This window comes from Armatimonadota bacterium (assembly GCA_017303935.1).
In the GTDB taxonomy this organism is placed as follows: domain Bacteria; phylum Armatimonadota; class Fimbriimonadia; order Fimbriimonadales; family Fimbriimonadaceae; genus JAFLBD01.
This window is the reverse complement of record JAFLBD010000001.1, coordinates 57,672-519,044: the sequence shown is the minus strand read 5'-3', so window position 1 is coordinate 519,044 and position 461,373 is coordinate 57,672. Positions and strand designations below refer to the sequence as shown.

At 53.2% G+C, this 461,373-nt stretch carries 421 protein-coding genes and 3 tRNA genes (2 of these 424 running past the window's edge); 182 read left to right on the top strand and 242 right to left on the bottom strand.

Annotated features, from left to right (window positions below; genetic code table 11):
• Both J0L72_02410 and tig read right to left on the bottom strand, forming a co-directional pair.
• Window positions 1-435, bottom strand: the 5' portion of a protein-coding gene (locus J0L72_02410) for a UbiX family flavin prenyltransferase (protein MBN8689626.1). 165 nt of this gene lie to the left of the window's left edge; only the first 435 of its 600 coding nucleotides appear in the window; its start codon is at window positions 433-435; the stop codon falls past the left edge of the window.
• A 94-nt stretch (window positions 436-529) separates the two neighbouring features.
• A complete protein-coding gene (tig, locus tag J0L72_02405) occupies window positions 530-1,828 on the bottom strand; it encodes a trigger factor (protein MBN8689625.1) in 1,299 nt (432 codons plus the stop codon).
• A gap of 103 nt (window positions 1,829-1,931) precedes the next feature.
• Here tig and J0L72_02400 point away from each other — a divergent pair, with 103 nt between their 5' ends.
• Window positions 1,932-2,399, top strand: a complete 468-nt coding sequence (locus tag J0L72_02400) for a hypothetical protein (protein ID MBN8689624.1) — start codon at window positions 1,932-1,934, stop codon at window positions 2,397-2,399.
• Between the two features lie 19 nt (window positions 2,400-2,418).
• Here J0L72_02400 and J0L72_02395 read toward each other — a convergent pair whose 3' ends face one another.
• The gene (locus J0L72_02395; protein ID MBN8689623.1) at window positions 2,419-5,586 is read right to left on the bottom strand and encodes a PD40 domain-containing protein; all 3,168 of its coding nucleotides are present in this window, start codon (window positions 5,584-5,586) and stop codon (window positions 2,419-2,421) included.
• Window positions 5,587-5,650: 64 nt separating this feature from the next.
• Between J0L72_02395 and lysS the strand changes: the two genes are divergently transcribed.
• Window positions 5,651-7,210, top strand: coding sequence for a lysine--tRNA ligase (gene lysS, locus J0L72_02390; protein ID MBN8689622.1), 1,560 nt, complete (start codon window positions 5,651-5,653; stop codon window positions 7,208-7,210).
• Window positions 7,188-7,928: a glycosyltransferase family 2 protein gene (locus J0L72_02385; GenBank protein ID MBN8689621.1), complete on the top strand. Its 741-nt coding sequence runs from the start codon at window positions 7,188-7,190 to the stop codon at window positions 7,926-7,928. Before lysS ends, J0L72_02385 begins: the two co-directional genes overlap by 23 nt.
• On the opposite strand, the gene J0L72_02380 is transcribed toward J0L72_02385, so the two are convergent.
• Genes J0L72_02380 through mazG form a run of 4 tightly spaced genes read right to left on the bottom strand, consistent with a single transcriptional unit; the run spans window position 7,925 to window position 12,218 of the window.
• On the bottom strand, window positions 7,925-9,067 hold the full coding sequence (locus tag J0L72_02380) for a PLP-dependent transferase (protein ID MBN8689620.1): 1,143 nt from the start codon (window positions 9,065-9,067) through the stop codon (window positions 7,925-7,927). The genes J0L72_02385 and J0L72_02380 overlap by 4 nt on opposite strands.
• Window positions 9,068-9,081: 14 nt before the next feature.
• Window positions 9,082-10,134, bottom strand: a complete 1,053-nt coding sequence (locus J0L72_02375; GenBank protein ID MBN8689619.1) for a GNAT family N-acetyltransferase — start codon at window positions 10,132-10,134, stop codon at window positions 9,082-9,084.
• Window positions 10,135-10,143: 9 nt separating this feature from the next.
• A complete protein-coding gene (locus tag J0L72_02370) occupies window positions 10,144-11,154 on the bottom strand; it encodes a cysteine synthase family protein (protein ID MBN8689618.1) in 1,011 nt (336 codons plus the stop codon).
• Between the two features lie 8 nt (window positions 11,155-11,162).
• The gene (gene mazG, locus J0L72_02365; protein ID MBN8689617.1) at window positions 11,163-12,218 is read right to left on the bottom strand and encodes a nucleoside triphosphate pyrophosphohydrolase; all 1,056 of its coding nucleotides are present in this window, start codon (window positions 12,216-12,218) and stop codon (window positions 11,163-11,165) included.
• Window positions 12,219-12,287: 69 nt separating this feature from the next.
• Between mazG and J0L72_02360 the strand changes: the two genes are divergently transcribed.
• Window positions 12,288-14,225 (top strand): homocysteine S-methyltransferase family protein, encoded by a 1,938-nt coding sequence (locus J0L72_02360; GenBank protein MBN8689616.1) that lies wholly within the window; start codon window positions 12,288-12,290, stop codon window positions 14,223-14,225.
• Here J0L72_02360 and J0L72_02355 read toward each other — a convergent pair.
• Window positions 14,222-15,103, bottom strand: a complete 882-nt coding sequence (locus J0L72_02355) for a hypothetical protein (protein ID MBN8689615.1) — start codon at window positions 15,101-15,103, stop codon at window positions 14,222-14,224. The two genes, J0L72_02360 and J0L72_02355, sit on opposite strands and share 4 nt — an antisense overlap.
• Window positions 15,104-15,135: 32 nt before the next feature.
• Window positions 15,136-15,567, bottom strand: coding sequence for a GNAT family N-acetyltransferase (locus tag J0L72_02350; GenBank protein MBN8689614.1), 432 nt, complete (start codon window positions 15,565-15,567; stop codon window positions 15,136-15,138).
• Between the two features lie 161 nt (window positions 15,568-15,728).
• On the opposite strand from J0L72_02350, the gene J0L72_02345 reads away from it, so the two are divergent.
• On the top strand, window positions 15,729-16,199 hold the full coding sequence (locus J0L72_02345; protein MBN8689613.1) for a hypothetical protein: 471 nt from the start codon (window positions 15,729-15,731) through the stop codon (window positions 16,197-16,199).
• Here J0L72_02345 and J0L72_02340 read toward each other — a convergent pair.
• A complete protein-coding gene (locus J0L72_02340) occupies window positions 16,188-17,330 on the bottom strand; it encodes a hypothetical protein (protein MBN8689612.1) in 1,143 nt (380 codons plus the stop codon). The two genes, J0L72_02345 and J0L72_02340, sit on opposite strands and share 12 nt — an antisense overlap.
• A gap of 61 nt (window positions 17,331-17,391) precedes the next feature.
• Here J0L72_02340 and J0L72_02335 point away from each other — a divergent pair, with 61 nt between their 5' ends.
• The 3 genes from J0L72_02335 (at window position 17,392) to J0L72_02325 (ending at window position 20,913) form a co-directional block, all read left to right on the top strand.
• A complete protein-coding gene (locus tag J0L72_02335) occupies window positions 17,392-17,991 on the top strand; it encodes a DUF1211 domain-containing protein (protein MBN8689611.1) in 600 nt (199 codons plus the stop codon).
• 39 nt (window positions 17,992-18,030) lie between these two features.
• Entirely contained in the window at window positions 18,031-18,975 is a 945-nt protein-coding gene (locus J0L72_02330; GenBank protein MBN8689610.1) for a PEP-CTERM sorting domain-containing protein, read from the top strand.
• A 1,041-nt stretch (window positions 18,976-20,016) separates the two neighbouring features.
• A complete protein-coding gene (locus J0L72_02325) occupies window positions 20,017-20,913 on the top strand; it encodes a hypothetical protein (GenBank protein MBN8689609.1) in 897 nt (298 codons plus the stop codon).
• Window positions 20,914-21,050: 137 nt separating this feature from the next.
• On the opposite strand, the gene J0L72_02320 is transcribed toward J0L72_02325, so the two are convergent.
• The 6 genes from J0L72_02320 to groES form a co-directional block, all read right to left on the bottom strand.
• Window positions 21,051-21,527, bottom strand: a complete 477-nt coding sequence (locus J0L72_02320; GenBank protein ID MBN8689608.1) for a hypothetical protein — start codon at window positions 21,525-21,527, stop codon at window positions 21,051-21,053.
• A 94-nt stretch (window positions 21,528-21,621) separates the two neighbouring features.
• Complete coding sequence (locus tag J0L72_02315) at window positions 21,622-22,200, bottom strand: CHRD domain-containing protein (protein ID MBN8689607.1); 579 nt, start codon at window positions 22,198-22,200, stop codon at window positions 21,622-21,624.
• Window positions 22,201-22,617: 417 nt separating this feature from the next.
• Complete coding sequence (locus tag J0L72_02310) at window positions 22,618-22,875, bottom strand: hypothetical protein (GenBank protein ID MBN8689606.1); 258 nt, start codon at window positions 22,873-22,875, stop codon at window positions 22,618-22,620.
• An 875-nt stretch (window positions 22,876-23,750) separates the two neighbouring features.
• A complete protein-coding gene (locus tag J0L72_02305) occupies window positions 23,751-24,314 on the bottom strand; it encodes a hypothetical protein (protein MBN8689605.1) in 564 nt (187 codons plus the stop codon).
• Window positions 24,315-25,024: 710 nt separating this feature from the next.
• Entirely contained in the window at window positions 25,025-26,653 is a 1,629-nt protein-coding gene (groL, locus tag J0L72_02300) for a chaperonin GroEL (GenBank protein ID MBN8689604.1), read from the bottom strand.
• A 23-nt stretch (window positions 26,654-26,676) separates the two neighbouring features.
• On the bottom strand, window positions 26,677-26,970 hold the full coding sequence (gene groES / locus J0L72_02295; GenBank protein MBN8689603.1) for a co-chaperone GroES: 294 nt from the start codon (window positions 26,968-26,970) through the stop codon (window positions 26,677-26,679).
• A gap of 307 nt (window positions 26,971-27,277) precedes the next feature.
• Here groES and J0L72_02290 point away from each other — a divergent pair, with 307 nt between their 5' ends.
• Window positions 27,278-27,802, top strand: coding sequence for a hypothetical protein (locus J0L72_02290; protein ID MBN8689602.1), 525 nt, complete (start codon window positions 27,278-27,280; stop codon window positions 27,800-27,802).
• A gap of 91 nt (window positions 27,803-27,893) precedes the next feature.
• Here the strand turns inward: J0L72_02290 and J0L72_02285 are convergent, their stop codons facing one another.
• Window positions 27,894-28,430 carry a hypothetical protein gene (locus J0L72_02285; protein ID MBN8689601.1) on the bottom strand — a complete coding sequence of 179 codons (537 nt, stop codon included), beginning with the start codon at window positions 28,428-28,430 and terminating at the stop codon, window positions 27,894-27,896.
• A 255-nt stretch (window positions 28,431-28,685) separates the two neighbouring features.
• Between J0L72_02285 and J0L72_02280 the strand changes: the two genes are divergently transcribed.
• The 3 genes from J0L72_02280 (at window position 28,686) to J0L72_02270 (ending at window position 32,235) form a co-directional block, all read left to right on the top strand.
• Window positions 28,686-29,876, top strand: coding sequence for a hypothetical protein (locus J0L72_02280; GenBank protein ID MBN8689600.1), 1,191 nt, complete (start codon window positions 28,686-28,688; stop codon window positions 29,874-29,876).
• A gap of 69 nt (window positions 29,877-29,945) precedes the next feature.
• Complete coding sequence (locus J0L72_02275) at window positions 29,946-31,856, top strand: glycoside hydrolase family 15 protein (protein ID MBN8689599.1); 1,911 nt, start codon at window positions 29,946-29,948, stop codon at window positions 31,854-31,856.
• A 10-nt stretch (window positions 31,857-31,866) separates the two neighbouring features.
• Window positions 31,867-32,235, top strand: a complete 369-nt coding sequence (locus tag J0L72_02270; GenBank protein ID MBN8689598.1) for a hypothetical protein — start codon at window positions 31,867-31,869, stop codon at window positions 32,233-32,235.
• Window positions 32,236-32,239: 4 nt separating this feature from the next.
• Here the strand turns inward: J0L72_02270 and J0L72_02265 are convergent, their stop codons facing one another.
• From J0L72_02265 to J0L72_02180, 18 genes are all read right to left on the bottom strand, one after another.
• Window positions 32,240-32,674: a 2TM domain-containing protein gene (locus J0L72_02265; GenBank protein ID MBN8689597.1), complete on the bottom strand. Its 435-nt coding sequence runs from the start codon at window positions 32,672-32,674 to the stop codon at window positions 32,240-32,242.
• Window positions 32,671-33,612, bottom strand: a complete 942-nt coding sequence (locus J0L72_02260; GenBank protein MBN8689596.1) for a GNAT family N-acetyltransferase — start codon at window positions 33,610-33,612, stop codon at window positions 32,671-32,673. Before J0L72_02260 ends, J0L72_02265 begins: the two co-directional genes overlap by 4 nt.
• Before the next feature lie 9 nt (window positions 33,613-33,621).
• The gene (locus J0L72_02255; protein ID MBN8689595.1) at window positions 33,622-34,146 is read right to left on the bottom strand and encodes a hypothetical protein; all 525 of its coding nucleotides are present in this window, start codon (window positions 34,144-34,146) and stop codon (window positions 33,622-33,624) included.
• Entirely contained in the window at window positions 34,143-34,421 is a 279-nt protein-coding gene (locus J0L72_02250; GenBank protein ID MBN8689594.1) for a DUF1844 domain-containing protein, read from the bottom strand. The genes J0L72_02255 and J0L72_02250 overlap by 4 nt, the downstream gene beginning before the upstream one ends.
• A 113-nt stretch (window positions 34,422-34,534) precedes the next feature.
• Entirely contained in the window at window positions 34,535-35,311 is a 777-nt protein-coding gene (locus J0L72_02245) for a PEP-CTERM sorting domain-containing protein (protein ID MBN8689593.1), read from the bottom strand.
• 218 nt (window positions 35,312-35,529) lie between these two features.
• On the bottom strand, window positions 35,530-39,057 hold the full coding sequence (gene mfd / locus J0L72_02240) for a transcription-repair coupling factor (GenBank protein MBN8689592.1): 3,528 nt from the start codon (window positions 39,055-39,057) through the stop codon (window positions 35,530-35,532).
• A 20-nt stretch (window positions 39,058-39,077) separates the two neighbouring features.
• Window positions 39,078-39,785 carry an SDR family NAD(P)-dependent oxidoreductase gene (locus tag J0L72_02235; protein MBN8689591.1) on the bottom strand — a complete coding sequence of 236 codons (708 nt, stop codon included), beginning with the start codon at window positions 39,783-39,785 and terminating at the stop codon, window positions 39,078-39,080.
• On the bottom strand, window positions 39,782-40,606 hold the full coding sequence (locus J0L72_02230; protein MBN8689590.1) for a 6-carboxytetrahydropterin synthase: 825 nt from the start codon (window positions 40,604-40,606) through the stop codon (window positions 39,782-39,784). Before J0L72_02230 ends, J0L72_02235 begins: the two co-directional genes overlap by 4 nt.
• Complete coding sequence (locus J0L72_02225) at window positions 40,603-41,466, bottom strand: ABC transporter permease (GenBank protein ID MBN8689589.1); 864 nt, start codon at window positions 41,464-41,466, stop codon at window positions 40,603-40,605. Before J0L72_02225 ends, J0L72_02230 begins: the two co-directional genes overlap by 4 nt.
• The gene (locus J0L72_02220; protein MBN8689588.1) at window positions 41,459-42,469 is read right to left on the bottom strand and encodes an ABC transporter permease; all 1,011 of its coding nucleotides are present in this window, start codon (window positions 42,467-42,469) and stop codon (window positions 41,459-41,461) included. The genes J0L72_02225 and J0L72_02220 overlap by 8 nt, the downstream gene beginning before the upstream one ends.
• The gene (locus J0L72_02215; protein MBN8689587.1) at window positions 42,466-43,878 is read right to left on the bottom strand and encodes an ATP-binding cassette domain-containing protein; all 1,413 of its coding nucleotides are present in this window, start codon (window positions 43,876-43,878) and stop codon (window positions 42,466-42,468) included. Before J0L72_02215 ends, J0L72_02220 begins: the two co-directional genes overlap by 4 nt.
• Window positions 43,879-43,895: 17 nt before the next feature.
• Window positions 43,896-44,363, bottom strand: coding sequence for a DinB family protein (locus J0L72_02210; protein ID MBN8689586.1), 468 nt, complete (start codon window positions 44,361-44,363; stop codon window positions 43,896-43,898).
• Between the two features lies 1 nt (window position 44,364).
• Window positions 44,365-45,399: a BMP family protein gene (locus tag J0L72_02205; GenBank protein MBN8689585.1), complete on the bottom strand. Its 1,035-nt coding sequence runs from the start codon at window positions 45,397-45,399 to the stop codon at window positions 44,365-44,367.
• Window positions 45,400-45,489: 90 nt separating this feature from the next.
• Window positions 45,490-45,732: a hypothetical protein gene (locus tag J0L72_02200; protein ID MBN8689584.1), complete on the bottom strand. Its 243-nt coding sequence runs from the start codon at window positions 45,730-45,732 to the stop codon at window positions 45,490-45,492.
• 171 nt (window positions 45,733-45,903) lie between these two features.
• Entirely contained in the window at window positions 45,904-46,392 is a 489-nt protein-coding gene (nuoI, locus tag J0L72_02195) for an NADH-quinone oxidoreductase subunit NuoI (GenBank protein ID MBN8689583.1), read from the bottom strand.
• 3 nt (window positions 46,393-46,395) lie between these two features.
• A complete protein-coding gene (locus tag J0L72_02190) occupies window positions 46,396-46,971 on the bottom strand; it encodes an NADH-quinone oxidoreductase subunit B (protein ID MBN8689582.1) in 576 nt (191 codons plus the stop codon).
• Between the two features lie 57 nt (window positions 46,972-47,028).
• Window positions 47,029-47,220, bottom strand: coding sequence for a hypothetical protein (locus J0L72_02185; protein ID MBN8689581.1), 192 nt, complete (start codon window positions 47,218-47,220; stop codon window positions 47,029-47,031).
• Window positions 47,205-48,170: a prepilin-type N-terminal cleavage/methylation domain-containing protein gene (locus tag J0L72_02180; protein ID MBN8689580.1), complete on the bottom strand. Its 966-nt coding sequence runs from the start codon at window positions 48,168-48,170 to the stop codon at window positions 47,205-47,207. Before J0L72_02180 ends, J0L72_02185 begins: the two co-directional genes overlap by 16 nt.
• Window positions 48,171-48,284: 114 nt before the next feature.
• Here J0L72_02180 and J0L72_02175 point away from each other — a divergent pair, with 114 nt between their 5' ends.
• On the top strand, window positions 48,285-49,220 hold the full coding sequence (locus J0L72_02175; GenBank protein ID MBN8689579.1) for a serine hydrolase: 936 nt from the start codon (window positions 48,285-48,287) through the stop codon (window positions 49,218-49,220).
• Here J0L72_02175 and J0L72_02170 read toward each other — a convergent pair.
• Window positions 49,217-49,747, bottom strand: a complete 531-nt coding sequence (locus J0L72_02170; protein MBN8689578.1) for an HNH endonuclease — start codon at window positions 49,745-49,747, stop codon at window positions 49,217-49,219. The two genes, J0L72_02175 and J0L72_02170, sit on opposite strands and share 4 nt — an antisense overlap.
• A 324-nt stretch (window positions 49,748-50,071) precedes the next feature.
• On the opposite strand from J0L72_02170, the gene murA reads away from it, so the two are divergent.
• From murA to J0L72_02140, 6 genes are all read left to right on the top strand, one after another.
• Window positions 50,072-51,358, top strand: a complete 1,287-nt coding sequence (gene murA, locus J0L72_02165; GenBank protein MBN8689577.1) for a UDP-N-acetylglucosamine 1-carboxyvinyltransferase — start codon at window positions 50,072-50,074, stop codon at window positions 51,356-51,358.
• A gap of 9 nt (window positions 51,359-51,367) precedes the next feature.
• Window positions 51,368-52,381 carry a rod shape-determining protein gene (locus tag J0L72_02160; GenBank protein ID MBN8689576.1) on the top strand — a complete coding sequence of 338 codons (1,014 nt, stop codon included), beginning with the start codon at window positions 51,368-51,370 and terminating at the stop codon, window positions 52,379-52,381.
• 2 nt (window positions 52,382-52,383) lie between these two features.
• Window positions 52,384-52,872 carry a hypothetical protein gene (locus J0L72_02155; GenBank protein ID MBN8689575.1) on the top strand — a complete coding sequence of 163 codons (489 nt, stop codon included), beginning with the start codon at window positions 52,384-52,386 and terminating at the stop codon, window positions 52,870-52,872.
• A gap of 69 nt (window positions 52,873-52,941) precedes the next feature.
• Entirely contained in the window at window positions 52,942-55,629 is a 2,688-nt protein-coding gene (locus J0L72_02150; GenBank protein ID MBN8689574.1) for a hypothetical protein, read from the top strand.
• A 6-nt stretch (window positions 55,630-55,635) separates the two neighbouring features.
• Window positions 55,636-56,718 (top strand): hypothetical protein, encoded by a 1,083-nt coding sequence (locus J0L72_02145; GenBank protein MBN8689573.1) that lies wholly within the window; start codon window positions 55,636-55,638, stop codon window positions 56,716-56,718.
• Window positions 56,719-56,782: 64 nt separating this feature from the next.
• Window positions 56,783-58,042 (top strand): hypothetical protein, encoded by a 1,260-nt coding sequence (locus J0L72_02140; GenBank protein ID MBN8689572.1) that lies wholly within the window; start codon window positions 56,783-56,785, stop codon window positions 58,040-58,042.
• Between the two features lie 2 nt (window positions 58,043-58,044).
• On the opposite strand, the gene J0L72_02135 is transcribed toward J0L72_02140, so the two are convergent.
• The 4 genes from J0L72_02135 to flhA form a co-directional block, all read right to left on the bottom strand.
• Window positions 58,045-58,227, bottom strand: a complete 183-nt coding sequence (locus J0L72_02135) for a hypothetical protein (GenBank protein ID MBN8689571.1) — start codon at window positions 58,225-58,227, stop codon at window positions 58,045-58,047.
• Window positions 58,224-58,805, bottom strand: a complete 582-nt coding sequence (locus J0L72_02130; protein MBN8689570.1) for an AAA family ATPase — start codon at window positions 58,803-58,805, stop codon at window positions 58,224-58,226. Before J0L72_02130 ends, J0L72_02135 begins: the two co-directional genes overlap by 4 nt.
• The gene (locus J0L72_02125; GenBank protein MBN8689569.1) at window positions 58,802-59,653 is read right to left on the bottom strand and encodes a UbiA family prenyltransferase; all 852 of its coding nucleotides are present in this window, start codon (window positions 59,651-59,653) and stop codon (window positions 58,802-58,804) included. Before J0L72_02125 ends, J0L72_02130 begins: the two co-directional genes overlap by 4 nt.
• 75 nt (window positions 59,654-59,728) lie before the next feature.
• On the bottom strand, window positions 59,729-61,813 hold the full coding sequence (gene flhA / locus J0L72_02120; protein MBN8689568.1) for a flagellar biosynthesis protein FlhA: 2,085 nt from the start codon (window positions 61,811-61,813) through the stop codon (window positions 59,729-59,731).
• Window positions 61,814-62,003: 190 nt separating this feature from the next.
• Here flhA and J0L72_02115 point away from each other — a divergent pair, with 190 nt between their 5' ends.
• The 3 genes from J0L72_02115 (at window position 62,004) to J0L72_02105 (ending at window position 64,631) form a co-directional block, all read left to right on the top strand.
• A complete protein-coding gene (locus J0L72_02115; protein ID MBN8689567.1) occupies window positions 62,004-63,194 on the top strand; it encodes a trypsin-like serine protease in 1,191 nt (396 codons plus the stop codon).
• Window positions 63,195-63,244: 50 nt separating this feature from the next.
• Window positions 63,245-63,320: transfer RNA gene (locus J0L72_02110), tRNA-Arg, on the top strand.
• 66 nt (window positions 63,321-63,386) lie between these two features.
• Complete coding sequence (locus J0L72_02105) at window positions 63,387-64,631, top strand: trypsin-like serine protease (GenBank protein ID MBN8689566.1); 1,245 nt, start codon at window positions 63,387-63,389, stop codon at window positions 64,629-64,631.
• On the opposite strand, the gene J0L72_02100 is transcribed toward J0L72_02105, so the two are convergent.
• On the bottom strand, window positions 64,628-68,110 hold the full coding sequence (locus J0L72_02100) for a hypothetical protein (GenBank protein ID MBN8689565.1): 3,483 nt from the start codon (window positions 68,108-68,110) through the stop codon (window positions 64,628-64,630). The two genes, J0L72_02105 and J0L72_02100, sit on opposite strands and share 4 nt — an antisense overlap.
• A gap of 110 nt (window positions 68,111-68,220) precedes the next feature.
• Between J0L72_02100 and J0L72_02095 the strand changes: the two genes are divergently transcribed.
• A tRNA-Arg gene (locus tag J0L72_02095) sits at window positions 68,221-68,296 on the top strand.
• 108 nt (window positions 68,297-68,404) lie between these two features.
• Here J0L72_02095 and J0L72_02090 read toward each other — a convergent pair.
• The 3 genes from J0L72_02090 to J0L72_02080 form a co-directional block, all read right to left on the bottom strand.
• Window positions 68,405-69,763, bottom strand: a complete 1,359-nt coding sequence (locus tag J0L72_02090) for a hypothetical protein (protein ID MBN8689564.1) — start codon at window positions 69,761-69,763, stop codon at window positions 68,405-68,407.
• 189 nt (window positions 69,764-69,952) lie between these two features.
• Entirely contained in the window at window positions 69,953-70,765 is an 813-nt protein-coding gene (locus tag J0L72_02085; protein ID MBN8689563.1) for a hypothetical protein, read from the bottom strand.
• 77 nt (window positions 70,766-70,842) lie between these two features.
• Window positions 70,843-71,526 carry a (d)CMP kinase gene (locus tag J0L72_02080; protein MBN8689562.1) on the bottom strand — a complete coding sequence of 228 codons (684 nt, stop codon included), beginning with the start codon at window positions 71,524-71,526 and terminating at the stop codon, window positions 70,843-70,845.
• A gap of 212 nt (window positions 71,527-71,738) precedes the next feature.
• On the opposite strand from J0L72_02080, the gene J0L72_02075 reads away from it, so the two are divergent.
• A complete protein-coding gene (locus J0L72_02075) occupies window positions 71,739-72,062 on the top strand; it encodes a hypothetical protein (protein ID MBN8689561.1) in 324 nt (107 codons plus the stop codon).
• Between the two features lie 31 nt (window positions 72,063-72,093).
• Here the strand turns inward: J0L72_02075 and aroA are convergent, their stop codons facing one another.
• The 3 genes from aroA to J0L72_02060 all read right to left on the bottom strand — a co-directional run bounded on the left by aroA (window position 72,094) and on the right by J0L72_02060 (window position 75,404).
• Window positions 72,094-73,368, bottom strand: coding sequence for a 3-phosphoshikimate 1-carboxyvinyltransferase (gene aroA, locus J0L72_02070; protein MBN8689560.1), 1,275 nt, complete (start codon window positions 73,366-73,368; stop codon window positions 72,094-72,096).
• A gap of 9 nt (window positions 73,369-73,377) precedes the next feature.
• The gene (locus tag J0L72_02065) at window positions 73,378-74,175 is read right to left on the bottom strand and encodes a prephenate dehydrogenase/arogenate dehydrogenase family protein (GenBank protein MBN8689559.1); all 798 of its coding nucleotides are present in this window, start codon (window positions 74,173-74,175) and stop codon (window positions 73,378-73,380) included.
• A gap of 290 nt (window positions 74,176-74,465) precedes the next feature.
• Window positions 74,466-75,404 (bottom strand): hypothetical protein, encoded by a 939-nt coding sequence (locus J0L72_02060; protein ID MBN8689558.1) that lies wholly within the window; start codon window positions 75,402-75,404, stop codon window positions 74,466-74,468.
• Between the two features lie 97 nt (window positions 75,405-75,501).
• On the opposite strand from J0L72_02060, the gene J0L72_02055 reads away from it, so the two are divergent.
• Window positions 75,502-75,660 (top strand): DUF1328 domain-containing protein, encoded by a 159-nt coding sequence (locus J0L72_02055; GenBank protein ID MBN8689557.1) that lies wholly within the window; start codon window positions 75,502-75,504, stop codon window positions 75,658-75,660.
• A 6-nt stretch (window positions 75,661-75,666) separates the two neighbouring features.
• Here J0L72_02055 and J0L72_02050 read toward each other — a convergent pair whose 3' ends face one another.
• Window positions 75,667-76,008, bottom strand: a complete 342-nt coding sequence (locus J0L72_02050) for a zinc ribbon domain-containing protein (GenBank protein MBN8689556.1) — start codon at window positions 76,006-76,008, stop codon at window positions 75,667-75,669.
• A gap of 288 nt (window positions 76,009-76,296) precedes the next feature.
• Complete coding sequence (locus tag J0L72_02045; protein MBN8689555.1) at window positions 76,297-76,842, bottom strand: GNAT family N-acetyltransferase; 546 nt, start codon at window positions 76,840-76,842, stop codon at window positions 76,297-76,299.
• A gap of 578 nt (window positions 76,843-77,420) precedes the next feature.
• On the opposite strand from J0L72_02045, the gene J0L72_02040 reads away from it, so the two are divergent.
• The 5 genes from J0L72_02040 (at window position 77,421) to J0L72_02020 (ending at window position 82,218) form a co-directional block, all read left to right on the top strand.
• Window positions 77,421-78,533, top strand: coding sequence for a hypothetical protein (locus tag J0L72_02040; GenBank protein ID MBN8689554.1), 1,113 nt, complete (start codon window positions 77,421-77,423; stop codon window positions 78,531-78,533).
• Entirely contained in the window at window positions 78,530-79,018 is a 489-nt protein-coding gene (locus J0L72_02035) for a Rieske (2Fe-2S) protein (protein MBN8689553.1), read from the top strand. The genes J0L72_02040 and J0L72_02035 overlap by 4 nt, the downstream gene beginning before the upstream one ends.
• Before the next feature lie 2 nt (window positions 79,019-79,020).
• Window positions 79,021-80,091, top strand: a complete 1,071-nt coding sequence (locus J0L72_02030; GenBank protein ID MBN8689552.1) for a cytochrome bc complex cytochrome b subunit — start codon at window positions 79,021-79,023, stop codon at window positions 80,089-80,091.
• A 9-nt stretch (window positions 80,092-80,100) separates the two neighbouring features.
• Window positions 80,101-81,504, top strand: a complete 1,404-nt coding sequence (locus J0L72_02025) for a cytochrome ubiquinol oxidase subunit I (protein MBN8689551.1) — start codon at window positions 80,101-80,103, stop codon at window positions 81,502-81,504.
• 78 nt (window positions 81,505-81,582) lie between these two features.
• Window positions 81,583-82,218 (top strand): uracil-DNA glycosylase, encoded by a 636-nt coding sequence (locus J0L72_02020; protein ID MBN8689550.1) that lies wholly within the window; start codon window positions 81,583-81,585, stop codon window positions 82,216-82,218.
• Here the strand turns inward: J0L72_02020 and J0L72_02015 are convergent.
• Together J0L72_02015 and J0L72_02010 are read right to left on the bottom strand one after the other, a co-directional pair.
• Window positions 82,151-83,377: a PDZ domain-containing protein gene (locus tag J0L72_02015; protein ID MBN8689549.1), complete on the bottom strand. Its 1,227-nt coding sequence runs from the start codon at window positions 83,375-83,377 to the stop codon at window positions 82,151-82,153. The genes J0L72_02020 and J0L72_02015 overlap by 68 nt on opposite strands.
• Window positions 83,378-83,502: 125 nt before the next feature.
• Window positions 83,503-84,240: a hypothetical protein gene (locus tag J0L72_02010; protein MBN8689548.1), complete on the bottom strand. Its 738-nt coding sequence runs from the start codon at window positions 84,238-84,240 to the stop codon at window positions 83,503-83,505.
• A 136-nt stretch (window positions 84,241-84,376) separates the two neighbouring features.
• On the opposite strand from J0L72_02010, the gene J0L72_02005 reads away from it, so the two are divergent.
• From J0L72_02005 to J0L72_01990, 4 genes are read left to right on the top strand one after another with little or no spacing between them, the layout of a single operon-like run.
• Window positions 84,377-85,618, top strand: a complete 1,242-nt coding sequence (locus J0L72_02005) for an ABC transporter substrate-binding protein (GenBank protein MBN8689547.1) — start codon at window positions 84,377-84,379, stop codon at window positions 85,616-85,618.
• 8 nt (window positions 85,619-85,626) lie between these two features.
• Window positions 85,627-86,817, top strand: coding sequence for a branched-chain amino acid ABC transporter permease (locus J0L72_02000; GenBank protein MBN8689546.1), 1,191 nt, complete (start codon window positions 85,627-85,629; stop codon window positions 86,815-86,817).
• Entirely contained in the window at window positions 86,814-87,965 is a 1,152-nt protein-coding gene (locus J0L72_01995) for a branched-chain amino acid ABC transporter permease (protein MBN8689545.1), read from the top strand. Before J0L72_02000 ends, J0L72_01995 begins: the two co-directional genes overlap by 4 nt.
• The gene (locus J0L72_01990; GenBank protein MBN8689544.1) at window positions 87,965-88,747 is read left to right on the top strand and encodes an ABC transporter ATP-binding protein; all 783 of its coding nucleotides are present in this window, start codon (window positions 87,965-87,967) and stop codon (window positions 88,745-88,747) included. Before J0L72_01995 ends, J0L72_01990 begins: the two co-directional genes overlap by 1 nt.
• Here the strand turns inward: J0L72_01990 and J0L72_01985 are convergent.
• Window positions 88,744-89,313: a hypothetical protein gene (locus tag J0L72_01985; protein ID MBN8689543.1), complete on the bottom strand. Its 570-nt coding sequence runs from the start codon at window positions 89,311-89,313 to the stop codon at window positions 88,744-88,746. The two genes, J0L72_01990 and J0L72_01985, sit on opposite strands and share 4 nt — an antisense overlap.
• Before the next feature lie 67 nt (window positions 89,314-89,380).
• Here J0L72_01985 and pheS point away from each other — a divergent pair, with 67 nt between their 5' ends.
• From pheS to J0L72_01960, 5 genes are all read left to right on the top strand, one after another.
• Complete coding sequence (gene pheS, locus J0L72_01980; protein ID MBN8689542.1) at window positions 89,381-90,388, top strand: phenylalanine--tRNA ligase subunit alpha; 1,008 nt, start codon at window positions 89,381-89,383, stop codon at window positions 90,386-90,388.
• Window positions 90,389-90,394: 6 nt separating this feature from the next.
• Complete coding sequence (gene pheT / locus J0L72_01975; protein MBN8689541.1) at window positions 90,395-92,434, top strand: phenylalanine--tRNA ligase subunit beta; 2,040 nt, start codon at window positions 90,395-90,397, stop codon at window positions 92,432-92,434.
• Entirely contained in the window at window positions 92,431-92,724 is a 294-nt protein-coding gene (locus J0L72_01970) for a 4a-hydroxytetrahydrobiopterin dehydratase (protein ID MBN8689540.1), read from the top strand. The genes pheT and J0L72_01970 overlap by 4 nt, the downstream gene beginning before the upstream one ends.
• A gap of 138 nt (window positions 92,725-92,862) precedes the next feature.
• The gene (gene pckA, locus J0L72_01965) at window positions 92,863-94,401 is read left to right on the top strand and encodes a phosphoenolpyruvate carboxykinase (ATP) (GenBank protein MBN8689539.1); all 1,539 of its coding nucleotides are present in this window, start codon (window positions 92,863-92,865) and stop codon (window positions 94,399-94,401) included.
• Between the two features lie 251 nt (window positions 94,402-94,652).
• Window positions 94,653-95,996, top strand: a complete 1,344-nt coding sequence (locus J0L72_01960; GenBank protein MBN8689538.1) for a hypothetical protein — start codon at window positions 94,653-94,655, stop codon at window positions 95,994-95,996.
• A gap of 69 nt (window positions 95,997-96,065) precedes the next feature.
• Here J0L72_01960 and J0L72_01955 read toward each other — a convergent pair whose 3' ends face one another.
• The 6 genes from J0L72_01955 to J0L72_01930 are packed head-to-tail and all read right to left on the bottom strand — an operon-like array spanning window position 96,066 to window position 100,905.
• Window positions 96,066-96,884 carry an undecaprenyl-diphosphate phosphatase gene (locus tag J0L72_01955; GenBank protein MBN8689537.1) on the bottom strand — a complete coding sequence of 273 codons (819 nt, stop codon included), beginning with the start codon at window positions 96,882-96,884 and terminating at the stop codon, window positions 96,066-96,068.
• A complete protein-coding gene (wecB, locus tag J0L72_01950) occupies window positions 96,872-97,999 on the bottom strand; it encodes a UDP-N-acetylglucosamine 2-epimerase (non-hydrolyzing) (protein ID MBN8689536.1) in 1,128 nt (375 codons plus the stop codon). Before wecB ends, J0L72_01955 begins: the two co-directional genes overlap by 13 nt.
• Before the next feature lie 12 nt (window positions 98,000-98,011).
• The gene (locus J0L72_01945; protein ID MBN8689535.1) at window positions 98,012-99,046 is read right to left on the bottom strand and encodes an undecaprenyl/decaprenyl-phosphate alpha-N-acetylglucosaminyl 1-phosphate transferase; all 1,035 of its coding nucleotides are present in this window, start codon (window positions 99,044-99,046) and stop codon (window positions 98,012-98,014) included.
• Window positions 99,043-99,516 (bottom strand): dCMP deaminase family protein, encoded by a 474-nt coding sequence (locus J0L72_01940; GenBank protein MBN8689534.1) that lies wholly within the window; start codon window positions 99,514-99,516, stop codon window positions 99,043-99,045. Before J0L72_01940 ends, J0L72_01945 begins: the two co-directional genes overlap by 4 nt.
• Before the next feature lie 38 nt (window positions 99,517-99,554).
• On the bottom strand, window positions 99,555-100,139 hold the full coding sequence (locus J0L72_01935; GenBank protein MBN8689533.1) for a LemA family protein: 585 nt from the start codon (window positions 100,137-100,139) through the stop codon (window positions 99,555-99,557).
• Between the two features lies 1 nt (window position 100,140).
• Window positions 100,141-100,905, bottom strand: coding sequence for a hypothetical protein (locus J0L72_01930; protein ID MBN8689532.1), 765 nt, complete (start codon window positions 100,903-100,905; stop codon window positions 100,141-100,143).
• Between the two features lie 55 nt (window positions 100,906-100,960).
• On the opposite strand from J0L72_01930, the gene J0L72_01925 reads away from it, so the two are divergent.
• Window positions 100,961-102,667 (top strand): carboxypeptidase, encoded by a 1,707-nt coding sequence (locus tag J0L72_01925; protein MBN8689531.1) that lies wholly within the window; start codon window positions 100,961-100,963, stop codon window positions 102,665-102,667.
• Window positions 102,668-102,741: 74 nt separating this feature from the next.
• On the opposite strand, the gene J0L72_01920 is transcribed toward J0L72_01925, so the two are convergent.
• Entirely contained in the window at window positions 102,742-103,371 is a 630-nt protein-coding gene (locus J0L72_01920) for a fibronectin type III domain-containing protein (GenBank protein MBN8689530.1), read from the bottom strand.
• A 648-nt stretch (window positions 103,372-104,019) separates the two neighbouring features.
• On the opposite strand from J0L72_01920, the gene J0L72_01915 reads away from it, so the two are divergent.
• The 3 genes from J0L72_01915 to J0L72_01905 are packed head-to-tail and all read left to right on the top strand — an operon-like array spanning window position 104,020 to window position 106,816.
• Entirely contained in the window at window positions 104,020-104,955 is a 936-nt protein-coding gene (locus J0L72_01915) for a PEP-CTERM sorting domain-containing protein (GenBank protein ID MBN8689529.1), read from the top strand.
• A gap of 11 nt (window positions 104,956-104,966) precedes the next feature.
• On the top strand, window positions 104,967-105,896 hold the full coding sequence (locus tag J0L72_01910; GenBank protein ID MBN8689528.1) for a PEP-CTERM sorting domain-containing protein: 930 nt from the start codon (window positions 104,967-104,969) through the stop codon (window positions 105,894-105,896).
• Window positions 105,893-106,816, top strand: a complete 924-nt coding sequence (locus J0L72_01905) for a PEP-CTERM sorting domain-containing protein (GenBank protein ID MBN8689527.1) — start codon at window positions 105,893-105,895, stop codon at window positions 106,814-106,816. The genes J0L72_01910 and J0L72_01905 overlap by 4 nt, the downstream gene beginning before the upstream one ends.
• 72 nt (window positions 106,817-106,888) lie before the next feature.
• Here the strand turns inward: J0L72_01905 and J0L72_01900 are convergent, their stop codons facing one another.
• Window positions 106,889-110,518 carry a vitamin B12-dependent ribonucleotide reductase gene (locus J0L72_01900; protein ID MBN8689526.1) on the bottom strand — a complete coding sequence of 1,210 codons (3,630 nt, stop codon included), beginning with the start codon at window positions 110,516-110,518 and terminating at the stop codon, window positions 106,889-106,891.
• 39 nt (window positions 110,519-110,557) lie between these two features.
• Window positions 110,558-111,019, bottom strand: a complete 462-nt coding sequence (gene nrdR, locus J0L72_01895; GenBank protein MBN8689525.1) for a transcriptional repressor NrdR — start codon at window positions 111,017-111,019, stop codon at window positions 110,558-110,560.
• Window positions 111,020-111,190: 171 nt separating this feature from the next.
• On the opposite strand from nrdR, the gene J0L72_01890 reads away from it, so the two are divergent.
• Window positions 111,191-111,913 (top strand): class I SAM-dependent methyltransferase, encoded by a 723-nt coding sequence (locus J0L72_01890; GenBank protein ID MBN8689524.1) that lies wholly within the window; start codon window positions 111,191-111,193, stop codon window positions 111,911-111,913.
• Here the strand turns inward: J0L72_01890 and J0L72_01885 are convergent.
• Window positions 111,910-117,150, bottom strand: a complete 5,241-nt coding sequence (locus J0L72_01885) for a hypothetical protein (GenBank protein ID MBN8689523.1) — start codon at window positions 117,148-117,150, stop codon at window positions 111,910-111,912. The two genes, J0L72_01890 and J0L72_01885, sit on opposite strands and share 4 nt — an antisense overlap.
• A 555-nt stretch (window positions 117,151-117,705) precedes the next feature.
• Between J0L72_01885 and murJ the strand changes: the two genes are divergently transcribed.
• Entirely contained in the window at window positions 117,706-119,298 is a 1,593-nt protein-coding gene (gene murJ, locus J0L72_01880) for a murein biosynthesis integral membrane protein MurJ (GenBank protein ID MBN8689522.1), read from the top strand.
• 58 nt (window positions 119,299-119,356) lie between these two features.
• Entirely contained in the window at window positions 119,357-120,535 is a 1,179-nt protein-coding gene (locus J0L72_01875) for an acetyl-CoA C-acetyltransferase (protein ID MBN8689521.1), read from the top strand.
• A gap of 51 nt (window positions 120,536-120,586) precedes the next feature.
• On the opposite strand, the gene J0L72_01870 is transcribed toward J0L72_01875, so the two are convergent.
• On the bottom strand, window positions 120,587-122,461 hold the full coding sequence (locus J0L72_01870; protein ID MBN8689520.1) for a threonine--tRNA ligase: 1,875 nt from the start codon (window positions 122,459-122,461) through the stop codon (window positions 120,587-120,589).
• 90 nt (window positions 122,462-122,551) lie between these two features.
• Here J0L72_01870 and J0L72_01865 point away from each other — a divergent pair, with 90 nt between their 5' ends.
• Complete coding sequence (locus tag J0L72_01865; protein MBN8689519.1) at window positions 122,552-123,277, top strand: hypothetical protein; 726 nt, start codon at window positions 122,552-122,554, stop codon at window positions 123,275-123,277.
• Here the strand turns inward: J0L72_01865 and J0L72_01860 are convergent.
• Genes J0L72_01860 through pyk form a run of 3 tightly spaced genes read right to left on the bottom strand, consistent with a single transcriptional unit; the run spans window position 123,261 to window position 125,624 of the window.
• A complete protein-coding gene (locus J0L72_01860) occupies window positions 123,261-123,947 on the bottom strand; it encodes a hypothetical protein (protein MBN8689518.1) in 687 nt (228 codons plus the stop codon). The genes J0L72_01865 and J0L72_01860 overlap by 17 nt on opposite strands.
• Entirely contained in the window at window positions 123,948-124,208 is a 261-nt protein-coding gene (locus J0L72_01855) for a hypothetical protein (GenBank protein ID MBN8689517.1), read from the bottom strand.
• 15 nt (window positions 124,209-124,223) lie between these two features.
• Window positions 124,224-125,624: a pyruvate kinase gene (pyk, locus tag J0L72_01850; protein MBN8689516.1), complete on the bottom strand. Its 1,401-nt coding sequence runs from the start codon at window positions 125,622-125,624 to the stop codon at window positions 124,224-124,226.
• Window positions 125,625-125,707: 83 nt separating this feature from the next.
• Here pyk and J0L72_01845 point away from each other — a divergent pair, with 83 nt between their 5' ends.
• The gene (locus J0L72_01845) at window positions 125,708-127,138 is read left to right on the top strand and encodes a glycogen synthase (GenBank protein MBN8689515.1); all 1,431 of its coding nucleotides are present in this window, start codon (window positions 125,708-125,710) and stop codon (window positions 127,136-127,138) included.
• Between the two features lie 108 nt (window positions 127,139-127,246).
• Window positions 127,247-129,208 carry a 2-oxoisovalerate dehydrogenase gene (locus tag J0L72_01840; GenBank protein ID MBN8689514.1) on the top strand — a complete coding sequence of 654 codons (1,962 nt, stop codon included), beginning with the start codon at window positions 127,247-127,249 and terminating at the stop codon, window positions 129,206-129,208.
• 38 nt (window positions 129,209-129,246) lie between these two features.
• On the opposite strand, the gene J0L72_01835 is transcribed toward J0L72_01840, so the two are convergent.
• From J0L72_01835 to J0L72_01825, 3 genes are read right to left on the bottom strand one after another with little or no spacing between them, the layout of a single operon-like run.
• A complete protein-coding gene (locus J0L72_01835; GenBank protein MBN8689513.1) occupies window positions 129,247-129,549 on the bottom strand; it encodes an MGMT family protein in 303 nt (100 codons plus the stop codon).
• Window positions 129,546-130,694, bottom strand: a complete 1,149-nt coding sequence (locus tag J0L72_01830; protein MBN8689512.1) for an amidohydrolase family protein — start codon at window positions 130,692-130,694, stop codon at window positions 129,546-129,548. The genes J0L72_01835 and J0L72_01830 overlap by 4 nt, the downstream gene beginning before the upstream one ends.
• Window positions 130,695-130,709: 15 nt before the next feature.
• Window positions 130,710-131,387 carry a prepilin-type N-terminal cleavage/methylation domain-containing protein gene (locus J0L72_01825; GenBank protein MBN8689511.1) on the bottom strand — a complete coding sequence of 226 codons (678 nt, stop codon included), beginning with the start codon at window positions 131,385-131,387 and terminating at the stop codon, window positions 130,710-130,712.
• Window positions 131,388-131,501: 114 nt separating this feature from the next.
• Between J0L72_01825 and J0L72_01820 the strand changes: the two genes are divergently transcribed.
• The gene (locus J0L72_01820) at window positions 131,502-132,491 is read left to right on the top strand and encodes an LCP family protein (GenBank protein MBN8689510.1); all 990 of its coding nucleotides are present in this window, start codon (window positions 131,502-131,504) and stop codon (window positions 132,489-132,491) included.
• Entirely contained in the window at window positions 132,475-133,302 is an 828-nt protein-coding gene (locus J0L72_01815) for a hypothetical protein (GenBank protein MBN8689509.1), read from the top strand. Before J0L72_01820 ends, J0L72_01815 begins: the two co-directional genes overlap by 17 nt.
• Here the strand turns inward: J0L72_01815 and J0L72_01810 are convergent.
• Window positions 133,272-134,111 carry a Stp1/IreP family PP2C-type Ser/Thr phosphatase gene (locus J0L72_01810; protein ID MBN8689508.1) on the bottom strand — a complete coding sequence of 280 codons (840 nt, stop codon included), beginning with the start codon at window positions 134,109-134,111 and terminating at the stop codon, window positions 133,272-133,274. The genes J0L72_01815 and J0L72_01810 overlap by 31 nt on opposite strands.
• 125 nt (window positions 134,112-134,236) lie before the next feature.
• Between J0L72_01810 and J0L72_01805 the strand changes: the two genes are divergently transcribed.
• Window positions 134,237-135,529 (top strand): hypothetical protein, encoded by a 1,293-nt coding sequence (locus tag J0L72_01805; GenBank protein MBN8689507.1) that lies wholly within the window; start codon window positions 134,237-134,239, stop codon window positions 135,527-135,529.
• A gap of 75 nt (window positions 135,530-135,604) precedes the next feature.
• Here the strand turns inward: J0L72_01805 and J0L72_01800 are convergent, their stop codons facing one another.
• From J0L72_01800 to J0L72_01775, 6 genes are read right to left on the bottom strand one after another with little or no spacing between them, the layout of a single operon-like run.
• A complete protein-coding gene (locus tag J0L72_01800) occupies window positions 135,605-136,768 on the bottom strand; it encodes an ABC transporter permease (GenBank protein ID MBN8689506.1) in 1,164 nt (387 codons plus the stop codon).
• A gap of 3 nt (window positions 136,769-136,771) precedes the next feature.
• Entirely contained in the window at window positions 136,772-137,515 is a 744-nt protein-coding gene (locus J0L72_01795; protein MBN8689505.1) for an ATP-binding cassette domain-containing protein, read from the bottom strand.
• Between the two features lie 7 nt (window positions 137,516-137,522).
• Window positions 137,523-139,691: a thioredoxin domain-containing protein gene (locus J0L72_01790; GenBank protein MBN8689504.1), complete on the bottom strand. Its 2,169-nt coding sequence runs from the start codon at window positions 139,689-139,691 to the stop codon at window positions 137,523-137,525.
• 48 nt (window positions 139,692-139,739) lie between these two features.
• Window positions 139,740-141,077, bottom strand: coding sequence for a glycosyltransferase family 1 protein (locus tag J0L72_01785; protein MBN8689503.1), 1,338 nt, complete (start codon window positions 141,075-141,077; stop codon window positions 139,740-139,742).
• Window positions 141,078-141,079: 2 nt separating this feature from the next.
• Entirely contained in the window at window positions 141,080-142,258 is a 1,179-nt protein-coding gene (locus J0L72_01780) for a sigma-54-dependent Fis family transcriptional regulator (protein MBN8689502.1), read from the bottom strand.
• Window positions 142,255-143,763 carry a GAF domain-containing protein gene (locus J0L72_01775; GenBank protein MBN8689501.1) on the bottom strand — a complete coding sequence of 503 codons (1,509 nt, stop codon included), beginning with the start codon at window positions 143,761-143,763 and terminating at the stop codon, window positions 142,255-142,257. The genes J0L72_01780 and J0L72_01775 overlap by 4 nt, the downstream gene beginning before the upstream one ends.
• Before the next feature lie 80 nt (window positions 143,764-143,843).
• Between J0L72_01775 and J0L72_01770 the strand changes: the two genes are divergently transcribed.
• Window positions 143,844-146,417 (top strand): hypothetical protein, encoded by a 2,574-nt coding sequence (locus tag J0L72_01770; protein ID MBN8689500.1) that lies wholly within the window; start codon window positions 143,844-143,846, stop codon window positions 146,415-146,417.
• On the top strand, window positions 146,404-147,015 hold the full coding sequence (plsY, locus tag J0L72_01765; GenBank protein MBN8689499.1) for a glycerol-3-phosphate 1-O-acyltransferase PlsY: 612 nt from the start codon (window positions 146,404-146,406) through the stop codon (window positions 147,013-147,015). The genes J0L72_01770 and plsY overlap by 14 nt, the downstream gene beginning before the upstream one ends.
• Here the strand turns inward: plsY and J0L72_01760 are convergent.
• Window positions 147,006-147,851 (bottom strand): neutral zinc metallopeptidase, encoded by an 846-nt coding sequence (locus J0L72_01760; protein MBN8689498.1) that lies wholly within the window; start codon window positions 147,849-147,851, stop codon window positions 147,006-147,008. The two genes, plsY and J0L72_01760, sit on opposite strands and share 10 nt — an antisense overlap.
• Before the next feature lie 9 nt (window positions 147,852-147,860).
• Entirely contained in the window at window positions 147,861-148,766 is a 906-nt protein-coding gene (locus J0L72_01755) for a rhodanese-related sulfurtransferase (protein MBN8689497.1), read from the bottom strand.
• 61 nt (window positions 148,767-148,827) lie between these two features.
• Here J0L72_01755 and J0L72_01750 point away from each other — a divergent pair, with 61 nt between their 5' ends.
• Complete coding sequence (locus tag J0L72_01750; GenBank protein MBN8689496.1) at window positions 148,828-150,219, top strand: MBL fold metallo-hydrolase; 1,392 nt, start codon at window positions 148,828-148,830, stop codon at window positions 150,217-150,219.
• Here J0L72_01750 and dusB read toward each other — a convergent pair.
• The 7 genes from dusB to J0L72_01715 all read right to left on the bottom strand — a co-directional run bounded on the left by dusB (window position 150,200) and on the right by J0L72_01715 (window position 158,728).
• A complete protein-coding gene (gene dusB, locus J0L72_01745) occupies window positions 150,200-151,222 on the bottom strand; it encodes a tRNA dihydrouridine synthase DusB (GenBank protein ID MBN8689495.1) in 1,023 nt (340 codons plus the stop codon). The two genes, J0L72_01750 and dusB, sit on opposite strands and share 20 nt — an antisense overlap.
• On the bottom strand, window positions 151,219-152,670 hold the full coding sequence (locus tag J0L72_01740; GenBank protein MBN8689494.1) for an OmpA family protein: 1,452 nt from the start codon (window positions 152,668-152,670) through the stop codon (window positions 151,219-151,221). Before J0L72_01740 ends, dusB begins: the two co-directional genes overlap by 4 nt.
• A gap of 24 nt (window positions 152,671-152,694) precedes the next feature.
• The gene (gene rdgB, locus J0L72_01735; GenBank protein ID MBN8689493.1) at window positions 152,695-153,306 is read right to left on the bottom strand and encodes an RdgB/HAM1 family non-canonical purine NTP pyrophosphatase; all 612 of its coding nucleotides are present in this window, start codon (window positions 153,304-153,306) and stop codon (window positions 152,695-152,697) included.
• 78 nt (window positions 153,307-153,384) lie between these two features.
• Window positions 153,385-154,545, bottom strand: coding sequence for a hypothetical protein (locus tag J0L72_01730; GenBank protein MBN8689492.1), 1,161 nt, complete (start codon window positions 154,543-154,545; stop codon window positions 153,385-153,387).
• 73 nt (window positions 154,546-154,618) lie between these two features.
• Entirely contained in the window at window positions 154,619-156,799 is a 2,181-nt protein-coding gene (locus tag J0L72_01725; protein ID MBN8689491.1) for an LPS-assembly protein LptD, read from the bottom strand.
• Window positions 156,800-156,859: 60 nt separating this feature from the next.
• On the bottom strand, window positions 156,860-157,939 hold the full coding sequence (locus J0L72_01720; GenBank protein ID MBN8689490.1) for an LptF/LptG family permease: 1,080 nt from the start codon (window positions 157,937-157,939) through the stop codon (window positions 156,860-156,862).
• Between the two features lie 3 nt (window positions 157,940-157,942).
• Window positions 157,943-158,728: a hypothetical protein gene (locus J0L72_01715; protein MBN8689489.1), complete on the bottom strand. Its 786-nt coding sequence runs from the start codon at window positions 158,726-158,728 to the stop codon at window positions 157,943-157,945.
• A gap of 74 nt (window positions 158,729-158,802) precedes the next feature.
• Here J0L72_01715 and J0L72_01710 point away from each other — a divergent pair, with 74 nt between their 5' ends.
• Together J0L72_01710 and J0L72_01705 are read left to right on the top strand one after the other, a co-directional pair.
• On the top strand, window positions 158,803-159,537 hold the full coding sequence (locus J0L72_01710; GenBank protein ID MBN8689488.1) for an MTAP family purine nucleoside phosphorylase: 735 nt from the start codon (window positions 158,803-158,805) through the stop codon (window positions 159,535-159,537).
• Entirely contained in the window at window positions 159,530-160,408 is an 879-nt protein-coding gene (locus J0L72_01705) for a DNA-processing protein DprA (GenBank protein MBN8689487.1), read from the top strand. The genes J0L72_01710 and J0L72_01705 overlap by 8 nt, the downstream gene beginning before the upstream one ends.
• On the opposite strand, the gene folP is transcribed toward J0L72_01705, so the two are convergent.
• From folP to J0L72_01685, 4 genes are read right to left on the bottom strand one after another with little or no spacing between them, the layout of a single operon-like run.
• The gene (gene folP, locus J0L72_01700; protein ID MBN8689486.1) at window positions 160,403-161,179 is read right to left on the bottom strand and encodes a dihydropteroate synthase; all 777 of its coding nucleotides are present in this window, start codon (window positions 161,177-161,179) and stop codon (window positions 160,403-160,405) included. The genes J0L72_01705 and folP overlap by 6 nt on opposite strands.
• The gene (locus tag J0L72_01695) at window positions 161,176-162,531 is read right to left on the bottom strand and encodes an aspartate kinase (GenBank protein ID MBN8689485.1); all 1,356 of its coding nucleotides are present in this window, start codon (window positions 162,529-162,531) and stop codon (window positions 161,176-161,178) included. The genes folP and J0L72_01695 overlap by 4 nt, the downstream gene beginning before the upstream one ends.
• Window positions 162,528-163,001 carry a hypothetical protein gene (locus tag J0L72_01690; GenBank protein ID MBN8689484.1) on the bottom strand — a complete coding sequence of 158 codons (474 nt, stop codon included), beginning with the start codon at window positions 162,999-163,001 and terminating at the stop codon, window positions 162,528-162,530. Before J0L72_01690 ends, J0L72_01695 begins: the two co-directional genes overlap by 4 nt.
• A gap of 28 nt (window positions 163,002-163,029) precedes the next feature.
• Window positions 163,030-164,961, bottom strand: coding sequence for a glycosyltransferase family 39 protein (locus J0L72_01685; GenBank protein ID MBN8689483.1), 1,932 nt, complete (start codon window positions 164,959-164,961; stop codon window positions 163,030-163,032).
• A gap of 20 nt (window positions 164,962-164,981) precedes the next feature.
• Here J0L72_01685 and J0L72_01680 point away from each other — a divergent pair, with 20 nt between their 5' ends.
• Window positions 164,982-165,791 carry an ABC-2 family transporter protein gene (locus tag J0L72_01680; protein MBN8689482.1) on the top strand — a complete coding sequence of 270 codons (810 nt, stop codon included), beginning with the start codon at window positions 164,982-164,984 and terminating at the stop codon, window positions 165,789-165,791.
• Here the strand turns inward: J0L72_01680 and J0L72_01675 are convergent.
• A complete protein-coding gene (locus J0L72_01675; GenBank protein ID MBN8689481.1) occupies window positions 165,730-166,989 on the bottom strand; it encodes a hypothetical protein in 1,260 nt (419 codons plus the stop codon). The genes J0L72_01680 and J0L72_01675 overlap by 62 nt on opposite strands.
• A gap of 5 nt (window positions 166,990-166,994) precedes the next feature.
• Between J0L72_01675 and J0L72_01670 the strand changes: the two genes are divergently transcribed.
• The 4 genes from J0L72_01670 (at window position 166,995) to J0L72_01655 (ending at window position 174,604) form a co-directional block, all read left to right on the top strand.
• Complete coding sequence (locus J0L72_01670; GenBank protein MBN8689480.1) at window positions 166,995-167,576, top strand: hypothetical protein; 582 nt, start codon at window positions 166,995-166,997, stop codon at window positions 167,574-167,576.
• Window positions 167,577-167,673: 97 nt separating this feature from the next.
• A complete protein-coding gene (gyrA, locus tag J0L72_01665; protein MBN8689479.1) occupies window positions 167,674-170,169 on the top strand; it encodes a DNA gyrase subunit A in 2,496 nt (831 codons plus the stop codon).
• Between the two features lie 137 nt (window positions 170,170-170,306).
• Window positions 170,307-172,700 (top strand): S8 family serine peptidase, encoded by a 2,394-nt coding sequence (locus J0L72_01660; protein ID MBN8689478.1) that lies wholly within the window; start codon window positions 170,307-170,309, stop codon window positions 172,698-172,700.
• A gap of 59 nt (window positions 172,701-172,759) precedes the next feature.
• Complete coding sequence (locus J0L72_01655) at window positions 172,760-174,604, top strand: hypothetical protein (protein ID MBN8689477.1); 1,845 nt, start codon at window positions 172,760-172,762, stop codon at window positions 174,602-174,604.
• A 6-nt stretch (window positions 174,605-174,610) separates the two neighbouring features.
• On the opposite strand, the gene J0L72_01650 is transcribed toward J0L72_01655, so the two are convergent.
• The 7 genes from J0L72_01650 to J0L72_01620 form a co-directional block, all read right to left on the bottom strand.
• Complete coding sequence (locus J0L72_01650) at window positions 174,611-175,597, bottom strand: hypothetical protein (GenBank protein MBN8689476.1); 987 nt, start codon at window positions 175,595-175,597, stop codon at window positions 174,611-174,613.
• A 3-nt stretch (window positions 175,598-175,600) separates the two neighbouring features.
• Window positions 175,601-176,380, bottom strand: a complete 780-nt coding sequence (locus tag J0L72_01645; protein MBN8689475.1) for an ABC transporter permease subunit — start codon at window positions 176,378-176,380, stop codon at window positions 175,601-175,603.
• Window positions 176,381-176,384: 4 nt separating this feature from the next.
• On the bottom strand, window positions 176,385-177,293 hold the full coding sequence (locus tag J0L72_01640; GenBank protein ID MBN8689474.1) for an ABC transporter ATP-binding protein: 909 nt from the start codon (window positions 177,291-177,293) through the stop codon (window positions 176,385-176,387).
• Between the two features lie 57 nt (window positions 177,294-177,350).
• Window positions 177,351-178,385 carry a glycosyltransferase family 4 protein gene (locus J0L72_01635; GenBank protein ID MBN8689473.1) on the bottom strand — a complete coding sequence of 345 codons (1,035 nt, stop codon included), beginning with the start codon at window positions 178,383-178,385 and terminating at the stop codon, window positions 177,351-177,353.
• Window positions 178,386-178,443: 58 nt separating this feature from the next.
• A complete protein-coding gene (locus J0L72_01630; GenBank protein ID MBN8689472.1) occupies window positions 178,444-179,517 on the bottom strand; it encodes a fatty acid desaturase in 1,074 nt (357 codons plus the stop codon).
• A gap of 117 nt (window positions 179,518-179,634) precedes the next feature.
• Complete coding sequence (locus tag J0L72_01625; protein ID MBN8689471.1) at window positions 179,635-180,216, bottom strand: sigma-70 family RNA polymerase sigma factor; 582 nt, start codon at window positions 180,214-180,216, stop codon at window positions 179,635-179,637.
• Window positions 180,217-180,314: 98 nt separating this feature from the next.
• On the bottom strand, window positions 180,315-180,809 hold the full coding sequence (locus J0L72_01620; protein MBN8689470.1) for a YajQ family cyclic di-GMP-binding protein: 495 nt from the start codon (window positions 180,807-180,809) through the stop codon (window positions 180,315-180,317).
• 36 nt (window positions 180,810-180,845) lie between these two features.
• Between J0L72_01620 and J0L72_01615 the strand changes: the two genes are divergently transcribed.
• A complete protein-coding gene (locus J0L72_01615; protein MBN8689469.1) occupies window positions 180,846-181,400 on the top strand; it encodes a hypothetical protein in 555 nt (184 codons plus the stop codon).
• Window positions 181,401-181,456: 56 nt separating this feature from the next.
• Here the strand turns inward: J0L72_01615 and J0L72_01610 are convergent, their stop codons facing one another.
• Entirely contained in the window at window positions 181,457-182,599 is a 1,143-nt protein-coding gene (locus tag J0L72_01610; GenBank protein MBN8689468.1) for a citrate synthase, read from the bottom strand.
• Window positions 182,600-182,877: 278 nt separating this feature from the next.
• On the opposite strand from J0L72_01610, the gene msrB reads away from it, so the two are divergent.
• Window positions 182,878-183,324, top strand: a complete 447-nt coding sequence (gene msrB / locus J0L72_01605) for a peptide-methionine (R)-S-oxide reductase MsrB (GenBank protein ID MBN8689467.1) — start codon at window positions 182,878-182,880, stop codon at window positions 183,322-183,324.
• Here the strand turns inward: msrB and J0L72_01600 are convergent.
• From J0L72_01600 to J0L72_01585, 4 genes are all read right to left on the bottom strand, one after another.
• Window positions 183,321-183,758, bottom strand: coding sequence for a DUF2314 domain-containing protein (locus tag J0L72_01600; protein ID MBN8689466.1), 438 nt, complete (start codon window positions 183,756-183,758; stop codon window positions 183,321-183,323). The two genes, msrB and J0L72_01600, sit on opposite strands and share 4 nt — an antisense overlap.
• A 105-nt stretch (window positions 183,759-183,863) precedes the next feature.
• The gene (gene lon, locus J0L72_01595; protein MBN8689465.1) at window positions 183,864-186,311 is read right to left on the bottom strand and encodes an endopeptidase La; all 2,448 of its coding nucleotides are present in this window, start codon (window positions 186,309-186,311) and stop codon (window positions 183,864-183,866) included.
• A 6-nt stretch (window positions 186,312-186,317) separates the two neighbouring features.
• Window positions 186,318-186,764, bottom strand: a complete 447-nt coding sequence (locus tag J0L72_01590) for an Hsp20/alpha crystallin family protein (GenBank protein MBN8689464.1) — start codon at window positions 186,762-186,764, stop codon at window positions 186,318-186,320.
• 39 nt (window positions 186,765-186,803) lie between these two features.
• Window positions 186,804-187,304 carry a YbjN domain-containing protein gene (locus J0L72_01585; protein MBN8689463.1) on the bottom strand — a complete coding sequence of 167 codons (501 nt, stop codon included), beginning with the start codon at window positions 187,302-187,304 and terminating at the stop codon, window positions 186,804-186,806.
• A gap of 120 nt (window positions 187,305-187,424) precedes the next feature.
• On the opposite strand from J0L72_01585, the gene J0L72_01580 reads away from it, so the two are divergent.
• Window positions 187,425-187,805 (top strand): YbaN family protein, encoded by a 381-nt coding sequence (locus tag J0L72_01580; GenBank protein ID MBN8689462.1) that lies wholly within the window; start codon window positions 187,425-187,427, stop codon window positions 187,803-187,805.
• Here the strand turns inward: J0L72_01580 and J0L72_01575 are convergent.
• The 3 genes from J0L72_01575 to J0L72_01565 are packed head-to-tail and all read right to left on the bottom strand — an operon-like array spanning window position 187,802 to window position 190,895.
• On the bottom strand, window positions 187,802-189,319 hold the full coding sequence (locus J0L72_01575) for a YifB family Mg chelatase-like AAA ATPase (GenBank protein ID MBN8689461.1): 1,518 nt from the start codon (window positions 189,317-189,319) through the stop codon (window positions 187,802-187,804). The two genes, J0L72_01580 and J0L72_01575, sit on opposite strands and share 4 nt — an antisense overlap.
• Window positions 189,316-189,663: a hypothetical protein gene (locus J0L72_01570; protein ID MBN8689460.1), complete on the bottom strand. Its 348-nt coding sequence runs from the start codon at window positions 189,661-189,663 to the stop codon at window positions 189,316-189,318. The genes J0L72_01575 and J0L72_01570 overlap by 4 nt, the downstream gene beginning before the upstream one ends.
• A 23-nt stretch (window positions 189,664-189,686) precedes the next feature.
• The gene (locus J0L72_01565; GenBank protein ID MBN8689459.1) at window positions 189,687-190,895 is read right to left on the bottom strand and encodes an MFS transporter; all 1,209 of its coding nucleotides are present in this window, start codon (window positions 190,893-190,895) and stop codon (window positions 189,687-189,689) included.
• Between the two features lie 136 nt (window positions 190,896-191,031).
• Here J0L72_01565 and J0L72_01560 point away from each other — a divergent pair, with 136 nt between their 5' ends.
• Both J0L72_01560 and J0L72_01555 read left to right on the top strand, forming a co-directional pair.
• Window positions 191,032-193,461, top strand: a complete 2,430-nt coding sequence (locus tag J0L72_01560; GenBank protein MBN8689458.1) for an extracellular solute-binding protein — start codon at window positions 191,032-191,034, stop codon at window positions 193,459-193,461.
• Window positions 193,458-195,194: a carbohydrate ABC transporter permease gene (locus J0L72_01555; GenBank protein MBN8689457.1), complete on the top strand. Its 1,737-nt coding sequence runs from the start codon at window positions 193,458-193,460 to the stop codon at window positions 195,192-195,194. The genes J0L72_01560 and J0L72_01555 overlap by 4 nt, the downstream gene beginning before the upstream one ends.
• Window positions 195,195-195,266: 72 nt before the next feature.
• Here J0L72_01555 and J0L72_01550 read toward each other — a convergent pair whose 3' ends face one another.
• The 11 genes from J0L72_01550 to J0L72_01500 form a co-directional block, all read right to left on the bottom strand.
• Window positions 195,267-196,754: an NADH-quinone oxidoreductase subunit N gene (locus J0L72_01550; protein MBN8689456.1), complete on the bottom strand. Its 1,488-nt coding sequence runs from the start codon at window positions 196,752-196,754 to the stop codon at window positions 195,267-195,269.
• Window positions 196,751-197,299 (bottom strand): hypothetical protein, encoded by a 549-nt coding sequence (locus J0L72_01545; GenBank protein MBN8689455.1) that lies wholly within the window; start codon window positions 197,297-197,299, stop codon window positions 196,751-196,753. Before J0L72_01545 ends, J0L72_01550 begins: the two co-directional genes overlap by 4 nt.
• 98 nt (window positions 197,300-197,397) lie before the next feature.
• A complete protein-coding gene (locus tag J0L72_01540) occupies window positions 197,398-199,089 on the bottom strand; it encodes an NADH-quinone oxidoreductase subunit M (protein MBN8689454.1) in 1,692 nt (563 codons plus the stop codon).
• A 1-nt stretch (window position 199,090) separates the two neighbouring features.
• A complete protein-coding gene (gene nuoL, locus J0L72_01535) occupies window positions 199,091-201,295 on the bottom strand; it encodes an NADH-quinone oxidoreductase subunit L (GenBank protein MBN8689453.1) in 2,205 nt (734 codons plus the stop codon).
• 6 nt (window positions 201,296-201,301) lie between these two features.
• Window positions 201,302-201,646, bottom strand: coding sequence for an NADH-quinone oxidoreductase subunit NuoK (gene nuoK, locus J0L72_01530; GenBank protein ID MBN8689452.1), 345 nt, complete (start codon window positions 201,644-201,646; stop codon window positions 201,302-201,304).
• Window positions 201,643-202,188 carry an NADH-quinone oxidoreductase subunit J gene (locus J0L72_01525; GenBank protein MBN8689451.1) on the bottom strand — a complete coding sequence of 182 codons (546 nt, stop codon included), beginning with the start codon at window positions 202,186-202,188 and terminating at the stop codon, window positions 201,643-201,645. The genes nuoK and J0L72_01525 overlap by 4 nt, the downstream gene beginning before the upstream one ends.
• Window positions 202,185-203,477, bottom strand: coding sequence for an NADH-quinone oxidoreductase subunit H (locus tag J0L72_01520; protein MBN8689450.1), 1,293 nt, complete (start codon window positions 203,475-203,477; stop codon window positions 202,185-202,187). Before J0L72_01520 ends, J0L72_01525 begins: the two co-directional genes overlap by 4 nt.
• A 22-nt stretch (window positions 203,478-203,499) precedes the next feature.
• Window positions 203,500-205,647, bottom strand: a complete 2,148-nt coding sequence (gene nuoG, locus J0L72_01515) for an NADH-quinone oxidoreductase subunit NuoG (protein ID MBN8689449.1) — start codon at window positions 205,645-205,647, stop codon at window positions 203,500-203,502.
• A 129-nt stretch (window positions 205,648-205,776) separates the two neighbouring features.
• Window positions 205,777-206,334, bottom strand: a complete 558-nt coding sequence (locus tag J0L72_01510; protein ID MBN8689448.1) for a PepSY-associated TM helix domain-containing protein — start codon at window positions 206,332-206,334, stop codon at window positions 205,777-205,779.
• A gap of 46 nt (window positions 206,335-206,380) precedes the next feature.
• On the bottom strand, window positions 206,381-206,965 hold the full coding sequence (locus tag J0L72_01505; protein ID MBN8689447.1) for a DUF2271 domain-containing protein: 585 nt from the start codon (window positions 206,963-206,965) through the stop codon (window positions 206,381-206,383).
• Complete coding sequence (locus J0L72_01500; GenBank protein MBN8689446.1) at window positions 206,962-207,801, bottom strand: FAD:protein FMN transferase; 840 nt, start codon at window positions 207,799-207,801, stop codon at window positions 206,962-206,964. The genes J0L72_01505 and J0L72_01500 overlap by 4 nt, the downstream gene beginning before the upstream one ends.
• Here J0L72_01500 and J0L72_01495 point away from each other — a divergent pair.
• On the top strand, window positions 207,800-208,222 hold the full coding sequence (locus J0L72_01495; protein MBN8689445.1) for a hypothetical protein: 423 nt from the start codon (window positions 207,800-207,802) through the stop codon (window positions 208,220-208,222). The two genes, J0L72_01500 and J0L72_01495, sit on opposite strands and share 2 nt — an antisense overlap.
• Here the strand turns inward: J0L72_01495 and J0L72_01490 are convergent.
• On the bottom strand, window positions 208,213-208,701 hold the full coding sequence (locus J0L72_01490; protein MBN8689444.1) for a hypothetical protein: 489 nt from the start codon (window positions 208,699-208,701) through the stop codon (window positions 208,213-208,215). The two genes, J0L72_01495 and J0L72_01490, sit on opposite strands and share 10 nt — an antisense overlap.
• Window positions 208,702-208,703: 2 nt before the next feature.
• Window positions 208,704-209,501 carry a hypothetical protein gene (locus J0L72_01485; GenBank protein ID MBN8689443.1) on the bottom strand — a complete coding sequence of 266 codons (798 nt, stop codon included), beginning with the start codon at window positions 209,499-209,501 and terminating at the stop codon, window positions 208,704-208,706.
• Between the two features lie 75 nt (window positions 209,502-209,576).
• Between J0L72_01485 and J0L72_01480 the strand changes: the two genes are divergently transcribed.
• Together J0L72_01480 and J0L72_01475 are read left to right on the top strand one after the other, a co-directional pair.
• Entirely contained in the window at window positions 209,577-211,268 is a 1,692-nt protein-coding gene (locus J0L72_01480) for a glycosyltransferase (protein MBN8689442.1), read from the top strand.
• Between the two features lie 83 nt (window positions 211,269-211,351).
• Window positions 211,352-212,182, top strand: coding sequence for a tetratricopeptide repeat protein (locus J0L72_01475; GenBank protein MBN8689441.1), 831 nt, complete (start codon window positions 211,352-211,354; stop codon window positions 212,180-212,182).
• Here the strand turns inward: J0L72_01475 and J0L72_01470 are convergent.
• From J0L72_01470 to J0L72_01450, 5 genes are all read right to left on the bottom strand, one after another.
• Window positions 212,174-213,604: a hypothetical protein gene (locus J0L72_01470; protein MBN8689440.1), complete on the bottom strand. Its 1,431-nt coding sequence runs from the start codon at window positions 213,602-213,604 to the stop codon at window positions 212,174-212,176. The two genes, J0L72_01475 and J0L72_01470, sit on opposite strands and share 9 nt — an antisense overlap.
• Window positions 213,605-213,636: 32 nt before the next feature.
• Entirely contained in the window at window positions 213,637-214,440 is an 804-nt protein-coding gene (locus J0L72_01465) for a YwiC-like family protein (protein ID MBN8689439.1), read from the bottom strand.
• 116 nt (window positions 214,441-214,556) lie between these two features.
• Window positions 214,557-215,357 (bottom strand): DUF4394 domain-containing protein, encoded by an 801-nt coding sequence (locus tag J0L72_01460; protein ID MBN8689438.1) that lies wholly within the window; start codon window positions 215,355-215,357, stop codon window positions 214,557-214,559.
• Between the two features lie 60 nt (window positions 215,358-215,417).
• Window positions 215,418-215,753 carry a helix-turn-helix transcriptional regulator gene (locus tag J0L72_01455; protein MBN8689437.1) on the bottom strand — a complete coding sequence of 112 codons (336 nt, stop codon included), beginning with the start codon at window positions 215,751-215,753 and terminating at the stop codon, window positions 215,418-215,420.
• Window position 215,754: 1 nt separating this feature from the next.
• Window positions 215,755-216,237 carry an SRPBCC domain-containing protein gene (locus J0L72_01450; protein MBN8689436.1) on the bottom strand — a complete coding sequence of 161 codons (483 nt, stop codon included), beginning with the start codon at window positions 216,235-216,237 and terminating at the stop codon, window positions 215,755-215,757.
• 207 nt (window positions 216,238-216,444) lie between these two features.
• Here J0L72_01450 and J0L72_01445 point away from each other — a divergent pair, with 207 nt between their 5' ends.
• A complete protein-coding gene (locus J0L72_01445) occupies window positions 216,445-217,584 on the top strand; it encodes a cation:proton antiporter (GenBank protein MBN8689435.1) in 1,140 nt (379 codons plus the stop codon).
• Here the strand turns inward: J0L72_01445 and J0L72_01440 are convergent.
• Complete coding sequence (locus J0L72_01440; GenBank protein ID MBN8689434.1) at window positions 217,581-219,353, bottom strand: hypothetical protein; 1,773 nt, start codon at window positions 219,351-219,353, stop codon at window positions 217,581-217,583. The genes J0L72_01445 and J0L72_01440 overlap by 4 nt on opposite strands.
• A gap of 149 nt (window positions 219,354-219,502) precedes the next feature.
• Here J0L72_01440 and J0L72_01435 point away from each other — a divergent pair, with 149 nt between their 5' ends.
• Both J0L72_01435 and J0L72_01430 read left to right on the top strand, forming a co-directional pair.
• Window positions 219,503-220,231, top strand: a complete 729-nt coding sequence (locus J0L72_01435) for an SGNH/GDSL hydrolase family protein (protein MBN8689433.1) — start codon at window positions 219,503-219,505, stop codon at window positions 220,229-220,231.
• A 102-nt stretch (window positions 220,232-220,333) separates the two neighbouring features.
• Window positions 220,334-220,774, top strand: coding sequence for a GNAT family N-acetyltransferase (locus tag J0L72_01430; GenBank protein MBN8689432.1), 441 nt, complete (start codon window positions 220,334-220,336; stop codon window positions 220,772-220,774).
• 112 nt (window positions 220,775-220,886) lie between these two features.
• Here the strand turns inward: J0L72_01430 and J0L72_01425 are convergent, their stop codons facing one another.
• The 4 genes from J0L72_01425 to J0L72_01410 all read right to left on the bottom strand — a co-directional run bounded on the left by J0L72_01425 (window position 220,887) and on the right by J0L72_01410 (window position 223,420).
• Complete coding sequence (locus J0L72_01425) at window positions 220,887-221,285, bottom strand: GNAT family N-acetyltransferase (protein ID MBN8689431.1); 399 nt, start codon at window positions 221,283-221,285, stop codon at window positions 220,887-220,889.
• 72 nt (window positions 221,286-221,357) lie between these two features.
• Complete coding sequence (locus J0L72_01420) at window positions 221,358-221,696, bottom strand: YciI family protein (GenBank protein ID MBN8689430.1); 339 nt, start codon at window positions 221,694-221,696, stop codon at window positions 221,358-221,360.
• The gene (locus J0L72_01415; GenBank protein MBN8689429.1) at window positions 221,693-222,127 is read right to left on the bottom strand and encodes a VOC family protein; all 435 of its coding nucleotides are present in this window, start codon (window positions 222,125-222,127) and stop codon (window positions 221,693-221,695) included. The genes J0L72_01420 and J0L72_01415 overlap by 4 nt, the downstream gene beginning before the upstream one ends.
• A gap of 51 nt (window positions 222,128-222,178) precedes the next feature.
• The gene (locus J0L72_01410) at window positions 222,179-223,420 is read right to left on the bottom strand and encodes an RNA polymerase subunit sigma-24 (protein ID MBN8689428.1); all 1,242 of its coding nucleotides are present in this window, start codon (window positions 223,418-223,420) and stop codon (window positions 222,179-222,181) included.
• Between the two features lie 145 nt (window positions 223,421-223,565).
• Between J0L72_01410 and J0L72_01405 the strand changes: the two genes are divergently transcribed.
• Window positions 223,566-224,792 carry a rhomboid family intramembrane serine protease gene (locus J0L72_01405; protein ID MBN8689427.1) on the top strand — a complete coding sequence of 409 codons (1,227 nt, stop codon included), beginning with the start codon at window positions 223,566-223,568 and terminating at the stop codon, window positions 224,790-224,792.
• Between the two features lie 16 nt (window positions 224,793-224,808).
• Here the strand turns inward: J0L72_01405 and J0L72_01400 are convergent, their stop codons facing one another.
• From J0L72_01400 to mgtE, 6 genes are all read right to left on the bottom strand, one after another.
• Window positions 224,809-225,933 carry a PEP-CTERM sorting domain-containing protein gene (locus J0L72_01400; protein MBN8689426.1) on the bottom strand — a complete coding sequence of 375 codons (1,125 nt, stop codon included), beginning with the start codon at window positions 225,931-225,933 and terminating at the stop codon, window positions 224,809-224,811.
• Window positions 225,934-226,054: 121 nt separating this feature from the next.
• Window positions 226,055-226,129: transfer RNA gene (locus tag J0L72_01395), tRNA-Ala, on the bottom strand.
• 108 nt (window positions 226,130-226,237) lie between these two features.
• Window positions 226,238-226,420: a hypothetical protein gene (locus J0L72_01390; GenBank protein MBN8689425.1), complete on the bottom strand. Its 183-nt coding sequence runs from the start codon at window positions 226,418-226,420 to the stop codon at window positions 226,238-226,240.
• A complete protein-coding gene (locus J0L72_01385; protein ID MBN8689424.1) occupies window positions 226,417-226,923 on the bottom strand; it encodes a hypothetical protein in 507 nt (168 codons plus the stop codon). The genes J0L72_01390 and J0L72_01385 overlap by 4 nt, the downstream gene beginning before the upstream one ends.
• A 106-nt stretch (window positions 226,924-227,029) precedes the next feature.
• Window positions 227,030-228,970, bottom strand: coding sequence for an MCP four helix bundle domain-containing protein (locus J0L72_01380; protein ID MBN8689423.1), 1,941 nt, complete (start codon window positions 228,968-228,970; stop codon window positions 227,030-227,032).
• An 84-nt stretch (window positions 228,971-229,054) separates the two neighbouring features.
• On the bottom strand, window positions 229,055-230,422 hold the full coding sequence (gene mgtE, locus J0L72_01375; protein ID MBN8689422.1) for a magnesium transporter: 1,368 nt from the start codon (window positions 230,420-230,422) through the stop codon (window positions 229,055-229,057).
• A gap of 101 nt (window positions 230,423-230,523) precedes the next feature.
• Between mgtE and J0L72_01370 the strand changes: the two genes are divergently transcribed.
• The 3 genes from J0L72_01370 to J0L72_01360 are packed head-to-tail and all read left to right on the top strand — an operon-like array spanning window position 230,524 to window position 232,851.
• Entirely contained in the window at window positions 230,524-231,141 is a 618-nt protein-coding gene (locus J0L72_01370) for a 1-acyl-sn-glycerol-3-phosphate acyltransferase (GenBank protein MBN8689421.1), read from the top strand.
• Window positions 231,141-231,998 carry a phytoene/squalene synthase family protein gene (locus J0L72_01365; GenBank protein MBN8689420.1) on the top strand — a complete coding sequence of 286 codons (858 nt, stop codon included), beginning with the start codon at window positions 231,141-231,143 and terminating at the stop codon, window positions 231,996-231,998. The genes J0L72_01370 and J0L72_01365 overlap by 1 nt, the downstream gene beginning before the upstream one ends.
• Window positions 231,999-232,008: 10 nt before the next feature.
• A complete protein-coding gene (locus tag J0L72_01360; protein MBN8689419.1) occupies window positions 232,009-232,851 on the top strand; it encodes a hypothetical protein in 843 nt (280 codons plus the stop codon).
• On the opposite strand, the gene J0L72_01355 is transcribed toward J0L72_01360, so the two are convergent.
• From J0L72_01355 to J0L72_01290, 14 genes are all read right to left on the bottom strand, one after another.
• Window positions 232,829-233,761 (bottom strand): threonylcarbamoyl-AMP synthase, encoded by a 933-nt coding sequence (locus tag J0L72_01355; protein ID MBN8689418.1) that lies wholly within the window; start codon window positions 233,759-233,761, stop codon window positions 232,829-232,831. The two genes, J0L72_01360 and J0L72_01355, sit on opposite strands and share 23 nt — an antisense overlap.
• Window positions 233,758-234,567: a hypothetical protein gene (locus J0L72_01350; protein ID MBN8689417.1), complete on the bottom strand. Its 810-nt coding sequence runs from the start codon at window positions 234,565-234,567 to the stop codon at window positions 233,758-233,760. Before J0L72_01350 ends, J0L72_01355 begins: the two co-directional genes overlap by 4 nt.
• A 22-nt stretch (window positions 234,568-234,589) precedes the next feature.
• Window positions 234,590-235,081: a hypothetical protein gene (locus J0L72_01345; GenBank protein ID MBN8689416.1), complete on the bottom strand. Its 492-nt coding sequence runs from the start codon at window positions 235,079-235,081 to the stop codon at window positions 234,590-234,592.
• A 23-nt stretch (window positions 235,082-235,104) separates the two neighbouring features.
• On the bottom strand, window positions 235,105-235,743 hold the full coding sequence (locus J0L72_01340; GenBank protein MBN8689415.1) for a lytic transglycosylase domain-containing protein: 639 nt from the start codon (window positions 235,741-235,743) through the stop codon (window positions 235,105-235,107).
• Window positions 235,744-236,163 carry a flagellar export protein FliJ gene (fliJ, locus tag J0L72_01335; protein ID MBN8689414.1) on the bottom strand — a complete coding sequence of 140 codons (420 nt, stop codon included), beginning with the start codon at window positions 236,161-236,163 and terminating at the stop codon, window positions 235,744-235,746.
• Window positions 236,156-237,478, bottom strand: a complete 1,323-nt coding sequence (locus tag J0L72_01330) for a FliI/YscN family ATPase (protein ID MBN8689413.1) — start codon at window positions 237,476-237,478, stop codon at window positions 236,156-236,158. Before J0L72_01330 ends, fliJ begins: the two co-directional genes overlap by 8 nt.
• Entirely contained in the window at window positions 237,475-238,149 is a 675-nt protein-coding gene (locus J0L72_01325; protein MBN8689412.1) for a hypothetical protein, read from the bottom strand. The genes J0L72_01330 and J0L72_01325 overlap by 4 nt, the downstream gene beginning before the upstream one ends.
• A 7-nt stretch (window positions 238,150-238,156) precedes the next feature.
• Window positions 238,157-239,170, bottom strand: coding sequence for a flagellar motor switch protein FliG (gene fliG / locus J0L72_01320; GenBank protein ID MBN8689411.1), 1,014 nt, complete (start codon window positions 239,168-239,170; stop codon window positions 238,157-238,159).
• On the bottom strand, window positions 239,167-240,864 hold the full coding sequence (gene fliF, locus J0L72_01315) for a flagellar M-ring protein FliF (protein MBN8689410.1): 1,698 nt from the start codon (window positions 240,862-240,864) through the stop codon (window positions 239,167-239,169). Before fliF ends, fliG begins: the two co-directional genes overlap by 4 nt.
• Window positions 240,865-240,925: 61 nt before the next feature.
• Entirely contained in the window at window positions 240,926-241,219 is a 294-nt protein-coding gene (gene fliE, locus J0L72_01310) for a flagellar hook-basal body complex protein FliE (GenBank protein ID MBN8689409.1), read from the bottom strand.
• Between the two features lie 28 nt (window positions 241,220-241,247).
• Window positions 241,248-241,637 (bottom strand): flagellar basal body rod protein FlgC, encoded by a 390-nt coding sequence (gene flgC / locus J0L72_01305; protein ID MBN8689408.1) that lies wholly within the window; start codon window positions 241,635-241,637, stop codon window positions 241,248-241,250.
• A 3-nt stretch (window positions 241,638-241,640) separates the two neighbouring features.
• Window positions 241,641-242,012, bottom strand: coding sequence for a flagellar basal body rod protein FlgB (gene flgB, locus J0L72_01300; GenBank protein ID MBN8689407.1), 372 nt, complete (start codon window positions 242,010-242,012; stop codon window positions 241,641-241,643).
• Window positions 242,013-242,155: 143 nt separating this feature from the next.
• The gene (sdhB, locus tag J0L72_01295) at window positions 242,156-242,935 is read right to left on the bottom strand and encodes a succinate dehydrogenase iron-sulfur subunit (protein MBN8689406.1); all 780 of its coding nucleotides are present in this window, start codon (window positions 242,933-242,935) and stop codon (window positions 242,156-242,158) included.
• Between the two features lie 114 nt (window positions 242,936-243,049).
• Entirely contained in the window at window positions 243,050-243,955 is a 906-nt protein-coding gene (locus tag J0L72_01290; protein ID MBN8689405.1) for a prepilin-type N-terminal cleavage/methylation domain-containing protein, read from the bottom strand.
• A gap of 206 nt (window positions 243,956-244,161) precedes the next feature.
• Between J0L72_01290 and J0L72_01285 the strand changes: the two genes are divergently transcribed.
• The 3 genes from J0L72_01285 to J0L72_01275 are packed head-to-tail and all read left to right on the top strand — an operon-like array spanning window position 244,162 to window position 246,179.
• Window positions 244,162-244,911 carry a WecB/TagA/CpsF family glycosyltransferase gene (locus tag J0L72_01285; GenBank protein MBN8689404.1) on the top strand — a complete coding sequence of 250 codons (750 nt, stop codon included), beginning with the start codon at window positions 244,162-244,164 and terminating at the stop codon, window positions 244,909-244,911.
• Window positions 244,908-245,450, top strand: coding sequence for a cob(I)yrinic acid a,c-diamide adenosyltransferase (locus J0L72_01280; protein MBN8689403.1), 543 nt, complete (start codon window positions 244,908-244,910; stop codon window positions 245,448-245,450). Before J0L72_01285 ends, J0L72_01280 begins: the two co-directional genes overlap by 4 nt.
• A gap of 9 nt (window positions 245,451-245,459) precedes the next feature.
• The gene (locus J0L72_01275; protein MBN8689402.1) at window positions 245,460-246,179 is read left to right on the top strand and encodes a hypothetical protein; all 720 of its coding nucleotides are present in this window, start codon (window positions 245,460-245,462) and stop codon (window positions 246,177-246,179) included.
• Here the strand turns inward: J0L72_01275 and J0L72_01270 are convergent.
• Both J0L72_01270 and J0L72_01265 read right to left on the bottom strand, forming a co-directional pair.
• The gene (locus J0L72_01270) at window positions 246,176-247,711 is read right to left on the bottom strand and encodes a hypothetical protein (protein ID MBN8689401.1); all 1,536 of its coding nucleotides are present in this window, start codon (window positions 247,709-247,711) and stop codon (window positions 246,176-246,178) included. The two genes, J0L72_01275 and J0L72_01270, sit on opposite strands and share 4 nt — an antisense overlap.
• The gene (locus J0L72_01265; protein ID MBN8689400.1) at window positions 247,711-248,787 is read right to left on the bottom strand and encodes an NADH-dependent flavin oxidoreductase; all 1,077 of its coding nucleotides are present in this window, start codon (window positions 248,785-248,787) and stop codon (window positions 247,711-247,713) included. Before J0L72_01265 ends, J0L72_01270 begins: the two co-directional genes overlap by 1 nt.
• A 107-nt stretch (window positions 248,788-248,894) precedes the next feature.
• Here J0L72_01265 and J0L72_01260 point away from each other — a divergent pair, with 107 nt between their 5' ends.
• The 3 genes from J0L72_01260 to J0L72_01250 are packed head-to-tail and all read left to right on the top strand — an operon-like array spanning window position 248,895 to window position 251,593.
• Window positions 248,895-249,134 carry a ferrous iron transport protein A gene (locus tag J0L72_01260; GenBank protein MBN8689399.1) on the top strand — a complete coding sequence of 80 codons (240 nt, stop codon included), beginning with the start codon at window positions 248,895-248,897 and terminating at the stop codon, window positions 249,132-249,134.
• A gap of 4 nt (window positions 249,135-249,138) precedes the next feature.
• The gene (locus J0L72_01255; GenBank protein MBN8689398.1) at window positions 249,139-251,097 is read left to right on the top strand and encodes a ferrous iron transporter B; all 1,959 of its coding nucleotides are present in this window, start codon (window positions 249,139-249,141) and stop codon (window positions 251,095-251,097) included.
• Between the two features lie 40 nt (window positions 251,098-251,137).
• Window positions 251,138-251,593 (top strand): hypothetical protein, encoded by a 456-nt coding sequence (locus tag J0L72_01250; GenBank protein ID MBN8689397.1) that lies wholly within the window; start codon window positions 251,138-251,140, stop codon window positions 251,591-251,593.
• On the opposite strand, the gene J0L72_01245 is transcribed toward J0L72_01250, so the two are convergent.
• From J0L72_01245 to J0L72_01230, 4 genes are all read right to left on the bottom strand, one after another.
• Window positions 251,590-252,750, bottom strand: coding sequence for a heavy metal-binding domain-containing protein (locus J0L72_01245; protein MBN8689396.1), 1,161 nt, complete (start codon window positions 252,748-252,750; stop codon window positions 251,590-251,592). The genes J0L72_01250 and J0L72_01245 overlap by 4 nt on opposite strands.
• Window positions 252,751-252,773: 23 nt before the next feature.
• Complete coding sequence (nadA, locus tag J0L72_01240; GenBank protein ID MBN8689395.1) at window positions 252,774-253,874, bottom strand: quinolinate synthase NadA; 1,101 nt, start codon at window positions 253,872-253,874, stop codon at window positions 252,774-252,776.
• Window positions 253,875-254,363 carry a low molecular weight phosphotyrosine protein phosphatase gene (locus J0L72_01235; protein ID MBN8689394.1) on the bottom strand — a complete coding sequence of 163 codons (489 nt, stop codon included), beginning with the start codon at window positions 254,361-254,363 and terminating at the stop codon, window positions 253,875-253,877.
• Window positions 254,364-254,456: 93 nt separating this feature from the next.
• The gene (locus tag J0L72_01230) at window positions 254,457-256,262 is read right to left on the bottom strand and encodes a DEAD/DEAH box helicase (GenBank protein MBN8689393.1); all 1,806 of its coding nucleotides are present in this window, start codon (window positions 256,260-256,262) and stop codon (window positions 254,457-254,459) included.
• A 198-nt stretch (window positions 256,263-256,460) separates the two neighbouring features.
• On the opposite strand from J0L72_01230, the gene leuD reads away from it, so the two are divergent.
• Together leuD and J0L72_01220 are read left to right on the top strand one after the other, a co-directional pair.
• Window positions 256,461-257,057, top strand: a complete 597-nt coding sequence (gene leuD, locus J0L72_01225; GenBank protein MBN8689392.1) for a 3-isopropylmalate dehydratase small subunit — start codon at window positions 256,461-256,463, stop codon at window positions 257,055-257,057.
• A 9-nt stretch (window positions 257,058-257,066) separates the two neighbouring features.
• Window positions 257,067-257,672 carry a DUF192 domain-containing protein gene (locus J0L72_01220; protein MBN8689391.1) on the top strand — a complete coding sequence of 202 codons (606 nt, stop codon included), beginning with the start codon at window positions 257,067-257,069 and terminating at the stop codon, window positions 257,670-257,672.
• Here the strand turns inward: J0L72_01220 and kdsA are convergent.
• From kdsA to J0L72_01200, 4 genes are all read right to left on the bottom strand, one after another.
• Window positions 257,669-258,475: a 3-deoxy-8-phosphooctulonate synthase gene (kdsA, locus tag J0L72_01215; protein MBN8689390.1), complete on the bottom strand. Its 807-nt coding sequence runs from the start codon at window positions 258,473-258,475 to the stop codon at window positions 257,669-257,671. The two genes, J0L72_01220 and kdsA, sit on opposite strands and share 4 nt — an antisense overlap.
• Window positions 258,472-260,256, bottom strand: coding sequence for a thioredoxin family protein (locus J0L72_01210; GenBank protein ID MBN8689389.1), 1,785 nt, complete (start codon window positions 260,254-260,256; stop codon window positions 258,472-258,474). Before J0L72_01210 ends, kdsA begins: the two co-directional genes overlap by 4 nt.
• 126 nt (window positions 260,257-260,382) lie before the next feature.
• Complete coding sequence (locus J0L72_01205; protein ID MBN8689388.1) at window positions 260,383-260,823, bottom strand: cell division protein SepF; 441 nt, start codon at window positions 260,821-260,823, stop codon at window positions 260,383-260,385.
• 28 nt (window positions 260,824-260,851) lie between these two features.
• Window positions 260,852-261,502 carry a YggS family pyridoxal phosphate-dependent enzyme gene (locus tag J0L72_01200; GenBank protein MBN8689387.1) on the bottom strand — a complete coding sequence of 217 codons (651 nt, stop codon included), beginning with the start codon at window positions 261,500-261,502 and terminating at the stop codon, window positions 260,852-260,854.
• Window positions 261,503-261,613: 111 nt separating this feature from the next.
• On the opposite strand from J0L72_01200, the gene J0L72_01195 reads away from it, so the two are divergent.
• Window positions 261,614-262,885, top strand: coding sequence for a hypothetical protein (locus J0L72_01195; GenBank protein MBN8689386.1), 1,272 nt, complete (start codon window positions 261,614-261,616; stop codon window positions 262,883-262,885).
• A 54-nt stretch (window positions 262,886-262,939) separates the two neighbouring features.
• Here J0L72_01195 and J0L72_01190 read toward each other — a convergent pair whose 3' ends face one another.
• Genes J0L72_01190 through J0L72_01175 form a run of 4 tightly spaced genes read right to left on the bottom strand, consistent with a single transcriptional unit; the run spans window position 262,940 to window position 266,927 of the window.
• Window positions 262,940-264,511, bottom strand: a complete 1,572-nt coding sequence (locus J0L72_01190) for an FAD-dependent oxidoreductase (protein ID MBN8689385.1) — start codon at window positions 264,509-264,511, stop codon at window positions 262,940-262,942.
• 12 nt (window positions 264,512-264,523) lie between these two features.
• Window positions 264,524-265,408, bottom strand: coding sequence for a tyrosine recombinase XerC (locus J0L72_01185; GenBank protein ID MBN8689384.1), 885 nt, complete (start codon window positions 265,406-265,408; stop codon window positions 264,524-264,526).
• A gap of 20 nt (window positions 265,409-265,428) precedes the next feature.
• The gene (fabF, locus tag J0L72_01180; GenBank protein MBN8689383.1) at window positions 265,429-266,682 is read right to left on the bottom strand and encodes a beta-ketoacyl-ACP synthase II; all 1,254 of its coding nucleotides are present in this window, start codon (window positions 266,680-266,682) and stop codon (window positions 265,429-265,431) included.
• Between the two features lie 2 nt (window positions 266,683-266,684).
• Window positions 266,685-266,927, bottom strand: coding sequence for an acyl carrier protein (locus J0L72_01175; GenBank protein ID MBN8689382.1), 243 nt, complete (start codon window positions 266,925-266,927; stop codon window positions 266,685-266,687).
• 96 nt (window positions 266,928-267,023) lie between these two features.
• Between J0L72_01175 and J0L72_01170 the strand changes: the two genes are divergently transcribed.
• Together J0L72_01170 and lpdA are read left to right on the top strand one after the other, a co-directional pair.
• The gene (locus tag J0L72_01170; protein ID MBN8689381.1) at window positions 267,024-268,499 is read left to right on the top strand and encodes a hypothetical protein; all 1,476 of its coding nucleotides are present in this window, start codon (window positions 267,024-267,026) and stop codon (window positions 268,497-268,499) included.
• Between the two features lie 118 nt (window positions 268,500-268,617).
• Window positions 268,618-270,036: a dihydrolipoyl dehydrogenase gene (lpdA, locus tag J0L72_01165; protein ID MBN8689380.1), complete on the top strand. Its 1,419-nt coding sequence runs from the start codon at window positions 268,618-268,620 to the stop codon at window positions 270,034-270,036.
• Between the two features lie 57 nt (window positions 270,037-270,093).
• Here lpdA and J0L72_01160 read toward each other — a convergent pair whose 3' ends face one another.
• Window positions 270,094-270,231 carry a hypothetical protein gene (locus J0L72_01160; protein MBN8689379.1) on the bottom strand — a complete coding sequence of 46 codons (138 nt, stop codon included), beginning with the start codon at window positions 270,229-270,231 and terminating at the stop codon, window positions 270,094-270,096.
• A 221-nt stretch (window positions 270,232-270,452) separates the two neighbouring features.
• On the opposite strand from J0L72_01160, the gene J0L72_01155 reads away from it, so the two are divergent.
• Window positions 270,453-271,028, top strand: coding sequence for an aminodeoxychorismate/anthranilate synthase component II (locus J0L72_01155; GenBank protein ID MBN8689378.1), 576 nt, complete (start codon window positions 270,453-270,455; stop codon window positions 271,026-271,028).
• Here the strand turns inward: J0L72_01155 and J0L72_01150 are convergent.
• Together J0L72_01150 and J0L72_01145 are read right to left on the bottom strand one after the other, a co-directional pair.
• Complete coding sequence (locus J0L72_01150) at window positions 270,991-271,566, bottom strand: riboflavin synthase (protein MBN8689377.1); 576 nt, start codon at window positions 271,564-271,566, stop codon at window positions 270,991-270,993. The genes J0L72_01155 and J0L72_01150 overlap by 38 nt on opposite strands.
• A gap of 1 nt (window position 271,567) precedes the next feature.
• Window positions 271,568-272,011 (bottom strand): SRPBCC family protein, encoded by a 444-nt coding sequence (locus J0L72_01145; GenBank protein MBN8689376.1) that lies wholly within the window; start codon window positions 272,009-272,011, stop codon window positions 271,568-271,570.
• 66 nt (window positions 272,012-272,077) lie between these two features.
• On the opposite strand from J0L72_01145, the gene J0L72_01140 reads away from it, so the two are divergent.
• From J0L72_01140 to J0L72_01080, 13 genes are all read left to right on the top strand, one after another.
• A complete protein-coding gene (locus J0L72_01140) occupies window positions 272,078-273,115 on the top strand; it encodes an alcohol dehydrogenase catalytic domain-containing protein (GenBank protein ID MBN8689375.1) in 1,038 nt (345 codons plus the stop codon).
• Window positions 273,112-274,098, top strand: a complete 987-nt coding sequence (locus J0L72_01135; protein MBN8689374.1) for an alcohol dehydrogenase catalytic domain-containing protein — start codon at window positions 273,112-273,114, stop codon at window positions 274,096-274,098. Before J0L72_01140 ends, J0L72_01135 begins: the two co-directional genes overlap by 4 nt.
• Entirely contained in the window at window positions 274,095-274,472 is a 378-nt protein-coding gene (locus J0L72_01130) for a cupin domain-containing protein (protein MBN8689373.1), read from the top strand. Before J0L72_01135 ends, J0L72_01130 begins: the two co-directional genes overlap by 4 nt.
• 34 nt (window positions 274,473-274,506) lie before the next feature.
• Complete coding sequence (locus tag J0L72_01125; GenBank protein ID MBN8689372.1) at window positions 274,507-275,811, top strand: M48 family metalloprotease; 1,305 nt, start codon at window positions 274,507-274,509, stop codon at window positions 275,809-275,811.
• A 24-nt stretch (window positions 275,812-275,835) separates the two neighbouring features.
• Window positions 275,836-277,458: a hypothetical protein gene (locus J0L72_01120; GenBank protein MBN8689371.1), complete on the top strand. Its 1,623-nt coding sequence runs from the start codon at window positions 275,836-275,838 to the stop codon at window positions 277,456-277,458.
• Complete coding sequence (purH, locus tag J0L72_01115) at window positions 277,455-278,978, top strand: bifunctional phosphoribosylaminoimidazolecarboxamide formyltransferase/IMP cyclohydrolase (GenBank protein ID MBN8689370.1); 1,524 nt, start codon at window positions 277,455-277,457, stop codon at window positions 278,976-278,978. The genes J0L72_01120 and purH overlap by 4 nt, the downstream gene beginning before the upstream one ends.
• Before the next feature lie 89 nt (window positions 278,979-279,067).
• The gene (locus tag J0L72_01110; protein MBN8689369.1) at window positions 279,068-279,370 is read left to right on the top strand and encodes a hypothetical protein; all 303 of its coding nucleotides are present in this window, start codon (window positions 279,068-279,070) and stop codon (window positions 279,368-279,370) included.
• Window positions 279,371-279,453: 83 nt separating this feature from the next.
• Window positions 279,454-279,714, top strand: coding sequence for a DUF370 domain-containing protein (locus J0L72_01105; GenBank protein ID MBN8689368.1), 261 nt, complete (start codon window positions 279,454-279,456; stop codon window positions 279,712-279,714).
• Window positions 279,704-280,768: a rod shape-determining protein gene (locus J0L72_01100; protein MBN8689367.1), complete on the top strand. Its 1,065-nt coding sequence runs from the start codon at window positions 279,704-279,706 to the stop codon at window positions 280,766-280,768. The genes J0L72_01105 and J0L72_01100 overlap by 11 nt, the downstream gene beginning before the upstream one ends.
• Window positions 280,769-280,908: 140 nt before the next feature.
• Entirely contained in the window at window positions 280,909-281,571 is a 663-nt protein-coding gene (locus J0L72_01095; protein ID MBN8689366.1) for a rod shape-determining protein MreC, read from the top strand.
• Window positions 281,568-282,050 carry a rod shape-determining protein MreD gene (gene mreD / locus J0L72_01090; GenBank protein MBN8689365.1) on the top strand — a complete coding sequence of 161 codons (483 nt, stop codon included), beginning with the start codon at window positions 281,568-281,570 and terminating at the stop codon, window positions 282,048-282,050. The genes J0L72_01095 and mreD overlap by 4 nt, the downstream gene beginning before the upstream one ends.
• A gap of 21 nt (window positions 282,051-282,071) precedes the next feature.
• Window positions 282,072-283,322: a Glu/Leu/Phe/Val dehydrogenase gene (locus J0L72_01085; GenBank protein MBN8689364.1), complete on the top strand. Its 1,251-nt coding sequence runs from the start codon at window positions 282,072-282,074 to the stop codon at window positions 283,320-283,322.
• A gap of 95 nt (window positions 283,323-283,417) precedes the next feature.
• On the top strand, window positions 283,418-284,107 hold the full coding sequence (locus J0L72_01080) for a phosphohydrolase (protein MBN8689363.1): 690 nt from the start codon (window positions 283,418-283,420) through the stop codon (window positions 284,105-284,107).
• Window positions 284,108-284,175: 68 nt separating this feature from the next.
• Here J0L72_01080 and J0L72_01075 read toward each other — a convergent pair whose 3' ends face one another.
• Window positions 284,176-286,509, bottom strand: a complete 2,334-nt coding sequence (locus tag J0L72_01075; protein MBN8689362.1) for a hypothetical protein — start codon at window positions 286,507-286,509, stop codon at window positions 284,176-284,178.
• Between the two features lie 205 nt (window positions 286,510-286,714).
• Between J0L72_01075 and rpsF the strand changes: the two genes are divergently transcribed.
• The 6 genes from rpsF to J0L72_01045 all read left to right on the top strand — a co-directional run bounded on the left by rpsF (window position 286,715) and on the right by J0L72_01045 (window position 293,535).
• On the top strand, window positions 286,715-287,008 hold the full coding sequence (gene rpsF / locus J0L72_01070) for a 30S ribosomal protein S6 (GenBank protein MBN8689361.1): 294 nt from the start codon (window positions 286,715-286,717) through the stop codon (window positions 287,006-287,008).
• 16 nt (window positions 287,009-287,024) lie between these two features.
• Window positions 287,025-287,432 carry a single-stranded DNA-binding protein gene (locus J0L72_01065; GenBank protein MBN8689360.1) on the top strand — a complete coding sequence of 136 codons (408 nt, stop codon included), beginning with the start codon at window positions 287,025-287,027 and terminating at the stop codon, window positions 287,430-287,432.
• A gap of 5 nt (window positions 287,433-287,437) precedes the next feature.
• Complete coding sequence (locus J0L72_01060; protein MBN8689359.1) at window positions 287,438-288,520, top strand: bifunctional phosphoglucose/phosphomannose isomerase; 1,083 nt, start codon at window positions 287,438-287,440, stop codon at window positions 288,518-288,520.
• Window positions 288,521-288,656: 136 nt separating this feature from the next.
• Window positions 288,657-289,241 carry a hypothetical protein gene (locus tag J0L72_01055; GenBank protein ID MBN8689358.1) on the top strand — a complete coding sequence of 195 codons (585 nt, stop codon included), beginning with the start codon at window positions 288,657-288,659 and terminating at the stop codon, window positions 289,239-289,241.
• A gap of 90 nt (window positions 289,242-289,331) precedes the next feature.
• Window positions 289,332-289,895 carry a hypothetical protein gene (locus J0L72_01050; GenBank protein ID MBN8689357.1) on the top strand — a complete coding sequence of 188 codons (564 nt, stop codon included), beginning with the start codon at window positions 289,332-289,334 and terminating at the stop codon, window positions 289,893-289,895.
• A 145-nt stretch (window positions 289,896-290,040) separates the two neighbouring features.
• Window positions 290,041-293,535, top strand: coding sequence for a hypothetical protein (locus J0L72_01045; GenBank protein MBN8689356.1), 3,495 nt, complete (start codon window positions 290,041-290,043; stop codon window positions 293,533-293,535).
• 69 nt (window positions 293,536-293,604) lie between these two features.
• On the opposite strand, the gene J0L72_01040 is transcribed toward J0L72_01045, so the two are convergent.
• Together J0L72_01040 and rpsO are read right to left on the bottom strand one after the other, a co-directional pair.
• The gene (locus J0L72_01040; protein ID MBN8689355.1) at window positions 293,605-296,040 is read right to left on the bottom strand and encodes a polyribonucleotide nucleotidyltransferase; all 2,436 of its coding nucleotides are present in this window, start codon (window positions 296,038-296,040) and stop codon (window positions 293,605-293,607) included.
• Between the two features lie 24 nt (window positions 296,041-296,064).
• Window positions 296,065-296,346, bottom strand: a complete 282-nt coding sequence (gene rpsO / locus J0L72_01035) for a 30S ribosomal protein S15 (protein ID MBN8689354.1) — start codon at window positions 296,344-296,346, stop codon at window positions 296,065-296,067.
• A 209-nt stretch (window positions 296,347-296,555) separates the two neighbouring features.
• Between rpsO and J0L72_01030 the strand changes: the two genes are divergently transcribed.
• Complete coding sequence (locus J0L72_01030; GenBank protein MBN8689353.1) at window positions 296,556-297,053, top strand: DinB family protein; 498 nt, start codon at window positions 296,556-296,558, stop codon at window positions 297,051-297,053.
• Here the strand turns inward: J0L72_01030 and J0L72_01025 are convergent, their stop codons facing one another.
• From J0L72_01025 to J0L72_01010, 4 genes are all read right to left on the bottom strand, one after another.
• On the bottom strand, window positions 297,054-297,512 hold the full coding sequence (locus tag J0L72_01025; GenBank protein ID MBN8689352.1) for an SRPBCC family protein: 459 nt from the start codon (window positions 297,510-297,512) through the stop codon (window positions 297,054-297,056).
• Between the two features lie 10 nt (window positions 297,513-297,522).
• On the bottom strand, window positions 297,523-300,042 hold the full coding sequence (locus J0L72_01020; GenBank protein MBN8689351.1) for a hypothetical protein: 2,520 nt from the start codon (window positions 300,040-300,042) through the stop codon (window positions 297,523-297,525).
• A gap of 78 nt (window positions 300,043-300,120) precedes the next feature.
• Window positions 300,121-301,404 carry a flagellar hook protein FlgE gene (locus J0L72_01015; protein MBN8689350.1) on the bottom strand — a complete coding sequence of 428 codons (1,284 nt, stop codon included), beginning with the start codon at window positions 301,402-301,404 and terminating at the stop codon, window positions 300,121-300,123.
• A gap of 246 nt (window positions 301,405-301,650) precedes the next feature.
• Window positions 301,651-302,388 carry an esterase family protein gene (locus tag J0L72_01010; protein ID MBN8689349.1) on the bottom strand — a complete coding sequence of 246 codons (738 nt, stop codon included), beginning with the start codon at window positions 302,386-302,388 and terminating at the stop codon, window positions 301,651-301,653.
• Between the two features lie 249 nt (window positions 302,389-302,637).
• On the opposite strand from J0L72_01010, the gene J0L72_01005 reads away from it, so the two are divergent.
• Window positions 302,638-302,976, top strand: a complete 339-nt coding sequence (locus tag J0L72_01005; GenBank protein MBN8689348.1) for a hypothetical protein — start codon at window positions 302,638-302,640, stop codon at window positions 302,974-302,976.
• A 95-nt stretch (window positions 302,977-303,071) separates the two neighbouring features.
• On the opposite strand, the gene J0L72_01000 is transcribed toward J0L72_01005, so the two are convergent.
• Complete coding sequence (locus J0L72_01000; GenBank protein ID MBN8689347.1) at window positions 303,072-304,580, bottom strand: PQQ-dependent sugar dehydrogenase; 1,509 nt, start codon at window positions 304,578-304,580, stop codon at window positions 303,072-303,074.
• Between the two features lie 126 nt (window positions 304,581-304,706).
• On the opposite strand from J0L72_01000, the gene erpA reads away from it, so the two are divergent.
• On the top strand, window positions 304,707-305,087 hold the full coding sequence (gene erpA, locus J0L72_00995) for an iron-sulfur cluster insertion protein ErpA (protein ID MBN8689346.1): 381 nt from the start codon (window positions 304,707-304,709) through the stop codon (window positions 305,085-305,087).
• 78 nt (window positions 305,088-305,165) lie between these two features.
• On the opposite strand, the gene J0L72_00990 is transcribed toward erpA, so the two are convergent.
• Window positions 305,166-305,534 (bottom strand): PilZ domain-containing protein, encoded by a 369-nt coding sequence (locus tag J0L72_00990; GenBank protein MBN8689345.1) that lies wholly within the window; start codon window positions 305,532-305,534, stop codon window positions 305,166-305,168.
• Window positions 305,535-305,683: 149 nt separating this feature from the next.
• Complete coding sequence (locus J0L72_00985) at window positions 305,684-307,084, bottom strand: hypothetical protein (protein ID MBN8689344.1); 1,401 nt, start codon at window positions 307,082-307,084, stop codon at window positions 305,684-305,686.
• A 198-nt stretch (window positions 307,085-307,282) separates the two neighbouring features.
• Here J0L72_00985 and J0L72_00980 point away from each other — a divergent pair, with 198 nt between their 5' ends.
• Window positions 307,283-308,293, top strand: a complete 1,011-nt coding sequence (locus J0L72_00980; GenBank protein MBN8689343.1) for a hypothetical protein — start codon at window positions 307,283-307,285, stop codon at window positions 308,291-308,293.
• Here the strand turns inward: J0L72_00980 and queF are convergent.
• Window positions 308,290-308,646, bottom strand: a complete 357-nt coding sequence (gene queF, locus J0L72_00975) for an NADPH-dependent 7-cyano-7-deazaguanine reductase QueF (protein ID MBN8689342.1) — start codon at window positions 308,644-308,646, stop codon at window positions 308,290-308,292. The two genes, J0L72_00980 and queF, sit on opposite strands and share 4 nt — an antisense overlap.
• Window positions 308,647-308,701: 55 nt before the next feature.
• On the opposite strand from queF, the gene fabD reads away from it, so the two are divergent.
• A complete protein-coding gene (gene fabD / locus J0L72_00970; GenBank protein ID MBN8689341.1) occupies window positions 308,702-309,607 on the top strand; it encodes an ACP S-malonyltransferase in 906 nt (301 codons plus the stop codon).
• An 8-nt stretch (window positions 309,608-309,615) separates the two neighbouring features.
• Window positions 309,616-310,353, top strand: coding sequence for a 3-oxoacyl-[acyl-carrier-protein] reductase (fabG, locus tag J0L72_00965; GenBank protein MBN8689340.1), 738 nt, complete (start codon window positions 309,616-309,618; stop codon window positions 310,351-310,353).
• On the opposite strand, the gene J0L72_00960 is transcribed toward fabG, so the two are convergent.
• A complete protein-coding gene (locus J0L72_00960; GenBank protein MBN8689339.1) occupies window positions 310,325-311,200 on the bottom strand; it encodes a methyltransferase in 876 nt (291 codons plus the stop codon). The genes fabG and J0L72_00960 overlap by 29 nt on opposite strands.
• Window positions 311,201-311,233: 33 nt before the next feature.
• Between J0L72_00960 and J0L72_00955 the strand changes: the two genes are divergently transcribed.
• The gene (locus J0L72_00955) at window positions 311,234-311,701 is read left to right on the top strand and encodes a hypothetical protein (GenBank protein ID MBN8689338.1); all 468 of its coding nucleotides are present in this window, start codon (window positions 311,234-311,236) and stop codon (window positions 311,699-311,701) included.
• Here J0L72_00955 and J0L72_00950 read toward each other — a convergent pair.
• The 5 genes from J0L72_00950 to J0L72_00930 are packed head-to-tail and all read right to left on the bottom strand — an operon-like array spanning window position 311,698 to window position 316,381.
• Window positions 311,698-312,795, bottom strand: a complete 1,098-nt coding sequence (locus J0L72_00950) for a YqeG family HAD IIIA-type phosphatase (GenBank protein ID MBN8689337.1) — start codon at window positions 312,793-312,795, stop codon at window positions 311,698-311,700. The genes J0L72_00955 and J0L72_00950 overlap by 4 nt on opposite strands.
• Entirely contained in the window at window positions 312,792-313,751 is a 960-nt protein-coding gene (gene mltG, locus J0L72_00945; protein MBN8689336.1) for an endolytic transglycosylase MltG, read from the bottom strand. The genes J0L72_00950 and mltG overlap by 4 nt, the downstream gene beginning before the upstream one ends.
• A gap of 43 nt (window positions 313,752-313,794) precedes the next feature.
• Window positions 313,795-314,199 carry a Holliday junction resolvase RuvX gene (ruvX, locus tag J0L72_00940; GenBank protein ID MBN8689335.1) on the bottom strand — a complete coding sequence of 135 codons (405 nt, stop codon included), beginning with the start codon at window positions 314,197-314,199 and terminating at the stop codon, window positions 313,795-313,797.
• Window positions 314,200-314,201: 2 nt separating this feature from the next.
• Window positions 314,202-314,963, bottom strand: coding sequence for a histidinol phosphate phosphatase (locus J0L72_00935; GenBank protein MBN8689334.1), 762 nt, complete (start codon window positions 314,961-314,963; stop codon window positions 314,202-314,204).
• 2 nt (window positions 314,964-314,965) lie between these two features.
• Window positions 314,966-316,381 carry a glycosyltransferase family 4 protein gene (locus J0L72_00930; GenBank protein MBN8689333.1) on the bottom strand — a complete coding sequence of 472 codons (1,416 nt, stop codon included), beginning with the start codon at window positions 316,379-316,381 and terminating at the stop codon, window positions 314,966-314,968.
• Window positions 316,382-316,435: 54 nt separating this feature from the next.
• Here J0L72_00930 and J0L72_00925 point away from each other — a divergent pair, with 54 nt between their 5' ends.
• Both J0L72_00925 and J0L72_00920 read left to right on the top strand, forming a co-directional pair.
• Window positions 316,436-318,172 carry a hypothetical protein gene (locus J0L72_00925; GenBank protein MBN8689332.1) on the top strand — a complete coding sequence of 579 codons (1,737 nt, stop codon included), beginning with the start codon at window positions 316,436-316,438 and terminating at the stop codon, window positions 318,170-318,172.
• Between the two features lie 59 nt (window positions 318,173-318,231).
• Complete coding sequence (locus tag J0L72_00920; GenBank protein MBN8689331.1) at window positions 318,232-319,830, top strand: hypothetical protein; 1,599 nt, start codon at window positions 318,232-318,234, stop codon at window positions 319,828-319,830.
• On the opposite strand, the gene era is transcribed toward J0L72_00920, so the two are convergent.
• The 3 genes from era to J0L72_00905 are packed head-to-tail and all read right to left on the bottom strand — an operon-like array spanning window position 319,827 to window position 324,679.
• Window positions 319,827-320,765, bottom strand: coding sequence for a GTPase Era (gene era / locus J0L72_00915; GenBank protein ID MBN8689330.1), 939 nt, complete (start codon window positions 320,763-320,765; stop codon window positions 319,827-319,829). The genes J0L72_00920 and era overlap by 4 nt on opposite strands.
• Window positions 320,743-323,994, bottom strand: coding sequence for a hypothetical protein (locus tag J0L72_00910; GenBank protein ID MBN8689329.1), 3,252 nt, complete (start codon window positions 323,992-323,994; stop codon window positions 320,743-320,745). Before J0L72_00910 ends, era begins: the two co-directional genes overlap by 23 nt.
• Complete coding sequence (locus tag J0L72_00905; protein ID MBN8689328.1) at window positions 323,984-324,679, bottom strand: HAD family hydrolase; 696 nt, start codon at window positions 324,677-324,679, stop codon at window positions 323,984-323,986. Before J0L72_00905 ends, J0L72_00910 begins: the two co-directional genes overlap by 11 nt.
• Between J0L72_00905 and J0L72_00900 the strand changes: the two genes are divergently transcribed.
• The 4 genes from J0L72_00900 to glgP all read left to right on the top strand — a co-directional run bounded on the left by J0L72_00900 (window position 324,678) and on the right by glgP (window position 330,028).
• The gene (locus J0L72_00900) at window positions 324,678-326,522 is read left to right on the top strand and encodes a flagellar hook-length control protein FliK (GenBank protein MBN8689327.1); all 1,845 of its coding nucleotides are present in this window, start codon (window positions 324,678-324,680) and stop codon (window positions 326,520-326,522) included. The genes J0L72_00905 and J0L72_00900 overlap by 2 nt on opposite strands.
• 18 nt (window positions 326,523-326,540) lie before the next feature.
• Complete coding sequence (locus tag J0L72_00895; GenBank protein ID MBN8689326.1) at window positions 326,541-326,972, top strand: hypothetical protein; 432 nt, start codon at window positions 326,541-326,543, stop codon at window positions 326,970-326,972.
• Between the two features lie 5 nt (window positions 326,973-326,977).
• Window positions 326,978-327,352 (top strand): hypothetical protein, encoded by a 375-nt coding sequence (locus J0L72_00890; protein MBN8689325.1) that lies wholly within the window; start codon window positions 326,978-326,980, stop codon window positions 327,350-327,352.
• Between the two features lie 114 nt (window positions 327,353-327,466).
• Window positions 327,467-330,028: an alpha-glucan family phosphorylase gene (gene glgP, locus J0L72_00885; protein MBN8689324.1), complete on the top strand. Its 2,562-nt coding sequence runs from the start codon at window positions 327,467-327,469 to the stop codon at window positions 330,026-330,028.
• Here the strand turns inward: glgP and J0L72_00880 are convergent.
• Entirely contained in the window at window positions 330,025-331,614 is a 1,590-nt protein-coding gene (locus tag J0L72_00880) for an NFACT family protein (GenBank protein MBN8689323.1), read from the bottom strand. The genes glgP and J0L72_00880 overlap by 4 nt on opposite strands.
• 143 nt (window positions 331,615-331,757) lie before the next feature.
• On the opposite strand from J0L72_00880, the gene J0L72_00875 reads away from it, so the two are divergent.
• The 4 genes from J0L72_00875 (at window position 331,758) to nadB (ending at window position 335,931) form a co-directional block, all read left to right on the top strand.
• Window positions 331,758-332,342 carry an ATP-dependent Clp protease proteolytic subunit gene (locus J0L72_00875; GenBank protein ID MBN8689322.1) on the top strand — a complete coding sequence of 195 codons (585 nt, stop codon included), beginning with the start codon at window positions 331,758-331,760 and terminating at the stop codon, window positions 332,340-332,342.
• A 12-nt stretch (window positions 332,343-332,354) separates the two neighbouring features.
• Window positions 332,355-333,659: an ATP-dependent Clp protease ATP-binding subunit ClpX gene (clpX, locus tag J0L72_00870; GenBank protein MBN8689321.1), complete on the top strand. Its 1,305-nt coding sequence runs from the start codon at window positions 332,355-332,357 to the stop codon at window positions 333,657-333,659.
• Window positions 333,660-333,750: 91 nt separating this feature from the next.
• Complete coding sequence (locus J0L72_00865) at window positions 333,751-334,419, top strand: response regulator transcription factor (protein MBN8689320.1); 669 nt, start codon at window positions 333,751-333,753, stop codon at window positions 334,417-334,419.
• Entirely contained in the window at window positions 334,420-335,931 is a 1,512-nt protein-coding gene (gene nadB, locus J0L72_00860; GenBank protein ID MBN8689319.1) for an L-aspartate oxidase, read from the top strand.
• Here the strand turns inward: nadB and J0L72_00855 are convergent.
• The 6 genes from J0L72_00855 to rpsA form a co-directional block, all read right to left on the bottom strand.
• Window positions 335,925-337,736 carry a hypothetical protein gene (locus tag J0L72_00855; protein ID MBN8689318.1) on the bottom strand — a complete coding sequence of 604 codons (1,812 nt, stop codon included), beginning with the start codon at window positions 337,734-337,736 and terminating at the stop codon, window positions 335,925-335,927. The genes nadB and J0L72_00855 overlap by 7 nt on opposite strands.
• The gene (locus J0L72_00850; GenBank protein ID MBN8689317.1) at window positions 337,708-339,627 is read right to left on the bottom strand and encodes a hypothetical protein; all 1,920 of its coding nucleotides are present in this window, start codon (window positions 339,625-339,627) and stop codon (window positions 337,708-337,710) included. The genes J0L72_00855 and J0L72_00850 overlap by 29 nt, the downstream gene beginning before the upstream one ends.
• A 124-nt stretch (window positions 339,628-339,751) precedes the next feature.
• The gene (locus J0L72_00845; GenBank protein ID MBN8689316.1) at window positions 339,752-342,643 is read right to left on the bottom strand and encodes a hypothetical protein; all 2,892 of its coding nucleotides are present in this window, start codon (window positions 342,641-342,643) and stop codon (window positions 339,752-339,754) included.
• 108 nt (window positions 342,644-342,751) lie between these two features.
• Complete coding sequence (locus J0L72_00840) at window positions 342,752-344,707, bottom strand: hypothetical protein (GenBank protein ID MBN8689315.1); 1,956 nt, start codon at window positions 344,705-344,707, stop codon at window positions 342,752-342,754.
• 135 nt (window positions 344,708-344,842) lie between these two features.
• Entirely contained in the window at window positions 344,843-345,397 is a 555-nt protein-coding gene (gene coaE / locus J0L72_00835; GenBank protein ID MBN8689314.1) for a dephospho-CoA kinase, read from the bottom strand.
• 6 nt (window positions 345,398-345,403) lie between these two features.
• Window positions 345,404-346,948, bottom strand: a complete 1,545-nt coding sequence (gene rpsA, locus J0L72_00830) for a 30S ribosomal protein S1 (protein ID MBN8689313.1) — start codon at window positions 346,946-346,948, stop codon at window positions 345,404-345,406.
• Window positions 346,949-347,051: 103 nt separating this feature from the next.
• Here rpsA and J0L72_00825 point away from each other — a divergent pair, with 103 nt between their 5' ends.
• The 7 genes from J0L72_00825 to J0L72_00795 are packed head-to-tail and all read left to right on the top strand — an operon-like array spanning window position 347,052 to window position 353,627.
• Entirely contained in the window at window positions 347,052-347,972 is a 921-nt protein-coding gene (locus J0L72_00825; GenBank protein ID MBN8689312.1) for a hypothetical protein, read from the top strand.
• 51 nt (window positions 347,973-348,023) lie between these two features.
• Window positions 348,024-348,617, top strand: coding sequence for a ComEA family DNA-binding protein (locus J0L72_00820; GenBank protein MBN8689311.1), 594 nt, complete (start codon window positions 348,024-348,026; stop codon window positions 348,615-348,617).
• Between the two features lie 20 nt (window positions 348,618-348,637).
• The gene (locus J0L72_00815) at window positions 348,638-349,372 is read left to right on the top strand and encodes a methyltransferase domain-containing protein (GenBank protein MBN8689310.1); all 735 of its coding nucleotides are present in this window, start codon (window positions 348,638-348,640) and stop codon (window positions 349,370-349,372) included.
• Between the two features lie 12 nt (window positions 349,373-349,384).
• Window positions 349,385-349,918, top strand: a complete 534-nt coding sequence (def, locus tag J0L72_00810) for a peptide deformylase (GenBank protein MBN8689309.1) — start codon at window positions 349,385-349,387, stop codon at window positions 349,916-349,918.
• Window positions 349,915-350,835: a methionyl-tRNA formyltransferase gene (locus J0L72_00805; GenBank protein ID MBN8689308.1), complete on the top strand. Its 921-nt coding sequence runs from the start codon at window positions 349,915-349,917 to the stop codon at window positions 350,833-350,835. The genes def and J0L72_00805 overlap by 4 nt, the downstream gene beginning before the upstream one ends.
• Window positions 350,836-350,867: 32 nt before the next feature.
• Window positions 350,868-352,145, top strand: coding sequence for a PD40 domain-containing protein (locus tag J0L72_00800; protein ID MBN8689307.1), 1,278 nt, complete (start codon window positions 350,868-350,870; stop codon window positions 352,143-352,145).
• Window positions 352,146-352,148: 3 nt separating this feature from the next.
• Window positions 352,149-353,627, top strand: coding sequence for an oligosaccharide flippase family protein (locus J0L72_00795; protein MBN8689306.1), 1,479 nt, complete (start codon window positions 352,149-352,151; stop codon window positions 353,625-353,627).
• Here J0L72_00795 and J0L72_00790 read toward each other — a convergent pair.
• Genes J0L72_00790 through J0L72_00780 form a run of 3 tightly spaced genes read right to left on the bottom strand, consistent with a single transcriptional unit; the run spans window position 353,624 to window position 356,497 of the window.
• Window positions 353,624-353,953, bottom strand: a complete 330-nt coding sequence (locus J0L72_00790; GenBank protein ID MBN8689305.1) for a histidine triad nucleotide-binding protein — start codon at window positions 353,951-353,953, stop codon at window positions 353,624-353,626. The two genes, J0L72_00795 and J0L72_00790, sit on opposite strands and share 4 nt — an antisense overlap.
• An 11-nt stretch (window positions 353,954-353,964) precedes the next feature.
• Entirely contained in the window at window positions 353,965-355,269 is a 1,305-nt protein-coding gene (mtaB, locus tag J0L72_00785; GenBank protein MBN8689304.1) for a tRNA (N(6)-L-threonylcarbamoyladenosine(37)-C(2))-methylthiotransferase MtaB, read from the bottom strand.
• A 49-nt stretch (window positions 355,270-355,318) separates the two neighbouring features.
• Window positions 355,319-356,497: a CoA transferase gene (locus J0L72_00780; GenBank protein ID MBN8689303.1), complete on the bottom strand. Its 1,179-nt coding sequence runs from the start codon at window positions 356,495-356,497 to the stop codon at window positions 355,319-355,321.
• A 38-nt stretch (window positions 356,498-356,535) separates the two neighbouring features.
• Between J0L72_00780 and icd the strand changes: the two genes are divergently transcribed.
• Complete coding sequence (gene icd, locus J0L72_00775) at window positions 356,536-357,822, top strand: NADP-dependent isocitrate dehydrogenase (protein ID MBN8689302.1); 1,287 nt, start codon at window positions 356,536-356,538, stop codon at window positions 357,820-357,822.
• Between the two features lie 60 nt (window positions 357,823-357,882).
• Here the strand turns inward: icd and J0L72_00770 are convergent, their stop codons facing one another.
• Entirely contained in the window at window positions 357,883-358,431 is a 549-nt protein-coding gene (locus J0L72_00770) for a hypothetical protein (protein MBN8689301.1), read from the bottom strand.
• A 123-nt stretch (window positions 358,432-358,554) separates the two neighbouring features.
• Here J0L72_00770 and J0L72_00765 point away from each other — a divergent pair, with 123 nt between their 5' ends.
• Window positions 358,555-360,543 (top strand): cation-translocating P-type ATPase, encoded by a 1,989-nt coding sequence (locus J0L72_00765; protein ID MBN8689300.1) that lies wholly within the window; start codon window positions 358,555-358,557, stop codon window positions 360,541-360,543.
• Here J0L72_00765 and J0L72_00760 read toward each other — a convergent pair.
• Complete coding sequence (locus tag J0L72_00760) at window positions 360,540-361,409, bottom strand: dihydrodipicolinate synthase family protein (protein ID MBN8689299.1); 870 nt, start codon at window positions 361,407-361,409, stop codon at window positions 360,540-360,542. The two genes, J0L72_00765 and J0L72_00760, sit on opposite strands and share 4 nt — an antisense overlap.
• Window positions 361,410-361,471: 62 nt before the next feature.
• Here J0L72_00760 and J0L72_00755 point away from each other — a divergent pair, with 62 nt between their 5' ends.
• Window positions 361,472-362,824 (top strand): nucleotide sugar dehydrogenase, encoded by a 1,353-nt coding sequence (locus tag J0L72_00755; protein ID MBN8689298.1) that lies wholly within the window; start codon window positions 361,472-361,474, stop codon window positions 362,822-362,824.
• Here the strand turns inward: J0L72_00755 and J0L72_00750 are convergent.
• The gene (locus tag J0L72_00750; protein MBN8689297.1) at window positions 362,821-364,119 is read right to left on the bottom strand and encodes an HlyC/CorC family transporter; all 1,299 of its coding nucleotides are present in this window, start codon (window positions 364,117-364,119) and stop codon (window positions 362,821-362,823) included. The genes J0L72_00755 and J0L72_00750 overlap by 4 nt on opposite strands.
• Window positions 364,120-364,172: 53 nt before the next feature.
• On the opposite strand from J0L72_00750, the gene J0L72_00745 reads away from it, so the two are divergent.
• The 4 genes from J0L72_00745 to J0L72_00730 all read left to right on the top strand — a co-directional run bounded on the left by J0L72_00745 (window position 364,173) and on the right by J0L72_00730 (window position 367,978).
• Window positions 364,173-365,426 carry an aminoacetone oxidase family FAD-binding enzyme gene (locus tag J0L72_00745; protein MBN8689296.1) on the top strand — a complete coding sequence of 418 codons (1,254 nt, stop codon included), beginning with the start codon at window positions 364,173-364,175 and terminating at the stop codon, window positions 365,424-365,426.
• A gap of 23 nt (window positions 365,427-365,449) precedes the next feature.
• Window positions 365,450-366,043 (top strand): YHS domain-containing protein, encoded by a 594-nt coding sequence (locus tag J0L72_00740; protein MBN8689295.1) that lies wholly within the window; start codon window positions 365,450-365,452, stop codon window positions 366,041-366,043.
• 115 nt (window positions 366,044-366,158) lie between these two features.
• Complete coding sequence (locus tag J0L72_00735; protein ID MBN8689294.1) at window positions 366,159-367,256, top strand: SLBB domain-containing protein; 1,098 nt, start codon at window positions 366,159-366,161, stop codon at window positions 367,254-367,256.
• Window positions 367,253-367,978, top strand: coding sequence for a hypothetical protein (locus tag J0L72_00730; protein MBN8689293.1), 726 nt, complete (start codon window positions 367,253-367,255; stop codon window positions 367,976-367,978). Before J0L72_00735 ends, J0L72_00730 begins: the two co-directional genes overlap by 4 nt.
• Here J0L72_00730 and J0L72_00725 read toward each other — a convergent pair.
• Genes J0L72_00725 through J0L72_00715 form a run of 3 tightly spaced genes read right to left on the bottom strand, consistent with a single transcriptional unit; the run spans window position 367,975 to window position 371,924 of the window.
• Window positions 367,975-369,549 (bottom strand): GAF domain-containing protein, encoded by a 1,575-nt coding sequence (locus J0L72_00725; protein MBN8689292.1) that lies wholly within the window; start codon window positions 369,547-369,549, stop codon window positions 367,975-367,977. The two genes, J0L72_00730 and J0L72_00725, sit on opposite strands and share 4 nt — an antisense overlap.
• A gap of 9 nt (window positions 369,550-369,558) precedes the next feature.
• On the bottom strand, window positions 369,559-370,785 hold the full coding sequence (locus J0L72_00720) for an insulinase family protein (GenBank protein MBN8689291.1): 1,227 nt from the start codon (window positions 370,783-370,785) through the stop codon (window positions 369,559-369,561).
• A 35-nt stretch (window positions 370,786-370,820) separates the two neighbouring features.
• Entirely contained in the window at window positions 370,821-371,924 is a 1,104-nt protein-coding gene (locus tag J0L72_00715; protein ID MBN8689290.1) for a hypothetical protein, read from the bottom strand.
• Between the two features lie 91 nt (window positions 371,925-372,015).
• Between J0L72_00715 and J0L72_00710 the strand changes: the two genes are divergently transcribed.
• Complete coding sequence (locus J0L72_00710; GenBank protein ID MBN8689289.1) at window positions 372,016-373,224, top strand: ABC transporter permease; 1,209 nt, start codon at window positions 372,016-372,018, stop codon at window positions 373,222-373,224.
• 51 nt (window positions 373,225-373,275) lie between these two features.
• Window positions 373,276-374,025, top strand: coding sequence for an ABC transporter ATP-binding protein (locus tag J0L72_00705; protein MBN8689288.1), 750 nt, complete (start codon window positions 373,276-373,278; stop codon window positions 374,023-374,025).
• Here the strand turns inward: J0L72_00705 and J0L72_00700 are convergent.
• The gene (locus J0L72_00700; GenBank protein ID MBN8689287.1) at window positions 374,022-375,284 is read right to left on the bottom strand and encodes a tyrosine--tRNA ligase; all 1,263 of its coding nucleotides are present in this window, start codon (window positions 375,282-375,284) and stop codon (window positions 374,022-374,024) included. The genes J0L72_00705 and J0L72_00700 overlap by 4 nt on opposite strands.
• 74 nt (window positions 375,285-375,358) lie before the next feature.
• Window positions 375,359-376,432 (bottom strand): class I fructose-bisphosphate aldolase, encoded by a 1,074-nt coding sequence (locus tag J0L72_00695; protein ID MBN8689286.1) that lies wholly within the window; start codon window positions 376,430-376,432, stop codon window positions 375,359-375,361.
• A gap of 58 nt (window positions 376,433-376,490) precedes the next feature.
• Here J0L72_00695 and J0L72_00690 point away from each other — a divergent pair, with 58 nt between their 5' ends.
• Window positions 376,491-377,327 (top strand): DUF1460 domain-containing protein, encoded by an 837-nt coding sequence (locus J0L72_00690; protein MBN8689285.1) that lies wholly within the window; start codon window positions 376,491-376,493, stop codon window positions 377,325-377,327.
• Here the strand turns inward: J0L72_00690 and uvrB are convergent.
• Genes uvrB through J0L72_00675 form a run of 3 tightly spaced genes read right to left on the bottom strand, consistent with a single transcriptional unit; the run spans window position 377,324 to window position 381,666 of the window.
• Window positions 377,324-379,396: an excinuclease ABC subunit UvrB gene (uvrB, locus tag J0L72_00685; GenBank protein MBN8689284.1), complete on the bottom strand. Its 2,073-nt coding sequence runs from the start codon at window positions 379,394-379,396 to the stop codon at window positions 377,324-377,326. The two genes, J0L72_00690 and uvrB, sit on opposite strands and share 4 nt — an antisense overlap.
• Window positions 379,393-380,211, bottom strand: a complete 819-nt coding sequence (tatC, locus tag J0L72_00680) for a twin-arginine translocase subunit TatC (GenBank protein MBN8689283.1) — start codon at window positions 380,209-380,211, stop codon at window positions 379,393-379,395. The genes uvrB and tatC overlap by 4 nt, the downstream gene beginning before the upstream one ends.
• Window positions 380,212-380,223: 12 nt before the next feature.
• Window positions 380,224-381,666 carry a hypothetical protein gene (locus tag J0L72_00675; protein ID MBN8689282.1) on the bottom strand — a complete coding sequence of 481 codons (1,443 nt, stop codon included), beginning with the start codon at window positions 381,664-381,666 and terminating at the stop codon, window positions 380,224-380,226.
• A 133-nt stretch (window positions 381,667-381,799) separates the two neighbouring features.
• On the opposite strand from J0L72_00675, the gene J0L72_00670 reads away from it, so the two are divergent.
• Window positions 381,800-384,025 carry a UvrD-helicase domain-containing protein gene (locus tag J0L72_00670; protein ID MBN8689281.1) on the top strand — a complete coding sequence of 742 codons (2,226 nt, stop codon included), beginning with the start codon at window positions 381,800-381,802 and terminating at the stop codon, window positions 384,023-384,025.
• A 4-nt stretch (window positions 384,026-384,029) separates the two neighbouring features.
• Window positions 384,030-384,572 (top strand): hypothetical protein, encoded by a 543-nt coding sequence (locus J0L72_00665; GenBank protein ID MBN8689280.1) that lies wholly within the window; start codon window positions 384,030-384,032, stop codon window positions 384,570-384,572.
• Here J0L72_00665 and lexA read toward each other — a convergent pair.
• Window positions 384,569-385,198, bottom strand: coding sequence for a transcriptional repressor LexA (gene lexA, locus J0L72_00660; GenBank protein ID MBN8689279.1), 630 nt, complete (start codon window positions 385,196-385,198; stop codon window positions 384,569-384,571). The genes J0L72_00665 and lexA overlap by 4 nt on opposite strands.
• Window positions 385,199-385,343: 145 nt before the next feature.
• On the opposite strand from lexA, the gene J0L72_00655 reads away from it, so the two are divergent.
• Genes J0L72_00655 through J0L72_00645 form a run of 3 tightly spaced genes read left to right on the top strand, consistent with a single transcriptional unit; the run spans window position 385,344 to window position 388,828 of the window.
• Entirely contained in the window at window positions 385,344-387,122 is a 1,779-nt protein-coding gene (locus tag J0L72_00655; GenBank protein MBN8689278.1) for a hypothetical protein, read from the top strand.
• A gap of 54 nt (window positions 387,123-387,176) precedes the next feature.
• On the top strand, window positions 387,177-387,863 hold the full coding sequence (gene rsmI, locus J0L72_00650; GenBank protein MBN8689277.1) for a 16S rRNA (cytidine(1402)-2'-O)-methyltransferase: 687 nt from the start codon (window positions 387,177-387,179) through the stop codon (window positions 387,861-387,863).
• A 35-nt stretch (window positions 387,864-387,898) separates the two neighbouring features.
• Entirely contained in the window at window positions 387,899-388,828 is a 930-nt protein-coding gene (locus tag J0L72_00645) for a polysaccharide export protein (protein ID MBN8689276.1), read from the top strand.
• Between the two features lie 67 nt (window positions 388,829-388,895).
• Here J0L72_00645 and J0L72_00640 read toward each other — a convergent pair whose 3' ends face one another.
• On the bottom strand, window positions 388,896-389,309 hold the full coding sequence (locus J0L72_00640; GenBank protein MBN8689275.1) for an OsmC family protein: 414 nt from the start codon (window positions 389,307-389,309) through the stop codon (window positions 388,896-388,898).
• Window positions 389,310-389,379: 70 nt separating this feature from the next.
• Here J0L72_00640 and J0L72_00635 point away from each other — a divergent pair, with 70 nt between their 5' ends.
• The 7 genes from J0L72_00635 to J0L72_00605 all read left to right on the top strand — a co-directional run bounded on the left by J0L72_00635 (window position 389,380) and on the right by J0L72_00605 (window position 396,256).
• Window positions 389,380-390,012, top strand: coding sequence for a hypothetical protein (locus J0L72_00635; GenBank protein ID MBN8689274.1), 633 nt, complete (start codon window positions 389,380-389,382; stop codon window positions 390,010-390,012).
• Window positions 390,013-390,076: 64 nt separating this feature from the next.
• Window positions 390,077-391,153, top strand: coding sequence for a 23S rRNA (adenine(2503)-C(2))-methyltransferase RlmN (rlmN, locus tag J0L72_00630; GenBank protein MBN8689273.1), 1,077 nt, complete (start codon window positions 390,077-390,079; stop codon window positions 391,151-391,153).
• A gap of 68 nt (window positions 391,154-391,221) precedes the next feature.
• Entirely contained in the window at window positions 391,222-392,475 is a 1,254-nt protein-coding gene (locus tag J0L72_00625) for a hypothetical protein (GenBank protein MBN8689272.1), read from the top strand.
• On the top strand, window positions 392,472-393,203 hold the full coding sequence (gene lptB / locus J0L72_00620) for an LPS export ABC transporter ATP-binding protein (GenBank protein MBN8689271.1): 732 nt from the start codon (window positions 392,472-392,474) through the stop codon (window positions 393,201-393,203). Before J0L72_00625 ends, lptB begins: the two co-directional genes overlap by 4 nt.
• A gap of 3 nt (window positions 393,204-393,206) precedes the next feature.
• A complete protein-coding gene (locus J0L72_00615; GenBank protein MBN8689270.1) occupies window positions 393,207-394,319 on the top strand; it encodes an LptF/LptG family permease in 1,113 nt (370 codons plus the stop codon).
• 6 nt (window positions 394,320-394,325) lie between these two features.
• Window positions 394,326-395,837 carry a DUF3084 domain-containing protein gene (locus tag J0L72_00610; protein MBN8689269.1) on the top strand — a complete coding sequence of 504 codons (1,512 nt, stop codon included), beginning with the start codon at window positions 394,326-394,328 and terminating at the stop codon, window positions 395,835-395,837.
• Window positions 395,834-396,256, top strand: coding sequence for a pre-16S rRNA-processing nuclease YqgF (locus tag J0L72_00605; protein MBN8689268.1), 423 nt, complete (start codon window positions 395,834-395,836; stop codon window positions 396,254-396,256). The genes J0L72_00610 and J0L72_00605 overlap by 4 nt, the downstream gene beginning before the upstream one ends.
• Here the strand turns inward: J0L72_00605 and J0L72_00600 are convergent.
• The gene (locus J0L72_00600) at window positions 396,242-396,865 is read right to left on the bottom strand and encodes a 1-acyl-sn-glycerol-3-phosphate acyltransferase (GenBank protein ID MBN8689267.1); all 624 of its coding nucleotides are present in this window, start codon (window positions 396,863-396,865) and stop codon (window positions 396,242-396,244) included. The two genes, J0L72_00605 and J0L72_00600, sit on opposite strands and share 15 nt — an antisense overlap.
• The gene (locus J0L72_00595) at window positions 396,858-397,418 is read right to left on the bottom strand and encodes a phosphoribosylglycinamide formyltransferase (protein ID MBN8689266.1); all 561 of its coding nucleotides are present in this window, start codon (window positions 397,416-397,418) and stop codon (window positions 396,858-396,860) included. Before J0L72_00595 ends, J0L72_00600 begins: the two co-directional genes overlap by 8 nt.
• Before the next feature lie 72 nt (window positions 397,419-397,490).
• Between J0L72_00595 and J0L72_00590 the strand changes: the two genes are divergently transcribed.
• Complete coding sequence (locus tag J0L72_00590; protein MBN8689265.1) at window positions 397,491-397,799, top strand: hypothetical protein; 309 nt, start codon at window positions 397,491-397,493, stop codon at window positions 397,797-397,799.
• Between the two features lie 3 nt (window positions 397,800-397,802).
• Here J0L72_00590 and J0L72_00585 read toward each other — a convergent pair whose 3' ends face one another.
• Window positions 397,803-398,399, bottom strand: a complete 597-nt coding sequence (locus J0L72_00585) for a TetR/AcrR family transcriptional regulator (protein ID MBN8689264.1) — start codon at window positions 398,397-398,399, stop codon at window positions 397,803-397,805.
• 52 nt (window positions 398,400-398,451) lie between these two features.
• Between J0L72_00585 and J0L72_00580 the strand changes: the two genes are divergently transcribed.
• Entirely contained in the window at window positions 398,452-400,146 is a 1,695-nt protein-coding gene (locus J0L72_00580; GenBank protein MBN8689263.1) for a M28 family peptidase, read from the top strand.
• Between the two features lie 2 nt (window positions 400,147-400,148).
• Entirely contained in the window at window positions 400,149-401,252 is a 1,104-nt protein-coding gene (alr, locus tag J0L72_00575; GenBank protein ID MBN8689262.1) for an alanine racemase, read from the top strand.
• A gap of 54 nt (window positions 401,253-401,306) precedes the next feature.
• Here alr and J0L72_00570 read toward each other — a convergent pair whose 3' ends face one another.
• The 13 genes from J0L72_00570 to J0L72_00510 form a co-directional block, all read right to left on the bottom strand.
• A complete protein-coding gene (locus tag J0L72_00570; protein ID MBN8689261.1) occupies window positions 401,307-401,789 on the bottom strand; it encodes a hypothetical protein in 483 nt (160 codons plus the stop codon).
• A gap of 4 nt (window positions 401,790-401,793) precedes the next feature.
• Entirely contained in the window at window positions 401,794-402,423 is a 630-nt protein-coding gene (locus J0L72_00565; protein MBN8689260.1) for a cytochrome c oxidase subunit 3, read from the bottom strand.
• A 35-nt stretch (window positions 402,424-402,458) separates the two neighbouring features.
• On the bottom strand, window positions 402,459-404,168 hold the full coding sequence (locus J0L72_00560) for a cbb3-type cytochrome c oxidase subunit I (protein MBN8689259.1): 1,710 nt from the start codon (window positions 404,166-404,168) through the stop codon (window positions 402,459-402,461).
• Window positions 404,165-405,178 carry a cytochrome c oxidase subunit II gene (coxB, locus tag J0L72_00555; GenBank protein ID MBN8689258.1) on the bottom strand — a complete coding sequence of 338 codons (1,014 nt, stop codon included), beginning with the start codon at window positions 405,176-405,178 and terminating at the stop codon, window positions 404,165-404,167. The genes J0L72_00560 and coxB overlap by 4 nt, the downstream gene beginning before the upstream one ends.
• A 3-nt stretch (window positions 405,179-405,181) precedes the next feature.
• Entirely contained in the window at window positions 405,182-406,045 is an 864-nt protein-coding gene (locus J0L72_00550; GenBank protein ID MBN8689257.1) for an SCO family protein, read from the bottom strand.
• Window positions 406,042-406,422 carry a hypothetical protein gene (locus J0L72_00545; GenBank protein MBN8689256.1) on the bottom strand — a complete coding sequence of 127 codons (381 nt, stop codon included), beginning with the start codon at window positions 406,420-406,422 and terminating at the stop codon, window positions 406,042-406,044. Before J0L72_00545 ends, J0L72_00550 begins: the two co-directional genes overlap by 4 nt.
• 37 nt (window positions 406,423-406,459) lie before the next feature.
• Window positions 406,460-407,662: a hypothetical protein gene (locus tag J0L72_00540; GenBank protein MBN8689255.1), complete on the bottom strand. Its 1,203-nt coding sequence runs from the start codon at window positions 407,660-407,662 to the stop codon at window positions 406,460-406,462.
• Between the two features lies 1 nt (window position 407,663).
• The gene (locus tag J0L72_00535) at window positions 407,664-408,323 is read right to left on the bottom strand and encodes a cytochrome c (GenBank protein MBN8689254.1); all 660 of its coding nucleotides are present in this window, start codon (window positions 408,321-408,323) and stop codon (window positions 407,664-407,666) included.
• Window positions 408,320-408,919, bottom strand: a complete 600-nt coding sequence (locus J0L72_00530) for a DUF3341 domain-containing protein (protein ID MBN8689253.1) — start codon at window positions 408,917-408,919, stop codon at window positions 408,320-408,322. The genes J0L72_00535 and J0L72_00530 overlap by 4 nt, the downstream gene beginning before the upstream one ends.
• Window positions 408,920-408,923: 4 nt before the next feature.
• On the bottom strand, window positions 408,924-410,348 hold the full coding sequence (gene nrfD, locus J0L72_00525) for a polysulfide reductase NrfD (GenBank protein ID MBN8689252.1): 1,425 nt from the start codon (window positions 410,346-410,348) through the stop codon (window positions 408,924-408,926).
• A complete protein-coding gene (locus J0L72_00520) occupies window positions 410,348-413,455 on the bottom strand; it encodes a TAT-variant-translocated molybdopterin oxidoreductase (GenBank protein ID MBN8689251.1) in 3,108 nt (1,035 codons plus the stop codon). The genes nrfD and J0L72_00520 overlap by 1 nt, the downstream gene beginning before the upstream one ends.
• Before the next feature lie 19 nt (window positions 413,456-413,474).
• Window positions 413,475-414,224, bottom strand: coding sequence for a cytochrome c3 family protein (locus tag J0L72_00515; GenBank protein MBN8689250.1), 750 nt, complete (start codon window positions 414,222-414,224; stop codon window positions 413,475-413,477).
• Between the two features lie 61 nt (window positions 414,225-414,285).
• On the bottom strand, window positions 414,286-416,097 hold the full coding sequence (locus J0L72_00510) for a heme o synthase (GenBank protein MBN8689249.1): 1,812 nt from the start codon (window positions 416,095-416,097) through the stop codon (window positions 414,286-414,288).
• Window positions 416,098-416,431: 334 nt separating this feature from the next.
• On the opposite strand from J0L72_00510, the gene J0L72_00505 reads away from it, so the two are divergent.
• Genes J0L72_00505 through J0L72_00495 form a run of 3 tightly spaced genes read left to right on the top strand, consistent with a single transcriptional unit; the run spans window position 416,432 to window position 418,670 of the window.
• The gene (locus J0L72_00505; protein MBN8689248.1) at window positions 416,432-417,181 is read left to right on the top strand and encodes a phosphodiester glycosidase family protein; all 750 of its coding nucleotides are present in this window, start codon (window positions 416,432-416,434) and stop codon (window positions 417,179-417,181) included.
• Complete coding sequence (locus J0L72_00500; GenBank protein MBN8689247.1) at window positions 417,160-417,948, top strand: glycosyltransferase family 2 protein; 789 nt, start codon at window positions 417,160-417,162, stop codon at window positions 417,946-417,948. The genes J0L72_00505 and J0L72_00500 overlap by 22 nt, the downstream gene beginning before the upstream one ends.
• Window positions 417,945-418,670, top strand: coding sequence for a class I SAM-dependent methyltransferase (locus tag J0L72_00495; protein ID MBN8689246.1), 726 nt, complete (start codon window positions 417,945-417,947; stop codon window positions 418,668-418,670). Before J0L72_00500 ends, J0L72_00495 begins: the two co-directional genes overlap by 4 nt.
• A 30-nt stretch (window positions 418,671-418,700) precedes the next feature.
• Here J0L72_00495 and J0L72_00490 read toward each other — a convergent pair whose 3' ends face one another.
• Window positions 418,701-419,273 (bottom strand): GNAT family N-acetyltransferase, encoded by a 573-nt coding sequence (locus tag J0L72_00490; protein ID MBN8689245.1) that lies wholly within the window; start codon window positions 419,271-419,273, stop codon window positions 418,701-418,703.
• A gap of 32 nt (window positions 419,274-419,305) precedes the next feature.
• Between J0L72_00490 and J0L72_00485 the strand changes: the two genes are divergently transcribed.
• Complete coding sequence (locus tag J0L72_00485; protein MBN8689244.1) at window positions 419,306-420,214, top strand: menaquinone biosynthesis protein; 909 nt, start codon at window positions 419,306-419,308, stop codon at window positions 420,212-420,214.
• Window positions 420,215-420,533: 319 nt separating this feature from the next.
• Entirely contained in the window at window positions 420,534-421,175 is a 642-nt protein-coding gene (locus tag J0L72_00480; protein ID MBN8689243.1) for a hypothetical protein, read from the top strand.
• A gap of 66 nt (window positions 421,176-421,241) precedes the next feature.
• Here J0L72_00480 and sufB read toward each other — a convergent pair whose 3' ends face one another.
• Window positions 421,242-422,783 (bottom strand): Fe-S cluster assembly protein SufB, encoded by a 1,542-nt coding sequence (gene sufB, locus J0L72_00475; protein MBN8689242.1) that lies wholly within the window; start codon window positions 422,781-422,783, stop codon window positions 421,242-421,244.
• Window positions 422,784-423,055: 272 nt separating this feature from the next.
• Between sufB and J0L72_00470 the strand changes: the two genes are divergently transcribed.
• The 3 genes from J0L72_00470 to J0L72_00460 all read left to right on the top strand — a co-directional run bounded on the left by J0L72_00470 (window position 423,056) and on the right by J0L72_00460 (window position 425,270).
• Entirely contained in the window at window positions 423,056-424,090 is a 1,035-nt protein-coding gene (locus J0L72_00470; GenBank protein MBN8689241.1) for a LacI family DNA-binding transcriptional regulator, read from the top strand.
• 260 nt (window positions 424,091-424,350) lie between these two features.
• Window positions 424,351-424,923, top strand: a complete 573-nt coding sequence (locus tag J0L72_00465; GenBank protein ID MBN8689240.1) for an N-acetylmuramoyl-L-alanine amidase — start codon at window positions 424,351-424,353, stop codon at window positions 424,921-424,923.
• 35 nt (window positions 424,924-424,958) lie between these two features.
• Window positions 424,959-425,270: a hypothetical protein gene (locus tag J0L72_00460; GenBank protein ID MBN8689239.1), complete on the top strand. Its 312-nt coding sequence runs from the start codon at window positions 424,959-424,961 to the stop codon at window positions 425,268-425,270.
• A gap of 68 nt (window positions 425,271-425,338) precedes the next feature.
• Here the strand turns inward: J0L72_00460 and J0L72_00455 are convergent, their stop codons facing one another.
• Entirely contained in the window at window positions 425,339-426,379 is a 1,041-nt protein-coding gene (locus J0L72_00455) for a hypothetical protein (GenBank protein MBN8689238.1), read from the bottom strand.
• Window positions 426,380-426,490: 111 nt separating this feature from the next.
• On the opposite strand from J0L72_00455, the gene J0L72_00450 reads away from it, so the two are divergent.
• The 9 genes from J0L72_00450 (at window position 426,491) to nhaA (ending at window position 438,675) form a co-directional block, all read left to right on the top strand.
• Window positions 426,491-427,681 (top strand): winged helix DNA-binding domain-containing protein, encoded by a 1,191-nt coding sequence (locus J0L72_00450; GenBank protein MBN8689237.1) that lies wholly within the window; start codon window positions 426,491-426,493, stop codon window positions 427,679-427,681.
• Window positions 427,678-429,480, top strand: a complete 1,803-nt coding sequence (locus J0L72_00445) for a beta-N-acetylhexosaminidase (protein ID MBN8689236.1) — start codon at window positions 427,678-427,680, stop codon at window positions 429,478-429,480. The genes J0L72_00450 and J0L72_00445 overlap by 4 nt, the downstream gene beginning before the upstream one ends.
• Window positions 429,480-430,373: a hypothetical protein gene (locus tag J0L72_00440; protein ID MBN8689235.1), complete on the top strand. Its 894-nt coding sequence runs from the start codon at window positions 429,480-429,482 to the stop codon at window positions 430,371-430,373. The genes J0L72_00445 and J0L72_00440 overlap by 1 nt, the downstream gene beginning before the upstream one ends.
• A 383-nt stretch (window positions 430,374-430,756) precedes the next feature.
• A complete protein-coding gene (locus J0L72_00435) occupies window positions 430,757-431,647 on the top strand; it encodes a hypothetical protein (GenBank protein MBN8689234.1) in 891 nt (296 codons plus the stop codon).
• Window positions 431,647-432,735, top strand: a complete 1,089-nt coding sequence (locus J0L72_00430; protein ID MBN8689233.1) for an AAA family ATPase — start codon at window positions 431,647-431,649, stop codon at window positions 432,733-432,735. Before J0L72_00435 ends, J0L72_00430 begins: the two co-directional genes overlap by 1 nt.
• A gap of 4 nt (window positions 432,736-432,739) precedes the next feature.
• Entirely contained in the window at window positions 432,740-434,875 is a 2,136-nt protein-coding gene (locus tag J0L72_00425; GenBank protein ID MBN8689232.1) for a hypothetical protein, read from the top strand.
• On the top strand, window positions 434,872-435,963 hold the full coding sequence (locus tag J0L72_00420; protein ID MBN8689231.1) for a VWA domain-containing protein: 1,092 nt from the start codon (window positions 434,872-434,874) through the stop codon (window positions 435,961-435,963). Before J0L72_00425 ends, J0L72_00420 begins: the two co-directional genes overlap by 4 nt.
• Window positions 435,964-436,007: 44 nt before the next feature.
• Window positions 436,008-437,318 carry an acetyl-CoA hydrolase/transferase family protein gene (locus J0L72_00415; GenBank protein MBN8689230.1) on the top strand — a complete coding sequence of 437 codons (1,311 nt, stop codon included), beginning with the start codon at window positions 436,008-436,010 and terminating at the stop codon, window positions 437,316-437,318.
• A 31-nt stretch (window positions 437,319-437,349) separates the two neighbouring features.
• Window positions 437,350-438,675 (top strand): Na+/H+ antiporter NhaA, encoded by a 1,326-nt coding sequence (gene nhaA, locus J0L72_00410; protein MBN8689229.1) that lies wholly within the window; start codon window positions 437,350-437,352, stop codon window positions 438,673-438,675.
• Between the two features lie 13 nt (window positions 438,676-438,688).
• Here the strand turns inward: nhaA and J0L72_00405 are convergent, their stop codons facing one another.
• The gene (locus tag J0L72_00405) at window positions 438,689-439,393 is read right to left on the bottom strand and encodes a DUF3298 domain-containing protein (GenBank protein ID MBN8689228.1); all 705 of its coding nucleotides are present in this window, start codon (window positions 439,391-439,393) and stop codon (window positions 438,689-438,691) included.
• Window positions 439,394-439,490: 97 nt separating this feature from the next.
• On the opposite strand from J0L72_00405, the gene J0L72_00400 reads away from it, so the two are divergent.
• A complete protein-coding gene (locus tag J0L72_00400) occupies window positions 439,491-440,138 on the top strand; it encodes a class I SAM-dependent methyltransferase (GenBank protein ID MBN8689227.1) in 648 nt (215 codons plus the stop codon).
• Here J0L72_00400 and J0L72_00395 read toward each other — a convergent pair.
• The 5 genes from J0L72_00395 to J0L72_00375 form a co-directional block, all read right to left on the bottom strand.
• Window positions 440,135-441,574, bottom strand: coding sequence for an SMP-30/gluconolactonase/LRE family protein (locus J0L72_00395; GenBank protein ID MBN8689226.1), 1,440 nt, complete (start codon window positions 441,572-441,574; stop codon window positions 440,135-440,137). The two genes, J0L72_00400 and J0L72_00395, sit on opposite strands and share 4 nt — an antisense overlap.
• Window positions 441,575-441,653: 79 nt before the next feature.
• Complete coding sequence (locus J0L72_00390; protein ID MBN8689225.1) at window positions 441,654-442,187, bottom strand: DUF1579 family protein; 534 nt, start codon at window positions 442,185-442,187, stop codon at window positions 441,654-441,656.
• A 74-nt stretch (window positions 442,188-442,261) separates the two neighbouring features.
• Complete coding sequence (locus J0L72_00385; protein ID MBN8689224.1) at window positions 442,262-443,731, bottom strand: DUF1800 domain-containing protein; 1,470 nt, start codon at window positions 443,729-443,731, stop codon at window positions 442,262-442,264.
• A 50-nt stretch (window positions 443,732-443,781) separates the two neighbouring features.
• On the bottom strand, window positions 443,782-445,020 hold the full coding sequence (locus tag J0L72_00380; protein ID MBN8689223.1) for an MFS transporter: 1,239 nt from the start codon (window positions 445,018-445,020) through the stop codon (window positions 443,782-443,784).
• A 178-nt stretch (window positions 445,021-445,198) separates the two neighbouring features.
• Window positions 445,199-446,671 (bottom strand): DUF853 family protein, encoded by a 1,473-nt coding sequence (locus J0L72_00375; GenBank protein MBN8689222.1) that lies wholly within the window; start codon window positions 446,669-446,671, stop codon window positions 445,199-445,201.
• 71 nt (window positions 446,672-446,742) lie between these two features.
• Between J0L72_00375 and J0L72_00370 the strand changes: the two genes are divergently transcribed.
• Window positions 446,743-447,105 (top strand): TfoX/Sxy family protein, encoded by a 363-nt coding sequence (locus J0L72_00370; protein MBN8689221.1) that lies wholly within the window; start codon window positions 446,743-446,745, stop codon window positions 447,103-447,105.
• Here J0L72_00370 and J0L72_00365 read toward each other — a convergent pair.
• From J0L72_00365 to J0L72_00350, 4 genes are all read right to left on the bottom strand, one after another.
• A complete protein-coding gene (locus tag J0L72_00365) occupies window positions 447,102-448,403 on the bottom strand; it encodes a hypothetical protein (protein ID MBN8689220.1) in 1,302 nt (433 codons plus the stop codon). The two genes, J0L72_00370 and J0L72_00365, sit on opposite strands and share 4 nt — an antisense overlap.
• Entirely contained in the window at window positions 448,360-449,256 is an 897-nt protein-coding gene (locus tag J0L72_00360; protein ID MBN8689219.1) for a phosphoribosylaminoimidazolesuccinocarboxamide synthase, read from the bottom strand. The genes J0L72_00365 and J0L72_00360 overlap by 44 nt, the downstream gene beginning before the upstream one ends.
• Window positions 449,257-449,273: 17 nt before the next feature.
• Window positions 449,274-449,762, bottom strand: a complete 489-nt coding sequence (locus tag J0L72_00355; GenBank protein MBN8689218.1) for a DUF433 domain-containing protein — start codon at window positions 449,760-449,762, stop codon at window positions 449,274-449,276.
• A gap of 118 nt (window positions 449,763-449,880) precedes the next feature.
• Window positions 449,881-450,606, bottom strand: coding sequence for an alpha/beta fold hydrolase (locus J0L72_00350; protein ID MBN8689217.1), 726 nt, complete (start codon window positions 450,604-450,606; stop codon window positions 449,881-449,883).
• 210 nt (window positions 450,607-450,816) lie between these two features.
• Between J0L72_00350 and J0L72_00345 the strand changes: the two genes are divergently transcribed.
• The gene (locus J0L72_00345; protein MBN8689216.1) at window positions 450,817-451,167 is read left to right on the top strand and encodes an ASCH domain-containing protein; all 351 of its coding nucleotides are present in this window, start codon (window positions 450,817-450,819) and stop codon (window positions 451,165-451,167) included.
• 97 nt (window positions 451,168-451,264) lie between these two features.
• On the opposite strand, the gene ftsZ is transcribed toward J0L72_00345, so the two are convergent.
• Window positions 451,265-452,419 (bottom strand): cell division protein FtsZ, encoded by a 1,155-nt coding sequence (gene ftsZ, locus J0L72_00340; GenBank protein ID MBN8689215.1) that lies wholly within the window; start codon window positions 452,417-452,419, stop codon window positions 451,265-451,267.
• 93 nt (window positions 452,420-452,512) lie between these two features.
• Window positions 452,513-453,376 carry a polyprenyl synthetase family protein gene (locus tag J0L72_00335; GenBank protein ID MBN8689214.1) on the bottom strand — a complete coding sequence of 288 codons (864 nt, stop codon included), beginning with the start codon at window positions 453,374-453,376 and terminating at the stop codon, window positions 452,513-452,515.
• Window positions 453,377-453,418: 42 nt separating this feature from the next.
• Here J0L72_00335 and J0L72_00330 point away from each other — a divergent pair, with 42 nt between their 5' ends.
• The 5 genes from J0L72_00330 (at window position 453,419) to J0L72_00310 (ending at window position 458,702) form a co-directional block, all read left to right on the top strand.
• Window positions 453,419-454,693: a DUF1015 domain-containing protein gene (locus tag J0L72_00330; protein MBN8689213.1), complete on the top strand. Its 1,275-nt coding sequence runs from the start codon at window positions 453,419-453,421 to the stop codon at window positions 454,691-454,693.
• Complete coding sequence (locus J0L72_00325) at window positions 454,693-455,499, top strand: hypothetical protein (protein ID MBN8689212.1); 807 nt, start codon at window positions 454,693-454,695, stop codon at window positions 455,497-455,499. Before J0L72_00330 ends, J0L72_00325 begins: the two co-directional genes overlap by 1 nt.
• A gap of 205 nt (window positions 455,500-455,704) precedes the next feature.
• A complete protein-coding gene (locus J0L72_00320) occupies window positions 455,705-456,625 on the top strand; it encodes a tetratricopeptide repeat protein (GenBank protein MBN8689211.1) in 921 nt (306 codons plus the stop codon).
• On the top strand, window positions 456,622-457,035 hold the full coding sequence (mntR, locus tag J0L72_00315) for a manganese-binding transcriptional regulator MntR (GenBank protein ID MBN8689210.1): 414 nt from the start codon (window positions 456,622-456,624) through the stop codon (window positions 457,033-457,035). Before J0L72_00320 ends, mntR begins: the two co-directional genes overlap by 4 nt.
• Window positions 457,036-457,067: 32 nt before the next feature.
• Entirely contained in the window at window positions 457,068-458,702 is a 1,635-nt protein-coding gene (locus J0L72_00310) for a ribonuclease J (protein ID MBN8689209.1), read from the top strand.
• A 2-nt stretch (window positions 458,703-458,704) separates the two neighbouring features.
• Here the strand turns inward: J0L72_00310 and J0L72_00305 are convergent, their stop codons facing one another.
• The 3 genes in view from J0L72_00305 to J0L72_00295 are tightly spaced (each overlapping or abutting the next) and all read right to left on the bottom strand, a layout consistent with a single transcriptional unit that may run on beyond the window.
• A complete protein-coding gene (locus J0L72_00305) occupies window positions 458,705-459,838 on the bottom strand; it encodes a peptidoglycan DD-metalloendopeptidase family protein (protein MBN8689208.1) in 1,134 nt (377 codons plus the stop codon).
• Window positions 459,835-460,710, bottom strand: a complete 876-nt coding sequence (locus J0L72_00300; protein ID MBN8689207.1) for an ABC transporter permease — start codon at window positions 460,708-460,710, stop codon at window positions 459,835-459,837. Before J0L72_00300 ends, J0L72_00305 begins: the two co-directional genes overlap by 4 nt.
• A protein-coding gene (locus J0L72_00295; protein MBN8689206.1) for an ATP-binding cassette domain-containing protein crosses the window boundary here: on the bottom strand, window positions 460,703-461,373 show its 3' portion. The gene runs 16 nt beyond the window's last position; 671 of the gene's 687 nt are visible here — the last part of the coding sequence; its start codon lies off the right edge, out of view; its stop codon occupies window positions 460,703-460,705. Before J0L72_00295 ends, J0L72_00300 begins: the two co-directional genes overlap by 8 nt.

Genomic DNA, 461,373 nt, shown 5'->3' with positions numbered 1-461,373 from the left:
GTTACGGAGCATGATCAAATTGAACGGCATTTCGCGAGGAACGACGATTAGCTTGCGACCTTCTTTGAGGCAGACATCAGCAGCCCTTGTCGTCAAATCGTTGCTGATACCGTTGGCAATCCGGCCAATCGTTCCCATACTGCAAGGCACAATAACCATGCCGTCATGCCGAAAGCTGCCGCTCGCGGGAGGTGTGAAGTAGTTCTTTTCTTCTAACAACCGGAGGTTTGGCGCGGGTTCGCCGATCCATGCTTGGGGATCAAAGTTGTTGCGATCGATCTTCAGGCCCAGTTCAGTGGCGGCTACCTGAATCGCCTGCTCGCTGAGAGTCAAATACACTTCCTTGTAATGCCGGCAGGCATGCCGGATCAAGCGCTGGGCGTAAATTGCCCCACTGGCGCCGGTTACCGCAACCACCAATCTCCCTGTGCTCATCTGTCCTAGATTCTACGATGTTTGCGCGTGGATCGGCTGAAACAAAATAGCCCTGGCGAATGCTCACCAGGGCTATTTCTGAACAAATGAAGAATCAGACTTCTTCGATCTTGGCGTTCTCGTTCAAGAACGTCATCACTTTCTTGTAAACCGTTCGGACTTCCAATTCGGTGAAGTTCTTGTTCTTTCGCATGAAGTCGATGATTTGAGCCGGATGCACGCCGTATTCCTGCGCCATTTCGACCAACGAATCGTTCATGTCTTGGTTCGTGAGCTTCATGCCCTCGGTCTTGAAGATCGTGTTTGCGATCACGGCACGTTGCACCTGGACCTTGGCTTCATTCTGCCAGTTCGACACGAACTCTTCGAATTCCATGCCGCTTTCCTTGGCAACGTCTTCCAACTTCTTGCCTTCTTGTGCAGCCTTTTGAGCTTCTTCGCGAAGGCGTTGATTGGCGACGGCTTCCCACATGGTGTCTGGCACGTGGACGGTGCTGGACTTCATCAATTCTTCAAGGATCGCCTCGTTGGTGAACTCTTGGCTCATCGCCTTCTTGGCTTCCAAGATGTTCTCTTTCAGCTTGTCCTTCAATTCAGCGAGGTCCTTCGCCTTCAGCTCCTTGCCCGCTTTCTTCGCGAATTCGTCGTCGAGTTCTGGCATGGCGACCGAGCTCACGCTTCGGATGGTGATCTGCGCCTTCTTCTTCTTGCCGGCCCATTCCTTTTCTTGGAACGTCTTCGGAAAGCTCAATTCGACCTTTTTGATCTCTTCGACTTGCATGCCGGTGATCGCTTCGTCGAGTTGCTTAAAGGTTTGACCTGCGATGGACATGAAGTTTCGTCCGTCGCCATCTTCGCCTTCAACCTTGATGTTGACGACAGCAATGTCACCCTCGTGGATGCCACGGTCGGTTACTGCCTCGCGCTTACCAGCGCGCTTTCGCAATTCGTCAAGTTGGGTGGTGACTTCTTCATCAGTCACTTCGATCTTTGGTCGCTTGACCACCACACCCTTGTAGCTACCGAGTTCGACCTTTGGTTCCAAAGGAATCTTGGCGGTGAACTCGCACTTGGATTCTTCTTCGCTCAACACTGTGAGTTCAACGGCAGGTGAGTCGTGAGGCTTGATGGACTCCTCTTTGAGCGCTTCATTCATCGCCTTTCGGACAATCTCTTCGGCTGCAGCGTTCATCAAGTCGTTTGGATCGACAAATTTCGATACCACGTTCTTGGGTGCGTGACCCGGTCGGAAACCAGGAACTCGAATCTGCTTGGCAAACTTCTTGTAAGCCTTATCGAAGCCGCCGCTCACTTGCTCTTTGGTGCAAGCGACGCTCAGCTTAATGGTGCAAGGATTCAGTTCCTCGCGTTGAATTTGCATCGTCGTGGACATAGTGAAAGCGTTCTTTGTTTAGGTAAAACCGTTTTGCGCGAAGAGCAAAACCCTACGCACAATGACCTTTCAGGGTACCCGATACGCGCAGGTTGAATTCAAGATGGAACCTAACAGTTTTCAGAATCAAATTGTCGAGACGCTTGCGATCCAGCACCGGATCGTCCTGTACGTCTTAGACGAAGTCGCTGAGGATTCCTGGTCGAAGAAGGTGGAACGCTCAAAGACGCCCTGCGGACATTTTTGCCACATCCACAATGTTCGGCTGATGTGGCTAAAATCGGCGGAGCCTGCACTTCTCGATGGCCTCGCGAAGTTGGAGGGCGTTGAATCGAAGTCGGTTGTCCGCGAGCATTTGGAAGCTTCGGCCAAAGCGATGGAGACAATGCTGGATAACGCGTTAACTTCGGGCCGATTGAAAGGATTCAAGCCGCATCCGGTCGCATTCCTCGGTTACATCGTGTCGCACGAGACCTTCCATCGCGCCCAAGTTGAGCTTTCATTGAGGCAACTTGGAACGCCTCTTCACGACAAAGTTTCTTACGGGCAATGGGAATGGGGCACGAGATAGCTCGTGCCCCATTCTCAAATTACTTCATTTTAGATTTGGCAACCTTGATTGCCGAATCCAGCTGCGGATCTTTGCCGCCGAAGTAGTCTTCTGGGCTCCAGTCCACCGAAACATCCGGCTTTTCACCGTTATTTTCTAGTGGCGATCCATCCACACGGTAAACACCGGTGCCAGGGATTCGGATGCTTGTTCCATCCACCAATCCGCCGCCATAGGTGTAGATCACGTAGCCCGGAGTGGTCCAACCGACCAGCGTCGCAAATCCTCGGGACTTCATGGCCGCTGGGAACATCTCACCGTTCGAAACGCTCCGCTCGTTAATCATCACGACGATCGGGATGTTCACCAACGTCCCTGGGGATAGCTTGACGACTCCATCACGATCTCGGTAGACCATTTGTGGACGCCGTTCGAGAATGTCGAGCAATTGATCCGCGATGTTTCCACCGTTGTTGTCACGCACGTCAATGATCAGCGCTTTCTTCTCGTTGATGTACTGCCAGACTTCGGCGTTGAAGGTGTTGAAATCTCCACCACCCATCGCCGCGATGTAGACATATCCGACCTTTCCGTTGCTTGAGGCATCAACCTTTCGGCGATTGGTGCGGACCACTTCGGCCGCAATCAGCCCGTCGAACTGCCCATCGCTAATTGCTCGGTACTTGACCGCGCGAGGCTTTGATTTGTCCGCTGGATTAAGGATTTCGAACCGCAGTTCTCGTCCAGCTTGATCGTTCAACAACCTCCAAAGGTTCTGGTCATTGTTGACTTCCTTGCCGTTTATCTTTGTGACGATTTCGCCCGGTTTGATCTGGGTGGCAGGGAATTTGGCAGGCGAACCTTCTGGAACCATCTTCACTTTGATTCCTGGCCCGGCGTAGCTCGTATCGCTCGAAAAACCGAGGCTGGCGGTCTGCTGGGAACCTGGATTTCCGGCGGCAGGGCCGACTTCGCTGTGGCTACTTTCGAGTTCACCCACCATCATGTTCAGCACTGTCGCCATCTCGTTTCGATGACCAACGCCGTCAAGCAACGGGAGATAGCGGTCCTTCACTTCTGCCCAGTTTCGACCGTGGAAATTGGCATCGTAGAAGTTGTAATTGTAAACCCGCCAAAACTCTTGAAGCGCAGCTTCTCGCTCCTTGCGGATATCGCGTGTCCAATCGGCTCGGAAAGTGGTCTGCGTGACTTGGAATTGTGGGTGCCGCAAGTTCAATGTCGCAGGCAATCCGCCACGAATCAGGACCAGATTGTTGCCATCTTGGCTAAGCTCGAATCCTCCGATCCCGGCGCCTGCGGTGATTGGCCGTGTGGTTTCACCGTCGTAGCTCGTCAGCGCGATGTCGCCGTTGAGGTTATAGAGCAGATTTCCGGTTTGGGGATCGAATACGAGGTTAGATGCTGGACCCGATGCAATCCGCCGAATTCGCGAGTCGACATCGTTGAAATCGAACTCGAATTTTGGAGTTTCCTTGGGCTTCTCGTACTTTAGTTCAAGTTCTGTTGGACGTGCAGATTCGGCTTGCAATGGCAAAGCGAAGATGTTGTTTCCGCCACCGCCTTGTGCAAATCTTCCTCCAGCAGAACCGCGATCGCTGATGAAATAAAGGTACTTGCCGTCGGCGGACCATTCGGGCGAACCGTGATTCGCGGCGAGATTGGTCACGTTGACTTCCTTACCGGTGGCGAGTTCTCGGACCCAGAGATTTTGTTTGTTTTCCCATGGGTTGAATCCGCTACCGAGGAGTGTCCGATTGAACGCCACATACCGCATGTCTGGGCTGAACTTGTAATCGCTGACATCCGGTTCCTTCACGATGAGCTTCATCGGCCCGCCGCTGAGTGGAATCGTATAGAGTCCCTTTTCTGGACCTGCCATGACGAAGGCAAGGGATTTCTTATCCGGAGTGAGGCTGAATGATCCGATGTCGTGGGTGTTGGTCGTCATCTGGGTAACTTCCTTCGAGTTCACATTCAGCTTGAAGAGTTGATAGGCGCCCTTTCGATCGCTTGCGAACAGCACGGTGTCGTCATCCGGTGTCCAGATCGGAATATCATCTGAGCCAATCCAGTCGGTCAATTGCTCAGCATCGTCTGCGTTTGGCCCTTTGCCTTTCTTAGTGGGCACACTCCACAGCTCCCGGCGCACCGAGAACACGAATCGGTCACCTTTCGGGCTGAGGGTCGCGGTGGAAACTCCGTCACGGAGGATCAGCCGCTCTTCAGCTGTAGTCTTTTCGTCGATGGAAGCGGTGATGACGATTGGAGCAGATTTGTCCCCACGCATCACGAATACATTGCCGTTCACTTCGTAGGCAAGCGCAGAACCGTTCGCGGCCACCGAGAGGAACCGTGCGCCGGCTCCGCCTACCAAGTTAGTGAGTCGAGTGACCTTCCCATCGAGAGATATCTTCGACACGTTTGGCGTTCGAGCTGCATTATCGGTGTTCTGCTTTGGCTGTTTGAAAACGTTCGTGCTGCTCGGAGTGACTTCGGTGCAGGTGATGGCATAAACAGAGTTGCCATCTTTGCTCCAGTGCGGCCAAAGGTTTTGGAAGCCGTTTGTCCTCACTTCGGACCGCTTGCCCGTGGTCAAATCCATCAGGTTCAATTCCGCGCTACCTGAACCGAAATAGCGGGGCCGGTTCCATGGGAAGCCGTATCGCCGGACATAAATGACCTTGTCCCGTGCGCTGTTCAGCTTCGGCAGTCCGACAGTACGATTGTCCAGGAATAAAGCCTTGTACTTTCCGGTCTTGGTGTCAATCGTATAGATTCCGTTGTCTTTGTCGTCAAACCAGGCGCGCATGACGAGCGATTTTCCATCGGAACTCCAGTCGTTAGGGACTTCGGAGAAGCTCGAATAAGTCAATCGGCGAGTTTCACCGCCATCGACATCGGCGAGGTACGTGTCCCAGTTGCCATTTCGATTCGTGGCAAAGGCGATAGTATTTCCATCAGGCGACCAAATCGGGTTGTCGTCCATTTCGATGTTGCTGGTGATGGGCACCGCTCTGCCACCTTCGGACTTGACGACCCAAATGTCTCCACGCCAAGTGAAGGCGAGTTTTGTCCCGTCTGGAGAGAGCGCCAGAGACCGAGCTCCGATGATGGGGCGGGCCTGTGCCAAGCCGATGCTTGCGGCAAAAAGTGCCAGCGTTGTTGTTGCCGTTTTGTACCGATTCATGCTAAATCGCAGTTTAGCTACAAACGGCATCAAATCGCATGGGCGGTATCCTATAGAACTTCCCATGTCAGATGAACTTTCATTGAGAGAACTCCGGCTAGGCAAATTGCAACAACTCCGCGACCTCGGGCTGGACCCATATTCGGTCGAGCGGTTCGTTCGCAGTCATTCGCCTGCCGAAGCTTTGGACGCCTACGCGGCCCTCGTTCCGGACGCAGAAATTCCTACCGAAGATCGTCCGAAAATCACGGTTGCCGGTCGACTCGTGAGTTACCGACTGATGGGCAAAGCTGGATTTGCCCACATCAGCGATGGCGACTCCAAAATTCAATGCTATTTCAAGAAAGACGATCTGGGAGAAAAGCTTTGGGAGGCTTACAATCTTCTTGATATCGGTGACCACATCGGTGTCGAAGGGCAACTCTTTGTCACCAAAACTGGCGAGACCACCGTGTACGTGCGGGACCTAATTCCGATGAGCAAGTGCCTACAGGTACTGCCTCTAGGAAAGGAGAAGGACGGTCAGCAATGGTACGGACTCTCTGATGTTGAAATGCGGTACCGACATCGGCACCTCGACCTGATTTGTAACCACGAGGCACGCCAGATGCTGATCAATCGCTGCAAAATCGTGAGTTCCGTCCGGCGCTTTCTTGACTCGAAGGGATATCTTGAAGTCGAGACGCCTGTGCTCCAATTGGAGGCCGGTGGCGCAGCCGCCCGGCCGTTTTTGACGCGCTATAACGCTTACGAGATTGATGTCAAGCTGCGCATCTCACTTGAGCTCTATCTCAAGAGACTCATTTGCGGCGACATTCCTAAGGTTTACGAAATCGGACGAGTGTTTCGCAACGAAGGTGTTTCGAATCGCCACAATCCCGAGTTCAGCTTGCTCGAGTACTACGAAGCATATTCCAACCTAGAAGACATCATGACTTCGGTCGAGGACATGTTTAAGTTTGTCGCGATGGATGTCTTTGGCGATACCAAGGTGGCCTTCGACGGAGGTGAGCACGTGATTGACTTCGCCAAGACTTGGAAACGTGTTGACCTGATGTCAGAGATCGAAAAGCACACCGGAATGGTGCTCGCAGACTTCGCGACACTTGAGACTGCGAAGGCAGCACTCAAAACACGAGAAGTGATGAACCCCGTTAACGGCAAGCGTCTCGATTTGGCTAATGAGCGATCACTCGGTGGGCTGATCGAGAAACTTCTAGAAGTGTTTATTGAGCCCACTCTCCAAGAGCCAACCTTTGTGGTGGGTTATCCGCTGGAAACCAGTCCTTTGGCTAAGCACGATCCTAATCGTCCCGGTTTTACGCGGCGGTTTGAAGGATATGTTCGTGGCCGTGAGATCTGTAACGCCTTTAGCGAAATCAACGATCCCCTGGATCAGTATTCCCGGTTCGAGCAGCAGCTTCGCGAGTCCGCGAAAGGTGATGACGAAGCTCACCCGATGGATGAGGAGTACATCTACACGCTTGAAGGAGGAATGCCTCCAACGGGTGGCTGTGGGATTGGGATGGACCGAATGGCGATGCTGCTCACCGGAGCCGATGCGATTCGCGAGATACTGCTATTCCCAATGATGAAGCCTGATGTCGGACACGCAGAAGCCTGAGTTCTTGGTAGTCATTCCATCGATTCGTCAATCCCGAACTGGATTTGATGAAGTGCAATCTCGGGTCCGAGCCAGCTTTACTCGTCCCACGGAGTATCACCTTCTCGATGGAAAGGAAGGAAAGCCAGCCGCGTTGAATTTCGCGCTGGCTTCTCTACTCCCACCGAGTGAGGCCAAGTTCTATGTGACTATGGACGACGACTATGTTCCCGGTGCGGGTTGGCAGGACTTAGTTGTGAAAGTCTTTGAATCTGAGCCGAAAATCGGTGTGATTGGGCTTTGGGTGAGCGATGACGAGGAGCATTTGCGAATCATCGGAGCGGAGCGGGTCAGTCCGCCAAAACAGTCAGGTAGCGTGACCATTCGACTGGTGGACCGTGGGCATCATATCGCCGGTGCGTTGCTCGCATATCGCCGTGAAGTTGCCGAACAGATCGGCGCGCAACCGATCACAGGTGAGAAGTATCAAGTTTGGGAAGATGCCTGGCGGGGCCGCCGCGCACAATCTTTGGGCTGGGATTTGGCTTTCGTTGAGGGCGCTGTTCCGGAGTACATCAAATACGACGATCCGCCAGAATACGATGCTTGGCGAGCGGAGCAAGTCGCGCTCTCACGCAAGAATCAAGATGAGTGGCTCCGCGACAGTGGGATTCCCGACCCTTGGCACTTGCGTCTCAGAAGGGTGATCGCCAGGCTGCGCGGACGAGCGAAAGACTAAATCTTGGCCAAGGCTTGATCGAGATCGGCACACAGGTCATCTCCGTGTTCGATGCCAACACTGATTCGGATGAAGTTGTCCAGGATTCCCAACTGCTTGCGATTCTCTTCGGGCAAACTCGCGTGGGTCATGATCGCTGGATGCTCGATGAGGCTTTCGACACCGCCCAACGATTCCGCCGTTTTGAAGAGCTTGAGCGCGCCCAAAAACGTCTTGGATTCTTCGATCCCACCTTTTAGGTAGAACGAGATCATCCCGCCAAACCCTGAAGCTTGCCGTTTCGCAAGTTCGTGGTCAGGATGCGATTGAAGACCTGGATAGATCACCGAGTCGACTTTCGGATGCTTTTCAAGGAACTCGGCGACGGTCATTGCGCCAACGGTGTGCTGTTTCATGCGCACAGCGAGCGTCCGAATTCCGCGCAGAACAAGGAAGCAATCCATCGGCCCGGGAACGGCACCCACCGAATTCTGAAGGAACTTCAGTTGTTGATAGAGGTCGTCGTCGTTGGTCACCAATCCGCCCATGACGACATCGCTGTGCCCATTGATGTATTTCGTGATGGAGTGCATGACCAAATCTGCGCCGAGAGACAATGGGTTCTGAAGCATCGGCGACATGAACGTGTTGTCGATTCCCAACTTCACCCCTGATTCGTGGGCAACTTTGGCGATTTTTTGGATATCGGCCAGTCGAAGCATCGGGTTTGTGGGTGATTCGGCCCAAATCCACTTCGTGTTCGGTCGGATCAGGCTTCGCAACTCCTCTTCGGATTGCAGGGTCGAATAGCTGAATTCGATGCCGCGGTTCTTGGCCACCTTTTCGAAGAGTCGATAGGTTCCGCCGTACAGGTCATTGCCTGCTACGACGTGGTCCCCTGATTTCAGAGTGTTGAGTACCGCGTCAATCGCGCTCAAGCCTGAGCCGAAAACCAGTCCGTGTTTGCCACCTTCTAGTTCAGCGAGAGCCGCTTGCAGGGGTGTTCGAGTCGGGTTGTCGGTTCGAGAATACTCATAGCCAGTGGTCTCCCCCGGAGCACGTTGAGCATAAGTCGACGTGAAATACACGGGAGGCATCACGGCGCCTGTTGCGGATTCGGATTCGAATCCGGCGTGGACTGCGGTTGTTTCTGGCTTCATGGTGATGGGAGAATTTAGAAGAATTCGGTGCAAAACACGGGTCGCTGAGGCACTTTTTGAGGCTGTGATTGGCTCGGATCGGCAAAGATGCACTGTGTCAACTCGCCAATATCCATGCTGAATTTTGAACCTACCTGAACGATATTATTGGCTTCGATCAAAGGATCGGTGAGGGTGAACGGTTCTGTTAATTTACAATCCGGTGCCAGCTTTTCGAGAACCACCGGCGCATCAAGCACTCGGTACATGGCCGGTCGATAGAGTTCAAGCCCGACACCTTGATCCAAGAACCGGCTCATAAATGGGCCTTGCGTAGGTTCGGTCCACACCAATGCGCTTTGGTTGATACAGAGCGTCTTTGCAAACGCCAACAGAGATTCGTATCCTCGCCGAGTGCTCCAGCAGAATTCGCCTAGGATCACGTCGCTCCAGAACTCACCTGATGGCGTAAGCCAGGCATAGGCTTCGACTGGATCGCCGGCGGCGTAGATCATCGGTGGACGCTTGCCCATCCTGTTTTGCCAATCCTTAGGGGACCGAACATTCGCACCATCCAAGTTGCTGATGAACTGGGAATAGCAGTCGTAAAGTAGCCCGAGCTGCGATGGATCAATGCGCCGAACTGGAAGCGAGCATTCCAACTTTGGAAACCGGTCAAGAGGACATTTGACTTTCCAGCGCATTCCGACAGTTCGGTAGCCAAACTTTTCGTAGAACGACTCTCGAAACGCGTACAGTGCAGCGACTTCGAAGCCTTGCGCCTTCATTTCTGGCACGGCCCAGCGCATCAATTCCTGACCGATTTTGCTTCCACGGTGCACTGGTAATACGGCAACCGAAGCAACTCCGGCACAGCATAGAACGGCAGAACCAGCTGTGACCGCATATCGATGGACTTTGAAGCTAGCAACTCGCTCACCCGATTGGTAGGCAATGTACCGAAGCGATCCGTCACCTGGGTCGAGCTCACCCTCGCCGAACGGCTCACCAGAACGCCAAACCTCCTCATAGACGGCTTTGTAATCGGCGATAGACTTGGCATCTTCGGCCAGTCGGATATCGAGCATTTCTTAATTTTAGACCAGGGGATTCCAATCGACGAGATTCGCGACAGGCAAGCACGGAATATCGAGGTCCGTCAACCACGATTCGCACAAGAACTTCGAGAAGTAGTTCCGAATCGAATCAGGCAGGACGACCACGATTCTTTCGCCGCCTTTGCACTTTTTGGCGATCTCAATGGCCGCGTGCATCACCGTGCCGCACGATCCACCGCAGAGGATTCCCTCTTCTCGGATCAATCGTTGCGCCATGACAAAAGTGTCATGGTCGCTGACCTTCACCCACTCGTCGATCTCGTTGAGATCCAGCGTATCCGGGATGAAGTCATAGCCGATCCCTTCGACCCAGTACGGCGCGTTTAGATCTCCGCCGCCCATCAGCGAACCCACGGGATCAGCACCGATCACTTTGACGTCTGGCAGTACTTCTTTCAGCTTCCTGGAGCAACCCGTAAGCGTGCCGCCCGTGCCCGAACCCGCGACAAAGTAGTCTAGCTTTCCTCCAGTTTGCTCAAGAATCTCGACAGCGGTCGTTTCGTAATGCGTTTTCGGATTTTCGGCGTTTGCAAACTGGTCGAGGATAAACGCATTTGGGAGTCGCTCAGCGATTCTGGTGGCGACTTCAAAATTCGAATTTGGGCTCTCGTGTGGTTCACCGGTAGGAGTGCGCACGATTTGCGCGCCAAGAGCCCGGAGCGTGACCTCTTTCTCCATGCTCATCTTTTGAGGCATGACAATCACGACGTTGTATCCCAGAACTGCGCCAGCCAAGGCGAGCCCGATTCCAGTATTGCCACTGGTCGGCTCGACCAGAGTGTCGCCTGGTTTGATTTTGCCGGCTTCTTCCGCCTTGCGAATCATTCGAAAGGCGATGCGATCTTTTATCGACCCGCCCGGATTGAACATTTCGATTTTGGCCAAAATTTCAACCGGATATTCGGAACCGATGCGATTGATGCGTACCATCGGAGTATTTCCGGCGGTTTCCAAAATATTGTTATAGATGCCTGCGTCGTTGGAGGGCATGCCTCGTTTTACCCGTTTAGGCTCAACTTTGCCTTAACCCAGAGGGCGTCAAACTCCTCGGCAGAGAGTGAATCCAGCGGTTTTTCGGTGGAAAGCTCCATAAACTTGAATCGATATGTGAACCGTTGGAGCATTTTCGAAAGGGCTGCTTCGCTATCGACTTCGAGCCATCGCGCGATATTAACGACTGTGAACAGTAGATCGCCAAGTTCTGCCTCAATCTTTGCGGGTTCCTTCCCTGCCATTGCCTCGCTAAGTTCGGCTAGTTCTTCATGGAGTTTCTCAAAGACCGCCTCGATATCCGGCCATTCAAAGCCAGCGCGCGCTGCACGTTTACTGATTGACAGCGCTCGACTGAGCGCAGGCATGGATCGCGGAACTCCATCCAGAATCGAAGTCTCTTTTGGCGTACCCTTTTCTGCTTTCTTGATCGCGTCCCAGTTCTTCAGCACTTGTTCTGCATCATTAGCCACCACGTCCCCGAACACATGTGGATGTCGGCGGACCAACTTCTCCGCTTGTTGCTGTGCGATCTGCTCGATATCGAACTCGCCCCGACGGCTCGCCATCTCCGCATGCACGATTGGCTGTAGCAACACATCGCCAAGTTCCTCGCGCATGTCATCCATGCTCCCGCGTTCGATCGCTTCAATCAGCTCATAAGATTCTTCGATCAAGTATTTCGTGAGGGATTGATGCGTCTGTTTGAGATCCCAGGGGCAGCCCGTTTCTGGGTCGAGCAGGGCGTGTACAACGGTCTTCAGCCCCGCGAGTCCACCTTCGTGAACCAAGTTCGGCTGAGCCGGAAGGTGAAGTCCCTCGTTTGCTCCGAGCCCAAGTAGATCGTTCGCAGACACAGGGTGTGCACCGGAATCCAACAAATAGCACGGAGCTTCAGCAGGCCAACCGGTGAGAACACGCTCCAAGTCGTGCTTCGTTCCAGGCCCCAAAAACAGCCGATCAAACCTTGCAGTCCCAGAAAACCCTGCTTCGAGCGGAAGAACTTGGAAATAGCTCAGCTCGTGGATGCGGGACTTGGCGTCAGCAAGGGACTCAAAATTCATGCGCTAAGCGTACTTTGCAACCAAGAAACGTTTCCACGCGCGGCGGCCTATAATAGATAAGTACATCCGATGAAGTTCAATTCCGACTTTCTGTTAGCCCTTCAAGAGCGCGTCTTGGTTTGGGACGGTGGCATGGGGACTCAAATCCACGCCGCTGGGCTTTCTGCGGACGATTTTGAACTGCGTCCCGATCCGTTGTATCCGCCCTACGTCAACGAGATTGCGACTCTGCGCAGCGGAAACAATTACGACGGATGCAACGAAGCACTTGTATTCACCCGGCCAGATGTGATTCAGGCGATCCACGAACGGTATTTCGCTGCTGGAAGCGACGTCGTTGAAACAAACACGTTCGGCGTAAGTAGCCTCGTATTGGCCGAATACAACATCCCTGAACTTGATTACGAACTCAGCAAGCAAGCAGCGATCGTCGCTCGTCGCGCAGCTGACAAATTTAGCGGCAAGTTTGTCGCGGGGGCGATTGGTCCAGGAACGAAGTTGGTCAGTCTGGGGCACACCACTTTTGATGAAATCTATGTCACCTACCGCGATTCCTATTTGGGATTGATCGAAGGCGGCGTTGACGTTCTTTTGATCGAGACCTTGCAAGATTTGCTGATGGCGAAGGCAGCCATCGTAGGCGCGATTGATGCCATGAACCAGGCTGGAAAGCAGCTCCCACTGATCGCCCAAGTGACGATGGAGCAAACCGGCACGATGCTCGTCGGATCGGAAATTGGTGCGGCGTTGAACATGCTTGAGTGCTTCCCACAGATCGTTGCGATTGGCATCAACTGTGCGACCGGTCCTGTGGAGATGGCGCCGCATATTCGGTATCTCTGTCAGAACAGCACCCGCCCGATTTCGGTCCAACCCAACGCAGGACTTCCCGTAATGGAAGGCGGAAAAGCGGTTTACAAACTCTCACCCGAAGATCTTGCCCACCATCACGACCGGTTCATTTCTGAATTTGGCGTGGCACTTGTCGGTGGATGTTGTGGCACAACGCCAGATCATATTCGTGCGGTTGCTCAGGTTGCCAACAACCGAGCTCACACCGCAGATTGTCATTGGCGGAAAGTTCAGGGACTGTATCCTGGCTTCGATTTCGATTTGACTAGCGATGAGCGAGCCAGTGGACTTTCGTTGGTGGGATGTTCGAGCCTGTACCAGTTCCAGCCGTATCAACAGGATTCGAGTTACCTTATCATCGGCGAGAAGACAAACGCGAATGGAAGCCGCGCGTTCAAGGAGATGCTCGCCGCGGAGAACTGGGAAGGTTTGACCGAACTCGCCCGAGAGCTAGAAGCGGAAGGCTCGCACGTTCTCGACGTCTGCACGGCGTACGTTGGACGGGATGAAACTCGGGACATGACGACCTTGCTTCAACGATACAACACCCAAATCACGGTGCCGATCATGATCGACTCGACCGAGGTCCCGGTGATCGAAGCATCCTTGAAGTGCCTCGCTGGGAAACCATTGATCAACTCCATCAATTTTGAGGATGGTGAGGGCCGGACCCGCAAAGTGCTAGAACTGGCTCGCCGGTTCGGGGCTGGTGTCGTTGCACTCACCATTGACGAATCCGGAATGGCAAAAACTTCGGAGCGAAAAGTCGAAGTTGCCGAGCGACTTCTGGCAATGACCCGCGAGTACGGCTTGCCAGATCATGATGTTTTTATCGATTGCTTGACCTTCACTTTGGGTTCAGGCGACGAAGAATTCAGGACCGCCGGCGTGGAGACTTGCAACGCGATCCGCGAGATCACTCGTCGCCACCCACGAGTGAATACCACGCTGGGCGTGTCAAATATTTCATTTGGCCTTAAGCCGTCGGCGCGGATGGTGCTGAATTCCGTGTTCTTGCATGCCGCCCGAGAGGCTGGATTGACGAGTGCGATTGTGCACTTTAGCAAGATTCAACCGGAGAATCGAATTGATCCTGAAATCTGGAAAATTGCCGACGATCTGGTGTTCGATCGTCGTGAGTTTGCTGGAGTTTAGGGCTTAAGCAAAAGATGGCCAATCATTTGTTCTGTCTTTTCGCGATCAATTTCCGACACAGGCGGCGCGTTGTATTCTCGTTCGCAAAATGCTAGTAGCTTTTCATTTGATATTCCGCGATGAACGAGGAAAGAAAGTAGTAATCTAAGTTCCGTTTTTCTATTCCGAGTAATGTAAAATTCTTCAAACTCAGACGCAAACTTAGGTTCCTCAGGAAACGCCAAGAAATACAGAGTCGGCATAATCTCCGAAGCGATCGTTTCCACATACCCTGTTGGAAGTTGATCATTTTGGATCGTTCGTAGATACATCAGAGTTCTTTTTTCGTTTCTCTTTCGAATTCTGTTGAAATTTCGTGAAACTTTCTTGGGATCAAGAACTCGATTAATCGTCTTATCGATATGTTTATGCAGTCTCTTTAGATAATCAGCATCTATTGGTTCTGTGTGTCCGAGACAGCCTTCCTTTATCACTTTTCGAATGTGATTCAGTTCAGGATCATTGTCAGGTTCATCCGCAGCCAGTACGCTCGCAAATGCGCCCGCTGCTTTTCGGCGACGATCTGCAGTAGCCTTGCGACCTTTACCAGCCGATGCTTGATTCTGTTTAATTGTTTTTTGGTTCCGTTGGCTGGTTTCGAAGTCGGCAATAACTTGCTCGCACAAGTTTAGAATCTTTAATGCGATAGTCCGTCCACGGACTTTACAATACTTATCAAATAACTTGGCCCCATCATCTTCAGAAAGACTTGACAATATCTGGAAGCATGAGGACTCATACTTCTCCATCGCTTCTAGATCGTCTACCAATACTCCTTGCACAAGACTTTCCATTTGAGCCTGGCGGGATCGCAAGAATTCGTCGTACTGATGAGCCATATTCTCTAATTATCGTCCAATTCAGTCCAGATTCAAAGGGTTCGGGACATTTTGCGATGTGGGATACCGACTTCGACAAATGGCTCGCCAACGAGTGAGTAGCCAAGTTTGAGATAAAACGCCACGGCGGATTCGCGGGCGTGAAGAACGATCTGCGAGTAGCCCAAGCTCCGCATCCACACCTCGGACTTCTTCACAAGGGCTGCTCCAACACCCGACCCCTGCAAGTCTGGATGAACCGCGACCTGACACATCTTAACGGTCTCTGAATCCAAAATTCGGTATTGCAGTGTCCCGACCACTTGATCTTGATGAACCGCGCACATGAAAAGACAGTCGGATTCAGACTCTAAATCTTCCACAGAAAAGTCGAGGCCGAGTGGTTTGCGCAGCACTTCGCGGCGTAGTTCGACCAGCTGATGCCAGCGACTTGATCGATAATTTGGCGTTTCAAACTTCATCATCTGCAAAACTTTTGGTAACAATTCAGTTGCCTTCTCCTTTGTTTCTTAACCTGGCAATTGTAACGGCCTCTGTGGTGATTGGGCTGTGGCATAGATTCTGTGGAGCGCTGATGGTCATCATTATTCGATCAATTTGGTCAGTAACAATAAGCCTTGTTGGCATGATGGCATACCCGTATCTGAAGCCTCTTTCTCCGATTGATGATTCATTTGAATCAGAGCGAAAAGCCGTGCTCTCCGCTCCAAAGAGGATCGAGCTTTGCCGATTGGTCAAAGTTGGTTCAAAAGCCAGCGTTGAGCGAATGCCATTCGAAACGGAAGTGAAGAAGTGGGAAATGGCTCAGACCGGATGGGGTGACGCGTTCGTACCGACCCGCGACAAACTGATGTGCCGGCACGACGCACCTTACAAGGCTCCCAAGGAACGATCGGCCCAATACGCGGTCCGGTTCGTCGGCAATCAGCACTCAGTCGATATTCTCATCAACTTGAAGACCAATACGGCGTACTTCTTCGATCGTGGAGACGTGCGTCCATTTTTTGCAAAAGACTTCATCGCCAACCGCGCCGAAGTCATTGCTGGCCTCAGCAGCGCGTTCCCGAACGACCCCTACCTCGCCTCAATTCGGTGAGTTCTTCAGTCCCTTGCGGGCGGCATTTACTATTGCCTGCGCCATCGTAGGACCGTTGAACGCAAGCGTTGCTTCGTATCCTCCTCGGCCGTAATCTGGCGCGCTCAGGATATACCCGCACCATCCATTCACATGGCTGATCACCTCGGTCTTTGGTCGTAGTCCCCGAATCATTCGAGCGACTTCGCTGGTGGGCTCTCCCGGAACTCCCACCAATGTCCATTCTCCAATCTTAATGAACGTGAGCTGAGCAATTGGCGGGGCAAATTTGCCTACTACCGATTCGGCCAACTGATCGGTGACTTTGTACTCCTTCGCAAAAGTTGGGTGCGGCGTGACTTTCGGCAGTTCGATGGTCTGAGTCCAGATTTTGAATGGCTGATTTCCAAGCTCGGATCGGCGAGATTTCAATAGTGCGGTGTCGAGTTCTCGGGCGAAGGTAATCGAATTCGTTTTGCCGTCTAGCTTCGGAAATATCGGCACCGGCGAGAGATCGCCAATCGCGCCTGTGACGGCCATTCCGCTCGTGCGGTTCATCAACTCTCCAGGCCAGTCGCCCCGCAACTTTAGTTCCTGTTCGTCGAAGAGGGTGGGATGGGCCGCAAAAATGTCCAAGATTGGCTGACCGTTTAGCAAGAATCTGGTCGCAATTTGCGTTGGCACTCCTCCCTGTCTTCGCGGTCGAGAAAGTCCGACGCGCGCTTGCTGCATTTGCCATCGCCCCTCCATGGGGGGAGCTTGGTTGACTGCCGTTGCGATTTTATCGGCGGTCCAATCGAGCCAGCGCCGATTGAACGTCGCGATCCCTGGTACCGGGAAGGTCATCCTGGAATTGAGTCTTTGGCTATCTGGAGCGCAATGAGTGTGGGTCGCGATCAGCACCACTCGAAGGTTTGGGCCGACTCTGGCCTGTACCGCGTCCAGCAAGCTCTCTGGGATGGTGAGCATCTCGGCGACGACGATCACGCTTCGTTCTTGCTTGAAGGCGCGCACCGATATCTCGTCTCCGCCAGGCACGAATTTGGCGCCGCCACGAGCCGTGTAGCCGCCTAGTGTCAGAGGCTCGGGCGGAACAAGGCTCACCTTAGCGATCGGCGTGGGGCTGGCCAAAATCATGCTCGCCAAAATCATGGTTCTATTTTCTCAGATTAAGGTGCGCGTTGCTTCGAGATTTCGTCCCTATTCGCGGGCAATGACCAAAGGCAGACTCGAAGCATTTAGCGATGGCGTGATGGCCATCATCATTACGATCATGGTGCTCGAGCTTCGTGCACCGGCTGGCTCGCAACTGACAGACCTCGCGAATGTGGGCCGGGTGTTCTGGTCGTATTTGCTCAGCTTTGTGTTTGTCGGGATTTATTGGAACAACCACCACCACCTGTTGCAAGCCGTAACGGTGGTCAGGGGCTGGACTCTCTGGGCAAATCTGCACTTGCTCTTTTGGCTCTCACTGGTGCCATGGGCCACACAATGGATGGGCAGTACTGGCATTCAGCAAGGCCCGGTTGCCCTGTACGGATTCATCCTGCTGATGGCCGCGATCTCGTACAGTATTTTGGTGCGCACGCTGCTCTTGCATCACGAAAGTGATTCAGCTCTGGCTAGAGCGATTGGCGAGGACGTTAAGGGGCGAATCTCGCTCTTGCTGTACACCATGGCCATCGGAATTTCGCAATTCCAGCCGGTGATTTCGATCGTGCTGTATTGTATCGTGGGCGTGATTTGGCTCTATCCGGACTATCGAATCGAACGAGCACTCAGCGATGAAGGTTGCCTCGAAACTCGTAAATAAACATTCCCACTTTCGCCTTCTTTGGCATATAATCTTGGAATGTCCAAGCTGATTTTGTTGGCGTCAGTTGCACTAGTTGGTGGCAACGCATTCGCAAGTTTTGAGCTCGTTATGGCGGCAGACAACGGATCGTCTACAACCGCCACTCGAAAAATCCACCGATTCGACGGAGACTCTGGTGTCTACCTCGGTTCGTTCGGAGCGTTCAATACCGACATTCGAGAGATCCAGATCAAGAAGGGCACCAACGAAGCTTGGGTTCTCACCAACGGCCGAATGTTCGTTTATGACTACAACTCAGGTCAACTTATCGCCGATGCGACTGTCAGTGCAACAAGCTTTGCACTCGATATGGTCAATTCCAATATCTATTTCGTAAACGGAACAAACGTGATTAGCTCGGCTAACAGTTCGACGATCTACAGCGGTTTCCTATCGCCATCGACTCTTTACACTGATCCTGGCGCAACCTCGATTGACCGAATCGCAAAGAATGAGTTTGGAGTGTTCCTAACGCACCAAGTCCGCGCCGGGACGAGTTACGCTTACAAATATAACAGTACTTTTAATGCCAACGGGAATACCGTCACTTACACCGCCGGAAGTGCTCCGGCACAGATTTCCGTTTCTGCGAGCAACTCGTTTTTAACTACTAGCACCTTTATTGGGATTGGGCGGGGTTCTTATATTGGTAGCACCGGTACAAGTTTCCTCGCATCGTTTACGCTAAATTCACTGGCTAGTGCCACTGGCGCGGCTGGCGGACACGTTGGAGGTTATTACACCGGTAAGGACATCACAAACACCAGCCGAGGATTGATCACTAGAGTTTCGATGTCCGGTGCTGAGTTGAACTCGTTCGGCAGCAATGTGTTAGTAAATCCGGTTTCGATGGCCTCGGTGGTCGCTCCGGAACCCGGCACAATCCTCGCCCTCTCGGCTGGAATTGGCGCATTTCTATTCAAGCGACGAAAGCGGGCTTGATCAGCCCCTACATAGCGTGAGATTGGATGCACCAGGAATAGACTATTTGTCTACCTGGTGCATCTTTCGAACATTTGCTAAACTTGCGCAGTGAAGTATTTTTCTTTGTTGCTGATTGGGATCGATAAGCTGGCAAGATGAGTGACCTAATTGACAAATATTGAAGCTAATCGAAGGCCCACCCGACCAGAAGATAACCAACGAGCCACAGCACAAATTGAATCACTGGAACGAAAAAGATAACTAAGTACCCGACGCCCGTTTTGGGCCTGCAACGTGCCTTCAGAATGGTCATCGTCACAAAACAAGCGACGCTCCAAACAAGATTGAGGTTGAACAGGCCGCTCATTCTGGAATCATGGATTGTATAGGCCCACGGGCCATGATTCCCCACTATTTCAGTGGATAATTCTCTTCGCCAGACAGCAGACCAAACATACAAGTTCACGAATATTGAGTTTGCGACGGTTCCGAAAATGGCGAGCCAAACGCTCATCTTGAGGCGCCTTTGTGCGATGCTTCCATCGAGGTCTGCAGAGTCGGCCTGTTTCACACTCATTTGAATATTCTATGCTGAAGTTCTTGTTATCCTAGAAGTATCTAATCTATGGAGATCACTTTGACTCTCCAGTTGGCGATAATAATTAGCCGATCAGGTTCGACTTCGAGGCTGGCAAAAGAATAACACGCTTGTACCTCAGCAATTAGAAGTATTATGACTGAGTGCATTCCTTATCGTTGGCGTTGGTGTTGGCAATATGCCTTGGAGTGAGCCAGGGTGAAGAAATTCCTGAGCCAAACCTGGAAAAGAATCTTGCCGTTGCAAAGCAAATTGGGCTGCCGACGACATTGGCCGAATTTAAGCAGTCGTTACCGCAAGTTTCTGAAGACGAAAACGGAGCCACCCTCTACCAGGAGATTCTGGGTCGTGGACGAAATTCCTATCGGTTCTTGACTCCCGTACCTGAAGGCCAAATCGACCTTCAAAAGTGGCGCGAGTTTGAAAAGGCAAACGCTCCTGAGTTAACAAAAATAGAGCGATTGGCAGAATACGATTTTTTGCTACTGGAACGCAATTGGGAAGACGGCGCGGGAGTCATTTTCCCAGAATTGTCCGTTTATCGGAATTGGGTGAATGTAATGTCCAAGCTGGCATTTGTTTCAAGCGCAGATGGCGACCACATGCAGGCGTTAGCGCGATTTCGAGTGGCGGACCGACTTATCCTCCAACTAAAACATATTCCAGGAGTTATCGCCGGCGTGGTTCACAGCAGCATGACATCCATTCTCGTAAACCAAATCATGGCATCTGCGTATCAAACCAACGACCCTAGGTACGAGTGGTTTCTTATCAAGACTATGAAGGATACTGCAGTACCAAATTGGAAATCTATTTACCAATTTCAGATTGTAGAGATGTTCCAATCTATAGAGATTTCAAAATTGCCGAAGGGTTATGAAAGGTTCGGTATGTCGGAAAGCGAAGCAGAAATTCCTCCAGCCGGATTGGCAGTTGCTGAATTGCGCATGAGTCAAGGAAATGTTAAGGCCGATATAGTCGCAGGAGTCGTTGAGAAAGTTCGGTCGACTCGGCTTCCTCTCGAACAACAACGCATTGCCATTTCGAATGCGAATTTCAAAATTATGAGTTCGTTGCTGGCCTATCCGATTGTAGCGAAAGTGCTTGAGCTTCCTCTAGAAGACGATACAGAGTTCAAAATCAGCTATTTTTCAAAAGAGCTGGAGGTGGTCACCGAAGCGTTTCGGAGGTGCCTCCACCAAGCTCCTGGAAAAACCCCTGAACCACTGAACGATCTAATCATTCCAATATCGAATGTACCAATCAAGGCATGGACAGACGATAAGCAATCACTTCATTTAGAAGTACAAAGATTCGATCGAGACGAACCCAGGGTGTTTACTTTCTCTAGGGTCTGAGTCGGCTCAATCATCATTCGGATCGCACATCGCGCATTTCTAAGCAATTGATCTCAGCCATGGGCCGCTGACTTAGATGAAACGGCTTGTCTCATGAGTAATCGGTAGAAGGAAAAACGTAATTGACTCTGGGATTGTTAGCCCGCGACAAGTTGCAAGATCAGATACCCCTGCCCTTGGTGATAGAACGGGTGCGCGCAGAGCCTGGCCATTGCGCCATCACCATCGATCATCGGCCCAAGAACGCTCTTAATTTCTCGGCGGCGGATCGAGTCATCGCCCGAACTCATCACCGATTCAGTGAGTTTGCGCGCTTCATCCAGCGCGTTCAGCATTGACTCCCGAGTCATCTCGGATTCGCTGAACGGGAAAGGGTTGTTGTTCACCACGCCGTTGAACGCGCAGCCGATCATCCGCTTCTCCCATTCATTGGTTTCGCGCACCAAGAGCGACGTGATCACGTAGATCTCGACACCCGCAACGTGCATCGCCATTTCCGCCATCGTAAGCGTTTCCGCCACAATTCGGTGGTGGAAATGCTGCTCGGGAAAGCTTCGCACGAGGTCGTCGAAGCGCTGGCGTGTGAGGCGGTATGTCGTCAGAAAGTCGGTCATGAACCGAGGTTACCCGGCAGCCATTCAGGGCGAAAACAAGATCTCCCCGCTGTTGAAATCAACAGCGGGGAGATGATTTTGAATCAGACTGGATTCAGGCTTTCTTTCGTCGCTTGCGAGCGGCGATACCGGCAAGGCCAGCACCGACAGCGATCATGGTTCCTGGCTCTGGAACTGCCTGCAGATTTGCGCGGAGTTCGCCGCCACCATAGGTTGTGGTGTGGATGTTGTAGTATGCGTGCCCGAGCAGCAACTTCGATCGGAACGCGTTGAACGCCGTAGAGACCGTACCGCCGTTATTCGCGATGTAGGTCGGGTTGTAGCTGCTGGCGAGAGCCATATCAAACGTGTTGTCGTAGGTTCCCGAGGTGACGCCGAGAGGGAATCCTGGGAACGACGGCAAAGTAGTGACAACGCCACCATTAGTGCCAGGACCATTGCCGGCGTGGATGTGCGATGCTGTGGTGTTACCGGTCAAACCCGAGAATTGGGCTTCGACGCGCATGGTGAACAGGTCGAGGTCGAGCGTGACTCGAGCCCAGCCGGTTGCTGGTGAGGAGTTTGCTGGTACTTCGTTTGCTCCAGAAAGTACGCCATAGTACGTCTCGAAATGGGCGAATGCGGGCACCGAAGCCACTGCCATTGCAACAAGTAGAATAGATTTCAATTTCATAAATGCATCCCTGGCCCTGAGGCCGAGAAAACCGGAGGCCCACTCCCGCAAAACTACGCGGAAACCTCCAAGGCAATTATATGAAATATTTGACCGCGAAAACAGTTTCTATCATGACTTTTTCGTGAATATCGCGCATCCCTGTTATTTTTGCGGTCATTTTTGTGGGGGTTTTGGGGCGTGTTTTCCTGCCCCTTGCAGGAGCTCAAGGATCAAATGCCAATTGAACAGAGTTTGCGGCTGCATAGGCTAAGTGGAGTGCAAAATTTCGAGACACGATCAATGACGTTGAGATCGATCACTAATGCCCGAGAAGCAGCTCCGGTCAGTCCATCAAGTTAAAAGTATTCGACATTGACATCAGCTCGGACCGAAACAAAAATAATGCGACGATCACCAAAGCTAACGATGGCGCAATCACGCCCAAAACGGTAGTCGCGCTTTACCGGAACACCTAAACCAATGGAAGATTAGTGGAGGGATCAGAAACAGGGCAAACAGAAAGTTTAGTACAAGAACATTCCAGAGAACGACGTTCAATGCGCTCGGAATCCCGCCGATACTCAAGGCGAGCCAGTGGATGACATATGCAAACATGCCGACTTTGGCGACGATGACTGACAATTCGTACTTATCGCGCAATTCGATGGCTTCAAAATCCGGTTGCTTCTGCATGCTTAGTGTCTTCTCCCTGACGCGACATTTCTTTCGAATGGCGCATATTTGGTTACGATCGTTCCCTCTCATATAGAATCCAGACATAAATGGACAGGCAAAGCAATCCAATTGAGGATAAAACGAACAGAATCGGCACAACCGAAACTTTCCAACCAGATATCCCACTACCCTTGGGACATTTGAGTCGAAACCACAGCAACTTCAATGTTAAAACGAAAGTCACTACCATGTTAGTAAAGAACATCGGTACTCCCAACAGTATCAAAACGTTGAGTGCATTTGCGACAAGCCCAAGCAACGCACAAAGAAGCTGGACTCCAAGTCCTTTACTGACCACCTTCACAAGTGTTTCGAATGCCGCAAGCAACGCCAATTCCCGCGGATCATGTTCGCTCAAATTGTCGCTCATTAGTTGAAGCCCAAGATATGACGTACCCACTCAATAGTAAGTGGGAGCAAAAGAACTACAATGCTCGATGCCGCAAACATTATCGGCATGAAAAGAACTCTCCAAGAAGCGATACCTCGTCCCTTGGGGCACCTCAATCTACATCGTAGCAATACTAGAAACGATATTCCACAGAAGGCAAAATATAGGAAGAGTATGGCAAAAACCTCTATTCCTACTCCTGGCGAATCATCTCCTATCGAATATAGAACGTAGAAGCGGATTGCAATTAGTGCGAGGCCAATGCGTGCAATGAGCAAACTTAGACGATATTCTCGTGCTAATTCCTCTTCCCTGCTTGCGACATTCTCATCCAATGGCTCTGTCGGCTCATCTGAAAGTTCCTCTGTTTGTGATTGGTAGGTTAATTGCCCCATAGATGAACCTAGTCGACGCGGGGACTGCGATCTCTTATGTCAACGCTCTAAGTGTGATCTGGGTTCCGATGCGTCGGAACACCGTAGATCTCTTTGTCCTCAAGCCCGAAAAAGGTCTGAAGAGTACGCTTGATATCTAAAGCTGCAATGTGTCCAGGCAGGTTGTCTGCCACTGGCCGTACGATGTGCATCGCGTCGAGCAGCTTAACCGAATCACCATGATCGTGGCTAAGGCCTACGCCGTTTACAAAGAATTGAATGATATCAATAGCATCATATTCACGCACACGATGCCAAATGTAGGGCCCCGATTTTACATTCAGCCGCTCCTTGGTTGCAGTGATTGTGGTGGAATTTGCACCGAGGGCAAGAGCGCTATAACTAAGCGGCCAAAAAAATATGGCGGAAACCGAAGTGATTCCAAACAAAGGTAACAGATTCTGAGGTTCTCCGGAACTCGTTCCCATGATAAGGCTTATCAAAGGCGATAGTGGAAGAATAAATAGAAACGGCGCGATCACTGCAAGGACTCGGTTCGTCCATCGGTAACGAATCGTCAACGTATCATCGTCTTGAGTGATTTTGATTCGATGGTCCTTTGGATAGATCATTGCAATCAGTTTCTCACTTATTGGTCCTGAGGCGACGCATAACTAGTGATTGATATTCGGCTTTTGATGCGTCGTTAGCCCGTATATCTCTCTCTTCTCAAGCCCATAGAACTGCTGGAGAGAATGGCAGATATCCAATGCGGCGAACTTACTCGGGTGTTGGTCTGTCACTGGCCGAACAATGTGTTCGGTGTCTACCAGTTTCACCGAGTCAATCAAAGTGCGATTCGACCTAACATCACATACGAAAAACTGAATGATCTTTTCGGCATCGTATTCTCGAGTACGGCAGAATGGAAGTGGGCCGTTCACAATTTCTAGCTTGCTCTTGGTCGCTTTGACCGTTACAAAATTCTTTGCAAACACAAGACTCAAATAGCAAAGTGGCCAAAAAAACAGTGCAATAAACAATCCAGTGCCGACCATCGATTGTAGAGTTTGGACTTCACCAGAACGTGTAACTGACCCGACGCTTAAGAGTGGAAGGAATGGAAATGAGAAAATCAGTAACGAACCTAATGCATAGATTCTTTTCCCGAGTCGATAGGTTATCGTCAGCGTATCGCCGTCCTGACTAGTTTTGACACGATGGTCCTTTGGGTAGATCATCTCTATCAATATTACAGAAAATCTGGTGAGCGGGATTCAAAATCAAAGTCCCCCTGGCCAAATCTGACCAAGGGGACCGGTGGACTTAAGTCAATCTAGACTTAGTAGTCCATGCCGTCCATGCCGCCCATTCCTGGGTTTGGCATGGCCTTCTTCGGCTCTGGCTTTTCGACCACCAAGACTTCAGTGGTGAGAACCAGACCCGCGATGGATGCAGCATTCTGGATCGTGCTTCGGGTCACCTTTGCAGGATCGACGATGCCCGACTTGACGAGGTCAACCATTTCGCCGGTAGCGGCGTTGAGACCCATCGGAGCCTTGCTGCCTCGGACCTGACCAACGACCACGCTGCCTTCCATGCCTGCGTTCTCGGCGATAGTGCGGAGCGGAGCTTCGAGTGCTCGCTTCACGATCAACATACCGGTGAGCTCGTCGCCTTCCGACTTGCTGGCGTCGATGGCGTCAGCAGCGCGGAGCAAAGTGGTTCCGCCGCCAGGAACGATGCCTTCTTCAACAGCTGCGCGAGTTGCCGAAAGAGCATCTTCGTAGCGGTGCTTCTTTTCCTTGAGCTCGGTTTCGGTGCTTGCACCAACCTTGATCACAGCCACGCCACCGCTGAGCTTAGCAAGTCGTTCTTGCAGCTTTTCGCGGTCGTAGTTGCTTTCAGTGGCTTCGATTTGTGCCTTGATCTGAGCGATTCGGCCGAGGACCTGATCCTTAGTGCCGGCGCCTTCGATGATCGTGGTTTCTTCCTTGGTGATAACCACCTTCTTGGCGGTACCGAGGAGGTCGATGGTCACGTTGTCGAGCTTGGTGCCGAGATCTTCGCTAACGAAGGTGCCGTTGGTGAGAACAGCGATATCTTCGAGCATTGCCTTTCGTCGATCGCCAAAGCCAGGAGCCTTGACAGCCGCGATCTGCAGAACGCCGCGAATCTTGTTGAGCACGATGGTGGCCAGAGCTTCGCCTTCGATATCTTCAGCGAGGATCAAGATTGGCCGTCGAGCGGTGGATGCCTTTTCGAGGAACGGCAAGAAGTCTTGCGCGCTGCTGATCTTCTTCTCGTGGATGAGGATCAGAGGATTCTCAAGAACGGCTTCCATGCGCTCTGGATCGGTGACGAAGTAAGGCGAAATGTAGCCGCGGTCGAACTGCATACCTTCGACGACTTCAAGAACGGTCTCTCGGCTCTTGCTTTCTTCGACGGTGATCACGCCATCCTTGCCGACCTTGTCCATGGCTTCGGCAACGTGCTTTCCGATTTCTGGGTCGTTACCAGCGATGGTCGCGACGAATTCGACTTGCTCCTTATCCTTGACCGGCTCGCTGGCAGCCTTGATCTGCTCGACAACGAGAGCGACGGCCTTGTCGATGCCGCGCTTTACAGCGATTGGGTTACCGCCAGCAGCAACGTATCGCAGACCTTCGTTGACGATCGACTGTGCGAGAACGGTAGCAGTGGTGGTGCCGTCGCCAGCAACGTCGTTGGTCTTGCTAGCAACTTCCTTGCAGAGCTGCGCGCCCATATTCTCGTTTGGATCTTCGAGTTCGATTTCCTTAGCGACGCTAACGCCGTCCTTAGTGATGGTTGGGCTGCCCCACTTCTTGTCGAGCACCACGTTTCGGCCCTTGGGGCCGAGGGTGACCTTCACCGCATCAGCGACCTTGTTGACACCGCGCTCCAGCGCGCGTCGTGCCGATTCTTCGAATGTAAGATTTTTTGCAGACATGTTTGTTTTCTCCTTTAAGTGAATTAGTTGTTGACGATGGCGTAGATTTGGTCTTCGTCGAGGATCGTGTAGTCCTGACCGTCCACGTTGACTTCATTTCCGCCGTACTTGCTGAAGAGAACGCGATCGCCGACCTTGACATTCAGCGTGTTGCGTTGACCGTTGTCCAAGACTCGTCCGTTGCCGGTGGCAATGACTTCGCCCTCGGTTGGCTTCTTCTTGGCACTGTCAGGAAGATAAAGACCACTGGCGGTCTTTTCTTCGGCTTCGATGAGCTTCACGACGACTTTATCGCCCAAAGGTTTGATGTTTGCCATAGTTGTTCTTACGCGCACGGGCTTGAAATTGATAGCAATCCCCGTGCTTGACTGCTAGATTTTGGCACTCCAGCGCCCAGAGTGTCAATCTATTTGTGGGGATTTGGTCCTAGATCAGGGGGAACCATCTCCAAACTCCCACTCCCCTGACGCTCCCACCACACTGCAATTCCAAGTTGCGCCCCGACCTCCTAGCCCCCCTCATGGGCTTTGCCAATGAGGGGGGCTAGGGGGGAGAAAATCATCGCGGCGATTCCAATTCCAAGTTCAACCTGCATGCGAAGTAGAATCGCTAAAGGACCAAATAATGAAGCCCAGCAAGCTGTTCGCATACACCTACGTTCATAAAGACCAACCGATGTTCGGTCAAGCGTTCGGTATATTCATCCCCGGCTTCTACAATGGCACCGGATGGCTTAGCTGCCTTTGGCTAAACTTGAGCGAGGTTCCACCCCCACCCGAAGGTGGTCAGTTGCTTGGCCTTGCCCACCCGTACCCCAAAGAAACCGTCACTTCGATGTTCTACTTTCGGCAGATCGATTTCAAGGATCCAGCAGAGTACGAATCAGAATTAAAGAAAGCCGAAGAGTTTATAGAAAGGGAGAACCTTCAGTTCGTTGATCCCGGCGATGAGTGGGAGAGCAAAGGGTATCTGATCGTGAACTTTTGGCTAGACGTGCAATCATGCTCCACCTTTGCTGACCCTGAGCTATGCGACGGTCCATATTTCAAGTGCCACTCAGAAGCGGATCGTTGCCGCATTTTGTGCGAGATGTATGACCCTTGTGATGCACCTTGCTATGTGCTAGAAGTCTTTGCGCCGACTCGGTGATATATTCTGAGTTCCCCCCTCATTGGCGAAGCCCATGAGGGGGGTTAGGGGGAGAATCAGCCGAATCAGTATTGATCCAGCGGCCCTTTCGTCAGGGCTTAAGTCGAACAGGCGGTTGCCAAATCGGACTCGAGTCAGAGAAAGCGACTGATGGAAGGCGAAGTCCGTTCTGGTTTTTCCAAGTCTTCCACAGGTGGAGACGGCGATCTTTGCCGAATTTGTAGACCTTAAGCCATTTAGGCGTGGATCCATAATAAGTGTAGTAATCGTAGTCGTCAACGATCCACTCGAATTCGCCGTCTTTGTCGATATCCCGTAGAATCGGGCCACCTTCTTGCTTTTCTAATCGCAGAATCGGCGTGAGCTTTGCTCTCTCCACTCGATAAAACGTCCGCCTCATGGAAGAGCCCATGCCTGGCTGACTTTGCTCCATGAACAACGGAAAGCCGACGTCGAGATGTATGAAACCGCCCTGACAATTGGGCCACTCGTCAGAGGTTTCCAATACAACTTTCCCGTTCCGCTTGAGTGAGGCCTTCCGAAGTTCCGTATTGTCCCAATCATAAAGCGCCAGGTAGTCCCATCTCCCGCCGTAGAGCTCTTGGCTCCAGGCGCATGTAACCTTCAAATCCGAAAGATTCCATTCATTTCCGAACGTGAACTGGGACAAAAGTAAGTAGAGCACTATCCAGTTGATGCTACCTGTCGGGACTATCTTTAATCAGTTTCGCCAACACAATTTCATCCGCTCCGTTTCCCCAACCCGCCGGGATGTGGGAGCGAGACGAAGTCGAGCGGGGTGGGTGGGCAAAACATCCCGGCGGGCCCACGCCCGACCATTGAATCAGCGAAATAGAGGAGCAAGGCCAAACGTCCGACACCCATGGAGAAACGAATCGCCGCCTTAGCCCTCGCCTTGATCCCAGGATTGGGAGCCTGCTCGGCAGCCATCGCCGTTCAAGAGTCCGAAAAGCAATCCATGACCATCGCCAAACTGAACAAGAGTCAAGTCAGGTTCACCGAGCGACTTTTGGATCGAATCACCGCTGCGGCGCCGACTGACAATGTGTTCGTCTCCCCCTTGAGCATCAACCTCGCGCTTTCGATGCTACGCGAAGGGGCAAAGGGCACCAGCCGAACGGAAATCAACACCGCTCTCGGTAGCGATTCGCTCAGCTCGGAAGAATGGAGCTCCGTCTTGCCGATGCTCAAATCTCCGAATATCTTGATCTCGAATGGACTCTGGACCTCCAAGCAGTATTCGGTGAACAACTCCTTCATCGAAGCGCTGCAACAGCGATTCTCCGCCGAGGCCGAAGGAATCAATTTCGAAAACGACGATGCCGCCGAGCATATCAACAAGTGGATTACAAACAGCACCAAGGGCATGATCCCAGGCCAGCTGACGCCGATGGCGCTGCGTAACCAGGTGCTCTTCTTGATCAATGCGATCGCATTCGAAGACACTTGGCAGACTCAATTTATGCCTGACGGCAACGAGAAAGGCACTTTCGCTCTGGCTGGTGGAAAGACCTCGCCGGTGACCTACATGAACCGGTTCCTGTTCATCCCGTACAAGAAGTATTCAAGCTACGAATCCGTCTCGCTAAGCTACGTGACCTCTGGGTACGCGATGAACATTATCTTGCCGAGCCCAGGCGTGACTCCGATGGCCGCGCTCAAGAAGGCGATCTCCGGTACCGCAAAGCCGACCCAAACCCTAAATCAAGGGATGGTGACGATTCCGAAGTGGGAAGGCCGCGCGACCTACGACCTCAAGAAAATTCTCTCTGGGATGGGATTGAACTCGATTTTCCAGGGCGGAGAAGCAAACCTTTCTGGGATCGGAAGCAAGCAAGGCGATTACTTTGTCAGTTCGATTGTCCACCGGACCTTTGTGCAAGTCAACGAATCTGGAACGAAAGCCGCGGCAACGACTGAGATCATGCTTGGGTCTGCGGGTATTCCTGTCACGGACTTCCACTTCAAGGCCGACCGCCCCTTTGCCTACACCTTGACCGGGCCTCACGGCGAGCTACTGTTCGTGGGCATCATGAACAACCCGGCACTCTGAGCCAGAGCCGAAGTGGATGAGGCACAATTCAATATGCCTCGTCCACTCGTGCTTGGAAATGGTCATTGTATGATTCAGTTTGATGACCGTTACTCCATTCGCGACCTCTTTTATCCGATCGTTGGGCATCAAAATCACCTCGGCGGGCACCCGATTCGAATGGGGGTTTGGGTCGAAAATCAGTTCTCGTGGCTGGATTCCGACGGTTGGCATCGGCAGATCAGATACGAAGATTCGACGTTGGTCGGAGATTGTGTCTTCGAGCATTCCGGACTCGGAATTCGCCTCCATTGCACGGACGCTCTTGATCCGGTTCACCCTTGCTATGTGCGCAAAATCCGGGTTGAGAATCTACGGTCTCACTCCCGAGAGGTGCGGGTCTTCTTCACGCACGATTTGCGAATCGCGGAGACGGATATCGGCGACACCGCCGCCTATATTCCGGCGGTCGATGGCATCGTCCATTACAAGGGGAAGCACGCCTTTCTGTTCACTGCTTTTACCGCGAGCCATGGTTTGCACCAGTACACCACCGGGCTGAAAGCGTTTAAGGACTCGGTCGGAACTTGGCTTGATGCTGAAGACGGCGAACTACATCCAAACCCGATTTCGCAAGGTTCTGTCGATTCTACAATTTCGGTCAGGGTTGCTTTGGAAGCGAATGCGGATGAGATGCTCACCTATTGCATGGTCTGCGCGCCGAGCATCGAAGAGTCTGTCTCACGGTTCATCGAATGGGGCGGGCGGGATATTGGCAAACGGATTGGCTACGCACGGAGCTACTGGAAGTCTTGTCTGAAGTCGAATCGGGTCACTTTGCCAGATTCGAGAACACAAGAGTTCTATGAACGCTCGCTGCTGACGATTCGAACTCAGATTGATAATGGCGGAGCGATTTTGGCCGCCAACGACAGCGACATCATGGAGACCAACCGCGCGACATACAGCTTCGTTTGGCCACGAGATGGTGCGCTTGTGGCCACGATTCTCGACGATGCGGGGCACACAGAACTCAGCCAGCGCTACCACCAATTCTGCGAAGGGCTTCTCACTCCTGACGAACCTTTTTTCCGTCACAAATTTTCGCCAGACGGTTCGCTTGGCGCGAGCTGGCACCCGTTCGAACACTCCACCGAGTTCTCGTCGCCGATTCAAGAAGATGAAAGCGCGCTGACGGTTTGGTCCATCGCCCAGCATTTTGAATCCGTTGGCGACATCGAGCGAATTGCTCGGTGGTATCCCAAGATGATCAAGCGCATCTGCGACAAAATGGTCGAATTCAGAGATGCCAAAACCGGTGAGCCAAAGCCGAGTTGGGACCTGTGGGAAGAGCGCTTTGGAATCCACACCAACACCCTCGCAACGATATGCGCAGGCCTCGCGGGCGGGGCAAAATTGGCCCGCGTCCTCGGCGATGAACCTTCTGCTGAGCGCTGGAATTCGGCAAGCTTGGAGTTCGCAGAACTACTCAAATCGCGGTTTTGGAACGAAGATCTCGCTGCGTTCTACCGAATGCGGCACCCCGACGGCACACCTGATTCCACGCTGGATTCTTCGACGCTGGCAGTAGGACTACTCGGGGCTTTGCCGGTTGATTCTGTTCAGGTCAAGCAGAACGCACAGACCCTTCGATCGGCTCTCTGGGTGAATTCTCCAGTGGGCGGGATGGCAAGGTATCAGGGGGATTATTACTTCCGCAGAACGGACGATTTCGCCGGAAATCCGTGGGTGATCTGTACTCATTGGCTTGCCCAGACCGATCTCATGCTTGCCGAATCCAGTGATTCTCGTACCGCGATTTTCGAGCAAGTCATGCAGTGGACGCGAGCACGAGCAACGGAGTCTGGAATCCTTGCGGAGCAATATCATCCTTACACCGGCGAACCGCTAAGTGTGAGCCCTCTGACCTGGTCGCACGCAGAAGTTTGTAGAACTTGCCAGTTGTTCGCGAGCTTGGAAGGGAGTAAGGCAGTAAACTAGAGGCAAGATCATGGTTCTGACCCCTGCTGAATTCGATATGGTCGCCGCGAAACTTCAGTTGAGCGCTGAACCGGCCGAGCGAGAGATGAGCGCGGACGAAGCCGCAAAGAAGCTACAAGTGCCCGTCGAGCAGGTCATTGCGCTGATGGAGCGAGAGCGCGGAGATGAAGAACGTTTCCGCCAGCAGTACCTTTATCCCCAAAAGATGTCTGGACCGAAGGCGTTCCTCGTCGCTGCCGCCATGATGATCGGTACGTGGATGATCTTCGTGATTCTCATGAACAGCATCGATCCGAAAGCCAACGTTCAGGTGCGACCGAAAGGTGTCGATACTCCAAATCCGAACGGCAGAATGGTCGAACAAAAGCCCCGGATGTAACCGGTCAATCGTTTTCTAAGGCTCGGCGTTTCATTCGCCAAGTGAGGAATTCGTCATCCGTCACCGACGGCTTTGTGAAGAAGGTGTTTCCGAAATGGATCGCCAACCCGATCCCCCATCCAAGCAACGGATAAATCCACCAAGTATCGCCGCGCGCCATGAAGATCAGAAATGCGTTTACCACGACGTATGGCACCAAATGCTGGATGAAACCCCGCTTTCGGTACTCCTGATATTCGGCCAGATCGTTGGTGACCGCCCTCTTTGAGGAGTACTCCTTGGCGGCTTGCATGACTGCCTCTTCCGAAATTCCAAGTTCTCTGGCCGTCTCCATGAGCCGAGATTTCAAGTCGATCTCGTCGCTGCTCTTGCGAATTGCCAACGACAAAATCGCCTCGACTTCATCTTCCGACTTCAAATTTAGTTGCTCAAAACTCATGTAAGGTCCTTGGTATAAGTGGTGTATCTTCTCGAAATCTCGAAGCCATGCCGTCCGTAAAAATCGCCGAGCGTGGTCCAGTCGATAATAGTCTTACGGGCGCCACGGGTTTTGAGTTCAACCAAACTATGCGCAAGGAGCGCGTCGCCAAGTCCTCGCCCCCGAACTCCCTTGCTCACTCCAATCGGGCCGAGCGAGCCCCAATTCGCTCCGAGATCCTGATTCCAAACGGCACCGCCAATCGGGAGCTGGCACCCGTCGCTTTGGATCAAGGCGAAACCTTCACATCGACCGTTTTCGAACAGCCCCATGATGGTTTGCGGACCTTCGATCTGCCACTTTTGCAAAGAGTCGTACTTCCACCGGCCTGGGAACTCTTCATCAAAAAACCGGGTGAGCTCGGTCAGATCGTCAGCGGCGCATGGCCGGACAACGATTCCCTCGCTTAGCGCACACGACTCGGGCAGAACATAGTCCGCGAGATCACGTTCAAGATCAAACTGCTCGGCTTCTGCCGGCGCAAATCCCAGTTTTTCAAGCGCATGACCGAGTTCTGGCCAATCTTTGGGTGCGCCGGGAAAGAGGTGCAAGTTCTCTTGACCAAAAATGACTTTCTGTATTCCAGAAGCGCGAAGTACTGGCTCAACGGCATCCCAAAGTTCCTGAGCAGCCGCGTAATCCTTGAACACGAGGAGTCCCAAATGCGCTTGCAGCGGTTCAGGCCCGGGGTATAAGCGGGATGCCGAAAACTTGATGAGCGCCGCCCCGACGAGCTGGTGAGTAAAGGTCGCCCATCGGCTCGCGTCCAGATTCAAGAGGGGAGTTCGCTGAAAATGCGACTCTAACAAGGATTGGCGCACGTGGTACCGTTCCGGCACAGTGCGGAGATAGAACTCGTGCAGAACCGAAAAGTCTAGATGCTCAACGCGGCCGATCACAGCGTTAGTTTATGCCGCGAGCCGTCGCAGATGCTCAGCGTACCGATTGACAGCCTCGCGTGTGCGCATGATTCGACCGATCAATGTCCCACCATCGCCACGCAACAACTCATCCAAAGTGTTTGCACCGAATAGGGATTCGAAAGCATCTGGAGCGGCGCCGTATTGATCGAGCTGACCGTTAGAGTCGTCGAGATCGACTTCCAGATAGGCCACAACGTAGGGCCGAATTTCCGAATAGTTGCGCTGCATCCACTGTCGGAGCTCGGCATACTTGGCTTCCATCCGTGGTTCTGGGCCGTATTGGGCCGAGTCGCAAAGGAGCTCAACCAGAGTCTCAAAACGACTATAGAATTCGATCAGTTCAGCCTGTCGGTCACGAATGGTCAATTGTTGGTCCTGAGATTTGGATTCCGTTCGTGACTTTGTCCAATTGAGATAAGCGATTTGAAACCGGTGAGGCAGATTGCTTGCCCACATCAATGGCTTGCCAGCGGAAACTGGAGTGGTGTTGATCGTATTTTGTTCGCTCATTTGCTCTGCTCCACAAAATTCACTTTCAAATCTCGAATCAGATTCTGTACCTGTCTTCGATCGGATTCGTCCAGTTCCGCCTCGATCAATTCGGATAATCGCGAACACGCCTCAATGGCGAGCTTTGCTTGCGCGATGTCTTTGTGAATCTTACCGGTGAACGTATCGGATTGCATGCCCATTCTCTGCCAAGCAAGCGCGGCGAACTGATCCATGGAAACCGCGAGCACGGTCCGCACATCAATCGGATCGTTTGAAGAAGGCTGATCGGACATTCTCTATCAATTCTGACGTATCGAATGTCAGATTTGAATCGGACTAGGCCTAAAAACAATCGACACCCCGCACATTCGCGGGGTGTCGATTGAGTAGATTTCTCTAACTAGGCTTATGCCTTGCGTCGGCGTCGAGCCAAAGCAGCAACGCCGAGTGCCAGAGCAGTCATCGATGCTGGTTCTGGAACTGCCTCGAATCGGTTGAAGTTCGAGATCGTAACGCTGTTGTCGAATCCTGGATTTCCACCAGCGATCGCAGGACCAGGCATCACTTCGTCAGACATGTAGCCCGTATCGGAAGTCATGTATGCAACCCAGTTAAATCCGAAGTTGGCTGAGGTCAAGCCCATTGTGCTTCGCGAGATCGAAAGCTCTCGGTTGTTGGCAACTGAACCAGCTGTATCCTTGAAGGTCAAGAAGTTCAACGAGCCGCCGGTGAGTTCGAACGAGACCGAACCGAACGAACCGAAAACGATCGCATAGTCGGCAGCAAAGCCCGAAGGACCGGTCAACAATCCGTTTGCGATTGGTCGAGTAATTGCAGCTCGGCCACCGTCGGAAGTGTCGTTCATGGTCGCGTCGGTGAATCCGCCAGCCTTAGAGTCGATCAAAACAACGATGTTGTTGAAGATTCCGCCGTTTGGATTGAATCCGAAGTACATGTTGTTCGCGGTAGCTTCCATTCGAATGGTTGCGCCACCCAACGTTCCGCCGAATCCAGAACCCGAACCGTTCGCGTACGATGCCGAATACTCAGCAGCGGTCGAATCGTTGTTCACGTTGACTGAAGAATCAGCATTGAACGTATCTCCGTCCGTCAATGTCAATACTTGCGCGTTTGCTGCGACTACGCCGCAGGCCAACAACGCCAAAGCAACTAGATTTTTCATGAGTAGTAATCCCCTTTTCTTTCAGAACTCGACAAAATGCTGACGAGTACCACTGTTATCGGGTGTTTATGGGGCACGATTTAGTCATGCCCCAAACCTACTTGTAGGTAACACCTTCTACAGTCCGAGTTTAATATATCATAGGTTGTGAATACGTATGCACGTATTTAGTACGGGACATTTCAGACGAACCTGGATTCCAGCAAATTTACGGGTGCTTACAACCCTAAACTGGCGAGTTGTTCTTCAACCTCATGAACAGCTTCTTTGTACGATTCAATCGCCCGCTCTGCCGCTGCCAGCGGGCCACCGGTAAACGGCCACGTTAGGACTCCGCGGCTGTAATAGCAGTCCCTGTATTTCTTCTGTAGCAACACCCAAACCCGAGGGTTGTACTCAACAGACGGCTTGAACTGGATGGCGATGCGTCCGCCCTGCCCATCCATTTTCTCGATCTTGAGTTCCCTTGCTACTAGGCGTAGCCGCATGATCCAGAGCGCTCGTTTCACCTCGTCGGGCAGCTTTCCATACCGATCGGCGATGTTTGCCTCGACGGCGGCAAGCTCTTCCCGGGACCGGCTAGACATCATCGACTTGTAGATATACAGCCGCTGCGCCTGGTCTTCGATGTACGATTCAGGAATATAGGCCTTGGTTGGCAAGTCCAGGCTAGGCAGAGGCTCCAACCCCTCCAGCGGATCATCGTATCTGGCGACAGGTTCGCCATCGGCATGCGCTTTGAGGAACTTAATTTCCTCCGAAATCAACTGAGTGAAAAGCTCATATCCGACGTTCGCCATCGCGCCATGTTGTTTTGCGCCGAGCATGTCGCCAGCACCCCGAATCTGCAAGTCGCGATACGCCAAACTGTAGCCGCTTCCTAGGCTGGAGAATTCTTGCAGCGCTTGCAGCCGGCCAACCGCATTCTCCGTCAATGACTTGTTGCCTTGGTGCAGCAGGTATGCATAGGCTTGGCGGTCGCTTCGTCCCACTCGCCCGCGCAATTGGTAAAGCTGTGCGAGCCCCATGAAATCGGCGTTCTCAACGACCAAAGTGTTCGCGTTTGGAATGTCCAGGCCAGATTCGACGATCGTCGTTGAAATCAAGATATCGAATTCGCCCTTGATGAATCCGATCATTACCGGCTCCAACTCTTTCTCGCTCATCTGGCCATGCCCAACCGCAATCTTCGCGTTCGGCACCAGTTTTTGAATCTGCTCGGCAACGTGATAGATTCCCTGAACCCGATTGAAAACGTAATAGACTTGCCCGCCTCTGGCCAACTCCCGCAAGATCGCTTCGCGCACGACTTCCCTGCTGTAAGGCCGAACAAACGTTCGGATCGGCAGCCTTCCCGGAGGAGGATCGGTGATCAACGACATCTCGCGGATGTCCATGAGGGCCATGCTCAAGGTTCTCGGGATCGGGGTAGCGCTCAAAGTTAGCACATCGACATTGACGCGAAGCTGCTTGAGCTGCTCCTTCTGCTTCACACCAAATTTCTGTTCTTCGTCGATGATGACGAGCCCCAGATCCTTGAATTTCATCTCCTCGCTCAGCAAAGCGTGAGTTCCGAGAATGATGTCAATGTCGCCTTCATGCAGCCGGCGCAATATCTCTTTTCGCTCGCTACCGGTTCGGAATCGATTGAGCAGTTCTAGCTTGAGCGGAAATGGTGCCAGGCGTTCTTGGAAATTCCTAAAATGCTGCTCGCTTAGGATCGTCGTCGGACAGAGAACAGCAACTTGACGCCCAGCCTGAGCGACCTTGAAGGCGCCGCGGATTGCAACCTCAGTCTTGCCAAATCCGACATCGCCGCACACCAGGCGATCCATCGGGAAATCCGTGTTCAGGTCACGTTTTACTGCCCGAATCGCTTCCATCTGGCTGTTCGTTTCCACGTAGGGGAACGTCGCCTCCATCTCGGCCTGCCACGGACTGTCCGGTCCAAAAGGGCTGCGTTGTACCGTCTTCCTTTGTGCATAAAGCTTGGTGAGATCGCGAGCAAATTCGCGCGCTTCCTCCCTCGCTTTCGTCACTGTTTTTTGCCATTCACCGCCAGTCAATCGGTTCAGTTTCGGGTTGTGATCGCCCGGATTTTGGTACTTTTGAACCCGGTCGAGCTGATCAGCAGGCACATACAGCTTGTCCGGGGCAAGATACTCAATGAACAGATATTCCTTTTCGACCCCCGCCACTGTCCGGCGCACGAGTCCACGATAAATGCCGATTCCAAAATTGATGTGTACAACGAAGTCGCCATCTTTCAGGTCGAGTACCGTAGTGATCGGCACACCTTCGTTGAACTTTCGCTGAGGCAGTTTGAGCCGCCCAACTCCGAACAGCTCTTGGTCCGAGAGCAAGACGAGCTTCTCCTGCGGAAGGAGGAATCCGCCAGCCACATTGCCGGTCACAAGAAGCAATCCTGGCGCGACTTTCGCTTCTTCGGATTCAGTCGGATAGAGCTCGACTTGCGAAAGCATCGCCTTGGCTCGGGTCGGCTGGTCGCTAGCTACGGCAACGGAAAATCCTGCTTCAATCCAGTTTTGGATGCTCTGGACCAGGTACGCCGCTTGCCCCCGATATGGAACGGTGCTGAGCGCTTCGACTTGCTGATCGACGTCTGCTCGGAGCCAACTGGGGAGCGAGTCGAGCGAGCACATCGCGACGAGCGGGACCTCGGCAAACTGTTCGACCGGTTTCATGAAGTCGAACGCACTGGTCTTGAGCAGTTCGCCTCGGCTCGCGCGTTGGCTAAGAGCTTCTTGCAGGTCCTCTTCGGCCCGCGCCACGATCGGCTCCAGTTCGAATGGATCGTCGAGAATGAGCAATCCATCCTCGGGCAGAAGGTCCACTGCGCACTCTGAATCTGCATTCAAGAACGGCCGATAGACTTCCAGGCGATCAAAGAAAACCCGGTTCGTCAACGCTCTCAGGTCAGCTTTGACAATCTCTGTTAGGTGTCCGGCTGGCCCTTCTGGCAGTGCCGCGGCTTCTTGCTCAAGCGTCCTTTCTAGGATTTCGATAAGCGCCGGCAGGTCGGATTCGCTTGGGTACAGCACTTCGCGGCTGGGCGCAAACTCCAGCGAATCGATTTTTTGGATCGAACGCTGAGAACCGGCATCAAAAATCCGCAACGACTCGATCAGATCGTCAAAGAACTCGATGCGGACAGGCTTCTCGTGCCCCATCGGATACACATCCACAATCCCGCCGCGCTGGCTGTATTGTCCAGGCAACCGCACGGGCTCCGCGGCTTCGTAACCGAATCTCAGAATCGTCCTCAAAAGCTCGTTCGGGTCCAAAGTCATCCCGGCGCGAATCTGTAAAAACGCAGATTCCAAAATTTCCTTTGGCAATGTTCGCTCGAGCGCAGCGGCCGGAGTGGTGATGATGATCGACGGCTCAGGATCAATCAGATCTCGAAGTGCACCAATTCGATCGCTCACCGCGACGGATTCTGGAGCAGCATCCTCGAACAGCGCAGAAATGCCGCTGGGCATCTGCCGAATCTTGTCTTCGGAGATTCCGCATAGCACCAATTTTGCTTCCCAAGCGAGAGCTTTTTCGTGCGAACTGGTGACGATGAGGAGCTTGCGCGGGTTCTGGCGATAGAGTGCCGCAGTGAGGATTGGGCGTGCGTCAGACGCTAGATCGCGCCACACCTGGGTGTTCCCGGGGGTGGTCAGAACCTTCTGGATGCGCGGCAACGCCGCGACCTGATCAACCCACTGGCTGATGCGCATGCGAACTCCGATTGTACCGGTTAGACAAACCCAAGCGGCGGCATGAGGGTGATTTCTTCTACCGTTCGATCAAACGGTAGCTCGGTGACCCAAACCAAGGCATCAGCGATCGCCGAAGCTGGCATCATTTTTCCGGGATCTGGCCCGCCGCCCACATGGTCCCAAATTTCGGTATCGGTAGCACCTGGATGGACGTTTGTCACGGCGATTCCTTGGTCCCGCACTTCCTTCGCCAAGATGCGACCGAACTTGGACATGCCGGCTTTGGAAACAGCGTAACCTGAGCCGCCGACAAATTCGACCGTGCTCGCGATCGAACTGACATTGATAATTTTTCCCGCTTTGGCTTCGAGCATGAACGGCAAAATCGCCTTCGTCACGCGCATTGTCCCAAACAGATTGACTTCGATCTGATCGAGTTGAGCTTCGATCGGTGAACCGGAAAAGGTCTCAAAATTGGCGTACCCGGCGTTGTTGATGAGCACCAAAGTTTCGCCGTTTGGCAGGCCGGGAATTGCGTCTACAATTCGCTGAATGTCGGATGGCTGAGTGACGTCGCACGGAACGGGAATCGCGGCCTTCGCACCCAGTTTCAAGCACTCCATCGCAAGTTCGCTGATCAGATTGTCGCGCCGAGCGGCAAGAACGAGTGCATGTCCTTTGCGCGCGAGCGACAAGGCAGTCTCGCGCCCGATTCCACTGCTGGCGCCCGTGATGATGACGTTCATGCGGTCACCTCAAACATGTTGCGAGCAGTTTCGTGTAGGCGAACCCGGACCAGCGCTGCCGGGACGACTAGCTGGAGGGTCTCAAAAATCTGTTGAGCGACGACTTCGCTGGTCGGGTTCTTGCCCGAGAATTCTGGCAAGTCCAAGTTCAAATTCTTGTGGTCATACCGATCAACAACGCTCCGATGAACAACTTCGTCGAGTGCCGCCACATCGCAGATCATTCCCGTCGCCGTATTGGGCTCGCCGGTCACCGTGACCTCCAGAAGATAGTTGTGCCCATGGCCGTTCGGGTTGTTGCACTTCCCAAAAATCGAGAGATTCTCTGCGGCGGAAAGGCTCGCAGAATCCAGCCGGTGCGATGCGGCAAATTCATAGGTTCTTGTCAACGTGATCATGTTTGTTTTGGCGTCCCATTCGCCGTAAAGAGTCGGCATCTCTTCGAGCCTAAGTCCGGTCAATCTGGCTCCAACCGGAATCGAATCCGCAAGCAAATCGGCGATGTAAATCAATAGATTTTCGATGCACGAAGACCGCGACGCGAATTCTGGAATCTCGTCATTGATGCTCTTTTGGTCGAACTTCGACTTGACCTTCTGTAAGAGCACGGCGTCGATGTCCTTGATGTTCACCACCATGCCGGAATTCGGATCAACCGAACCCGCGCACCGCACGTCCAAAACGTAGTTGTGGCCGTGATTGTACGGACTCGCCCACTTGCCGTAGAGCTCCTTATTCTGCTCCACCGACAGCTTCGAATCCCAGTACCGATGGCCGCTGCTGAATCCGATGCGCCGGACTAGAGTGACCTCAGAATTCACGAATTCCTCCGAAACGGTATTCCGAGCGCGCCTGGACTCCGCGTTCCTTTGCCCAAAATGACCAACACAAGCAGAGCCACGACATACGGCAGTGCGATGAAGAATTCCGCTGGGACGTTCGCGGTTCCGAACTTGGCCTGGAGCCAAAACTGTACAAGTTCGGCGGCACCGACGAGCATCGAAGCGGCAAAAACCCAGATCGGCCGGAAGCGACCAAATGTGACCAACGCGATCGCAATGAACCCTTTTCCGTTTGTGAATCCCTCTGCAAAGCTGCCCGATACTCCCACAGATAGATACGCGCCTGCTAGACCAGCCATTGCACCCGCCACCAGCATCGCCTGCGTGCGGATCTTGATCACATCAAATCCACTGCTGACCGTTGCGGGGGGATATTCGCCCGCGGATCGAAGGAGCAATCCCCATTTTGTCTTGAACAAAATAAAGGTCAGTGCCGGGACCGCCAGTATCATGGCGACCGTCACAAAGTCGATTCCAGGAGCCAATGCCGGGATCATCGGCACTTTAAGCAGCGTGCCGCTTTTACCAAATTCAGCTCGATAGAGCGTTCCTGTGAGTCCCAAAGAAAAGAGGTTGATCGCTGTGCCGACCACCACTTGATCAGATGCGAGTTTGACGACAAACAGTGCGTTGAGCAGCGCGAAAACCACTCCCACAATTACTCCTGCGACCAGCCCGAGCCACGGATTTTGGGTTCGAATTGCGACGATTGCGCCTGCATAAGCGCTCGATAGCATGGTCCCTTCAAGGCCGATGTTCAGCACGCCCGCTCGCTGGCCCAGCGTCTCGCCACATGCCGCAAGGGCAACCGGTGCGCCGTAGCGCAGAATCTCAAACACGCTCCACTTCCTTGCGCTTTGCGTAGTAATTTAGGAGAACGTGCCCGAGTACTGCCACTCCCTGAATCACAAAGATCAACGTCTGATCGCCTGATCCAAAACGAGACATGTACTGTGTGCCGGAAAACAGCGCGCCGAAATACAAACCAGAGCCAAAAACTCCAGCCGGGTGGATGCCCGCTAACAGCGCAACTGGGATACCGTAGAATCCCCATTGTTGGGCAAACCCGGCGTCTATCGCACCAGAGATTCCCAGATATTCGACTCCGCCCGCCAGTCCGCACAATCCGCCAGAGATCGCCATCGCGCGCCATTGAATCTTGGCGACATTCATCCCAGCCGCCTTCGCTGCACGAGCGTTTTCTCCCACGATTCGAATCTGGAGCCCACCCTCACTGCGAAACAAATAGAGCCACAACGCGAGTCCAGCGAGGATCGAGAGGAAGAACCCGACGTGAAGATCACTCTTGTTGCTGAAGCGCGTGAGCATGACAGCGTCATCAAGCCGTAGCGTTTGCGAGAGTTGGAATTTGCCCGGCGCCTTCAGCGGGCCACGCACGAGGAAACTGAGCAGTTGGATCGCGATGAAATTGAGCAGAATCGTGGAGATCACGATCTGGACGCCGCGGGAGATGTAGAGCCAAATTGCCAGGCTTGAGTAAAGTGCACCTCCCACGACGGTCGAAATCAGGATCAATATCATGAGCAACGCCGGAGGCAAGGATTGTCCTACCGCTGCGACGGTCGCACCAAAGATCCCACCAAAAATGTACTGACCTTCGCCGCCAATGTTGTACATTCCGGCGCGCCATGCCACTACCATGCCGAGTCCTGTGAAGATCAATGGAGTCGTTCGTGCGAGTGTCCGGCCCCATCCAACTTCCCCGTCAAATGCTCCTTTCGCCAACATTTGAAGCGATGGGCCAATCGGCAAGCCAAACGCAAGCAGCGTCAGCACCAAAATCAGTAGCAGTCCAGCAGCCAGAATGATCGCGCGCTTCATAGAGCCGCGCCAACCCTTGATTCGTACAGCTTTCCGCGAGATAGATACAATATTCGATCAGCAACTTCGTTGAGTTCGTCCTGATCGCTGCTGATGAGCAGTACTCCAACGCCGTCACTAGCAACTTGGCGTAGCAGGTCCCGGATCATCGCGCTTGAGTTGAAATCCACACCACGCGTTGGATTCATGGCGACGAGAATTGGAGCATTCTTGGTGATCGCACGGCTCACCACAACTTTCTGCTGATTGCCACCGCTCAATCCCGAGACCGGTTTTGTAACGGATTCAGCCTTTATATTAAACTTTTCGACCTGTTCCTGTGCCCAAGCTCGAATCTCTGATGGATTCAACAGCTGAAACTTCTTGATTCGATCTGGCAACATGTCCAAGATCATTAAGTTTTCCTGCACAGATTGATGTAGGCTAAGACCCTCCGCGCGCCGATCTTGGGGGATATAGGCGACTTTGCCATGAACGTCCGCAGAGCCTGATTCCGGCGAGCGTAGTCCACAAACAAGCTCTGCGAGTTCATGTTGACCGTTGCCATCAACTCCACCGATTCCGAGCACCTCGCCAGCTTGGAGTTGTAGGGATAGCCCTGCGAGGGCAAGGTTTCCTCGATCACCTCGCAAGTTCACATCAACAAGTCGGACGAGGCATTCGCCTGTTTCCTTCTCATAGGTCCGAGTTGTGGATTCTGCATCTTCGCCCAGCATTTCCTTGGCGAGCATCTGTTCGTCGCAGTCGTCAATCGTATGGCTTCCTTGGAGTCTTCCATTGCGCAGAATCGTCACCCGGTCGGCGATCGAAAGCACCTCTCGAAGTTTATGGGCGATCAGGACGACTGCTTTTCCGTCCTCCTTTAAGGAGCGAAGGACGGAGAACAGATCCGTGACTTCGTCTTCCGAAAGCACTGCCGTTGGTTCATCAAGGATGATCATCTGGGCGTCTGCGATGAGCGCTTTCAGAATCTCCAATCGTTGTTGCGTTCCGACCGGGAGCGATTCGGTAATCGCATCCATCTCGAATTCCCATCCAAGTTCAGCCGCCTTCGCGCGAGCGCGTTGCAACACCTCTTGGGGTTGGAAATGAGATCGGTTGTGAAACAGCGAAGAAAGCACCAAATTCTCTCCGACGCTGAACCCCGGGACAAGCATAAAGTGTTGGTGGACCATCTCGATCCCCATCGCTCGCATGGCTTTCACGTCACCGACGGGACAGGGCTTTCCATCAATCTCTAGTGTCCCGCTGTCCGGAATGACGAACCCGCCGAGAACGTTCATAAGGGTGGACTTCCCAGCTCCGTTTTCGCCGATCACAGCATGTATCTCGCCGCTTTTGAACTCAACGCTCACCGTTTCCAAGGCCATTGTCGGACCAAAGGACTTGGTGATTTTCTCGGCAACCATTAACATGCTAGGGCGCACTACCAGTGAACTTCATTATCGCCGTAGAACGCTTGAATGAAGTTCAGCTGGCCCAGGTGATAACTAACGTGTACGGAAGCTAGTCCCAAGAGGTCCTTCGGCTTCATATCTCCCATCGGAAGATGATAGACCTGGTCCATGTCCGCTTCGGTCAATCCATCACACGCGTCCAGAAGATTCTTGATGCTCAATTTGAAGCTATCAATGCCCGCCGATTTTGATTGTTGATCCTCTGGGGCAGTGATAAACCCATCTTGGGGCGGAGGACCTGGGTCACCGCCGGAAAGTCGTGTCGCGAGCCGATTGTTCACGACCGCGACTTCGTAAACGATGTCAGCTGGGGTTCGCGTGACGCCGCCGATACTAACCGCGTATCGTTCGTCCGGAATGGCGAGAATGTCCTTCTCAAAGTATGCCGCCATCTGTTCGATGGTCTGCCGCAAGTGCTCTTTGACCGCGAGTGACATTTTAGAATTCGTCCTTTGGAACGACCAACTTGCCTGCTTTGATTTCAGCGCGCGCGTTCTCTACGGCGGCCATTGCTTCGGGCGAAACTTTGCCAGCCAACGCTGGGTTGACGATGAAGTCAATCGCGCCCTTGTCGAGACCGAATAGCTCGACGCCACCAACGTACTTCCCTGCCTTCACGCGCTCTGCTAAGTCGATGAACGCGGGTTTTGCATTGATGATCGCAGAAGCGATCACCGCAGAGCTGTTATCGTTCTGGTCCGAGTTGGCACCGAAGGCATAGACGCCCTTTTCTTCGCAAGCATCAAAGACGCCCTTTGCGGCATTGTTCGCCTGGTGAATCACAAAGTCGGCTCCTTCGCCAATCGCGCTGAGGGTGGCCTGCTTAGCAGCGGCGACATCGGTGCCGTTCTGCAATCCGATGTTGACAACTTTGATCTCTGGCTTGACGGATTTTGCACCCGCTTCAAAAGCCTTGAAAGTGCTGTCGATGCTCGGGATTCCAACCAAACCAACGGTGGCGATTCTGCCCGATTTGGACATTTCTGCCGCCATGATTCCAGCCAAGTAGAAGCCCTGCTCTAGGTAGAACCGAAACGCACCTGCGTTCGAAGCGGTTTTGCCACCAGAACTGCTCACGAAGACTGTGTTGGGGAAGTCCTTGGCAAGCTCGACGCCAGGCTCGTTGTACTCAAATCCGTGTCCGAAAACCAGGTGATATCCTTCCTGAGCGTACGATCGCATGGAATCCTTGATCTTGGTTCCTCCGGCGACTTCATTGCTCACTTTTGCACCGGTTACCGCTTCCACTCCCTTGAGCGCTTGGTACGCCATCGCGCTCCATCCGGCATCGCTCACTTCGCCAGGAGTGATCAGCGCGACCTTAAACTCCCCTTCGACCGGTTTCAAAGTGGAAGTTGGAGCGGCGGGTTTATCTGTACTTGGAGTGTCGGTACTGCCAGAGCCGCTAGCGCCGCCGTTGCAACCCAGAAGAAGGATCGGCAGACAAAGAAGAGAGAGCCATTTCGTAAACATGATTGGATTTACGAGAAGTTACCCAAAGATAACAGCAGAAGTGCCAGCAACTCGTGCTGGCACTTCTAAACTTTCTTGGCGCGCGCGTGTTTACAGCGATAAACCGATGGTCGCTTGCTCTAGGTCGCGCTCACGATATCCGATCGGAACCAACGCTTCCGAGACCGGGACCTCGTCAAAAGCGATCTCGCTCTCCAGGTATCCGTCGTCAACAGTCACCGTCGGGTGGTCGATCATATTATCGCGGATCTTTGTGAGCGACGCGAAAGCCACGGCGTGAGCATTGCTCACTCCGCAAAATAGGACAAGTAGTGCTAGGATGCGTCCCTTCATGGTTCTATGACCTCTCGGCTTCCGGCGATGTTCTTTACAGAAAGCACATTTCGTACCAAAGCCTTAGCGAACATAGTAATAATACTGACTTCTACTAGCAATTGCATCAGGAAAATGAAAAAAACCCTGGTAACTTGAGCAGTACCAGGGTTAATTTTGTTCTGAAAAGGGTTACCGAATAGTCGGAACGCGCTTGTAGCACTCGTCCGCTTCGCCCGGATATTTCTCCAGCAGACGCTCTTTTGTATAGATGAAGTCTTCGCGCTTGTAATCTGCGAGCTCGAAATTCTGCCGCAAGACGATCGCACCAGTCGGACACGCTTCTTGGCAATAGCCGCAGAAGATACACCGAATCATGTTGATCTCATACCGCACGGCGTACCGCTCACCTGGCGAGTAGCGCTCGGTGTCAGTGTTCTCGGCGGCTTCCACGTAGATGCAGCGCGCTGGGCAAGCTCCCGCACAGAGCGAGCAACCTATGCACTTTTCCAATCCAGAATCGTAGCGCACGAGGTAGTGTCGCCATCGAGTTCTTTGATACTGTTCCCGACGTTCGTCAGGGTAACTGATCGTCACCTTCGGGTTCTTGAGCCGGCGGGCGGTAATCCCAAATCCGGAAAGGATCGGTTTAGCTACATCTCGAAAAACATCAAAGCTCATGGTTTAGGCGTTCTCCAAGGTTCGAGGACTGATCTCGATCAGCTTGAGATCGGAAAACTTCTGAGGATTCTTGCTGCGCTTGATCTTCTCTTGCAGCTTCATCACCGCATAGATCAATGCATCAGGAGATGGCGGGCAACCCGGGACATACACGTCGACTGGGACGACTTGATCTGCTCCTTGGACGATTGCGTAATTGTTGTAGACGCCGCCGCTGCTGGCACAGGCACCCATGCTGATCACCCACTTAGGCTCAGGCATCTGGTCATAGATCTGGCGCAAGACCGGAGCCATTTTCTTGCTCAATCGGCCAGCGATGATCATCACGTCTGCTTGTCGAGGCGTTGCGCGGAAGGCTTCAGAGCCAAATCGCGAAATATCGAACCGGCTGGCGGCCGTTGACATCATTTCGATCGCGCAACAGGCAAGACCAAAAGTGAGCGGCCAAAGCGAATTGGCGCGTGCCTGACTGATCAGCTGTTCGACTGTGGTCAACACGATGTTTCCGCCCTTCTCGATATCACCGAGTTTTGGGGTCGAACTGTCGTGCAAAACAACGGTTTCGATCTTCTTTGGCATGAATGATTTAGTCTACCGAAAACAACGCCCATGCGTTTGCATGGGCGTTGTCTTTGATTATTTGTCGCCTCGAACTCCGCTTCCGGCTCGGCCCTCACTGAGTTCCTTCTCAGGGGCAGGTCGAGCCTTCCCGTCGGCGTCCTTGAAAACGCTATCCATGCTCTCCTCCTTCTTCATCGAGTCGCCTTGGCAACCCAGTGTCAGCAGAGCGAGTAGCAGCGTCGCGAACAGACTTAGTCGAGGTCCCATAGATAAACGCTCGCGTCAAAAACCTTGCCGCCCAGCGAACCATATGGCCGGCAACCCGCAACGGTTTGCTTGACTTGCATCGGCTTCACGTGACCATCAGCAAATGAGATGACGCAGACGCCATCCATCAATCCAGGTTGGTTGTACGACGACTTGACTTGGTTATGGAATGGCCACATGCCACCATAGACGAGCCAAGAATTGCTATTGAGCGTCGGAGTTGGATCAGCCCATCCATCAGGATAGTGGTGCAAACTGCCATCGCCGGAGCCTGGGGCATATTGCGAAATCGGCCGGAGATAAGCACCGGAGTTGTCTTGCCCACATGGAGCCTCGATGACCCAGTTCCCTCCTCCGATTGGAGCACCACTTCGAGCGTTGCGATCCCAAATGGCGTTGGCGAACATGATGGTTCCGGCGGTATTGGTGATTTCACTGCCATTGATCACCGCAGAGGTGTTCCTGTAGTTGACCCGAACGCCTTGTCGCCATGGGCTGAAGAACACGTAGTTGTAACCCATGTTGCTTCGAACCATGCGAATGTAGTCCTTTTGGACTTGTGTGAGAGCCGCAACGGTTGACGGGATGTTTGGCGCGTGGTCGGCAAAGATGATGTTGTCTTTGTTCGTACCATCCACCGGGCATCGGAAAACTTCGTAGCTCTTCGAGTAATTGAGCAAGACCTGACCGACGACCACGTCCGGAGGACCAAATCCCCATCCCCGGGAGTTATGTCCCGAGTTCGACATCATGTACGAATCGTCGTTATCGTCGACGTACATCATGCTGGAAAGGCCAACTTGCTTGAAGTTGGAAATGTCGACGGTCTTCCAAGCGGCTTTTCGAGCCTGAGCGAAGACAGGGAACAAGATCGCTGCCAGAATTGCGATGATCGCGATGACAACTAGCAGCTCAATGAGTGTGAATCCACGGCGTGCATTAAATTTCATAAGTATTGCAGTCCTCCTAGGACTTATGGACTAGACTTCAATATACGCGAACTTTTGTCGCAAAACTTGTCTCGGCCAAATTTTGCAAATTTTTCGCAGCAAAATTGGGCACAGATGAATGCGACGGGATATCCTTTCCTAATGCTCCTGACCGCGGTGGCCCTCAGCAATCTCATCCTCATGAATTCCGGTTCGATCGATCAAGTGTGCAAAGATTCGGTTCAAGCGACGATCACTCAGTTCCCTGATGAGAAGTTTGCGCCGGCAGACCTTGCCGTTTCCGTGAACATCCTAGATCGCCCCAACATGACGTGGCAGAGTGGAAACTACGGCGGCGAAATCGCCTACTATCCTGCCAGCGTGGTGAAGCTGTTTTGGCTCGCCTTTCTCGCGCACCAAGTCGAAATCGGCAAGGTGAAGATGACCGAAGAAGATCAACGCGCCGCGCGAGACATGATTGTCGATTCGAACAATGACGCGACCGGAGCCGTCGTCAACTTGAGCACCGGCGCGCTTCCTGGCCCAGAACTCAAAGGCAAGGAGTACGACGCCTGGCTCGCTAAACGTATGCAAGCAAACCGGTGGTACGAATCTCTTGGCTACAAGGGCATCAATGTGCTCAATCGCACGTACAACGAAGGACCTTATGGACGCGAGGCACAAGCCATTGGAAGACCAGCCAAGAACCGAAACTCTCTGACCGCCAATGCAACCTGCCGCCTGATGAGCGAGATCGCTCTCGGCAAGATCGTTGGGAAGGACAAGTGCAATTGGATGCTCGGACTTCTGAAACGCGAGATTCCGGTGGACAACCCAAAAGCAGACGACCAGAGCATCAATTTCATCGGCGGAATTCTGGCTTCAAACACGGTACTCCACAGCAAAGCAGGATGGACCAGCGATGCAAATCACGACGTGGCCTACCTCAAAATGCCTGATGGACGAGAAGTCGTGATTGCCGTGTTTACCATCAAGCCGAACAACGAAAAAATCCTACAGGCTCTGGCCAAGAACGTGCTCTCGAATCTCGGCTATCCCGTGCGAGGCTAGTTGGCGACCTTGGCGAAGTGATCGAACACGGGGAGGTAGAACTCCCATCGATCCTGATCCTTTGCTTTCAGGTAAGCCGGCAACGAAATATATGGGATGAAGTGCGGGCGCCTAGGAGTGGTCTTCAACTTCATCTTTGCCTGATTCGGGGTCTTATCGGCCTTTTTCAGGTTGCATTTTCGGCAGCATGCCACCAAATTGTCCCAAGTGTGCGGACCACCCATCCACCGCGGCACCACATGATCGAGCGTCAGGTCTTTGCCTTTCACACCGCAGTATTGGCAGGTGTAATGGTCTCTGGCCATGATGCTATGCCGCGAAAGTCGCAATTGCGGCAATGGCCTTCGCACGTGATAGCGCATTCGGACAACCGACGGCGCGACGAGGCCGCCGTGAGTGGTCATGATCTCCTCTTCACCATGTTCAAGAATCTCCGCTTTTCCAAGCATGATCAGCGACATGGCGCGACGAATGTGGCACACGTTTAATGGCTCAAAATCCGAGTTCAGCAACAGTACTTCAGGCATTTTGGGACTCCGAAACAAAAACCGGACCGGCATGCGAAAGCAAACCGATCCGGTGGGTTGGCGATGAACGCACGACAGCTATCGTATCCGCCCAACGGGGCGGCCAAGTATTCAAAAACTCGGGACAGAGTGCCAATCCGATCATCGCTTCAATATTCTCCAAGACGATGCGTTGTCCAAATTTGGAGCATATCCCTTAATATAATTTAACATTTAGAACCTGAACATCGTTCTTTTGCTAGGGATTTCCGAGTCCTTACGGTAGAATCTATCGTCCTTGGGTTGCTTATCATTGGATAGGTTCGTTTGGATGCGCGCACGATTATGGACGTTTTGAAGATCACAGGAGGAACTCCTCTCGTTGGGGAGATCGAGATAAAAGGAAGCAAGAACGCAGCGCTCGCGATTCTGTCTGCGGTGATCTTAGCTAAGGGAGAGACGATTCTCCAGAATGTCCCTCGCGTCAGCGACATCGATATCAAGCTCCGGCTTCTAGGTCGATTTGGCGTCAAATATCACTGGAACGACAAGAATCTCCACATCGACGCCACAAACCTCCAGGACGTCGAGCCTGAAGAAGATCTTGTCCGTCCAATTCGAACCTCGTTTTATGTTCTAGGTTCTCTGATCGCCCGAATGGGACGCGCTCGGTTGCCCAAACCGGGTGGATGCAAGATCGGAGCACGGCCTGTGGATTTCCACCTGAAGGGCCTCGCTCTGATGAACGTGACCATCGATGAATCGAGTGGACGATATCTGGCCGAGACTCCGAAACTGGTCGGCGCGGAAATCTATCTTGACTTCCCTAGCGCCGGTGCGACCCAACACCTGATGGCGACGGCTTGCCTTGCTCAGGGGCTCACCGTAATTCACAACGCGGCGATCGAACCTGAAGTGATCGCTCTGGCGGGCTTTCTCAAGAGAATGGGCGCCAAGATCGAAGGTGATGGAACCTCGACAATCACGGTGAACGGAGTCGATGAGCTTTTTGGCTGCACGTACCGCGTTCCCGAAGACCGAATTCAAGCCGCGACCTACTTGATGGCTGGCGTGATCACCGGCGGCGATGTCCAAGTTACCGGGATTGTTCCTGAGCAACAAACCGCACTTGTCAACAAGCTTCGTGAAGCCAATGCAGATGTGTTCGAAGGCAATGATTGGATTCGAGCCCGCGTTGAGGGTCCACTCACCGCGATTCGAGTCAAGACGATGCCTTATCCGGGATTCCCTACGGACATTCAGCAGCCGATGGCTGCCGTGTTGGCCCTGGCGCACGGATCCAGTGTTATCGAAGAAACCATCTATGAATCGCGATTTGGGCACGTTACTGAGCTGAATCGGATGGGGGCAAAGATGCGCATCGAGGGCCGCTCGACCATCATCGACGGTGTCGCGAAACTAGAGGGCGCGGTCGTCGAGGCATCTGATCTTCGGGCTGGTGCGGCTCTCGTCCTAGCAGGATTGGCCGCCGAAGGCGACACGATCATCAAGAATATCCACTATATTGATCGTGGATACGAAGAATTAGAGCACAACCTGCGGCAATTAGGCGGTACCATCGAACGCGTCCCTTTTGACGATGGAGTGTCGGCTCCTACCGAAGCCGTTTAATCGAATCCCTTGAAATTAGTTCCTGAAATTGGCATTGACCTCGGCACCGCGAATTTGTTGGTGTATCGTCGCGGCAAAGGCATCGTGCTCAACGAGCCTACGGTAGTCGCGATCAGTGTGTCCAACGGCAAAGTACTCGCCGTTGGCAATGAAGCCCGCGATATGCTGGGCAGGACTCCGGGCAACATCAAAGCCATTCGCCCGATGAAAGAGGGCGTCATAGCCGATTTCCACACCACCGTCAAGATGTTTGAATACTTGATGGACAAGACCTGCGGACAGCGCAAGTTCTTTAAGCCTGTCGTGCTGGTTTGTGTTCCTAGTGGTGTTACTAGCGTCGAACGACGTGCCGCGATTCAGGCTGCAAAGCGCGCAGGTGCGGGCCAAGCCATGACCATCGAGGAGCCGATGGCGGCCGCGATTGGGGCAGGACTTCCAATCAGCAGCCCCGGAGGAAACATGGTCGTCGACATCGGCGGAGGCACCACAGACATTGCGGTTATCTCACTTGGTGGAATCGTGATCAGCCACTCACTGCGCGTGGGAGGAAACCGATTGGACGAGGCCATCATTCGCCACGTTCGAAATACTTACAACCTACAGATCGGCGAGCCCACTGCGGAAGAAATCAAGATCAAGATCGGATCAGCCTTTTCGATGGATCAAGAACTCAAAATGGCGATCCGCGGCCGAGATATGGTGGCGGGACTACCGAAGACGGTTGAGATTTCTAGCATCGAGATTCGCGAAGCGTTGAGCGATCCGGTCCGACAAATCGCCGAAAAGCTCTGTGCGGTACTCGAAGAGACTCCTCCTGAACTCAGTTCGGACATCATCGAGCGCGGAATTGTCCTCACCGGTGGCGGTGCATTGCTGAACGGGCTGGACCGACTCCTGCACAGCGTGACCGATATTCCAGTTCATGTTGCAGATGACGCTATGAATTGCGTAGCGATTGGTACGGGCCGCGCGCTCGAACAATTAGAGGCGATTCGGGCCAGTGGCGCCGTCTCAGAATTTTAAGCATGAAACCAGTTCGACTTTTTTCGGTTGCGATTCTTCTGGCCGTAGGTGCAAATCAAGCTCTCGCCCAGAATCCAGTTACTCAAAAGGAAGTCGACAACGCTTGCAAGAAGGTCTTGTCTTCTTTTTCGGCGAACCTGAATCTGCCGACGCACTCGATCAAGTTGAACGGCGGAAACACAGTTGCAACTCGGGGCTACATCATTCAGCGGTTCCATTCGATGTTTACTTACATCAAGCCCAAATTCCTGCGAAAGCCCGATCCAGCATTCAAGAAGTCCAAGATCGATTCCAAAGGTCTTAGCACCGTCGAAGCGGCACTTCTCCGCACCCTGGTTGATAACGGATTCGTCCAGTCCACCAGCCCACTGGCGACTGGCAAAATTACTAGATTTTCAACCACGGAGTTTGGGACTGACCTCGGAAAATTCATCGTGCAGGCCGCTGAATTGACTCATAAGTCCGATCCAAAGTACAGCCCGCGCCGTTAATTACCGCAAACTTTCTGGGCTTTCAAACAGTCCTATCGGCGTAGAATTTGCTACACCGGTATTACCAATATGTTTAGCTCTAATCGTTTGCACACGCGAGCGCTCCTAACTGTTTTAGGCGGCACGCTTTCTTCGCTTGCAATGGCGCAAGCTTGGACACCATCAAACCCTTCCGAACCTGGGCTCGATGCTCAGAATCCGGTGCTTCGAAATGTCGTTTCTTATTCAGGCTTTTCGATCGACCAATCTGATCTCCGAAGCTTCTTGAGCGGTGCACCGCGCGAAGTGGTCGGCATACAACCAACGACGGCTTTGGTCATGAACCTACCCACCCCATCGGGCAGGCTTGAGCGATTTTTGGTTTGGGAAAACAATGTTCTCGCTCCTCAGCTACGCGGTGGCGACAGCAAGTCCATCACATACAGCGGCCAAGGCATCGACGATCCAGGCGCAACCGTTCGATTCGATACGTCGATCAACGGATTCCGAGCCATGGTTTTCGGCTCGCACGATACGTACTGCATCGAACCAATGACTCTTTCGGACAAAGAATCAAACTTCTTTGTCTACTCTCGAAAGGACACCGTTCGAACAAACAGCTGGGGTTGCCACACCTCATTCGAACCACTGAACGCTCCGTTCCTCAACAACGACACCGGAAGCGGCTCCGGGCCAAACAACGGTCGAAGCTCGGGTGGAACGCTTTACACTTTCCGTCTCGCCATGAACGCAACGATCGAGTACACCGCGTACTACGGAAACACGGTTGCGGGAGCCCGAGCTGGCATCGTCACTAGCGTTAACCGAGTCGACGGCGTGTACCGAAAGGATCTTTGCATTGCATTGAATCTCGTGTTCAACAATCCATCGCTAGGTTCGGACACGTTCTCGAACACCAACGGAGGCGCGATGCTTACCGAGAACCAAACGGCAATGAATGCCAACCCTGGTTCGGCTGCTTATGACATTGGACACGTTTTCTCAACCGGCGGCGGCGGTGTCGCATTCTTGGGTTGCGTTGGCCAATCCAATAAGGCTGGTGGCGTGACCGGAAGCGGCGCCCCAATCGGTGATGCTTTCGACATCGACTACGTCGCTCACGAAATGGGTCACCAGTTTGGTGGTAACCACAGCTTTAACGGCGTAACCAGTAGCTGCGGTGGCGGAAACCGCAATCGTTCAACTGCGGTGGAACCTGGCTCTGGTTCAACGATTATGAGCTACGCAGGAATTTGCGGAACCGAAAACGTTCAAGCTCACTCGGACCCTTATTTCTCAGCCAAGAACTTGGTCGAAATGTTGGTGATCCGCAACCGCGCATCTTCCGGCGGTGTCGCTACTGCTACCGGCAACAGCCTTCCAACGGTCAACGCCGGCGCAGACTACACCGTTCCGCTTGGTACTCAGTTCAAGCTGACGGCAACAGGTTCGGACCCGAACGGCGAGACGGTTTACTACTGCTGGGAGGATATGTCTGTTCCGGCGACTGGAACTGCCAATGAAGGTGCAACGACTACGACGTCTACAAACACTTCGCGCCCAATGTTCCGGTCATTCAACCCGACCACGAATGCGACAAGGTTCTTCCCATCGCAGACTTTGGCGTTGGCGAATAACTTCACGAACGCTTTCGAGTTTCTTCCTAACCAAGCTCGAACGATCACCTTCCGATGCACCGCTAGGGACCAAAGGGCTACCGGCGGCGGCGTTGCAGAAGATGATGCAGTCGTGACCTTCTCCGGCACAGCGTTCAGCGTGACGAGTCCGAATACTGCAGTATCTTGGGCCGGTAACTCGACTCAGACCATCACTTGGACTGTGGGCGGCGGTTCGGTTTCGCCGAACGTGAACATTTACCTCTCCACCAACGGTGGCGCAAGTTGGTTCACCAATACAGCGACCCTATTGCTTGCAAACACTCCAAACGATGGTACGCAGACTGTGACGATTCCGAACACGGCTTCAACCACCGCTCGCATCATCGTTGCTGCTTCGTCGAGCATCTTCTATGACATCAGCAATACTAACTTCACGATTACTGCAAGCGCGAATCAACCACCAGTGTGGCCAACGATCGGAACGCAGAACATCAGTGAAGAGTCACCTTGGAACTTCCCTCTGACTGCGACCGATCCAGAAAGCAACGCAATCACTTACACGTTGATTAGCGGACCTTCGGGCGTCTCGGTAGCCGGAAACACCCTCTCTTGGACTCCAACAGAAGCACAAGGCGTTGGCTCCTACAATATCGTCGTTCGTGCAACAGACAACGGTTCGCCGTCTCAGTTTGCGGATAAGACGATTGCGGTCAACGTTGCTGAAGTGCCAAAGTTGCTGACGGGCACGGTCACTCTCCAAGGCTGGACAGCGACTCGAAACGGAATCCCCGTTACGTTGATCCTGACTCCAACCGTAGGTTCTCCAGTTAACGTCAACACCACTTTGAACGCTTCCGGCAACTTCAGCGTGGATACGACGGTGGCTCCTGGAACCTACTCGGTAAAGGTAGCATCTCCGTACTTCCTGACAAAGGCACTGGGCAATCGAACGATCGCCAGCACAGGTTCGGCAATCGGATCATTCACACTCACCAACGGTGACTGCGATCCAGATAACGAAGTTGGCGCATCTGACTTTGATCTGGTCGTATCCCAGTTCGGCAATACAAACTACGCCGCGGATCGCGACGGAGACGGTGAAGTCGGCTCAAGCGACTTCGACCTGGTTGTCGCCAACTTTGGACTCAACGGAGACTGATACCGAATGACGCCTAAGTTTGGAATCAGTTGTCTGATCGCGTTGATTGGTACCGCCTCATTTGGGGCGGTACTGGTCGATGAGAAATTCGATACCGGTTTTACCGCCGGAGCGCTGCACGGTCAGAACAACTGGTTCCTTTCTTGGGACGGTCCGTTCCCAACTTTCAACGAAGTTACGGTTGCTTCGACGCCCACATTCTCGGGGACCAAGTCAATCCAATTTTTGTCGGATGCGATGCCGACCGGCCAAGGCATTTACGCATTGACCTTCTTGCCATCCTCCATACCTGCTGGTGAAGCAAGTGTTGTCGTTGCCAGTGTCAAAGTTCGTTTTTCTTCGCCTGTCACTGGCGGCGCAAGCTTCGGGCTCCACATGTTTGACCCTGGTTCAAGATTAGGCGGATTGAACATTCGTAGTTCAGACGGTTCTGTCTACACTTATCAAGACAACGCATTTTTTGGTGCGCCCCTTGCGGCAAACCAGTGGCACGAGATCAAATTGGTCGTCAATGCCCAGGCTCAACAGATCGAAACCTACGTTAATAATGCCAAGTACGGATCAACCGGAACTTGGAGCGGAACTGGAATCAGCGACTTTGATCTGTATGGCACTAACGGGGCTAACAGGGGCTTTTTCGACAATTATCTTGTAGAGAAGTTCGGGTTCGGAACTCTGCGCGGCACTGTAAATCTAGGCAACTATGGCGATCCAACCGGAGTGCCAGTAGATATCACCGTGACTCCTACGTCCGGCGCACCACAAGTGATCAACACCACACTCGACGCCCAAAGCCAATTTACGGTCACAACCACCGTTCGTGGTGCGGCAACAGTTCGAATTAAGCCTTCGCATTGGCTCAGCAAAACTGTCACCGGTATGAACATCTCGAATACGGGACTCTTTAACCTTCAGACTTCTCATCTGAACGGCGATATCGACGGCGATGACGAAGTTGGATCGACAGATTTCGATATGGTCGTGGCTCAATTCGGCGATAGCGGTTCGGCCGACATTGACGGTGATGGTGAAGTGGGCTCAAGCGACTTCGACATCGTAGTGTCGAACTTTGGCGAATCTGGGTCCTAAGTCTCAAACTAGCTTCCGGAGGTATGCCCCCGAGTAAACTCTCCACTGGCGTTTATCACACATCATGAAATCAACATTACTTTTTGCTGGCGTTCTTTTGTCGGCGTTTTCCCAAGCACAATTGTTTTGCGAATCGTCGTTTGAGTCGAACGCGACTCCGAGCTATTCGACAACCTACACCATCCCTGGATATTCACTCGCGGGAGTGCTGGGCGGTCAAGGATCGGGCACTTACGAGAAAGCCTGGACAGCGACTTCGATCAGTTCGTTTGCCGGCACGATGTTCCAAGTGTCCAGCGCAGATGCCCGAACCGGGACGCAGTCCGTTCGATTTGATTCTCTCAACTACCTAGCCACCGCAGATTGGAGCCAAAAAACCACGACCTATCACATCGATGGAACCCTCGATGGAGCAAATTCGGGCGTCGTGATTTCGCAAGTTTGGGTGAAGCAGACCTCTTCGGATCCGAGCCGAATCGGTGCAGGAATTTCAGTCGGCGCTGCTCCAAATCCACCGCTTAATACTCTGAGCCCAGAATTCGCGGGACTGTTCTTCGGTGGCGACAGTAAGATCTACCTCCGAACGGCGCAAACGACTACCTTGGGCGCACAGCTCAAGCAAAGCACCCTTCCAGCCCAGCCGTTGAACACCTGGGTTCAGCTGATGCTCGTCTCGGTGCCTAGCACTCGGTTCAGCACAGCGTATGTGAACGGTGTAGCCGCGTTTCCGGGCACGGGGGTCACCGCCCCAGTCACCACTCTCCAAAACATCGGTCAAGCAAACCTTTGGGCGTACGCTTTTGGAACTGCTGCGACATCATTGGGCGTTCCAAGCGGCGGTGGTTACAACGACGTGTTTTACGATGACTTCCAGTTCGAGCGTGTTGAATTCAATACCGTTCGAGGACGGGCCGAGCTCCAGGATTACGTTGGAAACCCACAATTGATCGAGGCCATGGTCGAGATTCGAACTTCGCCTCTAGAGCCGACAGAGGGCACTCTTGTTAGCCTCACACGGTACAGCGAATGGACGAGTTTCGCCAACACACCTGGCACCTACTCGGTTTGGGTTAAGCCGTTCCACTTCCTCGCCAAGCGATTTGACAATACTCAAATCGACAGCATTGGGACCTATTTCGTGAACGGGTCGTTTGTGAATGGCGACGTGGACAACGACAACGAAGTGGGTTCATCGGACTTTGATGAAGTCGTCGCTCAATTCGGCGAAGTTGGAAATCCAGCAGACCTTGATGGGGATGACGAAGTAGGCGCCAGCGATTTCGACATCGTTGTCCGAAACTTCGGGATGTCAGGCGACATCTGAGGCTAGTCTTTCTTGTGCTCCGGCAAGTCTTCCGGAGCCACAATCTTCACCCCGTTGCCATCCCAAGTTGGCAGCGGGTTTTTCATTTCTTTGTGTCTGGCTAGTGCCTGTCGCACCGCATCGCGAACCTTTTGGTCCACGTCGTCCACATTGTCAAAATCGGTGCGAGTGTTGTTTTTGCTCATCGGACATCCCAAATGGCGCGAATGTCATTATACAAACTTTCTTGTCGACATTCGATTAATTCGCCATCTCGTCCCCAGGCGATCAACTTCGGATCGGCAATTCGAGAGTTGTCATAAAGCTTCCAAGAGTCCACCATTGGCTTGTATTGGGAGAAAAACAGCTCCAATCCCCGCCGGAACCTACGGCGAATCGTCTCCTCAGGGACGTTGTGACCACCCGCGCGAACACGCGCGGCAACGCGCTGAACCGCAAGGTCGTCGCTCGGCATCCAAAGAAAGATCAGGTGAGTCTCGTAGCCAAGCTCTTTGAGCTTCTGAAGCCTAGGTTCAAGTTTGCGGGTGGCCAGTGTTGTCTCAACCGCGAAGTCCTTTCGTTTGCTCGTCAAGGCGTCGAGCCGCTCAACCAAGATACGTCCCGCCTGTAGGTCCGCTGTTGTGCTCCGCGTACCGCTGATTTCCTGCGCGATCATGTCCGCGTTGATGAAAGTCATGTCGGACGGCAATAAAAGTTCGGCGCAAGTGCTCTTCCCACTTCCATTTGGACCCGCGATCACCACGGCTTGAGGGGGATTGCTCACCGAGCCTTTAACCTCAACCAGGTATCGGCAAGCGCGAATAGGAACATCGCCATGCTGACATAGCCATTGAGTGTGAAGAACGCCATGTTTACTTTCGAAAGATCGTTTGGCCGCACCAAAGATTGCTCGTATCCTAGCAACGCGGCTGCCACTCCGACTCCAATAAAGTAAACGAATCCGGCACCATGGCCGATCCCAGATAGGACTAACAGCGCGATCGCCACTCCATGAGAAATGCGACTGATCAACAAAGCTCGTGGGCGACCAAATCGTGATGGAATCGAATTCAGATTCATCTCACGATCAAATTCATCGTCTTGCAGCGCGTAAATGATGTCGAACCCTGCCGTCCAGCAGGCGACCGCCAAAAACAGACTGACCACTGGCCACTCTAGGCTGCCTGTTGTGGCAATGTAAGCCGCAGCGGGTGCAATTCCTAGGCTGAGGCCCAGAACGTAGTGGCAGAGCCAGGTGAACCTCTTTGTAAGGCTGTAGCCGAGTGTGAACAGCAACGCCACTGGTGTGAGCGCCAGTGCCAACGTATTCAGTTGCCATGCCGCCAGCACGAACACCGCGATACTTCCGAGAAAGAACAGGTTGCTTTGCCGCAACGTCAATAGCCCTGCTGGGATAGCGCGCATCTTGGTCCGCGGATTCTTGGCGTCAATCTCTCGATCAGCAATGCGGTTGAACGCCATTGCGGCGCTCCGACAACTGACCATGGCGACGATGATCCACAGAATCGTGATTGCAGTCGGCCAGAGGAGCTTGAATTGTGATTCTGCCCCCCAGATCATCCCGAGGAGCGCGAATGGCAATGCGAAGATTGAGTGTTCAATCTTGATCATTTCCAAGAAGGTTCGAAAGGCCAGCCAGCCTCTCGGCGCAGTTTCGGTCACTGCAATAGTTTACTTGGCACCCGGTTATGCTGCCCGAACTTGCCCCACAAATTCCACTTCAGCGCGCGAAGAGACCTCGTTATAGGAAAGCACTTGGAGCGTCGGCAGATACCGTTCGACCAATCGTCGCAATGGCAATCGCAACGTCGGCGAGCACAGCAACACCGGCTGCAACCCTTGAGCCATTGCGTTCTCCGCTTGTTCGCGAAGGTTCGCAATGACCGCCTGCTGGGTGGATGGCTCCAGCGCTAAAATCGTCCCGCCTGCCGTATGTTGGATTCCCTCTGCCATCGCCTTTTCCAGTGGTGGGTCGAGTGTGATGCAGTAAAGCTTGTTTTCGTGGTCTAGCAGTTGGCGAGTGATGGTTCGGCTGATCGAAGAGCGTACGAGTTCGCCCAATTGTTCTGGATCCTTCACACGTCCGGCATAGTCCGCCATCGTTTCCAGAATCGTCACCATGTCCCGGATAGGCACTCGTTCTCGAAGGAGATGCTGCAGGACCTTTTGGATGTCGCCAATTTGAACGACGTTCGGCACCAATTCTTCGACCACACTTTGGTTGACCTGTTTGGCGTTTTCGACGAGTTGCAGTGTCTCTTGCCGGCTCAAAAGTTCGCAGGCGTGCGCTTTGACAACCTCGCTAAGGTGAGTGCTGATCATCGCATTCGGCTCGATTACCGTGTATCCATTTCGTTCAGCGACGTCTCGAATGGACGGATCGATCCAAAGCGCGTCGAGTCCAAACACGGGCTCCTTAGTCACTTGGCCCGGGATCGGCTGCAGCACGTTCCCCGAATTGATCGCGAGCACAAGATCGGGTTCGATGAGTGCTCTGGCGACTTCCTCGCCACGAACCTTGATAACATAGGCATTGGCGGGCAATCCGATGCTGTCCCGGATGCGCACGCTCGGCATCACATATCCAAGATCGACCGCGATTTGGCGTCGGGTCGCTGTAATCCGCTCTGGCAAGTCGCCCCCCACCCGAGTATCTGCGAGCCGTGTCAGGCTGTAGCCGATTTCAATTTCAAGAGGATCAACACTCAGCAAAGGCATGACGGCCTCGGGAGTGTGCGGCGCCGGACCGACAGGAGCTTCTTGCTCGGCTGATATAGGTGCTTTTTGGGTTTCTGGAGCGACGATGTTTCGAATCTTCTCTGGGTTCTTTCCAATAAACCTTGCTAATGCGACCAGGCCACCACCGACTCCCAAAAAGATAAAGGTTGGGAATCCAGGTACGAAACCAAACAGACAGAGCGCGACGCCGCTGGCAAGAATCGCTTTTTGCTGACCAGCAAGCTGGAAGAACACTTCGCCGCCCATGCTGCGCTCCTGACCAGAACGAGTCACGAGCAAACCGCTTGCGGTCGAAATCAAAAGGGCTGGAATCTGACTGACAATGCCTTCACCCACTGATAGCAGAGCGTATTTCTGCAGAATTTGGATCGCATCGCCTTCCCCACGGAAGAAGCCCACGCCGAAGCCACCGATGATGTTGATCACGATGATCAAGAGCGATGCAATCGCGTCGCCTTTCACAAACTTCGAAGCACCATCCATCGCGCCATAGAAGTCGGCTTCAGCCTTGACGTCTTTTCGGCGTTGGCGCGCACCATTTTCATCGATCAGCCCTGCGGCCAAGTCGGCATCAATCGCCATCTGCTTACCGGGCATCGCGTCCAAAGTGAACCTAGCGACGACTTCCGAAACGCGTCCAGCACCATTGGTGATAACCATGAACTGGACAATCATCAAGATAAGGAATGCTACGAAACCCACCACGAAATCGCCGCCCATGACGAAGTTTCCAAAGGTGGTGATGACTTGCCCCGCTTCCCCAGTGCCTAAAATCAGCTTCGTTGCTGCGATGCTGAGTGCTAGTCGGAAGAGGGTTGTGATCAGAAGCAAAGATGGGAAAACGCTTAGCTTGACTGGTTCATCGACGTTGACCGAACTCAGCAAGATGAGAACTGAACTCGCGATAGCGATACAAAGCCCCAAATCCAGCACGAAATGCGGCAGTGGCAGAATGAGCATCGCCACCACCACCAGAAGGCCGGCACCCACTAATAGGTCTGTGTGTTTGAGGATTTTTTGCAGCGCAGACATAAATCAAATGCCCATTCGGGGCACATTGGTACTATCGGCAGAATTACCGGCAAATTGAAGTACTGGGCATCAAAATTGCTTGCCAGCAAGAACCCCATTTTTGAACTGGCGGGTTTACCGGGATTGTGTTAGAGAGGGTTATCGCAGACGGAATACCAGGCGTGAGGGCAACCTCATGGGGAAATTCTGGATGTTTAAGTGGACTCTGTTACTCGGTCTTCTCGGTCTTTTGCCTGCCGCAAGCGAAGCGATCTTGTGGCGCGCCGACCGGTCTCGTGATCAGCTCAATCAATTTGCCTCCGAGCAGGTCACGATTCCGGTGGGTGCCATCCGGCACTCCGGGGCAAGATCAGATTCAGGTTCGGCCATTCTGGTCGAAGACAAGTTCATCGTCACGGCGGCCCACATGATGCCTCCTACGGGCACACTGACCGTTTTCGAGATCAATGGCCAGTCTTATGTCGTCGAAGCGTGGGTCCGCCATGAGAAGTTCAAAAAGGCAGGCCAAGCCAATGATGTCGCGGTCGGCAGACTTGCTGAGCGTGTTCTCGACGTAGCACCCGCCGATCTTGCATCTAATGCCGCAAGAAACCAGGCTGTTCTGATTGCCGGATGCGGTGGCTCTGGTCCTTTTGGTGCAGATTTGAGCTGGAATTGGCAGCCATTGATCGGGACCAACATTCTGTCAGCGGTTAGTTCGACCCAGCTTAAGACGACTTTTGATCGCCCAAGTGCCAAATCTGCAACTGCTTACGAATCTCAACTGGTGCCTGGCGATAGCGGAGGAGGACTGTTTGTGCAAGAAGGCGGCGCATGGAAGCTAGCAGGCATCAGCGTCAGTCGATCCAGCGCCAATTACGGCGGAAGCGCCACCTACACACGTGTCGGATCAGTCGAAACGTGGATCGAATCCAAGGCTTGGGAATCCGGCAGAGTCGAACTCGACTTGGACTTGCAAGATTTTGAGTCATCGGTGACTGGGATCGTGGCGGATATCGAGTTCGTGGTCCCGAATACCGATCTTCCTGTCCTAACCACCAGCGTTCCGATCGCTACCGACGGCACAGTTTCGTTCAACACTTCCCTTTGCGGCACGTACGACGTGGTCGTGCATGCCGGAACATGGCTGGAGGGCCGCATTGCGTCCTGGTCTGTCAACGGGCAGCGCACAGGATCGCCAATTCTGTCTTTGCTCAATGGAGACTTGGACGGCAGTGGAACCATCGACAGCGGCGACTTGCAGATCATCAATCAGAACATCGGCCAATCGGCGACACGTAGTGCAGCCCAGCAATTGGTCGGAGATGTGAACGGCGATGGCATCGTTGACTCAGAAGATATCGCGATCGTCACGCAGAATCTCGGGCGTCACTCTCACTAAGGCTACTTGCGCTTGAGCCCGAAGGAGCGGTATCCTTTGGGCTCACAAGTGCGCTCGTAGCTCAGTGGATAGAGCATCAGCTTGCGGAGCTGGGGGTCGTTGGTTCGAATCCAATCGAGCGCGCCAAAATCCCGTATTTCAAGCCTATTCTTGGCCTAGGTTTTGCACAATTCCCGTCGTATAATGCGGGTTGTGATTCGATTCTTTGTTCTCGCGGGAATGATTGTAGGTGTGGGTGCCGCTAATGCACTGAGTATCCGCCATGATGTTGCGGACTCTCAATACACTGCCGCTGCCGCTTCGATTCCGGTGGCTGTCATTGACTACAACACCGTCACCTATAAGGTCAGCGGAATTCTGATCAATGACCGGTACGTGCTCACCGCCGCCCATAACCTGCGGTCAGACGTCAACAAGATCCGAATCAATGGCGTCGATTACACCCGTGTCACTTGGGTGAAGCATCCTGAGCCACCTCTCGACCTCAACAACTTGCTCAATGGGTACGACTTTAGCATCATCAAGTTGAACACTCGGGTGCTCAACATTGCCCCGATTCCGATTTACGAATCGACGTACGGTGGAGGGACAGTGACAATAGCTGGCGCCGGAGTACTCGCGAACGGAACAAACGGCTACACCAATGACGGGACGTACATTCCTCGAGCGGGTCAAAACAAGCTGGAAATAGATTCCAGCTTGCCAAACGTTTTCATCTCAGATTTTGACAACGCTGCTGGGACTGGCAACAGTCTCGACTTTCTGGGATCGCAAGCGACCCCGACAGCGCGAGAATGCAATGTGATTTATGGAGACAGCGGTGGACCTTGCATCGCTACCATCGCGAGCAAGCAATATGTCGTTGCGACCACATCGACGCTTGCGGACTTCAACGAGAACAGCAAACTCGCCGACTATGGAGATTTGAGTTTTTACAGCCGGGTTTCGATGGCTGCATCATGGATCAAAGACAACTCTTGGGAGCCAGGCCGAGTAGAGGGCATTGTCTCGCTGAGTCAACTGGCCGCTGGCGCGACGCCGCTCAATCGGCAACTGACCGTCAAGCTGCGCAACGTTGGTTCGCAAGCGTCGATCGAAACCATCAATTTGCCGCTTGCGATCAACGGAGGCTTTTCGTTCGTCACAAGCCAGCGCGGCAGCTTCGATTTGCTGTTTTCTTGCCCAGGATTCTTGGACAAGAAGGTCGCCAACATCACCATCACCAACACCAGCAAACCGGTCGTCAATGTGACACTGGGAAACGGTGATTGCGACGATGACAACGAGGTCGGCGCAGGCGACTTCGACATCGTCGTCGCGAACTTTGCAAATTCAACCACGGACCCGACGCTGGGTGATCTAGATGGTGACGGCGAAGTTGGCTCGGGCGACTTCGATATCGTCGTCAACAACTTCACCAACTCTGGCGATGTCTAAAATCTGAGTTGGTAGTTGAGCCTAGCGGTCCAGTTTTCGCGGCGAGTGTTGTCGTCTCGTCCGTGCTGCCAGCTCACGTTACCAAACGACAGCGAGAACATCTGGTTTGGCCCTGGTCGTTGCGAGAAATCGATTCCGTACCGGTGAATGGACTTGCGCTGGTTGTTGATGTCGACCTGCTCGAGACCGTAAAACAGGTTCAGCGGTGATGGTGAATTGGCATACAGCGTCATATTGATGCTGGCCAACCTGCTCATCGTGTGGGTCTGTTCGTTAATCCGCTCTTCCCAAGATGCGCCAAATCGGGTGTTCAGATCCGGCTTGGTTTGCTGAATCTTCCAGCTCAAAACTCGGAGCGGCTGAACCGTCGAACCGAGCAAAGCATCCCCACGAGCCACTTCTGGGTTCGTCTGGATCGAATGACTGACATCGAAACCAGGTAGGAATCTCCCGGTCAGAGTCACGTTTCGAATCGCGTACTCTTGATCCCAAGGCATCGTTCGGAACTTCAACATTGCGTCGAAGACGAACTTGCGCTTAGGCGACTGGTCCGACTTGAATCGGAAGGCACGATCCACGGCGCGATGTCCATTTTGATGAATCTGGCTCGCGTAATCAAATCCGAGTTGCAAATGACCAACACGCATGCCGAAGTTTGCGGTTCGATTTTCTCGTTGCCATGCGTTCATATCACGCACGGTGTCGGTGGCCAGATTGAACGAAAAATCACGGACGAAGCCCATCTGCATCGGCTTCGTGCTACCCAGTTGGAAGTTGCCGAGCGATTTGTTTCGGCTTCCATCCCATCGTTGGGTGTTGTAATTGGCACCACCAAAACTCAGCCCTCCGACTGTGCCGCCCGAAAGTCCGATGGAAGAGTTCATCTTTCCTTCTGTGCCCAGTTCGCGAGCGTAGCCGTAGGTGAACTTTACGCCGTTGCCTAGGTTCAGCCAGAAACCGTAATTCCTTCGCCTCTCGTCCGGGCGCGCGCCGCTTCGGTTGATGTTGACGTCGGTCACGCTGACACCGGCATCTTTGGTGATGCCAGTACTCACGGTGTGAGCGCTGACACGGTCCCGATCGCCGTTGTTGTACGACGTTTGGGATTGCTCTGTCCGGACGGATGTGTTCTCAGAAATCTTGGTTTCTACCGAGAGCGAGTTGCGGACGCTGCTTGGGTTGGTATCGTTTTCGCCCGAGTATTCGTGGGTTTCGCGCTCGTACTCAAATCCTCCGTTTTGAAACTCTTTGCTGATCAAGAACCGATTGATATCGTGATCGAACAAGGACATCGTCGGGTCTGCCGAGCGATTGGAACTGGAATACCACTGGAGTTTGGTCGTCTTGTCGGGCGACCAGTCGATCAATGATTCCGAGAAATTACGGCTTTCATTCAGCAAGTCATTGAAGCCCGAGGTGAAATTGAGCTGCACACGAAGATCGCGCATCATCAACCAATTCACTAGGAGTTGGCGTTGCTCTTGTCCGGCGATCTGCCCGAGCAAGTCGCGCTCTGGATCCACGAGTTGTCCCATGTTGAACGCAGCGCTGGATACTCCTCGTTCTGCGTACATCAGCTGGAGGTTCGGGTCGGCCCACTTGAGAATTCTTCGCTTGGCGGTGTCGTTACCATGCCGAGCGTCCATTGAATCCACATCAAGCGATCGCTTATCGCCAAACTTGGTGGAGAACCGAATATCGGTTTTGTTGAGATCGGTGAGCGTGCCCATTCGCTCGCGCTCGAACGACATCGTGTTTCCGATCTCGGTCAAATTCGCGCCGATAGACTGGTGGCGATAACTAAAACTAGAATTCTTCCAATCGAAGTTCACCGAGCTGACATTTCCGGAGTCGTTTCTTCCCGTCAAGTTCAAGATGCTCGCGGTGACTCCGACGGACTTTCCAGCGCTGAATTGGATGCGATGCATCTCGCGATTTAGCCCGGCGCCCCGAGTAAACCAAGCACGATCTTCGGGCCGAACATTGACGCCGCTAGGTTGGTACATCAGGGCGATGTTGCTGATGTTCGCGTCTTGCTCGGCTTGGCTCATGCGGCCCAATCCGTCGAACCCGGCTTCCGAGCCAAACTCCCGGTAAGTGTAATTCAGTCCGTTCTGCGAGACGTCCACCGAAGTCGCTTCAAGTCCCTTATCGCCATTGGACATCGCACTTTGTGAAAAAGCGAATTTGAGTCCAGTGGCGGTCGGCGAGTTGAAACCAAGTGCGAAATTGCGTCGATTGATGCCTTGTTCACGGGCGATTTGCCCCGCATCGGCCAAACGAATCCCCTGGAATTGGTTGAACTGCTTGTCGACCGATTGGGTGCCGTAGCTCATCGACCACGTTTTCGATTCGTACCGGACGGACTGCCGTATAAAACCGTTGCCAGCGTTGTTCGTGACTTCGTGAGAATTGAGTGAAAGCTTTGATCCCTTGTTATCGAAGTTCAGACCCACCGTGGTGGTATCTAGTCCAGCTTCCTTCATCAACTGTTCGCGATCGCCATCTGCCAGATCGCGGAACCGGCCAAAGTTCTTGTCCACCGAGCGCCCATTGTAATTGAGGCGCCAGCCTTTGCCCCCGAGGTCAAGAACGTTGTTCTTGATCGAAGCCCCGCCGTTGGATACGGTTTGGAAATTCTGATTGACGCTGAGGCCGCCAATTTTGACATTGTTCATCGAAAGCCCGATGCGCTTCAATCCACGCTCTTTGGCCATCGCGTTGACTGCCTGATCCGAATATCCCGAATCACGCAATGCGGACATTCCGGTGAAGTTCTTATCGATCGATTGGTAGCCGATGACGACGCTTCCACCACCAAATTGAGTGGCAAGCTCTTGAACAATTGCGGCGCCGCGCTTGGTGCCTTTTTCAGTAGCTTGCTCTTTGCCAAAGGCGGATTCGGATCGAATGGACTGCTGGTTGCCAAACGCCATCACGCCTTTGAGCTTCGGCCCACCGTTTCCAGCTCCAAAGTTGTTCTTCAGCGCGTACAGGTCCGACCGAGTCAGCGTTCCATCCGCGCCTCGCTCCACCATGCCAAGTCCCATGCTCATGGAGTTACCACCCGAGAAGTTGAACTTCATGGTGCTCCAGTTATTGCCGCCTTCTGTGGTTGATTTGGCTAGAGCAGGGTCATAGCGATAGTTCGCACGAAGGACCTGACCGACCTTTGTCGGCGTCGCCAAAATCACCACGCCGGTTCCATAGTCAATGGTGTAGTCCTTTCCTCGAACAAGTTTGCGCCCGTCAAGGTCTAAATCTTCGCTTCCTCTTACGACGCCGTCGTGCCGCAATGGCACGTTAGGAGAGGGGGAGTCGATGCGGATAGCGTCAATCGAAGGCTTTCCACCGAGTGGAGTCGCGGCTTCTGGATTGGGTGCGGTGGATGGAGTTGAGGCAGGAGAATCTTGTGCCCAACCCGTTGATGGGGCTGAACAAAGGAATAGCGCATATAGGACGGCACTTTTTCCCCTCATACTCTCCTACATATTATTATAGGTTCAATTGAATCTATAGTTTCACCAATTTGCAAATATTGGATTGATTGCAGAAATTTTCTTTCCGGGGTATCCTGTTCCCTGCCTGTGCGGACGTAGCTCAACGGATAGAGCATCAGTCTTCGGAACTGAGGGTTGGGGGTTCGAATCCCTTCGTCCGCGCCAAATCTCCCTTTCTCTGATCGTCGCTTTTTTGCGCTTGATCGCATGACCAAACGCGACAGTGGGCGGCCCGATTCGGGCCGCCCACTGTCTTTTTTTCGAACTCGTCGATTACGGATTGTCGCCGAGAGCGAAGTTTGCAACCACGATATCGAAGTCGCTGGAACCGACTTCACCGTCGCCATCAACGTCGCCTTGAGAGGCCGTTGCTGGGCTGTTGCCGAAGTTCGCAACCACGGTATCGAAGTCTGTCGATCCTACTTCACCATCATCATCAACGTCGCCGTTGACCAAGCTCAAGCTGGCGGTGTAGGAACCGAGCGTCGAGTAGTCGAACAGCACGTTGTTGGTGAGGAAGCTAGAGCCACCCACTCGGAGCTTGTAGTTTCCGACTGGCAGTCCAGTTGGGTTGATTACCACATTGCCAGATGCGTCGCAGCTGGTGCTGTATGGACCCGCAACCACGGTTCCACCACCATCGACGACTTCGACAGTCAGAGGAATTTGTGTGACGTCGCCGACGAAGTTTTGGAACCCAACGTTGAAGCTGATCATTCCTGGATCATAGGTCGTTGCCTTGAGTTCATCGTAGAGTCCGAAGAACGTTGACGATGATTCGTTTGGACCGAGGGTCAGCAAGTCAAAAGTTGCCGTCTTTTGCCCGTCGACATAGAACATCAGGACGCCATCAACATGGAATTCAGTGCGTCCTGGTCCGTAGAGGACATCAAACTTGTGCCAGCCACGGGAGCGTCGCTTGAGCGGGCTTGTGTTTTGTCCCATGGCGCAGAAACCGGAGTTCATACCTGGGATTGGAGAAGCACCCGTAAAGTACAACAATCGACCAGCAAACGCGCTACCGATGGCGATAGGTGCGCCAGCGATTGGACCATACCATCCTCCGTTGTAGTTTTGACCAGGGTTTGGAGCAGTGCCGCTGTCGTTCCAGAATCCTGCAGCTACGAGCTGTTGCAAGCTGCCCGAAATGATCGTTTGGTTTACGCCAGAAGTTGTCGTGTTTGGAATGATGCTGTAGCCAGGATTGTAGTCCGTCAGCTGAATCATCATTCGGCCATTGCCCGATCCAGAAATATTGGATGGGTCATCCCATTGGTAGAAGCTCAACCGGCAGACTTCTGTTGTTGTTGTTGGTCGGGAGAGTTTGCCCCAGTAGCGAAGTCTCGATGAGACGGCGATTGTTGGAACCAGCGAGAGGTTGCTACCTGCGACTGGAGTCACCGTGGTCGTGTTTGTACCCACTGGGTAGGAATAGCTCGATTGAACCGTTGCGCCAGGCTGTTGTGTTGCCAGGTTGGAACAAGTTGTACCGAGATTCCAGATGGCAGCGTCTGGATTGCTTCCAGAAGCTACTGTCTCAAAACCGTCATAAAAAAGCACTTCAGGGTTGGCTGCTAAAGCTGGACCAGCAATGGCCGAAACCAACGCGATCAATCCGAGTTTCCCACTCATTTTCATCATTCTTCCTCTTTGAATTATCGCAATATTGCGCGCACGACCGAAACATTGCTCATGCGCTCTTTGAGTGTACGTCAGGTTCCCTCGAAAATGACCCAAAAAACGCAAATAGAAGGCGTAATCCTAACAAAAATGCCCGGAAGCGCATTGCTTCCAGGCATTTTTGCTAGTCAACCGAACAGATTATTTGCGGTCGAATCGTTGAAGTTTGTTGCGCATGAACTTGCCATCTTTGAGCAAGATCGCGGTGAATCCATCTCGGTCACCATCGTTCATCGCGGGATAACCCGTGACTTTGCTGACTTTGAAAGTGGCCACACCGTTCTTCACGCTGACGGTGCCGGTTACGGTTCGGTCCACGAGTCCGCCAACGTCATGCCAGCTGAACGAGCCATCCGCATTGATCGTAATCACCGAATTCGGCATCTTGAAATCTTTGCCTTTCGGCCCGAGCTTCTTAATGACCTCTGGATACTTCGCCTTGATTTTCGGGTCAACGTATCTCTCGAAGGTGCCTGCGAACGTAGAGATCGTTGCGCCCTTGTTCATCAACTTGTCAGCTTCTGCAAGTCGAGGATCGGTCTTGGGTCGATCGGTACCTGGGTCTTTTACGGCAACAACTTCATCGTTCTGATGAATAACTTGCGGGTCCGAAGTGTCACCCATTTTCTCAGTATCAAAACTGTCCTTGCCATTGGGATTGGAATTTGCTACAGTCTTATCCTCTTTCCCTTCAGGCTTAGCAGGATCAGTTTTCTTGCCAGGTTCGCCCCCATCAAGCGATTTTCCCGACTTACCATTTCCAGCATCTGGGGTCGGAACGCCTGGGACGCTTGCTGCGACACCCTTGGCATCTTCATTCACAGTGCCAGTCGGGTTCGTGGTCGAGGCGACCGGGTCCTTCTTATCGGTCGAAGCGGCCTCAGTGGTCGAGCTATTGCATCCCGCCATCAGAACTGCGGCGAGCATTGCGGATAGAAACAATGTGTTTTTCATGATCGATCGAAACTTCTTAAACCAATTTTGGCTGAATATCCCCTTGTTTGGAGTGGCAATTCGCTTTAACAAGCAGTTTACGTCTGTTTGTTCCCGACGGCTTGCGCTGCTTCGATAATCTTTGCGGCGACTTCTTGGGGGGACATGCCATAGGTTTCTATGGCGAGCGCTCCTGGAGCCTTGCGGAGCGGGCTCTCTTCACGGTTCATATCTCTCGCGTCGCGTTCTGCAATCTGCTTCACAAGCGCATCATAGTCCACCACGTCTCCGCGTTCCGCGAGTTCCTTATGCCGGCGATTCGCGCGCTCTTCGATGCTTGCTGTCAGATAGACCTTCACTTCCGCGTTGGGAGCGATGACCGTGGTGGTATCTCTTCCTTCTAGCACAAAGCCGCCCGATTCAATAATCTTCTTTTGCTGTTCGACCAAGACCTGCCGCACAGCGGGAAATGCGCTGAGCGCGCTCGCTAAATTGCTCATCTCTGGCGTGCGAATGCATTCAGAAACATCTTCGCCATTCAAGATCACGCGCTGAGTCTGCGCTTCTTCGAATCCGATATCCGCTTCTCGAGCGAGGTTCGCCGCTTGCTCGCCTTGTTCCGCCGACAACCCAGCGCGTGACGCCAAGAGTGCGACGCATCGGTACATCGCCCCGGTGTCCAGGACTCTCAATCCTAATGCCTCGGCGACCATTTTGGCGACGGTGCTCTTGCCCGCGCCTGCAGGTCCGTCGATGGCTACGACAATTTTCTTTTGAATCATTTCTAAATCAGGATTTTGCTTCGTCGGATTCTGTGAACTCAAAAAGAGTTTCCTCCCAACATGTTGCCAAAGGTTACCAACTGATGAGGCAAACAGAATGACTCATAACGATATTCGAGAAGTTGGAGCAGGTACTCACGATAGGCGAATTTGGTGCAGAGAGAAGAATTTACTGGACGATATCGCGATGAGGTCGTTAGAATGGAACTGCTGTGCGCATTGGAAAATTAAAGAATCTCACTAAGATCATCTGCGGGTTGAGTTTCGCACTGATTGCCGCTGGATGTTCGGAAGGCAGAGAGGTTCTTCTGGTTAATCGCTCCTCGAAAATAGTTTCAGTGAGTTTTGCCAACAGTCGAGCTGTTTCGCTGATGCCTGATGAGGCTCGAGTTGTGTTGATAAGCAAAGTCGATCAAACCCGAGTCGCAGTATATTCAGATTCAAAATTGTTCCGTGACGAAGTCGTGACTGAAGAGTACTTCCAAAAAAGAACCGTTGAGAAAATTGACGTTCCTGTGATTCTGCTACCAAAATGACTGCCGAATTTTAAGAAGTTTTGAGCAGGGTTCACTGCTGGAGTGAACTCATTTGCTGCATAAAATCAGGATAACTTGAACCAATCGTCTCGGCGCCAAGAATGATGGTTTCGCCCGGAGCGATCAGCCCGGCGATTGCCAATGTCATCGCCATTCGGTGATCATGGTGGGCGTGCATTGTGGCACCCACCAATGGAGTCGGCCCTTCGATTTCGAATCCTTCTGCCGTGATCTCAGCTTTGCCGCCAAGCGCGCGGATGAGTTCTACGGTGCGCTCAAGCCGGTTGCTCTCCTTGACCGTCAATTCTTCGACATCGTGGAATTTTGAAATTCCTTGGCACTGGGTCGCGAGCAGGGCGAGCACCGGAATCTCATCGATCAACCTCGGCACCAACGCCCCTTCAATCTTGAAATTCTTAAGACCGGGCTTGAAACGAATCACGATGTCAGAAACTGGTTCACCTTGTCCGTCTGTAGCGTTTTCAAGTTCGAAATCAGCACCCGCCTGTGAAAGCACGTCCAAAATTCCTGCGCGCGTAGGATTGACCCCAACTTTCAACAGAGTCAATTCGCTCCCAGGGACGATTGCTGCGGCCACCATCCAGAACGCCGCACTCGAGATATCGCTGGGAACGTCAATTTTGAATCCTGCGAATTTCGAAGGGCGGACGATTGTCGTTAACTCGGTCACTTGAATGTCCGCGCCAAATCCCGCCAGCATCCTTTCGGTGTGGTCGCGACTTTGCATCGATTCTCGGACCGAGGTCGATCCTTCGGCGGATAGCCCCGCAAGTAGTACCGCCGATTTGACTTGCGCGCTGGGAATGCTCGAAACGTAATCGATTCCGTGCAACTTTGAGCTCGAAATTTGTACTGGTGGGAACTCGCCTTGAATTGCAGCCCCCATCATTTGGAGTGGCGTGACCACCCGCTTCATCGGACGCTTGGAAAGGGATTCGTCACCGGTCAGCACGGCATTGACGCCTTTCGATGCAAGCACTCCAGACATGAGGCGGAGTGTGGTGCCCGAGTTTCCACAGTCCAATTCGCCCAGATCCAAGGGCCAATCAGTGGCAGGATTGATCCGCCAAACATCACCTTCTTGCACGGCCGTGGTGCCCAGTTTCCGGCAAATATTGAGAGTCGCAATGCAATCGTCGCCGAGCAGCGGGTTACTGATTTCGGAGGGGGAGGTCGCCAGTGAAGAAAGCAGAAACACTCGGTGGGTGATGGATTTGTCTGGCGGAACGCGCAGAGTCCCCACCAATGGCCCGCACGGACGAATTTTGATTTCCCCAACCTTCATCGCTGAAGGTTATTGTCCACTAAACCAGCGCGCCAGTGCATCTTCGTCGCCGACCTTCATCGCTTCTTCGACGGCATCGAGCCGGTTTCGCAATTCGCCCAAAGCCTTGACAACGTCATCGCGGTTGTGAAGCAGGATCTGCTTCCAAAGATCGGGATTTCCGCCTGCGACTCGGGTCAAATCTTGCCACGATCCCCCAGCAACGTATTCATGCTGAAGATCTCGCCCCAGCCCCGAAAGTAGGTTCGCCAGCATATTGGGCAAGTGGCTGAGCATCGCCACATGCTGATCATGCTCGGCGGGAGACATGCAGATCGGCTTGGCGTCAAGCGCGTACACCATCTGCTCCACCTTCTTCAGCGACTCAGAATTGGAGGACTCCGGCGTAAGAATCCAGAAAGCATCTTCAAACAAGTCGGCCCGGGCGTATTCCAGCCCATGAGAACGATGACCTGCCATCGGATGGCCTCCCACAAATTGGGTTGTGAGCGATTCTGGGAGCGAAGAGTATAGGCTTTGCTTGACGCTCGTGCAATCGGTGATGCTCGCTTCGGGCCGGGCGACAGATGCGATCTCTTGCAACCACCCAGAAACGGCGTTTGGTGGAACCGCCAGCACCCACAGATCAATCTCCGGACCTTGCTCGGCGACGTCCAACTTTTCTGAAATAAAGTCGCCGTCGAGAGCGCACTGCAGGGTTTCGGCGTCTAGGTCAAACCCAAACACAGATTCGGCAAGACCCGACTCCAGCAGGCCTTTGCCAATCGAACCACCTATAAGGCCAGTGCCGACGACTGCAACTTTCATGAAATAATTGGCGCGAAAAGACGTGCCTCGTGGCTATTTTGGCACCTTTGCCCATTGCCACATATCAGTACGTGGTTCTTCCCTAGAAAGACCACCTAAAAATGAACTTTTGTTCAGCCTCTGAAAGGATTTTCTTTAGATTCACTCATTCCTCGCAGGGACACTTGGGCTATTGCGCCTCTGAACTGGAATGATCTGAACGTGAACCCCAATGATATGATGCTCGAAACGGTGATTTCGGTTGCCGTCTTTGCCCTGCTCCGATGGGCCAAAAATCTTCGATCAGGAATTTAGGATCCCGGCGCAGCTAACACTGTCAATCCGCTAGCGACCACTTCCAGAGTTGCTTGGCGACAACGAACAAAATCCCCGTCTAGGACAAAGGTCCGCCGTCTCGGTAGCGTCACCTTTAACTTTGCGGTGTCAATGGTCCAAACTGATTCGAGCTCGGTATGTCTACCCCGAGCCATGGCCCAAAAGTACCTGAAAACATCAACTTTCTTAGAAAATCCTACAACGTAAACACTGAGTTTCCCATCGTTGATACTCGAAGTCGGCGAAGCCGCGAACAATCCCCCATGAAATTTCGTGCTGGCAGCGACAAACTGCAAGATTTTGCCATTAAAGTTGCCTTCTTCTGACTCAATTTTGATTCGAGTAGGGCGCAATGACTTGACCGCGCGGAACATCGCTGGGAAATACACAAATCGCCCAAAAGTCCTCTTTTGATCTGCGCACAAGTTCAAGGCAATTCCAGCAGTCAGCCCTTGGGTGGCGACATTCACAAACACTTCATTGCCAAAGCGGCCCACATCGATCGGCTTTCGCACTGCCTGCGTCAAAAGGAAATCGACGACCGTGGTCGGATTTGCGGGTATGCCCAGTTCGTTCCCCAGCGCATTTCCGGTGCCAAGCGGAAGGATTCCAAGCACGATCTCCTTCCCGACGATCTGCTTGGCCGCTTGGCGGACGGTTCCGTCACCACCTCCGATCCAGATTTCTGTCCGTCCCGACTGAATTTCTCGTGCTAAGGCGGCCTGGAAGTGTGAAGCAGACTTGGGACGAAGCACTTGGATGCCATGGGCAGCAGCGCTAGAAGTGACAATCTTCGCCCAGCTCGCCCCTCGGCGGGACTTGCTGTTGATCAGGATGATCGGATTGCGCTCTGCGTCAGACAAAATCAGATTCCAATAGCCAAAGTTGTACTTGGCGTTCGCCAGCTTCTCCAATGAGAATATCCGCGTTGATCGCCATGGTTCGCTCCAAAGGTCCTGCTCCCAACACGCTTCTCAGAATCTTGACGTCAGAGTAAGAACAGGAGGTCGTATGTTACATTACGCATTAGTTTTTCTCGTCGTCGCTATCGTCGCTGGAATTCTTGGCTTTGGTGCCATCAGCGGATTGGCAGCCACGATCGCGAAGGTCTGTTTCTTCGTGTTCTTGATCATGGCCATTGTGTCATTCCTCAAGAAGTCCACAAAGTAGCGCGGACTATTCGTCGAGAACGATTTTGCGAACGGGTGGAGCCGATTCTGCCTCAACTGCGGCGATGTCTTCAGGCGAGCCGACAATGGCATCCACCCCTTCGCCAGCAACCTTTTCCCAGACTCCCTTGCCCGACTTCTTGTAACTCGTCATCCCTTTTGTTGCGGCGTGGTCGTGACCGTGAAACTTCGCGACTTTGATCTGAGCCTTGCTGACAACCCTGCGGCAGTCCATCCCACAGGTCGGGCATACAGATAGGGCCTCATCGTTGGGAGATTGCAGCACTTCGAATCTCCCATTACAGATCAGGCAGTCCCAATCCACGGGTTCATATTCATAAATCGGCATGGGTCTTTTAGATTGGACGCAAACTGGAACAGAACAATTCCACCCCTATTCGCAGTCATATTTGCGGAAGTGAACGCAAAACTAGTACTTTTTGGGTTAACAGGACGAGCGGTTCTTCCAATAACAATATAGCGCCTGTCCGTCCAGGGGAGTCATCCCAGCGGACAGAAAAGCAAAAGCAGTTTTGTCGGTTAGACGCCAATGCGTGCTCGTCCTGAGAAACCAAGGGCGATCACTTGTCGAACCTGTACAGAAAGAAGGGCGGAGCATCATTGCTCCGTTTTTTCTTTATGGGCGGCGAATAAAGTCGTTCCGCTCCAGCATCAAAAGGTGCTCGCCCACGTACTTTCCATTTTTCCAGAACCGGTTCGGGATGTATCCATACTCCTTAAACCCGAGTGCCTCGGACATCCGCTTGGACCGCTCGTTTCCTTCTAGATAAGCCGTCATCAGGAGTCGAAGCCCAAGCACGTCGAAAGCGTATTCGGTCCGAGTATAGGCGGCATCGCTTCCGAATCCTCTCCCCCACAATTCAGGAACTCCGATGAAAGAACCGGAAGTCGCCGTTCCATTCAACAGGTCGATGTGGTGCAGGCCCGAATTGCCGATGTGCGTATGCGAATCCAGGGTCTCGATCGCAAAAATGACCGAATCCTTTGATCGGCTCATGGACTCGAACCAGTCTTCTTCCTGAATCCGTGTGATCGGATAGCTCCCCGCCAAAAGATATTGGGTGACCTCAGGATCGTTCAGCCACTTCAAGCAGTTTTCAAAGTGCTTCGTCTTGTCCAGCGGGACGAGCCTCACCTTTTTGCCTTCGTATCCAAATGCCATGCAGAATTGTAGCCGATTCACCAAACTCAGGTTCCAATTCGTCAACTTTCAATTTTTCCTAACAATTCCAAAATGTGCAAAATTATGATTTAGATCACCTTTAAGCAGGAATCGAATTACATCACTTGGTACCCTATATTGTAGATGCGCAGGATATCCACATCAAGTTCGCTTGGTAAGGTGCTTCGCTTTGTCCGCAAAGCGTTGGCTGGGGTAGTGCGCACTGCTCGCCAATTTCGAATTTCCGACCGTGCATTGCATCCGCACTTCTTTGCACCGCTCGGCGTGAAATTCCAAACTCTCGCCAGGCGCATTGTCCTTCCTCAAGTTCGCATTTTGAACTTAAAGGGTGCAAAGGTCCGCGAAGGAATCACCAAATTCATCCGACGCGTGGTGGCGAGGATTCCTTCTGATCCTGACGGCAGTTCGGCGATTGTTAGCTCTCTAACAATCTTAACATTTTTATATCGATTCAAAAAGCGCAATTCTAGACATTTTTGTCAGAATTGCGCTTTTTGTTTTTGCAGTTCTGAAGGTGAATTCCTTCCACGACAATTACTACTAGGGGATATATTTTGATGTCTTTACCAAAACTAGACCCGATCCCGATTCCAGCACCCATCTGGCTCATGAAGTTCTTGAGTTACGTGACGCTGGCGCTGCACTTTGCAGCTGTGATGATCCTGGTCGGAAGTCTAATCTTAGTGATTTGGCATAACGTCAACGGACGTTCAAAGAAAGATGCCGATCGAATCAACGCTGCCAACGTGCTGGCGCGACGATTGCCAACGATCATGACCTGGGTCATCAACCTAGGCGTCCCACCACTGCTGTTCGCTCAAGTCCTATATGGCCGGGCGATCTACTCAAGTTCAGTTCTGATTGGGGTGATGTGGCTTTCGGTCATTTTCCAAGTGATCCTGTGCTACGGCATGTTGTACAAGACCCAAGGTTGGCTCGAGCAAAACAAAGCCGCATGGATTCCAGCCTCGATCGCATTGCTGCTCACATTGGGCATCGGCCAAGTCTATGCAATGAACATGACTCTGATGCTTCGCCCAGAAGTTTGGCAAGAAATGTACGCCAAGAGCCCGATGGGTCTCCAGGGTTACAAAGGCGATCCGACTACGACTCCAAGATGGCTGTTCGTGATGTCGGGAGGATTGGTCTTCGGCGGAATCTGGGCACTCACCCACTCCAACATGGCTCACCTCACTGATGCAGTCAAGAGGATTCTTGCCAAGAGCGGTGGAATGATGGCCGGACTCGGCGTCGTCCTCCAACTCGTTTGTGCCTTCATGGTCTACAGCGCACAACCCGAAGTCGTGAAGTCCGGTATGGCCGGCAACTTGTTCTACACGATCGGCGGCGGGCTGACGGTCGTCGGAATCTTGGGCGGCGGACTGCTCGCATTGATGCAGGGTTTGAAAGGCAAGGCATCTTTCTGGGGTTCAGTCCTAGCGGCGTTGCTTGTGTTCCTTGGAAACGCTGGCGCCGTGATCTACCGCGATGGAATTCGTGATGTCACTCTGGCGCCCAAGGGGCTGAATGTTTGGGAACGCACCGAGGCCAGCAACTGGACCGTAATCGGGGCCTTTCTACTTCTATTCGTAATCATGCTGTTCGTGATCTTCTGGCTATTGAAGGTGATGAAGAGCGCAGACGCACCACAGGAACAGGTGGCACTATGAACGAGAATCCAACTGTAAATGAACTCGGCCAAGATGACGCCGATGATGCTGTATCTCGGCGCGGATTTGTCAAGGTTGCCTTGGCAGGCGTCGGACTAGCCTACGCGGCGGCGATCGGGTACCCGGTGTACCGATATCTCAATTCGCCGGTTGAATCTGCACTCGTGATGGCCGCAGTCAAGGAAGTCAATCTTCCAGATGCACAAAAGCTACCCAAGGGGTCCGTCCTGGTGTTCAAGTTTGGCGTTCGCCCAGCACTTTTGATCCACCACGACGACGATACATGGGTGGCAATGGATGCCGTGTGCACCCACATGGGCTGTACTGTGGCGTTCCACAAAGACCAAAACCGAATCGTTTGTGCCTGTCATGGCGGCGTCTATGACGCCAAAACAGGCGAGAACATCAGCGGTCCTCCTCCCAAGCCATTGACGCTCTATAGAGTCGTAATGGGCGAGGAAAGCGTGACGGTGACGAGGGCATAACCATGGCAAAAATCTCACAATTCATGGTGGATCGATTGGGCCTTGCAGACTCAATCAGCTACCTGTCCAAAAAATCTGTTCCGGTCCACAGTCGTACCGGCTGGTACTACTGGGGCGGCATCTCGCTACTGGCATTCATCGTGCAGGTTTTCACCGGCATCTTGCTCATGGTGTATTACCGACCCGGGCCAGAAGCGTATGAATCCGTTCGACAAATCACCTACCAGATGCACTTTGGATGGCTGATTCGCTCGGCACACAACTGGTCGGCTTCGATCTTCCTGTTGTCGGTGTTCATCCACATGTTCACCGTGTTTTTCATGAAGGCATACCGCGCACCTCGCGAAATCGGGTGGTGGTCCGGCATCTTGCTGCTCATGTTTGGGCTGCTATTCGGATTCAGTGGCTACCTGCTGCCGATGGACGAACTCTCGTTCTTTGCAACTAAGGTCGGCCTTGAAATTCCGAATTCAGTGCCAGGTATCGGCCCCATCATCGCGAACATTTTGCGTGGCGGCCTCGAAGTCAACGAGTTCACCATTCAACGTTTCTTTGCGATGCACACGGTGATCTTGCCTCTCCTTTTCCTGCCGCTGTTAGCTGTGCACCTTTGGTTAGTTCAAAAGCACGGTAACGCCTTGCCAGAATCTGAAGAAGCCAAGCCAGAAACGGAACGCAAGACGATTCCTTTCTTCCCTAACTTCTTCGCCCAAGACATGGCGATGTGGCTCATCACGCTCAACGTGATCGCGGTATTCGCCGCCATGTTCCCGGTTCAACTCGGCCAGCCGGCTGACGCGCTCAAACCAGCTCCAGAAGGCATCCACCCCGAGTGGTACTTCATGAGCCAGTTCCAGACGCTCAAGTTTATGGGCCGAATCTTCCCCGGCTATGCCGGTGAGGCACTTGGAATGACCATCTTCACGCTCGGACTCGTGCTCTGGATTCTCATCCCGTTGTACGACGTGAAATCGAAAGGTGGAAAGCGTGGCCGCAATGCAACGTACTTTGGAATCTTCGCCCTAGGCATCTTGCTCGTCACGACGCTCTGGGGCTACTGGGGAGTGAAATAAGGAGGATCTATGAACTATCCAGTCTGGGAAATCCCTGTAATCGGCGGAGCCTGGGTGATTGGCGCGATGTCAATCTTCCACGTGCTAATCGCCTGGTTCGCGGTTGGCGGCGGGCTCTATCTGCCGCTAGCCGAAGCAAAACTCTATAAGGAAGGCAAGGAAGAATGGTTGCCAGTGCTCAAACAGCACAGCCGATTCTTCCTGTACATCACCAGTGTGTTCGGCGCAACAACAGGCGTCGGCATCTGGTTCACCATCGGGCTCGTACATCCGGAAGCCACATCGACCCTCATCCACAACTTCGTTTTTGGGTGGGCCATTGAGTGGGTTTTCTTCGTGATCGAGCTGGCATCAGCAGCCGTTTACTATCTGACTTGGGGCAGGATCTCGCGAGAACTGCACCTCAAAGTCGGCTATCTTTACGCGCTGTCTTCATTCCTGACCTTGGTGATTATCAACGGCATCTTGTCGTTCATGCTCACACCAGGCAACGCCTGGCTTTCGGTCGCAGGCACTGGTCGAGAATCCTTCATGTTCTGGATGGCATTCTTCAACCCAACCTACTTCCCATCGTTGGTGATGCGAATGTTGGCCTGCGCTTCTTTGGCAGGCATTTACGCGCTGATCACTTATTCGCGCGCTAATGCTGAAGCCATGTTGCGCACCAAGTCCGAAATGGTGAAGTGGAGCGCTCAATGGCTCATCCCGATGTTTGTTGGAATGCCAATCGTGCTCGTTTGGTTCCTCTCGCAGGTTCCGGTCGAAAACCGTGGTCTGCTTGAGCTCGGAATGACAACTATCGGCTCCGGCGCATTCACGCAAGTGACTCGCATCGCGATGTTGACGGTGCTCACAACCTTCACGATTGCCGGCGTCGTTTACTTCTTTGCCTACAAGGCACCGAAGGATATGAACTACGGCCACGCGATCGGCGTGCTCTTCCTAGCGGCAATCGCAACAGCGTCCACCGAGTACGCCCGGGAAACGCTAAGAAGGCCATGGGTTATCGGTAGCCACATGTATTCGAATGGAATTCGTCAAAGTGAAGTTTCGAAATTCAATGCCGAAGGTTATCTGACTCAATCCACCTGGAAGCCAATGGCCGAAACCGATGAAATGATCGGCGAGGCAATGTTCCGCGGTCAATGCATGAGCTGCCACACCACAAACGGCTATCGTTCGATGGAACGGCTCCTGCAGGGGCGTGATGAAAAGAACATTGCGAAGTTGCTTGACATGCTTCATAACCCGAAGCCAGATTCTCCTTATGTCAAGTACATGCCGCCACTGGTCGGCACCCCCGAAGAGGTGAGGGCGCTTGCAGCGTATCTCGCCATTCTCAGCGCTCAGCCACAAGCTAAAAATGTGGTTGAAGAGCCGGCAGCGGAAACGAAAAAAGTCGCCGCCAGATGAGTTGACGTAAAGACATTCAATTTCCCCCTCCACAGCACGCAAGCGGAGGGGGAATTTTTTGTTGGTATCTTCTGCCGTATGCCAGACGATGTGACCCAATGCGAGAAATGCCCACGGCTACGACAGTGGTGCCAACACATCGGGCAAGTCAAGCGGGCTCAGTTCATTGATCAGGATTACTGGACCAAGCCGGTCCCGGATTTCGGCGTCGAAGCTCCTCGCGGGCTCATTGTCGGGCTCGCCCCAGCCGCACATGGCGCAAATCGAACGGGCCGGATGTTTACGGGAGATCGGAGCGGAGAATGGCTCTACCGCGCTCTCCATGAAGCAGGACTAGCCTCCCAGCCGACCTACCAATCGCGTGATGACGGCATGGTGCTTCACGGAATTCGGATCACGGCGGTCTGCCATTGTGCTCCACCGGACAACAAGCCGACCAAAGAAGAGATCGCCAACTGCAGGCCATATCTGGAATCCGCTTTGGCAACGGGATCGTTGCGAGCTGTACTTTGTCTCGGTGGAATGGCGTTCGCCGAGACACAGAGAATTCTAGGAATTCGTCCACTCCAAAAGTTTGCGCACGGCGCCGAAATCATCGGTGCCGTGCGCATTTTGGCGAGTTACCACCCTAGTCAGCAGAATACGTTTACTGGCCGGCTGACCCAGCAGATGCTGCAGCAGGTTGTGAACCAGTTTGCTGAATCTTGCCGTTGAACAGATATTCGCGAGTGATCTCAAAGTTGTTGAGCACGCCGCCTCGCGACAGAGACAGCTTGACCTTGGAACCCTGAGGCCCTTCCATCAGCCGCATGAACGCGCGCGGTCCGATGTTGAGCGCTTCTTCATCATTGACGCCCAAGATCATGTCACCACGACGAATTCCCGCCTTGGCAGCTGGCCCGCCTGGAGTGACGTTTGTCACGACAAACCGGTCGTATTCGTCATAGAACCAAGCTGAGAGTCCCGCACTTGCCATTGGAGGATCGGCAACCTGACCCGAGAAGTTATCGAGCCAAACACGGCGTCGCTTCTGGTCGATGATGATGTTGAAGTTCTTGAGGAAACCGAATCCGACCGTGCCATCGTGCGACACCGAGCTACTTGGCAAATCGATGATGGACCAAATGCTGTTCGGGACGGGCACACCAAAAATCTTGAGGTCGTTCATCGCCATGTACCAGCTGTCGACCGCGCCGGAAGCCACAAAGGCAGTGGACATAAAGTTCGGCTTTTGACCTTGTGGCCAGATACCTAGCCGCTCCAAGACGTCCTTGTGCGTGGTGCCATAAAAGGCGTTGCCGGTGTCCAGCGCTAGGTTCATTTTCTTGCCGTTGCTGGTCTCGACCTGGAGCTCGATCGAGTTCATTCCCTTGGCGGCCATCTTCGCCATGAAAGTCTTCTTGTTATCTGGCTTCCATTGAGTGAAGTCAAACGTTTGTGGATGGAGGATGAACTTCTTCTTTTCGAAGTTGATTTCAAGCACGAAATCCTGCATCACTTCCAATCCCATGATGCCAACCGTGTGGGTGTTATAGCTCAGCGTGTAACTATTGCCTGGCTGTTGAACCGCGGCCATGTCTTCGCAATTGATCTTCTGGCTGCCTAGTGCCAATGTCTTGATCGGCGTGGTTTGCGCTTGGAATTCGCCCACGAAGTCGCGCAGAGTCATTGAACCGCTTGGCTTGCCGATGTTGATTTGGTCCGTGAGCACGAACGAGCCAGAGAACCCAGTGTCGAACATGCAGCTGACTTCTCTGCCATTGACGACAGCCTTTGCGATGATCGCGTCATCGCCAAGGATAAATGGAACCTCAACCGCTTTATCCGCTGATCCCAGAACGGCGGCCGATGCTAAAAGTGCGTTGACAATCATGATGGTAGTGCGAGTTTACAGTAGTTCAGACAGGTTTGCACCGAATTCCGTTACCACTTTGTGGCAGGAACCGAATTTGAAAACCAAAAAACAAGTTATTGGCTCTGAATTGGTTTGCTTGCGCTCTATTTTGCGCCGTGACCAAGGGGCGACTTCTTTCTGCCAACCGCCATGTAGATTGGGATTAGGAACCACCCCGGCCCCATGTACGGCCCGACGAGGCAAACAAACCCAAAAATGGTCAAAGGGACAAACCAGCCATAAGGTCCACCGCGATCGATGATGTCAAACAACAGCCAAAACCCGGTTGCAAACAAGACCACCATACTCAAATAGAAGAGCGAAACGAATTGAGGTCCCAGGAGTTGCATCATCGCCTCGGGGTCACCTTGCAACTTCGCCTGCTTCGCCGTGATTTCCGGCGCAACCTGAATAATCCGACCAATCGCGATCAACATCGTGACAAAGCTGATGATCGAAATTCCGATTCCAAGCCCAAAAAAACCTGAACCAAGTCGAAAACCGGTTACCGGAACTGGCTGTGCTTGGACTTCTGGCGTCGCAAAGTTCTGGACGGGCTGCTCTATTGGAGGAGGAACGATTTCCTCTCCTAGAATTGAGTTCATATTTTCAAGCCCAGTTACAGCCGAGGCATGTCCGGGAGACTTGGCAAGAATTCGGCGATAATCGGCCCGGGCAAGCTCAAAATTCTCCATGAGAACGTGTGCCTCGGCGCGAAGTTCCAGAGCTTCGATATTGGCGGGTTGCTGAACCAAAATCGCGCTACAAATCTCAACGGCGGACTGCAAATGGCCCCCCATCAACTCGGCTTTGGCGGCATTTAGATCACTTGGAATTGGCATCAGGCGAAACTCTGTTCCATTATCCCTCACGCCCCTAGCAAATTAAAGGTTATAATCGGCGCATCTGGGTTGCATCAATCGTCCTTGTGGAACGCGCGGTGAAATCCGGCATGAATTCAATTTAAGGCAGATCGTTATGATGAATAAACGAAATCTATTTTTTGCTTTGACCTTGGCAGCGGGCACGTTGATTGGCTGCAACAGTGGAACTCCAACTGAAACAAAGCCAACAGAAGGCGGCACAAAGCCAGCTGAAACCAGCAGCAGCAGTCGCCCTGCCCCGACCGCTTCCGGCAACAAGGCCGATGGATCCACCATCAAAATCGGTATCGTGGCGAGCCTCAACGGCGAGCTCAAGCCTTGGGGTGACGACAGCCTTGGCGGCGCAAAGCTCGCGGTTGACGAAGCCAACAAAGCAGGCGGAATCAACGGAAAGAACATCGAATTGCTCGTCGAAGACAGCGCTAGCAAGCCAGAGCAAGGCAAAACTGGTACAGACCGATTGATTGGTAAGGGCGTGCTCGGTGTGCTCGGCGAAGTGGCGAGCGGTATCACCGCACAGATGGCCGACTCTGCATTTGCAGCTGGCGTACCTGTTGTCGCTATCGGTGCCACAAAGACGACCCTGACCGATAAAGGCAGCAACATTTTCCGCGTTTGCTACACCGATGACTTCCAAGGCCCGGTGATGGCTCGATTTGCTTTTGAAGAGCTGCGACTTCGTAATATCGCGATCCTCACAGACCAAAAGCAGCCGTACTCGACCGGACTCAGCGATTCGTTCCGCAAGAAGTACATCGAACTCGGTGGAAAGATCATCGACGAGCAGTTCTATAACTCCGGTGACCAACAATTCACCGCGCAGCTGACCAACATCAAGGGCAAGAATCCTGACGGATTGTTCCTCAGCGGCTACTTCACCGAAGTCGGCCGAATTGCCCGAACAGTGAAGGAAGTCGGCATGAATGTGAAGCTGCTTGGTGGCGACGGATGGGACAGCCTCGACCTTCTGAGTGGCGGTGGCGAAGGCATCATCGGTGGCTATTTCTGCAACCACTACAACGATCGCGAAAGCCGACCAGAAGTGAAGTCGTTCCTCGATAAATGGAAGGCCGCAAACGGTGGCAAGCTCCCCGGCACTACCATGGGCGCACTCGGCTACGACGCCGCAGCGCTCATGATCGATGCATTGAAGCGAAGCAAGGAAATGAACTCGGTCAGTTTGATCGACGCACTTGCGAACACTGAAAACTTCCCTGGCGTCTCCGGTGCAATCACTCTGAAGGGCCAGAATGGCAATCCGCCAAAGCGCGCTCTCGTCGTCGAAGTCACCGCTAAGGGGCAAGAGTTCCGGAAGGCATACGACTTCTTCAAGTAAGACATAGAATGCCGTTCGAACCTTCGATCTTGATGGCAGGGCTGGATTGGCCAGCCCTGCCGCAACAGCTCATCAATGGTCTCATGTTTGGGGCCATTTATGCGCTGATTGCACTCGGTTACACCATGGTATATGGTGTGTTGCGTCTGATTAACTTCGCCCACGGTGAAGTCTTCATGATCGGCGCATACGTTGCGCTTTTCCTTAGCTGGCAGATGGGGTTCTACCAGTCGCCGGGAGGCGCCGCTCCGGCATATGCCACCTCTGCATTGCCGATCATCCTGATGCTCGTCCTCTCGATGGTCGTTTGCGCAGGCATCGGAATTGCGATCGAACGGTTCGCTTATCGCCCCATGCGGAATCAACCGCGCATCGCATCGCTCATTACCGCGATCGGTGTTTCGCTGCTCCTCCAATACGGCGGGGCGTTGGTTCTCCCAGTTTCTCCTCCACGCTCCATCCGCGAAGAAGTGAATCCGTACGTCGGTCAAGCTTCAGTGGACTTGATCAAACCCTCCGCGCAGCAGTTATCTGCTCTTGATTCGGCGACCAAGCTGGACAAGGAAATGGCGACAAAGCTTGCGGATCAAGTCAAGCGCGAGGGAGTTTCAAGCGAATTTGACCTCTCTGCAGAGGGCCAGAAAGTGCGCAACGCACGATTTGACGCTGCCGACGCCTTGCGAAAAGCACAGGAAGATGCTGCGAAATCTCGATACACTCTCGCGGTTCCGAAGGGCCAGTTGATCATGTTCATCACCACCGTCGTGCTGATGATGATCTTGCGGCACCTCGTCCTTTTCACTCCAGTCGGAAGGCAAATGCGAGCCGTGGCTCACGACTTTGATTCGGCCGCATTGATGGGGATCAACGTCGACAAAATTATTACCATCACATTCGTCATTGGCTCTGCCTTGGCTGGTGCTGGCGGCATGATGTGCGCCACGTTCCTCGGAACCTCGATCACCACGTTCCTCGGGGTCGAGTGGGGCATCAAGGCTTTCGTCGCCGCGGTTCTCGGAGGAATTGGCAACATTCCCGGCGCAGTGCTTGGCGGGCTCCTCATCGGCTTGGCGGAAAATATCACTGTCTGGGCCGGATTCAGCCAGTATCAACGCGCTATCGCTTTCGTTGTTTTGATCGCTGTGCTGTTGTTTAAGCCAGGCGGAATTCTCGGTTCGGCCAAGGTGGAAAAGGTATGAACTTCTGGGGCATCCGATTGGGCTCCATTGGCGTCGCAGTCGCTGGCGCAATTCTGGTCGGTTTGATCGGCCACGCGATGGGCACGACTGCAGAACGATTGATCGGTCTCGCGGGACTTTACATCACGCTCGCGGTATCACTCAATTTGATCAATGGCATCACAGGCCAGTTTTCGATCGGGCATGCCGCGTTCTACCAAGTCGGCGCGTACAGTGCGGGCGCATTTGCGATGTATGTCGCCAAGACCCAAACATACAGCATTCCGCTCCTTCTCGGATCGATCGTCGTCGGTGGAATCGCAGCAGCGATTGCGGGCTTTGTAATCGGCCTTCCTTCCCTTCGGTTGAGAGGCGACTACCTTGCTGTGGTGACCCTTGGTTTTGGCGAAATTTTGCGGATTATCATTCAGAACACACCAGAACTCGGCAAAAGCTATGGCATGAGCGCACCTGCCCTCAGGTCGTTGCCACTGATCTGGTTGCTCGCATTCCTTTGCATTGCTGTCTGCCGAAACTTGCTCAAGACAACACACGGCCTGACCTTCCTCAGTGTGCGTGAAGACGAAGTCGCAGCTAGCGCGATGGGTGTGAACGTCACCAAGGTCAAAGTCGCGGCATTCGTGATCGGATCGGCGTTTGCTGGCATGGCTGGCGCACTTTTGATGCACCTTGAAGGCTTCGTGACTCCAACCTCTTTCAGCATGGACCTGTCGTTCATCGTGCTGACGATGGTGGTACTCGGCGGCACTGGTTCCATCACCGGATCGGTTTTGGCTGCCATCACGCTCTTCTTACTCCCAGAGCTCTTGCGCGATGGCCCTACGGTCCCGCTGGTCGCCGTGATTGCTGTGCTTGTGTTCCTTGGGATCATCGTCGGCATGATCAAAAAGCTGATCGACGATCATAAGTTCAGCTACGCCGCGCTCGCTCCTAAAGCAGGGATCGCGCTGGTAGCTGCAGTAGTTCTCGGGTTCGGGTCAAGCTTGCTACCGGCACTGAATGGTGTTCAGGTGCCCAGCGCGAATCTTCGAATGGTGATTTTCCCGGTTGTTCTCATTGTCATGATGCTCCTTAGGCCCCAAGGGATTTTTGGCCACAGGGAAATCGGTCTCGCAACATTTTTACGAAAGCGGGAGGTTAGCGCGTAATGGATTCTTCGTCGAACAACGTATTACTGGAGCTCAAAGATGCGACCATCCGATTTGGCGGTTTGGTCGCCGTCAACAGCGTCAACTTCCATATCAACAAAGGTGACCTCTTTGGGTTGATCGGCCCCAATGGAGCAGGCAAAACCACGTGCTTCAACATGGTCACTGGAGTCTATAAGCCGACTTCTGGCCAGATCAACTTTGGCGGCAAGTCGATCGCCGGATTGCCGCCACATATCATTGCCAAGAGAGGCATCGCCCGAACTTTTCAGAACATTCGGCTTTTCAGCGCACTAAGCGTGTTGGAGAACGTGATGATCGGTGGATTTTTGCGCAACAAAACCACCCTCGGTTCATCGCTCGCCTACCTACCGGGCGCGATCCATGACACCGAGCGAATCCGACTTCGAGCGATGGAACTGCTCGAGGTCATGGACCTCGCTGACTTTGCAAAAGTGCGGTCTTGCGATCTGCCCTACGGCAAGCAGCGAAGGCTCGAAATCGCCCGCGCAATGGCAACAGACCCAGAACTCTTGCTGCTGGACGAACCCGCCGCCGGAATGAACCCGCAAGAATCCGAAGACCTGCTGATGGCTGTTCGCCGGATTCGGGACGAATTCAATAAGACCGTGCTTCTGATTGAACACGATATGAAGTTCGTGATGAATCTTTGCGAGCGAATCTTTGTGCTTGACCACGGCGAGGAAATCGCGCAAGGCGGGCCTGCCGATATCCGCAACAATCCGAAAGTGATCGAAGCGTATCTCGGCGAAGCCGTTTAGAGCACGCGCCGGTACAGCCGCAAGTTGGTATTGACTCGGATCGGAATCGCCTTCTCGGCGGCTTCTCCGTCGCGCCAAAACGCCACACTGTCAAGGCGCTCGACCGCGACCATACTTCGGCCAACAAATGCGCCCAAGAATCCTTCGATCTGGAAGAGTGATTCGAGCACATACCGCGCTTCGACAAGCTCCTCTTGTGCGTGTCCAGGTTCTGGGACTAAGCTGTTTACGCTGCAGTAGCCGTTGATCGGGACATCTTCAGGAGCGATGCCTTTGGTTAGCAATACTTCAAATTCGTCAAAGTCAGGCACCTCCGCCAAACCCTGAACCATTTGCTCGAATCCCGGTGAGCATGTCAACGTGGTCTGGAATTGTTGAGCCGCCTCGACGCTGTCGAACAAGGTCATCGTCAGGTAGCCAGCTCCGGTGACGCGCTTCCAAACGGTGGGGCGATGCGATCCTTCTACTGATTTGGACAAGCGTTCCAATTCCTGAAATCCACCGCTGGATTCCAATTCGACATCATCCTTAAATTGCGTTCGTAGAAGCGTAATAACTGCTGGCACGCTCTCATTGTATCCTGGTATGCACCCGCTTGAAATTTTGGCCTCCTAAGCGTCAACCTAAGGGGAGATGTCAACGAGTTTGGACACCATTGCCGCCATCGAGGCTGAAGCCCTGCAATCTATTGGAAGTTGCGCGACGACCGCCGCTCTCAAAGAGGCAGAATCCGCATTTCTTGGGAAAAAAGGTTCGCTTTCAGGATTGATGCAGAAGCTGGGTCAAATTGATCTAGCCGAACGACCGTCTTTTGGCAAGGCGGTCAATGAAGCGAAGGCAAGAGTGGAAACTGAACTTGCAGCGCGAGAAAAGCACCTGCGTGCTCAGGAACGTGCCGTTCAGTTCGAAGCCGAACGGATCGACATCACGATGCCCGGACGTACCGCAACGGCTGGTCGCGAGCACATCCTTCAGCTCACGACAAACAAGATCAAAGAAGTATTCATCGGGCTTGGTTTCGAGTACATGGAATCTCCAGAACTCGAACACTTCGATTACAACTTTTCCGCGTTGAACTATCCGCCGGACCACCCGGCTATGGACGAGCAAGACACATTCTATGTGACCGACGACTTGCTACTGCGGACCCAGTGCACGTCTCTCCAGGGCCACGTGTTCGAAACGACTCAGCCTCCCTTGCGCAAATTCACCGTGGGACGAACTTTCCGAAATGAAGCTGTCGACCGGACTCATGGACACACTTTCCATCAGGTGGATGCGTTCATGGTGGATGAAGGGGTCTCGATGGCGCACCTCAAAGGAACGCTCCGCGCGTTCGCATCAGCGATGTTCGGTGATGATGTCAAGGTTCGATTCCGACCCGACTTCTTCCCATTTGTTGAACCAGGCGTAGACTATGCGATCTCAACTAAGAAGCTCTTCAACGGTCGATGGGTCGAATTGGGTGGAGCGGGATTGATTCACCCCAACATCCTGAGACGATATGGCATCGATACCGAGAAGTACTCTGGTTGGGCGTTTGGGCTCGGCGTGGAGCGAATTCCAATGATGGCCTACGGCGTGGATGACCTCCGCCACTTCCTCGAAAACGACCTTCGGTTCTTGAATCAGTTTGCCTAATTTCTAATGAAACTCCCACTCTCACTACTGCGTGAATATGTCACGACTCCCTTGAATGCGCAGGAAATCGGCGATCTGCTGACGATGGCCGGGTTTGAGCTCGAAGACCTGACCGGAGAGGACGAATCCGCGGTCCTCGATGTCAAAGTCATGGCGAATCGGGGCGACGGACTAAGCGCATTTGGACTCGCGAGAGAAATCCTCGCCAAAGATCCGGGTGCCAAGCCTACCGATCTCTACACCAAAGTCTCGGGCCGCTTCGAGAATGCGACTGCAGGCACTTCAGATCGGGTTACTATCGAGACTGAAACGTGTTCTCGCTATGCGTGTCTGGTCTATGAATCGGTGGTTCAACAAGCCTCACCGAAATGGCTTGAAGAGCGACTGACCCAGGCAGGACAAAGATCGATTAGCTTGGTCGTCGACCTTACGAACTACGTCATGCTTGAGTTGGGACAGCCTCTTCATGCATTCGATTTGGATCAACTTTCTGGGCAAAAGATCGTTGTTCGCCAAGCCAAATCTGGTGAAAAGCTCACCACGCTGAATGGCGTTGAGCACGAGCTCAAAGCGCACCATATGATGATTTGTGATTCCGACAAGCCAGTGGCGGCGGCCGGAGTCATGGGCGGCGTCGAAACTGAGTTCAGCGATTCGACCAAGCGGATGCTGATCGAAAGCGCACACTTTAATAATTCGAGCGTGCGCAAAACTCGAAAGGAACTCGGCTTGAATACCGAAGCAAGCTACCGATTTGAGCGAAGCGTCGACCCTGAAGGAGTCCTCGCTGCGCTTTACCGATTTGCCGAATTGTATTCTCAGATTTCCGGGGCACCTGCACCAAATGAAATCATCGATCTGTATCCGACCAAGCCGAAGCAGGTAACGATCGCCCTTCGTCCGGCACGGGCTAGAAAGCTCTGGGGGATGGAGATTTCAGACAACGAAATGCTCACCATTCTGCAGAAGTTGGGCTTCGGCGTCACTCCAAATTCCGATACATTCGAAGTTATCGTTCCGACCTGGCGTCCCGATGTCACTCTTGAGGAGGACGTCATCGAAGAGATTGGTCGGGTTTATGGCTACGAGCACATTCCAGAGCTATTGCCACAAGGCACGACCCCTCGGGGCGGCGTTTTTGGCGTGACCTCGATCATCGACACCGCCAAAAAGACGATGCTTCGGTGCGGCCTAGATCAAGTGATCTCACACACGATGCGCGATGCTCATCGGCTTGATTTCAATCCAGATCGACGGGTGTTGGTTCGCAACCCACATTCACCCGAACTTCAGTATCTCCGGAGTTCATTGCTGCCTTCCCTCGCCGACGCCGCGCTGAGGAATGGAGGCAAGAACGTCAGGCTGTTTGAGATCGGCAAGGTCTTCGTCCAAGGCGAGTACGTGATCGATGAGAGCCCAGAGCTTTCGATCTTGGTGACGGGCGACATGCAAGATCAGCACTTTGCCCAAAAGTCCAGCCCACAGGCTGATTTTTGGACAGTGAAGGGCATCATCGAAGAGCTTGGCAAACTGGTCGGCGACGACGTCCAATTTGCTCTCCCGCGGCTTCCAGACCACCGCTTCCACCCGACTCGCCAAGCCGGAATCATGGTCGATTCTGGACGGCTGTGGGTCGGAACGGTGGGGAAGATCGATCCTGACTACGCCATCGAAATCGGACTCCCAACAGAGACATATATGGCCGAGATGGATCTTCTGGTGTTCTTCCAAAACCCGAACACCGAGGTCAAGTTACGGCAGATTAGCCGAAATCCAGCCGTGCGCCGGGATATCGCCTTTGTGATTCCGACGCAGGTCCCGTATAGCGAAGTTGAATCCACAATTCGCATTGCTGCTGGCCCCGTTTTGGAAACGGTCAATCTGTTTGACGTGTATAGCGGCAAAGGGATCGAAGAAGGATTCCATTCGCTGGCGATCTCGATGCAGTTCCGAAAAATGGGCGAGAACTACACAGATGCCGAAGCCAATGAACTTCGCGACAAGATTGTCGCGGCGATTCAAGAGATTGGCGGAGTGCTTCGATGAACCTCTCGTACGACGCTTTAAGTCAAGACGAGATCGTAGCTCAGCAAGCCACAGTGCCGGACTGGAACGTCGCGAGCGGAGTGCTCTCGCGGGAATTTGAAACAGGCAGCTATCTTAGCAATCTTCAGCTCACGAATCTAATTGCTGATTTGGCTGAGAAGTTGAATCATCACCCGGATATCCTTCTCTCGTACAGCAAAGTCACCGTGACCCTAACCACTCACGATGCATCCAACAAGCTCACTTCATACGATTTTGAGCTTGCAAGGCAGATCAACGCTGCGATTTAGAACTCCAGTGAAATTGCTGGGGTGTTCCTAGAATTGTAGGAATCTATCTTGGGGCCGTCGAAAGGTATCCTATAGTGAATCCGTGACAACTTGGGATCACGTTGCGAGGGTGCAACTCCCAAAGGAACTATCAAAACCATGGCAGCGACGACGTCTAACGAAACGGGCTTCAATGTGGAAGCCGCCAAGAACATTTTCCGTAATCTCACCACTCCTGAGCTGATCGAGCATGCTATCAAGCACGGCGAAGGAATTCTGTCAGCTGATGGCGCACTTGTTGCCTACACGGGCAAGTACACCGGTCGAACTCCGAAGGATAAGCGAACTGTTCGCGATCCTAGCAGTGAAGGCAATATCTGGTGGGACAACAACACCGGAATGGAGCCAGAAGAATTCAATGCTCTCCGCGCGAAGGCTAATCAAGCACTCGCCACAAAGGAGCGAATCTATGTGGTTGATGCCTACGGTGGAGCCGACCCAGCACATCGAATTAACGTCCGGGTGATCACAGAAAACGCCTACCACGCGCAGTTTATCAAGACTTTGTTGATCCGGCCGACCGCCAGCGAACTGTCGAACTTCTCGCCAGAATGGACTATCATCAATCTCTGCCGAGAGACCTACGATCGCGAAGTGTCTGGTGAATCCCGCGACGCTGTCATCGCGCTCAACTTCGCCACCAAAGAGGTGATTATCATGGGCACGATGTACGCCGGCGAAATGAAGAAGTCGGTCTTTACGATCCTGAATTACCTGTTGCCACTCAAGGGCGTGATGAGCATGCACTGCTCGTCCAACATCGGAAAATCGGGAGATGTCGCGCTGTTCTTTGGCCTCAGCGGAACGGGCAAGACCACTCTCTCTGCTGATCCAGAGCGCAGTTTGATCGGTGACGACGAGCACGGCTGGACCGACACCGGTGTATTCAACTTTGAAGGGGGCTGCTACGCGAAGTGCATCCGCTTGAGCAAAGAGGGAGAACCCGAAATTTGGAACGCCATCAAGTACGGATCAGTCCTCGAAAACGTCGTCATGGACGACAAGCGAGTGCCAAACTACGACGACGGTTCGTTGACCGAGAACACTCGGTGCGCGTACCCGATCGATTTTATCGATGGCGCAGCGATTCCGAGCGTCGGCGGTCACCCGCAAAACATCTTCTTCTTGACTTGCGACGCCTTTGGCGTTTTGCCTCCTATCAGCCGGCTCACACCAGAGCAGGCGATGTTCCACTTCCTTAACGGCTACACCGCGAAGGTTGCTGGCACAGAAGCAGGCGTCACTGAACCTCAAACAACCTTCAGCACTTGCTTTGGCGCGCCGTTTTTGCCGCTGCACCCAAGCAAGTACGCTACGCTACTCGCCGAGAAAATGCAGAAGCATGGCGCAATGGTCTGGCTCGTGAACACCGGCTGGACTGGCGGTGGCCCTGGCGTCGGTTCGCGAATGAGCCTCAAACACACTCGTGCACTGCTCTCAGCGGCTCTGAACGGTAGCTTGAACAATGCAACCTTCACAGTTGACCCAGTGTTTGGACTTGAAGTCCCGCAGTCTTGCGGAGATGTGCCGACATCGATTCTCAACCCACGAGAAGCTTGGGCGGATAAGGCTGCGTACGACGAAAAGGCCAATCACCTCAAGGGCCTATTTGAGACCAACTACGCGAAGTTCAAGTAATCCAACTTTGGACAGATAGGAATGGAGGCGGGATTTTCCGCCTCCATTCTCTTTTTTGAGCCCAGCACAATTGCCAGACTTTTCCCGCGTGGCACGAAATTTGAAGCTGAGTCCATTTACCTAGAAAAGATTTTCTGATTATTTTCTCAAAAATCCATACATTTTTGAAGAACTCGGATTATTCTATAGGGAGCCGGTGTAGGATCAACCTACTCCGGGAGATCTCTTTCTCTAATTTTGGAGTGTACACAATGAAACGAGCTTTACTCTTAGCAACTTTGGTCGGCGCAAATGCCATCGCATTCGCCGAAGATGTCGTTTGGGACAATGGTGTCAACTGGACAGTTTCCTTTGACGCTGACGGGACAGGTGCAGGCGCTGCTGCAAACACCAACCTCGGTCTCACTTCTGGAAACTTGACTTCAGCGGGTATTCCACTGCGACAGTACGTCCAACCATTCTCGATCGGTGCCGGTGGCGCAACCATCAGCAAGATCACTTTTGACGCGTTCACTCCTGCAGCTGCTGGTATCAACACTGCATGGGATCAAATTTCGGTACGAGTCTGGACTCGAACTGCATTTGGCGCACCGGTAGTGGCAAACGAAGTTACTTTGGATGCGGACGCAACTCCGAACATCCTCGAAGTCAGCTGCTTGTCCAACAGCAACGTTGACGATCCACGACGATCGTTCTATGGTGGCGAAGATGCCTACCTTTACACGTTGAACGGATTTACTCCTTTCACTCTGCCTGCAGGCGACTACTGGATTTCGATCTGGCCAAGCCGAAGCATCGATGACGGCGACTCCTTGACCTTGGAACAAGCCCGAATTGCATGGTTCTGCGGTGCAGTTGGCGAAACGTATGCGAACAGCATGCCAAACTTGGTTCGAAACACCAACTACCCAACTGCAGCTTGGACCACAACGACCTTGCCTGGTCAGTTGCTCAGCTGGAGCTTTGCAAACAGCGCGAACCAACGGTTCAACCTGGCTTACACCCTCTATGGAACTTCTGCTCTTCCTGCACGAAAGGTGACCTTCACCCTCAACTGGGAAGATGTCGTTGGTCAAGGTGGCGCGCCATACAGCGAAACCAACTACAACATCTTGGATAACTACTACCGAATGGGCTGGTTCGCACCTGGATACACCCCAACCAATCCGCTCGGAGTGCCAATCACGGATGCACTTGCTGGTCGATACTTCGGTACGATGTTGCAAGACTACGATGCCAATCCAAATACCTACCAAACGTCATTCAGCGAAACCATTACCATGCCGTTCACGACGGGTAACGCTAGCTTGAAGACGGTATTTGCACCTGCGGCTCCGTTCCTTCAGACAGTTGCAGAGGTCTCGACGACTGGCGGCGACACGACAGTTGTCTATAACTTGGTTAACGGCGACGTAGATGGCGACGATGAAGTCGGTTCGACTGACTTCGACACAGTGGTTGCTAACTTTGGCAACAGCTACCTGTTCGATGTCGATCCAATCGATCCAGCTGACGTTGACTTCGACCTCGAAGTTGGTTCTTCCGACTTTGACATCGTGGTTGCTAACTTCGGCGAAACATCGGCTACCTGGTAATCTAGGCAAGCTCGATCAAATAGAAACCCCGCGGCAATTTGCCGCGGGGTTTCTTGTTCTTCTTTTGGGTTAGTTCTTAATGATTCCGCTCTGCATCAAGGCGATAATGGCAACACCAAGAACGATACGGTAGGCCACAAACACCGAGTTGGACTTTGTCTTTAAGAACTGCATTAGAAAAGCGATGCAACCGTAGCCAACCACGAACGAAACCAGATTAGCGACAAGGAGCGGAACAAGCATTCCACTGAACTCGTGTCGGTGCGAAAATGCCGTATAAAGCGCCGCCAGAACGATGCTTGGGACACTCAGCATAAAGGAGAACCGTGCGGCCGCTTCGCGCGAGAAACCTCTAAACAGTGCGCCGGAGATCGTGCTTCCAGAACGACTCGCACCGGGTGCAAGTGCCAGCGCTTGAAACAGTCCAATGATCACACCGTCGGCGATGGTCGCGGAATCCAGTTCTCTTCCCTTTGCCGCAGATTTGTCTGCCACCCAGAGCACAATCGCCATGATGATCAGCATCGCTGCCACAACGTAGAGTGATCGGAGTTGGTTTTCGATGATGTCTTTGAGCAGGAAACCGAGCACTACAATCGGAATCGAACCGTAAAAGATGCCCCAACCTTGGCGATATTCGGGCGTGTCACGCTTGGATTTATCGGTTAGCCCAGCGATCCAACCTTTGATCGCTGCGGCCAAATCAGATCGGAAGTAGATCAGTACCGCCAAGATCGTACCGAGTTGGATGTTCGCGGTGAATGCCGCACCCGGATCGGGCCAACCCAGTAGTGCGGGTGCGATCCGAATATGCGCGCTGCTCGAGATTGGCAAGAACTCGGTGAGCCCTTGAAGAGCTCCGTATACGATTGCTTTTAGAATGTCCATTCAGTTTCTGCTTCGGAATCCATTCCGAAATATTTCAAGAGTTGATATCGAATTCGTGCAGATGCCCGGCCGTCCCCATATGGGCTCTGGGCGTTGGCCATCTGGGCAAATTTCGAATCGGAATTCAGCAACTCAGATGCGGCGCCAAAAACAACGTCTTCTTTGGTACCGATCAGCTTCGCGACGCCAGCACTCACCCCTTCGGGACGCTCGGTAGTATCGCGGAGCACTAAGACCGGCTTGCCAAATGAAGGCGCTTCTTCCTGTACGCCGCCGCTATCGGTGAGAATTAGCGTCGCTTGTTGCACGAGGCGCACAAAGTCCATGTAGTCCGGCGGTTCGATCAATCTAATTCGAGGATGACCACCCAAAATCGGCTGAAGCACTTCCCTCACCTTTGGATTTTTGTGCATCGGCACGATCCACAAGGTGTCCTGAAATTCGTTCGCGAGGCGCAAGCATGCACGAGCGATTTCAGCTTGCGGTTCACCCCAATTCTCGCGCCGATGGGTCGTCAACAAAACAGTCCGCCCGCGATGATCCCCGACGAAATCCATCTTGCTGTGGGTAGCCACAGTCAGGAGCGCATCGATTCCAGTGTTGCCGGTGACAAAAATCTGATTTTCTGGGACGCGCTCTGCTCGAAGATTATCCGCCGCCATCTTAGTCGGCGCAAAATGCAGTTTCGTGATCAGGGCGGTCCCTCGACGATTGAACTCTTCCGGGAAAGGATTGTCGATAGAATCTGTTCGCAGCCCCGCCTCGATGTGGGCGAAAGGAATCTGCCGATAGAACGCCGCCAAGCTCGCCACAAACGTGGTGGTGGTGTCTCCTTGCGCTACAACCATGACCGGCTTATAGCGTTCGAGCATTTGGTCTAGCCCTTCAAGCGCTCGGGTGGTCACCTGTGCCAGCGACTGTCCATGCGCCATGATCTGAAGATCTTCGTCTGGCTTCAAGCCAAACGCATCGAGTGCCTGCGCGAGCATTTCTCTGTGCTGCCCCGTCGAAAACAGGAGTGACTCGATCGCAGAAGACTTGCGCATCTCCACGACAACTGGCGCGGTCTTGATGGCGTCGGGGCGTGTTCCGCAGATAAAAGCGACCTTAGGGATACTCATGATTTATTAGCGTTTGACAACCAGAATCAACAAGGCAGCACAAAGCACGGCCGCCACAGAGTAGAGCACCCAAACCGTTTGCCGCTGGTTCAATCCTCTGCTGAGAAGCTGATGATGGACGTGTCGTTTGTCGGCCTGAGTGAGCGGAACCCCGGCGATGGCGCGGCGTGTCATCACGAAAAATGCGTCGAACACAGGCACGCCGAACACGAGGATTGGGATGATCAAAGCGACCGCAGCGGCGGTTTTCATCGCGCCGACGATGCTGAGGCAAGACAGTGTAAACCCTAAAATATAGGCTCCACCGGTGCCCATGATAATCTTTGCGGGATTGTAGTTGTGGCGCAGGAATCCCAGGGCGGCTCCTGCCACAGCAGCGGCGATCAACGCCACCCGCGGCTGTCCGCCGTAGGTTCCGATGACGCATAGCGTGCTCGCAGAGATCGTCGCGATCCCTGCGGCTAATCCATCCACGCCATCGATCGTGTCCATCGTTTTCGTGATCACGAAAATATAGATCGCGGTCAGCGGAATGGCAATCCATTGCTCCTTAAGCGAAATGAATTGGTTGTCCACCAATGGGATTCCAAGCGAATTGATCTGGATTCGCCCGACGCCGTCGAAGGCGAACTGAACCGCAACGCCTGCTCCCAACAGCAACAACAGTTGGACTTTGGCCGAGTATTGGTAAAGGTCATCGAGCGCGCCCGCGACCACCAAGATCCCCCCGACGACCAGCACTCCCAAAAGATAGGCTGGAAATGGCTTGTATGGATAGGCGAATGGCAAGATGACAAGCAACGCGATCACGAGGCCGGCATAGATTGCTAATCCGCCCCAACGCGGCAACGGCTCTTTGTGAATACGGCGATCATCGCGCTTTGGATCATCTACCGCGCCTTTCTCGATGGCAAGCTTTCGAACTAATGGCGTCAATACCCAACTGGCCAAAAGGGCCACACCAAAGCAAAGAAGCGGGTAGCGGTACCCAGCCAGCGGCTTGCTCTGCTCAACAACTTGGGCCAACCAATCAAAACTCACGGTTTAAAGACGACCTCCAGGCCGCCCTCGGTGTATCGTAATACTTCCAATTCGGATTCCCGAAACAGTTCCAGGGAGAATTCGTCAGGGTAATCGCCTTCATAAATCACCCGCTCTATTCCCGCATTGATGACCATCTTGGCGCACATGTTGCACGGCTGACAAGTCACATACATGGTCGACCCTTCACAAGGAATTCCGATCATTGCAGCTTGAAGCAATGCATTTTGCTCCGCATGAAGGCTGCGAATGCAGTGCCCGGCGCGCATACATCCGGTCGGCCAATCGTTCACGGGTCCGCCTTCGGGACAATGAGAAAGTCCGCGCGGTGCGCCATTGTATCCGGTCGAAAGAATCCTCTTTTCCCGCACAATCACCGCACCAACCTGGCGTCGCGGGCAAGTGGCCCTCGTCTTGACCAAATGCGCGATCTGCATAAAATAGGCATCCCAACTCGGACGGGAGTTCATCACTGTGATTATGGCCGACTCGTGAAGCGAATTCCGGTTCAGATTTGAACTTGAATCGGATTCCTCACCCGGATGTCATCCACCTCAAAATACTCTTCTTCGACGTGTCCGCCCGCATTGGCGATGATCGAAGAAGGAAAAGACGCGATCGCCGCATTGTATTCTCTGACGTTCGAATTATAAAATCTTCGCGCCGCAGCAATACGATCTTCAGTTTCTACTAATTCGTTTTGAAGCTGTAGAAAGTTCGCGCTTGACTTCAGATCAGGATACGCTTCAATTCGAACAAGCAATTTGTTAACTTCATTTACCATCGCTGTCTCTGCTCTAGCCTTTACCACTCCACTAGTCACAGATCGCATCGCCGCTTCACGCAGCGCGGCGATATCGGCAAACAACTTGGCTTCGTGAGCAGCATACGCCTTAACAGTTTCGACAAGATTTGGAATCAGATCATATCGCCGGCGCAAAACAACATCAACATTCGACCAACTCTCAGTAACGTGATTCTTCAGTCGAATTAACCGGTTGTACGTTGCAATATAGTAAATGATAGGACAGACCAAGAAGCAAAAGCCGAAAACAAGCAAGCCCCCGATATTATCTCCAAAGAAAGGTGCCATATCAAATATTCACCCCACCCAAAGGTCGTTGAGGTTTTGCAATAGAATGGTCCTTCGCCACAAAGCCAGGAATGTGTTCGATCAAACTTTCCATGATTGGTAAATGCTGGGTCATGGCTTCCGTACCGTTCGCGATGAAGAACATCCCAGGTCCGAACGTCGCGAAGTTGCCAACGCGCAAATCATCAATGAACTCCATCATCTGCGGGTCGATAAAGGCGTAGGCAAACTTCTCATCCGCGCAGGAAATATGCCATCTGTTGTTAAACTCGGCAGATTCCAGTTGAATATCACGAAAGCCGAGGTTTTGCACCAAGGATTCCATAGAAGTTTGAGGTCTTATGCAAAGCTGCGGGAAATAGTACGGACCTTCGTACAAAAGGAGCGAGTAATAATGCGTCGTGCGATTCTTGCCACTACCCGTACTGTATTGATACGTAAAGCAATAGCAGACGCCATACTTACCGCGCTTAGCGCACAAAGAGCTAATGATCCGTGAGCTACCCAACCCGAACGGAACCATCCCAAGATATTTGGTCATTAAATCGTTACCGATCGCGTATCCAAACGAATTGCCCGCGTCTCCACCAAGATTGCTGCATCCAGGCTCAGTACCAGAGCCAAACCAAGTAAATCCTTGCGCGATTGCTTGTTCCTTTATCGCTTGATTCTTGCGATTACGCATGATCACAGCGATCACGCCAAACAATATCAATCCAGCGAAGAAAATTCCCTGAATCAAAAACACAGTCGTCGTCTTACCCAAAGGAATTCACCCTTTCCCGCAACTTCCCCACAACATCCATCGGTAGAATTCTATCATGCCGCAAATCGCCTTTAACAGGTACTACAAGCACCAAGAGCTTTCGCAGCTCCTCCACGATTTTGCCGCCGAATATCCCAATCTGCTCCAGCTCCAATCCATCGGAAAGAGCCATGAAGGCAAAGATATTTGGATGATTACAGCGACAAACTTGCAAACTGGGCCCGCAGAAGACAAGCCCGCGTTCTGGTGCGATGGAAACATCCACGCCAGCGAAGTTAGCGCAAGCACCGCCGTGCTCCACCTCCTCAACAAGCTCGTCACGCAATACGGTACGGACGAAAAGATCACCAGGTTGCTGGATTCCAGGGCGTTTTACCTCGTCCCCAGGCTCAATCCGGACGGAGCAGAATGGGCGCTCGAAGATATTCCGCGCATTGTCCGCAGCGGCACAAGGCCCTATCCGTACGACGAAGAGGATATCGCCGGGCTCGATAAGCAAGACATCGATGGCGATGGGCGGATCTTGAATATGCGCATCAAAGACCCGAACGGACCATGGAAAATCAGCGAAACTCACCCGCGATTGATGGAAAAAAGGAAGCCAGGAGAGGAAGGCGGCACCTATTATCGCGTGCTTCCCGAAGGTCTGCTGCACAACTTCGATGGGATCACGCTTCGCTGGCACCACAAGCCACAAGGTCTCGATTTCAACCGGAATTTCCCTTCAGGATGGCGGCCCGAAGCCGAGCAATATGGCGCTGGACCCTACCCTACGAGCGAGCCTGAGATCAGGGCGGCGGTGCAAACCATCACCGACCGGCCAAACATCACCGGCGCGATCACATTCCACACTTATTCCGGCGTTTTTCTCCGGCCGCCGAGCCGAAAGCCAGACGAAGACATCCCCGCCGAAGATCTTTGGTTGTATAAAGAATTTGGAGAAACCTGTCAACAACTTACCGGATATCCTGCCATCAGCAATTACCACGAGTTTCGATATCATCCAAAGGAAGTCATCACCGGGGTGTTCGACGATTGGATGTACGAGCATCGCGGCGTGTTTGCGTGGACCTGCGAAATCTGGGCGCCGCCGCGCCAAGCGGGCATCACCGACTATAAATATATCGAGTGGTTCCGCGAGCACCCGTTCGAGCACGACATCAAAATGCTCGAGTGGTCTGACAAGGAATTGGACGGAAAAGGATACATCGACTGGTACAAATTCGACCATCCGCAGCTTGGTGAAGTCGAAATTGGAGGCTGGGATGCGATGGCATCGTTCCGAAATCCGCCGCTGAAATTCCTGGAAAAAGAGATTGCGCCGCTCGGTGACTTCGCGATCTACCAGCTTGCCGCGTCGCCGAAGCTCGAAAAGCGCGCGCTGGAGATCATTCCCCTCGGCGACGGCACCCACAAGGTGCGATTGGCGGTCGCCAACACCGGATATCTGCCCACCAACGTCAGCGCCCACGCCAAATCGGCCAAGCTCTGCCGCGGTGTGGTCGCCGAGATCAGTAAGCAAGGCGACACGCACAAAAGTGCAGGTTCTCCGGCTCCAAGTTGGCTAATTAGCGGCAAACTTCGCGAAGAAGCGGGCCAACTTTCGGGATGGAGCCACGTCAGCAAGGGCGGATGGGGCTGGCAGCTCGACGAAACCTCGGATATCGCGGTTTTCGAGTGGATTCTCGCCGGTTCGGGCACGTATGATCTGGTCGTCAAGCACGAGCGCGCGGGCACAGTGCGCGAATCTGTACAACTTTAACTAGTAAAACAGATAAAAAGGACCCCCGCTCCGAAGAAACAAACGAGCGGGGGCCAAGTGGTGAATGTCAAGTATTAAGCTGCGAGGCTGAGCGAAGATCCGCCCAGATAAATCGCGATGGTGGACGACCAAGGGCTGTTGTTGCCCGATCGCGCCGCGCGAATTCGGTAGTACCGTGCCACACCAGCGGTCGCGTTCGTGTCGGTGAACTTGGCCGCGGTAGTGGTTCCGAGGAAATTCCAGCTCGATCCGTTCGCGCTGTACTCGATCACATAGGTCGTTCCAGCCGCATTGCCCGCCTTGTTCCAGGTGAGTTTGCAAATGCCATTTGCGCTCGGATTCGGCGTAAAGTTGGTTGGCGTCACCACTGGTCCGCTTCCCGCAGGAGTGGTCGAAATGCCGAACGCGGTCAGAATTTCTGGCGTCGCTGCAGGGTTATTTTTGATCTGCTGGGCGTAGTCGCGAACGATGTCGCTGCTGGTTTTGCGTTGCTTCGATTTAGTGCTCACCGCACCACGATAAGCGGCCTTTGCTGTTTCAGCAGCATTGAAATCCGCCAAGAAATCGTCGTAAGCGTCCTTGCAGGCGGCCTCATCGCCGGCATCAAAGCCGAGCGCGGCGCTGTAGGCATCCATCGCGGTCGAAAAGTTGTTGAAGAAGGCGATCAGGTTGCCTTCAGCTGTTGGAAGTGTAAAGTTTGACATGAATCTTTTACTCTGTTCACCGCACAATCCTGCGGGTGCTATGAATATCTTCGGTCGGCTATTCTTGTACTTTAGGGCGAACCGCCAGGAATTTTCGGAAACTAGCGAAATCGACGCCCGACGCGTGCCAGATGCAGAGCCGACATTCTGCGGATTGGAGGCATTTCATTCGGTATCGCGGCGATTCCATATAAACACTGTCCGTTACTTATAGTAGAGTCTGCGATACGAATTGAAATCGCTCTGGTTTTATATCAAATCGCTCCATTTTTATATGAAATCGCTCCAATACGATGTAAAATCGCTCCGATTTGATATCAAAATGCTCCGTTTTCACTCAAATTTTTCTTTATTCAATGTGAAACCGCGGCGAATTCATATCGAATCGCGGCGATTTCATGTGTTTTTCCGGCAATTTCATATGAAAACGCGCTAATACAACGTTGTATTGCTCCGATTTCATATCGTAATGGAGCGATTTCACTGAATATTTTCTTTTTTCAAAATGCGTTTTCGGCCATTTCACCAGGTTCCCGCGAACTTGCACTTGATCAGCGAGCGGCGAATTTTGCGGCATCTCGGGGCACTTACCGAGAACCTGAAAATTTGGCTCTCAAATCCAGCAAAACTGGCTTATACTAGGGGTGTATGAGATTTTTTGCGTTGGCTTGTGCCGCTTGCGTGCTGCCGAGTGCGGCTTTGGCGAGCTTCGATCTTGTTTTTGTGGCGGATGTGGGAACGGATAGCATCCATCGATTTGATGCCGACAGCGGCGTATATCTGGGCTCGATGGGCGCGGGTGCTCTTACGGATCCGAATACATTGGTCGTAGATCAAACCAATAATCGCTTGATTGTAGGTGCTGTTAATGGCATTTTTACTTATGACCTATGGACGGGCACAATGATGGGGTATTCCACCATTACGGTTTCCAACCACATGACCCAATATTCTGCCGGCAAGTACTTAACTTCTTGGAACGGCAATTATAGTTGGCTGGGAAGCCTTACGGAACCTGTTAACGGTTATGGTTCGAGCACGACAGTGCCATCAAGTTCGCAGTGGGGCGCAATTACGATGCGGAGTAGTACAAATCTTTTAGCGCTTAACTCGACGACGGGTGTTGTCTATTCCTTGCTAGCCAACACGTTTAATAATCCAACCGCCACACTAGGCACATACAATGCAACGGCAGCCGGAATGACAGGTCAGATTGCGGCCGGTTTCGGTGGATTTGTTCTCGCCTCTGGCTTAGGAAATCAAATCAACTACGCCACTTTTTCGACTTCTTACGGTTCGACTTTGATATCTCAGTCTTTAGGAGAGTTTTCGACGGTCTACGGTGTTGGTTTCGGCCACAATTCTGTGTATTATGCGGCAGGACGCAATGCTGCTAACACGAGTGGATTGCTCACTCGTCGCGCTTTGGGTGGTTCGAGCGTTATTGGAACTTTTGGAAACGGGATTTTGCAAAATCCACGCGACATCGCTGTGATCGCCGCTCCGGAACCTGGTGCTTATGTTGCGTTTGGTCTTGGTTTGGCCGGTTTGGCTTTGCGCCGACGCAGATCTGTTAAGAAATAATCGAGTTATATATGAAAAGGTTACTGACTATTGCTGCTGTTTTTGGCTTGGGCACTTCGGCCTTCGCGAGCTTTGATCTGGTCTTCGTCGCCGACACTGGAACAGACTCCATCCACCGGTTTGATGGCGATACAGGTGTGTATTTAGGTTCGTTTGGCGCGGGATTCTTGATCGATCCAATGAGCATGGCGATTGATCAAGCGAACAATCGCATCACGGTTACCGCAGGAAATGGTGTCTTCCAAATGAATCTTTGGAATGGCAACTTGTTGAACATGACATCTACCGGAAATGCTCACCATGCAATGTATGTAGCAGAGAATAAGATGATGTGGTCTTATTCCACAAGTCAAAACTTCTTCGCTGGGATGTATCTCGGTTTTGATGGTGCATATATTGGACAAAATATGCCGGCAACTTCGCTATATGGCGGAATAGGAATGTATGGCAACTTTTTGTTAGCCGTGGATGCGACAAACGGGAGGCTTCGAACCTATAACTATGGCGGATTTGGCGGCAACGCAACCCTGAACAAATCATATAATATGTTTTCAACAGGAATTACGGGCCAGCTTTCAGTTAATTCTAACGGACAAATCATCGTGGCAGACGGAGTTAACAATCGACTTCACACGGCGTCCGTCGCGTGGGCTGATGGCACTACTATGGGATTCAATCCAATTACCGAACTTGTTTCGGTATCGGGTGCGGCATTTGCGCATAATGGATTTTATTATGCTTCGGGCAGGAATGCAGCAAACACTTCAGGCTTATTAGTTCGCAGAAACTCTGGATATCCCGGCACCTTTGGCACTTATGGCTCGGGGATTTTGCAACAACCTCGCGATGTCGCCGTAATCGCCGCTCCAGAGCCTGCACAATTCGCCGCTATCGGGTTAGGAATCTTGGGTATTTTGTTTAAGAAAAGGAAAAAAGCATGAAGAGAACGCTACTCGTTGGGATGAGCTTGGGGATTATTGGCCAAGCGCACGCTACTTTTGATTTGATTTTCGTCGCAGACGTTGGCACGGATAGCATCCACCGCTTTGATGGCGATTCTGGGGTCTATTTGGGCACAATCGGCAACGGCGCGCTGGTTGATCCACAGTCCATCCAGATTGATAAGGTCAATAACCGGCTATTTGTGGGCGCCGCAAACGGTTTCTTCCAATTTGACCTCTGGAGTGGCACTTTGGTCAACGCGATTGGGGTTTACAACATTACGCACTTGACGGAGTATGCGCCCGGACAAAATTTGGGGACATTTACCAGCTCGTTAAACTGGTTCGGCGGCTTTATTCCAAACTTCGATGGGTACTACAACGGCATGTTCATGCCTGCGTCATCGGTTTATGGTGGCATCACCAAGTACCAAGGTAATTTGATGGCCGCAGATATTACTGGATCGCGCGTTCGTTCTTATTCGACGACCAGTTGGGGCGGCACAGCGACCGTGATCAACACTTATTTGACGACGACCAATGGTGGATACGGCCAAATGATGGCGAATGGCACCTATTTTGGAGTGGCGGACGGCGGAAACAACCGCGTACATTACGCGCACAGCGGGTACGCAAGTGGTTCCACTATGCCTTGGAATACTGTTGACGAAGCGAGCGTGATTAAGGGCCTTGCTTTTGCTCACGGCAACACCTATTACGCCTCTGGGCGCAATTTTGGGAATACGAGCGGCGCGTTGTATCGCCGTTCGCTTGGCGTTGGCGGGACGTTAGGTACCTACGGAACCGGGATATTGCAGCAGCCGCGCGACATTGCGGTGATGATCGCTCCAGAACCGGGCGTTTATCTCGGATTTGGCGTCGGATTGGCGGGATTGTTGCTGCGAAGGCGCCGCAAGTAATCGTTTCTTTCTGAGTTGTAAAAAGAAACAGGCACGGCGATCACTCGCCGTGCCTGTTTTGTCATTTGATTCTTAGCTGCAACCGCTAGTACTGCCGCAAGTGTTGCATTTGAGGCAGACGCCGTTGCGAACGAGCGTGAACGCGCCGCAATCCGAACACGGATCTCCTTCGTATCCCTTGAGCTTTGCCTCACGCTGTTGCTCGCTCAATGTGCGAACCATCGGCCCTGCCACAACAACCTTCGCTGCTTTTGCTGGCGCGATCGATTCTTGCTTGCTTTGCACGATCGGCGCAGGTTCTGAGTCTCCGAACAGGCTGTTCTGCGACCGGTTGTACCCTCGCGCCTCGTTATCGTCCCGAGTTGCGCCCGGAACCATGCCTTCGATCTCGTCGCCTTCTTCTTCGTCGTCAAAATCGGGCAGCTGAGACGGCGATCCGGTGGTATCGGACCGCAGATCTTCTGGTTTAACCTGCACCAAATCATTGCGACCAAGATAGCTGAACGCCAATTCGCGGAAGATGTAGTCGATCACCGACGTGGACATCTTGATATTGTCGTGCCCGGTGACAGGACCGTTCGGTTCAAACCGAGTGAACACAAACGCCTCGACAAACTCTTCGAGCGGCACGCCATATTGCAAACCGAGCGACACAGCGATCGCGAAACAGTTCATCAACGACCGGTATGCGGCGCCTTCTCGGTGCATATCGATGAAGATTTCGCCGAGCGTTCCATCGTTGTACTCGCCGGTTCGGACATAAACCTTGTGCCCGCCGATGCGCGCCTTTTGGGTGTATCCCTTTCGGCGCGTTGGCATCATTCGCCGCTTGGCCAGATAACGATAAACCAGCTTGGTTGCCACTCGTTCCACCCGTTCTGCCTGCGAAAGGTGGCTGAATTCTTCGTGGGTGTCATCTAGTGTTGCATCAAGGATCGCCGCGGCTGCATCATCGGTGCTTGCGTTCAGCGGTTGGCTGAGTTTGCTGCCATCTCGATACAGCGCGTTGGCTTTGATGCCAAGCTTCCAGCTTTGCATGTACGCGGTTTCGATATCTTGCACGGTCGCGTCGGATGGAAGGTTGATCGTCTTGCTGATCGCGCCGCTGAGGAACGGTTGCGCCGCCGCCATCATTCGGATGTGGCCCATGTAGTGGATGTAGCGCTGACCTTTCTTGCCGCACTTGTTCGCGCAATCAAAGATCGGATAGTGCTCGAAGTTGAGATGCGGCGCGCCTTCGATGGTCATCGTTCCGCAGACATAGTCGTTCGCTTCTGCGATTTCGGCCTTGCTGAATCCGAGTGATTCCAGCATGTTGAACGACCAATCGTTCAGCTGTGCGTCGGTAAAACCGAGGTACTGCTTGCAGAAATCCTCGCCCAAAGTCCATTTATTGAACGCGAATTGGATCTCAAACGCGCCGTCAAGGCTCTTTTCGATCTTCTCCAGAATTTCTGGCGTGAAACCTTTAGCAGCCAGGCTTTCATGATTGACGCCTGGCGCCCCCTTCAATGTGCCTCGACCAACGCAGTATGCAACGACGTCCTCGATCTGCTCATTGCTGTAGCCGAGCTTCTTCAATGCCACCGGAACCGATTGATTGACGATCTTGAAATATCCGCCGCCGGCCAGTTTCTTGAACTTAACCAAGGCGAAATCTGGCTCAACGCCCGTCGTGTCGCAGTCCATGATCAGCCCGATGGTGCCAGTCGGCGCCAACACAGTAACCTGCGCGTTTCGGTAGCCGTGCGCTTCGCCGAGTTCAACAGCGCGGTCCCAAGCTTCCCTTGCCGCCTTCAAAAGATCGGTTGGACACTCGTCTGGATCGATCCCAACCGGCTTGATGCTGAGCTTTTCGTAGTCGCTATCTGGTGCGTTGTACGCCGCTCGTCGGTGGTTGCGCATGACGCGGAGCATGTGCGCCTTGTTCTTGGCGTAACCGGGGAAGGTGCCGAGCTCACGCGCCAATTCAGCGCTGGTGGCGTAGCTCTCGCCACCCATAATCGCTGTTAGCGCGCCTGCAATCGCAAATCCTTGTGAGCTGTCATAAGGAATCGCCATCTGCATCAAGAGCGCGCCAAGGTTCGCATAGCCCAATCCAAGGGTTCGGAAGTCGTAGCTGAGTTGCGCGATCTCTTTGCTTGGGAACTGCGCCATCAGCACGCTGATTTCGAGCACCATAGTCCATAGCCGAATCGCATGCTCGTAACCTTTAATGTCGAATTGGCCGGTTTTCTGGTCGAACAAGCTGACCAAGTTGATGCTGGCGAGGTTGCAAGCGGTGTCGTCGAGGAACATGTACTCGCTGCATGGATTGCTCGCGTTGATGCGGCCGCTTTCCGGGCAGGTGTGCCATTCGTTGATGGTCGTGTCGTATTGAGTTCCTGGATCTGCGCTTTGCCAAGCGGCTTCGCAGACTTGATCCCACAATTCTCGTGCTTCTAGTGTGCGAATTGGTTTGCCCGTTGTTCGTCCAATCAGACTCCACTCGCCATTCTTTTCGACCGCCTCCAAGAACTCGTTACTGAGCCGCACCGAGTTGTTGCTGTTCTGACCGCTGACGGTCATGTAGGCTTCGCTTTCGTAGCCGGTGTCGAATGATTTGAAGTCGAGTGATGTCGCGCCGTTACCCGCGAGTTGAATGGCCCGTTGAATGTAGTTCGGGCTGATCTCGTCGAGCTTTGCTTCTGCGATCGCCTTTCGCAATTCTGGATTGGTGCGAGGATCGGTGTTCGGCACATTTCGCGACATTTGATCGTCGGTTCGTGTGCCCGCCCAGCAGCATCGAATGATCTCATTGAGATGCCGCTGATTTAGAATTGAGCCGGTCACGAGCGCGGCAACCTTCTGCTCTTCTTTCACCTTCCAGTTGATGAAGGTTTCGATGTCTGGATGATCGATATCGAGGCAGACCATTTTTGCAGCTCGGCGGGTGGTGCCACCACTCTTGATCGCGCCAGCGCTTCGATCTCCTACGCGCAAGAAGCTCATGAGTCCGCTGGACTTGCCGCCCCCGCTCAATCGCTCATTTTCGGCGCGGAGTCGGCTGAAATTGGTCCCCACACCGCTGCCGTACTTAAAGATTCGTGCTTCACGGGTCCATAGGTCCATGATCCCGCCCTCGTTCACCAAGTCGTCCTTGACGCTCAAGATGAAGCAAGCGTGAGGCTGTGGCCGCTCGTAGGCGTTCTTGCTCTTGGCTAGCTTATTCGTCTCTGGATCGACGTAATGGTGCCCTTGCGCCGTACCTGTGATGCCGTAAGCGTAGTGCAAGCCAGTGTTGAACCACTGCGGACTGTTTGGCGCGGCGATTTGCAATGCGAGCATGCGCACGAGCTCGTCATAGAACGCTTGAGCGTCGGATTCAGCGTCAAAGTAGCCGAACTTCTGACCCCAATGCATCCAGCATCCGGCGAGTCGATGGAATACTTGGCGGCTGTCGGTTTCGTGGTCGGCTTGGTCGTCACCAAATTGGCTCAGGTGCTTCTCGCCGTTGTCAGTGTCCAGCAATCCAGCCTTTCGGAAGTACTTTTGGGCAAGAATATCCGTGGCGACCTGGCTCCACTGCTTCGGAACCATGACGTCCTTCATCGAAAAAACGGTTGAACCGTCTGGATTTCGAATCTCACTGGACCGGGCCTCAAATACAATCCCCTCGTATGGGCCGGTGCCTTCCTTTGTAAAATATCTTGCAACTTTCATCTTCTCTTCCGTGCGTATTTATAGTATACGAAATTCTACTCAAACGTTGGACTTTTTTCGGATTACGTCCACAAACCGACTGAATTCCGCTGGCGTTTCGAACTTCTCGTAAACGCTCGCGAACCTAATGTAGGCGACTTCATCAATCTCTGAAAGGTGATTCAATACCATCTTTCCAACGCGCGCGGATGGCACTTCAAGGTCCCCTTCGTCCAGAAGCTCCTGCTCGATCATCACCGAAACATCCACGATTCGCGCATGCGGTACTGGCCTCTTTCGACAGGCCAGGAACATCCCGCTCAGCAGCTTTTCACGCGAAAATTCTTCGCGCGAACCATCCCGCTTTACAAGGAAAAGTCGCGCTCTTTCGATCTCTTCAAACGTCGTGAATCTTCGGTGACAATGGTCACATTCGCGGCGTCGCCGAATCGCGTGCCCGTCCCTGCATGGCCTTGAATCAAGCACTTTTTGCTCGGGGTGGCAGCAGTAGGGACAGTTCATCGCAATTCCTCAAATGGATACAACATCTTGTATCCGAGGATTATAGACGGCACAATATGTGGATTGGAAGCGATTTTTTGAATCAATTTTTGCCCCCAATTTGCCCCCACTTTCCCTATGCTTCTTGACTAGTTTCCCAGACGTTTTCCACCATCTTGGTACCATGTGGCAATGGCCAACCCAAACGACCCGATGTGGAACGATTCCGCCGAAGCATGGATCAGATTTGTTGATGCCGGCGACGCCAATCGCACGGACATGCTCGATGAGGTCATGATGCGCTTGGTCGAAATGGAACCAGCAGGACCAATCGTCGACGTTGGGTGCGGAGAGGGGCGATTTTGCCGAATGCTCAAGAACGAAGGCCACGAGGTCATCGGCATCGAACCCACGACGGCTTTGCGCGAAATGGCCATTGAACGCGATCCCGAAGGTGAGTACCTTCCTGGCTTCGCGGAGAAGCTGCCACTCGACGATTTTTCAGCGCAGACACTCGTCTACTATGTCACCTGGGTTGACATCGACGATTTGGGTTCCACGATCAAAGAAGCCTATCGCGTTCTTCGGCCCGGCGGAAGGATTGTCGTGAGCAATGTCCACCCGATTTTCACCGCTAGCATCGGCCCGGGATGGATCAAAGATGCTTCCGGAAAGAAGCTCCATGTCGGAATCGCGGACTACCGCACTCAGAGAGGCGTACTTTCAGAATGGTGCGGCATCAAGGTCATCAACCACCACCGAACATTCGATTCGATCTTTTCTACCCTGCTACTCAATGGATTTAGGCTGGAGTACTTTGAAGAACCGAAACCAACTCGGGACTCTCGGCTCGCGGAAGACGAGTCTAGAGTCCCGAATTTTGTGGCGATGATCTGGCGTAAGCCTTGGGCTTAGTCGCCGGACATTCCGAAGTTTTGGACAACCAGGTCGAAGTCGCTGGAGCCAACTTCACCATCACCGTCCAAATCCGTGTTAGGGATGTACGAGCCTTCATTGATTGTCGTGCCAAATCCGGCGACAATGGCGTCGAAGTCGCTGGAGCCGATTTCGTTATCGAGGTCGACATCTCCAGGGACCAGGTTGAAGCTGGCAGTCGCACCACTCGCACCGATCGTAATCGATCGCTTCTGCACCAAAAACCGCTCCGTAAACGCTTCAAGGGTGTAAGTTCCGCGTTGTGGAGTCTGGAACGAGTAGGTCCAAGTCGAGTTCGGGCCAGGAGTCACTGATGTAACTTGGGCAACGGTGGATCCTTGCATTAGCCTTAGCCGGACCAATGGAAGATTGAGCAAGTTCGTCCAACCACTGAGAACGATTTGACCTGAAACCGGAACCAGAGGAGCGGAATTCGTGATCTTGACGATATCAACCTTGTTCGGGAAGTATTCGACCGACCATTCGTTCGCTGGAGGAACGTTGATGAAGATTCCAGACACTCCTCCGTTGGAGTTCATGATCGAATAGCGAGTCCCATTCGGAATGGTCATACCAATCGGAATGTCAACTGCCAAAGTCCCGTTGAGGTTCGCAGTTCCAGAAACGTTGATGGTATCACTCGCATTCGTCGTCGGAGCTTGAATTTCAACTCGGTAAGTGCCGGTGTTAGTCTGGGTGTAGTTGCCAGACACATTCAAGAAGCCAATTGGATTTCCAGGCGAAAGCTCACCGTTATTTGTAATCGAACCGTTCAAAGCTCCGTTACCGGTAATCGCGCCGCCAGTGACATTGAAGCTATTCGCGGCGAGCGATCCATCGACCTGAAGCTGACCACTCAACATGGTGAGAATTCCGTTCAGGGTGTAAGAAGATCCGGCGCCAACTTGGATCAGTCCAGAGTTGCTCAGATTCGAAGTCGTCGATGCGATCGCCCCATCCAAAACCTTGAGCTGACCGTAGTTTGTGTTCATCGACCGGATCAAATTGCCACCCGAAGCGTCCAGAAGCTTGCTGGTGCTGCCGCTCAGTTCTAGAGTCGATCGGTTGATCTTCATCGCCGAGGTGATTCCAGTGAAGGAAAGAGTTCCTCCGTTCTCAGATCGGAATGAACCCGAATTCAACTCATTGGTACCTGCGGTATATCCTGCGAGACCATTGACCCGGAGTGTGCCAAAGGCAGACTTGATTAATCCTGTGTTGGTTATCGAATTTGGATAAAGGTCAGTAAACGCGGAGCCGGCCGTCTTCTCGATGGTCCCCGAATTCAGGATCGTGCCCAGATACCAGTCGGTGTCGCTATCAAACCGGAGCGTGCCCGAGTTAGTGAATGTTCCACCCGTGGCCATCACGAGCCCATTGCTCACGAGTGAAGTCCCAGCAGCGGAGATTTGGCGGCTGAAGGTCTTCGTTCCAGTGCCACTAAAAACAACTCCGCCAGTCACGTTGAGTGGGCCAGAGCCGCTCAATGTCCCAGCGTTGAAGTTGAAGGCATTCGCAACTTGAATTGTGTCGGGACCGGTCAGTAATCCGTTGCTCAGGGTGAGATTGTTGAAATTCCGCGTTGAGCCAGTAGCAAAATTGATCGTCCCAGATCCGGCATGAACAAAATCGAGTGGAAGGTCCGGATTCGAACCGGAAAGGAAGTTGACTGTGCCACCCTGCACGACCAAATTGCCGGTAATCGATGAACCGGATTCGAAGTCAGAGATTCCACTTTCGAACCGGGTCGTACCGTTAGATGTCGTTGCCGAGCCGCTTTGAAAAACTTGGGGTGAATCAAACGACAGCGTTGCGCCGTTTGAGACCAAGAAGTCGCCGCTATGTCCGCCGTAACCGCCAACGATCAAGGTTCCGGTTTGAACATTGACTTGGCCAGAGTTACTGAATTGAGCACCATAGAATCCGCCCGATCCGTTATCCGACGGCATCGCGACGCGAGTTATTGTGTTACCGCCAGCCTTATTGAACGTTCCGAGGTTCTTGAATACCCCTCCGTACCAGCGGATTCCGCCGGTCACAGTGAACGTGCCGGTGCTATTGACGATGGCGGCCGCATCTGCTTCGATGATTCCGTCAGCCCAATTCGAGTTCCCGCCTAGATTGAAACTCGATCCAAATTGCTTCAGATTTGCGCTGATGAAGTTGATTCCGCCCAGGAAATCAAACGGTCCTGCGCCAGCGATTCTGCCTCCGTCAAAAATGATTTGCCCGGTCACTGCTAGTCCGATATTAGAAGTCAACGAAGAGGCCTCTAGAGATACCGAACTGAGCGAAATCGATTGCCCGGTATCCAGCAGCATCCCAGACGTCACCAGTTGAACGTCCGAAGTTGAATCCAAGAAGCTACCGGGGCCAAATGTGAGCGAGGCGACCGTATCTGCACTCAGGTCAGTCGAAACGGTAGTTCCTGACTGGAAAGTGACGGGACCAGTAAAGAATTTGAGCCGTCCGCCACCATAGCTCTGCGATGGCGCAGTGAAAGTCTCTGCCCCTCGCAATGCGATATTAGTATTGTCAGCAGCGAAAAAGTTTCCGCTGTGGGTGCCGCTACCATCGAACTCAATATCTCCACTGTCAGTTCGGACAAATCCGCTGTTCGTGAACCCTGTCAGCGATGAAAAAAGCGTCGTACCCGAAGACGATTGCTTCCAAATCGTTCCAGTGTTGCCTAGCGAGCCACCCTGCCAAGTTTCACTGTTGGTGATATTCAACGTACCGTTGTTGATAAACGCGTTGGTATTGAACACCTCGCCCTGACCCCATGAGCTTGAACCACCAGCAGTGATATCGCGCTTGATGTCTTTGATTCCAGCGGTGTTGAAGGCAATCCCACCGTTGGCGAAGATCGCGCCACCCGGTGCAAATTGACCATTCTTGAACGTCAAAAGGCCGTCCAAAGTCCAGGTCCCAGCTCCAGTCACTGTGCCATCGAATGCCATCTGACCAGTCACGGTCATATTGCTAATGGCATTCAAATTACCGACCGTGCCATCGATCGAACCCACCGTCATCGCTGCGCCAGAATTGAAAAGGATTGACGAGCTGTTGAGGACGATATTCGGGCTGGCGGCGACAGTTGCGCCAGGATTGATGTTGAGCGTCGTGGAGGCGATGTCCACGCTGTTGATCCCGAAGGTGGAGCCAGAGTTGAAGTTGACCGTGCCGAACAAGCTCTTCCACAATCCTGCGCCCTGTAGCTTCGAACCGGATTGGAAATTAGGATTATTCTGGGTCTGGAATGTGGCTCCAGACGAGACATTGAACGTTCCGGTGTGCCCGGTCGCAGGCACTGTTTGCACAAAGAGAGTTCCTTCGAAAATGTTGACGATGCCCAGGTTTCGGAAACCGGATCCGCCTCTGAGAGTGGAGGTCGTGCCAGGCCCTTGCTTTACCAATGAGCCGTTGTTGGTGAAGTTACATTCGGCCCAATCTCCAGTGCCGTTGAACGTCATCGTTCCGTTCTGAGCGAACGATCCTTGATAAGCGTTGACGTTGGTTGTTCCCCACGTTGAGCTGCCCTGAGCGATCATCGGCCGCTGAATGTAGCGGGTGCCCGTACCGCTGATTACAACTCCACCAGCCGCCGTCAGAGTGCCGGTGCCGGTCAGCGATCCGCCAGCAAATTGGAATTGCCCGGTGACCGTAAAGTTGCCCGATCCGGTCAGCGTGCCACCCTGCAAAGTTACGGTGCCGAACTGTGAATTCGTATTAAAGGTACTCGTGCCACCGTTCGCGGTCACAGTGTAATTCGACCCCGAGACAGTAGCTCCACTGTTGACCAAAACCGTCGCGCCATCGGATGTGAGCTGAGCACTGGTGCCAATCGACGAGCCGGAATCAAAGGTCATCGAGCCCCAAATCGAGTTGAGCTTGCCATTGACCAGAGATCCTGTTCGGAAGTTCAGCGCGCCGGCATCGTTATAGGTGGTTCCAGCACCAGCCAAAGATGATCCTGAAGTGAAATCGTTTGTCCCGGTGAACCGAAGTTGCCCCGCCGAACCGACCGTAAAGTCACCGGCGTGAGATGCGGCAGCAGCGCTGTTATTGATGCGCATGATGCCGTTGGTCACGTTCCAAACGCCATGGTTAGTGGCTGACATCCGGGTTGAGCCTGTACTCGACTTATTGACGGTTCCGAGCGCCGTGTTTTGGAACACGCTCGTTCCGGACCAATCCGCGCCATCAAGCGAATTCGTGATCGAAAAAACGCCGCTGTTTCGGAACAGCGCTCCGCCTGCACCGACAATGTTGCTCGATTCCCAGCTGGAGTTTGAGCTGGCGTCAATCGACTTTCCAATCGTCAGACCCGTGGTGGGATTGATCTTCACGCCACCGTTGGCGAGGAATGTTCCTGTGCCAGACAAAGTTCCGTTGGAGAGCGTGACCAGTCCGGAAGCGGTGGTGTTTCCGGTGCCAGTGAATGTTCCACCCGACATGGTGAAGGTACCGAGCGACATATCGGAATTCACCGTGCTCGTTCCACCGCTGGAAGTAATCGCGTAGCTCGAAGGGGTCGCAGTCACACCGGAGTTGATGTTGATGGTGCCGCCATCACCGATGATCTTTGCGCCATTTCCGATGGTGGAGCCCGCGGCAAATGTCGTTGTGCCGTAGTAACCGGTGAATCCTGAATAGACGCTCGAACCGTCCCCGAAATTCACAGTGCCAGCGTCATTGACAGCTGTTCCAGCACCCGAGAAATCGCTTCCAGTCGTGAAATCGTTCGTGCCAGTGAACCGAATCGATGCGCCCGATCCAATCACAAATTGTCCGGCATGGCTCGCCGCGGAAACGGTGCTATTGAACCGCATGATCCCGGCGTTCACGTTCCAACTACCGTTGTTCGTGGCGGACATTTTGGTGTTCACCGCGCTGGTTTTGGTAACCACGCCACCCGGCATGTTCACAAAAATCTGATTACCGGTCCACTCAGCATTGTCTGTCGGGCTCGAGATGGTGAACGATCCCCAATTCTGGACCGCGACGCCATTTGTGCCGTAAACCGTCCCTGACTCCCAGCTCGAAGTGCCCGATACCACCAGCGGTCGTTGGATCGACATGTCTGGCGATGGGATGACCCGGATGCCACCATCGGCTGTGATCAATCCGGTGCCACTCAAGGTTCCAGATTGCAGCGTGAATAATCCGTTAATTTGTAACGTGCCCGCACCGGTTAGTGTCGCGCCATTTAGCAAATAAGAGCCAGTGACAACTGAACCAGGATTGTTAAGAGTTAATGTAGAAAGAGTATGTGAAACATTTCCACCTACGAACATTCGGCTAACACTGGATGTTGTATTAATAGTCGTAGGAAAAGGGACTACTGCGCCAGAGATTGAAAAGGGTGTGTAATTGACATATACGTCAAGAAGTGGCGCGGATCCTGGAATGAGCCCAGCCGTCCAATTTGAACCTGAACTCCAGTTCCCGCCAGCAGGATTCGAAAAGATAAACTGTGCGCTTGCCGGAGACCATAAGATGGTTCCAGCAGCTAGAAGCCCAAAAGTACGAAGACTTTTTCGGGGAGAAGAGTTGCGCATAAAAACAAATCAGATAGAAGACGACAGCCAATAAATACTGGCAATTGCAATGTCAAAGACTCTACACCAAAAATACTTATTCTCGCCCAGTAAATTTACCAGTATAAAAGTTCGACGATGTAAGATTGGCGCAATTTCTTATGCCTTGTTGTCGGGATTGTGGTTGCTCGCACAATTATTGGGTTCCGTGGTACCGTAACAAAACGATTCATGACCGAGGCGACTGTCCAAAACGATTCTTCACCAAAACCTAACGTTGGGCGCGCCAGCACCATCATGGGCCTGAGCTTGTTCCTGAGCCGAGTGCTCGGAATTCTGCGCGATGTGATCATGGGCGCGCAGTTCGGCAGAAACGCCACCACTGACGCCTACACCTTGGCGTTCATGATTCCCGACCTGTTGTTCTTTCTCATTGCCGGCGGAGCATTGAGTTCAGCTTTCATTCCGGTTTTCAGCGAATATCTCCACACTGATCGGCGCAAGGAGGCTTGGCACATTTTCAGCTCAGTGGCGACGATCATGAGCACGGCTTTGATTGCGCTAATTCTGCTCGTCTTCGCGTTCACCCCTCAGCTCATCAGCGCGATCATCGACCACAAGCAAGAAGCGAATTACGCCCTGATCGCCCAAATCAGCCGAATACTCTTACCTGCCCAATACGCCTTCTTCATCGGCGGATTGATGGTAGGCACACTATACGCGCACCAGCGTTTTTCGATCCCAGGTTTAGGTCCGAACATCTACAACATCGGCATCATTTTTGGCGCAATCGTCATCTCGCACTTTGTCCATCCAGGCATCATGGGTATGGCGATCGGTGCAGTATCTGGCGCATTTCTCGGCAATCTGATCATCCCGTTTTTTGCGATGCGCAAACTTGGCGGAGAAATCAAGGTCAAGTTCGATTTCCAACACCCTGGAGTGAAAAAGGTGTTTGTGCTTATGGCACCAGTGATCTTCGGGCTATCACTTCCAGGCGTCTTTCCGATCATTATGCGCTCTCTGGCAAGCCGGTACCCCGATGGCATCATCACTTCCATCGATTTTGCCAACAAGCTAATGCAGGCACCGCTAGGCATTTTTGGACAATCATTCGCCATTGCCATCTTCCCCGCGCTTGCCCAGTTTTACGCTCAAAAGCGGATGGACTTGTTCCGCAGCCAAGTCGAAAAGTCGATTCGCACGGTGCTGTTTATCACCATCCCGCTCGCCGTTTTCATGGCCATCGCAGCTCCAGACATCAGTGGTGTTTTGTACAGCTGGGGCAAATCAAAGACGTCGAGTCAAGAAGGGATCGTAGTCTCTCTGCAGTTGTTCTGCCTCGGAATTCCGGCTTGGTGTCTCCACCCGATTCTGATGCGCGGCTACTTTAGCATTCAACAAACGCTCAAACCAGTGATCGTCGGAACTGTCACCACGGGCGTGTTTGTCCTTCTTTGCTCTCTTCTCCAAGCTAGCCCACTTCAATGGCGCGGCCTCTCGCTTGCATCGAGCCTGGCAGCAATCATGATGTGCATCTATATGCTGTTCAGTTTGAGCAAGGACGTCGGCGGGCTCGATTTGAAATCCATCGCGAAGGGACTCGATGGCACCGCGATTGCCACACTTGGCCTGACGATTGCGGCGCTGATTCCAGCTTTCCTCGTCCCAACCGGCAATGTCTTGCTTTCTGTTCTTCGCCTCGCGCTCATCGCTGGGTTTGGATCTGTTGCGTTCACGGTCATCGCTCGAAAGCAAAAACTCGAAGAGATTACGGTCATCGACCGGGCAATGAACAAGGTTCAAAAACTGTTACCGAAATAAACCCGGCGGGTATCCTCTTTCTCGTATCACCTTGCCAAAGGCGGCAAGGAACTAAGCTATGAAAGATGTTGTGATTCTCTCCGGTGTGCGCACCCCGATTGGCTCCTTCCAAGGCGCCCTCGCCAATTTCTCTGGTCCTCAATTAGGATCGTTCGCGATCAAAGCCGCGCTTGAAAAAGCTGGCGTGTCAGGCGACCAAGTTGACGAGGTGCTCATGGGATGCGTGTTGACAGGAGGACTCGGACAAGCTCCAGCCCGCCAAGCAGCACTCGGTGCTGGAGTTCCAAACGGTGTTCCTTGCACGACCATCAACAAGGTCTGCGGCTCGGGAATGAAGGCTGCCATGATGGCGGCCCAGGCGATCAAACTCGGCGACGCAAACGTCGTGCTGGCTGGTGGATTTGAAAGCATGTCCAACGCACCGTACATCCTAGAAAAGGCGCGAACCGGATACCGGATGGGCAACGGCACACTCATCGACATGATGATCCACGACGGACTTTGGGATCCTTATCACAACGTCCACATGGGGAACTGCGGTGACAAGACTTCGGCAGAATTCAACTTCAGCCGCGAGCAACTCGATGCCTTCGCCGCGGAGTCATACAACCGAGCACTTGCCGCACAAACCGCCGGCAAGTTCAATGACGAAATTGTTCCTGTCGCGGTGCCACAACGAAAGGGCGATCCAGTCATGGTCTCGTCAGACGAAGAACCCGGTCGCGGAAATGTCGCCAAGCTTCCTGAACTTCGGCCCGCCTTCGGCAAAGAAGGAGTGACTACCGCTGGCAATGCCAGTTCCATCAACGATGGTGGTGCGGCGATGGTGCTCGCCAGTGATGAGTTCGCTTCAAGCAACGGTCTCAAACCTCTCGGTCGAATCGTCGCCTACGCACAGCACGCTCAAGAACCAGAATGGTTCACCACTGCGCCTGCATTTGCTGTTCAAAAACTCCTGAGCAAGGCTGGACTGAGCGTGGATCAGATCGACCTCTTTGAAGTGAACGAAGCTTTCTCTGTGGTCGCGATGATCGTAGCCCAAAAGGTTGGAATTCCGGCCGAGAAACTCAATGTGAATGGTGGCGCCGTGGCCATCGGACACCCAATCGGAATGACCGGCGCACGGCTTATTCTAACCGCGCTTCACGAACTAAAGCGACGCGGTGGCAAGTACGCGATCTGCTCGCCTTGTATCGGCGGTGGCGAAGCCACAGCCATCTTGATCGAAGCGTTCTAAACGGTCCTGCCAGACGCAATTTGGCCCCGAATCATCGGGGCCAATTTGTTTTTAGCCGTGTGCTTCTTCGATCAGCTTGCAGAAATCTGCGATCGACATTGCGCCGAGGTCACCTTTTTCGCGGCATCGAACGCCAACCGTTCCGGCTTCCATATCCCGGTCGCCAACGATCAACATGTACGGAACCTTGTGACGAGTGTTTTCGCGAATCTTCTTGCCAATCGTCTCCCGGCTGTCATCCACCGTAACGCGGTAGGTGTGCTGCAGTTCAGCATTGACAGGCGACCACTCCACCGGACCATCCCAGTTGAAGCCATAAGTTTCGAAGCCTTGGAAGGCCGCGGCAAGCGCCTGAGCATAGCCCACGTGGCGGTCTGCGATTGGAAGAATCGCCACCTGGATCGGCGACAACCAAAGCGGAAATGCACCTGCATACTGCTCCGTCAACAACCCGATCATTCGCTCCAACGATCCAAACGGCGCGCGGTGAATCATCACCGGGCGATGCGGCTTACTATCGTCTCCGATGTATTCCAGATCAAACCGCTCCGGCAAGTTGTAGTCAACCTGAACCGTTCCCATTTGCCAGTCGCGTCCGAGAGCATCTTTGATGATGATGTCGAGCTTTGGACCATAAAATGCGGCGTCGCCAGGCGACAGTTCGTAGTCCAGACCCAGCGTTTGACACGCGTTGATAATCGCTTCGGTCGAAATCGTCCAGTTATCGTCGTGTCCGATGTACTTGTCCGAATTCGGATCCTTCGTACCCACCCGAACCCGGAAATTGGTTAAGCCCAACTTCTTGAGCACGGTCTGGATAATGTTCACGACGCCGATAAACTCGTCTTGCAGTTGATCTGGCCGCACGAAGAGGTGAGCATCGTCCTGGGTGAAACCACGGGCACGAAGAATCCCTGCCACTTCACCGCTCTGCTCGTACCGATAAACCGTGCCAAATTCAGCGTAACGGATTGGCAAATCGCGGTAGCTTCGCATCGTCGAACGATAAATTTCGATGTGGAACGGGCAATTCATCGGCTTCAGAATGAACGTGTCGTCCACTTCTCCCGCCTCATTCTTGTCCTCCATAAACGGGAACATCTTGTCGCGATAGTTGATGATGTGCCCGCTCTTTTCATACAGCTTGATGCTGGCGATGTTCGGCGTGATCACCGGTTCGTAGCCGTTTTCAACCTGCACTCGCTGCAAAAATTCCACCATTGTCTGCCGCAAGGTCGCACCCTTAGGCAACCAAAGGGCGAGTCCGGTTCCGACAACGGGGCTGAACATAAACAGCCCGAGTTCTTTGCCTAGAATTCGGTGGTCGCGCTTCTTCGCCTCTTCGAGCATGTGGAGATGCGCGTCAAGTTCCTCTTGGCTCTCGAACGCAGTGCCATAAATTCGTGTGAGCTGCTTGTTCTTGACGTTCCCACGCCAATACGCACCCGCGATCGACATCAACTTGAAGTGCTTGATTTCCTTGGTCGTTTCGACGTGCGGGCCGCGGCAGAGGTCAAGGAACCGGTGGAGTACACCTTCTCGGTCAGTTCTCTGCTGGTTGTAGAAGCTGATCGTCTCGCCTTCGGGAATTGCATCCAGCAGCTGGAGCTTATATTCAGCGACCGCCTCACCCATTCCAGGAATCGACGAGTCGAGAATCATTTTTCGGGCTTCGTCTCGGCTGACTTCGCTGCGCTCGATCCGCTGGACCATTTTGGCCAGCTCCTTCATCTTCTTTTCGATCGCCGCGAGATCTTCTTCCTTGACCGGCTTTTCGAAGTCAATATCGTAATAAAAGCCGTTTTCGACCGGAGGGCCGATGGAGAGCTTCGCGCCAGGATAGAGTTCCTGAACCGCTTGAGCCATCAAGTGCGCGGCCGAATGCCGCAACCGATATAGATAAGAATCTTCGTATTTCTCTAACATAAGTTGTTCCTCCCTCACCAAGGGATTGAATTGTGCGAACCCTTATTATAGCCGCCGAACACCAATGACTTTAGGTGCGTCAAACATTCCGTGAAGCGATTGAGTATTGGCTTTTTGTTAGCGGTATCTGCCGCATCGTATGGGCTACCGGCCCTTTCGATCGATGACGTATCGCGTTCAATCGCTGAGCTTGGACACGAGCCGACCTATGCGCTCATCCTCACCGGCGTCCAAAAGACACCAAGGTCCGAGAACAATTTTGCGGTCACTTGTTACTTCCGAAGTCAGCAAGGCACCACGCCGCCAAAGGTTGAAATCTACAGCACAATCGACGGTGTTCAAGATCGGATGTGGGTTGCTGACGGTGAAAACTTCAGTCGGTACGATGCCAGGACCAACCGCTACGTTTTGTCGCCATACAAATCGACCGATGAGTTGATGGCTCGGCTTGGCGCGCTGGTCAACGGAAACGCAGCGATGGCCGCTCGGCTCATCCGTGATTCAAACCGGGCTGGAACCTGGACACCTTGGCTACCGACCGGAGACGAGTCCGTAGACCGAAATTCTGTGCTCCTCTCGCTGGGCGACCCTGTCCACACCGTCTATGGGTTCGAATTTGGCTTCCCCGCTCCTCCAGAGCTTCCGATCTTGCGAGCAATTGGTTACGCAGAGACTCGGGGAGCATCTTCGCTTCAATGGCGAATGAAAATTCAGCGCGGGATTCTGCCCGACACAGCCACGTTCAAGTTCAATCCTCCAGCCGGAGCCAAGCCCGTGCCCGGCGGATCTTCGACCAAATCTAGCGAGACTCCGTGACCTTGGTTACGGAGTAGCTCAGCTTCAAATTGACTCGTCCGACCTCGCTTCCTGGGATGAGCACCTTTTTTGCCGTCAAGGTCACCTTCCGAGGCATGCCATTTTGCTGGACGCTGGCCTCGCCGATAGCCGACCAATTCGGATCTTCGAGGCTCTCAAAATAGACCCGAATAACATGAATTCCGTTCTCGTATCGCAGGTACCGAGCGGAGTAGCTGTATGGCATGAACCTACGATCGCTAAACTGCCAGGTCTCGCCAACTTTCACGGGATTGACCGAAATCGGCGATGTGATGAACCTCGAGAGTAGCATCAACGAATCAGCATCGTCTACTGCCGTCGTGTACCTAAACTGCGCGCCATACTTGGTGCGCTTTTCGTCGAAAATCGTCGCGAAGTTCTCGGCTGGAAGTGGACGATTGGCTCCGTCCAACACTTCCTTTTCGAGGGTCACCGAGTGGCGAAAATCCAACCTGCCCTCGGAATCTGAACCCAAAAATTCGGTAATCACGCGATCCGTTTGCACCAAACTGAGGTCATCTTCCCCAGAAAAATCGCGCACCAGTTTTGCCGTACAGGTCCAACCTTTGGTCAGCCGGATTTCAGTAGGAAGGGGCGGAGCGGCGTCGGCTTGAAGGCAGATCGCCATTGAAACGAGGGCAGAGATCATTTAGGGATTCCAAGGAATTTCTTCTGGCTTCTTATAGCCACGCGCACGGGCGACATCTTCTCGGCCAGCGGCGCTTTCCATCTTTGTTTGATTGCGCAAAAGCTCGATTCGTTCCTTTTCAATCGCGCGCATTTCGGCGTTCGCCTTTGATGCACTGGCCCGCTCGTCCTGAAGCTTTTGCCATGGCTTGATGCTCAAACCCACACCAACCAATGCACCGCAAATTGCAAATGCCAGCCCTTTTTTCGTGCTTGAATTCATATTGACAATCCTCGTCTACTTCACCGTCTCAACCATGATCAGGTTGGTATGCCCAGACTTTCCGGCTGGAACACCCGCTGTAATGATAACATGATCTCCAACTTTTAGGAGTCGTTCCTTCAAAAATCCGTCGATTGCGCGCTGAACGACATCGTCCGTGGTCTCAGGGCTCGGCAATCGCATCGTTTGAACGCCCCAGACCACACTCATTTGTCTATAAGTTTCATCGGTCCAAGCTGTACATAAAATTGGCGCCTTAGGCCGGAATTTGCTGACCATGCGCGGGGTGAGTCCACTGCTCGAGGTCGTCACAATCGCTTTAACCTTTAGCGTCGCTGAGAGAGTGACCGCCGCTTCGGCGACTGCGCTAGTGTTGTCTTTCAGCGCCTCGATGCTTTCGAAGTGCTTCTCGTGGTCAAATCCGGCTTCCGCGCTTTCAGCGATTTTGGCCATCGTTTTCACCGCTTCGATTGGGAATTTGCCGCTTGCCGTTTCGCCACTCAGCATCACCGCATCGGTCCCGTCGAGAATGGCGTTCGCTACGTCGGTAGCTTCTGCACGGGTTGGCCGGGCGATCTGGATCATGCTCTCCAGCATTTGGGTCGCGGTGATCACCGGGCGACCTTGCTCGTTACACTTCCGGATGATTTTCTTTTGCACTAGCGGCACATCTTCGATGTCCATCTGCAAGCCCAAATCTCCCCGAGCAACCATGATCACATCGGTGACTTTCAGGATCTCATCGATCTCCTTGACCGCCTGGTGAGTCTCGATCTTCGCGCAAACCTGCACCGAAAAGTCTAATTTTTCTAGAAATCTCTTTAATTCCCGAATATCGCCGGCGCGTCGAACATAGCTCAAGGCGACAAAATCTGCTCCAGCCCGTGCCGCTTCCTGCAAGTCGATCATGTCCTTTTCGGTCATCGCAGGAGTTTCGAACGACTTCCCAACCAGAGTGACACCTTGCTTGCTCTTGATCACTCCAGAGGTTTGCACTTTAACGTCGAACGAATCTCCTCGCTTCACGCCGAGCTTGACTTCAACGTCACCGTCGCCAAACAAGAGCCGATCCCCGGTTGCCATCGCCTCCCAAATCTCTTTCCCACCGACATAGAGGTCTGCGTTTGGATCGACGTGGCTCATGTTTAGGGTTTGGCCTGAGGTCACCTCGATGATGCCGTTCGGCAACGCACCGATCCGAAACTTTGGGCCTTGAAGATCGACGAGGATTCCGACCGGGTTTGTGGATGGGCTCAATTCTCGTAGCCAGCCAATCCACTGATGCCGTGTGTCCCAATCGCCGTGGCTGCAATTGATCCGCGCGACATTCATTCCTGCCGCGATCAACTCAGCAATTTTCTCCCTGGTTGCCGTGGCTGGCCCTAGCGTACACACAATCTTGGTTCGTCTCTTCATCCTGCTTAAATTCCCATACGAGAGACGTTCAATCTAGGCTCAACGCGCCACAACGTTCGAAAAGTGGAATAATCCCCCTGCCCGTGAAGATTCTGTTTGTCTCCGTTGAAGTTGCGCCTTTCGCGAAAGTTGGCGGCCTCGCCGATGTCGCTGGCTCATTGCCAAAAGCTCTGAAGGCTTTGGGGCACGATGTCCGCATCGTGATGCCCGCATACGGAATGGTCGTCGGCTCAGATGACAAGCCAGTGGAGTCATTTACAACTCACGTGAATGTTCACGATTCGTATTCAACAATTGTCTATAAGGACGCGATTGGCGACGTGCCGGTCGTAATGATTAATTGCGATGAGTTCTTCAAACAAACACAAAAGTCGGAAGAACTTTATGCCTACGGAAAAGAAGCCTATCTTTACTTTTCTGCGGCAGTGATCCAACAATGCGAAGCAGAAGGTTGGATTCCCGATGTCGTGCATGCTAACGATTGGCACACCGGTTTTCTTCCAGTCTTCATTCGGGAAAAAGCATCCCAAAAATGGGATAACACTGCGTCAATCTTCACGATCCATAACTTGAAATATCAAGGCGAATTCGACAAAGACACATTGCGTCAGGCTGGATTGCCGGAATCGCTCTTTACGATGGAGAAACTGGAAACATTTGGAGGCGTAAACTTCATCAAATCGGCATGCGTTTACGCCGATAAGGTCAACACCGTTTCTCCAAGTTATGCCGACGAAATCACCACTCCAGAATACGGCGCCGGCCAATGGGGATTGATGGGTGCCATGCGCAAAAGCGGCAAGCTTTCAGGCATTTTGAACGGAATCGATACCGTGTTCTTCAATCCCACCCAAGATCCGGTCATCGCCGCTCCGTTCAATAGCAACGATCTTTCTGGCAAAGCAAAATGTAAAGAAGCGTTACAAACAGAGTTTGGACTTCCTACTGAAACGGGCGCACCGCTCTTAGGCATTGTCAGCCGTCTTAGCGATCAAAAAGGCTTTGACCTAATTATCAAGCAAGCTTATGGAATGTTGGCACTCGGCTGCCAGTTCTTTGCACTCGGAACAGGCGATCCTTGGGCCGCCGAACATCTGCGCCAGCTCCAAGAAGACTGGCCGGACCAAGTCAGGTTCGTTGAGCGATATGATGCTCCGCTAGCCAATAAGATTTATGCAGGTTCGGATATGTTCTTAATGCCGAGCGCGTTTGAGCCTTGTGGTCTGGGTCAAATGATCGCTTGCGCCTATGGTACTGTGCCGATCGTACGACAAACAGGTGGACTCGCCGATTCAATTTTCGATGGCAAAAACGGATTTGTTTTCGAAGAGAAATCCGCAAGAGTTCTACTAGACACCATCCAAAGAGCGCTGTCGGTCTACAAGAGCGGCCCGGAGTGGGAGGCCTTGGTCCAGCGTTGCATGAACACCGACTTCAGCTGGGATAAGAGCGCCAAGTTGTACGTGGAACTTTATATGCAAGCCCTTCAGAGCCGATCGCTGGTCAAAAGTTAAAACAGCGTCAACCGTCGGACTCTGGAGTGCAAAAATGTCGCCTTCCACAACCGGCGAGCGGTACAATAGTGGAAGGTGCTTTTCAACGAAGAAAAGAGGTTCCAAACTATGTCTGTAGCCCCCATCACTAAGCCTGTCACCAAGCTCGATTATCTCCGACTCATGATGCTCTCACGCGAGGGCGACCGCCGCGAAGGCATCCTTCTGCGCCAAAGCAAAGGCTGGTTCGCTGTCAGCGGAATGGGGCACGAGGCACTTTCAGCCATCGAGTCATCACTGGTCGCCGAAGACTGGATCTTCCCTTACTACCGCTCACGAGCGCTGATGCTCGCACGGGGTCTCTCCAACTATGACCTCGCGCTTGCCTACCACGCAAAGAAGGAAAGCAGTAGCGGCGGACGCCAAATGCCAGGCCACTATTCCAGCCGAGCACACAACGTTTTCAGTGTTTGCACACCCACCGGTGGCAGCCTACTTCCTGCCTGCGGAACCGCTTGGGGCATGAAATTGCAAGGCAAAAACCACGTTTGTATCGCGAGCGTCGGTGATGCCGCCAGCCGCCAAGGCGAGTTCTATGAAGCGATTGCCTTCGCGATTCAAGAAAACCTTCCTGTCGTGTTCTTGATCGAGGACAACAAGTACGGGATTTCCACGCCGACCGGTCACTTTATGCCGTTCAATATCGGCGGAATCCTCAGCACGGATCGCGTGGTCAAAGTGGACGCACGAAAGATTGACAACGTGCAAACGGCCGCGGTCGAGGCTATTCAAAAAGCGCGAACCGGTGGTGGACCAACGATTCTCTGGTGCGACCTCGACCGTTTGAGCAGCCACACCAGTTCCGATGACCATCGAGTTTATCGAGATGCCGATGACATCGCCGCAATGGCAGACCGCGACCCGATCAAGCTCCTTAAAGATGAATTGATCGCAGCGGGAGAACTCTCGGAAGAAGCCTTCAACAAGATGGCCGAGGAGTTGGAGATCTTGGTGCGCGAAGACTATGACCGCGCCGAACTCGCCGCTGATCCTCTCGCCGGCGAAGTTATGCTCCACGGCTGGGGCGAGACTCCTTCGCCACAACGCCCACCCATCGACCTAGGCCCGCAAACCATGGTGGATAGCATCAACAAGGTCTTCCACAAGTGCCTTGAAAGCGATCCAAACGTGATCATGTTTGGCGAAGACATTGAGGACCCCAAAGGTGGCGTTTTCAAAATCACTGCTGGCTGTAGCGAGAACTATCCAAAGCAAGTTTTCAACGCGCCGCTCGCAGAGGCGACCATTATGGGTGTTGCCGTCGGAATGGCCGCGTATGGCATGCGCCCTGTGTTCGAATTGCAGTTCATCGACTTCATTTCACCTGGCTGGAACCAAGTCGTCAGCAACATTTCGACTTTGCGCTGGAGATCGTTCGGCGAATGGAAGTGCCCAATGGTGGTTTACGCCCCATACGGTGCCTACTTGCCTGGCGGTTCGCTCTGGCACAGCATGTCCGCTGAAGCCTATCTCGCCCACACTCCAGGACTTAAGGTAGCGATTCCCTCGACTCCTGAAGACGCCGCTGGCCTGTTCTGGACCGCGATGCAAGGCGACGATCCACATTTCATCCTCGTGCCGAAGCACATCTTCCGAAAGCGAGTGGATGTGACCAATGTTCAACCGGTCGAATTCGGCAAGGCACGGACCGTTCGAGAAGGCTCCGATGTCACGATCGTTACTTGGGGCAACACCCTGGAACTCGCCGAAGAAGTTGCCGAGACAAGCGGCTATTCGGTCGAGGTGATTGACCTTCGTTCGATCGTCCCTTGCGATTACGAAGCGATCGCGAAGTCCGTCGAAAAGACCGGACGATTGATAGTTCTGCAGGAAGACACTCGAACCTGCGGTTTCGCGGGGAACGTTGTCGCAGAGTTCGTCAACAACCCAGATTGGTTTGGTCTACTACTAGCCTCGCCACAAGTTGTCAGCCGCGACGATGTTCACATCGGTTACAACCCGATATACGAATACGCCGCGCTTCCTGACATTGCGAGATTGAGAGAAGCTGTCGAAACCGTGATGGCTTAACCCAAAAAAGAGCCCGGTCAAATCTGGCCGGGCTCTTTTTATTCTTGTTCAACAAAGTAGCGCCGTGGCACTCGGTCGTTCTCCAATTGAACGCCTTCGTTTGCCAACAATGCTCGCTGCTCCATTCCAATCCGTGGATCGCGACGATCCGTCTTGATGTCGCCATTCGCGCCGACCACTCTCCACCACGGGACCCCAGCCGGACAATCCGCGATCATCTTTCCGACGACCAATCCACTGCAGGGTCGATCCAGGCTCGAACCCACATCACCGTATCCCATCACTTTGCCGGATGGAATCGCACTGACAACAGCAAACAAGTTTTCTCGTATTCCGCTCAAAGCCATTCCACCTGGGCCGGATTGCCAAACTCTATCAGTTCTTGGACGGTTAGCGCCGGAGATTGAATTTTGATATAGGGTTGATCGGCGGCGGTCTCTGGATCGTGGACGCCCCAATCCGAAAATCCAAGTGTCGCCGCTCCCATTGTCGTGCCCACTTCCCAAATTTTTTCGGCAGAAACTCCTGTCACGGCTCGCATCTCCGCAAAAAAATCGATTTCGCCGCTGCTGGCAGGACTATCCATCCCAATTCCAATCTTTAATCCGGCAGCTAGCATCTCTTCGATCGGCGCCGGCGGACACCCCAAGGCGATGTTCGACCGCGGGCAATGCGCGATGACAGCGCCAACTTGGGCTAGAAGTTCGATATCGTCGTCACTCACGGCACAACAATGCACGCACTGCGTCCCGCTCCCCACGACGCCGATATCAACGGCCTCACGGACGGCTGAGCGATTCGAGAGATTTCGTTGAACCTGAAACTTGGCGTAAAGTTCGGCGATTGGTCCGGTGCCAGATTCAAAGTACTCGTTCTCGACTGGAGATTCTGCCAAATGAATGCTGGGCGCCCCAGGCTGAAAAGAGGCTAGGGTTGCTTCGTCAACGGTATAGAGCGCGTGCGGCGCGAGCATCAATCGCAGTCCGCCGCCTGCCGCGAGAACCTCGGCTCGCTGACCTTCCATCTTCTTCTTTATAAGAGCGAGTTTCTCAGCAGGCGAACCCGATTCCAGGAAGGTGATCACTTCCTGGAAGATCTTGCCGCGGATTCCGACCCCAGCCAGCGCCGCCCCACTGAATGGCCGATCCGAGTGCTCGCCAATCAGCCCCACTCCAGTCGCCTTGTTTTCTTGTGCCGCAAGGATGCAATCTGCCTTAACCTGATCGAGGTCTTGGCTCGCCTTCTTTTCCGTCAACTCGCGAATCCATTCCCAATAGTTGCTGGATTGAATCTTGGATTGAAGCCCACGATATTCGAGGTGTGAATGCACGTTCGCAAACGGTGGAGAAATCCAGACTGGGTCAGGCTTGTGAACGGTTGGGCGAAGCTCAACGAGTTTCCCGTCAACAAATGCGGCTTCTAGCCCTCGTTCAAAACGGTTGCCGGTCCAAAAACCTTGGGGTCGAACAACGCGTTCCGAAGCCATGAATAGAATTATGGATTAGAGCTCGATACCCCAAGCCGTCTGGAGCTGATCGTAGGTCAACGATTTTGCGTGCATGTCGCCAAACAGACAGTTGTAGCGGAATTTTTGGAGCTTTTCGAAATACCGACCTGGGCTATCTTGGCGTTCGATTCGGGAGGCCGACCCGTGCCAATGCCCAGCACCGTCGAAGATCACGTTCACTTGCGCGGGTAGTTGGAACTGGCTGCTTTGGAAATATTTGAACGCAATTTCGGTTCGGAAGAAATAGCTCGCACCGTACGAGGTCGCTAAGCTCGGAGCGGAACGCAACTCGATTCCAAAATGGCTATCTAGCATTGCCGTGCCGCTGTCGGATGGACACTTCCAGACTCCTTTCGACTTAATGTAAGGATTCGTCGCGTCCCAGATGAGAGGCATGTCAGGAATTCTTGCCCGAAATTCTGGTTCATCGTCCCAAATCTCTGGTCGGAACTTGTCGCTCGCATCGACCGCATGGGGGAATTGGTCGTCGTTATCCGACATGTACATCGTGATACCGGCGCCGATCTGCTTCAAGTTTGAAAGACAAGCGGTTTGGTTTGCGCTCGCTCGGGCGCGTGCGAAAACGGGAAACAGGATTGCGGCCAAAAGCGCAATGATCGCAATGACCACCAACAACTCGATCAGCGTGAACCCCTTCCTTCGCGTTCCCATTTGCATAGGTATACGCTTTTCATGTACCAAACGAGCCAGCATATTCAAATCAGGGAATGATTTTGGCCCATTACCTGTTGTTTATAGCGGGTACCCTTTGGGTTCTACTGCTCCATGTTTTCCGAGAGTCGGCCTTCAAAATTCAAGATCATTTTTGGTCACACGATCTACGCATTGTGGTGCGCCATCTTCTTGGCGGTCGGCGTGGGTGCCGGTTGGATTGGTAAGTACTCCGTCACCAAAGAATTCATCATTGACACAATCAGAGACAAGCCTGTTGAAGAATCGTTCGAATATAAAGACCACATCTACGTTCTTCTCCTGGGCTGTGATGAGAACAGGAGCTTCATCAATCAGCAAGTGACGACGAAGGCAGCGCGAAGTGACATGATGCTCGTAGCACGCTTCGATTTCCGAAATTTCACGATCACCGGTGTTTCGATTCCGCGGGACATGCTCTATGAGTACCCCGGCTACCGGATGAAGAAAATCAATGCCTATCACGAGGTTGGCGGTAAGGAACTCACCCAAGATGTCATCGAACGGCTGCTTCAAATCGACATCGACCGGACGATGGAGCTGGATTACACTGCTTTTCAACGCGTGGTGAACCTCATTGGCGGCGTGCCGATCGACGTTCCCAAAAAGATGAAGTGGATCGACAAAGCGGGCGATCTGTACATTGACCTGGAGCCAGGGCCACAAGTTCTCAATGGTTATAACTCGATGTGCTTTGTGCGTTATCGCCACAGCGACAGCGACTACGAGCGACAAAAACGACAGAAGGACTTTATGGTTGCTTTCAAGAAGCAACTCATGAAGCGACTTGATTTGGCACCAGTCGTTTTTGAAGAGAGTATTGCCCTTTTTGGTGGGGCCCTCACAGCAGATGAAATCGGCGCGCTGGCCCGATTCGCACGCAAGGTCCGCCCCGACAACATCAAAATGGGCATGATTCCTGTTGTCGATCAAGGCAACACGGGCGGATATGGTTGGCACCAAACATTGAACGAAAGCGATCTGCCGAAAACTCTGGCCGAATTTGGGTTCTCAGAATCAAATCTCGTTTATTCGGAGGCACCAGCTCTTGCCAGAGGTCGATAATTCTATAGCGACCGACGATACCGGTCGTTCCGATTATTTATCGCGCAAAGATATCAAGATCATCGGTGGAGCACTTTTCGTGCTCTTTCTGCTGTTTGTTCCGATCTGGATTCACCTCAAAAAGCAAGGCGAGGCGACCGTTTGCCGTGGCAACATGGGCGCAATTTCGAAAGCACTCTTGGTGTACTCCGAAACATTCGATGCGCGATTTCCGCCTGCCTACTATCCCGACTACGATGGGAATCCGGTCATCATCGATGGCGAACCGATCTCTTGGGTGACGCTGGTCCAAGAAGGGATGTCGGAGCGCTTTCATTTCGATTGCCCAACCTCAAAGCCCGGCGAAAATGGCAAGGCACTACCAGCGATTGGCAAAGACAAAATAACCTACAGCTACGGGCTGTATGCGCCGATGGCCCTGCGAACTCCGGCGAATTTGGCCCAGCCAGCCGAGACGGTTTTGATTGGCGAAACAGCTTGCAGCGGATCGAACGGAGCCTATAATCCCCTACCATTCAAACTCAAGGACGGAACAACGATTCAACACGACGGGTTCCTCATTGGCCTGGATAACTCCAACCTCATGGGTCCAGACGTGATCAATTCGGGAGCCGCGAATGAAGCCAAGATGGTGACTCGTCTCGCATTTCGAAATGCGCAAGGTCAGCCGTATGTCGAGGGAACTCCGGGGCGGCACGACGACTTTGTCCATGTCGTCTTAGCGGATGGCCGCCTAAGCCGAATCAAAGCTCCAGCAGCGTTGATCCGACGCCAAGGAATTCAGGCTATCGGACTTTGGTCAATGCGCTGAAGATCGTCAACCCGCGTGACGAGTACGGTGCAGTTATCCGAACCGCCACCGGCAAGCGCCATTGATACAAGCTGCCAGCAAGATTCTGCGGGCCCAAATCGCTCTAAAGTGTCATGAATCTCCGCGTCACTGACGTGGCCCGTCAGTCCATCGGAGCACAGAAGAAAAATATCGCCAACCTCCAAGTCGATCCAGAAATGGTCGACTGGGACATTAGCTTCAGTGCCGATCGCCCTCGTGATCACGTGACGATATTGATGATTCTCGGCCTCTTCCCGAGTCAGTAGTCCCTGGGAAACAACGTCTTCTACCCAGGTGTGGTCGGTTGTGATTTGCTCCAGCATGGATTGCCGGAGCCGATACAACCGAGAGTCACCAACTTGAATCACCAGCCCACGGTCCTGGATGAGTGCAAGGGCGGTCAGGGTGGTGCCCATGCCCTTTCTGCCGGGCACGGTGCAACCCACGTCATATACAAACCGGTTTGCGGCGTTTGCGGCAGAAATTCCGGCAATTTCTGGCTCGTGACTGGGGTGGTTGAGGAATACGTCGAGAAAAGTCTTGGTAGCGAGCTCACTAGCAATTTGGCCAGCGCTATGTCCACCCATGCCATCGCAAACGACGTAAACTTTGCCGCGGGTTGCTAACAAGTTCTCATCGGATGGCTCGTAGAATTCGAACTTATCTTCGTTGTTTTCGCGCACACGTCCGAGATCAGTTTTTGCGGCAACGGTCGTATAAATTCGAGTCTGCAGAGGGACAGCTTCTCTTATCTCAGCAACGACATATTCGGCAGTGATCTCGTCCATGGTTCCACTCATTTTGGCGGGTCATCCCGTTCCAGAACTCCCACAATTGACGGAATTCGCAAAATTGACGTACAAATTACGAGTTTTGATTACCAATTCCTCCAATTTTTCTGTACTATATCAACATGACGAATCTACATAAGGGAATCGTCCTTGGTTTACTTGCTCTCGGGAGCACGTTTGCTTTTGGCACAAGGGTCTACATCACAGACAGTCCTTCGAAGTCCGTCAAGGTCTACGACGCGGAAACTGGCGAGTACATGGGCGTGTTCGGCGCTGGGTTTTTGACCAACATCCTCAGTCTCGAGCAGAGTCCTTTTGATGGCTACGTTTACGCTACAGGGAACGGCGCAGTACTGCGGTTTGACCCATACACCGGAGCGTATGCCGGCTCCATCGGTACCGGATTCCTTTCCGCTCCAGATGATGTGGCATTTTCTGCCGACGGCAAGATGTACGTTTCGGATATTCGAAGCGGATCAAACCTGATCTTCCGATTCAACCCGACGACGGGAGAATATCTCGGTTCCCTCGGAAACGGATTCTTGGGAACTACTAGTTCTGGCATCTCGATCGCGACCGGCCCGAACGATATGATCTATGCCATCGGTGCAGGCGGCGTTGCCGTTCAGAAGTTTGTTGCCAGTACAGGCGAATACAAAGGCGCAATCGGTACCGGCTTCTTCAGTGGTGGCCGTGGTCTAGACCTGGATAGCAATGGAATCATTACCGTTGGCAGCTACTTCAACGGTTCGATGATGAAGTTTGATTCGGCTGATTCCTCGTTCAAAGGGATGTACGCCACCGGCGGATTCGCACCATCCATTTATGCGAGTTGCTTAATGCCGAATGGCTGGAGCTTGGTTCGATCGTTTTCTTCTGGCACTGAATACGTGGCTAGATTCGTGCCTTCTACCGGCGAATACAAAGGGATTTTTGCAGCAAATAGCGGTCTTCAGGGATTCGGACTGGCGATGGAAACCAAAGCCAAAGTCAGCGGAACAATCACCCTCGAAGACTACAACTGGACATCTACTCTCAACGTAGTCTTCCAAGTGCGAAACGCCAGCAACGTAGTTGTTGACACCGTCACCGTACCAGTGTCGCCAACTGGTGCCTACACGTTCGAGACTTATCAGCGAGGCACCATGTATGTCGCTGCGAAGACAACGCACTTCTTGACAAAGCGAACCGCTACCACCGTTAACATCGGTCGGAGTGGAGCCACTGGCGTGAACTTGACACTGATCAATGGCGACGTGGACTTTGATGATGAAGTCGGTTCGAGCGACTTTGACACCGTCGTGGCGAACTTCGGTAACTCGTCTCCAGACCCAGGCGATATCGATAACGATGGCGAAGTCGGTTCAAATGACTTCGATGTCGTCGTGTTCAACTTTGGACTCGCCGGAGACTAATCCTTCTAGGACCCAAAATGAAAATTGGACTCTGAATTTCAGAGTCCAATTTTTTGCTTCGGGATTGGCCCCAGGCTAGATTCTAACGAGAACCTTTTCTTGTTCGAGCAGTCGCCTCGTGACCACCACGAAAACCAGTGCCAAGATCATGCAGACCCCAGCGCTCCCCAGAATAGCAGTCCAATCGATCTTCCCGAGCAAAATCGAGCGCAAACCGATTGATGTCCCAAGAACCGGAGTCAGCTTGACCCAAGTCTGATTTCCGAGGTCCGTAAACCCAATCATGTTGCTCATCACAGCAGGAATGAGCACGACGAAGCTAATGACCGAAAGATAGGTCTGTGCTTCGCGAGGATTCTTAGCCCAGGTGCTCACGCTGAGCAGGAGGCCCGCGAACATGAAAACGAGCGGCAGAACCGCCAGAATCAGCAAAATCAAGTTCGCTGGCTCAACGCGAAATCCGGCCATTTTGCCGCTAGTCACATACGCAATGACGATCCCCAGTGCCGCGGCAATACTACTGAGCCAACAGATCAGAGACAGGGCGATCAGCTTGCCATTCGCCACTTCCTTTCGTTGGATGGGCGCAATCAGGAGCGTCTCAAGGGTTCCGCGCTCTTTCTCTCCCGCCATCATATCGCTAACCGAGCTGAACCCTCCGTAAAACGCCCAAAGCACAATCATGTACGGCAGCAGGCTAACGAGCCCGATCGAATCCTTTGCGCTCTCTTTGGTCTGGTCGTGCTCCTTTACCGCGATCGGCTCCAGAGTTTTGGCAGGCAACCCCTTGGCTTCCAGAACTCCAGCGGCTGCCTTTTTGTTCAGCCCCTCAATCGTTGCAGAAACCGTCTTAAGAGCGACTTGGCTCATCGGTTCGCCGCTCAAATAGTAAGCGTTTACCGAGCCTTCCATCCGCTGGAGGTCACCATCAAAGTCCTTCCCGGGATCAATGAGAAGTCGAAGGTCACCATCATCGAGCATCTTCAATCCCTTCGCCTTATTGCTCACCGATATGATCTGGCTACCAGGAATCTGCTTCAGAATCTTTACCATCGAATTCTCGGTGCCATTCAAAACCCCGATCTTGCTAGCTCGATTGGACTCCACGCTCGTCGAAATGGTGCCGATCAATTTGAACATCAAAATGACCATGAGCATCGGCATCACGAACGCACCAATGGTCACTCGCCGATCACGCAGCATTTCTCGAATTTCTTTCTTGAAAATCACCCAAGCCATTGCTTAGTTCTCCCCTCTCTTGTATCCAACCAACTGCAAAAACGCCTTCTCAAGCGTTGGTTGACCTGTTCGCTCTTTGAGCTCGTTCACCGTCCCCGATGCACTATTTCCGCCCGCATGGATCACCACGACATGGTCGCTCAAACGCTCGACTTCGCTCATGATGTGAGTGCTGAAAATGACCGTTTTGCCTTGTTCACGCAAGGATTCAATGAACTCCATGATCGCTTGACTCGCGAGCACATCGAGTCCTGCTGTCGGCTCGTCGAGCAAGATCACCTGCGGGTCATGCAAGATGGCCCGTGCAACTCCAACGCGTTGCTTTTGCCCCGTGCTGAGCTTGTCGCAAAGTTGGTCCAGAAATTCGCCTAAACCGAACTGTTCGCTGATCTGATTGATCCGTCCATTCAGTTCGGCGCCCATCCCGTTCAGCTTCCCAAAGTACTCCAACACTTCTCGGGCAGACAAGCGACCATAAAGTGCCGTGGAATTGCTCAAGAATCCGAGGTTTCTGCGGACATCGACCGGCTGAGATTTGACATCGAATCCCATCACGGAGGCAGAACCGGTGTCAGGTTTCAGGATCGTGCTGAGCACACGCAGAGTAGTGGTTTTGCCTGCGCCGTTCACGCCCAACAATGAGGTGATCTGCCCAGGTTTTGCTTCAAAACTGAAGTCGGTAACCGCCTGCTTGACCCGCTTTTTGTGATCAACAAATGCCTTCGAAATCGATTTGACTTGTACCATGATGGATTTAGCCTATGACGACGCCATCAAAAACCGCTTCTTCGGGTGACAAGCATTCGGTCTCAGTGCAGGCCTGATATCGAATACGGACTTCGAATTCTTGGGTTTCATTCGCCTTCACCGAGATCTTGAAAGGAATTTCGATGACTCCTTCGTAACGATCGTTCTCACCTGCCGGATAGTCCACCTGAGCGCGCACGCCCTCAAACTTAACCTCAGTCGGGATCAGCCATCTCGCAGGTGGAGTAGCGGTATTCAAATGCAGTCCTTCTGGAATGGAAATCTTCACGACGCCCTCGGCCAAGTTCGAACCGCCCGCTTCTAATTCCCGATGAGACAGCGTGACCCGCACTTTTTCGGTGATCGGTTTGGGAGGAGCTGGAATGTCCATTCCTGGCAACCCACTGATCTCTGATTTCAAATTCACAAGATTCAGAGCACAAGAGATCATGGCTTCGCATGCCCGAGGCATCTTTTGAGCCCATCCTAGAACCGCCATCAGGCACTGTTCAGCCAACTCAATTTCATTGGTTGCCAAAAGTGCTTGGATAGCCAACGCGTTCGCGCTTGGGCCGCTCTGGTCGAGACAAGGCTTACTCCGGCCAAACAGCTTGTCATGCTTCTCGCTCGTAAAGAAGAACCCAAACTTTTCCTTGTCGAGAAAATTCTCGATCATTTCTGACTTCAGAACTTGGGCAAAATCGGCGAACTCGGACTTACCCGTGGACTCCGCGATGGCCACGAAACCCAAGATCTGCGCCGCATAATCGTCCAGGAATGCGTGTCCGCTCGGTTCGCCATCTGTGATCTGGTGGGGCAAGGCACCAAACTCTTTGTGAGCAGCGATCCAGGAACTCGAACAGCGTTCGGCTACCATCGAATCGCCCGATGAAGCCAAGGCTCGCAACACCAGGCCATTCCAACTCGCAACGGCCTTAAAGTCCACCATCGGCTGGGGCCGCGATTCCCGAATCTGGTACAGCGTGGAAAGCTGCGCGGCAAACTCGTCACCATTTCCGCCAAGTCGATGCAGTACGTTCAAACCCGTCTTCTGTTGGGTCGCCTCGTCCAGATAATTGCCATCCTCCATGACGCTGTACAGTTCGCAGAACGAATCAGCAGCATCACCAAGCGCAGCCTCAATTTCTTGCTTGGTCCAGAGATAGGTGAAGCCTTCCATTCCATCGGTATCTGCGTCGATCGCGGAATAGAACAGCCCATCCTCGCTCATCATCTTCGACTTCAGCCAACTCAGCGTCTTGATCGCGGTGAGTTCGATGGCGTCTGCAAATGGTGCGTCGATGGCATACGCGATTTCTGTTGCACGGAGATACAAATCGACCAGCAACGCGTTGTCGACCAGCATCTTTTCGAAGTGCGGCAGGTGCCAAAAGGCGTCGGTGGAATAGCGGTGGAAGCCGCCTTCGACTTGGTCAAAAATTCCACCCATCGACATCGCCTGAAGGCTCTGAAACACCATAGAAAGTGCTTCGGGCGCGTCATCGGGATTTACCGCCGCGTAGTCTAGTAAGTACGAGAGCGAAGAATGCTGTGGGAACTTCGGTGCCTCGCCAAACCCTCCATTCTTGCCGTCAAAATCGGATTTGAGCGCATTGAAGCAATCCTTGAACAGTTGTGGATCGATTTTGCTTGTCAAGGACCCCAACGTCCTGCCAGCGGCTTGGGTTAAGTGTGCGGCAATCTGATTGGCACTGTCCAGAACGTCTTTTCGGCTGGTGCGCCACATCTGCCCAAGCTTCACCAGGATCGTTGCAAAACCCGGATACTGACCTTGGTCCACCGGCGGGAAATAGGTTCCGGCGAAAAACGGCTTCTTGTCTGGCGTTAGGAAAACGCTCATCGGCCATCCGCCTCGCTTGCTGATCATCTGGACCGCCAGCATGAAGGTCTCATCCACATCGGGTCGCTCTTCGCGGTCCACCTTGATGCTGATATAGTCACGATTCAGAATCGCGGCGATCTGCTCGTTTTCGAAGCTTTCCTCCGCCATGACATGGCACCAATGGCAGGAGCTATATCCGATGCTCAGAAAGATCGGCTTATCTTGCTTCTTCGCCTCAGCGAACGCTTCCTCGCCCCACTCGTACCAATCCACCGGATTGTGAGCGTGCTGCATCAGATAGGGAGATTTGCTTTTGGCAAGTCGGTTCGGCATTCTGCCAACAGTGTGACAGAATTTTCCGCATGCCCCGAGGATCGAAGCCTACGCGGCTTGATCTTCAAACATTTGCTTGATGATCTGCGGATGGACGTGCGGCACGTCCGAAGGAAGCCTCGATTCTAGCTCGGCTCCAAACGCCAGGCATTCCAGAGCATCGGCGGCAACTTGAGTACCGCTTTCGTACCGCATTTGGCTCACTGCGAGTTTCGCCATTGCGTCATATTCCGGCGTTGTAAGGATCTTCATGACCGCTTCTTCGAGCGCATATTCAGTTAGTCCCGAACGCGGGATTTCGATCGCTAGCTCAAGTGCGCTCAGCCGCGAGGCCAAATCCGCCTCTGCGTAGTCGCCTGGAATGACCACCATCGGTAATCCCGCACGCATGGTCTCAGCCGTCGTGCCAATTCCGCCATGATGCACGACGACTCGGCTAAATTCAAAAACAGATTCAAGATTTATGGATGCCACCGCGCGGATGTGGTCAGGAAGCCATTCGTTCCAATCGTCGCAATTTGGCCCGGCGGCTATGATCGAACGCAACCCTGTTCGACGAGCAAAATCGATCGCTTGCTTGAAGAAGTGGTTCGGACTGTGCAGCGCGCTCGATCCCATCGTAAACACGATGGCAGGATCCCCTTTAGCGAGCCACTGCAACGTCTCAGAATCTGTGCTCCCAGCGTCGGCGGCGCGGGGAAAGCCGGCAATAAGCGAGTTCTTTGGCCAGTCCTCTTTGGGTTCAACCAAGGTTCTGCTGAACAACCCCAAATGCAGTTGCGAAGAGTGCTGCCGAGTGAAAAAATCGTGATCGTCGTCGACCGGCAATCCCACATTCCAGCAGAAGGTTTTGATGCTCTCAAGATATCCTGAAGTCAGGTTTCGAGCGGATTCCCACGCCTTGTCGAACCCGCCGAAAAGGTTGAGCCCACCCAAAACTCCTGGCCAGGCCGGAGCTTGGAACTTCGAGTGCATCGCGCTTGGGGCAAGTGCCACACTGCTCCACGGAATACGATTCACTTGAGCGAAAACTTGCGCTGCTACCGCCGAACCGTGGGTCACCACGAGTTTGAATTTTTCCCCTTTACCCAGTGCCTCAAAGTCAGATTGAAGGTTGGGCAAGATCATGTTCTCCCACAAAAATGGGGCACCGGTCTCTGGATGTCCGATTTTGCCGATGGCGACATTTCGACCACCAAACGCATCGTAATCCGCCGTCAGAGCGATGAATTCGAATTGGTTTCGATCAACCAGATTCTCGAAACAACCCGGCAGCGCCAAGGTGGGTTGATGACCGCGCTTCTTAAGCTCCAGCGCCAGGCCGATGACAGGATAGATGTCACCGTAAGTGCCTAGGGCAGAGAGGAGAATTGAAGCGCTACTCATGGTTATGCCGCTCGGAGAGCATTCGGCAAGTGATGCAGGTCAAGAATCTCTTCGTCCTTTCCAGCCATGACCACCGCGCGCTCAATCACGTTTCCAAGCTCTCGCACGTTGCCGGGCCAGCTTCCAGATTCCAGCGTCGCCAAAGCTATCGGGCTGAGTGCCTTCAAGTTGCGGGCATTTTCGGCCGCAAACTTTGCCAAGAAGTGCTCGGCGAGCGGGCGAATGTCTTCGATCCGTTCGCGTAGCGGCGGAAGATGGATTTCAACGACTTGCAATCGATACAAAAGGTCCAATCGGTATAACCCTTCTTCGACCATCTTGTACAAATCGCGATTAGTCGCCGTGATGAGTCGAACATCTACCTTGGTGGGTTTTGTCGCCCCAAGTCGCTCAAACTCCCGCTCTTGCAAAACGCGCAACAGCTTCACCTGAATAAGTGGAGGAACGTCGCCGATTTCATCAAGGAACAGCGTTCCTTCATGTGCGAGTTCAAATCGTCCCGGTTTGGAATTTTGGGCACCAGTAAAAGCACCTTTCTCATAGCCGAAGAGTTCACTTTCGAGGAGACTTTCTGGAATTGCGGCGCACGAAGCCGCGACAAACGGTGCACCTGCTCGTGGTGAAAACTCGTGAAGGAGCTTTGCAACGACTTCTTTTCCTGTACCGCTTTCGCCGGTGATCAAAACGCTCGCCCGAGCATCGGCGACTCGTCGAACGGTCTCCAAAATCTCAACCATCTGAGGCGATTCAGCGATGAACGACGTGCCAGAAGCACGGACGCTTCCCTTTTTTGGTTTCTGCGACTGGGCACCAGCGTCTCCGCATGCTGCCGCAACAATCTTCTTGAGCGAATCAAGATCGAATGGCTTGGTAATGAACTCAAATGCGCCCTTCCGAATTGCCGCGACGGCCTGAGGGATGGTGCCATACGCCGTCATGATGATAAACGGTGTGTCGGGGTACTTCTCGCAAACGGCGTCGTGAAGCTCGAATCCGGTCATCTCGGGCATCGTGACGTCCGACAAGATGCACTGAACCGGAGTAGATTCGAGCACACGAAGGGCGTCAAGTCCGTTTTCGGCGGTCAGCACCTCATAGCCGACCTTTTCAAAGGCGACTTGCAAAATTCGACGAATGTTTTGTTCGTCGTCAACAATCAATAGCGGTGCTTTTTCCTTCACTTTCTTTGTTCCTGGTTAAACCGAATTTCAAAACGGGTGCCTTCACCCAAAACCGAATGCACGCCAATCGTGGCTTCGTGCGCGTCGATGATCTTGCGAACCATGCTTAATCCCAAGCCGGTGCCCTTTGGCTTGGTAGTAAAGAACGGCGAGAACAATCGAGCCACTGTTTCTTCGTCCATCCCACACCCTGTATCTTCGACAAAAACCGCGCCCGGCTGAACCCCTATTTTTACTGTTCCACCTTTTGCGGTCGCATGCAATGCATTGATGAGCAGATTTCGGATCACCTGCTCCATTCGCCTTTCGTCGAGCCAAACTACCATCGGCCCACTTGTTCCGATGACCTCAAGGTTGACTTCCGCAGTGGCGAAGTCGTCCCGCAGTCTTTCAGCGACATACTCGACGACCCGAGCCAGGTCACCTTCGCTCAGCTCAAGCTTGAGCGGCCTTGCAAATTCGAGGAATTCGTCACAAAGTTTGCTCAGCTTGACGGCTTCAACTTCAATAATCTCGGCAAACTCATCCGCAAGCTCTGGAGTCTCGCGGATCATCTTGGCTGCGCTTCGAACACCGGTCAATGGATTCCGAATTTCATGCGCGATGGTCGCCGTCATCTGCCCAACTTCGGCCAGTCGTCGCAGTCGCTCGTATTCGCGTTGCGCGGATTCGAGTTCGGTGACGTCTTGCAAAATGATGGTGCAACCGCTGCTCGGCAACGGCGTGCTGGAAACTGTCATCACCCGGTTGCCAAAGTTGAATCTCGCCCGGTGACGCTTCCGGTGCAATCCATCGCTTGCGGCAGCAGTCACAAACGGTACGAATTCTTCGTGGCAGGAATTGATGTACTTTTGGAGCGTTTCCAAGTGCCCCGGCACCCTGCCGAGCATCATCACGACTTCAGGATTCGAATGCGTGATCTGCCCTTCCCGGTTCAAGCTCAGCAAGCCAAAACCGAGGTTCATCAGCACCGTCTTTAACGTTTCGGCCAAGTGCTTTGAATCAGCAAACAGCGTCGCATTGTCCACGGCGAGTGCGATCTGATTTCCAATTCCTTCTGCAAATTCGAGGTCTTGCTGATCGAAGTGGGGTTCGCTTGTCGAGCGCGCCAGGTTCAAAACGCCGATTGCCTTGACTTCATCACCATCGACACCGTGATGGATCAACGGCACAATGATCGAGCTTCCAATATCGTCGCGGCGGCGCGATCCTTTGATGATGGTCGGCTTTCCTTCCGCCAGAGCTGCGCCTGCTAGCCCAACTCCAAATTCGATAGTTGCTCCGTCAGGTGTCCGAACGCTCGGGCCGAACTTTGCGTTCAGAATGAACCGATCTCCCACCGATTCTCGAAGAAAAATCGACGCCCCTGAAGCTCGGAACCAGTCGCAGCATTGCTCCAAAACCCGGCTCAGATAGACCTGAAGACCTTCTTTGGACCCTGCTTGCTCCATCGCAAACAAGGTCAGCAGTTCCCTATTAAGGTTTCTGGCCGCCGAAGACATCATCCAGATTATCGGCAGATCATCCCCGCATTTCCAGGTTTGGAATCTGACTCGGCTACGTCTCTACTGCTGAGCACCGTCAAATGGCATTTGATCCAGCGAGATTCAGCGACGAAATTCGAGGACTAACGGGCCTCGTTCCGCCGGATTCGCTCGCCAGATTTGCGGAAAGCAGCCCTGATCCTGAGCGTGCTAGTACCCAGTTCTTGCGTTGGCTAGCAGCAATGGCAAACCCGGCCCAAGTGCTTCAAATCGTGGCGCAATCGGGGGCCATCACCGAGAACTTCTTCCGGCTTCTCGGCGCGAGTCACCAAATGGGCGATCTCTGCATCCAGAACCCTGAAATGGTGAGTCTCTTGTTCGAGCCAGGTTCAACTTCGGTTCACCGCAGTCACCAGCTGATCGAAGAAGGACGGCGACTCCTTTCCGCCGCGAGCAGCCAATCGCACAGGCAAGACCGGCTTCGGCTTCTCAACCAACGGAATCTGCTAAGGATCGCGTTCGATGAGATCGCCGGGATCGATCCTCTGACGACATGCCTGGGAGTCTCGGAGCTTGCAACTGCCATCATTCAACTCTCACTTGAGCTGGCATGGAACTCCGCTTGCGAGTTGATCACCCCGATACCACCTTGCCCGCTCACAATTGTCGGATTTGGGAAACTCGGCGGAAGCGAACTCAATTTCTCGTCAGATATTGATCTAGTCTATGTGCTCGCCGACGATGCCTCCGAACAGCTCGAAAAGCTTGCGGATCGCGCCGCAGTGATCTTCGGCCGAGGAATGGAAGAGAGGATGGGACGCGGCGCGCTCTTCCGGGTGGACCTCCGGCTCAGGCCATTCGGAAATTCCGGAGCGATCGTCAACAAGTGGCGGAGCGTGGAGGCTTATTACCAACGCTATGCCGAGCCTTGGGAGCGCCAAGCCCTGATCCGCTCGCGAGTTGTGGCCGGCGAAGGCGAAGAGAGATGGGAGGCACTTCGGCAACAAACTTGCTTTGCGAGGCCACCAAGTGGTGTTGAGATCGAGCAGCTCTTGAGCCAACGGAGCATGATCGAAACAATCGCAACGGGTGACGATCTCAAGCGCGGGCCGGGCGGCATTAGAGACGTTGAATTTCTAACTCAAATTCTCCAGTTGTTGTACGGCTCATCGCATCTCCAAACCCTCGATGCGCTGGAGCATTTGGGTTCGCTTGGCGGCATCACTAGCGGCGATTTGGCGACCCTCAATCAAGGCTACTCTTTCCTCCGGCGAGTCGAAAATCGAATTCAGCTCGAAGGTAACCAGCAGCGTCACAGCCTCCCAGATTCGCCTGACGATCAGCTCAGGCTCGCAAGGTCATTGGGGTTTGATTCATATGAATTGTTTGTAACCGAGCTCAACCGGCATCGTGCTTCGATTCGGGCGATTTTCAATTCGGTGCTCCCCTCTTCACCCGAGGACGGTCATAGCATCAGCGGATTCGCGATGCTGCCGGAACTTGCTAAGGATTGGATCAATTCTCTTCCGGAAGCGGAATCGTTCATCGCCGCGATCGATCAAAATCCGGAGTCTCAAGCTCGAATTCGGACGTTGTGCGGTCGCTCTCCGGCGTTGATTCCAGAATTCAAAAACGAGATTTCAATCTCAGAATTGATCTTGACTGGCGAGATTTTGGAAGAAGCCGAGGCGCGAGACGTCCAGTTCGGACCCGATGCTGGCAAGAGGTACCGCCGAGCAAAGTTGGCCCACATCACTCGCTGGAGCCTCGATCCGAACGGCAATCCCAGCAATAACCTCGATTCAATCACGGATAAATTGCTACGAACTCTGCTCGGGGGATTTCCGTTGGAATGCGTTGCGATGGGGAGCTATGCTTCCCATGAAACCACCCCGGCATCCGATTGCGACCTCGTCCTGTTCTGTCCGGAAGGAATTCGCCATCTTGAAGCCGAGCAAGCCGCACAAGAGTTCATCCGGCATATCGACTCGCTGGCTCAAGAAGGTTCTGGATTGCGTGTCGATTTGCGCCTCAGGCCGGAAGGAAGAAGCGGACTCCTGGCTCGCACCCACAGCGGATTCTCGAACTACATCCAGAAGGACATGGATCCTTGGGAGCGCCTTGCGTGCAGTCGCCACCGATTGATTTTCGGATCGCCACAATCGTTGGAACTGGTTCGCGATGCCGCATACGGGACTCCGCTCAACTACGAACGGCTGGTCAGCTTGATCGAGATGAGAAACCGGGTCGTCCGTGAACGAGTGCCGTCATCTCAATTTGGTCGGCATCTGAAATTTAGCGAGGGGATGCTGGATGATATCCATTGGCTGATTTACTTGCTGGAAGCCCATCAAAATCAGGCGATCAGACCTGGCGCGTTGACCACTCAACAGAAGCTCGCCGGGCTACGAGAGAGCGGTGCGCTTTCGAACGATGAGCACGCCATACTTGCCGATGCGCACCAGATTTATCACCGATCACGATGGATCATCGAACTCCACGGATGGGAACACAACCTCCTTCCAGATGCGGATGACAAGTTTGATCTGATGCTCGATCAACTGCCTGGAAAGATTGATCGTGTGACTTTTACGGAAACCATTCTTGGAGTTCGCGGTATCTTCGAACGAAAGATGAACAAGCTAAGAGGAGAGGTCGTCCATGACTCCGATTGAACTTGCGATAGCTGCAATTGCCAGCTACTTGTGCGGCTCGATTCCGTTTGGCGTGCTCATCGCGAAAGCCAAGGGGGTCGACATCATGAGCGTCGGCAGCGGGAATCCCGGCGCGACGAATGTCTGGCGGACGCTCGGGCCAGCGGCAGGATTTACAGTCTTTCTGACGGACACGCTCAAAGGCGCTGTTCCGGCAGCGATCGTTTTGTGGCTCTCAAAGGATGCGAGCTTCGGCTTGGTCGCTGGAATTTTGGCCATCATCGGACACACCTTTTCCCCGTTTTTGAAGTTCAAAGGGGGCAAAGGGGTCGCAACCGCTTTCGGCGCATTGGTCGGAAGCGCACCCATTATTGCAGGCATCGTGTTCGCGATCTTTGCGCTGATCGTCGCACTGACCCGCTACATTAGCCTCGGCAGCATCATCGCCGTGATCTCGCTGGTTGGGCTGGGAATTGCCTTTCACATGCCAGCGTTTGTGATCGGAGCCTATGCTGTGATGGCGGTCTTCATTGTGTACCGGCACAGAGAGAATATCGCCCGGCTCAAAGCTGGAACCGAGCGAAAGTTTAGCTTCAAGAAGTCGAAGGATCAGAGCTGACGCGCTTGGAAAGTATTTCCTTCGCTCGGGCTACCCGAATTCCATCCTTTTAGGAACCATCTGACGCGCTGCTCGCTCGTGCCATGTGTAAAGCTGTCCGGCACGACATATCCTTGAGCTTGCATCTGGAGCTTGTCGTCTCCAATCGCGTCCGCCGCAACCATTGCCTCGCGAACATCTTCTTCATTGAGCTCTAGGTCTTTGCGAGCGTAGTGTGCCCAAACACCAGCATAGAAGTCTGCCTGAAGCTCCAATCGGACACTCAGGGCGTTGTACTCGGCGTCGTCCATCTGCTCGCGGGCTCGATGGACTTTATCGAGCGTACCGGTGATTTTTTGAACGTGATGCCCGACTTCATGTGCCACCACGTATGCTCTCGCGAAATCTCCAGCAGCGTTAAACCGTTTCGACATTTCATTGAAAAAGCTGGTGTCCAAATAGACTGTTTCGTCTTCCCCGCAATAGAATGGACCCACAGCGGCACTGGCCATTCCGCATGCACTTTGAACCTGACCAGAGAACAAAACTAGCTTCGGTTTGCGATATACCTTCCCAACTTTGGGCAGGACTTCGGTCCAAACGTCCTCGGTCTCGCCAAGCACTACCCCCACAAATTCTTTGATCTCTTTGTCCTGAGCAGTCGGCTGATAATTCGACGATTGCTGGGTCGGGCTCCCTTGTGCCGCGTTGAGAACTTGGCTCGGATCTCCGCCCAGGAGCATGACTACCAACGCGATAACGAGGATTCCGACTCCCCCGCCTCCGACGGCTTTGCCAGTTGATATTCCGCGACGATCCTCGATCATGTCGCTTTCGCGATTGCCTTTCCAGCGCATGAAGCTATTCTATCGGATAGATTCGTACACTTTGCGGTTCTTTTCGCGTTTTGTCGGAGCTTCTCGGCATGAATCCGAGCAGCACCGACCGGTTGAAACTTCACAGTCTGCGCAGAGAATGATGCGTGCGTTGCACATCGTGTTAGCGCAATTCACATAGTTCGCGCTCGGCGCACCGCACTCCATGCAAGTCGTGATCAACGGACTCGCTTTCTGACCCACTTCGGTGACCACTCGATCATCAAAGACGACGTTGACGCCCTCGAAATTCTCTCCGGCGGTTACTGGATCTTTGCCGTACATCACAATCCCGCCATGGAGTTGGTACACATTTTCAAAGCCAGCTTCCAGCATCCAGGTGGTCAGCTTTTCGCACCGAATCCCGCCAGTGCAATAGGTCAGAATCTGCTTGCCGGCCCATTCTTCCTTATGCTCTAACAGCCAGTTTGGAAGCTCTCGGAAGCTCTCGATTGGTGGACAGATCGCCCCCTCAAATCGTCCCAAAGACCATTCGTAATCGTTTCTTGTGTCCACGATCACGGTGTCCGGCTCGGACATCTTTTGCTTCCATTCCGACGGGCTGAGGTGCGGCGCAGTCAACTCTTCGGGGCGGTGCTCGATAGGGACACCAAGCGTGATCACTTCATCTCGAACCCGCACGAACAGCTTCTTGAATTGATGAGCGTCGACCTCGTCAATCTTGAATTCGATGTTTGGAAACAGTTCGCGCATCTTTGCGATGTAGGCATCACAGGACTCAGTCGTGCCGGAAACGGTGCCGTTGATCCCTTCATCCGCGACCAAGATTCGACCGCGCAATCCTAGCTCTCGGCAAAACGCATCATGTCCCGCTGCGAATTCCGCCGGATCATCAATTTTGCAAAAGTAGTAGTACAAAAGTACGCGGTAGGGCATGGCTTTTCAACATTTTGGCTCATTTCGGCGCGCAAAACCAGATGTCGAATAGAATTCAGGTATGTCTCATACACTCGGCTTTTATGGTGCGGCGCAAACGGTCACCGGTAGCAAGCATTTACTCACAACGTCTGGCAAGAAAATCCTGATCGATTGCGGACTGTTTCAAGGAGGCCGAGCTCTGCGAGAGCGAAACTGGGAGCCATTTGGATTCGATCCAACCGAGATTGATGCGGTCATCGTCACCCATGCACATATCGACCACATCGGCTTGCTTCCAAAGTTGATCCGAGACGGTTTCAAGGGCCCGATCTATGCAACGCCGGGCACGATTGGTATCAGCCGATTCAGCTTGCCAGATAGCGGTAGGCTGCAAGAAGAAGAGGCGAAGTACCACAACAAGCATCTCACTTCGTCGCACCAGCCCGCACTTCCGCTATACACCGAGGCAGACGCGTTTGAAGTCCTCAAGTTGATGCGGCCGGTCCACTATTTTGAGGAGACCGCGGCACCGGGCGGATGCCGATTCGAGTTCATTCCTGCAGGTCACATTTTGGGTTCTGCGTACGCAAAGATTACGTTGGCGAGCGGTGAAACTCTCTTGATGGGGGGCGATTTGGGGCGATTCGATACGCCAATTATTCGGGACCCAGAGATGGTTTCGGGAGCCGACTTCTTGGTCGTGGAAAGCACGTATGGCGACAGATTCCACGCCCAAGAGGACACTATCGGAAGGCTACGAGAAATCATGACTCGTGCGGTCAGAGAGCATATGGTCGTTCTGATTCCGAGCTTCAGCATCGGTCGAACCCAGGAGTTGCTTTACTTCATCAATGAACTTCAACGCGAAGGCAGTCTGCCAAAACTCCCGATCTACTTGGACTCCCCAATGGCCGTCAGCGCGACCGAACTGTACGCCAAGACCACAGAAGATCAGGACCGCGACATGAAGATTCGATTGGACGAAGGCGACGATCCAATGTCCCCGGATGGACTCGTGCTGGTTCGGGACAAGAACCAAAGCAAGGCGATCAATTCGATGAACGGGCCGATGATGGTGATCGCTGGAAGCGGAATGGCCAACGGCGGCCGAATCGTCCACCACCTCAAGAACCGACTCGGAAAGGAGAATACGTTGGTGCTCTTTACGGGCTATCAAGGTGAAGGCACGCTGGGCCGGGAACTGTTGGAAGGTTCACCGACGGTGAGCATTCATGGTCAAGACATCGAAGTTCGCGCGCAAGTTGACAAGCTAAATTCGCTTTCCGCACATGCCGATCAAGGTGAGATCATGAACTGGCTACGAGGATTCCAAACGCCGCCGAAAATGACCTTCATCGTGCATGGGGAGCCGCCAGCTCAAGAAGTTCTTGCAGAAAAGATCCGAACAGAACTTGGCTGGGAAGTGATAATCCCATCGCACGGACAGACCGTCAACTTACTCCGGCATTGATTCTGTGCGCGAATTCGTGCAACAGGCTCTCTACTTCGGAGTAGGAGTTGCATTGGGTCAACGCTTTGCGTGCTTCTGCCGCGCCGGGCTCGCTCTTAATGTACATCGGGAGCTGTCCTCGAAGATGGCGCACCGCGCGTTGCTCAGCGGGCATCGTGCTCTTCGGGTCTTCCTCATGAGACTCGTAGTCGATCATCAGCTTGAGGTGATGCAACGCCACTTTGATACGCTCGTCGATGGTTGGCAATGCGGAAATAGGCCGACCCTCAAGGGCGTCATCGATCCGTTGTAACGCCCAAGGATTGCTGATCGCGGCCCGACCAACCATCACGCCGTCGCACCCTGTCTCGGATAACATCCGGAGCGCATCGTCCGGAGTTTTGACATCGCCATTGCCGATCAAAGGAATTTTGACCCGCTCACGCATAGCCCGGATCAAGTTCCAATCGGCTTGACCATCTAGACCTTGCTTGGCAAACCTAGCGTGCAGTGTGATCATTTTCACACCGACATCTTGGAACCGCTCGGCAAGTTCTGGCGCGGCAAACAACGACCAGTCCCACCCAGCTCGCACCTTGACAGTTACCGGAATCTTCACTGCATTAACTACTGATGAAACGATTTCTACCGCCAGATCAGGATTCTTGAGCAGAGCAGCACCGGCCCCAGTCTTGCAGACCTTTGGTACCCAACATCCCATGTTGATATCCAAAATATCGCAGCCGGCTTCTTCGCAGATTTGAGCCGTTTCGACCATCGACGCGACCTCACCGCCAAAAATCTGAATGCCTAGCGGTCGTTCGAGCGGATGAATACGCAGCTTTTTATAGGTCTTTTTCGCCTTATAGTGTATCGCCATCGCACTGACAAACTCAGTGAACATCAACCCGGGACCGCCGATCTCTTTGGCGATCAAGCGAAACGGCAGGTTACTCACATCCTCCATCGGTGCGAGTATCAGTCGGTTGGAAATCGGCACCTCGCCGACGTGGAACACGGTCACGGATTGATTAGGGTGAATTCCATGCGGCGATTTGCGGCGCGGCCCGCAGGAGTCCCGTTGTCCTTCACCGGTTTGGCGGAGCCGTAGCCCTTGAAATCGAGCATTCGAGGAGAAACCCCTAGCCCCTTCAGGGTTTTGACCACGGCCTGCGCGCGAGCGGTCGACAAATTTAGATTCAATCCTGGGTTACCGACGCTGTCCGTGTGCCCGCCGACTTCTATTCGAGTTCCAGCCGGAGCCTTTTTCATGGCTTCTGCGGCCCTCTTGAGTAGGCTCATGCTGGTAGGGCTTATCGTCGCGCTACCCGTGTTGAAATTGATGACGCAAAGGTTGAGAGCTGCGACCAATTCTTCTGCAGTGAATCCCTCTTCTAGGTTCGAAAGAGCGGCGTTCGCTGCAGCTTCGCTGCGCGCTGGGGTCGAGGCAGGCAATCCTTGGAACGCCTTCGTAAGGTCGAGCTCACAATCTGGTCCGACCAAACCGGCCAATTTTGCTCTGAGCGATTCCTCTTCGGAATTCGACCAATTGCCGGTAATCGCTAACTTTTTGCCCTCAGCGTAAATCTGTGTCGCCTTTGAGTTCAAGAGTGCGAGAATTTGCGAACTATTTTCGAACCAACTGAACAAACCAGAATCTGCGCCAACGTTCAATGTGCCTTGGATTTTTGCTTCGCCGAATTGAGCTTTCGCTTGCTCTTCTAGAATCTTTTGCTGACCAGCTTCCATCAGGCCTCGAACCTGGATGCCATCGCTAGTTTTCGATATCAACAGCACAGGGTCGACGACCTTAGCAGTTTCGTGAGATTCGATAGCCGGCTTGACTGAATGGGCTGCGCCCTCGACTGAGGAATGTTCGACCTTTGCAGAATCATGGGCTGGTTCGCTATGAACCTCTGCCGGCTTTTGACCGCTAAAGAAGGAGCCTGCGAGCAAAAACAGGATCGTGCCAGCGGCGATCAAGCCAAACACAGGGGGGAAATCCGATTTCAGAACGGCACCAGAATTTGCTGCCGAAGCTACACTTGGCGCCGCGACTGCCGCAACCGTAGTATTCGACTGGCTCTTGAGCGCGATGAACTTTTTGTCCAGGTCGTCGCCTTCTGGAAGCGATCCGTTCACACCGATAGCGCGTGTCAAAAATGGCAGAATCGAACCTGAAATCTGATTAGCTCGCTCGGAAGACAATCCGAAGAGCTCGCCAACTCGCCGCATATTGTCGACTCCAAAGAGCTGCGCAGCACCACCGCTGCTTATCCCATCGAAGTTCGAGCCATCGAGCCAGCGTTGGAGCATCGAACCAAAACCCATCGTTCGAACACGCGCATAAAATCCGTCGGCGCCACCCTCAGAATGGCGGATGATGTAAATGATCTCGTCCAAAAAGTCGCCGGATTTGGCACCCAATCCAAACTTGTCGCTCAAAAGATTCAGCAGTGATGTCCAATTCATGGCCACTTGTAACTATATCCGTTTTTAGCCTGCTGGCGATGCCAACTCAGCTTCTAACCAAGCCGAGAATTCTCGCAAAACCTTGCCGCGATGACTGATGGCATGCTTCTGATCAGCAGTCAGGTCGGCCATAGTGCAGTTCTGTTCCGGCAACCAGAAGATTGGATCGTATCCGAATCCGCCCGCCCCGCTCGGGCTTGCGGCGATCATCCCTTCGCATGTAGATTCAAAGAGTTTTGTCGGGTGTCCGGGTCTTGCAAGTGCGATTGCACATCGAAATCGTGCTGACCTTTGTGGATCAGGTGTTTCGCTGAGTCGGTCCAAAATCACTTTCATCTTTTCAGGGAACGGTGTTTCTTCTCCAGCAAACCGCTTGCTATAAAGTCCGGGTTCGCCGTTCATCGCATCTATCTCTAAGCCCGCATCATCCGCCAAGCACCACTCCCCGGTGAAATCGCACGCACTCTCGGCCTTGATCGCTGCGTTCTCCTGATATGTGGTTCCTGTTTCATCTGGTTCAGGAGCACCATTAAAGTCTGCCAGCGTCTCGATTTTCACGTTTGGGAACCGGCCCTGCAGAATCTGCACCATTTCTCCAGCTTTTTTCCGGTTATGAGTCGCGATGACAAGCTTCATGGCAACCAGGATATCCAAAAATATGGGTGAGGCAGTTGCCTCACCCGAATGAATTGATATGCGTTTTCTATTTTTTTGTTAAGGGATGAATCCTTCTGCACCGTAATTTTGAACGACGATATCAAAATCTGACGAACCGACTTCTCCATCTCGATCCACATCCACTGGGTCGCTTGTCGAATCGCCAAATCGCGAGACCACAGCGTCAAAATCAGCAGCCCCGATTTCGCCATCTCGATCGACATCACCAATGGTCAATGTAATCGTTCCGATGGTGGTCATTCCTGAAGGCAAAAGTGTAAAAGCGATTCGGTTGTAGAGCGATGTATCGCTTCGGAAGTACAGCCAATATTGCTGTCCAGGAGTCATCCAGTCTCCCATGAATCGGAATGTCCAATCGAACCCAACGAGTCCACCACCAAGACCACCTAACCAGTTGCCATTGTCGTCCTTGATTTGCGCTTCATAGCTACTTGCCCAAGCATCTGGCCCGGCAAAGTTCGGAATATCGATCGTGCCCTTGTAGGTGCGCGGGACATCGACTTCTTCAAACTTGAAATTGTCAAACCAGCTCTGAGTGTTGCAGTCGTTGTCTCGATAGAATCCAACACGGGTGACATCTCCTGGCTGGAAGTAGCTGACGTTTGTAGGTCCCATCCAAATCTGGTCATTGATTGTGAGATAGGCTTCCTGGTTTTCAGAATCGTAGATAAGCCCATAGTTTCGGGGCAAATACTCATCGAAACCGGTCCACGCAAACTTTTGGAGGACGTCGCCCGGAGGGGTGCCGCCCAATTGAAGTTCGAGACCTTCTGCACGAGTGTTAAGCAATGTCCGACCGGTCCAAACCCAACCGCCACTGTTATTAAAGAAACCAACAGCAGCAGTATTCACCGGACCTCCCGTTGCTGGCAGATGCATGTCCAAACTCACCTTATAGCATGCCGTGCCATTTGGCGTGAATGGAAGATAAGCAACCTCCGAGTGGTGCCCGGCTGTCGGCTGCACCCGGCCAGCATTCGCGCCATTCCCGAACAGCAGATTCCCCGTTCCGAACACTGTTTCTACGCTCCAGGGTGCTCCTGCGCCACTTCCAAATGGCACAGCCGTGTTGTGGAGGGGCGAAAGAGCGCTACGGTTTGCTCCGGTCGTGAAGTCGTCTTCGTAGATCACTTGGGCGTTTGCAAAACCAATTGACCCGGCGACTAATGCCAAACATAAGAAAGAGCGCAACTTCATATCGCTATCTTACGATTCAAAGCCTTCCCGCTCCAAATTTCTATCGTGAAAAAATTGGCTTTTCCGTTATCAATTAGAATCCAGTGCCTGTTCCGGTGCCGAACCCTTGACCTTGAGTGCCGAATCCGAACGGCGTCTTGAACGGCAGAGCCTTGATTCGGAGATAAAACGCAAACGAAGTTCCGTTTCGGAATCCGGTTCGTTGATCCCGAACTTCCACAATCGCCTCCATGCAGTGCAGGTCGTAGAGGAATGCCACTTGCCGGCTCTCAAACTTCTCGGTGTAACCGTTATATGAGAAGAGCGCCTGAGTGGTGAGCCGCCCCCATCGCATTCCTTCACCGTAGAAATTGACCGTCCCCCAGGTGTGGCGTTGACCGTCGAATCTCGCGCCGACTGACAGCCGAGTCTCACCTTGCATGAGCTGGAGGTCCAATCGAACATTGCTCCAGACCTGGCTGAAAGTATCGTAGTTTGCGCTAGACCGCAACAACAAATTCTTGCTCGGATTCCACTCCAGACGAGTGCCGACGCTTTGCCAACTCGATTCGAAATTCCGGTCTTGCGCCAAGAGGTCGTATCCCGCGGTCACGGCTGCCTTCAACTGGTTTCCGATCTGCATGGTGACGTCCCCACCAAAGGCATCGGTTCGGCCTGTTCGGTCGATACTCAGCGGGGAATATCCTTGTGGACGCAGGTAGTTATATCTAATATTTAACCCTGTACCTTTACTTATCGGGAGATTGTAATTGGCATCCGCGCCAAAGACAAATTGCGCTGTATTATCGCTGTAGATACCTTGCTTGAATCGCCCAGCAAGGTTCAAAGTGGACGAGCCAAGTTTCAAATTCTGTTGTGGGACAATCGCTTCAAACACGGTCCGCGTGAGCGGCTGCCTTCGGATCGAATCCACGAGTTCGCCAATCGAGAACTGGGTCTGAATCGGCAAAGATTTCCAGCCGAACATTCGAGCGGTGTCCGATCGGAGGGTGAACATCGGCGTCTGGTCTGTTGCACTGAAGAAGTTCACGATTTCACTGATCGGGACCGTTCGCAAGTAAGCCAACTCCGCGTCCATCGTCTTGAATTTCTTCGTTAGCCGGGTCCGAACGTCCAATATCTTTCGAGTCTGATTGAAGCTGGTGGAGGCTGATTTGTAGTCGGTGAAATTGAGATCAATGCTCGACTGCAATCCGCCTTTGAAAGTGCGCGTGTCGCTGAGGGTAGCGGTCTGATTTGTGTTCCTGAAGTTCGGAGACTTCGTGTCTTGATATCCCAGGGTCAATCTTGTTTGGGATCCAATCTGACTCCAAGAAAGAGAAGTTCTGCCGTTAAAAGTTGTATTTTTTGGACTCGTGAGGTAGTTCCGCTCCGAAAAATCTAGATTGGAGTTGATCGAGAGCCTTCCAATCTGCTGAACGTGGTTTAGATTTGCTGTTGTACTCGGGTTTGGCCCGAACAATTTGTATAGCTTTAGCGCGCCATCTTGGCCTTTTGCGCGATAGAAATACTCCGATCCAATTCCGAATCCGAGCTTTGACATATAGTCGAGGCGTCCATCCAGAAGGTTATCTCCAGGCACGTCAACACCAAATCGTGTCTTGATGAAATACCCTTCATCTCGTGTTTGACCTACTTCTGGGATATAGCGCGGCGCGGTGTAACCCAGAGGAAAGCTCATGTATGGCAAGCCCAGAATTGTCTTGCCCAATAGTTCGAGACGAGCATCGCGAAGCACGATCCGATCACCTGGCAAAACCCGAATGCTCCTAGCCGCGATTTGGTAGTGCGGGTCGTCATATTCGCATGTCGTCGCGGTACCGTCGGTTAGAGTGAAGTCCTTTTGAGTACCGTCCCCCGCTTGCCCAGTGACGTACAGATCGTCGTTCAGCTTGCCTTGTATCAGCGCAGGTTTTAGGGCTGACTTGGCCGATTTGAATTTAAATTGCTCAGATTTGAAGTTCGCTTCAATCTTCTCGCCCTCGTAGCTGATGTCCGGCCCGACCAGCTTGACATGGCCTCTCAGCGTAAATTCCTCGGTGTTTAGGTTCCCAACGACGTCGTCGCAGGTCCCGGTGTACTCGCCATAAGTGAACTCAACATTGCCGGAAAGCTGGACGTTATCTCCGTCAAGATCAAAATTCTCAGCCCGTTTAACGCTGAGCTTGTTTGTTCCGGCTGGCGTGATCGTTAGTGGAGGCTCAGGTTTGGGTGTTTCGAGCGCAACTCTCACCGCACTATCCAGCCGAGGCATCTGAGCATTTGCAGCGCAAATGAAGCCTACGCCCAGTATTAGAGCCCAGAATCGCGCCACTTATTCAGATCTCCGAACGATGAATAGCCCGGCGCCAATCAGTAGTAGATTCGGAATCCAAGCGGCAAGAGCCGGATTCACCCAGCCTCTTGGTGCGATGATCTCCTTAGAAATCACAAACAGATTGAAGAAAATCCAAACCGCGCCGACGCTGACGAGTACGCCGATGAACGGACCTCGACGACCGAGCCAGACGGAAAGTGAAGCTCCGATCAGTGCAAACGCAAAGCACGCCATCGGCACGCTGAACTTGGACGCGTAGTCGAATTCTAACTTCGAGGCGTCTCGCCGCTGAGATCGATAGACTTTGATAAGCTCGCGAAGTTCGTCGGTCGATTGTTCATTACTCTGCTGCGAGAAGAACATCTGCTGAATCTTGATTGGCTCTCTGATGACCATATCGGATTTGGTTTCCGTGCTCATCACCGTGGCCCCGCGAATCACATGGGCGAGAGGCGAACTAAATGTCCAATTTCCAGCCTCATACCTACCTTTTGTCGCGAGGATGACCAGGTTCTCACCCAGCGCACGGCGCTCAATCAGCAAGATATCCGTGAGTGAAATTGTGTCGTTGGGCAGCCTTTCGACGGTCCCAAAGACCGCGGTGTATTTGTTCGCAAGGCTTAGTGTCACGTTCTGCTTGAACGTTGGCATGACCGACAAGACCCCGATTTCAGATTGAATCTTGCGTGCTTCTAGCTCGGCCGGAGGGGCGACTCGTTCGTTGATCAACCAGTTCGCGACGGATGCGACGATCGAGAGCACTAAGACGGGCCGCAAAATCCTGAGAATCGATGCGCCGCCAGCTCGCATGGCGATCAACTCAGATTCTCGCGCGAGCCGAGAGATTGCCAAGGACGACGCTAGCGCCATTCCAGCGGGCAGCGTCAGCACCATAAATCCCGGGGTTTTGTACAGGATGAACTGAGCAATGGCCTTGCCCGGAACCCCCGCCATGTTCATCTCTTTGTACAGATAAATGAGCAAATTTGCCTGGAAAAGCAGGACCACAAACACCACACCGATGATCAGTGGGGCGAGCATTTCTCGATAGAGATAGCGGTCAAGCTGCTTGAACAATCCTCATTCCTTTGCAATAAATTTCTGGTACCCAGTGTATCCGCCGAGCAGCAGCAGAATCGGGATTGCTACGATAGAAACTTCAAATCGCGCGCTGGCGGCGATCGATGGAATGAGCACAAAAATTCCCACGATGACCGCCCAACTGGCCACCATCTTCCCCGCCTGCTTTGCATCGCCGCTTCCACGAACATATCGCACAAGATAAATCTCGAAGCACTTTGGGCAATGAACGTTTCCGGGATCGGTGATTGCGCCGCAATTGAGGCATGTCAGAGGTCTGGATGGATATAACGCGAGTTTTGCCTTCCAGATTTCAAACTCGCGTTGCTCGGCAACAAAGGCGTCGCTCGTCACTGATTCAACCGGACGCGCGAGTTCAACACATTGCAGAGGGTAGCCCAAGTTCCATAAGATTCTCGCCGCCTCTATCCGAGCTTGAAGAAGGTCTGGCTTTTGCGAAATTGAGTTCAAATAGGTGAGTAACCGATCTGCCTCAATGGATCGAAGTTCGAGCTGCGTGAACTTCCTTTTGATCGATGGGAACAGAGCCCCGAAGATCACCATTCCGCAAAAAACGAGCGGCGGTATCCAGGGCACTTTCGTGTTGAACGAAACAAACACCGCCAAAACCGCCACCATACACCCCACAGTGCCGGAGATCACATCGATGTCGCCCGAGATCATCCAGCGGGTCAAAACAATGCACCAGACCGACATCGGAATGATCAAGAGGCAACCAAAGAGTCCCATCAGGTTCGGCGATGATTGGGCGAGTAAGGTGAGCATGGACTTCTGATTGCTGGCTGCGGACTCTAAGTCACAGACGATTGAGGGTTCGCAGGTGTATTATGGACGCTACAATGCGCTCATCTATTGCCATTATTGGCGGAACTGGAATCGGCAATCGCTTGGCACTTTTGCCCGGAAAGCCAATCATGGTTCCCACCGCAGAAGGACCGCTTCGTGCGAAGCACGTCACCATCGAAGGTCGATCGGTCTACCTGTTCCAACGGCATTCAGCAGGGCACAAAACTCCACCCCATCGTGTGAACTACAAAGCTGCGGCACTGGGTTGCAAGGCTCTCGGTATTGAAAACGTGTTTGCAACTGCGGCAGTAGGTTCGCTTCGTGAAGACTGGGGTCCGGGCACGTTCGCCGCTTGTTCCGATTTTCTCGATCTATCGTTCCGGCGGCTGACCATGTGGGATCGTGAAGTAAGGCACATCGACTTCACGGAGCCATTTTCGCCTGCACTCAGGACTTCAATCTCGGAATCCTGTAATCGACTTGGAGTCGATTGCCACTCAAAAGCGGTGTATGTCTGCGGAGACGGGCCTCGGTATGAAACTCCCGAAGAGATTCAGATGTATCGCAAGCTTGGAGGAGATATCGTCGGAATGACCGCAAGCAGCGAGGCAATTGCTTTCCGAGAACTCGGCATTGGCTATGCCTGCTTGGCGATCGTCACGAATCTGGGATCGGGTCTTGCTGGCTATGAACTGACCCACGAAGAGGTGGTCGAGGTCATGGAAAGTTCGGGCGAGAAAGCCGTGAAAATTCTGTTTGGTGCGATTGGCGAGTTGAGCCATGCCTGAACCCGGTCGCCGAACCTTGGCGCTCGCCTTGGCACTCACGCCAGGTATCGGCGGCAAAACTGTGAGCAGAACCTTGGCAAGAATGGACTTGCTGGGAACGAGCATCCGGGAATTTCTAGGTTGCGGCGAGCTCGCACTCAAAGAGGAATTTCGGTTTACGGCGGGGCAAGCGATTCGCTGGATGTCTCTCAAGACAGAGCAACTATCAGCCGCCAGTGAGCTTGAGAAGGAGCTTGATGCACGAGGGATTTTGATGCTAACCGCGGCAGATGCGGGCTACCCGACCATGCTGGAGGAATTCAGCAGCGATCCGCCGGGCGTGCTGTTTTTGGCGGGAAACCATCGACTCCTCGGAGCCGCGACCTTCACCGTTCTAAGCTCGCGGAGCTCTTCGCCAAATGCACTAGAAATGATCGAGTCATTGGTAAGCGAGGCTGTTCTCAATGGCGAAATCTTGGTTACTGGCCACGACACACCAGAGTATCAGCGGGCGGCGGTTGTTCCGCTCCGATGGGGTGCGCCGAGAATCTTGTGTTTCGACCAGGGATTCTATGGAGCACTTGGCGAAGATCTCAGACAAGAACCGTTCCGCACCGCCCGGCTGTGGCGTTATGAGTTCGATCTTCGAACGGACCTAGCGATCAGCACAGTACCACCTTCGAAAGGGTACATCAAAGGCGCGAATGCGAAGCGCGACCAGTTGATCGCGGCGCTTAGCAAACGGCTCGATTTCATAGCGATCAACCCCGGCGGCAACATGGAAAAGTTAGCTCGAACAGCCCTAAAGGCCGGCCGACCAGTGCGGATTTCCGACGCTCACTTGGGCGCAAGAGAATGGACTCGGTACGGCGCAAAAATGCTCGAGCTATAGGTAATTCTCGACAAAAGCGCAAGCCCTTTTTGTTGCCAGAACATCGTGGGTGCGAATCACCTTAGCACCCGCAATTTGAGCGATCGTTTGGGCGGCAATTCCTGCGGCAACTCGATCTTTTGCAAGCGTCTCGCCATCGATATTGAGCATCGACTTTCGGCTAAATCCAACCATCACCGCATAGGGAGTGGTCGTCAACGCCTTCAAAGATTTTAGCAAGAGAAAGTTGTGTTCAGCGGTTTTGCCGAACCCGAATCCCGGATCGATCCAGATTTTCTCTGCTGGCAAACCAGCGGCGACAAGCCGGTTGGACTGAGTGACCAACCAGTTCTTCACTTCATCGACCACGTTAGTGTAAGTCGGATCGATTTGCATGTTCGCCGGAGAACCCTGCATGTGCATCACGCACGCGCCACAACCACGCTGCACCACGAGATCGAACATTGCAGGATCGCGCAATCCCGAGACGTCGTTGACTACAGCCGCCCCCGCATCGAGCGCGGCTTCGGCAACGGCCACTTTCATCGTGTCAATGGAGAATGGAATAGCGTGTTGGTGTAGCAGCTCGATCACCGGCATCACTCGGCGCAATTCTTCATCGGCTTCTACCGGAGCAGCTCCTGGCCGGGTGGATTCCCCGCCGACATCAATCATGTCAGCACCTTGATCGAGCATCAATTTCGCAGCATCAAGCGCCGATTTGGGCGTCGGATAGCTGGCTCCATCACTGAAGCTATCCGGGGTCAAATTCAGAATTCCGAGAATGGTCACTGAAGCGTTTCCAGTTGGAACCTGTCGTGGAGAAGCTTGACCGCTCGGCGAGTTTCTGCTTCGGGAATCAGTACGCTCATGCTGAGATCGCTATCACCCGTTTGCAACACCTGGATTTTTGCTTCGTTGAGCGTGGTCAGCACCGAGAAAAATACGCCAGGAACAGGCCGGAATTGCGCGCCCACAAGTGAGACCATTGTGCAGCCTTCTGTGAGCTCGATTTCCACCCGATGCACCTCGCCCAGCCCCTTGAGAAGATGCGCTTGCGTCTCCGCTTCTTTGCTTGGCACCCCGCCAATCTGGAACATGTAAATCCCGGGTTTTGCGCCGTCTTGCGGCAAAACCAATCCGTCGATCAGATCTTTGACGACCGGATACTGGTCACGCTGAACCGCAAATCCAAGGTTCTCCGGACTGATATTGAGCAGATAGAGATTGATCCCATACTTCGCCAAAATCCCAAAGACTTCACTCTTGAGCGCCGAGCGATGTTCTTCCGCGATTCCGCCGAAAAGGAATTGTAGGTAAACCAACTTTCCAGAGTGAGTGACCCCGGTCACATGCCGGTTTCCGAGTTCTTCGAGGCTCACAATTTTGGTGCCGATGTGGTCCGAAAAGGTGTTCTTTACCCAAAGCGGGGTGTTGTATCGCATCGCAATCTCGGCGGCCCGAGGATGCAACACTTTCGCTCCTAAGTGCGCGATTTCGGCGACTTCTTCGTAGCTCATCGCGCTCAATGTCGGCGCGCCGGCCACGAAGTCGGGGTCGGCAGTTTTTACTCCGTCGACGTCGGTATAAATTTCGACCGCGCTGGCTCCGAGCGCGGCGCCAATCGCGGCTGCAGTAGTATCGCTTCCACCACGGCCAAGAGTCGTAAGTTCGCTGCCCGGAAGCTTGTCATCCCCGACAAAAACGCCTTGAAATCCGCAAATCACTGGCACAAATCCAGCCTCAATCGCTTTGTGGAGGGCGACCGGATTGATGCTCGCGATTCGAGCATTTCCAAAGACGCCATCGGTTCGAATCCCGGCTTGACCTCCTCGAAAGCTCTGAGCTTTCTGGCCAAGACTCCGAAGGGTTTGGCTGAAAATTACGGCGCTGAAAATCTCCCCGCACGCCACCATTAGGTCTTGCTCGCGAGGATCTGGCGGAGTGCTCGGATCAACCGCGTTGAGTTCACCCAGCAAAGTGTCCGTTGCGTACGGGGCGCCACGCCGACCGATCGCGCTCACCACGACGACCGGGCTAAATCCCTGCTCTCTCGCCGAAACCACACGGCTCGCGCTGGCGAGCCTCGCTTCTGGAGTCGAGACGCTGGTGCCGCCGAACTTCATCACGACGATATTGCTCATAAGGTCACGAACTCCTTGCCTTCAATCGCCTTCGCGATCTTTTGAGCATCCTCGTGACTGGCCGAAATGCAGACCGAATCGTGCAAATCGCCGATGTGTTCGAGCCTCGCGCCAGTTGAAATCGCTTCACTCAAGATGTTTGCGAGCAGCCCTTCTTCATCGCGCAGATTGACCGCGTGAACGAACACCACACTCCGACCTTTGTCTACGGTGAAGTTGGTAAATTCCTTGGCGAATCGCTCAGACAGCCGTTCGACCACCTCCTCTTTCACCAAGAAAGAGAGTCCCGTGGAGGTCATTTTCAGGAAGAAAATCCCGATCTCGCACTCCTTTACACACTGTAATGCGACCAGCCGCCCGGTGTGGATCGGCTCGGGCAAATCGGCGACGTGAACCTGGGCAAAGCCAACTCCAAGTTCAACTTTGCTTACTCCGCGCTTCTTTTCGAACGCGGTTTCGCGGAATCTCATCGACTCATTTGAATAATCCATCGTGCAATTAATCCGAAATTTTCAGCAACAAAAATCGTGGCATCGGCTGGTCGTTTGGGCCTCTTTGCCTGCCCCATGCCTTTTCGGGGACCAACTTCCCTTCGGCGATCGAATCGGTCACCAATCTCAACCACTTTAGGTTCAAATCTCGGTCCATTTTGGCTCGAATCTCAGGGTCAATGGGTGTTGCCGCACCACCAATTCCTAGTGCCCGACCGACCAACTCCGAACGATCTGGTGGTTGATATTGGAGTGATAAGTAAACATGCGTCACTCCGTTATTCTTGAGGGAATCGAGATACTCCCCAGCAGACGTCGAACCTTCATGGGCAATCAACATGGAGTGACCCGGATTCGCCCAGATGTAATCTTTGTTCAGGAAATAGCCAAAAACTTCATCATAAAGCGCGACTTTCTTAACGTCATCTAGCGAGTTGATCTCTTTTGCCCGGGACGCAAATCCGACCACCTTTTCTTGATGCGCCTGTCGATCTACGGCGCCCAGAGCAACGGGAAGTTGCTCTTGAGTTTGATAAATATAGACCATGCCCCAGCCGAGTGCAGCCTGGAATCCGAGAAGCGCTCGAATCGCTGATTGAGGGCGCACGCAGGACAGCGTCCCCCCAGCTAACACCGCAAGAATCGGCATCAGCGCGGATAGGTAGCGAACTTGTTGACTCAGAAAGAACCAGGCGACAAAGAAGAGTAATGCTTGCGCCCCGAGCGCAGCATAAACAGGGCTATGGCGGGCGAGAATTAGTAGCCCGAGCAACCCGATAAATGCACCAATTCCAACCGAGCCCATCGGTACTCCGAGGCCTTGCTCTTGCCCCGGATTGATGAACCTTCCAGGCTGGTACGCCAATCCGAAAATCGAATGGCCGAGCGCAAACGGATCGCGACCTGATTCGGTGCGGCCGACGCCAAAGGTTTGCTGCTCGTTCTTGTACGTTGCCGCGCGCCAGTCGTCCCATCCGGTACCTCCAAGCTTTTCATAGAAGAACGGAAACACTGGGTTGTGCCGAAGTTGAGCATTGCGTACGTACCAAGGAGCCGCAATCGCAATCCCCAATGCAGCCGAAATCGCCAAAAACTTCCAGGAATCAGGCTTCGCTTTTGTGATCAGGAGTCCGGCCACAAGTACGATTCCACCGATAGCAAAAAGCTGGATGCCCGTATATTTGCTAGCCATCGCCGCGCCGAAACCAAGGCCGCTGAGGATAAGAAGGTTGTTGGGCCGCTGACGGCCAAATCCAACCTCAGCCGAATACAGTAGTCCAATCGCCGCGAACCACCCATTAGCAACGTCGATATAACCCGAACCGCTCGACCATAGGACAAGTGGAGAACTCGCAAACACGATCGCGCTCCACCAGCCGACCTCAGTCGAAATCCGCCGCCGCGCCACTCCAAATACCCATACCGTCGCAAGCAGAAAAAGTGCCGCTGTGATCGCTTTTGCCGCGGGCTCCGAGACCATCAACCCATACAAGAACAGGTTATCAATCAGAACCGGAAAATGGCTTTGATGAATGAATGGGAGCGGCTGGTAAGTCCCTGTCTCCAGCCAGTATTTGGGGACCGCGAAGTGATACGCCAGCGTGTCCCAGTCCAACATATCGCTCGGACTCGCGGCTTTGACCATTGGGATGAGCAGACACGCCACAATCGCCAACGAAGCCGGATGGAATTTTGGAAGATCAGCTTTCCCTGGCAGACCGCCAATCTTGATAGCGACGGTGATTCCTAGTGCCAAAGAAGCGATGCAAACAATTGGCGCGGCTGTGCCAGCCCAACCTGCTAATCCACCAATAATCGTGAGTAGCAACCCTCCGAGAGCGAACTTCTCGGCAGGATCAAGTTCAAAGCGACCAAGCATTCGCCCGAGGACACCAGAAAGCCCGAGCAAGAACGCGATCACTACAAGAACAACCCACATGCTATTCCAGACAGTCTACTATGCCGGTAGAATCCGGGTTCGACATGCGCCGTTTGCTCCGAATTTACAAGCGATTTTGGATTAGCTCACTCATCCGTGAGCTGGAATTCAAGGCGAATTTCTGGGCGAAAATGTTGCAAGGTTGTGTCTGGCTCGGATTCTTTCTGCTGATCGTTGTGGTGATTTTCAGCAACGCCAATGATATCGCAGGCTGGAAACGCGGCCACGCATTCGTACTCGCCGCCGTGGCCTTCGGCATGCATTCGATCTTCATCGCATTTTTCATGTCGCTCATCGAAATCCCTGAGCAGGTTCGGAAAGGCACGCTCGACTTTGTGGTGACAAAGCCGGTCGACAGCCAATTTTGGGTCTCGCTCCGGCGATTTAACTTTGATCAATTCGGACCAATTATCGCGAGCATGATCCTCATCGGGGTGGGACTGCGAACGGAAGGTGTGGTTCCATCGATCGGTCAGTGGGCGGCATTTCTGATCTTGCTCATCAGCAGCATTACGATCTTCTACGCGTTCAATTTCTTGCTGATGACGCTCGCGATCTACTGGGTTCGTGTGGACAATCTTTGGGTGTTAGGCGAGACGGTGATGTCGATCGCGAGGTACCCCACCGAAATGTATACGGCGGGCATTCAGAGAGTGCTGATCTTCGCGCTTCCAGTGGCATTTTTGGCCTCGATGCCAGCGCGGCAGATCGCTCTCGGCGCAAATTGGACCATGGTTGGGATCGGCGCGGCCTGGGCGATTGTGCTCTTTATGGCGTCTCGGCTGGCATGGAATCGGGCGATGAGCAGTTATTCTTCTGCCAGTTCGTAAGCTCACCAATGAGCACCGCGACCAACATCGCTCGAATGCACATCGGCCAGAAGTGATAGTGCGCAAATGGCTTCAAAAAGGTCATCGGCGCGAAGGCCACAAATGAGGCCATCCAAATCACCAAGAGACGCTTTCTACTTTGCGCCTTCCGGAGCATTGCGAGTGAAAGTCCAAGCAGAATCCACAAAATGGCTGTGATCCAGAGCTCGGGGAGCAAAATGCTGTCCCATCCAATCTCGAACGCCGCCAGAAATTGGGTCCAAGACTTTAGAATTTTGCTGAGATAATCCAAAAGCGAGATCACAACTCCGGTTCCAAACCGAAGCTGCTGATCCTGATACCGACTCGTTGATACCGGCATTATTGCGGTCCTAGCCGCAAGATATCCAACCAATATCACCCAGGAACCGAGTGTTGGCCTCCAGACAGACTTCGCGCCCTTCGCGGCAAACCCGTACGCCAAACCGGTGAGCACGAGTGGCAGCATCACCGCCTGCTCATAGGACATCAATGCCAAACACACGGAGCCCAACAGCCCGAACGTGGCGAGCTTGGACTCCTTCCGAAAGAGAATTGACTGGCACCAACAGGCAGCTAGGCAAAAAAAGGTCATCGCCGTAGCAGTGCGACCCGGAAGCCAAAGTACAGTGCCATAGAAAAGCGGCGAAATCGCGACCACTTCAATATAAAGGAGAAACAGGAGAGCTAGATGGATTGCTCGAATCTCCTTTCGCTTCACGACCAAGAATCCGATGCCACCCACCAGCACGAATAATTGGAGCCATCCCGATGAATCCAGTGTCCACGCACAGAAGGCCGTTGGTGCGATCAGGCCGAGCTTGCGATTCTGAAAGAGCTCACCGCTCCACAAATACAGGAGGGTCACTGATATCGCCGCGAGGAGCGTATTCGTGAAACTGAATCCGGCAGCATTCTGACGTCCGAAGAGTGCCAAATCAGCCGCAAAAATAAGTGTTGGAACTGGGCGGTAGAAATGGTTTTGCAACGGCCAGTCGGTCCAAAACCAAGAAAGCCAATTGCTCCTAGATTCGATTCCAAGCAGGATAGCCCGAGTGTCCGAATCGGCCAAGGCATCCTTCGTTCCGCCCCACGATGCCGCGAACATCAAAGTCCACAGGGCGGCGATGACGGCCCATGCGCACCACTTTTCGGTTTTCGAGCCCGCTGGTATCCTCAAGATTGATGAAGGTTACTAGGCTCGCCATGATTTTGCTCTCCGGATTGGCAATCGGCTGTAATTCGACTTCATCCGAGATTTCAAAGGGGACAAAAGTGGAACCATCGGTTCAACAGCCAGCAGAATCGAGCATCAACGTGTTCGGCAACCCAGGAATCCCGCTTAAATTGAACTCCCTCACCGCCGCGAGCCGGGAATCGATTCAAATAGATTTCAGCAAGTACGATAGAATAATCTTGTACTTTTGGGCCTCGTGGGATCAATCCAGTACTGAGCATCTACGTGATTTTGATCAAGCTACTAAGGAATCCAAAGGCAAGACCAACGTGATCGCGGTGAACGTTTTCGAGAACACCACCCCCGGCGCCTCAGAGACCCAAATGTTTGAATCAAGCGCAAACGCTGCTTCAAACGCCGCCAAAGACTATTCGCTTTCCATCCCGATGGCTTGTTACGGAGACCGCCTTGCCAAAGAGTGGTCCATTGGCGGAGTCCCCACTTTTGTCGTTGTTGACCGCGAAGCCAAACTGGTTGGCGCCCAAAGCACTGTAAATCGCGACATCATCCGCAAAGCCGTGCTCCAATAATCTCGGTTGAATCGTCCCTTCATTAGGTACAATTTAGGTTGAAATTGCGGGCCGGAATTCGGCTCGTTTGTTCTGAAAGACCCACCGGTTTCTCCTCATGTCTGAAGATTTTTCCCTTGAAAGCATAAACGTCGAAGACGAGCTTAGCCGTAGTTATGTGAACTACGCGATGTCGGTCATCATTGCCCGCGCTCTGCCCGACGTCCGCGATGGCCTCAAGCCTGTCCAGCGCCGAATTCTGTATGCCATGCGGCAGATGAACTTGACGCCAGAAGAGGGGTATTCCAAGTGCGCTGCCGTCTGCGGCGAAACCATGGCGAAGTACCACCCCCACGGCGAGCAAGTGATCTACCCCACTCTCGTTCGAATGGCACAGTCGTGGAGCTTGCGATACCCGTTGATCGATGGTCAAGGCAACTTTGGATCCGTCGACGGCGACTCGCCGGCTGCGATGCGATATACCGAATGCCGATTGACCCCAATCGCGATGCAGGTCCTCGAAGACCTAGAAAAGGAAACGATTGATTGGGCGGATAACTATGCGAACAACACCAAGGAGCCGATGGTGCTCCCTGGCAAATTCCCGAACCTGATCTGTAACGGTAACCAAGGCATTGCTGTGGGTATGGCGACCAACCTGCCACCACACAACTTGACCGAGGTCTGCAATGCACTCTTGATGCGGCTCGAAAATCCAGAATGCACGGTCGAAGAAGTGATGGAATTGATGCCGGGTCCGGACTTCCCGACCTACGGAATCATCATGGGCGCGCAAGGCATCAAGAATGCCTACAACACAGGTCGCGGCAGCATCGTCATGCAGGCAAAGACCATGATCGAGCCTGGCGAAATGGGCAAGTCGCTCATCGTCATCACAGAGCTTCCATACCAGGTCAACAAAGAGAATTTGATCAAGTCGATTGCGGTGATTGCCAAGGATCGAAAGTTCGACGGCATCCTCCGCGTGGACGACTTTAGCGACAAGCGCGGAATGCGAGTTGAAGTCGAAATTCGGCGCGATGTCAATCCGAACAAGGCGCTCAACTACTTGCTGAAGCACACGCAATTGCGCACCACGTTCGGCACCATCATGCTCTCGCTTGTTGATGGAGCACCGCGCACCGCGCCAATCCTATTGCTTCTCGACGAGCATCTCAAGCACCGCAAAGATGTCATCGAGCGAAAGACCAAGTACGAACTGTACAGAGCCCTCGAAGAAGTCCATCTCAACGAAGGGTATCAGATCGCTCGCCGGTTCCTGGACGACATCATCAAAACGATCCGCAGCTCAGCCGATCCGAACGTGGCGCGTGTTGCGTTGGTGCGCGAATTCAGCATGTCGCCATTGCAGGCAAACGCTGTTCTGGCGATGCCACTGCGCCGACTCACCCAGTTGGAACAATCCAAGCTGGAGCAAGAATTCAAGGAGTGCATCCTTCGCGTTCAAAACCTCATGGACATCTTGAGCGACCCAATGCGACTGCAACGGGAAATCGAACAAGAATTGATCTTGCTGCGAGACAAGTTTGGCGATGAACGGCGAACAAAGATCATCGCCCGAGAGGCCGGCGACTTCAGCGACGAAGACCTCATCCCAGAAGAAGAAGCGATCATCAGCATCAGCCGAGACGGCTACATCAAGCGAGTGAGCATTGACGCTTATCGCCAGCAAAAGCGCGGCGGAAAGGGTGTCAGCAATACGCTCAAGGCCGATGATGAACCGGCGCACCTCTTCCAGGTGAACACACATCACTACATCCTCTTCTTCACGAACCGAGGACGGGTGTACCGACTGCGGGCTTACGATATTCCAGAAACTGGACGATATGCCAAGGGCATGCCGGTCATCAATTACATCGCCATCGAAAGCGAAGAATCAGTGACGGCGACCGTGAGCGTGAAGGACATCAAGGATCCTGGCTTCCTTACGATGATCACCAAGATGGGCGAAATCAAGCGAACAGAAATGTCTGCGTTTGGCAATATTCGCTCGAACGGTTTGATCGCGTTTGATATCGAAGAAGGCGACGACTTGCGATGGGTGCTCAAGACCAGCGGCCAAGACGACGTCTTGCTCGTGACCCGAGAAGGTCAGTCCATCCGCTTCCACGAAACCGAAGCAAGAGGCCGTGGCCGAGCCGCCGGCGGTGTAAAGGCGGTTCGATTCAAAGAAGGTAATCCGGATGACTGCGTCGTTGCCTGCGGAATCGTGCGCGATGCGGCTAGCTTGCTCGTGGTCGGTTCGAACGGCTACGGAAAGCGAACCTTGTGCGAAGAATATCGCGTACAGGGCCGCGGCGGTAGCGGCATCCTCACCATGAATGTCACCGATAAAACGGGACACATCGTTGGTGCGGAAGTCGTGGACGAAGACGACAAGCTGTTGCTGATGACGGTCTCTGGCAAGGCGATTCGAATGAAGGTGAAGGATATTCGCCTCACCGGTCGAGTTGCGCAAGGCGTCAAGCTCATTTCACTCGCGGCGAATGATCATGTGATCTCGCTTGCCCGCGTCGTGAAGGAAGCTGATGACGGAGATTTGGACGGCGTCGAAGGTTCAGACGAACCGGTCGGCCCGGAATCTGAAGCCTAAGACTCGTCACCATTCGGCCCTGAAATCGCTAGATTTTGGGGCCGCGCTGTATTTTCTACTAGGCTTGGCACAACAATTGCTTGTAGATTGGTGTCAGGCGAACGTTCGCCGATTCTCCAATGTCTAAAAACGTATCCATGAGCACTCGGTTCTTTGCATTTATCTTGGCCTCCGGACTAGCGGCAGGCGGCTGGAGCTCTCCGGTTCGGCTGGTCGCTGGAACGTTTGAACCTGGAGTCAGCTCATTATCGATTCCGGTAGGGTTGAAGGGCAGCGATCACGACGGCGGACTGACCATCGTACAAGCAGACGGCACCCTCAATCAGACCCTTCAGTTGCGATTGAAAGATGCAGGATTTGAAGTGCTTGAATACCTGCCCGAAAACTCATGGCTAGTTCGAGGCAAAGCGTCTGAGGCAATGAAGGTCGAAGGCGTGACCTCTGCGACAGTTTTTGCGCCATTTTTCAAGTTAGACCCCTCGATTGGAACGCGCGCATTTAAGTCTGAGCAGAGAATCTTCGAACGAAATCAAGGACTGGTCAGAGTCGCGATCTATGCGACTCGCGATTCGAGCCCAGAGATTGTGCGTGCAGAACTTGATGCTGTGCCTGGAGTATCCATACTCCATTCAAACTGGAATGGCACACAGTACGTTTTTATCGCCACCGTTCCGCAAACCCGAGTCTCGTCATTGGCATCGTACGATTCGGTGCAGTTCATTCACGAGGCAAGCGAATTGGTCGACCGGAACAATACCGTCCGGTGGTTGATGCAGAGCAACACCCTCAATTCCACTCCTGTGTACGCTGCAGGATTAACTGGAACGGGCGAGATATTTGGCATCCTCGATGGCAAAGTGGACGTCAACCATTCAAGCTTTTCGGACACTAACCCAATCGGGCCGAGCCACCGCAAGATTGTTTATTACGGCGGCACGCTAGGACTGAATACGCACGGAACCCACGTGGCCGGAATTTTGGCTGGGGACGCCGGAGTCTTCGACGATCGACGCGGCACCGCCTACCAAGGCAAATTCGCCTGCTCAATCGAACCTGCTTACGTTGAAGCAGATATTTACAACGCGTTCTTGACGCATGCAGGCGTCGGCGCACGCATTCACACCAACAGTTGGGGTGATGACTCAACCAACGTTTACACCGGGATGTGCCGAGGCATCGATTCTTTTGTCTATGACAACGAAGATAACTTGGTGCTGTTCGCGATCACCAATTTGCTCAACGTGCTCAAAATTCCTGAGAACGCCAAAAATCAACTCGCGGTTGGCGCAGTTCGAGATTATCCAGACCAAGATTCTTTCTCTACTTTTTCTGGACTAGGACCGACAGCGGATGGCCGCACCAAACCGGAAATTGTTGCCCCTGGAGCCGTGATCACAAGTTCGCAAGCTGGTTCGACTACTGGTGTGATTAACTTGAGTGGGACGAGCATGGCTACTCCTGCAGTAGCCGCCGCGCTTGGATTAGCCCGGCAGTACCTCCGAGAAGGCCGACACTCAGACGGGTTACCAAACGCAAACTTTGGCTTTGTTCCGAGTGGAGCATTGCTCCGAGCCATCGCCGTTACTGGCGGTCAAGACATCACCTCCGTGAGCGGTTGGCCCTCGACCCGAGAAGGCTTCGGTCGGTTAATCCTAGACAACGCGCTGAGCTTCAATGGCGAAACTCGGAAGCTGATTGTTAAGGATGTTCGCCGGATGAATGGCCCGAGCCAGGGACAAACCCAATCGTTCAAGTTCAAAGTAGTGACCGCAGGTCAACCTCTTCGAATCGCAATGGCATTCACCGACTATCCCGCTGCAGTTTCGGCCGCTAGCGCGCCGGTGAATGACGCGAATCTCACGGTCAAGCTTGGTTCATTCGATTACTTCGGCAACGTGCTCTCGGGTGGATCGAGCGTTACGGGTGGCACGCCCGATTCAATCAATTCGGTTGAAGTGGTTAACTGGGTTTCCGGTCCAGCTGGAACTTACGAAGTCAAAGTGAGCGCACCAACGGTCAATGTAGGCTCAACAATCGGATATGGCGTCGCTGTCACCGGCAACGTGATTCGGTCAGAAATCACAGGCTCGCTGGGTTCGCCCGGATTCCTCGGACTTTGGCCAACGACGGTTTCGGTTCAGTTCTTGAATAGCTCTTCGGTGCCGATCGCTGGAGCAGTCGCGAACGCTTCCGTAAATCCGACCACTGGAGCATTCACAGTGGTTGCCCCTGTGAACGTGGATCCGCCTTACCGATTCGCGGTCAATTTCGGCACGTTCTTGAGAAAAGTGTTCCCTTCGCCAAGTGCATCTGCACTCACCGATCTCTTCACCAGTACGGGAGTCGTTACTTTGGTGAACGGTGACATCAACGATGACGGAGAGGTCGGTTCGACGGACTTCGATATCGTTGTTGCGAATTACGGATTGAGCCCAGCAACCCCAAGTCAAGGCGATATTAACGATGATGACGAGGTCGGCTCAGCTGACTTCGATCTAATCGTCGCAAATTTTGGATTAGCCGACAACTAATCGCGAATTTCTGGCTTACAATGGAATGGTGCGATAGCGCCATTCCGTAGGTCAATTTTATGCGACGAGTTCTTTTTCTGAGTTGTGCTCTTCTTTCGAGTGCCAGTTTTGCCCAGTACCCCGATGACGATTTCACTCCATTCGCTGTTTCAGGCGCAGTCGGAGACCAAATTCAACCAAAAGTTCGGTCGAACAACCACTCCCAATGGGTGAGCTGGTTCGACAACCGGGTCAGCGGTTACGACGTTTATGTCCAAGCTTTGAACGATCAAGGCGTACCTCAACTCACGCCCGACGGGGTCCTTGTTGCCGACCGCAACTTCTCGTCAACGGTTGACTACGATCTCGCCGTCGACAATCAAGGACGAGCTGTGGTCATTTTCAACGACGACCGACCAGGCTCAAACCAGATCACAGTCCAACGAATTCGCCCTGATGGCACGATGGACTTTGGTACCGGACTGGTGCTTTCCAGCGGAACCGCCTCGAAGAACAATCCTAAGGTCTGCGTCCTTGCCGACAATAGCCTAGCTGTTGGGTGGACTGAAGGTGCGACACCCATCATTAAGCGGGTTTCTGAATCTGGTGCGATTTTGCCTGTTCAAGCAACCATCACGGAAACTAGCCGTAATCTTGTTCTCTCCGACCTAGAAACCTCGGCGGACAATCAAATTTTGGCCATGTGGATGCGGCCCGGCGGAACATTGTCCACCTCTGCCAAATGGCTCGCAAGTCAAAAGTACAACTTGTCGCTCGTACCGCAATGGAGCACAGCGGTAGGTTCAACCACGTTCTTTGGAGGTACGAATGCCTATTCAATCCAAACCGGCTACTTCCCAACCATCGAGCCTGATGACGTCGGAGGATTCGTGTGCGCTTGGTACACCACTTCGACTCCACGCAACGCGTATTTGCAACACGTCTTGTCGAACGGAACAGTGCGATTTGTGACTCATGGCCTCCCTTGCTTTAGCGTTGCCCCGCGAATCGTACTCTCGGCAAGTGCGTCGTACGATAGGTTCAATGACGAATACTATGTTGTCGGCTACGAAACCGATTCCGGCACTCAATCCGTGAACGCTATCAAGGCACAACGCGTGATTCCACCGCTTTATTCTCGGCCAGCCAGCCTGGCGTGGGGCAATAGCGGCGTCACGGTCATCGGCAACAACTCGAACCAACCCTCATTCCTACGTGCAGAGACCTCGGGCGAAGGGATGTACATCGGCGGATTTGATTCTCGGTCCATTACTACGGGCGTGGTGATGCAAGCTGGGATTGCTCGAGATGGTATCGAAAGATTCGGAATCACGAATCCATCGTTCGTCTATAGCATCGCCGAAGCAAAGGGTCGATACGATATCTGCACCGATGATTCGGGCGGGCACATCAGCGTCTACCAAAATGGAGCTACGGGCGGATCGACAAACGTTCACGCAGGGCTTTCTGATGGATACGGAATTTTGGGCGTGAAGCCAAACACTATCAACGGAACACTCAACTATCCAGGATTCATGGGCAACATGAACTTGCTCAAGCTGAATGTAACCGTTTCCAACAACACTGGAACGGAGAACTACACCGTTAAGGTCAACAATGGCCAATTTACGATCAAGACTTTCTTGGTCGGAGCGGTCACGGTGAAGGTTGAAGAGCGACGCTCGTTGCGAGCTTCTTACAACGCGACATCACCTGGAACCGTCAGTGCCTCATTGCTCGCTGGCGACATCGACCAAGACGGCGAAGTCGGTAGCAACGACTTTGATACAGTCGTTGCTGACTACGGTGATACTGCGGCGAATGATCCGCTCGCGTTGATCTTTGGCGATCTCGATGGCGACGGAGAAATTGGCTCTGGCGACTTCGATCTCGTCGTTCAGAACTACGGCCTCATCGACCAATAATCTCGGTCAATCCGAATGGTGTTCGTGCCCATGGTGATCTTCGTGATCATCGTGGGCATGTTCTTCTTCGATTGGATTTGGCTTCGCCTCAAGCTCAGTTGGTGCAGCCTTTGGATGCGCCAAAACAAGCGGTGGCCGGTTCAACATTCGCTCCATTGGGATATCGGCGGGAAACTTCTTCAGCCCCTTTCTCAGGGTCGTGTAATAGTTCTTCAGGTCACCGCTTTCCCGATACATCATTGCGAGCCAGCGATAGGCATACTGCAAGGATTCTTGGTCATCCTCAGAGAGAATCGCCAATTGGACTGTTTCTCCGCTCTTCACAGCCTCTTCAAAGGCATGGGTCGCTTTCGGATAATCGTGTAACCGAGCCGTGTAGGTGAATCCTAGCTGATTCCAAATGCTCACACTTTTCGGGTTGTGTTCCAGCCCTTCTTTCAAAAATTCGACGGCTCGTACATACGACGGCTTGTCCTTCCCGAGGGCGAGAACAGCCGCGCCGGTAGACCAGCCTGGCACGAAATTCGGATCCAGAATCGTCATCAATCGAAACAATGGAAGCGCTTGTTTTGGATTATTGTGACTGTGGTTGGTCATGTCCTTGTACGCCTTAGTGGCACGCTCAATGTCTCCAAAGATCCCTCTAAAATCGCGGTCCCGGCTTGGAATGACAGTAACGATCTTACTGTCGTCCATGATTGAGTGGTCACCCTCGTTGTTTCCGACACCGGTTCGTCCCAGATTTATTTCAGCTTCAGTCAACGGTCGCATCTCAACGCCGTTGTGCAAATACAAATCCGTTCGAACCCATAGCCATCCGCTCACACTCGTGCGAAACTGACCCAATAATGATGCTGAAGCATGTGTTTCGTGCGCTTCTAATCCGGTGTATTGGCCTTTGGGAGTGATCGTTTCTTTCAGATCTGCGACCTTTGTTCCGGCGCCAATCGCGCCAAGCAATGCCGTCCCAACAACAAAATGTGATAGGTTCATGGGTTACACCGCCTGATTCTTGAACTTGGACCAGCCGAGGCCGAGCATCGCTGCCGAATAGAGCGCCATGTAAACGGCGAGAGAACCGACCACCCAAGCAGGCACTGTGCCCCAATTGCTATTGGCTGCCCGGCTGCCTAGGTCAAACAGATTTGTCTGTGGCAGAATCGCATTCACGAATCGGAAAACCGGAGCCATTCCCGTTTGTCCACTTTCATAGGCCATGCTCAGCGCTTGTGTAATCATCCCGGCGCCAAATAGCAAGATGAAACTCATGGTGACAGCGGCGTTGGCTGTGATTAGCAGACTCAGCGCGAGTGTCACTGAGCAAATAATGACAAGCCCCATCATCTTGCAGAGCACGTATTGGGCCATCACAGGTTCAAACTGCACGCCAAAAATGGCGAGCGCAACACCTGTCAGAGCCGCCAAAATCGCAAAGCTGATCCAAGAGATGGCCACCGCGCCAAGTAGCTTTCCGGCAAGAAGATCGAACCGGCTGATCGGTCGTGCTAGGAGCGGATAAAGCGTTCGGTTCTTGATCTCATCGGGCATCAATCGCGCGGTCGAAGTGATCGCCAAAATTGTGCTAAGGCCACCGAGAACCGTTGTACCGAGGTCCTTCGCGAACGATTCGAGTCCCTGCATGCCGAAGAACCCAAGTGCGCCTGCGCTCAAAACAATCAAGAATCCCAAAATGGCGACGACCCAAAGGTCCTTGCGCCGAAGGCTCTCGACGATGACTCCCCGGGCGATGACCCAGATAATTTTGAATTTGTTCATATGATTAAGCAGCCTCCACTTGTTGGATGAAATAGTCTTCGAGCGATCCTGGCGTCGACGTGAGGTCAAGGATCTGTCCGCCCTTTTGGTTGATCGTCTCGATTCCAGCCAAGAACGCGGGCTTCGATTCGAAATTGGCAATCAGCGATCCGTCGATGTGATTCAGAATGGCTGCGCCGTCAAGATTGATCGTCGTCTTCGACGTGAACACGATCTCATATTTGGAGAGTTCACCGTGCAAGTCCGAAATCCGCTTTTCTTGAATCAACTTGCCCTTGTGGATAAAGAGCAATCGATCGCACAGCAGATCAACTTCGGCGAGTTCATGCGAACTGAAAAAGAGTGTGGTGCCGTTTTGCTGCTTGGACTTGAGGAGAGTCCGAAGTTCCTTTCGACCGACTGGATCAAGGCCGCTGGTCACCTCGTCAAGGATCAAAAGTTCAGGATTTCCAAGCAACGACTGTGCAATGCCGACCCGCTGAAGCATGCCTTTGCTAAGGTTCTTGTTTAGTTTGTGGGTGGCATCCTTAAGCCCGACAACTTCAAGCAAATGATCGACCTCGCTCTTCAGCCGAGATCCCCCCAGCCCTTGCAACTCACCGTACAGAGTCAAGGTCTCTTTGGGGTTCAAAAATGGGTAGTACATCGCCACCTCGGGTAGGTAGCCGATTCGTTTGCGCGCTTCTTCGGTCCAAGATTCGATTCCGAAGACTTGGCAGCTCCCTGCAGCGAGTTTGACAAACCCCATGAGAGCCTTTAGCGTGGAGCTCTTCCCTGCGCCGTTTGGGCCCAAAAAGCCAACGATCTCACCTGCGCCAACATAAAATGAGAGGCCTTTGACCGCTTCGACCTGTTGCCCGTTCTTTTGCCGGTAATTTACAACGAGGTCTGAAACCTGAATTGCCGATTGCATGACATTCCAATCATCGGCGAATTGAACAAACCACTTTAGGTTTTGGGCTTCAAAAATCTATCCAGATTGCACTTTCTGATAAAACTCGAAGTGCCTTTGCGCAATCGCGTCCACCGTCAATGCTTCCATTGGGGGCTTTTCTGATCGATTTGTGTTCTCGAGCCAGTCCAAAGATTCCCGAAGTACCTTTGAATTGATTTCATCCGATTGTAGGTGCACCCAATCCGGGCTGATCAGCTTCTGAAGTTCGGGCATCGAGCCGAGCTGTGGCACGACAATCGGCAGTCCAAATGTCAACGCGAGCATCGCGGATCCGCTGTTCAGAATCGCGCGATAGGGGAAAATCGCGAGGTCCGCCGCCCGATAGTAGTTCTGCATTTCCGCGTCATCGATATGCCCAGGCTTCCAGATGATCCGAGGATCGGCCTTACACAAATTGTCGATTTCGTCGCGCAATTCATCCGGAATCACTCGTCCGGCGAGGAGGAGTCGATACTTCCCTGGCGTCTCGGTAAACGCCTTCACGAGTTGCGAAACGTTCTTATATCGCTTGACCAAACCCACGTGAGTGATTACTAACTCATCGTCGGAAATGCCAAATTTTGCGCGGGCGCCCTCTCGCGAAATCGTGTCGGGGTACCAATCCCCATAATCGCTGAGCGGAATGATGGTTTGATTGGAAGTCAGTTGTGGGAATCGGTCTCGCACCATTTTGATGCTCGCTTCACTGACGAAAATCACTCCATCGACTTTGGACATGTACCGGTCGAGGAACCACCGCTCGATGCTGCGCCAAGGTACATCGTGTCCGATCACATCGTGTGCGGTGTACACCAACTTGCCACCCGCAGCACGGTGCTTGTCGATCCCTGCGAGGAGTCCACGAACCCGCTTGAGCACTCGGAACGGATTTCGATATTCGGTGTAGTGCTCAAAAAAGTGAATATGAAGCAGGTCGAATCGCTCCGACTCCAACGATTCCAGAGTCAAATCGTGCACTTCGACGCCTAATTTTTGGAGGCCCTGATTGAGCATCCAAGTCATCGGATTCCACTTTTTGCTTGAGGCGTTGGGGATGGTAGCGAGTCGCATAAGCTGAGAAACTGCACTCTAGGATATCCCCCCAAAGCGCGTCATCGCTTGCCCGATGCTACTTCTTGATCTGCTTTTCCATTCCCGCGCCCAGGGTTTTGACCCGAATTTCGCGGTGAGGATCGATCAACGTTTCATTGGATTCATACACCCAAGGGGTATCCCATAGCAGTTTGAGAGCCTGGGTGATCGGCATCGAGTAGTACCGGTCTGGAAAGAGCCGTGCGGCGGTGTCTTCAATCAAACGCGTGTATCGTCCACTGACGCCGGGGAAAAGATGGTGCGCGACGTGCGCTCCAAAATGTTGGTGCCATGCATCCAGCCAGCGGAGCCCCTTCGGCAATGTCACGGTCAGTGAGGTGGCCAGCACATCGTTCTCGTCCGCCAGAGGATTTAAAAAGTGGTTCGTAGCGATATAGCAGATAACCATCGCGTTGGTGATGAGCAGCGGAATGAAATATCCGAAAGCAAACACGTGCGGTCCCGCGAGCCAGGTCAATACAATCCAAGGCGTCAACTGAGCCGCGACTTGCAAGAGCATCGAGATCTTCTCGCTACCACGAGTGTGTTTGTCTCGCAAATAGGTGATCAGCATCCTAATCTGCTGTTGTGACATCCGGTAGGCAAAACTACTAAAAATGACCAAGTTTCTTGCCAAAGGATGTATTTTGTACAGCCACTTTAGGACCGGATTGTTCTTGTGGTCCTCCAAGGTGAACAGGTGATCGGGGTCTACGCCTCGAATCTGAGTGTTGTTGTGATGGTCCGCGTTGTGCCACTTTCGCCATAGAAGCGGGCTGATCCCCAGCGTGCTGAATCCTACCAAGGTGAGGAAGTCTCGAAGGAAGAGATTCTTGATGCTTCCTCCATGCGAGATGTCGTGTGCGATGAAACCAAGGCATCCCATCGAATGGCCGATCACTACCGAACAGAGGATCGCCGTCCACGGGTTGAAGTGGTTGATGATAACGAAAAGTGAGGCACCAATCAACAGAAAATGAACCGGAAGCCACCATAGGTTCGAGTAGTCAGGCTTGAAAACGTAATCCGGTAGTTCTCGCCGAATCTGCTGGCGGTAGTTCGGAATCTTTCTCTCTTCTGGCGCGACCTCGCGATCCATCACGGTGGACATAATATTTATCACGACCGGGCAGGGCGGGAAGTTCCAACTAGTGGCAGGAATCCCTGGCGCCGGGAGATGGACACCAAGGATTATCCTGCTTGGAGAGGGTCAGTCGAAAAGTCTGTATTAGGCGAAAGCAGGGTTGACTCGAGTTCGTTCGAGCATCTCCTTCAGCTTTCGATGTGCGCGGTGCAAGCGACTTCGAACAGTGCCGACCGGAACGCCAGCAACCTGTGCGATTTCGTTGTATGGCATCTGCTCAACGTCGGCCAAGATGACCAGCATGCGCTGCTCAGGCTTCAATGTGTTCAATGCCATTTCAAGCTCTTCGCTCATGGTCTCGTTGACCAAAATTTGCTCTGCGGTCGGCGATTGATCCGCAGCTTCAACGAGCAAGAGATCATCCGAACCGTCTGGACGCTTTGGCGCATCGTAGCTCACCGTCTGAACACGGCGCTTTCGAGCGCGGTTCAAGTCCAGGAACAACCGCGTCACGATGCGGAAAATCCAATTTTCGAAAGGCCGATCGCCCTCGAAATCGTTGAAATTCCGATACGCCCGGTAAAAAGCCTCTTGGGTGAGATCCTCGGCATCCTGCTTATTCATCGAAAGGCGATAGGCGAGGTTGTACACCTTTCGGTGCGATCTCTCGGCTAGAGCGTCAAAACGCTCGTTCCTCTTTGAATCTTGCTGAGCTTTAAATTTCATATTCAGTGGCTCCTAACAGTGGATAAGAACAACCCAAGCCCAGCAATAGTTCCGGACATTCGAATTTTTTCCTACAAAAAAGTATGGATGCGCGCAGATTATCGGTAGTTAGTGAAGAGCACTGGCACTGGCAAATCGAGCCCTTTCACGAAGGTAATCGCCTTTTGAAGATCGTCTTTGCTCTTCCCGCTCACACGCAATTCGTCGCCTTGAATCTGCGAAGTCACCTTGATTCCGCTGTCCCGGAGTGCCTTGGTGATGTTCTTCGCGACCTCTTGTTCGATCCCGTTCTTGAACTCGACTTTTTGCCGCACGCTCATACCGGAGGCAGGTTCTTCCTTGCCGTACTCGATCTGCCGCGAGTCGATCCCGCGCTTGATGAGCTTGCTAAATAGGATATCGCGCACTTGCGACAACTTGCCTTCGTCGCCACCAACCAATGTGATTTGATCCTTTTCAAACAAAATTTCGGTATTGGTGTTCTTCAGATCCCAGCGGTTCATCAGCTCCTTTTGAGCCTGATCGACCGCATTGCGCACTTCTTGCTGATCTACTTTACTCACGATATCGAACGAAAATGAACTCGCCGCCATAACGCTCCTAGTTTACCGTTCAGATAAACTGAGGTCATGAGCAGTGTCGCCAGCACGATTTTGGACCACGTTGCCAGCTCGCTTGAAAAAGTCGCTGGAGACCGAATTTCGGTCACTCGGCGACAGGGCACCGTCATTGTCACGCCGAGCGTTCCGAACTCATTTGCAGTGTCGATTTACGACGAGGGCGATGAGGTTATGATCTCTGCTCAGCGGTGGCACACCCACTACGACGATCCTGACCAAGCCCTCTTTTGTGTGATCTGGTTGCTGTCGCCGTTCTACAGGATTGTCGAGGAATTCAAAGGAGGACTATTCGTCGCGACTTGGCTCGAAGCTTACGAAGCCACGGGTTGGGAAGGATCTGACCCGGTTTACTTTCTGAATCCGGAGCACGCGCCGGATTGGAAGGCCGCCCCTGACGAAGTTTATACACGCCGGCTGATCCAGCAGAATGTGCTCATGCCTGGCGTTCCCTATTCTGAAACCGTCCCTGGCGCGGTTCTTGATAAAAATGGCTTGCCACAAGACTCGGTGATCGGAGTTTCAACCGTCGAGGACCGGCAATCTCTAGGCGTGACGTTGTTCTAAAACAAATTCAGCCACGCAATACCTGCGTGGCTGAACTGCTTTCAAGCTAAGAGAACTTAGCGATTTTCGACTGGAACGAACTCGGCGGAGGTTGGACCTTCGTAGATGCATCCAGGTCGGATCAATCGGTTGTTGCGCAACTGCTCGATCATGTGTGAACTCCAACCGCTAACACGTGCGATCACGAAGATCGGGGTGTACAGGTCAACAGGGATGCCGAGCATGTAGTAAGCGTAAGCCGCTGGGAAGTCGACGTTTGGATAGATTCCCTTTTCGGTTTCCATCACGTTTTCGAGGATGTCGGCGATCTCGGACCATTTTGTTTGGCCGGATTCTGCGCAAAGCTCCTTGGCCACCTTGGTGAGATAGATCGCTCGTGGGTCGCGCTTCTTGTATTCGCGGTGACCAAAGCCCATGATCTTCTTCTTGGTAGCGAGAGCATCTCGAATCCACGCTTCAGCCTTATCGACCGAACCGATTTCTTCGAGCATCTTCATGGCTTCCTCGTTAGCGCCTCCGTGTAGAGGGCCCTTAAGGGTTCCGATACCGCTTGCGATACCGCTATACAAGTCGCTGAGGGTCGCCACAGTGACTCGGCAAGCAAAAGTGGATGCGTTGAATCCGTGCTCTGCGTAGAGCGTGAGCGAACTATCCAAAACGTGTGCCGTCTTGGCATCTGGTGCTTGACCAGTGATCAAGTACAGGAAGTTTTGTGCAATCGTGTGCTCGGCCATCGGCTTAAGCGGCTCTTGACCCGATCGAATTCGGTGTCCGTTGCCCACGATGGTCGAAGCCTTGGCGAGAATCCGCACAGCCTTTCGAACGTTTGCAGCGTCATCGCCAGCCGGAGCAGCGTAATCTGGATCGTATGGAGCATAGACGGCAAAGCCAACCTTTGCGATGTCCATCGGATGAGTGCTCTTTGGAAGTTGCTTGAGCGCGGTGTAGACCTGCTCTGGAACTTCTCGCTCGTCGGCAAGCACTTTTTTGAATGCCGTCAGCTCTGCCATGTTTGGCAACTTGCCATAGATGAGCAAGTAGGCGGTTTCTTCAAACGAGCCTTTGCTGGCGAGGTCGTGGACGTTATATCCACGATAGATGAGGCTACTGGTTTCGCTGACAATCTCGCTAATGGTGGTGATTCCACCGATCACGCCCTCCAGTCCAGGGCTGTAATTTGGATAAGTCGTTGCGCTCATGATCTTAAATTTTTGGTTGGAAGGTGCGTCTTTCTTATACGATTCTGCAAGGCGCAAATCCAGTAGGCATATTTTACCTTCCAGACTGCACCGATTCTTCTACGCATTTTTCCGGAACACACTCTTAAACTTTTTCGTTTGATCAAATACTCATGAAGGCGATTGCAATTTTGGCTATCCTCACCGGAGCAGGACTACTTGTTGGCAACACCATGCACATTCCCGCTTCTGACCCACCTGCCAAAAGCAACCCGACTGTGAAAGAGGACAAAACTAAAATGCTGACCTGGGACACCTTGAAGCCTGAAGAAAAGAGCCCGAAGCGCGACGACAAGGTTGTGCTGACCGACGAAGAGTGGAAGAAAAAACTGACGCCAGAGCAATACAACATTCTTCGGTCGCACGGTACCGATCCAAGGTTCTGCGGCATCCTCGAGAACACGAAGGATAAGGGGATCTACCATTGCGCCGGTTGCGATTTGAAGCTGTTTCAAAGCGCAGACAAGTTTGATTCAGGCACCGGATGGCCCTCGTTCATTCTTCCTGTAGATCGCAAGAACGTGTGGTTCCGCACAGACAAATCGTACAACATGGTGCGAGTGGAAGTGCTTTGCGCCAGATGCGATGGGCATCTAGGACATGTTTTTCCGGATGGTCCTCAGCCGAGCGGATTGCGATTCTGCATCAATGGCAACGCAATGAAGTTCGTGAAGGAAAAGTCCTAAAGCTTAGGCCTGCCAGTAAACGCCCCGTAGACCTTACCGTCCTTGACAATCATCCAGTCAAGTACTTGGGCCTTGCTGAATTTGACCTTCGAGCCTTTGCGAGCACCGGGGATTTTTCGAGGAGCCTGAGCGAGATTCCCGGTCACTTTGTCGCCTTTGGCAACAACTTGGCTCACCCAAATGTCTTCTGGCCGTCCCGCAAGGCCGGGCAAACTGACCTTGGCGTAGAACTTATCACCGCGGCGATGGCGGAGTTCATCAAAGAAGAAATCTAGGCTCGATTGAGCGTTGTCAATGGAAGCGACAGCCTCGTTTTTGGGCCGAGGAGTGTCGACTTGTGGAGCATCAAGGCCGAGCAATTGGCACCCAGACACCGCCATAGCCACTGCGGCTATGACCATTCCCTGCGCAAGCAATCGGAAACGATGTGTCAAGTCTTTTGCCCCGGAACCACGCAAAACAAAGGTGCACTTTTTGCGGGTACCTGGTAATTACTTCCACACCGCCATGCGAAATTAACAGGGTCGGGGCAAATTCCCTTACTTTTTTACTTGCTTTAGATTTATGGCGATGGAAAGAACTTCCGAAGCGTTGGAAACGAAGTGTGTTTTCAGCTGCTTTCGAATCTCTTCGGGCACTTCTTCCTCGTAATCTTTTTGGTTATCTTCCGGCAAGATCAGCGTCTTCACCCCCGCTCGATACGCCGCTAAAACTTTGTCCTTAATGCCCCCAACCGGTAGGACTTGGCCCGTCAAGGTCATTTCCCCAGTCATCGCGAGCCGCTGCTTCACCAACTTGCCAGTCAGCAGTGAAACCAGAGCGGTCAACATCGTCACACCTGCACTCGGGCCATCCTTTGGAACCGCGCCGGCAGGGACATGGACGTGAATCTCGCTTTCTGAAATTAACTCAGAGTCAATCTCCAGGTCTTTGGCATGGGTTCGGATATAGCTCATCGCCGCGGTAATGCTCTCCTTCATGACATCACCAAGTTGACCGGTGATCGTCATTCCCTTGCCCGGCATTCGTGTGGATTCGATAAACAGAACGTCTCCACCAACTGGAGTCCATGCCAGACCCACGGCCATGCCTGGAATCAATTTTCGTTCGATCACTTCGTCGCGCAGGAATCTCGGCGCGCCAAGATGCTTGTGGATGAAAGCACGATTGACGGTGACCGACGACTTTCGACCCTCAGCGAAGCTACGAGTCGCCTTTCTCACGACTGAACCCACCATCCGCTCGAGATTTCTGACCCCAGATTCTCGGGTGTAGTGCCGAATCAGCTCCGTCACGGCCTCATCAGCGAACTTGATTTTCGATTGCTTGAGTCCATGTTCTTCCACCTGCTTCGGGATCAGATGTTGCCGAGCGATTTGGAATTTCTCTTCCTCGGTGTACCCACCGATTTCGACAAGTTCCATTCGGTCTAGCAGCGCTGGCGGAATGGTATCGAGCCGGTTTGCCGTGGCGATGAAGAACACCTGACCGAGGTCAAACGGCGTGTCGAGGTAGTGATCCCTGAAATGGGCATTCTGTTCGGGGTCCAAGACTTCGAGAAGAGCGGACGCTGGATCACCCCGGAAATCACTTGCCAGTTTGTCAATTTCATCCAAGACGAACAGTGGATTTTTGACTCCTGCCCGACGGAGTCCCTGCATAATCTGGCCCGGAAGTGCGCCGATGTAGGTTCGGCGGTGACCCCGAATCTCAGCTTCGTCCCTCATGCCTCCCAAAGAAATCCGGACAAATTCTCTGCCGATCGCCGTCGAGATCGAGCGCCCAAGTGAGGTCTTGCCAACGCCGGGAGGTCCCACAAAGCACAGAATCGGCTGGCGCACGCGTCCATCGGTCTTGACCTTACGCACCGCCAAAAACTCGAGAATTCGATCCTTGATCTTCTCAAGACCGAAATGCTCATCATCGAGGACCGACTTGACGTGATCGAAGTCCAAAAGGTCCTCGGTCATCTTCTTCCAAGGCATCGCCAGCATCGTGTCGATGTAGGTTCGCGCCACGTTGTATTCGGGCGAGCCAGGATTGATTCTCTTCAGCCTGTCGAACTCACGCTGAACTTCCTTGTGCGCTTCGGCACTCATTCCTGAGTCCTCGATGCGCTCTCGAATCTCATCCAATTCTCCGGCAACATCGTCGAACTCACCCAGTTCGCGTTGAATCGCCTTCAGCTGCTCTCGAAGATAGTATTCGCGCTGTGATTTGCTCAGTTCGTGGCTGACTTCGTTTTGGACCTTTGAACTCAGTTCAAGCACTCGGACTTCTCTCGAAAGGAGCGCCAAGAGCGTCTTCTGTCGCTCAGGCATCGAAACCGTTTCGAGCACCCTTTGCTTGTCTTCTGTGGGCAAGAACATGTGAGCAGCAACCAAATCTGCCATCACATTCGGCTCGTCGACCGCGTTAGTCAGGTCCTTGAGCTCGTCTGGCAACATCGGCGTCAGGCGCACAGCCTGCTCGAACATTGCGGCGACCGATCGTCGAAGCGCCTCGACTTCTTCTTCTTTCTCTGGCGCAATTTTCGGTTCTTCAATCGGTTGGACACGAACCTGAATGAATGGGGTCGTTTGAAGGACTTCCAGAACTTTGAACCGAGTCAATCCCTGAACGATGAGCCGAGTTCCGTCTGCAGATTTGACCAGTGTTCGGATGATCACAGCGCAACCGAAGTCGTACAAATCATCCATCGTCGGCGTGTCCATCATTGGCTCACGCTGGGTTAAAACTCCGATGATTCGGTCGCGTGTGGCAACGGCGTCATCGAGCGCCGCAATGCCGCTCTCGCGCGAGACTGAAAGCGGCGCGATCAGCATCGGATAGATCACCGATTCTCGCAGAGGCAAAATGTTGAGAATTTCGGGAACGGTGGTCGATTGCTTGTCCGACTCTTCTGGTTCGGCAGGAGCAACCGAACCCAATTCATCGATGGGTCTTTCGTCAATATCTGAAGAAACAGGTTCAAAATTAGAAGTCATTTAGGTTCAACTGAGGGTGATCCAACGTCGTTCAACGATCTGGAATTCGGGTTCGGACTTGGGAAATTCGATGATCAAGAGGCCATGGCTGAGCTTTGCATCGGTGCGTCCAAGATCATATACGCCTGGCGGAATCGGAAGATCACGCTCGAACTCGCCAGACGGGATTTCGATTTGGTGAGGCTGGCAGCGATGAAGGCTAAGGAGATCGCGCCGACCGCGAATCAAAATCCGGCCCATTTCAGGATCAATGCCGATTCGCACATCTGACTCAGAAACGCCAGCGAGCTCAACCAAGACCAGGACATTCTGGTCCGTCTCATAAACATCCACTCGCGGAGTCCATCCGTGGCCATGCGCCAACCGAGAAAACGCAACCCCGAGGTCCGAATTTGGATCTCGAGGTTCGTTACCTAGCTGCCAGAGCCAGCGTTCTAGGTCTCGCTTCGCCATACATCATATTGTACGACGCGTGCGAGCCGGGATACTAGATTACCGTTCTGGTTTTGCGTCTTCTTTGTCTTCCGAGAGAGTGAACTTCTTGAAACCGGCGATGTACTGCTCGATGAACTTCTTGACAATCGCTTTGTTTGGAGCGACGCTCACATCCAAATCGCTCTCAAAAACGACGTTCTCGTCGTCGTCGATGTAGGCCTTGGTGAAGCGCTCGCCGTAATTCCAAGCATTGATGTCATCGATGTCGTAGGGGAGTTCCAGCGTGCTCGAAAGCGCGATGCTTGAACCGACATCACCTTCACCACCATATTGTAGCAAGGTCGTAGGAACTGGCTTGGTGATCTTGAACATCGTCTTGTCTTCACCATCCTTTTCCTCTGTAAATTCGCACTTCAAGTCCTTCAGGACTTCGCGGAATTCACTAGCAGACATTGTTTTATCTTTGTCGGCCATTGCACTCGGAGTCCAAGCTACCATCGACATCGAGCACAGAGCCAAAGCCAAAGCCAACGTCACACCCACTAATCTTGCTTTCATGTTTTATTCCTAACAACAGCGAACTGCTTTCGCTATTGTAGTTAAAAACGCGCAAGATTCGTCAGGACTGTCATAGAATTTTGAACTTTGTTGACCTAAGCTTCAGGAAGTAGGAAATTCATGTCATTGATGCCGGCAAATATCATCCGTCCCGCATACAAATGTGCTGGTTTCTTACTCTTGGGACTCGGCATCGCTGGTTTGATTTTGCCCGTCATGCCCGGGACAATCTTCCTCATTCTGTCTCTGGCGTGTTTCACGCGCTCAGACCCAAAAATGGAAAGTTGGATGCTCAATCATCCAAAGATGGGGCCGGGACTGCGCGATTGGAGAGAAACTGGCAGCATCAGGCCTTGGCTAAAGGTGTTCATCTCCAGTGTGATTCTGATCGCGGTGGGTTCATCCGCCCGAGTGATTCCTTCCGTAGCGGGCCAGATTGCCTGGTATCTCATCGGTTTGGCTGGCGTGCTGTACGTCTGCACTCGCCCGAATAAACGCTAAAGCGCTTCGGAGCGCTCTCGATATTGGATCGCCTCGGCCAGATGGACTTTCTTGAGATCAGGTTGCTCCGCAAGGTCCGCAATCGTGCGACCGACCTTCAAAACTCGGTCGTAAACCCGGGCACTGAGGTTCATTTTTGCGGCGACTTGCTTCATAAATTCCTTTGCCTCATCGTCCAACCGGATCGTGTCGCGAATATCTTTGGGACTCATTTTTGCGTTGATCTTGCCCGAACCTAGCCTTGCCGCCTGGAGTTCCCGCGCGCGCATCACCCGCTCTCGAATCACCGCACTCTTCTCTCCGACCGGCATCTCAGTAAGTTCGGATGGCTTCAGTCTAGGGACGGTGATATGCAAGTCGATTCGGTCGAGCAGAGGACCGCTCAACTTGTTCAAATATCGTCCACAACTGGCGGGCGAACCGATGCATTGCGCCTCGGGATACCCTTTGAATCCGCATGGACATGGGTTCATTGCAGCCACCAACATGCAACCAGCAGGAAACGTCAGCGATGCTTCAACTCGGCTGACCGTGATCATTCCGTCTTCGAGTGGCTGCCGCAAGGCTTCCAAAACATCTCGCTGAAATTCAGCACACTCGTCCAAGAACAGCACTCCATTGTGCGAAAGGCTTACCTCGCCAGGCTTTGGAACCTTTCCTCCGCCCACAATTGCGGCGTAAGAACTTGTGTGATGGGGTGATCGGAACGGGCGTTGCCACAACAATCCACGCACTTCCCCTTTTTGCCCTGCGGCACTGTAAATTCTTGTGACTTCGATCGACTCATCCAGATTGAGCGGCGGCAAAATGCTGACAATCCGACGAGCCAGCATTGTCTTTCCGCTTCCTGGCGGCCCCACCATGAGAACGTTGTGTCCACCCGCCGCCACAATTTCGAGTGCTCGGATCGCGTGTTTCTGCCCTTTAACCTCGTCGTAATCGACTTCGTAGCTGAGCGCCTCGAGCGAAGCCTCCTTCGGAATCTGCACTGGTTCGAGATCACCCACATTGAGCAACCGAACCAAATCAGCCAGCGATTCGATGCCAAACACTTCAATCTCTGGAACAATCGCCGCCTCATCGGCATTCATTGCGGGCAATACCAACCGCTTGAATCCCGCTTGAGCAGCAAAGATCGCTGTATTGAGCGCGCCATCAATGCGGCGGAGTTTGCCATCCAACCCAAGTTCCCCGACCAGCAGGATGCCTTCAAGATCGTCGGCGCGAATTTCTTCAACGGCCGCCAAAATGGCCGCAGCGATTGGAAGATCCAACGAAGGGCCCTCCTTTCGAATATCACCAGGAGCGAGATTGCAAATGATCTTGCTGGTGGATGGGAACCGCAGTTCGCTGTTCTTGATCGCAGCGCGGACTCGCTCCCGGCTTTCTTCAACGGCCTTATCGGGCAGACCCACCAACACGAATCCAGGCAATCCAGATTGCAGGTCGACTTCGATTTCGACATGTGCAGCGTCGATACCGACCAAAGTCGCGCTGTGAGATCGTGCGATCATGGTTCTGTGGATTCGGCGGGCTCGGCAGATTGCCCGGTTCCTTTTCGGTCTTTCTTCTTTCCAGGTTCACCGATCGCGGCCTGATAGAGCCGAATCCCTCGGTTGCTGATCACGGAACCGACGATGCACATGAGCAGCAGCATCGAAACCCGGAAGACGAGGGCCACAACCGACTGACCGGCGGAATTCATGTCGATCGCTGCTCCTTCTTTCAAGCCGAGTGCTTGGCTCGGGGGAGCAAGAAACAGTTCAGATGCCTGCTTAAAGGTCAACAACAACAGGCCAACACCACCTAAAAAGACGATGATTCCAACAAGAAGTCCGATGGGATCGCGTTGCTGCACTGTGATTGCAATTTACCCGGCAATCAATGAGTTGGCGCGTGCTCGACCGGCTCTGCATTCGGATCAAACTTCACAAAATAAGCCAACGCCGCCGGAATGAGCATCAGCAACCCGCCGCACAGATAGGGATATGCCGGATTCTTCGCATAAAGCGACATCCCGAGTTGCGGTCCAATCACCCGCGCCAGCGCGCCCACGCTTTGCGTCACTCCAAAAATGCCACCTTGAATTGCGGCGGGCGTTGACCTAGAAATCAGGCTACTGGTGGATGGCTGGGCCGCGCCGTTCGCGATTCCAAGACACATCGCGCCCGTGAGCATCGGTAACCATGGTCCAGAGTAAGGAACCAATAACAGCGATGGCACTAGAAGTGTGTAGCCGAACCGCATCAGATTCGCCTCGCCAAACTTAGGCGTAAGGCGACGGATCAAAAATCCTTGCATGAAAGCCGCAACAACGCCTACCCATGCGAGGACGTACCCGCCGCTTTCCAGACTCATCTTCCACTGATCGCTGATCAACCGAAAATAGGTGCTTTCCAAATTGCTGAATGCCAGCGTCGCCATAAAGAAGAGCGTGATCAAGATACGCAATTCAGAATGGGATAGCGCCTTGCCGACCATGCGCCAATTTGCCGCGAGCGCATTCTTGGCTCTCGGCGGCACAGGCCCTTCCCTTTTCACATCCGACAAAAATTGCCAAACGAAATATAAGTTCAGTAGTGACGCAGCGGCGGCCGTGTAACCCAGAATGTGAGGCTGGCCTCCTCCGAGCGAGATGAGATGGCCTCCGATGGGCGGGCCAAAGATGAACCCAAGACCAAATGCTGCTCCCACCAATCCCATGCCTTTGGCGCGTTCTGCTGGGGTGGTGACATCCGCGATGTAGGCAAACGCCACGCCGATATTTGCTCCTGCGATTCCACCCAGAATTCTCGACGCGATCAGGATCGGAATGGAACTCGCGTGAGCGTACAAAATAAAGCTGATCGTGCTGAGCACGCATGTGATCAACAGGATCTTTCGCCGGCCGATTCGGTCGCTTTCTTGGCCAAGATACGGCGCGGTTAGGAGTTGCGCCAAGCTGAAACTGGCCATCGCGGCGCCGAGTGCCCAACCATCAAGCCCTAATGATTTTCCGCGGAGTTGGATGTCCGGTATCGCCATCCCGAACGCTAACATATCGATGAGCACGGTGAGGAAAATGGCGACAATCGGTTTTGGCTTGGACAAACTGCATTTAGAATGGCATATTCGCACTCTCATGGGCACCTGAATTGCAGCGCGTTTTCGACTAATTTTGAACCGTGAATTCCTATTCTCTAGCGATTTTTTTCAAAGTCCAGTAATATCGAAATTAGTGATTTCAATGCGCACGATTTTGCTCTGGACGACGCTGGTGTTGTCCGCCTTTTTGCTCGGAACCGCCGCTTTGGCACAGCAGCCTCGGTCCGAGATCATTTTCTGGGGGCAGAGCTTTGGGCGAGACAGCAAGGGGTTTGAGGCCACCATCCGCGAATTCGAACGGCGATGGCCACAATATCGCGTCCGAGTTTTGAGCATGGGCGCGGGCCGAATGAATCCGCAAAAGCTGATGACTGCGATCGTCGGAAATGTGCCGCCGGATGTTGTATATCAAGACCGATTTACGATCAGCGACTGGGCAAATCGCGGCGCATTCCGACCTCTGGATGACCTCATTGCACGGGACAAAGGCAAGGATCCGCTCACTCCTGACCTCAGCACTTACGTTCCGGCGACCGTCGAAGAAGCGAGTTTCGGCGGCAAGTTGTACGGCATCCCGTTCGGCTGCGACACCCGCGTGCTGTATTACAATCGCAAGATTTTCCGCGACGAAGCCGAGACCCTCAAGAAAGCAGGACTGGATCCAAATCGGCCTCCTCGAACCTGGAGCGAGCTTTTGGCATACGGTAAAGCGCTCACGAAGTTCGACAAAAATGGTCGGCTGGTTCGTGCGGGGTTCTTGCCGAATTACGGTAACTCCTGGCTTTACCTGTACGCCTTCCAAAACAACGCTCAGTTCATCAGTCCCGATGGCCGCACCTGCACTCTAGATTCGAAAGAGGCTGAAGAGGCTCTCGAATTCATGGTCCGCGGCTACGACCTTGTCGGCGGATACGAGAACGCACAGAAATTCCAGGCAAGCTTCCGCGGCAACGAGTTTGACCCGTTCTACACCGGTCAGATCGCGATGAAGATTGACGGCGACTGGATCTTGCCCGGCTTCTTGCGATTCGCCCCTAACCTTGACTTTGGCGTCGGCTATCCGCCCGTGCCCGATGATCGATACAACAGGACAGGGCGATTCGCCAACGAGAAAGATCAGTTCGTCACATGGGTCGGAGGATTCAGCTGGGCGATCCCGAAGGGCGCGCGGAATCTGGAAGGGGCCTGGCAACTTCTAAAGTGGCTCCAGTGCGCCGAGGCTCGCGTACTCGAATTCTCGGCACAAGCCGAGTGGGAGCGCCGACGAGGACGGGAGTTTGTTCCCCGAATTCTCGCAAACAAAGTCGCCAACGAAAAGTCATTCGACCTGTTAAAGCCGAACTCGAAAACTGTTGCCGAAGCGCTTCGAATGCACATCGAAGTGAGTAACGTCGCCCGAATTCGGCCCGTGACCTTTGTAGGTCAGGTGCTGTGGAACGAGCACGTTCAAGCCGTGGACAAAGCAGGCCTCAAGGTCATGACGCCCAAGGCCGCCCTTCAAGAAGGGCAAAGCCGAGTTCAGAAAGACTTGGATGCCGAGTTCAACAAGGAGAAATACCCAGTACTCGATATGGCGATCCCGGTCTGGATCGGCGTGATCTGCGCTGTGGCGATGGTCGTTGCAGGCGTCATCGGGTTCAAACGAGCAAATCTCGGCAAACTGGAGCGGCACGAAGCTCTCTGGGGCTATGCCTTCATCTCGCCCTGGATCATCGGATTTCTGATCTTCACCGTCGGCCCAATGATCGTCTCGCTGATCTTCAGCTTTACACAATACAGCGTGCTCACTGAGCCACGGTGGGTGGGATTCCAGAATTACAACACGATCTTTGACATGGATAAGGAACGAGTGCTCAAGAGCTTTGAGAACGTTCTCTACCTTGGCGGGATCGGAATTCCTCTTGGAATCATCACCGGACTCGCCGTAGCCATGCTTCTGAACACTGGTGTGAAGGGCCTCCGGTATTACCGAACGGTCTACTATCTTCCCGCGATCGTGCCCGCGATGGCAGGCACGATCCTGTGGGTTTACATCCTCTCGCCCGATCCAGCACGAGGCATCGTTAACGGCTTCTGGTTGCAGTACCTAACGCCAGCTTTCGGAGTTCAACCTCCCGGATGGACAAGTGTCGAAAGTTGGGCAAAACCGGCGCTGCTCTTTATGGGGCTTTGGGGTGCAGGGAGCGGCATGATGATGTGGCTCGCTGCCCTCAAGGGAATCTCCTCCACTCTCTATGAAGCGGCGGGGATCGACGGCGCAACTCCAAGGCAGCAGTTCTTTAAGATCACGTTGCCGATGCTTTCGCCGTACATCTTGTTCAGCACGATTATGGGGCTCATCGGCGCGATCAATGAATTCGATCGAGTGTATGTGATCAGCGGTGGTGAGGGTTACGGTCCAAACGATACGATGCTAGTTCCGGTTTACTATTTGTTCCAAAACGCATTTGCATTCTTCAAGATGGGCTATGCCAGCGCGCTCGCCTGGGTGGTGTTCTTTGTGGTTCTCCTCTTGACTGGGATTCAATATTGGATTGGCAATAAGTTCGTCTATACCGAGGTGAAGAAATGAGCGTCGAATTGCAATTTGCGCTTTCTACTTTGGCGTTATGGGCGGGAGTTTTCTTCGCCGCTCGGGCTGCACTCCTGGCCTTCCGCTGGATGGCAAAAGCACCTGGAGATCGTCCAGATGCATTGTCGAACCAGATGGTGCTGTCGCTGGGAATTGCTGCAGTGTTGCTGTTAGCGTTCAAGATGAACCCTGTGCCAATCGGTCGGGTGATCGAAGGCAATGGCATCACGGTGCCGGTTGTTTGGATTTACACGCACTTTTGGGGATGGGCGGTAGCTGTCAGTGCCGTTGCAATCGTGATGCTGCTGATCCAAGCGCGAACTGCTATTAGCAATTTTGAAAGGGGTCGCAAACTCTACATTGCAACCGGATGGCTTGCTTTTGGAGGATTCGCTTACTATCAGTTCTATAAAATAGGGCTCACAGTAACCATCTTCCGCGGGGCATTCAACTTCCAGATTTCGACACTCGCCGCGATGGCGGTGGTGCTCTTGATCTCTTTGGCGTTTATCGCGTTTTCGGCGAAGCGGGCCGAATCCAGAACTCGTGGCAAAACGATTTGGACGCATCTCACCTTGCTTGTCGGCTGTGTGCTTTTCGGGATGCCGTTCGCTTGGCTTTTGAGCAGTTCATTCAAAGAGGACAAGGACATGTCCGGCGGCATCGTATGGATTCCGCGGGTCACCGAAGAGGTTCCCTACTTTGACCCGAAAGAGCGTCGATTTGAAACCAACTTTGAAGGGGTACAAGTCACGGCCACGCTCATCGAGAATCTGCCCAACAACATCGCGCGACTGGATGTGGTTCAACCCATGAGCATGCGTGGGCGCACGGTTGACGCTCCGATGGATTCATTGAAAGAGGTTCCGAAACTGGTGCCGATCGTCACCGGCGAGCAAAATGGCGTCGCATTCCGAGGCATGGTCATCGGCAACAAAGAGGACGGGAGTAAAACGGTCAAGTTCCTTTCTCCTGATTCGCTGAAAGACAAGACAAGCGACTTCCCGGGAGATAAGGTCGTCGAATCTAGGCCCAACGGGCTGCGGTGGAAGAACTATCCCGAAGCGCTGCAGTACCTTCCGCCGGAAACGCAGTTCGGTTTGGTGTATCTAAAGAACACCTTGATCCTTGTCGTGCTCAGCGTTATTGGCACCGTATTGAGCTGCTCAGTGGTTGCTTATGGATTTAGTAGGCTCCGATTCCCTGGACGCGGATTCCTGTTCTCAGTGCTTCTTTCCACGATGATGCTGCCAGGCGCGGTTACGCTCATGCCTCAATTCTTGATTTTCAAGTCATTGGGGTGGATCGACACGTTGCTACCGCTTTGGGTCCCTGCGTGCTTTGCGGGCGCGTTTAACGTGTTCTTGCTGCGACAGTTCTTTGGGCAGATTCCGATGGAGCTTGAAGATGCCGCAAAAATCGATGGTTGCAACTACCTCACGACCTTTTGGCGTGTGATGATGCCCCAGATCAAGCCTGCACTCGCGGTGATCGCGATCTGGACATTCATGGGTACTTGGAACAACTTCATGGGTCCTCTGATCTACATCAACTCGCCGGAGCAGATGCCGATTGCGTATGCGCTGCAGCTCTTCAATGGCGAGCGCGGAGGTGAACCTGGATTGCTGATGGCGTTTGCCACCATGACGATGGTGCCGGTGCTCGCGCTGTTCTTCTTTGCACAGAAGTACTTTATCGAGGGTGTATCGCTAAGCGGACTCGGCGGTCGGTAAGCCCGGAGTTAGAAAACAGTATAGGGGCGGCGCGAATGCGCCGCCCCTATACTGTTTGTGAATGCCGCAAGGTTATCGCTGTGCAGTCAGAGTTTGGTCTGCTTTTGAGCCTTCGATGAAGTTTCTCGCTGGTGTTACAGCGAACGAAAGCGCTAGGATCGCGAGCGTGCACATCAGCGCAGCAAACCGAGCACTTTCTGGCAACGACTGCGAGACTCCGCCTTGCTCGTCGGCATCGTCCATGCAAGCCGCCTTGAGGATGCCGCCGTAATAGAACAAGCCGGCGACCGATGACAACGCAAGTACGACAGCAAGTGGCAATAGCTGCGCATTGATCGCGTCGAAGAAGATTTGCAACTTGCCCATAAATCCAGCGAATGGCGGGATTCCCATCATAGAAACGATGAGCACGAGCAAAGTGCTGCCCGCTACCGGGTCGCGGCGCATGAGGCCACGAAGATCCTTGAGGTCGGTGGATTCTTGACCACGCTTAGCAAGAACCGTGAGGACGGCAAAAGCTCCCACCGTCATCAGTGCGTAGCTGATCAAGTAATAGACCGTGGTCGTGGTGCTGACAGTCTCGGGCGATTTCAGGTGCGCGATTACCGCCACCAGGAGGTACCCGGCGTTGGCGATGCTGGAATATCCAAGAATTCGCTTGACATCCTTTTGGCCAAGGGCGACGAAGTTACCGACGACCATCGTCAGAATTGCTACCGCGGAAAGCAGCGGGATGAAGTAGTTGTTCAGCGGCATCACCGAGCTGAGCACTCTGAATAGTGTCCCAATTGCGGCGATTTTGCTCACAGACGCCATGAATGCGGTGACGTTCGTCGGCGCGCCCTGATAAACGTCGGGAGTCCATTGATGGAACGGCGCGAAGGCGGACTTGAACATCAAACCGACGAGCATCATTGTGATGCCGAAAATCAGCGCCACTTGGAAACCTGAGCTCAGGGTGCCGGACGCTGCGGCGACCGCATCGAGATGCAAGCTGCCCGTAGCGCCAAAAACGTAGGCGATGCCGAAGAGCATGAACGCGCTGGCAAAGGCGCCGAGCAGGAAGTATTTGATCGCGGATTCCTCCGATTTCATCTCCTTCTTGCTCATACCGGCCATAACGTATAGCGCGATGGAAAGCACTTCGAGACCCACGAAGATCATCAAGAGGTTCTTAGTCGAAACCATGATCATCGCGCCTGCTGCAGACCACAGCGCCAAGGGATAGAACTCGGCAAATGGAATTCTCTTTGCCCGCAAGTACGCCTCGCTGAATATCACCACCAAGAGCGTTGAGAGGACTATCGCGCCTTGGAGCAACAAGCCAAATTGGTCACGATACGCCATTTTGGCGAAGGTGTCTGATGCCGGGAGTGGGAACTGAACGACAACCGCGATCGCTGCTACGACCAGCGTCATCACGCTCGTCCAAACAATGAGCATGTTGTTGGCTTTTGGCCGGAACATCTCGAGCATCAGCGCGATCACGCCTCCGAGTGAGACCACTACGATCGGCATGATCACCGACCAATCAATGAGTGGAGGAGCGGAATAAATCATCGGTTTGTTACCTCACAAGGCACTCGATTCGAGTTCATAAACTGTTGCTTTTCTTCGGCGTTCTGAACCAGGAAGATGTCTGCATCACTTGACGAAGTTGCCAAAAGGCCAGATCGAAGTTCTCGAACGGCGTTGACTGACCAAGCTTCGCTCAGGCTCCAGCCAAAAAAGGTCGCCGGAAGATCGCTGACAAAATCCAAGTACGGTTCTTGCTTACCGTGGATGATCAAGAGCGAGATTTGGGAGCTAGGCAGGGATTCAAGGATTTCGCGGTCGCGCTCAAGATACAACCCACCGTACTGCATCGGAGTGTTGAATTCGGGTTCGGCACCGTGCAAGTGATAGACAATCCCGTCAACGTTCGCGGCATCTGCGATGGCAGTTCGTGTGGCTTCGACGAACTCATCGAGTTTGGCATTACCCACCTCTGGGTTCTCTGCAATTAGTGCGTTAAGATCAACTCCGCTGTCGATCGCGCGCTTGAACGGAGAGTCGATGCTGACAAACTCGGCGCGACCATTTGGCTCTGCACCAAAAGAACTCAATACGAGATCGGAGCATTCGCAATCGCAGCAAATGCAAACCACTGGTTGCCGGTCGACGGCATTTCCAGCAACGACTGCCAGTAACCGCTCTCGACCTGTCACCGAGCACTCACCGCCATTTTGCCGGGCTGATTCTCATAGTTCAAATTGCCGTCAGCGATCTTATCCACGACGTCGTAGTTCTTGCCATCTTTGGACCGGCTCACGAGAACCAGATCTCCTTGATCGCTAATTTCGTGATCCGGATTCGCCCAGAGCGGCCGAGCACCGGCTTCACCAGTAGCCATGAGTCTCGTGGCCTGGATGGACGCTTCCATCGGTTTGAAGAAGGTGTTCGGATACAAGCCACCCCAGAAGATGAACACGACCAGCGCACCGACGATGCCAATTTCCCATGGCTTCAGGTCCTTTAGTCGCTGATTTTCGGGGTTGGTGTTCGGGCCGTAGAACATCCTCATGAACATGATTAGCAGATAAACCGCGGCGATGATCACGCCTGTTGCTGCGATGGCGGGCAACACGATGTTCATGCCATTGATCCCAAAGTATCCGGCTTGGAATGCACCCATCAGGGCCATAAATTCGCCTATGAATCCGTTGGTGCCTGGCAATCCGACGCTCGAGAGCATGACGATCAAGAAGAGCATCGAGTAGATCGGCATCTGTGACTTGAGCCCACCATAGTCGGAGAACTGCCTGGTGTGGCGTCGCTCATAAATGAGGCCGATCAAAAGGAACAATGCACCAGTGGAAACGCCGTGGCTGAGTTGTTGCAACGCCCCTCCCAACATGCCGGTGTAGGTGAGCGAGAAGATTCCCAGCATCACGAAACCCATGTGAGCCACCGAGGAATACGCCACCAGCTTTTTGACATCCGGCTGTACCGCTGCGACTATGCCGCCATACAGAATTCCGACCACAGCAATGGCAATGACCGGAACCACGAATTGGCCAACCACATCTGGGAACAGCGGCAACACGAACCTCAAGATTCCGTAGGTACCCATCTTGAGCAGCACGCCTGCCAGGATCACAGAACCGGCGGTTGGAGCTTCAACGTGGGCATCCGGGAGCCACGTGTGGAACGGGAACATCGGCACCTTGACAAGAAATGCGAGCAGGAAGGTCCAGAAGACCACAGCCTGAAGGTGCATGAAACCTTGCCAGAATGAGCCCTTTGCCACCATGCTTTGAATCGCGATGATGTCAAACGACGGCGCACCTGTTTGCTGCCCGTAGATGTACGCCATGACGCACATTCCGACCAGCATCAGGATCGAACCCGTTGCCGTGAACAGGATAAATTTGATTGCCGCGTACGCTCGATTCGCGCCACCCCAGATGTTGATCAAGAAGAACATCGGGATCAAGGTCGCTTCGAAGAACACGAAGAACAGGATCATGTCGAGCGATAGGAAAACTCCCAACATGGCCGATTCAAGGACCAAAAGCCAAAGGTGATATTGCTTCGCTCGGTCTTCGACATAGAAGCTAAACGCGGTCGAAATCACCTGTAAAAATGTGGTGAGCATCACCAGCCAGATGCTGACTCCATCCACTCCGAGCGAGTAGCTGATGCCGAGCTGCTTGATCCAATCGGTCTTTTCGACCATTTGGAAGTGGAAGGTGTTGCTGTTGAAGTTGGCAAAGATCGCAAGGCTGGCAACGAACGCGACCAGCGAAGTGAACAGCGAAATCCAGCGGATGAGCTGCTTATCCTTTTCAGGCACAAATCCAATGATCGCCGCGCCAAGTAGCGGAATGAAAATGAGAAGTGAAAGGATGCCCATTTTAGATTTTGCCTCCGACTTGGTTCAATGCGTAGATCAAGTAGCCGGCAATCGCCGCCACCCCGGTAAGCATCATCAGAGCGTAGCCCCGCGCCTTTCCGGTTTGGAAGAATCCGGCCAGCTTGCCAATGCCGAAAGTGAGTTTGCCTAGCCCGACGATCGTGCCGTCCACCACTTTGTTGTCCACGAATTTCCACATGAACTCGGCGAGCGCTCCGCCTCCGTCGACACCAGCATCAACCATGGTTTGGTCGTATCCGAACTGGTTTCCAGCCGAGAGCCGGAATGGACTCCACTTTTTGAGGTTCCAACCTTCGCTTTGGGGCAAGCCTTTTAGATACCAAATCACGCCAATGACGATGCCAAGCAAGCCGATTCCGTAGCCGAGAGGCTCAACTAAGTGCTGATAGGGGATTGCTGCACCGTGTCCCTCAGCATGTTCGGCGTGAACCGGCATACCCGAGGCCAACCATCCTTCGAGAAGGTTCTTTGGCAATCCAGAAATCATCGCATGGCCTTTCAGCCAGACACCTGCGATGAGTGAGAAGAACGCCAGTACAACCAGCGGCAACCACATGCTTATCGGAGCTTCGTGAGGCACATGGTCCTTGTCCAAGGCATGGTGGTGATCGTGCTCTTCATGCTTTGAAGCCAACTCGGCGTCGGTGTAGAAGAACCCGTGGACGTCTGGACCATGATCGTGATGTGCGTGGTGAGCATGATCGTGGTGCTCGTGATGATCGTGGTCGTGGGACGCTACTGGGATTTCCTGCCAGCGACTCGGCCCGGCAAAAGTGAGCATCATCATCCGAGTCATGTAGATCGCGGTGAGCAATGCGGCACCAAAAGCGATCCAGCCTGCATACATCCCGACGTTCACGCCGTTGATTACTGCTTGATGACCGTGGAGCGAGCTGTGGATGATCTCTTCCTTACTAAACCAACCGGAAGTAAACGGGACACCGGCAATCGCGATATGGCCGATGAACATCGTCCAGAAAGTGATCGGGATGAACTTTCGCAGTCCGCCGTAGTTGCGCATGTCTTGGTCGTGGGCCATTGAGTGGATGACCGCGCCGCTACCCAAGAACAGGAGCGCCTTGAAGAACGCGTGGGTGATGACGTGGAACATTCCGACCCAGTAGTAACCCGCTCCGCACGCAATGAACATGAATCCCAATTGCGAAACGGTCGAGTAGGCCAGAACTTTCTTGATGTCGGTTTGGCCGAAAGCAATGAGCGCAGCCCAGATCGCGGTGAACAATCCAATGACCACAACGATGACGCTTGCCACCGACGAGGCTTGGAACACTACCGAAAATCGGTTTAAAAGCACGACACCGGAAGTGACCATCGTGGCGGCGTGAATGAGAGCCGAAACTGGAGTCGGGCCAGCCATAGCGTCTGGCAACCAAATGTAGAGCGGGAACTGCGCCGACTTTCCGCAAGCACCAATGAACAAACAAAGTGCGATCGCGGTCGCCAAAGCAGGTTGGGCTTCAAGCAGCTTCGGCAAGTGCGGTAATAGGACGTCGTAGCTCAACCAGCGCGAATCTGTGATACCCAGCGCTGACTTCTGGCTGGAGACCAGGCAAACAATGAGGAACATCCCCAGCGCAAGTCCGACGTCACCGATTCGGTTGACAATGAATGCTTTATTCGCGGCTCGGCTGTTGGCCAAATCCTTGTACCAAAAACCGATCAGCAAGTACGAGCAGAGACCAACGCCTTCCCAGCCGATGAACAGGAGCGGAAGGTTGTTTCCAAGCACCAGCACAAGCATGAACGCGACAAACAGGTTCAAATACGCGAAGAATCGGGGGTAGTCCTTTTCTTCCGACATGTATCCCGTCGCGTACAGGTGGATCAGCGAACCGATGCCTGTGATCACCAGGACCATGGTCATCGAAAGCGGGTCGATGCGGAACTCGAACGGAATATTGATCCCGAAGGTGTGGATCCAGGAGAATAGCGTCTTGACTGAGTTTCGAGTCCCCTCTGGGGCGGCGACCATCGCCTGGGTGATCATCAGCCCGATGGCAAACGCTCCACCGATTGCAGCGACCGCGATGGCGCCCATGACTCGCTTGCCCTTTGCGACGCCCATCGAGTCGATGACAGCCTTACCGAAGAAGCATTGGATCAGAAAGCCCAGAAGAGGTAATCCGAGCACCCACCAAATCAAATTGAAAACTGAATTATCCAAGCTGAATTACCCTCTTAGCGTGCTCATTTCGTCCAGGTCTACCTTGTTCCTGAGCCGGTAGATCGCCATGATGATGCCCAGTCCAACTGCCACTTCGGCGGCGGCGATAGCCATCACAAAAATTACTGCCATTTGGCCCGCCATCCATGTGCTGGATTCTTGCCCTGGCACAATTGCCGGAGAAGGCGCGTAGCGAGCGAATGCAACGAAAGTCAGGTTCACGGCGTTGAGCATGAGTTCAACGCACATGAAAACCACGACCGGGTTTCGGCGAACCACAACGCCCACCGCCCCAGTAAAGAACATGAAAAGGCTGATCCCCAAGTAGACCGCGAGTGGCACTCCGTTCATTCTTCAACACTCCTGCGCGAAAGCAAAATCGCTCCGACCACGCCGACCATCAGCAACAAGCTGATAATTTCAAACGGCCAGACGTACTCGGTGAAAAGAACTCGGCCGATTGTTTGTGGGGCGCCCCAACCAGGACCGGTTCCAAAATTATTCGGCGCGCTGATGGACGTAATGTCGAGCATCGGCTTCAGAAGTTGGCTGCCGATCCCCACGAACAGAGCCAACCCGACCGGCACCGCCAAAATCGGCTTGACGTCGAACTTCTTCAAACTCAAAACGCTGTCCGAGCTCAAATTCAAAAGCATGATGACGAACAGGAACAAGACCATAATCGCGCCGGTGTAAACGATCACCTGTGAGATCCCGAGCAGCTCCGCGTTCATGCTGAAGTAGATAAACGCCAGCGTGAAGAAATTCGCGACGAGGCAAAGCGAACTGCGCACCGGGCTGTTGAACGCCACAACCCCAATCGCGGTGAGCATTGCAATTCCGCCCAGAAGGCAAACAATGACCAAGTTCGGGGTGATTTCTGGCAAGTTCAAACCGAAGCCTCCATCTTCACCGGCTCGGTTCCATCGACTAGCTTCACCTTGCGCTTTTCCATCGCAATCGGCTTGGAATTGATGGACTTCTTCACGGCTCTGTATAGGATGGTGACTAGGAGCACTGCGCCGATGCTAGCACCGACTGCGCCTGCCATCCCGTAAACCTTTTGCGCCAGAATCCAAGCCGCAACCAGAATGAAGTTTGCGACCGCAACTGGCAGCAGGGTCTTCCAACCCAGGGACATCAGTTGGTCGTATCGCAACCTTGGGAGCGTTGCCCGGAGCCAAATGAAGAATGTGATTCCAGTCACACACTTGGCGAGGAATGTGAGCGGCGCGAGCCAATACGTGAGATTCGCCATGATGTCGAAGAAGTCGTACCCTGGATAGCCGGAGGCCAAGTTCGCCCAGTTGATCGGCAGAATATTGTGCCCGCCCAGGAAGACTGTTCCCAGAACACCACCGAAGATGAACATCACCGCATATTCGCCCATGAAGAACACCGCGAATTTCATCGAGCTGTATTCGGTGTGATATCCGGCGATGATCTCGTTCTCAGCTTCAGGAAGATCGAATGGCGCGCGGTTAGTTTCTGCGACCATACAGATCAAGAAGATCACGAAGGAAACGAATCCGTGCGGAGTGAAGATGAACCAATTCTGGATCGCCGGAACGACTCCCCAAAGTGGCTTTTCTTGTGCCAGAACGATTTCGGACATCCGGAGCGAGCCCGTGCTCAGCACCACGGTCGCAAGAGCCATGCTCATAGCCAGTTCATAGCTGATGAGCTGAGCGGAACTTCGGAGTCCACCCATCAATGAGTACTTATTGTCCGAGGCGTATCCGGCCAGAACCACGCCATACACGCCGAGCGAACTGATCGCGAGCATGTATAGAAGTCCAATTTCTGGATTCCAAATCGGGGTCAGATGTCCATAAGGTCCGGTTACCGGCCCCCATGGCAGGGTGCCCGCGATCGCAAACGCTGGAAAAAGTGCGAGCGCTGGTGCAACAAAGTACACGAACCGATCAATCGCGCGCGGAGTGATGTCTTCCTTCAAAAACAGCTTGACGCCGTCTGCAATCGGCTGCAAGAGGCCGAAAGTCCGGATCTTTTTGCCGTTCTTGAGGGTGAGAGTGCCCGTGCGATTTGGCCCGATTCGATCTTGCATCCAAGACAGAAGCCGCCGCTCCCACCAGATACAGCCAGGAACCAACAACAAAATTGGAACCAGGAAAAGCAGCACTCGGATGAGTGCGAGCAACGCCGGCTGATTTTGGGCCATCCAATCGAGGCCTTGTGGGATATTAGGCATTCGTTACCTCGTACTTTACCCGGCCCTGAACGATGCTCCCTTCTGCGCTGAGCTCGTCCAAATTAACCGATTTGAACTGCGAATTCTCCTTACAAAGCGCTTCGAACACTTCCTTCGAATTGAAGAACGGCTTGCCCGGATTTGCGCGGAGCAGAACCTCGGAAAAGATGCGCCAACCTGCCTTTGCTTCGCCTGGAGCGGCCAAAACGGCACCGGCATGTTGAACGCGTCGCTCACAATTGGTGTAAGTCCCTTCTTGCTCTGCAGGACCAGATGCTGGGAGGACAATGCTTGCGTATGGCAAGGCGCTGTTTTTGGTCGCGCTTTGCACAACCAAAAAGTCCACGCTTTCGAGGGCGTCGGCGACTAGTCGCTTGTTCTCACAAAGCTCAAACGGGTCGCAATTCACGAGCCAAAGAGCCTTGATCCGGTGCTCGGAGCAGGCTTCCAGGATTTGGTTGGTGTTCATACCACCCTTTCCAGGCACGAGTCCGATCACGCCTGCTGCTGTGCCGGAAGGAGTCGTGTCGTAACAATTAAACGTTGCCCCCGAGATCATCGCAAGACCGGCCAGAGCTTCGACCGTATCCTGCGCGTTCACCGAATCGTAGATGCCGGATGAAGTGATGATTGCAGCTCCGGCCACGATCGAGCTAGCGATTGAACCGACTACCTTGGGATCAACTTCTGCCGCCTTGCAAAGCGACTCTAGTGACCGAGAACTGATCGCGCTGGTCACCCCAGCCGGAACAGAGTAACCGTGCTGGTCGACTGCGCTCTTTAGAACGGCGAGCGCGAGTGCGGCTTCACTGTTTGCCTTGTAGCGCAGCTTGTTCGCCGCGAAGGATTCCACCTCGCTCGCAGATTGGCCCATGAAGCTGACTACCGCGCCGTGATTGAACCAAGCCTTGCGAACCCGAAGATAGATCATCGGCAGGTCTTCGGCGAGATTCGTTCCGAAGACGATGATGCTCTTCTTGAATTCGAGGTCAGCAATAGAATCTTGGACCGCGTTCGTACCGAATACAGACTCGACCGAATCCGACTCTGATGGGATAGTTTTCGCCCAGCGGTGATCGATATTCGGCGTATTCACGACTTCGGCGCCGAATTTCTTAAGCATGAATAGCGCTTCGTTGGAGTTCTTTCCTCCAATCAATATCGCAGCGGACTTTCCTGCATCTTTGAATGCAGGAAGAATTTGATCGTAGGCTTCGCTCCAACCAGCCGGAGTAAATCCGCTGCCGGACCGAATCAGAACTTGTCCCAACCGGTCGGCGCTGTTGTACCAGTCCTGGCCGAACTTGCCCTTGTCGCAAGTCCATTCCTCGTTGACCATTTCGTTCGTTCGGCCGTTCATGCGGACAAACTTGGATGAGCGCGTATCGAACCAGACGTTACAGTGATTGCTGCATTCGGTACAGATCGACGGCTTGGTCTCCAGGTCCCATGGCCTCGCTCGGAATCGGTACTTGGTGCTGGTGAGTGCACCGACTGGACAGATTTCGATAACGTTTCCGCTGAACTTACTTTCGAAGTTGAGCAATTGGAACGTGGAGGGCTGCATCTGGGCTCCTCGGAACCGAAACGCCAATTGCGCGTCTCCGGAGATTTCTTCAGTAAACCGTACGCATCGGCCGCACTGAATACATCTTTCCAGGTCTAAAGTTACATATTCACTGAGCGGATAGGCTTTGGGAAGGTGCCGCTTGAGTTCGGTGAACCTGGAAGTGCTCGGGCCGTAAAAAATCGTGTTGTTTTGAAGTGGGCACTCGCCGCCGCGGTCGCAGATCGGACAATCGAGTGGGTGGTTAACCAGGAGGAATTCAAGGACACCTTTGCGGTCTCGGTGGACCATTTCGGTGTCGGTATAGATGGCCATGCCTTCGCTGGCAGGCAAAGTACAGCCTGCTTGAGGCTTTGGCATCTTGCGTACGCTGCCGTCTGGCTGTCGAAATCCAACTTCGACCAGGCACATGCGGCACATGCCCACCGGCTTGAGACGCGGATGATAACAGAAGATCGGAATCTCGAGCCCAAGGCGCTTCACCGCTTCTACGATGAGTTCACCTTTGGGCACCTGAATTTCGATCTCGTTTATGGTGATCGTGACGAGTTCTTGGTTTGCGACAGCTGCCATAGCGAAGCCTTCCCGGGCCTTAAAGGGTTGTACCCTTGACAGGACGGTTGGTGCCAGCGAGTCGCCCCGCAAACGCGAAGGATTTACGCCAAAAATCCCAGTTCTGTTCGAATTCGCGCGATTCTGGGACTATTTCGTTGCGAAAATTGCCAAGTAATAGGTGATGATTCCACCCGCGACCATCCAAGCTAGTCCGCTCCACCGAACCTTCTTTAAGAAGAAGATCATTGCTAGCCCGGTGATTGAGATAAGTGTAAGAATAACTCCTGAAACATCAATAAATAACGCCCAGTTCTTGCCAGCATCCCGGCCGCGATGAAGGTCATTCATCACGTTGAGCCACCCTTGCTGCTCAATGTCCAGCGAATAAGAACCCGTCTTGCGATCGAAAAAACAGTCCGCGTTGTATCCAGGGCCTTTGAAAGTGATCGACCCTTGATTTTCATCCGCTTGTTTGTCGCTGACAATCCCCTTGAGACCGTGGCGCTGGCGAAGGGTTTCGGCAATGGCCAGCCAGTCGATTTGGTCAGATCGGAGCCAGGTCATGTTGAGTTCCCCTTCGACCTTCTTGTTAGAATCTGGTGCGCCAAACGACCATTCAGGATGGTTCAGGGTGATCCCAGTGATGCTAAAAAACAGCACTAGGATCAACGCGATCATAGAGGTGTAGGTGTGGAGCCACCGCATCGCTGAGTGGAATCTCAGCTTAAACGGTCGCTTGCGTTGGGGAGACTTAGGTTCGCTTTCTGAAGTCAACCTTCGCGCCCTTAATTTCTATGTTGCCCTCGATGTCTTTCTTGTACAACTTGGTTCCAAACGACAGTTTCTCGCGGATCAGCTGATAAGTGCCATGCTCCCTAGCGGCTTCAATGCACAAGTAGTAATCGCCCTGGCTGATGGTTTGCCCGGCATCATCTTTGCCGTTAAAGACTAGCTGATACTTTCCGGCGTTGCGCGTCGCGCTAGAAATCGACTGGACGAGGTCGCCGCCTTTGGCTTGCTTCCTGGTTTCTTCTTCGCCAAACCATCGTCGTAGATCGGGAATCCAGCGAGGACCGCGTCCCGAATTCTGTACCCATAGCGCGAGTGTTCGAACTGCGTTACCTTTGGCATCCTCGATCCAAACCGCGACGTACGGCCGGTGGACTCGGCGCTCCATGATCGAGTTGATCTCGACTTCAACCATCAGTTCGAATCGCGAATCGAACTTGGCTGCGGCCGATGCAAGTCCGCGCAGGCCGACGAGCCCAAATCCGAGGCCAGCCAGTCCGGAAAGGAATCTCCGGCGCGAAACTCTTTGCTCATACAATGATTTCATTTTGATTTCAGGAGGTTACTCCAACCGGAGGATTGTTTTAGTTCGCCGTCCGAGCTAGTAATGACAAATTCCAGTCCCGAAATGTTCAGTGGAATCATCGCGCCTTCCGTTACGGTCAAAATCGTGGCGGCGAAGTCAGCCTCAAAGCAGGAGTGAGCAACTGAACTGCACCAGACTATTCTGCTGATTCCCTCCTTCTTCAGAGGATTGATAATGTGCGAGCGATCCTCGGATCCATCCGTGCGATATGCACCGCCACTGGTCGCAATTCCTTGGTTCAAAAGCTTGATCGCAGCCAACGGTTTGAGATTATCCGCCATCGGGTTGGCGATCCCGATCACTACCGGTTTGGGGCCGATGTGGCGCAGGTCTCCACCGATGTTCACTAAAACTTCGGTGGCACCCAGGGCGATGGCCCTCTCGGCGACTTGATCGACGATGTATCCCTTCGCGATTGCGTTGAGCGTGCAAGCAGCACTCGTGTGACAAACACCACTAGAACCGGAAATGGTCCAAATCTCTTTGTCTATCGGATGCTCACCGAGGGAAGAATCGAATACTCCTCCCGACTGTTGCCTCCATTCGGCAGCCTTTTTCAAGACGTGGGCAAGTTCATCGCTCAATGGAATCGATTTACCATTGGAGTTCAGAAAGCGTGAAAACTCGCTGGTTGTTCTGTACGACGAGAATATCTCTTCGAGTTCATCAATCCTCGCCATACAACGTTCGAACACCGATTCTGGATCGGGGGCATTGATCTGAAGATCAAGACTTGTGCCTAGCACACCTTCAAGTTGCCATCGCCGCCGTTTGGTTTTCGACCATTTCCAAAGCATGAATTGGGCTATTCTGCCAGAAATGGATTGGCTAGAAGGGGAATGGCGGTGTTCGATTTGGGGCGGTGAGTTCACCGAGACGTGGAAACAGGCCATGCCGGGATTTTGGGTTGGAACCGGCTATCACCTCAAAGATAGCCGGCCGCCTTTCATGGAATTCATGAGCATCGAACCTACAGATTCGGGCGCCGCCATGTTCATCATCCCCTCGCGGCTGTCGAAACAACCGTTACAAGTCACTCGATATGAACTCACCCAATCGGATTCAAAAATGTTGACTTTTGAGAATCCCGAACACGATTTCCCCAGCAAAATTACCTATGAGCATCTTGGGAATGATGCAATCAATTGCACGATTTCAGGCCATCAAGATGGCGAGTTCATTTCCGAGCTCTTTGAATTCAAACGAATTCAAAGCTGAGATTTCGTGATCGATTCCGCGCGCTGCCAGTTATCCAAAACGTCTTGCCACATCTGCTTCGTGGCTCCGGTTGATTTACCCATCACTTCTTTCACTTGCGCTTCGGCCCACTTTTTGGCTTCTGGCGAGTGCTTATGGGCTTCTTCGATCAAGTGGACAGACAGCTTCTGAGCCGCTGCAGATGAATTGTTCAAGTTCTTTTCGACCCAGGATTTGACCTGCGGATCGGTGAACTTTCCGGCCTGCACCTTCTTGAGTACTTCATCCGCTTCTTGAACTCCAGTCACCGCGCTCCGGACTGATCCTTTCGGGTCGAGCTTCTTTTCGGCTTCTTTTGCGACTTGGTCTCCGAGGCTTTGCGCCTGCTTTTGAATCTCGCCGTCGATCTTAGCCTTGTTGGCTTCGTAATTCGAGCGAACTGCCGTGAACGCAAAGACTGCAATTGCGGCGCCGATGAGATAAGCAAAAAGTTTGATCATGGTTACCTTGGCGGCTTCACTCCGCCTGTCAGCTTTCTTTGAATACGCCAGAAAGAGCTCATTTTGCGCGTCGACGTCTCACCTCCAGCGATCGGAGTGACCGTACTCGTGGTTTGCGCCTTAAGTTCGTAGTAGTCCAAAACTGATTGTTCGCGATTGAATTGCATCTTGCCAGCCCCGGTCGAAATCGTTGAAACCTTGTTTTCGGCATCAGCAGGATCGGTCACGACTTCAACCGCTGCGTTTTCCATCACTTCGTACTTTTGAGAAGTCGTGAAGCTCACCGTCGCAGTCGAATCGGTGACAACCCAGAGCGTCGCGTTCGTGGTGATTTCGCTGCCGCCCAGAACTCTTACGAATGTCCATTGATCTCGCGTTGCAATTTCCTTAGTCGGGAATTCGATTGGAAAGGCGGACAGTTCAGCCATTCGAGTGGCGTCCAGTCCTGGGAGTTTAAATGGGATATCTTTGATGGGCGCCGTTGTGCTCACGAACTTGCCGTTCGGAAAAAGTTCTGTGGTTGACTTCGGCAGGAAGTCCTTGAAGTCTGAAAACTCAATCGGCAACTCCGCCCCGTTCCACAGCAATTTGGCTTCGGTGAGTTCTGTGGAAACGACCAGGTGGCCATTTTTGGGCGGCTCGTTGGAAACTTTCAAGCCAAGATGAAGTTCGGCCTTCCCTTCCTGCCCACCAAGAATCGGGATAAATCCCTCAAACGCCATATCGACGCTGTACATCTGAAAACCACTCGGTTGGGGGCCAAAGACGAGAAGGATTGCGGCGAGCGTAACAGGTTCCAATTTGTTCTCCAAAACAGTGAACGCTAAGAAATTGCTCTAAGTTTCGGCCAACTGCTTCCCGATAATCCTACCAGCATGGAAAGAAATGTGCCTCAATCGAGCTTGCCTTGGACTGGTGAGCGAATGGTGCCCGGCAAGAGCGACGTCGCTACTGAACTCTTCCACTGGCAGCGATACCTCTATTTTCGACCCTGGTACGACGATGCCAAGGTGGTTGATGCGGCTAGCGGTGAGGGCTATGGCACGGGATTCATTTCAACCTATGCCACTAGCGCGATCGGAATCGACCTTTGTGGCGATGCCGTTGCTCATGGCAACACCCGCTATTCCGATGCCAAGTTTGACGTTCACGATGTCACCACATTCGACTATTCCAATGCTGACTTAGTCGTGAGCTTTGAGACGATCGAACACGTACCAGATCCAGTCGGTTTGCTAAAGGCTTACGGCGCATGTTCGGGCAGAATTGTCATCAGCACACCAAACCGGAAAACACACTCGCCTGGCAACAGCTTGACCGATAAGCCGCTTAACAGTTTCCACACCGTCGAATGGACACCAAACGAGTTTGCTGAGCTCATTCGAGAGAATTTCCCAGATCGACAAGTTCGCTTCCTGAGCCAGGAGGGTCGATGGCCCGGGCTTATTACCGAAGGACTTGACGATGATGCGATGTATTGTATCGCCGTTATCGGTGATGGCGAGCTTCCGAAATGGCCGAGCATCGGGTTGGCAATTCCGACCGTTGATAATGTGGCACAAGCTCAAGAAACGCTTGTACACTTTAGTCGCTTTTATCCTGGCCAAATCCGATTTGCAGTAGTTTGCAACGGAAGCAGTGAAGCGACCATTTCCAAGCTAAAGGAGCATGCCCAAACCGTTCCTTACATGCTAGAGATTATCGAGTCTAAGGAGAATCTCGGATATGGACGCGGTGCAAACATCGGGCTGGATTGGCTTCGAAACAACACCGATTGTGAACTCTTTGGAGTCTCCAACGATGACGTTGTTCCAGGACCAAGCACCTTGCCAGAACTGGTTAGCGCTTTCAGCTTCTTGCAGGATTCTGGAGTGAATCCAGGCATGATTGGTCCGATGAGCAACGAAATCAACGGTTTGCAAAAGGTGGAAACCCTGCCGATTACAGACCTTGAGTCACTGCTTTATTCCGTTGAGGCTTATCATAAGCAGAATCATGGTCAGGTCGTAGAGCACTTACAGATTCGCGGACTGTTCTTCTTGATGACCAAGGAGTGTCTCGATACTGTTGGAGGTTTTGACCCTAGGTTCAACTACGGCAACTTCGAGGACGATGACCTCAATCTTCGATGCAAACTCGCGGGCTATACACTGTGGCTCTCACAGGGCTCGTTGCTATTCCACCACGGATCACAGACATTTGCACAACTCCTAGAGGGCAGTACCATTCGATATTCTGCGAGTTTAGAACGCAATAAGGAAATTTTCAAATGGAAATGGGATCTGATGGATCCTGATCAATGGCCGATGGTTTCCGAGCTGCCCGATGGTGTTAATTTGCAAGTTCCGCTTGACGCCACTTATCCAATTGAATATCCGGTCAACATGGAAGGCCAAACTTTCGATCTATATTCCCAACTATCGGATATTGAATTCGTGAAATGGGTTTATGATCGGTTGCAAGTTCGTGATCGAAGTGCACGACGAGAAGTGGTTAAGGCGCTTGTGGCTACCCAACTCACTTCTGCCGTTGCAGAAGTTCAGGAACAAAAGCAAATAGCCGTCTAATCGACTTAAGATTACAAAAACGATCCCTGCCTGATTTATAAAGATCGGCGGGGATCTTTATTTTCTTTGATATAATTGCGAACATGGTCGAGCGAATCGACGAACTTTGGGACTTTTCGAATCCGAGTGAATCGGAGTCCCGTTTTCTCAGTGCTGCCGATTCTGAGAGCGATCCGATGAATCGCGCGGAGTTGCTGACCCAAGCCGCTCGATCTATGGGCTTGCAAAAGAAGTTTGACGACGCAAGCGCGCTGCTCAATGGAGTTTCGCAATCCTTGCCAGCCGGGGACAGTATCGCAAAGGTCCGCTACCATCTGGAGTCCGGTCGAGTTCTAAACTCATCCCGAACCGGCGACCGCGGCCTCGAGCATTTCCTGGAAGCTTCGGAGATGGCAGCTCGCCTCGATGATAACCACTTGGAAATTGACGCGATTCACATGCTCGCGATCATCGGTACCCCCGAGCAGGCGCTGGCATTGAACCTCCAGGCGATTGATAAAGCGAAACGTACCACGCAGCCGAGAGCCCGAAAATGGATTGGAAGCCTAAGCAACAATCTGGGCTGGACGTACTTTGATCAGGGCGAGCTCCGGTTGGCTCTGGACCAGTTTCAAATCGCGCATGAGTACTTCCTCTCGACAGGAAACGATGCTAGCAAGGCGATCGCAAAATGGACGCTCGGGCGGGTTTACCGCGAACTCGGACAGCACTCTTTGGCGATCCAGATGCAGCGCCGGGTGTTGGAGCTGGCTCCCGACGATGGTTATTGCCACGAAGAACTTGCCTTGCTCAACCGACTCACCGGCGATCCGAAAAAGGCGCGGTATTACGCCGAAAAGGCGCTCCCATTCATCCGGGAAAATCACCCCGACGAACTAAATCGAATCCAATCTTTAGAAAAGATCCTAGTTTGAATATTCGACATACACGCCTTGAATCCAGTGGAACGGCGCCCACGTTTTGCCTCGGCCTTCATTCAAATACGGATCAATTGCGTACTTGATCGTCACATCTTTCCCGGTCGGAACCGCTCGTGACGCGTCGATCACCCATGGCCGGACGATATCTCCCGGCGCCCATCCAGCCCGACTGAATTTCCAAGTTCCTCTTTGCGGACGGCAAGGATTCAAGTAGCAGTCATCCTTCCAAAGCACATTCTTAAATTCAGATTTCCCGACAGTCACTGTCCGACCAAGAGCATAGAATTCTCCAGCGTTGTTCGAATTTGGCTCCATTCCATGTCCCGTTGCTGTGATCACTAGTTCCGCAGCCTTCGTACCCACTGAGCGCGTTACCTTGGCTGGAGGCATTTGCTTTTCGAAGCTGTTATCAGGATTTCCAATTTCTGGCTTTTCGTTCCAGAGCAATTCCACTCGCTTCGCAACCTTTTGAACTTTGCCCGGATAGTAGATCAAGTCGAAATCCACAAGCCAGCCTGTGCCGTATGTTTCGCACCAAACTTCGTAGTTTTGTTGACCCTTAAAGAGCGGGGCTAAATAGGAAACATCATAAAACCACTCATGCCCGCGGCGATATGGAGTCATGTAGCGAAGAATTTCAATTTTCTTTCCATTCTGGTCTTTGACAAACACCGCAGCCATTCGGTCCCAAGGATCAAATCCACCCTGCGGTTCATGGAGCTTCAATCGGGCGATGATTCGACCCCTGAAAAGACCGTCCTTGCCGTACAAAGAAGGTGGAACGGTGATCAAGCTCGTTTGAGAGTGACTCTTCGCGTCGGTGAGGGCGGAGCTGAAGATGCTGACCGTGGTAGGTGGGCTCGACTCCAGTGCTCGGCCAGATTCTTTGTGAGTTAACTTGTTTATGGAAGGTGAATTGGTGACCTCACTACCTTCTAATTTGGCATCAAAAGTCAAGCAAGTTGGAACAAAATAATCTTTGTATACCGCGGTCTGTTCAATCGCGACATCGACCATCGCTCCACCGGTGACAAATCGGACTTTAACCGATACATTTTTCGTGTAAGGAGATCGAAAATCAACAGAACTTAAACGATTGGCAATCTCCATTCCGTTCCAGTGGATCGAAACTTCGTGCTGAGGCTTGTTGTCAATGTTTCCGTCGGCATTGAACCAGTCTTGAGAAGGCGGATTTTCACTGTCAAATCCGATCGAGAGACCTCCCGGCACGTTTGGTTCGTCCCACGTTACTTTCGATGTGTCAGCAGACTTCGGAAACCAGCCGATGCCGGCGCCTTTGCTCTTGTAAGGCAATTTGAGTTCGAAATTCGCCTCCCAAGTGGCTGCCGGACGTATGTGATTGATTTCAGCAGGGGCTTGAAGAGCGAGCGCCGCGACAATCGAAAGCAGTTGCATGGTTGCAGTATATCAAAGCGAACCAAGCTCGATTATCGCCCAATTCCCATTTGGCAAAAGCCTATTGCAAGGCTCACCAACAGCCCATATCCGAATTCCTGGAATCCAACCGACTTTGCTGGGACGACCTTGCGGAATTTGGAGAGTCCGTAGATGCTGCGAATGAATAGCACCGCAAACGCCAATCCCGGGAGCATGTTGATCGCGCCATTCTTTGACATCCAAGCACAAGTGAAAAACGCCAAGACGAATACGCAAGTCTGGGGCAATGCGCTGGCAGACAGATCCCTTTCCAGCCGGAGCCGTGCACGCACATAAAGTATCGCGCTTGCGGAATGCAGGGCGATCAAGAACCAGATTCCACTCGCAAGCCACAAATTAGCTCCACCCAAGATGGCTATTGCGGCCGCTACAGAACCAAAGCTCGCGCTGGCGATGATTTCAGGAAGCCACTCGCGGCTACTACTTCGCAAATCAAATGCCAAAACGACTGCAAACAGCGGCAGTGCAACCATCAGTGGCTTAACAAAATCTGAGCTTGGTGTGAGCCTTAGCGCAAGCAAAAAGAGAACGGCAGTCAGAAGCGAGTAACTCACGGCAAACAGAATTGCCGCCCGAGTACGGGGATAGATTTTGCCCTTGAGCGAATCCTTTAGTGCTACCTTGAGAGGCTGGTGGGTCAAGAACAGAAACAGGGCTGCAAACGATAGAACCAGTCCTGGCACTGAAAACGCGAAAATTAGCCCAGCCAGCACGGGCACCATCAAGAAGCCCCAACCACCGTGTTCGGCAGGCAATGCGACTAATTTTAAGTTGACGGTCGGCTTCGATGACATCACGCGTTCCACAAATCAATCATCGCACCAAGGCTGAATTCAATTTATGACAAAGGTCATATATGAGTGAGGCCGTCCCAAATGGGACGGCCACACATGATCACAATCTGCGATTCTTACGGCAAAACACAGATGTCGTTCGCCGTCACCGAACCCACAACCGAAGTCATGGTTCCATTGTTGAGGTTGACCGTGTAGAGCGCGCCGCCAGACATCAAGTAGCCGATGTTTGTAGTGCCAGAAATATCGAATCCGATATCACCCGCCAGGTTCTGAGTCGTCGCCCCCAGCGTATTGAGTTCACCAGAGTTAGGTGATGGAGATCCGTTGATTCCGCCTACTGTGCAAAGCGTGTCTTGGACGCCATCCACCGCGTATAGAGTGGTTTGTGTAGCGCCGATTACGCTGCGATCGTAAGCCATACCTGCAATGTTCACCGCGTCTCCAAAGTTCACGTCCGCTGGAGCGTAAGCGAAGCTGGTGTCGGTGGCAACGAGAGCACCTGTATCAGGGTGCACTCGCACATTGGAGCCATCGGTGGTCGAGATTCGAATCCGATCAACAACTGGGTTGAAATCCATATCCATCACGGCGCCAGTCGTCGGAGCGTTACCAACGAGTGTCGCCACGCCAGTAATCTGGTTGATCGCATATAAATTGTCGAGATTGCTGTAACCGTACAATTGTCCAGTTGAAGGCCGCACGTCGACAGTTTCAATGGATTCGCCGCCGCTAAGCCCAGAAATCGTCACCGTACTTCCGACCTGAGCATAGTTCAAAGCACTCAATCTCGTGAAAGACGTGCCTGCTGCGCCCAGAACCAAGATGCGCTCGCCAACCTCAGCAGTGGTACCACCACAGCCTGCCACTACAAGGGCAATGAGCCCCAATCCCAACAAAATGCTTGTGCGTTTCATGACTCCGGTAGTTTAGTAGAAATACGGTGATATTGTTACGTCAGCAGTCGACTTTTGGAATCATTTTTCGCTATTTGGTGCTTCAGCAATGCGCGCTAAGTGTTCTTCGAGCTTGGTGAGTTTCTCGGTCCACCTCTGCGTTCGAGCTTGAATCCAGGCTTGGGCTTCAGTTAGAGCCTCTGGATTCAGTTCGCGATAAACCTGGCGACCCTCGCCATGACTGCGAATCACTCCCGCTCGCTCTAATACCAATATGTGCTTTGCCGCAGCCTGTCTAGAGACTCCCACACCCTGCACCAGTACCAGGGTTGGGAGCCGCTTCTGATTCGCAAGGCGTTCCACGATTTCAAGCCGGATCGGATCGCCCAGCGCTTCAAAGGTCTTGTAGCATTCCAATTTAGTCCTTCCCTTTCGAGTTCGCCTGTCGCACGCCAGATTCGGTCCATGCTTCGAACTGTTCGATCATATACTTCCATCCGCCTTGATTGTCAGCAAACGCCTTTGGGCGTCGCTCTGCAGGAATTCGCTCGAATCCAAACTCGGTCATGGTCAGTTCCACTTGGCCATCATTTTCAACCAGAGTGAACCGCACGGTGGTCTGTTCGTCGGGGTGCATGGCGAGTTTCTCACCAGATTCACCCGGATGCCAGCGATAGGCGAAGCACTTCAGCTCCTCCCGCTCCGTCACCGTCGCCGTGACTGTCCCCTCGCCCTCGAAGTACATTTCCAGCGGACTACCGACTACGAAATCGCTCTCGACGCGGTCGCTAAACCAAGCTTCCCAGCCATCCTTCGTCGTCAATGACGCCCACACTTGTTGCGACGATGCGCGTGTCGTAAATTTCGCGGTGATCTCGTTTTCAGAAGTTGTAATTTCCATAATGCAACCTTTAGGTTGCTTATTATACGCGATGATTTCGATATTGGCAACCATTTGGTTGCATAAAATTGAAATTCTGGGCCTACCCGGAATTGCGTTACATGAAATGAACCTGATTTTTACCGGTAGACTGAACCTATCGAACACGATGTTTCCCTGATCGTCACGGTCGCCGCTGGCCTTGCACTTGCCTTCATTTTTGGGTTGGTGGCGGTCCGATTTCGCCTGCCTGCTCTGGTCGGATACCTCGTCGCGGGAATGGCAATCGGCCCCTTCACTCCAGGCATCGTTGCCGATTCAGGAATCGCACAGCAACTCGCAGAAATCGGCGTCAGCCTTTTGATGTTTGGCGTGGGGCTGCATTTTTCGATCAAGGATCTCTGGTCTGTTCGAAAGGTGGCACTACCTGGCGCCATCTGTCAGATTCTCGTAGCCAGCTTGCTTGGAATGTTTGCGATTCAGTCTTGGGGTCTGAGCCTGGCATCTGGACTTGTGTTTGGATTGAGTCTTTCCATTGCGAGCACGGTGGTTTTGCTTAGAGCACTTACCGACCGAAATGAGGTCACGAGCGACAACGGGCGAATCGCGGTTGGTTGGCTGGTAGTAGAAGACCTGGTTGCGGTTTCCGCCCTCGTCATCCTCCCCGCCATCGCTATGGCATCGGGCACGATTGCGCCCCAGCCTGGAGCGAACCCGTCCGTACCACTCGCGCTTCTCGAGAACCTAGCCAAGATGGCTTGCTTTGTCGGGCTGATGCTCATCATCGGCAAAAAGCTCTTCCCAACACTGCTCAAGAGTGTCGAAAAGACGCAATCTCGCGAATTGTTCACGGTTGGGGTTGTTTCTATCGCGCTAGGAATTGCGTTCGGTGCGTGGAGCCTGTTTGGAGTTTCACCCGCCCTAGGGGCGTTCTTTGCCGGGATCGTGCTCAGCGAATCATCACAGTCCGAGAAAGCCACCGAACACATCTTGCCTATTCAAGAGATTTTCACTGTTTTGTTCTTCGTGGCAGTCGGAATGATGTTCGACCCAGCAGTGCTCCTCAAACACCCAACCACGATCCTGGCCGCAGTTGGGATTGTGATTTTTGGAAAATCCATCGCGGCATATGGCATCACGCTCGCCCTGGGGTATTCGGTACGGACTGGACTTGTTATCGCAGCGAGCCTCGCTCAGATCGGCGAGTTTTCGTTCGTCTTGATCAAGATGGCTTACAGCTATAACTTGGTGCCGACCAGCCTCGTTAGCATCATTTTGGCCACTGCAGCGATTTCGATCGCGGTTAACCCGCTGGTCTTCGGCATTGCTGACCGAATCTGTCGGCGCAGGAATTCAGAGCCGTGCTAACCAGTTGACCGGTGCGGCGCGCCCTGTCTCAACCGAGCAATGGCGTGCATCGTTGCGGTCGTGAGCGTCTTCAGATTCTTTGAATCAAATTGCGAAGAATCCTCAGGATAATTCTCGATCCGGCTGGATAGTCGCCCGACCAAGTATTTGAACATTGGCTCGAACGTTGCGCGCTGGATGATTTTTTGAATTCCGGTCAGGAGCGAAGCACAATCTCGTTTCTCGCCGAGCAGTTCGAACGAGATTGCTGCGAAGAGTAATCCCCAAAGTGCGGTCTGCTGCGATGCCATCCTGAATCGTTCGGCAATGCCGCTGCCTAACAATTGGAGGCCCTCATCGACTTCTCCGATCCCGATTTTGCAGAGGCCCATCGGAGCATCGATCAACATCAAAACCTCAGAATGTGATGCCTTATTCGCTTCAATATTGGCTTCGCTAAATGCGCGGATAGCTTCTTCAAAATTCCCCTCGCAAGCCAGAGCGGTGCCCAAATACGACAGAAATACCGCGCGGCCGGAATGCGCATTATGCTCATCAAATTCCCTCAATCGGTCGCAGTGAGGCTTGCCCGAAAGGATCGATAACGGATCCTCACCCGCGAGCCAAGAGAAGATCACCCGTTGGATCAAGAGGATTTCGATACCGACCGGGTTTCCAGCTTCTTCGGCATACTTGAGCGCGATCTGCCACATCCGCGAAAATCGTTCGGAATCACCCTGATTGAAGTAGATATTCCCAAGCATCGTCGCAGCGGCTCGGAGACGTGCAGGATCAGAATCGCCCTCTAGAACTTGGTGGCCGAAATCTTCGATGCGATCACCGACCTCACCCACCGTGCCGGCAATCATCGCGTAAACCGCGCACTGCATCCGGTCAGGATTCGATCCGGTAGTGGCGTCGAGAGCGCGGGTCAAAATCTCAAGCGCTTCCTTTGGGTGATCAAAAACCTCAACTTTGAACTCAGAGCTTCCGAGAAAGCCAATCGCTCGGTCTGGCGAATCTTGCAACATTCGCCCCAAAGTGCGACCAAGTAGCCCGCCTAAATTGGTGTCTTGAGTGGGCGCGAGATTGCGTTGCCGCCGAACATTATCCGCAAGTTGAACGAGTTCAGCGCTGAATCTCGCATTCGACTCCTTCCACAGCTCAGCCTTGGCCGCGGCAAACCGCTTATAGATGTCCGCATGATCGCCCGACTCTGCACCTAGCTGGAGCAATGATCGCCAAATTTTTTCACTGTTTGGCGAAAGCGAAAGCGCTCGCTCGACGTGGGTAATCGCCTCTGAAAGCTTGCGTTTTGACTGGCAATGATTCGCCATTTTCAGAAGAGCGTCAGTTCGATAACTGATCCATTCCGATCGCTTTTCGGCGGCAAAATCGGGAAGATCGCTCGCCAAAGGCTGATCAACTATCTTCAGGAGTTGTTCGAGAAGGGCTTCTTCCTCGGCTGGGTCGATGGTCAATCCAATTTTGATTCTCAGCGCGACCGCATCATCAAAATCCGAACTTATTGAGCCCCGTTGCACCGATAAGTCGTGCTTTCCGCCACCCCATTCGGCATCGTCTCCGAGCGCTTTTTTGAGTTGAACGAGCGCGGTCCTCAATCGATTACGAGTGATTTCAGGGCTTTCTGAGGGCCAGATCATTCGACACAACTGGTCGCGCTGCCACAGTTTGCCGGGGTTCACGACGAGGAGCAATAGCAGCTTCTTCGCGCTCGAAAGTCCGAGCGATTCCCCATTGACCCGAACCTCCCCAAATACGCGCACCATGCTCTCCCTAGCAGAGTACTAGAAATCACCCCATTTCCCAAGCTGGGAGAACTGCTTGAGATTTGGAATCTTGCCCCGAGCAGACAAGCTCTGTGCATAAGGCCCAGAACGGAACTCAACACTATCGGGAAATGTTTCAAATCCCATTGATGGCTAACGGGTGGAAAATTGCAACAGGAGTTTTGACCGTCTTTTCGATTGGGCTTGTCGGTATGGCAGCAAAGCTCTACAATACCGCGGAAGACTTCTACCGCAGAGAACTAGTGGCTCGGCTCGATCCATTGGATTTGAACCGTAAGAAGCCATCTATTGAATCGAATCCTGAGCTGCCTACGATCGTCTTTCTCGGAGATTCGAGAGCGGCCATGTGGCCGCAACCTGAATATCGTGCGAACTATATCAACCTTGGAGTAAATAGCCAAACAACCGGCCAGATTTTGGAACGAGCAAAAGTTGAACTAGCAGGATTGCACCCGGACTTAGTGGTGATTCAGGCCGGCGTTAACGATCTCAAAGTTTGCGCATTGCTGCCAGAACAGAAAGAGCGCATTCAAAAACAAGCGCTATCAAATTTGGAGCAGATTTATCGTGTAGCAAAGGGCACCGGAGCAGAAGTCATTATGACTACAGTATTCCCAGGAGCAAAACCGGGATTGCTAGATCAGGCGCGGTGGAACGAGTCAGCCATACGGGCGATCATTCAGATAAACAAAGCCATCCGTGCGAGCCACAAAGATTGCCTCGATGCGGCAAAGGCACTGAGTTCCGATGAGCGTACAGTAGCCAATGGATTATCGCTTGATCTACTTCATCTAAATCCGAATGGATATCTGATATTGAATCAAGCTCTAAAGGAACGACTGGTCAAGAAATTCTGAGAATTTCAGCAGACCAACATTGTAAGTACTACAACTAAAGGTTCGTTCAAAACTGCCAAATTTCTGCCCTGAAAGCTGCGGATATCAAGGTAGCATAGTTCGGTGAAATTGCGGATAGCAAATCCGGAAGATGCTTCGCAGATTGCAAACTTGTACTTGGATATCCGCAAAGATACGGTACCGATCATTCACACGCTCACTGAAGCTGAAAATTGGATTCGGGACCAACGTATAGCTCGGGGATCATCCTGGGTTTTGGAACTAGATGATCAAGTGATCGGTTGGCTCGATGTTCATGGTGATGATCTGGACCAACTCTATTTGAAACGCGGGTTTCAAGGTCTAGGCTATGGCAAAAAGCTCGTGGACCATGCAAAGGAACTCTCCCCTTCGCGATTAGAGTTGTTCACATTCCAAGTTAACGATGGTGCGCGCAGGTTCTATGCGCGTGAAGGATTTCGAGAAGTATATTGGGGCGACGGCTCGGATAACGAAGAAGGGCAGCCAGATGTAAAACTTGTCTGGGAATCTGGCCAACGGTGAACCATACGATTATCAGCGTCAGCAATTACAGTGGGACCTCGGTCTTACGCGTAGAAAGTTCTAGACATCATCGCTTTCTTTATTCGTAACCACTTCACGACTAAATCGTTCTTTACCTCGCAGCCAACAAGTCATGCCGCCGAATGACTGCTGAAGTATAGGGGATAAATCCGCACTTCTGATAGAAGCCTTGTACATCCGGATCGCATACTAGATCTACCGTGTAGACGCGAGGCATTACTTCTAGAAGATGTTCGACAAGCCGCTTCCCAAGGCCGTTCCCTTGAAAGTCAGGAAGTACCTCGAGGCAAGTTAAGAAAGAAAAAAGGACTCCATCGGAAAGCCCAGTCGCAAATCCAATCAGTTGACCGTCATTGATGGCCAAGGCGCGGTACGGCGAATTGATCAGCAATTGCCTTAGCGTCTGCTCCGATGGTGGGTTTGGCCACCCCACAAAGAAGCCTGCCATTGAAACTTCTTCAAGTCGCTCAAGTTCCGAAGTGATCTGCACATCAATTGGAGACGTGTAATCTCTTGGCTAGGCTTCCTACTGTGAATTGGCCAGCAAGATCGGCGAGTGCTATTATTCGAGTCCAGCAAGCTGGCGAACAGGGCGGATTTCAATCGAACCATGTGCAGCGGGTGGAATCCCTGAGGCGATTCGAATTGCTTCATTCAAATCTTTAGCGTCCACCAAATAGAATCCAGCCAACATCTCCCGGGTCTCGGCGAACGGACCGTCAGTTACAGAAAGTTCACCATTACGCACGCGAACCGTAGTCGCCGATTCGATTGTATGCAGAGGCTCGCCTGCGACGAGCTTGCCGCGTCCGGCAAGCTCGCGCACGTATGCTGCGCAATGTTCATCTGGGCAAGCATCCCAGTTTTCTTTATCCAAGTAAACCAAGCATAGGTATTTCATTGTCGTTCGAGCATATTGCCATTGATTGCCCATTCGATGCCAAATTTGTCCATGAGCATGCCAAATTTTTCAGCCCAAAACGTCGGCCCAAATGGCATTGCAATTTCGCCATTTTCGCTCAATCGATCAAAAACTCGCTGGGCCTCTGCCACCGATTTGAAGACAAGCGCCACCATAAAGCCGGTGCTGGAATGAATCTGTCTTCCCGGGAAAATGTCGCTGCCATAGAGCAGCCCGCCTCCAGGAAGTTCCAGTGTTGCATTCATGATTAGATTTTTTGCCGCGTCTGGACAGACTTCGTCCCCAGGCATGTCGCCGTAGGTCATCGCAAAGACCTGGCCTCCGAATACATCGGCGTAAAACGCCATGGCATCGGCACATTTGGCATCAAAGAAGAGATAAGGGATTGGTTGGATCGTGTTCGTTTCCATGGTCAAATTTTCCATTGGAGCTCCAAAATTGAGCTCACAAAGGGATGTCGCTTAAGGACCTTGGGAATCGACATCAACAGTCGCAATTTCCAAAATTCGCTGATTCAGGTACCGCCGTTCTGGCTCTTGACGGACAAAATCCAGTGCGCGTTTGAAATCAGACAAAGCACTCACCGCATCATTTCGCCTCCAATGTAGTTCGCCTCGTGCAGCATAGGCGCGGTGATATCCCGATAAAACACCAGATGAAAGCAATCGGTCAATTCTTTGGATTCCTGCTTCAGGGCCATCACGCATCGCAATTGCGACGGCATGATTGAGGATGACCACAGGCGAAGGCTCTAACCTGAACAATAGGTCATACAATCCAATAATCTCATCCCAATCCGTCTCCGCAAAACTTGGCGCATCGGCGTAAACGGAGGCGATGGCCGCTTGCACAGAATACGGTCCAGCTCGACCCGAGGAAAATGAACTCGTGATCAAACTGCTCGCCTCGTCCAACGTCTGGCGATTCCAGAGTCTTCGATCTTGATGCTCAAGCAAGATCAAATCTCCATCTGGAGTTGTTCGCGTGTTGTTGCGCGCCTGATGAATGAGCATGAGCGCTAATAATCCGCCAGCCTCCGGCTCTGACGAAAGGGCGAAGAGTTGCCTCCCGAGATGGATTGCCAGCGACATCAGGTCCTGTCGGACAATGGCTTTCCCTGTGCTTGACGCATACGATTCGTTGAACACCAAGTAAATGGTCTTGAGAATCGCCGCATTTCGAGCCGGAAGTTCGTCGGGGGAGGGCAACTCAAACGGAATTTGAGCAGCCCGAATTTTTGACTTAGCCCGAACGATTCGCTGGGCAATAGTCTGGGTTGGAACCAGATAAGCGGCTGCGATCTCTTCGGTAGTCAACTCGCAGACCTCACGCAAAGTCAGAGCTACTTGCGCATCGGGCGAGATCGCCGGATGACAGCACAGAAATGCCAACCTAAGAAGCTCGTCACCGAATTCGCTTGGCGGTTCAAAATCAGTCTGGTGCTGGTCGTTCAGCGGCAGCAGCTTCCGCTCTTTTCGCATCATTGAAATGCCATAGTTTCGTGCCACTTGAAAAAGCCAGGCTTCAGGAATATCAGGAACACCTTTTTCGCGCCACTGGATTGCCGCGGCTCGCACCGCATCTTGCAATGCGTCTTCGGCAAGATCAAAATCCCCTAGTACTCGAACGAGCCGAGCAAACAATAGCCGGGAACTCGACCGGTAGGTCTCATCTAGGATCAAATAGGAGCATTCGGACTGCAAGCCAAAAGGTTACCAGTCCCATACTTTCTAAAATCGCAGGCATGTTCGGCCTTAATCTGTAGCAATTTTGTTTAATTCATTAATCGAAAATTTGTACTTCAAATCCTTACAAACCGGACAGTCTGGTGTAAGATAAAAGTCAGTCATGATCCCGTTCCGCGTCAAGAATCCGCCCGAAAGTCTGCCCATCGCAACCTATAGCTTGATTGCGCTAAACACAATCATTTTCTTCGCGACTCAGCAAGAGATGGAGATTCCGAAGGCGACGGCTGAGGCTCATGGCGTGTCGATTCTGAATCTGTCGCCGATCACGATTCTGACGTCGATGTTTCTCCATGGCGATGTGATGCACCTCATCGGAAACATGCTGTTCCTTTGGATTTTTGGGTCGGCGGTCGAAGGGCGGTTGCGCACGCCCAAGTTCCTTATGCTCTACACCATAGCAGGGTTCGCCGGTGCTCTCGCGCACCTCGGCCTGCTGAGCACCAAGATCACAACGATGCCGTTGATCGGAGCGAGTGGCGCAATCATGGGCGTGGTCGGGGCGGCCATGTTCATGTTCCCATACGCGCCGGTCTGCTTCGTTTTCATCACGTTTTACAGGCTGACGCAGGGCGAATTTACCATCGAATTGCCGATGTGGGGCGCCGCGCTTTACTACTTCGCGTGGGACATCTTGGGTGCGATGCTCAACTTCGTGGGGATCGGAGGCACTGCTCACCTGGCGCACTTGGGCGGCGCGATCGCAGCGATTATTCTCTGCTTCATCATGCGACCCAAGAGGGATGACGCCTACGTCGCAGATGCCAAAAAGACGCTTGCAGAAGGCGGTGATTACACCCTGCTTTGGAAGCGGCAGCTCGAAGATCTGGCAAAAACTCAGCCTGACAACCACAAGGTTGCGGTTGCTCTCGTGATTCGGTCCTACGAAGAATCGAAAATGGTCAAGCCCGAGCACCTCGCGCACTTCCGAAAGCACTTCCGAGCGATATTGGCCGATCCGAATCTGCTCGACGCCTTGGCGAAAGCATCGATCCAAGTGATCGGCAAGGATCCAACCGCGCTTCCACGAGGAGATTACGTCCGGCTTGGTCACGAACTCGTCAAGAAGAGCCAGGTTCACCCCGCGCGAACTCTGTTCGAAGGCGTGCGCAAGATGAGCAACGTGCCAGATTCAGAAATGGAAACCGCGACGTATCAGTTGGCGCAGAATTATGACCAGTGGCTGAACCAGCCCGAATCCGCTTACAACCTCTACTACGAGTACTATCAGAAGTACCCGATGAGCCCGTTCATCCCGGCACTCACCGAGCGCATGCGACAGATGTACCCGGCTGTAGAAGCTGCCGCCGCCGCCCGCCGACTGACTTAGGATATGTCGCCGTGACTTAGCCGGTAGCAGCCGACTTTCGTCTTCGTCGTCGGAGAACGACGCCCACCAGCCCAACTCCGAGAACGATTAGTTCCGATGGCTCCGGCACTGGGGTGAGGAGTAGGTTCTGCTTGTAGACACTGCCGATGTATCCTGCTGCGATTATCTCCCTTCGATTGTTTATCCCGACTAGGTTCAACCTTGCTCCACCCGTGTTCGTGAATGACGAAGTAATGTCCATTAGCCCAGTGGACTGTGACCACATGTAGTTGCGTGCGACGCCATTCCGGAGCACAGTGACGACGACTTCACCGTTCTCGTTCATGTATGTGCTTTCGGTGGGTGGGCTTGGGTCATTAACCCGATCACCAATATATATCTTATGAAGCAGTTGCCCCGATGTATTCCAGATGGCAAGATGTTTGCCGTTAATATCATTCAACGTCCCACTGATCAGCCCGCTGGAATTGATAGCCGTTGCCGACCCGTAACTGCTTGGTTGAGTAAGGTCCACATAGGTTCCATTAGCACGCCAAAGAATCGGGTCGAGATTGACACAGCCGACGATGTTTCCAGCCTCATCGACGTCTCTGGCCATGTTATAGCCGTCCCAATACCCTGGGGTTAGAGGCATTCCCGTCGTGGGTGAATACACCGTTGCAAATCCATTGCCAGATGAGCCTGTTTCGCGTGTATCTAGCGCGCGACCTACGGCAACACGGGAATTGTTGATCGCATAGGTTTGTACTTCATAATATCCGGCCACAGTGGGGACAACAAGGCTTGTAATTCCAACCCCCGGTGTCCAGCAACTCACTTTTTGAAGAGGATTGCCGCTATATCCATAACCCCAAACGGCGACTTCGCCATTTTCATTTATCCCACCCGAGATTGTCTGATAGAGGTTATATTCTGAATTGACAAGCGATTCTATTTGACCTGAAGTGCTAACCCGGAAAACCCTGCTGTTAATACTCGTGTGGACCGCCATTTGGCCAGCATTATTGATACCGGTAATCCGGAGGTCTGATTGGCCGGGCACAGTCACCTCACGCATCGACCAAGTCAATGCATGAGACTGCAAGCAAAGTGCAACCGCGCCCGCAACCACCAACAACCTCGTCCTCAACGCGAAACCCATCGCCATCAGTATATGACGAAACCACCAGACACACAAGAAAAAGCGTGCCGAATTGAAACGTACCGGCGAATAACAGTGCAGGAAAGAGGCCTTACCGGCCACGGCTAACAGAAATCAGAATTGGTGGAGGCAAGGGGACTCGAACCCCTAACCCCCTGCTTGCAAAGCAGGTGCTCTCCCATTGAGCTATGCCCCCAAAAGTGCAGCATGCCGGCTTGTCGCCGAACTGCGAAAACCGATTATACCAGAGGATTTATCGGTTCGCAATTCCTATCGCAATAGGGCATGGGCCGAAAGAAATGGATCAGTGGCCGTGCTTGCCAGCGGATTCGGACCCGTGCGAATCTCCACCAGACTTCGATGTGACCGTGCCGTAGCTGGTCCACGGCACTGAGATCCAGATCCATGCGCCGACCAATATCGCCAAGATCAGCCGCTTTAGGACGTCGTAGCGAAAGACCTCGTCCAGAGTGTGGTTCCGAATCACTTTTTGGCTCCAGAAGCGAATTCGGCAGACTCTGCGATCCAAGCTGCAGCATCCACTTTTTGCCACTTTTCGGGCTGAATCACTTCAATCACGCGCTCTGCCGAGGTTGCGGCCAAATCGGCAAAGGTCAGAATGCCCGCATCCCAAAGTTTGCGCTCGAAAACCGGGCCGATGCCGTCGATTTTTTCGAGCCGATCTTTGTGCCGGCCGTCGCTGACCGGTTCTGCTGGGGCCACTTCGTGCATTCCTGCGCCAGATTCCAGTGACTTGAGCTCGGCGCGCAGGCGATCCACTTCCTTGCGCAAGGCGTCTCGCTCGGAGACGATGGCAGGTTCAGCAATCGGAGCACTGGTCTGAGTTCCGGCTGAGGCTTGGTAGGCGGCCACGATATCTTCTTCTGATCGCCGCGCATTTCCGCGTCGCCAAAACAGCCAATCCATCACAAATTGGATCAACCATCCAATGATGATTCCTAACAGCAGCGGGTTCAGTTCTTCGGGCATGGCAAATTCTCTCGGTCAAAATGACTAAAACTATTCTACAACCAAACGAAAAAGCTCGCCAAACCGAAGATCGGTTTGGCGAGCATCAACTGAGCCGGGACTTGGCTTACGCGACCTTGAGGTAATCGCCTCGCGACGATCCTGATTCAAGTTCGAACTTGCTGACGGTCTGGTTAAGCGATTCTGCCAATTGGGCCAAATCGCCAGACATCTGCTTCAATTCTTCGATTGAATTCAGCTGTTCGTGAACCGATGCGCTCATCTCTTCGGCCGAAGCTGCGTTCTCTTCCGAAGTTGCGCTCAATTCTTGAGCGGTGGCTGCGGTCGCTTCGCTAAGTTCATTGACCGATCCGATCTGCGAGAGAACCTCTCCGGAGAGTTTGTTCGCGTGCTGAATCGCGGTCGTGTTCGACTCGACGGCGGCTGCCACCTTCTCGATGTAGCCAACCAATCCAGCGAAGGTCTCGCCCATTTCGATGGCGGCCTTATCAAGTTCGGTGACTTCGTTCTGGGTCGATTCGGTTGCCGACACGGAGTGGGCCACGTCAGCTTGGACGCTCGCGATCAATTCGCTGATTTCGCCCGAGGCCGAGCTTGCTCGTTCTGCCAGCTTGCGAACTTCGTCTGCCACCACTGCAAAGCCTCGTCCGGCATCACCAGCGCGGGCGGCTTCGATAGCTGCGTTCAATGCCAACAAGTTGGTTTGTTCAGCGATATCTTGGATGGTCTTAACGATCTCACCAATCTGTTGTCCCTTTTCACCGAGCGCTCGAACAGCGGTCGATGTTCCATCGATTTGGGTTCGAATTTCGCTGACACCCTTGGTGGTTCGTTCCACATTGGCCACGGCCAATTCCATGCCAACCTTCGTTTCGGTCAAAGCCTCGATCTGTTCGTGAGCTTGACCGGCGACGGTTTCCATCGCCTCCGACATCTGCTGAATTCGATCAGCAGCGGTGGTTGCGTTGTAGGCGAGTTGGCTGTTAGCTTCTGCGATTCGAGTCGTTGCGATCGCGGATTCTTCCGTCGATGCGGCGACTTGGCTCACTGCTTGGGTCAAGCCATTCGAAGATTCTGCAACCTGTGCCGATTGTGCACCGAGCGATTCGCTAGCTGCCATCACGGTTTCGGATGCGGTTTGAACTTCGCGAAGCGCTTCAGAAAGCGATCCTCGTGCAGTCTCGTAGCTTTCGATTGCCAGCGAAACTTCCCCAACAACAGTGTTGAGTGTCTCGCTCAATCCGCCAAACTCGTCCTTTCGATTCACTTCGACCGACTTTGAACTCGGATAAACCTTGTGAGTGAGATTGCCGCTTGCGAGCGACGCCAGACCGGAACGAATTCCTTTGACCTCATTCTCGGTCAAGAAGTCGAGTTGACTTCGGACACTGTTCATTGCACCAGACATGTCCTTCGCCAAGAATCGTGCGATTCCAAATCCAAAGCCGATTGCGAAGATCAGCAACCCGATCGAAATTGCAGTACTTTCTTTAAAGACGCCTTGTGCACTTGTATATTCAGCCTTGGCGACGCGCACTTGCAAGTCAGCGAGCTCCGTAATCTTCCCTGTAAGAGGATCGATCTTTGGGTACATCTCTGTTTCGCGAATCTTATTCAGCTCTTTGATGTTGCCCGACTTCATCAACGATTCGATTTTGTCGGTGACTTCTTTGGCGGCACCTTCCATCGTTTTCGCTTCTTCCACGAGCTTTGCTTCTTCTGGCGTCAGCGAGGTCGATAAGTACTCCTTCCAATTCTTGTCAATAAGAGTCTTAGCATTCGCGATGTTCTCCGCACCTTCAGCAGGAGTAAAACCGCCGAAACACACCTTGTGTGTTGCGTCAACAACGTTGACCGCGTAGGCATCGGAGACAATTTTGAGTTGATTGAGCGGTACAACTCGGTCGTTGTACACAGTCATCAAACCGTCATCCACTTCTTTGATCGAGTGAATACTGTAAATTCCGAGAATCAGGACGACAGCCTGTAAAACCCCAAACGAAACGATCAACTTGCTCTTGATCGATAGATCCTTAAACCACTTCATGCGTTTTCCCCAGCTAGTGAATTCGCGAGTGCGAGTTCTCTACGGGAATTTTCGGCTGAATTTTGGTGATTATTAGGCTTGCGGTCAAATAGGCAATTTTCCGCCGAAAAATGCTTTCACGATCTCAAAATAGATGATCAAACCTGTCGCATCGACAAAGGTGCTGATGAACGGCGCGCTCATCACGGCGGGGTCGATGCCGAGTCGCTTCGCTCCCAGCGGAAGCAATCCGCCGACTGCGGTCGCCCAGAGCACGATGGCGGGGAGCGCACAGCCAATGGAGTACATCAGCGCGGGTTCTGCCCCCCAAAAAATCGACCTCAGCATGCCAGCTAGTCCCAATGAGGTGCCCACGATCAAGGCAGTGAGGAATTCCTTTCTGGCGATCAGCAGCCAATCTTTTGTGCGAACATTACCCACCGCCAGACCACGAGTGATCATCGTCGTGGCTTGGGAGCCGCTGTTCCCACCCGCGCCAAGAATCAGTGGCAAGAAGAATAGATATCCAGCGATTGCGCCGTCGCCACCGTATCGACGCATGACCGAACCCGTGGCCGTCTCAGCGATGAACAGTGCGAAGAGCCAAGGCAGTCGCTTCCAAGCCATTTTTAAGACGCCGATCGACAAGTAAGGCTCCGCATCACCCGAAACCGCACCCAAACTTTCAATGTCGCGGGTTTCTTCTTCGCGCAGAACGGTCTGAGCGTCGTCACCCGTGAAGATGCCAACAATTCGTCCACGTCCATCCAAAACTGGTAGCGCATAGAATCCATATCTCGCCATGGACCGCGCGGAGGCTTCTGCCGTATCGGAGGCATTGCATGTCACAACTTCCTCGCGCATCAGTTCAGACGCTGGCGTCGAAAGTGGCGAGCGGATCGCCTTTCGGAGGCTGAACACCCCGAGCAAGTGCCGATCCTGCGAGAGCACATAGATGTCGTTGACTGTCTCGTACTTTTCATCGGAAGCGTTTCGAATGTCTTCCAACAATTGCGAAACGGTTGTTTCGGGAGAAACTTCAAAGAAGCGCTCGGTCATCAACCGCCCGACGGTGCCTTCGGGATACGCCAGCAATCGTCGAAGCTCTTGCGCGTCTTCCTTTGGAATGATCTCGAGGAGATCTTCAAACCGCTCAGGACCAAGCTCTTCTCGCAGTTCGAGCGCGTCGTCCATCGGCAGCACATCGAGGTAGTGCGCCAAGGCGTAGTCCGGGAGCTCGTTCATGATCTCCCGCGCTGTCTCGGTGGGGAGTTCCACTAAAACATAGCCCGCCACTTCCGGGTCAAGCGCGCTTAGAATCGTGATCGCTTCGTCCGACTGGAGCCGCGACACACCTTCAGCAAGGTCTTCGGGCAAAATGCCTTCTAGCGATTCCGTAATGACGCCAGAATCTTGGTTCCGAACCAAGGACCGCAATTGTTCTACAAAGTTTTCTAGGTCCTTGGTGAGCATAGGTGAGAGTTTACCGAGCTTGGCAACTGTATTGAATCTAGAATCGTAGAGGCATTCTTGTGGGGCAGGAACAAGGGATCGTTGGAAAACTCGTCGGAAAAATGATCCGCAACACCGTCCGGGCTAGATTCCATACGGTGTATTGGAACGAACCGGCGATGCCGCCCGGCCCTGTGATCTTCATTTGCACCCATCACGGCTGGCACGATGGCTACCTGATGTTCCATGCCATCACGAAGCTCAAAAAGGTTTCTGTCGATTGGATTCAAGAGTTCGACAGCTTTCCTCAGTTTGCAAAAATCGGCGGAATGCCCTTTCCTCTCGATCGCCCCGAGGTTCGGTTCAAAACGATCCGAGAAACAATTCGCTTGATGAAAAGTGGGACTTCCCTAGTGCTGTTTGCGGAGCAACAACTGCATCGCCCTCCTGAAATTCTGCCGCTCGGTGGAGCGATTGAACTGATCCAGAAGGCGGTGCCAGACTTGACGCTGATTCCTGTCGGAATTTACTACGAGCTTTCGATGCACGAACGTCCTGAGGCAATTTTGCACTTCGGGGAAGCAATCAAACAGGATCAAGACCCGAGAGATGGCCTCGTCGCAGCGCTGGAAATCGCGCGATCACGTGCTAACATGATTCCTGAATTACCGGTGCTCGTTCACGGTACCAAAGACGTCAACGAACGCTGGGATATGCGTAGTAAGTTTGGAAAGAAGTAATGCCGTTTGCATCCGAATCCGACTTTCTTGAATGCTCCAGGCTCCACCGTAAGTTCGGGACGACTTATTACTTTGCTTCTCGGCGATTGCCCAAGGAAGTGCGCCGGCGGGTGGATGCCGTCTATGGTTTTGTTCGCGTTCCTGACGAATGGGTGGACAATCCTGGAACTCTTTCTGCGGAGGACTCGGCGAACCTTCTGCGGCAGTACAGGCAGGAATTAATGGCCGCGCACTACGGCGTTCCACCCTCCTTTCCTTCGCTGCGCGCCTTTGCCGACGTGCTGCGCGAAACCAAAATTCCGCTCGAAGAACCCACCGTATTCCTGGATGCGATGGAGTCCGATCTGACGGTCAGTCGTTACAAGACCTATGCTGAATTGCAAAACTACATGCGAGGAAGCGCAGTTGCTGTCGGCTTGATGATGCTCTACGTACTCGAAGCCGATCTGACACCCGAAACCATCGAAGGCGCGACCGCTCTTGGAGAAGCGATGCAACTCACGAACTTCTTGCGCGATGTCGGCGAAGACTATGCCCGAGGCAGAATCTACATTCCGCAGGCTGAGCTGGAAGAATTCAATGTCTCCGAGTCGATGATTGCCGGGTCAAACGTGTCGCCTGAATTCATCAGGATGATGAAGTTCCAGATAGATCGTGCGAGGCAGTTATTCGACCGTTCCGATGCCGCAATTCCGATGCTCGGTGAAGAAGTGCGATTTGGCGTCGCGCTCGCTCGCGAGCTCTATTCCAAAATTCTTGAGAAAATCGAATTAAATGGGTACGATGTGCTCAATCTGCGAGCCCGAACAACCCCGCAAGACAAGATGATGGCGGCGTGGAAGCTTTGGGCAAAATAGGCACAACATCATGATCAATTCCCTTTTGCTCAGCCTGATTGTTTCGGGATCGCCCAAGCTCGCTCCCGGCTTATCGAAGCTAGATTTTCAATTCGCAACTGAGAACAGAGAGTGCGTCGTGACCCTTCCACAGGCGATCACTTCTGGCAAAAAGCTCCCGCTTGTCATATTGATTCATGGCTTCACAGGAAATGCCAGGAACATCATGGGCTACTCCGGTTTCGAGAAACTGGCGCAGCGCGAAGGATTCATCTTGATGGCGCCAGAAGGCTATGGCAAGCCACAAGCCTGGAATTGCGGATTTATCAATCTTGGCCGAGCTGGCGTGGATGATCTCGGCTACTTTGGCGAACTGCTCAAACGTGCAAAGTCCGAATATCCCGTTGATCCGAAGCGAATCTATGTCTGCGGGCACTCGAATGGTGCAATGATGTCCGCCGCTCTAGGTGGAAAATACTCCGAAACCATCGCGGCGATCGGCGCCGCTTCCGGATTGGTGGCGAGTGGCCGCACCAAACCTACTTACGTCGATGTTCCGAAGCGACCGGTATCGGCGATCTTCGTACACGGCACCGCAGATAACGTTGTGGCCTACGATCCAAAGGATCAGGCACTCGTTGCTGGAATTTCCGCGCCGGACGCCGCCAAATGGTGGGCCTCAAAGGTAGGGATCAAGTCTCCCCCTGTGGTCACCAAATTGACGAACTATTCCCACACCAGCTATGTGGGAGCCAGGGCGAGCGTGAGCTTCTATAGCCTGACTGGCTGGAAGCACGACTGGAGCAATTCGGCTGGTCCGATCAACACCGCCGAAGTCATGTGGAAGTTCTTTAGGGCAAATCCGAAGCGGTAGCCGCCCGACTCAGACGATCCCAAATCGCGGCCCATTCCGGCTCTTTAGGAGGAGCTTCAACGCGAATTTCGTGCGTCTCGAATAAGTCCGCCTCTGCTAGTGCTGCATAAAATCGGCGCGCATAGGCTACAGCATCCATTGGCATCAAAATTTGCCCCGGTGCCTCCCGATGGAATGAAAGCCCAACTTCTCCCGGCTGAAGATGATGCACGATTCGGACTGGACGCGAAGGGCGATAGTGCTCCTTGGCGGTGCCCGGTGATCGCCGAGAAGCAGAAGAATGAACATCTGGCTCTGAACCGACAACCGATGCGATTTGCGCCGCAGAGACCATTCCCGGTCGTAGGACAATCGGTCGATCGCCAGTGCAATCGACCACCGTCGATTCAATGCCGACTTGGCAAGGGCCTCCGTCAATCGCGTAAGCCACCGATTCCAGAATTCGCGGCTCAAGTAACGTGAGTGAGGTCGGCGAAAGCCTCGTGTATGAATTTGCGCTAGGAGCGGCAACCGGTCCGCCAAACTCGCGAATCAACTCAAAAAAGACTGGGTGTGCCGGGCAACGGACGGCAATTGTGGGTTCATCCGCGGTCAGCAAGTCTGAGACTGTGGACCGTTTTTGGAGCACCAATGTCATCGGGCCCGGCCAAAACGCATCTGCGAGTTGGGCACCAATCTTCGTCCACTGCTCGACGAGTTGATCTGCCATCGTCCGGCCAGTAACGTGGGCGATCAACGGATTTGATGTCGGGCGTCCTTTGGCCTTGAAGACCTTGCGGATGGCGTCGGTATTGCTGGCATCACAAGCCAATCCGTAAACCGTTTCGGTCGGTACCACCACCAACTCGCCAGCCCGAAGAGCTTCTGCCGCGAGCCTAATCGACGCTTTGGAGTCGTCAATCAGATTCATGCGTTCACCGCTTTCAACATGACTTCGGGATCGGGATCGATCTCCCCATACCAGAATTTAAGTGCAACTATTCCCTGATAAACCAGCATATATCGCCCATCAACGGCATGGATTCCGTGCTTGGTCGCGTCACTCACGAATGCTGTCGGTTGCTCGCCATAGGCCATGTCCATCGCCAGCCGAACCGAGCCGGACCATCGAATGTCGATGTGGGAGCCTTGGTGAGAGGCCGAAGTGGCATTAAGCACGACATCAAATCCGTCGGTGTCCGGTGCGTCCAGAAGGCGGGCATTAGAACGGACCTCAGCCAGCATCTTCTCGGCGTTGGCCCTTGAGCGGTTCCAGACGCTGACCTCGAAATTTCCGGTTTCACTCAGCGCAGTGACGGCAGCTCTTGCCGCTCCACCAGCTCCCAAAAGCAATACCCGGTTGCCGGCAGGGATCCCATAATGACGAATGGCGTTTACCACCCCGATCCCATCCGTAGTCGTCCCCTTTCGGTCGCTCATCCGAACCGTGTTGGCGGAGCCGCACCGGCTGGCGAATTCGTCGAGATTGGCCCATTCGTGGACGGCTTGCTTCAGCGGTGAAGTGAGATTGACACCTTTGTAGCCAATTGATTTGAGGTGATTTAGTGCCGGAATGAGTTCAGAAAGTGGTACTCGAATCGCGACGTACCGATCATCAATTCCCAGGTTTGCTAGGGCTGCAGATTGCATTTTCGGCGACCAAGAATGGCTGATCGGATCGCCAAGCACGGCGAGTTCGGCCGTGGGTGCTTCTCTCCAATCGGTTACGGTCGTCATCGCAACCCCAATTTTGACGCAATTAATTGAGTGCGACGCGGGAAGACTGAATTTGAATCTGCTTTGTAATCTTGCTAGCACGCTTTGTGTCCAGCAAAGTGAGAATTGCAGCCGACTTCTTGGCATCCATATTGCGGAGTACTTTAGCTGCAGAAGTATCGTCCCAGTCGGCCAAAATCGCGACGACTTTTGGCGGGTCCATTGATGACCACAGTTCTGCCACCGCTTCTTCTCCAAGGGCAGGGTCGATTCTTTCTGTGGGCTTGGGCTTCTTGGCGACAGGCTTCGGTTTTGTTTTTGGCGCCGGAGCTTCTTTCGGCTTGGTATCCGTGGCGAGCTTTGGGTCTTTTGAGTCGCCATACATCTTGCTGTTGCCGTACATTCCGACCAGCTTTTTCGGCGTGATGCCTGGGATTTTGATCATCCCCATCTTGGCGGCACCAAAAACCCCACCACCGATCAAGATCAGCAGCACGGGAAGAATCAGAATCATCTTGCCTTTGGATTTCGCCATCGCTTAGTTCATTTTCGGCTCAATCATCGCGATTGACCAGTATTTGAGGCGAGAATCCCGTACTTTGACTGCACCTTTTGTACGTAGTTTTGTGTTTCAGCAAACGGCGGAATTCCCCCGTATTTGCGGACATTTCCTGGTCCAGCGTTGTAGGCAGCAAGAGCCGTTGGCAAATCGCCGAACTGATCCAGCATCTGCTTGAGATACTTTGCTCCTCCGTTCAAACTTTGTTGAGGATCGTATGGGTCCGTCACTCCGAGCGCTCTCGCCGTACCAGGCATCAGCTGTGTGAGACCAGCCGCTCCGACCCCGGAGGTTGCCCTAGGATTGAAATTGCTTTCAACACTCACTAGCGCCTCAAGGAGTTGTGGGTCCACCCCGTGCCTTTCTGCCGCCGCTTGGATCATCGGGCGGAAGGTGGTTGCCGAGAGTTCGTTGGTCGGCATCAATTCACCCATGTTTGGTCGCAAAGGTGCGATCTGCCCCGATGCGTTACCTATTGCACCGCCCAGAGCACCTTCAAATTCGGATTGCCCGACCGGAGCGACCGGCGCAAGTGTCGACGAGTTCTGCTTGTCGCGCCCTCCAAGAGAAGAGATTTTTGCTTCCAATTCGGCAATTCGCTGGTTGACACCAGCCGGCCCTAGAGGTAGAAGTCTCATTTACGCCGCTCTCCTTGTGATCGCCCATTCGTCAAGATCGCGCTGCTCGGCTCGCGACGCTTCGAGCTGATATTCTTCCAGTTGCTTTGTTCGCAACTTTTCAATGGCTTCTGCGGACTTTCGCGCCTCGATCCAAGCAAGCTTTGCCGCTTCTTCCTCTTGAAGCAAAATGTCCTGAGCGATTTCAAGATCGCCCCGTTCGCGGTCCAGCCGATCGACATAGTGCGTGAGGGTCAGAAGCGATTCAAGTCCTGCGATCGGACGAGCCAGTTCGATATCCCGCCGAATTCCTAAGTTGTTTATTTCCATTTCAATCTCAATTCTCTTTGACATGGCCGCTTGATACGCAGCCTTGGCTTCTTCCTCCAGTCGTCGCTGATAGTTCAGCACCGACTGCAAGCGAAACCGAAACTTACGCACGAATCAGCGCCTCCAAATCGGTTTTGGTGTTTTGATAATCCGAACCTTCGAGCTTGTCTTGTCGCAAAAACTTGTTGATGCCATCCCACTTTCGAATCGCTTCATCGCTGATAGTGATCGTCCCAGATTTGTAAGCACCGATACTCACCAAATCCTCGACATCGGCATAGGCAGCCAGCAATTCGCGGAGTCGCGCTGCATCCTGAACATGCTCTCGATCGGTCACCATCGGCATTACACGGCTCAAACTGTTGAGTGTGTCAATCGGTGGATAGTGCCCACGGCTGGTCAGCTTTCGGTTCAAAACGATGTGGCCATCCAAAATCGAACGAGCTGCGTCCGCGATCGGCTCATTGGTGTCGTCACCGTCCACAAGTACGGTGTAGATCGCTGTGATTGCCCCTTCAACCCCACATCCAGTGCGTTCCATAAGCCTCGGCAACATGGCGAAAACGCTCGGAGTGTAACCCTTGGTGCTCGGCGGTTCGCCGACGGCCAGTCCGACTTCTCGCTGAGCCATGGCAAAGCGTGTCACCGAGTCCATCATAAACAGAACGTTGAGGCCCTGATCTCGGAAGCTCTCGGCAATCGCCGTAGCGACAAAGCAAGCCTTCACTCGCCGTAGCGCAGGTTCATCGCTAGTGGCGCAGATCACAACGGAGCGATCGAGTGCTTCCGCCAGATCGTTCTCCATGAACTCTCGGACTTCACGACCACGCTCACCGACCAGGCAGATCACGTTGACGTCGGCAGTGCAGTTTCGCGCGATCATGCCTAATAGGGTGGACTTTCCAACCCCCGATCCCGCGAAAATGCCCATTCTCTGACCAACACCCATGGTCAAGACACCGTCAATCGCTCGAACTCCTGTGGAGAACGGTTCTTGAATCATCTTTCGGTCAAGCGCGTTCGGTGGAGAGGCTTGGACCGGCGTCGTACTCGAAGCATCCACCGGACCTTTTCCGTCCAGCGGGTTTCCAAGTGCATCGAGCGCTCGTCCGAGAAGCCCGTTGCCAATCGGCGCGCTCAGAGTTTGGGCGAGGCTCTTGACCAAGCATCCTGCCCGAACGCCTACCATTTCCCCGAGAGGCATCAGGAGCGTCCGAGAATCTCTAAACCCGACAACTTCGGCGAATAGTTCTTGGCCTTCGCCGACTTCGATCGTACAAACATCGCCGATGTGTACCGCCGGGCCTTCGGCCTCGATCACCAAGCCAACAATCTTGGTCACCCGGCCAAAATGGCGGTGAATCGGAGCGTTGCTTGCGCGATTCTTCAACGCGGAAAACTGTGGATCGACTTCGAGCTGAATCATGCGGCCTCTCCGTCGAGTAGCTCAAAAACCGTCTCAAAAGTTGCGTCCACAGAACCGGATTCAGATTCGATGATGCACCCCCCTTCGATCGTTGGGTCTGCGACGACAACCAGTCGGTCCAGGCCTTGAATGCTCTTGAGGAACGGCTCCAATTGATCGCTGAGAATCTTCGCACCGGGCGCATTGAGCCGAACTTTGACCCCCTTTGCCTGGCGAACTTCACCAATTCCGGTTCGAACGATCTCCAAAATCTGCTCAGGATGAAGTTCTAACTCGCGGTCCATGATCCGTCGAGCAATGGTCGTCGCGACTTCCGCGACTGCGCTCTCAGCCTTCTGGAACCAGTGCGCCAGAGCGGTTTCGATAGCCTCGTTCGCCTGCTGAAGCTCCTGGCGATACTGCGCCATGACCAGATCAAGCTCTGCCTCGTGCTTCTGGATGGCCTCAAGCCGCCCAAGCTCCAGACCTTCTTGATGACCAATCGCCTTGCCCTCGATAACGCCTTTGGCGTAGCCGGACTCAAATCCATCCGATTCGGCTCGCCGCTTTAGCTCCGCTGCTTCTCTTTCGAGTTGTTCTCGCGGCGTGACTTTCTTGCGGCTGCCGGAATCACCGGGCATTTGCTGAAAGACATGAGTGCCCGAGCTAATCTGACCTTCCCCATTTTTCAAGATCCTCTTAGACAAGGATTTCTTCCTCGCCACTTCGTCCGACCTGAATCTCTCCAGCTTCTTCCAATCGGCGGATGATCGCCACGATCTTCTGCTGAGCTTCTTCGACGACGCGGAGCTTCACAGGTCCCATAAACTCCATGTCTTCCTTGAGCATGTTCACCGCACGCTCCGACATGTTCTTGAAAATCTTCTCTTGCACTTCCTGCGAAGTACCCTTGAGTGCCGTACCCAAGTCCTTCACATCCGTTTCCTTCAAGATCGCTTGGACCGCGCGGTCGTCCAGTCCGGTGATGTCTTCGAACACGAACATCATGTTCTTGATCACATCAGCAAGTTCTGGATTGCTGTCTGCAAGGTTGTCCAAGATCAATCGCTCGGTTGAACGATCCACTCGGTTGAGAAGATCCACCAACATCTTTGGTCCGCCGGTCTTCGACATGTCGCTCGAAATCAGACTGGAAACCTTCTTTTCCAAAACCTGTTCGACCCTACGGATAACTTCTGGCGGAGTTTGCTCCATCATTGCGATTCGCTCGGCGACTTCGGCTCGAAGCTCGGTAGGTAGCTTCGTCAAGATACTCGCGGACTGGTTCATCGGCATGTAAGCCAGGATCAGTGCAATCGTCTGCGGGTGTTCATCTTGGATAAAGCTGAGTACCTGCGCTGGGTCCGCACGCTTCAAGAATTCGAACGGCACCACCTGCATTGCATTGGTGATCTTTCGGATCATCATCTCAGCCTTTTCGGCACCCAATGCGGATTCGAGGAGCTTCTTGGCTTGGTCCACACCGCCTTCGGAGATGTACTCTTGCGCGGTGGCCATCTGGTGAAACTCGTTGATGATCTGCTCGCGGGTTTCCGCAGTGACTCGCTCCAGCCGGGCAATCTCCAGCGCCAACAGTTCAATTTCTTCTTCGTTAAGATGACTAATCACTGCGGCGGCTTCTTGAGGCCCAAGAAGAGTGAGCATGATGGCGGCTTTGCGCCGTGTGCCTAATTCGCTGTTTTGCTTTCTCATCGTCGTTCCTCCAAAATCCAGGTCTTGATCAACTTAGCCACGGCATCGGGCTTGCTAATCGCCATTTTCTTGATCTGCTCCAGCGGAATGTTCACCTTGTCGGGAATGTCATCCACATGAAGTTCTGTTTGTCCGGTTGCAGCCAAGGCATGAAGTGCTTGCGCAAGTTCACTACCACCCACGATATCAATCACTTGTTCGGTGGGGTTTTGTGGCATCGGAGCGGTCGGCGTGAAGCCTGGTGCCTGGGCCAATTCTCGCAGTTCCGGATGACTCTCAATCGTGGACATCGGCAAGGCAATGGTTCCAACTCCTGGGAGGGCAACTTCGACCTGCTGTCCCATCTTTGGCGCGGCCGACTTTCCAATCGACTTCGCAACCAAGAATCCAACGACGAGAAGAGCAACAATCGGCAACATCGAAATCATCTGCTGCATTTGGCTCGTTCGAGCGGCGGCGGCGGTTGCGGTTTCAGCGGCCTTCTTCTGACTAGCGTCAAATTCAACCGCGGTTACCGTCGCCTTGAAGTTGTCTGAATCGGTCGAGAGAGGGCCAAGATAGCCCGCAACGATCTGTTCGATCGGCGCAACGTCCTTGATGACCGCGCTATTCACCATCACGTTGATGGACATCCTCTCAAGATCGCCAGAGCCTTTCTGAATCGTTGTTCGCTTTTCATTGGTCTCGAACTCTTCGCGGGTTTGAGTTCCTGAATAATTCTTTGATTGGTTCGAGAGCGAATCGGCTGGTTGCTGGGTGTTGGAGATTGCGCCCGCAGCACCTTCTGCTCCGCCATCCGCGTTACCCATCTTTTCTTCAACCGTTTCGCTGACCACTGGCTTCTTGCTCGGGCCGCGCTCGATGCTATCTTCGCTGATCTTGTCAAAATTCAGCTTCAAAATCGGGATCTGAACGCGTGTGTTACCCAATCCAAAAACGGAGTCGAGTTTCTGTTGAAGGTCGCGCTCACGTCGAATCGCTTCTTCATTCTCGGCGGCGATCTTTGTGCTCGCGGCACCATTTGTCGTTCCATCCAGGGTGCCGTCAAACAGCATGTTCCCTTTGTCGGTGACCACGGTAATGTTCTTTTGGTCAAGTCCACGGACGCCGAATTGAACGAGGCGAACAATCGCCTGGGCTTGATCCGGGGTCAGCCTTGCGCTGGAGTCCTCTGAGATCACAATACTTGCCGTAGCGGGAGTGCGTTCCTGCGCAAATGGGGAATCGTCACCCAGGGCAAGATGGACCCGCGCGGCGGTGATTCCTTGAAACTTTTGGAGAGTGTTGGCCAATTCGCCTTCGATCGCGCTCTTGATCTTCTCGCGCTCGACTGCTGGCGAGGTCGTCATGTTGATCGAATCAAACGTGCCGTATCCCAGATTCCCAGACTGAGGCAATTTCTTGGCAACGGCGAGTTTTGCGCGAGCTTCGTTCACCTTGTTGCTCGGCACCATCACGTTACCGTTCGCGTCGTAATCCGCGGGAATGCCGAGCTTGTTGAGTTCTTCGACAATCATGCCTTGGTCTTGAGGGGACAACCCTCCAAAGAGCATCGACATGTTTGGACGACCAGCAAAAACAACTGCGCCAATGAGAAGCACAGTCAGGACGCCAGCTCCAAGCATCCATACGGGGCGCTGAGACTTATCAAGCCCCAACCACCAATCTTTTAATCTTTCAACAATATTGCCCATGGTCGGCGAACAACTTCCTTGTTCCGCCGATGGTCATGTCCCTGACAGATCTAGCTAAGCACTAAACCTGCATCCGAATCATCTCTTGGTAGGCTTCGAGCACCTTGTTGCGCACTTGCATGGTCAATTGCATTGACACGCTGGCGCGCTCCATCGAGATCATCAGATCGTCCACATCCACCGACTGACCCGCCATGAAAGATTCTTGCTTACCGCGGCTATCGTTTTGAGCCTGGTTCACTTCCTTCATGACGTCCATCAGCATGTCCCCGAAATCATCGCCGTTATCGCCTTTGAGTTGGCTGTTGAGATGATCTTGGATCTTTAGGTTCGGTGTCGCATTATCGATGCGCATGGATTTTGTCTCGCTTTAGGTTTCGTCTTTACGCTGCTTTTCCTATGTTCAAGGCGGCGGCGTACATTGATTTGGCGGAGTTGAATGCCGCCAAGTTGGCTTCGTAGGCTCGGCTTGCGCCGACCATATCCACCATTTCAAAAACTGGATTGATGTTCGTGTAGGTCACCCAACCATTGACCGCTGCGGGATTGTTTGGATCGTATTCGCGGCGTAGAGGACTTTTGTCCTGTTGGATTTCCAAGATCTTCACGCCATTCTGAGTGCCTTGTAGCACCACACTTTGGCGTCGAATCTCAGGTTGACCTGGCTTGTTGACAGAGTTTGCGTTGGCGATATTGCCGCTGATAACGTCCATTCGGAACCGTTCAGCGCTCATGCCTGAGCTGCTCACGCGCATGGCTCGACCGATATTCATGGATTATCTGCCCTCCCGGATCACTGATTTGAGTCCAGAGAAGTACCGGCCAGTCATTTCTGAGAGCATTCGGTAGTGGAGGTCGGTTTCGGCTAGCGCAACAACTTCAGATTCGAGATCAACGCTGTTGCCATCGCGCCGGATGCTTCCTTCGGTAATTTGAATGCCCTTATCGCCAAGCTGATGCTTGTTCAGGCTAAATCGATCGTTGGCGCGCTCGATTTCGATGCTGAAATCGATGTCCTTTCGCTTGTAATTTGGTGTGTTGACGTTCGCGAGGTTGTTAGATACCAACTCGTGACGCATGGAGGTTCGCTCCAGCGCCTTGCCCAAATTGTTGATATGTGAACCAAAAAGTCCTTGTAATATCTGCACGGTAGATTCCAATCCCCGCGCGTCCTTGCACTGTTTAGAGGAGCCGATCCGTGGTTCCCCATGCCCGCGTTTCTACTAGGGCACAATTGGGTTATCGGATCGGAACGGCAATTCTATAGGGGAATTGAACTCAAAATGCAGAATTACTTTTCGCTACCGGCGAATCCCATCCACTTCTTGAGTTTGAAGATGGTGGTGTCTCGGTTTGTACGAGCGATCGCGACCGTTAGCGGAACTCCCTTTGGGCAAACCTTGACGCAGTTTTGAGCGTTGCCACACCCTGTGATTCCTTCGCTGCTCGTCAGATAGTCAAACCGATCTTCCTCAAGCGACTTCCCGATTGGGTGGAGGTTGAAAAGCAGTGCTTGGCCCACTGCTGCGGGGCCAACAAACTCAGAGGACTCGTTAACCTGTGGGCAGGCCTCCATGCAGCAGCCGCATGTCATACAGCGGCTCAGAGCATATCGAAGTTGGCGCACGTGATCGTCCTGGGCAGGAGCCATGCCAAGGTCATAAGAACCGTCGATTGGCACCCAGGCCTTAACCTTGATCAGGTTCTCGAACATCTTCGATCGGTCAACACTGAGGTCACGAACCAATGGAAACTTCTTCATCGGCTCCAACGTGACTTCCAACGAGTCACCCATCTTCAATGCGACATCGTCGATCAACGCACTGCACGCTTGGCGGATGCCGCCGTTGATGTTCATTGTGCATGAGCCGCAAACCTCTTCGAGGCAGGCTGCATCCCAAACTGGCGGTGCGACGTGCTTGCCTTCGATCGTTACCGGATTTTTTCGGACCTCCATCAAGGCGGAGATCACATTCATGTTCTCTCGATACGGAATCTCGAAAACATCAAGGTGGATCGGCGCGCCCTTGGATGTCTGGCGATGAACCTTCAAACGGATGACGGTAGGCATGTTCGTGTAGCTCTATTTTATCCCTACGAGATCAAGATTCGTTTTGGCTCATCGATAAACAAACAAATCCCCTGGCGAATTGCCAGGGGATTTGTTCTTCACGATGTTTCGAAATTACTCGCTTGGTTCAGCAGAGTAGTTTGGAATACCGTTGAGGTCGTATGGCAGGTTGTAAACCGGCAAGGTAGCTGGGGAACCAGTGGTGTACAGGTCGGCAGCGGTGCCTGGAATTACAGCGTTGTAGCGGAAGACCTTTGCGTGGCCGTCAGTGAAGCTGACAACGCAGTTGTCGCCGTATCGCGAAACGCCACCGAAATTAAATCGGTTGAACGGCGAAGTTGGCTGAGCATAGCCACCAATTCGGGCGAGAGTTCCGCCAGCGCTGGTCCACTTTTGGCTCCACTTGGTCCACCAAGTGGTGTTGGTCTTTTCAGCGTTTGGAATTGTTGGGCGTTGGCCTTGCGAAGTGTACTTAGCTTCAAAGAAGAGGACAGTGTTGACTGGATCGTCGATCACGCCTTCAGCGCAGACTGGGTCGGCGCCGCCGAGCGATGGAGCAACAGCTGGATCTTCGAAAACTGCGAAGTTGAAGCCGTAGCCTGCTCGGGTGATAGTGCCTGCTGGCTGAGTGCCTGCCAAAGCGTTCAGGATTTCCTTCCACTTGATGGCGTCGCCTTCAGCTGGGCTCTTAAGAATATCGGTGTTCTTAAGGTAAGGCATGGTGGCATCATAAGCTGCGAAAGCTCGGGTTGCAGCACCTGGAGTGAAAACGCTGACGCCAGCGGTTGCATTGTAGTTAGCACCGGTTGCATCGTAGATGCTCTGTGCGAAGCACTGGTCGTTTTCGTCCTTGTACATGATGGCGCCGAGCGTCAATTGCTTGGCGTTGTTGATGGACTGAGTCTTCTTAGCGGCTTCTCGGGCCGAAGCAAAAACTGGGAAAAGAATGGCTGCGAGGATCGCGATGATCGCGATGACCACGAGCAATTCGATCAGGGTGAAGGCTTTTCGATTGCGCATTACGGGTTTTTAGATTCTCCTAAATGGATTGCTTGGGAAAATTTGCTTGGTCAACCTTTTTGGTGGTCAATCCAAGCGCTAACGGACGACTATAGCACGAATTTTTCTAAATTCCAACATTTTTGTCTTGATTTATTTAAAATCCGAGCATCTCTACTGATGAGGCAATTACCAGTCCCGCAGGTACAATCCCAGCACCCGCGATCATGGTTGCCCAGACCGTCCATCCCAATCCAAATTCAGTACACATTCTGGGTGTCGACGTTTCGCTGCTCGACATGGAGCAAACCTTGGCGCTGCTTCAAGCTCAAATCGCTTCAAGAGAACCAAGTCTCGTCGTCACCGCGAACGCAACCGCTTTGGTTATTGCTCACGACGATCCACGCTTTTTGACGGAAATGAAGTCCGCAAAGTTCGTGACTGTCGATGGATCGGGTTTGCAATGGGCCATTCGGCGCAAAGGACACCCAATTGTGCCCAAAGTCACCGGGGTGGACTTGGTGGAAAGGCTGTGCGACCTCAGCGTCAAACACGGCTACCGAATCGCCTTCGTCGGCGGTGAACCTGGGGTCGCCGAGCTCGCAGCGGATAATTTGAAGAAACGGTTTCCCGGCTGTAATATCGTCCTCGCTAGGCATGGCTACTTCAAGCCAGATGAAGATGCCAAAGTCGCAGAAGAGATAGCAATCGAAAAACCGGATGTGCTTTTTGTCGCGATGGGGATGCCACGGCAAGAACGCTTTATCCTCTCAACGATGAACGTGATCCAAGCTCCAATCGCTGTTGGAGTGGGTGGCTCACTTGATGTTTTCAGCGGAAGAACGAAGCGTGCCCCAAAAGTCATCCAAAAACTGCACCTGGAATGGTTGTGGAGATCTATTCTAAATCCATACAAGTTCAAAAAACTCACCGCGCTACCTCGCTTCATTGTCCTAGCGCTCAAGGAGAAGAAATGAAAATTTATACTAAAACCGGGGACAAAGGCACCACTGGTCTCATCGGCGGCAGTCGCGTTTCCAAAAGTAGCGACCGAATCATGGCGCTAGGCGTGATTGACGAGCTAAACGCCCAGCTCGGCCGATGCCGGTGTGAATCGAAAGGAGCCGAACTCGACTCTTATCTGTTCCGGATTCAAAATCAACTTTTCCAAATCGGAGCGCAGGTCGCAACACCCCAAGGCTCGCCTCACTTTAAGATCGGGATCACATCAGAAGAGATCGAGACTCTTGAGTCTGAAATGGACGCTTTCACGGACCGCCTTCCACCGCTCAAGAATTTCATCCTCCCCGGCGGATGCGCACTAGCTGCCGAACTGCATGTCGCAAGATCGACTTGTCGACGTGCTGAACGAGAATTGATTCGGCTACAGGAATCGTTGGACGAATGCGCCGAACCTCTCAAATTTCTAAACCGTCTTTCTGACTGGTTGTTCGTCGCCGCCCGGATCGCGAATCTCCTGGCCGGCGTCGAAGATGTCGTTTGGAAGTCCCACTAAGTCAAAACCATGGTTTCTCTCATCCTCGCTTCGCAGATTCTGGTCCAAGCACCAGCTCAATCCCCGGCTGCAATGGTCTCCAAAATGCTGGCGCGCTACTCCTCGGCCAAAGCTCTGTACGGAACAATCACCTTTCGCCAGACCTTCGAGCAGAACAAGTCCGAAATCCAGACTTATGTGCAGTTCCAACGCCCAGACAAACTTTATATTCGGCAGACAAAGCTCGGCGATCCGAAGGTCAACATTACTGCCGCTGATGGTCAATTGGTGACCTACGAAGTCCCACCAAATTCCCTGTCGAAACCAGGCCAGCGAATGTATGAACCGCAATGGCGTAACGGAATTCAGTCGATCATCCAAGAGGTTTACACTGCGGCATCAGCGAGCCTAATCGACCGGTCCCCGGCGCTCGATATTCTCATCGGTAAGAAGGAATATTTGAAGTTTCGCGCGGAACAATTGGCAACCGTCGGTTGGCTGAACGACACTGCACCTGCTGCTGGTCAATCGGGCGTCATCGTCGGGAACTGGCGCGAATATCCTCGCGCAGATGTCTCTGGCAAATACAGCCTCAGCATCACCAGTGATGGTGATCTCGCCAGGTATCAGGTGCAAGAAAGCATCGTCTTGCCCGGCGAGAGAAACCCAAAGCTCGTGGTTAGCGACTGGAGCCTTTCGATAAAAGTCGGCGAGCCAGGCGACTTGAACCTATATAAAGTCAAGCGCTAAGGTCGAATCGCTATCTCAAGCTGTGGCGGTTGACGATCTAGAATCGCCTTTTCATTCGGCACGGCAGCCTTGACGCTTGCCGTCCAAATGATCACGTCACCAGGATTGACTCTGGGGCGCCGCATCAATTGATACTGCACTGGCCACGCCTCAGTGATCTGATGGGTATCAAACAATCGGCTCGGCTCTCGGCCCGGAGTCTGCAACCAAAATACAGAGTCCATGTAAGTGCTGTTCAACCAAGGAAGAATCGCATAGAGCTGGCCCGACTGTTGGATGGTCCATGTTGCTTTGAGTTCGGCGCCAGAAAGAAGATTCGTGACCATGACTTCGCCGGACCCCAAGCTCACCAGCTTTGGTTCCAGGTACGGCTGAACGGTTTCGGACTTGTAGAAGTGCAATGTCGGTCGATCAGTGTAGGCTGCGACACGCTGCCGATAGGTCAATCGCAGACTCAGTTTTTCGCCCGGTTTAAATTGAAACGCCCTCGCTGGATCGGGCTGCCCGGCGGTCCAACTCGCCAGCCACTCCCCAGACTCGTTGATCAGATCGGCCATCCGCCAACCGCTCGGCACCAATGTATCGAGATGCACCCCCCGGAAGCTACCAACAGGAGCGACGAACTTCTGTTCTGTTCGATAGATCACTCCGCCGCTGGGTACGACAACCTTTCCAAGTTGGACTGCGGACCGCGGCGCGATTGGCGCCTTTCTTCCCCGAAAACTGGGTTCGCCAAATCCGCTTGCCCGGCCCTGTAATACCCATTGTCTGATGATTTCGACTTCTTCAATTGGAATCACGTGAGGGCGGTTCACCACTCCCACCATATCAGTCCGAAGATATGGGGGCATCTTCCCGGTCGCCATCGTGTCGCGGATCATCGGTGCCCAGCGACGAACATCTTCATAGCGGTCTAGCCGGATCGGAGAAACCCCGTTTGGCTGGTGGCAAGGAAGGCAATGTTGAGCCAGAATTGGCTCGACATCTCGCGCGTAATTCATCCCTTCGAGCGTTTCCTTGACATCCGGCAAAGAAATCAAGCACCCGTTCGATTTTGTCCTGGTAATTGTGACAGGCATTCCAGCCAGCGCAGAATCAAGCGCATCGGTCAAATAGTTAGTGCTGGATGTGGTTTGTGTGGGAGCATCGTCGATCGCGCCGAAGTAAATTAGCTCGCCGTTCGGGCTCAAAACAACGGCTGTCGGCACTCGAATGACTCCATATTGATAGGCTTCTTTCGCCTTAGGGTCGATGCGCCAATTCCAAGAATGCCCGCGCTTCCTAAGGACCGACTCCACAACTCTGGCGGTCTCACCGTCTTGGCTAAAGATCGCTTCGAAAGCGACCCCTTTTGCCGAGTAAATCTGAGTGATCTGGTTGATCTTGTGCGTATAGGATTCTGCGACCGGGCATTCCACACTCCAGAACAAGAGCACTTTTGGTTTCGGAGTGGTCTGTGCGCGGATTGGAATGATCGCCATCCAAACGAACAGCACCGCAATCCCAATCCATCGCAACATTCCGGTGATCACTAATCTTCTATTTCGGCAGAATCGGCTTCTTCCCTTTCCACCCAATCTGGGATTCCAATCAATTTTTCGACGAGTTTGTTTGGAATCAGCGTTCGCTCGTGGATATCCTTTCGCGGGAGTTTGTGTATTGGCTCCTCGCCTGCATTGATCTTATTGAGCCAATTCGGATCGGTAAGTGCGCTCCGTCCAATTGCGACAAACTCGGCGCCAGTGCGCGCCGCTTCGTCCAAATCGGACTTTGTACGAATGCCGCCAACGATCATCAGTGGTTTCCGCCCATCAATCTGCCGTAAAACCGTTTGGACAATCGGTTCATCGGTGCCATCCATTGCAGATTTCATCCGAAAATCTCGAGTAGATAAGTGTAAGTAATCAATATCAAAATTGCACAATTCTTCAACGAAGCGCAAAGTCTGCTCGATTCGAATACCAGGCGTTTCGATCTCCTCCGGAGACAATCGATAGCCCACAAACATCTCGCCGCGCTCCGCAAGAACTTCTTTGATGACTTGTTTGGCGAACAGGAACTTGTCCTTTCCGTACTCATCCTCGCGCCGATTCGAATGGGGACTGACGAATTGCTGGAGCAGGTAAGTATTCGCCCCATGAATCTCGATTCCATCGAAACCGGCGAGTCGTGCACGCCTTGTTGCTGCGCCAAACGAAGCCGCCGTTTCCAGGATTTCCTCACGAGTCATCTCTTCTGGAGTCTCGGCTCCCGGGCGAAGCGCAGGTATTGCGGATGCTGAGAGCAACCTTCCGGATAACGCCGCTTTGCCCATCCGGCCGCCATGATGAATCTGGAGAACAGAGGCTGCTCCGTATCTCTTGCAGATCTGGGCGAACGGAACAAAGTTCCTCTCGATCGCCTCATCAATATCCCCCCTCCATTGACCCGTAAACGCCTTCCCCCACGGGTGCACATAATTTGCGGCGGAAAGGATCATGCCGTAGCCATCTCTGGCCCTCGATTCAATGAATTGCAGCTCCTCGTCGGTGATGTAGCCCTCTTCCGAGCTTGAATAAGTGGTCATCGGAGCAAGGGCGAACCGGTTCTTTAGCTCGAAATTCCTCAATCTATACTTTTCATTCAACATTTTCAAATTTCTACGCGGGAATTCCGTTTTTTCGCTCGTAGTGAACCTAGTCATAAGGTACCTTTAACCTAGAGTTTCTCACTGAAATGAGCGACAAGAAGAACCTGTCCAAAGTTAGTCCTGGCACAAAGGCAAAGGTCGTGCGGTACCTCTGCGAAGACGAGTGTGCGCTCCGGCTTCAGGAAATGGGCATGTGCCCTGGAACAGAGATTTCGGTGGTGAAAAAGGCACCTTTGGGCGATCCGATCGAAGTCGAATTCAGGCGATGTCGCCTCTGCTTGCGAAAGAGCGAACTCGAAAATGTCGAAGTAGAGGTCGAAGACTAGTCAAATGCCAAACTCGGTTTGGCGCAAGTCGGCGCTGATCGGCCTTATTGGCAACCCAAACGCAGGGAAAACTTCTGTATTTAACGCCCTGACCGGGATGAACGCGAAGGTCGGCAACTACGCCGGTGTCACGGTCGAAAAGCACTCCGGGACCTTTCAAGCAGGCGATATCGAGTGTGAAATTGTCGATATTCCGGGTCTGTACACCCTGAACGCTCTCTCAAAAGATGAGGAGATCGCCGCAGAGGCGATTCGAGGCACCAGCGATAGTGAGCGCCCAGCCGATATCATGGTTGTCGCCATCGATGCGGTGAATCTGGAGCGCAACCTTTTCTTCTTCTCACAGGTCATCCAGCTCCAAACCCCGATCATCGTGGTCCTCACGATGACCGATCTTCTTGGCGGCCGAGGCATGTCGGTCGACTTGGCTAAGCTTGAAGAGATGCTCGGCGTCCCGGTTGTCGCTGTTGTCGCGCATAAGCGAACAGGAATCGCCAGGCTCAAAATGGCGATCCAGCAGGTTCTCGAGTCTGGACAAACACCTCCCGCCATCGAATTCAGCGACATCAAAGATCGCTATCGATGGGCCGAAAGCGTATTCCACGCCTCGGTAAAGCAAGATCCAGCCGCCAGAAAGAAGTCGCGCACCGACAAAATCGACAAACTCCTCACCCACCGATTTTTTGGTCTCGTTTTCTTTCTGTTTGTCATGTATGCGCTCTTCCAGTCGGTTTACACACTAGCGAAACCACTCATGGAAGTGATCGAAAACGTGTTCGACTTTGTTGGAAACAAGTTGAGCGCAATGCTTGCACCCATACCGTGGTTGCAATCGCTGATCGTCGACGGAATTCTTGCTGGTGTGGGCGGGGTTGCCGTATTCTTGCCTCAAATCTTGATCCTATTTGGGCTGATTTCGGTGCTAGAAGGATCTGGATATCTCGCCCGCGCGAGTTTCCTGATGGACAAGTTGCTGAGCTGGTGTGGGCTTAACGGCAAGGCGTTTATCCCCTTGTTGTCGTCGTTTGCCTGCGCGATTCCAGGCATCATGGCGGCGCGAATCATGCCGGATTCCCGATCGCGACTTCTAACGATTCTCATTGCGCCGTTGATGTCATGCTCTGCGCGCCTGCCAGTCTATGTCCTGCTGATTGGCGCGATTATCGAACCGAAGTATGGTCCGGTCGTTGCGGGATTAACGCTGTTCGCGATGCACTCAGTCGGCGTCATCATGTCGATTCCGATCATCATTCTCCTCAATCGGAAGGTGCTCCGGGCAAACAAGCTCCCATTCTCAATGGAACTTCCGCCGTACCAAATGCCCAAATGGCGCGATGTTTTCAACGCGATGGTCGGACGCGGAAAGGTGTTCCTTCAAACCGCCGGTACGGTCATCATCGTCATGTCGGTGATCATTTGGGGGCTCCTCTACTTCCCCCGTAGCGCCGAAGCCGATGCTCGCTATTTGACCGAGTACCGCACTAGCCTGTCCACAGCACAAAAGGAAGTCATCTCCGAAGAGAATTACGTCGATGGGAAGCGGCTCGAGAACTCAATCCTCGGCAATATTGGGCGCGCGATTGAACCCGCGTTCGCCCCGGCAGGATTCGATTGGAGAATCAGCACCGCGATATTGGCCGCATTCCCCGCAAGAGAAGTTCTCGTCAGCTCGCTTGGAATCATCTTTGACTTGGGCAGCGACCAAGATGAAGAATCAAACCACTTGCGCGGCGCGATGCGTGAAGCGACATGGCCAGACGGCCGCCCGCTCTTGACCACCGGCGCGACGTTTGCGCTCATGGTTTTCTTTGCGCTATGCAGTCAATGCGGCGCGACTCTGGCCACGATCAAACGTGAGACGAACACCTGGGAATGGCCAATTTTCACCTTCGTCTACATGACCACGCTCGCCTACTTGATGGCCGTCCTCGTCAACCAAACAATCAATCTATTTTCAAAGTAGCTGCAGTCGAATCCGGTCGCCGCACGTACCTTGTATTGCTATGAACGATCGAACCAAATACGTCATCACGATGTTGCTCCTTGCATTCAGCTTCATCATGCTTGTCGTTGAAGTTCGGACGATGCACCAATTCGTGATGCGCCGGGACTCAGCGGCCTACATACCGATGGTTTACGGATTGGTCGCCGCCATTGCTGCCTTGGCGGGCATCTCCACTAACCGGACGGTGCGCTCAGTCGCAACGGTGGTCTTTATTGCCGGGATCGCTGTCGGCGTGATTGGCTTTATGCGGCACACCGAAAACCAGCCAACGAAAGCGCTGAGTTTGCTCAAACCGTTTGGTTTGAATGTCGCTCCTGCCCACTCCGACGATGACGATGAACATGAAGAGGAGCGAGGCGAGGCGCCCTATCTGCCGCCATTGAGCATTGCCGGATTGGCAACAATCGCCGCCGTCCAAACCTGGCCAAAGGCTCGCCGCCGATCCTCGGATTAAGGCGTCGGCGAAAAGTCGCGGTCGTTCAGGTTTCTTGCCTTGCTCTTTTCGGCAGCGTTGAAGAACGTGTCCTTATCGTGCATCACCGCCTGTGGTGGAAGCTGTGCCGACTGAGTCTTGATGCCATCGACTTTCTGAATCGCGGTGCCAATCGCCATAAACTCGATCATGCCGCCACCCAACTCGTAAACATAGGTTTTGATACCAACTACATCGTCCGCGCCCACTCGCTCGGCGTCCACATTGATGTGATGGAGTGCGTTCTCCCGCGCTTCGTACACAAGCGAAGTCAGCTCGTTGATTTCACCGCGAGAAAACGACTTGAAGAACGCAGAAAATCCGCCCACGATGCCGAGGGAATAAACGCTTACGCCCAAAACAAGTTCGCGGGGCATGTATCCGAGTTGAGCGAGGTTCCACATCTCTTGGCAAGTCAGGTCACTCGTCACCGGATCGTCAAAGGTGTGCTGACCGTAAAGATCGTGAGTGGACGCGGTGCCAATCATCAGCATCTCTTGCATTCCGCCGAACGGCACGATCGATGTGTTAATGCCGAGTACGCAGTTTGCCCCGTACCTCTTTGCATCGTTTTTTATCCGCTCCAGTGCTAAGTGGCGAGTTTTATTAAAGATTTCGCTGTATTCGTGCACTTCTCCACGCGCAAAACTTCGGAATGCACCCCGAATCCCACCTCCGATTCCGATCGAATAAGCGACATTTCCAAAGGCGAAATGACGCGGATGGTAGCCTGCATCCAACTGGCAGAAGAGATCTTGCCCATCAGCACTCGTGCTGAACTCAAGGTGTTCGGCGTCGACGCCGGGGCGATGCACGCAGGAACCTACGCTGAGAAACTCGATGCCAACGCCATGCTGAATGAGTTCGCTTGTTACGCCAGTGATGCCAATCGCGCCACCCAAGTCTGTCCAAGCGCACATACGATCAAAGCTCGCCTGGCGTCCATCGTGAATGATCTGTGTGACTTCGTGAACTTCACCGCCCGCGAGTGTTTTGAGCCCAGCACTCAGCGCGCCGCCAAATCCCATCGACCACACGCTGTTTCCGATGACCAGTTCGCCAGCCTCCATCCCCTTCTGGTGAAGACAGTACATTTCGTTTCCGCTGAGCGCAGTGTTGAGTGGCCGTTTGATTGGCATAAATCAACCGTACCCAATTCGAGTTAATTGGGTATGGCGAGCATCCGATCAAGAGCGATTTTGCTCAGCCGGGCCACTTCAGAATCCACTTTGACGTGATTCATCACGCGGCCTTCGACGAGTTCTTCCAGCGCCCAACAAAGAAAGCTGGGGTGAATTCGGTACATCGTCGAGCATGGGCAGATTTGCGGATCGAGGCAGAAAATCTTCTTGTCAGGCATCTCCTTGGCAAGACGATTGACCAGATTGATCTCCGTACCAACAGCCCAGGTTGATCCTGATGGAGCCTCGGTAACCGTCCTGATGATCCGCTCGGTACTTCCGTTTTCATCAGCGGCGCGGACAACATCTAGTGGGCACTCAGGATGAACGATCACCCGGCAACCGGGGTTGACGGCCCGGGCTTCTTCAATCTGAGCGACGGTGAATCGCTGATGAACCGAGCAGTGCCCTTTCCACAAGATAAATTTGGCAGCGGCTAAAGCTTCTTGCGTGTTGCCGCCAAGCGGCTTGAAGGGATCCCACACCACCATCTCAGTTTCAGGATCAAAACCGAGCTTGACACCCGTATTTCGGCCAAGGTGCTGATCGGGGAAGAACAACACTTTTTCACCTTGCTCAAGCGCCCATTTCACCACGCCTGGTGCGTTGGTGCTCGTGCAAACCGCGCCACCATTCTCTCCCACAAATGCCTTCAGATTCGCCGCACTATTGATATAAGTTATCGGGATAATCTTGAACTTTGCCCGAATGGATTGAAGTTGCTTCCAGCACGATTTCACTTGGAATGAATTGGCCATATCGGCCATGCTGCAACCCGCAGCCATATTCGGCAAGATCACGATTTGGTGATCTGCGGTCAAAATGTCTGCGCTCTCGGCCATAAAATGGACGCCGCAAAAAACGATGTACTTCGCGTCAGGATGACTGCCCGCGTCCTTGGCGAGCTTGTAGCTATCACCTCGGAAATCCGCATGGGCGATGATCTCATCCCGTTGGTAGTGGTGCCCAAGAATCACCAGATCGCGCCCGAGTTTCTGCTTTGCGCGGTCAATCCGACTCGCGCATTCTTCGGGTGACAACTCCGAATACTGCTTGGGCAACGGTTGCTGGATCGGTTTCATTTAGGCACTGGGCGCGGCGACTTTGAGCTCATTCTTTAGATGATTCAAAAGACCACTGTTAGATTCTACGAGCAAATTGTAAACCTGTTCAAATCCATCCATTTCGCCGTAATATGGATCCGGGACTTCCATCCCTTTGTGGTGTTCGCTCCAATCCATCATCAGGCTGATTTTCTCTGGAATCGCACCAGGCCAATTCCGAATATTTTGGACGTTTGATCGGTCCATTCCGATGATGTAATCAAAGTCTTGGAAGTCGCGAGAAGAAATTTGCCGAGCGCGATGGTTGATCGGCGCGGCATGAATTGCGGCAGTTTCTCGCGCACGGCGATCAGGAAGTTCTCCGCTATGCCAACTGCCTGTACCGGCCGAATCGACATGGATTTGGTCTTCGAGCCCATGCTCAGCCACCATTTTCTTGAGAACGGCTTCGGCCAAAGGGCTACGGCAGATGTTGCCAAGACAAACGAACAGTACACGTATTTTCATGCTTTTCCGCTAGTTCGGGCAACGTTGCCACGCGCAGAATTCACTTCCTAGAGAACTCTGCGCCGGACAATTGTACTCGAATTGCGAGAATATTCAGCGTGCGTTGCGCTTCTTGGGTTTGCCGAAGCTCTTGCCGAACGATTTACTCGAATTCTTGTTATAAGACTTCACCGAAGGCTTGCCAGCAGGGCGACCATAAGACCGCTTTTGACCATCTGGACGTTGGCCGCTATCGTTGGAATGCCAACGGCTTGTACTGGCTTCTCTCAGCTGCGCCTCGCCGATCGCCTGAATCCGGCTCGAAAATTTCTTCTTGCCAAAGCTGGATGCTGGGGCGGAAGGTCGCTGGCTGGGCTTTGAGTCCCACGAAGGTCGGTATTCGCGTTGCTCGCCGCGATCTTGCGCCGGCCCGCTAGGCTTTCGGTCATTCCAAACTTTGCGTTCTGGGCGAGCGTTTCGATCTTGTCGATCTCCGCGAAATGGTCGCTCATCTCGCGATGGGCGTTCTGCACGCGCGGGTCGAAAATCTTCCCGAGGTCGCTCGGCGCGCTCAGGGCGATTGGTTCGCTCCGATCGCTCAAACTGCGGACGTTCAAACTGCGGGCGATCTGATTGTGGTCGCTCAAATTTCGGTCGTTCGAAGGTTGACTCAGCTGTATCTCGTGAATCAGGACGTGCAAACCGATCTGGCTTGCTGGACCGCACTTGTCGCTTGGGTCTGCTGTTCTCTCGGTTAACGTTTCGACCGCGGCCGCCGCGCTTTCCACCAGCGCCGAGATGCTCTGGCACTTCGATCTTGCTGAGCGGGGAAACCGGGATTCCTTGCCGGATCAATTTTTCGATTTCTCGAAGCGTGCGCATTTGGTCAGGAATCACGAACAGAATGCTGTGACCTTCAGCTCCTGCACGACCAGTTCGGCCGATTCGGTGCACATAGTCGTCCGGATTGTCCGGCATATCAAAATTGAGGACGAGCTCGATTTCCTTAACATCGATACCGCGAGCGGCGATGTCCGTCGCGACCAAAATTTGATAGTAGCCGCGCTTAAATCCTGCAAGCGCTTCGCGGCGCTGATTCAAGCTTCGATCGGAGTGGATTTCAGCAGACTTGAAGCCGCAAATGTTGAGGTGCTTGTTGAGCTTCTGCGCGCCAAATCGGGTTCGGGCGAACACCAAAACGGGTCCTCGAGTTTCGCTCAAGATATCGGTCAACATGTCCAGCTTGTCGTGGTGCTGCAAAAACACTGCCGACTGTGAAACCAATTCGCTCGCTGTTCCAGCCTGGGCGACTTCCACACGGTGAGGATTGTTCAGGTAGCTATCCGCGAGCGAAACAATTTCATTCGGCATGGTTGCGCTGAAGAGCATCGTTTGTCGGTCTTTTGGACAAGCAGCGAGAATGCGCTGGATACTCGGGGCAAATCCCATGTCAAGCATCCGGTCGGCTTCGTCCAAAACGACAATCTTGACGCGGTCCAACTTCATGGTTCGCTGCGAAAGATGGTCTTCGAGTCGGCCGGGAGTTGCGATGATTACTTGATGCGGGCGTCGCAGCTTGTGGATCTGCCCGGGCATCGGTGCACCGCCAATCAGCAGAACACAAATCAGGTGCAGCGAGCGCAAAGTCTCTTCGATCTGGTGGGCCAATTCCCGCGTTGGAGCAAGAACCAACGCGACTTCGCCTGGATTCAAGTTGCTGGCCAGCGGCAATCCAAAGGCTAACGTCTTTCCGGTACCGGTTTGTGCCAGTCCGATGAGATCGTGTCCTTCAATTCCAATCGGAATCGATTCTTCCTGGATCGGTGTCGGGGTGACGATGTTGTTCCGCTTCAAGAGCTCGCACAGTCGTTTGGACACGCCGAGGGCGTGAAAATTCTTCGTATCTATAGTGGTTTGCATTAAGAGTCTATTTAGTTGTTGCAATTGGCGGCGCAGGAGAATGGTGAGCCCGCCTGGCAGATGGTTTGAGCCCCTGCGCGATGCAACTTGCCCTAATCGTGATTAGGGACGCACGAACTCCAATGCTACGAGGAATCTCGTAGAAGTTAGCAAGGTACCCGTTTCAATCCTCAAAAGTCCATCATAATGGACGCAACTATGAGCGGATTGACCACTCACACTGGAAGAATTGCGGTTCTAAACCAAGATCATGTCGATACAGACCGGATTATTCCCGCTCGATTTTTGACCATGGTCACCAAGACTGGCTACGGTGAATTGGCGTTCAAAGACGTGCGCGGAGCCGATTTTCCGCTCGACCAGCCAGAAGCAAAAGGCGCGACAATTCTCGTCGCTGGGACGAACTTCGGATGCGGCAGTAGCCGCGAGCACGCTGTTTGGGCCATCCAGCAAGCCGGTTTTCATGTCGTCATCGCAAAGAAGACCGCAGAGACTCCTGGATACAGCGACATCTTTCGAGGCAACGCTGCCAACTGCGGACTTGCGCTGATCGAACTTGATGAAGCTGATCATTCCGAGCTCGCTTCGCACCCACAAGGCACCGAATGCACGATTGATCTTCCAGCGCAAACCGTGAATTGTATGGGCAAATCCTATCATTTTGAAATTGCACCTGCAACCAAAATTCAGCTCATCGAAGGTCTGGATTTGATCGGCCTGACGCTTCGCCATAAAGATGATATCGACGCTTACGAAAAAGCGTCTAATGCTTACGTACCCAAACCATCGGTGTAGACTATGAACATGAATCGATTCGGTATCGGCCTTTTGAGCATCGCCGCGCTAAGTGCTGTTGTGCTTTCTGCATGCGGGTCCACCGGCACCACTCAGACCTTGAAACCGTCTGAGCCATTGCCTACGACTGCGAAAGCCGAGCCTGCCGGACAAACCACGCCTCCAACGAACACTGAGGCCAACAAGCCTCCGAAGCACCGCACGAATCCTCGCCGACTCTTCCAGCAAGATGAGTTGGAACAAGTGAAGATCAAGATCGGCAAAAACGAATTCAACTGCTGGGTGATGGACACCAACGAAAAGCGGATGGAGGGAATGATGTTCCTCGAAGCGCAGGATTTCACCGAAAAGGATTCTATGATCTTTGTCTTCCCAGAAGCTGACGAACGAAGCTTCTGGATGCAAAACACCTTGGTTGACCTCGACATCGCCTACGTCTCGCCAAAGCACACGATCATTAGCATCCACACGATGATCGCTCACGACGAGACCGGTGTTCCGAGCAATGGTAAGGCGATGTACGCCATCGAGTTTAAGGCACGACTGCTGAAAAAGCTGGGCATCAAGCCAGGCATGAAGGTCGAGATACCTGAGAAGGTAGTCGCAAAAGACTAAGCTTCTCGAAATCTCTTCACTTGCAGCAACAACTCTCTAGCCCGATCGAGGGGCCATTGGGTCGCCGCGTCGCTCTGCGCATTCGCCGGATCCGGATGGACTTCGATGAACAATGCGTCGATGCCGACCGCGATCGCTGCGCGAGTCATGGCTGGAATCGATTCTCTCACGCCGCCAGTGGCTGTACCAGCACCTCCTGGGCGCTGAGCGCTATGCGTCGCATCGAAGCAGACAGGAACTCCATACGACCGCATCGTTTCAAGCCCTGGCATATCGACGATCAAAGTGTTGTAGCCAAAGGTGGTTCCCCGTTCGGTGAGCATCGCTCCTTTCGCGCCGAACGATTGGAGCTTTTCAACAATGTTCTTGGTGTCCCACGGCGCGAGGAATTGCCCCTTCTTTACGTTCACCGGCACACCCGTGACCGCCGCAGCCTCCAGCAAATCGCTCTGGCGACAGAGAAACGCCGGAATCTGTAGGATGTCGCAGACTTCAGCGACTGGTGCCGCTTGCTCGGGCAAGTGAATGTCCGTTGTGGCTGGCAACCCAAATTGAGTTTTGATCTTGCTCAGGATTACAAGGCCAGCGTCAATTCCTGCCCCGCGGTTCGAGCCCGCGCTCGTTCGATTGGCTTTGTCAAATGAAGCCTTGAAGACATAGTTGAACCCAAGGTCGTCGCAGAGTTGTCGCATCGTTCCGGCGACCTGCTGACACAACTCAAGTGATTCGGCAAGGCAAGGGCCAGCGATCACGGTCAGACGCTCGGCGCCAACTTCAAAATCCGAAACTTTGAATGTGTTCAATTCGATTCCTTTGCCTTTGCGATGGCTTCTTCGACTTCCTTTACAGATTCTAAGCCGTTGACGACCTGCGAGATTTCACCGCCAGGTTTGACGAAAATGATTGTCGGAAGTCCGGCAATGTTGAATTGCTTACGGACTTTCTCTTCGTACGATTTGTCCACTCCGGTACTGAGATCAATTTTCAAAAGCTGTACGCCTTCGGTGACTTTGCCGAATTCGTGTGTCGAAAAGACCTTCGCCTCAATCACCTTACATTCCGCGCACCAGTTTGCCGTGGCGTCGATCATGATCGGCTTCCCGCTCGCTTTCGCTGCTGCGAACGACTCGTCAGTGAACTTGGTCCATTCCGCTTCATAAGCTGGCGCGGAAGCGAACTGCATGCCGGCTAACAAGCCACAGGCTAAAATTCCAGCCGACTTCAACCGCCAGGTTCGAACATCTGTACTGGCCTTGTCCCACACCACCAAGAAAGCGGCAGATGCTAAGAAGAACGCCGCATAGATCACCTTTGTGTTTGCTGGAGTGGCGAACGAAGGAAACGCCTTTAGGATGTATTCGATTCCAAAATAGATCACAGCAAGGCCCATCATCGCCTTGAGCGTTTTCATCCATCCGCCTGCTTTGGGCAACGCTTTCACGCTTCCGATCTGAGCAAGGATAAAGTATGGAATTCCGATTCCAAATCCCACCAGGGTAAACGAAGCGATCGACAGAACCGGACTATTGAGCTTCGCGACTTCTGTAAACAGCGCGACGATCACTGGACCTGCGCAAGGCGCCGCACCGATACCAACAAACAGCCCCATGATCAGCGCGCCGACGGCCCCACTTCGACCCTTGAGCTGGCTCTGCACCACCGGTGGCAGTCCGATTTGATACAAGTCGAACATCGAGAGCGCCATGCCGATAAAGAGCAGTCCCATCAGAACGTTGAACCAAGCGTAGGTAAAGAGCTGGCCAAAAAGTCCTCCAGTCGCCGCCGCGATTCCGCCCACCATGCCGTAGCTGAGCGCAATTCCCAGCATGTAGTTGAATCCTAAGGCGAGCCGCGTGGTGGATTGGTCTTTGGCTTGATTCGTGAAGAAACTAATCGTGATCGGAATCAGCGGGTATACGCATGGAGTCAGGTTGATCAACAACCCGATGAGGAGCAAAACGCCCACCGCGAGTGGCCATTCTCCCTTTGAGATCGCCGACTTGATCATGCCACCTAGGCCGTCTTGCTTCGGTTCTGGAGTGGTCTGCTTTGCGCCAGTAGGTTCAGTGGTAGTAGGAGTTTCGATTGCTCCTTTGGCGACCGGTTCCCCTGCGACTTCCAGCTTCAGAGTTTGTTCAACGGTGCCGGGTGGGTAGCAATTGTCTTCGTCGCATTGCTGGAAACCAAATGAGAATTTGATTTCGTGCGGTCCGGCTTTTTCTGGGGCAACCAACGTGAACGGGATTTCAATCTCGCCATCGTGAACCGCGTACTTGTCGGGCAGTCCGCCAATCGACTTCTCGGTTCCGACGGGGTACTCAATTTTCGCTAACTCAGCACCTGTCGCTTCCAGGGTGATCGGAATTATGGTTTGGTCCTTCTGAGGGTTCTGATACGCGTGGAGCCCAGGAGCAAAGCTAACCTTCGCCACGCCTTTGACCGTCTCATTTGGCCGTGCAGAAGTTTGGCTGAGGCTCACTTTCACGGTCGGGTCTTGGACCGCCGAAGCCACCGAAACAGGTGGATCCTGAGCTAAGCCTAAGCAGGCCAGCATCAAGGAAAAGCAGATGAGCCAAAACTTCATGTTGAGATTGATGCAAATACGTTGGACCAAGGTTCCAGTTTAGCCGCTAGGTGCCCAAATAAACAGGCGAGCCGCCCCGATAATCGAAGCGGCTCAGAACCTGGTGCAGGAGTGGGTAAATAAACTTTAGTTTCGTTGCGCTTGCATCTTTGGAGTTGCAGGAGCAACTTCCACTGCGGCGTGGGCAGGAGCGAGCAGATAGACATTCTCGCCGAGTTCTTCCCAGCTTCCTTCATGCGCATAGTTCACGCCGCACATGAAGTCCTTGATCTTGTCGCGCAAAGAATCATCGCAGCTGCTCAAGTTGAGAATCTGTTGCTCGCCACGCTTAAGGCCGTCAGCAGCTGAAACAGCATCTTGGAAGGATTGGACAGACCGTCGGACTGTAATCGAATACTGACCGCGGGTGTGCACGCGAAAAGTGGTGTTCTTGTTGGTTGGGGTCGCTTCGTCGTAGACGTCGTCTTCCATGTAGTCTTCTTCTCGACTAAACATGTTCTTGACACGCGAAAATAAGCCAGGCTTCTCTTGAAGTTCCATTTCTTCCATGATCGTATTAGTCCTCATCCGTGAGCGGTAAGTGGCTTACCAACTCTCAGGCCTTGAAGATCGCTGACCCGACTCTGACATGGGTAGATCCTTCCTGGATCGCCACTTCAAAGTCACTGCTCATCCCCATGCTCAACCAAGCGTCAGGTCCGAACCGATCTGCGAGCTTCTTCAGCTGCTGAAAGTACGGACGCGCCAACTCCGGGTTTTGGTGCACAGGTCCGATAGTCATAAGACCTCGTAACCTTACGTGCTTGCATTTTAAGACACTTTCAACGAATTCGTCAAGCGCATCGGGCGAAATTCCCGATTTTTGTATCTCATTTCCGATATTCACCTCGATCAGGGCATCAATTGATCCTTCGATTTTCTGGAGCGGCGGAATCTGAGACAATCGGTCGAGTGAGTGGATTACTGAAAACAAGTCTGCAATTCGTTTGACTTTGTTGCTCTGTAAATCGCCGATGAAATGCCAGCGGATGTCTTTCGGGAGAATCTCGATTTTGGGGATCGCCTCTTGCAATCGACTTTCGCCGAAGTCACGCTGACCTTGATTGTATGCCTCTAGAATCTGATTGGCAGTCACGCCTTTTGTCACCGCGATAAGCTGAACTGAGCCTTGAACGCGACCAGCACGAGTCTCCGCTTGTCGGATTGATTCCCGTATTTTTTCTAGGTTTTTGGCGATGTTTGGCATGAAAATTGCGCTGGTTCAGGTTTGGAGCCCGGGAGAATCCCCACAGAATTGCGACTGAATCAAAATTCGGTCGCACTCCACGGAGAATTCTCCCTTATAATACAGATTGCTATGAAACAGTGCCGTTTACTTTCACTGCTGGCAACGGTTGCCGCAGGAGTGGTAGCCAATGCTCAAGTTGGCCCCGTGCCTTACAACATGGATTTTGAGCCACCAACATACGTTCCTGGCGTACTTTACAATGGCGTTACCGGCCAAGGCCCATGGTCTGGCGGCGGCGGATACACCGTGCAAAGCGCAAACAACGTTTACAACGGTTCGCAATCCGTGCGATTCAACTCGTCGCTCTTCACTAGTGGCAACGCATTTTCTGGTTTTGCAAAGTTCACCGACACGATTCCTGGAATCTTCGGTTCAAACGAAGGAACCTTCGTTCTGCAGACCCGAATGAAGCTCACTCAAGCTGCTTCACCAAGTGGAAAGGTTGCCTGGGAAATCGCCCTCTGGGGTACTTCGTCAGCAACAAGTGCAAGTTCTAACGTACCACTCGCACGTCTCGGCTTCAACGAGAATGGCGTCTGCACCGTTCGACACGGTGGCAACACAGCTTTTCCAAACATCAGCCAAACCGGCGCGAACACTCCGTTCAACCCATATGACTGGAACTGGGGAATCGTCACTTACGAATGGTCAACCCGAAAGGTCCGAGCCTGGATCAACGGCGCGCCAGTTGCTGATGGAGCATCGATTCCGATTGAAGTCACCATCCCAGGAACAGCAGCTGCATTCTTTAGCTGCAACGAGTTCGATATTCAGATGTTGCGCGGCGGAACGACAGGTAGCTTCCCAACATACGGCGGCGTTGCAGGTACTCCATTCGCAAATTCGGATCTCTATCTCGACTTCATGCGTGGCGATAACCTGAAGAGTCCTCGAACGATTCTGTCCCGAGTGATCATGAACGACATCAACTTCGTTCGATCGACAACCGGCACGCCAGTCGCAGTCGAGCTCTATGCTCCAAGCGGTACTGCTCCGGTCGAGACGATCAACACCACTCTGGATGACATGCGGTTCTTTACCGCGGTACCTGCTACGTCGGGCGTCGGCTTGTACGATATTAGGGTCAAGCCACAAGGATGGCTCTCCAAGCGAATCAACGGCGTTGACCTTGCTGATGTAGGCGTGTTCAATCTTGAATTCACCTGTATCACTGGCGACGTCGACAACGACGATGAAATCGGCGCAGGCGACTTTGACGCAATCACCGCCGCGTTTGGTAACTCTGATGTCAACCTTCCAGAAGACGTGGACTACGATGGCGAAGTCGGATCTAGCGACTTTGACTGGGTGGTCGCACACTTCGGCGAAGCAGGCAGCTAAGACACTCTGCTAAAACCCAGACGGCCCCACTCCTTGGAGTGGGGCCGTCTTTGTTCAGAGCGGCCGAATGGTCGGCCAGTCGAGTTCGATGCCCTGAGCCACGCAAAGCCTCTGGAATTCTTTGACGAGTTCATCGCTCGCAGTGACCTCCTGAGGAGTCAACTGATTCTTGATACAAAATCCAGCGAGTAGCGCCGACGACTCTCCGATATTCCACTCTACAGGATGCAACCGATAGCAGCCGTTGGTGATGTGCGTCACCCCGATGTTCTTGCAAGCAGGCAGGAGGTTTTTTATGCGCTCTGGCACGAGGCTTCCGAGCGGAATCTGGAATGGATACGCCGCCAAATCAACGGAATTTCGCCCGCCCGCGCTCGGATGTAGATCGATCCGGTATGCACCGACACCGACGGAGTCTGTGAACTTCTCTGGCCCACCCAGTTCACCACGCATTTCCACGCCAATATGCGCCTCAGTCACCGTTTTCTGGGCACGGATACGTCTCGACTCACGGTGATAGGGTGCCATCGCGAGTCCAGTCGCCGTGCCGACCGCAGATGGGCAAAGATACAACTCGGGATAACCAAAGCCACCGTCATGGCGCTCCGCTTCGGTCTGAAGCCAATAGAGCAGCGAAAGGCTCTGTTGCTTCGCATTTTCATAGGTCTCGTCAACCATTTCTTCAGGTTGGTCAATCACCTTGAAAAAGTGATCGTTTTGAACCCAGTTGATGATGGAAACGTCGTCAACCGGGTTTTCCGTCTCCAAGAGCGAGCCATCGACGATCCGGCGGTACGTGAACAGCCCCCAATCACCGAAAAGGCTGAATGTTCGCCGCTCCATTGAGATCGCATCGACGACATCCCAACTGAAGAGCTTGCCTGGCCAAGGAGGGGTGATCGCCGGAGAATAATTGCGCCAAAACTCATACTGAGCCGGCTTCTCGATGACGTTGTTGCTACCAGGCTTGAACCCGACCGCCATGCACCAGGTGAATCCTTGAATATCGTCCGGATTGGCTTCTTCCAGTGCGTGCAATTCGCCAAATTCCGATCTGGATTCCGAGCCGACTCGATACTCAGTACCAGTCATCGGCAACAAGTCGCCTAGTTCGGTTGCATCCAAAACGAACTTGGCACGAATGGTTCGAGTTGCGCCCTCCTTCTTGTGAAGAACCGTGACCGAATCTACTCGGTCCGCACCAGTCGTAGCAGAAGTCGGCACCGTCTCGTAAAAGATTTGCAATTGACCTGTACCAATCGCGTTTGCCAGCATTTGATCCAAGACTGCTACCGCCACTCTTGGCTCCAAGCAAGTTCGACTGACCCATCCGTTCCCAGGATTTAGATTTTCCCACCGTCTTGCCGAAGTGGTTAGGGGATGGAACTGCCGATAGTACGCCCTAACATCATTTCGGAACTTGCGATATCGCCGGGTGCAACCATGAGTTTCGATCCATGGGTGTTCGTCTGGAGGAACAGCTTGGCTTGTGAGCTGTCCGCCAAGCCAAATAGTCTCCTCCGTCATGATCACTCGAAAGCCCATGTCAGTGGCCGCCATTGCTGCAGCGCAAGCTCCTGTGCCGCCACCGACGATCAAAATATCGCACTCTAAATCCGGAAACAAAGTCGCCAAATGTTACCTTTTGGGTTTTGATTTGGGATGTGCGGATTGAACCACGTCTTTGAGCCGTTCGATGCTGATATGAGTGTAAATCTGCGTAGTCGCCAGTGATTCATGACCGAGCAACTGCTGCACCGTTTTTAACCCGGCGCCACCATCCAAAAGATGCGTCGCAAACGAGTGTCGCAATGTGTGCGGCGATGACTCTGGAGGCAACCCCGCCGAAATGCACCATCTCTTGACGATGTTCTGCACCGTCCGCGTTGTCATTGGCTTCCCCGTCGGGCCAGTAAAGAGCGTCGGATTGGGATTTTGAACCTTGCCGGCGGTGCGTTCTGATCGAATGTACTCCGTGATCGCGTTTCGGCACGCCTCGCCAAACAGCACCAGCCTCTCTTTGCTCCCTTTACCGAGCACCCTCGCCATCCCTTTGTCTAACTCAAGATCATTGAGGCGCAATGCCACGACTTCACTCGCTCGCAATCCCGCCGAGTACATCAATTCCAAGACAGCTTGATCGCGAAGGGGTGATTTCGAGGAGGAATTTTGATCCAACAGATCGGTCATCTGCGACTGGCTGAGTACTTTCGGGAGTGTTTTTCGGCGAATCGGCGCCTCAATTCCAAGGGAGGGATCGACCAAAATCGCGCCGGATTTCATAAGGAATTGACACAAACTACGAATAGCGCTGAGTTTTCGAGCCCGGGTGACAGGCGTCGTTCCGAACACCCGAAGTGTCTTCGAGATTGCGTCGGAATCTAAACCGCTGGGACCGAGACTCTCAGCGAGCTGAGCAAAGTCCTTTTGGTACGCACGGACCGTGTTCGGCGAACGCGAAGCCGAAAGGAGTTTCAAGTACTCCGCAATCTGGGCTTCGAGCTGGGTGCGATTCAACGCCAAGATCAGCCTCCGTCGACGACTTAAAGCTTCTTAAACAATAGCGATGCGTTCTTTCCGCCGAAGCCAAATGAATTGGTCAACGCATAGTTGACTTCCATCTTGCGGCACACATTCGGAACGTAGTCCAGATCGCATTCAGGATCAGGAGTTTCGTAGTTGATCGTTGGCGGAACCACCGAATCTCGCATCGCGAGAATGCAGAAAATCGCTTCAACTGCACCGGTCGCACCGAGTGAATGCCCGAGCATCGACTTTGTCGAACTGATCGCAAGCTTATGAGCGTGATCACCAAAAACCGACTTGATCGCCTTTGTTTCCGAGCTATCGTTGTATGGGGTGCTGGTCCCGTGGGCGTTGATGTAGTCCACCTTGTCGGGAGTAATGCCAGCCTTGCGTACTGCCATCGCCATAGAGCGAATCGCACCGTCGCCATCTGGCGACGTTGCAGTGATATGGTATGCATCAGCGCTCATGCCGTATCCGACGAGCTCGCCGTAAATCTTCGCGCCTCGCGCAACCGCGTGGTCATAGTCTTCAAGGATCATCACGCCCGCACCTTCGCCGATGACAAAACCATCGCGGTCTTTGTCGAATGGGCGACTGGCACGCTTGGGATCGTCGTTTCGGCCGCTCATCGCCCGAATGCTGCAGAACCCCGACATCCCGATTTCATTAATCGGTGCCTCAGCACCACCGGCAACCATCGCCACGGCATCTCCGCGCCTAATGATTTCTGCTGCATCGCCAAGAGCGTTCGCCCCGGTTGCGCAGGCCGTAACCACGCAAGAAATGGGTCCTTTGAGGCCGTTCAAAATTGAAACATAGCCACTGGCCATGTCCGGAATCATGTACGGCACAAGAAACGGTGAGACTTTGCTTGGTCCAGATTCAACCAACCTTCGGTGCTGGGCGCCGAGAAAACCGAGACCTCCGATACCGGCGCCAATCAAGACACCAATATCTTCTCGGTTAGAGTCGTCGACGACTAACCCCGAGTCCTTCAGAGCTTGCGCCGCGCCGCTCACAGCATAGGCGATGAACGGATCAATCCGGCGAGCTTCCTTCCCCTCCATCCACTCGGAAGCGTCGAAATCGGTGACTTCAGCGGCAAAACGAGTCGAATACTCGGAGACGTCAAACGACTTGACGAAATCAACAGGATTTTCGCCAGCTACGAGCCGGGTCCAGCTTTTTTCAACGCCGGTACCCAGAGCTGTGACTAGCCCAATGCCAGTCACAACTACTCGACCTGAAGGTCGATATTCTGGATTCATGCTTACGAGTTCTTCTTTTCGATGTAGTTAACAGCGTCGCCAACCGACTTGAGCTGTGCTACATCATCATCTGGAATATCGATTCCAAATTCTTCTTCGAACGCCATAACCAACTCGACGACATCGAGTGAATCGGCTCCGAGATCTTCGGTGAAGCTGGCGGTTTCCACCACTTCTTCTTCTTTGGCACTCAGTTCTTCAACGGTGACCTTGACAACTTTCGCGAGAATTTCCTCTCTGGTCATAGGCTCGAAGATACCCGCGCACAAATTCCCCCCGCAAGAGGACCGGGACTTCTATGGAAACCCTAGTACGTTTTTTGTTGTCTATAGACACTGTCTATGTCAAAATTAGGCACTGTTATGCGTTTTGCTCCTGTTCTTCGTGGATCTTTACTGATTGCCTGCGGAATCATCGCCGCTCAATCGAATGCTCAACTTCGCCTTGGGCAGTGGAATGTATCGAACTGGAACATCACGAGCCTGACAGCTCCGGCCACGCTCGCCCGTGTGAACGGATTTAGGACCTCGATCTACGGCACCTTCCAGGGTCGGCAATTCGCACCCGATGCATTTATGGTCCAGGAGATCACATCGGCTGCGACCTTAGCTCAGTTTGTCAACATGCTGAACACAGCTGCCGGGAGTCCCGGAGATTGGGCCGCCGCGCCATTCATGGATGGCGACGATACCGAAAGTTGCTTTGTCTATCGGACTTCCAAGGTTGTCCTGGTCGCTGGACCGATCCTTGTTTCACTCGGACAGACCGCGACAAACGGAATTCCTCCGCGTAACTGCTACCGTTATGACTTCAGACCTGTCGGATTCAACACACAACATGCGGTCATGAGCGCATACGTCACTCACATGAAGGCTGGCTCAACCTCGGCTGACCAGGCAAAAAGATTGACCGAAGCACAACGCATTCGTGCGGACGCCAATACTCTGGTCAATCAGGGCGGAATCATTATCGCGGGCGATTTTAATACGCAAAACAGTAGCCAAGCCGCCTACCAAGAACTCATTGGCAACCAGGTCAACAATGTCGGTCGGTTTTTTGACCCGATCAACACTCCTGGGTCATGGAATGGCAACCAAGCCTTTCGCTACGTGCAGACTCAAGACCCATACGACACGTCTGGTGGTGCCGGCAACGTCGGGATGGATGACCGCCTAGATTTCATCCTTCTGTCGAGCGGACTCGTGGACGACGATGGACTTTCCTACATTGGAAACCCGAACATTCCTTACAGCACGACGACCTGGAATGATCCCAACCATTCTTACCGGTGCTGGGGCAACGATGGAACCTCATGGAAGTTCCAAAGCGGCAGTTGGAAAAGCTACGGAATCACGGTCACCAACAACGAAATGGTTGGAACTACGATTGCACAGGCGATCATCGATTCCACTGGCCTCCAAACCGCCCACTTGCCTGTCTTCTGCGACCTTCGCGTTCCGCCAACGGCGCAGCTACTTAGTCCAACCATCGACTTTGGCTATGTCTCGCAGGGCAGCACGGCCACAGCGCAAATCCAGATTCAGAACACTGGAAACACGGCTTTGTGGACGACAAACGGGATCGCCGATCTTCGCTACACCTTCAATACGAGCGGCAATTTTTACGGCCCGGCTGGACTGTTTTCGGACAATATCGCGGCCGGAGCACAAACTCACAACATCAATATCAACACTTCGACATCTGGCCGAAAAACGGGCACCGTTACGATCAGCACGAACGATCCGTTGAACCCAACGCTCACGATCAATTGCACAGGTGTTGTGGTGGCGCCAATCGGCCCTCCAGTTCGGCACTAATCCAGCGGGAAGGTATCATCTTGTGCGGAGCGTCCTAGGGTCACACGCCATTAGGACAGGTTTTTGTGGGCCTACGTAGAATCTATCGGAGCCACAAAACGGCTCGATTGAAAAACTCATGGCACAAGAAAATTTTGATGCAGATGTGGTCGTCATCGGAGGCGGCCCCGGCGGTTATGTAGCAGCGATCAAGGCCGCGCAGTCAGGGCTCAAGACCATCTGCGTTGAAAAGGAATTTCTCGGCGGTACCTGTTTGAACTGGGGATGTATCCCTAGCAAGGCGATGATTGCCAGCGTCGAGACCTACCAGCACATCAAGCACGCAGACGCGATGGGTGTCGTCGTCAACGGCGATGTGTCTATCGACTTCGCGAAGTTCAGCGCCAGAAGAGACAAGATTGTCCAAACCCAACGCGGCGGCATTGGAATGCTCTTCAAAAAGAAGGGCGTCGAAAGCGTGGAAGGGTTTGCAAAGTTTGTTGACAAAAACACCATCGAAGTCGAAAAAGATGGTCAAAAACGCACTATCAAAGCCAAGAACTTCGTGATCGCGTCCGGTTCAAAGATCATCGTTCCTCCAATCCCAGGACTCCAAGGTGGTCGAGAAGACGGAATCTGGACCAGCGATGACGGCGTCACCGCTCCCCACGTGCCAAAGAGCATGCTGATAATCGGCGGTGGTGTGATCGGTGTCGAATTCAGCTATGTTTTCAACGGCCTCGGCACTGACGTGACTGTCGTTGAAATGATGCCTCGCCCAATCCCAATGATGGAAGATGAATTGGGTACCGAACTTCAAAAGCTCCTCACCAAGCAAGGAGTGAAGTTCATGGTGGAATCCGCCGTCGAAAAACTCGAAAAGACCAAGGGCGGATGGAAGGTCTACGTTAAGACTGGTGGCGAAACCAAGGTCGTGGAAGTGGAAGTGGTGCTGGTCGCTGTTGGCCGTCGCGCTTTCACTGACAACATGAACATGGAAGCAGTCGGTATCGAACTACACCGAGGCGGTGTCACAACCGACGCAACTTTGAAAACGAGCGCGCCAAACATCTACGCTATCGGCGACGTTCGCGGGCACATTCAGCTGGCCCATACGGCCAGTTACGAAGCCAGCGTTGCGATCGATAACATCGCCAAGGGTACGAATCGAGAGGCCGACTACCGAGCTGTCCCGAACTGCATTTACACCCAACCCGAAGTCGCTTCCGTCGGCATGACTGAGGCGCAAGCCAAGGAGCAGGGGTACGAAGTCGAAATCGGGAAGTTCACCTTCCGACCGCTAGGCAGGGCGATGGCGATTAACCAACAAGATGGCTTCGTGAAGATTGTCGCCGATAAGAAGTACGGCGAGATTTTGGGCGTTCACATGATCGGCCCATACGTGACGGACTTGATTGCTCAAGCCGTTGTCGCAATCAAGCTAGAAGCGACAGTCGAAGTGATGATCGATACCATCCATGCTCACCCAACCTTGTCGGAAGTGATGCTGGATGCATACGAAGATGTGCACCACGCAGCAGTGCACAAGATCTACTAAAGACAAATTCTGAGCGCACCCCGGAGGAGAAACTAGCCGGGCGTGCGCTCTTTTGTTCTAATTCAAGTTTTCGATGTCGCCGTGGTATTGCAGCGCCATACCAGCGTCTACTGCGTACAAAACAGCGCTGTAATCAGCTTCAACCGTTTGGTGTACGACCATTTCCACCTTAAGCCAATTTTCTGCTGTATTCACGGATAAAAACTCGCCCTGATTCGGTAGAACTTTCAAATCGTGGACTTCTTTCTACCAATCCCATGCCTCTGCGCTGCGGTAATTTAATTCGACCTTAAACATAATCAATCCATGCAAATTTTTCCTTCTTGCACTGAATTTCTTCCATAGCCTCTCCGAGGCTTAAGCAAGTACATTTACTGGTTAGGCATCAAATATTGCTAGCCTAGTCGCAATATCACATGATTCTTCTCCTCGACAACCACGACAGCTTCACCTACAACTTGGCGCAGTTGGTCCGGCAAAACGGAGTCCAAGTCGAGGTTATTCGAGCCGGAAACGACTATGATCTGAGTCGGTATACCGCGGTGATCTTATCCCCTGGTCCAGGCGCCCCATCGGACGCCGGCGATTGCCGCCGAATAGCGCGACTAGCGCTTGATTCGAACCTAGAAATCCCAATTTTTGGCGTCTGTCTTGGGATGCAAGTGCTAGCGATCGAAGCCGGCGCAATTGTTCGCCATGCGAAAACAGTTGTCCACGGAAAGTCCGATCTCATCGAACACGATGGCCGCACAATCTTTCGGAATGTGCCGACTCCAACGAGCGTGGTGCGCTATCACTCACTGGCGATCGACGCCGTACCAGAAGAATTTGAACCAAGCGCAACTTCAATTTCGGATGGAGAGATCATGGCAATTCGGCACAAAACGCTCCCGATCGAAGCTGTGCAGTTTCATCCAGAATCGTGGCTGTCTGAGTTTGGGCCGCAAATGATGGCTAATTTTTGCTCGCAAGTAGCTTCTCGACGTGCTTAGCCAACACGTCAAATTCCACATTCAGCTTGTGGCCAGGCTTGCAGTTTTTGAGAGTTGTGTTTTCCCAAGTGTGAGGAATGATGTGTACATCAAACTCGGAACCACTTGGCTCAACCACAGTCAAGCTGATTCCGTCTAATGTGATCGAGCCTTTGTCGATGAGATACCGCTGACCGCCATCAAAAATCCGAACGCGAATCACCGTCGATCCAGAAATTTCTGAAACGCTGACAACTTCGCCGACTTGGTCCACGTGCCCTTGAACCACATGACCGCCGAACCGATCACCAAGCTTCATCGCGCGCTCAAGGTTGACGCTGTCGCCCGCCGAAAGAGCTCCCAAAGTGGTCCGACCCAAGGTTTCCTCGCTCAAATCGAATCGGAGGCCTTCGGACTGATCAACCAAAGTCAAACAACAACCATTGACCGCGATGCTTTCGCCAATCTTGAGATCATTCCAGTGAGCACCCGAAATCACCAGGCGAAAGTCGCTGAATGACTTCACTTGCCCAAGGGCTTCGACAATCCCAGTGAACAAGTTAGGCTCCTTCGGCCCGCTTTTTGATCGCCGAGAGCACCGATTCCATGTTGTTGATCACGATTTTGTGAACCACTTTGGCAACGAGAGGCCCCAGCCCAGGAACTCGGTACTCGTATTCCAGCACCGAGTTGAACCTGGTGCCGCTCCCTTCTGTCGCAAAATCCCAGGTTCCTTCGAGCTTGTCATAATCACCGCTCAGTTGCTTGAATTCGCACCGATGTGCTGCGTCATCCCACAGGTCTTCTTGTCGCCATCGGACCTTCAAACCAAACGAAGGGACGATCCCGACCCAATCGCTCACCACTTTTGGCGGAGCTTCTTCCACAATGACGAGTGATTGAACATCAGCCATGAATTCTGGAAAGCTCCGGTTATCTTTGGCGATGGCATAGACCTTTTCGATCGGGGCATCAATGAGTACGGTTGTTTCGACAGTGGGCATCGTGCTTCAATAAAGAACGCGCTCTTTTGAGCCGCGCTCGCGTAAATCATAGCAGGAAGCGAAACGTTGAGTTATTCTGAAGTCAAAGTCGAGGTCGGGACCATGCAAGCGCTCATTCTGGATAAACCAGGGGCACTGACGTTAAAGGCAATCCCTATCCCGATACCAGGTCCTGGCGAAATCCTGATCCGCGTTGTCGTTGCGACCACCTGCGGCACCGATCTGAAAGCGTTTCTGCGTGGTCATCCACAAATTCCGACACCTGGCGTCTTCGGTCACGAATATTCGGGGGTTGTGGCTTCTGTTGGCGAAGGAGTGACTTCCTTCCAACCTGGTGATGAAGTCATGGGCGTTCACAGCGCGCCGTGCGGCTCATGCGAGTGGTGCCGGAATGGGGACGAAAATCTTTGCGAGCACATTATGGAAACCAAGGTTTTGGGCTCATACGCCGAATACCTTCTGATCCCAGCCCACATCGCGAAAGTACACGTTTTCAAGAAGCCAGCGGAAGTTTCATTTTCCAGAGCGAGCCTGTTGGAGCCGCTGGCCTGCGTTGCCCACGGCCTCAACATGCTTCAAGCCAATAGCAACAACACGGTGCTCATCATCGGACCAGGAGCCATCGGACTGCTTTTCACCGCGATCCTCAAGAGCCTAGGCTTTGCCAGTGTCACCGTTGCCGGTCGAAATCAAGAGCGACTTGCCATAGCGGCGGGGCTTGGTGCCAACACATTGAATTGGACAGATTCCGTCCAGCCAACCGCGGAACGTTACGACTGCGTGATTGAGTGCACTGGCCGGGTCGAAGTGTGGGAAAGAAGCATTGATTTCTGCAAGCGAGGCGGCAAGCTGATGCTCTTTGGGGGTTGCCCTACAGGCACTCGGGCTTCGTTTGACACCGGCAGGCTGCACTACGACCAGATCACCGTTCTCAGTCCGTTCCACTTCGGTACTAACGCCGTCAAGCAGGCCAAAGAGTGGATTTGCGACCTGTCGATCCCAGTGGATCGATTAGTCACGGGCGATCGCGATCTGCGCGATGCTGAAGCCGTCTTTAAAGATCTTGCCGAGGGGATTGGCGTTAAGTATGCGCTGAGACCATGAAGGCCGCGAAGTACATCCCCGGCGGATCGATTCAAATCGTTGAGGTCGACACTCCAAACTGTCCACCGAAAGGACTTCTGGTGAAGACCGAGGCCTGCGGACTTTGTTCTGGCGAACTCATGAGCTGGTACATGGATCGCAAACACGATCATGTCATCGGGCACGAGGTTTCCGGCACTGTGATGGAATCTCAAGACGAACGGTTCCCTGTTGGGTCGAGGGTTTTTGCGCACCATCACGCACCCTGCATGAAGTGCGATCAATGCCTCCGGGCGGCGTTTGTGCATTGCCCGCAATGGAAAGCCACACGCCTCGATCCTGGCGGGATGGCGGAGTTCTTCGCAGTTTCAGAAGACAATCTGAACGACACTCATCTCGTCGACGATCTTTCGCCACGACAAGCCGCCCTCATCGAGCCTCTTGCCTGTGTGTTCAAAGGGATACGAAAGGCGAAGATGGTCATGCGAAGCGTGTTGATCGGCTCCGGGACCGAACGCGTTGCCATCATCGGCGCGGGTGCGCTTGGACTGATGCACGGCTTTGCTCTTCCGAAGTCCACACTGATCGAGCAGTCAGCAGATCGTATTGAATGGGCGAGCGGTGAGGGTCTTGAAGCGTGCCGTCCAGAAGAAGTAAACGGCAAATTTGATGCAGTCTTTGTCTGCCCTGGTAATCGCGAAGCAATGCGGCTTGGATTCGACCTCTTGGAACCAGAAGGCACGCTCGTGATGTTTGCCCCGCTACCGCCACAAGACGACTTTCCATTTCTTCCCGAAACGGCCTATTTCAAAGATATCAGCTTGGTCAACACGTATTCGTGCGGTCCAGCGGACACGTCGCTTGCACTCAAGGCAATGCGAAAAGGGGTGTTTCAGCCGGAGCAAATTGTCTCCGACTTCATCTCGATCGACGAACTGCCCGAGGCTTACCAGCGTATGAAATCGCACCAGATTTTGAAGGCGATGGTGGAGTTCCCAGCATGATCAAGAAGTTCGATGGCGCACAGTGGAATGGGGTCAAGAAGGATGTCTACAAGGACGAGCCTGGGACCTGGCAGGGGGTCGCCAAGCACGTTTTGGCCAGCAGCCTAAATGCGCAACACGAGACCCGGGTGTTCGAGTTTTCACCGGGTGGATATTCGAGCCATGAGCACCATGAGCATGAACATTCCGTTCTGATCCTAGAAGGGAGCGGTGAAGTGCTCATTGAGGGTGCATGGACCCAAGTCCAAGTTCTGGATTTTATCCACGTGGGGCCGAATGTCGTCCATCAATTCCGGGCAGGAGAATCTGGGATGAAAATCGTGTGTATCGTGGACCGCGAGCGAGATAAGCCTATTTTGGTCCCAAACGAATAACTCAATGACAGTTGGAGCGTCAAACAGAAGGAGCATGAAGTTTAGGTCGATTTGTGTCGCATTTGCGGTCGCGTCTTCCGGCATAGCCGGTGCCTGCGCGTCAGGGCCAACTCTGCTCGAATCCGTCGGCCTTGACCACGAGCGCGAGTGGATAAAGGATCTGCCTCCAAATGTGCGGGCTATTGCTCACAAGCTCCAAGAGCAACAACCTACCGACGAGAAGGCGACACCCGCCCAGACCATAGACACTCCGAACCCAAATTCCGCCGAAGAAAAGCACAAGCGGGAGCTTGAGGAAGATTCGAAATTGGGCAAGGAAGTCGCGGCAGAAGTCGAAAAGGAACTTAAATTCAGCGACAGCAGCCAAATGATCAGCCGGGTTCGGAGGATCGGAGCAGAGTTTGCCGCGATCGCTAACGCCAACAAAGTTGACGTGAGTTGGGGCGACAAGCGGCTCAATCCGTTCGACTACCAGTTCTTTGTGGTGAAGGGAGACGATGTCAACGCTTTCTCACTACCTGGTGGCTATATCTACTTCTATGAAGGGTTGGTCAAGTTCGCAGAGACCGATTACGAACTTGCGGGCGTCATGGCGCACGAAGTCAGTCACGCCTCATTCCGCCACATGGCGACCTTACAGCGAGAACAAAGCAAACTCCAGGCCGTCACCCTTCCATTGATTTTGATCTCGTTGTTGTCCGGCACCGAAGCCGGTCAGGGCGTTGCCATTGCGGGCAATTTGACCAACCAGGCCATCGGGAGCGGATGGAGCGTCAAGGCAGAAAAGGCGGCAGACTATGGCGCTTTCCAATACATGAGAAAGAGTGGCCAGAACGTGAACGGTCTGCTCACCTTCATGGAACGGCTGGCGTTCGAAGAGCGGTTCCAAGGCAAAGTCGATTGGGGGATCTACCGAACTCACCCGCCAAGTCGTGAGCGAGTCAATGCCGTGCTCGGCATGATGCGCGGGGCGAGCATCCCGATCCAGCGAAGCGTCAGTTCGACGAGCCTCCGCGCAGTTGTTCAGGAAAACGAGGACAAAACTTTCACGCTTGTCGTTCTCGGACGAAAGTTTGTGACTTTTTCCGGCGAAGGCGCGGCGACAAGGGCCGTCAAAGCTGGCGAAGCGGTCAGCGATTTTCTGGACCAAGTTCCCAGCATGTACGACGTAGAAGGTCGTCCTTCGGGCGAAATAGTCGGTCGCGGCAATCCGCTTTTCAAGCTTGAACCGCAGGATGTCGTGGGTACTGATGCCACGATGGGTTCAACGGTGGATGGCGTGCTTCGTGAATTGAAGAAAGTGATCTTCGATCTCCAATATCGAATCTGGGATAACTAAGCTCCATCTGCTAAAATCACGGGTATGAGCTTTGTCGTCACACTTCCGCTCGAATCTCTCGTGGTGGATGCGGGCCCTTCACACCAATTCGCGGTGGAAGTGACCAACCGAGGCGACGAACAAGAAACTCTTGAACTCACCGTCGAGGGTTTAGACCCGACTTGGTATTCCGTTCCATCCGAACCGTTGGCACTTTCGCCTGGACAATCCAAACGCGAAACCCTACTGTTCCGCATCCCGCGCGAATCCGAAAGCGGCGCCGGAAACTACCCTTTCACAGTCTCCGTTCGGTCGCTAAATTCGGGTGAGACCAATTCGACGTCGAGCGTTCTTACCGTCAATCCTTATCACCAAATTAGCATCAGCGTGAACCCAAAGCGTGTGGCGATGGGAAGCGTGTCGAGTCCAGCTCAATACACGCTGAACGTTTTGAATTTGGGCAACACAGAGCACTCGCTCCAACTGTTTGCCAACGATCCTGAAGGCGACTGTATCTTTGAATTTGAAGCCGAGCAATTCGCAATAGGTCCAGGGCAGCAGCGCCAGGTCACGATGCAAGCTCGCCCGAGAAAGAAGAGCTTGATCGCGTCACAAAAGCTGTATGGTGTGAACGTCTCGACCCGGAGCACGACCAACCCGACGATCGCTGCGTACACCAACTGCCAACTCGAAGTTCGGCCGATGGTCTCTCCTGCGCCTCTTGCCGCCGTTTTGGCACTGACCATTCTTGGTGGAGCATGGTTCATGGCGATGCCTCGCCCGGCGCGAATCGAGTTGTTCCAGGTCGATAAGCAGCAAGTCCTGGCCGGCGAGCCGTTGATGATCAACTGGCAGGTTGCCAATTCTCGGAAGACCCAAATCCGTATCGGAGACCGTGTTTTGCAAGCCTCCAGCTCCGAAGCTGGGTCGTATCAGTTCATTCCAACCGAACCAGGAAGTTACACGATCACTTTGGTCGCAATGGGTTCCGGAGATTCGCGAACAACCCAATCCGCTAATGTCGTAGTTGGGACTCCTGAAAAGCCGGAGATCACGTCCTTCACCGTCTCCTCAAATTCAATCGAGGCCGGAAAGTCGATCACCGTCGAGTTCAAGGTGAATCCTGCAGTCAAAAAAGTCACGCTATTGCCTAACAATCTTGGGTTCGATACTCAAGAGGGAAAAGTCTCTTTCGTCCCGAACTGGGTCGGGGAAATGGAACTGACTCTGGTTGCTGAAAGTAAATCCGGGGAGAAGGTCCAACAAGTCCAAAAGGTGGAAGTCAAAGTTCCGACCGTCAATCAGAATCTCGTCAAGATTTTGAGTTTTAGCGTCAGCAAGACCAAAGTATTCGGACCTGACGCGAAGATCGTTGTTGATTGGAAATTCCAGAACTGCGTCAAGGCTGAAATCCTGTGGGACGGCCAGTTGACGACCATCGATCCGAACAAGGGCACCCAAGAGATCGCGATCAAATCGACGGGGCAACTCGTGATTCGCGGCTACAACTCCGAAGGCAAGATGATCGAGCAACGCCGAACGATCGAATGGAGCCCAGACGAACCAAAGCCGAAAGACGATGCCTCACCAGGCGGCGGAACGCCACCACCACCAGACGTCAATCCGACGTCTTCGCCGAACACCACGACCACAGTCACGCCACTATGAAAAAATTCGCATTGCTCTCCGTTTCCGAAAAGACCGGATTGGTTGAATTCGCACGCGAATTGGTGGGGCTAGGATTCAGCCTTCTGAGTACAGGCGGAACAGCGCGAGCTTTGCGAGATGCCGGGCTCGAAGTGGCAGATGTTGCCGAAATCACTGGCTTCCCTGAGATGCTCGATGGCCGCGTCAAGACGCTACACCCGATGGTTCATGGAGGCATTCTTGGCGACACACGGCTTGATGCCCACCGAACTCAAATGACCGAGCACGGCATTGCCCCGATTGAGGTCGTCTGCGTTAACCTCTATCCATTTGAAGCAACGGTGACCGGGCCACACACGTTCGCGGAAGCTGTCGAGAACATCGATATCGGCGGTCCTGCAATGGTTCGCGCGGCAGCAAAAAATTCAGCCAACGTGTGTGTTGTGATCGATCCGGCCGACTATGGGTTGGTGATCGAGCATCTGCGCAATGGCACTACAGATCAAATCAAGCGCGAACTGATGGCTAAGGCTTTCCGGCACACCAGCTATTACGACTCGATGATCGCGGAGTATTTTAGTCCACAACTCGACACCGAAACGATCTCAGTTGGTCTGCGCAAATCCTATGGCTTGCGCTACGGAGAGAATCCGCACCAAAGCGCGGCGGTCTATGTTGATCCGCTGGCCAAAGACGGCGTGGCAAACGGCAAACTCCTTTGGGGCAAAGAGCTGAGTTACAACAATTTGCTGGATGCCGACGCTGCCTGGGAATTGGTTTGCGACTTGCCAGATTCGGCTTGCGCGATCATCAAGCACGGCAACCCGTGTGGCGCCGCCGCAGTTGGCAACTTTGCTCAAAGTTATCAAGTCGCCCGCTCTTCCGACCCGATCTCTGCCTTTGGTGGAATTGCGGCGTTTAATGGGGTCGTTGATCTAGCCGCGGCCGAAGCAATGACCGAGAAAGGCAACTTCCTCGAAGTCGTCCTGGCCACAGACTTTGCTCCAAAAGCGATCGAGGTTTTCAAGAACAAGCCAGGTTGGGGGCAGACCGTACGGTTAATGCAAGTCTCCATCAGCCCTGAAACCCCGTATCGCACTTTGCGCTCGATTCGCGGCGGCATGCTGGTTCAGCTCAGCGACGAGGAACCAGGGGAGGAGTGGCAAGTCGTCACGGATCGCCAGCCGACCGAAGAAGAATGGGCCGCGCTCAAATTCCAATGGACGGTGGCCAGACATGTGAAGTCGAATGCGATCGTGATCGGTCGTGGGGATCGTCTGCTCGGCACTGGAGCGGGACAAATGAACCGGGTCCAGTCGGTGCGGCTGGCACTAGATCAAGCCGGATCCGATGCTGCTGGAGCGGCACTGGCGTCCGATGCGTTCTTCCCATTTTCGGATAGCATCGAAACTGCGGCTGCGGCTGGAATCAAGGCGGTCATTCAGCCTGGCGGAAGCAAAAAGGACCAAGATTCCATCGACGCAGCAAACAAATTTGGCATCACCATGGTGCTCACCGGCGTCAGACACTTTAGACATTAAGAAAAATTTTCAGTTATTTTCGTTTCTTTTCGCGTCAATTCGGAAAGAATCGCGGATAATCGGTAAAATACGTTGCTCCAGGAAGTGCGATGAAAAATCAGAATGACCTTATCATCCGAATCGTAATGATCGTGCTCGCGGTCATCGCGTGCGGTGTGATCATCTTCAACAAGCCTTCGGCTTATGCGCCCGCTAGCCCAGAAAAGGTTCCAGTAGTGAACCTACAATTGCCTGCGGGTACCGTTGTTAAGACTAAAGGATTGCCTGGTGGTGGTGACCAACCTGGCGGTGGCGGAGGCGGTGGTGCCCTGAGCCCATCTCCTGCTCCTGGCGGAGGCGGCGGTGCTGCTCCTGCTCGACAGCGACCTGGATTCGAAGGTCGATCTAGCTAAGTTTTAGTTCTGCCCATTTCAAAGAGCACTTTCATCGCCTTCCTGGTGTTCTTTGTTTTTTGGACCGAATGCAACGTATTCCTGTGTCCCCCGTTTTGAACGTGGGGTTTCATAACTTCGTCATGACCGACAAGATCGTGGCGTTGGTCAGTAGCGAGTCTGCTCCGATGCGCAGGCTCGTTCAGCAGTTGAAGAAGTCCGGTTCTGTGATCGACGCGACACACGGACGAAAAACAAAAAGCGTCATTTTTACATCGAACAGCGACATCGTACTCTCGGCAATTTCTCAAGAAACCCTCGCCAAAAGACTGTCAACGGACGAGGCGGTGCCGGATGAGGAATAACGAAAAAGCAACTTTTATCGATGCAATCAAGCGCAGACTATCGCGAGATATCGGCATTGATCTCGGAACAGCAAACACGGTTGTCCACGTTGGCGGTCGCGGCATTGTCCTTCGCGAGCCATCGGTCGTAGCGATCAACAAAGACACCGGCAAGGTGATCGAAGTGGGCGAAGAAGCCAAGCGCATGCTGGGCCGAACCCCTGGCAACATCGTGGCTGTTCGCCCAATGCGCGACGGCGTGATTGCTGACTTTGCTTCGACCGAAGAGATGCTCCGCTACTTCATCAAGCGCGTGAATCGCCGAGGAGCACCTTTTGTTAACGTCGTTGTTGGAATCCCAAGCGGCGTTACGGAAGTGGAGCGCCTCGCTGTTCTGGAAGCATCTCACAAAGCAGGTGCTACAAAAGCGTACGTGATTGAGGAGCCCATGGCTGCCGCGATTGGCGCCGGTCTCAGAGTCGAAGAGCCGCTTGGCAGCATGATCGTGGATATCGGCGGCGGCACGACCGAAGTCGCCATGATTTCTCTCGGGGGCATCGTCAACGCGAAATCCATCCGCGTCGCTGGAGACGAAATCGACGAAGCGATTGCAAGCTACATTCGGGTCGCCTACAACCTCTTTGTCGGAGATCGCACCGCCGAACAAACCAAACTGGAACTCGCAAGCGCGTATCCACTTGAACAAGAGCTGACTTTGACCGTTCGAGGACGCGATTTAATCAGCGGTTTGCCAAGATCTGCCGAGATTTCCAGCGAAGAGATTCGGTCTGCGATTTCAAAGCCAATCCAAGCCATCGTTGAAGCGATCAAGCTGACGCTCGAATCGACCCCGCCCGAGCTCGCCGCCGATGCGTTTAACGATGGAATTACCCTGGCAGGTGGTGGCGCGCTATTGCGAGGCCTCGATCGTCTCATCATGGAGGAAACAGGGCTACCAGTTCGGATTGCCCATGACCCGCTGAGCTGCGTCGCCGTAGGAACCGCAAAGATGCTCGACGCGTTACACGAGAGTCCGCGGATCCGGCGAATGCTGGAGAAAGCATCGAAAGGGTAAGCCGTCCCCTATCCAAAGATATTGGGCTCATTCTTGGGCTTCTCGTTGTTGCGTTTGTACTTTCTCGAATTCAAAATGACGCCCGAGATGCTGGAAAGACCGACATCGCGAGCCAAGTAGGGCGCACGATCACCTATCCTGTGTCCTCAAAAATTGGATCGGCGCTAGATTCGACTGGTGGATTCTGGAATGGATTCGTTTCAAGCGGACGATTGCAACGAGAAAATGTTCGACTTCGCCAAGAGCTGAGCCTCAAGTCCAATTACCAAGAAACGATTTCGTTGCTCGAGGCCCGGCTGGATGAGATGCGAAAACTTCAAGGCATAGCCGAACAAATTCCTAGGGGAAAGGTCGGTGCCGAGATCATCGGATTTGACCCTGCCGCTAACCGCGTAACGATCAATGTTGGTTCTTCGAAAGGGATTTTGCCTGGGCAAGCCGTGATCTGCGGCGAAGGCCTCGTTGGGGTGATCCAAAGCACCGAAAGCGGCCGAAGTCAGGCACTTCTCGTGACTTCACCTGCCCTGAGGATCGGTGCCATGGTCAACGCGGGTTCACCGCTGGTTGGAATCCTGCGCGGGCAGTCGCGCGGAGTTTTGGCGCTTGAGATCCTGGATTCCTCCGCGAAGATCCAGATCGGGGCACAAGTCGTTTCGAGCATGCACAGCGAAAAGCTGCCTGCATACATTCCGATCGGAAGAGTGATCCGCCAAGAGAACGCCGAACAATACGGTCTAACCAAAGTTTATGTCGCGCCAAACGCCGACATCTCGAGAGTCCGCGAGGTGATTGTGCTCAAATGAAACTAGCGGCACAGTTGATATTGATCGGGTACCTCTCTGCGATCCTGGACCAAGCGCTCGGACCACGTATGGTGCTCGGCGGCATCCGCCCAGACTTCTATTTGGTGGGCATTGCATGCGCGTCGCTGTTGGCGCCCAACCCGGCTGGCATCTGGTCTGGATTCATCGGTGGATTACTGCAGGGCATGTCTTCCGGTGCCAATTTGTTTCAGTACGTACTCAGTCGAACCCTTACTGGATTCGCCGGATCACGCATAGGCGGGCTCGAAATTGAGATCGGCCCCGTGCTTGCGGCGGTGTTTTGTGCGCTTTTGACGCTTTTTGGCCAGGTTGTGTTGATGTTTGTGGCTCCCCCCCGAGCCATCGGAGCCTTCATGCAAGATACAATACTAACAGCGGTCTACAACGGTGTGCTGGCGATACCGATCTATGCGGCTCTACGGCCCATGATGCGCTCCTACCGGCTAGAAGTAGACTGAGAATACGAAGGTGTATTTGGAATGAGCGGAACTGAAGTTTTAGGAATGGCCCGCGAGCAACTCGCAATGGCCGCGAAATATCTTGACCTTGATCCGGGCCTGCACGAGGTTCTGAGCCGACCCAAGCGACAATTGATCGTCAACTTCCCTGTTGTGATGGACAACGGCGAAGTCGAGGTGTTTGAAGGCTATCGCGTTCAGCACAATACCAGTCGTGGACCTACCAAAGGCGGTATCCGCTACCATCCCGATGTAGACGTTGCGGAAACCACAGCGCTCGCGATGTGGATGACCTGGAAATGCGCGGTCGCCGACATTCCTTACGGCGGTGCGAAAGGTTCCGTCAAGGTTGATACCAAGAAGCTGAGCAAGCGCGAGCTTGAAAAGCTGACTCGACGATTTGCGACCGAAATCAACATCGTTATCGGCGAGCGAAGCGACATTCCTGCACCGGACATCGGCACCAACGGCGAAGTGATGGCGTGGATCATGGACACAATCTCCATGCAAAGCGGGCACACCGTTCCTGGGGTTATTACCGGTAAGCCAATTCCTCTCGGTGGTTCACAAGGCCGAATCGAAGCTACCGGACGCGGATGCATCGTCTCTGCGATCGAAGCTTGCAAAGAGAAGAACATTGATTTCTCGAAGCAAAAGGTCGTCGTTCAAGGATTTGGAAACGTTGGTTCTGTTGCTGCGATGCTCGCTCACGAGCTTGGCGCGACCGTCATCGGTGTCAGCGATGCCAAGGGTGCGATCTACAACGAAAAAGGTCTGCCGATGGACGAACTGTATGCCAAGTACAGCGGTCGAGACGGCGGAATCTGCGAATACAAAGATTGCGAAATCATCGACAACAAGACATTGCTCGAACTCAAGTGCGATATCTTGATTCCAGCGGCGATCCAACAGCAAATTACCAAAGCAAACGCCGACCAAATCAAGGCCAGCATCGTTGTTGAAGGCGCAAATGGCCCGACCACGACTGAGGCTGACAAGATTCTGCACGACAAGGGGATCTTGGTGGTTCCAGACATTCTCGCCAACGCTGGTGGCGTTGTTGTCAGCTACTTTGAATGGGTTCAAGACCTCCAGAACTACTTCTGGGAAGAAGACGAAATCAACGTCAAGCTGGAGAAAATCATGAAGCGCGCTTATGCTGGCGTGGCTCAAGCACGAGACACTCACAAGTGCGATATGCGAACAGCGGCGATGATTATCGGCGTGCAGCGCGTGGCCGATGCCACAACCACTCGCGGAATTTTCCCTTAAGAACCCCCTGGGTTTCGAGTTCCGCAACTGCCCCCAACACCTTCATTTTGTTGGGGGCATTTTTGTGCATGCCCTTTTAGGGTTACATTAGAGCTATGAGCGAAATTGAATTGGGTGAAGCTCGCGAAATCCGCCTGCGAGACGTCAAGGCGAACCCGAAGGTGCAAACCTTGATTGAGGGCGCGAATAACGTCATGCGCGCGATGGGATACACCGAGCACGGCCATCGGCATGCTGGCATCGTTTCCACCATCACTCGTTTCTTGCTCGACGGGATCGGGGTGAGCACGCGAGAAGCTGAATTGGGCCAGATCGCAGCCTATTTGCACGATATCGGAAACGTCATCAATCGAATCGACCACCCGATCAGTGGTGCTGGAGTCGCTTATCGGATTCTCGATGAAATGGGGATGCCTACCGCTGAGATTGCTCCGATTTTAGGCGCGATCGGAAATCACGAAGAGCTTGTCGGTACTCCAATCAGCTTGATGTCATCTGCTCTGATCATCGCCGACAAGAGCGACGTGCATTATTCCCGAGTTCAAAACCCGATTCTGGAAACGTACGATATCCACGACCGAGTGAATGCGGCTGTACAAAAAAGCAAGGTCGAGTTTTTGGATGATAACAAGGTGATCCAACTCACGCTCGAAATCGACACCACGTTTGCAACAGTGATGGAGTATTTCGAGATCTTCTTGACGCGCATGGTGATGTGCCGCAAGGCGGCTGACACGATGGGTCGCAAGTTCAGCCTGAGCGTCAATGGCACGCTGGTCGAGTAGCATTCGAAACTAAAAAAAAGCGGCCCGCTCGAATGAGCGGGCCGCTTTTTGCTTGACTAAGTTAGTTCTTAGTTGTCGCCTTCGCCGAAGTTGGCAACTACGATGTCGAAGTCGCTTGCGCCTACTTCACCGTCGTTGTCGCAGTCTTCTGGACCAGTGTTGCCAAAGTTAGCAACCACTGCGTCGAAGTCGGTTGATCCAACTTCGCCATCTTGATCGATGTCGCCGTTCATGCAGCTGGCATCTTGTCCGGTCAAGTTGCTACCGCCAGTGAAGGAGATAGTCTTGGCCAAGAATGTGCCGCCCTTGAACTTCAGGGTTACCGAACCAGTCATCGAGCTTGGAAGGTTGATGCTGTAGCCACCACCCATGTCGCCGTCGACTGTTACCGAACCGCTTGCGTTAACAACGCCGTTGGTTGCAGTCCATGCGATGGTTTCGTTGCCGAGACCGTTGAGGGTGTCTTGGAGTTCCAAGTTACCAGCAACTGTGTAGCCCGATACTGGCAGGTTCGTTCGGAAGTTAACGATGAATCCACCGAACTCTGACGAGGTCGTGGTTGCCGAGAATCCATTCGCGAACGCGGCGTTGTATCCAGCTGTAGCGAGGTAGTACGTACCTGCAGCCATTCCATCAAGGTCTCGACCGCGGAACGGAGTACCTACGCCGTTTGCAGCGCGAGGTGCAGCTGCGTTACCAACCGACAAGAGGCTGAGGAATCCATCATCATCGTCGTCGTCAGTCACGAGCATTCGGCCAGCCGAGTCGAACAGTGCGAGTTCCGAGTCATCGTTTCCACCAGCGGTAGTCCAGATGTCCAGGAAGTTCGAAGTATCCGAAGCGACCGAACCAGACAGGGTGAACTTGTACCACTTAACCGAATCAGTACCAGTAGCGAACGAAAGCGGAGTAGCTTCCGAAGCTGTATCCGAGTTGATGTCGCCGAGGTCAGTTGCTGTTGGAGGAGCTACTGGAACGTATGCTGGGCCAGCGATCAAGCCAAACGAGATGTTCGACAAGGTTTCGTCTGCGCCTGCAACGTCATCGTAGGATTCGTAGATTTCATAGGTCCAAGTTGAACCGGATGGAATCGACAAACCTGCCATGTTGTAAGCAGAACCCGCGTTGGCTGGCTGAACACCATTTGGTGCACCCGCACCCGATGTTTGTGGAGCCAGACCGTACGTGTTCACCAATCCGCTGAGTGCGCCAATCGTCGACGAAGTCGCCAATGGGAAGTCGCAGTTGAAGAATGGATAGGCCGAGTTTCGGAGTCGAATTCGGGCTTCAGTACCGAACGATTCGGCAGCGACGAAATCAAGCGTTCCACCAGACAGCACTGCCTGAGAACCCAAGATGTAGCTTGTGCCAACTGTTCCGAGCGTTCCAGATGCGTTTGCAGGGTCGCCGAGGCTACCTACAGCATCCTTTGTGCCAGGAATCGTGTGGAATGCCGCTGCGGACAAGCCAGTCAGCTGGAAGTTCACGTTGGACACGGCGGCGTCTGCTGAATCTGCAACGTCGTCAAACGATTCGTACGACTGTGCCGTCCAGTTAGCAGCAGCAGGAACAGCAGCACCCAACAAAGTTCCGGTTGCAGTGACTGCGCGTGGGATACCAGGAGCGGTGAGCACGAGCGTCGGCACTGGCGAAACGAAACCTGCAAACGGAGCAACGTTCAAGTTGCTTGTTGGGAACGCGTCGCATACCAATCGGAAGCTAGCTTCTGATGGCCACGATGTGGTGGCGGTGTTGCTGAACGAACCGCTGTTGACCTTCACCTGAGCGTTCACGATGAATGCAGATGCATTGGTGAAGCCAGAAAGAACAATGTTGTCTGGGTCGTCCACGACGTCCATACTGTTCACGGGCCCTGGAATATTGAAAGTCATCGCGAGCGTGCCGAACGTTGGAGGTACTGGTGCCGTACCGTCATTGATCGTGAACGTCAACGAATCAATCGATGAGTCTGCGCCGACGCCATCATCGTAGGTTTCGATACCTTCGAAGGTGTAGGTCGTGCCAGCGACCATCGGCATGCCAACCATAGTACCGTTCAGGGCTGGAGCAGGATTAACAGTCGTTGTTGTCACGTACGTTGTGCCAGGGAATGGCGAGAAGTACGAGAAATAGCCTGGGTAACCGCTGTTGGAAACGCCAACGCTTGCTTCAGAAGAATAGGTGCCAGCAATAAGAGATGTCGCAGCCCCGGAAGCTACTGAGATCGTACCGACGTTGAATGTAGCTCCAACTGCAGCTTGAGTCGTAGTCCCGTTATCTGGATCTCCTGGAAGGCCACCGGTGTTGAGCCCGGTGATCGTAAATGTTTGGGCTGCCATTGAGGCCGCCGCAAGGCCAGCAATCCCAAGGGATGCGAAGCCCAGTTTTAATGTTTTGTTCATTATTCCACTCCTAAGAAATGTATTGATTCCCACATGACAAGCAAAGTGCCAGACCAGGTGTGATAAACAGAATACGCCAAATTTCTCAGGAGTGGTAGTGCGAGGCGCGCAATTTTTGAACCTTTCTGCGAGATTTTTTCGGGTATCCTGTCAGATTCCTACTCTGCCCAGGGCGTGCCTTGGGCTGAATGAGGCCATAGGGTAGATGAATACACGAAAGTACGAAACCATGTTTTTGGTCGCCGCAGGGCTGACCGATCCTGAAGTTCAGCAGATCGCTGATCGATTTAAAGGTGTTGTTGAGACTCACGGCGGCAAAGTCGAAAGTGCCGGCAAGTGGGAAAAGCGCAAGCTCGCTTACATGATTGGCAATCACAAGGAAGCCAACTATGTCTTGATGAACTTCGAATCGGGCACCGAAGCCCCTGCCGAACTCAAGCGACAAATGCGAAACAGTGACGACATCATTCGTCACATGATCCTTCGACTCGAAGACTAATCCCTCCGGTAAATCAATGATCAACAGAGTTGTTCTTGTCGGCCGTCTCACCCGCGATCCAGAATTGCGACAGACGACTTCGGGCAAATCGGTTTGCGATTTCTCGATTGCAGTCAACAAGCGCGTGAAGCCTTCAGACGGTTCTCCAGACGCAGACTTTTTCCGAGTCAATTGCTGGGACAAGACCGCTGAATACGTCGCCAATTACCTTGCAAAGGGGCGATTGGTTGCGGTTGACGGCAGACTCTCTGCCCGAAAGTACACCGCGAGCGACGGCACGAATCGCGAAGTTGTCGAAATTGTCGCGGACAATGTTCAAGGGCTCGATCGACCTCGAGATGATGCTGGTGCACCAGCATCTGGCGCCGCCGGTGGCAAATCCGTGCCGTCTGACGCCGAGTACGATCCATTCGCAGACGAGTAAGCTGTATGGCCATGGAACTGGCCGCACAGCTTAATTCTCGCGAATTCGTCCTTCGCAACGATCCAAAAGGCATGTATGCCTTGTTTGCGGATTTCCCAAACCAAGTTCGAAAAGCAACCGAAATCGCTTTGAACTCAGATCTTCCAGCAGATTCCGAAAACCCAGGGCTCGTCGTTTTGACCGGTCTTGGTGGATCTGCAGCTGGCGGGGATTTCGTCAAAGCACTTTTCGAGGAGTCGGGGTCCGTACCTTTCCTCGTCAACCGCGACTACCACCTTCCAGCTTACGCTGGAGCAGCTAACAACACGCTTGTTTTCGCCTGCAGTTACTCTGGGAATACAGAGGAAACACTCTCCGCTTATGCCGACGCAAAGGGCAAAGGCGCCAAGATCATCTGCGTCACGAGCGGAGGAAAACTCGCCGAGCTCGCACAGGCGGACGGCAACACCGTCATCTTGATTCCGGCGGGACAACCGCCTCGTACTGCCCTCGGATGGATGCTCATGCCGGTCATCATCGCTTGTAGCTCGATGGGCTTGCTCCCTAAGCAGAACGTTGAGGCACTTGCCAAGCATCTTGAAACGCGAATCCAAGAATGGACTATCGAAGTGCCGCACGATTCCAACGAGGCTAAGCAGCTGGCCGTGCAGTTGTACGGAAAATTCGGCGTGCTCTACGGCCTGGGTGGATGGCAGGGGCTTGTCGCGAACCGGTGGAAGGGCCAGATCAACGAGAATTCAAAGAACCTGGTGCTCAACAACACCTTCCCGGAACTCAATCACAACGAGATTTTGGGTTGGGTCCAAGCCGATCGACAAAGCGTTGGCGCATACACCGGAATCTTGATCGAGGACGGAACCGAGTCCAACAAAATGAAGAAACGGTTCGCTGTTACAGCATCGATCGTAGAGAAAATCTGCCCGTTTACAACCGTTCAAGCAAAAGGAAACAGCTTGCTGGAGCGGATGCTAGATGCGGCAGTACTCGGTGATTTTGTTTCGATCTACCTTGCCGCCCTCAACGACGTTGATCCAGAAAATATCGACGCGATCAACGTTTTGAAGTCAGAACTCAGCAAAGTGCAGTGATCTTTGCCGTTGATAGGATTGCGGGCGTTGCCAATAACCCGTAATCCTATCATTCGATCGCTTGGAAATCCACGGAATCTGACTGTCGTGCCCAGCATTTGGGTGCAGGAGGTTCTTTCTAGTTTTGACAAAATTTTTGGCTTTTCAAGTTCTCACAGTCGGGTTAATGGTCAGTGCGCACGCCGCTGAAAATCCACCCTCAACCGGTGGAAACACAATCACGCTAACGAACTCGACAGCAAATGGCTCAGGCGCGGCGCTGGGCGGCGAGAACCTTCTCGCTACATTTGGTATTTCTGCATCTGTGAGGACTGAAGGCGATGTGACCAAGTCTCGGGAAGGGCGTTTCACCATCGAATGGGGAACGTCCACCAATCGAAACAAGATGGAACTTCGGCGAGCCACTGAACTCTCAATTCAAAACGGTGTGCTCGTGATGTCCGGCAATGGCGTCTGGACGAATCGAATCGTGACGCTGCCCACTCCTACGGAAGGCATGCGAGGAAGAGGTAAGCCGACGGTAACCGAAACCCGCAAAGAGGGAATCATGACGATCACGATAACGGACGGGACGTCTGAAGCCACCGACATGCTCAACGTTAGCTTTGCTCCACCAGGAACAACACCGTGGCTTTTTAATGGTGGGCTGACACGCGGAAATGTGAATTTCCGAACCGAAACCAAGACCAAACGGGTTCGCGCCACGCCTTCGCCTAGTTAAAAAGCGCGATTATTGAACACTTCGGTTGATCCGTCGTCAATGCAAATTGAGACGGGTCAACTTTGTTTTGGCCCTGACGGAGTGAAAACAATGAAGTTATTGAATAAGAGTTTGACTATTTTGGCTGTAGGTTTGGGAGCAACCGCAATCGCACAGTCGCCAGTCTATGTCGTTTCATTTGGACAGGGAGTCGCAGTCAACCAAGCTAACAAGCGCGCTGAATTCAACTATGAAGTCGGCAAGAAGCGAAATCCTGACAACACCGTCGTGAACGTTGGCCGATTTTCCTTCAACACCGTTGCGGAGAATGCCAATGACCGCATCAAAATCGTTTTTGAGCGGCCAGAATTTCTGGGCGTAAATGCCGCTGGCACCGTTTGCGAGTTCGGTGGAAGAGCCGTTTTGACTCGGATGACTCCTCAAGGCCGGCGCGAAATCCAAGGCCGAGCAGATGTCCGTGTCGAAGACAAGTGGAATCCAACTCAAGGTGTCGAGCCACCAGCAGAACATCCACGCGATACCATCCGAGTACGATTCGTGGTGCCACGACAAAACAGCACCACTCCAGAAGTCGTGTTTGAATTCGGCGGCAACGTGATGCGAGGCAATTTGGCTGTTCGCGCACTGCCATCCAATCCAGGCGCCGGCAACTAATTCAGTACGGCAACCAAACTCCTGAATCACCCAGCAATATTGCTGGGTGATTCTCTTTTTGAGCCGATCTGGTACGGGTTTTGCACGAGAACCTGTGGGAACATTGCTCAAATTGCTAAGTCTTCTAATATAATCCAGTTACCTCATGAGATTCAGGTTCACAACGTTGTTAGCCTTAGGTGGTGTGCTTTGTAGCGCGAATACGTATGCTCTATCTTGGCTAGGCAATACGCGGATGACGCAAAGCGGAGGCGCGCTTCCCTACCGCGGGTCGTTCCTTGAACCTTGGCAACAATTGAACGTGGTGACCGAAACCTGGCCCATCGAACCTGGTCAGCGAGTGTTCGCCGTAGTCACTACAAATAACTGGGCGACTACACAAGAATACGAATTCTCATTTCAGCAAAACATCAACAATAACTCCCGGTGGACACTGAACCTCGGACCTTGGACACAAGGCTCGCAAGTACAGTTCTATATTCGTGGAACGAAAACCGGGCAGGCGAACGCGCTTTTCGACAACAACAACTCCGCGAATTTTGGAATTTATCAGCGTCCGGCTCCAAAGTATCGCAGCGGCGCAATCCTTCAATGGTTCGCCACCGACTACAAAACGATCATGGCGCGGCTGCCGGAAGTTGTGGAAGCCGGCTACTCTGCGATCTACCTCCCCAGCCCAGTAAAGGGTGGCGTCGGTGGATTTAGCGCGGGATATGATCCTGTCGATCGCTTCGATCTTGGTGATCGGCTGCAGAAAAACACCGTTCGAACCAACTTCGGCACAACGCAAGAACTCCAAGAGCTCATCCGAGTCGCCAAAAGATTCGGCCTTGAAGTCTATTGCGATCTGGTCATCAACCACAACGCCAACCGAGCGAATCACCCGATCAATCAATACCCGGATATGATCCCTGAGGACTTCCATATCAAGTCTTCAGCGGACACTTCCAACACGGAAATCAACTTCAACAACGAGTCCGCATTTACGTTCGGGATGTTGAATCATGATCTTGTCGGGCTGGCCGATATCGCGCCAGAAGACGGCAACAACACTCAAACTGGCGCGTTTACACTTCCTGCCTACGCCTCCAATAACGTTTGGGGCAAGCCGAGTTTTGTCCGACAGCCAACGGTTCCACAGCTCTATCCGTCGAACACACCGGTCGCTGAGGATGTCCGGGAATTCCTCGAAAGGTGGGTCAAGTGGCTCTCCGGTTCGATCGGATTCGACGGCTATCGCATCGATGCTGTCAAGCACATGCCGCCCGGATATTTCGGATGGGCACCGGATCAAGCCGCGTCTCAAGGCTTCAGCAAGGGCAACCTCTTCCCGAACGTGCTCTCCGCCTATTCCAACACTTACCTCTTCGGCGAGATCTACTCAAGCAATTCCTACGAGCTTCGAGAATATGCCAAAACGGGCACGAATCTGCTCGACTTTCCGATGTTCTTTAACTTAAAGAATGTCATGAGTTCGAACGGATTTGGTGATCTTTCTGCTGCGCTCGCAAGTGGCTACGGCTCAGATCCCGCGACCGGACTTTTCTATCAACAAGGCGGACTCAGCCCAGACCTCGGAGTCACCTTTGCGCAGAGCCACGACGATGGTCCTCCAACGTCATCGAACCTGTCTTATGCGTTCATCCTAGGCCGACCAGGTCGCGCCAAAGTGTATTACGACGGCAACAACATCCAGCCCGGTAACTGGTCCAACTTCCCTAAGCCGGGGCGATTCGATGCTCTCGGAAATGGCGGCGACACCGTCACCAAGCTGGTCAATGCCAACAGCCGGTTTGGACGCGGCTACACGGTTAATCGCTACACAACGTCGAATTGTTACGTTTTTGAACGCCAAGTGAACGGTCGCGGAGTGATGATCGTGGGGCTCAATAGCCGCGGCGATAATAGTTCACAGACCGTAACTTTCAATTCTGGATTTACTCCAGGAGTCATCTTGGAGGACCTCTCGGGTCAGCGGCCCAATGTAACAGTCGGCGCATCAGGCTCGGTGACCCTCACAATCCCAAGCAACTACAGCGCAACCGAGGCCAATAATGGCAAGGGCTACGTCATGTACGCACCCAAAACACCGAAGCCAGTCACAGGCTCCGGCGTAACAGCGTTCCAACAAATCGGCACACGAATGACGCCAGTAGCTTTTGGAACCAATTCCATGCCCGCCGGCCAGTATTCAACCAGCCGTTCGTTCAGTTCCGCCACAGTGACCTCCAACACGCTCACGCTTCGGCTCCGCGTGGATTCTGCCTCTGGAGCGGTCGTGCGAATCAACAACGGCATGGCTCTACCGGGCAAGCCGCCACTTTCGAACACGCCAGAAGGACTTTCAGATGGTTGCATCCCGATGGACAACCTCGGCGGCGGGGTGTTCGAAATCCCGAATATGGACATCAGCGCGCTGCCGGATGGCCTGAACCTCTTTAAGATTCGCGCGTATGCCGACACAGGCTCTGATCCGGGAGCCTTCACCGACTTCAACACCTTTATCTATATCAACCGCGGATTGGGTACGAAGGTCGTCATCAACGGGGACCTCGCTGAATTCCCGAGTTCCCCGCTCAGCACTCAGTTCAGAAATCCGAGCTCGAACTCGAACCGGATCGATGGCCTCTATGCCTTGAACGATGACCGGTATGTTTACCTGGGTCTCGCAGGCAGGGTCGATGGAAACGAAGGGCTGGTGAACGGTATGGGCCTAGCGATCGATATTGATGGATCAGGCACTGGCGTGCGCGATCTGAGCACGCTAAACGACGATTCTGGACCAGCAACTCGCCTCATCTCGAATACGCGAATCACCTTGCCGCCAGGAATGGCCGCAGACTACATGGTAGGTGCGTTCCGAAACTCATCGATGGAGCAAGTGCCCGAAGCCCCATTCGCGGGAGGATTGGTGACGCCTTTCACATTTGGCGCGCAGGCCGGATTGTACAAGATCAATTCGTCGAATTTGAGAGTTCTCAATCCGCTCTCTGCGAGCCTCGTGACCGACATTCGAGCCAACAAGACCGATCCCGCCAAGGGCGTCGAGATCGCGATTCCGATTCGGACGCTATTCTCGGGCACCCTCACCTCAGGGACAGGCATGAATCTCGTGGCATGGCTGGGCTCCACAGGCGAGTCGAATTCCTTCTTGGCTTCGACCGATCCGCTTCGCGGGACTCTGGGCGGCCGTCCGGCACCTTCCGCTTGGCTGTCAAACCAGTTCTTGCCATCGCAATCGAATATCGCAAACGACCCTGGTACGAGTGCTGTTTCGCTGCTAAGCTCCGCGCGATTCAATCTCAGTTTTGCAACGGCTAGCACCGCTTTTGGCCTGTCCGCAAGCACTCCGGTTCTGGACGCAAACAGTGGACAGTACTCGATGTCTGTGGTGTTGACCAACATCGGGGCCTCTTCGATCACCGGGCCGATTTCGCTAAGAATGAGCCTGCCTTCCGGAGTGGTGCTGGTCAACAAGACGGATTCGAGTCTGACTTCTGCTGGAAAGGTGTATCAGACCGCTTCGGTGCCATCAGTCGCCGCCGGAGCTACCGTGCGGTTCGATCTCAAGTTCACTGCTCCAAACGCCGCGGCAATCACTCCGACTTACGAAGTGATGACTGGCCCGGGCGTCCTGTAAAGTTCTCGCATAAAGAGAATGGCCGCTGGAAGAACTCCAGCGGCCATTCATTTCGCTACCAGCACGAGCTTAGCGTCGAGGGCGGAATCGAGTGTTGAACGAGTCTTCACCGTCGCCATTGCCCTTCTTAGGAAGGTTATCTGGCACGCTTGGTGCATCGACTGCTGCTCGATCAGAAGTCTCCGATCGATCTCGGTCTCGTCCACCGCGCTCTCCACGGTCGCCTCGGTCTCCACGATCTCCCCGATCACCACGGTCTCCGCGGTCTCGGTTGCCGTAGCCACCTCGATCTCCACGGTCTCGGCCGCCTCGATCTCCGCGATCTCGGCCAAATCCACCGCGTCCGCCTCGGTCACGATCGCCGCCACCGGTTGGGCGAGTATTGCCATCGGCTTCAGCATTTGCGGCGAGATTCGGGTGCGATTGCGCCACACCGAGCGCGGTGAGGTTTACGCGGCCCTGAGCGTCTACTTCGTACACGCGCACGGTGAGTTCATCGCCGACCTGAATCACGTCGTCTGGACGTCGTGGTGCAGGAACGGTGATCAGCTCGGTTGGAACCAGGCCGTCTTTGCCGCCTGGCATCTCGATCAGGGCGCCTTTGCCCATCAAGCGAGTGACCTTTCCGGTGAACTCCATACCGACTTCGAGCGAAGCGGTGAGTCCACGGATCATTTCGATCGCTTGGTTGGCTGCGTTGCCATCGGTCGCCGCCACCAGAATTCGTCCGTCTTGTTGAACGTCGATGCTGGTTCCGGTTTCCGACGTGATCTTTCGAATCGTCGCGCCTCCGGGGCCAATGACGGCACCGATCTTCTCTGGGTTGATCTGAATCGTGGTGATTCTTGGAGCGTTCTCGTTGAGTTCGGATCGAGGTTCTGGGATCGCTTCGTCAATCACGTCAAGGATTTCAAATCGAGCTTCCTTGGCTTGTCGTAGAGCGTCTGCGAGAACCTTTTCTGGGATACCGTCGAGCTTCGTGTCGAGTTGGAGCGCGGTGATACCATCGCGGGTTCCAGCGACCTTGAAGTCCATGTCTCCGCAGAAGTCTTCCATGCCCTGAATGTCGGTTAGAACCTTGAAGGTCTTGCCGTCAGACATAAGCCCCATCGCGATACCAGCCACAGGAGCCTTGATCGGAACGCCAGCGTCCATCAGCGCGAGCGTCGAGCCGCAAACAGATGCCATCGAAGTCGAACCGTTCGATTCCAGGACTTCGCTGATCACCATAACGGTGTAGGGGAAGTTCGGGTCGTTGAGCGGAATCACCGACTTGAGAGCGCGTTCGGCCAGCGCACCGTGTCCGATCTCGCGTCGGCCTGGGCCACGCATTGACCTTGCTTCGCCAACCGAATATGGTGGGAAGTTGTAGAAGTGCATGTACCGCTTCTCGGTATCTGGCTCGAGCCCGTCGAGCGATTGCGCATCACCAGGTGTTCCCAGCGTTGCAATGCTGAGGACCTGCGTTTGACCTCGTGTGAAGAGACCTGAACCGTGCACTCGTGGCAAGAGTCCTGCGAGAGCCTCAAGCGATCGAATCTGCTTCAATCCACGACCGTCTGGACGTTTGTCTTGCTCGATGATGAGCTTTCGAACGGTGTCTTTGACGACCTTGTCGGAAGCTTCAGCGAGTTGCGCCAGCATTTCAGGTTCATCGGCGTACTTTTCGGTGTACTTAGCGATGATCTCTTTGACCAAATCGTCAAGTGCGGATTCTCTTGTCGCCTTGTCTGGGTTCAAGAGAGCCTTTTCGATATCCTTTTCGCTGCCCTTCTTGATTGCTTCGATCAGCTTCTTGTCGATGAGCGAAAGTGGTACTTCTCGCTTTTCGCGGCCGTACTTCTTGGCGAACGCTTCGACCTGCTCGCAGATCTCTCGAATCGCTTCATGAGCAAAGTTGAGCGCCTTGATCATGGTCTCTTCGCTGACTTCGTCAGAACCGGCTTCGACCATGCTGATGGCACCCTTGTGACCCGCCACGCAAAGATCGATGGAGCTGCGGCCCATTTCTTCGTAAGTCGGGAATAGGATGAATTCGCCGTCGATTTGACCGACTCGGACGCCGGCAACCGGACCGTTAAATGGAATGTCGCTCAGGGCCAGCGCGGCACCAACAGCGGTGATTCCAAGCACGTCTGGCGGACATTCCATGTCAACCGAAAACGGCATTGCGATGACTTGAACGTCGTTTCGAAGTCCCTTCGGGAACAACGGGCGGATCGGTCGGTCGATCAGTCGGGAAGTGAGAATTGCGCGATCCGAAGGTCGGCCACCGCGCTTGATAAAGCCTCCAGGAATCTTGCCGATCGAATAGCGTCGCTCTTCAAAATCGCAAGTGAGGGGGAGAAAATCGATCCCCTGTTTAGGGTTTCGGGACATGGTGGCTGTCGCCAATACGACAGTCTCACCCATGCCAAGCAAGACGGCTCCGCCAGCTTGCTTGGCAACACGACCAGTCTCGATACTGAGGGACTTGCCCCCAATTTCGATAGTCAGGGTTTGTATCATTGTTTACCTCTTAGCTAAATGCTATCGAGGTTTGACTTCACGAATGTTCAGCTTCTTCATCAGTGCACGATACTTTTCAATATCTCGTGCCTTCAAATAGGCTTCTAGCCGACGTCGCTTACCCACCATCATCAACAGACCTCGGCGACTATGAAAGTCCTTTTTGTGGGTCTTGAGGTGATCCGTAATTTGCAAAATTCGAGCCTGCAATAGGGCGATTTGAACTTCTGCTGAACCGGTGTCTCCGGTCTTGACGGCGTTATCATTGATAACTTGGGATTTAATTTGCTTATCTAGTGGCATTTCGTTAGTTTCAAGCCTCGCTCGAAATTCACCTCGCCGTCGCTAATGGTCGAACGAGGAAGATTGGTTTCAGCCGAATTGCCGCTCTACGCAAACTCCCGTGGGAGGCTCCGTACAACGGCACACCGCCGTAACCTTTCAGCGTGGGATTATACCCCTCAAATCCCGAAATCGCAATCATGTAGAAATATTTCTGCTATATTTGAGAAATGGAACTGATGATCCAGATGCTTTTGAACTCGTGGGACCGCCAATGTGCCTGCATTAACAACCTTTTGACTTTAATGAATCCGGAGCTCTTGGAAGTGAAGCCCTCCGAAGATGGCTGGAATCTGGCCATCCAGTTCGCGCATATTGTTGAAGTCCGCACCTTTTGGCTCAGCAACGCTGCCGAGACAGAGAATTTAGGGCTACCCAGTTTGTTCACGCTCGACGGTGATATCTATCGGGCATCCCGGGATATTGACGCCATTCGCGTGGCACTTCGTGCCAGCGAGCAAGCGATCAGAAACTTCCTCGCCGTCAAGCTCAAGACCCCAGAGTCACCCTGCGGCGGCTACGAAACTCCGATCAACTTCCTGCAGCATATGATCTGGCACGAGGGCTGGCATGCTGGCCTTATCATGCTCGGTCTGCGCCTGGCTGGGCACGAACCGACCGACGTTTGGGAAGAAACCAACCTCTGGTCGATGTGGCGAACGGAGTAGTTATTTAGGCGGAAACGCTTGCCGCATGGCCTCGCCCCTGAACGCAAAAATGCGCCGAACTTCGCTCCGAACAAACAGTTTGTGTGCAAGCTCGGCCAGAGGCAATCGCGGCAATTCGTAGTCCACGGTGTCCCACACTCGGGTCTTGTCGCCTTCAGCTTGGAATCGATGCTCATGAATCCATTGGCGATAAGGCCCCTTGATTTGGCTGTCTACGAACCGAACGCCAGGCTCCCAAACCGTGATTTCGGTCCGCCACTGCATCGGAATTCCGCGCAACTTGAGGCGGTAATCAATCAAAGCGCCCGGCTTCATCTCAATCGGAAGCGGGGTCAAAATTTTGAATTGAAGCGAGGCCGGGGTCAACTTTTGCAAATTCGCGGCATCGGCAAAAAAGCCAAAAACCTGGTCCAGCGGTGCGTCAATCACCGTTTCTTCTTGGTAGCGATGGATCGGCATGTAGGGCGTACTACGAACCCGGGCCAAGGATAATCGCATTCAAAATGAGCTTATCCAACCCTGGGAATTGCGCCCGAAAAGTTGGATCCTGAGCAAACCAAACCACCTTGCCTCTACCGATTTGAGCGGTTTCGACCAGGCTGATCCCGCGGAGGTCTTTATTGGTGTTATCCCACTTCCAGCCCACGAGCACCGAATCCCCATCGGTCGAAGTTTGCACTGCTGAGCCGCTTTTCGGAGCCTTGCTGAAGCTATCACCTTCGATGTGCATCGGCAGCCAGGTGTGCTTGTAGCCATATCCCAAGAAGCTCATCGGGTCGATTTCCGCTTTTGCAAACAGACCTGGAAGACTCGCTTCACCCTCTACTGAGTCGTTATCAAAGAACCCAGATTCGCCCATTGCCCAGCGGTGGTTGCCCAGCAGAACGAGGCATCCGCCAGATTGCACCCATTCGCGCAATTTTCCGCTAGTCGAACCAGAAACCCCCTCAGGTAACACGATCGAGGAGAACTTTTCAAGTCCGCTGCTCATGGCTTGGTTGGACATTGCGGTGAATGGCAGCTTCCATTCCTGTTCCAGCAGGTACCAAAGTGCGCCGCCAGTTAATTGACCGGGACCACCCATGAACACAGCGACTTTGGGGGCTTTCAGTGTCCGCATGCTCTCACTGCCGGGACCCTCTCGACCATCGTCGGGGTAGCTCGTCGTCAGCGGTGCAAGCGCGACTGTTGCCGACTTTGCCATTGACTGCACTTTGCTCATCGCATCGGAGCTGTTTCGGGCACTAAGCACAAAGAAAGTCCCGGCCGCATATGATTTGCCAGCCACTTTCATCGGCTTCGTGTTCTGAGAGACCTTGATTCCGCTGGATAATAGGCGGCTCACAAACAAAACGTCTTCGCGGTCGGAATACGGCAAGACGTAGCCGACAGAAGAATCGGCGGTGTCAGGTTTTGGTGGATTAGCCGAACCCACGGCAACAGGTGGAGCTGATTCGCACCAATTTGCTTGCAGCCCATAGGCGTACGGCAGGCTCCAAGCTGTCGTGTCATAAAATTCGAATGAATCCAAAACTGGATCCGGTTTGCCTAGCTTGTCGTTCTTCAGCTTTGCCATTTGTCGCTGAATGAATTCAGGTTCAAAATCCGATACCGGTTCGAGGAGCGCCTTTGCGAAAGGTCCCTGTGACTGCGCCATGTCGATGACCAACGAGCCGGATTGGAATTGACGGGCGCCGACCGTTTTGGAATAGTAATCGTGCGCATCGGATTGACTCCAACTCCCACCGGCAAATTTGGATTTGATGCCGGCCCTGGCCAAATGTGCCGAGAACCGCATCAACTCGCGTGGGTCATCCGATTCAACAACTACGCGCTGGAATTTCCCAGCATGCTTACCTGTAACTGCTCTATCTTTGAAGTCAGCAAACGAGGACAAAAGCTCTTGGCGGTGCTCGCTAGCAGACTCTAGGACAGCAAGGGCGGAAGTGAAGTGCTTTATCGCTCCATCGCGCAGCGTTAGAAGAGTGTCGTCGGAGCGAAGTTGCTTCAGAACTTCCCCTCCATCGGTCTCGTGGGTCATTCCGATCGCGCCCATCAACGTTGCGTGGGCATCCAGATAGCAAACATTGTACAAATCGTACTGATCGCGGATGAAGTAAGTCCAACCTTGCTTATCAAACGCAGAAGCCGTCGCCTTTCCAAAGATTGAGGTCCACTTTTCGTACCGCGCTCGGTCGGCGTTCGCGTTCACCGATTGTTGTACTGGTGGGAAAAAATACGTTTCGACTTCGCCGTGCTGATCGACATAAACTTGCGGATTCCACTTCAGCACGTGCGCCACTTCTTGCCGCGTTTCAGCCTGGCTCAAGGCGACTCGATCCCGGTTCATGTCAAACCGGTAGTGGTTTGCGCGGCCATAGAACGCGCTCGGCATGCTCTGATCGTAACCGCCGCGGTCTGCATTACCCGTGGGGAGTGAGTTGTACGCGACAACATAACGTTCGTGACCATCCGGGTTGTACACCGGATTTAGCATCACCACCACGTTGTCGAGCATCTTTGTGATACGTGGGCTCTCGCTGGCTGCGAGGTTGTAGAGCAACTCCATCGCCGACTCGAATGATGCTGTCTCGTCACCGTGAATGCACTGATTGATCCAGATCAGCGTTGGGCCTGACTTGATAAATCGATCCGTTTCGGCGGTACGGCCTGTATCTGCTATCTGCTGCAGATTCTTCTGAATTTGCGGAAGCATCTTCAGGTTTTGTGGAGAGCTAATCGCTAAGGTTCGAAGCGGCCTACCCTCGGTGCTCTTCCCATATTCGAGCACCTTGACCCGGTTTGGTGCAGCTTTCGCAATTCCAAGAACGACGCGTTCTTGATCGTAAAAAACAGTGTGACGATCTCCAACTTCATATCCCAAAATCGATTCAACCGTAGGCACCGATTTTTGATACGGCGCGTTGGAATCGAAGTGGAAATTGGGCGCCGAGAAGGCGAGCGCAAGTCCGAGAACGGAAGAGATCATAGGCCATTATAGCCCGGTCAAAATATAAACCGTCCCCAAGTTCTAGAGCGAACCTGGGGACGAAATCAACTTACGGAATTACCGCTTCATGTTGATGAGGTCTTGTAACATCTCATCGACTGTTGAAACGACTTTGGTATTGGCTTGGAAACCTCGCTGGGTGATAATCAAGTCGGTGAATTCGTTGGAAATGTCCACGTTGGACTGCTCCAAGAAGCCCGCATTGATGCTACCTCGACCACCCGTTTTCGGCGTTCCTGTTACCGGGATACCAGAGTTGTCAGTGCTTCGCCAGAGGTTGTTTCCGGTTCGTTCCAAACCACCTGGGTTTGAGAAGATCGCCATTGCAACTTGACCGAGTGATCGTGTGAGGCCGTTGGTAAACAGACCCGTGACGATTCCGTCGCCACCGATCGAATAGCCTTGCAGCGATCCGGGTGGATAACCGTTCTGGTCAAACGGTGTGACGTTACTTTCAGCCTTGAGCTGGCTCAATCGGCTGAAGTCGAGGTCCACCGAGAAAGAAGTCGCACTACCACTTGCTGGGAGTGTGACTTTGCCCAGGACGTCTCCATTCACGATTTTTCCGTTTGCATCAAAGTACAGTCGGGCGTTTCCGGTCGAAGCGTTGTTACCAATCACGGTCGTTCCTTCGGTGACTTCCCAATCCCAGCTACTGACAGCACCCGCAGGAACTGCGGCACCGCCAAGAGGAGGAGCATTGCGGTTGGACATCTTCAGAGTGATGTCATGCGCACCACCCAAGGTGTCGTACACTCGTTGCACGACCGACCAGCTGTCTGTGGATCCGGCTTCTGCGTCGAGGTTTCCTTTGAACGAAGCTCGAGTAGTCGATTGGACCGCGTCTAGCGAACCGATCGGAATACTGAGATAGCTCGTCGGAGTAACTGGAGAGTTGGTATCGATGTTGCCGAATTCATCTGCAACCCAACCGACCAATCGCTCACCGGTCGATCGCTGGACAAGCACACCGTTCGCGTCCAAGTCAAAGGCGCCGTCTCGGCTGTAGGCGACACGCTCACTATTCGAAACGATAAAGAAACCGTTTCCTTGGACAGCGAGGTCGCTTGGGCGGTTCGTCGCACTGAGCGAACCCTGTTCTGAGTTCACGTCTGTTCCTGCGACCAACACACCAAGACCGTATTGGATTGGGTTGGTACCGCCGCTCGCTCCGTTTGGCCGACTGGCACCACGGATCGTTTGGGCGATCATATCTTGGAAGGTAACACGGGCGCCCTTATAGGCAGTCGTGTTAACGTTTGCGAGGTTGTTTCCGATCACATTCATCCGGGTTTGCTGAGCTTTGATACTCGCAACACCGGCAAGCATGGCTTGTAGCATGGCGTATTGTTTTCCTAAGTTGATTTAGGATCAAACTACCAATGCATTCGGATTCTGTGAATTTGCGCTCGACGGAGACTTCAGCTCACGATTGTCGAGTTGCCCACGCTCACCTGAATCGGCAAGACGTTCCAGCGTTCTCACAGGATCACCATACAATTGCTAGGTTGTCCCATAGAGAATGGTTGGAACGCGATCAATTTTCCTCAGGTCTCGAAGCTTGCAATCTACTTCAGGTTTTGAAAATCAATGACCGCCGCGATTGAAAATGATGTTCAAATAATCGAATAGTTGAACTCGCCACCAGGGCCAATCATGCCCAACTCCGGGCCGATCATCGCACCAATGAGGAATGCCTTTCAGACCCAAAATGTGCGCCATTCGATGGTTATCTGCTCGGCAGATATCATCGTGACCGGTTCCAAGCACGATGCCCATCCGATGCATCGGCTCGATATAGGATGGATCCGATAGGTTTGGCATGTAGTCCACAGGGTTGTTGAAATAGACATCCTCGGAGTAGTAGCCGTAGAAAAACTGCTTGATGTCGAATGCGCCGCCCATACTGATCATCTCGCAAACATCCGAAGGGTGCCGAAAAGCGAAGTTCAGGGCGTGGTATCCACCAAAACTACACCCTCCGACCATCACGCGATCCTTACCCGTTTCGTGCTTTGCCCTGGCGACGACTTCGTTGAGAATCATGCTGTCGTAGCAGTTGTGGTTGTGAATTCGCACCGATGGATGGACATCGTAGTTATAAAAGCTCTGCTTGTCGATGCCGTCAACACAATAGACTTTCACCATTCCACTGGCGATAAATGGGTAGATCGCACCCACCAAACCGAAGTCGATATTCTGGTTGTAGCCGCCCATTGACGTTGGGAAAAGGATCAGTGGCGTACCTTTGTCGCCAAAAACACTCATCCGAGTTTCTTGCCCGAGAGCAGGGCTATGCCACGTAAAATGCTGTTCAGCGACCATATGTGCTCGGAACTGTACCACGAAATCGTAGGTTCAAAACGTGCCCAAATCCCCGTAACCCGTCTAGCTAGAAACCGTACTGACCGCATTTAGGCCGACGGTAAACGCACTAACAGCAACAACACTGCTGGTCATAAAACTCGATAAATTGGGCACTGGTAAAGGTCCTTGGGTGGGCCGTTTGGTTGGCGTGGCATACACCTATCGTCTGGGGGCCAACCCTCCCAGGGGACGGATAGAAAACACGGCATGTACCTTTTAACCTTTAGCGCAGAAGACCGATTGATTCAGGCAGGACTTGGCGGAAATGTCACCGCTGGCGAGTGTGCAGTTCTCAGAGACGAGATCACCTCGATCCTTGAAACACTCGGTTCGAATGTTGAAATTGAACTCGACGCGACCCGAATGACCAAAGCGGGACCAGGCGTCCACGAATCTCTTGAACAGATGCGATTTGCCTTCGCCTCGTTCCAAGCACGAACCTACGTTTATCACGAAGAAGAAGTGGCGGAAGTCATGAGTCCGAACGTACGTGCCATCTTGGAAAACGAACACGAAGAAATCTATCAGATTGCCCTCACAGGCTAAACAACTTCTCTCCTGAGTCTCCCCCCAAAAAGCAAGCAAACCCCACCAACAAGGCCCCTCGTTCCCACGCGAGGAGGCCTTCGTTGCGTCTGACGTTAGCGCGTGCTCGCAGGAACGATTCGAATGATCTTGTCCGGATCGTTTAGAGCGGCGTAGATGTTGCCATCCGGTCCGACAACGACATCGCGGACTCGGCCGATGTTGTGGATCAGCTCCTCACGCTCGACAAACTCGCCATTCTTCATTCGAATGCGGTCGATGTTCTGTCCGACGAGCCCGCCAGCGACCAAGTCGCCTTTCCACTTTGGAAACGCGTTTCCTCTGATGACATCAAGCCCGCAGGCGCCAATGCTTGGCAACCAACGAAACGCCGGCAGTTTGAAATTTTGCCCAGCCTTTGGCCACGGTGTTTCCATTGGTGCGTCGTTGTAGTTGATCGAAAATGCGATCAGTGGCCAACCGTAGTTCGCTGCCTTCTCGATCTTATTCACTTCGTCACCACCGCGAGGGCCATGCTCGGTGTCCCACAATTGACCGCTAAGATCCAGTGCAAGCCCTTGCGGATTGCGGTGACCATAAGACCAGATCTGCGGCAGCTCACCGTTCGGCGATTTTGCAAACGGGTTGTCTGGCGGGATAGTTCCATCCTCAAAAGTGCGGAAGATCTTGCCGTTCGGCCGGGACAAATCTTGTGCTAGTGGTCCGCGTCCGCGTTCGCCGCTGCAGAAGAAGATGTGACCTTTTCCGTCAAAAACGATTCGACTTCCGAAGTGAACACCGCCTCCAGAATAATGCTTCTGGTCCGCTTCAAAAATCGTCTCCTGGCTCACCCACTTGTTTCCATCCAGCTTGCCTCGAACAATCTTGGTAAACCCTAGGCTGGGATTGTCCCTGCCGATATCCGAGAAGCTAAGGTAAATCCAGCCGTTCTTGGAGTAATTCGGATGTACGGCGACATCCATCAAACCTGCCTGGCCGTTTTGATACACCTTTGGAGTGCCCTCAATCGTGGCGATGACATCCCCATTTTTGACCTTGACCAATGCACCCGGGCGATTTGCAACCAGCATTGTTCCATCCGGCAACCAGTCTAGACTCCATGGAATTTGCAGCCCCTTGCCCCGATCAACGACGGTTTCTACCTTGTAGGGATGTGAGGTTGAAGGAAAAACTCCATTCACCGGTTTTGGATCACCGAACTCGGCACGCAATGCCGATGCCTGAAGTTCTCGAATATGGACAACGAGCCCCCAAATTTGCTGGTCCGTAAGCGTCGTTCCGTACGCTTCCATCGTGTCCTCGGTGCCGTTTTTGATCGTATCAAAGAAAATCTTGTCGTACTTTTGGAGGAACTTCTCTTTCGTGTTCAGGCTCTTCGTTCCGCCGCCGCCACCCTGTGCGCGTTCACCGTGGCACTTAGCGCACATGGAATTGTACAGGTTGGTGACGCTCGTCACAGACTGCATCGCAGGGATCGCAGTTGTCGACACGGCAGTTGGCGCAGTGGGAACATGGGCGGGCTTTAGCTCAGTCCGGTTATAAGTGGCTAACCCGCCAATCCCTAATCCCACGAATCCCGACAACAAAATGGGCCATTGCCTCATGCCTCATTTTTACCTGAGTGAAGCGATTCGGGCTCAAAATTGGTGTCATTTGATCATATAAATACTCAAATGTAGAGATTGGTATGTCAAAATGAACGTAGAACTCTCTAGGAATTAATTGAAACAATGGCAATTACCGTGACTTCTCGTGCAGCTGCAGAACTTAAGGAACTGATGATCGCTGAATCCCGACCAGACGCAAAGTTGCGCGTTTGGGTGGCTGGCGGCGGTTGCTCTGGCCTCCAATATGGAATGGCACTAGACGACGGCAGTCCAGAGGAAGGCGACCAGGTTTTTGAAACCGAATTGGTGAAGGTTATCGTGGATCCATTGAGCCTTCAATACATGGAAGGTTCGATCGTGGACTACATCGACGACCCAATGGGCGGCGGATTCAAGGTTGAAAATCCAAACGCAACCAGCTCCTGCGGATGCGGATCTTCGTTCAAAACCGAAGATAGCGATGGCCCAAGCGGCGGCGGTTGCGGCGGCTGCGGCTGTAAGTAACAACATCTTAAAGAAAAATAGCGGCTGGTCAAGGTGCATTGACCAGCCGCTATTTTCTGTTTGAGGTGACGGATGTTCTTAAATGGCAATGGATTCAATATCGTCGCGGAACCGCTGGTGAATGTAGTTCACGAGTGCAACCCGCTGTTCGACGGAGCCTGGCATAAACCGAAGTCCGGTCGAGTGTAAATCGGTGCCCTGCAGTGGATAGCTGTATCGCACTTCGGCGTGGGTTGTGATCTGTTCGTTCTCATCGTCGGTAATCGAAATGAGGCAAACTTCCCCGGCTTCATACTGTCGTCGAGATCGAGCTTGCATTCCGCCCAAACTCAAGTCCACGATGATCGCGGGTTCAGGAGACTGGTCGCCTTCTTTGTACACCAGGGCATACTCGAAGATATCCCAGCGCTTGTACTGACGGTTCTCAACTGCTTTATTGTTACTCACGGTGTGTTACAGCCTTTCTAAGAGGGACTCCTATGGTTGAGTTATCGGCCCTTGCCCCAGAAATGTTTAGAGATGATTTTCGGGCTGAAACACAAAAATGCCCGCTCCAACTTGGAACGGGCATTTCTTGAGTTCAACTTAGCTTGAACTTAGTTCTTGGTGATCAGGACGTGACCACTCTTTGGATCGAAGTCAACCTTGACCTTGAGGGACTCGCCGATGAAGCTCAGTGGAACCACGGTTCGACCGCGTTCGATGAACGGAGCGTATTCTAGAGTCAACTTGCCGGAACCCAAAAGTGCAGTCTTATCGCCGATCTTCAGAGTGATGGCATCGCTTGCACCGGTTGCCCGGACGGTCTTGTCGTCGTTAGTCCACTTCACATTTCCACCAGCGGCCTCGTAGAGGTGGCGGAACGGAGTGAATGGGACACCGTTGGTCACTCGTGGCTGAACGTCGAACTGTACGACTCGTGCATTGTAAGTGAGGCTGAGCGCACCGCTGTAATTCACCCGGGTGCCCTTAGTGATTCGGACGGTTTGAGTTGCAGCAGTCACGTTTTGCGCTGGCTTAACAACAGGTTTTGTAGTAACCGGTTTAGTAGTTACAGGCTTAGTGTTGTTTACCGCTGGCAACGGCTTGATGCCGTTGTTGCGTTGAGTCACAGGCTTAGTTGTTACAGGCTTGGTAGCTGGCTTGACAGTTGCAGGCTTCGTTACTGGTGCCGTTCGCTTGCCGGTCGGAGTGAGCGACCTGACGGAAGTCGTGCTCGACTTTGGCGGAGTAACCGTCATCGGGCGAGTGCCGACTGGCTTTGCAGTTTGGCCCGCGATCGTTGGAGCCATCGCCTTCAGATCGGCGACGGCTGGTACTGGAGGAACCGTTGCCAAAGTTGGAGGAGTCTCAATTCGATCCGTGCGACCGCCTGGATTGTTCACAAAGATTCGTACCTTTCGGCTCTTCCAGGTCGTGTTGTTTTCGTCCACAACCCAAACTTGGATTTCGTGCCAGCCGTTGGACAGACTCTCGGTGTCGAGAACGTAGCTGTATGGCTCGAAGTTTCGAAGCGCTTTCCACTCGCCATCCACCATAAAGCTGGCGTATGCCTTTCCGAAAGTGCGCTTCAATTCGATCTGGATGTTGACCAATCCGAGAACTGTCTGACCAGCCTTTGGCATGGTGACCACGACTGGAGAGTCTGTGACTGGATCGACCGTGATCGTGCTGTTTTCGACGCCGAGCAACTTGCCCGAAGCATCAAAAACCAGCGCCTCGACCTTGTTTTGCCCTTCGTTCAGAACGGCTTGATCGATTCGGAAGTTTGCCGAACCCTCAAGCTCGCCATTCACGACTCGCGTGCCCACGCTCATTCCATTGACCTTCAATTCGACCAACTTTGCAGTCGAGTACGAGAAAGTCACTTTGAACTGAGAACTTGACAGTGCCTTTTCAATCGCCACATCGGGGATTTGAATAGACGCAGAGGCAATACCGGTTGCGCCCAACATAGCGATCGCAACAGCCCCCAAAGATATCCAACGTTTCAACATCGGTTTAATGTCCCACTCATTCGAGCGCGCTGCACACGCACACGAACCATACTTTGCCAGAATAACCCTAATGCACGGCGGGTTGCTACCCCCTACGACGCAAATTGTGGATTTATGCGGCATCCAAGGCAAGCCCTGACTGACTTTCTAGACGGAACAGAACCCGTTTTAGGTTGGGAATTTCTTTCGAAAAGTCCCGTGCCTTGTTATCGACTTTGTTCGCAAAATTGGCAAGGCAACCCGTGGCATCACGATGTCTGGTGGAATGGCGGCGAGGGCGATACCGCCATCATCAACATCACGGGCGACCGGGTGGATGCGGCCGATTTGCCGGTTCACAATGCTCTCATCCGGCACAGTCAGATGCCGGTAGCCACTTTGTTTGATGTTCCAAATCAGCCGCTGTGGGACCGACGTGAAGACGACCTCATCGCCTTGAGCTTCGAGGAATACTTGGTTTCAGGTGATCCCTCCTGGCCCCTACTTTTCCCGATGGTCCAATCGGTACGGGCACTGATGGAAGCTCTTTTTGAGCACACTTCAGGCAAGATTTCGAAATTCGTTTTGACTGGCGGCAGCAAGCGCGGATGGACAACGTATCTGGCCGCCGGTACTATTCCTCGTCGCGTAGTTGGCGCCGCTCCGATGGTCTTTGATAACCTGAATTTCCCGGCTCAAATGGCGTTGCAGAAAGCTCGGTGGGGGGACTACAGCGAGAAACTCGTTGATTATTCCAGTCGCGAGATGATGCAACTACTGGAGCAGCCCCGTGGACTTGAACTTGCAGCGTTGGTCGATCCAATTCATTTTCTTGACCAAACCCAAGCTCCGCTGCTCATCATCACCGGCACCAACGATCCATTTTGGATGGTGGATGCAGCGCAAGTTTATTTGGGCGACCTTCCAGAGTCGGCAAGATTCTTGTGCCTTCCGAACACGGGCCATGATCTACAAGGGGCAATTTCGCCCTATCCAACGGTTGGAGAGTTCGCCCGCCGTTGCCGCGACGGTCGATTGCTCCCAGAATTAGAATCGGTCCCGAGAGATCAGATCCAACACTGGACCGCGTATGGTCCAAATTGGCAATTCGCAGATGCAATCTGGCAACAAGCCCCTGAGAAAAGGCGTCCGAGAGCGGAAGTCAGATTAGCGCAATTCAAAGGTGACCTTGGCCAATACTGGCTTTCCAGTCCGGTTTCGACGGCTTAACCAGGCATGGGGCCGGATTCAGCGATAATCGTGCTGGAGATTCCACCACGAACAGCAAAATCGGCGGTAATCCGCATCCATCGCGGCTTACACGCAGCGTAGAGATCGTCCAAAATCTGGTTCGTCACGGCTTCATAAAAGATCCCCGCATTGCGAAACTCAAGATAGTAATACTTGAGCGACTTCAATTCGATACAAGTCTGATCCGGGATGTACTCCAGTTCCACCGTCGCGAAATCTGGCAGACCAGTCTTTGGGCATACGCTTGTGAATTCTTCGTTGATGTGGCTAATCACATAATTGCGGTGCGGCGCGGGATTTGGGAACACTTCGAGATCAAAATCTTGGAACATCTGAACCTAAGAGGATACCTCCCGAGCACCGATCTACTCCTGCCATAATGCCAGCATGATTGCCGTAACTTTTCCTGGCCAAGGATCGCAAAAACCGGGCATGGGGCAAGAGATTTTCTCCAACTTCGATGTTGCGAAAGAGGTATTCGCGACCGTCAGCGATTCCACAGGCGTAGATTTGGCGGCGCTCTGTTTTGAGACTGATGAAGAAACTCTGCGTCTGACCCAAAATGCCCAGCTCGCACTGTTTACCACCTCGATGGCGGCCTGGGAGGTGCTGAAATCCGAGCAGACTGTCTCCCCAAGTTTCTTCGCCGGGCATAGCGTCGGCGAATATGCCGCGGTCGTCGCAGCAGGTGCGATCAGCCTAAAGGACGGCGCAAAGTTGGTTCAAAAGCGAGGTGAGATCATGGCGAGTGCTCCCCCAGGGACAATGGCAGCCGTGCTCGGCTTGGACGCGAATCAGCTTTCAGCGGCGCTCAAAAACGCTGAGGGCGTCGTGGTCATCGCGAACGACAACTGCCCAGGTCAGTTGGTCATCAGCGGAGATGCACAAGGCGTCGAATCGGGTGGCAAACTAGCCTCCGAAGCGGGTGCCAAGCGCGTCTTACCACTCAATGTAAGCGGTGCATTCCATAGCCCGCTGATGGCGGAATCGGCCAAACAAATGGGCGAATTTCTTCGGAGCTTTGAATGGCAAACGCCGCATACTCCGGTAGTCAGCAATGTTCAAGCCAAAGGAATTTCTGATGGAGCGGTCTGGGCAGATCTGCTCGAAAAGCAGTTGCAAAGTTCAGTGCGATGGACCGAGTCCATCCAGCACATGCTCGCGGCTGGAGTTGAAACGTTCATCGAATGCGGAGAGGGAGAAGTACTCTCCGGTCTGCTAAAACGAATCAGTAAAGAAGTCAAGTCGTACGCGTTCGGTACGAGCGCAAATTTGCCAAGTTTTGAGGGCTAAATACTAAAATGAACCTAGATTTTAAAGATCAAGTCGTGATCGTCACCGGCGCAAGCCGAGGTATCGGCCAAGCGATCGCGGTCGCATTCGGCCAAGCCGGCGCCAAGGTCGCCTGCATCGCTACCACAAAGGAGAATGCGCAAAAGACCGCCGACCTTGTGGGGAACGGCGCAAAGGCATACGGCCTTGATGTCAGTAATGAGGCCGACGTCGAAAGCGTTTTCGCAGAAATTTCGGCAGACTTCGGAACGCCCTCTGTTCTGGTCAACAATGCCGGGATCACTCGCGATAACCTCGTCGCCAGAATGAAAATGGAAGACTTCGACCGAGTGATTGCGGTCAATCTCCGTGGTGCCTATTGCTGTTCGAAAGAGGTCTACCGCCCGATGATGAAGGCGCGCTACGGACGGATCATCAATATCTCCAGCATCGTGGGTCAAACCGGAGCCGCGGGCCAGGTCAATTACTCAGCGAGTAAGGCAGGCATGATCGGACTCACCAAATCATTTGCAAAAGAGCTTGGCGCGCGTGGAGTGACATGCAATGCGGTCGCGCCTGGGTTTATCGAGACCGATATGACGAGCGAGCTCGGTGATGAAATGAAGGAGGGAGTGATCAAGAACGCTCCCGTCGGGCGGCTTGGCACTCCCGAAGATATCGCCGCAGCCGTCTTGTTCCTAGCCAGTCCTCAGGCAAGCTACATCACTGGACAAGTCATCACCGTTGACGGCGGCCTGACTTTATAATCCCAACACTCGCGGTGACGCCAAAGGCTTCGGGCCGGCGCTCGCAGTGAGTGAAACCAGCTTCATGAAGGCGTCTTATGACGCCTTCTGTCGTTTTGTGCCCCAAGGCACTTTCTGGATCGCCGATGTAATGGTAAAACTGCCCATGTCGCGAAAGCACCCGTTTGATCTTTCGATAGAATTCGAGCGAATACAACTCACCCGCAAACTGGATCGTCGGTGGATCGTGAACAATTGCCGAGAAATGCCCTTGAGGGAACTGGTCTACGATTTCAAAAACATCTCCGACGATCTGAGTGATCTTTTCTGAGTTAAATAGCTTCTGGCTCCAAGGATTTTGCCTTGCGATCTCCAAGCCAGTCGGGTCGAGTTCGCATGTCACCACTTGATCGGCTTTCTTCGAAGCGATGATCGCCGTGTATCCGAGGCCGGTCGCCGTATCGAGCACTGTGCCCTTGAGCGGGCCGGCAGCCCGAACTTTTCTTTCCGCGTCCGCCCAGGGGTCAAAGTCCTTGATGCGGTGCATCGGAATCCCACTCACAAGCATGGTGGGGGAATTCTCGGTGGGGCAAAGCGAGCGCACCCACTGAGTTTCTTCGCTGAACAGACGTATTTCGTGGACGCCCTTCGTATCGATCCGAAAGCACTTTCGCTCTTCCTCACCAATCTTTTTGAGTTGCGCCCAGGTTAATAGCGTGCCGTTGATTTCGGCACCATCGGGATTCAGCGGCAACAAAATTTGGGTCAATCCTAGGTCCAGCGATGTGAAGACTTCGGGCAATCCGCGTGCTTCCAAAATCTGTTTCGCTTGATATCGAGAGATGACAGTCAACTGTTCGGCATTCATTTTTAAAAAATCCGGTGTATTCTTGCAAAATTAATGACAACAATCGAGCTTCTGATCTGGATGACCAAAGACGGTTTGGACAAAGCAATCAGCGCAACCAAGGCTATGCCCGAGGAGCGCCAATCTTGGAAGCCGTTAGATTCTGGCAGAACCGCCATCAACCAGCTTGCCGAATGTTTGCAAGTCGCGGAGTGGTTTGCCCGGATCATCAGAGAAAAGAACGCAAACTTCTTCACTCCTGAGTTCTTTAAACTCGAGCACGAACTTCGCGAACAGATTTCACTACCGCATGTACTGGGGAATATTGAGATTGCGTACGAATCGCTCTACGCAGCAATGCGTGATCTGAAAGAAGAGGACTACACATTTGAAGTCTCATTGCGGCCAGGGCTGAAAGTGCCACTGCTCCACATCTGCTATTTCCCGCTTCGGAACCTGTACTACCACTTCGGGCAGATCAACTACATTCAAACGCTGTACGGCGATTACGATTCGCACTAAGCATCCAGCCCATGTCGATGGGCTCGGAAGGCATACAAGCGCTGACCGAGGAAATTCCAAATCGCGACCACTCCAGCCGCTACAAAGGTGGCGATACGCGCCGCTTGCTTTGGATCACCTGGGATGAAGTGATTGAGTACGGAACTGATCAACACGTTGAGCACCAACCCGACAACCGAGATCAAAATGAACCGCGCGAATTGGCCGCCGGAGTCCTGCCTTCCTTTGATACCAAACGTCCAAAGCCGATTCCAGACGAAGCTATTCACGATCGCGATCGCGGCTCCAGCGGCGCAAGCGACGGGCCAAAAAGCGTCTTTGGGGTCCGGCGAGGTGAACAAAGTCGGCAGCGCAGATTTCATCTGTGCGCCGATCGTGCCACTGAGCTTGCCTCCGCCGAGTTCTGCTTGAAATTGCAGGGTCATTCTGATGCAGTAATCGATTACAAAACTCGATCCACCGACAATGCAGAACTTGAAGAATTGCCGCACCACCCTGGATTGAAAAACTCCGGTCGGCTCGACTATGGGAAGATCGTCGTTGCTGTCTATAAGGCTTTCATGGAGCCTCTTCAGCAATGCACGCTCCCAAATCCGGTTCACTTTTGTTCCGACGAATTCATGCGTGCCCATAGGCTTGACAAGGATCGAGTCAATTCCGGATCGATTCGCGCCCAACACATCCGTGAGCAGTTGATCACCGATCATGACCGCTTGATCTCGGTCAATCGACAATAGCTTCAGCGCGTGTTCGTACTTCTCTCGGCTAGGCTTGAATTTGCCCAATGCATAAGGAATTTCTAACATCGTGCTCAGGCGTTCAAGCCGGGCAACATTTCGAGTGTTTGAGATCAGGCATAGCTTTATTCCCGCAGACTTGAGCGATGCAATCCAGTTCAAAACTCCTTCCGGAAGTTCTTCGCTGCGCCAAGGCAAGAGCGTGTTGTCGGCGTCCAGTAACACACCCGATTTGCCGAGGTGAACGAGTTCTTCACTCGTGATGTGCGTCACCGAATCCACGGCTCGGACAGGGCAAAATCGCCGGATATTTGCCGAAACGCCTTCCCTATCAAAACTGCCTGATCTAAAACTCAATTTTGCTCCGGTGGCTTCATCCTTCTGGCGATCCGAATGTTTGCTAGATGCTGGCTATAGGTCGGGGCAAATAGATGCCCACCTGAAAGATCGCCCTTAGCAACGTAGTAAAGGTACCCGTGTTTTTGCGGGTTCATTGCCGCTTGAATTGACTTTTGACTTGGAGAGCCAATTGGCCCAGGAGGCAATCCAGAATTTCGGTAAGTGTTGTAGGGTGAATCGACCGTTCCGACGATTCCAGGCCCAAGCACTTTCCATTCCTGCAAGGCATATAAGACCGTAGCGTCGATTTCCAACCGCATCGACTTGTTCACGCGGTTGTGAATCACGCCGGACACCATTGGTCGCTCCGAATCGAGCTTCGCCTCCAACTCCACCATCGATGCAATGGTCACGATTTTGTACAGGTCGAAGAAGTTCTTCTCGGGTTCTAGCACACGCTTCTTGAAGGTCGCGAGCTGCAAGTTGATCACCCTCTCTGCGCCGAGTGTCGGCGGCAGATCGTATGTGTCCGGATAGAGGAAACCTTCGAGGGTCTTTGCTTGTTTCGGGAGCCATGGATTCGCTTTCCGAAATTTCTCGGCGTCATTGGCGAGGTCGATGTACTCCTGCGCGGTGCAAACTTTGTTTTCTTCGAGTCGCTTGGCCGTGCGAGCGATCCACCACCCTTCCGGCAAACGCACCATCTGCCGAATTGGCGAGTTCAAACTGGCGATAACCTGATCCACGGTCATGTTCGGCACAAACTTGTACATGCCGGGCTTAACCGATTGCAGGGCAGATTTGTATTGGGCGTACAGGTCGAATGCCCGGTAATTCGCGATCACGTCGGCATCAACAAGCCGCTGAACAACTTGTTTCCGGCTCATCGACTTGTCGAAATAGAGATATTTCTCCTTTGAGAGCTTGCCGGGGCCAAGCTGGCTGTTGAACCATACGGATGACGCTACAACCACAGCAACGATCACAGCTGTGGCGGCGATGAGTACTTTTTTGATGCTAATTCTTCTGCTCCTTAAAGAATCGGTAGAGGATCTGGCAAGCTGATTCGCTGTCGATTTGTTTCTTTCTTTGCGCAGCGGTGTATCCCATTCCCTTCAAATGTTCATGTGTCTCGGCGGTGGAGAGTTGCTCATCAACCTCGTTAACAATCCATCCCTGTTCGCGAATTCGATCGGCGAGCATTCTACAAATTCTGGCCGCTTTGCCATCCTCAAATTCGGGAATTCCGATAACGATTTGATCCACTTCTTCATCCTGCGCGAGCTTAGAGATCGCGATCGCGTCCTTCGCGAGTGTGCCAGTGGCGAGCAATCTCGTCCTCGGCGAGGCGACTTCAGCTTCCAATTCTCCGACAGCGATGCCGATATTTACTCGCCCAAAGTCCACGCCCATAACTCGCATGACTAGTTCACTCCTTGGACAAAGCAAGCCGATAGCTTTTCGTGTAGCGCGCCATTACTACTCAACGCTTCAATTTGAGGTGAATGGTTCCCGGAAAAGTCGGTGCATTTGCCACCCGCCTCTTGTACGATGACTTCCATGGCACTGATGTCGTATCGTTTGATGATTGGGTCAACCATGGCCTCAATCCGCCCTGTTGCGACCAGAAAATGTCCGTATGCGTCGCTCCATCCCCGCACGGCTCGAATTTGGTGGCTGAGCTTTGTCAGGTCTGCCAAGCGGCCGGTTTTGTCAAGTGACGAGATCGACCCGCAGCTGATTACGGCTTCCGACAGATTTGAAGTTTTGCTGACCATTGCCCGGCCGGCGTTGGATTGAGCGCCCTGCCCTTTGGCCGCATAGATCCACAATTCCAGCGCAGGAAACACCGCGACGCCGATTTCGGGCACTCCTTCACGCTCGAAGCTCAGTAGAGTCCCGAATAGCGGGACATTACAGATGAAGCTCTTGGTCCCATCGATAGGATCAATTAGCCAACGACCAGTTCCTGTGCCATCCTCGCCGAATTCCTCGCCGAAAATCGCGTCTTCGGGATAGGCAGATTTGATCAGCTTTCTCAGGTGCTCTTCAGCCCTGCGGTCAGCGATAGTTACTGGACTAGAATCTTCTTTCTCTTCAACTTTGAAGTCCGCACCAAAATAGCTGAGGGCAATGTGCGCTGCCTCTTGTGCTGATTTGACCGCAAACTCTAACCGAGAATCCACGATTATTCGCTGACTCCGTCGTCGATCTCTTCTGATGAATCTGCCAACCGGCCCGGAGCGATCTTATCAACCTTCACTGGTTCTGCCGGGGCCTGAACATGGCTCGGCACGACCTTGCGACTTTCGAATCCGCCGACAACCGCCTTTTGCTTGACGTGTGCTCGCTCGGCCCGCTCCTCTGCACCTTCCAAAATCGGCCACAACGACGAACCAGCGTGGTGGCTAGTCACGAATTCGTTCCAGACACTAAAGTAGAGGTCTCGGGTTTGCGCCGCGATATTCTCCCAATTGAAGTCGAGATAGAGCCTGGCACGCGCCATCTTCTTCATTCGATCCGCCTTCTTAGGATCGCGCAGGACGCTGAGCACCGCCCAAGCGAGGCTGTTGCTGTTCCCCGCAAAGAAATTCGTGCCGCTGACATTGTGCAGGCAGACTTCTTTCAAACCACCGGCATCGCTAGTCACCACCGCAGCCCCAGCCGCCATCCCTTCCAGAGCGACGATTCCAAACGGTTCATACAGACTCGGAAAGACGGCAACATCCGCGCAGCGATAAAGCTGGTGGAGCGAGCGGTTGGCCATGAATCCAGTAAACAGAACTTTGTCTTGCAGGCCATACCATCGGACAAACTTTTCAAACCGCTCACGATTTCCGCCGCCGACAATGACAAACTTCGTATCCGGTTCATTCGCGAGGATGGTTGACGCGCTATTGAGCAAGAGCTGAATCCCTTTCTCGCGAACAAATCGCCCCACATACATCACGATTTTCTCCTTGGGCAAGGCGAGTTTTTTGCGCCAGGCATCGCGACTGTCGTCATCCCACTCGAATTCAAACTTCCTCGCGTCGACGCCGTTGTAAATTACTTCGATTTTGTCTTGAGGGCAAGCGAAAGATCGTCCGACTTGTTCCTTCATGTACTCCGAGCAAACGATCACTCGCCATGCTTCATAGGTCAGCCAATACTCTTGCTCGTGGATGTACTTTTGCATCGGCGAGAAGATGCCGCCGTTCCGTCCTTCTTCCGTCGCATGAACCGTGGCGATCATCGGAAGTTGGTATTCGTACTTCAGTTCCCGCGCGGAATCTAAGCTGAGCCAGTCGTGCGCATGAAAGAGGGTTGGCTGCCCTCCCGGTCGCCAGTCTTCTAGCAGCTGGCGAACCCGAAGGTCAGTTGCCCTATTGAGCAATTGAATTTCGTGGACAAAGTCGTTGGGTTCGTGCTCCAAATGCACACGGTGGACATGCACGCCGCTCGGCTCGATTTCTTCGTCCGGAGCTTGAGGCGTGGCCTTGGTGACCACGTGCACTTCGATCCCAAGCTTGACGAGCTCTTTGGATAGGTCAAACACGTGGGGGCTGATTCCACCCACGATTCGGGGCGGGTATTCCCATGAGAGCATGACCACGCGAAGCACAGTTCATTTTAGTCTAACGCCACCAGAGATGGTGGGGCGTCATAATTGCCCTTAGTGTCTGTTGCAAAGGAATTAGCGCAAAAAGCAGTCTTGTTGATGGAGTCAGATCGCCGAGCAGATGCGATTCAAGCCATCGTTCGAGCTGCAATCCAATTTCCAAAGGATTTTTGGGTTCAGTACGTTGCAGGGGTCATCCATCTCCAATCTGGAAAAGCAGTCGACGCCGAAGTTTATTTCTCCCGCGCATTGAAGCTCGACCCAACTTTCCTGACCGCGAAATCGGGCCTTGGCGCCTCCTTGGTCGCGCAGAAGAAATATAAGGAAGGGCTGGTGATTGCCAATGAAATCTGCAAAGACGATCCAAATGCGATGGATGCCTTTGACCTGGCCATGAACTGCCACGTTCACCTCGGCGACTATGAAAGTGCTGCTATTGCTGGACAACGCGCTCATGAACTGGCACCGACCAATGAGCAAGTGACCCAAAATTTCTATGCGACATTGCGCGATTTCGACCCAAAGCGCGGCGCTGAATTTTTGCAGAAGATTCTTGCCGGCAGCCCCAGCCGATTACTCTTGAGATCGCTTGCACCGGACACCCTCTATCCCGACGATTTGCCGGAATCTGAGATTGCAAAGATTCATAACGAAGTCGCGGAGTTGCAAAAGGGACTCGCCATTGGTTATCGCCCTTCGGTCAAACAGCCCAGCGGTAAGTTGCGACTAGGGTTTCTCTCCGCAGATTTTCGCGCCCATTCAGTTAGCTTCTTCCTTCTGCCGCTTTTGAAGAACATTGACCAGTCCAAGTTCTCGCTGTTCGGCTATAGCCTCAACGTTCACGTTGATTCGTTTACTAAACAATATCGAAGCCTGATGACCTTTCGACCGCATTCCGTCAGTTCAACGGGAGCTTTGTACGATCTCATCATAGGTGACGAAATCGACGTCTTGATTGACCTAGCTGGGTTGACCGGTGGCGGTCGCCCCGACGTCATCACGACCCGGCCCGCCCCGGTGATTATCTCGATGATCGGCTACGCGTCGAGTGTTGGCTCTCCATGCATCGACTACAGAATCGTCGATTCGATCACTGATCCTTCAGATTCGGAAGATTGGGGGCCAGAGCAGCGCTACCGGATGGATCCGTGCTTCTTGACCTACGACCCGATTTATCCGCTGCCGAACATTGTTCGTCGCCAATCGGGCTCACGTCTGACCTTCGGATCTTTGAACAACGACGTCAAAATCACTTCCACAACGGTGCGCCACTGGAGCGCGATGTTGCAAGCTTTCCCAGAATCAGAACTCCTCCTGAAGAGCCTCCGTTCAGGGGCACCAGTCGTCCAGAATCGTCTGAAAGCAGAATTCGATAAATATGGCCTTGGGGACCGAATCCGGTTCTTGCCATATGCCAAAAGTCCAGACGCCCACATCCAGACCTACAACCAAATCGACATTGCGCTCGACACATTCCCGTACAACGGAACCACGACCACGATGGAATCCCTGATGATGGGAGTGCCCGTGGTGTCCGTTTCTGGAACCGTTCATCGCAGCCGAGTGACCCAAAGCCTTCTCGCCGCTATCGGCCATCCAGAATGGGCCGTCGACACCAGCGAAGAACTTGTGGAAGTTGTCCGCAAAATGGTGGACGATCTCGAGGGATTACGAGCGTCGAGGCAATCATTGCGTAAGCAAGTTCAGGATTCCGTCATCTTCGATCACGCCGGATACGCCCGTCGATTTGAGGCGATGATCGAGGACATTGTGAGCAAACGTTGGACCCAATAGCCGAGTTTCAGCAAGCGCTCGCTGCTGCGAAGCAAGGGCGATTCGAGGAAGCCAAGTCCATGGCAGTAGCACTCTCGGCGCGCCATCAGGACTTGGCCGCTATTCAGGCGCATTGCGGCATGCTCTTCAATAGCCTCCAGCAACCTAGTGAAGCCGCGGACTGCTTGACGCGTGCATATGAGTTAGTGCCAAATGATCACGGAATTCAGTTTGCACTCCTTAAGGTGCTCGTGAACCTCCGCCGATTTGCTGAAGCGCTCACGATTTCCTCTGGGTTGATCGCGATTGATCCGACAAATATTGAACTTCTGGATCGCCATGTGATCTGCCTCGCAAATCAAAATTTCCTTTCGGAAGCCATATCTTTCAGCAAACGACGATTATTGATCAGTCGAAACGAGGCTGTGATTTTGAACCATTACGGTCTTTTGCGACGTGATGATGTTTGCCTCGCACACGACTTTCTCGCTGAATATTCCGCTGAATTTCCAACATTAAATATCAAGAGAAATTTGGCCGAGTCGGCACTCTATTGCGACCATTTGCCGGAAACGCAGGTTGTCCAACACCATAATCAGTCAGCACTCGCGTTCAAAAAGCAGTTTCCCCGAATCTCACTTAACTCCAGAAATTCTAGGAAAATAGGTGTCGGATTTATCAGCGGCGATTTTCGAGAACACGCGGTCGACTATTTTTGCCGCTATTTAATCGAAAATTTGAGGCGTTCGGGATTCGAAGTTTTCGTCTACTCCACAACAGATCGACCTGATTCGGTGACCGAACAATACGCCAAGCTTCTGAACTATCGAGACTTCTCACCGAGTACAGATTTTTCGAAGAATCTCGAAATCATAAAGAGGGACAATTTAGACCTACTCATTGATCTAGGAGGAATGTCAAATTCCAGCCGGCCAGACTACGTAGCCTGTCATCCTGCCAGAAAAGTCATCAGTGCCATCGGTTACCCAATGGCATCTCCGCTCGCGGATCAGCTCGGCGACGCCTACGCAGACGATGGGAACAACGAAGTTCTTCTGTTAGATCGACCGTTTCTATGCTACGACTACGGTGCACCGTTGCCCCCTCTGCCACAAGATGACCGAACTGGGATACTCACTTTCGGCTCTTTCAACGCCAGCGAAAAGCTCACAGACACCACCTTCAAGCTTTGGGCACAAGCCTTGGAAGATGTCGGAGAGTGCAAGCTGATTCTGAAGCTCAACTACTCACCAGGACCGAGGATTTTGCGTCACATCCATGAGAGTTTTGGTTCCAATATCACAGTGGAGATCTTGACTTCTGTGGCATCACACGCCGATCATCTCCGAAGGATTGCGGCGGTCGATGTGGCTCTGGATTCATTTCCGTATACAGGTACCACTACGACGATTGAGTGCCTTCTAATGGGAACTCCGGTGGTTAGCCTAGCTGGAACCAACCACCGGTCACGGGTCTCAGGAAGCATCCTCACCGCGACAGGGCACGGCGATTGGATCGCCAATGATCCAAAGGAATTCGCCCATATTGTCCAGCGGCTTGTTCAATCTCGTCCTTCCCGCCCTGAAGTCCGGGATTCTCTCATGAATAGCCCGTTGATGGATACCAAAGACTACGCAGTAAAGTTCGGAAAACTAATTAAACAGCTCGTAGACGCTTAGGAACCTTCGGTGTACTCCAATTCATGGAGCATTCGTGGATTTTGTCGCCAATCAGTGCGGACCTTGACAAACAGCTCAAGAAAAACATTCTTCCCTACGATGTCTGCTATCTCCAACCGAGCTTCGGTCCCAATCCTCTTGAGCATTTCCCCTCGCTTGCCGATCAAGATCGCCTTTTGACCATCTTTTTCGACGATAATGCTCATCGCGATTCGAACCAGATTGCGCTCTTCTTCCCAGTCGTCAACGATCGTTGCAACAGCGTGTGGAATTTCCTGGCGCGTCAGCCGCAAGACCTTCTCGCGAACCAATTCTGCGGCAAGACGCCGGACAGGCTGGTCAGTGATTTCGTCTTCTGGATATAGCATCGGCCCGGCCGGGAAATGCTCCAAGATCATCTCAATCAGCTTATTAACGTTCTGATTTTTGGTGACGCTGGTCATCATCAAATTTTCAGTACCGAAGAGCTTAGTGAATGATTCATAGCGATCTTCGACGTCAATCGCGCGCAAAACATCCATCTTGTTCAAGCAGAGAATGACGTTCGGCTTAGCCTTTCCATCGGCATCAATCCAATGCGTTTGCTTCAGCATTGTAGCGATCGCCTCGTCCTCTTTGTCGACTTTCTTGCTGGCATCGACCATGATCACCAACGCGTCGGCACCTTCGATCGAAGACTGTGCGGTCTCATTCAAGATTTTGCCGAGCTGAGTGTGGGGCTTGTGAATTCCTGGAGTGTCCACCAGTACGATTTGGTATTCGTCAGTGGTTGCCACGCCAATAATCCGGTGCCGAGTGGTTTGTGCCTTATCGCTGACAATGCTCACTTTCTGACCGACCAATAGGTTGGTCAGCGAGCTCTTGCCCGTATTTGGCTTCCCGACAAGAGCGACGATCCCGCTCTTGAACGGCTTAGTTGCGCTTTCGGAAGACAACGTTCATCTCCTTAACGTCGAAGTCACGCGATGTCCCGCCCTTACTTTCATTCGGTCGGCGATTCTTGCGCCTTCGCTGATGTCGTCGATCGTTGCGCCGGTCGCTCGAACTGCCGCTCCCATCCTCATCAGCGAGTTGATAATCCACGTTGATCGACGATGGCTTTACGACGAGCACATCTGCCAGCTCCTCATTCCAGCTATCCTCGACCCAGCTATCCATTCGCATGATAGGAACATCAAAATGGATTTCATCCAAGTTGATCGTGTTCTCCGGTTTCTCGGGCAGTTCTTCGATCTTCAGGAGTGAATCGGGCGCAGTTGAAAGAATTGCTTCGATTTCGCTCTTGATGCCAACTAGGAAGAGGTGTGTGCTTCCGTCTGTCGCGACAAACTTGTGTTGACTGGCTTCCGTCGCGCACCACTCAGAGCGCTGAAGGTTGTAGACAGACGCCTTGTCGGGCACAGCAAGGGTTCTCGGTCCAGCACCGCGACAGTGAACGGTCACAAACGGTGCCCTTACATGCACCACGTCTTCAACGTAATTCCAAACATGCGCGCCAGCCATCTGACCAAGCGCACGGAAAAGCGCAGGAGTCACCACCGGCTCACCCAGGAAGACTGAAGTCCAAGATTGACCTGGCTCTTCGCCTTGGAAGTCACGCACAACGTAACTCGGGAGGCCGGTTGAAGTGTATTCGCCAAGCACAACGGAATCTTCTGGAATCGCGAAATAGCTTGGTTCAAGTTCACCGCCAAAGTTCAAGTTCCGCTCGGGTAGCGCTTCGCAAAGTGGATGTTTGCGATGGACAATGCTCGTTCCACTCTTGCAAGCGAACGGCTGTCGCTTCAGAGCAATTCCAGTGACTTCTCGCACGCGCTCAAGCGCATCACGTCCACCATCAAACAGCCCGGCAGCATACATCCAGAACAGCACCTTGCCATCGCGCTGCAATCGCGATTTGATCGCGCTTCGAACTTCTGGCCGAATATCCCACGCGTTCAGGAACACGTACAACTTCGCTTCTGGGAAGTGCTCGCGGTGGGCAAGATCGCTCAGGAGATAGAAACCAACCGAGAGCCCGCTGCGAAGAATCGACTCGCGAACGTTTTGCACCAATAAGCTGAATGCGCGCTCATCCACCAAATAGCTCAGCGATCGCTCGTCGATGAACACCGCGACCTCAGGATCGGCTGGTGGCGCAGCCATTCGAGTAACCAGCGAACGAAGAACATCCTTTCCGCGCTCCCAAATTCCGTGGGTCTTCAGCCAGCCATTGCCCCAAAGATCCATCCAACAAACGCCGCTGCTGTGAGCAAGCGCCGACCCGGCTCCGCGCCAATGGACGGTTTCCAAAGCCTGCGGCGTCTTCATCACCGGGTTAAAGTCGTCAGGTTCAAACTTCCCGCTGATTGGAGTCTTAAAGTCTTCTTCGCTGACATACAATTTGCCGTTGAGCGCGAAGCTGTCTACTGGACCAGGGAATGGTGATGATCCACCTGGCTCACGATTTTTGTAGCTTGGCGGCCCAGCGATAAAGTCCACTTCTGGGTTTCGCAGCAGCTTGCCCAAGCTGAGGTGTCCGTTGGCTGGGTGGCTCCATTCGAACGAATAGCCATAGCTGACGCCTACCAGGAAGTAACCATCAGATGCTTTCTTGGCAGCGTGGGCCAATCTACCGATTCGCTCCACCGTGCTGTCGCTCAAGAACAGGTGATAGTCCACCCCCCGCTGTGACTTGCGCCCGGTTCGTACGAACTCTTCGCCCGCACGAGTTTTATCTAAATATGCCGGAACAGAAACCGTGTCGAACTGGACTTGACCATCGAACCAGCTTGCGCACAATGCGACGCTATCGTTTCGGTAGCGAAGTCGAACCCATTTCCGGAACGCTTCCTGTGCGGCCGGGCTCTGATCGTAGCCCCAACCACTAGCAAAGAACCATTCGCCTCGCTCGAGGTGGACCCCCATCACGTTCTTACCGGTGTCCAATTGCTGGGTCTTTTGCACAAAGTCTACAAGACAGGCTTCCGCATCCATCCAGAATTCGTCGTCGCTGATGCTTGGCTCAGGAACGCCCCCATTTTCGGCGACATAGCGACCCTGCTTGTATTTCTGCTCCCAATTCGAAGCAGCGGTAAACACCACTCGGAAGATCAACTGTGCTTGAGGATCAACCGCTGTGATTTGCTTGGTTAAGTAGCCAGCGAGCTTAACGGCGTCATCAGCTCGGTGGTTGTCATTGACTTCCAGCTCGACAAACAAGATGAACACGTGAACGCCAACCTCGCTGGCCATCTTCACTTGCTCAAGGATGTTTTCGAGTTTGTGTTCGTCGCCAACGCTTCCAAAGAAGAATAATGGCGGGAAGACGCGTCCGTCACGCACGAGCGTCGGAACACCATCGCGTACCGTCACTTGCGGAGCATCTGCCGGAACTCGCACGATCTCGCGAGTCTCGACTTTGACTGGCTCCGGCTCAGCTACGACGACGGGCTCTGGGGCAGTTTGCTCGCGTTGGATCGCAGCTTCGCGCTTTTCGCCGCGTCGAGATTGTCGGACTTTTCGGACTGGTGCTTCGGTTGGTTCCTCTGCGGGAGCAGCGCTCGAATCCTCGGCGGCTTGAGTCGGCTTGGCCTGCTTAGGACCGCGCTTGGTCACCGGCATCATGTTTGGTCCGACCGTGCGGAAAAGCGGCCTCGGCAATGGTTCGCCGTCGAGGGAGGTGAGGTTGCTGACGAATGGGGCCGTTGGCACCTTCGCTACCGCCTCTTCGGGCTTCGATTCCGTACGTTTTGATTGGCGGCCGGCTGGCTTCTGAGGCTGCTCCGCGACGACTTCTGGCTTCTTTTCGGACTGTTTTGCCTTCCCAAACAGCGGCACCTTTGCGTTCTTAGCGGGTGCGGTTTGCTTTGGCTGGTCCTCGGCTCGAGCAACTTGCTTCTCCGGAGTTGTCTTTCTTGGGCGGAAGAACGGCACCGGAAACTCAGCAGAAGTGCTGCTTACTTCAGGAACAGTTAGGGATTCCGAAGCATCCTTTCGAGGTCGTCCGCGACCACGCTTGGGCATGTTCGCTTCTGATTCAGCGACCGGCTTTCGTGGTCGTCCGCGACCACGCTTTGGAGCATTTTCGGCTTCCGGATCGACTGGTTTTCGAGGTCGTCCACGACCTCGCTTCGATTCTGTCGGTACGCTAATTGGCGCGTCGTCCGAGTTCTTATTTCGCATGTTTTTCTGTCAATAAATTGTTCTTGACCCAAGCTCGAAACTCCTCGGGAGAATCGATCAAAAAGTCGGGGCTTGCGGCAACGAGATCCTCTCGCTGAGCACTGCCATATGTCACGGCAACGGATTGAATTCCAGCACTTTTGGCGCAATGGATATCGTGCGTTGCATCACCAATAAAAACTGTTTCGCTTGGATGCAAATTCAACAACTCACAAGCCAAGAGCGCAGGTTCTGGATCAGGCTTTGGCCTGCTCACTTCCGTCGCGCTAACGGTTACTTTCGACTTTCTTAAAACTGGAACTTTCGTTATCATCCAGTCGAGCTCCTCTCGATTTCGACTGGTCACAAGCGCGGTCGGGAATCGATCGCAGACCGCCTCATAGGCTTCTGTCACTTCGCTCCACAGCCGAATCTTGTCCGAATGGACGATGTAGCGGTCCATTGTGTACCGCTCCCGCTCGTCTAGATTTGGAGATCGCATCTCGTCCATGCCATACAGGTTCATCTGAACGCGGAGCGGAATCCCAATCAAACGGCGGAGTTCGTCGTCCGAAAACTGCTTTTGAATCAAGTGAGAGTACGCATCACGCAAACCGTGAATGATCATCTCCACCGTATTCACAAGGGTGCCATCTACATCAAAGAGCACCGCCTTGATTGGTGCTCGTAGTGAGCTGGCTTCCATGCAAGTCAAATTATGGCAGGTCAAGCTCGCTCAGAGGAACCCTGATTCAAAAATCGTCCTAAAGAGCTTCTTGAGTGTTGCCGATATTTCTACCAGGACAACCAAAAGGATGGAGAACATTACGCTCAACATCCTGGGAAGTCGGGCCGCGACGCCGCTGGAAGCACCTGAACCAAAACTTCAGGCAGATTCAAAATTTGAGTCTGAGTTGAATCAAGCGCTAGACGCAAGCCCGCCAACCGGGAAACAATCGAATATTGAGGAGCAGGAAGCAAGCTCAAATCAGCCGAAGTCTGTGAGCACCAAGCAGGACCCGCTTCTCCAAGAAGAAACCATTGCAGCAAATTTTGCGGTGGCTCTCATTCCGTTTGCCGCGGTCACTCCGACTCCGTCGTTGAGTTCAGTGCCCGTGATCGGCAAGGTTCTCACTACCGAAACTGGACCAGCACCGATTGCAAGCCTGCAATCCAGTTCCGCTGCCATGCCGGTCGTTGCTTTCGATTCGAGTTCCAAGACAACTCCTTCGGTTACACCGAATACTGCGACAGGGTTTTTAACTGAAGTCAACACGACCCCAGTTGTAGCTACCGGTAAATTCGTTCCTGAAACGGGCACCAACTCAATCGAAGTTGCACCTCAAGCTACGTCTCAACCCCAGGTCTCATCGACTTCGAAGCCGATAGAGCCGTTGATGATGGTGCGCGGGCTCGAAAAATCTGTCACTCCCCAGGTGCTCGATCCGGAAATGGTCCAAACCCTTAATCCAGTGAGTATCACTGGTACAACTGGCGCGGCAGCAACTCCGGCTACCGTCGTCCAACCAACGACTCAGACTCCAATTCCGGCTCCACCCACGACTCCGATCCAAAGTAATGTGACGCCAATTGAAGTCGACGCGACAAAGCCAGAAGTCATCAGTTTGGAACCGTCCAAAGTAGCGGTGACACAAACTACAGCTGGTCAAGTCCCCGCTCCAGCATCCGAAGTGATTGTCGCGATGACGCCAAACGCTGATCAGGGCGAGGTCCAGGATACTCCGGCTCCAACACAAGCAGAGTCAGCGAAGAAGTTAGAGGTCGCTGCACCAGTGGTTCAACAAGCAATCGCCGAAGAAAGACAGGTGAAATCTAACCAGCTTGGACAAGATTCCGAAGAATCTCTGCAAGCACCGATCGCCGACGAGTCCGCCAACGAACCCGCTGTAAAACCAACAGCTACAGAGCCAAAGGCAGTCATTGAATCGAGCAAAGGTGCTCCTCCAACTCAATTTGCAGACCTGGAAGCGGATCAGGATGAATTGAAAATTGAAAATTCAGATTCGACGGACACGTTGCTGGTCTCGCCTCGAAGCGAATTGAACTCTCAAAAGCTCGACCCAGCCATCAAGGTGGAATCGAAGCCAGTCGAAGCTGACGCGCTGCTCAAACAAGCGGTGATCAAGCAGACGATTGACCGAATCGAAGACATGGCAATTCACAAGCCATTGAGCCAAATGACCATTCGGCTCAACCCGGACAACCTCGGCGAAATTAGCGTGACCATCAAGACGATGGGCGCGAAGTCGGACGCGGAAATCTCGGTGACCAACGACAAGGTCATGGTCGCGATGCAAGAGTCAAAGCAGCAGCTTTCCAACACGATCGAGCAAAAGGGACTGAACCTCAACTCCTTAACTCTTCAATTTGGCGGAAACGAGAGCGGACGTGGTCAACAAAACACCACCGAAGACTTTCAACGACTTAACCGAATGGCGAATCTCCGAAGCGATGATTCGGCACAAGAACCAACCAATTCGAACCACATCAACAACCAAACTCCAGGAAGTTTGAATCTAGTCATCTAAATCAACAAGGAAACGAAAATGGCAGCAATCTCATCATCCTCAAGTATCTCAGCTGAACAATACTTTGGCGTCACACCCGCTAAAGAAAAGACGAAGCTGAACATGGAGACGTTTATGCGACTCCTCTCAGTCCAGCTCGCAAACCAAAACCCGCTTGAACCGATGAACGACCGAGACTTCTTCGCACAGATGGCTCAGCTCGGACAGGTGCAAGGTAGCGACAAGACCAACGACAAACTCGAAGTCATCCAAGCAACCAGCTTGATCGGCAAGAAGGTCACGGCACTGCGACCCAATGCGAACGCACTTGCCGATAATCAAGGCATGTACGCTACGGGTCAGGTTGTCAAGATGATCGTCAAGAATGGCGAACAATTGTTGACAATCAAAGAAGCCAATGGCGGCACCGTAGACGTCACCTTTGATAGCATCCAAGAAATCGCTCAATAACGCTCGTGAGTAACCCGATTCAAAACAATCGCATCGCGGACCTGTTGCAATCTCAACAGGTTGCGCCGCAGCAGAAAACCGCCGTCAACCCGGCGGATCGGTCGGCGTTTACTGAGCTCCTTGAAAATAGACTCAAAGTGAGCAGCCATGCTCAAACAAGGCTGCAAAGCCGAGATATTCAACTCGATCAAAACGCGTGGGAACGTGTGCTGGGTGGCGTCGATAAAGCCGCTCAAAAAGGGGCAAAGGAGTCCCTGGTTTTGATTGACGACATCGCCCTCGTGGTGAGCGTCAAAAACCGCACCGTGATCACAGCCGTCGATCGGGCCAACCTGAAGGAGAACGTCTTCACCAACATCGACAGCGCAGTCGTGGTCTGATAGTCTTCGCCAATTCTTGCCCCGTGATGCCAACGTTTCCTGGCCAGCGGGGCAATTGCATTCATTGTCCCGACAGAATTCGGGTCATCCCGTCAATAATAACAGTATTCACCCATGCGAACTTTGAAATATGCGCACTCGTTTGAAGTCGTTTCTGATCTGCCGGACCACCTGCACGATCTAGAAGCGCTCGCCATGAACTTCCGTTGGACATGGAACCTTGAGGCCCAGGAGGTATTCGAGGAAGTCGATCCAACCCTCTGGGAAAAGGTCGAACACAACCCACTCCTGCTGATGCGAAGGCTCTCACCAGAGCGTCAAAAAATGCTCACCAAGGACAACCTTTTCCTGAGCAAACTCAAGCTCGCCAAGGAAGATTTGGACGCTTACATGGGTGCATCCACTTGGTTCGACGCGCAGTATCCGGGCGAACGTGATCGAGCAAAAATCGCGTATTTCTGCGCTGAATTCGGGCTGAACGAGTGCCTCCCAATCTATAGTGGTGGCCTCGGGCTCCTCGCAGGAGACCATCTCAAAGCAGCTAGCGATCTCGGAATCCCACTGGTGGGTGTTGGTCTGCTCTATTCAAAGGGTTACTTCCGGCAGTTCTTGGGTGAGGACGGCTGGCAACAAGAGAAATATCCGGCGTACGATTTTTACAACTATCCGATCACTCTCGTTCGTGGCGCAGACGAACAGCCACTTCGAGTGGTCGTCGAGTTTCCAGACCGAAACGTCACCGTGCAAGTCTGGAAAGCGCAAGTTGGCCGCATCGAGCTCTACCTTCTAGACTCGAACATCTTGGCGAATCATCAAATCGACCAAGGGATCACGGACAACCTGTATGGTGGGGACGAGCATATGCGTATCCGCCAAGAGATCGTACTTGGAATCGGTGGATTGCGGGCTCTGGAAGCACTCGGAATCAAGCCTTCGGTCTGCCACATGAACGAAGGTCACGCCGCTTTCTTGACCATCGAACGACTCAAGCAGTTCATGGAGGAGCACAATTGCGACCTCAAAGTAGCGCGACAAGTGACCGTCAGCGGCAACGTTTTCACGACGCACACCCCTGTTCCAGCAGGCTTCGACGTATTCCGCCCCGAGCTGCTGAACCAGTACATGTCGAAGAAGATCTCGCAAGTCGGGCTCGCCTTCGACGATTTCTTGGACTACGGCAAGATGAATCCGGAGAATCCAAGCGATCCGTTCAACATGGCTATCCTGGCGATGACCGGAGCAAACTACGTCAACGGCGTCAGCAAGCTCCACGCAGAAGTCAGTCAGGCGATGTTTGCCGATCGGTGGGATGACTACACGGTCAATGAAGTTCCGATTGAGGCGATCACCAACGGAGTCCATACCGCGACCTGGCTGGGTGAGCGCATGGCTCAACTGCTGGACCGTCATCTCGGACAATCTTGGCGCGATGATCCAAGCGATCCGGCCGTTTGGGAGAAGGCCTCGAAGCTGCCCGCGGAAGAACTGTGGGAATTGCGCGAAGACGCCCGCGGCGACTTTGTACGATTTGCACGCAAACGAACCGTGAAGTCCTTGCAGAATCGAAACGCCGGACGCCAGGAAATTCAGCAAGCAAACACGTTGCTAGACCCACGAATCCTCACGATTGGATTTGCACGTCGGTTCGCGACATACAAGCGCGCGTTCTTGCTTTTCAGCGACAAGGAGAGACTCAAAGCGATTCTCAACCACGCCGATCGACCGGTTCAGTTTGTGTTTGCGGGCAAGAGCCATCCAAAAGATGATGGCGGTAAGAAGCTCATCCAAGACATCACAAATTTCATCAAGCATGAAGGGGCTGGCCACCGGATGCTCTTCCTCGAGGATTACGATATCGAAGTGGCAAGGCACTTGGTTCAAGGCGTTGACGTGTGGCTCAATAATCCTCGTCGACCGATGGAAGCCAGTGGCACCAGCGGCATGAAGGTAATCCCGAATGGAGGTCTTAACTGCTCGATCCTCGACGGATGGTGGGCCGAAGGATACGCCTCGAACGTCGGCTGGGCGATCGGCGATGGAACCGAAGATCCCGATCAAGGCCGCCAAGATTGGCTGGAAAGTCGGGCTCTATACCAATTGATCGAGCAAGAAATTGCGCCACTGTTCTACACGAGAAGCGAGGACGGAGTACCGATCGGTTGGATCAACATGATCCGCGAATCCATGCGCACTTTGGCGCCACGATTCTCAACCGCGCGGATGGTCCGCGAGTACACCACTCGGTTCTACATGCCTTCGAACTCGGCCTATTGGAGCCTGCAAGAAGGCGGTTTGCAACGAGCAAAAGATGCTCTCGCCTGGCGAAAGCGGGTCCGATCGGCATGGCCAGGAGTCAAGTTCGTTTCTGTCACCGATAATGGCCATGCGAAGGTTGGCGTCGGGAGCTCGCTCTCGATCACTGCGACCGTCGATTTGGGCACCTTGACCGCGGAAGACGTCGAAGTCCAAGCAATGGTGGGGCAGATCGGGGCCAATCGCCAGATCGTCGATCCTACGATCGTGCCGCTCCAATCGAAGGGCAATGGAGCGTTCGAAGCCGAAATCCAATGTCCCGACCCGGGCCATTTGGGATATGTCTGTCGAATCGTTCCGAAGAATCCAGATGTGAAAGTCAGCACCGAATTGCCGCTCATCTGCTGGCAGAATTCGGACTAGTTTCTCGCATCGACATGAATGGTTTTCTCGTGGGTATAGGTCACCATGCCCGCGGGAGAACCTTTTTGGCGTCTGACGTATCGCTTTAGCGTGTAATCCACCGGCACGTAGCTGCTGTGCTTCATCGGGCTGTTCTTCACGGCGATAATCGCCGCCGCCTGTATCACTTCCATCGGCACCTTGTCCGGTGACCCCTTCGACTGAATCACAACGTGCGCCGATACATTGCCCCGCACGTGTAGCCACCAATCATTGCTCTTGGCAACTCGGAGGGTCAAGTAGTCGTTGGCGGTGGCATTCTCGCCATACAACAGCTTGTAGCCTTGCCGCGTCATCTGCTCGCGGATTTTGTGCCCCTCATACGGCCGATCTTCCTTTTCCTTCGGTAGTGGCGCAGCATTCAACCAGCGATGCACTGCGGCGAACTCTTCGGCCTTGTCTAACTCTTGGTCCGAGTCGTAGTGATCGAGGTTGTTTCGGAGGGCTCGTAGTTCTGAAAGTTCGGCTTCGAATCCAGCAATGGTCTCCAGAACTTGCTCTTGCCTGGCTTTCGCACGCTTCGCCTTCCCAAAAATTCTGTTGGCATTTTCTTGAACCGACTCCTCCGGATCGAATGGAATCTTCACCAGATTGCCGGAGTAATCGAACACTTCGATCTGCCCATCATTGACTTCAGCCGAGTACCCGTAAGCTAGGATGAGCTCGCCGAGCTGCTGGAACTCTGCCGCTCGATCGGATTCATTAGCCGCGAGTCGCAGGTCATTGAGGGCAGTCTCACGGGCTAGAATCACCCGGTCAAGCTGGTTGGCAAGCCTCGCTCGATGCGAATCCGAGACCGCTCCCGATTCTAGTGCAGAAAAGTGCGCATCAGCTCCTAATCCGAAATTCTTGATGGACACTTCCCCTTCAATCAGTGCTGCCACGGAAACGGGATAGACCCCAACATCGGCTACAGAAACGGGCTTGAGTTCATGGTGCGCGAACACTGCTTTCACGCTGCCCAACGACGACTCATCTTCAACCAGTAGGTCTGTGAGGAATGGCGAAAATAGTTTCTGATTGATAGCATCGGAAACCGTTAGATTGGAAGGCAGTTTGGGTCGAACGCCCACCGGCGGCACAGAATACGGCTGGTTCGGCAAGATCGGACGCTTCGATTTGGTCTTCCCCAACCACTTCGCAGCCGCGACGACGCGCCCCGACTCGTCCACCAACATGAGATTCGAGTGCTTGCCCATGATCTCCAAGATCAATCGGGATCGGCCCTCAGCCCCTTCGAATTCAAGCTCAACAATCCTGTCCGAGCCCATCTGCTTCACGCCCTTAAGCTCGGTGCCGAGGATTCTTCGCCTGAAATCGGTCGCCAATTGGGCAGAGTCGATCTTCGTGCCTGGCCGATTGGCGACGTGAATCCTTGCGTAATCCGCATGCCAGCTGATCACCACCCATTCGACCCTCCCAGCATAGAACTCGAATCCAAATGAGTGCGGCGTGGGCATGATGATTTTCTGCAATCGACCACCAACCAGCGGAGCGATTTCGCTCACGCTTGCGGCCACGCACAAGGAATCAAATGGAATCTTCAACGTCCTATTTTGGCGTCGAATTCACAAACATTTGGGACCTTCGGCAACTTATCGAACCGAGTAAAGTTGCTGGTTCGTAGGAAAGGTACAGTAATGCTGTTCGGCAATTCTGCCGAACATGTCAGGGAGGACATCAAAACAACATGGGAATTCCATACGTTATCGAGCAAACGGCGCGTGGCGAACGCACCTACGACATCTGGTCCCGTCTTTTAAAGGACCGCATCATTTTCTTGGGTACGGAGGTGGACGATTACGTCGCGAATCTTCTGATTGCTCAGATGCTGTTCCTCGAAAAAGATGACCCAGATCGAGACATCGAGTTTTACATCAATAGCCCTGGTGGTTCGGTGTCTGCGGGTCTTGCGATCTATGACACGATGCAGCTCATCAAGTGCGACGTCAACACCTATTGTGTCGGCACAGCCGCTTCGATGGGTGCGGTGCTCCTCAGTGGTGGCGCAGCCGGAAAGCGCTATTGCCTGCAGAACGCTCGTGTGATGATTCACCAAGTGAGCGGCGGGTTCCGCGGAACTGCGGCTGATATCGCTGTCCAGGTTCGAGAAATCGATAAGTACATGGACACGCTGATGGCGATTCTGGGCAAGCACTGCGGCAAAGATCCAGAGCAAGTTCGCAAAGATTGCGACCGCGACTACTTCATGTCGGCCGATGAAGCACTTTCCTACGGAATTGTAGATAAAGTTTTGGCCCCAGGCGCACGATAATAGGAATTAGTCATGGCGAAGTCAAGCGAGCGAAGGGACCAGTGCAGTCTGTGTGGCAAGACCAAAGAGCAAGTAAGAAAGCTCATTGTTGGCTTGCACGGAGCAGTTTGCTCCGACTGTATCGACCTGTGCAACGATATTCTTGTTAACGACGGCGAGCGACCTGCTCCAACTGGACGAGCCACTCGACCAGCCGCAGGTGCTGCACCTGCTGGCGACGCAAATTTCACTCCAGAAAAGTTGCCGAAGCCAAAGGAGATCGTCGGATTCCTCGATCAATACGTGATTGGTCAGGAGTACGCCAAGCGGGCGCTTAGCGTGGCGGTTTATAACCACTACAAGCGAACTGGTGGCCGTGCAACCGATGTCGAAATCCAAAAGTCAAACATCTTGATGCTGGGTCCGACCGGAAGTGGCAAAACCCTTCTGGCGCAGACTTTGGCGAAGATGCTCAACGTTCCGTTTGCTATCGCCGATGCGACTGCCCTCACAGAGGCCGGTTATGTCGGTGAAGACGTCGAAAACATCCTTCTAAAGCTGTATCAGGCCGCAGATTCGATGGATCCTCGTCACGCAAAAGAACTCTGCGAGCGCGGAATCATCTATGTCGACGAAATCGATAAGATTTCAAGAAAGAGCGACAACCCTTCGATCACCCGCGATGTGAGCGGCGAAGGCGTCCAACAGGCTCTGCTCAAGATTTTGGAAGGTACCGTTGCCAACGTTCCACCGCAAGGCGGACGAAAGCATCCTCAGCAAGAGTACTTGCAAATTGACACGTCGAACATTCTGTTCATCTGCGGCGGCGCGTTCGAAGGTCTCGAGGAAGTCATTCTCCGACGACAGAAGTCGAACGTGATCGGATTCGCTTCGAACCCGACATCAAAGAAGGAAAAGACCAAAGACATCTTCCGTAGCATCCTCCCTGAGGACCTGCTGAAGTACGGTTTGATCCCAGAATTCATCGGTCGATTGCCAGTCATTACCACTCTGGATGAACTCGATAACGAAGCACTCGTGCGGATTCTTAGCGAACCAAAGAACGCTTTGATCAAGCAATACGCCAAGTTGTTTGAATTCGATGATGTCGAGCTGGAAATCGAACCTGAAGCACTCAAGGAGATTGCAGACGAAGCTATCCGCCGAAAAACTGGCGCACGGGCACTCCGAGCAATTTTCGAATCGATGATGCTGGAAGTCATGTACGAAGTGCCAAGCACAGAAGGTATCCGAAAGGTCGTCGTCGAGCCGGGCATTATCACCGACAAGAAGAAGCCAAAGCTTCTCACTGAGAAAGACCTGAAAAAGGCAAGCTAAATCTTTCAAAGTGATCGCAAGACGAGAGCCAAGTCATTTGACTTGGCTCTCGTTCGTATAGGTTCAAAGTGCTACACTTGGGAGGTTAATCATGTCCGCGCCGATCAAATTGGTAATCGTTGACGACGAACCTGCATACAGGAACGCGTTGCAAAAAACTCTGAGCTTGATGCCGGAATGTGAAATTTTGGCCGTGCTCAAAGACGGCAAAGAAGGGCTCGAGTTCTGCCTTGATACGCCGCCCGACGTGCTTCTGACCGATATCTCAATGCCGCGGATGGATGGAATCGAGATGATTCGCCGCTTGCTAAAGCAAGAGAAGCAGGTCCGAGTCGTGATTCTGACGGTCAATGAGCACGACGACACCGTCTTCGAAGCGATTCGAGCCGGTGCTCTGGGTTATCTCCTCAAGACTTCCACTCCACAAGACGTCGTCGACGCCATTCGCCTCGCACACAAGGGTGAGGCCAAACTTACTCCAAAGATTGCGGCCCATGTCTTGGCGGACTTTCGGCGGATAAAAGAGGACGATGAGACCGACGATACGGAGCTCTACGTTCTCAGCGATCGGGAAAGCGAGATTTTGGATTTGATCGCTAAAGGTCTCCGGAACAAGGAAATCGCTCGCGATCTCGGCATCGCCGAAAAAACGGTGAAAAACCACGTGAGCAACATCCTCAAGGCGCTGCAAGTTAACAGCCGCACCGAGGCAGCCATGAAGGCGCTCAAGTCCAAAATTGTCGACAACAGCGCGAACTAAATGCAGCCCCTCGAATTCGATTTCATCGTCATCGGCAGTGGCTTGGCGGGGCTAACCTTCGCGCTTCACGCGGCCAAGCATGGCCGAGTCTGCATCCTCACCAAAGCCGAGCTCTTTGAATCAAATACGAGTTACGCTCAAGGTGGAATCGCCGCCGCCGTTGGCGAATCTGATAGTTGGGAGCTTCACGAAAAGGACACGCTCGTTGCTGGAGCAGGACTTTGCGATAAAGACGCAGTCCGATTTCTGGTTCAAGAAGCACCCTCCGCAATCGAGTGGCTCGCATCCCTCGGCGTCCGATTCGACCGAGATTCGGATCATAACAACCTCACCGATTGGGCGCTGGGCCGAGAAGGGGGACATAGCCGAAACCGGATCGTTCACCATCGCGACAACACCGGTTGGGAAATCGAGCGCGCCATAAACGAAGCCGCCCGCGCCGAACCCAACATCAGCATCTACGAAAATACGTTCGTCACCCAACTCATGGTGGCGGATGGAGTCTGTTATGGCGCGATCGGACAAATCGCGGATATCGGCGAGCAACCGTTCTTTGCCCGTTCGGTAATGCTTGCAACCGGTGGGTGCGGGATGATGTATCAGCACACGACCAACCCGCGCATCGCAACAGCAGATGGTATCGCTCTCGCAGCAAAAGCCGGCGCCGCCATCGAGGATATGGAATTCATGCAGTTCCACCCCACCACGCTTTACCACCCCCAGATGCGGAGCTTTTTGATCACAGAGGCCGCCCGAGGAGAAGGCGGCACCCTACGCAATCACCTCGGCACGCGGTTCATGTACGACTACGACGATCGCCTCGAATTGGCTCCGCGGGACGTGGTAGCTCGCGCCATCGACGCCGAGATGAAGAAGCTCAAGACCTGGTGCGTGTACCTCGATCTCACCCATCTTCAAACGGAATCAATCCAGCATCATTTTCCGACCATTGTTCAAAAGCTCGGGCAAATCGGCATTGAACCGCACAAGCATTGGATTCCTGTGGTGCCAGCTCAGCACTATTCTTGCGGCGGCGTAAAGACGGATCTCTTTGGACAAACTTCCATTCGAGGGCTCTATGCTGCCGGCGAAGTTGCTCGCACTGGAGTTCACGGCGCAAACCGGCTCGCGTCCAACTCACTGCTCGAAGCCTTGGTGTTCGCCAGGTCCGCCGCGCAAAAGTCGGTGGATGATCCACGAATCGCAAATCATGCTTACGATTTGATCCCGCACCATTCAGTTGCAGAAGCCGATGCCGTCAACATCCGCCGGTCATTGCAGAAAATGATGACGGCTTCGGTCGGCATTGTGCGCTCGAATTCCGGGCTCGAATCGGCGATAAACGAATTGAAGGAAATTCGAAAGCAGTTTGCAAAACTCAAACCTGCGCCCTACAGCCAGTACTCGGTCGAAACCGACAACCTGATGATTGCAGCGGAGTTTGTGATCCAAGGTGCGAAAGCCAGGACAGAAAACGTCGGGCTCCATTACAACCTCGATTTGGTTCATTGATAGACTTCTGAATAAACGATCGACGGTGTCGGCGGAAGTCGAAACAGCTTGCCTTCCAGCGGCTTGATTTGGAGGATTACTGGCCCCGGTTTCGAAACGGTCACTTCGACCTCGGTCCGTAAGTCCGGCACATCATCCACCACAAAATCCGCAATGTTTCTCACCGAATCAATCTCAATCGGCACCGGTGATTGAAAAACGATTTTCTGCTTACCGGCCTTCTTGGCGATCCAGGTCACGTGATACCCACCTTCGACGTGCTTCGCTTCCATCGGCGGTCCGATGAGAACACGGTACGGGTTCACCAGCATCGGCAAGATCGGCTCTCTCTTGGGCAGATCATCCCTTGGTTTGAACAGTCGGCGGCGCAGATTTTCCATGGGCTCGATCAGCTTGGGCGGCTGCTTGATTCCCTGCCAAGAAAACAATCCACGCTCTGCCACCAACCCGGCTTCGAGAATTCCAGCGTTCAGACGCATGTTTGGGTCCGAGCTCATCGCCCCGGCGAGAGCTGCCACCGCCGAAGTCCTTCGGCGAATTTTGGGATCTTGGATCATCTGAAGCTGCCAACTGTGGCTGTCAATCGCCCAAACTAAACTCGTAAAAAGTCCGTTTGGCTTAGCGTTCAGCCCATTGCTCGCCGCCAGACATTGCTGCAGTAGGCTGTAAAATGCGGCCTCACCAGCACCGGATCCGTTTGGTTGGAATGGCAGCATCGCGTCCGTGATCGGCTCGTGGATGAACGGTACATTTTCCAGATACTTGCTGAGCACCGCACCGGTTTTTGCAGGATAATCCGCTGGTCTAGCCGAACACATGCTAGCAATCGCCGCGTTGAAAATAGAAAATGGCTTCTTTGGATCAGCAACCGGCGCGACCCACTTCCCAGTACCCGCAGTTAGCGATCTACCCCTTGGCAACGAAAGCATCGGAAACCTGAGTCTGAGCTCTTTGCCGGTGACATAGAACATCGGGCCTTCGTCTGTGGGCGAGGAAACAACCTTCACCTCAGAATTAACCTGAACGTTGTAGCCGGCGCGCTTGGCCAGCACGGCAGCGTACGGCACGACCGCGTTTGGGATGTTAAATGTCCAAACCCCAGTCACCGCATCGGTCTCATTGATTGCCTTAACGCTAAGCAGCTTTGGCGAAGGAGAAATCCAAAAGTCGAGATGGTCGCGGATGTTAGTGACCATTGCCCCGAGGCTAGCGGCTCCCGTGGTGGTGAGTGCACGAACTCCGAGCGGCAGTCCGAATCGGACCCAACGCTTATATTCTCCTTTGGCCACGGAGATCAACCAATTGCCTGGCTTGCCGGTGACGATCAAACTTGGCGTACCTTCCAAGAAGCAGAGAATCACAGGAGGTTGACTGTCTTGATAGCTGATCGCTGCCCAGCGGCTCGGCGCTGATTCGACATCGGGGCCGACGCTTCCCTCATTCCAGCTAATGAGCGGTGGTTGAAGTGCCGAGGACCGAATGTTAAAGCCTTGCTGAAACAAGAATTCTGGCCCAGCGGCGAAGAGGTTCATCCGCATTTTGGTCGGCGAAGAACCGCTCGTCACAAATTCGTATGAGGCTTCAGACGACGACACATTGACTGGGCGCCATTTGAGAATCTTGCCGCCATCGAATCGGAGAAGATCTGCCGCCTGGAACTTGGGGCGAATTCCATCCTCTTCAAGTCGCCAGTTCGGAATCGTCGGGATTTTGGAATATCCAAACCGACCAAATCCCTCAGCAGGTGCCAGGTGAATGAGCCCAAGTGCCGTGACGCTAACGAACAGGCGTGCCCAGAATTTCAATACCAATGCGGTTCCGCCTTTGCGACCAACTAACACCAATCTCACGGTACCCCACGGTATACGCCACGAGCAAACCGGCATCGCTGTAGCTCGAACCCTTAAAGCTTTCTAAGGTCGAGGTTGCACCCACGCGCCAGAGCCTGTGGAATCGGTAACTCAAGTCGCCCTGGATGTTGTAGCGGTCAATATCGATGCTCTTCGCCGCGAACGTCGAAAGATACAACCTGCCAAGGCTAAGCTCCATCGAACTGCTCAAACGATGCTTACCGATGAACGAAGCGTTGACTCTTTCATCCGAAAAGTCGTAATTCAGCGAAAGATACATCCCATTCCCGATCGGACTACCAAACGAGGCATTCACGAACGAATTGAGGCCGGGCCGGATGTTGTAGCCTGTAAAGTGCGCGACACGTCCTTGCAGGTTGAAAGTGCCATTCCCGAGCTTGATTGGCTGGTGAACAGCCTGAACGTCTGCTCCGGTCATTCGCGAGAAGGTGCTGGTGTCGTCGGTCGTAAAGTTTCGCGTTGAGCCAAACACCCCAAAATTCCAGTACACCGGAAGCCCTTTGACTTTAATCGGATCTCGCCGGATATTGAGCGATTGGTCAATGGTGTCGTTACGAAGTCCCGAGACGTTGCGACTAGCTCCCAAAACGTAGTTCGCGCGAACCCATTTGCCGAGTCGCCCGTCCATGTTGAGATTGCCGACCAGAGCACGGTGTGCGGGAAAATCCGCTTGGATATAAGCGTTGCCGGTCTTGCCCAATTGCAAATTCTGGCGCAATGTCATGCCCCAGTCTTTTCGCGATACACCCTGCAAAGCGAAGAATCCACGCTCCGTTGAAGACAACGACCAAGAGTGCTCGAGGTCTAAGAACATGCCACCTGCTGCCCCAAATCCCCGTCCGTACCGAGTTCCATACCGGAACCGCAAGGCAGAATTGCCGCCGTCCTGTAGCGCGAGATAGTACGGAAAATCGACGTTGAGCTGGTTATTGGCCACCTCAATGAACTCCTCAGTGATGATGGTTCTGACTTCTTGGGTGCTCACCTTGAAGAGCGGGACACGCAGGACCACCTGCCCTTGAATGTCCAGCGACGCGTCTTGAAAGTGAATCTCTCTGCTGGGATAAATAGTCGCCCGACGAGCGTACACCAAGCTCGTTTGCTCATCAATTGAAACAAAAGTGAACTCGCTCCCACCCATCGGCTCGGTGTATGGCGTGATTTCGCTGCGGTTGATGCTGACCGGACCACTTCTGGTTTTGCGTTCTATCCCAATCTGGAAGTAAGGCGGTTTGGGAACATACGTGATATTCGTCGATTCGACTGGCGCAATACCGAGGCCCTGAAACGTTCGAATGTCGATAAACATCTCGCGATACTCGCGTGTGACGTTGTCGATAGTGACATCGGCGCGCTTGGCGGTGACCTTGGCGAGTCGCAAATCGTACTGGAGATCATCAGCGGCAATCTCGATTCCTGGCGCCACAAGCTTGACCTTCTTTCCAGGACCGTCCACACGAATGATGCGCAGCTCCGGGCTGTAGGTCACCCGGTTCGGGCCAGAGAGACGTACAGTCAGATTTTCCGAACTCAACTCCTCTCGCGATTTGGCAAAGAGTACGTCAATACTCGTGGTGGCGCGGAGTTCGATTACCGACACATTGACCCTCGCCATGCCGGGGATATTTCCCGCGGTGAGCGTCGCGGTCGCAAAGCCGTTCCTGGTGGTCGCAAGGTTCGGGGTGACCGAACCAAGATTGGTTTCGATCAGCACTTCGGTACCGTCTGGCACAATGCTTCCGTTCTTATCTCGAACTTGAATGGTCAGGTTAACCGAGCTCGAACCATCCGCAACCACTGCCTCCGGGTACTTCGAGATTTGCACAGTTGCCGACTGCGCGAAGGAGACTGCGCAGAGTAAGCAACACAGAAAACCTAAAATTAGCTTGCTCATATACAAGAAAGGGAGGCAGCGAATCTCGCTACCTCCCTTTTGACCAGTTTTTGCCTTAGCGGACAACGTTGACTGGGACGAGCTTTCGTACTCGCTCTCCGGTCGAAGTTTCTGCGACGATCTCAACTTGGTAAGTACCAGGAGCTACCGCACGATTAGCGTTGTCTCGGAGTGCCCATGTGACAGAGTTCTCACCTGCACTGGCAGCTCGGCCTCGGCTGACCGTATAGACTTCCTTGCCGCCTGCACCCAGGATGCGGACCGTAGTTACGGCTTCGCTCGAGAGGGCGTAGTTGATGGCGATCGGGCCATTGATGTCGCGGCTTGGTCGGCTGACGGTGACGTTACCGATCAGCGCACGAGTTGCTCCACCTGGCTCCATGGTCACCGTGAATTCTCGGCTTCCAACTTCTTCCATGTTGAACGTGTATCCGCTCTGGAATCGAAGGTCTCGGGTGGTTCCGTTGGCTTCGTCCTTAATGCTCAATCGAACGTGCTTTGGCAGCGTCGCGATGTTTGGCCATGTCAGAGTGATCTCACCTGGCTCAAGAGCTCGGGCAACGACCTTCCAGCTCTTTCGACCTGGTCGCTCTGCAAAGCTTGCAGCGAGTCGGGTTGGCTTTCCTGCCTCGACATCAGCGATGGCGAGTTCGACCTTTGCGTTCGGGCTGGCTGGCGGCTTGTAAGCCTTCAAGCTCTTCGCGGTGGCAGTGTTTGCTGCCAGACCGATGAAGTTCTGTGAGTCCAAACCTTCGCTCGTTCGAGCCACGAGTTGAAGTCTCCATTGCTTGTCAGTCTGCTTCCAAACGGTCTTGACTGGCTGAGCGGCGGCGCCACGATTCAGCGTGTTAGACAGACCTGGCGCATAGACTGGCGGCCAAGAAACTCGAACAGGAAGCGGTGTGGTCACATAGACCCAGTAGCCGCGCTGTGGTTGCAGAACGTCTGCGCTACCTGTGGTGAAGCTATAGAATCCGGTTGAAGGATCGTCTACCGATCGTTGCCAGTAGGCAAGGCTCGGGGAAACCCAACCGTTGTCGACCATTTCCTTCCAGGTAAGAACGTTGGTTGGATCAGTCAAACCGACGCCCAGGAGCTGGCCGAGAGGCACTGCAAATGGATATGGGTTGCCGATCATGTTCCAGCCTGGTTGTAGCGAGGTCTGGAGTCCACCGGTTCCTTGATCTGTTGGGGTCAACGCACCATTCAATGCGCGGTAGCCTTCGTCGTTGTTGCAAACGATCCAGACTGAATCGCCGCGTCGAACGGTGCTCGTCGGCAGATAGGCACCTGTGTTTGGATCCCATCGGTAGGCGACGTAATCAACACCAAATCGAAGTGCATCTGGATCACCGATTGGGCCAAAGATGGCATCAAGCGATGTATCGCTAAAGCCCCATGGAATCGTTACCAGAGTTGCACCTTCTGGCAATCGCAACTTTGGAGTTGCGGCGACCAAAACCTTGCCCGTCAGAGTCTTCGTCTGGGTGTTGGCTGGAGCAACAGTCACTGTATATGGCAGTTCGCCAACGGCTTCACCGTCTGCGACAACATCCCAAGTGACGTTAGCAATGTTATTCGAAAGAACTTGTGCGACGGTCTTGGTTTGCGTTTCACCTGGAGCCAGCGCCAAACCACTTCCATCTGGGAAGTTGATGGTGAACCGAACGTTCACCAATGGTACGCCTCGATTGACATCTGCATATTGGTTGTCCACATATGCAGCAATCGACAACGGGTTCGGCGTCAGACCATTGGTACCAGAGCTATTTGGCTCTACGATGCGCGGTGCATCCACGAGAGCCGCGTAGTTACCAACGTAGTCACCCACGCTCCAAGGAGACCGGATGTAGTGAACGATGGTTCTGGAAGTCTGCGGAGCTACAGTTTCTGGCCGGAAGACTTGCACAAAGCTGACTTCGCCGAGCAAGATGTCCGAATCCTCTCGGAGAGGATCAAAGGTATCCGTCAGAGCTGGGTCGCCTTGACCATCGTCGGTGCCAAGTCGGCCTCGAACGTTGGTCGGGTTACCGTCCTGAGTGAAGAACAATCCTGCGGTTGGCGATGTAAATCCATGGTTACCAATGATGAATTGATAAACTTCAGAAGCATCGGAAGTTGCTGGTGTAGAAACGTTGTCTACGCGCATTCCGTATGGCATCCATTGCGACCACTGGAAGTTCGCCTGTGAAGGGAAATTGGTGCTGGAGTTCAGCCAGTTCTTCTCGGTGATTGGAGGTCGTTGACCTGGCAACTCGATGAAGTTTGGAGTTCTCGTGCCGCCGGGGCCGGAAGTACCCAAATCTGAGCCAGATTGACCGTTACCAGCTTGGTCGGTTACACCGTTCGAAGTTCGCATACCAGTGTAGGCGCAGAACTTCATACCAATAGTCTGGTTATCCGTTGCACTGAGGTTTGTGAACTTCCATTCGAGACGTACGGCATCACCAACGACTCGTGCGCGCCGGCGAACTTGAGTTTGACCATTGACCCAAGTGGTGTCAACGTATCGGTAGGATGCACCGACAAACTGTCCGACACCGCCGGAACCAATCAAGACTTGTTCCCCATCACGGACCATCATGCCGAAGCAATAGTCTCCGCCTGGGTCCGTTGGCATTCCTGTGGTCAGCGCCATCAGATCGTCAAAATCTGTTTGCACCGAGCCAACAGGGCCGATCATGAAGCCCAATCGACCTTCTAGAGGAAGGGTGTGAGCAGTCGGTCCGTAGCAAGGGCCGTTTTGCCCGCCGTAGGTCGCAGTTCCTGTTGCACCAGCACCTAGAATGATGAAATCGTTCCCGATGTAATTGGCGACGTAAGGAGCAGGCCGAGGATCAGTGTTCTCGGGATCAATACAAAAATCGCCCCAGCCTACTTGTGCGTGGGCGATGCCCCCGATGCAGGAGAGCGAAGCTAAAATTGCGATTCGATTCAGACGATTCATAGTCCAATCTTGATTAGTAGATTTTTGGTGTGCAAGTCACCGAGCATGAGCTCGATGACTTGCGCACAGTTGTTTGACTTGACAGATAGTGAGAAGGTTCGATCCAACTTACGGTCCGGGTGGCACCACTGGTCGGTTGTACCAAAACGGCTCGCTGAAGATATATCGCTCGCCATTCACAGATACAGGACCTGGCTTGTCTGCAATGTTTCGTGCACCAACTCGCCAGTAAACTCGCGAAGCCGATGGGAACACGGTGGTTGCAGCCGAGATTGGCTGAGGGGTGCTCAGCGTTCCGGTGCCCGTTCGATCTTGCCATCGCAGAGCGGTAACAATTCGGCCAGCTGGGAACAGAGCATCATCAGAGAACTGGATGCAGTATTCGATTGTGGTGTCGACTCGAGCGCCGCGTACCGAAGTGAATCGGAATACGGTTGGAGCAGCTACGGTCTGATTGTTTTCAGGCGAGCTGAGTCGAGGTCGAACGAACGGAGTTGCAGAACCCTTGGCAACAGCTCGGCTGGTTCGGAAGTAGCAGTAGCTGATCGTTCCGCCAGCAGTCACACCAGATGTTGCACCAGAAGTACCACCGGTTGTTCCAGCAGTCGTGCCACCAGTTCCACCAGCGGTCAGCTGGCGAGCAACCTTTCCGTAGTGCTCGTCGAGCGAGCGACCTGGTCGACCAGTTCCAGCGGTCGTACCGCCAGTTGCGCCACCAGTTGTGCCGCCTGTCGAACCCGAAGTTGATCCAGGGACATCGATCGAGTTAACGCGATAGATGAGTTCAACACTATAAGTGTAAGGAAGTCCAGCTCGCAGGGCTCGGCCGTTGGCCAATGTGCCAGGAACCGATGTATCGCAGTCGAAACCGCCAGCGATTGGATAGTCGCCCCAGTTGAACGAGTCCGATGCCGAACCGCGATCAATTGCGGAACCTTGAGTTCCTGGAACAACCATTACAGGAGCGTCGATCACGTCGTCGCGCCAGACTTGGAATTGAACGCGATCTTGGTTACCCTTGATGAACGCATCGGTTCTCCAGCTGATCTTAACGGCTGGGAGATCTTCAGGTGCGCCTGCAACGACGGTAGGCTCAGCAACAACGCTCGAAACGCTGTTCGAACTATTGCCGCCACTGCCTCCAACGAGGAAGAGAACGCCGCCGAGAACGAGAAGAGTGGTCACCAATCCCGAGTTTCCGCCGCCGGATCGAGCGCTGATAGTTCGAGGCTCGTTACCACGTGGGAACTTGTCGTCCAGCATCGGCACAGCAAACACTGCACGGACGCGGTCGCCAGGCTGGATACCCTTAAACTGTTGAGAAACGGTGACGAAGGCTTGATCGGGTTCAACCGATGCGATGCGGCCTCGAGCAACTTGCTCTCGACCACGGAGAATGATCACTTCTTGACCTTGTACAAAGCCGCTTCGTGAACCTTGGTTCAACAGCGCCTTGCGGTCCGTGGTGTTCAAAATCGTGCCAACAGGAAGCGTGTTCTTCTGAATTGCTTCTGTAATGTTGAAAGCGGCCGTCGAAAGCGCTTCGCTAAGCAGAGTTTCATCCGAAACATCACCAGCGCGCACACCGGACGACTGCAGTACAGCAGCACCATTGACTTGCTCGCCTGAAGCGATGTCCCAAACGATGCCGCGAACCATAACGTCAGCTCGCTTACCGCCGCCGACATTGCTGATTCGGCTGTTGACGATTTCGCCGCTAACGATTGAGTCCACGCGAAGGGCTTGGCCAAGTCGAATCAAGTCATTCTTTCGAGTGACTGGAGTCGGATATCCTAAGCTCTTTACGACGGGCTCGACTTCGTTCGAAGACAAGACGACATAGCGTTGAGTCTTCGACAATTCGTCGATCAACGCGTCGGCTGCAACGCGGCCAAGAGAAGCGTCACCAAGACCCTTCTTAACTTCAAAATCAACAACGGCCCAATTCGGAAGCGAGACAACTTGTGCCTCCGCAATCCGACCCAGCATCAACAATGATGCTGTTGGAAGTAGCACGGACAAGACTGCGAGCGCGCTCGCCAACTTACCGTGAATTGTGTTCATGAACCGCCTCACTCTGGGGATTCCTCCATCTTTTATCGTTCCTCTCTGCGCGACCCAAACTGCCGCGTGCCAAAAACGCGTAATTGCGCTTCGGCAGGATGCACTATAGCGCATCCAAGGCAGCTCGTGCAATGACTAATCACTAGTATCTTTGCCGATGATCTGGGCTAGCGCAGAATGTGTCGCGCTAAGGACGAGCGGCGGTGGCAGATTGGTTCGGATGACTTCATCTGCAAATGGGATTTTTGCGCGAGTCGGCAATTGAGTTCGTATCAGCCGGTTCGCGAGTTCATTTCCAACCCGATCGGACAAGCGTCTCATTTGCTCCTCTATGCCACAGGTAACCACCCAAACGCGGGCAAAATGGTGTTGAAGGCACGCTTCTATTAATAGAGGCACTTCCACAACAAACGGCTCAGAGGCGAAAATCTCTGCCCAAATTCGTGGATGAAAAATTGAATTTACTTCTCTGCGCAGAGCAGAATCGGCCGAAATCTTCTCTCGAAGCAGCTCTTTGTTGAGATTTGGAGTCCCGAGTTCTTTCGAAACATCGGCAATAAAATCGCTCGAGCTCCAAAGTTCGCGGGCGATTTGGTCCGCAGAAACAGCATGGAGACCTTGCTGTCGCAAGATCTCCATGACGGTCGACTTCCCTTCCGCGATACCGCCAGTAATGGCAAGCGGAAGCAAGTTAGGTTATTCTCCGGTGCCTTCGCCAGACTCTTCGGTCTTGGTTTCGGTCTCTTCATCGCTGCGGAAGTGGAAGCCCTTGAGCATTCCAAGTCGCTCGCCGATGGTTGCGCCACCAGAAGCTGCGCCTCGAGATTGTTGACCACCTTCGTAGTCGTCTCGACCGCCCTTCTTCTTGCCGCGAGGACCGCTCTTGCGATCGCCACGAGGCTTGTTTCGATCCGATGCGTCGAAGTCGTTTGCACCAGGAGCGCCGTAGCCGTAGCCGATTTGCTGCTCTGGCATCGTTCCAGATCTCAAACTGAGCACCATTCGCCGCTCGTCTGGCCGCAGATCAATGATGGTCAGTTCAACTTCTTGGTTCTCAGTAAGAACGTCTTGTGGCTTGGAAATTCGTCGATGCGAAATCTCGCTCAGCGGCAAGAATGCTTCAGCTTCTTCTGGCAAGCGGACAAATGCACCGCTCTGAACCATTCGACTGATCGTGCAATTCAGCTTTTGACCGACCTTATAGTTCTCTTGAATCAGCTTCCATGGATCTGGAAGGACTTGTCGCAGACCAAGGCTGATCTTGCCAGTGTCCTTGTCCAGTCGAAGCACCATCACCTTAATCTTCTGGCCTTCTTTCAGAACTTCCTTCGGGTGATTGATGCGCATCCAGCTCATTTCGCTGATGTGCAACAGTCCATCGATTCCACCGAGGTCCACAAAGGCGCCGTAGTCGGTGAGTCGTCGAACCGAACCTTCCACCACGTCGCCCATGTTGATGTTCGAGAACAGATTTTCCTTCAGGTCATCGCGTCGCTTTTCTTCGGCTTCGCGATTGCTGAGCACAACCTTCTTGCGCTCCTTATCAATCTCGATGACTTTCAGTTCGAGCGAAGTGCCGACAAACTTGTCGATGTTTCGAAGATTGCCGCTACCGACGTGAGTGGCTGGAACAAATCCGCGAACTCCTACATCAACCACCAATCCGCCTTTGACCCGGTCAACAACCTGAGCTGAGACCATCTCACCGGACTGGAATGCATCAACAACGCGATCCCAAGCAGCATCAAAATCTGCGCGCTTCTTAGAGACAATCGCGCCGCCATCGCCACCTTCTGGCTTGATCACGACGACATTAATCTTGTCTCCGACGTTGACCAATCCTTCAGCAGTATCGACGTTGCTCTCGGTAAGTTCGTTGAGAGGCACTACGCCTTCAGACTTCGTGCCGAGGTCAACGAAAACGCGATCCTTGGTCACTTGGATGACGGTCGCTACGACGCGATCACCCTTCGAAAGTCTTCGGTATGAATCTGTGGTCGACTTCGAACCCGAATCCATTTCGGCCATCGCGGCTTCAAAAAGATCTAGGTCGTCGGCGACTTGAACCGATCCTGATTCAGGAGCGGATGCTGGTGCAGATTCAACTGCGGTCGGAGCTGCAGGAGCAGCTGGGGTCACGTCACTTGTCGTTGCTTCAGCATCTACAACCGGAGCCGCCAACTGCTCTGGGTTTTCCTGTTCAGGAGATGCTTCTGCTACTTGTTCCTCGTTGATAATCATGGACTTAAAAATGTGCGCTGAAATGCGCAGGCTCTAATGTACCCGAACCGCCAGTAAAATAAGTTCAAAAATAGCCGAAAAATCTTCCGAGTACACTTTTGATGTGCCAAAGGCTGTTGTTGACGTCGGATCAAATTCTGTTTTGCTTCTCGTTGGAGAGTTATCCAATAACAAAATTTTAACAATTTATGAATCATCCAGCGTAACTGGATTAGGCACGGGGACAAAAAAAACTGGCCTATTAATGCCCGAAAAAATTACGAGCACTTTGGAAGCACTGGCAACGGCCAAGGCAAGTGCAGCCAAGTTCGGCGCGGAATCTGTCACATACGCTGCCACAATGGCCGTCCGAATCGCAAAAAATGCCGCTGAATTCTGCGAAGCTGCCGCGAATCAGGGCACACCGATCACCATTTTGTCTGGCGAAGATGAAGCCCAACTAGGGCTAGAGTCTGTGCTTGATGACCCCGAGTTTTCCCACTCCGAACTGATTTCGATCATCGATCCAGGAGGACACAGCACCGAGTTGGTCACTGCTCAAAGGACACCGAAAGGGTTTGAAGTGCAGTTCAAAAAGAGCTTTGCCGTCGGCGCCCTTGGGCTGCGAGAAGCAGAACTTGCCCCAGAGAACTGTGGCCCGATGCAGATTTTTCAGGCATCAAATGCTATCGACCAGATCCTCGGAGATGACTATGACCAGCGCGATTCTGGACTGGTGGTCACCCTTGGCGCGACCGGAACCAATCTGATCACCATTCGCGACAAAGTCCTCAGCTGGGATCCAGAACTCGTTCATGGCAAGGTTCTAGATTACGAAGAAATCAGCCGGGCCATGACTTGGATGATGCAAATGACCGACGCACAGCGAGCAGCAATACCTGGCATAGAACCGGGCCGAGAGCGCACCATCCATGCCGGCGCACTGATTCTCGAACGGTTTTTGTACGCGATCAAAGCGGAGAGTTGCCGCGTGAGTGTTCGGGGCTGGCGACATGCTTTGTTGCGCCGCGAATTTGAAAGGTAGACGAAAGACTGCTTTTCAACCCTGGGATTTCTTGACTATAGTTCGATTACGATGTTGCAAAAGTGGCAACAAGTGGGAATTGTTGGCTTGCTGACCCTGGGTGGACTTGGGGCCGGCTACTCCGGTCTGGAAGCTGCCAAGTCGAGGTCCACACCGGATAAACCCAGTTTTTCAGTGTACGTTTCGGGCGCGATTCGCCGGAAAGGAATGGTCAAAGTTCCTGCTGGCAGCCGAGTTAGCGATGCAATCGATGCAGCCGGCGGTGCCCTGCCTGGCGCGGACCTGGAGAGCATCAATCCAACAGAGTTTGTCGAAGACGGAACCCAAATCGTGCTCGGCAATCCGGGGGCATTCGACGATGTCACGCCGCAATCGTCCACCATTCGCGCTCCAGAGTCAAAGCGCTCCAGCTTCTATGGCGGCTCAACGAACACAAAGAGTCTTCCAGCAGCCGGAAGCATCTCAATTAACTCCGCGGACCAAAGGCAACTCGAAGAGTTGCCCGGTGTCGGTCCGAAGACGGCACAAGCCATCCTCAACCTGCGGATGCAGCGCGGTGGATTCAGGTCCATCGACGAGCTACTCGATGTCAAAGGAATCGGCCCAAAAACCCTCGAAAAGATGCGGCCGTTTTTGAGTCTTTAACCATTCATAATGATGCTGACGTGAGCAGTTTTGGCCCAGTGGCCCCCTATTACGACCTTCTGATGGCTGCGGTGCCCTATCGGATGTGGGTGGAATACGTCAAATTACTGCTCGAAATGCAGGATTATCAGCCAACTCAATGGCTCGACGTCGCCTGCGGCACGGGCACGTGTGCCGAGATGCTCGCCATGGACGGGCACCAAGTCACCGGCTTCGACCTTAGCCCATCCATGATTGAGCGGGCAAAATCCAAGCTTTCTGGCAGGCCATTTTCAATCGACTATCACGTCGCCGACGCCCGTGAATTCGATCTAGGGACAAAATTTCAAGCCGCCTACTGTTTGTTTGATAGCCTGAATTACATCAACGACCTAGACGGATTTCGAGCCGCCATAGCCCAAGTGGCCAAGCATCTCCAACCTGGAGGGGCATTCGTGTTCGACCTGAATACGGCGTACGCGTTTGAGCAGGAACTTTTCACCCAGCAAGACCTTCGAAAGCGCACCACCTTGCAGTACGATTGGGTCGGAAATTACGTACCGGAAACTCGCCAGATCAGGGTCGAAATGGACTTTTGGTACGAAGGTGAACAGTTCCACGAAACACATTTGCAGCGGGCGCACTCGCCAGAAGAAGTAATCCAAGCACTCAAGGATGCGGGGTTTGTCCGACACCAGGCGTATCACAGCTACACGCTCAAAAAGCCGCGAAAGAACAGCGACCGTATTCACTACGTGGCCTGGATTCCTTCATAATCGAAGGCTAGCATGGAAATCGTCGTCCCAGAAGAGTTCAAATATCTGTATGTTCAGAACGCTGAGCGGCCGATTGTGAAAATTCCAAATCCAGTCTTGCGCCAAGTTTGTGAGCCCGTTAAGAAAATAAGCAAGCCGACGCTGAAGTTCATCGACCAAATGGTCGTCGCCATGACGCGATCGAACGGGATTGGCCTGGCCGCACCCCAAATGGGTTCCACACAACGAATCATCGTCATCGCGCCTGGTTCGATGAAACCGACAGCTCTGATCAATCCCGTGATTGTCGATACCTCTGGCGAGCAGATTGGCGAGGAAGGTTGTCTCAGCATTCCAGGACTTTACGGCGACGTTCAACGCGCGTTGAAGCTCACTGTCGAAGCATACGACACGAAGGGTCGCGCATTCGCACTGGACCTACAAGGTCTACCGGCAAGGGTTGTGCAGCACGAAGTGGACCACCTCAACGGAGTGCTCTTCATCGACAAAGTTGACCTCGCGACATTGCACTGGTCCAATCCAGAACTCCACGACGACGATATATGAGAATCGTTTTCTTTGGGACTTCCGATTTTGCGGTGCCTTCCCTCAGAGCGATGGCCGATCATGTCGTCCTCGTTGTTTCACAACCTGACCGCCCTAGCGGGCGAGGGATGCAACTTCGCGCGACTCCGGTCAAACAGGCGGCAATTGAACTTGGACTACCGGTTGAAGCTCCAGAGAAAGCCCGCAATCCAGAGTTTGTCTCCATGATCAGAGATCTCAATGCCGACTTTCTACTCGTTGCGGCATACGGACAGATTCTGAGCCTCGACCTCCTGAACTCAGCGCGAAATGGCGGCATCAATCTTCATGGCTCGATCCTCCCAGACTATCGGGGCGCTGCACCAATCCAGCGCGCCATTCAGGACGGCAAGACCGAGACCGGAGTGACCTTGATGCAAATGGACAAGGGCATGGATACCGGAGACAGCATCGCCGTTGCAAAGGTGCCAATTTTGCCGGACCAAACAGCGGGCGAATTATTCGAAATTCTCGCGAATTCAGCCGCGGAGTTGATCAAAGATTGGGCACCTAGAATTGCAAGCGGGGATTACCCAAGAACTCCGCAAGACCTAACCGCTGGCAGTCACGCCGCGAAGATCACAAAGGAAGAATGCGAACTCCAATTTGAAGGTGATGCTCAGCAAGAGTACAACCGTTACCGTGCCGTAACCCCATTTCCCGGCGCCTTCTTGATGATCGGCGACCAGCCGATGAAGCTCAAAGAAGTCCGGCTCGGTGCCAACTCGGCTAAACCTGGCGAAGTCATCGCGGTCTCACCCAACCTTGAAATCGGATTTGGGACTGGTTCGCTGGTGTTGCACCGCGTACAGCCCGCCGGAAAGAAAGAAGTGACCGGAGCCGAATTCGCAAACGGCATGCGGCTGAAGGTTGGCGACCATATCGGCCGGAACATTTAGTCCACCCTTCGGGTTAAATCAACCAGAGATTCATGGCAAAGCCTGTACTGAAAAAGCACCAGAACCAAAGAATGGTTCTGCGGACTGCAATTGGCCTTCTGATCATTGCAGGAATGGTGTTGACCTACCAATGGTTGATGTCTATTCGACAAGACCCTGCAGATCTTTTGCCAGGTAATAGTACTGGCATGATCGCCGCGGTTGAGTACACCGAATCCGGTTCAAAGATCATTGTTTTGCAAGATGGCAAGGTCACCGAGGTTCCCGGCCATACCGGAACATCTCGCGATGAATCTCCCGTCTGGCGTCCGGACGGTCAGCGATTGTTCTTTAGCAGTGACCGGGAAGAAAACACCTTCAACATCTTCCGTTGGAGACCCGGCGGCGACAAGTCAGAACGCCGTTCTGTGGGAAGCCGAAGCAAGTCCGCGCCATGGTTCGGCCCCGAAGGCTACGTCGGCGTGAACGAAAGCGGATTGATCACCAGCGGTGGCGTTGTGATGGAATACTCGCCAAAGGACGGCTCGACGAAGCAGATTTTGCCTCCGCCGCAAGGCTCAGGCACTCAAGACGAAGAAGGTGGTGTTGGCGATCAATTCAGTGTGGCGTACTCCAAGTTCGGAACTGGATTTGAGAAGGCACGATACGGACAAAATCGCGATTTCATTATTGCCTCCATGCGGCGCGACACTGGGCGAGTGCTGATCTACCAAAATCTCCTTCCAGATTCAAGAGGAATGTTGCCTGCACCGATCGCTCTTTTCGCCGGTAACAACCTCGATTTTGATGTCAACGCTGAAGGCAAGGTTGCGGTGAGCATTCTGGGTGCGCAGGTCCCGGACGAGACTAACATCCCTGCCGAATTCATCAAGAACGGCGAAGTCGTCCTGCCATTCAGAAACGCGATGGTGGTGTTAGACCCCCGAAAGCCAGCAGAAACGACGTATCTCTTCGCGAGCAAAGACGACAACTTAGCGATGTCAAAGCCGGTGTTTTCTCAAGATGGGTCTCGGTTCCTGATTGGCCTTGGCTCGGTCAAAAACGAGGGCAATTTTGAACCTCAAGCGCTGGGGATTTTTGGCACGGGTGCAGCCGAGGCCTCTCCACCGACAATCATTTTTGAAAAGCCGGTCTTCGATTACGCTTGGTTCCCAAATAACAGAGATATCGTGTTTGCGCGCAAAGAAGGGGACTATCGACTCCTGTATCAATCCAGCGCGGATGGTAGCGATGTAAAGCTAATTTCACCTTCTAAGGGTGAGTTTGGCGCGCCAGCCGTAAGCCCAACGTACTTTCCAGCCAAAAATTAAAGAATGAGCAAGCTGCGCAGCACTACTTATCTGTCGCTAGCGCGGTTCATTTCGGTGGCGTTGGGGCTGGTCGCATACCGGTTCTATATCCAATGGCTTGGACCATCCAACTGGGGATTGGTTGCCGTCGCGACGACTTTGTCGCAGAACATTTTGTTGGTCGCTGATCCCGCTCTGAGCACCGGTCTAGCTAACAAACTCGTCGAAGCTACCACCCAAGGTGACCAAGATCGGTTCGATCGACTCGTTGCCTCACATCGATTTATGATGTTGCTCACGGGTTTTATCGGTCTGCTTGCCCATTTCGTCGTGGCGTTTACAACCAACCTGAACATCCCTGGGGGACTAAACGGCAGCCTTCTGCTCTTTGGAAGCGGCGGGCTCTCACTCTTCTTCTATCTCAGTTTCCAGGGGCTGTCAGCAATCATGCAATCCCGCTCTCTCTTTTCTGCGATGGCGCTCAGCACGCTGGTCGGCACGATGGCGAATCTCGTGGTTTCCGTGATCCTAACCTTCGGTACGAAGCATCCATGGGGATTCATGTTTGGCACAATGTCCGGCTCGCTGGTCATGGCCATCATGGGCACAATTTTCTTGAAGAAAGAAGGACTGCTCAAGCTTCCAATTCGCTACCACCGCGATGCGTATCGCCCTATCTGGACCTACGGAAAGACTGGGATCTTTTTGAACTCGGGCACGGCGCTCGGGCAGTCCGACCGCTACGCCATCAAGAGCACGATCAACGATGCTGCCGTCGGGCAATACGACTTGGCTGCTCGTGTGCCGATGACACTGCTTCAGATGCTGCCCATCCCGGCGATCTTCCAGCCGGAAATGGCTCGCGCCTACTTCGAAGGGCCAAAGAACTTCGCCGAGAGCTTCGAAAAGAATATGCAGAGCGGGCTGGTGCTCATTCTCGGTTGCCTTTTTCTGCCGAGTGCGTTTGGCGCGGCCTTGCTGAAATTCTGGCTCGGACCAGAAAATGTCACACCGGAGATGATCTGGGTGATCGGCCTGTACTCCATCGACAGCACGTTCGCGATGTACAACTGGCTCGGCAGCAATGCGTTTGCGGCTTCATCCAAAACGCATATTTTGATCCCGTTTTTGCTTTTTGCTGGAGGCTCTGTGCTGCTATTTTCAACCCCAGTCGCCGCAGCCTACGGCATCATTGGAGCGGCCGGTCTGCGAGTTGCCATCCAACTTGCCCAATTCTTCTTCTTTGATTGGGCTGTGTACAAATTCGTTTGCCCGGAGATTCACCTCGCCCGGCATATGATGCGAAAGACACTCATCTTCATGCTCGCGCTGGGTGTGTGGGGGCTTGGATACGCGGTATCTCAAGTCGAATGGCTGAAAGTTAATTTCATCTTCCAGGCACCGTTTCTCCCCGCATTGGTCTACACCTTCGTTTTCCTTTGTGGGCGATTGAAACTCGTCACCCTGCCAGCAAAGCTCAAGCGGTTTTTCCCCGGAGTCTAACCAGGTGGCCAGTTCAGCTTGCGCCCTGCCAACAGGTGGACGTGTAAATGAGGAACGGTCTGCCCGGCATCCTCGCCTTGATTGATCACGAGCCGATAGCTTTCGATTCCAAGCTGTTCGGCGACCGCACGAGCCGCATTAAGCAAAAATTGGTGGTCGCCAGATTCCGGCACTTCTGCCACGCCAGGAATCTCTGCGCGGGGCACAATCAGCAGGTGGATCGGAGCTTGCGGCGAGATATCTCGAAGAGCAACACAGCGCTCGTCTTGGTATACGATTTCGCCCGGGATTTCGCCGTTGATGATCTTGGTAAAGAGGGTCGGCATACGACTCAAGATTACGCCAAAACGCGAAGGGCTGTGGAAGTGTCCCCCGCCAACTCTCCAAAAATCTCCATGCCGCTCGCCTCGACTAATTTGACTTGCTGCAGCGTCCGGCAATGAGTAGCCGGCCCGCAGTATTTCACCGTCAAGTAGTTATCGGTCAGCCCCTGCAACATTCCGTCTTTGGCGATTTTGCCCTCGACCAATACACGCATTGTGCGACCCACGAATTTGGCAACATGGGCTCGACCAGTTTCGGCAGTAATCTTCACGAGTTCAAGTCGACGCGCAGACTTCTCTTCTGGGCTCACAGGATCGCCCCACGCATCTGCGGGAGCCCCCCATCTTGGACTAAACGTGAACACGTGCGCCGAATGAAATCCGACCGCTTCGCAAACATGCAAACTGGATTCAAATCGCTCCCTCGTTTCAGTTGGGAATCCGACCATGATGTCCGTCGTGAGCGTCACGTCCGGAATCTCGCTTTTGAGTCTCTGGCACAATTCGATGTAGGTGTCCTGGTCGTACCGACGGTTCATGTCCTTCAGAACCCCAGAATCGCCCGATTGGAGCGGAATGTGAAAATGCGGCGCGATCAGACCTTCTTGAGCTAGGCGGATCAGCTCCGGAGTGACCTGATGGACCTCGATACTACTAATTCGAAGCCTTGCTAACCCGCTCTCTTCCGCTAAAAGTTTAACCAATTGGTTAAAGTCCGGGCCACCACTTCCAGATGCCTCGTCGTAAGCTCCAATCAAGACCCCGGTCAAGATTGCTTCGTGGTATCCCGATTCGGCAAGCTTTTGCGCCTCGCGAAGAACTTCTACCGCGGGCCGAGACACCATTCCAGGCCTGGTATACGGGATAGAGCAATAGCTGCACATTACATTGCAACCATCCTGGACCTTGAGAGTTGCTCGGGTCCGCCCTTGGATTCCAGTCGTACGGAGTTCAGGTTGTGGAGGGGGCACAAGTTCAGGAAATTCCGCTGCAAAGTACTGCCAGCTATTGAGCTTTTCTGGATTTGGTACCAGAAGGTCAGCAGAGTCCACCGCCTCACCACGGTTTAGGCTCATTTGTGCGGCGCAGCCCGTCACCACCACTTTCGCATCGTTGTTGAACCGCTTTGCCCGGCGAATCGTGTATCGACTCTTTCGCTCAGCGTCGCTGGTCACGCTGCACGAATTCACCACGTACACATCTGCCGGACCCTCGAACGGCACGATCTCGAATCCCTTTTCTGCGAAGGAATCCAAAATCTTCTGCGTTTCGTACTGGTTGACTTTACAACCTAGGGTGGTGAATGCTGCCGTTGGCATGTTCGAACTTGTCAATTGTGAAGGGCTTCAGTCGGGCGTGTCAAGCGAATCATCGGACGACTTTCCGGTCTAACAAACTTGCGACGACTTCCTTTGGCATCTCCAGCACAGACTCCAGAATCTCTATCGTGTGCTCGCCCAACTTTGGAGGCCGCGATTGATTGAGCTCGCTGGCCGGTACATGGTGCACCAGCGGGCTTTGCAGTAACTTGAGGCCGCCGATGTTGACTACCGATCCACGGGCGATTGATTGAGGGTCCGCAAGTGCCTCGGGAATTGATTGAATCGCGCCACCAGGAACCCCGGCGAACTTCAATTTGCGAATCACGTCTTCACGACTGAGTTCAGAAATCAAACTCTGAACAAGCTCGACAACCTGCTCGCGATGGGCTACTCGCTCGGCATTGGTCTTAAACTGGGCCAATTCTGTTGCTTGTGGATCATCAAATTGTCCGCATAAGGCCGCGAACTGCGCGTCGTTCCCCACACAGATCATCACGTGTCCATCCGCACACAAAAAAGTCTGGTACGGCACGATTTGTGGATGCGCGTTACCAAAACGCTTCGGATCGTTTCCAGTACAAAGCGCGGACTGGCCAACATTCGCCAAAGCGGAAAGGCCAACATCGAAGAGGCTGATGTCGAGATGCTGACCTTTTCCAGAATGTAGGGCGGCCAAAATCGCCGTGCTACAAACCCATCCCGTCATGATGTCGATCCACGCCACACCGACCTTTGATGGGCCTCCGTCCGCTTCGCCGGTCACCGACATGATGCCTGTCATCGCCTGCATCGCCGCATCATATCCAGGTTCGTGCCGCCGTGGGCCAGTTTGACCAAATCCCGTGATTGAGGCATAAATGAGCTTGGGATTTAGCGAAGAAAGCGACTCAAAATCGAGGCCATAGCGAGCCAGATCGCCAACTTTGAAGTTCTCGACGAGAACGTCTGCCTTAGCCGCAAGCTGCCGGACCAGGTCTGCGCCCTCCGGCTGCTTGAGATCGATGCAGATCGACTTCTTGCCACGGTTCGCGCACAGATAATATGCGCTCATTGCCTCCCCATCAACATCGACCGAAGGAGGACCCCATTGCCGAGTTTCATCCCCGACCATCGACTCGACCTTCCAGACTTCCGCACCAAGATCGGCCAAATGCTGAGTGCAACTCGGGCCAGCCAAAACTCGCGTTAGATCGAGAACTCGGATATCGCCAAGCGGCTGGAACATGTACCCATTTTAGCTGGTGCGGGTATCTTTGAATTCAAATGGGCAATGTTATTCAAATGTCGACCAGTGGACTGGTCGTCCCCAATGATCCGATTATTCCGTTTATCGAAGGCGATGGCACCGGGCCAGATATCTGGCGGGCGAGCGTTCGAGTTTTGGATGCAGCTGTCGCGAAAGCCTATGGCGGATCCAAGAAAGTCGAATGGATCGAAGTGCTCGCCGGAGAGAAGGCGTTCAACCAGACCGGAAGCTGGCTCCCAGACGAAACACTCGATGCGTTTCGCAAGTACTCCGTCGGAATCAAAGGCCCTCTGACAACCCCTGTTGGAGGCGGAATCCGCTCGCTCAACGTAGCACTGCGGCAAATTCTTGATCTCTACGTCTGCCTGCGCCCTGTTCGATGGTTTGACGGCGTTCCCAGTCCAGTGAACGATCCTGGTGCTGTGGATATGGTGATCTTCCGCGAGAACACAGAAGATATTTATGCAGGAATCGAGTTTGCCGCTGGCACCGATGAGGCCAAGCAAGTTCTCGATTTCATCGCTCAGAAATTCCCGAAGATGTTCGACAAAATCCGGTTCGGCACAGCCGAAAAGGGGCAGGAATTCACCAGCGCTGCTGGCATTGCCTCCGACTCCAATATCAACGTCGGTATTGGCATCAAGCCGGTTAGCAAGCTCGGGACCGAGCGTCTCGTTCGATCAGCGATCGAATATGCCATCCAAAATGGTCGAAAGTCGGTGACCATCGTCCACAAGGGGAACATCATGAAGTTCACCGAAGGCGGATTCCGAGATTGGGGCTACGAACTCGCAAAGTCCGAATTCGGCGCAATTGAACTCGACGGTGGCCCATGGTGCAAGATTCCTGAAGGCAAACCAGGCGCAGGAATTGTCATCAAGGACGCCATCGCCGACATCACTCTCCAGCAGGTGCTCACTCGCCCAGCTGATTTTGATGTCATCGCAACGCTCAACTTGAACGGCGACTATCTCAGCGACGCGCTCGCGGCACAAGTTGGCGGTATCGGAATTGCTCCGGGCGCGAACATTAACTATGTGACCGGTCATGCTATCTTTGAGGCAACTCATGGAACAGCGCCAAAATACGCAAACCTCGACAAAGTGAATCCGTCGAGCGTGATCCTCAGCGGAGAAATGATGTTCCGGTACATGGGTTGGACCGAAGCTGCTGATTTGCTGATCAAGGGCATGGACGGCGCGATCTCAAGCAAGAAGGTCACTTATGACTTCGCGCGGTTGATGAGCGGCGCAACTGAGATCAAGTGCAGCGAGTTCGGCGATAACATCATCGCCCACATGTAAGAACCTTCAGACAGAACAATCCCCTGGCGCGTCATCCGCCCAGGGGATTGTCATTTGTAATTATCGAGCGAGCAAGAGCGCGTTCAACAAGTTCAAATCTGCCGTATTGACGACGTGGTTGAAGTCAAAATCAGGCTTGATGCCCGATCTTCCATCAGACCGGTTGCCCATCGCTTCCATGATGTCGCGATAGGCATCCAGTGGCGAGAACCCGTTATTTTGAGCTTGCACCGCTAGATCGTAGTCGTTTGATCCAATCTCTCCGTCACCGTCCAGGTCTGCTCTCGAGTCATATTGGTCGGTACCAGTCGTAGCACCAAACCGCTCGGTAATAGCCTCCAGTGAGGAATAGGGCGATCGATATGAAGTGATCGCGACAAAGCTGTCAAAGTCTCCAGCTCCAATTTCGCCGTCTTGATCAAAGTCAAGCGATGCATCAAATCCTTCGTCGGACTTGCTGGTTCCGAAAGACTCTTGAATTCGAGTCTTGACCTTATCTACCGCTTCGGCTGACCAATTGGCGAACAGTTCTGGATTGTCCACAGTCGGGGACGTGCAGCCATAGCCGCAGCCCGAGACTGGGAAAGTATTTCCTGATCCAATTCTCATGGGTTTTTCCTGAGCATTTTCAGATGCAAAATGCCTAGGTTCAAGTATCGGCAAAGATTCCCCGTATTTTTATGGTGAACAGTAGCCTAAGGCAGATTCGCCAGAACATCGTACAATAGAGATGTGCCGAAAATCTCTGGCGAACGATTGCAACTGATCCTGACCGCACTTTGCGGGATCTTTCTGTTGGTGAGCTTCCTCGCTCTCATCCCGGGGGTGAACCTAGGAAAATCGGATCATTGGGCCATCGCAGCCGCCTTGGCGGGGGCATACTTCGCCGCGAAGTCGGCTTGGGCGTCGCTAAGCGAAAAGTCACTCGACGTGAACCTGCTGATGGTTGTCGCAGCCATCGGAGCAGTGGTGGTCGGACACATCGACGATGCGGCCGTTTTGCTATTTCTATTCAGTCTTTCCAGCACGATGGAGTCGCTCGCAATGGCGAGAACCCAAAGTGCGATTGAGGCACTTGTCAAGCTACGACCCGAGAAGGCGATCAAGATCACACCTGAAGGTGACGTGAGCGTCCCAGTTGAAGAATTGCAGATCGGTGATCACGTCCGAGTGCTCTCTTATGAGCCTATTCCTACCGACGGGGCACTGGTTACTGAGAGGGCGAGCCTCAACGAATCTTCGATGACGGGCGAATCACGCAGCATCGAGAAGGTCACCGGTGACCAGCTTTTGGGAGGAACGCAGAACCTCGATTCCATGCTCGTGCTCTCAGTGACCAAGACCGTTGAGGACAGCACACTTTCGAAGATCGTCAACCTTGTGCAGGAAGCCCAGGACAACAAAGCCAGCGGCGAACGGATCAGCAAGTGGTTTGGCGAACGGTACACGATTTTCGTCGTCGTCGCATTTTTGCTGTCCCTAGGGCTTCGAATGGCGTTCAAAACGCCTTTCAACGACGCTTTCTATTCTTCACTCATCCTGTTAGTGGCGCTCAGCCCATGCGCGCTAGTCATCAGTTCTCCCGCTGCTGCACTCAGCGCGTTGGCGTACGCCGCACGCAACGGAATTTTGGTCCGTGGTGGGCAGTACATCGAAGAAGCTGGCCGGGTCACATCTGTGGCACTAGATAAGACTGGCACCTTAACGGCTGGAACTCCGATGGTTGTAGAGATTTGCGTCAGCCGTGCCGGCAAACTGGCCACGGTTGGTGCCGCCGCCGAATGTGATAATTGCGGACCGAACTGCGACTGCATCATCTGCTGGCACGACCACGAAAGTTTGAACGAGGATGCCCGCGAGACGTTGCGATTGGCCGCCTCAGCGGAGGCGTTTAGTACCCATCCGATCGCCGAAGCTATCGTCGCTTTTGCCAACAAGAGCGGCCTCGCGATTCCCGAAAGTAGTTCGCTTCAAGTTCATGCCGGTCTCGGCGTAGAAGCCGTAGTCGAAGGCCGAACGATACGGATCGGCCAAGTCAAGTTTTTCGAAAGTCAGAAGTCGGAAGTCCCCGAGTCGTTTGTCGAACACGTGGATGAAATGAGAACGCGGGGCCTAACCGCAGTACTTTTGCATACAGGCGAAAACTGGGCGGCAATCGGACTCAGCGATCGCGTCCGAAACGAGTCAAAGTCACTCATTTCTAACCTTCGCAAGCTGGGCGTCAACCGAATCGCAATGCTCACCGGCGACAATGTGGCGACCGCAAATGCGATCGCGAGCGAAGTCGGGATCACCGACGTTCACGCTGCGCTGATGCCTGACGACAAGCTCAAATTGATCGAAAACTGGGTCGATTCTGGTGAGCGCGTTTTAATGGTGGGCGACGGCGTCAACGATGCTCCGGCGCTTTCAAAGGCGCATCTCGGAATCGCGATGGGTGGGCTCGGTAGTGAGGTTGCTCTTCGCGCCGCTGACGTTGTACTAGTGAGTGATCGAATTTCTCGAATTCCTCAATTGATCGGGCTTGGCAAGCTCACGAATCGCGTCATCCGCGCGAATCTGATCTTTGCGGCCGGCGTGATCTGCTGTCTGACTATCGCCTCTTTTTTAACGAAACTTCCGCTGCCAGTCGCTGTTATCGGGCATGAGGGGTCTACAGTGCTCGTGATCCTGAACGGTTTGCGCTTGCTTCGAGGACCACGCAACATTTCGATTGACTAGAGCGGCAGAAATGGGATACCAGGTTGCATCCCAAAGCTGTCCTCTAGCAATTCCAGCGCGTCCGATATCTCTTGCTCAGAAGCTGGAATGCTTGGACACGCCATCGTGGTCGACTCAATGAAGCCAAATTTGTTGAGTACTCCCTTGTACGTTGCCGGTTGTCGCATTGACTTCAGCCTCCGCAAGGCATCGAGGAAGGGAGATAGAGCCTGCGGCTCATTGGCCCAACGCGACATGAATTGAGGAATCACATTCGCGGCTCCTGAAATCGTCCCGTTCCAGCCATTCGCCGCGGCTTGTGGAAGCAGCGATTCATCACCAACAAAACGCCAATCTAGCGCTGGAAATTCGGCGAGATTTTCCTCCTTCTTGCTCGAATCTTTGACTCCCTTTAGCCCGACATTTTGCAATCGCGCCAGCAGTTCTGCTGTAAATTCATATCCCGTTTGGCGGGGGAAGTTGTATGCAATGACGCCCAGCTCTGTCGCCTCGATGAGCTTGGAATACCATCGCAAGACATCGTCATCGCTTAGCCCAGCAATCCTGGGCGGAGAGACCATCACCGCTGCGGCGCCAAACTTTTCGGCTTGCCGGGCCGACCAAATTGCCTCGTCAATCGCAGTGCTCGTGATGGCAAAAATCAGCTCCAATTTGCCACGGCCTTTGCTAGCGATCTTGATTGCGTCTCGCTTCAAGACCGCGCTGAGCAACCCGCCTTCACCATTGGTTCCCCCGATGACGACGCCAGCGCACCCAGCAGCCTCAAAAAGCGCCAAAAGTTTGAGCAGAGATAGTTCATCCAAGCTACCATCCTCCCGAAGAGGAGTCACCATCGCCGGGAAGCAAAGCCCAAAACCTTCTAACATTCGCACAATTTTGACACTCAAAACCCTAAACCGATGCCTTAGGATTGCCAACAATTTGAATCATGCACGCTGAGAAGATCGGCATTTCAACCTCAAACGCGGTGGCGCGACTGGGGGCGAGTGAATATTTGAATTCTAAATTGCAGGCACGAACCGCTTCGATTGGCGTTGTCGGGCTTGGATATGTTGGCCTTCCATTTGCCGTTCAAGCAGCACTTTCTGGATTTGCTGTCACTGGATTTGATCTTGCTGGCGAGAAAATTTCCGCCGTCATGGATGCGAAAAGCTACATCGGCGATGTTCCCGATGACCTTCTCGAACGTGCCATCAGCCACGGTCTCAACGCAACGACAGATTTTTCGAAGCTGGCCAATTGCGATGTCATTGTGATCGCCGTGCCGACTCCACTCACCAAGAACCTCGTTCCCGACTTAAGTTTTGTCATCAACGCGACTCGGGAGATTGCAAAGCACTTGAGGACCGGGCAACTGGTGACCCTAGAATCCACGACTTACCCTGGCACCACTGAGGAAGTGATGCTCCCAATCCTCGCGGAGAGTGGTCTGATCGTGGAGCAAGACTTCTTTTTGGCGCATTCTCCAGAGCGAGTTGATCCAGGAAACAAGACTTTCAAAACCGAAAACACCACCAAAGTCGTGGGTGGAGTGGGACCAAATTCGACAATGCTCGCCTCGACGTTCTATGCGGCTACGGTGGAGAAAACCGTCGTCGTTTCAAGTGCAAAGGCAGCGGAGTTCGTCAAGGTGTACGAGAACATCTTCCGGTCAGTAAATGTCGCGCTCGTCAACGAAATGGCGCAACTATGCGACCGAATGGGACTTAACGTTTGGGAAATTCTGGATGCTGCGTTCACCAAACCGTTTGGCATCATGCCGTTTTATCCCGGGCCAGGAGTCGGTGGACACTGCATTCCGCTCGACCCTCACTATCTAGAATTCAAAGCCCGCGAATACAACTTTTCAACCCGATTTGTTCAGCTTGCCGGTGAGATCAATCGCTCGATGCCTCGATTTGTCGTCGAAAAGGCGACTCGAATTCTGGGGACACATGGCAAGCCGTTGCCAAAGGCTCGAATCGCTGTGATCGGAGTCGCCTATAAGAACAATATCGACGATTACCGAGAATCGCCCGCAATCGACGTCATTCGGCTGTTGCAGGACGCTGGAGCGGAAGTGTTTTACATCGACCCGCATGTTCCGGGCATTGGTGATCACGGCGTGCACATGCTCGCATCGTCGCCAACTCCAGAGTTTCTAGCCAGCTTAGATCTGGGAATTGTTTGCGCAAACCATGCAAGTTTCGACTGGACGACATTGCTTGAGCATTTGCCGGCCGTACTTGATACGCGAAACGCAATCAACCAACCAGGGAATCCGAAAGTCGTCGTGCTCTAATCGGAATTCTGCGGCATCAGCGCTTCGTTCAGAAGCACTCGAACCCGTGTGATCCGTTGCCGCGCCATGTTTTCGACGACAATGGTGCCCACTTCGGTATCCACCTTGTCGCCCAACTTCGGAGTCCGTTCGAGTTCCTCGACGATCAAAGTGGCCAAGGTTTCCGTTGATGTTTCTTCCGATGTGGGAAGCTCCAGATACTCCATCAGCTCGTCAAATCGGACGCTTGATTTCACCGAGAGCCTTGTGTTCGACATCCGATCGATCTGTGGTCGCTCGGTTTCGATTTGATCTTCCATCTCGCCAAAAACTTCTTCGACGACATCTTCCAGAGTCACCAGTCCGCTCGTGCCACCGAATTCATCGACAACGATCAAAATCTGAGTCCTTGCATCGCGCATCCGGTTGACGATTTTTGTCAACGTAAGATTCTCGGGGACAATCTCGGCCGGTTTCAGAATTCGTTCAAGTTCAAAATTCGTGCGACCTACATTGGCCAGGAGATCCTTGGTGTACAAAATCCCAACAACATCGTCGATGTCACCACGGCAAACCGGAATCCGGGAATGAGGAATCTTCGAGCATTCTTTGACAAGGTCGTCGAAGCTCAATTCCGCGTCAACCCAATGGACATCCAGGCGGTGGATCATGATGTCAGCGGCGTCTAGTTTGTCAAACCGAAGCGCCTTCGTGACCACGTTGGCGTGATCTTCCTCTAGCGTGCCACCAGATTCGCCCGCCCGGACCATCAGCGTGAGTTCATCGCGCGAGATCGTGCCCTCTTTGGCGGAACTGATATCGATCCCCAACGGCTTAAGCAACGCTTTTCCCGAGAGCTGTGCGACGCTCGCTACAGGTGCCAACAGGAACACAAAGAAGTTCAAAGGCCGGATCAAAATGAGAATGATTCGCTCGGGATGATGAAGTGCGAGATACTTCGGCACCAATTCTCCGAGCACGACCATGACAAAAGTCACTAGGACAAGGGAGATGATGAAGCTCAAGGTAGGGTGAACTGCACTTCCCATCAGTCGCTCTAGGTTTTCCGCGACCAGAGGCTCGGTGAGCGAACCCAGCGCCAATCCAATAATCGTGATTCCAACTTGGATGGTGGCGATGTACTTTGGGACTTGATCTAGCGCTTTGAGCACCAGGGACGCCGCTCGGTTGCCCTTCCCTGCCAGAACTTCGATCCGGCTCTTTCTGAGGCCAACCAATCCGTATTCTGCGGCGACAAATATGGCCGACAATACGACGAGCAAAACGCTGATGACCGCGAGAAGACCAGTGTCCATTTAGGGTTGTGCGGTTATTGTAGCAAATCACGGTCCGGTACCATGTGCTTCGGGTGAAACAGGTTCAAGTGATCGTGGTTGGGGCAGGTGCAGCAGGCATCTTTGCGGCATGGCAAGCAGGCGAAATGGGCGCATCCGTGCTCCTGATCGAAAAGACCGTCCGCGTTGGCACCAAAATCCTGGTCAGCGGGGGTGGAAAATGCAACATCACCCACGGCGGTCCGCTGGAAAATGTCCTGAAGGCGTTTCGCAAAGAGGAATCCATCTTCCTCCGCCCAGCAATGTATCGCTTCACGAATCTCCAGATGATCGACCTGATCAACGAGCTGGGAATAGAAACGTATGAGCGTCCCGACGGCCGCATTTTCCCGGTGGACAAGACCGCTAAAGACGTTGTGGAAGCTCTTCGACAACTGATCAACCACCCGAATATCACGATGCGATATGAAACCGCGGTCACCGGTGTCGCGACCGAAAATGGAAAGGTGGCAGGCATCGAGATCGGAGATGAGTTGATCGCGGCTGATGCGGTCGTCCTGGCGACGGGCGGCAGCAGCTTCCCGAATAGCGGGACGACCGGCGACGGCTACCAATGGGCGAGGCAACTAGGGCACACGGTCGTACCGATCCAGTCTGCGCTGGCTCCGATCTATCTTCGCGAACCGCTTGCCGACTTCAGCGGATTGGCACTCCGAGATATCGTCTGCAAGTGCCGAGTCAACACGAAGGAATCCAGTCGCTGGAGGGGCGACTTGTTGATCACCCATCACGGATTGAGTGGCCCCTGCGCACTCGCGTTGAGCCACGATGCCGCAAGGAACCTGAATCAAAACTCTGTGACAATCGATGTCGATCTGCTGCCCGAGAAGAACTTTGAGGAGATCAACGCGCACTTCATCGAACTTTCACGAAAGCAGCCGCACAACCGGATTGGAAACTGGCTCCAAGACTACGCTCCCGAGCGAGTGATAGAACTGATGCTTGAGCGGTCCGCAATCCCGAGCGATCTCAAATTTGGCCCGATCAGCAAGCAACAACGGCTACAACTTGTGACTCAGATGAAGCAATTTTCCTTTGGCGAGGTCCGGTCGGTGCCGATGGAAAAAGGCGAAGTGGTGGCAGGAGGAGTCTCCCTTAGCGAAGTGGACCCTAAGACGATGCAGAGCAAAATCGTGGCTGGATTGTTCCTGTGCGGTGAAATTCTGGACGTCGCCGGCCCGGTCGGTGGCTATAACCTGCAGGCTGCTTGGTCCACGGGTTATGTCGCTGGACAAAATTCAGCAGGACTTTTCGAACCGATGGGCTAAAATAGGAGTAAGGAAGATCGAACATGATTTTGACAACACTCTTTTCAAGTCTCTTGATGTCTGCGGCATCCAACCCTGTTTGCGCGATCATGGGCTCGCCAGTTCCAGCCGACGCAAAGTTCCACGACTACAACGGCGCGCGATTCTCGTTCTGCTGCGCTGGTTGCGACACCAAGTTTGCAAAGGACCCAATCGCTGCTCTCAAGAACGCCGAGACCAAGAAGTGGGTCATCGGTACCTCGCTATTCAATCCGGTCAGCGGAATGCGATTGGATACCAAGGCTGTCAAGGCCACCAGCGACTACAAGGGAATTCGCTACGTTTTTGCCACCACGGCAGAAAAGGCAACCTTTGATAAGGCTCCTGCAAAGTACGCCGCGATGCCAACCAAGGACAGCTTGACCTGCCCGGTGAGCAAAGAGAAGATCGGCGGTTATGCTGGTGCGTTCAAGTTCGTCGACTACAAGGGCACCCGATATTACATCTGCTGCGGCGGTTGCGCTCCGAAGTTTGAAGCCAATCCGGCCAAGTTTGTTGGTGGAATCGCTTCCACTGTTGGAAAGCCAAAGGTAAGCGACCCAGCACCAGGCGAGTGCAAAGACGAAGAAACGCACTAAGCGAATCGAGTCCATAAGTCCGAAATCCCTACCAGCAAATTTGGCAGGGATTTCTTGTTAATCTAGGTTCCCCGCGAGGGTTTTGAACGTTTAACATATTGGAATGTCGTGGTGGATGCGTTTTTTGTTGGTACTTTGCGTGGCGATTGCTGGAATCACTCTTGCTCTCGCGCAAAATAAGGTCATCCGCCCGAACGATAAAGTACGGGTGACCTGCGAAGAAGAACCTTCGCTGAACCGCGATTATCTCGTTACCGCAGACGGCTTGTTGGTCATGAGCTTCATCGGAGTGGTCAAGGTCTCAGGTTTGACTGAAAAGGAGGCCGCGACGAAGATCGAAGACGAATTGGTTCGGCAGCGCATTCTCCGCAAAGCCACTGTCAACGTGACCTTGCTGACCTCTGAATTTCTTCCCGTTCGATTTTCTGGCGCCGTCAAGAACCCCGGAGAACTAATCTGGGTCGAAAACATGAGGCTCTCAGACGTGGCCGAGCGAGCACAACCGCTCGGGACAGCCGACCTTGAAAAGGTCCGGATCGAATCAAGGACCGGGACAATCTCGATCGTTAACTTCAAGCGATATGAAGGTCGGGACATGACTTTCAATCCAAAGATCGAGGCTGGTGACTTCGTCTTCTTTCCACTCCTCACGCGATCGACTGAGATTTTCGTGCTGGGAGCTGTGCGCAAGCCAGGAGCATACGAACTCAAGCCTGGAATGACCGTTGGCAAGGCAGTCTTGGCTGCGGGAGGATTGTTGGCGACCGCAAATCCTGCCCGAGTCCGATTTGAACGCGAAGGCACAGGCAAGTTCATTAATCTGCTTTCCGCAAAGGACAATGACATCGAACTGAAGGCAGGGGACCGAATCGTGGCCGAACTCGTCAGCAAGCAGAATGTGGTCGTCGTCCTGGGTGGAGTTCGAACGCCAGGCAGCTTAGGATTCTACGACGGGCTCACTCTTGGAAAGGCGATCCAGGCTTGTGGTGGATTGCTTGATGGCGTGAAGCCCGGAAAGGTCAAGGTCACTCGGCGCGACGGTAACAAAACCAAAACGGTTACAGTTGAGTACAACAAGATCGTCGAAGGCTTTGTGGCGGATTACAAATTGCAGATTGGAGACACGATCGAGGTTGCGATGCCGCGCGGATCTCGCCGAAATGATACGTTACTTCCGGCTCTCGGGATTCTGTTCTTCTTGCTCTTCGGATGAGAACTCGCTGGGACAGAACCAAAGGTCGGCCCGAGCCGATTGCAGCGCTCAACCGCGTCATTGAACGCGAAAACGGTGAGCCGCTGGTTGCGCTATCTGAATATGCTCCGAGCCTCCATATCCACCGGGAGCAAGTAATCCCTTACCTTCGCAAATCGGTCGCGCAGATGTGTGAGCGTGCGGCGCAGAGCCTGCCCAGCGGGTATCGACTCGGGGTGATCGATGCGTGGCGCCCGTTCGCCCGACAGGTAAGGATCTACGAATGGATGACCGCCAGTGCGCGCGAAGTCTTCCCAGACCTTCCGTATCACATGCTGAAAAGGCGTGTGAATCGATGGGTCGCACCGATCGACCAGAAGGCTCCTCCGGGCCATTGCACCGGCGCCGCTGTGGATGTGTTCTTGGTGAACAGTCAACTGGAGACCATGGACGTGTGGTCTCCATTCAGCCGATTTCGAGCCGCTCCGACCTACACTCTTGGGCTCACCGAGGAAGCTCAGTTCCATCGCGACCTTCTAGTGAACTGCATGCTGGAACAAGGTTTCTCGAACTGCCGCGATGAATGGTGGCACTACAGCTACGGGGACGCCGGTTGGGCCGTGCGCTCGGGGCTAGATGAGTGCTTCTATGGGTTGGCAGAATTGCCGCCAGAAATGTATGAGCGTGAGGAAGCACTCTGGATCGAAGCCCAGAAGGACCGCAAGAACCCGTTCCTTGATTAATCATTGGTTTGTCGGGTGAACCGGACTTCAGCGACCGCCCAACCATGGCTGTCTTTGAGGGTGAACATTCCACCTAGACCGCGCGCAAGGTTGGTGACAATCTGCAAACCAAGGTGCGCATGGGTCTGAATATCAAACCCCTCGGGAAGCGAATTGCCGCTATTTGCAACCCACAGTGTCACCGTGTCACCGCTCGATTCAAAGGTGACGTGGATCTTCATTTCTTGGCCATTCGCGCCGTGTTCCAGGGCGTTTTGCAAAAGCTCGTTCAACACTAAAGCGATCTGAGTGGCCTGAGTCATCGTCAGCCGAACGTCTTCACCACGGACTTCGAAATCGACCAAGTTTTCAGGGCCGATCATACTCTGCTGAAGGTGCCCCACCAGGTTCTTGGCAATCGTGAGCAGACCCACCCGGTCGAGGTCGTCTCGGCTGAGAAGGTCATGCACCGCGGCAATCGCAAGAATCCGGTTCACCGAATCACTGATCGCGTCTTCAATCGTCGGGTAATGCTTGTGGCGAAGCTGCAAGCGCAACAGCGAAACGACTTGCTGCAAGTTGTTCTTCACCCGATGGTGCATTTCTTGCATCAAGGTGTGGCGAACCTGGAGCTTTGCCCGCTCGATGGCAAATGCCGCTTGCATCGCGATTGTTTCTAGTGAGGTGATCTCGCCCTCTTCAAAGACGTGGGGTGCGTCGGTGTAGCAAGTCAGAACGCCAATCGCCTTGTCTTGCACCGACAGCGGTACGCAGATCATGGAACGAAGACCCTGTTCCGCTGCCAGATCATGACCGATGTAGTCTTCCTCGGTTTGAACGTCCGCGACCACAATCGTGTGCTTTTCCACCACCGCTTTCCCGGCGATAGATTCTCCGACACGGATGCTCCTTTTGCGCTGATATTCGGTGGACTTGGCCTGAGTGGCCCGTAAGACGAGTTCATCAAGCTCTTCATCCAGCAGCCGCACCGTGCAAACTTTGTAATTGAATTGCTCCGCCGTAACGTTCACTAGAAGCTGCAAAATCTCTTCAAGGTACGGGCTAGAGGTGATTGTCTCTGTGACCTGGCTGACCGCGTCCAGGCGATCGTAATTCATGCCGAGCATATAGGCTCGCTTCCATCCCGCAATAATCAGCGCTAGGTCATTCGTGCATGCGCTAACCTGATCAAGATCGACGGATTCGGTCCTGTCGATCCAGCGCATTACAGCGACGCCGATCGCCTGCCCGTCGGCCCTCAAAGGCGAAAACACCGCAGTTCCGAAGGTATCCACTTCAAACCCGGGGTATCGAATCTCCTCTGGATGTGCCTCTCCAAAATGTCGACACTCGACCTTGCCGGAACGAAGCACATGTCCAGTGAGGCCGATTTGGGGGCTGAACTGGATTAGCTCGACTTGCTCAGGTGTCGCCGTGCTAGCCTTCAAAGTGATAGTCTGGGTGTCGGCGAGCAACAGAATGTCCACCGAATCACAACCGGCCTGATTTCGCAACCAATTCGCCGCTTCGCCCAGCAATTCCCCTTCGGAATCGGCGCGGCTCTGCAGCAAAATCAGATCATTGAGTGACATTTCTCTGGTTCAGAATGGGCCGAAGGCCGTCAATCCCACGCGATCAGCCGCGAAAATCTGCGCTGCTTCGTCTCGCACTTGGGTTTCAGTGACCGCTTGGATCTTGGCTAGTGTTTCGTCAATCGGGATATCACGCCCAAAGAACAGTTCGTTCTTCGTCATCCGTGCCATACGAGACGGTAGGCCTTCCATTCGCAAGACTATGGCCCCGCTGATCTGCCGCTTAGCTTTTTCCAGTTCGCCTTCCAGGAATCCATCGTGGATCAACTTGCTAGTCTCGGCAGTGATCAATTCTTGAACCTGTGGCCATGTCGCAAGCCCGGTTCCACCGTAGATGTTGAACGTGCCGCCAGCGGTGTAGCTCGAATTGTAACTCCCGACGCTGTAAGCCAGTCCGCGCCGCTCGCGAATCTCTTGGAACAGCCGGCTACTCATTCCGCCACCCAGAATCGAATCGAGCACGCTGATGGCGTAAACCCTCGATTCATCGTAAATCGAAGCTGAGTCTCCGCCCAAGACAAAGTGAACTTGCTCCACTTCCTTTCGCAATTCTTGTCGCTTCACAACCGACTCGGGGCGGGTCAATTTTGGCGAATCGCCACCAGAGGGAAGCCCGCCAAGGCGTTCTTGAGCGGCGCGATGAATCTGTTCTGGATCGACATTGCCCGCAACCGCCAAGATGAGGTTCTCGCCTCGGTATCGGCGCGCGATGTAGTCCTTCAGGTTTTGCCGAGAAAACGAACTGACAGACTCCGATGTGCCAATAATTGGGCGGCCCAAAGGGTGATGTCCCCACCGAGTTTCAAGATGGACGTCGTGGACATAGCCCTCTGGATCGTCCTCCATTCGCTTGATTTCCTCTAGAACGACACCTTGTTCTCGCTCCATTTCTTCGGAGTCGATGAGCGAGTTGCAAACCATATCCGTGAGAACGTCCACGCCGAGAAGTGCGTCATCGTTCAGAACTCGGCAGTAGTACATCGTCTGCTCCTTGTCGGTAGAAGCGTTAAGCATTCCGCCGCGTTCTTCGATAGCCTCGGCGATCTGCTTCGCGTTCCGCGTTGGAGTGCCCTTGAAGAGCATGTGCTCGATGAAGTGCGTGATCCCACCTTCGGTCTCGGTTTCGTGGCTGCTTCCGGCGCGACACGCGATGCCAATCGTGGCGCTTCGCACCGTGTCATTGGGCTCAACCAGCACACGAATCCCATTAGGGAGAACGAACTTGTGGATACTCACGCTCCCTATTGTGAATCGGAACCTCGCCGATTCGCTTAACTCTTGGGTTTCAGTTTTGCGATTGCTTCATGGACCGCTGGATCAGGAATTTCTATGCTGCTCTTTGCGGTCACCACGACATCCGGCTTAAGCGGATTGCCTTCTAAGCGAATTCCCTTGATAGAAACGTAGTCACTCACCGGATATTGGAGTCGGAATCCCATTTTGAGGGGCGCGAAAACAGACGCCAAAACCGCCCCTGCAGAATCCGATCCCACCAATGGAGCGTTCAAGATTTCGCGTAAGGCATTCGCGACGATCTCGCTTGCGCTACCTGAGCCGCGGTTGATCAACACCGCGATTTTGCCAGCATAAACCGGCTGCTTCGCTTCACCAGTCTTCAACGTGTCTGGGCTCCATTTGGCGATGCTGATGACGTCGAACGGCCCTTCAGGATTGGCCTCTTTGTACTTATCAAACATCCTCCGAGAAACGAATGAGCCGTATGCCGTGGCCTTGGGAAGCATCAACGTGAGCAGGTGTCTTAGGTTCGAAATCGCGCCGCCGCCATTGAAACGCAAATCCAGGATCAGGAATTTCGATTTTGCGGCATCGGCCATGATCTTCTCGACGTCCTGACGGGAATATCCAGTCGAGAATGTTGGCAGTTTGAAAAGCGCGACATCCTCTTCCGGCCAAGTGAGCTTTGCGGGGATGCTTGGCCGAGTGGGTTGCTGCTGCAAAAACAGTTCTGCGAACTGGGGAGCGGGCGTCTCTTCAGGCTTGGCTGGTGCCGTTGTCGGTGAAGATGGAGCGCGGCTCGGAGCCTGTAATCGGATGTGGCTGAACCCAAACTCGCGCAGAGCACGATTGACCTCGGTCGTGAAAGTGGAAATTGTCTCCGCCTTTTCGATCGTATCCTTTCGTTTCTCGACAAAGCCGGACCACTTAGAGAAATCAACATTTGGTACGAAAGCTCGCTTTTCGACAACACCCTTGATTGATTCGAGCACTTCCGCTTTTTCTTCAGCGTTGATCGGAGGACTGACCGGTCTCCGCGGAGGTGTCGGATTCTGTGTTGGCGGCTCTGTCACCGGCACTGTTTGCGCTACGGCAATTCCGGCAATAAGTATCGTTGCAAAAGCGCTCCAGGCTTTCATGAGAGGCTTATACGCTATTTTTGGCTGATTTGGTCACCGAATTAGCAACTTTTTTTGCCTATTCACCACGTAGAATGGGTTGAAACCCCGCATGAAATTCACTGACTCGTTTGAATCCGCGATCTCGGCGCTTGCTGCAAACAAGCTTCGAACGGCCCTCACCATGCTTGGCGTGGTGATCGGAGTAGGTTCAGTGATTTCGATGATCGGTATCGGCGAGGGCACCAAGCGCAAGTCTCTCCAGAACCTGGAAGTGATGGGCGCAAACATGATCACGGTGATGCCGGACTGGCGGCGTGGCGGCCAAAGTCAAGGTGCCGGAACAGGATTTCTGAAAGAAGAAGACATCGCGTCCATTAAGCGCGAAGTGCCAACGGTGATGTTGATCAGTGGCGCCATGCGATCCAACGATACCGTCAAAGTCGGTTCGAACTCCACCCGGACGACCATTCTCGGGGTTGAACCGCAAATGGCGCAGATTCGTAACGCCACCAAGATGCACAGCGGTGCGTGGTTTACTGTCGCCGACAACCAGCTGATGGAACGAAAGGCCGTCCTTGGCTACCAAGTTTATGATCAGCTTTTTGGCGGAGAAAACGCGATCGGCGCGACCATTAAAATCAAAGGCCAAAACTACGAAGTCGTCGGAGTGATCACGTACAAGGGTGGTTCTGGGATGATGAATCCGGACGATCAAATTTACATTCCTCTGCTCACCGCGAAAGAGCGGCTGATGGGAAAAACCACGTTTGACATGATCTCCATGCAAGCGATCAGCAGCGATGTGATGATCGTAACCCAGCAGATGGTCGAAGATACGCTTTACAAGTCTCGCAAGACTGCATCTGGTGACGCACTCTTCCGGGTGTTCAATCAAGGCGAGCAGATCGAAATGGTGCAAGAGCAATCCCGGCTATTAGGTTATCTTCTTGCGGGAATCGCGTCCGTTTCGCTGCTTGTTGGCGGCATCGGGATTATGAACATCATGCTCGTTTCTGTGACCGAAAGAACCCGCGAAATCGGACTTCGAAAGGCTCTCGGAGCAACCAAGCAAGTTGTTCTCACCCAGTTCTTGCTCGAAAGCGTGGTCCTGTGCGTTCTCGGCGGAGCGATTGGAATCATCCTGGGGATCATCGCCACCAACCAGGTAAGTAAGGCGCTGCAAGTTCCGCCAATTGTGAACCTGGGCGCGATCGTGCTGGCCTTCGGATTTTCAGCCTTTGTCGGGCTGTTCTTCGGGATCTTCCCTGCCATGCGGGCCAGCAACCTCCAGCCCATCGAAGCCCTTCGTTCGGACTAATTTGGGCCTAGAGGGCAACCGAATTAGGCCAAAACAACGTACTCTACTATCGTGAGCGATCCCAAGCCAGTTATTGATGTCCGACACCTTTGCAAAGATTACGGCAGGGGCGATACCGTCGTGCATGCTTTGCGAGATGTGAGCGTCACGATTTACGCGGGTGATTTTGTGGCTATCATGGGGCCATCGGGTAGTGGCAAAACGACCTTCATGAACTCGATCGGATGCTTGGACAAGCCGACTTCTGGTGAATACTTCTTGGATGGTCAAGAAGTCGCTCGGCTTCATGAGAATTCTCTAGCCGAAATCCGCAACAAGTACATCGGCTTTGTTTTTCAACAATTCAACCTTCTTCCCCGGCAGAGCGCTCTCCGAAACGTGGAGCTCCCGTTGCAATATGCGGGGATCAAAAACAGGAAGGAGCTCGCCGCGGAAGCGCTCACCAAAGTTGGCCTTGGCCAACGTATGGATCACCGTCCAAACGAGCTTTCGGGCGGTCAGCAACAACGTGTAGCAATCGCGCGCGCTATCGTGAATAATCCTGTGATCATCCTCGCCGACGAACCGACAGGAAACCTCGATTCGCGAACCACTGAGGAGATTCTCGCACTGTTCCAAGAACTCAATCGAGAAGGCCGAACGGTCATCCTAGTCACACACGAAGAGGAAGTCGCGAGCCACTGCAAGCGTGTGATCCGGTTCCGAGACGGTCGAGTCGTCGTCGATGAAAAGGTCGAGAATCCGATTGACGCGCTAGAGCACCTCAAATCGCTTCCCGACCCAGACGCAGTTATTGCCTAACTGAGTTTGAACACGAAGTAGTTCTTCTTGCCTTTTCGCAAGAAGATGTAGCCGCCAGGCAAGACCAACGTTGATTGGATTGTCAATCCAGGATCGGTGACGGGTTCGTTATTTAAGTAGATTCCGCCGGATTTCAGCAAGTCCTTCCCCTGCCCCCGCGAATTCACCAGCCCTGACTTCTCGAGCAAGTCGAGGATCGTCACTTGCCCGATCTGGTCATTCGCAAGTTCACCGCTAGGGACGTCGTCCACAATCTGGCCGATCACTTCACCCGACAAGTTCGCGAGGGATTCGCCGAACATCACCCTGCTTGCAGCCACCGCGTTCTCGAACCCAGACTTGCCATGCACCATCTCGGTCACTTGCTGCGCAAGCACCTTCTGAGCTTCGCGAAGTTCTGGACTCGATTCTGTCTTTTCAGCGATAGCAGCGATCTCTTCTTGCCCCAAGAACGTAAAGAATTTGAGATGAGAAATCACATCTCTGTCTTCGGTGTTCAGCCAGAACTGATAGAACCGGTAAGGGCTTGTTCGCTTCGGATCAAGCCAGACGTTGCCTTGCTCGGACTTTCCAAACTTAGTACCGGAAGAGTTCATCAGCAATGGATAGGTGATACCGTGCACCGATGATCCTGCCACTCGGTGGACCAAATCCATGCCTGCTGTGATGTTGCCCCACTGGTCGCTACCACCGCACTGCAGCTTGCAGCCTTTGGTTTCAAACAGCTTCAAGAAGTCATAACTTTGAAGCAGCATGTAGCTGAACTCGGTGTAGCTGATTCCTACTTCCGACTCCATTCGCCGCTTAACCGATTCCTTGGCAACCATCTGGTTCACCGTGAAGTGCTTGCCGATATCGCGCAAGAACTCGATGTAACCCACGCCCTCGAACCAGTCGTTGTTGTCCACAATCTCCACGCCTGTGGCGCCGCCGACATCCAGCAGCAATTCCATCTGAGCGCGGATTCCAGCCACGTTGGCGGCCACTTCGTCCCGCGTCAGCAAACTGCGCTCGGCGGTTTTCCCACTCGGATCTCCGATCATTCCGGTCGCGCCACCGACCAGCGCAAGCGGTTTATGACCAGCGCGCTGAAGCCTAGCAAGGCAGACCAACGGGAGCAAGCTTCCGACGTGCAGCGAATCGGCGGTGGGGTCAAATCCGTTGTAAGCGGTCACGACCTCCTTCGCCAAAAGTTCTTCCGCGCCGGCGGACTTGTCAAACAACAATCCGCGCCATTCTAATTCCTTCAAAAAATCCATTACTTTTCGTCCATTTCAAAAACAAAACCCTTCGAGCTTGATCGGCTCGAAGGGTTCATCGACTTCGCTGCCAATCAGGCCAGGGTCACGCCCTCGCACAGATAAACGTCTTGAATCGCGTTGAGCAATTGAACGCCTTCGTGCATTGGCTTTTGGAAAGCCTTGCGGCCGCTGATCAATCCCATGCCACCCGCTCGTTTGTTGATCACAGCGGTCATGACGGCATCCTGCATATCGTTTGCGCCGCTAGCTCCGCCAGAGTTGATCAATCCTGCCCGGCCCATGTAGCAGTTTGCCACTTGGTATCGGCACAAGTCGATCGGATTGTCGCTCGAAAGCTTTGAATAAATCCTCTCATCAAGCTTGCCGTAGCTGCTGCCACCAGTGTTCAGCGCCTTATATCCGCCGTTGTTTTCTGGCAACTTTTGCTTGATAATGTCCGCCTCGATGGTCACGCCGAGGTGATTTGCTTGTCCGGTGAGGTCCGCGCTAACGTGATAGTCCACTCCGCCGCTCTTGAACGCATCATTTCGGATGTAGCACCAAAGGATGGTCGCCATTCCGAGTTCGTGAGCGTGCGCAAATGCTGCCGAAACTTCCTGGATTTGACGGGTAGATTCATCGCTGCCGTAGTAGATCGTCGCTCCAACAGCTACCGCACCCATGTTCCAGGCTTGCTCGATGTTGCCGTACATCACCTGATCAAAGCGGTTTGGATAGGTCAGCAATTCGTTGTGGTTGATCTTGACCACGAACGGAATCTTGTGTGCGTACTTTCGGCTCACTGCGGCCAGAACGCCAAAAGTCGATGCCACTGCATTGCAACCACCTTCGATGGCGAGTTTGACGATGTTCTCTGGATCGAAGTAGGCCGGGTTTTTCGCGAAGCTCGCTCCCGCGCTGTGCTCGATGCCTTGGTCAACCGGCAGAATGCTCAGGTATCCAGTGTTTGCCAATCGGCCATTGCCATAAAGCGCTTGCAAACTCTTCAGTGTTTGATTGTTTCGATCGCTGACCGAGAAAATTCGATCAACCCAGTCCGAACCAGGCACGTGCAGGTCGCTTGTGGGAATCGTCGCGCAGGTGTGGTCTAGCAACGGCGCGTGTTCGCCCAAAATCGAAGTGATTTCTGACAATGAAGTCGGCATGTCTCTATTCTAACTGTTTGGGAGCAATTCTTGCGACTGTCATCTGCCAAGATATAGCATGCTACTCATCCCGGCACTTGCGATCTTGGCTTCGGCATCCGGCAATTTTCAAGGCACTGCGAAGTGGGATTCGATCATGAGTCAGTCGCCAAAGCCTCTTTCCACGATGAGTTTTTCGGAGCGATTTGAATACTTCGCACGGTCGTTTGTCGGAACGCCGTATGTCGCTTTCACGCTGGAGCAAGACCCAGGCAATGAGTTTTGTTACGTCACTCTGGACGGATTGGATTGCGTCACTTACATGGAAACCGTCTTTGGATTAGCACGGATCAACTACCGAATGCGCCGGCTTCCAATGCCTTCTGACCTTTTGGGAAAGGTTCAAGAAACGCGTTATCGAAACGGAGTCGTCAACGGCTACCTGAGTCGACACCACTACACCACGGAATGGATGGCGAATAACGCCAAGAACGGATTGGTGATGGACCTGACAAAGAGCCTCCCTGGCGCAAAGCCACTGGTTCAAAAGCTCGACTTCATGAGTACACATTACAAGTCGTACCCAGCTTTAGCAAAGAATCCTGGGCTACTGACAGAACTTCGCTCTATCGAGTCGCGAATATCAAAGCTGCCGAAGTTCTATGTCCCCACAGCGGACGTTGCGAGGGCGGAGGGCAAGCTTAAGTCTGGAGACATCATCGGCATGGTGGACACTCGGGAAGGGCTGGATTACGCTCATGTTGGCGTGATCTTAGTCATCGACGGCGTACCGCACTTTTGCCATGCCAGCAGCGGCCGTCAGAAAGTCATGATCGATGACCGACTCAGCAAGGTGATGGCAAGCGTCAAGAATTGGAAAGGCTTTTCGGTCTCCAGGCCGATCGTCGCTAATTAACGGCGCTTTCGCATCGCAGGATTTCGTCGCTTGTCCTGCCCGATTTTGCCGCCTGTGGTTCCCATGAACTCGCGGAGCTTTTGGATTTCGTCGCGGACTTCGGCAGCCTTTTCGAACATCATGCTCTTAGCGAGGTCTTTCATTTCTTTTTCCATCGCGGCGATCAACAGAGGAATTTCTTCAAGCCGGATCGGTGCGCCGTCTTTGTCGATCTCTCGAAGCGCATCGTCGCCATATTGAGCAGCGATTTCGGCAACTTCATCCGCACTGCGGACGGTCGCTCGCACTTCCTTGACCACCGTTCGAGGAGAGACATTATTCTCTTCGTTGTACTTCGACTGAATCTCTCGGCGGCGATTGGTTTCGTCCAGCGCAAATTGCATCGAGTCCGTCACCCGGTCCGCGTACATGATCACGCGACCATCGGCGTTTCGAGCCGCACGACCAATGGTCTGAATGAGCGAGGTGGACGAACGCAAAAATCCTTCCTTGTCAGCATCGAGAATAGCAACCAGTGTCACCTCAGGAAGGTCGAGACCTTCGCGCAGTAGGTTCACACCGACAATCACGTCGTAAACTCCGAGGCGTAGATCGCGAAGAATTTCTGGACGCTCAAGGGAGTGGATTTCGCTATGAACGTAAGCGACCTTAACACCAAGATCCTTGAGGTAGGTCGTCAAATCCTCGGACATCTTCTTGGTCAACGTCGTGACCAGCGCGCGCTGACCGAGTTTCACCCGCTCTTGGATTTCAAACATGAGATCATCGATCTGCCCTTTGGTGGGGCGGATGTCGATGATGGGGTCGATCACATAAGTCGGGCGAATGATCTGCTGGACGCGATTCGATTCGTTCTGCTTCTCAAAGTCGCTTGGCGTGGCTGAAACGAAGACAACTTGCGGCACACGTGTGAGAAACTCCTCAAACTTAAGCGGGCGGTTATCGAGCGCGCTGGGCAACCGGAACCCATAATCCACAAGCACGCTCTTGCGCTGTTGGTCACCGTTGAACATCGCTCGAATCTGAGGCAAGGTTTGGTGGCTCTCGTCGATAAACACCACCGCGTCACTGGGCAAGAAGTCCAACAACGTATACGGCGGAGTGCCCGGCTCGCGACCGTCAAAATAGCGCGAGTAGTTCTCAATCCCGTTGCAGTACCCGACCTCACGCATCATCTCAACATCAAAGTCGACCCGCTGTCGGAGGCGTTGCTCTTCGAGGAGTTTGCCTTGAGCCTTGAACAGCTCGCACTGGGCGTCGCGCTCGGCTAGGATTTGCTCAATGACCGATTCCATGCGCTCAAACGGCGTGACATAGTGAGTCGCTGGGAAAATACTGCACTTCGAAGGTTCGTCCAGAACTTCTTGAGTCAACGGATCGACAAGCCGAATTCGCTCGACAACGTCGCCAAAGAACTCGATTCTCGTCGCGATTTCTTCGTCTTTGGGCTGGATCTCGAGGGTATCCCCCCGAACTCGAAAAGTACCGCGCTCTAGGACTAGCTGCGTCCGTGTGAACTGCATTCGGATTAATCGGTCCAGAACGTCGTCCATATCGAACGGCATTCCGGTTTCAAAGGTAACCACGCTCTCGGCATAGGTGTCCGGCGAACCCAGTCCGTAGATACAGCTGACCGAGGCAACGACCACCACATCCCGACGCGAGAGGAGCGCTTGAGTTGCCGAGTGTCTTAGGCGGTCGATCTCCTCGTTGACGCTTGAATCCTTCTCGATGTAGGTGTCCGAAGTCGGCACGTAAGCTTCAGGCTGGTAGTAATCGTAGTATGAAATGAAGTACTCGACCGAGTTGTCTGGGAAGAAGGCTCTGAATTCTTGACAGAGCTGCGCGGCCAAGGTCTTGTTATGCGCGATGATGAGCGCCGGGCGTTGAGTCTGCGCAATGACGCTCGCCATCGTGTACGTCTTTCCAGTTCCAGTTGCACCGAGAAGCGTCTGGAACCTGAATCCAGCCTCGATGCCCTCAGAAAGTCCTGCGATCGCCGTCGCTTGATCACCTTTCGGCTCGAATGCGGAGCCTAGTTTCAACGGTGCATCGTAGCGGACGATCATACTTCCCCTTCTACGAGTTCATCTTGCTTTCTCGATTCAATTTTTGCGGTGTGTTTGACGGCAACGACGCTGATCACGAACAGAATGCAAAGTGGGATCGCCATCGTCAACATGCTGATCGGATCGTTACTTGGGGTCAGCACCGCCGCCAGAATGAAGATCACTACCACGGCATGCCGCCACGATTTGTTGAGTGAATCCACCGGGAGCAGCCCAATCTTCGCGAGGAAATAGACCACCAGCGGTAGCTGGAACCCGATTCCAAACGCGAACATCATGTTCACGATGAAGAAGACCAGGGTGCCCGGTTCTTGGATGATTTTCGTGCCCTCGAAGCTCTCCAACGCAATGCTGGCGAACCAGTTCATCGTGGTCGGGATGATCAGCCAACAGAAGAAGCATCCAAGAGCGAATAGAAAAACGCTCAGCGGCCCAACGATCTGTAAAGGCTTCTTCTCGTTTTGCTTCAGGCCGGGCGCGATGAATCCATAAATCTGAAGAATGATGTACGGTAGCGCGACGACGAGCCCGAGGTAGAAGCTGAGCTTGAGCTTCAGCATGAAGGCATCAGTGATGCTTCGAAATGCTTCCGAATAGTTTGCCTTGATCTGCGGCGGGAGTCCGATTTCCGCCTGACGTGTTAGCAGAACATAGAGCGGATCGTGTACGAACCAAGCGACGCACCACGCCACTCCGAGCACGATCAAAGATCGAATGATCCTCGTTCGGAGTTCGTCGAGATGCTCGACCAAAGACATACGAAACTCTTCAGGATCACCTGAAGAGTTTCGAGATTGAAGTAGGCGCGCTAGCACGTTGCCCTGAGTTTACTCAAGGATCATGGTGTACATCGTGCGCTGTCGAATGACGCGGGTTCCGCCGCTACCTCGGCTTCCGCCACCGCCACCGGCTGCGTTTGTACCACCGCCGCTACCGCCTGGCTGCCGGCGACCTACGCCACCTCGGCTTTGATAGATCGTGTTGTCAAAAATTGCACCGGTGCCCAAGCTATAGGAATCGCCGTAAATCGACTTCAGATCCATGCCTTGGTTGGCACCACCGCCGTTACCTTGGCCTTCTTGGCCTGGCCGACCTGGGTTTCCGCCACCTTGAGTTCCGCCTCCGCCACCGCTAGGTTGAACTCTCACGCGCATGACGGTGACAAAGTTTCGCTCAATCTTAATTGGTACACCGAGATCGAGTGCGAACCAGTAGTACTCTTTGTATTCTTGGACAGCGCTCTTTGGATCGCCCTGAGCCATCGACACTAGAACCTTGGCGCATGGTCGTCCTCGCTCAAATTCGATGCCCTGGAGTTCGCCACGTGCTTGACCAAGCGATGTGAACTTCAAGAACTCATCGCGCTTGTCCAAGTTGAGGTCTGCATTGGCAACTGCTGCTGGGAACGGAACGCCGTTTGGCTTGACGCCGGCTGCAGGAAGAATTGGCATTGGGAACAGAGCGAACAGATCGAGTCGGTTGAATTCACCAAAGCTGGTTTCGCTTGCCGCATAAGTCGGAATAGAACCAAAGATTTCGCGGCCTGTATCAGTGATGCGCATGTAGAGCGGGTGCATCTCGTAGTCCATGTACTTCTTTGGCTTGGTTTCGCCTGCAACCGTTAGGTAAGCGTAATCTTTTCCTCGTTGGGTCAGAGGCTGCATCAGCAGCAAGGATTCTTTGGTGCCGTTCGAATTCGAATAGGTGTTCATCACGGTGAACCGGTATCGAAGGCTTTCACCGCCCAAGTCGATAGTGCCACCCTGGCTACCCATTTGATCCTGTGTTTCGGTCAGCGATTGAACCGAAGACTTGAACTGGACGTTATAGACGTATTCCTGATTCGGAAGGAATTTGTATCGCAGCCGAAGGCCCGAAGCTGGAATGTTGATCGAACCCGAATTGTCCAACCGGACCACAACCGAAGTCTTGCCCATTGGAGTGGTGCGGCGATTGTCTGCGGCATAAAGAACGCACTCGATGGTCATTTGACCATCAGGAATTCGGCGGCCCTTGGTGTCCAGCTTGTAGATGAAATCGCGTGAATCGGTGTTGACGCCGCTGAAAGGCGAAACGGCTTCAAGGAATCGGCCATTGACCCAGATGCCTACAAATCCGGCTCCTTCTGGAATCGCATTGCGCGGAATGCGTACTTCAACGGTTTCTCGGACCACTTGTCCGTCCGCGGGTCGTCGGATGGTAAACCCGCTTTGCGCCATCGTGATGGCTGTCATCGTAACCAGTGCTGCCGTTAGAAAAATTCGCTTCATTTAGAATTTGTCTCCAACCAAAAACTTGCGGTTGTATTGCCGGAATTCACCCGACATTTTGTCAGACGCAAACAAGCCCATATTCGTTACAGGCCACATTCGCGGTTTGATCTCCCGTCATAATACATGATTCATGGTGGCCACACTTGACCTTGATTCTTTGAACCCCCAGCAACGTGAGGCCGTCGAATGGCCGGGTGGCCCATTACAGATTTTTGCTGGTGCTGGATCAGGCAAAACGCGGGTCATCACCTACCGAATCGCCAAGCTCATCGAAGATGGATGCCGGCCGAGCCGCATCATGTCGGTCACCTTCACTAATAAAGCCGCCAAGGAGATGCGCGAGCGTCTAGAAAACCTGATTGGAAGCGAAGCACGTGACCTTTGGATGGGGACATTCCACTCCACCTGCGCAAAGCTCCTGCGAATGTACGGTGAAGAAATTGGACTGAGCCGAGATTTCGTGATCTACGACGATGGCGATCAAGTGGGGTTGGTTAAGGACTTGCTCCGGCGCCTCGATATTGACGAGAAAACGACGCAACCTCGTGGTGTGCTGCATGAGATCAGCCGGGCGAAAGAACGGCTGGAATCCCCCGAAAAGTACGCCGAATTCGCTGCCGGATATCTGGAAAAGACGGTTTCGAAGGTCTATGCACTTTATCAGCGAGAACTTAAAAAGGCGAATGCGCTCGACTTTGATGACATCCTCATGTTGGCGGTCGAACTTCTGGAAAAGAGCACCGAAGTTCGCGAGCGGTTGCAGGAGCGGTTCCTACATGTTCTCATCGACGAGTACCAGGACGTCAACTTCGCGCAGTACCGATTTGCCCAACTCATGACCGGCAAGCACCGCAACATCACGATCGTGGGTGATGACGACCAGTCGATCTATTCTTGGCGCGGAGCGGATGTCTCGTTGATGCTGCGATTCAGCTCAGATTACAAAGACGCCAAGGTCATCACGTTAGCCCAAAACTACCGTTCAACTCAGCGGATTTTGAGCGCGGCATACGATGTCATCCGGCACAACAAGGGCCGAGCGGAGAAGCAGCTTTGGACCAGCAACACGGAAGGCGCACCACTCACCGTGAGCGAAGCTGGCACCGACAGCGAGGAGGCGATGGTTGTTGCCGATTCGATCGTAAACGCGGTTCGCGCTAACAGAAGATCCTACGGTGAGTACGGAATTCTGTATAGAACCAATGCCCAAAGCCGAGTTCTGGAAGAAGCGTTTGTCACCATGCGAATCCCGCATGTTTTGATTGGCGGGCAGCGATTCTACGAGCGCAAAGAGATCAAGGACATGATCGCCTACTTGCGATTGCTCCTCAATCCGGTGGATGGCGTTTCATTGAAGCGCGTGCTGAATGTGCCCGCACGCGGGATCGGTGCCGGGACGCTTTCTGTGCTGGAAGATTGGGCAGTAGAGCGAAACTTGACTATCTGGGATGCCGCTCGTGATCAAGCGGTCCAAAGCCAGATCATGCGGAAAGCACTGACTGGAATCAACCAGTTCTTGGGGATTCTTGACGAGGGTCGCGAGATGATGGAGACTGCAAAGGTCACCGAGCTCCTGACATTCGTGATGAAGGCGTCTGGATACCTGGATATGCTCAAAGCGGATCGAACCGAGGAGTCGATCGCGCGCATGGAGAACCTCCAAGAACTGCTACAAGTAACCCAAACCTATGATGGGCTGGAAGAAGAAGGCGGCCTAGCAGGATTTCTTGAGAACATCAGCCTGATTGCCGACACGGATAACTTGACTGATTCTGGAGAGGCAGTGACCTTGATGACCATGCACAGTAGCAAAGGTCTCGAATTCCCTGTAGTTTTCGTTGTCGGGCTCGAAGAAGGCGTTTTCCCTCACTCACGTTCGATCGGTAACGAGAAAGAGATGGAAGAGGAACGCCGCCTGTGCTACGTGGCGATGACCCGCGCGAGGGAGGAGCTTCATTTGCTCCACGCTGAGCGGCGGTCGATGTTCGGTACTGCAAACTTCAATCGGCGATCGCGATTTTTGGACGACATCCAACAAGAAGGGCTGAGTTCGCTGGTCCAACGCCGGACGCACAACGTGCCGGGATTGCAGCGCGAAGTGCGCTCCGACCGCACGGGGCAGTACCGCGTTGTGGACCGCCCGATGCCAAGTTCAGACATGGCTGTGGTGAAAAAGCCGGATTGGAAGGCTCCGTTTGAAATTGGTCAGCGGGTGAGCCACGTCAAATTTGGTGAGGGCGTCGTCATTTCTTGTAGTCCGCTCAAGGGTAACGATGCCGAAGTGTCGGTTGCATTCCCTGGAATTACTGGCGTCAAAAAATTGGTGCAAAGCCTTGCGAAACTGGAAGCTGTTTAGTCTTTTGTCGATCTGTTTTCTTGCTGGTTGCCGTTCGGTGAGTCTGGCGGGCATGCCGCTGAGCAAGGATGCCGAATGGGACTACACCTACTCCGCCAAGATGCTCACGGGAGTCGAATCGGTACGCGTGATCAACGAATCGTCGATTGACGGTCACCCTGCCTACAACCTATCTGGCCCGATGGGGCGTTCGCGAATTGCCTGGATTGGCGACAAACTTGTTGCGGCCGAACTCAGCGGTACACGATTTTTCCCACCGATCACGCTTCTCGCACCGGGAAGAAAGGGAGAATTGCCAACCTGGCAAGGCTCAATCTCTTCTGGAGGAACCTCGAGCCCCGCTAGCGCACAGATTTCCCAGGAATCCTCGACGTTTTCACTCGGTGGACGTAAGTACAGTGCCACGGTGGTCGTGCACCGAATCACATACGGTTCGAGCAACCTCGAGGTGTCAACGACTTATGCCGATGGCCTCGGAATAGCGCAACAAGTCAGCCGGCGAAACGGCCAATTCGTCAGCAGCCTCGAATATCTAAAGGGGCCCTAGAACGCCATTCCAGCGTAGTCTCGCAGCAGACCTACAACGCGTCCAACGACACGGGCATCTTCCTGTTCGACAACGATCGGGTCGTATGCAGGATTCGCCGCGACCAATCGAATAGCGTCGCGATCAAAGTGAATCCGCTTCACGGTAGCTTCGTCTCCAAGCAGAACTGCGACGAGATCGCCGTGGTTCGCCGAACTTTGGGGACGAATCACCACCAAATCGCGCGGAAGAATGCCCTCACCGTTCATCGAGTCACCTCGCACACGAAGAAGGAACGCGTTTTCGATATTGCGAACCATCTCAGCGGGGACTGGAATCAAATCCTCAACCTGCTCTTGGGCAAGAATTGGAACACCCGCAGCAATTGTTCCTAAAAGCGGGAGCATTACCGACCGATTTTGCGTTTGATAGGTCGGATGAATGATTCGAATCGATCGAGGCGTGTTTGCACGGCTGATGAAACCCTTTCGCTCCAAGGCGTCAAGGTGGACCGTCACGCCACGCAACGAACCGATGTCGAATTTCTTTCCGATCTCTCGAATCGACGGCGGATATCCCTCGTTTTGGGTGTATTCCAAAATGAATTGGAGAATCTCTTCTTGTCGTTTTGTAGGTCCTTTTGCCATGGGGTTCGATCCTATAGACGGGCCAAACATGTCGAAGTTTGCACCGAATAAGCTACTTTATGTCTACCATATTACACGTTCTTGCAACGATTGCGCAACTGCGGTGCCATAATCAAACACTTCACCTTCTAAATTAGGAATTTTCATGTCAATTACTTCTGCTCGTAATTTTTTTGAGAAATCAGGCTGTGGCACAATTGTGGCGATCGGCTTGGTTGTCGTGATGGCACTTGGTGTCGCTAGCCAATGTAACTTGGGTAGCCGAGCTAGTGACGCGAACAATCCCCAGCCTGGTGCCAACGCGGCAGCAGATGTCGTCGCCAAGGCAGGTGGATACACGGTTTCCGCTCAGGCAATCTCCGAAGCTTATGACAAGAACATCGCGATGATGGACCAAAATGGCCGCGCACAAGCTGGAGCATTTGGCGTTTACGAAGGAATTCCGGCGAGTGTTCGTGCTGAAACGTACATGAACACCGTTGCTGAACTGATTGACGGTGCGGTGAATTTGAACCTGGCTCAGAAAGGAGGAGTCGTCCTCACGACTGATCAAATCGTTTCAACGTTGAGCGCGGACTTGAAGACTCAGATCGACCAAGTTCGAGCACAAATGCAGCAAGAAGGCAAGCTCAAAGCGGGAGCCACAGACGCCGAGTTTGAAACTGCATTCAAAGCACAGTTTGGTCAGAGCACGGCTGACATCATGGCCAGCAAGGCAAATGAAGTAAAGGCACTTCTTGCGACCGAGCCCGGAAAACTCGCTCTCGGTGGACGCGCTTCTTACCTAGCGCTCGTCGACAAGAATGCGAAGGCGATGAACATCCCGAAGGAAGAGCTCGATAAGATGTTCTATAGCGTCAAGCTCAAGTCGATTTTGCTGAAGGAAGCGATTGGTCAGGACCGAATGGCAGAAGCACAAAAGGTTTACGACGAAATCAAGTCCGGCAAGATCACCTTTGAAGCCGCGATGGACAAGTACTCCGATAATCCAGCCGAAAAGGGCAAGGCTAAGCGAGACAAAGTCGACATTTTGGCGTACCAATTCCTTCTGATCGACAAGGATTACGGCCCGGTCAAGGATCTAAAGCCTGGTCAGATGTCCAACGTGATCAAGGGTGCTGACGGCCCAATCATCTATAAATATATCGAAGAAACCGATGGCAAGCCAGCTGACTTTAACTCGCGAGTCGAATTCTATAAAGAAAGCCATGCGAAGTTCAAAGCGAACGTGGCTTACAACAAGGATCTTGAAGCCGCTCGGCAAGAAGTTGAATTCCCTCACCCAGGTTTTGGATCCATTTTCATTCTCAAATCGCAATTCGCTCGGCTCAAGGTCCAGCCGGATCAGCTATTGAAGGCCTACCAAAGCGGAAAGGCGGCTATTGGAATCGATTCACAGGCTGGTGCGATCGGCGCATACATCGCTGGGCTGAGACTTCAAAAGCTCTTGCCTGGCAAGCCTGGAACACCGAGTGCGCAAGAACTCGCCGAAGCTGGCGCGCGCTACGCTGATATGTTTGATGGCCCTGCCATTCGGCTCGAGATGGTCACTCAATTTGTGAAGCTCAAGAGCAAGGAAGCCGGCAATCAACTTCTGAAGGCGGCCCAATCCAACAGTACCTACGGACCTCAAGGATTGGACTTCAACAAGAAGATCTTTGCCCAACTCGACGAGCTCAAGAAGGCCGGTTTGATTGAACCAGCCACCGTCAAGGAAATCGAAGCGGTCCAAGCCAAGTGGCTTGCAGACAAGAAGGCCGACGACGAAGCCCGCAAGAAGGCCGCTACTGAAGCCCAAGCCGCAGAAGCCAAGGCTCAAGCTGACGCAAAGGCCGCCGAAAAGGCGGCAGCAGCAAAGCAGAATGCTGGTCCTTCATCAGGCGACTTGAGCCGAAGTGCACCGCCAGTCAAAACTGGAAATTAAATCTCAACAAGCGACCCATCTGCCCTCCGGGTACCTTACTCGGAGGGCTTCTTTATGCCAAAAATCATCGTCGTACCTACGCCATTGGGCAATCTGTCGGACTTTTCTGAGCGGACCAAACTCGCACTCATCGAAGCGGATGTCTGGTTTGTGGAAGACACCCGTGTTTCGATCAAACTGCAATCGATTTTGGGAGTCAGAAAGCCGATGAAGACTGTCAATGAGCACTCTCAGGACGATCAGCTGAGGTCGATCCTTCGCGATCTTGGTGACCAAACCGCGGCGATTCTTTCTGATGCAGGTACGCCGTGTATTTCTGACCCTGGAGCGAGATTGATCGATCTTGCCTACGAAGAAGAAATCGAAGTCGAAGGACTCCCTGGCCCATCAGCGGTTCCTCTGGCTTTGTCGCTGAGTGGATTCTATGCGCAGAGATACGCATTTCTGGGCTTTTTGGGGCGCAAGGCTGGCGCAATCCGGTCAGAACTCGAGCCATTCAAGGATTCGCCATACACGCTCGTATTCTTTGAGTCGCCCTTCAGGATTGACGCCTTGATCGAGGTCGCGGGCGAGGTTCTAGGGCCCCGTAGATATGCTGTATGCAGAGAACTTACAAAAATTCATGAACAAGTGGTGCGTGGAACTCTGCCAAATCGTCCGACATTGAAAGAGATGCCCCGCAAAGGTGAGATCACTTTTGTTATCGAAGGACGGCGCAAGAGCCGTGAAACAAAAGACTAGACGTGGTAATCTTTGCGAGCGCGGGTTTTTAGGCCATGCAGAGTTTGCGAGCATTTTGGATTTTTGGGTTGTTGACCCTTTTGGTGTCGTTTGCCTTTGGACAAACGGCTGAAACATATCGTTTGATGCCAGAAGACGTGATTCGTATTCAAGTTTACGATGAGCAGCAGATTTTGGCGGTCGTGCCGGTCGGCAAAGACGGCAACATCAGCGCACCGTTTTTGGGTGTGATTCGTGCTCAAGGTCTGACCACCGGCGAACTGGAAGCAGCGCTCAGCAAGGAATACGATCGAGTTCTGCGCATCAAGAACCCAAAGGTTTCGGTCACCATCGAGCGATACCGAGAAGTTCGAGCTTCGATCACCGGCATGGTGAACCGACCAGGAACCTATCCGATCCGCCCGACGGACGATATTTTGACCCTGCTGGCACTAGGCGGGAACGTGATCCTCGACCGAGCCGACCTGCGACGCGCTAAATTGCAACGTGCTGGCAGCAAGGAGAGCATTCCGCTCGATCTTTACGCGATGCTCACCTTCGGCGATCTCAGCCAAAACTATGTGCTTCAAGATGGCGACGTGATCACCATTCCAGAAGACAAGGTCAATGTGGTCAACGTCCTCGGCGCCGTTCAGCAACCTTTCAGCTTCCCATTCCGAGAAGGAATGACCCTCGTGGATGCTATCGCCCAAGCACGTGGCGAAGTCCAATACCGATCTTCATTCTCGAAGATTCTCATCTACCGAGAAAACAAGGGTAAGCCCGGCACTTACACGATCATCAAGGCAGACTTGACTCGATTCTTTAAGAAGGCTGACGCGAGCCAAAACATCAAGTTGCAGAAGGGCGATATTGTCTACGTGCCAGAAAGCAGCACACCAGATATCAACCGAATCTCGCAATGGTCGAGCAGCTTGGCCAACTTTATCTTCATCTTGGAGAGATTCGGAGTCCGAGTCCTCTAAGGCGAGAGCCACTTAGGCCACAACTCCCCTTGATCCAAATCGGGTCAAGGGGAGTTTTTTGTTTGGGTTATTCCACTGCCCAGGTGCTGACAATCTTAGCGTTCGCGCGGAGTGTCGCTAGAACAGAGCAATATTTCTCGTCGCTCAGCTGCACGGCTCGTTCGACGGCAACCGGGTCGATATTCTCCCCCGATACGATATGCCGCACTTCCATCGAGACATACGGTCGGGGATAGACCCCTTCCGGTCCACGAACACCGTCGATTTCGATGCGATAGCTCTTGACGACTTGTCGCTTCTTCTCCAAAATCGAAAGTACGTCCATCGCCGAGCAAGATGCGATGGATGCCAAGAGGCACTCCATCGGAGTTGGACCCTTTTGAACCTTCCCTTCTTCCGCGTACGCGTCCATCAACAAGGTCTGACCTGTTGGAGTTTCTGCCACGAATGTCAAGTCCGATTTCCAATTTACAATGACCATAGTTTCATTTTGGAACAGTTACCCGCAATATAGCTGTGACCAAAAATAGTACGGGAATGGAATTTCCTTGATGTGCCTTGCACAGCAAGCACACGAGGGAGAACAATTGGCTGCAGCAGCCGTAGGAACGGTGGCACATGCATGCCCGACTTCACTGATCACCATTCCGATCGCGGACTTTTTGGCGCATCGGGAAGTTTCGATTTCACACACGATCGCAGGGCAAGATCATGACCGACAGTATTGGCACAGTATGGTAGCCACAGCTGGCGTCTACGACCGATTTGAGCTCGGAGTCGGCACGGACTACGACCGTGTAAACACTTGGAGCGCCAAGCTGAATCTATGGGAGTCGCCAAGTTGGTCGAAGAACACTGCCTTTTCGGTTGGTGTTTACAATGTCTACGGCGACAAAGTGGACCTCTATGCCATGGGCCGGGTTGATTTGGATAACTTCCGCGTCCACGCGGGCTATCAGCGGCTGGACTACGTTAGCAGCCTCGTCGTGGGTGTCGATTTCGCACTCTGTGAAAATTACGACTTCCAAGCCGAACACATCACTGGCAAAGAGGGATATTCGTGGTTTGCGGTGAGCGGCCAAGTCGTGGATGGTCTTGCAATTCAAGTCGCTGTCGGTCGGCCAAACTATGCGTCGAACCGTATCCAACACTTTATCTGCTTCACTGGCGGATTCCGGTTCTAGTTCAAACTAGGCAAAATAGTTCGGATTCCAGGTTCGAACTGGTACACTGGCGTTCATCGAGAAGATGGACGCCAGACGATCTTTAATCGGCCTTTCCACGCCGCAACTCGTCGAAGTGGCCACTTCGATGGGCGAGTCGCGTTTTCGCGGCAAACAGCTCGCCACCCATCTCTACAAGCACAACGTCACCAGTTTTGCTGACATGCAGGACTTACCCGCTGCTTTTCGAAACAAGCTCGCAGAAGACTTCGTTGTCACTCCGCTTCACGTCGCTTCTCATCTTAAAGCAAGCGATGGAGTCGAGAAACTGCTCGTTCATAACGGCGACAACCAAGTTTTCGAGTGCGTCTTGCTCCCATACGAAGACCGCGTGAGCTGCTGTATCAGCACTCAGGTCGGCTGCCCAATGGGGTGTGTCTTCTGCGCGACAGGTCTCGGTGGATTTGACCGAAATTTGACCGTGGGAGAAATCGTCGGGCAATACCTGATGCTTCAAGGGCTCACGGAACGACGGATCAGCCACATCGTTTTCATGGGAATGGGCGAGCCGCTTCTGAATTTGGACGCAGTGATCCAATCCTTGCAGATTTTTCATGAAGACATCGGACTGAGCTATCGCCACCTGACCATTTCAACGGTGGGCCTGGTGCCACAGATCCAGCGTCTGGCCGAACTCAAATTACCGATTCATTTGGCGCTGAGCCTCCACTCCTCGCTCGACGAAGTTCGATCCAAATTGATGCCCGTTAATCAGAAATGGGGCGTAGAAGAGGTGATCAGGACGATGGCGAAGTATCAGCGCTCAACAGGGCGAAAAGTGACCTTTGAATATCTTCTGATTGAGGGGGTCAACGACACCAAAAAAGAAGCACAAGAACTCGCTCGATTGATCAAGGACATTCCAAACGTCGTCAACATCATCCCTTGGAACTGGGTGGATACTGGCCACGGATTCGCGCGTCCATCAAGGAGCAACGTGAGGAGTTTCAAGGCAGAACTAGAGCGGCATGGTGTCAATGTGACCGAGCGAATGGAGCGAGGTCATGATATTGCTGCGGCGTGCGGCCAACTGGCGGGCCAACATCAAGGAAGATTCGCAAAGCGAAAGGAGTCAACATCAGAGCTCAAAGTTATCTCCTAGCGCTGGCTTTGGTCGGGGCAATCGGAGGCTGTAGCTCATCCAAGAAAACTCCGAGTTCCGAGAAAATCGTGCCGGATGAAAGTCCAAAAGCCGACGACGTTAAGCAGCGCATTGGAACCGGGGGCGTCACGATCCAAGCGAAGTCTGCTGATCTCAAACCCGTATGGAACGTCGTTTCAGAAAAGAGCGTTTTGGATATCACCGAGTCTGGTTCAATCCGTGGCACGCTCAGCGATGTTAAGGGCAAGATTTATTCAAAGTCAGAGGTAGCCAGTCGTTTTACTGCAGACAATGCCTTTGCCGATCAAAAGAAACAATCTCTGGAGCTCAGCTCAAACGTCCAACTTATTGATTCGACCGGCCTCCAAAAGCTCACGGCAAAAGCGGTGACCTGGATCGCCGAAATCAAGATGGTCCAGGCGAAAGGGGACGTACGATTTTTTGGCCCCAATATCGAGACAGACCCGATGGAAGTAATCTGGTGTACACCTGATCTAAAAACCTTTGGGACGCCGACAACTTTCAAAGATAACCCAACGATGAAGAAGTGGATTGCGCCGTTTTTGACTGCCTCGTTGGCAGCGGTATCGCTGAGCCAAACCGATGGCAACAGCAATATGGTTTTGAAGTTTGCCACTTGGCAAGCGGATACTTCTGTTCAAAATCAGATTAGCTTTGTGATCACCGGTAAGCCTGCTTCTGGAGTTTGGAAGGGGCAGGGTTTGAGTACCACCGCACAAAAGATTCAAGGAACCGCGATCAAAGGTACGAAAGGTTATTACCTTTCGAAGGCGATTTTTAGCGGTGGGGTTCGAACAACGAAGACTTCAAAATCGGCTGACGGAAGCCGTACCACTGTGCTCACCAGCGGCGCTGCGGATTTCGTCGGCAATGAAACCAAAGGCACGCTCGGACTCAGCGATAACATCGCAGTGACATCTTCCCTCGCCGATGGCACCCAGTGGATGCAACTCACCGGATCGCGCGGGAGCTTCGTTATGGACATGTCTGCAGGCGCTACAAGCCAAATCCAATCTGGAGAGCTGTTTGGGCCGATCACCATGCGGCTGAAATCATCCCGAATTGTCAACGGGAAAAAGGAGCTCTCAGACATTTCCGGCTCGGCATCGCAAATCCAAATCGTTGAAGGCGGTCGGGAAATTCGACTCGTTGGCGGTGTGATCTTATCGGGAACGGGACCCGCGTTCGCCGGCAGCATGAAGGCCAATATGATCCGAATCACCACTGATGCGAAGGGCAAGATTCAATCGGTCTATGCAGAGGGCGAGCCTGGACAAGGAGAATTTAGAGAAACGCCGTGAAGATCTTCGCCGATCAATTGGTCAAGTCTTATAAGGGGCGAAAGGTTGTTCAGGGCGTCAGCTTTGAAGTCAATCAAGGGCAAGTCGTCGGGCTTTTGGGGCCGAATGGCGCCGGAAAAACCACCACGTTTTACATGATCATTGGCCTGGTCAAACCGGATTCCGGATTCGTTCGGTTCGATGATCTGGCCGTTACTTCTTGGCCCATGTACAAGCGAGCTCGCGCAGGAGTGGGCTATTTGCCGCAAGAAACGAGCGTGTTCCGCCGACTCACTGTGCGCGATAACATCCGGCTGGTGATGGAAATGGAAGGCGCAAAAAACGCCGAAATTCAGTCCAAAACCGACGAGCTCGCAGAAGAACTGCACATCACCGCGATCCTAGACCGAACTGCGGGAGTACTGTCTGGTGGCGAACGCCGCCGAGTAGAAATTGCCCGTGCACTCGCGACGAATCCAAAGTTCATTTTGCTGGATGAGCCTTTCACCGGCATCGATCCGGTCACCATCGAAGAGATTCAGGTGCTGGTCCGGAAGCTCAAAGATCGAAATATCGGCGTTTTGATCACCGACCACAACGTGATGGCCACCCTTGGAATCACCGACTACAATCACATCCTCATCGAAGGGAAAATCTGGGCCGAGGGCAAGGCGGATGACATCGTCAACAACGAGGGAGTTCGTCAGCGGTATCTCGGGCAACAGTTCCCTGGAGGCTCGGACACCTAAACGATGATGCGCAGGCTTGATCGCCTCATACTCATCGATATTGTCGGCCCTTGGATTTTTGGAGTCGCCATTTTCACGGTGCTCATTGCAGCAGGTTCGTTCCTGTTCCAGCTTTCGAATTATCTGGTCAAGGGGATTTCCGTTTTCACCGTGTTGGAGCTCATGGTTCTCTTGCTTCCGGGGATCATGGCGAAAACTTTTCCCATGGCGGTGCTTCTGGCGACGCTGCTCGGGTTCGGCCGATTGAGCGGGGACAGCGAAATCACAGCGATTCGGGCTGCTGGCGTTAGCCTCTACCGGGTGATGCTTCCGGTTGCATTGTTTGGCGTATTCACCGCAGGTCTTGCCTTGATCACTTCGGAGTTCGTGGTTCCGTTTGCTTCCGGTCGGGCGCTCATTCTACAGGAAGAGATCAAGAAGAAGATTGAGCTTTCAAGCGAAAAAACGACCAGCTATCCGATCAAAGAAGACGGCAAAGTAAAAGGGGTGATCGCGGCTCGTAACTTCAGCATCGCCGACAGAACTCTGCAAGGCGTTACGATCACCTCGTACGACGAAGGTGGAGAGCCACAGTTCTTTTTGGTCGCCGATGAGATGCGGTACGAGAACGATTCTGAATGGCGAATTGTTGGGAAAGCGGTCTTGCTCAGCGCGGATGCGACCATGCGCGTTGAACTCGAAGATGGCGCGTGGCCCGAAAAAATCCCCAAAATGGGATTCAAGCCGGTTGATCTTCAGGCCGAAAGCCAGAAGGACAGCGACTCGCGAACTCTCGCTGAATTGAGGAGCCAAATCGATGAGCAAAAGAGGTCTGGCAAGGCGTCTAAAGGGCAAATCGTAAACCTCGAATATCAATATTGGAACAAGATATCCTTCCCGCTCGCGGCACTCGTCTATGCTATCGTGGGCGCGCCGTTGGGGATTCGAAACCACCGGACAGGAGCTGCATCCGGCTTTTGGATGGCAGTGATTATTATTTTCTGCTACATGCTCGTGTCGAATATCTTGGCGATTACCGCCCAAGGTGGAGCGATTCCGGCGTACGTTGCGAGCTTTACGCCTGTGCTACTCGGTCTCATTGCAGGAGGAGTGACGATTCACCTCAAGAATCGCTGATTCGCTATGCAGTCCGGTACGCTCACTTTGATTATCTCGTTGCTCGTAATGGGCGGCGTTATTGCGTATTTTGCGGACTTGCTTGGCCGAATCTTGGGCAAAAAGCGGTTGACGCTGGGAAGAATGCGCCCGAAGCATACGGCTGCACTTTTTACTACAAGCGCGGGTGCAATCATTCCGATCGTCACGCTGGGGCTCCTCTCTATCGCGAGCCAAGATGTGCGAGTGATGCTTACCGAGAGCGAGCGTGTTCGCGCTGAACTCAGCCAGTCCGAGGGCGAACTACGAAAAAAGCAGGCCGAGATTTCGATCCAAAGCAAAAAGCTCGAAGACCAAACGAAAGATTTGCTAGAACTCCAGTCGTCGAGGACGCAGCTCACCAATGAGCGGAATCAGATCACCAAAGCTCTGGCGAGAACCAAGAAAGATCTTTCGATGACCACAAGCCAGGCTCGGGTTTTGCGGCTTAAGGCAACGATGCTGCTGAAGAACGTCAATTCCTTGCGTAATGAAGTGGGCAATCGCACCTCCGAGGTTCGCGAACTCACCAAGGAATATGAAGCGATCAAACAAAGCGGGATGAAAGCCAGCGAGCAACTCCGCGAGATGACCGCGCTTCAGACGCGACTCGATCTGGCAGTACGAAGCTTGGAGACTTCAAACGAAAAGCTGGAAGGGCAGAAACAGCGACTAGAGTCCGAGCTCAAAACGGCGCAAGAGCAGTATGAGAACGCGGACGAAGAGTTCCGCAAGCAGATTGACCAAGCAGCGAAGCAGCTTGAGCAAATAAAAGAGGAGCAGGAAAAAACACGCCAAGAGATTGCCCAACTTCAGTCGCTGAGTCAAGGATTGTTCAACTCCGCCGGCGCGGCACGCACGAAGCCGATGGTCTATTCTCGTGGCGCGGAACTCGCGCGAATCACCCTGACCGACAACGCGAGCACGGCAGAAGCGGAGAACGCACTCAACGCGTTGATACGAAACGCAAGATTGGCCGCCGAGCGCAAAGGTGCCAAGCCAGACGCGGGCAATGATATCGTCGCGCTCTTCGGTCCGGCAGGGCGGAATGGTGAGCCGACATCCGGCACTGCGGCCCACGATGCCATCGTCAAGTTAATGACAGCGAAGAACGAGCAAATTGTTGTGCTGCTCGAATGCGTGCTGAATTCGTTTGCAGACGAGCCGGTCCCTGCACAGGCGATCATCCTTCCGAACAGCGTGGTCTATCGACAAGGAGAGGTCATCGCAGAGACGAGGATTGACGGTTCCCTCCCAGAGAGTTTGATCCTGGAGAACCTGAATACGTTCCTATCGACGACCGTATCGGCGAAGGCGATCAAAGACAAGATGATCCCTGTCAATGGCTCGGATGCGCCGCTTGGTACCATCGAAGATGAGGACGTCATTTCGATTGTCCGCGAAATTCGGCAATACGGTCGCCCGGTACGAGTTCAGGCGCTCGCCGACATCGAAGTACGCCGCGCCGATCGACTGAAGATTCGCTTCCGACTGAGATGAGCTATCTAGAGAAGACCGTTCTGGCGATTGATCCCGGCTCAAGTAAAGTCGGGATGGCGCTCGTTAGGCGGACTGCAGAGGAAGAGATTCAGCTCCTTTGGCGCAAGGTCTGCCCAGTCGATGATCTGGAAGTCCGGCTGGATGAAGTCAGGGAAATTGCGAACTTTGCACTCGTGATTGTCGGTAGCGGCACCAAATCCAAAGCGATTGTCGAACGAATCAGTCGTCATGCTCCCGGACTTGGCGTTCTGGTCGTAGACGAAAAGAACACGACTCTCGCCGCCCGCGAGCGCTATTGGGAGTACAACAAGCGACGGGGATGGCGAAGGATTCTGCCGAGCAGTATGCAAGAACCACCAGAGCCCGTGGATGACTTCGTGGCGCTGATCCTTGCCGAACGAGTGCTAATCACTGAGTAACGTTCGGAGCGAAGCTTCGATCGCGGGCAAGACTTCCGACTTTGGGATCGAGGCTTGCAGAATCTGCCCCACATTCACTCGCACCTTGCGCCGCGAGATCCTCGGCGTCGTGGAGCCGTATGGCACGATTCCGTCGGTATTAATCAGTCCGACCGGCAAGATCGGAACTTTTGTCTTCTCAGAAATCAGAATCACTCCCGGTTGAAGCGGCATCAATTCGCCATCGGCAGAAAGCGCACCCTCCGGGAAAACGCACACCACTTCTCCCATCTTCAAGTGTTCGATGGCGATCCTAAGTGCTTCTCGGTCTGGGGTGCCTCGTTTTACTGGGAATGTTCCAAACCACCGGATAATCGGCTCCAATCTCTTCATCTGGAAGAGCTCTTCGGCGGCCATAAAGAAGATTGGGCGATCAAATGCGCATTGCAAGGCAACTGGATCTGCATCCGAAATGTGATTGGCTACCAAAAGGACCCCACCCGATCGCGGCATTTGCATCGCACCGATTGTCCGTTGGCGACCAAATATCCACATCAATGCTCGTCCAATTGCAAGAATGACTTTCCACAGGATCGGATGGCTGTACGCGGGATGGTGGAGCCTATCCACTTCTTAGCGCCAACTCCAGAGCGGCGGGATAGGTCGCGTGTTCAAGCGTAAGCACGCGTTCTGCCAGAGTCTGCGGCGTATCGCTCGGCAACACCGGACAGAACGCCTGCATGATGCGCTGGCCATGGTCATATTCGGCATCAACATAGTGAACCGTGCAGCCAGATTCCTTCTCGCCCGCATGAATGACCGCTTCATGCACCCTCATTCCGTACATCCCTTTTCCGCCGAATTTGGGAAGGAGTGCCGGATGGATGTTTAAGATGCGATTTGGAAATGCTTCCAATACTTCGTTGGGGATCAAAGATAGAAACCCAGCCAAACAAAGAAAATCGCAATTCGAAACTTGTTGGAGTAATTGATCAGTGTTCGTAAACGAACCACTTGGTACGCCAAGTTCCTCTGCTCTGAGCAATGCCGGCGCGGTTGCAGATGGGCTTACGACGGTGACGATTTCTGCAGAAACAAGTCCGGCCATAGATGCAGTGATGAGTGCAGTCATATTGCTCCCACGGCCTGATTTGCCCACCAATATTCCCACGCGCGCGCTCATTGCAATGTTTTACCTCTAGAAAAAATCTGTCCAGAATTTGCGATTTGGCACGGCTTTTGCCATAGGTTAGACATGCAATCGTTCTCAATCCTCGCCGCAGCAGTGATCTCCATCTCCTATTCGACTTCAGACACGACCTATCGCGTTACCGAAATCAAGCGCGAAAAGCAATACGCAGGAAAGCTCGGTTACCGAGTTCGAGAGTCCATTACCGTCGAATCGGGTGGCCAGATTTATCGAATCCGAATCGATGGCGACGCCCACACCTTGCACACTCGACCTTCGCAGATGGTCAAAATTGGCGACAAGGTGATGTTCTTCGGTCGATCGAATCCAAAGGACGGAATCGTCCGCCGCGAAGACATCCGCCGAGTCAACTAAGCTTCAATTAAAAAGCGAAGCGAAAACTTGATCAACCGCAGCGGTTGGATCGTCGATCCCACCGATTTGCGAACGGTAGCAAAGTCCCATCAAGAAAGCCGATAGCGTGTCCGCGTGAGCGAACACGCTATCGCTCTTTATCGCCCTTTCTTCTTTTGCGGCAGTCAGGTCGCGCTCAAGCTTTTCCGCTTGATCCTTCACCATGGCGTTGAGTTGCTTCTTGATTTCATCGAACTCCGCCGCAGCGACGAACATCGAAGACATCACCCGGAAGAACCGGCTCGTTGGCTTGGCATACGCTTCGTAAAGAGCGATATGGGTTTCGAGTCTCTGCCGGCCTGTCTGCTGACCAGCTTGGAGCCGTTCGAGGTCTCCCACAAACCGAGAGTGGGCATAGCTCGCCAAGGCGATCAGGAGGTCTTTCCGTGTGCTGAAATAGTAGTGCACCGCGGCGTGATTCACTCCCAGTGCCTTTCCAATCGTTCTTGCATGCAAGTTTTCGATGCCGTTATTGCCAGCAATTTCGTAGGCTTGATGTAATATCTGTTCGCGTCGTTGCAGCTTTTCCACCAAATGGTTAGACGCGTCTAGATCGTGCATTGATTCGAATTTTGGGCACCATTCCAGCCGGAATATCCCGTAAACTTACGTGATGATTCGAGCTCTGGTTCTCGCAGTCGCTGCCCTGTCCGCCCCATCATTCCAAACTGATCCCGAGATTTCGGCCCGTCACGTCAAATTTCTCTCGGACCCGAAGATGGAAGGGCGGATGACTTTGTCGCCGCAGATGTTCGAAGCCGCCAATTACATTGCGGATCACTTCAAGAAATACGGATTGACGCCGCTTGAGAAGGGCTCGTTCTTTCACGACTATCCAGTGACAATCAACGTCAAACCGAGCAACCGAAACATTGCCACGTTTATCAATGGCAGAGTGTCTCATTCGCTCGCGCTAGGCAAGGAATTCGTCCCAGTGGTGGGCACGACCTCACAAATTCTGTTCACCGGCCCTGTCGCGTACATCGGCGAGATGACATCCGGAATTCGGAAGGAAGAGGTCGAAGGGCGATGGGTTGCCCTAAACCGAGTTGCGACAGCTTCCAAACCGGAAACGAGACTCGCCGCACGATGTTTAATGCTCAGCCAGTTGGGCGTCAAGGGAGTCATTTTGGTGGGAGGTCCCTCGGATGGACGGAGTGAACTTCCTAGATTTGCACGCTCGAATGGGATTCCGTCGAAACTAAATTTCTCAGCGGTGGCGATGACCAAGGAAGCTTTCGAAGCCCACACACCGTTCAAATATGGCACTCCCGATTCTGTTCAACAATCCGATGTGAAGTTCCGCGCGATCACCGATCTGGTCCCGAACGCCGGAATGGGCCGCAATGTCATCGGTATGTTGCCTGGCACTGATCCAAAGCTTAAGAGCGAGTTCATCATCATTGGCGGTCATTTCGACCACCTAGGGTACGGTGAAGTCGGTTCCCGTACCGGCACCGATTTCATTCACTATGGCGCCGACGACAATGCCAGTGGAACTTCGGGCGTATTGGCACTCGCCGAGTACTTTGGCAGAACCAAGTCGAACCGCCGTACCCTGATTTTCCAAGCATACAGCGGTGAGGAAGAAGGTCTTTTTGGCTCGCGAGCATGGGCGCGGGACCATGCAGAGTTGCTGAAGTCAACTCAAGCGATGATCAACATGGACATGATTGGTCGGCTTCGTGATGGCGCACTCACCGTGTATTGCGTCAATTCGGCGAAAGAGTTTTCCTCCATTCTGGATGGCGCGGCAATCGATGGCGTGCGATACAACAAGGTGATGAGCAGTCCCGGAAACAGCGACCATGCCAGCTTTATCGCCGCAGGAGTCCCTTCGTTGTTCTTCTTCACAGACATGCACAACGAGTACCACACCGAAAATGACAAGTTCGATACTTTGAATCTCGATGGATTGGCTCGCGTCATTGAGGTCGTGAGTCGCACCATAAAGTCGATTGACAAAATCGACAGCCGGCTAGTCTTCGCCGCCGGGCCACAACCACCGCAAGGCAGCGGGAACGGAAGTTCGAGTCGCCGAGTCCGGGTTGGATTCATTCCAAACATGGGTAGCGAGGATCCCAGAGGACTGGTTCTCAATGGGGCCACTCCAGGCTCTCCCGCCGAGTCAGCCGGAATTCGCTCAGGCGATATTCTGGTGAAGTTTGGGACGGTCGATATAAAGAGCGTCGAAGATTTGCAAGAGGCGTTGAGCAAGGCTGAAGCCGGTAAGTCGGTCGTCGCCGTCATCATTCGTGATGGAAAGACGCTCGAAGTGACGATCACACCAACTGCGCCACAATCATAACTGTGGAAGCATATCCTCGAACCTGGATCGATATCGATTTAAGTGCGATCGGCATCAATCTCGCGGCCGTACGGGCAAGGATTGGTCCTGAAAAGCTGCTTTCGATGGTGGTGAAGGCGGATGGATACGGCCACGGCATTGTGCCGATTTCTCGCTACGCGGAGACTCACGGCGCCGATTGGCTTTGCGTGGCCACAGCGCCGGAAGCGATTGCGATTCGAGAAGCGGGCGTCCAATGCCCAATCTTGATCCTCTCGCCGATTTTGCCCGTTGAATCCGACCAGGCCGTCCATTACGATTTGCGGGTGAGTATCGAGTCTCTGGAGGCCGCAAAGTCGCTTTCTGAAGCCGGAAAAAGACTCGGAAAGACGGCATTCGCCCACCTGGAAGTAGACACTGGGATTGCGCGCTTTGGATGCCGTCCAGAAGACACCGTTGAACTCGTGCGACAGATTTCCCAACTGCCTAATTTGAAACTTGAGGGCTTGTCGCACCATTACGTCGACAGTTCGACTGACGCCGCCAAGACCATTCGGCAAGCCGACAGATTTGGGGATATCGTTCGCGAGCTAGATAGTTTGTCGCTCCTTCCAGACATCGTTCATAGCAGTAACAGCGCCGGCACGATGAAGTACCCAGAGCATTCTCACCAAATGGTTAGAGTCGGGATTGTTGCCTATGGGATCGATCTGTACAGCCTCTGTGGTGGCGACCACCAACGAGCGTTGACTTGGTATGCGCGGGTGATCGCCCTCCGAGATGTTAAAGCCGGAGAAACAGTGGGATACAGCAGCACCTATGTATGTCCTGCTGATTGCAAGATCGCGACGCTTGGGGTCGGATACGGCGACGGCTATCCTCGGTCGCTCAGTAGCAAAGGATTTGTCCGAGTCAAGGAAGTTAAATGCCCTGTCGTCGGGTTGGTATGCATGGACCAGATGATGGTGGACGTGACGAGTGTCCCCGACATTGCAGTGGGTGATACTGCCGTCATCGTGGGGGACGGGGTAAGAATCGAGGACCTTTCACCCCTTGCAGAGACCAACCTCCACGAGATTCCGACTCGAATCGGGATGCGGGTGCCTAAGCGATATTTGAACGGCTAAACAAGATTGGCTGACCCAAATTTTGGGCCAGCCAATTTCGAATCGAGCCGTCGATTAATGGCCAGATTCGTGACTTGATTCGGTGTGAGGTTGGTTGAGAATCTCCTCTCGCGAAGGGATGCTCTGTTCGTACGGCAAGTCAGCACGCGGCATCGCCAGTGGCGATTCCTTCGACCAACCCTTGACGGCTTCCCAGTGCCGGGTTCCGTAGTCGGTGAACATAATGAACATCAACGTGAACCAAACAAAACCGAGGATCGCATAGGTCTTGATCGCATTGGATGCGAACTTCACTCCCATGAAGATCTGGATAACTAAATATGCCTTAAAAACAGCGATTCCCATGGCAACGATGTTGTTCAGGTACGAGAAGCCCGCCCTGTTGAGACCTAATGCGCCTTCTGGGTGCGCAAGAGCGAACTGTGCCCACCAAATGGTCCCCACCATTAATGCTGTCAAGGAAATGAATACCCTAAACAGATGTCCGATTGGGGTGATGTGATGCGAATGCGCGTGTTCGTGAGTATCAGTAGCCATAGAATTACCTTGGGATGAGATAGAACAGTGGGAACAAGAAGATCCACACGAGGTCGACGAAGTGCCAATACAGACCCACCAGTTCGGTTGGCACGTAGTCCGTGATCGCTTTATGGTCACGCGCTACCATGATGGTGAGCGTCCCGATAACCAAAATCCCGATGAGGACGTGGATTCCGTGCAATCCAGTCATAGCAAAGTACAAGCTGAAGAACAGCTGAGCGATGTGCGCTGGCACACCTGATTCATGCCATTGGAAGCTTGGTCCAGGAAGGTGGTGGTGCTGAATCTTGTCGCTGTACTCCTTGTACTTGATGACCATGAAGATAAAGGCGCATCCGATAGTTGTTAGCAAGCAGAGAATTTGTTTTGTCTTCTGCTTCGTTTGCGCATAGTGCACCGCGAGAGCCATCGCGAACGAGCTGAACAGCAAGTTCATGGTGTTGATGCCACCAAGCTTCCAGTCGAGCTGCTCGTGAACGATGAAGAAGTAAGGTTGGTACTTCCATCGGTACAGAATGTACGCCATGAACAGCACACCGAAGAACATGACTTCGGTCACCAAGAACGCCCACATTCCCAAGACGTAGGTCTCTTGTTGTTGACCTATTTCTTCGTATTGCTCATAAACCACATCGTGGTTCTTTTCGTGCATGATTCCGCTAGCCATTAGATGAATTTCACCTTATCGTCCTTTGTGACCATCTGTGGTGCCAAGCCCTTCAATCGAAGCTCTTCTTCCTCAGCGTTGTAATCGTAGACATCGCCCACAACCACAGGGATTCCGTGGAAGTTGTGCTTGTCTGGAGGCGATGTGCAAGCTTCCCATTCAAGTCCTTTAGCGCCCCACGGATTGGCCGGTGCCTTTGGTCCGCTGATGAGCGACTTCGTGAGGTAGAAGGCCGGCATGATCAGACCGAACGCCAGAACGGATGAACCGAGAGTACTCATGACGTGATAGATCTGGAACTCCGGCGCAAAGTAGTAGAAGTGGTATCGGCGCGGCATTCCCATATAGCCCACAACGAATTGTGGCAAGAAGGTCACGTTAAATCCGATAAAGACAACGACGGCGTTCCATTTGGCGATCGCCTCTGGATACATTCGCCCAAACATCTTTGGCCACCAGAAGTGAAGTGCAGCCAAGAACGCCAACAAGGTTCCGCCGACCATGACGTAGTGGAAGTGCGCCACCACGAAGTAAGTTGCGGTCAAGTGAACGTCTGTTCCGACGCAGGCCAAGTAGAGACCGGTGAGTCCACCGAGGGTGAACAAACCGATGAATCCGAGTGCATAGACCATCGGCGAGGCAAGCCACACCGATCCTTTGTACATTGTGAGCGTCCAGTTGAACACCTTAATAGCGGACGGGATCGCCACCAAGAAGCTGAGCAAGGAGAACACGATGCCTTGATACATCGACTGAGAAGCGATGAACATGTGGTGTCCCCACACAACGAAACCGAGTGCAGCAATACCCATTGATGACATGGCCACCATCTGATAGCCGAATACCTTGTTTCGGCTAAAGCAGCTCATGACTTCGCTGATCACACCCATCGCTGGGAGAATCATGATGTACACCGCAGGGTGCGAGTAGAACCAGAACATGTGCTGGAAGAGCACCGGGTCGCCACCCAATTCTGGGCTGAAAATTCCGATGTGAAGCACTCGCTCGACTACGACTAGCAGCAGTGTGATAGCCACAACCGGCGTTCCCAAGAGGATGATGACGGAAGTGGAATAGTGGGACCAGACATAGAGCGGCATTCGCCACCAAGTCATGCCGGGCGCACGCATCTTGTGGATGGTCGCAATGAAGTTCACCCCGGTAAAGATGGAGCTAAAACCGATAATAAACGCGCCTACCAACGTCAAGGTGACATTGCCATTCGAATACATCGAAGACATCGGTGTATAGAACGTCCAGCCAGTATCGACGCCACCCGAAAGAAGCGCGATGGTCGCCATGATGCCGCCGATCCAGAACGCGTACAAGCTCGCAAGGTTCAACCTCGGGAAGGCTAGGTCACGCGCGCCGATCATCAGCGGAATCAAGAAGTTGCCAAAGACACCAGGAATCGCAACGATAAGGAACAAGAAGATCATCACGACGCCGTGCGCGGTGAATGTCTTATTGTAGGTTTCGGAGCTCATCAGAGTCCCGCGAGGGGACGTGAGCTCCAGTCGGATCATCATCGCAGCGATCGAACCTACCAAGAAGAAGATCGAAACGCTGATGAGGTACATCACCGCGATTCGCTTGTGGTCCTTAGTAAGCAGCCACGAAGCGAGCGTATGCCCCGCGTTCAGGTAGTTCTTTTCAGCATGGCCTTCTGTATCAGAGAAGACTTGCGGTTTCGTTGCTTCTTGTATCATCGGTTTCCTCCGGCGTTGCCAGCCGGAATGGCAGTGTTGATGACGGCGGGGTTCACGCTTTGGGCAGCCTCAGAGGTGGCAGTGCCCTTGGTGCGTAGGTATTCCCCGATCGCCAAAATCTGTTCTTCGCTAAATGTGTAAGGTTGCATGGTCACGTTGTATCCCTTGACCACGTTCAAGCCTGGATTTAGCAATGATTGTCGAATGTACTCTTGATCCGCGATCATCGAAGTACCATCGTTGAAGGTCCGCTTTCGCCCGAACAAGCCGTTAAGCGAAGGAGCGCGCATATCGTCGACATCCTTGTGGCAATTTGAACAAGAGAAGTCTTTGTACAACTGCTCACCGGCGGCGACCATCGTTTCTGGCACTGGCTTGTAGCGGTTTCCGCCACTGGCCAACCATCGTTGCCAGTCAGGTCGCTCCATCGCATAAACGTATCCACCCATTTCTGAGTGCTGTGTACCGCAGTGCATGCTGCAGAACAGGTTGTACTTTCCTGCCTTTGTTGCGGTGAACCAGAGCATCGTGTACCGACCAGGAACAACGTGGTATTGAACCCGGAATTGCGGGATGTAGAAAGCGTGGATGACGTCTTGGCTGATCATGGTGAGCTTGACCGGTTGCCCAACAGGAACGTGCAGTTCGTTATTCTCGCGGATACCGTTTGCGTGCTGGATGTGCCACATCCATCGCTTACCAACCACAAAGATCTCCATTGCATTAGCAGGTGGTTGGCGCATTTCGATAAATATCTTGCTGCCCCAGGTGAAGATCCCCATACCCAAGACCAACGAGATCAGCGACCATACCAGCTCGATCATGGTGTTGTGATGCACTGGATTCGAGCGGTCAGCGTCCTTGCCTCTTTTGTACTTAGAGATCAGCCAGATGCAGAGCACCATCACCATCAAGGTGAAGATTGCGGTTAGGGCCGAAATCGTAAAGAAGAGGGCATCGTAATCCATTGCGAAGTTGGATGCCTGTTCGGGTCGATAAGGGAAGTTCATAGGTTAGTTTTGCTCCTTATCCATGGAGCGCAGTGCCTCTTCCCTGGTCAGAGGATGTCGGCGACTGTGGATTGACATGACGGCTATCGAGGTACCCAGCACCATGACGGTGAGGATGCCTCCAGCTAACAATAAGTTGTAAACCAGCGGCTTGTATTTGCCCGTGACGGGGTCATACATGAAGCAGCCGAAAAGCACGGGTTGAGCGGCCATCGCCACCTCGTTTCTGTCTGCACGATCAAGCGCTTTCAGGAGCATCACACCAGGGTATTCGGTTCCGTAGAAATACTCGTTGATGGTGCCGTTCTTGTTCAGCATCATCACGCCGGCAGCGTGGTTGATTCGGTCGATTTCGGGTTCGTAGGTATAGCGGAATCCGATGGCTGTGGTCAGCGCTGTGATCGAATCCTGATCACCGGTCAAGAACGAGATAGAGTTCGATTCGACGGACTTATCGCCAAAGCGATACGCCTTAACGAACTCCGTCCATCTGATCTTAGCGTCGTTTGGACCTTCTTTCGGATTGATCGAAAAGGCGACGATATTGAATCTCTTCCAAGCCGGATCGTTCTTGAGGGCATTGATCCCTTGGACCACCCCGTCCAAAACGATGAGGCAAGACCCGGTACAGCGGAAGAACACCGGCACGAGCAGAGTCGGCTTTTCAGGGTTGATGAACTCTCGAAGTTCACCACTTTTCCCGTTTTGATCCGCCCACTTCGTTTCCATCGGGACGTTCGCCCCTAGCTTTTGATCGATTCCGATCGAGGTCTCATCAAAGCCGCGCTTCTTGGGCAACGAAGGTTGCGCCAAGGCAGAATTCGCCAGCACCAGGGTGCCAAGGAAAATCGCGGCTAGAAACTTCATGGAGTTGTCTGTCCTCCGTTGATGCCTTTCTTGGCAACGATTTCCATTGCCCGGTCAACAGGAATTTGGATCGAGCCCTTCACCGTTTTGGAATCACCGTAGGTGTGCGTCATTTCCTGTTCGGCCTTACGCAAATCGGTCATGTCCTTTGTTGCCGTGACGTTGTTTTGCAACGGAGCAGCCTTGGGCAGGTTCTTCGGCGCGGTGACAGGGATGGTCGCAAACTTTTGATCGGTCTTCACGAGCACGTTGAAGATGAACATCATCAGCAGGTAGGCGCCAACAATGCCAACGATCATGGTGAACCAGAAGAATCCATTGATCCACCGACCGACCGAGCCGAAGTTGGCATCGCGGAGCTCGTAACGAGCTTTCACTGATTGATCTAGTTTCTCGTGATCTACTTGATATTCGTCATGCGACATGAGCAAGTGCCTCCTGAAGTCTGGTGTCGTGCTCTGGCAGAATTGAAGCTTGCGAAGCGGTCTTACCGAACGCAAACAGCCATAAGCCACCGATCGTGATGAAAGCGACGGCATCGGTCCACATTGGGAGAACATTGCCGCCACGCAGGAACGGCATGATGTTCCAATACACGTCGATGATTCGCATCGAGAAGATGAAGATCGCGACTTGGCCGACCGCCCGAGGAATGGTCTTGATCTTTGGCGAGAGCAGCGTCATCCACGGCACAAACCAACCAAAAACGATGTTGAATGCGCCCAGCAAGAGCAAGAATCCTGATTCGTACTGTCGCTTGTAGTAGTACGAAGTGTATTCAGGCAAGTTGCCGTGCCAAATAATGATGAACTGGCTGAGCATGAAGTACACCCAGAGCATCACAAACATGAACGTGACGTTGCCAAAGTCCTTGGTCAAGTCTTTGCTCATGATGGCGTTGTACGGTGCCTTGTTGCTGTTGAAGCAAACTACTGCGGCGGCGAAACCGATCGCGAGGTTTGCACACACAATCATATAGAGCGGTCCGAACATCGTGCTCATCCAGTGTGCGTCCATCGACATAAACCAGTCGGTGGTCGCTAGGGTGAGCGAGATAACGTAGAGGACCAATCCAGGTGCGGACAAGTTGGTGCGGAAATGCTGTTGCTTGATATCGCCAGTTTTATCTTGGCGCAGGGTCGAGCGTCGCAAAACGGCGGCCATCGCCATCCAGATCGCGAAGAACACTACAAACCGGCCAAGGAACGCGACTGGAGTCATATAAACTGCCTTCGCAGCGACGATCTTGTCGCCCGGTTCTGGAGTCACCCACATTCCGTAGAACGTATCGAGGTGCAGGTAGATCGGTGCAAACAGAACGGCGATTGTTCCAAGAGCGAAGACGCCACCACCAGCTTCAAATAGCCGAATGACTGCTTGTCCCCAAGAACCGCGGACAACGTGGTGAAGCAGAGTGAATCCGAGGCAGCCCAACGTCAGTGCCAACCAGAATGCCCATCCGAACATCCAGCTGTGCATCATGTTGGATGCCATCGACTTGTCTCCGCCAAACATGACTGCAAGGCAGGCCAGCAATCCGACCAGCCCGACGATTAGACCGAGGCTACCGATCCGCCCAAAATTGAGTCCAGGCTGTGCCGTAGTTGATTCGCTCATCTTAGTGAGATCCCTCCGCGGCGCCCTCAACCTTTGGTGCCTTTGCTTCTTCCAGTGCCTTCATATCGTTTGCGTCGAGATCGCTAGGTTTTGCATCTTGACTGAGTTGCAATGCGCGAATGTATGCGGTGATTGCCCATCGGTCGTCCGGCAAAACTCGTGACGCTTGACTGTGCATGATTCCGTAGCCGTTGGTGATGACATCGTAGAAATATCCAATCGGCATTTTGCGCAGTCGGTCGGTGTGGTAAGTCGGTGGGACTCGCTTGAGCACCAGTCCTCGCTGAGTGATCATGCCTTTGCCGTCTCCAGCTGCGCCGTGACAATGCGAACAAACGATCGTAAATCGCTCCTTCCCACGCTTCAAGACCTTTTCCATCGACTGGATGGTGTTCACCTTTTCTCCATCGAGGGTCAGCATCGTCGGAAACTGGGTGACTAGCTTGCCATTTTGGTAGCCGGTCGAAAAACCGTCATCTGTTTTGGCCCAGCCTTGTGCCACTGCACCTTTCGGCAGCGGTCGGTTGGCGGCGCCATCCTTAAAGATGCCTGATTCATCTTCATCGTTTGAAGTGACCTTTGCCTGGTACCACATGTCTGTGTGGCACCCCGCCAAGGCGAGTAAGAGGCATCCAAGTAGGCTTGTTTTAATCCAGTTCATACAGACCACGCTCCTGCTTCGTCAGCGAAGACAGAGGTGACATTATCGGCGCCAGTTCCCTTCAGGAATGACTCCGCCTTTGCAGCGTCAAAACCTTCACCATCTTCCAGCACCAAAAAGAACTTGTCTTGCGTCGCGCGATCGAAGTTCGGGGTGTTAAACACGGGGTGATAAGGCTTTGGAAAACCGTTGAATGCGAGCATTCCGAACACGGCAGTCAGCGATGCCAACAGAATGGTGCATTCGTACGTGACCGGGATGAACGATGGCCAGCTGAACAGTGGCTTGCCGCCGACGTTCAACGGATAATCGATCACCGACACGTAGTACTGAAGCGCAAGTCCAACGACTGCGCCCACGCATGCCGCTCCGAAAATCGACAGCGGGACTTTGTGGCATTTGAATCCGATCGCTTCTGACATCCCGTGGATTGGGAATGGCGAAAACGCATCCATCTGGGTATAGCCGCCTTCTCGCGCCTTTTCAGCCGCTTCCATCAGCTTATCGCCCGAATCGTATTCCGCGACCACTCCGTAAAACACGGGTTCATCGTGATCGTGGTGTCCAACTTCGCTGTGTTCGAGTGTTTTCGACATCGATTTATTCGTCTCCTTTAGCGCCAGAAGCACTGAGAAGGTGGTCGTGGTCATGGCTATGATCGTGCGACTTCTTGAACACCAAGTCCTTCATTTCGAAGATATTGATGACCGGGAGGAACCGCATGAACAGGAACATGAGGAAGATAAAGAATCCGATTGTGCCAGCAAAGAACGCGAAGTCCCAAATCGTTGGGTAGTACATTCCCCAACTGGATGGAAGGTAGTCGCGGTGCAGTGAAACGGGGATGATGACGAATCGTTCCAACCACATACCGATCGATACCAACTGACAAACCGTAAACAGCACTAGCTTGTTTGCGCGCATCTTTGGAGACCAGAGAATCTGCGGCGCAAGTCCGTTGCAGAACCAAAGCGACCAGAAGGCCCAGGCATAGGGTCCAGTGAATCGGTTTTGAATGATCGCCATTTCCCAAATCACGCCGCTGTACCAGGCGAAGAAGACTTCGCAGAGGTAGCCATAAAACACGATCAAACCGGTGGTCAACATGATTTTGGCCATCCAGTCAAGGTGCTTTTCTGTGATGAGGTCTTCGAGGCCGTACCACTTGCGCATCGGGATAGCGAAGGTAAGCACCATCGCGAAACCGGCGAATACCGCACCAGCAACAAAGTAAGGCGGGAACAGAGTGACGTTCCAACCAGGCACGATCGAGACCGCAAAGTCGAGGGACACGATCGAGTGCACCGAAAGAACCAGCGGAGTCGAAAGTCCGGCCAGAATCAGATAAGCCTGTTCGTACCGGTGCCAGTGCTTTGCCGATCCTCGCCAACCGAGTGCAAGCATTCCCCAAATCTTGGCCACGCTGGCCTTCTTGGTTTTGTCGCGCATCGTGGCAAAGTCGGGAATCAAGCCGATGAACCAGAACAGAATCGAGACCGTTGCGTAGGTTGAAACCGCGAAAACGTCCCAGATCAGCGGGCTGCGGAATTGCGGCCACATTGCGAGAACGTTCGGATACGGGAACAGCCAGTAGGCAACCCACGGTCGACCGGTGTGCAGCAGCGGATAGAGACCGGCACACATCACGGCGAAGATCGTCATCGCTTCTGCGAATCGGTTAATCGAGTTTCGCCACTGTTGGCGAAGGAGAAGCAAAACAGCCGAAATCAGGGTTCCTGCGTGGCCGATACCGATCCACCACACAAAGTTAATGATGTCAAAGCCCCATCCGACCGGCTGGTTGTTACCCCAGACACCGATCCCCATGTAGACCAGCCAAGCGATTGAGACCAGGAGCAAATTTGCCCCCAGGAACCCAAAGCCGAGCATGATGTACCAAATTTTCGGGTGACGCTTCTGGTCCAGAATCATCGAGCCGATCTGGTCATCAATCTTTGCGTAGCTTTGCTGACCCGGCAAGAGCTCGTTGACTTCTTGCTGTTTTTCGTTGATCAAGTGTGCCATTAGTTCATCACCCCGAGGCTTGGTCGGTTCATACCACCGACATCGTCGAGGAGCCTATGCGGATTTCGAATCTTCTTGAGGTATGTCGTCCGGTTGCGCGTGTTGAGTTCCTCAAGCAGCGAGTAGTTGCGCTTGAGTGCCTTCTTTCGGCTCACCACACTGCTTGGATCGGCGATGTTGCCGAACACGATTGCGCCGGTCGGACAAGCCTGCTGGCACGCGGTGACGATTTCGCCGTCGTTCGCCTCTGGCTTCTCGCGCATGCCCTTCGAGAATTCGACTTTCGCGTGTTGCCGAGCTTCGTTGATGCGCTGGACACAGTAGGTGCACTTTTCCATCACGCCACGACCGCGGACGGTGACGTCCGGGTTGTGAACCATCAGCTTCACGCGGAGATCGCGGCTACTTCGATCGCCATCCAGCGGATTGAAGTCCGAGAATTTTCGATCGTTGTAGTTGAGGAAGTTGAACCTTCGGACCTTGTAGGGGCAGTTGTTCGAGCAGTATCGTGTACCGACGCACCGGTTGTAAACCATTTGGTTAAGTCCTTCATGGCTATGGACCGTTGCAGCTACTGGGCAAACTGGTTCGCAAGGAGCCTTCTCGCAATGGAAGCAGGCGACGGGCATAAAGTGCGTTGAAGGATTGTCGAGATCTGGACCTTTTCCAGCCAGGTAGGAAGCTTCCTTCGGACCGTAGTACCGATCAATTCGGATCCAGTGCATCTCGCGGCCTTTGATGACCTGGTCCTTACCGACAACCGGGATGTTGTTTTCCGATTGGCAAGCTGTGACGCAGGCGTGGCACGAAGTACACACGTTCAAGTCGATGGTCATTCCCCACTTCGGACCGCTCCATGGCGCGATCTCGTCGTTATCGGGATACATCGAAATGTCCTTGTGGTGCGCGACATGCTCTTCGTGGCCATTGAGATAATCGTTCAAGAAAGATTCCCGAATGATGTCTCTGCCCTCAAGAGCGAAGTGAGTCTGGGTTGCAGCCAACGCAATCGAACCACCGGTTCGAGCAAGAGTCACACCGTCAGCATAGTAAGGCGACTTGGAGCTAGAAAGCGGGTAGGCACTGAATCCAGCGCCATCGCAGATGAGCGCTGCGGGAATGCTGCGACCATATCCAAAGTGGATGGTGACCGTCTTTTCGGCCTGACCAGGCATGATCCATGCCGCGCCCTTTACCTTTCCGGACTTGGTTGAAACTTCGACCTCGTCGCCGCTCTGCTTGACTCCCAGGCTCTCAGCCATTTTCGGGCTGATCATCACAACGTTGTCCCAGGTGAGTGTCGTGAGCGGACGAGGCAATTCCATCATCCAGCCGTTGTTCGCGTTTCGACCATCGTACAGCGCGTAGTCTGGACGAAGAACGAGCTCGATTCCGTTAGATGGGCTTATCTCGGCGATCTTGCCAGAGATATTCGCACTCATCACGACTGGAGTCTGTGCTGAATTCGGAATAACGCCGGTATTCAGAGCTTCTCGGAATGCTGCTCCGCTGAGACCCTTGCCCTTATAGAAAGCGACGAGCGCGTCGTAATCATCTTTTGCGTCACCGGCGAGCGCGCGGAGCATCGACGATTCGGATCGCGAATCGAAAAGAGGATCGATCAGAGGCTGCTGGAGCGCTAGCGATCCATCGGTACTCTTGCCGTCACCCCACGCTTCGAGTGAGTGCGATTGAGGCAGGTGCCAAGTGGTGATGCCCGAAGTTTCATCAAAATGGCTTGAAAGGTGAGCAGTGAAGCCAGCCTTCTTGAGCGCGTCGCCGAACTTGAGATCGGCTGGCGCGGAGTAGGCAGGATTGCCACCCAAAATAAGGAGCATTTCAACTGCGCCACTGTTTAGCGCACCGACCGCGCTTGAAAGACCTTGTCCTTGATCACCGGCCTTCGCAATCGCGGGCGAGTACAGCTTGACGAATTTTCCAACCGCGCCGATCTTCGAGTTGATCGCGTGGCACATGGCCTGGACTTCCGCAGAAACAAACTCGCCTGGGATGATCACGCACTTGCCAGGATTTTCTTGAATGTCGAGCGAGATAGCTTGCATCCAAACAGCGGCAAGCTCTCCAGACGGCTCTGCAGGTGGAACCGGAACCCCGACAACTCCCGCGATAGCGCGAACAAACTTCTCGATTTCAGTGGTGCCGACCGCCATTCGGTGGTCTGCAACCGCTCCGGTAACCGTTGGCGTGCATTCCAGCGCGTAGGTTCGCGACATGTTGTTCTGATCGGCATCTACATTTCGAGTGGAAGCCCATTCCTTCGCAAACCGCATCGAATCCGTGCCGGATCCAAGAATGTCTGCATCAACCGTGATGACGATCTTTGCCCCGGAAACCGAATAAACAGGCTCCAGCCGCTTGCCGAACGCAATCTCCGTACCCTTGTAAACTAAGTCGCGGTTGATCGGCTCCCAGCTCACCCAATTTGCCTGGGGATACTTGGCCAAAAACTTATCGATAGCCGCTTGATAGAACGGCGAACCTACCGATTCGGTGAGAACGAGGACACCTTTACCACCAGCGCACTTGCCACCTGGGGCCAGCATTTCTCGCGCTTCGGTAAAGAACTCGCCCCAACCTGCTTGCAGACCTTCCTTGCGAGGAGCCTGGCTTCGATCAGGATCGTAAAGATTCAGCAGAGATCCCTGGATCAGGACGCTCGAAGCACCGCCACTGGCATGGTGCAACGGGTTCCCTTCGATCTTTGTCGGTCGCCCAGCGTGGCTCTCGACGACAACGCCGCTGGAGATACCTGAAAGTGTGTAAGTCGTTGCGAAACTCAGCCGATCCGTTTCGACCATTTCTTCTGGCCGATTCACGTACGGCACCATCCGCGCATTCGGCAAGAATGCCGAGCGGCAGCCCGTCAAGCCAGCCAACGCCATCGAAGCACCCATGAACTTGAGCAAGCTTCGACGATCCAGCGACATCAAGCTGGACCGGTTTGGAAACTCATCTTCTAGCCACTGGTTAAATTCTTCGGTTTCAGCAACTTGCTCAAGACTGCGCCAATACTCAGGCCCCTTCTTGCCCGCGAGCTTTTCGCGAATAGCGGCAATGCCAACTTTAGGTTCGTGTTGTTCGTTCATCAAGCTGTTCCTTCAATCCTTAGTGGTGGCACACCGAGCAGTCGGCCATTTGCGCCTTCTGAACTCCTCGCTCCTTCAACAATTTGGTGCCCTCTTCGATGGAGTTGGCACGCTGCTCTTCCCCACGCAACAGGTCGGCCTCGTTTGGCGCAAGACTTTGCATTGTCGGGTCAGCTTGGTACTTGGTGTAGAGGTTAAAAACTTGCTCTCGCGGCGAGAGGTTCGGGTTCTTGGCATCCGTGTAGAGGTACTTCTCGGGCGCCTTGTGGCACTCGAGACACCAGGCCATAAACAGGCTGCGCGACTTGTACGCCATCTGCATGTCCTGAATCTTGCCGTGGCACTGATTGCAGCTAACTCCCTTGTTCACGTGGACCGAGTGGTTAAAGAACACGAATTCAGGGACCTTGTTCAGCTTCACCCAATTGATCGGCTTGTTGTTGGCGAAGCTATCCCGCACTGGCTCAAGGAGCGGGCTGTTCGTCCAAATATGTTCATGGCAGCTCATGCACGTTTCGGTGCTCGGCATTCCGGCAGACGCCGCCTTTTCAACGCTGGTATGGCAGTAGCGGCAGTCAATTCCAAGCTCGGTGGCGTGGTGACGGTGGCTAAATGGAACTGGTTGCTCCAAAGCGTTGTTAACACGGGTATTCGACGTCCCGCGACTCACGGTCATCCCGATGAGAATGGCTAGAACCGGCAAAGCACCGAAGCCTAAGAGGCTGTACTTTGCGAGCGAGTTCGTGCTTGGTTTAAAGAGCTGAGCCATAAGTGTTTATCCTACTAAAAATCACAGTGTCGTTTCTAAGGGGTCAGGGCAGTTTCTCGAACTATCCCAACAAAATTCCTCTATTTGCCTGGTCGATCGCCATCATGACGAAGAAAAGCGCGAGATAGACCATCGAGTACTTGAACAGCCGTACAGCCTTGGGACGATCTGGCTGATTCATCAGTTGCCAGCTTCGAAGTACCAATATTGCGTTGAGCAGAAGCGCCGTTGCGACATACACGAGTCCAGCCGTTCCTAGCATCACAGGCACAAAGCACAGCAACGCGGTCAGGATGGCGTAGACCGTGATCTGCACAACCGTGGCACGCTCGCCGTGGACGACCGGGAGCATCGGGATGCCGGCCTCGGCGTAATCGTCCTTGATCAACAGCGCAAGTGCCCAGAAGTGGACCGGGGTCCAGAAGAAGATGAGCGCAAACAGGAACCAAGCCAACGGGCTTAGTTCACCAGTAACCGCCGCCCAACCCACGAGTGGAGGGAAACTGCCTGCAGCTCCGCCGATGACGATGTTCTGCCATGTTCGGCGCTTGAGCAACAAGGTGTAGATGAAGACGTAGAACAGCAGTCCTGCCATAGCAAGAACGGCTGTCAGCGCGTTCGCGGCGAGCGTCAGCATCACGCAGCTGAGCGTCGCCAGAGTGAGCGCGAAAATCATCGCATGAGAAGCGGGAATTTGCCGTGTGACGGTCGGACGAGTGCTCGTTCGCTTCATGCGAACGTCAATATCGCTGTCGATCACCATGTTGATCGCATTTGCCGCACCAGCCGCAAAATATCCACCAATCGCAACCCAGAACAGCAATCCGCCTCCGGGCCAACCTTTAGCGGCGATGAACATCGCCAGCAGAGTCGTGAACAGCAAGAGACTGATCACCCTTGGCTTGGTCAACGCGATGTAAGCACGAACGGCATCTCGCCCTTTGAGGCGTTCGACGGGCTCTTCTTGCGCTTCCGAAACCGTTTCCGCGGAATTAGCACTGAGCGCAACAGCCGAAGTCAAAACGTAAGCAATCAGCAACACGTCGGCGATGGCCAAGTGGATGATTTGCATGTACACCGGCGCCTTCATCGCGACGTTTAGCGCGCCGTGAATCACCTGAATTCCGATCAGCGCCATCGTCCATCGCCCAAATTTGGTGAGATGGGCCGATTTGCGTGTCACGAGCAGTTGCCCGACAAACAGAAGAATGAAAAGCGATGCGGAGATGCTGATAATCGGATGGGCAACGCGAAGCTTTTCGAGGAAGTGTGCGGTTGGAGTCAGCGCTCGCTCCAACGCATGCGCAGAACTTTGAGCTTTGAATAGCGTATCGCCGAGTGCAGTAATCGCTCCGCTAACAATAGTAGCCAGAAGGGCGACCATTCCGATCGCTAACCCGCCAGCAGCGGCACCTTGGTTCTGAAGCCGAATCTTTGCCCCGCCGTATGCCCAGTAGCACATCAAGGTGACTACACCGAGCAAGATTGCCGTGTTCAAATGATGGATTGCCATCACAGCGGCCCGATTGCTTGACGTATCGTGGCCGACTAGTTTGAAGAGAACGAGCGCGGCGCCAATCAGACATTCGATAACCGCGAAAGCAGACATCACCGTCGCCGACTTTCTCAAGAGACTCTTCTTAGGAGTAGACCTGTAGACCAGAACGACTGTGCCGACAATCATCGCAAGCCAGATTCCAGTCATCGCGCGATGAGTGAATTCGATCATCGTGCTGACTTGCTTGAAACTCGGAATGATTTCGCCGTTACAGCGTGGCCAGTGATCGCCACAACCCGCGCCGGAACCGGTGGCTCGAACGACTGCGCCCCAAAGAATCACCAAAAGAGTCGCGATCAAGTTCGCCAGAGCCATTCGGCGCAACGTCTTGTTCGGAGCCGAATCGGGAATCTTTACATTTTGTTCAACTTGAACTTCGGATTGCGCTGTTTGTTGGATCACCTCTTGGGTCATCGTCTCAGCAGGGGGCCTGCTGTCGGGGCTAGAACTTAAGTCAGAGCTTGACATCAGCGCAATTTGGTTATTGTAGACCAGCCTTGGCGGAATTTCAACTAGAGACGCAACGAAAAAAGCGAAAGATGCGTAAGCCCCCTGGAATTTTTGCGAGCAGATCGGATAAAACCACGTGATTCTAGGGGTTGTTTGAATCCCTGTTTTAGCCTTAATTACTTAACTACGGGCAATTGAAATGTGGACTAGAACAATATTCGTGGCGGCAGCAGTGTCGCTGGGAGTGGCGGCATTTGCCCGTCAAGCCCAAGTCGTGGAGTACCAGAAACTCAAATCTGGTGCTGCTTGGTATCACGAGGTCTCCGTCGATCTTCGGTCGGAGCGCGTCCAACCTGGCGTTGTCTATAGCGGAAAGCTCGAATCACCCGTAGATCTCACCCGCGAAGAGCAACCGCTCGTCGCAATCACCGGAACATTCTTCAATACCTGGAGCGCGTATCCCGTCGGTGACGTCGTTGTCGACGGAATTCAAGAAGCACAAGGCTGGCGTGGCTCAATTATTGGCGTCGATTGGTATGGCGAAGTAGAAATCGTCGATACGCCGTTCATGCAGCCGATTGATTTGTCCAACTATCGTTTCGCACTTCGCGGAGCGGTTCGGTTGATTCGAAATGGTGTCGTTGCGCCAGACCCAAAGGGGCAGAAATTCCGCGATCCTGCGATCTGGGGCCGAGCAACTCGGTGCGGCGTCGGCACAACTGCCGACGGAAGATTGGTTTTTTACAGCACTTCGCAAAAAGTGACTCTCTCCGAGCTTGGAAAGGCGATGCACGCCAGCGGATGCACGAATGCAGTCTCGATGGATGGCGGTTCTTCCACCTGTTTGATGGTCCGCGGCGAGATCAAGATTCGCCCCGCGCGCAAACTTTCGAACATGTTTGTGGTCTATGACCGGTCGCCGTTCTTATTGCCCGGCGACAATCGCTAGAGCGGTATCATCGGAAGACCTTGGATCAATTCCACCTGAGCGTGGTCGTACCTGCTTACAACGAGGAGGCTCGACTCGAGAGAACTTTGGCGTGTCTAGCCGAATATTACGGCAATCAGTCGTACACCTACGACGTGCTCGTGGTTAGCGATGGAAGTCAAGACAAGACCAAGGCAATCGTCGAGGATTTTGCTCAAACTCATCCGGAATTTAGCGTATTCGAATACCAACCCAACAAAGGAAAAGGGTGCGCGGTCCGAGTTGGAATGCTCAAGGCGCAAGGAAACTACGTTCTTTTCTGCGATGCTGATTTAGCCACCCCACAAGAAGAAACTGAGAAGCTCCTCCCGCGAATGCTTCAAGGCGCAGACGTGGCGATTGGGTCAAGACCGCTCAAAGAGAGCAATCTCGAAGTCCGTCAGCCGATGTATCGCGAGATCGCTGGGCGCACATTCAACGCGGCAGTCCAGCTCTTCGGGATTCGAGGCATCGCAGACACGCAATGTGGATTCAAAATGTTCACGAGTGCGGCGTGCATGGATATTTTTTCGCGGTGCAAGCTCAATCGGTTTGGGTTCGACTTCGAATGTCTGATGATTGCGCGTGATCTTGGCTACAAAATCGACGAAGTGCCGATCCGATGGCGACATCAAGAGGGATCGAAGGTGAGATTGCTCCAAGATGGATCGCAAATGCTCATCGATTTGATCCGATTGAGGCTGCAAGGCAAATCGCGTCGAACAGCAAAGAACCCTAATCCGTTTTGAATCCCGCTGAATACTCCCGACTCTTCGAATTAGAAGACCATTATTGGTGGTTTGTGGCACGTCGGCGATTGGCCCTCGGACTGATCCAGAAATTCGCCCCAGAAGCCAAGACCGCGCTCGATCTAGGTTGCGGAGCGGGGGCAATGCTCGCCGAACTCGCCAATCGATACGACGCTACCGGCCTCGATGTCAGCGAACAGTCCAAAAAGCTGTGCGAATCCCGAGGGTTGCGCAACGTCGTGCTCGCAGATGGCGCGGATATGCCGTTCGAAGACAACAAATTTGACGTTGTTGTCACGCTCGACACCATAGAACACATCGACGATGACGCACTCACCGTCAATCAGATTCTAAGAGTGCTCAATCCCGGCGGAGTAGTCATTGCGAATGTGCCCGCATTCCGTTGGTTGTGGGGACCGCACGACATCGCCCTCCACCACAAGCGCAGGTACACCAAAACAGAATTCAATTCCCTCTTCATACAAGCCGGTTTTGAGGTCGAATTGGTGAGTTACAGCGTGTTTTGGCTGTTTCCGATCGTGGTTTTGCGGCGAATGCTCGAGAGATTCAGCCGAGGCGAAGCAAAAGTCCGGATGCCAGTGGTCGGAAAATGGTTTAACCGCGCGCTCATCCGGCTGATGGACCTCGAAGGCCGAGGATTGGTCCGGCATGGCTGGCCTTGGGGCTCAAGCGTGGTGATTGTCGCCAAAAAGCCCGCCTAAAATCCCGCGCAAACCACCAAAAATTAGCCATTAGCCGCGCAAATCTTCCCACGAATCCCGGCTAATCCGGTAGCAAACCGTCTCGATTCCATAATATCGGTCGGTTTTGCCCTCCAATTCCATGCCGATTCGCTCCATCACGCGCAAAGATTTCACATTCTGCGGATAAGCGATCGCCCGCAATTCCAAAAGCCCCGGCATCACCCCAAAAGCAAAATCACGAACCGCAATTGCCGCCTCCGTAGCCAGCCCCATGCCCCAAAAATTCGGGTGCAAATGCCAGCCAATCTCATAATCCCCAGTCAAATTCCCCGCCCCGTCCGGCAATTCCGCAAAGAGCACCACGCCCACCATCTGCCCATCGCCATCCCGCGGCACAATCACCCACCGACCAGTGCCATCTGCCCGCGAATGCTCCATTTTCAGGTTCGATTCGATGCGAGCTCGCATCTGATCCAAAGATTCCATCACCGCCGGGTTCGCCCCCAGGAACTGAACCACTTCCCACCGCGAATAAAGCTCAAATGCGGCGGCACAATCCGCCTCCAGATCGTAACGACGGAGCATTAACCGTTTGGTTAAAAGTTGAGATTCGGTGTTCATGGCGCGCGCTCGGGCAGTAAACTCTATTACTAATGGTTCGGGTGGGATGTGTTCCCTATGTTAACGCGCTTCCGCTGGTCGCTTGGTTCGAATCCTTGGGCGATCAGTCGCCAGTCCAGCTGATTTACGAAGTTCCTTCGCGGTTGCCGGCGTTGCTCGAAAGCGGCGCGGCAGATGCGATCATGGTCAGCAGTGTCGATGCCCTGATGACGCCCGGACGCCGCATTGCCGAGGGTGTTTGCATCGGTTCGCACGGCCCGGTCAAGAGCGTTCGCGTGCTCAGCAAGGTTCCTCCCGCCGAAATTCGGTCGCTGGCCTGGGATCAGAGCAGCATGACCAGCAATCGGCTCGCCGAAATCGTTTTGTCGCAGGGTTACGGCGCAAAATTCGACTCGATCACGCTTCCGCCAGACCAAAAATTGATGCTCGAGCGGTGCGATGCGTGCGTTTTGATCGGCGATATCGGAATGCTCGCCGACGGCACCGGACTTTTTGACCTCGATCTCGGCGAAGAGTGGCGAAAACTCACCGGCAAGCCGTTTGTTTGGGCGGGTTGGATCGGAAATGAGCGATTAACGCCCGATTTGGTGCTGTTTTTGCAGACCGCCGCCGCATTAAGCACCGCTGGGAAGCAACCTCCGGCCATTTTTAGCGAAAGATTCATCCTTCGGCGCTGGTTTGAAGAGGCTGCGGGCGTTTTTCTGCCGCATTTCGAGAAATTATTAGACTTTGCGCAGGAGAAATCGGGCTGGACGCGCGAAATGCTCGAAGATTATTACCACCGGGTCATCGTTTATGAGCTTTCTGGGCAGATGTTGGACGGCTTGCGCGAGTTTCAATCGCGGCTGCTGGCCCAAGGCTATGCCGAATGCCGCCATTTTCCTGAAATCGTTTCCGGCTCATTGTCAGATTCGCCCATGAGCGGACTTTTATCGTCCTGATTTTCTCGATTTCTGCCCAGTTCTTTGCGATTCCTGCCCAGTTTTTCCGGATTACTGCCAAGTTCTCCGCGGTTCCTGCGGACAAAATTGCGATCTCTGCCCAGGAATCTTGAATTCCTGTTAACTTTTCCAAATTTTTTTGTGGCATTTTTCGAAAATGCTCGCAAGAAATCTGATTTTCTTCAGCAGAAAGTTGGGTTTCTTTGAACTTATTCGAAAGAACTTCGGACTTTTTTCCGTTTACTGCCTACAGATTTTGGAAACCTCCGCCAAAGATACCGATAAGTCCCAAAGAACTTGGGAAGGAGATTGAAAACAGATGAGTTATATCACTGAAGAAACCAAAGATGTGGTCTTGGCGCAAGACATGACCGTGTTTTTGGCGAATGCAAACACTTATAAGACCGTTCTCGGTTTGACAACTGCAAATCTGGCCGCCCTAAGTTCCCTTTGCGAGGACTTTCAAGGCGCAGTGACCGTAGTCGCTTCGAAAAAGGCAGAACTTTCGAACGTTACCGCAGATAAAAATGAGAAAAAGGCTGCAGCTCGCTCTGTGATTAACAGCTATGCGAAGACTTGGCGCGCCAATGCCGCTATTCCAAACTCAGTTTTGGATGCTTTGTTGGTTCCTAACCATAACAACAACGGAAGTTCTACTGCTCCGACCACACCTAAGGGCTTAACGGTGACCATCAATACCGAAGGTGTCGTAACGCTTAAGTGGAACCGAAGTGGAAACATTTTTGGCACGATCTTTATCGTCGAATCGGCACCATCGGCCACAGCTGAATACACGACTTTGGACGTGACCACAAAGGCAAAGGTTGACTTTACTCCAGTTGTTGGACAAGAGATCTGGCTTCGCGTCACAGCGAAGCGCGGGAACCTGAGTTCGGCTCCATCGCTCCCATTTTCGTTGTGGGCGGACGGCGGAACTGGCGAATTCTCACTCGCAGCTTAAATCAGTTAGCCAATGGAAGTAATGCAATATGGTTTGGGGAGCGGAAACGCTCCCCATTTTTTGTGATTAACCTACTGATCCTTCGAGGCTGACACCGAGGAGTTTTTGTGCTTCGACAGCAAATTCCATTGGAAGCTCGCGGAACACTTCCTTACAGAAGCCGCTGACGATCATATTGACGGCATCTTCGGTTGGAATCCCGCGTTGATTGCAGTAAAAGATCTGATCTTCGCCGATTTTTGAAGTCGATGCTTCGTGTTCGACGGTTGCGGTCGGATTTTTCACTTCGATGTAAGGGAAAGTGTGCGCTCCGCACTGGTCACCCATCAACATGCTGTCGCATTGCGAATAATTTCGGGCCCCTTCTGCGCCTGCATTGACCTTAACGAGACCTCGATAGGTGTTTTGTCCATTTCCTGCCGAAATTCCCTTGCTAACAATCGTGGACTTTGTATGTTTTCCGATATGGATCATCTTTGTTCCGGTATCGGCTTGTTGTTTGTTAGCGGTTAGCGCAACACTGTAGAATTCGCCCACGCTATAGTCGCCCTTGAGGATGATGCTTGGGTATTTCCAAGTGATTGACGAGCCGGTTTCGACCTGTGTCCAAGTGATTTTTGCGTTGTTTCCTCGGCAGATTCCGCGCTTGGTGACAAAGTTGTAGATTCCTCCCTTGCCTTCCTTGTCGCCGGGATACCAGTTTTGGACGGTGCTGTATTTGATCGTGGCGTCTTTGTGCGCAACGAGCTCGACGACGGCCGCATGCAGCTGATTTTCGTCGCGCATCGGCGCAGTGCAGCCCTCAAGGTAACTGACGAAGGCGCCTTCTTCGGCAATGATCAAGGTTCGTTCGAATTGTCCGGTTTTGCTGGCGTTGATTCGGAAATAGGTGCTAAGTTCCATCGGGCAACGCACACCTTTTGGGATGAAAACGAACGATCCATCGCTGAAAACCGCGCTGTTTAGGGTCGCATAGTAGTTATCGCTGTACGGCACGACGCTTCCGAGATACTCGCGGACGAGTTCTGGGTGGTCTTTGATCGCTTCGCTGATGCTGCAGAAGATGATTCCGTGCTTTTTGAGCTCATCTTTGAAGGTTGTCGCGACCGATACGGAGTCGAAAACGGCGTCTACGGCAACTTTGTTGGATGCTGTCGGGCTTGTCGAAGGAACGTCGCGCTCGCCCTTTCCTTGTACGTTGAGAAGGATTTCTTGCTCGTGGATTGGGATTCCAAGCTTCTCGAATGTGCGGAGAAGTTCGGGATCGGCGTCGGCGAGTGAGTCCAATCTCGGCAGATTCTTTGGCGCGCTGTAGTATGCGATCTCTTGCAGATCAACTGGTGGGTACTGCACGTTCGGCCATGTCGGCTCTTTCATGGTGAGGAAGTGGCGATATGCCTTTAGCCTCCACTCGGTCATCCATTCTGGCTCACCTTTCTTTTTACTGAGCGCAATGACGACGTCTTCGCTCAAGCCAGGTTCAAATTGGTCGGTTTCGAGGTCGGTTACGAAGCCTTCTTTGTATTCGCGATCGGCCCACGCTTCGAGCAACAGATCGTGCTCTGACTTTTCCTCGACGATTTCCGAGGTTGTTGTTTCGGTATTCATGTTTTTCTCGCGGACAACCCACCTGGCAGCACCAGCATCGCAGCCGCTTTTTGATTATACGAGATTGTGTAGATTGAAGTCACTGGAGGCTGGCGACGATTTTCGAGTCTTTGCGAACTTGCCTGGATTTGGTGGTCATCTTTGGGAATTTGCAGCAAATTTCATGGAAATTTTGAACATACTTTTCGAGATTTTGTGACACTGTTTGCAGGCTGATGGTCCGAAAAATGGTGTCGTGTAGGTTCTATACAGGGTAACCTGCACGAATTCCCATGCCGGAGCCAAGTCAAAAAAGTTCCAAGCGCATCACTTTGGCGGACGTCGCTGCCAAAGCGGGAGTTTCGGTCCAAACTGCTTCGCATGTGATGGCGGAAAACCTTACCGTTCGCCTTCCTGCTGCAACACGTGAGAGAGTTAAGGATGCCGCGAACACTCTAGGCTACGAACCGAACCGAATTGCCCGTGCGATGAAGACCGGCAAGACAAACATGGTCTCGGTTTGGATGCCAGTCGACCGTCCGAATTACTTCTTTCTCCGTTCTCTTCGCGAGATCAGCCGGGTCACACGACAAAGCGGCTATGACCTGATGATTGTGGGCCTGGAATCGGCTCAAGCTTACGGCGAACAGCATCGACTGCCGCATCAATGGCCTGTCGATGGCCTGATGTCGCTGGATGCTGGGCGCGCGATGAAACTCTATCGCGAAAAACCGGGAAACGCCACCACTCCGCTCGTTGTGTTCGGCTCCGAATCATTTGAGTTTGCCGATACAGTCTCGTGGGACGTCAAAGGAAGCGTTGAATCGACCATCAATCGGTTTATTCAATCCGGGTTAAAGCAAATTGTGCACCTAACACCGGATTGGATGATCGAGAGATTCCCAATCGAGCAAAGGCGCACCGGATACCGCCTCGCAATGGAGTCAAATGGCCTGGAACCCGAACTAATTGCCTGCCCTGGAGAAAGTTCGAACGATGGTTTTTCGGCAATGGAGAAGTATCTTGAGTCAAATCCTCCCCCTGAAATGGTGTTTTGCTTCCTGGATTCAATCGGCATCGGCGCCATTCGCGCATTGACGGCCGCAGGATTGTCTGTTCCTCAAGATTGCCAAGTTCTCGGGTTCAGCAATTCACCCGATGCGGAAGATTCCCGAATTCCCATGAGCTCGATTGGCGTGCAGATCGTTCCAATGATCGAAAGAGGATGGGAACTCCTAGCGGCGAGGATCAACAATCCGAACATCACTTCGACCCTGGAAGTGTTTGATATGGAATTCGTCGAGCGAAGCTCGACACGAATCTCATAATCAAAATTCCCGGCTTTTTTGTATCAAGAATTCCTATTCACATGGAATGTCTTGTATAATGCAATAACGTTATTCTCGCAAGAATTATTCTTGCTGTCGAATAGCAAGATCCAGCACTGCAGTTTCATCCTTTTTTACTGCAGAAAAAAGCTGGGCATGCAAAAGCAAGATCAGGCGCTTGCGCCTTATCCCATAAACGCCAACTCTTTGAGGCTCGAACTAACCGTCGGGCCTCTTTTTTTGCGTACACTAGGTAAGCCATGTTGACTTCTCTTTTGATGCTGTGTTTGGTTCAGGACATTCCACCAAAGCCTCCCATCGTGACGCGTGCTGAATGGAGAGCAAAGCCGATGTTGCCGGGCGCGATCCCGCATGTCGTCCACACGATCACCATCCACCACACCGGTGTGAAGAGTAATCGGAATCGGAGCCTGGAAGACAAGCTAGCGGGACTTCAGGCGTTCAGTCAACGCGAAGACAAACTGGCGAACGGCAAAACCAAACCCGCCTGGCCCGATGTTCCATATCACTATTACATCGCGATTGACGGACGAATTGGCGAAGGTCGAGACCCGAATTTTCAGGGCGACACCAATACCGAATACAACCCGAAGGGGCATTTGCTCATCGTGGTGGAAGGAGAATTCAACACCGAAAAACCGACTCAAGAACAGCTCGGTTCGTTGGTTGTATTGACCCGCTGGTGCTGCTGGAGGTACCACGTCTCACCAGATACGATCGCCGGACATGGAGATCACAGCAAGCAGACTGACTGCCCTGGCGACAACCTAAAATCGTTCTTGCCCCTCTTGCGAAAACAGTGCGCAGAGTAATTGACTTTCCGATTTGAGCTAAACTCACGATTGCTATGAACGAAACGGCAAAGAAAATGGATTTTCGACGCCAGGTGTATCGGCAGGCTTGGCCAACGATATACATGAGCGAGACCGCACTTCAAAAGCAGGAAGAGCTTGAGATCCTCTATTTCGGATTCAAGCGCGCGATGAACCAAACGGTGCTGGGCCTGATCGGGAATCAGAACGCGGACCAAGACAAGGTTCAGGTTTGCGAGATATTGGGTGATAACATCCCGAGCGGAATCAAAATCTCGTTTCATCAAACCGACGACGCGATTTTCCTTGCAGACATTTGGACGCCGCCACAACCACAGCTCTTCTAAAAGTAGGTTGCAAAACAAAGCGGTTGGGTGCGAATTGCACCCAACCGCTTTTTCATTTTCGATCTCGTTTAGTTGACTAGACCTGGGATTTTGTCAAAGAAATTGTCTTTTGAAACTTTGTCGACGTTCTCTTTGGTGATCACGGTGCCAGAAGTCCAAACTGGCAATGTATCCAGTTTCTCGCCAGCGCGCATGGCCTTATAGCCATTGATCACGGCATCGTACACGTATTCCTTTGGGTTCACGACGACGGCGGCAAAATAGCCGTTCGAGGATTCCTTCAGCGCCGAGATTGCGCCAAATCCAATGCCAACGCCAATCGAGTTCTCAGAACTTCCTGCGGCTTGCATCGCGCCAGAAACTCCGCTCGGGGTATTCCCCACGACGATGAACTTTGAAATTGAAGGGAATGCGGCTTTGTAGCTGTTGAACGCGCTTGCGCCAGAATCACTGGAATCGGCAACGTATTCGCGAGTTCGGTCGGCAACATCATAACCTGCGGTCAAGGTTTTCATACCGGCGACATATCCCTGAGATTCGGTGCCACCGTCATTCTTGAGCATCAGCACGCCAACGGTTTTCAAATCCCATTTGCGCTTTTCAGCCTCTTCGAAAGCGGCACTCATCGCCGTGTTGCCAATCGTGGTGAGATCGTATCCAAAGAACGGAACGTCCACAAACTTGCCCGATTCACCGAGGAGCCGTGCGTTGATGGTCACAAGCTTAAGATTGCTCTCTTCGGCGAAGTTTCGGATTTCGGAACCGGCGTTAGAGATTCCAGCTTCCAGAACGAGCAAACGGGCGCCTGTCGCACCTGCCGCGGTGATCTTCGAGGAAAATTCTTCAAATCTCTTCTCTGGAGCGCTGATGACTTCGAGCTTACAGCCGAGGTCATCGGCGGCCAACTTGGCGTAATCGATCATCACTTTGGTCTTTGGCGAATTTTCGTCAATCACGATCATGGCAATAGTGTCACCTCGACCGGATTTCACGCTGGTGTTGAACGTTTTTGGACCGTCCATCGTGTCCCGGCTCTTGGGGCCGCAACCCACCATCGAAGCGGTTGCCACTGCCAGTAATCCAAACCAAATCGCTTTACGCGTATTCATTGACCCATTTTGACTCCTTTTCATAAATCCAGTAACCAAACTTTTTGATCTTCAGTTCGCAATTCTCGTGCCAAATTTTCCGTTCGGCATAAGTTGAATAAAATGAGGAGCATGTCTGAGTTCAAACTTCGCGCTTGGTGGGCCCACCGGCAAGGACTCCTTTCCCGCTCACAGGCACAGCCCCATGAGATTTTGTCGAGCTTGGGTTGGGCGCGCGGGGTCGGCGGATCGAATATTTATCACGTGCTGTTTTCCCGCGGTGGAATCTCGCGAGAACAGGCAGACGCGTCCGTTGAAACTCAAAAGGTCCAAGAACTTCCATCTGTCCGGGGCTGCACCTATTTCATTCCTCATTCCGATTTTGGACTCGCATTGAGGCTTGGACAAGGCAAGTCCGATGCATCGGCGATGCGCACTGCGGTCAACTTTTTGGGTGTGACGCAATCCGAAATCAATGAGTTAATGAAAAAGGTCGAATCCGTCCTCCAAGATGGCCCATCGAATCCGGCGACTTTGAAATCTAAACTCGGAGATGCCGTGCGGCACCTCGGGGACGAAGGCAAGAAGCGAGGGCAAACCACAACTCTTCCCCTTGCTCTGGGATTCCTGCAAACAAGCGGGCGCATTCGCCGAATTCCTGTCGGGGGCAGGCTCGATGCGGAGCGTTACGACTACGCCATTTGGGACGGTCCCGCGATCCCGAATATGAACCTCACTGACGAGGAAATAGAGCTTGAATTCGCCAAAAAGTACTTCCGCTGGATCGGTCCAGCGTCAGAGTCTGAGTTTCGATGGCTATCTGGATTTAGCGCGAAGTCCGCTAAGCGAGTCATGTCTGAATTGAAACTTGTGCCTATTGAGCCCGGTTCGGATTTGATGTTGCCGCTGGACGACAAAGAAGCTTTCGACCTTTGGGACGCCCCTTCGGATCCCGTGTACCGTTTCATATCCAATCTAGACAATCTCGTCCATCTGCGACGAAATGTAGTCTCGTTGATCGATCCGTCGAACCACGATCGCCCGTCACCGGGAGACAAGAAACTCGGGTCGGTATCTGGGCTGTCAGACTTAGACACACAAGCGATTATTGATCGCGGCGAAATCATCGGACTGTGGGAATTCGACCCCGAAAAGGGCGAGATCGCGTACCAACTTTGGCGCAAGGAAGACGATTCTTTCCGGGAAGAATTGGAGCTCACGCAACAGTACATTCGCGAACAGCTTGGCGAATTTCGAAGCTTCAGCTTAGACAGCCCATCCAGCCGAAAGCCGCGAATCGACTTCCTCAGGAATTCCTCATGAGACTCCCTCTGATTCCCTTTCCGAAGACTCTCGAGATGCACGAGGGCAAATTTGTATGGCCCACCGATCCAGGGATCAAACCTGAGAGCTTGCTGGCGTGGGTCGCAGACCGGGATTCAAGGCTCACGCTCGATGGGGACCACGCTGTCCAGATACTGCACGATACTGAATTAGAGGATTCGAACTACAAACTGGTAGTCGAGCCGAATCTGATTACGATCTCAACGGGCTCGAAGTCTGGTCTTCAAAACGCGGCGAGGACTCTGGTGCAGTTGTTTGAGCACAGCGCTGAAATTGAGTGTCTTTGCATCGAAGATGGCCCTAGATTCGGATGGCGCGGTGCGATGCTCGATCCTAGTCGCCACTTCTTGCCGCTACCTTGGATTCTCAAATTCGTGGATTTGATGTCGATGCTGAAGCTAAACCGGCTCCACCTACACCTGTGCGACGATCAGGGGTGGCGAATCGAAATCAAGAAGTATCCCAAGCTCACAGAGATCGGCGGCGTCCGACGAGCAACACCTTGGGCCCCGGGAAGCGATGACCACGACGATACTCCCCACGGCGGGTATTACACCCAAGCCGAACTCAGAAGCTTAGTGGATTACGCTGCAGAGCGAGGCATCGTTGTGATGCCCGAAATCGAACTTCCCGGTCACGCGACGAGTGCCTTGGCGGCCTATCCAGAACTCGCAAACCACAACCGACCAATAGAAACGAGCATCCGATATGGCGTTCACGACGATATCTACAACGTCGAGGACGCGACCTTGCGATTTTTGGAAGATGTGCTAGAAGAGGTGCTGGATATCTTTCCTTCAGAATTTATCCATATCGGGGGGGACGAGGTCCCGAAGACGCAATGGAAAGCCAGCGAAGCGGCACAACAACGCATGCAACAAGAAGGGCTGGCGAACGAGGACGAGCTGCAGTCTTGGTTCATCAAGCACTTCGACCGTTGGCTGGCGAACCGAGGACGAAGGCTGGTCGGTTGGGACGAAATCCTAGAAGGTGGACTCGCGCCCGGAGCCACCGTCATGAGCTGGCGAGGAATGGAGGGCGGGATTGCAGCAGCGACTGCTGGACACGACGTCGTGATGTGCCCGGTGCAGCATTGCTACTTTGACCACTATCAAACCGCGTTCAAATCGGGCGAGCCGACCGCCATTGGAGGAAACTTGCCGCTGAGCAAAGTGTACGCGTTTGAACCCGTGCCGAGTTCATTAGACGAGTCTGCAGCGCGCCATGTCCTCGGCGGTCAGGCCAATTTTTGGAGCGAATATATGCGCACCACAGACCAGGTGGAGTACATGGCCCTCCCAAGACTCCTCGCACTTTCTGAAGTTCTGTGGGGAAAGCCTGACCCAGATTCGTTTGAAGAATTCCTGTCCCGAGTTGAACCGGTTTTGCGCTGCTTGAGCGAAAAGGGCTACCGGTTCCGGCCGTTGAGCCCGGAAGTACCCGATTACTTTTTGAACATTGGAAACTGGGCGGTGGGAGACCTTTCTGGAGACGAAAGATTACTGAACTTTGCGGTTAACCAAATGGTTAGCGTTGGAGATGAGATTCTCGCTCAATACATGGGTGGCGCGTGGAGTGTCGAATTCTCTTCCCCGTCGTTTTTCTACGTGGATGGAACGACGATCGAGTCCGAGCATGACGGACGTACCGGGAATTTTGATCGTAACAACCGGATCAAAGTGCCGCAGTCAGGAGTGTTGAAGTCGATTTCATTGAAAATGAAATCCGTCGGTGATGGAGATACGACCGGAACCATCTATCTGGTCAAAAACGGCTGATGCCTTCAGAAAAGCGACTCAAGAGAATGGTCCAAGGTGCCGAGCTAACTGCTCAGTGGCTGGATGATTTGGGCGACGTTCTGGAGCAGGGCGAACGGCCCGACATCGGCGCGATCACAGACTTCGCCAGAACGCTGGTGGACTACCAATTGCCAGGGATTGCTCGGCATGCTCGCCGACTTGCCGAGTCACTCTTGAGCAACTTGCCAATCGAAGATTCTCTCGTGCCGATGCGGCTATTGAGCAAGGCGATGCAGAAGCGAGACCAGCTTTCAGAAGGCACGCGTTTTGAATTGGACGCGGCTGTCGGAGTACCGTTCAAGACCGCGGACCTTCCGCCTGATTTGCAAGAATCCGGATCATGGTCCGTTTTGGGTCAGCAGCTAGCTGAAGAAGATCGTCTGAAGGTCATCAAGACCTATGTTTTCAACCAGGATAGCGGCACTATTGGGCTGAATCTCGCCTATTTTCCGCCGAAAACAAAGGTCGAAACACCCTTTCGAACCGGGACCGCATTCCATGGGACCGGAAGTTTCTACCCGGGAATCCGCAAGTCAAGAGTAGCGCTAACTCCCGAATCCCCTTCCGTTTTTCAGCTCAAATCCGGCATCACCATCGAGCAGATGATCAGCGAATTCACCGAAAAGCTCGCCCAAATCCCATGGCTAACAGAAATTCCGATCCTTCTGGAATCGGCCAGTCTGGCACGCGGAGATGAAAGGCTCGGGCTAATGGATTCGACCGGTGCGGTGCCGATTTCTGACGACGCCGCTGGTCATCGCATGCTGGCGATTACTGGGAATCAGCCACTTCCTGTGTTTGGTATCTGGGATGGATCCACGTTTGAACTGGTCGCAACTGGGACTTCAAAGGACTGGAGGAGCATACTTTGAGTTCAAAGTTCATTGACCAAATGGTTAAACGGCGAATCTCAGAACGAGCCTACTTGCCGAAGTTTGAGTGCCAACTGATTCCTAGTGATCTTGAAATTATTGGATTGGAGGAGAATGCACGGGTCTCGCAATTAATGGGATTCGCGTACAAAGGCCATTCCGAACTCTTTTCATTCTTCGCATCAAGGTATGGAATCCCTGCGGGATGCGTTCCTGAGGTCATGCGCAAGGAGCGACTCAATTTGGAGTCTGCTGGCAGGCTGTGGAAGCAGTTTTGCAGTCGCGGGAGGTGGCTCTGCGAACAACATCCTCAGTGGCGTCGACTTGTTTTGATTAACAACTTATCGGAACATGTGCCACCGGAGTTGACTTCAAAGGACCGAATGATTTCGATCCTACTTGCAGCCGAAAGTCAGCCTGATCTCGCGACGAAACTAGCTCTAGCCGAATACCAAAAGTGGAAGCCGACGGAGCGGGATTTCTTAGCGGCGAACTGGCCAATCGATGCCCCAAATGAACTTCTTGAAAAATTGAAACTAGACCGGAGGGCATCGACAAGACAGCTTGCCGTTCGGAATCTTGCTCGGCGGAGCGGTACGGATGAACAGCTCGCCGCTAGCCGACTGATGCATGAGTGCTTCCAGAATCCCGAGCGATGGAGCACGCCCGCGGAAATATGGCCATTTGAACTTGGAGAAAGGGAGAGTATCCATTCGATATTGGCCCAGATTGCGACTCGGCATGATCTGGATGTGTTGGTTCCCGATTTCAAAGTATTCGCGAAGAATGCAAAGTCGTATTTCGATCAATTGGTTGTCAAAGACTTCGCCCTGAATCATCCGACGTCAGAGAGGATGATTGCGCTGATGGATCTTCCCCATTCGGGCGATAGAATTTTCATTTATGAAAAGGACTGGAGTGCGCTTCCAGCAAGCGAACTGAAGATCGTTTTTGATCGCCTCGGGTTCAATAAGCCCGGTGCGCACGTCCCCGACCATGACCTCATTGGCCTATGGAGTGCGATGGCGCCTTGGTCGGAGGAGGTCGAAAAGGCGCTTCTAAACCACTGGGCGGGTGAGGTTCGACGAATGAGGATCTACTGGCTCCCATTGACAGGCCCGACTTTGGCCGTTGGTTGCAGCACACATGGGCTCCAGTGGCTCTTGGAGCAATTGGCGAAAAGTGGTTTACAAGCCAACAGCGAGAGCGTTCGGCATCTTTACATGAAGGTTCAATTGCGAATCCATCTCGAAGCGGCGTATTCTAATTCGTAATGCTCCCAAACGTCTTGCGCCAACGCGCCGAAATCCAATATCAGCAAGAGCTCGAGGCTCTGGCAAAAGCGGACACGAAGTCGCGTCCGGATAACTGGCGATTGTCGCCACGAGCCGTGGTCGATTTCGTCATTGGTGCGAAGCGAGATGGACTTGAAATTTCGCCAAAGTATGTTGGTTCGCGGCAGTTGATCGAAGTCGCTGTCGCGACACTGGTGACTGACCGTGCACTCCTCTTGGTAGGTACTCCGGGGACCGCCAAAACATGGGTTTCGGAATTGCTTGCCGCTGCGATTTGTGGCGACTCCAGCCTCCTCGTTCAGGGCACGGCCGGTACGGATGAGTCGGCTGTTCGCTACGGTTGGAATTACGCTCGGCTGATTGCTGAGGGGCCGAAGCCGGAATCCATGGTAGCATCGCCCGTTCTCCGCGCCATGGAATCTGGCAAGATCGCCCGGCTCGAGGAAATCACTCGAATTCCCGGCGAGATTCAAGATAGTTTGATCACGACCTTGAGTGAAAAAGTGATCTCCATCCCTGAATTGGGAAGCGAGGTTGCCGCGATTCGGGGCTTCAATGTCATTGCGACGGCTAACGATCGTGACAAAGGGGTCCACGATCTGAGTCACGCATTGAGACGGCGTTTCAATACGGTCCACTTACCTCTACCCGCGACTCTGGAAGAAGAAGTCAAGATCGTTTCGGACCGCGTGATCGAGCGAAATGGACCTGTTGCCGAAAAGACGATCCTCGGCTCCGAGGGCGAAATCAATCGAATCCTCCTGATTTTCCGCGAGTTGCGGGAAGGAAAAACCGCTGACGGCAAGGTGAAACTGAAGTCGCCATCAGCGACGCTGAGCACAGCTGAAGCGATCGGCGTAGTAGAAAGTAGTCTTGCGATGGCGACCCACTTCGGCGATGGAACGTTCACGCCAACCATCCTAGCGCAGGCTCTTTACGGTTCGATTGTGCGAGATCAGTCACAAGATTCAACCATTTGGTTAGAGTATTTGGAGACCGTCATGAAGACCCGAACGGCGTTTGGCAAGCTCTATACTGCCTGCATTGAAGATTTGAAAAATCACTAACCAAATGGTTGAAATCTTCGGCATTAGGCACCACGGCCCAGGGTCAGCAAAGAAGCTCTTTGCTGCTCTATGCAAATCGCATTGGGATGCCATTTTGATCGAGGGACCCTCCGATTCGTCGAGTGCGATTGTGCCGGAGATTGCTCTTCACGCAAAGCCCCCGGTCGCAATTCTGCAGTATCTAGAGGAGGAACCAGAGGTGGCCTCGTTCGCCCCTTTCACCGAATATTCGCCTGAGTGGAAGGCGATGATTTATGCTTGCCAAATTGGCACTCCAGTTCGATTCATTGATCTTCCATTTGGTATCTCGTGTCAGAAGAGTGCCAAGGAAAGGGGACTGAATTCCGCTGATCCCTTGGCCATGATTGCCCAAGAATCGGGGGAAATTTCCGGCGAAGTCTGGTGGGATAAGTATGTCGAACGTGCAGGATCAGATGAGGGTCATTTCTCGGCGATCTCTGAAATCATGGGGCACATTCGGCAAGAGACGGATCAGCTTGAACTCGATATTCGAGAGAGGTGGATGTGCCATGAAATCGCCAAAACCATGAAATCGGGCGCAAAGAGAATTGCGGTTATCTGCGGAGCCTGGCATGCTCCCGCATTGGAGCGATGGGAATCGAGCGAACTTCCAGAACTGCCCGAACCCAAGAAGACCATTTCCACTTGGGTGCCTTGGAGCAATGCGCGTCTTCATGTTCAGTCGGGATATGGCGCCGGATTGAGGTCGCCCGCATTCTACGAGCTGGTGAACTCTGTCCCAGACTCCGACAAACGAACTGCAATTTGGGTCAGCCGGGGGAGCCATCTCCTCCGCGAATCCGGACGACCTTCTGGCCCGAGCCAATCGGTGGAAGCGGCATTGCTCGCCAATTCCCTCTCCAATCTTCGAGGCTTGGCTGAACCCGGACTAGCAGAACTTGAGGAAGCGATTTTGGCCGTGTGTTGCCACGGAAACCGCCAGGATTACGCGGCAATCGAAACTCAATTGCTGGTCGGCGAGCGAGTTGGTCAGCTGCCTCCATGTGGATTTCGCCAGCCACTTCAAATAGAGTTTCAAGCTACAGCCAAGCGATTGAGAATCAAAGTTGACTCTTCACAATCGGACTTACTTCTTGACAATCGCGAACCTCGGGACCAGGAAAAGAGCCTCTTTCTCTCTCGAACTGTGGCACTTGGATTGGGATGGGCTAGGCTCCAAGATGGCCGACGAGGTGATGGCAATTTTCATGAACTCTGGGAGCTGATGTGGCATCCTGAAACCGAAATCGGTTTGATTTCCGCGGGGAGGTTCGGCGCGACGATCGAATCTGCTTCCACGGCAATTTTGATTGATCGAGCCCGGTCCAGCGAATCGATGAGCGCTGTTTGCGAATGCCTGTTGCTTGCCCTCAGAGCAGAGCTTTCGCGAGCGATTGACCCAATCACGGACGTCGTCAAGAGCCTGGCCGCTCAGTCTTCTTCGCTCGAGGATTGGCTAAGAATTGTGCCACCACTCTGCCGGGTCCTCATGTATGGTCGGCTCTCGCCCCAGAATCACGAATCAACTCAAAAAATCCTTCGCGGATTGGTCGATCGAATCCATATTCATCTTAGATTTGGATTCCTCGGGGCCGATTTTGAGGCATCGAAGCACCTGATTGAGATGGTTAACCCTTGCTTGCTGGTGGTACGCGCGACCAAACAACCCGAACTGATTTCGCCGCTAGAAACCGCGATCGCAGAACTGGTCGCTGATCCAAGCGTTTCACCTGTTGTTCGAGGATTCGCAACAAGGATCGCAGACCTCGATCAGCCCGAACTTGTCAATCGCATGAGTTTTGAGTTTTCGCCGTCTTGCCCGGTGATTGATTCGAGTCAATGGCTCGGAGGATTTTTGAATGGATCGGCGGCGATTTTGATTCACCGGCCTGAAATCTTTGAATCTGTTCGTCAATTTGTGAGAGATTTAGACGGGGAGAAATTTATTGAGTGTTCGCCGGCGCTCGTTGCCAGCTTTGCCGACATTCCACCTGGCGAACGAGAATCTCTGCGAGCAATCATCTTTCCGAGAGGCGAGGTCGCCAAACAAAATAGCGCTCCCACGTTCACGTCATCGATTCTAGACGCACTCTTGGATACGGAGGAAGCAGACACTTGACAACTGAACAAGCCAGATGGCGATTCATATTGGGGAGCGACCCAAGCATCGATCAGGAACTCGATGCGTCGATGCAGTCGATGGCGGATTGCTTGGATGTGCTTTATCATTCCGATCGGCGCGGGAGCCTTCACAGTAGCCAGCCAACGGTATCCAAGTGGTTGGGCGATGTTCGAAAGTTGTTTCCCCCATCGGCAGTTGAGCTGATCCAAAAGGACGCCATAGATCGGCTCGGAGTTGAGAAGTTGTTGGGTGATCCTGCGATCATCCGGACGCTCCAGCCCGATGTTCAGCTTGCGGCCACGCTGCTGAATCTATCCAATTCGCTGAAGCCCAAGGCACTGGATGCTGCGCGCGAAGTCATTTCGCACATTGCCAAGCAGATCGAAGCAAAGATCCGACCGAACCTATTGCAGACTCTGCTGGGACAGCGGGAAGCCTCACGGCGACTCAAGAGTCCAAAATTGTCCGATATTGACTGGCACAGAACGATCAAGCAAATCTTGGGGACCTACTTGCCTGAAAGTCAGACCATTGTTCCTACCAAGTTGTATGGGCGACCTCGCCGATCCAGGCAAAGCCGGAAGATTGTGATCTTGATCGATCAAAGCGGGTCGATGGCAGAGAGCGTCATTTTCACGACCATCTATGCTTCGGCTATTGCACAACTGCCAGGGAACGATGTTCGCCTCATCGCGTTTGACACTTCGATCGTAGACCTCACAGCTCACGTCGAAGATCCGGTTCAAGCGCTGTTCGCTGCGCAACTGGGCGGCGGTACTGACATCGCGCCTGCGCTCCAGTTTGTAGATTCTCTGATTGATGATCCGACCAATACAACGCTGATTTTGATCAGTGATCTCTTCGATGGCGGAAATCGGGCGCTGACGGAAAAGATCGCGCATGAAATTGTGGAGCGCGGGGTCAATTTTTCGATCCTACTCGCGCTCAGTGAATCCGGCACACCAGAATTCGATCGTGCCCTTGCTTATAAACTGGCGGAATTCGGCATTCCGAGTTGCGGGCTCACCCCGGACCAATTCCCGGATTGGTTCATGACCCTGACTTACAATCATTCTCCGAGCTAATCGGAAGGAATTTCAGGTTCGATTGTCGAAAATTGGAACTGTAAATGTCTAGTTCGACGCCCACCGTACCTTCACTCTCACCACTCTTTAAACTCAGTACTGCCGATCAAGCGGTCAAATGTGTCAAATCCGGCGACCGCGTTTTCTTCCACGGCATGGCTGCGACCCCGACCAAGCTCATCGAGGCACTCGTCGACCGAGCGAGTGAACTTCGCGATGTCGAAATTGTCCATTTGCACACCGAAGGGGAGGCTATCTATGCGGCACCTGAGGTTGCCGAGAGCTTCTTTGTCAACAACCTTTTCATCGGTGGCAACCTGCGCGGCGCGGTCAACGAGGGCCGAGGAGACTATGTGCCTGTATTTCTGAGCGAGATTCCGAACATGTTCCGGCGCGGGGTTTTGCCTCTGGATGTGGCCTTCATCACGGTGTCGGCACCGGATCGACACGGCTTCTGCTCACTCGGAGTCAGTGTTGATACCGCAGTTGCGGCTGTTCAATCTGCGAAGCGAGTGGTTGCCCAGATCAACCCACACATGCCGCGCACGCACGGCGATGGCAACTTCCATATTTCGAAATTCGACGACTGCATCTGGGTAGACGAACCACTCATGGTGCATCCAGCGACACCCAGCGACGAGATCGAGACGAAAATTGGAAAGAACGTGGCTGAGCTGATCGAAAATGGGGCCTGTCTCCAAATGGGGATCGGCGCGATTCCGAATGCGGTTCTTGCCGCACTTCATAGCCACAAAGAACTGGGCATTCATACCGAGATGTTCAGCGATGGCGTGGTTGACCTCGTTGAAAACGGCGTTATCACCAATCAGCATAAGCGCATTCACCCTGGCCGGATCGTCGCCGGGTTCGTTTCTGGCTCACAGAGACTCTACGATTTCGTCAATGACAACCCGTTTGTTCAGCTGCTAGACATTGGCTATGTGAACGACACCAGCGTTATTCGCAAGCTCAGCAAAATGACGGCCATCAACAGCGCGATCGAAATTGATCTGACGGGCCAAGTTTGCGCGGACTCGATTGGAAAGCGGATGTTCAGCGGAGTCGGTGGCCAGATGGACTTTGTACGTGGCGCCAGCTTGAGTCAAGGTGGAAAGCCGATTTTTGCCTTGCCGAGCACCACGAAGAAAGGACACAGCCGAATCGTTCCTGTGCTCAACGAAGGCGCGGGTGTGGTGACCACTCGGGCGCACGTGCATTACGTCGTCACCGAATACGGCGTGGCTGATCTTTACGGCAAGAATCTACGGCAAAGAGCCACCGCGTTGATCTCGGTCGCACATCCTGATCATCGCGAACAGCTCGAAAGGGACGCGTTCGATCGCTTCCATCGCTAGAAGTTACGGCCTGGAAGTGCCAAAATAGCTTATGTCCAGGCCAACCTTGGTAGAGCGGGCTCTTTCGCCGTTCCAACGATTCGCCTCGCAGCAAGCAAGCAGCGGTTTCCTGCTGATCATTGCGAGCGTGTTGGCGTTTGCCTGGGCAAATTCGCCGTGGTCTGCTCATTATTTTGAGCTTTGGCATACCAAATTCGGATTCCAGTTCGGCGACTTCACGTTCAAAAAGGACGCTCACTTTTGGCTCAACGAAGGCTTAATGTCGATTGTTTTCCTGCTCGTTGGGCTCGAAATCAAACGCGAACTATTGGTTGGAGAGATTTCGACTCCAAGAAAAGCCTTGATGCCACTTTTTGCCGCGCTGGGGGGGATGGTGGCACCGGCGCTGATCTACTTTGCCATCAATGCCGGGCAACCTACATTGCGCGGATGGGGCGTGCCTACTGCCACTGACATTGCGTTTGCGTTGGGCATCTTTGCGCTGGCGGGTAACCGAGTGCCTACGTCGCTCAAGGTTCTGCTGACAGCTATTGCGATTATCGATGATATTGGTGCGGTGCTTCTGATCGCTCTCTTTTACAGCGGCGGGCTGAACATCATGGCTCTCCTCTCCGCACTCGCGGCGTGGCTACTGATGGTCGGACTGAATGCCATGGGATCCCGCAATTTGCTCACTTACACGTTGTTATTTGTGGGGCTTTGGTACTTCACGCTACTCTCCGGGCTGCACACCACTGTAGCGGGAGTGCTTGCCGCGCTTGCCATTCCGGCTAGTTCGAGAATCGACGGACCAAAGTTCCTGTCCCGTGCACGAGGATTACTCGATGAGTTCGAATCCTCTGCGCCCGCAGATCGTTCGCCGATGATCAACGAAGAGCAGAGTAGCGCGTTGCAGGTTCTTGAAACCAATCTGGAGTCCGTGAACTCTCCGATGTTGCGCATGACCCACATTTTGCATCCTTGGGTCGCGTACTTAATGCTGCCTCTGTTTGCATTCGGCAACAGCGGCGTGACGCTGTCGCCTGGTGGCCAGTACGATTTTCGAATTATTTTTGGAGTATTTTTCGGGCTGGTCATAGGCAAGCTGATCGGGATCTTGTTATTCTCACTATTTGCTCAGAAACTCAAAGTTGCCGAGCTGCCCGAAGGGCTGAACATGAGCCATATCGCCGGGATTGCCGCCCTCGGAGGAATCGGATTTACGATGGCAATCTTTATTTCCGGACTTGCCTTTGAAAATCCGATCCACCTGGAGAGTAGCAAACTTGGTATTTTCGCGGCGTCAATCGTCGCGGCAATCCTCGGGAGCATCCTCATTCGATGGAGTACCCGCAATAGCCCAGAGCCTCAAGAGTAGTTCAGATTTCGAATTATTCGCTTGCCTGAATAATTTCACTAAGTGGTCCGGACGGGTTCCATGCTTGAGCGAACTTTGAAAGCGGAAATTTGATCTCGAAGGTGCCTTGTGCCCAGGGACCGGCTTCGTAAGGAGGGATGATCCAGACGATCGAGGTTGGCGTCAAGATAAATGTCTCCAGCAGTTGCGGATTGATTTCGGTTAGTTCGCCGTTCATCACCCATTCGGCTTCTCGATAGCGCAACTCATTGAGAATGGCGGGACTAAACGTCGACGCTATATCCATTTTGGGTTTACACAAGTCTGACAATCGGATGATCGCAGGCTTGCCTCCTAGATAGCCATAGTTGTGCACAAAGAACCAGATTCCTGGATGGGCGCCGCCCGTATCATAGAAGTTTGTGGACAATCCGCTCACAAGCGTGGGTGTCAGAAGCGAAATCGTCGTCTTGGAATCGAATTCGTTTTTTCTGCCCATCACCATTTCCTTGTTCTCCGCATTGAAGACATCCGCCCAACCGTGTGCCTGACCCGAGAATGATTTGTTCAGAAACCGAATGAATTCTGAAGTGCCTTTAAAGACCGGCGTGGAGTATGAACACTGGGTAGAAGGCGTGTTCAAATAGGTTCGCTTGTAGCTGACTGATGGAGTTTGTGCCATCGACATGGTGTGGGAGCTAACAAGTCCAATTGCGAGAGAAAAGACTTTCGATTTCATTGAGTTTTTCCAAGAGTTTTTGGAGACGCTATCAGTACGTTTAGATTGGGTATAAGGTGTCGTCAAATTATCGGACTTCACCGGTATCCTAACTTGCGTGATCGACCCATTGGAACACCGAAAGCATGCGGCAAGGTTGGCGAATCGTGCTAGAGAGTCTAGTGAACCCACACGTTGGTTCGAAGAGCTCTATGCGTATGCTCAAGGGCAATCTGAACGAGTGCCTTGGGCAGACCTTGCGCCGCATCCGCTGCTGAGCGAGTGGGCCGCCGGAAGAAGCATGCAATGGGAAAACGCGGCCATCGTCGGGTGCGGTCTTGGTGACGACGCTGAACTAATAAGCACAATCGCCAAGCAAGTATGGGCCTTCGATATTTCCTCTACGGCGATCGACTGGGCCAAAGAGCGATTCCCTAACTCAACCGTGAGCTATGAAGTAGCAGATTTGAGCAAAGTCGACGCCAGCAAATTTGGACAATTCGACCTCGTGGTTGAGGTCTATACCTGGCAAGCATCGCCTCCAGAAATTCGCCAAGAATTCATAGAAAATACCGCAAAGCTCGTCGAGCCCGGTGGAACTCTCGTCGCGATCACCCGTTTGCGAACGCCAGATGATGAATTGGGACCGGTCCCATGGCCGCTACTTGTAGATGAGTTAGAGACACTCTCAAAATGCGGCCTTACCGAGACCGAGCGCACAGCCTGGAGCCCAGGTGAACCCGTACGCTCGATCTGGAAACGCTAGAACCCAGCACCCGCAAATTGGCAACGCACGGTCGAGATGCTGCCGCTTTGAGTCAAAAGTAGCAGCTTGCCGTCTGCGCCACCAAATGCTAGGTTTGTTGAGCGCGCCAGAGGTAAGTGGTCCATGAAACTGCCTTCCGGACTGATCACATACACCCCACCAGGCCCCGTTGAGTACAAATTGCCGCGATTATCGAAGCGAATTCCGTCCGCTTGGCCCGGCCCGCTGATGCCATTCTCTTTTGCAACTGTAGCCAGATCTACAAATTCCGATAATTTTCTGGATTTTAGGTCGAATTTTTTGATCTTGTTGGTCGCATATTCGGCGATGTAAAGCACATTCGACTTGAAAGCAATTCCATTCGGCTGGTTGACATCAGTCGTAAGAATTTCAATTTTTCCTGATTTATTGACGGAATAAACACCCATTTTTGGGACTGAATCTGATTCTGGTCGATTGATGAGAAAAGGATCCGTAAAATAAACTGTGCCATCTGGCCCAACTGCTAGATCATTTGTTGCGACCAGTTTCTTGCCTTCAAATCCACTGGCGATCACTTGCTCACCAGCCAATTTTCCGTCTTTTATCGCGAATTTTCGGATATTTTTCGACTGCGCTGATGCCACGAAAATCGATCCTTTACCATCGGTCGCGATTCCGATCGACTTTGGCGCCGATTCTAGTGCGGGCACAATTGCCCCAGTTGCCGGATCAAAGGAAAGAATGCCTTGCTTTCCCCAACTACAAAACAAAAAACGATTGCCCACCCAGCAAGGACCTTCTGTGAATCCAAGGTTCTCGCCGACCACTTTTAGAGTGCTTGTCTCGAGAATCTCCGGCGGTCGTAAGTCCAAGGGATACAGCGTTGGGCGTGCTTTAGTATCGAGTCGGAAGCTCTTCTTTGTCTCGGGGTCCAGTTGAAACCGGGTAAGCAAAATATTCGCGGTCAATTCGTTTGAAAATATCTCTTTGCCTGCCACGATGCTTCGCCATCGAACCCGCGTTTTAGGACCTCCCGCAGGCATCGGCCTCGAATATTTCCATTGATATCCGGTCTTCAGGGCAACTCGGTGATAACTGTTCCCGCAAGAAATCCAATTGAAATACTCTATTGGAGCCCATTCGCCGTCTTCGTCGCGCGCTTCCATCCAGCCCAAAATGTTGCTATCTGCGGCATCAAACCAAAACGGACTAGAAGTCCCGTTGACAATTCTGACTTCGATCGAAGATGGCAGCCGTTTGAGTTGTACGGCGAGTTTTCCGGCTGGCACGGTCCCCTTATCGGCAACGGCGGCAGCGTGATTTGAAACTGCGAATCCACCCAGTGCCTTCGTATCTTCCAGCATCGATTGGGCAGGGTATTGAGCAAAGGTCATATAGATCGGATTTGAAGCTTGTTGCTGCGCCAAAACCAGAGCCAAAATCGAAGTCAACATGGTTCTTTGACGATACCATCAAAAGAAAATGGCCCAGACAGTTCATCCGTCTGGGCCAGATATTTATGGAAGCGCTGGACTATTGCTTCTTGAATGATGACTTCATCATCCATTCCCACTTGTCGCCGTTCTTTTGCTCCAGCAGGAAGTTGATCGACTTATCATCGACCTTTGTGTAGCTCGTGCGCATCGTCAAGGTTCCCATGTTGGCGGTCTTGGTTGGGCCGCTCGCCATGGAGATCGTCTTGTCGTTCCACGTTCCTCGGAAGGTCATTGGAAGTGGCTCGCTCATGTCGAACCATTGGAGAACATAGTTCTTTTCGGTCGGATCAAAGGTGATCATTTGCTTGCCATACATGACGCCCATAGGTCCCATGTCGTACACAACGTCGCCAGTCATAAAGCGATTGCCGACATCCCACTTGTTAGTCATCGTCGCCTTCATCTTGACGTCTTCCCCGCCGCCGAAGTTGGTTTCGACTGTGCCAGTCCATTTGCCAACTAGAAAATCCAATGTCGCGAGCTCTTTCTTAGGGAGAAACTCCGACATATCTTGTGCGATTGCGCCGCTCGCGATCGCGGCGACAACCATCATTCCGAGAACTTTTTTCATTTTTTCAAACCTCAAATTTCGGCAAAATTGCCTTGCAAAAACTTTACCTAACTTTCTGGATTGGTAGACAAAATTTAACAAAACTGAAATTCGGGAGAGGCAAATAGCCCGCGCAACACGATCCCGAGCATATTTGCTCTCGGCTGAGGCTCCGTAAGTGCCATGTGCCCACCGTGCTTTCGGCATCCTTCAATCAGAACCGCCCTCTTTTCGTCCGGCAACTTGGCATCGAACAAAGTGAGCAATCCATCAACTACACCTTGCGGAGATTTGTCGGCGCCAAGTTCAGTGAGGCGTAAAGCGATGACCCCCGAACCAACATAATTGTCATCCGCAGTTCCGACAATCAGCTGCCCGACTTGATTGCGATACATCATGTTGTTAGGCGTGATCCATGCCGTGCCCCAATCCCAGCCCGCAACGTTTGGCGGGAAAAGTGGCGAAAGACCTTGTTGTGTGCTGAGCCCGAACGCAGCACCACCGATGTCTCGTAGAGCCTTGGGCGCAGCAACGAACGGTTTTGGCGTTTTCCCGTGTGCCTCGATCAAAAATGAGTTCAACCGTAGTTGCCTCAAAATCGACACTGAAAAGTCGACCGGACTCTTGATCTTGGTCCTAATCGCACGCTCGCTCCAAAACTCTGGGTGCTGAACGATGGCCCAAAGAATCTTACGTATGTTTCCGTTCGAGCTTTGAAACACATTGACGAGTTCACTGATGATCGACTCCGCTGGATTCTCATAAACGAAGAACTCCCACAGCTTCTTACAAATCGCGGTCTGAGTTTTGGGATGCCCAGCGAGAAAATCTATGACATCCTCACCGGTCAGATTTCCTCGTTTACCAAGCACTGTCTTGATGCCGGTGTCGTGCAATTCAGGCGAATAGGCGAAAGTGAACATCGGTCGTCCGCGCAAGATGCAATCTCGAGCGACTTCCTGAACATTTTCGCCGCCCTTTTCAAAGACTAGGTACCGCACACCCCACCCCGTGAACGCCCGCGCCGCTTCTTGAACATCGCGCTCGGTGTAATTCCCGATTTGGACCGTGAAAAGCTCCATCACCTCTCGCGCGAAGTTCTCATTCGGTGCGTCCTTGAGGTTTTCGTGGGTATCCAGCCAGAAGCACATCGCTGGAGATTGGGAAATCTCAAGGAGTAAGTCCCTAAAATTCCCCGAGCCGAGATTCCTCAGGATCTCCAGATAATGCAGCATCATCGGCCCAGCTTCGACCTTGGAACCGCTCACCGCAAAATGGTCGTGCCAGAACAACGCGAGCTTCTCCTGCAGAGGTCTTTGAGACATGACCATTCGGAGGCTCCAATACACCGCAGGGCGGAACGAATCGAGATAGATCTCGTCCTTGCCCTCATCAAAGCAGAAGCTCCACGGACTAATCGGAAAGCCGTCATCGACCCCATCGAAGTCGATCAAACGGCTAGCGGTAGCCTTAGCACCTTCTCGCTCGCCCCGAGCGATCTCTTCGGTGGTCGCACCAAACCCCAGTCTCCGGTAAAGATGAGCTACTTTTTCGCGCTCGGTCATGCCTGCATCATACATCAGATTTAGAGGTATGAGGACCAAAGTCCCTCGACCTACTTTGCTTGCAGAGTTGCATTTCTGAACGGCCGTAATGCCGCTCCGAGTAGCGCGACCGCGACCATCCCAAATCCCATCAACAAAAACAGCTTGACAAGCCCAATCGTGGCGATCAAAGTGCCGGCAAGTCCGAGACCGAGAGGCATCGATGCTGTTCGAACCAAACTCAACGTGCTGTTCACACGGCCTCGGTAGCTATCGTCAACGATCGATTGCATGTGGCTGGCCGCCGGGATGTCCGCGAACGGGATAAAAACGCCTGCCAAGAAGTTCATGGAGACGAAGAGCATCATGTTGTTTGGGATCGCCAGGATCGCCACGCACACTCCGCACCCAAAAATTCCAAAGATAAATCCCCATCCGACTTTGCGAATACTGAGCTTTGCCACTATGAATCCGCCCACAAGTAATCCGGCAAAGAACGAAAATTCAAACCAGGTTAAGGTCACCGGGTGATTGCCAAACCATTGCTTGTTGGCCTGCACGTAGGCGACAAAAAATGGCGAGATCATCAGACTCATCAGGCCAGTTAGAATCATGAGCGCACGCAAATATCCGTCCGCCCACAGGTACTTCATGCCCAGAACGAAGTCCTGCCACGGATGACTTTCTTGATCCACCGATTCGCGATTCGGCTTGATTTCGGGCAGTTTTGCGACGTAAATTGCCGAGACGAAGAAGCTGAGCGCATTGATCGCAATGCTCAATGCGAAGAACCATGTCTCGCTGATGGAATACAGAATCCCGATCACTGATGCCGAGAGAGCGAGCCCGATCATCGGCATCCAGCTTTGCGTCATATAGCTCAGCGAATTCGCAGCATACAGCTCGTCTTCGGAGACAAGATTTGGGATCGCAGCGCTCTTGGCTGGCAGAAAAACCGACCGGAAGCAGGAAGTCAGGAACGCCGTCACAAAAATGGCGGCAATCGGTGGCTTCCCCTGAAAACTTACCACGACCAGCATCAAGCCGATCAAGGTCATTCCAGACATCAGATCGCTGATGAGCATGATCTTCTTGCGATCGAACCGATCCGCAAGCACTCCCCCGTAAGGGCCGACGAGCAAGAACGGGAGCATTTCAATCGCTCCGACAAACCCAACTACCTCGGCGCTACCGGAGAGCTTTTGCGCCATGAACATGAAGATCACGTAGTAACACGCGTCGCCGAACTGGGAAATTGCTTGGCCGAGCCACAGGTTTCTAAACCCGCGATGCCTTAGAACTGAAAACATTTGTGTGCAAACCTATTTATAAAATTGACCTTGGGCCGAGTACAGCCCGAACGAAAAGAGATCGTTTCTATGTTCCGCTCGAGAGCGGTAAGGTCATCGATTTGCCATGAAATGTCAGGTTACCCGAACAAATGGGCCCAAAGGAAACTCCTTTGGGCCCACAGGATTCAGCGGAAAGTTATCGCTTGAACAATCCGCCCAAGACGCCCCGAATGAGTTGACGCCCAAGTTGAGAACCTGCCGCTCGCATCGTGCTCTTGAGAACTGCTTCGGCCACCGAGTCACCGCGCCGTCCGCCACCGCTTGCTTTTTGGGCCGCTTTCTGCGCCTTTTCTTCGGCCTGTTGCCGAGCCAATTCGGCATCAGCGGCTTCTTGCGCGTCCGCCTTGACCTTCAGCTTCTCGTAGGCCGATTCTCGGTCTAGGGACTGATCGTATTTGCCCGCAACAGGAGAACCTTGGAGCACGGTTTGCCGCTCTTCAGGAGTTCCAGGGCCGAGCCTTGATTCTGGTGGTCGAATCGCAGTCTTTTCGACGATGGTCGGAGTGCCCTTTTCATCCAGCACTGATACCAATGCCCAACCTACACCGAGTTCCGTGATGACTTCCTCTGTCTTGAACGCCGGATTGGGTCGGAAGCTATCCGCAGCGGCCTTGATCGCCTTTTGTTCACTCGGTGTGAAAGCCCGCAAGGCATGTTGGAATCGATTTCCGAGCTGCGCGAGCACTGTTTCCGGGATGTCTGCTGGGTTCTGGGTGACAAAGTACACACCAACACCCTTTGACCGGATCAACCGTACGACCTGCTCAATCTTTTCGAGCAGAATCTTTGGTGCGTCGTTGAACAAGAGGTGAGCCTCGTCAAAGAAGAAGACCATCTTCGGCTTTTCGAGGTCACCAACCTCTGGGAGGGTTTCAAACAGCTCCGAGAGCATCCAAAGCAAGAAGGAAGCGTACAGACGCGGATTTTGCATCAGCTTGTCCGCTGCCAAGATGTTGATGATCCCCTTGCCAGAAAATTCGGTTCGCATCATGTCTTTGAGATCAAGCGCGGGTTCTCCAAAGAACATGTCCCCGCCTTGGTCTTCCAACATCGCGATTTGTCGCTGAATCGCTCCCACGGTGGCTGGGGCTACGTTGCCGTATTCGCGCTGAATCTCATCCGCGCGCTCGCCAATTTCTGAGAGCATCGCTTTCAGGTCTTTCAAATCGAGCAACAACAAACCTTCATCATCAGCTAGGCGGAAGGCAATGCTCAGAACACCTTCTTGCGTCTCGTTTAGTTGGAACAATCGACTCAGAAGTAGCGGCCCCATCTCGCTGACAGTGGTGCGGACCGGATGTCCCTGCTCCCCAAACATGTCCCAGAAGACAACCGGATTTCCTGCGTAATTGAGCGTGATGCCAAGTTCTGTGGCTCTCTCTTCAAGCTTTGGCTTTCCGCCGCCAGGAAACGCCATTCCGCTGAGGTCGCCCTTAACATCCGCCATGAAAACCGGAGTTCCCATTCGGCTGAAAGACTCGGCAAGAACCTGAAGCGTTACCGTTTTTCCGGTACCGGTCGCCCCCGCAATGAGCCCATGTCGATTGGCCTTTCCAGGCAACAAATAAACGGGATTCTCTCCCTTACCGATAAGAATTGGGTCTGGCATGATCACATCCCACCAAAGATTAGTAGGTTGAATTGATGTTACCCGCGCACGGTATTCGGCATAATCGAATCGTGGCAGTCGATCAACATACGCTGGATTTTGCAGTCTCCCAGTTCGCCGAATTGGGGCATATCACCGTCAAAAAGATGTTCGGTGGCGCCGGGCTATATGCGGATGGGATGATCTTCGCGCTCCTCGACGACGGGGAAATTTACATCAAAGTCGATGCGGTGAATCAGCCAGAGTTCGAAGCCATTGGCAGCCAGATTTTCACCTATGCGGTCGATGAAACTGGACCCAAAACTCTCAACTATTGGCTGCTGGATTCGGACCGCTTGGCGGAAAAAGCGGAATGTCTCAAGTACGGACAGCTCGGAATTGAGGCCAGTTTGCGAGCAGCGGAAAAGAAAAAACCCAAGAAGCCGAAGCTCTAACTCGGTTTGAACGCTGCCTTTCCTTCTTGAATGATCGCTTCGGCGATGCGCTTGCTCGCGCCTCGGTTCTGAGCCACCAGTTCTTTGCCAGCCGTGCTCATTTGACTCCTCATTTCGGGGTTTGAAAGGAGTTCTGTGATGGCCGCTCTCAGCTCCAGTTCGCCATCACACCTTCTCGATGCGCCTTGCTTGATCGCCTGATCTGCAGCACTTCGAAAGTTCTGCATGTACTTGCCGTGCAACGTCGGAATTCCAGCCGCCAACGGCTGGATGATATTCTGCCCGCCCAAGTTGTCGAAGCCACCACCGACGATCGCCAAATCTGCGCCAGCGTACGCATCTGCCAACTCGCCGTAAGTGTCCAAAATTAAATACTTTGCGGCTTGCCTTTGGGACCACTTACCGACGCTGTCGAATTTGGTCCGTACGGTCGAATCCAATCTTTCAACGGTCTCCAAATGCCTCGGTGCATGGACGACCTTCAGATTCTCGATACCGCATCCTGCCAGCGCGTCCACAACACAGTGCTCTTCCAATTCGCTCCGTGTCGAACCCACCACCACCAGGAGCTCTTCGTCAGTGATTCCGAACTTAGCCCTCACTTTTTGGCGCGCATCTTGATCGTTCTTTTCTGGCTCATCGAACTTGGTGTTGCCCGCAACTTCCACATTCTTGGCCCCCAGAAAGGCCAGTCGCTCAGCGTCGATTGGCGTTTGTGCCAGCACCCGATCCACCTGATCGAATACGGACTCATAGAAGAACTTGACCCACCGCGATCTGCCGTAGCTCCGATCGCTAATCCGTGCATTGACCAGCAGTGTGGTGGCACGGAAGTTCTTAGCCATCGTCAGAAAGTTGAACCACAATTCCGTTTCCACGATAGCCACGGCGCATGGCTTAACTTTGAGCATCGCCGCCGCCATAAATCGAACGACATCGATCGGAAAATAAACCAAATGGTCAAAAAGCTCGCCAGCATCTTTTCGCTCACGAGCGATCTGGTGGCCGCTGCTTGTGGTCACGCTCAGTACAACTTGCACTTCGGGCCAGAGACTTTTGAGCTCCTTCAGCATCGGGGCGGCAGCGATAACCTCCCCCACCGAAACCGTGTGTACCCACACGACCGGGCGTTTTCGATCGAGTTCAATCTTGAAATTCCCGAAACGCTCTTGCCAGTTCGGACTCTCGTTCCGCCGCTTCGATCGGTGCCAGACGAGCGGGACCCAGATCGGCGCAAGCAGCGTGATCAGAATGTTATAGATCCAGATCACGACCGGTGATCCTTTGGAATGCCTCAAGATATTTTTCGCGCGTTTTGGCGACGACATCGGCCGGGAGCTCCGGCCCTGGAGGAGTCTTGTCCCAGTCTAACGTCTCAAGGTAATCACGCACAAACTGCTTGTCGAAACTTGGCTGCGCTGCTCCGGGCTGCCAGCCACTGGCTTCCCAATATCGTGAGCTATCCGGCGAGAGAGCTTCGTCAATCCAGATCGGTTGGTCATCAACCAAGCCAAATTCGAACTTCGTGTCCGCCAAAATGAGTCCCGCCGAAGCGGCGTGATTCGCCGCGGCCTCATAAAGCTTCAGCGTTATATCGCGCAAATGAGCAGCCATTTCAGAACCCAAAATGTCGCTTGCACGCTCGAAGCTAATGTTCTCATCGTGCCCTTCTTCGGCCTTGGTGGCTGGCGTGAAAATCGGTTCTGGCAGTTTCGATCCGTCCAGAAGACCATCCGGCAATGTAACTCCGTGGATCGTTCGCATCCCTGAGCGGTAGTCCTTCCACCATGAACCAGACAAATATCCCCTAGCGACAAACTCGACAGGTAGGGGTGTCGCCTTTTTGGCGAGCATCGACCGGCCGAAGCAGGATTCCGCACCTTCGCCGACTCGCTCTCGGATCGCTTCATCCGAGATTGAAATCATGTGGTGAGGACAGATACCGCCAAGCTTCTCGAACCAAAAGGCGCTGATCTGATTCAGAACTTTGCCTTTGTCGGGAATGCCATTGGCGAGGATGACGTCAAATGCGCTGATGCGGTCACTGGCGACCAAAAGTAGGCAGTCGCCAAGATCATAAACCTCCCGTACTTTGCCGCGCCTCGGAGCACCAAGCGAAGGTAGATTCGATGTGAGTAGCGCGGAATTCACGCCCTAATTATGGCTGGTTACTTGGCGTACGGATATTCGTTTTGCCGTCGCTGGACCACCGCTTCGTAATTCCGAATTTGCTCTTCCATTTCGGATTCGTGTTCGCTGGCATAGCGCAAGGCAACGGTGATCTCGTGTTTGGAAAGCGAAGGGAACGACTTGCTGATCGCCGATTCACTACCGAGCCGCCTCAATTCGCGGACAATCTCCCATACCGAGATTCCAGTACCCACCAACTTTGCTGGGCCTGTACCAGACGATTCGATTCGAACCTCGCGGTACGCCATTTGGGTTCGGAATTCCATCAATCGCTGTTCGATTTCATCCACCGACATGCAGGTGAATTCGGCAGCTTGCTCCATGGACAGCATTTCTTGATCCACCGCACCAATCACAAGGTCGTTACGAAGACCAGGATCAAGTTCGAAAAGTCGATTCATCGCTTCTTCGACGCGGTCGGGCATGTACCGTGTCATGCGCTGGAGTTGTAAAATTGGCCAAGCCATACTTTGAGCGTTCTTTTCGGAGTCTTTAGAATTCGACATTTCTGATCGAGGAATCCTTCCAATATTGTACTCGTCCTTGAATACGTATTCTTAGACGCAATTTCGATCGAAAAGGTTGTTAAATCAAGTTTTGTTCTTTCAAAAACCTGAAGAGTCTTTCGTCATATTCAACCGGGTGGAACCACCGCGCTTGACTGTGCTGACAACCTTCAAAGAGCTCCATCCGGCAATTTTCGCTCGCGTCTGCGATCTTTCTCGCTTCGTTCAAAGGAACGATGACGTCACAGTCGCCGATCATCAGCAGAACCGGGATATCGGGCATTTTGGACAGCTCGTGGTCGATACGCACTTTGCGAGGATCAACGCGGGTCATCAGCCAGCAGAACATCCAAACCGGGACCAAAAATGGCCAGAATTTTCCGGCAAAAGTTCTCCACCAACCTTCATTTGCACGAATGAGCGAAGAATAAGGCGAATCTAGAACCAGCGCATCGGGCCGCACTTCCATAGCTTCGGTGGCCAACACAGTTGCCGCGCCGCCCATACTGCTGCCCCAAATCCAAATCGACTTGTCTGGATACTCAGCGCGGGCATGTTGCACCATAGCGAGCACGTCGTTCTTCTCGTGCGGACCGACGCTGCTGAGTCGTCCTCCGCTCACTCCATGTGCGCGGAAGTCAAAGACCAAACATGCGAGCCCCTCTTCGTACAACCTCTTTGCCAAAGGAATCGGCTCAGCGCGGTTCATCAGATACCCATGAGCGAGCACGACAACACTCTTTGGATTTGGATGATCGATCCACCATCCTCGAAGGAGAACGTCGTCTTCGGTGGTGACTTGCACTGAACGTTGTGGGAGCCCCAGTGCTCCCGGAGAAAGAAAAATGGGGACCCGAATGGGATGCAAACACCCGTATGCAACCAAAACAAGCAGGCCCAAATACAATGCGAGGATGATTCCAAGGACCCAAAGAATCGTGATTAACACAGACGGTCCTCCATGCCAGCCACTATTTGACCGATACTGGTACAACAGATTCTAGGGTCACGATCCATGTTTGCACTCAACTTTTACTCCGAACTCTACGAAGAGGTTTTGCGTACCGGACGAAAAACTGCCACGATTCGGTTGGGCGACAAGTCCGACAAGTATCAGACGGGCATGATTGTCTGGATCACACTCGGTCCACGATTTGGACGCCGACAAAAGCTGTATTCGGCGATTATCGACCGAGTTGAAGTCAAACCGATTAGCGAGTTGAGCCCGAGAGATATCGAACGGGAAAGTCCCGAAGTGCGAAGCCAGGACGAAATCATCACCCTGATGAGCCGAATCTATGGGGAATTTATCACTCCTGCTCATCTCTGCACGGTCATCTATTTCTCTCGCGTAGACGAAATCTAAGCATCAAAATTGAAAAAATGCCCCGCCAATTTTGACGGGGCTAGTGTTGTTGGACCAGTACGTTTTTTTCGTATTGTGTGTTTTTCAGTAAATTCGTTTATTCGCTAGATCGCTGTCTGCGCAGGAAGCTTGGGATGTCAAGATCCAGTTCTTCGATCTGCGCGGGCTTGGCTTGAGGCTGCGCCGCAGTCGCGAACAGCTCGTCTTCATCAATCAGATTCGGATTTGATTTGACTTGCGGTTTGGTTTCGATCACTTCGGGTTGTGGAAACAACTCTCGGTCGACGATCCGGACAGGCTCACCGCTCATTCCGGCCGCCAACAAGGTGACCATGACTTCGCCTTCCATCGACTCATCCAAAGCGTGACCCATGAAGATTTCTGCATCTTCTGCGTCTGCAAACTGCTGGAGATATTCCATCGCGTCGCCAGCCTCACCCAGCGTGAAATCGAGCCCCGAAGTGATGTTGACGAGCAACTTCTTAGCGTTGTAAATGCTGGTTTCGAGCAACAAGCTATTCGCCGCAGCTTCAGCAGCAAGCCTCGCTCGCTGCTCGCCTTGAGCACGGCCCATTCCCATCAGCGCGCAACCGGCATCCTTCAAAACCGACTTCACGTCCGCAAAGTCGACGTTGATCATTCCAGGCTTGGTAATGATGTCGCTAATGCCCTGGACACCTTGTCGAAGCACATCGTCAGCCACGTTGAACGCTTCAGCAAAAGTGGCTTTTCGGTCCACCACTTCCATGAGCTTATCGTTCGGCACAATGATTAGCGTATCGACATGCTCAGCGAGCCTAAGCGCACCTTCTTCCGCGATTCGCTTTCGCTTTGGACCTTCAAACCCGAACGGCTTGCTGACAACGGCGACGGTCAGAACACCCTTCCGCTTGGCAAGTTCTGCAACAATCGGTGCGGCGCCGGTACCGGTTCCACCGCCCATTCCTGCGGTGATAAAGACCATGTCGGCGTCTTCAACGAGCTCAAGGATTGCCTTTTCGCTTTCCTTGGCGGCCACTTCGCCCACCTTCGGATCGCCACCGGCTCCCAAGCCCTTGGTGCAAGATTCTCCAATTCGTAGCTTGATACTGGCTTGCGACGGCTCCAGGACCTGAGCGTCGGTGTTCATCGCAATGAACTCTACGTCGGACATGCCTTCTTCAACCATTCGGTTAACTGCATTTCCGCCTGCACCACCAACGCCAATCACCTTGATTTTGGCTTGCATATCAAACTGGAGACTCTTTTCCATCGTGAAAAACCTTAGGTTCTGTGTTTGATGGGACGCCACCCCCCTGGTAAAAGAATCAGGTTTTTTGATGAATTTCACCGTGTGGTGAAATTGTTACTTTTTGCGTTCGCCGGCGAAGCTGGCGAGCTGCTCCAAGAGCGAGCCGGCCCCTGCCAATTCACGGGCCAGTTTAACCGAATGGTCAACTTCCAGAATGAGCAATCGCTCCGCTTCCTCGTTACCAAATGCCCCGGGATAGGTTTGCTTGCCGCGCTCTCGGTCCGATCCCGTGGCCTTCCCAAGTTCTTCGGGGGCAGAATTCTCGTTGAGAATGTCGTCTTTTATCTGGAACGCCAGCCCGAGATGTGCTCCAAACTGACCCGCTTTTGCGACAACTTCCGGCGATGCCCCAGCCGCCAGTGCCCCAATCTGACAGCTTGCAACGAAAAGCGCTCCCGTCTTTAGCGCGTGGATTTTTTGCACTGAGTCTTGGGATGCGGGTTGACCTTCCATCAAGATATCAAGTGTCTCACCGATCACCAGGTTTCGGCTCGATTGGGACAATATCCGGACCATTTCGATGCGGCGTTCGGCGTCAGTCTCAAGTGAGGTCAATGTCTCAAAAGCCAGCGCAAAAAGAGCGTCCCCCGCAAGTAACGCGACCGCTTCTCCGAACTTGATATGGCACGTCGGAGCTCCACGCCGTAGATCATCGTCGTCGATACACGGCAAATCGTCGTGAATGAGCGAGAAGCAATGGATCATCTCGATCGCGCAACCCGCATCGAGAGCGGGGCTCGCGTCGCCACAAAGCGCACGACAAACTTCTATCGTGAGCGCGGGGCGGAGTCGCTTCCCGGGCAATAGGCATGAGTAACGCATCGCCTGCGACAGTTTTGAATCGTCGGAAGGCAGTAGCTGTTCGAGCCGCGCCTGCACCAAATCTGCGTAGGTATTCAGTCCCGAAGGGCTACTCATTGGTACAGTTTACCGACGATAGTGGACTGGTAGAATTTGCTCATGGCCAATATTCGTCCGTTCAATGGGCTCCGCTATTCAGCGGACGCTGGTGACCTGAACCATTTGGTGGCTCCACCATATGACGTCATCAGCCCCGAAGAACGCGAAGCTCTCGCCGCCCAGTCTGAATTCAATGTAGTTGGGCTCACCCTTCCCGAACAGAACCCTGACGACCGCAGCAAATACGTCAAGTACGCTCGGTCCGCATCTCGGCTCGAAAAATGGGTGGAGACCGGCACGCTCAAGAAAGAAGAAACCCCTGCGTATTACCGGCTCCTTCAAACTTTTGCGCTACCGAACGGCCAAGTCGTAACACGCCAGGCACTCATCGCCACGATCAAAGTGGAAACTTATGATAAAGGTGTGGTCTTGCCGCACGAGCAGACCTTCCCGAAGCACAAGGAAGATCGACTGAGAGTCCTCGAAGCCACGCGATCCCATCTGGAATGCATTTACGGGCTTTATGAAGATCCCGGCCGAGCGATTTTTGACAAGATTCAAGCTGCGCCAGCCGCCGAATCCCATTCAGTAACGACTCCCGACGGTGTTGTCCACGTGCTAGAGCCGATCACTGATCCCGAGAGTTGTCAGCAGATCAGCAAGATGTTCGAAGATCGAAAGGTCTGGATTGCCGACGGTCACCACCGATACGAAACGGCCTGTACTTTCCGGGGCCAGCAACCAGATTCCGAAGAACTCATCCCAGAGGACTTCATGATGATGGCGCTGAGCAGCATGGAGGATCCGGGCTTGGTACTGCTTCCGACCCACCGCATGGTGCATAAATTTGAAGGCGATTTGAAGTCCCAGCTTGAAGCACCCTATTGGATTTTGACGGCCTGCCCGAACGACCAATTGATTGAGAAGATCGAAAAGATTGGCGCAGACGGAACCCGAGTATTCGGGATTGCGCTCCCCGGCGAGGAGGGTCTTTTGCTGACGATCACCGACTTTGACGCGGTTTTGGCCCAGATTCCAGGCGATGCCGGCAAAGCACTAAAGAGTCTCGATGTTTCGATTCTCCACGATGTGATTTTTGCTAAGCACCTCGGACTGACCGGACACGACTTCTTTGGATACACACGTGATCCGGACGAGGCGGTCAGTGCGGTGAAAAACGGCTTCAAGGCTAGCTTCTTGATGAATCCGCCATCAGTCCATGACATGAAAGTTGTGGCTCTCGGAGGCGAGAAGATGCCGCAAAAATCGACTTACTATTATCCAAAGATTATCAGTGGGCTCGTCATTTGGCGACTCTGCGACTACCAATCCTGATGAAAATTCAGCTACTCGGCACCGGAGCATCAGACGGCATCCCTTCAGTCTTTGGAGACTCAAGGGTGAGTCGTCATGCGCGGCAGCATGGTGGCAAAGATATCCGTTCGCGCAGTGCCGCTCTTATCGACGATCACCTCAAGATCGACCTCGGGCCGGATCACTTTCACCAAATGGTGAAATTCGGCGTTGACCCGACGATTTGGACCGCAATAGTCTTCACCCACACCCACGACGATCACTTTTGCCCGAGTGAACTCCAGTACATGCTGTTCCCTTTTCTGGAGCAGTTTGCGGCTCCATTGACAATCTACGGCAACGATGCAATCTGCCAGGGTATGGCCGGCAAGTACGAAGAATGGCCATTCGAAATCATTCAAACGAAGAGCTTCGAGCCGTTTTGGCATCTCGACTACAAAATCACTCCGATTCGCGCCTATCACAAGCTTGAAGAGGACAGCCAGAACCTACTTATTGAGCGAGAAGGAAAGACTTTCTTATATGCCACCGACACCGGACCGTGGCAGCCAATAACCTGGGAATTCTTACAGGATAAGAAAGTAGATGGAGTCGTGATAGAATGTACTGACGGATTTGTGAAGTCCTCCTATTACGGCCACATGGACCTTAAGGAGTGCGTCGCTGCCGTCGAAAAACTACGCGAATTGGGCTGTATCGGTCAAGAGACCCCGGTGGCTACCACCCACCATGGGCATTTGGGTGATGCCACTCACGAAGAACTTTGTCTTGCCTTGGAACCACACGGGATTCAAACCGGTTATGATGGGCTGGTCATCCAAATTTGATATGAAATCTTTTCGAGAACACCGAATTACTCCCTCCAATTGCGATGGCCTGTTCGTCTCGAATAGTGCCAATGGAGGGGCCAGAAGGCGGGCCAGGACGGCCAAAAATTTCAACTCCTATCTGCAAGGTCCGATTCGACTTCAGCCGGTGCGCATCAACCATTCTTTTGTGAGCTTGCGCCGGCGTCGGCCATAATCTCATCACATGAGCGCCCTCGACAAGTGGTTTGTCTTCGGCAAAAGTGCCCTGTTCGATCAGGGTCTTCGCACCTATGAACAGCAGTTGTATGCAGATGCTGCAGTCTCATTCGAGCAGTTTATTTCCGAGCCAAGCTGCGACCTGAGCTTGGCAAAAATCGCCCGTCTCTATCTTGCCGAATCACTCGCGCATCTTGCCGCGCAGGCGATGGACGAAGGAAACTTTTCGGCTGCGCGCGACCTCTACACCAAGGCGCTCAAGCTTCAGTCGGGGTTTGCCGATCTCTGGTTCCAATTGGCTCGGGTCCACCGCGCACTAACAGATTCCGATTTCGCAAGAGAGTGTTTAGATCGGTGCCTTGACCTGAATCCGCGGTTTGCAAGCGCTAAGGTACTGAGTGCGGCGGTGAGCTACGATCAAGGCGAGTTTGAACTCGCGATGAACTCGCTGATCGACGCAGTGCACGATCGACCTTCGCTGGAAGACGACCTCTATCGTGAATTCGTGTTGCTCCACAATTCGGGCAAATTTGAGGACGCCAGCGCCGTTCTCACTCAGATTTGTGAATCAAAACAAGACACAACCCAATCTTTGATCGAAGAAGCTAAGCATTTACTCAGCAATCGCGAAGTGGAAAAGGCTGCGACGATGTTCAGCCGGGCGGTGGAGATCGTCCCCAATTACGCCGATGTCAGGTGCTGCTTCGGCCAATGTTTGATCGAACTGGATCAGTTGGAAGCAGCACAAAAACAGATCGAAGCGGCGATCGAAATCAATCCAAATTATGCAGATGCGCACGCTGCACTCGGTGTGATTTTCCGCCGAACCGGAAAGGAGGCCGAGGCGAAGGCCTCGTTCGGTAAGGCGCTCGACATCAACGCCCATCACCCTGTTGCCAGCGTGGAACTCGCCCGGCTCAAGCGCTGAATTCACTAGACCCCATGACGAACAAGTATCAGCGCACCAGGCAAGACCATAGCCGAGAAACCGCCGAGGACTATGTGGAATTGGTGGCCGAGCTGATCGAAAAGAATGGAGAAGCTCGTGCCGTGGATCTGGCGGACATTCTGGGTGTCAGCCCAGTGACGGTCGGAAAAACACTCCAACGACTTGACCGCGAAGGGTATGTCATCACGCGGCGATACCGCTCGATTTTTCTCACCGACAAAGGCAAGGAGCTTGCGCGAGAATCGATGAATCGGCACGAACTAGTGCTCGCGTTTTTGCTCAAGATTGGCGTGCCCACAGAAATCGCCGAGATTGACGTGGAAGGGATCGAACATCACGTGAGCGAAGAAACACTTGCCGCGATGCGTCGAACCATCGAAAGAACTTAGGTTCGGCACCCACCGGGGTACCCTCTTGGCTTATGTCAAGAATCGAGATCATGCCTTTGGGCGGCGCCGGCGAAATCGGCCGAAACTGCACACTCCTCCGACAAGGCGATGATGCGATCCTCATAGACTGCGGAATTTCTTTTCCGGATGAAGAAATGCACGGCGTTGATGTCGTGATCCCTGATTTTTCCTGTTTGCACGATATTAAAGAGAATCTTCGAGCGGTGATCCTCACCCACGCTCACGAAGACCACGTCGGCGCTCTTTCATTCTTCCTGCGAGATTTCCCACAAATTCCAGTCTTCGCGACTGAACTCACCCATGCGATGATTCGAAGCAAGCTCGAAGAGCGGCTCGATATCAAGGGTCTCAAATTGAACGTGGTCCAACACGGCCAGATCATTCCTATTGGTGCGCTGAAGTTTGAGATGGTTCGAATCACGCACTCGATCCCGGATTGTAGTTGCGTCGCGATTCACACCAGCGAAGGAGTTGTGCTCTTCACCGGAGACTTCAAGCTCGACTTCACCCCTGTCGACGGCAAACTTTCTGACCTGACACGTCTCACCGAACTTGGCAAGCAGGGTGTCCTTTGCCTTCTGAGCGACTCCACAAACATCGACCGCCCGGGATTTGGTCCAAGCGAATCGACCGCTAGCAACGGATTCCGCGCGGCGTTTGCCAATGCCGAAGGGAGAATTTTGATTACCATGTTCGCGAGCAACATCCACCGAATGCAGCAAGCGATGGATATTGCGGCGGAAACCGGGCGGAAGGTCGCCGTAGCAGGTCGCAGGATGAACCAGACCATCGACACCTGTATCAAACTCGGCTATCTCAATCCTCCAAAAGGCGTCCGTATTCGACTAGACATGGTAGGCGACTACGAACCTCATCAATTGGTGATCCTGACAACTGGGAGCCAAGGCGAGCCGCTTAGTGCCTTGGTGCAGATGTCGAAAGGTGAGTACACCCGGCTGAAGGTCAATGAGGGGGATACGGTGATCTATTCAGCGAGGCCGATTCCAGGCAACGAATCTGCGGTTTGGAAGACGATTAACCGGCTTTACCGCTTGAAGGCAACGGTGGTTTTCGACGCGATTCCAGCGGTTCACGTCAGCGGACATGCCTACCTTGAGGAGCTCAAAATGATGATCAACCTCACGAGACCGTTTTATCTGGCGCCGGTCCACGGAGAACCGCGACACCAGCACCACTACTGCGATATGGCCCTCAAGATGGGGCACGCCCCCCACCGAATGTTCAAACTTCTGGATGGCCACAAGCTGATCATTGATGAGACCCAGGCTTGGACGGAAGAGACTTCGGCTGGCGGAGAAGTCTGGATTGATAACGCGGGCAACATCATCAATCCGAGCGTTGTTAGAGACCGCGCTGAACTCGCAGATGAAGGAATTGTCGTGGTCAAAGTTGTGCTAGGGCCAGGAGGATTCGCCCCGGTTGAACTCGCGGCCAAGGGATTTGCGGGAAGCGAAAAACTCTTGGACAACGCCGCCGAAGCAGTTGACGACGCGTTGTTATCAATTCCGAAGGAAGCTTGGCGCGAAATTCAACTGGTCGAAGAAGCCGTCGAGGGCGCAGCCAAGATCATCTTCCAGAGGAAGGCTCAGATGCGACCCGTGGTTGTCCCCGTCGTGGTGATGTAGCCTCAGATTCGGCCCATCGGATTCACCGGCTTGCCGTTCACCCGGATTTCAAAGTGAAGGTGCGGGCCAGTGGACATGCCGGTGCTACCGACAGCGGCGATTTTTTCACCTTGGGAAACCTTTGCGCCTGCCTTTGTGAAAATCCTGGAGCAGTGACCGTAGAGCGTGGCGATGCCACCACCATGGTCAATGATCACGGTGTTCCCGTAGCCGCCCCGATATCCGGCCGAAATCACGACACCCGGTGCAGAAGCATAGATCGGAGTGCCAGTCGGCGCTCCAAAATCAATACCGGTGTGCAACTTACTCCGGTGCAAGACGGGGTGGAATCGATACCCATATCCGCTGGTGATGCGTCCGTTCACCGGCTTCCGGAATCTGCCATTAAACCTTGGCAAGCCTGTATTGACACTTTGGAAGGCGTTGATCTGGGATTCAATCGCATTTGATTCGCGGTCGAGTTCGTCAAATTCCTGTTGCAGGTCGGCTTGTTCGCTACGCAATTCGCCCAGCAGGACCTTCTTTTTGGCTTTGTGCTGCCCTACCTGGACTTTTTTGAGCTTGACATCAGCCATCAATTCGTTGGTTTCGACAATGACCGATTCCTTGAGCTTCTTTTTCTTTTCGACCTCAGTGACTCGCTTTTTGTACTCGTCGAAAGTCTCTTGATCTTCTTCGGCAATCCGCTCGAAGATGGCGCGGCGCGCAGCCATATCGCCTAAGGAGTCGCTGGCAAGAATCGAACCGATTGCTGTGCCTTGAGGCTGCATATACAGCCGCTTCATCCGCTGGCGAATGACTTCGGTTTGTTCGACAAGCACCTGCTCCGCAATCTGGAGGTCCTTTTCAAGTCGAATCTTTTCTGATGCGAGCGTCTTGAGCCGATTCTCGATGTAGTCAATGCGGTCTTCAAGGTTCCCCAGCTCGTCATCGGCTTTTTGGATATCCGCAAGAACATAGCTAGCTTGCCGCTTTGTCGCCCTCAGTTGCTGCCGGACAGCATTCTTTTTGGATTCGACCTTCTTAAGGTTGGATTTCAGCTGCTTTTCGGTTGGCTTCTTTGGCTTTTGCTGGGCTTCAGTCAACCCAGTCGCGGCGATAACCAAAACCACGCTCATCAATACGCCTAGCTTCATTCGAACCTCCTAGGATCGCGCACCGCGATGATCGAGCAAATCAGTCCGTATGCGGCGCCGAGCAACATCATTGTAATGAAAACCCCGTTTGGAGCAAGCGCCCCGATCTTGATAATACCGCTGAAGCCTTGCAATTGAGTCTGCATCGCGCGGTGTGCGCCCAGCACGAGGAACGAGGCCAAAATCCCGCCACAGATTCCCTGCACGACCCCTTCGATCATCAGGGGTACGGTCACCATCAATGGGGAAGCGCCCACCAACTGCATGATTCGGAATTCTCGCCTCCTCGCCACAATGGTCATACGAATGGCGTTGTAGATGAGTACGCCGCTTGTCAGCACCATCATGCCGCCGAGGCCAAACCCGATCCATTGCAAGAATTTGAGGGCTTGAGACAGCATTTCGCGCTCCCGCTTCAAATACAGCACTCCGTCCTTTGCGACGCTCGGCATGCTTTGAATTCTGGAGGCGATGTACTCCGCATCATCCACATTGGTCAGCGTCAATGTAAAGGCATCAGGCAAGGGATTGATGATGCCGTCTGTCGGGAAATCCGGGTTCTGCTTTTTGAATGCTTCCCAAGCTTTGGCTTTTGGAATCCACTCAACGCTTTTAATGCCCTTTGTCCGCTTCAGGCGATCGTTCATCTCCGTGACTTCGGCATCCGTCGCCTTGTCTTTAAGAAACACGCGAATCTCGAACCGACTTGGAAGCGAGTTGGCGTACTCGTCCACCCCTTTGTAAGCGAATGCGACGCCGCCCGTCAAGAACAAGGCCATGCAACTGGTCGTGATCGCGGCGAAAGTCATCCAAGTGTTGCGACGAAGAGCGGTAAACGCTTCGCTGAACAAAAACTCGATTCGATCAAGCATTTCGCACCTCGTCACTCACGATCGTGCCCGAATCCAGCGTGAGAATCCTCCCGCCGAACTGCTCAACGACGCTCATGTCGTGAGTCGCAACTAGAACAGTTGCGCCAGCCTGGTTGAGCTTTTGCAACACTTGAATAATCTCTGTGGAATGCTGTGGGTCGAGGTTCCCTGTAGGTTCGTCCGCCAAGATCAAGACTGGGCTGTTGATCAATGCGCGAGCAATGGCTAGCCTCTGCTGCTCCCCGCCAGAAAGCTCACTAGGAAAAGCGTCGGCTCGGTGCCCAATGTTCACGCTTTCCAAAATTCCGCCGACAGACCTGCGGACTTCCTTCTTGGTTCGTCCCACCGCGCGCATGGCATAGCCGATGTTTTCCCAGGCTCGTTTTCTGGGGAGAAGTCCATAGTCTTGTGGAACGATCCCCATCTTCCTTCGAAGCATCGGAATCTCAGATTCTTTCAGCTCGCCAAGGTCCTGGCCATCAAAAAGCACTAGACCTTTGGTTTCGCGAACTTCGCGGCTCAGAAGCTTTAAGATCGTGGATTTCCCTGATCCAGTGCGCCCTAGAAGGAACAAGAACTCGCCCCGGCTAACCGTGAAGGAGACTCCTTTGAGCGCGGTCACATACTTGTTGTACGTAACCTCCACGCTGCGAAAATCGATGT

What these genes read in the sequence shown, in the direction of transcription:
- J0L72_01275 (MBN8689402.1), top strand. Translation starts at nt 245,460, where the DNA reads ATGGTTTCTCTCATCCTCGCTTCGCAGATTCTGGTCCAAGCACCAGCT.
- J0L72_01725 (MBN8689491.1), bottom strand. Translation starts at nt 156,799, where the DNA reads ATGCCTCGGCTGGATAGTGCGGTGAGAGTTGCGCTCGAAACACCCAAA.
- J0L72_00425 (MBN8689232.1), top strand. Translation starts at nt 432,740, where the DNA reads ATGGTTGAAATCTTCGGCATTAGGCACCACGGCCCAGGGTCAGCAAAG.
- J0L72_01900 (MBN8689526.1), bottom strand. Translation starts at nt 110,518, where the DNA reads ATGAAAGTTGCAAGATATTTTACAAAGGAAGGCACCGGCCCATACGAG.
- gyrA (MBN8689479.1), top strand. Translation starts at nt 167,674, where the DNA reads ATGTCTGAAGATTTTTCCCTTGAAAGCATAAACGTCGAAGACGAGCTT.
- J0L72_00355 (MBN8689218.1), bottom strand. Translation starts at nt 449,762, where the DNA reads ATGGCTTGGCCAATTTTACAACTCCAGCGCATGACACGGTACATGCCC.
- J0L72_01660 (MBN8689478.1), top strand. Translation starts at nt 170,307, where the DNA reads ATGAGCACTCGGTTCTTTGCATTTATCTTGGCCTCCGGACTAGCGGCA.
- nadB (MBN8689319.1), top strand. Translation starts at nt 334,420, where the DNA reads ATGCAGCCCCTCGAATTCGATTTCATCGTCATCGGCAGTGGCTTGGCG.
- J0L72_00670 (MBN8689281.1), top strand. Translation starts at nt 381,800, where the DNA reads ATGGTGGCCACACTTGACCTTGATTCTTTGAACCCCCAGCAACGTGAG.
- J0L72_02115 (MBN8689567.1), top strand. Translation starts at nt 62,004, where the DNA reads ATGTTTAAGTGGACTCTGTTACTCGGTCTTCTCGGTCTTTTGCCTGCC.
- J0L72_01460 (MBN8689438.1), bottom strand. Translation starts at nt 215,357, where the DNA reads ATGAAACGCACAAGCATTTTGTTGGGATTGGGGCTCATTGCCCTTGTA.
- J0L72_01905 (MBN8689527.1), top strand. Translation starts at nt 105,893, where the DNA reads ATGAAGAGAACGCTACTCGTTGGGATGAGCTTGGGGATTATTGGCCAA.
- J0L72_00910 (MBN8689329.1), bottom strand. Translation starts at nt 323,994, where the DNA reads ATGCGAAATAAGAACTCGGACGACGCGCCAATTAGCGTACCGACAGAA.
- mfd (MBN8689592.1), bottom strand. Translation starts at nt 39,057, where the DNA reads ATGCGCATCAGCCAGTGGGTTGATCAGGTCGCGGCGTTGCCGCGCATC.
- J0L72_02170 (MBN8689578.1), bottom strand. Translation starts at nt 49,747, where the DNA reads ATGCCTGAAGTACTGTTGCTGAACTCGGATTTTGAGCCATTAAACGTG.
- J0L72_02220 (MBN8689588.1), bottom strand. Translation starts at nt 42,469, where the DNA reads ATGAAGCGCGCGATCATTCTGGCTGCTGGACTGCTACTGATTTTGGTG.
- nrdR (MBN8689525.1), bottom strand. Translation starts at nt 111,019, where the DNA reads ATGAACTGTCCCTACTGCTGCCACCCCGAGCAAAAAGTGCTTGATTCA.
- J0L72_01120 (MBN8689371.1), top strand. Translation starts at nt 275,836, where the DNA reads ATGAGCTTTGTCGTCACACTTCCGCTCGAATCTCTCGTGGTGGATGCG.
- J0L72_01480 (MBN8689442.1), top strand. Translation starts at nt 209,577, where the DNA reads ATGGAAAGAAATGTGCCTCAATCGAGCTTGCCTTGGACTGGTGAGCGA.
- rdgB (MBN8689493.1), bottom strand. Translation starts at nt 153,306, where the DNA reads ATGAAGCTTGTCATCGCGACTCATAACCGGAAAAAAGCTGGAGAAATG.
- J0L72_00510 (MBN8689249.1), bottom strand. Translation starts at nt 416,097, where the DNA reads ATGGCTCTGGCGAACTTGATCGCGACTCTTTTGGTGATTCTTTGGGGC.
- J0L72_01680 (MBN8689482.1), top strand. Translation starts at nt 164,982, where the DNA reads ATGCCGGTAGAATCCGGGTTCGACATGCGCCGTTTGCTCCGAATTTAC.
- ruvX (MBN8689335.1), bottom strand. Translation starts at nt 314,199, where the DNA reads ATGCGAGTTATGGGCGTGGACTTTGGGCGAGTAAATATCGGCATCGCT.
- J0L72_01370 (MBN8689421.1), top strand. Translation starts at nt 230,524, where the DNA reads ATGATCCGCAACACCGTCCGGGCTAGATTCCATACGGTGTATTGGAAC.
- J0L72_01770 (MBN8689500.1), top strand. Translation starts at nt 143,844, where the DNA reads ATGGCATTTGATCCAGCGAGATTCAGCGACGAAATTCGAGGACTAACG.
- J0L72_02235 (MBN8689591.1), bottom strand. Translation starts at nt 39,785, where the DNA reads ATGAACGTCATCATCACGGGCGCCAGCAGTGGAATCGGGCGCGAGACT.
- J0L72_01520 (MBN8689450.1), bottom strand. Translation starts at nt 203,477, where the DNA reads ATGGCCCAAAATCAGCCGGCGTTGCTCGCACTCATCCGAGTGCTGCTT.
- J0L72_00320 (MBN8689211.1), top strand. Translation starts at nt 455,705, where the DNA reads ATGAGCGCCCTCGACAAGTGGTTTGTCTTCGGCAAAAGTGCCCTGTTC.
- J0L72_00635 (MBN8689274.1), top strand. Translation starts at nt 389,380, where the DNA reads ATGTGCCTTGCACAGCAAGCACACGAGGGAGAACAATTGGCTGCAGCA.
- rpsO (MBN8689354.1), bottom strand. Translation starts at nt 296,346, where the DNA reads ATGCCACTAGATAAGCAAATTAAATCCCAAGTTATCAATGATAACGCC.
- erpA (MBN8689346.1), top strand. Translation starts at nt 304,707, where the DNA reads ATGGCAATTACCGTGACTTCTCGTGCAGCTGCAGAACTTAAGGAACTG.
- J0L72_00920 (MBN8689331.1), top strand. Translation starts at nt 318,232, where the DNA reads ATGGCAGTAGCACTCTCGGCGCGCCATCAGGACTTGGCCGCTATTCAG.
- J0L72_00675 (MBN8689282.1), bottom strand. Translation starts at nt 381,666, where the DNA reads ATGAAGCGAATTTTTCTAACGGCAGCACTGGTTACGATGACAGCCATC.
- J0L72_01345 (MBN8689416.1), bottom strand. Translation starts at nt 235,081, where the DNA reads ATGGCGAAATCCAAAGGCAAGATGATTCTGATTCTTCCCGTGCTGCTG.
- J0L72_01805 (MBN8689507.1), top strand. Translation starts at nt 134,237, where the DNA reads ATGACGAATCTACATAAGGGAATCGTCCTTGGTTTACTTGCTCTCGGG.
- J0L72_00755 (MBN8689298.1), top strand. Translation starts at nt 361,472, where the DNA reads ATGCACGCTGAGAAGATCGGCATTTCAACCTCAAACGCGGTGGCGCGA.
- J0L72_01340 (MBN8689415.1), bottom strand. Translation starts at nt 235,743, where the DNA reads ATGAGACTTCTACCTCTAGGGCCGGCTGGTGTCAACCAGCGAATTGCC.
- J0L72_01830 (MBN8689512.1), bottom strand. Translation starts at nt 130,694, where the DNA reads ATGGCTTCGGAACGCGTTGTTCGACCCCAAGGTTTTTGGACCGGCAAC.
- J0L72_01940 (MBN8689534.1), bottom strand. Translation starts at nt 99,516, where the DNA reads ATGAACTCCCGTCCGAGTTGGGATGCCTATTTTATGCAGATCGCGCAT.
- murA (MBN8689577.1), top strand. Translation starts at nt 50,072, where the DNA reads ATGGACGTTTTGAAGATCACAGGAGGAACTCCTCTCGTTGGGGAGATC.
- J0L72_01025 (MBN8689352.1), bottom strand. Translation starts at nt 297,512, where the DNA reads ATGCCGATCCATCGCTACCAAGAAGAAACGGTGATTGACGCACCGCTG.
- J0L72_00450 (MBN8689237.1), top strand. Translation starts at nt 426,491, where the DNA reads ATGTCTGAGTTCAAACTTCGCGCTTGGTGGGCCCACCGGCAAGGACTC.
- J0L72_01560 (MBN8689458.1), top strand. Translation starts at nt 191,032, where the DNA reads ATGCGCACGATTTTGCTCTGGACGACGCTGGTGTTGTCCGCCTTTTTG.
- J0L72_00535 (MBN8689254.1), bottom strand. Translation starts at nt 408,323, where the DNA reads ATGAACTGGATTAAAACAAGCCTACTTGGATGCCTCTTACTCGCCTTG.
- J0L72_00955 (MBN8689338.1), top strand. Translation starts at nt 311,234, where the DNA reads ATGACAACAATCGAGCTTCTGATCTGGATGACCAAAGACGGTTTGGAC.
- mtaB (MBN8689304.1), bottom strand. Translation starts at nt 355,269, where the DNA reads ATGCCAACGGCAGCATTCACCACCCTAGGTTGTAAAGTCAACCAGTAC.
- fliF (MBN8689410.1), bottom strand. Translation starts at nt 240,864, where the DNA reads ATGGGCAATATTGTTGAAAGATTAAAAGATTGGTGGTTGGGGCTTGAT.
- J0L72_00505 (MBN8689248.1), top strand. Translation starts at nt 416,432, where the DNA reads ATGTGGACTAGAACAATATTCGTGGCGGCAGCAGTGTCGCTGGGAGTG.
- J0L72_01870 (MBN8689520.1), bottom strand. Translation starts at nt 122,461, where the DNA reads ATGTTAGAGAAATACGAAGATTCTTATCTATATCGGTTGCGGCATTCG.
- J0L72_01710 (MBN8689488.1), top strand. Translation starts at nt 158,803, where the DNA reads ATGCGCTCATCTATTGCCATTATTGGCGGAACTGGAATCGGCAATCGC.
- J0L72_01685 (MBN8689483.1), bottom strand. Translation starts at nt 164,961, where the DNA reads ATGTGGGTTGTTCTTGTAGTGATCGCGTTCTTGCTCGGGCTTTCTGGT.
- fliE (MBN8689409.1), bottom strand. Translation starts at nt 241,219, where the DNA reads ATGCGCATCGATAATGCGACACCGAACCTAAAGATCCAAGATCATCTC.
- J0L72_00330 (MBN8689213.1), top strand. Translation starts at nt 453,419, where the DNA reads ATGGCCAATATTCGTCCGTTCAATGGGCTCCGCTATTCAGCGGACGCT.
- J0L72_02025 (MBN8689551.1), top strand. Translation starts at nt 80,101, where the DNA reads ATGAACTATCCAGTCTGGGAAATCCCTGTAATCGGCGGAGCCTGGGTG.
- J0L72_00800 (MBN8689307.1), top strand. Translation starts at nt 350,868, where the DNA reads ATGGCAAAGCCTGTACTGAAAAAGCACCAGAACCAAAGAATGGTTCTG.
- J0L72_01670 (MBN8689480.1), top strand. Translation starts at nt 166,995, where the DNA reads ATGAAGGTTACTAGGCTCGCCATGATTTTGCTCTCCGGATTGGCAATC.
- J0L72_00465 (MBN8689240.1), top strand. Translation starts at nt 424,351, where the DNA reads ATGTTGACTTCTCTTTTGATGCTGTGTTTGGTTCAGGACATTCCACCA.
- J0L72_02370 (MBN8689618.1), bottom strand. Translation starts at nt 11,154, where the DNA reads ATGCCCTCCAACGACGCAGGCATCTATAACAATATTTTGGAAACCGCC.
- J0L72_01740 (MBN8689494.1), bottom strand. Translation starts at nt 152,670, where the DNA reads ATGAATTGGACATCACTGCTGAATCTTTTGAGCGACAAGTTTGGATTG.
- purH (MBN8689370.1), top strand. Translation starts at nt 277,455, where the DNA reads ATGAAAAAATTCGCATTGCTCTCCGTTTCCGAAAAGACCGGATTGGTT.
- J0L72_02045 (MBN8689555.1), bottom strand. Translation starts at nt 76,842, where the DNA reads ATGGCATTTGGATACGAAGGCAAAAAGGTGAGGCTCGTCCCGCTGGAC.
- J0L72_01620 (MBN8689470.1), bottom strand. Translation starts at nt 180,809, where the DNA reads ATGGCGGCGAGTTCATTTTCGTTCGATATCGTGAGTAAAGTAGATCAG.
- J0L72_01420 (MBN8689430.1), bottom strand. Translation starts at nt 221,696, where the DNA reads ATGAAATACCTATGCTTGGTTTACTTGGATAAAGAAAACTGGGATGCT.
- J0L72_00415 (MBN8689230.1), top strand. Translation starts at nt 436,008, where the DNA reads ATGTCTAGTTCGACGCCCACCGTACCTTCACTCTCACCACTCTTTAAA.
- J0L72_01650 (MBN8689476.1), bottom strand. Translation starts at nt 175,597, where the DNA reads ATGAACCTATCACATTTTGTTGTTGGGACGGCATTGCTTGGCGCGATT.
- J0L72_02305 (MBN8689605.1), bottom strand. Translation starts at nt 24,314, where the DNA reads ATGATCTATCCAAAGGACCATCGAATCAAAATCACTCAAGACGATGAT.
- J0L72_00905 (MBN8689328.1), bottom strand. Translation starts at nt 324,679, where the DNA reads ATGGAAGCCAGCTCACTACGAGCACCAATCAAGGCGGTGCTCTTTGAT.
- J0L72_01890 (MBN8689524.1), top strand. Translation starts at nt 111,191, where the DNA reads ATGGCCAACCCAAACGACCCGATGTGGAACGATTCCGCCGAAGCATGG.
- J0L72_02360 (MBN8689616.1), top strand. Translation starts at nt 12,288, where the DNA reads ATGAAGTTCAATTCCGACTTTCTGTTAGCCCTTCAAGAGCGCGTCTTG.
- J0L72_00300 (MBN8689207.1), bottom strand. Translation starts at nt 460,710, where the DNA reads ATGCTTGATCGAATCGAGTTTTTGTTCAGCGAAGCGTTTACCGCTCTT.
- J0L72_00430 (MBN8689233.1), top strand. Translation starts at nt 431,647, where the DNA reads ATGCTCCCAAACGTCTTGCGCCAACGCGCCGAAATCCAATATCAGCAA.
- nuoK (MBN8689452.1), bottom strand. Translation starts at nt 201,646, where the DNA reads ATGAACGGAGTGCCACTCGCGGTCTACTTGGGGATCAGCCTTTTCATG.
- J0L72_01230 (MBN8689393.1), bottom strand. Translation starts at nt 256,262, where the DNA reads ATGCAAACCACTATAGATACGAAGAATTTTCACGCCCTCGGCGTGTCC.
- J0L72_00345 (MBN8689216.1), top strand. Translation starts at nt 450,817, where the DNA reads ATGTTTGCACTCAACTTTTACTCCGAACTCTACGAAGAGGTTTTGCGT.
- J0L72_00380 (MBN8689223.1), bottom strand. Translation starts at nt 445,020, where the DNA reads ATGTTTTCAGTTCTAAGGCATCGCGGGTTTAGAAACCTGTGGCTCGGC.
- J0L72_01920 (MBN8689530.1), bottom strand. Translation starts at nt 103,371, where the DNA reads ATGTCAAACTTTACACTTCCAACAGCTGAAGGCAACCTGATCGCCTTC.
- J0L72_01840 (MBN8689514.1), top strand. Translation starts at nt 127,247, where the DNA reads ATGTCTGTAGCCCCCATCACTAAGCCTGTCACCAAGCTCGATTATCTC.
- J0L72_01280 (MBN8689403.1), top strand. Translation starts at nt 244,908, where the DNA reads ATGAAAATTTATACTAAAACCGGGGACAAAGGCACCACTGGTCTCATC.
- J0L72_00690 (MBN8689285.1), top strand. Translation starts at nt 376,491, where the DNA reads ATGCTACTCATCCCGGCACTTGCGATCTTGGCTTCGGCATCCGGCAAT.
- J0L72_01290 (MBN8689405.1), bottom strand. Translation starts at nt 243,955, where the DNA reads ATGCGCAATCGAAAAGCCTTCACCCTGATCGAATTGCTCGTGGTCATC.
- J0L72_01690 (MBN8689484.1), bottom strand. Translation starts at nt 163,001, where the DNA reads ATGAGATTCCGCGAAACCGCGTTCGAAAAGAAGCGCGGAGTAAGCAAA.
- J0L72_00750 (MBN8689297.1), bottom strand. Translation starts at nt 364,119, where the DNA reads ATGGACACTGGTCTTCTCGCGGTCATCAGCGTTTTGCTCGTCGTATTG.
- J0L72_00615 (MBN8689270.1), top strand. Translation starts at nt 393,207, where the DNA reads ATGATGCGCAGGCTTGATCGCCTCATACTCATCGATATTGTCGGCCCT.
- J0L72_02265 (MBN8689597.1), bottom strand. Translation starts at nt 32,674, where the DNA reads ATGAGTTTTGAGCAACTAAATTTGAAGTCGGAAGATGAAGTCGAGGCG.
- J0L72_01625 (MBN8689471.1), bottom strand. Translation starts at nt 180,216, where the DNA reads ATGAAATTTAAAGCTCAGCAAGATTCAAAGAGGAACGAGCGTTTTGAC.
- J0L72_01695 (MBN8689485.1), bottom strand. Translation starts at nt 162,531, where the DNA reads ATGAGCAATATCGTCGTGATGAAGTTCGGCGGCACCAGCGTCTCGACT.
- J0L72_02280 (MBN8689600.1), top strand. Translation starts at nt 28,686, where the DNA reads ATGGAGAAACGAATCGCCGCCTTAGCCCTCGCCTTGATCCCAGGATTG.
- pckA (MBN8689539.1), top strand. Translation starts at nt 92,863, where the DNA reads ATGGCAGCGACGACGTCTAACGAAACGGGCTTCAATGTGGAAGCCGCC.
- J0L72_02040 (MBN8689554.1), top strand. Translation starts at nt 77,421, where the DNA reads ATGTCTTTACCAAAACTAGACCCGATCCCGATTCCAGCACCCATCTGG.
- J0L72_01990 (MBN8689544.1), top strand. Translation starts at nt 87,965, where the DNA reads ATGGATTCTTCGTCGAACAACGTATTACTGGAGCTCAAAGATGCGACC.
- J0L72_00985 (MBN8689344.1), bottom strand. Translation starts at nt 307,084, where the DNA reads ATGTTGAAACGTTGGATATCTTTGGGGGCTGTTGCGATCGCTATGTTG.
- J0L72_01030 (MBN8689353.1), top strand. Translation starts at nt 296,556, where the DNA reads ATGGAACTGATGATCCAGATGCTTTTGAACTCGTGGGACCGCCAATGT.
- J0L72_02350 (MBN8689614.1), bottom strand. Translation starts at nt 15,567, where the DNA reads ATGATGAAGTTTGAAACGCCAAATTATCGATCAAGTCGCTGGCATCAG.
- J0L72_02005 (MBN8689547.1), top strand. Translation starts at nt 84,377, where the DNA reads ATGATGAATAAACGAAATCTATTTTTTGCTTTGACCTTGGCAGCGGGC.
- J0L72_01640 (MBN8689474.1), bottom strand. Translation starts at nt 177,293, where the DNA reads ATGCAATCGGCAATTCAGGTTTCAGACCTCGTTGTAAATTACCGGCAA.
- fabG (MBN8689340.1), top strand. Translation starts at nt 309,616, where the DNA reads ATGAACCTAGATTTTAAAGATCAAGTCGTGATCGTCACCGGCGCAAGC.
- J0L72_02185 (MBN8689581.1), bottom strand. Translation starts at nt 47,220, where the DNA reads ATGGGACCTCGACTAAGTCTGTTCGCGACGCTGCTACTCGCTCTGCTG.
- sufB (MBN8689242.1), bottom strand. Translation starts at nt 422,783, where the DNA reads ATGAATACCGAAACAACAACCTCGGAAATCGTCGAGGAAAAGTCAGAG.
- J0L72_02255 (MBN8689595.1), bottom strand. Translation starts at nt 34,146, where the DNA reads ATGAGCGAACAAAATACGATCAACACCACTCCAGTTTCCGCTGGCAAG.
- def (MBN8689309.1), top strand. Translation starts at nt 349,385, where the DNA reads ATGGAAATCGTCGTCCCAGAAGAGTTCAAATATCTGTATGTTCAGAAC.
- J0L72_01910 (MBN8689528.1), top strand. Translation starts at nt 104,967, where the DNA reads ATGAAAAGGTTACTGACTATTGCTGCTGTTTTTGGCTTGGGCACTTCG.
- J0L72_01285 (MBN8689404.1), top strand. Translation starts at nt 244,162, where the DNA reads ATGGTTGCCCAGACCGTCCATCCCAATCCAAATTCAGTACACATTCTG.
- J0L72_00960 (MBN8689339.1), bottom strand. Translation starts at nt 311,200, where the DNA reads ATGAATGCCGAACAGTTGACTGTCATCTCTCGATATCAAGCGAAACAG.
- tig (MBN8689625.1), bottom strand. Translation starts at nt 1,828, where the DNA reads ATGTCCACGACGATGCAAATTCAACGCGAGGAACTGAATCCTTGCACC.
- J0L72_01935 (MBN8689533.1), bottom strand. Translation starts at nt 100,139, where the DNA reads ATGGCACCTTTCTTTGGAGATAATATCGGGGGCTTGCTTGTTTTCGGC.
- J0L72_00485 (MBN8689244.1), top strand. Translation starts at nt 419,306, where the DNA reads ATGGTTCGGGTGGGATGTGTTCCCTATGTTAACGCGCTTCCGCTGGTC.
- J0L72_00605 (MBN8689268.1), top strand. Translation starts at nt 395,834, where the DNA reads ATGAGCTATCTAGAGAAGACCGTTCTGGCGATTGATCCCGGCTCAAGT.
- leuD (MBN8689392.1), top strand. Translation starts at nt 256,461, where the DNA reads ATGAGCGGATTGACCACTCACACTGGAAGAATTGCGGTTCTAAACCAA.
- J0L72_01855 (MBN8689517.1), bottom strand. Translation starts at nt 124,208, where the DNA reads ATGAATTCAAGCACGAAAAAAGGGCTGGCATTTGCAATTTGCGGTGCA.
- J0L72_02345 (MBN8689613.1), top strand. Translation starts at nt 15,729, where the DNA reads ATGATGGCATACCCGTATCTGAAGCCTCTTTCTCCGATTGATGATTCA.
- J0L72_02330 (MBN8689610.1), top strand. Translation starts at nt 18,031, where the DNA reads ATGTCCAAGCTGATTTTGTTGGCGTCAGTTGCACTAGTTGGTGGCAAC.
- lon (MBN8689465.1), bottom strand. Translation starts at nt 186,311, where the DNA reads ATGACTTCTAATTTTGAACCTGTTTCTTCAGATATTGACGAAAGACCC.
- flhA (MBN8689568.1), bottom strand. Translation starts at nt 61,813, where the DNA reads ATGTCTGCGCTGCAAAAAATCCTCAAACACACAGACCTATTAGTGGGT.
- lysS (MBN8689622.1), top strand. Translation starts at nt 5,651, where the DNA reads ATGTCAGATGAACTTTCATTGAGAGAACTCCGGCTAGGCAAATTGCAA.
- J0L72_02035 (MBN8689553.1), top strand. Translation starts at nt 78,530, where the DNA reads ATGAACGAGAATCCAACTGTAAATGAACTCGGCCAAGATGACGCCGAT.
- J0L72_02215 (MBN8689587.1), bottom strand. Translation starts at nt 43,878, where the DNA reads ATGGTTGCCGAGAAAATCACCAAGTCCTTTGGTCCGACAATGGCCTTG.
- J0L72_02190 (MBN8689582.1), bottom strand. Translation starts at nt 46,971, where the DNA reads ATGCCAAAGAAGATCGAAACCGTTGTTTTGCACGACAGTTCGACCCCA.
- J0L72_02355 (MBN8689615.1), bottom strand. Translation starts at nt 15,103, where the DNA reads ATGGCTCATCAGTACGACGAATTCTTGCGATCCCGCCAGGCTCAAATG.
- J0L72_02275 (MBN8689599.1), top strand. Translation starts at nt 29,946, where the DNA reads ATGATTCAGTTTGATGACCGTTACTCCATTCGCGACCTCTTTTATCCG.
- J0L72_00305 (MBN8689208.1), bottom strand. Translation starts at nt 459,838, where the DNA reads ATGAAGCTAGGCGTATTGATGAGCGTGGTTTTGGTTATCGCCGCGACT.
- J0L72_01350 (MBN8689417.1), bottom strand. Translation starts at nt 234,567, where the DNA reads ATGACGACCGTAACCGATTGGAGAGAAGCACCCACGGCCGAACTCGCC.
- J0L72_02395 (MBN8689623.1), bottom strand. Translation starts at nt 5,586, where the DNA reads ATGAATCGGTACAAAACGGCAACAACAACGCTGGCACTTTTTGCCGCA.
- groL (MBN8689604.1), bottom strand. Translation starts at nt 26,653, where the DNA reads ATGTCTGCAAAAAATCTTACATTCGAAGAATCGGCACGACGCGCGCTG.
- J0L72_00385 (MBN8689224.1), bottom strand. Translation starts at nt 443,731, where the DNA reads ATGACCGAGCGCGAAAAAGTAGCTCATCTTTACCGGAGACTGGGGTTT.
- J0L72_01050 (MBN8689357.1), top strand. Translation starts at nt 289,332, where the DNA reads ATGAAGTTATTGAATAAGAGTTTGACTATTTTGGCTGTAGGTTTGGGA.
- J0L72_00480 (MBN8689243.1), top strand. Translation starts at nt 420,534, where the DNA reads ATGAGTTATATCACTGAAGAAACCAAAGATGTGGTCTTGGCGCAAGAC.
- J0L72_01615 (MBN8689469.1), top strand. Translation starts at nt 180,846, where the DNA reads ATGAGCAGTGTCGCCAGCACGATTTTGGACCACGTTGCCAGCTCGCTT.
- J0L72_02140 (MBN8689572.1), top strand. Translation starts at nt 56,783, where the DNA reads ATGAAATCAACATTACTTTTTGCTGGCGTTCTTTTGTCGGCGTTTTCC.
- J0L72_00550 (MBN8689257.1), bottom strand. Translation starts at nt 406,045, where the DNA reads ATGAAGTTTCTAGCCGCGATTTTCCTTGGCACCCTGGTGCTGGCGAAT.
- J0L72_01210 (MBN8689389.1), bottom strand. Translation starts at nt 260,256, where the DNA reads ATGAAGTTTTGGCTCATCTGCTTTTCCTTGATGCTGGCCTGCTTAGGC.
- J0L72_00570 (MBN8689261.1), bottom strand. Translation starts at nt 401,789, where the DNA reads ATGGCTACTGATACTCACGAACACGCGCATTCGCATCACATCACCCCA.
- J0L72_01645 (MBN8689475.1), bottom strand. Translation starts at nt 176,380, where the DNA reads ATGAACAAATTCAAAATTATCTGGGTCATCGCCCGGGGAGTCATCGTC.
- J0L72_01085 (MBN8689364.1), top strand. Translation starts at nt 282,072, where the DNA reads ATGAGCGGAACTGAAGTTTTAGGAATGGCCCGCGAGCAACTCGCAATG.
- mazG (MBN8689617.1), bottom strand. Translation starts at nt 12,218, where the DNA reads ATGAATTTTGAGTCCCTTGCTGACGCCAAGTCCCGCATCCACGAGCTG.
- J0L72_01175 (MBN8689382.1), bottom strand. Translation starts at nt 266,927, where the DNA reads ATGACCAGAGAGGAAATTCTCGCGAAAGTTGTCAAGGTCACCGTTGAA.
- J0L72_00530 (MBN8689253.1), bottom strand. Translation starts at nt 408,919, where the DNA reads ATGTCGAAAACACTCGAACACAGCGAAGTTGGACACCACGATCACGAT.
- J0L72_00455 (MBN8689238.1), bottom strand. Translation starts at nt 426,379, where the DNA reads ATGAATACGCGTAAAGCGATTTGGTTTGGATTACTGGCAGTGGCAACC.
- J0L72_00845 (MBN8689316.1), bottom strand. Translation starts at nt 342,643, where the DNA reads ATGAATCGTCTGAATCGAATCGCAATTTTAGCTTCGCTCTCCTGCATC.
- nuoG (MBN8689449.1), bottom strand. Translation starts at nt 205,647, where the DNA reads ATGGCAGCTGTCGCAAACCAAGAACTCGTCACGATCACCATAAACGAG.
- mreD (MBN8689365.1), top strand. Translation starts at nt 281,568, where the DNA reads ATGAAACTAGCGGCACAGTTGATATTGATCGGGTACCTCTCTGCGATC.
- J0L72_01915 (MBN8689529.1), top strand. Translation starts at nt 104,020, where the DNA reads ATGAGATTTTTTGCGTTGGCTTGTGCCGCTTGCGTGCTGCCGAGTGCG.
- J0L72_01060 (MBN8689359.1), top strand. Translation starts at nt 287,438, where the DNA reads ATGGCCATGGAACTGGCCGCACAGCTTAATTCTCGCGAATTCGTCCTT.
- J0L72_01555 (MBN8689457.1), top strand. Translation starts at nt 193,458, where the DNA reads ATGAGCGTCGAATTGCAATTTGCGCTTTCTACTTTGGCGTTATGGGCG.
- J0L72_01220 (MBN8689391.1), top strand. Translation starts at nt 257,067, where the DNA reads ATGAATCGATTCGGTATCGGCCTTTTGAGCATCGCCGCGCTAAGTGCT.
- J0L72_00735 (MBN8689294.1), top strand. Translation starts at nt 366,159, where the DNA reads ATGCGTTTTTTGTTGGTACTTTGCGTGGCGATTGCTGGAATCACTCTT.
- J0L72_01585 (MBN8689463.1), bottom strand. Translation starts at nt 187,304, where the DNA reads ATGAAAGCAAGATTAGTGGGTGTGACGTTGGCTTTGGCTTTGGCTCTG.
- J0L72_02180 (MBN8689580.1), bottom strand. Translation starts at nt 48,170, where the DNA reads ATGAAATTTAATGCACGCCGTGGATTCACACTCATTGAGCTGCTAGTT.
- J0L72_00700 (MBN8689287.1), bottom strand. Translation starts at nt 375,284, where the DNA reads ATGGATTTTTTGAAGGAATTAGAATGGCGCGGATTGTTGTTTGACAAG.
- J0L72_02030 (MBN8689552.1), top strand. Translation starts at nt 79,021, where the DNA reads ATGGCAAAAATCTCACAATTCATGGTGGATCGATTGGGCCTTGCAGAC.
- J0L72_01075 (MBN8689362.1), bottom strand. Translation starts at nt 286,509, where the DNA reads ATGAACAAAACATTAAAACTGGGCTTCGCATCCCTTGGGATTGCTGGC.
- clpX (MBN8689321.1), top strand. Translation starts at nt 332,355, where the DNA reads ATGGCGAAGTCAAGCGAGCGAAGGGACCAGTGCAGTCTGTGTGGCAAG.
- aroA (MBN8689560.1), bottom strand. Translation starts at nt 73,368, where the DNA reads ATGAAGGTTGGGGAAATCAAAATTCGTCCGTGCGGGCCATTGGTGGGG.
- J0L72_01385 (MBN8689424.1), bottom strand. Translation starts at nt 226,923, where the DNA reads ATGCCCGAAGAACTGAACCCGCTGCTGTTAGGAATCATCATTGGATGG.
- J0L72_02270 (MBN8689598.1), top strand. Translation starts at nt 31,867, where the DNA reads ATGGTTCTGACCCCTGCTGAATTCGATATGGTCGCCGCGAAACTTCAG.
- J0L72_02050 (MBN8689556.1), bottom strand. Translation starts at nt 76,008, where the DNA reads ATGCCGATTTATGAATATGAACCCGTGGATTGGGACTGCCTGATCTGT.
- J0L72_00740 (MBN8689295.1), top strand. Translation starts at nt 365,450, where the DNA reads ATGATTTTGACAACACTCTTTTCAAGTCTCTTGATGTCTGCGGCATCC.
- queF (MBN8689342.1), bottom strand. Translation starts at nt 308,646, where the DNA reads ATGTTCCAAGATTTTGATCTCGAAGTGTTCCCAAATCCCGCGCCGCAC.
- J0L72_01245 (MBN8689396.1), bottom strand. Translation starts at nt 252,750, where the DNA reads ATGCCAATCAAACGGCCACTCAACACTGCGCTCAGCGGAAACGAAATG.
- J0L72_02210 (MBN8689586.1), bottom strand. Translation starts at nt 44,363, where the DNA reads ATGTCACTCGCGGTCAAAGAGCACTTGCGGCAGACCATCGAACAGATG.
- J0L72_00310 (MBN8689209.1), top strand. Translation starts at nt 457,068, where the DNA reads ATGTCAAGAATCGAGATCATGCCTTTGGGCGGCGCCGGCGAAATCGGC.
- J0L72_01750 (MBN8689496.1), top strand. Translation starts at nt 148,828, where the DNA reads ATGTCTCATACACTCGGCTTTTATGGTGCGGCGCAAACGGTCACCGGT.
- J0L72_00710 (MBN8689289.1), top strand. Translation starts at nt 372,016, where the DNA reads ATGAAATTCACTGACTCGTTTGAATCCGCGATCTCGGCGCTTGCTGCA.
- J0L72_02065 (MBN8689559.1), bottom strand. Translation starts at nt 74,175, where the DNA reads ATGAAAGTTGCAGTCGTCGGCACTGGCCTTATAGGTGGTTCGATTGGC.
- J0L72_00460 (MBN8689239.1), top strand. Translation starts at nt 424,959, where the DNA reads ATGAACGAAACGGCAAAGAAAATGGATTTTCGACGCCAGGTGTATCGG.
- J0L72_02375 (MBN8689619.1), bottom strand. Translation starts at nt 10,134, where the DNA reads ATGCTCGATATCCGACTGGCCGAAGATGCCAAGTCTATCGCCGATTAC.
- J0L72_01590 (MBN8689464.1), bottom strand. Translation starts at nt 186,764, where the DNA reads ATGGCGAAGCGAGACCTAGAACGCTGGCTCTGGCAGCTAGGTAACGAA.
- J0L72_02400 (MBN8689624.1), top strand. Translation starts at nt 1,932, where the DNA reads ATGGAACCTAACAGTTTTCAGAATCAAATTGTCGAGACGCTTGCGATC.
- fabF (MBN8689383.1), bottom strand. Translation starts at nt 266,682, where the DNA reads ATGAATCCAGAATATCGACCTTCAGGTCGAGTAGTTGTGACTGGCATT.
- J0L72_00805 (MBN8689308.1), top strand. Translation starts at nt 349,915, where the DNA reads ATGAGAATCGTTTTCTTTGGGACTTCCGATTTTGCGGTGCCTTCCCTC.
- J0L72_00590 (MBN8689265.1), top strand. Translation starts at nt 397,491, where the DNA reads ATGCAATCGTTCTCAATCCTCGCCGCAGCAGTGATCTCCATCTCCTAT.
- J0L72_00695 (MBN8689286.1), bottom strand. Translation starts at nt 376,432, where the DNA reads ATGCCGACTTCATTGTCAGAAATCACTTCGATTTTGGGCGAACACGCG.
- J0L72_01820 (MBN8689510.1), top strand. Translation starts at nt 131,502, where the DNA reads ATGTTTTCCGAGAGTCGGCCTTCAAAATTCAAGATCATTTTTGGTCAC.
- fliG (MBN8689411.1), bottom strand. Translation starts at nt 239,170, where the DNA reads ATGAGAAAGCAAAACAGCGAATTAGGCACACGGCGCAAAGCCGCCATC.
- J0L72_01955 (MBN8689537.1), bottom strand. Translation starts at nt 96,884, where the DNA reads ATGGACATTCTAAAAGCAATCGTATACGGAGCTCTTCAAGGGCTCACC.
- J0L72_01495 (MBN8689445.1), top strand. Translation starts at nt 207,800, where the DNA reads ATGAATTGGGCTATTCTGCCAGAAATGGATTGGCTAGAAGGGGAATGG.
- J0L72_01380 (MBN8689423.1), bottom strand. Translation starts at nt 228,970, where the DNA reads ATGAAGTGGTTTAAGGATCTATCGATCAAGAGCAAGTTGATCGTTTCG.
- J0L72_01260 (MBN8689399.1), top strand. Translation starts at nt 248,895, where the DNA reads ATGAGCGACAAGAAGAACCTGTCCAAAGTTAGTCCTGGCACAAAGGCA.
- J0L72_01440 (MBN8689434.1), bottom strand. Translation starts at nt 219,353, where the DNA reads ATGGTGCGCGTATTTGGGGAGGTTCGGGTCAATGGGGAATCGCTCGGA.
- J0L72_00540 (MBN8689255.1), bottom strand. Translation starts at nt 407,662, where the DNA reads ATGAGCGAATCAACTACGGCACAGCCTGGACTCAATTTTGGGCGGATC.
- J0L72_01960 (MBN8689538.1), top strand. Translation starts at nt 94,653, where the DNA reads ATGAAACGAGCTTTACTCTTAGCAACTTTGGTCGGCGCAAATGCCATC.
- J0L72_02100 (MBN8689565.1), bottom strand. Translation starts at nt 68,110, where the DNA reads ATGAGGGGAAAAAGTGCCGTCCTATATGCGCTATTCCTTTGTTCAGCC.
- J0L72_00795 (MBN8689306.1), top strand. Translation starts at nt 352,149, where the DNA reads ATGAGCAAGCTGCGCAGCACTACTTATCTGTCGCTAGCGCGGTTCATT.
- J0L72_01135 (MBN8689374.1), top strand. Translation starts at nt 273,112, where the DNA reads ATGAAGGCCGCGAAGTACATCCCCGGCGGATCGATTCAAATCGTTGAG.
- J0L72_01365 (MBN8689420.1), top strand. Translation starts at nt 231,141, where the DNA reads ATGCCGTTTGCATCCGAATCCGACTTTCTTGAATGCTCCAGGCTCCAC.
- J0L72_00645 (MBN8689276.1), top strand. Translation starts at nt 387,899, where the DNA reads ATGCAGAGTTTGCGAGCATTTTGGATTTTTGGGTTGTTGACCCTTTTG.
- J0L72_01795 (MBN8689505.1), bottom strand. Translation starts at nt 137,515, where the DNA reads ATGGTACAAGTCAAATCGATTTCGAAGGCATTTGTTGATCACAAAAAG.
- coxB (MBN8689258.1), bottom strand. Translation starts at nt 405,178, where the DNA reads ATGAACTTCCCTTATCGACCCGAACAGGCATCCAACTTCGCAATGGAT.
- J0L72_02290 (MBN8689602.1), top strand. Translation starts at nt 27,278, where the DNA reads ATGAAGCCCAGCAAGCTGTTCGCATACACCTACGTTCATAAAGACCAA.
- J0L72_00405 (MBN8689228.1), bottom strand. Translation starts at nt 439,393, where the DNA reads ATGAAATCGAAAGTCTTTTCTCTCGCAATTGGACTTGTTAGCTCCCAC.
- pheT (MBN8689541.1), top strand. Translation starts at nt 90,395, where the DNA reads ATGAAACTCCCACTCTCACTACTGCGTGAATATGTCACGACTCCCTTG.
- J0L72_02250 (MBN8689594.1), bottom strand. Translation starts at nt 34,421, where the DNA reads ATGTCCGATCAGCCTTCTTCAAACGATCCGATTGATGTGCGGACCGTG.
- J0L72_00875 (MBN8689322.1), top strand. Translation starts at nt 331,758, where the DNA reads ATGGGAATTCCATACGTTATCGAGCAAACGGCGCGTGGCGAACGCACC.
- ftsZ (MBN8689215.1), bottom strand. Translation starts at nt 452,419, where the DNA reads ATGGAAAAGAGTCTCCAGTTTGATATGCAAGCCAAAATCAAGGTGATT.
- J0L72_02090 (MBN8689564.1), bottom strand. Translation starts at nt 69,763, where the DNA reads ATGAGTGGGAAACTCGGATTGATCGCGTTGGTTTCGGCCATTGCTGGT.
- J0L72_01510 (MBN8689448.1), bottom strand. Translation starts at nt 206,334, where the DNA reads ATGCGGTGGCTCCACACCTACACCTCTATGATCGCGTTGATCCTAGTG.
- J0L72_01580 (MBN8689462.1), top strand. Translation starts at nt 187,425, where the DNA reads ATGTCATTGATGCCGGCAAATATCATCCGTCCCGCATACAAATGTGCT.
- J0L72_02380 (MBN8689620.1), bottom strand. Translation starts at nt 9,067, where the DNA reads ATGAAGCCAGAAACAACCGCAGTCCACGCCGGATTCGAATCCGAATCC.
- J0L72_02245 (MBN8689593.1), bottom strand. Translation starts at nt 35,311, where the DNA reads ATGAAAAATCTAGTTGCTTTGGCGTTGTTGGCCTGCGGCGTAGTCGCA.
- lexA (MBN8689279.1), bottom strand. Translation starts at nt 385,198, where the DNA reads ATGGCAAAAGGACCTACAAAACGACAAGAAGAGATTCTCCAATTCATT.
- mgtE (MBN8689422.1), bottom strand. Translation starts at nt 230,422, where the DNA reads ATGCTCACCAAGGACCTAGAAAACTTTGTAGAACAATTGCGGTCCTTG.
- J0L72_01775 (MBN8689501.1), bottom strand. Translation starts at nt 143,763, where the DNA reads ATGATGTCTTCGGCGGCCAGAAACCTTAATAGGGAACTGCTGACCTTG.
- J0L72_01130 (MBN8689373.1), top strand. Translation starts at nt 274,095, where the DNA reads ATGATCAAGAAGTTCGATGGCGCACAGTGGAATGGGGTCAAGAAGGAT.
- J0L72_00730 (MBN8689293.1), top strand. Translation starts at nt 367,253, where the DNA reads ATGAGAACTCGCTGGGACAGAACCAAAGGTCGGCCCGAGCCGATTGCA.
- J0L72_01575 (MBN8689461.1), bottom strand. Translation starts at nt 189,319, where the DNA reads ATGATCGCACGATCTCACAGCGCGACTTTGGTCGGTATCGACGCTGCA.
- fabD (MBN8689341.1), top strand. Translation starts at nt 308,702, where the DNA reads ATGATTGCCGTAACTTTTCCTGGCCAAGGATCGCAAAAACCGGGCATG.
- J0L72_01995 (MBN8689545.1), top strand. Translation starts at nt 86,814, where the DNA reads ATGAACTTCTGGGGCATCCGATTGGGCTCCATTGGCGTCGCAGTCGCT.
- J0L72_02000 (MBN8689546.1), top strand. Translation starts at nt 85,627, where the DNA reads ATGCCGTTCGAACCTTCGATCTTGATGGCAGGGCTGGATTGGCCAGCC.
- J0L72_02175 (MBN8689579.1), top strand. Translation starts at nt 48,285, where the DNA reads ATGAATGCGACGGGATATCCTTTCCTAATGCTCCTGACCGCGGTGGCC.
- J0L72_00770 (MBN8689301.1), bottom strand. Translation starts at nt 358,431, where the DNA reads ATGAGAATTGGATCAGGAAATACTTTCCCAGTCTCGGGCTGCGGCTAT.
- J0L72_02155 (MBN8689575.1), top strand. Translation starts at nt 52,384, where the DNA reads ATGAAACCAGTTCGACTTTTTTCGGTTGCGATTCTTCTGGCCGTAGGT.
- J0L72_00520 (MBN8689251.1), bottom strand. Translation starts at nt 413,455, where the DNA reads ATGAACGAACAACACGAACCTAAAGTTGGCATTGCCGCTATTCGCGAA.
- J0L72_01125 (MBN8689372.1), top strand. Translation starts at nt 274,507, where the DNA reads ATGAAGTTTAGGTCGATTTGTGTCGCATTTGCGGTCGCGTCTTCCGGC.
- J0L72_00820 (MBN8689311.1), top strand. Translation starts at nt 348,024, where the DNA reads ATGTTGCAAAAGTGGCAACAAGTGGGAATTGTTGGCTTGCTGACCCTG.
- J0L72_00325 (MBN8689212.1), top strand. Translation starts at nt 454,693, where the DNA reads ATGAAAATTCAGCTACTCGGCACCGGAGCATCAGACGGCATCCCTTCA.
- J0L72_01065 (MBN8689360.1), top strand. Translation starts at nt 287,025, where the DNA reads ATGATCAACAGAGTTGTTCTTGTCGGCCGTCTCACCCGCGATCCAGAA.
- uvrB (MBN8689284.1), bottom strand. Translation starts at nt 379,396, where the DNA reads ATGATCGTCCGCTACGATGCACCGTTGAAACTAGGCTCCGCATTCGAG.
- J0L72_00595 (MBN8689266.1), bottom strand. Translation starts at nt 397,418, where the DNA reads ATGAGCGCGCGCGTGGGAATATTGGTGGGCAAATCAGGCCGTGGGAGC.
- J0L72_01875 (MBN8689521.1), top strand. Translation starts at nt 119,357, where the DNA reads ATGAAAGATGTTGTGATTCTCTCCGGTGTGCGCACCCCGATTGGCTCC.
- J0L72_01045 (MBN8689356.1), top strand. Translation starts at nt 290,041, where the DNA reads ATGAGATTCAGGTTCACAACGTTGTTAGCCTTAGGTGGTGTGCTTTGT.
- J0L72_01500 (MBN8689446.1), bottom strand. Translation starts at nt 207,801, where the DNA reads ATGCTTTGGAAATGGTCGAAAACCAAACGGCGGCGATGGCAACTTGAA.
- J0L72_00900 (MBN8689327.1), top strand. Translation starts at nt 324,678, where the DNA reads ATGCAAGTCAAATTATGGCAGGTCAAGCTCGCTCAGAGGAACCCTGAT.
- J0L72_00840 (MBN8689315.1), bottom strand. Translation starts at nt 344,707, where the DNA reads ATGAACACAATTCACGGTAAGTTGGCGAGCGCGCTCGCAGTCTTGTCC.
- rlmN (MBN8689273.1), top strand. Translation starts at nt 390,077, where the DNA reads ATGGACGCCAGACGATCTTTAATCGGCCTTTCCACGCCGCAACTCGTC.
- J0L72_01250 (MBN8689397.1), top strand. Translation starts at nt 251,138, where the DNA reads ATGAACGATCGAACCAAATACGTCATCACGATGTTGCTCCTTGCATTC.
- J0L72_01235 (MBN8689394.1), bottom strand. Translation starts at nt 254,363, where the DNA reads ATGAAAATACGTGTACTGTTCGTTTGTCTTGGCAACATCTGCCGTAGC.
- J0L72_01705 (MBN8689487.1), top strand. Translation starts at nt 159,530, where the DNA reads ATGCCTGAACCCGGTCGCCGAACCTTGGCGCTCGCCTTGGCACTCACG.
- J0L72_01080 (MBN8689363.1), top strand. Translation starts at nt 283,418, where the DNA reads ATGAGCGAAATTGAATTGGGTGAAGCTCGCGAAATCCGCCTGCGAGAC.
- J0L72_00715 (MBN8689290.1), bottom strand. Translation starts at nt 371,924, where the DNA reads ATGAAAGCCTGGAGCGCTTTTGCAACGATACTTATTGCCGGAATTGCC.
- J0L72_01635 (MBN8689473.1), bottom strand. Translation starts at nt 178,385, where the DNA reads ATGCGACTCGCTACCATCCCCAACGCCTCAAGCAAAAAGTGGAATCCG.
- J0L72_00655 (MBN8689278.1), top strand. Translation starts at nt 385,344, where the DNA reads ATGTCAATTACTTCTGCTCGTAATTTTTTTGAGAAATCAGGCTGTGGC.
- J0L72_00780 (MBN8689303.1), bottom strand. Translation starts at nt 356,497, where the DNA reads ATGTTCCAGCCGCTTGGCGATATCCGAGTTCTCGATCTAACGCGAGTT.
- rpsA (MBN8689313.1), bottom strand. Translation starts at nt 346,948, where the DNA reads ATGATTATCAACGAGGAACAAGTAGCAGAAGCATCTCCTGAACAGGAA.
- J0L72_01925 (MBN8689531.1), top strand. Translation starts at nt 100,961, where the DNA reads ATGCCGCAAATCGCCTTTAACAGGTACTACAAGCACCAAGAGCTTTCG.
- J0L72_01435 (MBN8689433.1), top strand. Translation starts at nt 219,503, where the DNA reads ATGGCTAACGGGTGGAAAATTGCAACAGGAGTTTTGACCGTCTTTTCG.
- J0L72_01100 (MBN8689367.1), top strand. Translation starts at nt 279,704, where the DNA reads ATGAGGAATAACGAAAAAGCAACTTTTATCGATGCAATCAAGCGCAGA.
- J0L72_00435 (MBN8689234.1), top strand. Translation starts at nt 430,757, where the DNA reads ATGATTTCGATCCTACTTGCAGCCGAAAGTCAGCCTGATCTCGCGACG.
- J0L72_02010 (MBN8689548.1), bottom strand. Translation starts at nt 84,240, where the DNA reads ATGCCAATTCCAAGTGATCTAAATGCCGCCAAAGCCGAGTTGATGGGG.
- J0L72_01010 (MBN8689349.1), bottom strand. Translation starts at nt 302,388, where the DNA reads ATGGTCGCTGAACAGCATTTTACGTGGCATAGCCCTGCTCTCGGGCAA.
- J0L72_01470 (MBN8689440.1), bottom strand. Translation starts at nt 213,604, where the DNA reads ATGCAACTGCTTTCGATTGTCGCGGCGCTCGCTCTTCAAGCCCCTGCT.
- J0L72_01155 (MBN8689378.1), top strand. Translation starts at nt 270,453, where the DNA reads ATGATTCTTCTCCTCGACAACCACGACAGCTTCACCTACAACTTGGCG.
- pyk (MBN8689516.1), bottom strand. Translation starts at nt 125,624, where the DNA reads ATGAAGAGACGAACCAAGATTGTGTGTACGCTAGGGCCAGCCACGGCA.
- J0L72_00390 (MBN8689225.1), bottom strand. Translation starts at nt 442,187, where the DNA reads ATGAAAAAAGTTCTCGGAATGATGGTTGTCGCCGCGATCGCGAGCGGC.
- J0L72_01200 (MBN8689387.1), bottom strand. Translation starts at nt 261,502, where the DNA reads ATGCCAAACATCGCCAAAAACCTAGAAAAAATACGGGAATCAATCCGA.
- J0L72_01610 (MBN8689468.1), bottom strand. Translation starts at nt 182,599, where the DNA reads ATGAGCGCAACGACTTATCCAAATTACAGCCCTGGACTGGAGGGCGTG.
- J0L72_01655 (MBN8689477.1), top strand. Translation starts at nt 172,760, where the DNA reads ATGCGACGAGTTCTTTTTCTGAGTTGTGCTCTTCTTTCGAGTGCCAGT.
- J0L72_01330 (MBN8689413.1), bottom strand. Translation starts at nt 237,478, where the DNA reads ATGATTCAGCTCGAAGTCGATCCACAGTTTTCCGCGTTGAAGAATCGC.
- plsY (MBN8689499.1), top strand. Translation starts at nt 146,404, where the DNA reads ATGACTCCGATTGAACTTGCGATAGCTGCAATTGCCAGCTACTTGTGC.
- J0L72_01715 (MBN8689489.1), bottom strand. Translation starts at nt 158,728, where the DNA reads ATGCTCACCTTACTCGCCCAATCATCGCCGAACCTGATGGGACTCTTT.
- sdhB (MBN8689406.1), bottom strand. Translation starts at nt 242,935, where the DNA reads ATGCCTACCGTCATCCGTTTGAAGGTTCATCGCCAGACATCCAAGGGC.
- J0L72_01475 (MBN8689441.1), top strand. Translation starts at nt 211,352, where the DNA reads ATGGTCGAGCGAATCGACGAACTTTGGGACTTTTCGAATCCGAGTGAA.
- J0L72_00395 (MBN8689226.1), bottom strand. Translation starts at nt 441,574, where the DNA reads ATGTTGACTTCGATTTTGGCTCTGGTTTTGGCGCAGCAACAAGCTTCA.
- J0L72_02125 (MBN8689569.1), bottom strand. Translation starts at nt 59,653, where the DNA reads ATGATCAAGATTGAACACTCAATCTTCGCATTGCCATTCGCGCTCCTC.
- J0L72_01415 (MBN8689429.1), bottom strand. Translation starts at nt 222,127, where the DNA reads ATGGAAACGAACACGATCCAACCAATCCCTTATCTCTTCTTTGATGCC.
- nhaA (MBN8689229.1), top strand. Translation starts at nt 437,350, where the DNA reads ATGTCCAGGCCAACCTTGGTAGAGCGGGCTCTTTCGCCGTTCCAACGA.
- J0L72_01110 (MBN8689369.1), top strand. Translation starts at nt 279,068, where the DNA reads ATGAAAAATCAGAATGACCTTATCATCCGAATCGTAATGATCGTGCTC.
- J0L72_01400 (MBN8689426.1), bottom strand. Translation starts at nt 225,933, where the DNA reads ATGGGTTTCGCGTTGAGGACGAGGTTGTTGGTGGTTGCGGGCGCGGTT.
- J0L72_00895 (MBN8689326.1), top strand. Translation starts at nt 326,541, where the DNA reads ATGGCAGCAATCTCATCATCCTCAAGTATCTCAGCTGAACAATACTTT.
- glgP (MBN8689324.1), top strand. Translation starts at nt 327,467, where the DNA reads ATGCGAACTTTGAAATATGCGCACTCGTTTGAAGTCGTTTCTGATCTG.
- J0L72_02205 (MBN8689585.1), bottom strand. Translation starts at nt 45,399, where the DNA reads ATGTTTACGAAATGGCTCTCTCTTCTTTGTCTGCCGATCCTTCTTCTG.
- J0L72_02320 (MBN8689608.1), bottom strand. Translation starts at nt 21,527, where the DNA reads ATGACCGACTTTCTGACGACATACCGCCTCACACGCCAGCGCTTCGAC.
- J0L72_01760 (MBN8689498.1), bottom strand. Translation starts at nt 147,851, where the DNA reads ATGCGCTGGAAAGGCAATCGCGAAAGCGACATGATCGAGGATCGTCGC.
- J0L72_02315 (MBN8689607.1), bottom strand. Translation starts at nt 22,200, where the DNA reads ATGAAATTGAAATCTATTCTACTTGTTGCAATGGCAGTGGCTTCGGTG.
- J0L72_00375 (MBN8689222.1), bottom strand. Translation starts at nt 446,671, where the DNA reads ATGCCAGACCCAATTCTTATCGGTAAGGGAGAGAATCCCGTTTATTTG.
- nadA (MBN8689395.1), bottom strand. Translation starts at nt 253,874, where the DNA reads ATGAAACCGATCCAGCAACCGTTGCCCAAGCAGTATTCGGAGTTGTCA.
- J0L72_00640 (MBN8689275.1), bottom strand. Translation starts at nt 389,309, where the DNA reads ATGGTCATTGTAAATTGGAAATCGGACTTGACATTCGTGGCAGAAACT.
- J0L72_01195 (MBN8689386.1), top strand. Translation starts at nt 261,614, where the DNA reads ATGAAACAGTGCCGTTTACTTTCACTGCTGGCAACGGTTGCCGCAGGA.
- J0L72_01005 (MBN8689348.1), top strand. Translation starts at nt 302,638, where the DNA reads ATGTACCTTTTAACCTTTAGCGCAGAAGACCGATTGATTCAGGCAGGA.
- J0L72_00580 (MBN8689263.1), top strand. Translation starts at nt 398,452, where the DNA reads ATGATTCGAGCTCTGGTTCTCGCAGTCGCTGCCCTGTCCGCCCCATCA.
- J0L72_01825 (MBN8689511.1), bottom strand. Translation starts at nt 131,387, where the DNA reads ATGGGAACGCGAAGGAAGGGGTTCACGCTGATCGAGTTGTTGGTGGTC.
- J0L72_02055 (MBN8689557.1), top strand. Translation starts at nt 75,502, where the DNA reads ATGTTACATTACGCATTAGTTTTTCTCGTCGTCGCTATCGTCGCTGGA.
- murJ (MBN8689522.1), top strand. Translation starts at nt 117,706, where the DNA reads ATGACCGAGGCGACTGTCCAAAACGATTCTTCACCAAAACCTAACGTT.
- J0L72_01205 (MBN8689388.1), bottom strand. Translation starts at nt 260,823, where the DNA reads ATGAGGACTAATACGATCATGGAAGAAATGGAACTTCAAGAGAAGCCT.
- J0L72_01630 (MBN8689472.1), bottom strand. Translation starts at nt 179,517, where the DNA reads ATGTCCACCGTGATGGATCGCGAGGTCGCGCCAGAAGAGAGAAAGATT.
- J0L72_01255 (MBN8689398.1), top strand. Translation starts at nt 249,139, where the DNA reads ATGCCAAACTCGGTTTGGCGCAAGTCGGCGCTGATCGGCCTTATTGGC.
- J0L72_01405 (MBN8689427.1), top strand. Translation starts at nt 223,566, where the DNA reads ATGATCCCGTTCCGCGTCAAGAATCCGCCCGAAAGTCTGCCCATCGCA.
- J0L72_02020 (MBN8689550.1), top strand. Translation starts at nt 81,583, where the DNA reads ATGCCAGACGATGTGACCCAATGCGAGAAATGCCCACGGCTACGACAG.
- J0L72_02135 (MBN8689571.1), bottom strand. Translation starts at nt 58,227, where the DNA reads ATGAGCAAAAACAACACTCGCACCGATTTTGACAATGTGGACGACGTG.
- J0L72_01970 (MBN8689540.1), top strand. Translation starts at nt 92,431, where the DNA reads ATGAACCTCTCGTACGACGCTTTAAGTCAAGACGAGATCGTAGCTCAG.
- J0L72_00440 (MBN8689235.1), top strand. Translation starts at nt 429,480, where the DNA reads ATGCCTTCAGAAAAGCGACTCAAGAGAATGGTCCAAGGTGCCGAGCTA.
- J0L72_01145 (MBN8689376.1), bottom strand. Translation starts at nt 272,011, where the DNA reads ATGCCCACTGTCGAAACAACCGTACTCATTGATGCCCCGATCGAAAAG.
- J0L72_00560 (MBN8689259.1), bottom strand. Translation starts at nt 404,168, where the DNA reads ATGATACAAGAAGCAACGAAACCGCAAGTCTTCTCTGATACAGAAGGC.
- J0L72_00335 (MBN8689214.1), bottom strand. Translation starts at nt 453,376, where the DNA reads ATGAGTAGCCCTTCGGGACTGAATACCTACGCAGATTTGGTGCAGGCG.
- J0L72_01785 (MBN8689503.1), bottom strand. Translation starts at nt 141,077, where the DNA reads ATGAGTAGCGCTTCAATTCTCCTCTCTGCCCTAGGCACTTACGGTGAC.
- J0L72_01355 (MBN8689418.1), bottom strand. Translation starts at nt 233,761, where the DNA reads ATGAATCTGATTGACGACTCCAAAGCGTCGATTAGGCTCGCGGCAGAA.
- J0L72_02310 (MBN8689606.1), bottom strand. Translation starts at nt 22,875, where the DNA reads ATGCAGAAGCAACCGGATTTTGAAGCCATCGAATTGCGCGATAAGTAC.
- nuoI (MBN8689583.1), bottom strand. Translation starts at nt 46,392, where the DNA reads ATGAGCTTTGATGTTTTTCGAGATGTAGCTAAACCGATCCTTTCCGGA.
- J0L72_00790 (MBN8689305.1), bottom strand. Translation starts at nt 353,953, where the DNA reads ATGCCGACCCTCTTTACCAAGATCATCAACGGCGAAATCCCGGGCGAA.
- J0L72_01550 (MBN8689456.1), bottom strand. Translation starts at nt 196,754, where the DNA reads ATGATTTATTCCGCTCCTCCACTCATTGATTGGTCGGTGATCATGCCG.
- J0L72_01800 (MBN8689506.1), bottom strand. Translation starts at nt 136,768, where the DNA reads ATGGCTTGGGTGATTTTCAAGAAAGAAATTCGAGAAATGCTGCGTGAT.
- J0L72_01810 (MBN8689508.1), bottom strand. Translation starts at nt 134,111, where the DNA reads ATGGACGAGATCACTGCCGAATATGTCGTTGCTGAGATAAGAGAAGCT.
- J0L72_02200 (MBN8689584.1), bottom strand. Translation starts at nt 45,732, where the DNA reads ATGAAGGGACGCATCCTAGCACTACTTGTCCTATTTTGCGGAGTGAGC.
- J0L72_00760 (MBN8689299.1), bottom strand. Translation starts at nt 361,409, where the DNA reads ATGTTAGAAGGTTTTGGGCTTTGCTTCCCGGCGATGGTGACTCCTCTT.
- J0L72_02150 (MBN8689574.1), top strand. Translation starts at nt 52,942, where the DNA reads ATGTTTAGCTCTAATCGTTTGCACACGCGAGCGCTCCTAACTGTTTTA.
- icd (MBN8689302.1), top strand. Translation starts at nt 356,536, where the DNA reads ATGGGCAATGTTATTCAAATGTCGACCAGTGGACTGGTCGTCCCCAAT.
- rsmI (MBN8689277.1), top strand. Translation starts at nt 387,177, where the DNA reads ATGCCAAAAATCATCGTCGTACCTACGCCATTGGGCAATCTGTCGGAC.
- J0L72_01730 (MBN8689492.1), bottom strand. Translation starts at nt 154,545, where the DNA reads ATGAAGTTGCGCTCTTTCTTATGTTTGGCATTAGTCGCCGGGTCAATT.
- J0L72_00470 (MBN8689241.1), top strand. Translation starts at nt 423,056, where the DNA reads ATGCCGGAGCCAAGTCAAAAAAGTTCCAAGCGCATCACTTTGGCGGAC.
- J0L72_01540 (MBN8689454.1), bottom strand. Translation starts at nt 199,089, where the DNA reads ATGGGCATCCTTTCACTTCTCATTTTCATTCCGCTACTTGGCGCGGCG.
- J0L72_00490 (MBN8689245.1), bottom strand. Translation starts at nt 419,273, where the DNA reads ATGAACACCGAATCTCAACTTTTAACCAAACGGTTAATGCTCCGTCGT.
- J0L72_01170 (MBN8689381.1), top strand. Translation starts at nt 267,024, where the DNA reads ATGTCAAAATTAGGCACTGTTATGCGTTTTGCTCCTGTTCTTCGTGGA.
- pheS (MBN8689542.1), top strand. Translation starts at nt 89,381, where the DNA reads ATGTCAACGAGTTTGGACACCATTGCCGCCATCGAGGCTGAAGCCCTG.
- J0L72_01790 (MBN8689504.1), bottom strand. Translation starts at nt 139,691, where the DNA reads ATGCCGAACCGACTTGCCAAAAGCAAATCTCCCTATCTGATGCAGCAC.
- J0L72_01505 (MBN8689447.1), bottom strand. Translation starts at nt 206,965, where the DNA reads ATGAAATCATTGTATGAGCAAAGAGTTTCGCGCCGGAGATTCCTTTCC.
- J0L72_01490 (MBN8689444.1), bottom strand. Translation starts at nt 208,701, where the DNA reads ATGATCAAACTTTTTGCTTATCTCATCGGCGCCGCAATTGCAGTCTTT.
- J0L72_01755 (MBN8689497.1), bottom strand. Translation starts at nt 148,766, where the DNA reads ATGCCCTACCGCGTACTTTTGTACTACTACTTTTGCAAAATTGATGAT.
- J0L72_00585 (MBN8689264.1), bottom strand. Translation starts at nt 398,399, where the DNA reads ATGCACGATCTAGACGCGTCTAACCATTTGGTGGAAAAGCTGCAACGA.
- J0L72_00610 (MBN8689269.1), top strand. Translation starts at nt 394,326, where the DNA reads ATGCAGTCCGGTACGCTCACTTTGATTATCTCGTTGCTCGTAATGGGC.
- J0L72_01860 (MBN8689518.1), bottom strand. Translation starts at nt 123,947, where the DNA reads ATGATCTCTGCCCTCGTTTCAATGGCGATCTGCCTTCAAGCCGACGCC.
- J0L72_02085 (MBN8689563.1), bottom strand. Translation starts at nt 70,765, where the DNA reads ATGAAAAACACATTGTTTCTATCCGCAATGCTCGCCGCAGTTCTGATG.
- J0L72_00865 (MBN8689320.1), top strand. Translation starts at nt 333,751, where the DNA reads ATGTCCGCGCCGATCAAATTGGTAATCGTTGACGACGAACCTGCATAC.
- J0L72_01465 (MBN8689439.1), bottom strand. Translation starts at nt 214,440, where the DNA reads ATGTCATCGAAGCCGACCGTCAACTTAAAATTAGTCGCATTGCCTGCC.
- msrB (MBN8689467.1), top strand. Translation starts at nt 182,878, where the DNA reads ATGCTGACCTGGGACACCTTGAAGCCTGAAGAAAAGAGCCCGAAGCGC.
- groES (MBN8689603.1), bottom strand. Translation starts at nt 26,970, where the DNA reads ATGGCAAACATCAAACCTTTGGGCGATAAAGTCGTCGTGAAGCTCATC.
- J0L72_00445 (MBN8689236.1), top strand. Translation starts at nt 427,678, where the DNA reads ATGAGACTCCCTCTGATTCCCTTTCCGAAGACTCTCGAGATGCACGAG.
- rpsF (MBN8689361.1), top strand. Translation starts at nt 286,715, where the DNA reads ATGAATACACGAAAGTACGAAACCATGTTTTTGGTCGCCGCAGGGCTG.
- J0L72_02015 (MBN8689549.1), bottom strand. Translation starts at nt 83,377, where the DNA reads ATGATTGTCAACGCACTTTTAGCATCGGCCGCCGTTCTGGGATCAGCG.
- J0L72_00515 (MBN8689250.1), bottom strand. Translation starts at nt 414,224, where the DNA reads ATGGCTCAGCTCTTTAAACCAAGCACGAACTCGCTCGCAAAGTACAGC.
- J0L72_01020 (MBN8689351.1), bottom strand. Translation starts at nt 300,042, where the DNA reads ATGATCTCTTCCGTTCTCGGACTTGCGCTCGCCTTCTCGGCGCCCAAT.
- lpdA (MBN8689380.1), top strand. Translation starts at nt 268,618, where the DNA reads ATGGCACAAGAAAATTTTGATGCAGATGTGGTCGTCATCGGAGGCGGC.
- J0L72_02335 (MBN8689611.1), top strand. Translation starts at nt 17,392, where the DNA reads ATGACCAAAGGCAGACTCGAAGCATTTAGCGATGGCGTGATGGCCATC.
- J0L72_02340 (MBN8689612.1), bottom strand. Translation starts at nt 17,330, where the DNA reads ATGATTTTGGCGAGCATGATTTTGGCCAGCCCCACGCCGATCGCTAAG.
- J0L72_02145 (MBN8689573.1), top strand. Translation starts at nt 55,636, where the DNA reads ATGACGCCTAAGTTTGGAATCAGTTGTCTGATCGCGTTGATTGGTACC.
- nrfD (MBN8689252.1), bottom strand. Translation starts at nt 410,348, where the DNA reads ATGGCACACTTGATCAACGAAAAACAGCAAGAAGTCAACGAGCTCTTG.
- J0L72_02080 (MBN8689562.1), bottom strand. Translation starts at nt 71,526, where the DNA reads ATGATTCAAAAGAAAATTGTCGTAGCCATCGACGGACCTGCAGGCGCG.
- flgC (MBN8689408.1), bottom strand. Translation starts at nt 241,637, where the DNA reads ATGAATATCGGTCGAGCCATGCGCGTGAGCAGCTCAGGCATGAGCGCT.
- J0L72_01015 (MBN8689350.1), bottom strand. Translation starts at nt 301,404, where the DNA reads ATGCTACAAGCCATGCTTGCCGGTGTTGCGAGTATCAAAGCTCAGCAA.
- J0L72_01450 (MBN8689436.1), bottom strand. Translation starts at nt 216,237, where the DNA reads ATGGAAATTACAACTTCTGAAAACGAGATCACCGCGAAATTTACGACA.
- J0L72_01000 (MBN8689347.1), bottom strand. Translation starts at nt 304,580, where the DNA reads ATGAGGCAATGGCCCATTTTGTTGTCGGGATTCGTGGGATTAGGGATT.
- J0L72_01360 (MBN8689419.1), top strand. Translation starts at nt 232,009, where the DNA reads ATGATCAATTCCCTTTTGCTCAGCCTGATTGTTTCGGGATCGCCCAAG.
- J0L72_02385 (MBN8689621.1), top strand. Translation starts at nt 7,188, where the DNA reads ATGTCGGACACGCAGAAGCCTGAGTTCTTGGTAGTCATTCCATCGATT.
- J0L72_00725 (MBN8689292.1), bottom strand. Translation starts at nt 369,549, where the DNA reads ATGTCACTCAATGATCTGATTTTGCTGCAGAGCCGCGCCGATTCCGAA.